Raw genomic sequence first — 449,238 nt, forward strand, 5'->3', positions numbered from 1 at the left:
GGGATTGAGGGTGTCTGTCGCCGAGTTGGTTGCGGTGGCAGACTCGGAGCGCAGTCCTGTCCGCATCGTTGGCCCTGGCGGTTGTCGCCGCCTTTGGACCGGGGCGAAGGACGGATCGGGCTCGCTCCTGGTCGGGTCGAACGGGCCCGACATGTTGGAACTGTGGGCCTGGGAGATGCATCCTGGGGAGCGCTTCGAGGCTCAAGCCCACTCGGCCGGTACGCAGGAACTCATCCATGTTCTGGAAGGAACGCTTGCCCTTGACGTCGAAGGCACGAGCTACGTTCTTGAGGCGGGTAGTTCGGCTCACGCCCGCACCGACCGGGCTCACGCCTATGCCTGTGCGGGCTCCAGGGTGACTCGCTTCACCATGGTCGTGTTCGAACCTGGACGGTCGCTCGACAGCGACCGTTAAGGAGTTTATCGAGTAGTCCTGCCAACACGATCGGCATATGCCAGCCGCGACGCGCTCAGCATGTGTTGTGCTGCATCCGTGGATGCGTTCGATCTCCAGCATGAGGTAGTCGGCGTGCAACCGGAGGGTTCGACGAGCGTCACCTTGACCGAAAGCCGACCTCGATGACAAGCCCAGGATTGAAGTCCCTGTTTTCAAACTTTCCGTGCCAATTCATGTACCCCCGCGGGTTGCACGCGACGCGGCGGCCGCCCACCTGGTAGTCGAAGCTGTCATGCGTATGTCCGTGCACCCACAGCACGGGCTCCTGGAAGAACTCGATCGGCATCTCGTTGACAAAGCGCCGGATGACCACTCCTCGGCGAACCGCGGTGCCAGTGAATTGCGATGCGGCGCATGGTGGGTCACCACCACCGTGGGCCCGTCGAACGGTTCGGCGAGCTTGCGGCGCAGCCAGGCGCGGTGCCGCCGAAGGATCAACAGGGTGTCCATCGGCGCCAGGCGCCGCGTCCCGCGCGAATTGGAGGTGTATGGGTCGTCCACGCGGATGGCGGCGTAGTCGGCCAAGTAGCGTGTACAGGCGTCCATCGACCGGTGCCGGTCCGACAGCCGGCGCACCGGCTGCCCCGCAAAGCCCGGATCATCGATCCGCAGGCCAAAGTCCGGTCCAGAGCGTGCAGCCGAGCAATCGCTCGCCCTCCATCACGACTTCGTCGCCGTCGAAGAAGTGGATGCTGTGCTGATCGGCCTTGCGACGCATCTCGGCCAGTGCTTAATCCATCACGGATTCGTCGTACTCGTGATTCCCGGCGATCTGCACGATCGGCTCGTCGCCGAAGCTTACGGGGTTGCGCAGCCAGCGACCAGCGATCCGCCCAGGCGTCACAATGTCGCCTGCCAGGATCGCCACCTCGTAGCCCAACCCCTTCGGAACCTCAAGGGTCTCGCACTCGGCGTGGAGATCGGAGAGGATCAGCAGCTTATTGGCGCTCGCTTCCGGCGAGAGCTTCCACGTCGACGACCAGGCCAGGGTCGAACACCTTGTTCTCGATCCTGCCGCTCCAGTTCACGTAGCCGCGCGGATTGCACACGATTCGGCAAGAACGGACTTGGTAGTCGAAATGCTGATGCGTGTGGCCGTGCACCCAGAGCGCGGGCACATCAAAAAAGGCATCTGGAAGTTCGTTGACGAAGGCACCTGAGGCCCAGTCGTCGGCGTAGCGTTGCGCCAGCGAACCGCGATGAGGTGCATGGTGCGTCACGACCACTGTTGGTCCGGCAAACGGTTCCGAAAGCTTGTCTCGTAGCCAGGCACGCTGCATCTGGTGAATCTGCTGTGTGTCGGCCGCCTGAAGCTTTCTTCCCTGCTTGTCTCGCCAGGTATCGGGTTCTGCCGACTCGTCGACCGTCCGGATCAGCGCGTAGTCGTTCAGCAGATTGGTCGCCATCTTCATGGCCCGCCCGGCATCGGTGATCGGTCCTTCAGGTGTCTCGATGGCGAGCTCGAAGTCGGTCCACAGCGTCGCGCCTAGGAACCGCACGCCGTCGATCACAACCTCATCACCGTCGAGCAGATGGACATTGGTTCCTTCGGCCTCTTGGCGTGCTTCGGCCAGTGTCGTGTCCAAGCGACCATCGTAGTACTCGTGATTGCCAAGCAGATAAATCACGGGCTTGCCACGAAAGCGATCCGCCGCCCATTGGACGGCGCGCTGGGCCGGTGAATGAATGTCGCCGGCGAGGATAACGACGTCGAATTCGAGATCTGGCACCGGCTCGAAGGGCGCGAACTCGAGGTGAAGGTCGGAAAGAATCAGCACTTTCATCGGAGTGCCCCTTCAAAGTGGGCACGAAGCTCGGCACTGGCCTCGTCGTCGAAGCCGACGAACGAGCCGCACACCACCAGGTGGCCCTTGCAGCGGTCGAACTGCCATTCGGCATCGTCGAGCGCCACCCAGGGCTTATCGACCGCATCGTGGATCTGGAGCCAGGCGAGGATTTCTCCTTCGCGGTGGGCGAACGGGTGGGCAAGACCGAATTCGCGAGGGGGCGTCGCGCCGATGATTCGGGTCCGAATGTCCTCGGAGAACGGCTTGAGGAGCGTCGGGTAGGCAAGCCGTTCGCGCCAGCTCGAGCTGATGACGATCTTCACACGAGGGAACTCGCGCAGCAACGCCTCCAGGCGAGGCAGGAAGCAGAAATCCGAACCATCGTCGGGCAGGTGCCCCTCCCCCTCGGGATGAAGCACGCCATCGAAGTCGAGAAACAGGATCACTCGTGACCTCCCCTTCCATTCCCATCCAACGGCCAGGCCAAGTGTGAATCCATGTCGACCTAAGACAAAATACAGTGCCGCGGCGGTCCTCATACGACACCACCGTGTCGGATTGCGTTGAGCATCGATCGCACCTTGCCCGAGCCGCCCGCGGCAGCGAACGCTACAGGCGTTTGGCCATCGAGCAGTTCGTGTGGCTTGTCCAGCCATGTTTGGGCCTCTGTGCCGAACACCTGGGTAGCGAGATCCAGCAAGTCTTGTGGAGGACTTCCCCGCTCAGTCTCCCCCTGCGGATCCAATGGCCACGCAAGGTGCGATCCCATATCAACCCCGAAGGCGCGGAATGGTGCTGCAGCGGTCTGCATCCCCTCGGCGAGATAGTCGATTGTCTGATGATGGTGACCATGGACCAACAGCTGGACTCCGAGCGTCTCCGCGAGCTTGTCGATCGCCTGCCAACCATGTGGATGCGCCGTCGGCGCCTCGTGCGTCACCAGGATGTCGGCGGGCGGGGCCCGTAGCAACTGCAGGTAGTCGTCCGGGAAGATGGTGGATCGGTGCCGGCGGGCAATGCCATCTCTCCAACGCTCCTCGCGGCGCATGGACTGGCGCAGGGCGTCGGCCGAAACGAATGCGGCCTCCTCGATCGGCTGTCGCGGATCCCAGATCTTGCTGCGGAAGATCCCGCCCAGGCCCGCGACCTTGTACCCGGCGATCTCAACGATCCGTCCGTGCAGGTTGTGGTCGGCGAGCTCCGATCCCCACAGGTTGTCGTAGTCGGTGTCAGAGTCCGTGTCGTGGTTGCCGTGGATAAACCAGACCTCGGTGAGATCCAGGATCGGGCCCAGTTCGATGTGCAATGGCTGGCGCGCCTGGATGTCGCCCAGCATCACGATGGCCTCGGGCCGGAAGCGCTCGACCGCGGCGATCACGGGCTTGAGATCGCCGTGCGGGTCGCCGAAGAACATCAGCGTAGGCCTCGATCGCTGGTGTTTGAATTGCGCGTGGAGATTCGAAGGAATGAGAGGGTTCATTTCACGTGTGCGTCGAAGTGGCGACGGAGCATCGGCCAGCGGCAAACCGCAGAAAGTGCAAACGCAGCTCCTGAAAGCTGTCCTGATCGAACGCCCGTTGGGGATCGGTGAGCACGAGCCGCTCGAAACCCGTTTCGAAGCTCCCGGGCCAATCGTCGAGTGCGACCCACTCTGCGTCACGGCGGCCATTCCCGTCGAGCCAGGCCTGGATCTCCATTTGGCGCCGGTGGTGGACAGCCACACCGGGGTCGATCTGCGGCGTGGCGCCGATGATCCGAGGCCGGATGTCGACGCTGAAATACCGTTGCAGCTGCTCGATGCTCTCGGCCAATCGCCAATCCGACGAGATGACGACATCGATGGACCCGAACTCCCGGAGCAGCTCTTCCAGAAGCGGCAGATGGCTGAAGAACCTGCTGCTGAACGAGTAGTCCGCGCCGACGGGATGAAGAACACCATCGACATCCAGGAACAGCAGATCGCTGGAGTCGCCTTGATGGCCTGCGGTGCCCTGGTCCACCGGATCGGGCGGCAGTCGCGGGGTTGGAGGCTGGTCCATGGCCTTCCTTCGATGAACCTATGAAGCGATATTGCGGACATTGCGATGACGCCGATTCGGCCGGATGACCTGAACCCCAGGCGTTGCCGCCAGCTCTCGAATCTGGTCGGCCGTGGCCTCCACGACAAAGGAACCACTGAGATCATTCCGGCGGGCCAGGCCGTCAAGACCGAGACGCTTCAAGGCCTGCTCGATCTTCACCATCGCCTCTGGGACGCCTGATGCTGTCGTGCCGACTTTCTTGGCTAGCTGCTTGAGCAATGCCACTGCGGGCGGCGGCAGCATGCGCCGGGGAGATGAGATCGCTGTGCGTCCAGAGCGAGAAGGTGCACTCACCGCGGGGCGCGCGGACTCGATGATGATCGACTTCGTGCGACCGCTTGGGCTGTCGTACAGGAAAGCGACGAGCTCGGCCCCCCGGACCGTGGCGATCAAGATCTCGTTCCCGGCAGGTGTATGGGTGTCTTTCATAGGTCGACCACCAGTCCTGGATCGAACCGCTGGTTCTCCAGGCCGCGACCGTACTGCAAGTATCCCCGGGGATTGCACAAGACGCGACAGTTGCCGACTTGGTAGTCGAAGCTCTCGTGGATATGGCCATGCACCCAGAGCGAGGGAACGTCGAAGAAAGAGCCCGGGAGCTCGCTCACGAAGGCGCCGGACAGCCAGTTGGCCTGGTAGTGCGATGCGAGCGATCCGCGGTGCGGGGCATGGTGGGTCACGACCACCGTCGGTCCGTCGAAGGGCTCTGCGAGCTTCTGGGCCAGCCAGGCACGGTCACGCTGGTGCAGCGCCCGCGTGTCCTCGGGCGTCAGCCGGCGCTTCTTCGGCTTGGCGTGTGCCACCGACTGTTCGGCAGGCTCTGGTGTCTCGGCCCACCGGATCGATGAGTAGTCGTTGAGTTGGAGCTTGGCCACCTTCATGGCGCGCTCGGTGTCGACGGTGGAGCCGCTCTTGGCCTGGATGGGCAACTCGAAATCGGTCCACAACGTGCAGCCCAGAAACCGAATGCCGTCGATCACGGCCTCGCCAGGCGCCAGAAGATGAACCTTGCACGTGGCCGCGGTCAGCACCATTTCCTTCTGCGTGGTCTGCAGCACGCCACTGTAGAACTCGTGGTTGCCCGGTACGAAGACGATCGGGACCGTCTCTCCGAAAATGTCTGCTCGCCGGGCCCAGCGCATGGCCTTGGAGCCGGGCACGAAGATGTCTCCGGCAAGGATGACGACGTCGTAGTCGACCTTCGGTACGTTGAAGATGCCGAACTCGAGGTGCAGGTCCGAAAGGATGAGCAGTTTCACATCGGGATGCCTTTCTCTTTGCTGTGCGCTCAAGGCATCAGGATGGAAAGCTTGGCGTTCCATGCCTCGCCATCGGACCTGGAGGGCACGGCGACGCGGATCGTCGGGCGGTCGAAGTCACTGGTCTCGAAGAGAAAGTGCACGTGCTGAAAGCGAAACACCGGGTTGCCGGGATATTCGGTCCACTTGAGCTGCCAGGTGTTGAAGTACTCGAAATCGACCGTCCGGGCTTTCTTTCCGCGACTGACGATGCAGGCCTTGCGTGCATCCGGGTCGAACAGGATGCAGGTTTCATCCCAATCGCCCAGCATGCGCCCGGGATCGACCGGGAAGAAGGTCGCGCCAGATGCGCGGCCTTCCGTCTGGAGCAAGGCCTCCCGCCTTGTCCGCTCCCTGTTCGGAGCCGAGACCCATACCCAATAGAAAAGCGGCAGGGCGACACCGAGAGCCAGCAGGAACGGCAACGTCATGCCCGGCCTTTCTGGGCGCAAGCCGAGGACCGCAGACCACTCGACGGTAGTCCGCTATCCATTCTGAAAACGGCAAGCATCAAGTTCCCCCCTGTATTCCGATTCGACCCCTCATTTTGTACCATACAAGCAGGTGCATAAAGAAGGCCATGCAACGAGATTCGTTGCATGCGGTCGAATCAGGATCCTGCGCTGCTGAGAGCCTTTGCGGCTGAGCTGAAAGCTCGGCGGGCAGCGCTCGGCTTCAATCAGGAGGAGCTGGCATTTGCGGCCGGCCTCAACCGCACCTTCGTCGCCAAGCTGGAGACGGCGACGACAAGTCCATCCCTAACCAGCCTTGTGTCGCTGTGCGAAGGACTGACCGTCGAGCCGGCGGAGTTGATGCGGTCGCTAATGAAGCGGTACAAGAAAGAGCTTCGATCGCAGTTGGCGCAATCTTGAGACGATGCTCGTGCTGAACGTGCGCGTGGCCTTCCCTTGCGGCCCCAACGTTGGCTCCCTACGCTCGGGTCACCGTAGCTGGTCGCCATGTGTAGTGTAGGAAGCGGGATTGCTCCTACAGCTTGATGCCTGTTCATCGCTTTCTTCCGGCCACGACGTGGCCGGCCGGCACATCGGAGGCGCCGGTGGGGGCAAGAGCAACCGCTACGGCTATGACCCGTCGGGCCTGCGCCTGCGCGAGAGCACCGTGCAGGGCGGCGTCACCTACTAGGACAACCACTTGCAAGACGCCTGGCTTCCAAACGCCCGCTGAAATTTTAGCGAATCTGTTGCATCGACCGGCTCAATCCGCCACGTGTTCTAGTCCTTCGCATCTGCTTCGGAGAATGGCAAAGTGCGACCGGCCTCTACGGGCGCAATACTTCACCGGCTGCGTCCAGAGGTGCGCGATGCACGCCTTGCACTCTGCATTGCAGGGTAGAACATTTTGAAGGAGTCGGCCGACGCGTCGATGATCGATTCTAAGTGTGCCAACTGATCCCTCATCAGATGCCTGTTGCCTCTAAGGTAGTTCACCACGTTGTTGAGCTGTGTGGTGCTGAGGCGCGCGAGCTTTCCCTGCTCCACACCGTGCAGTAGCACCATCATGGCATTGGTCATGTCCCGGGCCGAGCGGATCGCTCCTTCGACCTGCCCCAAGATGCTGTACGCGCTCGCCCCAGTGTCGTGCTCCAGCCAGTCCAGCAAAGATGCGTGAGCATCCATCTGGGGTTGTGCACCCGGCAACGCACTTGGTACTGATCGCAGAACTTTTTCTAAAGTCAGGCGCGGCCAGTCGTCATCCGCTACTGGAGAGTTATGAGCCAGCGGCCAGTCCCGGTTGTATGCATAGGCAATCGGAACACCGGCTCTCTCGAAAACGAGCGCGCTCTCGTGTTGAACTTGGCGAAATCCACGCAGCGTGCGCGACGGGACGTCGAGTTCCTTGACCTCCAGCATGATGATCTTTGCGCTACCGAGCATTCCGACCAAATCTGCGCAGTAGCTGCGCATTGCCGGTCCTTGTTGGTTCGGGTACGGTGTAAACAGCTTGAGTCTGCCAAGACGTTGGCGGTCACAGTGGACTTCCAGCGCGCTATGAATGGCCGTCTGCACCACATTTTCATTTCCGGTCGCCACTTCGTTGTCCCCACTCCATCAATGGCCGGTGGTCGAGTTCTACAAATCCCACCATCGGCTGCGCGATTTCTTTCGCTGGCGGTCCGCATACTTTGCGAGCTCGCCAGATTCCACAATATCAAAAGCCTTGATCTTGGCGTCGAGCATTTCGCGAAATTTCAGTTTTCCGCACTTGCCATCGATCTGCAGCTGGTAGGCGCCTGCCGTCTTCGTCCAAAGAACCTCGATGATGTAGCGCTTGTGCTTGATGGTGTGATGAAATTGGCTGCGCGTGTGCCAGCGACTGGAGGAAACAAAGGTGCGGCGACGGCTCAAGTAGCGCCGCTGCGACTCCATGAGGTTGCTGGCCAGCGTTGTGTCGGTGAGGTGATCGCAACAGATCTCGCCCACCTCCATCGTGCCCCACTTCGGGTGATAGACGGCGAAGACATAGCGAATTTCGTTGCCGCACAACTCACATGATCCGTCCAGGCCACCGAGGTCATCCCAGCCGCAATGCGTCCAGCCGACACGTGGGGGAATAATGCCGTGCTCGGCTGCATGGCACCCTTTGCAGATCGTCGAGCACAGCTCGTAAGGGTGCTCCCAAGGCTTGTGCCCGGGCAAGTAGCGCTTGTGGTGCACCTGAAGAACCGCACCGCTCGAAGCCGTGCGGCCGCACACCGTGCAGGTGAAGTCATCAAGACGGAAGACTTCCGAGCGGTATACCTTCCACGCCTTGCTCCGGTAAGAGTCCATGATCCAACTAACGCCCTTGCCAGAACGTCTTTGCGATGGGCATTGATCATGCACGAGATGAGCAGCGCGTGCAGCTGTTTTTTCCTTGAACCAGGCGTCCAATTCCAATGGTAGCCTGGTGTCGTATGGCTATTTTTCGCTTCATGCAGAGATATGCAGCGGCACGATCCATCGGCTGCCGCCGCGTGGGTTGAAGTGGTCCGAGATGTGGCCCTCCAAGGAATTCAGGCTCGCCGCGTCCAGTTGGGCATTGGTGATGCCAGTCACACGCTTGAGCGCTTCGCGCAGGGCCTCAGGTTGGAACTTATCGATGTCCGAGTTCCACAGCTGTCGGCCCCGACCCAGTGGCAGGGAGCACAGCCGCTCCACCTTGTAGCCATGCGCGTGGGCCAGGCCCACCAAATGCTCAGCGGCTCGTCTTCCAGCGGCTTGAAGTGAAATGGCCAAAGCGACAGCTGCTCATTGATCTCCAACATGCCTTGATGCTCCAGATTTCGAGGCCCTGGATCTACAAGCCAAAGATGCTTTTCCGCTTTCCGATCCCCTCGCGTACCGTAGATTCCAGTGCGGTGAGCTGGTCCTTGACCTCGAGGATCGCGTCGAGCGTTTCGCCCGGCCGGGAGATGGAGAGCCTGCGCCAGTGCTTCTCCAGTTCAGGCTTTTCTATGCCCGACCGGTTGGAAGCCCAATTGAGGACTCTTTCGGAGTAGCGCTCAGGGTGGTCAAGGATATGTGAGGCTACTTCCTGCTGCTCTGGGGTTTGATAAACGCGACCCACGAGATACTGGAGCACGATGTCCGGCATCTGCAGGAGTTCCTCGGCTTTCATCCGACCCATGCCATATTTGGTCGGCAAGTTCCAGGCGAGGCTCCCGGCCAGTTCCGGTCCCGCCTTTTTTGCAAGAGCCCAACCATCCTTCATGGAACTGCCGGCCGTGTGGGCCTCCATCCCGTCCGTGAACTTGGTGGCGAACTCCGCTCTGACCCCAGGTTTGAGGAAAAACTCTTCACTGCATTCTGCGAGTTCCGAGTCAGGAACGCCAGCCGCCAAGCCTGCATCAAGGAAGACCACGAGGGCGAGCAGCGAGTCGATGTCACTCCGAATCGCCAGAAGCCGCGCCTGCTGCGGCAGTTCGATGGCCAGCCGAGGTCTTTGAACGATCGTCCTCACCAGGGCGCACTCGTCCACTTTGGTCATTTCCGTGAGCTCCGTGAGTGAGCGAGAGTACGCCTGCTTTGCACCCCAAAACCTCACGATCGCAGCCGCGTCTCCAAGCGCAAGCTTGACCAGCCAATCCGGTGGACGACGGATGTTCAGTACCAGCATTGCGTCGATCAGCTGGAGCTTCGACTCCGTGGATAGATCCGGCCACGCCGCTTCGATCAGCGGCTGACACAGCGGGCTTTTTCTTGTCAACTCTTCGAGCACTGATTCCGAAATCATTGGGCGGCCTCGCGTTCCTCTTCATATTGGTATTGGACAACTTCATCAGCCTGAAGGGCAAGGCTGGCTTCCCGCAGCCCATACAGGCGGCCTGTTTGCTGTTCGACCAGGAGCCCTGCCACACGTCGCGGGCTGCACGATCGCAGGTCACAAGGTTCTGAACCGGTGCGAACTTCGCCGACCAGGAACTCAAGCCCGGGCTGTGCTGGTGATCTCAGAGGGGGCCCGAAGCAGCCTGATGGCCAGGCACAAGCGCTCACACAGGTCACCAACATCCAAGTCTACTTTTGCGATCCTCGGATCCACGGCAACGTGAAGGGGCTCAGCTCCCTGTCGCAATCTGAGTACGGTGCTCTGGCACCCGTGGTCCAATGCCGGCCAAGCAACGGAAGGACGAGAGCGATATGCCCGCACCACACATCTTGAGCACAGACGTCGATATGGCCCTTCGGGGTGCTCAGCAAGCCTGGAAGCGCTGCTGCTCCGACTACGACGCATACGCGATGAACTCCGAGCGCTGCCTGCAGGCAGCGTTCTACTTTCATCTCCGAACGGCATTGCAGAAGGCGGGATACACGATCTACATTGAGGCGAAGGTGATCGTGCCGTCGCCAGCGGGAAGCAAGATCGCGAAAGGCGCCGCGCCTCCGAAGGTGAGAAACATCTTTATCGACACGCTGATCTGCAAGAACAACAAGATCGTCCTTGCCGTGGAACTGAAATACAAACCGAAGTCGAAGTCAAGCGCGATCGAGATCACGAAGGATCTCACGAGCCTGTCGCACATGCGCAATCAGGTTTTGGAGGGCAAAATGCTGAGCGTGGAGTTGGCCAGGCACACGGCGAGCAAGGAAAACGGTGCACTGCGGCTCCGCATCTCCCCGGACGCAAGAATGTTGCTCGGCATATTCGCTCGCAGCTCGTACGTGGACCAACTCACGGAGGAAGAGTTCTGGGCCGCCCATCCCTTGCCTGAATCGGCGCGGTGGGCCACACACAAGGGCAAGCGACTCCCTCCCCGACTGGGCCTCTGCCTAGCCTCCGCTCAAGGTTCGAAGGCAATTCCGACTTGGATGGGGAGGCCGTTCGAGTAATTCCGCTATCAAACCGAGGCCCAAGGACGGCGGGCAAGTGCGCGAGAGCCCAGGCGGCGCGGCTCCTGATCTGCTTGATCCCATTGCTCTTTGAACAACTGGCGCATGTTCACTCGATCCTTCGCACGGTCGTCAACCAGGGCAAGGAGCCTGCGCCGGCTTCCGTAGCCGGATACCGGCTGACCTTGACGCGGTTCCCCTGGTTGCCACCAAGTACGTTCACCCATTTGGGGTCCGCATCCAGCCAGAAGGCGACGTGGCCCGTGCCTCGACAAAGCTCGTCCTGTCCGCGATTCTTGAAGACGGCCACATCACCCGTTCGAGGCGGCGAAACGGCCGTGCCGAAGCATCGGAAGCTCCCAGAGCTCGCGCTGTGGGTGTGCGGTTGTTTTGCGCGCATTAAGCACCAGTTGATAAACGCCGCGCACCAACGCGTCTGGTCTGTAGCGCCCTCTCCGTAGTTCGTCGCCTGCAGGAAGAATGCCACGATCACCGGATTCGAGCGGACGCGCCACTCGGCGTTGTACGGTTCACCATCGACATTCCTCTCCTCCATGCCCTCGAAATAACGGGCCACAGCGAGTGGCGAATGGACAGGTGCGTCGGCGAGCAGTTGCTCGGCCCGCAGCAACTCCCGTTGGGTCGGAGGCTTTGTTCCGAATATGCCGAGGCCAGCACGCCCAATGTCATCGATGTTGAGTTTCATGTGCATGCTCCAATGAGGATGTGGGCGCCGAACGAAGAGGAAGCTCGAGGAGCCGACAGGCGTTTTGCATCTCTAACGGGTCCTTGTGGTCCGTACCACTGCACACCACGTAGGGAATGCGTGTCCTGAACGTCGACCGGAAGTGGAGCGGGGTGCGGACGACGAGGTAGTACCCGTTCAGGGTGTACCAGTCCTCCACCTTCCCCTTCACTTCGACGGATCGGAGGAAGCGCTCCATCCTTTCTTCGACACGCCGGATGGACACCGAGTCGCCGGCAGGATCATCGAGGAGCCACGTGTCGAGCGTGGTGCACCCGACGAGCCCGAGAACCAGTCCCGCGATCGCGAAGCGGACGGCACGGATCACGGCTTCTTCCTCTGGTCCAGGTGCCGGAGGAAGGCGCGGCCGTCGTCTAGCGAAATGCCGCTGCGATAGTCGACAGCATCCTTGTCCTTCCAGTGATAGCGCTTGATGCGCGCGCCCAGGAGCCGAATCGTTTTGTCCGAGTCCTGCAGCGTGAAGCCTTCGGCGGTTTTCTGGTAGTCCATGTAGCGCTCGTCCTTGGAATAGTTACCCCCACCCGAGAAGAACGGACCGAAGGACACGCTGCCCCCGGCGGCGAAGAATCGCTCCAGCGACCTGCGATATTCCTCGGAGATCTTCACCTCGATGCGAGTACCTCTCGCGACGATCACTGAGACGGGGATGCGGCCAAGGATGCCGGTGGGCCCCCACATGTCCGACATCTTTGCGCCGACCGTTTCGAAGAGCGCGTCCTGGAACCACTCGTCGCGGAATATCTCGACCTCCTGGAAGCGCTTGAATGCGATCTTGAACGAGAAAGCGCTCTTCTTCGATATCTCTTCCATCTCGCGGCGCTCGGCGGAGCCGCCACCCGAGAAAAGTCCCCACCGCCCCTTCACGGACACCTTCCACTTTTCCTCGACGCGCTTGTAGTGCTCCTCCTCGGTGCTGTAGTTGTGATCCACTACGTTATCGTTGGCGAGGAATTCATCGACACTGAATAACGGGAACTGGGCGGGATACTTACGCCACATGTGTTGCATGGCAGTGTTGTCGAACTGGGGCGCGATGGGCAGGTCAACGTGATAATTCGGATCATCGAAGTAGTTCCTGGCATCGACGATCTTGGAGTACTCCGGCGGCACCTGCGAGCGTAGCCAGCCGTTTAGCTGGACATTGGCGGCACGCACGAGATTGCGCTTCCGCTCGCGCTCCATCGAATAGCCGTTGTCGCGCTCCCAGATGATGCGGCGCGCCGGCAGTTCCTCTGGAGGGATATTGGGGTTGCGCTCCAGGAAGATCTGCCACTTTCCCTCGGTCACGGTGTCGTAGTCCTCCAATGCGTCGCGCGCCTTTTCCACCCGAGCCTGGAGCGCTGCGTACTCTTCTTTCTCCGTGGGGTCGATCGCTTGGGCGATGATCTTTTCCAAGCGGTTCAGGAAGACTTCATACGCATCGACGAGGCGCTGAATCCGGCTCAGATTCGTGCTCTGATCCACATGTTCCTTGTTGTCGTCTGTTGGCGTACCCGAGCCGACGTAGTTGACCGCGTTCAACAGGAGGAACAGGTTGAAGTTGGGCGCTTTTAGGTCGTAGGAGTAAAGCGTCGCGAAGTTGTAGGGTTGAATCAAGCCCTTCGCTTCATCGAACTCGCTCTTCGTGAGGAATTCGAAAAGCGCCACATAGTTGCCCCAGGCACGTTCAAAGATGTCAGCCATTATTTGCTCCTTGGTGAAGTGATCTACGGTTGCGAACGAAATGGAGGGTGGATTGTTCAAGTCGCTCGTGCAGTTGCTCCGTCCTCTTAAAAAGTCGCGCTACAGGGCGTTCAGCGACGGCGGGCTACCCGCCTGATCCAGAATGCGCGGTGCCGGTCGATGTCTTGCGCGGGCATGCCTTCGGCCAGGAGCAGCAACGCGTACGGCCCCGTGTTGGCCAGCCCTGCGCGCAGGCAGAGCGCGTCGATGCGCGCCGTTGGGTGGGCTTGAGCCCGTCCAGGTGAACCAGAAGCAGGCTGTCGAGCAGATTGGCACTGTTGGCAATGGCGGATGGGACGCGTGACACGCTCACCCAACTGGTGTGCCACTGCGGGAACCAGACGCCGGCCTGCGCGCTGTGTCCGTAGCAGGCCCGCTCCCGTTCCCGATTGCATCGACTGCACGCCCAAATGCCCGATCTTCGTGAGGTAGTCAGCGCAACCCGGGCCGTAGCCGCTCGCAAACGGGGATTGGCCTTCGCGTTGGCAAGCACCGGTCGACGGCTCGTCAGCCGCATCATCAGCGCTTGCGGCCGCTCGAGGCGGATGTCCTCGGACCGAGTCGGTGACGCGGAGGACAGTTGGTAGTCGGTGGCGGGAAGGGCGGCTGAATTCTCCAGCATGGCGGCTCCTTGCAAAAGGAGCTCGCAGCGGCCCCTCTGCGAGAACTTTGCCACCCGCGGCTCATGCCGCGCCAGCAAGCCGTCCTAAATCTTGCTAATCGTCCCGCGCTTGGGAAGGTGTCGCGAAGGTTCGCGTTAGCAAGTGGTCCAGGCCGGCATCGCCCAGTCCGCGACCCTGGGCCCGCCAGTACTGCAGCTCGGCGTTGCCGACGGTCGCGTCGATCAACTCCAGCGCGCGTCGCTGCGCCATCTTGGAAATCGGGTCGCGCTCGTTTTCGCTTTGATCGAAGAAGGTCTCGCCCGCCCCGATCAGTTGTGCAGCCTCGTGCACGAAGCCTGCAGCTGCAGCGACCCAGGCAAAAACTTCGGATCGTGAGCGCAGCAGGTTGGCCTGCCGCAAGGCCGTCAATGAGTCGGCTGCGCTGCGCATAGAACGCTCGATCTGACCGGCTGCTACTAGCGCGGCCGTCAGGCCCGACAGCACACGCCCGCGGGCTTGTCCCTGACGGATACTGTCATCGAGATACTGCAGCAGCTCCAAGCCCCCCTCGACAGCAGCGTCGGCGCGGCCCATCTGCAACTGCGTCCAAGCCATGTCGGCGCGCAGTAGCAGGCGGTAGCGTTTCACACCAAGCGCCTCGGCGAGCTCTAGGGCGGCTTGTGCATGCCGCAGGGCCAGATCGAACTGACCGCGGGCATCGGCCAGCCGGCTTTCGACGCGCAGCCTACGCATCCAATCGACCTCCGGTACACCGCCCTGTTCGAGTTCGAGCGCGATGCGCAAGTGCATCTCTGCGCGCTCGGGATGGCCCGCCTCGAGCTCGACCTCGGCCAAGTGCCGCTGGCAGGAATGCCGGTGACGGCGTTCGCCCAACGACTCGAACAGCGCGTCTGCCTTCGACATCGCCTCCACAGACAGTGAGACCGGCATGCGGCCTTCGCTCCCGACGCGTCCGTACCAATGCCAGAATCGCGCGGCCAGCATCGTCGGGCAGCGCGCGTCCACTAGGGGCTGCACGCGCTTCAAATGTTCCAACGCTTCCCCCGTCGCGCCGGCAGCACCCAGGCCCACGGAGATGAAGGTCGCAATCGTGATCGCCACCTGCTCGTGCCCCGGCGCCGTGAGCGTCCAGGTCAGCGCCGCACGCACGTTGGGGACTTCCTCCCACATCAACATGCTGTCGCGATCGCGGGCCGCGTCCATGCACAGTTGGGCCATTGCATGCGCGAGGCGCGAGTTCCAGTCGATACCGTCGATCGAAGCCTGAAGGGCGTCGAGCGCAAATGCACGGGTGGTCTCCAGCATTCGATAGCGCGGACGGGAGCCAGGCTGCCGGGTGATCAGCGAGCGCTCTACCAGAATATCGAGGTGCTCTATGAGATCGGCACTCCTTTCCGGGCCCACCAGCAGCTCGGCTCCCTGCAGGCTGAAACCGCCCGGGAAGATCGCCAATTGGTGCAGCAGTTGCTGCGCGGCCGGCGGCAGCAATTGGTGGCTCCATTCCAGGGCCGCCTGTAGGCTGCTATGTCGACTCGGCGCGGTGCGCGGCCCCCGCGAAAACAGCCGCAACCGGTCGTACAAACGGCTGCGCACGCCACCAAGCCCTAGCACAGGCACGCGCGCCGCGGCGAACTCCAACGCAAGAGGTACGCCGTCCAACTGGCGGCAGATCTCGACCAGATCGACAAGGTCCTGCGCGGTAGGCTCAAAGCTGCCGCCCATCGCCGCGCGCACCCGCTCCAGCAACATGCGCACGGCACCGTAGTCGATGGCGTCGCGCACGTCGGGAGTCGGTGGAACTTCCAGGGGGTTGAGCCGGATGATGCGTTCGCCGGGCAGGCGCAGGGGCTCATGGCTGGTGGCCAGAACATGCACCTTGGGGGCATCCTGGATGAGCGTGTCTACGAATGATGCTACCTCGTCGGCCAAGTGCTCGCAGTTGTCCAGCAACAACAGCAGTTCGCGATGCCGGAGCTGCGCCAGGCACTGCGCCAAAGGAACTTCGCGCGGATTCACCTGCAGGCCGATGGCGCCGCAAACCGCCTGCACCAGCCGTTCTGGATCCAGCACGGTGGCCAACTCGACTTGCCAGACGCCATGTGCGTAGTGTCGCGCCGCGGCCATTTGCCGAGCCGCCAAAATCGCCAGGGTCGTCTTGCCCACGCCGGCCAGGCCGCATACCGTAACGCAAGGTTGCGTCTCGTGCGCTCGTGACAGATCGGCCAACTCGCGCTCGCGTCCATAAACCGGCAGCGTACGAAGCGGCAGATTGCCAACGGCATGCCTCGGAACACTCGTACAGTCTTGTTCGGGCTGCCCGACGAACCGGTACCCGCGCCCCGTGACAGTGGCGATCGTTTCGGATCCCAGCGATTTGCGTAGCGCCGACACCTGTACCGTCAGATTGTTGTCCTCCACCACCTGTCCTGGCCAGATCAAGGCAAAGATCTCCGCCTTCGTGACGATGCGTTCGCGCTGTTCGACCAGCAGCATCAACAGATCGAAGGCACGGGCGCCAAGCGGCACGGACTCGCCATTGATGCGGACCTGCCGGCGCGCCGTATGGATCTCGAACCCCGGGAACTTCAGGATGTCCATGAACAAACTGGGCCGTGGATTCAGACGGGGCAGCGGGCTACAGGCAGCGCCTGCAGCAGGCGGAAGTAGATGGTTGGGTGCCAGGCTGGCACTGCCGTGGGATTGCTCAGACGCAAGTCCGGCATCGCATCGATCAGAAGGGACAGGGCTGCGCGCACTACGCGTTGTTGCACGTACTGGCCAGCACACTCGTGGATCCCGTGGCCCAACGAGAGATGATTGGTAGCCTCGAGGCGATCCAGATAAAAGTGCTCGGGTTGGCTGCCGAAAACTTTCTCGTCCCGGTTGCCTGACCCCACCATGGCGAAGACAGGGCAACCGTCCGGCACCTGCACCCCACAGATGGTTTGTGCGCCATGGGCGTAGCGCTCGATCAGGGCAAGCGGGGGCTGGTAGCGCCGTGTTTCATCCAGGGAGAGCCTCAGCGCCTTGTCGAATGCAGGCCGGTTGGTGGCCATGGCCGCCAACTGGGACCAAGGCGTTACGTTCTTCGCCCCTGGCCGCGCGTCGGGAAGAAGAAGGTGCAGCGCCGCGCTGCAGAGCAACATGTGAGGTGACTGGCTGGCGAGCACTGTCTGCATCAACGTCAGCAGCGTTTCGATGAATTTCAACGGACGGCCCGGTAGGGGCACGCCCGGAGCCATTCGGCCCGCCAGTTCGCCGATCAAGGTGCCCTTGTAGGGTGAGCCAGGCAGGAAGCTGTATCGCCAGGCATCGGCCAGTGACAGAGCGAGTCTGGCGGCCAAGCGCAGTCCAGCATCAGCGAGCACCAGGCCTTCGATCGCGCCCGGGCGAGCCGTCCGGCCATAGTTCAACGTCATCGTGTGCGCCAACGTGTCGCAAGCCCTGCGTTGCGCAGCGTCGCCGATACCGAGCAGGTCCCAGATGACGGCCCGCGCTACCGGATGTGCGAAGGACCGCATGTAGTCGAAGTGCATCAGGTGCCGCTGATCAAGAAGTTTGCTGCTGGCACGCTGAACGATGGCATCGATCTTCGGTTCGAGGGCCGTCAGTGCCGCACGGAAAGCCTCGTCGAGCGCATTCCGCACGACCTCGTGCCTGGGCCTGTCCAGCGTCACGATGCCGCGATAGGGGGTTCGAGACTGTGTCTGCACGAAATCGGTATGGCGCCCGAGCAACTCCTGGCAACCGGCGTGGTCCAGTACCCAATAGGCCTTTTGCTCGCTCACCCAAACCATGCGCTTTCCCGTCGCGCGAAGCTCTTGGAGCGTTTCGAAAGGATTGGCCACGAATCGCGGATCGGAGAGATTGATGCGTCCCTGATTCAGGTCCGGCGGGGGGGAGACATCGACGGCCGGCGGCAATAACGACGCGACGAGATCCTTGACCCAGGGCGAGTCGAACTCGCGCTCGATCAATGCCTGGATGAACTCGGGCCACTGGCCATCGAGGAGGTTCCCCAACGCTGGCTGCAAGACCCAGTCCCGCAGAGCGTTGTTCCCAAGATAGCTCAGGTCGCGATCCGAGAGCAGCGGAAATGCAGGTAAGCCGGGCAGATGGTCCGCCGCGTTGGTCGCAGTGGCGTGGGCCTGTGCGAAGCCGCCGGCGACACTGCCGACCAACGCGCTGATGCCGCCTATCAGCTGGTTGCTCACCTGGCCCGCGGCCGCAAGTGCCGTCTGGGCTGCACCTGCCACCACTTGGGCGCCGCCTATGATGTTCCCGACGGCCGCGCCGAGTGTCGTCCCCGCAATCGCAACCGGCGATTCGGCGTGGTCTAGTGCCCTCAACGCCTTCAGCCCCGGGAAGAACAGGTACATGCACCCGCGCGTGGTGACCAGTGGAGGAATGTTCGCAACCAGGGTTCGCGGCAACCCGGCGGCGTCCGGCTCGACAAAGCGGAACTCGGTGGAGGCGCTGCGAATTGCGGCGATCGGGCACGTCGTGCCGCGGATGCCGGTCGCGGCCAAGTCCCCCTGAAGCCACTCGCGCTGGATGAATTCGAACTGTTGCTCGATGTTGGCGCCCAAAAACAGGCCCATCAAGCCTTCTTTCTCGACGCTGCCCTCCTGCCATCTGGACGCCATACCCCGTCGCAGCAGCCGTCGGGCGTGGCGCTGGCCCGCGACGCGGGCCGTGCGTGGATTGGCCCGGCGGATGTGTGCGCCAACGGGGCAACGCAGGCCCTCATGATCATTCTCAAGGTCTGGAAATTCCCAACTAGGTGCATAGTCGAAGGCATCGAGTGGGCCGCTAGGATCAGGGGCCGCAGGCTCGAGCGCCAGCGGCGTGCCGTCGTAGCGTCGACCCATCAGTTTGGCCCGCAGGCGATCCTTATCGACCCCGAGGCGCTTCGCTTCCTGCTCGGTAGCGGCCTTGAAGCCTGCAACGTCCTGCTCCAACAGCCGAAGTACGCCGAAAGTGCCGTTGCCGGCCAACGCCTGTGGCATGTTTCCCAGCGATGTGCCGCCATAGACACTGTCGTAATCCTGGTGCAGCAAGAATTCGCCAGGACTGGCGGCAGGCTGGAATGCGGGCTCGGCCGATGTGTATTGGCCACTGACGCGAGGCTCGGAGATGCCGTCCCGGAATCCAAAGGGCTCGTAGCCTCCACGTGAGTCCCCCCTCAGCGTCCGCAGATGCCTGAGGCCTTTCGCCGCGCCCTGCTCGAGCACCCGCACCGCAGTTTCGTAGGCTGAAGTTTCGGTTCCCGACTCCTTTGTGTAAAGGAACAGCACGACGTGCTCCGGTTCACCAGCAGGTTTGCCGAAGAGCCAATGGTCGGGCCCACTGCTTCCACGGTCAAAGTTCGCCTCGGCCCGCTGGGTCGCCCCCTCCCGGAAGGCGGTCGGAAATGTCTGCAACTCGGGCTGACGAGCCGGCGCCAGCAGGGCCCGGAGTCCCTGGTGGGTGAATGCAACCTGAGTCAGAACAGCGGGCGCCTTGTCGCCAGGCCAGTGACTTGCGCTCGCAACTCCCAGCCATGGCGTCGCGGCGTTGGGCAGATCCTGGGCCAGCCAGTTGCGCGCCAAGGCAGGATCATCAATCCTGAAAAACAGATAGCTGGCATGATTGGCCTTATAACCCCGGAGAATGTTGCCTTGCACATCCGTCGGATCGACCTCGGCCGCTGGGGCATCCAGGGACGGCCTCGGCAGGTTGGTTCGCTTGCCTACGATGTCCGTCACCGTTTTGCTTGGATACGCGCTGTACAGCGGATAGTCGAAGCCCTCCGGGAACAGGGTGAGGTCCGTGCGCAGATAGTACGGCACACGATTCCACTGTCGCACCCAGGCAAGAAACTCCTCGGGGTGCTCACGCACCGGCATCGTCGGCCTCGTTTTGACATAGCTCAGCAAGGTGTCGAAAACTTCCCCAAGCGCGATGACAAAATCCAGCACATAGGGGTCGAGTGGACCGTCGAACTCTGTGGTGACCATCAACGCTTGGCCGTCCCAGGATGGGACGAAGCGTGCGTAGTGGACGAAGGACAGATCCTCCAGTGCCTGCTTGATCTTGTCCTGGGCCAGGACAATGTCCCACAACAATAGGGGCAGACGGTTTGGTGTTGGGTCGAGCTCCAACACCAGGTTGAGGCCGTGGCTGACCTGGCGGCTCTGGTTCGCAAGCCAGGGTCGCGCCCACTCCGGAAAGTTACGCATCACCACTTCCCTCCAATCCATCCACTTAGCGCGGTTGGCAAATTTTTGACAGTTTAGATCGAGGCGCGAACGACGGACAAGCAATCGATCAATTGCAACTTGCGGGCGGTGAGCGCGCTTACCTCGATGAAATGCTGGTACCTCAGCAGCGCCGCACCGGTACACGCCGTCCAGATCCAGGCAGTGCAGTGCAGTGCAGTCCAGGTGGATGTTGAGCTTGGTGGCGCGCCTCACGCATCCCATGAATGAGGGATAGGCACTGAGCCGCCTTCTGATGACGCTGTCCACCCGCACAGACCTTGGACAAGAATCAGGCTGCCAATGCGTCATCTTGCTAGGCCTGACCTGCTCGGTTTAGTCGAGACAGTTTTTCCTAGAAGACGGCGGGTTGCGGTTCTTTGCGGAGTTCCAGTTTGAACTCTGACGGAGTCAAGTATTGCAGGCTGCTGTGGGGACGTACCTCGTTGTAGTGATTGCGCCAGGCTTCGATCAGAACAGCGGCTTCGCGGCGCGAGCGGAACCACTCGATGGACAGGCACTCGTCGCGGAACTTGCCGTTGAAGCTCTCGTCGGTGCCGTTCTGCCAAGGCTTGCCGGGATCGTAGAGCACGGTGGCGATGCCGGCGTGCGCGATCCACTCCAGGATGGCCTGGCTGACGAACTCGGGCCCGTTGTCCGAGCGCATGAACAGCTGCGCCCCGTGCAGGCTCACCAGGCGCGACAGCACCTCGATCACCCGTTTGGACCGAATGGCTGCGGCCACATCGATGGCCAGGCACTCGCGGGTGTCCTCGTCCCCCACGGTCAGGCACTTGATCTGCTGGCCGCTGGCCGTGGTGTCGAAGACGAAGTCGTAGGCCCAAACCATGTTGGCCTTGAACGGCGTGTGGATGCGCGGGCGCACCGAGGCGATGCGCTTGCGCGGCCGTTTCCGAGGCACCAGCAGGCCTGCCTGGCGCCACAGGCGATGTGTGCGTGACCAACTCAGCTCGAAGCGGCTGCGACGCAGGCGCCGGAGTTGGCCTCTGCCCCCGCCTTCGAGATGAAGCACGCCGCCAAAGTCGATGAACAGGACCGCGCGAGCTTGGATGGGCAGCGCCCGAGCGAACGTCTGCCGGGCGATGGCCAGGAATGGTGCGTTGGCATCCATCCCCGACCTACGATTCGTCGCGCACCATGTTGCGGACATGCCATCTGCCGGACTTCAGCTCGGCGAGTGATTGACCCCAGATTGCACGGTCGGTATCGGCTCGGGGAAACGCGGTATGTTTGCTTAAAGGCAACATAGACGTGCCAGCCAGTCGCGCCAAGACGTCGGTCACCACAGACGCCGAGTAGCCGATCGCAAAACTCGATGCTCGATGCAGCCGCACATGATTGAAGCCGCTCGGCCATACCTGTCGATAAGCTGCGCTTGTATCGGTTCTTTCGATCCAGTCGTGACTGCCCGGCACTGACAGATCAAATCCCATTCCGTAAGCAACTTGTACCGCGCAGCGAGAAAACTGGGTGAACGCAATTTGCGGCGAGAAATGCGACAGGTCATCTTCGGTGCCCAGGTAGTTCGCGGGATAGATGCGCTGGTGGTATCGCGAAGACGCGAACGTTTCGGCAAACAAAACGCGCCACCTCGCGAGTACAAAGCAGCACGCGCATACCCCGAGATATCGACCGAATTCATCCGAGGTCGCCGGTATCAGCCAGCAGGGAGCCTCCGGATCAAAGGAAGTCTGCTGGACTTCAATGCGCAGGCTGGGCGGCGCACGATGACCGCAATGACGTCTCACCAGTTTCCCGAGGTACCGCCCGATCGCCTTGATCGTTCGGCGGGATTGATCGAGAGGTTCTTCGGCCGAGTCGATCACGAAAGAGCATGGCATGGCGACGACGCTCGGGCAGCTCACCTGTGCAGCCACAATCGGCCGGGCGACATCTTCGTGGCCGGCCACGATGCCGGCCAGATAAGTTTTTGCTGGAAAGGGCAATTCGATCGCCCATTCGCCCCCGAAATGCGTAGAGCCGCACACCCTGGTGATGCCTCGCTGCAGCGCCGCCATCTGTTGTGCGGGCTCGTAGCTATCGGCAGCATTCCTGCCGAAGACTTCGATGAAGGCCGGCGGTCTTCCCGCAAATGGTTCAGCGCATCGCGCGCAAAACATAGGAATCCTGAAATCGGCATCCATGAACTCGATGTCGACCGAAGCACCGCAACTCGGGCAGCCGGTGCGCAACGGAAGGCCGTGGAAGGGGCACACCTCCACGCCCGCAAGTTGGAAAAGACTGGCATGAAACCAATGTCGCAAACATTCAGGACAGTAGCGAAGCGACTTGACAGTTGTCCCTTGTGCGTGCTGGAAGAACAGTTCATTCATGGTGTAGGCACGCAGGACATCGGCCTGCGCGCCGGGGCGCAGCCCTCTGGCGCGCTCCTCGGCAATCGCGCTGAACAGCTTCTTCGCGCCTCGCATTGACGCCTGCCCGGTCGGGCCCGCAGGACGGTCCGCAAGTGCCCGCCGCAGTCCCACGCCATGCAACGCATTGAGGAAGCCGAACTTGTGTGCGCACATCCATGCGCTCTCGGTCTCACGCCAATAGGAGCGCGGCCAGACCCACGGCGAGTTGATCAAACGATCTTCATCGGACATGTTTGATCGATGGCCGCCGCCCAGTCGGGCTTGGCATCGTCCGCCTTCTCCGTCGTCACCAGGCAATCCTTGAGAACAAAATGGATCGGGTCGGTGATCCACTGCATGCGGAACCCTCGTATCGATGGCGTTTCAGGAACGCCTGCGTACTCGCACAGGGCGCTCCAGTAAGCGCCCGCCTCCTGCTCGAGCCGCCATCCGCTGTCATAGGCGGACTGCGCGAAGTAGCGTGTAAAAGGCCATAGCGGATCCGGAAAGTACAACGTCTCATCGTACTGTTTCAGCAGCGCCTGGAGCTCCTCCTTCGTGCGCACGCCGTCGAAGTCGACCAGCTTGACGAAGAAGCGCCCTTCGATCCCCTGGCAGCCCGATTGCATGAAGAGTTCGCCACGATTGCGCAGTTCTTCATTGCCGAACGAGTAGACCAGCATGCCGCAGTCGTTGCTCTCGAGCCTGTTCAACGCGATATACAACGCGTTCCACTGGAACTCGCTGAACTTCTGCGCTTCGTCCAGGAACACCACGCAATGGACCGCGCTGGCATCACGGCATAGCGACAGCAGATGGTTCGCGAAGACATCGCAGCTCTTGCTCCTCTGTCGATGGGTGTCGTCCTTGTTCAACTGCTGCAGTAACGTGGTGTAGGTACGCTCGAATCGGTCCGTGCGAGCTTGCGTCTCGGCGGAGACGGACACACAGACCACGTGCGAAAATTGTTCTTGTACGGAGGCGCACAGCTGACGGATCGCGTAGGTCTTTCCCATGCGCGAGGGGGCAGAAAACGCGAGGCCGCTCTTGCCGAGCTCGACCCAATTCTTCAGAAAGTTGTCCGCGCGTTGAATGGTCTTCGTCTCAAGCACGTAACCGAAACGGGTGACGGTGGGGTGGCGTGCTTGCATCGCCACGCGGTAAGCGAGGTCCTCCATCACTTTTTCTGCTCCTTGGCGCTCTGGCGTGCGGCCGTCCATCGGCCCCCGGCAGCATCGGGCAGTTTGGTGGAAGGGATTCGCCTGGGCGGCCCTGCGGCGTGATCGGTCGGTGCTGCACTGAGCGTATCCAGATAGCGGTTGGTGCCGCGCTTGACCTTTCCGGGGTGTTTCCTGGCGTGCGCTGCCATCTCTTCCAGCTTGAATGCCTTGAAGGCTTGGACCGGGTCTTCCGTTCCACGGAAATTCAGCATGCCTTTGTCTCGCAGCCGGATGATCTCCTTACGCGTCGCCTGGTCGTGGAAGCTGTCCGACCAATGGCCGGTGACCTGCACCGCGCCGAGGTCGATCCCGTCCTCGCGAACCAACTTGATGACACGATGATCCCTTTGCAGCAACGCGATGCAGGGTGTTCCGATCAGCTGCCATGCATCCCGAAGAAGCGGGCTGCTGTACCTGGCATGGTCCATCTCGATATAGGGCGGTTCGCCGTTCCTTTCGCTCCCGCGGATAGTGACCTTGCAGATACCGACGGGCAGCGGTACACCCTCCGAAAGAGCACGAGAGTAGCCGGGAACGGCCGAACCCTGCGCGTAACGCCCGGTAAACTCACGGGCCACAACCTCCAGTGGAGCCGCGCCATAGAGTTCGGTGCGCGGCATCGCATTGAAGTTCGCCACGATGACTTCGACCAGTTCCCTGAGTTGTGCGAGCGTGATCTGCCACTTGACGGCATTGGCGCCAGCATTCTTCACATGGCGGTCGCCGGGACCGCTTCCCGTCGTCGAAGGCAGCTGTACCAGGAGCCTTTGCAACTCGCCGAAAACCTGCTCCACGGCGTAGCGGGTGATCCAACGGCGCACTTGGCCGAACTCGATGTTCAAGCCCAGAAGGCGCTTGAGGTACACCAGCACCGCATCGGCGTAGTGTGTCAAGTCATTGTCGATCCGCACAAGGCCCAGACGCAGGCTGTCCAGAAAGCCAGGAACAACGCCGTTGGGCAAACCAGCCCCAGGCTTGTAGGCAAGGGTTGGAATCGCCTCGAACTTCCAGGGAGTCCAAGGCGTCAACAGGTTGGAGAACGTCTCGAGGAAGTCCGCCGAGCTCACGCGACTTCTGTTTGAAAGATGGTAGGCAAGGATGCATTTCGGGCGCATCGAGACCAGCAGGCACAACGACATGCGCTCCATCGGAAGCACGAGGGTTTGCCCCTCATGTTCCACAACGACCGATCCGATGGCCGGCAACTGTTGCTCGTCGTAGCAGGCCAGGTCGCAAGCCAGTACCGACGACAGCCAACTGCTCTCGTCGCTTCGTCCATCCAGGCCATTCAGGGCTTGGTGGCCGAACAAGGCCGTGCGGCTGCTGCTTTTCTTCTTCTCGCGGACTTTCTTCAGCACATATTTCCGCAACGATTCGTAGCCCATTGTCTTCGTGCAGAACGGATAGGCCGTGGCAGGTACGCCGTCGGCGCGCAATGCATTGAGAAAGTTTTGGTGAACGTCAATGATCGAGAGCGCATGCGAGAACCGCCTGCCCGGCGGCTTGTTGATCTCTGTATCGATGGCACGCTGCGCATCCGGGTGCTCACGCAGACATTGCCCAAAGCTCCCTGCCGCTCCGAAGCCGTCCTGGATGGTGGCCACGCTCGAGCTGACTTTGCGTTCGTATGGCTTGACGTGGGCATTCGTGGCAACCGCTCGGAAGCCGTAGATGCGTCCGTCGGCATGCGCGCTGAAAAAGCGGGCCTCGTGGTAGGAAAGCAGTTGCCTGCTTATGCCATACAAGCGCAGGATCTCCCGAGGCTTCATCCCATTCCAATATTGCTCGAGCGCTGCTTTGATGCGGTGGTATCTCGCCTGCTTCTCCTTCGGCACCGAGCGGGGCGCCGGTGCGTGCGCGAGATCCAACTCTTCCAGCCGGATGGCGCGCGTGGCAGTTCTCCTCATGCTTCCACCCAGGGTCTGGCGACGGTCCGCAGCGTTACGGGCCGCGCGTCCAGTTCAAGCGTGAGCTTGCGCTGCTGGTGCGCTCTCATGCTGGCCACGAACACCTGCTCTCTGGGCAGCGAGAATTCCCTGTAAATGTCGCCCAGACACAGGCCCTCGCGAGCGCGCACCAAGTTGGCAACCTCCAACTGCAAGTTCGATGTTTCGAAGTGCCTGAACTCCGAAAGCGCCGAGCTGATGCTCAACCAATTCATCAGCAGGACGCGCTGGCTCAGCGCGTCCTGCTCGGTATACCAATCCCACGTATACCCGAGCTCGCTGGCACGTCGGGATTGAATTTCAGCTTGCTTACACGCTCGTGGATCGCTCCTGCAGTCGCGCTCGTGCTTCACCTCGTACAGTCCTCGTCGACCTCTGTAGCGCTGAAAACTGATGTCGGGCTTCGAGCCAGAGTAGCCCTCCGAAGAAAGCGCAGTCCAGATGGTGTCAACGTCGCAGCTGTAACTGGTGATCTCCTGAGACGCCTCGGCCCAGAGCATGGCAGCGAGTTCAAGATCGCTCCTCAGCACCCATTCCCGATCGGCCTTTGCACCGTAGCCGAATACGATGTTTCCGGGCTGCTTGCCTCGCGCCTTGATCGCGCTCCGCACGGCACGCGAAGCTTTCAGCGGTTGTCTGCCTCGAGCGGTCCGAATGGTCGAACTTTCCATGGCATTCCTCGTACTTGCTACGGCTAGCGCGTTCCGACAACGATGAAACCTCTCACCTATGCGAAGGGCAGCTTCTGAAAGCACTCAACTGAAACATCGAAGATTGGATGAACCCGCGTGCCCTATTCACGCGGACTGGACACAGCCTGAGAATTCGATTTTCCTCTCAACTGTTTGTGGCTTGTGAACTGCCAATCTCGGAGTTGTTAATCGATCCAACCATCAAGTAACAAGCATGGCGAATCAAGGGGCCATTCGGCAAGATCTTGAACAAAGCATGAGGCACTCCGACGTGCCCGCGCTGGCGGCACTTCGCTCATAAAATCAAGCAAGTGAAGAACGGCAATGGAGAACCTCCATGACCTATAGCGCGCCAACTCCTGACCGGGAGCAAATAAACCGGCTCACCAGCAAGGTTGTGGGAGACGGATTGTCCCAGTTTCACTCTCGCAATACGGTCGCCTCCTACTGTTCTGCAATGCGGTACTGGTTCGCTTGGTACCAGTTGCGTTTCGGTGGGGAGATGAAGTTCCCCGTTTCCGTATTGGTCGTCGTGCAGTTCATTGTGGACCACGCAGCACTGCCAGCACCTATGCGCCGCGCTATCGCCTTTGCCAGGGACGAAGCGTGTGCGACCGATGGCACTGCCGCGGCGAGAGAGACCAAGGGCCCCCTCCCCAACCCCATTGACGAGCTCTTGGTCAACGCTGGCTTCAAAGCCGAACTGGGCTCATTCACCCTCAGTACGCTGATAGCTCGTCTCGCAGCACTCTCCAGCGTGCATCAATCGCTGAATTCGGAAAATCCGTGCAAACACGTTCGAGTGCGAGAGTTGATGGGCGAAGTTCGCCAAGAGTATGCAAAACACGGAGTCGCGGAGCATGGTCTGACGGCGTTCACGCAAGAAACGTTCAACGCGGTCTTGGCGACCTGCGACGATTCCCCAACGGGCAGGCGCGACCGCGCCCTGTTGCTTTTCGCTTGGGAGGGCGGCGGGCGGCGGCGTTCGGAAGTGGCTTCCGCCACCATGGAGAACTTGTGCCGCGTAGGTCCACAGCACTACGTCTATTTCCTGCCCGGACCGAAAACGACGCGTCAAGTCGCCAGTGAAAAGCCTTTGACTGGCGACGCTGCCGTTGCACTCGACGCTTGGCTAGAAATCAGGGGGCTTGCTGAAGGACCGCTGTTCCGGTCGATCCGCAGGAACGGAAGGTGCTCGAGCCGAGGACTCAATCCGGAGGCGATCCGCCGCATCGTCAAGGATCGGTGCCGAAGGGCCGGTCTGCCGAACGAGTACTCTGCCCACTCGCTGCGGTCAGGTTTTGTTGCCGAGGCAGGCAGGCGCAACATCGGACTGAACGCCGCCATGGACTTGTCAGGCCACAAGCATTTTATGGAGTTCGCGCGCCACTACTACCAGAACGAACATGCCCTCGGCGGAGTTGTGATCGATCTGATGACGGACGATTGCCACAAGCCTGCGGGCCGAACTAAATAGTCCTCAGGCCTACCCTGGGCGCCGCGAACTGCGCTTTGAGCGCGGCGAACACCTGATGGGCAGATCTGCCCGTCAGAGGCTGCGTGCCGACGCTGCTCCAAATTCACCAGATCGCACATAGTCCGTTTGGGATCGTTCGTCAAACGAATCTCTTCGATTCGATGTTTGACAAAGAATTGAGTTAGAAGATGTCAAACGAATTTCTTGTTTGACTCTTTCTGCCACCTTGAGACCAGAGGAGAAGCCGGCCTCCGATTGTCAAAGGAATTACTAGAACCACATGTTCCGTTTGAATCCATGTGGTTCTAGTAATTCCTTTGACGTCAACCCAACTCGCGCCCCTGCTTTCTGGAAGGTTCGCCTGCGGCGACGAAAAACTACCGACGTTTTCACAAAAACTGTGGACCGTCGGACCATAAACACAAGACGGGCACAGCTTTCACAACGGCCGTTCAGATGATAGAATTGATGCTACATTGCATCAAAATGGATTCCACCCTATCATGCGTACCACTGTCACCATCGAAGATTCTCTTTTCGAGAAAGCTCTGGAAATGGCCGATCCCGACATGGACAAAACGGAAATTTTTCGGGAAGCCTTCCGCACGTTCGTGCGTGTTCAGGCGGGCAAGCGCCTCATTGCGCTCGGAGGGGCGGCGCCCGACATCAAGGACGTGCCGCGTCGTCGGAGCGACCCTGTCTCGTCATGAGCGTGCTCGTAGACACGTCTGTTTGGGTCGACCATTTCCGCAGCGGCAACGCCGCACTCGCGCACCTGGTCGGCTCGGATCTCGCCTTGACCCATCCGCTGGTGCTCGTTGAGCTGGCCTGTGGCACTCCACCTTCTCCGCGGGAGCACACCCTTGGCAGTCTGAGCCTGCTGAGGACATGCAATCAAGCAACGCTGGATGAGGTGCGGGAACTGATCGAGCGCGAAAAACTGTACGGGCTCGGGTGCGGATTCGTCGACATGGCGCTACTCGCATCGACCCTCATCACTCCTGGCGCACGGCTATGGACCCTGGACCGGCGCCTGTCGGAACTGGCGCAGCGCTTCAAGGTCGCTCATGGCATCCTGAAGCCAGACATGGATCAGCTTGGACTGCAGGGACTCGGTCCGGTCGAGTACCGGTTGGCAAGCACCGCCTGATCGGCGGATTCGTGACCGTTCAACTTCTGGGGGCCAGTTCAAAGCCGGGGCGATTCAGGGCGCCTACCCTCAACAATCCTAGTGGTAGTCGTCTTCGCGTTGGTGGCGGATCGCAGCGACCACGACCTCTCGTTCGCTGATGACTCGAAACAATGCTACATATCCCGAAGCCCCGAATGGAATGACCAACTCGCGCTCAAGCCGGTCGGCGTCGGCAATACGGCAGGTGAACGGATTCGTTTCCAAAATTCGAAATTCTGTGCGGATGGCCGTTATTGCACGACGCGGCAGATCCAAATCTCCGTGCAGCAGAGCGGACTCGACCAGGAAGTCTTCAAGACGCAGTAGATCCTCAAGGGCTTCGCGCGTCAGAGTAACCGCATAGGTCACGGGCGAACGACTCTGCCGCGCTTCTCCTGCGCAAGCTGCAAAATGCGCACGTCGAGGCGCGCTTGCATTGCGTCAAGTGCGTCCTTGGCAGAGTAATACTCGCCGCTCTTGTTGGCACGCTTCAATGATTCGCGGCCGCGCGCAAGGAACTCATGTTGGGATCGGCGGCGCTGGGCGGCCTGTACGGCCGCATTTTCCACAAACTGCGACAGGCTTTCACCTTGGCGCAGTACGCTCTCGATCTCATCGCGCACGGACTGCTCGACGCGCACGGGAGGCAACTGGGCAGTTTTCATAAAGGCGATTGTAAAGCAATTGCTATGCAAACTGGGCGTCCGAGGCGTATGCGGCCAATCGTTCCCTCTTGACGAGACGACAGAACTCTGCCGACAGCTTCAAAAAAAAAAACTAAGGACGTTTGGACCACAAACACAGAGCAGGCGCAGATTTCGCGACCATAAACACGGGACTTGCGCAGTTGGTGCGTAGCGTCCAGCCTTCCCACATGAATGAATCGCCCCGGCTTTCGTGGAGGCCGGTTGGTTTAAGTCATGCCGCCATCGTGGCGGTCTGACTGGCGAGTTGCCGATAGTAGTTTGCCTCAGCTTCTGCAGGCGGGATGTAGCCGATGGGTTCGAGCAGGCGATGGTGGTTGAACCAGGACACCCATTCGAGCGTCGCGAACTCCACCGCCTCCTTGGTCTTCCACGGTGCCCGGCGATGGATCAGCTCGGCCTTGTAGAGGCCGTTGATCGTCTCCGCCAGGGCGTTGTCATAGGAGTCGCCTTTGCTTCCCACCGATGGCTCGATGTCTCGCAAGGCATGCACACCTGACAACGCAGCTTGCGAAGGCTTCTTCGGTCGGCTCAAGAACGAGCTGTTCTATCCTCGAGACTGGAAGAACGCCACCATTGAGCAAGTCATCGAGGCGGTCGACTCGTACATCTGCTGGTACAACGAGAAGCGGATCAAGATCTCTCTCGGCTCCCTCAACCCCATCGAATACTGGGTAAACCTTGGACTTGCGGCATAAACCAGTCCAAGTTTTTATCCGCACCCCTCCAGTGAAGGTGGGTCAAGACTCAACCGGCGCCCACAAGCCTACGGGGACTTCATGCGGCAGAGCATGGCCAGAATGCGGGCCTCGCCGGGGCCCCGGCACCCGCTCTGCAGATATGGCCGAAGCAGTCTGGTGCGCAGCGATCGACCCGTCGTCTCCGATGGAAATACCGGCAGGCGCCGACGCGGTTCAGTGGGCTCGCGAAGCCTCCTGAGCCTGGTGCCGCTAAGAGTCGGCGGCAAGCGGCGGGCGCGCGGCGATCTGCTCGATCGGCTCTCCCGCCTCAAATCGGGCAATGAACTCCTCCGGGACGAAGCGCACGCCGATGAAGTTGTCGGCATAGGCACCGCTCGCGATCGCGCCTGTGCGTCGCCAGCCACTTCGCACAAGACCCCGCGGGCCCCCTCCCCTACGCTGGAACCTGTCCACCGCACGCAGGGTGCGGCGCAGGAAACCAGAGCAATGCCGCAGATCGAATCCACCATTTCCGCCAGCAACGCGCCCTTCGTGGCGAACCGCGATCACATGCTGGGCCTGCTGAAACGCGTACGCGACTTCGAGCAGCGAACCCGAGCCAGGTCAGCCGCTTCTCGCGAGCGCTTCGAGAAGCGGCAGCAGTTGCTGCCGCGCGAGCGCCTGTCGCTTTTGCTTGATCCCGGCGCGCCGTTCCTCGAGCTGGCCTCCCTGGCAGGGCTCGGCCTGGACACCGCCGATCTCGAAAGGAGCGTGCCCGGCGGCGGCCTGATTGCCGGCATTGGTTTCGTGAGCGGCATGCGCTGCATGGTGCTGGCCTCCGACTCGGGTATCGATGCCGGCGCGTTGCAGCCGATGGGCCTGGACAAGCAGTTGCGCATACAGGAGATCGCTCTGGAGAACAGGCTGCCCTACGTGCAGCTGGTGGAAAGTGCCGGCGCCAACCTGATGCAGTACCGTGTCGAGGATTTCGTACGCGGCGGCAACCTGTTCCGCAACCTGGCGCGCATGTCCGCCGACGGCCTTCCGGTGATCACGGTGACCCACGGCTCGTCCACCGCGGGTGGTGCCTACCAGACCGGGCTGTCGGACTACATCATCCTGGTGCGCGGGCGCTCCCGCGCCTTCCTGGCAGGACCGCCGCTGCTGAAGGCCGCCACCGGCGAGATCGCCACCGAGGAGGAGCTCGGCGGCGCCGTGATGCACACCTCGATCTCGGGACTGGGCGACTACCTGGCCGAGGACGACCGCGATGGCCTGCGCATCGCGCGCGACATCCTGGCTCAGATCGACTGGAACCGGGGCATGCCGGCCGAGCGGCCGCGCGCCTTCAAGCCGCCCCGCCATGACACCGAGGAACTGCTGGGCATCATGCCCGCCGACCACAAGCGGCCCGTCGACATGAAGCAGATCATCGCCCGGATCGCCGACGACTCCGACTTCCTCGAGTTCGGAGAGAACTACGGCAGTGCCACCGTCTGCGGGCACTTCAAGCTGGAAGGCTGGCCCGTCGGCGTGATCACCAACAATGGTCCGATCGACCCGGCCGGTGCCTCCAAGGCGACGCATTTCATCCAGGCCTGCTGCCAGTCGCGCACGCCGATCCTGTACCTGAACAACACCACCGGCTTCATGGTGGGCCGCTCCTACGAGGAAGCCGGGATCATCAAGCACGGGTCCAAGATGATCCAGGCGGTCACGAATGCCACCGTGCCGCAGGTCACGATCTACTGCGGTGCTTCCTACGGCGCCGGCAACTACGCGATGTGCGGGCGCGGCTTCCACCCGCGGTTCTGCTTCAGCTGGCCCAACGCCAAGACCGCGGTGATGGGAGGCGAACAGGCGGCGCAGACCATGCGCATCGTCGCGGAAGCCGGCATGCGCCGCAAGGGCCAGGTGGACGAGGCCAGGCTGGACGAGATGGCACAACGGATCGTCGACCGGTTCGACAGCCAGATGAGCGTCTTCACCACCAGCGCCCACCTGCTCGATGACGGTGTGATCGACCCGCGCGATACCCGTGCGGTCCTGGCGAAGGTTCTGGCCGTCTGCCGCGAGGCGCAGGCTCGCCGGCCGCAGAAGATGCAATTCTCGGTCGCGCGTCCCTGAAGGAAGCATCGAATCCCCATGAGCACCATGACGCCGTTCTCCAAGATCCTCGTTGCCAACCGAGGCGAGATTGCGCTGCGTGTCATGCGCAGCGCGAAGATCCTCGGATACCGCACCGTGGCCGTGTACTCTTCCGCTGACGCGCGGGCCGCCCACGTGGCTGCGGCGGACCAGGCCGTCTGCATCGGCGAGCCGCTTCCCGCGCAGTCTTATCTGCGCATCCCCGCCATCATCGATGCGGCGCGTGCGAGCGGTGCCGATGCGGTGCATCCGGGCTACGGATTCCTCGCGGAAAACGAAGACTTCGCCGCGGCCTGCCGCGAGTCAGGACTGGTTTTCATCGGCCCGTCGCCGGAAGCGATCCGGGCGATGGGGGACAAGGCCGGCGCCAAGCAGTTGATGATGCAGGCCGGCGTGCCGTGCATTCCCGGCTACCTGGGCGAGGACCAGAGCGAGCAGCGCCTGGCCGACGAAGCCGCCCGGCTGGGCTACCCCGTGATGATCAAGGCCACTGCCGGCGGCGGTGGTCGCGGCATGCGGCTGGTGAAGTCGCATGGCGAATTCGTGGAGTTGCTGCGCGGTGCACAGTCGGAGGCGAAGAATGCCTTCGGCAATGCCACCGTGCTCCTGGAGCGCGCCATCGTGGAGCCGCGCCACATCGAGATCCAGGTGTTCGCCGATCGCCACGGCAACGCGCTGCACCTCGGAGAGCGCGACTGCTCGGTGCAGCGGCGCCACCAGAAGGTGATCGAGGAGGCGCCGTCGCCAGCGGTCGACGCGCAGCTGCGCGCGCGCATGGGGGCCACCGCAGTGGCTGCGGTCAAAGCGATCGGCTACGAGGGCGCGGGGACGCTGGAGTTCCTGCTGGACCGCGATGGCAACTACTATTTCATGGAGATGAACACCCGGCTGCAAGTGGAGCATCCGGTGACCGAGGCGATCACGGGGCTTGACCTCGTGGAGTGGCAACTTCGGGTGGCCGCCGGCGAGCCGCTGCCGCTGGCGCAGGAGGACATCCGATTTCAGGGCCATGCCATCGAGGTGCGCCTGTGCGCAGAGGACGTGCCCGCCGGGTTCATGCCGCAGAGTGGGACGATGCGGCGCTGGCAACCGCCGCATGGGTTGCGCGTCGAGCACGCCCTTGGCGATGGCGCCGTCATTCCGCCCTGCTACGACTCCATGATCGCGAAACTGATCGCCCACGGACGCAGCCGCGACGAAGCCCGGCGCAAGCTGCTGCGCGGGCTGCAGGACACCGTGGCGCTCGGCGTTCGCACCAACCAGGATTTCCTCGCCCGCTGCCTGGCACAGCCCGTGTTCGCGGCCGGCGGTGCGACCACGGCCTTCATTGCGCAGCATGAGGGCGAGCTCCTGCAGCCAGAGGAAGCCGCGGGCACCGGCGCCGCACTCATCGGCGCCTGGCTGCTGTACGAAACCGCGGGCGAGGCCAGGCAAGGGGCCGGCAGCCGCAGGCTTGCGCATGGGCTGCCGATCGGGATGCGCTTCTCGCTGGACGGGAGCGATTGCCAGGTCGGCGTGTCCCAGACCCGGGCGCAGGTCTTCACGCTCACGGCGAACGGAGTCGAGCACGTTCTGGAGGCCATCGCCCTCGGCGAGCATGACGCGCGATTCATCCTCGACGGCGTGATGGACAGCACCGTGTTCGACCGTGACGACAGCAGCCTCTGGCTGCGCTATGCAGGGCACCCCCACGCTTTGGAAGACCGCACTCGTTCCGCGCCGGCGCGGCGCGAAGACGGCGGCGGCGACGGCCGGGTGCGCGCATCCATGAATGGACGCGTGATCGCCTTGCATGCTGCACCGGGGGACAAGGTGACGGCGGGCCAGCCCCTGGTGACGCTCGAAGCCATGAAGATGGAGCACGTCCACAACGCCTGCGCCACGGGAACCCTGCTGGCCGTGCACGTGGCCGTTGGCGACCAGGTCGAGGCGCAGCGCGTCGTGGCGGAGATTCGGGCCGAGGCACCATCAACCGGCCCGACAGGCGCCATGCCATCGGCACCGGTGTCATCGCCGGCCGGGGGCAATTCGTGAACTTGTTTGCAGAATTGGTTTTAAGTGATAAACATCTGCCGCGACAGGATGTACTTGAAGCTACATTTTGTAGACCAAGAACCGCCGGCATTTTTTGGTCACCGCAAGAGCCGGCAATCGGAGAATCGAATGCCTCTCCTGTTCCTGATGAGGCTGCAGCATGTGCAGCTTCCGGTGCGAGTGGCCGACCCGGAGGATGTCCGGTGTGTCTCGGTGCTGCTGGCCACGGGTCTGATCGAAGCCGAGATCAAGGCGCTCAGGTCGAGCGCGCGATACGCCGCATCACAGGTGGCGACGGTGATCCGCATCACCGAGGACGGCCTGGCCGAGATCGCGAAGATGGGCGACGTCCCGGAACTCGTGAAGACCTCCATGCGGTTCGCCCGGGGATTGCGCCTGATGTGACCGCGGGCGCAGCGGCTGCGCTGGGCGCGTCGGCGGCGGTCCGAACCATGGACCTCCCTCGTGCAGCAAAAGATGATGTACGCACAGATATTGGCGGACGTGCTGGGGATACCTCTGCGCGGGCAGGCCAAGTTCTCATAGCTCGGCACCTGCGGCAGAATTTTTCGGTCGCGCGGCACTTCGCGGCCCGCGAATCCGCTGCGCTTACTCGGTCAGTGCGCGCCGCACGTCGTCCTGCAAGCTGCGCAGGTGGCTGCGCATGGCCTCGCGGGCGCGCCCGGCATCGCGAGAGCGCAGGGCCGCGACGATCTCGCCATGCTCGTCGTGGTTCTCGCGCTGGCGATGCAGCGGGCTGTGCAGGCGGAAAAGCCGGGCGTTGACCCGCAGTTCCTCCACCAGCCGCGGAAACACCACGTTGCCGCTGGCGCTTGCAATGACCAGATGGAAATGATCGTCGAAATGAAAATGCTCGATCTCGCTGTGCTCGCCGCTGTGCAACGCCTTGCCTTGGGCTTCCAGCTCGTCGATCTGCGCATCGGTGATCTTGGCCACCGCGAGGGCAATGCATTCGCACTCGATCACCTCGCGGGCACGCATGCAGTCGAAGTACTCCTTGGTGCCGAGCGCCCGAACGGCATAGGAACGTGCATCGCGCCGCACCAGCAGGCCCTCGCCGGCCAGTCGTACCAGTGCCTCGCGCATCGGCGTGCGGGAGATGCGCAGTTCCTCCGCCAGGCGTGCCTCCTGCAGCGGGCTGCCCGCCGAGATCTGGCGGTCGAGGATGAGCGTGCGCAGTCGCGCGTAGGCCTGCTCGGCCAGGCTGGCGGAGCGAACCTCCAGCGGAGCGATCGTGATGGTGGCGGGTTGCGTAGGGCTGGGAAGGCTGGGCATGCGGAGAACGGCGAAGGCCACGGGCGGGCAAGCTTAGCAGGGCCTGGCGGCGCGCACCGATGGCCTCACAGCCACTTGGCGAGCGGATTGCCGTCGTTCGGCGCGCGCGGCCGCAGGCACGGCAGGAACTCGCCCGATCCGGGCTCGGCCTGGAACACGCCGTCCTGCCACACCACGCGGCCGCGTGACACCGTGAGGCCGGGCCAGGCGCGCAGCTTCATGCCCTCGTAGGGCGTGTAGTCGGCGGCGTGATGCAGCATCTCGTTGCTCAGCAGCTTCTCCTCGCCCTCGGCGAAGAGGTCCCACACGACGAAGTCGGCATCGCTGCCGACCGCGATCGTGCCCTTGCGCGGGTACAGGCCGTAGAGCCGCGCGGGATTGGTGGCCGTGAGCTCGACGAAGCGGTGGATGTCGATGCGCCCCTTCAGCACGCCCTCGCTCATGAGCAGCGGCAGGCGCGTCTCCACGCCGGGGATGCCGTTGGGGATGCGGTCGAAGGAGGCGTTGTCGCCGGCCACCCGCTTGCCGTCGGGGCCATTCATGTTGAAAGGTGCGTGGTCGGACGAGACGATCGTGAAGAGGCCGCTGGCGAGACCGTTCCAGATGAAAGGCTGGTTCGCCTTGTCGCGCGGCGGCGGGCTGCAGATGCAGCGCGCGCCGTGCATCGGGTCGTCCGGATCGATGCCGAGGTCCTCGGCGCTGAGGAACAGGTACTGCGGGCAGGTCTCGGCATGGATCGGGAGGCCGCGCCCGCGCGCCCAGTGGATCTGCTCGACCGCCTCGCGGCCCGAGACGTGGACGATCAGGATCGGCGTGTCGACCAACTCCGCGAGCGCGATCGCGCGATGCGTCGCCTCGCGCTCCACCGCCATCGGCCGCGAGCTCGCGTGGTAGCGCGGCGCGGTCAGGCCCGCCTCGAGCAACTGCTCGGTGAGCCAGGCGATGCAGTCGCTGTTCTCGGCGTGGATCATCGTCATGGCCCCGTGGCGGCGCGCGGTGGCGAGCACCTCGAGGATCTGCCGGTCCTCGAGCTTGAGGTCGTCGTAGGTCATGTAGATCTTGAAGGAGGTGTACCCCTTCTCGATCAGCATCGGCAGCTCGCGCTGCGTCACGTCGCGCGTGGCATCGGCGACGATCAGGTGGAAGGCGTAGTCGATCACCGCCTTGCCCTCGGCGCGGCGGTGGTAGTCGTCGACCGCCTCCTGGACGCTGCGGCCCTTCTGCTGTGCCGCGAAGGGAAGCACGGTGGTGGTGCCGCCGCAGGCCGCGGAACGCGTGCCCGAGAGGAAGTCGTCGGCGAAGCGCGAGCCGTCGCTGGTGGGCTGGTCGAAGTGGCAATGGCCGTCGACGCCGCCCGGCGTCACGAGCCGGCCACGCGCATCGATCTCGCGCGCGGCGCCGGCCTCGAGCCCTTGGGCGATGGCGCAGATGCGCCCGTCCCGCACGCCGATGTCGGCGGTATAGCGGTCGCCGACGGTGGCGATGTCGGCGTTGCGCAGGATCAGGTCGTAGCGGGTGGTGTTCATGGCGCGGGGTGGCTTCAGCGCTGCTCGAGCGCGGGTTCGGCGGGGATCGGCGGCGCGCCGGCGTCGCCGTGGGCTCGGCCATAGTGGCGCTCGATGCGGCGCTGGATGAAGTCCCAGGCGGTGGTCATCAGCAGGTAGTAGATCGCCGCCACGATGAACAGCTCGAGCACCATGAACTTCTCCTGGATCAGCACCTGGGTGCGCCGCAGCAGCTCCTCCATCGAGATCACGGAAGTGATCGAGGTGGTCTTGAGCAGCCCGTTGATGCTGTTGCCGAGCGTCGGCACGATCAACCGCATCGCCTGCGGCATCACGATGTAGCGCATGGTCTGCGCGCTGCTGAAGCCCACGGCGCGCGCGGCGTTGGTCTGGCCCGGGGGAACCGACTGGATGCCGCCGCGCACGATCTCCGCCAGGTAGGCGGCTTCGTTGAGGATCAGCCCGAGCAGCGCCGACTCGATGACCGAGAGCTTCAGCCCGAGCTGCGGCAGTCCCGTGTAGATGATGATCAGCTGCACCAGCAGCGGCGTACCGCGGAACACCCAGATGTAGAAGTGCGCCGGCGCGCACAGCCAGCGGCGGCTCGACAGCCGCGCCAGCGCCAGCGCGAAGCCCACGACGAGGCCGCCTGCGATGGCCGCGAGCGTGAGCCACAGCGTGGTCACCGCGCCGCTGAGGAGGTACGGATTGAACAGGTAGTCGACGAACCCCGACCAGCTCCAGCCTTGTCCCATGAGCGTTCCTTCGCGTGCCTGATGGCGTTGGCGCCGGGCCTCAGCCCGCCGGGCCCTTGACGGCCACCGCGCCGTCCACCGACTTGACGCCGTACTGGTCGAACAGCTTCTGGAAGCTGCCGTCGGCCTTCATGTCGTTCATGGCCTTCGCGATGGCGGCGGCGAGGTCCTTGTTGCGCGTGGCCAGCGCCACGGGCGTGGGGAACAGGCCGTGCAGCACGCGATCGAAATCGCCGCGCTTCTGGTATTCGGCGCCGGTCGAGTCGATCGACAGCGCCACCTCGACCTGGCCCGCGCGCAGCGCCTGGAACGCCATCGCGAAGTTCTCGAAGGTGCGGATGTTCATGCCCTTGAGCCCCTTGTCGGTGAGCTGCTTGTCGAGCTCGCGCGCCTTGCGCTCCTCGAAGCCGCCGAGCTCCACGCCGATGCTCTTGCCCGAGAGGTCGTCCACCTTGGCGATCTTCAGCGGGTTGGACTTGGCCGTGCTGATGCTGATCGCCTGGTCTTCGTAGACCAGCATCTGCATCAGCTTCGCGCGCTCGTCGGTGTAGAAGATGCCCGTGTTGATCACGTCCCAGCGCCCGGCCTGCAGGCCCGGGATCATGGCCGAGAACTCGATGCGCACGTACTCGGGCGTGAGGCACAGGCGCTTGGCGATCTGCTCGCCGAGCTCCACGCGCATGCCCTTGAGCGCGCCCGTCTGGTCGACGAACTGCATCGGCGGCAGTGTCGGGTTGACCGACATGACGAGCGTGCCCTTCTTGACCAGCGCGGAGTCCGGCACCGGCGACTTGCAGGCCTGGGCCTGCGCGGTGCCCGCGGCAAGCAGGGCCAGAAGCGACGCGGACACGAGTGTGGGGAGCAGTTTCATGGTGGATTCCTCCTGGAAGTGGACGGGTCGGCGAAAAGGTGTCTGGAACCGGCGCTCAGGCCCGGATCGAATCGATCAGCGCCAGCCGCTCGAGCTCGCGGCGCAGGTCGGCCGCATCGGCGTCGGGCAGCGGCAGCCGCGGCGCACGGGGCTTGCCCACGGGCAGGCCCATCATCGCCAGGCCCTCCTTGGAGGCCGCGACGTAGCGGTGGCCGCCGACCCAGCGCACGATCGGCAGCATCTCCTTGTAGAGCGCGAGCGCCGCGGGCATGTCGCGCTCGTCGGCCACGAGCTCGAACAGGCGAGCCGACATCTTCGGGATCAGGTTCGAACACACGGCCACCCAGCCCTGTGCGCCGAGCCAGAACGACTCGTAGCCCAGGATGCCGGCGAACACCGTCATACGGTCGCCGCAGAGCTCGATGATGTCGCGCACGCGGGTGACCTCCAGCGTCGACTCCTTGATGTAGCGGCAGTTGTCGATGCGCGAGAGCCGCGCCACCAGTTCGGGCCGGAGGTCCACATTGGCCGTGGCCGGGTTGTTGTAGACCATGATCGGAATGCCGATCGACTCGCCCACCTTGCGGTAGTGCGCGAACAGTTCGTCATCGGTGGGCGTGCTGTAGAAGGGCGGAATGATCATCACGCCGTCGGCGCCCATGCTCTCGGCCTCGCGGCTCAGCCGCACGCACTCGTCCGTCCACTCGGCCCCGGTGCCGATCAGCACCGGCACGCGTTTTGCTGCGGTGCTCACACAGGTTTCGATCACCAATTGCCGCTCCTCGGGCGTGAGCGACAGAAATTCCCCGGTGCTTCCCAGAGGGATCAGCCCGTGGATGCCCTGCTCGATCTGCCAGTCGACCAGCCTGCGAAGCGCCGGCACATCGACGTGCTTGCCGTCTGCGGTCATGGGGGTGATGAGCACTGTGTAGGTGCCGCGAAACGCTGTCATTGGTGCGGGTCCTGGCTGAAAAATGGGGATAGCGGGCGATTCGGTATACGTGTAGTATACGTATACATCCGATGTCGTCAACGAACTTTTTCGCCGTTTCGCCCCCGCTCATGAGCGCCGCCAGACTCACCCATCACTCGATCGCCGTCGCCGGGCGCCCCGTGCGCTTCTGGTACGACGGCCAACCGGTGGACGGCCTGGACGGCGAAACCATCGCCGCTTCGCTGGCTGCGGCCGGCATCAACAAGATGCGGCACACGCGCGGCGGCGAGCGCCGCGGGCTGTATTGCGGAATGGGCGCCTGCTTCGACTGCCTGGTCACGGTGGATGGCAGGGCCAGCCAGCGCGCCTGCCTGACCAAGGTGGCAGAGGGGCAGCAGGTGCGCTCGGCAATGCCAGCAGGCACCCCGGCCGATCCTCTTCAGCCGCTGACCCGCGAACCGGAGCAGGCGCCCGCGCGCCGCGAAGTGGATGTCCTGGTGGTTGGCGCAGGCCCGGCCGGCCTGTCGGCGGCACTGGCCGCGCAACGTGCCGGCGCGCAGGTATTGGTGCTGGACGAGCGGCTTCAGGCCGGCGGCCAGTTCTACAAACCCCTGGCACCTTCGCACCAGACGCCGGGCGCGGCCGACCGCCAGTTCGCCGACGGGCTGGCGTTGGAGCGCGAGGTGCGACAGGCCGGCGTAGCCATCGAGCAAGGCGCGCAGGTCTGGTCGGCGTTCTCGCCGCGCGAGATCGGCGCGCTCATCGATGGCCAGGCGCACGTGATCGCCTGCCGCCAGCTGGTCATTGCACCCGGCGCCTACGAACGCCCCGTGCCCTTCCCAGGCTGGACCCTGCCCGGCGTGATGACCACCGGCGCGGGCCAGACATTGGCGCGCGCCTACCGCGTATCGCCCGGCCAGCGCGTGCTGGTGGCCGGCAACGGTCCGCTCAACCTGCAGCTCGCCGCCGAACTGCTGGCCGGGGGCGCCCATGTCGCCGCGGTTCTGGAATCCGCGCCGCACCCTTCGCCCACGCAGTGGCGCCCGGTGTTGACGGCAGCCCGCACGGCGCCCGACCTGCTGCGCGACGGCTGGCGCTACCTGCGCCGCCTGCGTGCCCACAAGGTGCCGGTGCTCTGGGGCTGGACGGTGGCCGCTGCCGAAGGCCAAGGCTCGCTCGAACAGGTCCAGGCCTGCGAGCTTGCGCATCCAGGCAATACGCGCGCATTCGATGTCGACACCCTGTGCCTCGGCTACGGCTTCATCCCCTCCACCGAATTGGCACGCATGCTCGGCTGCGAGCACCGGTTGACGCCGCGCCATCTTGGCTACCTGGCCACCGTGACCGCCGAAGACGGCGCCACCAGCCTGCCGGGCGTCTATGTCGTGGGCGACGGCGCCGACATGGGCGGATCGCGCGTGGCCCTGGCCCGCGGCACGCTCGCCGGCACGGCGGCGGCACGCAACCTGGGCCGAGCGCCGCTGGAGCCGACCGAAGCAATCGCCCGGTTGCGCAAGGCCATGCGGTTCCAGCAGGCGCTGTGGACGATCTACCAGGCGCCGCCCGTCTCGCTCGCCGCGGTGCCCGACGACACGCTTCTGTGCCGCTGCGAGGAGATCAGCTTCGGCACGGTTCGCGAGCAGATCCGCGCCGGCCGTGACACGCTCGCCGCGCTCAAGCGCAACACCCGCCTGGGCATGGGCCGTTGCCAGGGCCGCTACTGTGCGGTGACCGCTGCGCGGCTGGTCACCGAAATGACGGGCCAGGCGCCCGGCGTCGAGCAGTACCTTGCGCCGCGTCCGCCGGCCAAGCCGGTTCCCGCCGGCGCCTTGGGCTTCGAGAAACCCGAATGGGGCGGCCACAAGCCGGCCATCACGCCCAATCTCGCGCGGCCCGTTGCGGTCGGCCCCCTGCAGCCGCAGCCCCTTCAGACCGATGTGCTGGTGATCGGCGCGGGCGTGCTGGGCTCGTGCCTCGGCTACTACCTGGCGCAGGAAGGCGTGGACGTGACGGTGGTCGACCGCGACGACCTCAACCTCCAGGCTTCGGGTGCCAATGCCGGCAGCCTGCACGTACAGTTGCTCTCCTTCGACTTCGGCGACCGCGCGCAGGCCGGCGGCGGCCCGGCCGCGGCCACGTTGCCGTTGGGGCCGATGTCGGTGCGCCTGTGGCAGCAGATCGAGGCCGACTGCGACGAGGACCTGGAAATCAAGATCACCGGCGGCCTGATGGTGGCCGACAGCGAAGCCGGGCTGCGCTTCCTGGAAGCCAAGGCTGCGCTCGAGCGCAGCCATGGCATCGACGCGCAGCTGATCGACAGCACCGAGCTGCGGCGCCTCTCCCCCGCCCTGTCCGGCACGCTGCTGGGCGCCGAGCTGTGCCCGATGGAAGGCAAGATCAATCCGCTGCGCGCCACCTACGCGGTCGCCCGGCGCGCGCAGCAGCATGGCGCACGCTTCCTGCGCGGCTGCGACGTGCAGCACATGGAACGGCTGCCCGGCGACGGCGCCGGCTTCGAGGTCCGCACCTCGCGCGGGAGCATCCGCGCCGGCCGCGTGGTGAACGCAAGCGGTGCCTGGTCCAGTGCCATCGGCAACATGCTGGGCGTGCGCATTCCGGTGAAGGGCGCGCCGCTGCAGATGATCGTGACCGAGCCCGCCCCGCCGCTGGTCGACCACCTCATCGCGCATGCCAACCGGCACCTCAGCCTGAAGCAGGCGGCCAGCGGCGCGCTGCTGGTCGGCGGCGGCTGGACCGCGGCCTTCGACGAAGACATGCGCCTGAACCGCGCCGAGCGCACCAGCATCGAGGGCAACCTCTGGGTGGCCCGGCATGTGCTGCCGGCCATCGCGGGACTGCATGTGCTGCGCTGCTGGGCCGGCATGAACGTGAACATCGACGGTGCGCCGATCATGGGCGAAGTGCCTGGCGTGCCAGGCTTCTTCAACGCCGTCACCTCCAACGGCTACACGCTCGCGCCGGTCACCGCGCGGGTGGTGGCCGATCTCATCACGCGCGCCCGCGCAGACATCGACATCACTCCCTTCCGCATTGAACGATTCCTCCGAGCTCCATGAACGACCACGCCGACACCCGGGCGCTGCTGCGCCAATTCATCGACACGCACTTCGACGAGCAGGTGCAGATGCTGGCCCGCCTCGTGCAGTGCCCCTCGGACAACCCGCCGGGCGACTGCGCGCCGCATGCCGAACTCACCGCCACCCTGCTCGAGGCGATTGACTTCGAGGTCGAGCGCCATCCGGTGCCCGCCGAGTTCGCCGCCGCCCATGGCATGCAGAGCGTGGTCAACCTCATCGTGCGCGAACGCTTCGGCGAGGGCGGGCCGGTGATCGCGCTCAATGCCCATGGCGACGTGGTGCCCCCTGGCGAAGGCTGGAGCAGCGACCCCTACGGCGGCGAGGTGCGCGACGGCTGGATGTACGGCCGCGGCGCAGCCGTCTCCAAATCGGACTTCACCACCTATGCCTTTGCCATGCGCGCGCTCAAGCAGGCCGCAGCATCGGGCGCGCCGCTGAACGGCAGCATCGAACTGCACCTGACCTACGACGAGGAAACCGGCGGCATGGCCGGACCGGGCTGGATCCTCTCGCAGGGGCTCAGCCGTCCGGACTACGTGCTGTCCGCCGCCTTCTCGCACCACGTGGTGGTGGCCCACAACGGCTGCCTCCACCTGGAGGTGACGCTGCGCGGCAAGTCCGCGCACGCCGCGCGGCCCGACACCGGCCACGATGCCATCGAGGCCGCGGCCACGCTGCTGCCCGCCCTCTACCGCTACCGCGACGGACTCGCGGACCGTCCCTCGCAGACGCCTGGCATCAGCCATCCCACGCTGGTGGTGGGCCTGATCGAAGGCGGCATCAACACCAATGTGGTGGCCGACCGGCTCAGCCTGCGCATCGATCGCCGCATCGTGCCCGAGGAATCGCCCGAGGCGGTCGAGGCCGAGCTGCGCAGCGTGATCGAGAGCGCCTGCCGCGCGCTGCCTGGCATCACGGTGGAGATCCGCCGCATCCTCCTCGCGCGGCCGTTCGTGCCGGCACCGGGCGCGAAGGCGCTGTCCGAGCTGCTGTGCCGCGAGGCCGGCGAGGTGATGGGCAAGCCGGTCACGCCGATCGGCGTGCCGCTCTACACCGATGCGCGCCTGTACAGCGAGGCCGGCATTGCCACCGTGATGTACGGGGCCGGCCCCGAGTCCCTGCTCGAAGCCAACGGCCACCGTGCCGACGAGCGCGTGCCGCTCGCCGAGCTGCGCCAGGCGACCCAGGTCATCGCGAACACCCTCCTCCAACTCCTGCAACGCTGAAGGTGGAAAGCAAATGATCGAGATCCAGCAAGTCAGCAAGTGGTATGGCGCGTTCCAGGTGCTCACCGACTGCAGCACGAACGTGCGCAAGGGCGAGGTCGTGGTCGTCTGCGGGCCCTCGGGCTCGGGCAAGTCCACGCTCATCAAGTGCGTCAACGCGCTGGAACCCTTTCAGCAGGGTCGCATCCTGGTCGACGGCGTGTCGGTGGGCGATCCGAAGATCAACATCAACCAGCTGCGCGCACGGGTGGGCATGGTGTTCCAGCATTTCGACCTGTTCCCGCACCTGTCGATCGAGGAGAACCTCGCGATCGCGCAGCGCAAGGTGCTCAAGCGCTCCGCCGACGAGGCGCACGACACCGCCATGCGCCTGCTGCAGCGCGTGGGAATGCGCACCCATGCGCACAAGTTTCCCAGTCAGCTGTCGGGCGGTCAGCAGCAGCGCGTGGCCATCGCGCGTGCGCTGGCGATGAACCCCATCGCGATGCTGTTCGACGAGCCCACTTCGGCGCTCGATCCGGAGATGGTCAACGAGGTGCTGGACGTGATGGTGGAACTGGCCCGCGAAGGCATGACGATGATGTGCGTCACGCACGAGATGGGCTTCGCGCGCAAGGTCGCCCATCGCGTCATCTTCATGGACCAGGGCCGCATCGTGGAGGACTGCAGCAAGGACGAGTTCTTCGGCAACCCGTCCGAGCGCTCCGACCGGGCGCAGCAGTTTCTTTCCAAGATTCTTCAGCACTGACGGCCGGCCCGGCCAACTGGGTCATGCTTGTGTCGGCAGCGTCCTTGAACAACCCCGCGATCTCGCGTTCGCCGGTGAAGCGCAACTTGCGCTCGAGGCCGTCTGCGCGGACACGGAAGTCGACACGCACAGCGCCAGCAGCCTGGCAACAGACCAGCGCCACAAGCACCGCAAAGGCAAACGACAACCGTAGACGAAACATTGCGGCGAAGTCCACAGACCTCGACCTGCCCTCCATGTTCTTCGATTTCGGCAATGCGGGACCGGGAAAGTCTCAGCTGTTGATCGTGACCCCCGTCTCTTTCACGACCGATTTCCAGCGCGCGATTTCTTCATTCAGGTAGTTGGAAAACGCCTGCGGCCCGCGCGGCATGGGATCCACGAAAGAGCCTTCCAGCCTGGCCTTGACATCGGGCAGGTCCAGCACCTTGTCGATGGCTGCGTTCAGCTGCTGCAGCAGATCTGCGGGCATCCTGGCAGGCGCCATCACGCCATACCAGGCGCTTCCGACCATGCCCGGGACGCTTTCGGAGAAGGTCTGCACGTCCGGCAACTTCGGATGTCGCGTCGCGCTGGCGATGGCAAGTACCTTGAGCCGCTTCGCTTCGATGTGCGGCATGCAGGCCGGCACGGAATTGATCACCATGGCCACCTGTCCGCCCACCGCATCGGTCAAGGCGGCGCTGCCGCCCTTGTAGGGTACATGCACCAGCTCCATGCCCGTCTTGCGCTTGAGCGTCTCGTACAGCAGGTGCGGAACGGACCCCTGCCCTGGGGTTCCTACGCCGTATTCGCGTACTCGGGCACGCGGCAGCGCCAGCAGTTCTCGCAGGGAGTTGGCTGGAAGGGACGGATGCGCCACCAGCAGCTGCGGCGAAGAGCCCACCAGCGTAAGTGGCGAGAAGTCCCGGATCGGATCAAAAGGCATCTTGGGCTGCACTGCGGCATTGGTGGCGTGTGCGGCGTCCGCAAGGAACAACGTGTAGCCGTCCGCGGCGCTCTTGGCCGCGGCATCGGTGCCGATGAGCCCCGAGGCCCCGGCCTTGTTGTCCACGACGACGTTCCACCCCGCCGTTTCGGTCAGCTTCTGGGCAATCAGGCGCGCAACAAAATCGGAACCGCCTCCGGGCCCGTACGGCACGATCAGGCGAATGGGACGGCTGGGAAAACTGCCGGCGAATGCGCGGCCGCTCCCCAGGCCGGCGGCCATCAGGAAGGCAGAGGCGACGAAATCCCGGCGGCAGATGGAAGGCATGGTCAAGGCTCCTGGTAGGTACTCGATGGGTCCGAAGGGAGGCGCGTTCCTGCGAGAACGCGTTCAAGCAAGCAGCGATTGCGCGACACGCCGGAACCCGGCGGCGGCGGCATCCACGCAGGCCGCGCCGATGTGGCGGTGCGTCACGAGCCGGATCCTGCGCGGACCCCACGGGCGGACCAGGACACCGCATTCCTTGAGTGCCTCCGCCCAGGCGAGGCTGTCGGGTACGGCCTCGGGCAGGTCGACGAAGACGATGTTGGTGGGCGGCGTGCTGACGCCGACGGCGCCAGGCAGCACAGCCCGCAATGCCACACTCAGGCGCGACGCCGAAGCATGGTCCTGGGCGAGCCGTCCGGGCATGGTTTCCAGGGCGTCCAGTCCCGCTGCGGCAACCACGCCGATCTGGCGCTGCGTGCCCCCGAGCATCTTGCGCAACCGTCTGGCGCTGGCCATGGTGGCGGACGGTCCGGCGAGCACCGCGCCTGCAGGCGCGCTCAGGCCCTTCGAAAGGCAGAGGGTCACCGTGTCGGCGTAGCACGCGATCGCGGCCGGATCGGCGTTCAGCGCCACGGCGGCGTTGAAGAGCCGGGCGCCATCGAGGTGGACGCGCACGCCGGCGCCACTGGATGCCTTCCAGACCGCCCGCATGTGGTCCAGCGGCAGCACCGCTCCTCCCGCGTTGCCGTGCGTGGTTTCCATGCAGACCAGATCCGTGCGCAATTCGCGGGACGGCTTCAGCGCCAGCGCCAGGCTCTCGAGGTCCATCGCGCCAGCCACGCCCGGAATGCCGGTGTAGGTCACGCCGCTGAACACGGCGCCGCCGCGCTCGGAGACGAACATGTGTGCGGACTCCTCGAGCACGACCTGCGACCGGCGTTCCGCCTGCGACAGCACGGCCAGGAGGTTGCCCATCGTGGCGGTCGGCACGTACAGGCCGGACTCCTTGCCCAGTGTTCGGGCCGCCAGCGCCTCGAGCGCGCGCACGGTCGGATCGCCGTCCAGGCCGTCGTCCCCCAGTGCGGCGGTTTGCATGCGGTCGTACATCGACGGGGTCGGCAGCGTCACGGTGTCGCTGCGCAGGTCCACCACGCGGGCCACCGCGCATGGACTGCGCGGTGGCCCGGCGTCGGCAACGTGCAGGATCTTGTCGGGCATGGACGCAAGTATTCTTCCGGGCATTCGATACTGCAAATGCGTACTCAACAGTGAGCCATACAATATTGATATGAGCAGCCGACGCATGACCTTGAAGCACATCGAGGCCTTCCGGGTGGTCGTGCAGACGGGGTCGATGACCGAAGCCTCGCGGCGGCTTCACACCTCGCAGCCCCAGGTGAGCCGCCTCGTTTCGCAGTTGGAGGCGATCATCGGGTTTGCGCTTTTCGAACGCAGCGGCACGCGTCTGGCGCCTTCACTCGAAGGAAAACGCTTCTTCCAGGAAGTCGAGAAGGCATTCGCCGGGCTGCAGGGCCTGGAGTCCGCGGCATCCAACATCCGGACGTTCGGCGGCGACCGCCTGGCGGTGGCCGCCATGGCGCGAATTGCCGGAGGCGTCCTCAGCCAGGCGGTCGTCCGGTTCAAGCGCGACCACCCCGAGACGCTCGTCACGATTCACTCCGGTGCGGCCACGACCGTCGACACATGGGTGAGCTCGGGCTTGTGCGACCTGGGCCTCGCCATCCTCTATGGCGATGATCCGCCCGGCATCCGTGTCGAAACGCTGCTGGGCATGGATTGCGTTGCCCTGCTTCCCAGGGAACATCATCTGGCGCGGGTCAGGCAGGTTCGTGCAACGGACCTGGACGGCGAGGCGTTCATCTCGTTCCCGTTGGGCAGCGGCCCGAGAGAACGCATCGACCAGGTATTGGCCGCCGCAGGCGTCAAGACCCGAACGGTGCTGGAGTCCGACCTGGGCGCCTCCGTCTGCTCGCTGGTCGCTGCAGGCCTGGGCGTGAGCGTGATCAATCCGCTGGCAGCGCTCGATGAGCAGCGCAATCTCGATTTCGAGGTGCGGGCCTTCAAGCCTGCCATCAGGGTGCGCCTTGCGCTCCTGCTCGCGCCCGATGCGCCTCATTCCCGGCTCGTGTCAGCCTTCAAGGACGTCGTGCGCGGCGTCATCGAATCCGAACTGGATCACATTCGCCCGTACTGCCACTGAGGGTGGCGCCCGTACGCGGCCGCGCCGCAGGCGCCGGGTCAAGCAAACACGGGCCCGCTAGCGGGACGCATCGACCAGGTACGGCGCAAGTTTCGCCCAGTCAAAGCTCACGCCGATTCCCGGCTCGTCCGGTGCAACTGCGCGACGGTTTTCGAGAACCAGCGGGCGCATCGTGTACTCGTCGATCGGGAAGCTGTGAATCTCCAGCCAGCCCGCGTTCGGCTGCGCCGCCAGCAAGCTCACATGCAGCTCCTGCATGCCATGCGAGCACACCGGGATCCCGTATCGGCGGGAGCGCTCGGCCACCTTCAGCCAGCCCGTGATGCCGCCGCAGTTGGAGGCGTCCGGCTGGATGAAGGACAGTCGCGCCTGCTCGAACGCATGCTCGAATTCATGGATCGTGTGCAGGTTCTCACCCATTGCCAATGGCACGCCGGTGGCGGCGGCGATGCGCGCATAGCCCTGGTAGTCGTCCGGAATGGTCGGCTCCTCGAACCACAGGACATTGAAGGGCTTGAAGCGCTTGGCCGCAGCGATGGCCTGATCCACGCTCATCGCGTAGTTGGCGTCCACCATCAAGGCCATGCCGTCACCGATCAGCTGCCGCACCGCCCGGATGCGCTCGATGTCTTCCTCGAGATCCTGGCGGCCGATCTTGATCTTGACGCCGCCCGCACCCTTGGCGAGATAGCCACGCACGTTGTCCAGCAGCTTCGCGAGCGGGAACGCCAGGTCGATGCCACCGCAGTAGGCATCGCAGGTGTTCGCAGCGCCGCCCGCCAGCTGCCAGAGCGGCTGGCCTGCCGCCTTGCCGCGGATGTCCCAGAGCGCGATGTCGATCGCGGAGATCGCAAACGACGCGATGCCGCCGCGGCCGACATAGTGCACATGCCATTCGCTGAAATCGTGGACGCCCTCGACATCCGCCGCATCCATGCCGATCATCGCAGGCGCCAGGTCATGGTCGATCATGGCCTTGATCGCATGCCCTCCCTTGCCACCGGTGTAGGTGTAGCCCGTGCCCCGGCTGCCATCCGAAAGCACCACGGTCGCGGTCACCAATTCGAAATGGGTGTGTGCGCCGTGCTTGGCGTCCGTCAGGACTTCAGTCAGGGGAACCTTGAAGAGCTGGCTCGTGATTTTCGCGATGGAACGCATGGACCTTTCCTTGAAGCTGCCGCTCGAGACCGCGAAGCGATGGTAGCGCCGGACAAGTGCTTACCCCGCACCGTGTTGTCGAGTGCTCGAGCCGCGCAGGTTCCTCGCGCTGCGCCCTATCCCAGCGCGTCGTTCACCTGCTCGCGGAACTCCGTCAGGCTGACCGCCGTGCCGAGCTCCCGCGGCAGCGCGTCACGTATCGAGAACACGCCAAGGATCTTCGCGCCCGACGTCAACGGCAGGTGGCGGAAGCCGCGTTCGAGCATCAGCACCACGGCGTCGGACACCGGCGTTTCGGGCGGCACGCAGATCGGGTTGGGCGTCATGACCTCGCGCACCGCCGTGCGGTCGGGATCGAGCCCTCGGGCCAGCACGCGGGTCATCAGGTCGCGCTCGGTCAGGATGCCCAGCAGCATGTCGGGCAGTTCCATGACGAGCACGCTGCCGCAGTTGGCGCGCGTCATCGCGCATGCGGCGTCGCGCGCACTGGCCTGCGGACCCAGGCTGATCACGTGCTTGCGCGAGATGGATTGGAAAACGGTGCGCTCGGCCATGGTGCGCCCTCCGGAAAGGAACGTAATGGTGCCGCCGGACGCCGCTCAGCGCAAGGAGGCGTTGAGCCGCGCGAGCGCCTCGGCGCCGGGGCACAGTTCGGCCGGGCCCAGCGCGTTGAGCGGCCGGTCGCAGGTGTTGAGCGCCGTGTGAAGGTCGGTGGCCAGCGGATCGACGTAGAGCAGGCCGGTCACCACCTCGCCCCTCTCCTGGTGCCGCTGCATGTAGGCCATGGCGGCATAACGGTCTCCGGGGTTGTAGTCGGGATGCAGGCTGCGCAGGCGCAGCAGCGTGCCGTCGTGCTGGCGCACGTCCACCACTTCGCCCGGCCCCATGTCGACAGTGATCTCTTCCCGCCCGCTGATGAAGTCGATGCGGCTCACCGCCTCGTTGTGCTCGCGCACGTAGTCGTAGCTCTTGGTGCTGCCCGGGTGGTTGTTGAAGGCGACGCAGGGACTGATCACGTCGATGAAGGCGGCGCCGCCGTGGCTGATCGCTCCCTTGATCAGCGGCACCAGCTGCGCCTTGTTGCCCGAGAAGCCCCGCCCCACGTAGCTGGCGCCCAGCTGCAGCGCCATGGCCACCAGGTCCACCGGGCTGTCGCTGTTGACCAGGCCCTTCTTGCTCTTGGAGCCCTGGTCGGCCGTGGCCGAGAACTGGCCCTTGGTCAGGCCGTAGACGCCGTTGTTCTCCACGATGTAGGCCATGCGCACGCCGCGCCGCATCGCGTGCGCGAACTGGCCCAGGCCGATGGACGCCGAATCGCCGTCGCCCGAAACGCCCAGGTACAGCAGGTCGCGGTTGGCCAGGTTGGCGCCGGTCAGCACGCTGGGCATGCGGCCATGCACCGTGTTGAAGCCGTGCGACGCGCCCAGGAAGTAGTCCGGCGTCTTGGAGCTGCAGCCGATGCCCGAGAGCTTGGCCACGCGGTGCGGCTCGATGTCCAGCTCCCAGCAGGCCTCGATGATGGCGGCGGAGATCGAGTCGTGGCCGCAGCCGGCGCACAGCGTGGAGATCTTGCCCTCGTAGTCGCGCCGCGTATAGCCGACCTTGTTGGTGGCCAGCGTCGGATGGTGCAGCCGGGGCTTGGCGAGGTAGGTCATGCAGCTTCCTTCGTGCCGGCGGCGCCGGCGGCTTGCGTCTTCCGCACATGCGCGCTGATGGCCTGGACGATGAAGCGCGCCGTGATGGGCGTGCCATCGAAGTGCAGCACCCGCACCAGCCGGGCGGGATCGATGTCCAGCTCGTTGACCAGCAGGCTGCGCATCTGCGCATCGCGGTTCTGCTCGACCACGAACACCTGCCGGTGCTGCGCCAGGAACTGCACCACGCTGTCCGGGAAGGGAAAGGCGCGCAGCCGCAGCGCGTCGAGGTGGATGCCGCGCGCTTCCAGCGCCTGCAGCGCCTCGTGCATCGACGGGCTGGTCGAACCGAAATAGATCACGCCCAGTTCGGTCTTCCCGGCGGCGGGGCGCAGCACGGGCTGCGGCACCAGCGTGGCCGCGGTTGCGAATTTCTTGAGCAGCCGCTCCATGTTGTAGATGTAGTCCGGCCCGCGCTCCGAATACCGGGCATAGGCGTCGCGCGTGGTGCCGCGGGTGAAGTAGCTGCCCTTGCTCGGGTGCGTGCCCGGCAGCGTGCGCCAGGGAATGCCGTCGCCGTCCACGTCCTTGTAGCGGCCGAAGTCGCGGCCCGCCTCGAGCTCCTCGGCGCTCATGACCTTGCCGCGGTCGTAGGCCTTGCTGTCGTCCCAGGTGAAGGGTGCACACAGGCGCTGGTTCATGCCGATGTCCAGGTCCGTCATCAGGAACACCGGCGTCTGCAGCCGGTCGGCCAGGTCCAGCGCCGCCGCCGCATGCTCGAAGCACTCGTGCGGATCCTCGGGAAACAGCAGCACGTGCTTGGTATCGCCGTGCGAGGCGTAGGCGCAGGCCAGGATGTCGGCCTGCTGCGTGCGCGTCGGCATGCCGGTGGAAGGGCCGCCGCGCTGCACGTCGATGATGGTGACCGGAATCTCGGCGAAGTAGGCCAGGCCGATGAACTCGGCCATCAGCGAGATGCCGGGCCCCGAGGTGGCCGTGAAGGCCCGCGCGCCGTTCCAGCCGGCGCCGACCACCATGCCGATGGAGGCGAGTTCGTCCTCCGCCTGCACGATGGCGAAGCGCTGCTGGCCGGTGGCCGGGTCGACGCGGAACTTGGTGCAGTACTTCTGGAAGGCCTCGGCCACCGAGGACGACGGCGTGATCGGATACCAGGCCGCGACCGTGGCGCCGCCATACACGCAGCCCAGCGCTGCGGCGCTGTTGCCGTCCACGAAGATGCGGTCGCCCACGCGGTCGGCGCGCCGCACCCGGAGGCCCAGCGGCTCGAGGTTCTCGCGCGCGAAGTCGCAGCCCAGGTGCAGCGCCTGCACGTTGGAAGCGAGCAGCTTTTCCTTGCCCTTGTACTGCTCGCCGAACAGCTTCTCGACCACTTCCGGCTCGATGCCCAGCAGGATCGCGAGCGCGCCCACATAGACGATGTTCTTGAACAGCTGGCGCTGCCGCGGGTCCTGGTAGACGGCGTTGCAGATCTCGGTCAGCGGCATGCCGATCACACGGATGTCGTCGCGGAACTTCGAAGGCGGCAGCGGCCGCGTGCTGTCGTAGAACAGGTAGCCGCCGGGCTCCAGCTCGGCCAGGTCGGCGTCCCAGGTCTGCGGGTTCATCGCCACCATCATGTCGGTGCCGCCGCGCCGCCCCAGATGGCCCTCTTCGGTCACGCGCACCTCGTACCAGGTCGGCAGGCCCTGGATGTTGCTCGGGAAGATGTTGCGCGGGCTCACCGGCACGCCCATGCGCAGGATGGCCTTGGCGAACAGTTCGTTGGCCGAGGCCGATCCCGAACCGTTGACGTTGGCGAACTTGATGACGAAGTCGTTGACCGCCTCGATGGGGGCGACCCCTGCGCCCGTCGTCCCGTGTGCCTTGCCGCCTTCCGGGGGCGCCATCGCCCCGTCGGGCGGCCGGACGGCGCTCATCGGGCCACCTCCTGCCCCGCCGTCGCCATCTTCAGCAGGAACTTCTGCATGTCCCACGCGCCCGTGGGGCAGCGCTCGGCGCACAGGCCGCAGTGCAGGCAGACGTCTTCGTCCTTGACCATCACGCGGCCCGTCTTGAGCCCGCCCGACACGTACAGGTCCTGCGCCAGGTTGAGCGCAGGCGCCTTGAGCCGCTGGCGCAGATCCGCCTCGTCGCCGTTGGTGGTGAAGCTGATGCAGTCCATCGGACAGATGTCCACGCAGGCATCGCATTCGATGCACGCGGATTCGGTGAACACCGTCTGCACGTCGCAGTTCAGGCAGCGCTCGGCCTCCTTGAAGGCGGTGGCGGCGTCGAAGCCCAGCTCCACCTCCACCCGGATGCTGGCCAGCGCCGCCTCGGCCTTGGCCCACGGCACCTTGTAGCGCAGGTCGTTGGAGGTGTCGTTGTCGTAGCTCCACTCGTGGATGCCCATCTTCTGCGAGATCAGATTGGTCATCGGCGCCGGGCGCACGTACACCGGCTCGGCGCGCAGCAACTTGTCGATCGACACCGCCGCCTCATGGCCGTGGGCCACGGCCGTGATGATGTTCTTCGGGCCGAAGGCCGCATCGCCGCCGAAGAACACATGGGGCACCGTCGACTGGAAGGTGTTCTTGTCGAGCGCGGGCAGGCCCGAGCTGTCGAAGGCGATGCCGCAATCGCGCTCGATCCACGGGAAGGCGTTCTCCTGGCCCACCGCCACCAGCACCTCGTCGCATTCGAACCAGGCATCGGGCTCGCCGGTGGGCACCAGCTTTCGGCGGCCCTGCGCGTCGTACTCGGCGCGGACCCGCTCGAAGGTCATGCCCTGCAGCCGGCCCTCGTCGTGCACGAAGGCCTTGGGCACGTGGAAGTCGATGATCGGAATGCCTTCGTGCTGCGCGTCTTCCTTCTCCCAGGGCGAGGCCTTCATCTCGTCGAAGCCGCTGCGCACGATCACCTTCACGTCGCTGCCGCCCAGGCGCCGGGCCGAGCGGCAGCAGTCCATGGCCGTGTTGCCGCCGCCCAGCACGATCACGCGCCGGCCGATGCGGCTCACATGCCCGAAGGACACGGAATTGAGCCAGTCGATGCCGATGTGGATGCCGGCCGCCGCTTCCCGGCGCCCGGGAATGTCCAGGTCGCGCCCGCGCGGCGCGCCGCAGCCGACGAAGATCGCGTCCCACTCCTCGGCCATCAGCGCCTTCATCGATCCGATGCGCTCGCCGCCGCGGAACTCGACGCCCAGGTCCAGGATGTAGCCGGTCTCCTCGTCGATCACCGACTCGGGCAGCCGAAAACGCGGGATCTGCGTGCGGATGAAGCCGCCGGCCTTGGCGTCCTCGTCGAACACCGTCACCTCGTAGCCCAGCGGCGCGAGGTCGCGCGCGACGGTGAGCGAGGCCGGCCCTGCGCCTATACAGGCGACACGCTTGCCGTTCTTCGGCGCCGGCTTGGGCATGCGCGCACGCACGTCCTCCTTCATGTCGGCCGCCACGCGCTTGAGCCGGCAGATCGCCACCGGCTCGGGATCCTTCGCATTGCTTTCTTCCACCCGCCCGCGACGGCAGGCCGGCTCGCAGGGCCGGTCGCAGGTGCGCCCCAGGATGCCGGGAAACACGTTGGAGACCCAGTTGACCATGTAGGCGTCGCTGTAGCGGCGCTGCGCGATCATGCGGATGTATTCGGGGACGGGGGTGTGCGCCGGGCAGGCGTACTGGCAATCGACGACCTTGTGGAAATAGGCCGGGTTGGCAATGTCGGTTCGCTGCAAGGCGTGCCTCCTGACAGTCGCCCGGAACCCCGGAGGGGCCGGCGAGCGGCGCTGCGGCAAGTATGCGCCGCGCCGGCCGCCGCCGGGCCTTGGTGGAATCCCGCAGGTGCCCCGCTACCGGCGATACATGTAGACCTGCCCCTCGACCCCGTGTCCGAGGTGCGTCGCACCGGACGAGACCGGGTCGAGCCTGCAGCACGCCTCGACCGAATCGGCGTGCGATTGCGGCACGACGATCATGACTTCGCGCAGGCCCGAATCGAAGGCGTAGTCGACCAGGACATCGGCGACCTGCGTCAGCAGTTCCACGGAGGCATGCGCCTCGCTCAGCGTCACGCAGACATGCCCGATGCCCGCCACGGCATCGGAACGCGGTTCGAGGATCGCATTGGCAATGCCGATGCGCTCGCCGTCTTCGGACAGGACGTCGAAGAAGACCACGGGCGCGCCGGTAGCCACGTAGGTCTTCTGCGAGCGGGCGGCAATCTGGAACCCCTCGCCCACCATCCTGGCCGGAAGAACGATCTCTTCCCCCGGCGCCGGAGCACGAAGCAACGAACGGGCTGGACTGGTCATGACGGGACCTCCATCGGCGAGCCATTTCCTGCGCGGGGCAAAAAGCATAATCCCGCGGGCCGCGCATGTCATCTGGCAAACTGTCACGCGCAAGGCAGACCTGCAACCAAGCCCAACGCACTCGAGAACCATGAAGGCGCAAGAACGGGAAGCGCTGCTCCAGGCACTGAAGACCCGCTTCGAGAAGAACATGCACCGGCACAAGGCCATCGCCTGGGCCGACGTGCGCAGCCGGCTCGAAGCCAGCCCCCGCGCACTGCGCTCGCTGCGCGAAATGGAAGCCACGGGCGGAGAGCCCGACGTCATCGGCCAGGACCCGGCAACCGGCCATTACGTCTTCTGCGACTGCGCCGCGGAGACCCCCATCGGCCGCAGGAGCGTCTGCTACGACCGCGAAGCGCTCGACGCCCGCAAGGAACACAAGCCGCAGGACAGCGCGGTCGAGATGGCCGCCGCCATGGGCATCGACCTGCTGACCGAGGAACAGTACCGGCAACTGCAGGCGCTCGGCGAGTTCGACCTCAAGACCTCGAGCTGGATCGCGACCCCTCCCGACCTCCGGGCGCTCGGCGGCGCCCTCTTCGGCGATCGCCGCTACGGCCGCGTGTTCGTCTATCACAACGGCGCGCAGTCGTACTACGCGGCCAGGGGCTTCCGCGCGGCACTCCGGGCGTGAGCCCGCGCCCTACTTGCAGGCGAAGCTGGCCGCCGACTCCAGATCGCCGCCCACATAGCTCGCCACCTTCGGATACGGGCACAGGGGCCGCGTGCGGGCGGCCGACCAGCCGGCGGGCAGTTCCGTGTTGACCACGTTGGCGCCGGCGCCGCGCGCGGTGGCCACCACGGAATCAGGCGCCTTGCCCTTTTCCACCCAGGCCACCAGCGGCGTCAGCATGTCGAACTGGTCCGTGGCCGGGCCTCGTCCGCAATGGTTCATGCCGGGCACCGGGAAGAAGCGCGCAAAGCCGGAGGCATCGCCGCCATTGGCCGCACGCAGTTCGTCATACCAGCGCGTCGTGTCGTCCGACGAGAACACCGCGTCGCTGGTGCCGTGGTAGACCATGAGCTTGCTGCCGCGGTCGCGCAGCGCCGCGAGGTTGCCCGGGTTCGGCGGCGTCATGAAGGACATGGCCGATTCCGTGTAGAGCGCGGTGGTCGCGAAGATGCCCGGCGCATCGGCGTCCATGCTGAAGCCCAGCGCGAAGTCGATGCCTGAGGGGCGGCTCGTGCCCAGCGGCGGCGAACTGAACACGAACCCGACCGCGGCCGTGTCCAGGTTCTGCGAATTGGAGAACTCCCACTGCCGCCAATCGGCGCCGTTGATGCCCGCGTCGTAGGGAAAGCCGCTGTAGAGCGCGGCGCCCGCGGTGTTGCGCGCCCCGCCGAAGACGTTGTCGAGCACGGTCTTCTGCGCGGCCGTGAGGCAGCTGCCGTCGCGGGCGCCGCTGCAGGTGGGAACGTCGGTGGCCAGCTTGAAGGCGGCCTTGCATGCCTGCACATCCGCGACGATGCCGTCGGTTGCGCCGTCCAGCGCATCGCACTTCGAGCGCACCGCGGCGGCCACCGTGTTCATCTCGGCCTGCGTGAAGGCCGTCTGCAGGTCCGGCTTGCCCGCCGGCGTGTTGGCGGTCGTCACCTGGGCGTACTGCTGCACGCCGTAGAGCTGCGCGACCGCGGCCTTCGGCAGGTTGAAGCCGGGATTGCCCGCCAGGATGCCGTCGTACTCGTTGGCGGAGCGCGCGGCCGCGACCATCGCATGCCGGCCGCCGTTGGAGCAGCCGCCGAAATAGGAGCGGTCGGCCCCGCGGCCATAAGCCTTGGCGATCAGGTTCTTGGCCATCGGCGTGAGTTGCGCGACGGCGTTGTAGCCGTAGTCCAGGCGCGCCTGCGGATCGATGCCGAAGACGGGGTTCTGCGCGCCCGAGTGGCCCGCATCGGAGCTGATCACGGCAAAGCCCATGTGCAGCGCGGTGGTCGTGGGCGCCCCTCCCCCGACCCCGCCCGAGGCCGGGACCACGCTTCCGTCGAGCCCGCCGTTGGCCTGGTAGAAGAAGCGCCCGTTCCAGTCGACCGGCAGGCGCATCTCGAAGCCGATCGCATAGGTGCGGCCGTCGACGCTGCTGGTGCGTTCGTTCATCTTTCCCTGCACCAGGCAGTGCGCGGGCGTGGGCGTGCTCACGCCGGCCACCGTGAGGGTGCCGGCCGCCACGGAAGTGATGCTGGTGTAGGCCGTGCCGTTGAAGGCGGCCTTGCTCGCGAGGTCGGTGCACGACTGCAGCGTGCCGGGTCGTGCCTCCGGCGAAGCCGCGGGCGGCGGCGCAGCGGGCGCAGGCGGCGGTGCCGCCGGTGCGGCCGGAACGATCGGCAGGAATGCAAAGCCGCTCCCGCCGCCGCCTCCACCACAGGCCGCGAGCAAGGCGGCCGCACCCACCGCGGCCCATGCCGGCCGCCGGGACGATGACACGATGTGATCCATGCTGGTCTCCTCGGCCGGCGGCGCTTCGTCGGCCACAAAGGTTATTGAAGATAACCAATGTAGTTTTGATTCATAACCAAAAAAACGAGGACAAACCCGGATGCCGCCGGACCGCGCTAGGCGCTCCCGTCACCCAGGTAGCTGCGCAGGCCTTCAAGCTCGATCACCTCGACGCCGCCGTGCTCCACCCGCAGCAGGCCTGCGCGCTCGAGCGCATGCAGTGCCCGGTTGGCGCGCTGGCGCGAGACCGCGGACAGGAGCCCGATCTCATCCTGGGTCAGGCGTATGAAGCTGCTCGCCTGCGGATAGAGGATCGGGTCGAACAGGCTGGCCAGGCAGCGTGCAACGCGCGCGTCGGGCCCCAGCAAGCGGTCGAACTCCATGAGGCCGATGAAGAGGCTCAGGCGCGCATTGATGTGCGACAGGAGGAAGCGGTCGAAATCGAGGTTCGTCGACACGAGGCGTTCGAAGGTGTGGCGCGGCACGCAGGCCACGCGCGTCGGACGCATGGCCACGCCGTCGTAGCGCCACGGGCCGGGCTTCAGCAGCGAGCCTTCGCCGGCCCAGCCACCCGAAGTCACGCCGGTGAAAGTGGAAACGCGGCCATCGGCCAGGGACAGCGACATCTTCACCAGACCCTCGATGACGCCGAGCCAGAGATCCGCGGGCTCGCCGCGGCGCATCACGAAACCGCCGGCCGGCACCTCGCGCTCGTACGACTCGCGCACCACGCGGTCGAGTTCCTCGGCCGCCAGGGTCTTCGCCCACAAGCTCTCGCGGAGCATGGTCTCCATGGCCTTCGACGGCATTCGTGTTTCCTCGGCTCGCTGGCCCACTCTTCCGCCCGCGCCGGCCCTGCGTGGGGAGGCCTGCGGGGCGCGTAAGGAATGTCTTCAAAAAGACATTTTTGCGGCGGCGATCATGACATATTGGCCACCGTTCGCCACAACACAACCATAAGACTGGAGACAAGGATGGAACATCCGGAATCCGGCGCGGGCCCCACGCCTGCGCCATCTCATGACGAACCGCCGGGCATGCGCCGGCGCGACCTGCTGGGATACGCGGCCTCTGCGCCGCTGATTTCAGCCGCCGCGGGACTCGGCGGCCTGGCGGCCCCTTCGTCGGCGCGGGCCGCGATACTGCCGATGACCCCGCCTGACACGACCGACCTGATCGACATCGGCGATGCGGTGACGGTCACGGCGCTGCCGACCATGCCGCTGGTCAAGGTGAGTAACCTGGCGAACGGCCGCGTCCGGCTGGAGCTGCCGCGCTTCGAATCGGGCCAGGGCATCGCCACCGCCGCCGCGATGATGCTGGCCGACAAGCTGGGCCTGCCGCTGAACGCGATCGAGGTCGGCTCCGCCGACGCCAGTCCGGAGCTGATGTTCAACCAGCTCACCGGAGGCTCCTCGAGCGTGCGTTCGCTGCATGCGGGCATGCCGCTGATCGGCGGGCTGGCCACGGGCTCCGCCAACGCGGTGGTCGGCCAGCGCGTGACGCGGCTCGACGCGCTGGACATCGTGACCGGACGCAAGAAGTTCACGCTCGACCAGGCCGTGCCTGACGCCAAGCCGACCATGGTGTGCCGGCCGCCCACCATCAACGGCCAGTTCGTGCGCATCAACAACACGACCGCGGTGATGGGCATGCCCGGCGTCCTGGGCATCGCGCCGATTCCCGCCACGAACGGCATCGTGCCCACGCCGCCCGGTGTGGCGGTGATGGCCGAGACCTTCGGCCAGGCCTGGGCCGCGGTGAATGCGCTCGACGTCACCTGGACCGCGGGTGCGGTCGCCGGCGAGTCCAATGCCAGCATCCAGCAGCAGCTCAAATCCGCGCTGCTGCCCTTCCTGCTGCCGCCGCTGGGTGCTCTGACCGTCGAGGGGGAATTCGAGTTCGCCGCGGTCTCGCACTGCCCGATGGAAACGGAATGTGCCATTGCCGACGTGCGCGCCGACCGCGCCGAGATCTGGTCCGGCCTGCAGAGTCCGATCGTCACGCAGCAGGCGGTGGCAGCCGATCTGGGCCTGCCGCTGGACAAGGTCAAGGTGCATGCCGTGCCCTCAGGAGGCTCCTTCGGGCGCCGGCTGTTCTGGGACGCGACGCTGCAAGCGGTACAGGTCTCCAAGGCGCTGGGCCGGCCCTGCCGCCTGATGTACCACCGCACCGACGACATGCGCCACGGCCGCGTGCGCCCGCCGATGTTCCATCGGGCGCGCGCCACGATGCTGCTGGGCCAGGTCATCTCTTTCGAGCAGCGCATCGCCGGCGTGCGGCTCGACACGCGCCACGGCTTCGGCGAGATGCTGGGCGCCGCGGCCATTGCACTGCCCAACGGCTTTCCGCAGACGGTGGGCAACTTCGCCATCGAGCAGGTCATGTTCAAGACCATGGTCGCTTCGCCGTACAACTTCGGCGTCACCACCAAGCTGCTGACACCGGTCGCGATGGACATCAACACCTGCTCCTACCGCTCGGTGCACATCCAGCCCTCGCGCCTGGTGGAGGAGATCCTGGTCGACGAGATGGCCAGGGCGCTGCGCAAGGACCCGGTCGCCTTCCGCCTCGAATACCTGCGCCTGCCGCGCGCACGTGCGGTGCTGAAGGCCGTGGCCGAGGCGGCGCAATGGGGCAAGGCCATGCCGGCGGGGTTTGCACAGGGCGTGGGCGTGCACCAGGAGTCGAAGTCCTTCACCGCCTGCATCGTCGAGATCGACGCGCGCGTGCCGACCGACCTCAAGGTGACCCGCGCCACCATCGCGATCGACGTCGGCACCCCCATCAACCCCTCGGGCATCGAGGCGCAGATGCAGGGCGGCCTGTGCGAGTCGATCTCCATCGTGCTGACGGCCGGGCTGCACATCCAGAACGGCCTGCCGCTGGAGGGCAGCTACTCGCAGTACCACTTCGCGCGCATGAAGAACTACCCGAAGGACGTGAAGGTCATCATCATGCCGCCCAGCAGCGGCGAGGCGATCGGCGGCCTGGGCGAGGTGGGCCTGTCGGCCAGCTCGGGCGCGATCGCCAACGCCTATGCGCGCGCCACCGGCAAGAAGCCGCGAAGTTTTCCGCTGAACTTCCCCGTCGATTTCACCCCCATCCCCCCGGGCAAGCTGCCCACGCCGGTCGTCGTGCCGGTACCCGCCTGAGGAGTCCGCCATGCCTGTCCAATCTTTCAAGGTGAACGGCGGCCACGTCGACGTCGAGGCGCCCGACGACATGGCCCTGCTCTGGGTGCTGCGCGACAAGCTCGGCATCACCGGCCCGAAGTACGGCTGCGGCATCAACGTGTGCAAGGCCTGCACCTGCCACGTGGACGGCAAGGCGGTCACCGCCTGCTCGACGCGCGTGATGGATGTGCGCGGCCGGCAGGTGACAACCATCGAGGGGCTGGCCAACGGCAGCACGCTGCATCCGGTGCAGCAGGCCTGGATGAACCTCGACGTGCCGCAATGCGGCTTCTGCCAACCGGGCCAGATCATGGCGGCGGTCGACCTGCTGCGACGCACCCGCAATCCCACCGACGCGGACATCGACGCCATCGAGAACGTGTGCCGCTGCGGCACCTACGGCCGCGTCCGCGAAGCCATCAAGGCAGCTGCGGCCATGATGGGTTAGCAGGTCGGCACGCGTCGGCGGACACAGCTGCGAACTCCATTTCGGGGGGGCCGCACGCCGGCTGCGCTTCGAAGTGGACGGCACGAACACCGGTCGTCAAAGTGTTTCGAATGTTTCATTCAAAAACACCCCATTTGGTGATGCACGTCCGTTCTGTAACGCCTAGCCTCTGATGCGTAAGCTAATAACGACAGGAGACGGCCATGATTCCTCAGCTGCGCAACCCCTCCGTCGGCCGGCACGGGGCGTCCGGTCTCATCCAGCATGACGATGCGCAGGCCTGGGAGCAGCTCAACGAGCGGCCTTTCGCGTTCCGGCATGGCCTGGCCGGCCATCCGCTGTTGTCGATCGAGCGCCTGGCGCGCCTGTCGGAGCGCGCGTTCGACCGCGACCACTACAAGCGCTACTTCAAGGCCGCCGAGCTGAAGCTGCCGCGCGACACGCTCAAGGCGCGGTTCCGCGAAAGCATCGAGCAGATCGGCGAGAACGGCAAATGGGTGGCGCTGCACTACATCGACGAGATGGATCCCGAGTACGGCGAGCTCTTCGATCTGCTGCTGGCCGACGTCGAGGAGATCACCCGCCGCCCGGTACGCAGCCAGATGACATGGGGCAGCCTCTCGGTGTTCCTGAGCGCGCCGTGGCTGCCGGTGGCCTACCACTTCGACCACGAGACCAACTTCCTCATGCAGGTGCAGGGGGAGAAGGACCTGCACCTTTATCCGCGCGAGTTCGGCACGCTGACGGCGCCGGAGATCGAGGACTTCTACCGCCACAACCCGGTGGCCGGCATCTACCGCGACGAACTCGCGGATGCCGGCAGCGCCTGGAGGCTCGTGCCCGGCATCGGCGTCCATCATCCGCCCCTTGCGCCGCACCGCATCCAGAACGGCAAGGACGTGTCGGTGAGCCTGGCGCTCTACTACGTGATGCCGGAGATGGAGGAGCGCGGGCACGTCTACCAGGTGAACTACTGCATGCGCAAGCTGGGCTTGCGTCCGCGCGCGCCGGGCGAATCGGTGCGTTCGGACCGGATGAAGATCAAGCTCATGCGCGCGCTTTCGACCTCGAACCCGCGCACGCACGATGAGCTGCTTTATTCGGGCGTTTCGCGGCTCGCCGCGCCGTTCCGATGGGCCAAGCACCTGCGCGAGGGCCGGGCGTAGCCAAGTTCGACACGCCGTCTTCCCAGGCGTACCGAACGGCTTGATTTGTTGCATACCGGCCATGCCCGGCCGCTGGCAAGGCCGGGGCTCCCCAGCTCACACCACCGGCGGCAATCGATCCAGCAGCTTGTCGAGCGTGATCGGATAGCTGCGCACCCGAACGCCCGTGGCGTTGTAGACCGCGTTGGCCACCGCGGCCGCGACGCCGCATATGCCCAGTTCCCCCACCCCCTTGGCCTTCATCGGCGAGGAGATCGGGTCGGTCTCGTCGAGGAAGATCACCTCCTGGTGGGGAATGTCGGCATGCACCGGCACCTCGTAGCCCGCGAGGTCGTGGTTGACGAAGAAGCCATGCCGCTTGTCGAGCGCCAGCTCTTCCATCAGCGCCCCGCCGACGCCCATCGTCATGGCACCGATCACCTGGCTGCGCGCCGACTTGGGGTTCAGGATGCGCCCCGCCGCGCACACCGCGAGCATGCGCCGCACGCGGATCTCGCCGGTGGCGGCATCGACACCCACCTCCACGAAATGCGCGCCGAAGGTCGATTGCTGGTACTGCTTGTCGAGGTCGCCGTATTCGATGCCGTCCTCGGCCATCAAACCTTCAGCGCCCGCTGCTTCGGCCAGCGGCACCGCACGCTCGCCGGCGCGCACCATGCCGTCCACGAATTCCACCTCGACCGCGCCGAAGCCCAGCTTGCGTGCCACGGCCTCGCGCAGCTTCATGCACGCCGCATAGACGCCCGAGGTCGAGTTGTTGGCGCCCCACTGCCCGCCCGAGCCGGCCGACACGGGATAGGCCGAGTCGCCCAGCCGCACGAGCACCCGGTCCAGCGGCACGCCCATCGTCTCGGCCGCGGTCTGCGCGATGATGGTGTACGAGCCGGTGCCGATGTCGGTCATGTCGGTTTCCACCGTGACCATGCCCCGGTTGTCCAGCCGCACGCGCGCGGCCGACTTGGTCAGGAGGTTGTTGCGGAACGCCGCGGCAACGCCCATTCCCACGAGCCAGCGACCGTCGCGCTGCTGTCCCGGCGTGGCGTTGCGCCTGCTCCAGCCGAAGCGCTCGGCGCCCGTGCGCAGGCATTCGATCAGCCGGCGCTGGGAAAACGGACGCTGCGGCTTCTCCGGATCGACCTGCGTGTCGTTGCGCACGCGGAATTCGACCGGGTCGATCGCGAGCTTCTCCGCCATCTCGTCCATCGCGATCTCCAGCGCCATCATGCCCGGCGCCTCGCCCGGCGCGCGCATGGCGTTGCCCTCGGGCAGGTCCAGCACGGCCAGCCGCGTGGTCGTCAGGCGGTTGGCGCCGGCGTACAGCAGCCGGCTCTGGTTGACCGCGGTTTCCGGCTGTCCGCCCGGCAGGTCGCCGGACCAGCCTTCGTGCGCGATGGCGGTGATCTTGCCGTCCCTCGCCGCGCCGATGCGGATGCGCTGGATGGTCGCGGGCCGGTGCGTGGTGTTGTTCATCATCAGGGGCCGCTGCAAGGCCACCTTCACGGGCCGCTTGGCGGCCCGCGCGCCCAGCGCGGCCAGCAGCGCATCTGCGCGCACGAACAGCTTGCCGCCGAAGCCGCCGCCGATGAAGGGCGAGACCAGGCGCACGTTCTCCTTCGGGATGCCGAGCGTCTTGGCGACATCGCCGACGCCCCACGCAATCATCTGGTTCGATGTCCAGATCGTGAGCTTGTCGCCCTGCCACTGCGCAATGGAGGCGTGCGGTTCCATCATCGCGTGCGACTCGTCGGGCGTGGTGTAGGTGGCATCGAGCTGCACGGGGGCCGCGGCGAACGCGCCCGCGAAGTCGCCCGCCTTTGTCAGCGGCTCGCCGGAAAACGGATCGGCCTTGGGCATCTGCGCCGCATCCTTTTCGGCGGCCAGGTCGAAGCGCCCCGGCGCACGCGTGTACCCGATGCGCACCAGCTGCGCCGCGGCGCGCGCCTGCTCGAAGGTGTTGGCCACGACGAGCGCGACGGCCTGGTGGTAGTGGTCGATCTCGGGGCCGCCCAGGAGCCTGGCCGTATTGAAGTCGCCCTTGCCGAGCTTGCCGGCATTGCGCGCGGTGATGATGGCCAGCACGCCCGGCGCGGCGCGCGCGGCGCCCAGGTCCATCGAGGCGATGCGGCCTTTCGCGATGCCGGCACCCACCACCCAGCCATAGGCGGCGTTGGGCACCTCGGTGTGGCGTTCGTAGGCGTAGCGTGCGGTGCCGGTGGTCTTCATCGGGCCGTCGATGCGGTCGGTCGGCTTGCCGATGATCTTGAGCTGGTCGATCGGATTGGTGGTGGCGGGCGTGTCGAATTTCATGCGGCTCAGCTCCTTGCTTGCGCCAGTGCCGCGGCCAGCGCGCGCTCGGCCAACGGCAACTTGAATGCGTTCTCGTGCGTCGGCTGTGCGCCGGCCAGCAGCTGCGCGGTCACCGCCTTGGCGCCTTGGGGCATCGCCGCCTCCGCGGCCTCCACGCGCCACGGCTTGTGCGCCACGCCGCCCAGTGCGACGCGGCCCGAGCCGTCGCGCTGCACGACCGCCGCAACGGACACCAGCGCAAAGGCATAGGAGGCGCGGTCGCGCACCTTGCGGTAGATCTGCGTGCCGCCGATCGGCTTGGGAAGCGTGACGCCGGTGACCAGCTCGTCCCGCTCCAGCGCCGTCTCGATGTGCGGCGTGTTGCCGGGCAGGCGGTGGAAGTCCGCGATCGGGATCACGCGCGTGCGGCCGTCGGGGCGCACCGTCTCCACCGCCGCGTCGAGCACGCGCATCGCCACGGCCATGTCGCTCGGATTCGTCGCGATGCAGGCCGTGCTCGTGCCGACCACTGCATGCTGGCGCGTGATGCCGCCGATGGCGCTGCAGCCGCTGCCGGGCTGGCGCTTGTTGCACGGCTGGTCGGTGTCGTAGAAGTAGGGGCAGCGCGTGCGCTGCAGCAGGTTGCCCGCCGTGGTGGCCTTGTTGCGCAACTGGCCGGAGGCGCCGGCCAGCAGCGCGCGCGACAGCACGCCGTAGTCGCGGCGCACGCGCTCGTCGGCGGCCAGGTCGGTGTTGCGCACCAGCGCGCCGATGCGCAGGCCGCCCTCGGGCGTCGGCTCGATCCTGTCCAGCGCCAGGCCGTTCACGTCGACCAGGTGCGTGGGCGCCTCGATCTGCAGCTTCATCAGGTCCAGCAGGTTGGTGCCGCCGGCAATGAACTTGGCGCCGGGGTTGCGTGCGACCGCGGCCGCCGCCTGCGCCGGGGACTGCGCCTTCTCGTAGGTGAAAGGCTTCATGCGCGGCTCCCGGCCACCTCGGTGATGGCATCGACGATGTTGGAGTAGGCGCCGCAGCGGCAGATGTTGCCGCTCATGCGCTCGCGCAGTTCCTCGGCCGACAGCAGCGGGCGCGCGGTGAGATCGGCGCTCACGTGGCTCGGCACGCCGCGCTTGATTTCGTCGAGCACGGCCACCGCCGAGCAGATCTGGCCGGGCGTGCAGTAGCCGCACTGGTAGCCGTCGTGCTTGACGAAGGCGGCCTGCAGCGGATGCATGTTCTGCGGTGTGCCGAGGCCCTCGATGGTGGTGACCTGCCCGCCGTCGTGCATGACGGCCAGCGTCAGGCAGGAATTGATGCGCCGGCCGTCGGCAATGACCGTGCAGGCGCCGCACTGGCCGTGGTCGCAGCCCTTCTTGGTGCCAGGCAGGTGCAGGTGCTCGCGCAGTGCATCGAGCAAGGTGGTGCGCGTGTCGAGATCGAGCGAATGCGTTTGGCCGTTGACGTTGAGCGACAACTTCGCACGCGGTCCCGCGGCTGCCGGGGGCGCGGGCTGCGCGGCCGCGGCCGGTGCGGAAGCGGACGAAACCGCCGCGGCGGTGACCGCGCCGGCAATGAGTGCGTCGCGCCGAGAGATCAAGGGCAAGGGAATCGTGGGACTGTGCATGTCGGCTCCTGTCGTTCGAAGTTCGGGTGCATCGGCCATCGCTTTTTTGATATCACGCGCCACCGGCGGTCGCAATAGGAGAACGGATGCCATGCACCTGCGAACAGTTTCATCGTGTCTTCGGCTCCCCATTTTTCTGGCGCCGCGCGGGGATTGACAGGGGCATTCCGCTTGTTTTCTTGCCCAATCCGCTGATGCCGCAAGCTGCTGCTTACGGAAGTTCCTATGCCAGGCGCGGCAGCCCTTGCCTGGGCGCCTCGGCGCCCCGCGCGGCCCCTCGCAGCACCTCGATGTCCCGCTTGGGCGGCGCACCGAACAGGCGGCTGTACTCGCGGCTGAACTGCGAGGGACTTTCATAGCCGACCCTGAACGCCGCACCGGCCGCATCGAAGTGTTCGCTCAGCATCAGCCGCTTCGCTTCGTTCAGCCGCAGCCATTTCTGGTACTGCAGCGGGCTCATCGCGGTGAGCTGGCGAAAGTGGTGGTGGAAGGTGGGTGCACTCATCTGCACGCGCGCCGCGAGTTCGTCGATGCGAAGCGGCATGGCGTAGTTCAGCTTCAGCCAGTCGATGGCCCGGGCGATCCGGTAGCCCTGTCCGTCCACCGATGCGATCTGCCGCAGCTTTGCAGCCTGGTCGCTCATCAGCAGCCGGTAGTGGATCTCGCGCTGGATCAGCGGTGCGAGCACCGGGATGGCGTGCGGCTCGTCCAGCAGTTCCAGCAGACGACAGAACGGCGCCAGGATGGCGGGCGTTGCCGCACCGATGCCCACCCCCACGCCGATCGGCCGGTCGCGCGGCGGCGGCAGGCCGCCCTGCGCGATCAGCTCGGCCAGTATGCGCACATCGAGCTTCAGCATCAGCCCCAGGCAGGGCTGCCCGGGGCTTGCCACCCTCACCTCCGAATTGGCAGGCACGTCCAACGAGGTGACGAGGAACCGCGAGGTGTCATAGGCATAGGCCTCGCCGCCGATCCACATCTGCTTCGCGCCCTGGGCAACCAGCACGATGCTCGGCTCGACCATGCACACCGCAGGCGGCGCGGGAGCATCGCGCCGGAAGAAGCCGAGGCCGGCGATGGGTGTTTCGAAGTCGCCCGCTCCGGGCGTCCGCGCGCCGATGATCTGCGCCATCGCTTCCTGTGGCGGCCTGCATTGAGCTGCCGCGTCGTCGTGTCTGGATGCCATGCTGCTTGGAGCCTTCGAAAAAGACTCTAACCCGCCGGCCCGGACTCCATCCACAAAAGTCCGCCACCGCCAGAGGATCAGGCAAGAAATCCAGCGGAGTGCGCAATCGATGGCCTGTGGATCCCGCCAACGCTCAATCGAGCCGCAGCTTCGCAACCCTGGCCAGCGACTGCCAGGCCGCAAGGTCGCGGCGCACCGTGGCCGCGAACTCGTCGGCGTCCTTGATCGGCGGGCGCGGCATGTTCTGCGCGGCGAACTTCTGGACGATCTCGTCGGCCGAGAGGATGCGGTTGATCTCCTGGTTCAAGCGCAGCACCACCTCGCGCGGCGTGCCGGCCGGCGCGAAGACGCCGTACCAGCCGTCCGCATCGAAGCGGTAGCCCTGCTCGGTCAGCGTGGGCACGTCGGGCAGCGCCGGCCCGCGCGCCGAGCCCGTGCAGCCCACGGCCTGCAGCTTGCCGCTGCGAATGTGGGGCACCGGCGATGCGATGTCGACGAAGCCCACGCCGATGCTGTTGCCCAGCAAGTCGCTCAGCAGCGGCGAGACGCCCTTGTAGGGGACGTGCACCATGTCCATGCCGTACTGCGCCTTGAGGCCTTCCATCACCAGGTGGCCAGTCGATCCGCTGCCCCAGGAGCCATAGGCCAGCTTGCCGGGGTCGGCCTTGGCATGGCGCACCAGATCCGCCAGCGTCCTGATGCCGGTGGCCGGGTTCGCCACCAGCAGGATGCCCGCGGCACCGACCTGGGCGACGGGCAGCAGGTCCTTCTGCGCGTCATAGGGCATCTTCGGCTGGATGACCGGGTTGATGGCGATGGCCGAGGACGGCGACAGCAGGATCGTGTAGCCGTCGTGCGGCGCCTTGGCGACCGCGTCGTTGCCGATCAGGCCGTTGGCGCCGGGCTTGTTGTCCACCACCACGGGCTGCCCGAGGGCCTGCTGCAGCGGCCCGGCCAGAAGTCGCGCGAAGATGTCCGAGCCCGCACCCGCGGGGCCGGACACGACCATGCGGATCGGGCGTGCCGGCCAGCCGCCGGCTTCGCTGGCGCGCAGCGGCGCTTGCAGCGCGAGCAGGCCCGCGCCGGCCAGCAGGCGGCGGCGGGAAATGGGGGTGTCGATCATGCGGTGTCTCCTTGTTCATGTTTCAGCGTTCGGCCGCGCCGGCACCGGGCCGCAGCACCTGCCCGGTCAGGAACTGCGCGCGTGCGCCGGCCAGGTAGCCGAGCAGCGGCAGGCAGGCCTCGGGCGCGAGGCCCGGCGGCAGCTCGAGTGCGTTGATGCGCAGTCCGTGCGCACCCCATTCGGCGGCCAGCGTGGCCACGAGCATGCGGGCCGCTTCGGCATCGCCGGCCAGCGCCCAGGGCAGCGCCGGAGCAGGCCGCGGCAGCAGCAGCGTGAGGCTGGCCAGCGCCGCATGGCGTGCGCGGAAGCCGCGGGCCGCATCGAGCACGGCCTCGAGCTGCGCGCCCGGCGGCGCATCGAGGGCGCGGCCGTCGACGACGGCGGGATAGCCCTGGCTGCCGGGGTGGTCCGCATGCGAGCGCGCCCACGCGTCCAGGGCGGCCTGCCAGGCTGGCTCGCGCACCGACTCACCATGCGGCCGAAGCGGCGCCTCGAACGCAAGCGGCGGATGCTCGCACGGCGGCAAGGGCTGGCTGCCGCCGCAGACGGAGGAGCCGCCATCAAGCACCAGCAGCTGCCCGGTGAGCACGCGCGCGGCCGCGCTGGCCAGGAAGCACAGCGCCTCGGCCATGTCCTCGGGCTCGGCCATCCGGCCCAGGGGGATCTTCGAGACCGCCTGCGCCGGATTCAGCCGGCCGCCATCGATCAGGCGCTGCACGAGTTCGGTCCGCACGAAGCCCGGCGCGAGCGTGGTCACCGTCCAGTCGGGCCGGGCTCGCGCCAGCGCCCGGCCCTGGGCAATCAGCCCGGCCTTGCTCGGGCTGTAGAGCCCGCGCCACGGAATGGCGCGCAGCCCTGCGCCGGAGGCCACGTTGACGATGCGCGCACCCGGCCGAAGCCGCGCCGCGCAGGCCTGCACCATGCGGGCCGGCGCCGCCAGGTTGAGCGCCAGCAGGCGCGCGGCCGTGCCGTCGTCGTGGCCGGACGTGGCCTCGGCGCCGCCGGCCGACAGGCCCGCGTTGTTGACGAGGGCATCGAGCGGCGGTATCTCCTGCCCCAGGCGCTCGATGCGGGCGGCATCCGTCAGGTCGGCCACCAGGCTCAGCGGCCGCTCGGCCTCGGCGGGCCAGAGGGCTTCGAGGCGCTGCAGCGCCTCTGCATCGGCGTCGACCAGCACGCAGCGCCAGCCGGCACGCGCGAGGCCCAGCGCCGCGGCGCGGCCGATGCCGGCGCCGGCGCCGGTGAGCAGCACCGTCGCCATCAGCCGCCCCGCACTTCGCGCAGCAGCGCATACACGGCGTCGTGCGGCGCCGCGGTGCCGACCGGCTGGCGCGCGCCGAACAGGACTGCATCGTCCTGCCTCAGCTCGGGCCGCGTGCGCTCCTCGATCCAGTCGTAGATCACCGTGCGCGCGGCCACGCGCCACTCGCCGCCGCGGCGCTCGAAGCGGTCCGCATAGCGGCCGCACAGGAAGGTTTCGCGATCGGGCTGCGCGGCCGTGGCCTGCAGCGCGAAGAAGCTGCTTTCCACCGCCGCGGCATCGCCATGCAGCTCGATCAGCACATTGCTGACCTGGTGGACACGCCGGCCGCCCTGCCGCAGCCTTTCCAGCGCCTGCGCGATGAAGCCGGCGGCGCTGCCGTTCCAGGCGCCGTGGCAGTCCGTGGCGTCCTCCCAGTAGGCGGAACGCAGGGCCGCCTCGTCACAGCGGTCGATGCCCCGGCAGTAGCGCAGCAGGCAATCGCGGATCGCCTCGCGGTCCAGCAGGGCCTGCAGGGTTGCCGGCCCTTGCACGGAGGCACTCATGCGGCTGCGGGCGCGGCGCGCCGGAACAGTTGCACCAGGTTGCCTTCGGGATCGCGCAGCGACAGCACGGCGCCATGGCTGCCCATGTCGCGCAGGCCCAGCACCTGTCCGCCGGCCGCGCCGATGCGTTCCGCCGCGCCCTCGAAGTCGTCCACCTCCAGCACCATCACCAGGCCGCTGGTGGCAGGCGTCGCCTCCTCGGCGCAGGCCAGCGCCACGTTGGTGCCGCCCACGCCGTACTGGATCCAGCGGTCGCCATCGCGGAACTTCATCGGCAGGCCCAGCGCGCCTTCATAGAAGGCATGCAGGCTGGCCGGCTGCTTTGCCACGACGAACACGTTCTGCACCCGCTTGGGCGGCCGAAGCGCGCTGCTCACAGCGAGGTCTCCGAAGCGCCGCCGTCCAGCCGCAGCACGTCCGCGTTGAAGAAGCGCGAGCCGTCGCCGGCCAGGAAGCAGATCGCGTCGGCGATGTCTTCCACCGTGCCCAGCCGACCCAGCGGCGTGCGGCCGATGCGCCGGGCGTCGAGCTCGGCATTGCGGTGCTTGGCGGTGCCTTCGGTGGGCACCGCGCCGGGCGCGACCGCGTTCACGCGGATGTTGCGCGCGCCCAGGTCGGCCGCCGAGGCACGCGTGATGCCCAGCACGCCGGCCTTGATGCCGCTGTAGACCACCGAGCGCATCGGCGACTTGAAGGCCGCGATGGAGGCCACGTTGATGATCGAGCCGCCGCGCTGCGCATCCATCGCCTCGGCCGCGGCCTGGATGCCCCAGATCACCGACTTGAAGCCGATCTCCACCATGCGGTCCATGACCTCCGGCGTGATCTCGGCCAACGGCTGGTAGCGCACCCAGGCGGCGTTGTTGACCATGACGTCCAGCCGGCCGGCCTCGCGTGCGAACTGGGCCACGGCCTCGCGCATGCCGTCGCGCGTCGACACGTCGCAGGGCAGCCCGATGGCCTGGCCGCCGAGCGCGCGGATCTCGGCCACGGCCTCCTCCACGAACTCCGGCTTCAGGTCGTTGATGCCGACGGTGGCGCCCAGGCGCGCCATGGCGCGCGCGGTGGCGCGGCCGATGCCGTGGCCCGCGCCGCTGATGAAGGCCGTGCGGCCTGTCAGGGACATGTTCATGGTTGAGCTTTCTTGGTGGGTTCCCCGGGCACCAGCAGCGCGTCGAGCGCATGGGCGCCGCGGCCCTGCTCCAGCACCACCAGGGGGTTGATGTCGATCTCGGACACGCTGTCGGCGTGCCGCACCGCGAAGCGCGACAGCGCCGCGATGGCCTGCGCGGCCGCCGGCACGTCGGCCTTGGGCCGGCCGCGCGCGCCGTCGAGCAGCGGGAAGGCCTTGAGCGAGCGCAGCATCGCTGTGGCCTGCGCCTCGTCGACGGGTGCGGGCTGCAGCGCCACGTCCTTGAAGATCTCGGCAAAGATGCCGCCCAGGCCGACCATCACCATCGGGCCGAACACCGGGTCCTTCTTGGTGCCCAGGATCAGCTCGACGCCGCCCTGCACCATCTGCGCGACCAGCACGCCGGCGATGCGGGCCCCGGGCGCCTTCTGCGCGACGCGCGCCAGCAGTTGGTCGTATTCCTCGCGCAGCTGCGCTTCGGAGCGCACGCCGACGAACACGCCGCCGGCTTCGGTCTTGTGCGCGATGTCGGGCGAGACGATCTTGAGCACCAGCGGAAAGCCCATCTCGCGCGCGGCAGCGAGCGCCTCGCCGAAGCTGCGCGCGATCGCCTCTCGCGGAACAGGCAGCCCCGCCTCGGCCAGCACCGCCTTCGCACTGGCCTCGGTGGCGAAGGCCTCGGCGGGCAGCGGCGCGCGCGCGATGGCCGGCGCAGCTGCCCGTTCGGCACCGCGCGCACCGAAGCGCAGCAGCGCAGCCACCGTCGCGCAGGCCGCATCGATGCCTTCGACCACCGGGAAGCCCATCGCGTTGAGCCGTGCGCGCACCTCGTCGGGGGCCCGCGCGCACAGCAGGACGAGGCGCGAAGGATGGTCCTTGCGCACCTGCGCGAGCGCCTCCAGGAACACGTCGCGCAGCCGCGGCACGTGGAAGGCGTTGGCCGACTGCAGGATCAGCGCGTCGCAGCTGTCGTCGCGCGCCACGGCATCGAGCATCAGTGCCAGCACCTCGGGCCGGCTCGACACCTGTGCCGTCATGTCCACCGGATTGGACGGCGCGGCGAAGGGCACGGCCGACAGGATGCGCTCCTGCGTCGGTGCCGCCAGCCTGGGCAGCGCCAGGCCCTGCGCACTGGCCGCATCGGCCAGCAGCACGCCGAAGCCGCCGGAGGCCGTGAGCACCGCCACGCGGTGGCCACCGGGCACGCGCGCCGGACCGACCACCGACAGCGCATGGCCGACCTCGAGCAGCAGCTCGATGCTGGGCACGCGCAGCGCGCCGCCCTCGCGCAGCACGGCATCGAACACCGCGTCCGAGCCGGCCAGCGCGCCGGTGTGCGAGGCCGCGGCCGCGCTGCCGGCCTCGGAGACGCCGACCTTGAGCACCACCAGCGGCTTGCCGGCCTCGCGCGCCATGTCCATGGCCTGTCTCAGCTTGGCGCCGTCGCGGCAGGTTTCCATGCAGCACAGGATCACGGAGGTGCCGGGGTCGGCCGCCAGCGAGGCAATGGCATCGGCAATGTCCACGTCGCATTCGTTGCCCGTGGTCAGCATGCGGCTCACGCCCAGGCCGCGCTCGCCGGCCAGCCGCAGGGTGAAGCTGCCGAGGTTGCCGCTCTGCGAGACGATGCCCACCGAGCCCGCCGCGGGAAAGGACGATTCCAGCGCCACCGAGAAGGTAGCGATGCTCTTGTCCGGCACGCCGATCGCGCCCAGGCAATTGGGGCCGACGATGCGCATGCCGCTGGTCCGCGCCACCTCGCCGATGCGCGCCTGCAGGCGGCTGCCCTCCTCGCCCATCTCGGAGAAGCCGGCGGACAGGATGACCGCGGCCTTCACGCCGCGCTGCGCGCAGTCCTGCACCGCCTCGAGCACGCCTGCGGGCGGCACCGCGATCACGGCCAGTTCGGGCACCTCGGGCAGTTCCGCCACGCTCGCATAAGCCTGCAGCGACTGCACCAGGCCGCCCTTGCGGTTGACCGGATAGATGCCGCCCGCATAGCCGTACTTCTGCAGGAACTGCAGCGGTCGGCCGCCGATCTTCGTGACGTCGTCCGAGGCGCCGAAGATCGCGATCGAGCGCGGCTTGAACAGCGCGTCCAGCCCGCGCCCCACTTTCACTGCCTGCATCTCAGCGCCCCTGATAGACAGGCTTGCGCTTTTCGAGGAAGGCCTTGCGGGCCTCCTGCGCATCCTCGGTCCTGGCCAGCGCCATGGTGATGTTCTGCTCGAAGCGGTAGCCGTCGCGCTGCGGCATCAGGTCCATCATGTTGGCCGCCTGCTTCGCATAGGCGACGGCGAGCGGCGCCTTGGACGCGATCTCCTGCGCGATCTCCATGGCCAGCGGCATCAGCTGATCGCCCGGCACCATCTCGTCGAGCACGCCGCGGCGATACAGCTCGGCGGCGGGCACCTTCATGCCGGTGAAGAACATGCGGCGCGTGAACGAGCGGCCGAACAGGGTGCGCAGCATCGAGACGCCGCCGGCCAGGCCGACGTTGATCTCGGGCATCGCGAAGGTGGCGTCCTCGCTCGCGAGGAAGATGTCGCAGGCCGCCATGAGGCCGAAGCCCGCGCCCAGCGCGGGACCGTTGACGGCCGCGATCACGGGCTTGCTGCATTCGCGAATCGCATTGCCCGTCTCGCGCGTCCAGCGGTTGTGGTCGAGGAAGTCGCCCGCTTTCCCGGCATCGGGCCGGTCCTTGAGGTCCGCGCCGGAGCAGAAGAACTTGCCGGTACCCGTGAGGATCGCGACGCGCACGTCGGCACGCTCGGAGACCTCGTCGAAGATCTCGATCAGGCGGCGGCGCGTGGCGCGGTCCAGCGCATTGACCGGCGGCTTGTCGAGCCGGACGACGGCGATGTAGTCGGAAACTTCCAGTTCGATGCTCATCGCACACTCCCGGTCTGGTTGGAAAAAGAAACTTGCGGCGCGGGCTCGTGCGGCGCCAGCAGCCGCGCGGCGTGCAGCAGCCGGTCGCCGTAGCGGAACTCGGAGGCGATCAGGCGCTGCGCCGTGCGGGTGGCCAGCACCTCCTCGCTCACGCCCATGCCACCGTGCATCTGGATGGCCGCTTCGGCACAGGCGCGCGCCGACTCGGCCAGCGACACCTTGGTCAGGCGCAAGGTGCGGCGCAGGTCGGGCGCGTTCTGCTCATAGGCATGGAAGCAGTGGATCACCAGGCCCTTGGCGCCCAGGTACTTCACGTACATGTCGGCCACGCGGTGGCGCAGCACCTGGAAGCTCGCGAGCGCCACGCCGAACTGGCGCCGCTCCTTCAGGTGAAGGACGGTCTGGCGGATCAGGGTGGCCAGCGCCGCCACCGTGTCGGCGGCGGTCAGCAGCAACGCGGCGTCGGTCGCCTTCGCGCGCGCCTCGCGCACGGCAGCGCCGCGTGCAATGCAGGCGCCCTCGGGCACCGCAAGCCGCTCCAGCGCAAAGTCGGCACCCAGGCGGCCTTCCATCGTCCGGTAGCGGGCCGTGGGCGCGCCGATGCGCTCGGCATCGACCAGGAAGAGCGCCTCGTCGCCATCGTCCAGCTGCGCGGGCACGAGATAGTGCGTGGCGGGCAGCGTCAGGTCGACGCCCTGCACCACGCCGCTCAGCGCGTAGCCGATGTCCAGGTGCCGGGCCGTCACGGCATGGTCCTCGGGCGTGGCGGACAGCCCGGTCATCGGCGCGATCCGCGCGCTGCCCTCGGCCACCGCCTCCAGCCAGCGGTGCGCCGTCTCGGCGCCGGCCGCCTGCAGCAGCAGCGGCACCACGGCGCAGGTCTCGACCACCGGCAGCTGCAGGCCATGCGTGGCCAGCCCCTCGACGATGGAAGCGAGGTCGTTCAGGCTGCCGCCGACGCCGCCGGCTTCCTCGGGCACGAGGGTGGCGGCCCAGCCCAGTTCGCGCACGGGGTCGCCCTGGATCTGCTGCGCGATGTGGTCCTCGGCATAGCGGCTGGCTGCGTCCAGCAGCATGCCGGGAAAGAGCGACGGAAAAGAAGTGGACATGGCTCAGGCTCCCAGCAGTTCGTTGGCGACGACGTTGCGCTGCACCTCGGAGGTGCCGCCGGCGATGGTGCGGGCGCGCGTGAACATGTAGTTCTGGATCCAGGTGGCGTCGGGCACGTCCGCCCCTGAATCGGCGAGGAAGCGGTGGGCCGCGTCGGGGCCGACCGCATCGAGCGCGATGGTCGTCAGGCGCTGCGCCACGTCGGCGCAGGTCATCTTGATGACCGAAGGCTGCACGCCGAGCGGGCGCTGGTGGATCAGGTCGTCGGTGGCTTCGGCCATCATCACGCGCGCGCCCTTCACGTCGGCTTCGCACAGCAACAGCTTGTGGTGCAGGCCGCTGAAGTCGCGCCGTCCCGCGGCAGCGCGGCTTGCCTGCTCGACCAGCTGCGTGACCTGCCGCCGCATGAGCTCCAGCCGCGCCACATTGGCCGGCGGCAGGCGTTCGCGCTCGAGCAGGAACTTGGCGCAGGTCCAGCCCTTGCCGACCTCGCCGAGCAGGTTGTCGGCGCGCACGCGCACCTCGTCGAAGAAGACCTCGTTCAGGTGGTGCCAGCCGTCGATGGTCCTGATGGGGCGCACGGTGATGCCCGGCGTGTCCATCGGCACCAGCAGCAGCGAGATGCCCTCCTGCTTCTTCGCTTCCTTCGAGGTGCGCACCAGCATGTAGATCATGCTGGCCTCGTGGGCATGCGAGGTCCAGATCTTCTGGCCGTTGACGACCCACTCGCCGCCTTCCAGCCGCGCGCTGGTGGACAGCGAGGCCAGGTCGGAGCCCGAGCCGGGTTCCGAATAGCCCTGGCACCACCAGTCGGAGCCGTCGAGGATGCGCGGCAGGAAGCGCGCCTTCTGCTCCGGCGTGCCGAAGCGGATGATCACCGGGCCGATGTGGCCCAGGCCATGGTGGTAGAGCGGCGGGCAGTCGTTCTCGGCCATCACCTCCTCGAAGATCAGGCGCTGGCGGATGTCCCATCCGGTGCCGCCCGCTTCGCGCGGCCAGCTCGGTGCGCCCCAGCCCCGGGCGTTCAGGATCTGCTGCCAGGCCTGGTATTCGCGCTTGGTGATCTTCTGGCCGGCCGCGACGACGGCGCGGATCTCGGGCGGACAGGCTTGGCGCGCGAACGCTTCGAGTTCGCGCCGGAAGCCGGCATAGTCGATGGACATCTTTCTTGTCTCCTGTTGGAAGTTGGAAAAGGGCTCAGCCCTTGCGCAGCTGCGTGATCAGTTCGTCCAGCGCGGCGGCGGCGCCCTCCGGGTTGCGCCGGCGCAGCGCGTGCGCCACCTTGCGGCGCAGCGGAAAGAGGTCGGGGCGCGGACGCACCGAGAGCACATGCGTCATGCGTTCGCGCAGCACGCTGGTCATGGTCTGCGCCATCAGCGTCAGCGCCTCGTTGTGGCCGGCCGCCGCGATCGAGGCGAAGAAGGCGCTCGCGGAGGCGATGCGCTCCTTCAACGGCGCGTCGTCGGGGTGCGCCTCGATGGCGTCGGCGGCCTCGCGCACCGCGTCCAGCTCGGCCTCGGTGGCGCGCTCGCTCGCCAGGCGCAGCAAGGTGCCGTAGAGCGTGCGGTAGGCCTCGTCGATGTCGGCGTCCCCGAGCCGGCCCTCCACGACCAGCTTGCGCAGCGACTCGGCCAGCATCATGTAGGCGCCCTTGTAGAACACCAGCGCCTGGTCGGGCACGCCGGCGCTCAGGTGCCGGACCTCGCCGATGAAGATGGTGTGGTCGCCGGCCTCGTGGGCGGCATGCGCGCGACATTCGAAGCTGGCCAGGCAGTCGTCGATCAGCGGCATGCCGAGCCGGCCGGCGCGCCAGGCCACGCCGTCGAACTTGTCCTCGATCCGGCTCGAGGCGAAGCGGCCCGACAGCGCGTCCTGCTGCTGCGAGAGGATGTTGATCACGAAGCCCTCCGCAGCCTGGAAGGTCGGCAGCAGGCGGCTGGCATTGCGCAGGCTGAACAGCACGAGCGGCGGGTCGAGCGACACCGAGCTGAACGAATTGCAGGTCAGGCCCGCCGGCTGGCCGTCCGGCGTGCAGGTGGTGATGACGGCCACGCCGGTCGGAAAGCATCCGAGCAGCTGGCGCAGTTGCGCGGGCTCGATGGCGGGGCGGATCCCTTCGGCGGCTTCGGACATGGCGTCTCCTCGCGCTCGGCCTCAGGCCGCGGCGAGTTCGGGCCGCGCCGCGGGCCGGTGCGGCGGATCGTTGGCGATCTCCTGCTGCACCGCCGGAATGATGACCTTGCCCCAGGTCTCGAGCTGGCGCAGCATCGTCTTGTGGTCGAAGTCGCCCATCTGCGTCTGGAAGCAGTAGTGCACCGGCTTGAGCGTGCGGATCTCGTTGACCACGCGCTCGATCACGGTGTCGACGCTGCCCACGGGCAGCAGCGCGCGCATCTCGTCCAGGCTCGGCTCGCCCTCGACGATGCCCTCCTCCACCTGGTAGTCGTCGGCGATCTGCGCGGTGCGGCGCTTCAGGCTGACGGCAATGCGGCGCTGGTAGCGGGCGCACTCGAGGTAGCGCTCCACCTCGTCCTTGTCGTTGCTGGCATAGGCCGCGCGCAACAGGCCGACCTGCACGCCGGCGGGGTCCTTGCCCTCGGCCGTGGCCACCTTGTCGATCAGCGCGCGGGTGCCGGCCAGCTTCTCCAGCCCGCCGTCGCCGCCCGAGACGAACACGTGGTGGCCGGACTTCACGGCGCGCGACAGGAAGGCGGGGTCGACGCTGGTGATCCACATCGGCGGCATGGGGCGCTGCACCGCGCGCTGGCTGATGGCGCTCATGGGCTGGCGGTAGTACTCGCCCTCGTAGCTGAACTTGGGCTGCGTCAGGCCGGCCTCGAGCATGTCGAGCATCTCGAAGGTGCGACCCTTGGCTGATTCGAGCGAGACGCCGAAGCGCTCGAACTCGAAGTGCTGGTAGCCCGAGCCGATGCCCAGGTTCAGGCGGCCGTCGGACAGCTGGTCGACCATCGCCACGTCCGCGATCAGGCGCGCCGGCGTGTACAGCGGCGCGACCACGATGCCGGTGCCCAGCCGGATCTTGCGGGTGACCGCGGCGCAGTGCGCGATCATGGTCAGCGGCGAGGAGCACATGCCGTAGTTGCTGAAGTGGTGCTCGGCGTACCATGCGGCACCAAAACCCAGTTCGTCCGCCAGGCGAGTCTGCTCGACGGCGTCGCGCAGGATCTGGTGGGAGGTTTTGTGCTTGTTCCGCTGCTGCATCAGAATGAAGATTCCGAAATCCATCGCTGTGACTCCTGGTTGGCTGGTTTTGATCGAGGTCCATCGTAGGAACTCGAACCGCCTGCGGATCACCAGCGAACGCACACCTTCTTTGCGTCTTTCGAAATGAAGGCCCTCGATTCGCTGCGCATCTTCGTGGCCACCCAGAAGAAGGGCAGCCTCTCGGCCGCGGCCCGCAGCCTCAGCCTGTCGCCGGCCACCATCTCGCGGCGCATCAGCGCGCTGGAGGAGGAACTGGGCGTGCAGCTGGTGGACCGCACCAGCCGCAACCTCAAGGTGACCGAGGCGGGCCAGGCCTTCCTGGAGCGGGCCGAGGCGGTGCTGGAACTCATGAGCGAAGCCGAGCAGGTCGTGCACAACGCGCGCCAGCGGCCCGAGGGCCGGCTGCGCGTGCATTCGCGCACCCACATCGGCCTGCGCGTGCTGGCGCCGCTGCTGCCGCGCTTCGCGGAGCTCTACCCGGACATCCGCGTGGAGCTCGAGCTCTCCGAGCATCCGGTCAACCTGGTCGAGCACGACTTCGACGTCGACATCCGCACCGGCGAGTCCACCGATTCGGGCTTCGTCATCAAGCGGCTGCTGTCGAGCGACGAGGTGCTGGTGGCCAGCCCGGCCTTCGTGAAGACCTACTCGCGCATCCGGCATCCGAACGACCTGCCGCAGGTGCGCTGCCTCACCTACCGGCGCGAGCGCGAGGTCATCACCTGGAAGTACATCGACGAAGCGGGCGAGCAGCAGGAGCTGATGATCCAGGGCGTGCTGAGCGCCAACAACGGGGAGCTGCTGCGCCTGGCCGCGATCGGCGGCATGGGCGTGGCGCTGCTGTCCGAGGCCACCGTGCGCGGCGACCTGCAGAACGGCACGCTGGTGCGGCTCTTGCCCGACTACCGCTTTGCGGTGCGGGCCTTTTCCAACGGCGTCTTCGCCGTGTTCCGGCAAAGCCGCGTGCTGCCGCTGAAGGTGCGCGCCTTCGTGGACTACGTGGCTGACGCACTCCGAAGCGAGACGTCCTAGTTCACGACACTGGAAATCCGGTGATGGGCAGGTGTCGCCACTGTGCGGTGCCTCGTTCAGTTCCTGGGCGACGCGAGGAGGCCTCGCACCTCCGAGGCCGGGAGCGGCCGCGCGAACAGATATCCCTGCACCTCGTCAAATCCTTCCTGTCGGATGATCTGCAACTGCGCTTCGGTCTCCACGCCCTCCACCGTCGTGGCGATGCCCAGGCTTCTGCCGATGCCGGCCACGGCCCGGATGATCGCGAGCGACCTGCTGTCGGGCAGGTCGGCGATGAAGCTGCGATCCACCTTGATCTTGTCGAACGGGAAGCTGCGCAGATAGCCCAGCGACGAGTACCCGGTCCCGAAATCGTCCATCGCGATCTTCACGCCCAGCTGCCGGATCTGCTGCAGGGTGCGCAGGTTCCTGTCGTCATTGCCGAGCAGCACCGACTCGGTGATCTCGAGTTGCAGGCGCGACGGGGAGAGCCCCGAGGCATCCAGCGCGTTCCTGATCAGGTCGACCAGGTTGTCGTCGCGGAACTGGACGGGCGAGAGGTTCACCGCCACGCCGATCCCGTCGGGCCAGGCGGTGGCCTCGCGACAGGCTTCGCGAAGCACCCACTCGCCGATGTCCACGATCAGCCCGGTCTCCTCCGCGATCGGAATGAAGTCGGCCGGCGAGATCATGCCGCGGCCGGCGTGCCGCCAGCGCAGCAGCGCCTCGAAGGTGGTGTAGCGGTTGGACGCGAGACTCACGAGTGCCTGGTAGCGGACCTCGAAATCTCCGCGGGCGAGCGCCTCGCCCATCGAGAGCTTCAGGGTTTGGCGGATCTGCAGGTCGGCGTCCATGCTCTTGTCGTACCTGTAGAAGCTTCTTCCGCCCGCGGCCTTGGCGCGGTGGAGCGCCACGGTGGAGGCACGCTTGATCTCGTCGACCGTGCCGCCGTCGGCCGGCGCCACGGCGATGCCGACGCTGGCGCCGATGCTGACCTTGCTCCCGTCCAGGTCGAAGGGGCCGAGCAGAATGGCCATGAGGCGTCGTGCAATCTCGACCGTCGCGTCGGGACGCAGAAGCCCGAAACAGCCGATCACGAACTCGTCCGCGCCGAGTCGCGCGAGCATGTGCTCGTCACCGGAGACGACAAGCCTCAGGCGCTGCGCAACCTCCTGCAGCAGGATGTCGCCCACGGGATGACCGTAAGCGTCGTTGACGGCCTTGAAGCCGTCCAGGTCCAGCGTCAGCACGGCCACCGAGGTCCCGCGTTTGCCGGCATCGGTCAAGTGCTGCTGCAGCGCCTCGCGGAATGCCTGGCGATTGGGCAGCCCGGTGAGAGCGTCGTGGCGGGCCATGTGGGAAACCTGGCTTTGGGCCTGGAAACGCTCCTGCTCGGCCTTGCGGCGGGCGGTGGTGTCGCGAAAGAAAATAGACAGGCCCTCCTCGGTGGGCGAGGCATGGATCTCGAGCCACACCTGGGTGATGGGTACGAATTCCTCGAACGACACAGCCTTGCCCGCCATCGCCTGCCGGAAGTAGTCGCCGAACAGGCTTTCGACTTCGGCGGGGTAGAGGTCCCACAGCCTTGCGTTCACGGCCTCCACGCCGAGCTTCAGGAACCGCCGGGCGTTCTCGTTCATGTACGTGATCCGCCATGCATGATCGACGACCAGCACGCAATCCATCGTGTTCTCGAGCACCGCAGAGAGCCGCGTTGCCGCACGTTCGGCCTGCTGCTGCGCCGCCACCGCATCGTTGCGCGCCGCCTTGGCCTCCGTGATGTCGCGCCAGATGCTCACCATCCGGCTCGGCACGCCCGATGCGTCCAGGACCGGCGCCGCGATGACGTCGAGCCATCGGTGCACGCCTTTAGCGTCGACGGCATCTACCTCGAGTCTCGACGTGCCGCCGGCGCGCACCACGTCGAACATGGCGCTGAGTTTCCGAAGCCGGCCTTCAGGAAAGATTCGCTCGAGCGCCTCGCGGTCTGCGAGTTGCGAGACATCCAGACCGATCATCCGCCGCGCCGACCTGTTCATCAGCAGCGTCTTGCCCGACAAGTCGAGCATGCTGATGCAATCGGGGCTGCTGTCGAAGATGCTCCGGATCGAGGCTTCGCTCTCGCGCAGCGCGGATTCGGCCGCGCGGCGCTCGGTGACGTCGAGAATGGAGCCGGCATAGCCGAGGAACCCGCCATCAGGCGACAGCCGCGGCGTGCCGGTGTCGATGACCCAGGCCCAGCTGCCATCTGTCCGACGCAGCCTGTACTCGAGCTGAACCGGCCTGCGCTCTGCGCTCGCCGTCCTGAACAGTTCGAGCACCGACGCGCGGTCCTCGGGATGGACGGCACGGCTCCACCCCTCGCCCAGCGACTCGGTCTCGGTCTGGCCCGTCGCCTCGAGCCAGCGCCGGCTGTGGTAGGTGGCCTCGCCATGCTGGTCGGTGAGCCACATCATCACGGGCACGCTGTCCGCGATCAGGCGGAACAGCGACTCGCTCTCACGCAGCGCTTCGATGGCGATGCGACGCTGATGAACGTCCTCGAGCAGTCCGTACCAGCGCACGATGTCGTGGTTGCCGTCGCGCCGGGGGGCCGCACGGGCCCTGAACCATCGATACCTTCCGTCAGCGGCGCTGCGCACCCTGTATTCGGTGTCGATGGGAACGCCGCGGGCCACCGAGTCCGCCCACAGCGTTCGGACGCGTTCGAGATCGTCGGCGTGCAGCGCGCATTCCCAGCCCGATCCCAGCGTCTTCTCGACCGAATTGCCGGTCAGCGCCGACCACCCCGGTCCGACCTCGGTAATCGCGCCGGCAGGATCTGCAGTCCAGGTGATCTGCGGGTGGAGTTCGACGAACGAGCGGTAGTGCGCTTCGCTGGCCCGGAGCCCCCGCTCCGTCGTGCGCAGCTCGGTCACGTCAGAGATCACAACCACGAGCAGCTTGCCGCCGGAATCCGTGAGATCGACCGCTTGCTTGAGCGTGAGCAGGGCCCTGGTCGATCCGTCTGCCAGGGTGATCTCCTCCTCGAAATGGCGAGGCTTTCCGCTCGCGAGTATTTCGAGATCGATGGCCCTGATCCGGTCGGCCTCGGCCCGGGGCAGGATATCGCGGTCTGTCTTTCCGCGCACGCGGTCGAGCGACACGTTGAGGACCTCGCAGGCCCGCCGGTTGAGATGCACGAAACGCAAGGCCTCGTCCTTGACGATGACAACCTGGCCGATTGCATCGAGGAGCGCGACCGCCTGGAACGAAAGATGCAACAGATCGTCGGGCTGCTGTGCGGCGCGGGACTCATCCATGTCGATGTCTCCTGTCTGGAATGTGCACCAAGCTTGCCATCGTAGCCCGCAGCGAACGTCGGCCGGCAGGTCGGATCAGGGCAACCGGCCAGGCGAATCTGGCGTGGGACGCGGCCCCGGCCCAAGGTTGAATCAGGCGGGAGCCAATTCGCGGCGCGCCGTGTCGAGCCGGAAGACACCCACCAATTGGGACAGGCTACCCGCCTGGTCCTGCAGCGCGGCGGCCGCGGCGGCCGCTTCCTCCACCAGCGCGGCATTCTGCTGGGTGACCTGGTCCATCTGCGTGATGGCCTGATTGATCTGCTCGATGCCGGTCGTCTGCTCCTGGCTGGCGGCGGTGATCTCGCCCATGATGTCGGTCACGCGGCGCACGCTCGCGACGATTTCATCCATCGTCTGGCCCGCCTCGGCCACTTTCTGGCTGCCGGCCTCGACCTTGCCGACGGAGTCGTCGATCAGGCCCTTGACTTCCTTGGCCGCTGCGGCCGAGCGCTGCGCGAGGTTGCGCACCTCTGCCGCAACCACCGCGAAGCCCCGCCCCTGCTCGCCGGCACGGGCGGCTTCCACTGCGGCGTTCAGCGCCAGGATGTTGGTCTGGAATGCGATGCCGTCGATGACCGCGATGATGTCCACGATCTTGCGCGAGGACGAGTTGATCGATCCCATGGTTTCGACCACCTGGCTCACCACGCCGCCGCCGCGCACCGCCACCTCCGAAGCCGAGGCCGCCAGCTGGTTGGCCTGGCGCGCGTTGTCCGCGTTCTGCTTGACGGTGGAGGTCAGCTCCTCCATGGAGGCCGCGGTTTCCTGGAGCGAGCTCGCTTGTTGCTCGGTGCGCGACGACAGGTCCTGGTTCCCGGAGGCGATCTGGCCCGAGGCGGTGGCGATCGTCTCCGTGCCCTGACGCACCTCCCCGACCACTTTGGAGAGGTTGTCGTTCATCGACTTGAGCGCCGCCAGCAACTGGCCGACCTCGTCGCGCGAGCTGGGGACGATCCGGGTGGTCAGGTCTCCGGACGCCACCCGCTCAGCCAGGCGGAGGGCGTCGCGCATCGGACGCACGATTCCGACGGTCAACTGCCAGGCGCACAAGGCCCCCGCCAGCAGCGCAACGGCGGACAGGGCGATCACGACCCAGCGGCCGCTGCGGTGGATCTGCTGGATCTCGCGGGCCTTCGCGTCGATCTGCACCCGCTGGTTTTCCGCGATTTGCTGCACCGCCTTGCCGTAGATCTGAAGGGCGGCCTGATAGTCGGTGTCGGCCAGCTTGCCGGCGGCTTCGCTGTCGCCGGCCGCCTTCAGCTTGTTGATCGTCGCGAGATGGGCCAACACCGCCTTGCGCGCCGCCACCACTTCGGCGAACAGCTTCTTTTCCTCCGGCGCCGTGAGCAGCCTGCCCATCTCCTCCTGGACGGGGTTGATCGATGCCACCCCCTCGGTCAGGTTCTTCTTGAAGTAGGCTTCATTCGCACTGTCGGTGGCCTTGGCCATGCCGAAGGAATGAACGATGCTCGGGCCGAGAAGATTGGCCCACCGGTTCGCGACGCGCTCCTTGACAAGGGCCTCATCGACCATCACACGGGCCGAATGGGCCACGGCGTTCAACCGAATCAGGGCGACGCCGGAAACCAGCATCAAGAGCAACAAGATGGCGGCAAAGCCTCCGCCGAGGCGGAAGCCGATTTTCATATCTCGCAGGCGCATGGAACTCTTCTTTCGCAGTGTGGGGGACGTGTCCAGTTGGAGGACCGGAACTTCGCGGGCGGCGGGGCCCCGGGGTCCTGCCACATCCGGTTATCGGCAACTTCGCCCAAAGTTGAAGGCCAGGTCGCGCACTGCGATCACAAACCGAGGCCCAGTCCGGGCGCGCTAGCAGCCGCCGAACAGGTGGGGCAGGCGCCCCGGCGCGGGCAGCCCCTCGATCCGGAACAGCCCGCCATCCTCCGCCTTGTTCCCCGCCAGGCGCGCGCTGCGCGAAATCGTGGTCAGGTACATGTGCGCGAGGTCCGGCCCGCCGAAGCAGATGCTCGTGGGATAGCTCGCTGGCAGATCGACCAGGCGTTCCAGCCGGCCGTCGGGCGCGTAACGCGCGAGCTTGGCGGCGCGGGTCAGCACGGTCCAGAAGAAGCCCTGCGCGTCGACCGTGGCACCGTCGGGACCGGAATCGAATGCGTGCGTCTTCGCGAACACGCGCTTGTGGCGCAGCGGGCCGTCGGGGTCGTAGTCGTAGGCCCAGACGGTGCGCTCCAGGCTGTCGGCCAGGTACAGCACGCGGCCGTCGGGGCTGAAGCAGGGTCCGTTGGCAAAGCCGATGTCGTCGGCCAGCTGCTCCACGCGGCGATCGGTGCGCAGCCGGTAGAGGCCGCCCAGGACCGGCTCGCCGGGCTGGCGGTCGACGTGCATGGTGCCGGCCAGGAAGTGGCCCGCCGGATCACACTTGCCGTCGTTGAAGCGCAGCTTCGGATGGTCCACGGGGATGCGGGCCAGGTGCTCCAGCCTGCGCGTGGGGAAGTCGTAGCGCGCGAAGCCGTTGCGCAGCGCCACCACCACGGCCGCGCCACCGCGGCAGGGCGCGATCGAGCCCACGGGTGCCGGCAGCTCGTGCCGCTCGGGCGCATCGGTTCCGGCATGGAGCCGCCACAGCGTGCCGCCGAGCGCATCGATCCAGTTCAGCGCCTTCGCATCGGCATCCCAGCAAGGGCTTTCGCCCAACAGGTCTTTCGTGGTTCCGATTCTGATGATCTGCACGGCCATCGGCGAAGTGTGCAGGGCCGGGCTGTGCCCTGGCGGCGCATCCCGCAAAGCTGCTTTTCATTTCGTGCAGCGCTGCGCCAAGGGCGGCCACCTAGACTGGCTCCAGAGCCCGATTCCGGGCCGGAACAGGAGACAAGAATGAGCTACCGCAAACTCGTGATCGGGCTGGCGCTGGGCGCCTGCGCGCTCGTCGCCCCCGCATTCGCCCAGCAGGTGACCCGCATCGTCGTGCCCTTTGCCGCCGGCGGCGGCACCGACCAGTACTGCCGCATCCTGGCCCAGGAGCTCAACAAGCAGGGCCTGAACGTCATCATCGAGAACAAGCCCGGCGCGAGCGGCATCCTCGCGGCCGACTATGTTGCCCGCGCCAAGCCCGACGGACAGACGGTGCTCGTGTCCTCGCTGGGCACGCTGGCCAACAACAGCGTGCTCTACGAGAAACTGCCCTACGACCCGGCGAAGGACTTCGCCGCCGTCACGCAGATCGCCTACCAGCCGGCCATCGTCGTCGGGCGCACCGACCTGCCCTACAAGAACATCAAGGAAATGGTGGCCTATGCCAAACAGAACCCCGGCAAGATCAACCGCGGCTCGCCGGGCGCGGCCATCCTGACCAACCTCGCGCCCATCGCCTTCGAGAAGGAGCAGGGCTTCAGCACGCTGCACATCCCCTTCAACGGCGATGCACCCGCGCTGCAGGCCCTGCTGGGCAACCAGATCGACATCCACGGCACCTCCATCACGGGATCACTGCCTTATGTGAAGGCCGGCAAGCTGCGCGTGCTGGGCGTGATGGATTCGAAGCGCCTGCCGCAGGTGCCCGAGGCGCCCACCTTCAAGGAGCAGGGCTTCGACATGGAAGCCACGCTCTGGTATTCGCTCTCGGTGCCCGCAGGCACGCCGCGGCCCGCGATCGAGCGCCTGAACAAGGCCGTCAACCAGGTGATCGCCGACCCCGACTTCGTCGCGCGCGCCCGCGCCATCGGCATGGAGCCGCGCGGCGGCACGCCCGAGGAGCTGGACAAGTTCATCAAGGCCGAGGCGGACCGCTGGCTTCCCGTGTTGCGCGGCTTGAACCTGCCGAAGCAGTCGCACTGAAGGATGCCGGCCACGGGACGCCGCGAAGTTCCTCATCCGTGCAGCCAGCTCTTTCCGGATCGGGATTTCCAGGGGCTCCCGTCGTCCGGAAAACGGGGGCAAGCGTTATTCAAGCTGCGCCGTTCACGCGACGCGTCCTTCCGCCATTTGCTTCGAAGGAACATCATGAAGATCAAGCAGCTTGTCCTCTCCAGCGTCGTTGCCTTCGCCACCCTGGCCGCCTTCGCACCGACGATCGCCTCCGCCGCGCCCCACCACCGGGCGCACAAGGCGCACAAGGTGTGCAAGTGGAATGCGCACCATCACCACCGCGTCTGCCACTGGGTGCGCTGAACAGCACGCCTGCGCGCCTGTAGAAGCGCGCGTTATTTGATGACGCTCCTGCGCGCCAGCGATTCGAACCGGCCCTCGCCCATGTCCAGCAGTTCGCGCAGCACCTCGGCTGTGTGCTCCCCGAGGTGCGGCGGAGGGTGGCGCACGTCCGAACGCGCGCCGTCGATGACGTAGGGCGGCGCATGGACGGCCTGCGCGCCGGCTTCCGCGTCTTCGAACCGGTGCCAGACGCCGGTCTGCGCCGTCCGGTCGGACTGCAGCGCCTCGTACAGGCCCAGCACCTCGCCGCACGGAATGCCGGCCTCGTTCATGCGCGCGAGCAGATCGGCGCGCGGGAACTGCGCGATGCGGCCGAGCAGGATCGGCAGCAGCTCGTGCCGGTGCTTCGCGCGCTCGGTGTTGGTGGCGAACTTCGGATCGGTCGCCAGTTCCGGACAGAGGATCACCTCGTCGCAGAACTTCCTGAACTGGCCGTTGTTGCCGACCGCGATCACCAGCGGACCGTCCGCAGCCTCGAACACGCCATAGGGCACGATCGACGGATGCGAGTTGCCGAACTTCGCGGGATCGCCCTTGCCCAGCCAGGCGGTCAGCCCGTAGTAGGACGTGATCATCATGCCGCTGTCGTAGAGCGACATCTGGATGTGGCGGCCCTCGCCAGTGCGCGTGCGCTCGTACAGCACGGCGAGGATGGCCTGGGCCGAATACATGCCGGTGAACATGTCGACCGCGGCGATGCCGAACTTGAGCGGCCCCTGGCCCTCCTCGCCGTTCATGGCCATGAGGCCGGTCTCGCCCTGGATCACCAGGTCGTAGCCCGGGCGCGCCTTCTCGGGGCTCAGCACCGAGTAGCCCGAGATCGAGCAGTAGATGATCCTGGGGTTGAGCTTGTGCAGGTCCTCGTAGCCCAGGCCCATCTTCTGAGCGCCGCCGTACTTGAAGTTCTGGATCACCACGTCGCACTGCGCCGCGAGTTCGCGCACGAGCGCCTGGCCATCCTTGTCCTGCAGGTCGACGCAAATGGAGCGCTTGTTGCGGTTGCAGCTGTTGAAGTAGGAGGTGTTGTGGCGGCCGATGCGCAGGCCCCAGTCGCGCGTGTCGTCGCCGCGCTCGGGATGCTCGACCTTGATCACGTCGGCGCCCAGGTCGGCCAGCGCCATGCCGCACAGCGGGCCGGCCATCACGCGCGACAGGTCGAGCACGCGCACGCCGGCCAGGGGTTGCATGGAAAGGTGGTTCTTCATTCAGGGGTCCTCGGGGCGCCCGCCCCGGACGCCAGAACACCCAGTCTAGGAGCGCACCCCTCCCGCCATGCACCGGCGCATGAAAAGGTGCTTTGTAGTTTCAGTCGAGCCCGTCGAAGTCCGCGTCGTCGGGCCCGATGTGCGCGGGCGAGCGCCAGCTGGCATCGCGCATCGAGCGCGCGACCTGCTGCTCCACGCCCATCAGCACCGCGAAGATCGCCATGCGCACCGGGATGCCGTTGTCGGTCTGCCTGAAGATCGCCAGCCGCGGGTCGTGGTTGAGGTCCACGCTGAGGTCGTTCGCGCCCGGGCGCCCGTCGCGCGGCAAGGGATGCATCAGGATGGTGTCGGGCTTGCAGGCCGCATCCACCAGGGCCTTGCACACCTGGAACTCGGGCGTGTAGCCCTCCAGCGTTTCTCCGTTCGCGAACCGCTCCTTCTGAACGCGGGTCGCATAGACCACGTCGGCGCCGCGCAGCCCCTGCGCCAGCGAGGAGGTCTGCTCGATGACGTGGCCGTTGCGCGCGACCAGCTCGACCAGGTAGGCCGGCATCTCCAGCGAGGGCGGCGCGATCAGCGTGAACTTCAGCCCGCGGTACAGCGACAGCAGGCGGATCAGCGAATGCACCGTGCGGCCGTACTTGAGGTCGCCGACCATCGCCACATGCGTGCCGTCGACCAGCTTGCCCATGCGCAAGAACTCGCGCTGGATGGTGTACAGGTCGAGGATGGCCTGGCTCGGGTGTTCGCCGGGGCCGTCGCCGGCGTTGATGACCGGAATGTTGGTGGCGCGCGCGAATTCGGCTACCGAGCCCTGCTCGGGATGGCGCACCACCAGCGCGTCGACATAGCCGCTCATCACGCGGCTGGTGTCGTAGATCGACTCGCCCTTGGCCATCGACGAGAAGGTGAAGCCCGTGGTGTCGCACACCGTGCCGCCGAGCCGGCAGAAGGCGGCGCCGAAGCTCACGCGCGTGCGCGTGCTGGCCTCGAAGAACAGGCTGCCGAGCACGGCGCCCTCGAGGATGCGCGTGACCTTCTGCCGGCGCGCGATCGGCTGCATCACGTCGGCCACGTGGAACAGGTCCTCGAGGCTGCCACGGTCGAACTGTGCGACCGACAGCAGCTGCGGCTTGCCTTCAGCCGCGATGCGCTGCGCGAGCGGACGCTGCCCTGCGCCCGCCGGACCGGCACCGGTGTCCAGCGCCTCGCGCTGAAGAATCTCGGCAACGAACTTGCCGACCATCTCCGGCATCGCGCGCGACTCGCTCGAGTCGGACGGCAGCAGCCAGGTGTCGAGCGCACGGCGGCGCACGCCCAGCCGTTCGGAGAATGCGTCGCGCGTGAGATTGAGGCGGCGCATCGCGTCGCGCAGGAGGTCTTGCTGTTGGCTCATGCGTCGAATGTACGCCATGCGCAAAAAACCTCCAAGAAAAAATACGCATTGCGTATATTTTGGATGCCAAACAGGCCCACACCGGTCAACCCGTCCCGCGCACCAGCGCCGCCCCCTTCTCCGCGATCATGATCGATGCGGCATTGGTATTGGTCGACACCATCGCCGGCATCACGGCCGCGTCGATCACGCGCAGCCGCTCGATGCCGCGCACGCGCAGCTGCGGGTCCACCACCGAGAGCGCGTCGCCGCCCATGCGGCAGGTGCCGGCGGGATGGAACACGGTGCCGCCCTTGTGGCGCGCGAAGGCCTCGAGCGCGGCGTCGTCGGCCGCCTCGCGCCCGGGCAGGTATTCCTCGTCCGTCACCAGGTCGCGGAAGGCCGGCTGGCGGTAGATCTCGCGCAGCATCTTGAGGCCCGCCACCAGCACCTTGGCGTCGTGCGGATCGCTCAGGTAGTTGGAAACGATGCGCGGCGGCGCCAGCGGATCGGCCGAGCGGATCTGCACCGTGCCGCGCGACAGCGGCCGGCACTGGGTGGCCGAGGCCGAAAAGCCCGAGAAGCGGTGCAGCGGATCGCCGGGCTTGTCCACCGACAGCGGCATCACGTTGAACAGCACGTCGGGGCGGCCGCCCTGGGCATGCGGGCTGCAGACCATGCCGCCGACCTGGCCCGCGCCCACCGTGAGCGGGCCGCGCTGGCGGAACAGCCACTGCGCGCCCATGGCGGCTAGCGCGAGCGGATTGCGCACCTGGTCGTTCAGCGACATGCGCTTCCTGAGCTTGACGATCACCCGCGCCTGGTAATGGTCCTGCAGGTTCTCGCCGACCTGCGGCGCATCGGCGTGCACCGCGATGCCATGGCCGCGCAGCAGGCCGGCCGGGCCCACGCCCGACAGCTGCAGCAGCTGCGGCGACTGCAGCGCCCCAGCGGCCAGCAGCACCTCGGCGTCCGCACGCGCGCTGCGCAGTCCGCCCTCCTGCAGCCACTCCACGCCGACCGCACGGCCCTGCTCGATCAGCACCCGCGTCACGTGCACGCCCGTCAGCACCGTGAGATTGGGCCGTGCGCGCACCGGCGCCAGGAAGGCCGTGGCCGCATCGCAGCGCCAGTGGCCGCGCAGCGTCAGCTGGTAGGCGCCCAGGCCCTCGGTGCGCGCGCCGTTGAAGTCCGGGTTGCGGCCGTGGCCGGCCTGCACGCCCGCCTCGATCCAGGCGGCGCAGTAGGGGTGTTCGTTGCGCAGGTCCGAGACGCACAGCTCGCCCGAGGCGCCGTGGTATTCGCTCTCGCCGCCCTGGTAGCGCTCGGATTTCCTGAAGTACGGCAGCACCTCGCGAAAGCTCCAGCCCGTGGCGCCCGCCACGGCGGCCCAGTCGTCGAAGTCGGCATGCTGGCCGCGGATGTACAGCAGGCCGTTGATCGCGCTGGAGCCGCCCAGCACCTTGCCGCGCGGCCAGACGATGGCGCGGTGGCCCGTGGCCTCCTGCGGCTCCACGGCAAACTGCCACGAATAGCGCGGGTCGTAGATGGTGCGGAAGTAGCCGATCGGCATGCGCAGCCAGAAGGCGCCGCCCTCGCCGCCCGCCTCGAGCACCAGCACGCGGCAGCGCGCATCGGCGCTCAGTCGGTTGGCCAGCACGCAGCCGGCCGAACCGGCGCCGACGATGATGTAGTCGTAGCCGCCGGCGCCCGCCGTCATGCCTTGACGGTCTCCAGGAAGGGCTTGGCGTCGAAGTACTGCTCGGCCTTCAGCGCGCCCTGGATGTTGGCATTGGCCACGAAGAAGTCCGTCACCTGCTGCAGCCACTTGGTGACCGTGCCGTCCTGGTAGCGCGTGCGCCACTCGGCGTTGGTGTAGTACTTGGAGGCCTTGAACTGCTCCTTGAAGTCGGCCAGCGGCACTTCCTTGTACTGGGTCTTCTGCAGCATCTCGGCCGCGGCGTCGGGCTTGCCCGTGACCACGTCGTTGACCTCGGCCCATGCAGCGATCAGCCTGGCGATGACGGCGCGGTTCTTGTCGTAGTAGTCGTTGCGCGCGGCCCAGCCACCCATGATGGCGGCCTCGGGGAAGAAGGCCGAGGCATCGATCAGCTTGCGCGCGCCCGGCAGCTTCTGCCGGATCACCGAATCGAAGGGCACCCACAGCGCCACCGCCGGCACCGCGCCGGAGATGAAGGAGGTGACGGCCTCGGTCATGCGCTGGTTGACCAGCTTCACGTCCTTGGCCGGGTCCAGCTTGGCCGAGCGCAGCGCGCGGTCCAGGAACACGTGCGCCGTGGTGCCGGTGGTGGTGGAGATCTGCTTGCCCTTGAGATCGGCCACCGTCTGGATGCCGGCGTCCTCGCGCACCCACAGCTGGGCCGTCGCGTACTCGATGTTGTTCATCAGGAACACCTTGCCCTGGCCGCGCGCCGGAAAGTTGGACACCACGGCGCCGGTGGACAGCATGTCCAGGCTGCCGCCGATCATGGCCTGGAACAGCTCCAGGCCGGTGGTGAACTGGATCATCTCGAGCTCGAGCCCCTGCTTCGCAAAGGCGCCGCTTTCCTGCCCGATCCAGATGTGGCCGTCCACGGCCGGGGTGTGCAGGTAGCCCACCTTGACCTTGGTCCGCGCCTGGGCGAAGGCCGGCATGCCGCCGGCCAGTGCGGCCGCGCCGGCGGCGGCGGCCTGGATCAGTTGTCTGCGTCGAAGGGCCATGGTGTGTCTCCTGTGGCGGGGTGGTGAAAGCAGCGAAGCGGCTAGTCCGACATGCGCACGGCCTGCCTGGCCTGCGCGGCGTATTCCTGCATGACGAGCTCGCGGATGTGGGCCCGCAGTTCGGCGAAGCGCGGATCCTCGTGCAGGTTCTCCGCGCGCGGGTAGCCGAAGGGAATGTCGATCACGGTGCGGATGCGCGCCGGCCGCGCGGTGACCACGACGATGCGCGACGACAGGTAGATCGCCTCTTCCACCGAGTGCGTGATCAGCATCACGGTCTTGCCGTCGCTCTGCAGCACCTGCAGCAGCAGGTCCTGCATGGCCGAGCGGGTCTGCGCATCGAGCGCGCCGAAGGGCTCGTCCATCAGCAGGAATTCCGGCCGCACCGCGTAGGCCCGCGCGATCGCCAGCCGCTGGCGCATGCCGCCCGACAGGTGCTTCGGAAAATGCCGCGCGAAGTCCGACAGCCCCATCAGCTGCATGTAGCGCTGCACGATCTGCTCGCGCTCGGCGGCGGGCACGCGGCTCGCGGAAAGCTTCAGGCCGAACTCGATGTTCTGCCGCACCGTGAGCCAGGGGAACACGCCGTACTCCTGGAAGATCACGCCGCGGTCGGGCCCGGGCGCGGCCACCGGCTTGCCATCGAGCAGCACCTGGCCGCTGGTGGGTTGGACGAAGCCGCCGACGATGTTCATCATCGTCGTCTTGCCGCAGCCCGAGGGGCCGATGATGGAAACGAACTCGCCGTGGCGGATGTCGAACGACACGTCGTCGAGCACGCGCATGGCGCCATGGTCGGTGGGAAAGTCGACCGACACGTGCTCGAAGCTGATGCGGATGGGTGGCTGTGGCGTCATGGCGGGCGGCCCTCCTTCAGGCGATGCGGTCCTGCCAGGCCACCAGCCGGCGCGTGGCCAGCCGCAGCAGCAGGTCCATGACGAGTGCGATCACGCCGATGCAGATGATGCCCACGTAGATGATGTCGAGCTGGAAGAACGAGGAGGCGTTCTGGATCAGCGCCCCCAGGCCCTGCTGCGCCGCGATGAGCTCGGACGCGACCAGCGTGGCCCACGCCACGCCGAGCGCCACGCGCACCGCCGTGAGGATGTGCGGGATGGTGAGCGGCACGATCACCTTGCCGAAGATCTCGACGTCGCTCGCGCCCAGCGTGCGCGCCACCTTGATGTAGATCGGGCTGATCTGCGCGATGCCCTCGTACATGACGATCACGCCCGCGAAGAACGAGGCATAGAAAAGGATCGCCGTCTTGGCCGCCTCGCCGATGCCGAAGTACACGATCACCAGCGGGATCAGCGCAATCGGCGGCAGCGCGCGAAAGAAGTTGATGACCGGGTCCATGAAGCTGCGCAGGCCCCGGTACCAGCCGAGGCAGAAGCCCACCGGCACCGCCAGCGACACGCCCAGCGCCACACCGACGAAGACGCGCTGCGTCGACATGTAGATGTCTTCCCACAGCCTGCCGCGCGACAGCTCGACGAACTTGGCCAGCACCATGTGCGGCGCCGGCACCAGCGCGGGATTGACCAGGCCGCTCGCGCGGATGGCGTACCAGAGCGCGAGGATCAGCAGCCACGGCGCCACGATCAGCAGCGCGCGCGTCAGCGGGGAAGAGGAGCTTCTCATCGGCGGTTTGTCTCTCGTTGGCGGACTTGGGCCCGTGGGCTTTCGTCTCTATCAATCTGTCATACTATAGACCATACGTTTGATCGATAAAACATGTCCGCCAGGTTTCTCGACAGTCCGATGCCGCGCTACCACCAGCTGGCGGACCTGCTGCGCCAGCGCATCGCGCGCGGCATCTGGCCGCGCGAGCACCGGCTGCCCTCGCTCGAGGAACTGACGGCCGAGTTCGGCGTGGCGCGCGTCACGGTGCGCCAGGCCATCGACCTGCTCGCGCGCGAGGGCCTGGTGTCGCCGCAGCAGGGCCGCGGCACCTTCGTCACCGGAACACCCAACCGCGACCGCTTCATCAGCGTGGTCACCAGCCTGGACGAACTGGCGCGCGTCTACGAGGACACGCAGCCGAAGATCATGAACATCGACGAGGCCGCGACCTCGCCGCCGCTCGCACCGGGCGAAGGCCAGCCGGCCGCGCGCTATGCCTTCATGCGCCGCGTGCACTTCCGCGACGGCCGCGCCTACTGCGTCATCAACATCTACCTGGACGAGCGCATCTTCCGCAAGGCGCCCGAGAAGTTCCGCACCCAAACCGTGATCCCGCTGCTGATCGCGATGAAGCGCGTGAAGATCGCCCAGGCGCACCAGGTGCTGACCATCGGCACGGCCGACATGGAGGTGGCCGGCCTGCTCGAGCTGCCGATGAATGCGCCCGTGGCCGAGGTGCGCCGCATCTTCAAGGACGCCGAGGACACCGTGATCTACCTGGCCGACGTCACCTACCGCGGCGATGCCATCCGCGTCGAAATGAACCTGAAACCATGAAGCCGCTGCCCTCTTCGCCTGTCCATGCCGCGCGCATCGAGGCCTTCGTGTTCCGCTGCCCGATCGCCACGCCCGTGCGCACCTCGTTCGGCACCATGCACGACCGGCCGGCCGTCTTCGTGCGCGTGGAAGACCGTGACGGCGCCACCGGCTGGGGCGAGGTCTGGTGCAACTTTCCTTCCTGCGGCGCGGAGCACCGCGCGAGGCTCGTCGACACCGTGATGGCGCCGCTGCTGGCGAGCCGCGCCTTCGACGGCCCCGCCGAAGCCTTCGACTGGCTGACCGAGCGCACCGCCGTGCTCGCGATCCAGTCGGGCGAGCCGGGCCCGATGGCGCAGGTGATCGCGGGCATCGACCTGGCGCTGTGGGACCTGTGCGCGCGGCGCGCCGGCCAGCCGCTGTGGCGCTACCTGGGCGGCGCGCACGATGGCGTGGGTGTCTATGCCAGCGGCCTCAATCCCGACCGTCCGCAGGAGCTCGCGGCGCAGCGGCTCGCCGAAGGCTACCGCGCGTTCAAGCTCAAGATCGGCTTCGGCCGCGAGCGCGACCTTGCAAACCTGGCGGCGATGCGCGAGGTGCTGGGCCCCGGCCTGCCGCTCATGACCGATGCCAACCAGGCCTGGAGCCTGGACGAGGCCCGCGGCATGGCGCCGCAGCTGGAAGCCTTCAACCTCGGGTGGCTCGAGGAGCCGCTGCGCGCCGACCGGCCCTGGCACGAGTGGCAGCAGCTGTCGCAGGCCACAGGCATTCCGCTCGCGGCCGGCGAGAACATCGCGGGCCCGGCGGCCTTCGATGCCGCCATTGCGCAGGGCGTGCTCTCCGTGCTGCAGCCCGACAGCGCCAAGTGGGGCGGCATCTCGGGCTGCTGGCCCGTGATCGCGCGCGCCCAGGCGGCAGGCCTGCGCTACTGTCCGCACTACCTGGGCGGCGGCATCGGCCTGCTGCATTCGGCCCACTTGCTGGCCGCGGTGGGCGGCGGCGGCACCCTCGAGATCGACGCCAACCCCAATCCGCTGCGCACCGCGCTCGCGCCGGCGCTGTCGCGCGTGATGGAAGGCCGCTGCAGCCTGGGCGAGCAGCCGGGCATCGGGGTGGCGCCCGACCTCGGCGCAGTGGCGCAGCTGGCTGCGGCGGGCTGCTGACTCAGTCGGTGCGGCTGGCCGGCAGCACGACGGTCATCAGCAGCCTGGCATCTTCCAGCGCATGCAGGCCGTGCGGCACGTCGCCCGCCAGGTACATGACCTGGTCGGCCTCGAGCACCCTCGCCTCGCCGCGCAGCTGCACCTCGACCTTGCCGCGCATGCACTGCAAGGTCATCGAGGTCGAGACGGCATGCGACGGAACCCGCTTGCCGGCCGGCAGCACCAGCCACATGAGTTCGATGTCGCGGGCCTTCAGGAGTGCGCAGGTTTCCGTCGCCTGCCCGTCGAGCGCGCCGAGGTTCACGACCTGGCCGGAGGATGCGTGCGTGAGTGCCATGCGGGCAGTGTGGCAAGGCCTGCGGGCGCTGTCCAGAGGGCGGTCCTCCGGCGCAGCGCCTGCCGATTTCGCCGCAGAGACTGGTTGCATTGCCCACCGCGAACGTGAAGCCCACAGCGAACTCGGCGCCCGGACTGGACATCGGCATCCGGCGCGCTAAACTGTCCATGTTAGCTACTTTGCAGGATCGGGCAATGATCACCGTCACCTCCGTCGAGGCGCAAAACAAGTTTGGGCAGCTGCTGGACACAGCGCAACGCGAGCCAGTCATCATCACGCGTCACGGGCGGCCCGCTGCCTACATGATCTCGCCTCAAGACATGAAGGAGTTCCAGGAGGCGCGTGCACGCAGCGGCGAAGGCAAATCTGCGCGCGACTGGGCCACGGCAAGCGCACAGGCCTGGAATGAATTCGACACCAAGTTCGGCTCGTTCGCGGACGAGCACTCGACTCTCTGAACCAGTGGCGCAATTCGACGTTCATCGCAACAAAGGGAGTCAGAAAGAAAGCATTCCCTTTGTGGTGGTCATCCAGTCTGCGCGATTCGATGCCTACCGCCGCAGAGTGGTTGTTCCCTTGGTCTTGCGCCAGTACGCCCCTGGCTCATCGGTTTCCGGCTCCCGGATGAATCCCATCTTCCGCATGGGTGGTGTCGAAGTCGTCCTCAATCCTTTGCAGGTGGTATCCGTGGCGACCGATCAACTCGGTGCCGTGGTCGACTCTCTTGCGGAGCATGGGCAACAGATCATTGATGCGATGGACGAGTTGACGACCAGAGCCTGGGGATAGGAGAACAAAGCGCGTACGAGGAGCTTCGGTCACAAGCGACCGACATCCACGGGGTTTCAACACAACTCGATGGTCTGGCGCAGCAACCCTGATGGCTCGGCACTCGGCCCGACGAGGATCTCGACTTCGCCCGCCTCGAACAGGGGCTGCAGGTCCGGCCCGAGGTAGCGCAACTCGGCCGCCGGCAGCTCCAGAGTCACCGCGCCGGCAACGCCCGGCTCCAATCTCAGTTTCGCGCAGCCCTTGAGCTCCAGCAGCGGCCGGGTGACGCGGCCCAGCTTGTGGCGAACGAACAGGAAGACCGTCTCTTCGGCCTCGCGCGCGCCGACGTTGCGCAGGCTGACGCTGATCGCAAGCCGCTCCTGCTCGCGCACGCGCCGCGGCTCGACCTGGAGCTCGCCGTAGTCGAACCGGCCGTAGGTCAGGCCGTGACCGAAGTCGTACAGCGGCGTATTGGCCACGTCCAGGTACTTGCTCGTGAAGTGGTCGGCGGGATTCATCGGCCGGCCGCTGGGACGCTGGCCGAAACAGATCGGCACCTGCCCGAGCGCGCGCGGCCAGCTCATCGGCGTGCGGCCGCCGGGGGATACCCGCCCCGTGACCACGTCGGCAATCGCATGGCCGGCCTCGGTGCCGAGGAACCACGCAGCCAGCAGCGCATCGGCGTGTTCGGCCAGCCAGGGCACGACCAGCGGGCGGCCCGAGAACAGGATGGCGACGACGGGGATGCCGAGCGCGCGTGCACGCGCCACCACCGCTTCGGCCAGCGCCTGCTGCCGCCCGGGCAGCGCGGGCGTGGCGCGGCTCGCCGCCTCGCCGCTCATCGTGGCGCGCTCGCCCAGGCACAGCACGACCGCGTCGGCGCCGTCGCACATCGCGATGGCCGCTTCGATGCCGCTGTCGTCGCCGCCCTCGATGGCGACGCCGGGCGCATGGCGCATGTCGGCCTGCGGCAGCGCGGCGCGCAGGCCGGCAAGCACGCTGACGGCCGGCTCGTGTTCGCCGGCACCCCACCACGGGCCTTTCATCTCGGTGCTCGCATCGGCCAGCGGGCCGATGACACACAGTGCCTTCGGCGCAACGGGCAAGGGCAGCGTGTCGCGCTCGTTCTTCAGCATCACGATGGCCTTGCGCGCGGCGTCGCGCGCCACTGCGCGCCGCTCGGGAACAACCGCCTCGGGTTCCGGTGCCGCGCCGCGGCGGTACGGGTCGTCGAACAGGCCGAGCTGCTCCTTGAGCCGCAGCACGCGGCGCACGCTCGCGTCGATCTCATCGATCGTCACCCGTCCTTGCGCGAGCGCGATCGGCAGGCCCTTGCGGTAGGCGTCGGCCATCATGTCGATGTCGACGCCGGCTTTCAGCGCCAGCACCGCGGCATCGGCGAGATCGGCCGCGACGCCGTGCTTGATCAATTCCGCGATCGCGTTGTAGTCGCTGACGATGACGCCGTCCCAGCCCATCTCGCCGCGCAGCCAGCCGCGCAGCAAGGGGATGTGCGCCGTCATCGGCACGCCGTTGAGATCGGTGAAAGCGGGCATCAGCGTCGCGACGCCGGCGCGCACCGCTGCCGCGAAGCCCGGCAGATGCACTTCGCGCAAGCTGCGCTCGGAGATGTCCACGGCGGCATACTCCCGCCCCGCGGTGACGGCGCCGTACGCGACGAAATGCTTCGCGCAGGCGGCCAGCGATTCGGCCGACGACAGATCGGCGCCCTGGAAGCCGCGCACCTTGGCCTGCGCGATGCGTGCGTTGAGCCAGGGGTCTTCGCCGGGGCCTTCCGCCGTGCGGCCCCAGCGCGGATCGCGCGACACGTCGAGCATCGGCGCGAAAGTCATCGCCAGGCCATCGGCGGCGCCTTCGCGCGCGGCCTCGCGCGCCGTGCGCTCCCAGAGCTCTTCGTCGAAGGTGCCGGCCTCCGCCAGCGGAATCGGGAAGAGCGTGCGATGGCCGTGGATGATGTCCAGGCCGATCAGCAGCGGAATGCGAAGCCGCGACTTCTCGACCGCCAGCCGCTGCATCTCGTGCGTGGGACCGGCGCCGACCATGTTCAGCAGATTGCCGACGGTGCCGTCGATGATCGACTGCGTGGAGTCCCCCGCGAGCACCGGTCCGGTGACCGTGTAGCTGGAGGCAGTCATCGTCAGCTGACCCAGCTTTTCGGCCAGCGTCATCCGGGCCATGAGGGTGTCGATGCGGCTCATCAGGGATTTCGAATAGAACCCAAGGGCCTTAATGATGGCATGCTGCGGGCAGCGAGCCCCCGGCCGCGTGGCGTCGCCGACGATTCGGTGAAACCAAACGTGACACCCGGGACCCCAACGAAAGGAGCCGTGCGTGTTGATGAAGGATGACAGGAACCCGAAGGCATTGGCAGCCCTGCCCGATGAAGCCTTGATCGACGCCGTGCAGCGGCAGACCTTCCGCTATTTCTGGGACGGTGCGGATGCCGCCAGCGGCCTGGCGCTCGACCGCCGCACGCTGGTCGCGGCCACGGGCGAGGACCTGGCCGACGACCGGGTTGCGATCGGCGGCACGGGCTTCGGCATCATGGCCCTGATCGTCGCGGTGGAGCGCGGCTGGGTCACGCGCGACGCGGCGCTGGAGCGCCTGGGGCGCATGCGGGACGCCCTCTTTCGCGCCAGGCGCTACCACGGCGCCTTCCCCCACTTCATGGACGCAGCGAGCGGCGCGACGATCCCGATGAGCCCCAAGGACGACGCGGGCGACCTGGTCGAGACCTCGTTCCTCTGCATGGGCCTGCTCTGCGCGCGCCAGTATTTCAGCGAGGACACGGCCGCGGCGCGCCGGTTGCGCAGCGACATCGACACGCTGTGGCACGAGGTCGAATGGAACTGGTTCACCCAGGGCGGGCGCGACGTGCTGTACTGGCACTGGAGCCCGAAGCACGGCTGGGCGATGAACCATGAGGTGCGGGGCTGGAACGAGTGCCTCATCACCTATTTCCTGGCGGCGGCCGCGCCGCGCCATGCGATCGATCCGAGGGTCTACCACCGCGGCTTCGCGGCGGGGTCCGGTTTCCTCAACGGCCGGTCGTACTACGGCATCGAGATACCGCTGGGCATGCCGTACGGCGGCCCGCTGTTCTTCACACACTACTCGTTCTGCGGCCTCGATCCGCGCGGCCTGAAGGACCGCTACGCCGACTACTGGGATCTCAACACCCGCCACCTGCAGATCAACCGTGCCCACTGCGTCGCCAATCCCCGGGGCTTCCGGGGCTACGGCGAATCGTGCTGGGGCCTGACCGCGAGCGACGACCCCGACGGCTACCTCGCGCACGATCCGAGCAACGACAACGGCACCATCTCGCCGACGGCCGCGCTGGCCAGCCTGCCCTACGCGCCCGCCGAGGTGATGCAGGTGCTGCGGCACTTCCTCACCGTGCATGGCGAGCGGGTGTGGAGGGACTACGGCTTCGTCGATGCGTTCTGCGAGCAGCGAGGCTGGTTCGCAGACACCTTCCTTGCCATCGACCAGGGCCCGATCGTCGTGATGATGGAGAACCATCGGACCGGCCTTCTGTGGAAACTGTTCATGAGCGTGCCCGAAGTGCAGGCCGGGCTGCGCGCCCTGGACTTCAGCAGCCCGCATCTCGGGTCGCCGGCCGCGTGAGCTCCGGCGTGGCGAGCCTGGTAGACCCGGCGTTCGAGTCATGGCTCGAAACACAGCTGCGCCATTCGGCGGCGGCGATGCTGTCCAGCATCTCGCCGGTGTCGATCGTCAAGCACCGGCCGGGCTTCGGCCAGACCGTGCGGCCGGTCCCCGGCGCCATCGTCGCCTCGCCCGTCCTCGCCGACTACAACCCGGACCCGGACTACTTCTTTCATTGGTTCCGGGATTCCGCCGTCGTCATCGATGCACTGCGCCTGCTCTATGCCAAAGGGCGAGTCGGCAGCGAAGCCCTGCAGCACCTGCGCGACTTCACCCGCTTCAGCCTGGACTTGAACCGCCTCGACGGCCGCGCGGCTGCCGCGGTGGAGGACCGCAGCGCGTGCGTGGCCCCCGAACTCCTGCAGTACCTGCGCGAGGACCACGACCTGGCGAAAGCCTTCGGCGACCTGGTGGCCGCCGAGACGCGGGTGAACCCCGACGGCACGCTCGACGTCTGCCGATGGAATCGCCCCCAGCACGACGGCGCACCGCTGCGCGCGCTGGCGCTGCTGCGCTGGGCGGCCAGCGGGCACCTCGACGCGCCGCTGCTGGCGGAGGTTTCCGAGCTGATCCGTTTCGATCTCGACTTCACGCTGCGCCGCTGGCGCGAGCCGTCCTACGACATCTGGGAAGAGGAACTCGGCCAGCACTACTACACGCTGCGCGTCGCGGCGGCAGCGCTGGCCGAAGGCGCGGCCTGGCTGGAAGACCTGGGCGACGCGGCGCAGGCGCAGCGCTGCCGGGAAGAGTCGCGCGCGGTGCTGCGCCTGCTCGACGATTACTGGGTGGACGAGCGAGGCGAACGAGGCGCGGCGTCCGGCTACTACCGCTCACGCGCGCTGTCGGACGGCCGGCCCGGTCCGAAGGCACTGGACATCGCGGTGATCCTGTCGGCAATCCACAGCCTCGGAACCGGGGCCGCGCATGGACCGGCCGATCCGCGCATGCAGGCCACGCTGGCGCGCCTGGACGCGCTGTTCGATGCGGCCTATCCCATCAACCACGGCCGCGCCGCAGGCCGTGGTGCGGCCATGGGCCGGTATGCCGGCGACGTGTACTACTCGGGCGGCGCGTACTACTTCTCGACGCTCGGCGCCGCCGAGTTCTGCTTCCGTGCCGCCGCGGCGGCGGGCGGCGATGCACGCCATTGGTTCGAACGCGGTGATGCCTACCTCGCCACCGTGCGCGCCTACACGCCGGCCGGCGGTGAGCTGTCGGAACAGTTCGACCAGCGCAGCGGCGCGCAGACCTCGGCGAAGCAACTGGCCTGGAGCCACGCCGCGTTCATTTCGTGTGTCTCGGCGCGCCGGATCGCGGCCGCCGCCTGCGAGGCGTCGCGGCGGGGATGAGCGCGCGGGCAGAGAACCGTGTCGAGCCGGCTGCAAGGACCGGTTTCTTCCGTCAGGTCCGCGAGCTGCTCGGCGCCTTGCGCGTGTCCCCGGTCGCGAAAACGCTTGTCGCGCTGATGGGTGCGATCGTCGTGGTCGTTGCGCTCACGGCGTATGGGCAGATCGAACTCAACAGCTGGAACAAGCCGTTCTACGATGCGATCTCGCGCCGCGACCTGGGCGAATTCGTCGTGCAGGTCGGCGTCTTCGCGGTCATTGCGGGTGCGCTGCTGGTCCTGAACGTGGCGCAGCGCTGGCTCGGCGAGACCTTGCAGCTGAAGCTGCGCGAGGCCGTGGTCAATGACCTCGTGGGGCTGTGGCTGCAGCCGCGCCGGGCGTTCTGGCTCCAGGCCAGCGGCCCGATGGGTGCCCACCCCGACCAGCGCATGCACGACGACACGCTGAAGCTGTGCGATCTGTCGGTCACCCTTGGCGTGGGGCTGTTGCAGGCGGCGATGCTGTTCGGCAGCTTTGCGAGCGTGCTGTGGGTCCTCTCCAAGGACTTCAGCCTCTTCTTCGGCGGCAAGGACCATGTGCTGCCGGGCTTCATGCTGTGGGCGGCCATTGCCTATGCGGTCGCCGGCTCGCTGGTCACCTACTGGGTCGGCAACGGCCTGATCTCGCGCAATGCCGAGCGCTACGCGCGCGAAGGCGAATTGCGCTTCTCGCTGACGCGCATCAACGAGCACCTCGACGGCATCTCCCTGGCGGGTGGCGAGGCGGACGAAAAGCGCCGCGTCGCCATGCATTTCGGCGACGTCTTGCGCGCCACGTCGCGCGTGGTGCTGGGGCTGACCAACCTGACATGGGTCACGGCGGGCTTCGGCTGGATCACCATCATCGCGCCAACGCTGGTGGCCGCGCCCCTCTACTTCTCGGGGAAGGTGTCGTTCGGCGGCCTGATGATGGCCGCCGCGGCCTTCACGCAGGCGCAGTCGTCGCTGCGCTGGTTCGTCGACAACTTCAGCATCATTGCCGACTGGCGCGCCACGCTGCTGCGCGTTGCCGACCTGCGCCGGATGCTGGCGTCCGACCTGGAGGCACGCGCAGGCGGCAGCCGCATCGCCTACGAGGAAAGCGAAGCCGGGGCGCTCGCGATCGAAGCGCTCGAGGTCCGCTCCTGGACCGGCCACGATCGGCTGGACGCGCCGGGCCTCGTCCTGCACCGCGGCCAGCGCGTCCTGATCCTCGGCACGCCGGGCACCGAGAAGACCTTGCTGTTCCGCGCGCTCGCGGGCCTCTGGCCCTGGGGCTCCGGCACCGTGCGCCGGCCTGCCGGCGAGACCATCCACTACATGCCGCGCGGCACGCCCTATATTCCGCGCGGCACGCTGGCCGAAGTGCTGTCGTATGCGATGGAACCGTCGAGCTACCCGCGAGAAGCCATGGTGGCCGCACTGGCGAGCGTGGGCCTCCAGCGCCTGGAGCCATTGCTGAACAAGACCGGCCGCTGGGAGAGGGAGCTCAGCATGGACGAGCAGTTGCGGCTGGGCTTCGCCCGCGTGGTGCTGCAGGCACCGCCCTGGCTCGTGATGGACGAAGCCTTCGGCGCGTTCGACGACGACACCGTCGAACTCATCATCGACGTGCTGGGCAGGCTCAAGCACACCGGCATAGTCCACATCGGCTCGGCCGGAGAAGCGCGCGACCGGCTGTTCACGCAGGTGGTGCATCTGGTCAAGGCGCCGAACACGGTGCGCGAGGAGCAGCGGGCATGACACACCTGGGGTCCACCGTCGGTCGTGCGCGCCGCGCCCTCATGCGGCTGATTCTTGCGCTGCCCGCCGGGGCCTGGGCGGCGGATTTCGGCTTCCGGCCGCCGCGCGATCCCGAGGATGCCGCCGCAGCGGACCTGATGCGGGACCTGGCCGAGCGCATCCTGCCGGTGTACCAGGACGCGGACACCGATGTCTTCCTGGCCAACCTGACCGCCCTGCAGATCGTCAGCGGCGCCTACCGTGCGGCCTCCGACAGCAGCCGGTCGCTGCGCACCCGCCGCCAAGGCAAGCCGTTCGACGACCTGGTGCAGCGCGCGATTCTCGACGGCATGTATGCGCGTGCGCGCGCGCTCGAAGCGAACGAGCGCCTCGGCTTCGCCGAAGCCTACGCGCGCGCGTTCCGGGAACTGGTGTCGCCGCTCGACAATGCGCAGGCCCAGGCCATCATGGCGCGGCTCGAAATCCCGGCGGCGGTATACGCAGAGCCGCTGCGCCGGGCTTTCGATCTCTGGCGCGCGAAGGGCAGCCTCCCGCAGGCCGATGCCCTGGCGCTCGTGCGGACCTGGCATTCGTACGAGTCGCGCCGCAGCTTCGGTGCGCTGCTGCCCGAACTGTTCGCGGCGGAAAACCGCAACCGCTACGTGGCGGAGGCCGACGTCAGGATTCCCGTGCGCGGCGCTGTCATCCATGCGCGCCTGGTCCGGCCCGGCCGCGCCGATGACGTACCGGGCACCCTGCCGGCGCTGCTGCGCTTCACGCTCGATCCGGCCGAGGACGACGCCCAGCGCAGCGCCGCCAGAGGCTACGTCGGCATCACGGCGTACGTGCGCGGACGCACGCCCGACGGCAAGGGCGCCGTGTGGCCGTTCGTTCGCGACGGCGAAGATGCCGCTGCCGTCATCGACTGGATTGCCCGGCAGGCGTGGAGCGACGGCCGCGTCTGCATGATCGGCGACGGCTACTCCGGCTACGCCGCCTGGGCCGCCGCCCGCAGGAGGCCGGCGGCGCTCAAGGCCATCGCCACGATCGCGCCGATGGCGCCGGGCATCGACTTCCCGATGGCCGGACAGATCTTCCGCAACGCCATGGTGCGCTGGGCGCAGGAGCACGCGGATGGCGAGCCCCTGCGCGCCGGCGCCGATGCCGACCCGGACGCGATGTGGCAGGCACTCGACGCGCGCTGGTATCGCGGCCATCGCCCCTACTGGGACGTGGACCGCGTCCTGCTGGGCAGGCGCAGCCGGCTGGTCCGAACCTGGCTGACGCACCCAAGCCATGATCGCTACTGGCAGAAATTCCTGCCGTCGGCGGAGCAGTTTGCGCGCATCGACATCCCGGTGCTCAGCTTCGCCGGCTACTACGGCGCGGACGCCGGCGCGCTCTACTTCCATCAGGAACATCGCCACAACCGGCCAGAGGCCGACACGACGCTGCTGCTCGGCCCCTACGACGCGGCCTCGATCCGGCTCGGCACGGCGGCAACGCTGCGCGGCTACACGCTGGACCCCGCCGCACGCGTCGACCTGCCCGAGCTGCGCCTGCAGTGGCTCGACCACATCCTGAAGGGCGCGAGCAAGCCTTCCCTGCTGATGGACCGCATCAACTACCAGGTGATGGGCGCGGACCAGTGGCGCCATGTGCCGGCGCTGGACGCGCCGCAGCGCACGCGGCTGCGCTTCTATCTCGACACCCGCGAGCGCAACGACCCGCACCGCCTGTTGCCGTCACCACCCGAGGAAGGCGGTGGCAGCACGCGGCTCTCGGTCGATCTTGCCGATCGGCGTGACGTGCGCATCTCGTGGCCGGACGCGCTGCGCGCCGCGCAGCTGCCGGCGGGCCACGGCATCCGCTTTGTCAGTGATCCGCTCCCGCAGGACACCGAGATCGCCGGCAGCCTGCACGGCGTGTTCGACATCACGCCCTCGCGGCAGGACGTGGACTTCAGCATCTCGCTCTACGAGCAGACGGAAAGCGGCGAGTACCAGCTGCTGTTCGATCCCTACGACTTCCGCGCCAGCTACGCAGGCCATCGCGTGCGCCGCAGGCTTCTTCGGGCCGGCGAGCGCCAGCTGCTGGCGTTCACCGCCGAGCGCGTGACGGCTTGCAGGCTTGCGGCGGGCAGCCGCATCGTGCTGCTGGTCGGCCTCAACAAGCGACCCGACCGGCAGATCAACTACGGCAGCGGCAAGGACGTGAATTCGGAAACCATCGCCGACGCGAAGTGGCCCATTCGAGTGCGCTGGCACGCGCGCAGCTACGTGGAGATCCAGACCGGCAGGCCTTGATTGCTCAGCGTGTCGCCGGACCTTTGTCGTTCACGGCGCCCAGAACGATGCCTTCGTGAGCGGCCATCACCAGCGGCGACTCGATGGACCCGGTGCGCGCTGGATCGGTCGATGCCAGCACGATCGGCTGGCGCGGCATCAACGCCGGCGGGATCGGCGCCGGGGTGGCGCCGAAGTTCAGGAGCACCACCAGCCGCTGTCCTTCGAAGTTTCGCGCATAGGCGAGCACCTCGCCCCCTGCATCGAGCGCTTCGTAATTGCCCCGGTTCAGCGCAGGCTGCGCGCGGCGCAGCGCGATGAGGCGCCGGTAGAGCGCCAGCATCGACCCTGCGTCCTGCGATTGCGCTTCCACGTTGCACGTGGGCCAGTCGGCTGCCAGGCGCAGCCACGGCGTGCCGGTCGTGAAGCCCGCGTGCGCTGCGGCGCTCCACTGCATGGGTGTTCGCTCCGGGTCGCGGCCCAGGCCCATGCCGGGCTTGTTCTTCTCGAACGGGTCCTGGACTTCATCGGCGGGAACGGGGACGTCCGTCATGCCGATCTCGTCGCCGTAGTAGAGCGTCGGCGTGCCGCGCAGCGTGAGCAGCAGCATGGCCGCGAGCCGCGCCATCTGCGGCCCGACGCGGCTCGCAATGCGGGATCTGTCGTGGTTGCCCAGCACCCAGTTCGGCTGCGCGCCCTCGGGCAAGGCGGCTTCGTAGTCGCGCACCAGGCGGTCGATGCGCGCCGCCTGCCACTCGGCCGCAATCAGCTGGAAGTTGAAGGGCAGTTGCACGCCTTCGAGCACACCGTCGGTGTTGAGTCCGTAGTAAGCGACCAGGCGCGCGAGCGGCAGGTAGAGCTCGCCGATCAGCACGCGCGACGAGCGTGCGTCGCTGAACTCGTCGACCACGCGGCGCATCTCGGCCACGATCGGCTGCACCTCCGGCAGGTCCGTGTTGTAGAGCATCAGCCAGCGAAAAAAAGGGTCCTGGCCCGGGGCGAAGTCCGGGTTCGGCGGGTTGTCGCGGAACTGCGCGTCCTTGATGATCTGCGAGAGCACGTCGACGCGGAATCCGTCGACGCCGCGCCGGAGCCAGAAGCGCAGCGCCTCGTACATCGCGGCCCGCACCTCGGGGTTGCGCCAGTTGAGGTCGGGCTGCTCCTTCAGGAACGAATGGCCGTAGTACTGGCCGGTGGTCGCATCGAAGGCCCAGGCCGGGCCGCCGAAATTGCTGAGCCAGTTGTTGGGCGGCCCGCCGCCCGGCGCCGGGTCGCGCCAGATGTACCAGTCGCGCCGCGGATCGCCGCGTGCGCTGCGGCTCTGCACGAACCACGGATGGCGGTCCGAGGTGTGGTTGGGCACGAAGTCCAGGATGATCCTGAGCTCTCTCGCGTGCGCCTCCTGCACCAGCGCATCGAAGCCTTCCAGCGTGCCGAAGCGCGGATCGATGCCGCAAAAATCGCAGATGTCGTAGCCGAAGTCGGCCATCGGCGAGGGATAGATCGGCGAGATCCAGACCGCATCGACACCGAGCGAGACCAGATGATCCAGCCGGGCGCGGATTCCATCGAGGTCTCCGATGCCATCGCCGTTGCTGTCCTGGAACGAACGCGGATAGACCTGATAGACGATTCCGCACTTCCACCAGTCGTCGGCTGACATCTTGATCCCCTCATGGTCGGTTTGGAGGGGATCCATTGTCTCCATAAAGCGTGCAGCGCATCCGCGCGCCGTGGGCCGCCGGCCGCCTCGGGCGGGCGATGCTAGTCCTCGTCGCGCACCCGGTACTGGCTCACCAGCGTCTGCTGGACCGTCGGCGGCACGGCCTCGTAGTGCGACAGCGCAATGGTGTAGCGGCCCTGCCCGCTGGTCATTGCATTGAGCCGCGACTGGTAGCTGGCCAGCTCGGCCTCGGGCACCTGCCCGCCGATGGCCACGGTGCCGCCTCCCAGGCCCAACGTGCCGGTGACCAGGCCGCGGCGCGCCGACAGGTCGCTCGTGACGTCGCCCACGGCATGCTCGGGCACGGCGATCTCGATCTGCACGATCGGTTCGAGCACCACCGGGCGGGCCTCGCGGATCGCGGCCATGAAGGCCTTGCGGCCGGCGGTCGCGAAGGCGATGTCCTTGCTGTCGACGCTGTGGTGCTTGCCGTCGTACACCACCACGCGCACGTCGACCACCGGATAGCCCGCGATCGCGCCGTACGCCAGCACCTCGCGCACGCCCTTCTCCACCGCGGGAATGAACTGGCCCGGGATCGCCCCGCCCCGGACTTCGTCGGCAAACTGAAAACCCGCGCCGCGCGCGAGCGGCTCGATGCGCAGGAAGACCTCGGCGAACTGGCCGGCGCCGCCGGTCTGCTTCTTGTGGCGGTGGTGGCCCTCGGCCGGTGCGGTCACGCTCTCGCGGTAGGCGATGCGCGGCGGCCGCGTCTGGACCTCGAAGCGGTACACCTCGCGCAGGCGATCGAGCACGATGCGCAGGTGCAGCTCGCCCAGGCCGTAGAGCACCGTCTCGTTGGTCGCGGCCACGTGCTCGATGCGCAGGCACGGGTCCTCGGCCGCGAGCTTGCCCAGGATCTCCCAGGCGCGCTGCTCGTCGCCATGGCGCTTGGGCTCCACGGCCAGGCCGTGCACCGGCACCGGAAAAGGCAGCGGCGCGAGGTGCACGTGGGCGTCTTCCGCCGCATCGTGCAGCACGGCATCGAAATGGATCTCCTCGACCTTGGCCACCGCCACGATGTCGCCCGGCACCGCATGCGACACCTCGACATGGTCCTTGCCCTGGAGCATGAACAGGTGCCCCACCTTGAAGGGCTTGCGCCCGTCGCCGATGTAGAGCTGGCTGTCGCGCGTGACCGTGCCCTGGTGCACGCGGAAGATCCCCATCTTGCCGACATAGGGGTCGACCGTGACCTTGAACACATGCGCCAGCACGTGCAGCGACGAGTCGGGGCTGGCCTCCATGGGCTTGGCCTGCGCACCCTCGCCGATGATGAAGTCCGGCGGGTTGGCCTCGGTCGCGTCGGGCAGCAGCTTGACGATCACGTCCAGCAGCTCGGCCACGCCGGCGCCGCTGCGCGACGAGACGAAGCACACCGGGATCAGGTGGCCTTCGCGCAGTGCCTGCTCGAGCGGCGCGTGCAGCTCGGCCGGGTCCACGTCGCCTTCCTCGAGGTAGCGGTCGACGAAGGCCGCGTCGACCTCGACCACCTGCTCCACCAGCGCGCGGTGCGCCGCCTCGACCGGGCCGAAGTCGGACTGCCCGAAGCGGTTGAAGAAGCAGTCCACCACCTGGCGGCCGACCCCGTCGGGCAGGTTCAGCGGCAGGCATTCGCGGCCGAAGGTGGCCTGGATGTCGGCCAGCAGGCCCGCCAGCGAGACGCCCTGCGAGTCGATCTTGTTGACGATGATCATGCGCGCCAGGTGGCGCGAGGCCGCGTACTCCATCATGCGCACGGTCATCGGCTCGATGCCGGTGGCGGCATTGATGACCACCGCCGCGGTCTCGACCGCCTCCAGCGCCGGCAGGCTCTGGCCGAGGAAGTCGGGCCCGCCGGGCGTGTCGATCAGGTGGATGCGCGTGCCGGCGTGCGTGAGGTGCATCACCGATGCGTTGAGCGAGTGCTGCATGCGGCGCTCGAGCGGGTCATGGTCGCTGACGGTGCTGCCGCGTTCGATGCTGCCGCACGCCGCGATGGCGCCCGCCTTGTGCAGCAGGTTCTCGGCCAGCGAACTCTTGCCGGCGGCCGCCGCGCCCACCAGCGCCAGCGTTCGCACGGCCTGCATTTCGGCCGCAAGGCCGTTCGATCGGCTTGGCATGGCATGCACTCCTTACGCGCCCGCATGGCCGGCCCGGCGGCCTGCGGGGGCTCGGGTGCTGCGCGTGGACGCCAGGCCAGCGTACGGGATTGGCCGTGCCGGCGCAAGCGGGTGGCTGCCCCAGGCCTACTTCGAACGCCCGTCGAAATGCTGCACCGGCACCGCATCCAGGTCGATGCCCTCGAGGCTGCGGATGTTGATGGCCGCCATCCTGTTGCCCTTGGGATCGGTGCCCTCGCCAAAGACATGAATGCCGCAGACCGCGCAGAAGCGATGCGCGATCACATGCTTGTTGAACATGTAGGTGCCGATGTCCTCGGGCGGCGTCTTCAGCCTGAGCCGGTCGTGCGGCACGAACCACAACAGCGATCCCCTGCGCTGGCACATCGAGCAGTTGCATGCCATCGCCCCCTGGATGTCGCCCTCGACTTCGAAGGCGATCCGGCCACAGTGGCAGCTGCCTTGGTAATTGGTCGTCATCGGTGCTCCGAACGGAAGTTGTGCGGGCCGCAGTTTAGGACGAGGAGGCAGCCGTGTCTGCCCACCTCCGACGCGAAGCCCTTCACCATCTGCGCGATGCCGGCCTTGGTGGCCGCATAGATCCCGAGGCCGGGCTCGACCTGCGCGGCCGCCGATCAATCCTGCGACTTGTAGGCCGCCAGGAACGCGTCGGAAGACACCTGATCGGCCAGGGCCCGGAGGCTCGCCGCCGAGGCAGGGCCCAGCACGGCCTCCACGCGGTCGTTCGCAGCGGCCCAGCGCACCACCGCTTCCGACAGCCGAGCCTTGCCAAGCGGAGTGAGCACGCCGTGCTTGGTGCGCCGGTCCTTGGCGTCCGCACGCAACTCGACGAAGCCGTCGCGCACCAGTGGCCTGAGCGCGTGGGTCAGCGCCGACAGCTGGATCGCGAGCCGCGCCGCCAGATCCTGCAGCGTCGGTCCTTGCGGGGCGGTCGCCGTGAGCTTGTCTATTTCCGCGATGAGCGCGAGCTGCGTGGCCTTGAGGTCCAACGGCGCCAGTGCTTCGTCATACAGCTGGCCGAGCCGGCGGGCGGCAAGCCGCAGTGCCGTGTTCGTGCAGACACGCCCGCCCAACTCGTCCGCGGGCGGCTTGGCCAGGCTGTTCTTTGCGTCGACGGCTTTGGTGTTTATTCCCATGTTCACAAAATGGTTGAGTGCTGCACCAACGGCAGCCGGGGTCGGACCGCTTCTACATTTGAGCCCTCAACTTTTTTGGTTGAGCCCTCAATTTTATTGGAAAGCCATCCATGACACATCCCAGCTCCAGGAAAGTCGCTCTTGTCACCGGGGCTTCCTCCGGCATCGGCGCCGTCTATGCGGACCGCCTCGCTGCGCGCGGCTACGACCTCATTCTGGTCGCCCGCCGCGCCGACCGCCTCGAAGCCCTCTGCGCACAGGTCTCGAAGGCGCACGGCATCCAGGCCGAGCCGGTCATCGCCGACCTGACCCTGGACGAGGACCTGGCGCGCATCGAGACGATCCTGTCCACCCGCGCCGACCTGCGCGTCCTGGTGAACAACGCCGGCATTGCGCGGCTGGGGCCGGTGGCCCAGAGGTCTGCAGGCGACGCGCTGTCGCAGATCGCCCTCAACGTCACGGCGCTGACGCGCCTGACCCAGGCGGTGGTGCCGGCCTTCATCGCCAGAAACGACGGGGTGATCATCAACATCGCTTCGGTGCTGGGCATCCATGCGCTGCCCGTCAGCGCCGTCTACAGCGGCACCAAGGCCTTCGTACTGCAATACAGCCGGGGCCTGCAGGAAGAGCTGGCCGGCACCGGCGTGAAGGTCCAGCTGGTCCTGCCGGCCTCGACGGCCACCGAGATCTGGGACCTGTCGGGCATTCCGCTGGCGGCCCTCAACAAGGACGCCTTGATGACCACCGAGCACATGGTCGATGCGGCGCTCGCGGGATGGGACCAGGGCGAAGCGGTCACGTGGCCGTCGGTCGCCGATGCAACGCTGTGGGAGAAGTACGAAGCGGCGCGCTCCGCATTGTTCGCCGCCACCCAGGTGGGAACGCCGGCCCCGCGCTACCGGGTCGCCTGAGCTCCTGCAGTCCGAGGCCATTCCCCCTTCTTTTTTCTCACTCCCCTTTTCTTCTTCAGGACAGTCCATGCTTTTCGACACCTTCTCCCTGCGCGCCACCCCGCTCAAGAACCGTGCCGTGATGTCGCCGCTCACCCGCAGCCGCGCGGCCGAGAACAACACGCCCAACAGCCTGATGGCCACGTACTACGCCCAGCGCGCGGGCGCCGGACTCATCATCACCGAAGGCACGTCGCCCTCGCCCAACGGCCTGGGCTACGCCCGGATCCCCGGCCTGTTCAATGACGCGCAGGTGCAAGGCTGGAAGCTCGTGACCGACGCAGTGCATGCCAAGGGCGGCAGGATCGTCGTGCAGCTCATGCACACCGGCCGCGTGGCCCACACGGACAACCTGCCGGCCGGTGCCGAAGTGCTGAGCTCGTCGTCGGAGACGTGCCCCGGCCAGATGTGGACGGATACACAAGGCAACCAGCCGCACACGCCGCCGCGCGCCATGGCCGAGGCCGACATCCAGGCCGCGATCGGCGAATACGCCACAGCCGCGCGCCTTGCCATCGAGGCCGGCTTCGACGGCATCGAACTGCACGCGGCCAACGGCTACCTCCTCGAGCAGTTCCTGAACGCCAACGTCAACCGCCGCACCGACGGCTACGGCGGCACGGCCGAAGGGCGCAACCGGCTGGTGCTCGAGGTCGCGCGTGCGGCCGTGAAGGAGATCGGCGCCGAGCGCGTGGGCATCCGCCTGTCGCCGCACGGCGTGCTCAATGGCACCGGCGCGTTCGAAGGCGTGGACGAACAGTACCTGGCGCTGGTGAAGCAGCTCTCCGCACTCGGCCTCATGTACGTCCATGTGCTGGACCATTCGGCCATGGGCACCCCGCCCGTCCCCGCCCAGCTGAAGACCGATCTCAGGGCTGCGTTCGACGGCCCCTTCATCCTTGCCGGCGGACTCGACAAGGCCAGCGCACTGCAGGCCCTGAGCGAAGGGCGCGCGGACCTGACGGCCATGGGCAGGGCTTTCATCGCCAATCCCGACCTGGTCGACCGCATGCGCCAGGACGCGCCGCTGAACGCGCCTGCGCCGGAAACCTTCTACACGCCCGGTGCCAAGGGCTACACGGACTATCCGACGCTCGCGGGCTAGGCACCGCCGGTTGCAAGCAAACACCCCGCCGGCGCGGCCGACGGCTCAGGCGCTCCGGCTGAACAGCCGGAACGGCGAGCTCAACAGACAGCCCAGCCAGAGCGACACAAGGCCGTTGGAGGCCTTGTCGTGCCAGCCATGCTTGTCGTCCCACAGCAGCGCGTTGTCTTCGATCTGCACGCTCCACTGCGCATCGGCAAGCACTTCGCGGCGAATCCGGTCGAGGCACTCGATCCAATGGCGGGCGCCCTTGTGCATGGCGAAGGGCGTGTTGTCGGGCAGGGCCGTCGCGCCCGAGAACACCTCTGCGCCGGTCAGCCGCGATGTCTCGTAGCGCGTGAAGCTCTCCCAGTTGAGGCCCTTGCCCGTGTGCGCGTAGCGCTCGACGTCGGCGATGACGTCGAAGGATTGCACGATCGCATCGATGCGCTGCGACTCGACGGGGGTCAGTGGCGTGTCCTGCTTCGCGGTGTAGTAGATGCTGAAGCCCATGGGGCGATGCCTGCGTGCCGGGTGGGTCCGCGGCGAAGAGCGGTGGTCGGTGGATTCTGCCGCAGGCCATGGGCCCAACTTGTTGGGTGCCGGGCACGATGCAGACCAGCCAGGCCTCATACCCACCTGCGTACCCTGCCTTTGTAAGCCTCGTACTCCGCCCCAAACAGAGACGCCAAAACGCGTTCTTCCGGGATGATCTGGAACCGAGTGATGTAGAGCACGTACACGACAACCCACAGGGCAGCGAGCGGATTCGCCAGAAACACTGCCCACGCCAACAGGGTCAGCAAGAGCCCAAGATACATGGGATTGCGCGTATAGCGGTACACGCCTCGGATCACCAACGAGGAGGCCGAGCTTGCCTTGACCGGGTTCACGGTGGTCTTGGCGCGCCGAAACGCAACCATTCCGGCGATGCCGATGCCTTGGCCGACGCACACCAAAACGACGGCGCAGAGCACGCGGGCCGGATAGGGAATCTGCACAAGCCCCGCGGCGGCTGGCGTCAGCCACATAAGAAGCGCCAGGACAAGCGCTGCGATGGGGGGAGGAACCTTCAGTACAAGCACGCTCATATTACTCCATGAGGTCTAGCACCCGGCCGTGAACACAGCTGTGATTTCAGCCCAGTCCGAACGTCTTGCGCAGGCCCTTTTCGACCGGGCCAGCGGGCATGAAACGGCGCAACTTGGCCAGGAGGGACGCTTCGCCCTTGGGCGTGTGGCGCATCTTCCACGGACCAAGTGCCGCGCTGACCATCGTCGCCACAACGCCTTCAGGCGTGGGCGCCTTTTGCACGTTGTTCTGGAAGGCTTTGGTGACGATGGCAAGCTCTTTGCTGTAGTCCGGGATTCTGGCAGCAGTCTGAGGCGCGTTGAGATCAAGGTTGGTTTTGGTGAAGGAGGGTTCGACCAGCGACACGCGGATGCCGAATTGGCGTACTTCATGATCCAGTGACTCGGACAGCCCTTCAACAGCGTATTTGGAGGCCGCATACAAGGCCATGTACGGCGAACATAGAAAGCCCACCACCGAGCTGACATTGACGATACGACCGGAACGCTGCTGACGCATGTGCGGCAGCACGGCCTTGATCACGCGCAAGAGGCCGAAAAGGTTGGTTTCGAACAGCGTCTGGGCTTCGGCAATCGAGGTTTCTTCAGTCGCGCCCAGCAGGGTCACACCCGCATTGTTGACCAGCACATCGATGCGCTTGGCCTGCGCGATGATGGCCTGAATGCCTCGATCAACGGAAACATCGTCGCGGATGTCCATCTCAATGAGCGTGACGCCAGGTATGGCTTGGGCCTTTGCCGTGTTGCGCACGGTGCCGAAGACCCGGCAGCCTTGTTCGGCAAACTTTGTGGCGGCGGCGCACCCGATGCCTGACGACACGCCGGTGACGAGGACAACTTTGGAATTCGACATGGCAGTTCCGTTGTGTAGAGGCAGTGGAGTGAGGAGGATCAGTTGTGTAAGGAGGCAGGTCTGATCGGATTGCGTGCCATGACGATCCACGCTGCGCCGTCGATCATCACCGAACGCTCGCCGGGGAGGCCTGCGAAGACGGCACGAACCGCGGCCGAGGCGCGGGCGCGGATGTCGTCGGGCTGATCAGCGAGCGCGCGCGAAAGCGGGCCGACCTCGAGCGCCATCTTCACCGCGTCGTCGATCGCAGCGTCCCGCGTCCCGCCCTCGCCGAACGGGACGGAAGCATCGAAGGGCGCGATAGCGATATCGGTGAAGCCGGCTGCCGTCAGGATGCGCGCCACTCGTCCCTGGTCGCCGAACGAAAATGGGCCGGGCGCTTCGGGATCGGGCAGCGCGGTCAGCGGGACGATGCCCTTGAGCGCGCCAATCGGCAGGCGCACCCAATCGTTCTCGGCCACGCCGCGCCAGCAGACGAAAGCGACCCGCCCGCCCGGCCGGAGCGCGCGTCGCAAGTGGGCGAACGCCCCTGTCGGATCGTCGAAGAACATCACCCCGAAACGCGAAAACAGGATGTCGAACGCGCCCTCGGGCAGCTCGGCGCTGCTGGCGTCGGCCACCCGGAACAGGGCCGGCGTATCCTGTGGCGCAAGCGCGCGCGCTCGGTCGATCAGCGCTTCGGATATGTCCACTCCCAGCACTTGGCCCCCCGGGCCAACGCGGGCGGCCAGAGCCAGACTCGACGCGCCCGCGCCGCAGCCGACGTCCAGCACGCGCTCGCCCGTCGCAGGCGCGACGGCTTCGATCGCGGCCTGGCCGAACACCGCCACCATAGCGTCGAGCCGGGCCTGGTTGGCGACCCAGCGCTCTCCGCTTTGGCCATTCCAGTCGGCGACCTGATAGGCATTTTTCTCTGTCATGCTATCTCCTTGTTCTGATTCGTTCTTAACTAGCTACCCTTTTATCGAGGCAGGGGGAAATGACGCTACTCGGCCCATGCCGCGATCCGTTTCGCGATCGCCTCGGGGGCCTCGATGTGCAGGAAGTGACCGACCCCGGGGATGACTTCCAGCGCGTGCGGAGCGGCGAACCGATGTCGGTCGTCGACCTGCTGGGGGAGGATGCAGCCGTCGTCGGCACCGTGAAGCTGCAACAGGGGCACCGCGATCGGCCGAGACAGGCGGCGCGTCGCCCCAAGCATGCCGGGCCGCAGCATCGCCCGGTAGTACTTGAGAGGCGCGGGCATGCTCGCCCGCAGGCGTTCGTGCAGCTCTGCCTGGAGAGCAGGAGCTAGCGAGAGGCCGGGCGACCACTGACGCCAGAGGTGATCGATGAGGGCGAGATCGCGGGCGGTGGCCATCCAGCCGCTTCCCGGCAGTTGAAAAAGCCCCATGTACCAGCTCCGGCGCAGCTGAGCGGGGCGCGCAAGCTGGCGCATGAACGTGAGTGGATGAGGGATTGCGAGCGTGACCGCGCGTTCGATCCGCTCCGGCGCGGTGACGCAGGTATCGTAGGTGACCAGGGCGCCCCAGTCATGGCCAATCAACTCCACGGGCCGCCCCGGAGACCAGCGGTCGATCAGGGCGATCACGTCGCCGGTGAGGGCAGCGAAGTCGAACGGCCCCGCAGTCGGGGACGGGGCGTAACCGCGAAGCCAGGGGGAGACGACGTGACGCCCACGGCGACCGAGCTCGGCAAGGAAGGGCTTCGCCGTCGGCGGATGGTCCGGGAAGCCGTGCAAGACGATGGTCGGTTGGCCATCGGGATCACCCCCCTGCAACGCATGAAAGGTGCCGTGTGGCAGGTCGAAAGTGACGTGTTCGAACTCCATGTGTGGGGCTTCTCCAAGAGCGGTCGGACGAGAGATGCTGATGCTGGCTTCGGCGTTCCTGGTTTGGACAGGCGCGTGTCCTCAGGCGCCGGGTGTAATGCGGGGTCAGCCGGCCAGCCGGCTCTCCGTGACACCGGCCCGCAAGCTTTCAGAATCAAGCCCGCGGCAACCGGAGCAGGGAATCCATGCCCTCAAACCACCATCGATTGCTGGGCGAAGATTCCCGCCATCGCGCCCTGCGACGATGCTTGGGTGACCGAGGGCAAGAAGGGCGTGGTCAGGTCGCCGGCGGCGTAGATGCCGGGCATGCTGGTCTGGCGGCGCTCGTCGACCTTGAGGACGATGCCGGTGGGCGTATCCACCGTGGCGAGGCCCAGTGATTCATGCAGGCTTGCGGACGGCTTGTTGCGCGGATGGGCGAACAGGACGTCGACCGCGACGTTGCGGCCGGTATCGAGATTGACTGTGGAGATATGGCCCTTGTGATGGGCGATCTCGACGATCCGGCCATCGATGACAGGCATGTTGCGGCGCGCCAGATCGGCCTGGATATCGGGCGGGATGTCGTGACCATCGGCGAAGACAGTCAACTTGTCGGTCCAATCGCGGAACAGCCTGGCCTGATTGTGCGATTGCGGGCCGGACCAGACGAGGCCCCAATGCCGGTCGGCGACTTCAAAGCCGTCGCAATAGGGGCAGGGCACGATGGACGTGCCCCAGCTTTCGGCAAAGCCTGGAACCTCAGGCATCTGGTCAGCAACGCCGTAGCTCAGGATCACGCGGCGCGCCCCGAGGCTTTCGTGATCGTCAGTGACGACGCAGAAATCGTCGATGGCGCCAGACACGCTCTCGGCCCGGGCATTGACCAGCCTGACCGTTGGATAGCGCGCCAGCTGCTGCCGCGCCTCGGCCAGGATGTCCAGCGGCGGCTTGTGATCGTGGCCGAGCAGGCCATGCGAGTGGCCGGCAAAGCGGTTGCGCGGCCGGCCGGTATCGAGAACGGTGACCTTGCGGCGGGCACGGCCGAGTTGCAGGGCGGCGGCGAGGCCGGCAAAGCTGCCGCCGACGATGATGACGTCATTCATGGTGATGGGCTCCGTGTGGGCTGGTTGATTATTGGACTATCTAGTACAGTAATGTAGAGTCGATATAGTAAACTGTCAAGTCCACTAAATATGCCCATGGCCCGCTCCCCAGTTCCTGCTCCCAAGCCCCAACGCGGCCGGCCACGCGATCCCGAGCGCGTGCGGCGTATCCTGGAAGCGGCGCAAAGGCACTTCAACGAGCATGGGCTGGAGCGTGCCAGCGTGGATGCCATTGCCGCGGAAGCCGGTGTGTCCAAGATGACCGTGTACAGCAACTTCGGCTCCAAGGAGGGGCTGTTCCAGGCGGTCGTGCGCGACAGGACGGCGCCGGTGGTGGATGGCGTCCCGGGCGCCGGGGCGCTGGACCCGAACCACCCTGAGGAGGCGCTGCTGGCGGTCGGCACCCGGTTTCTCGCACTGGCGCGCGGGGACGCCCTCGGCGCGTTGCGCGCTGTCTACGGCGTCGCGGGGGCGCAGCCGGAAGCCTGCCGTGCGTTCTACAAGGAAGGTCCGGAGCGTGCGAACGGCGAGCTGGCTGCATACCTGCGCCGTGCCGACGCGGCGGGCACGCTGAAGGTGCGGAACCCGCTTCAGGCAGCGGACCTGTTCCTGTCGATGTTCCTGGGCTCCGGGCACATCCGCGGGCTGCTGAAGCTCGAGATGCCGGATTCCCGGGAAAACAGGGCACTTCTGCGCGAGGCCGTGCGGGTCTTCATGGCGGCCTACGGCGCGTAGGCACCCGATCTCTCGTGCGGCGCTTCGTTGGCTCGCACAGCATGCCGATCCCGAATGTCGAGCCTGGTGTCATGACCTTCATCGTGTAGAAGCCTCAGAGGCAGATGCAGACAAAGGCGCCAGCCAGGCACGAGGCGAACGCGAGAACGACCAGGTAGTGGTTTGGCATCCGGAACCGAGTGGCGTCAATCGCCGCGGTCCAGGGTATCGGCCGACGGCAAGTGGAAGACATGCAACTCTTCCCAACGGCCTGTCGAATTTTCGATCAGCACGACCGAGGCGCAATCCGCTCGGATGCCGCCGAATGCATCCAGCCGCTTTTGCAACTCAGCAGCGGCTGCATCGGCCTCGGATGGGTTTCCATGGGCAACGGTCAGGTGCGGAACCACTCCTTGGTGCTCCCCGCCGTACGGCTGGAAATCTGGAAAGACATCCACGAGCGCCCTGGTCATCGCGATGAACGGCCCGGGCGGTTCCGGCGCGAGATACGCGGTCGCCGGGAAGCGCGCGACCCTGTCCAGCGAGAAGGAGAACGCAACCACGCGATCCAACGCGTGTTGCGCCCGATCCAGTACGGCAGGCGTGATGTGCTGAGGGTCCATGAACGGCACAAGCACAGTGATGTGCGCTGGCACGCCCAGCTCCGTCGTCGCGTCGAAGCGCTGCCGAAGGTCGCCGACCCACGGCTCGGCCGAGGGCACTTTGACAGCAAACGCGGATATCGCCATGAGCCACATGATATTCAACAGGCAGTGAGCCGAAAGGTCCGAGCGCGATGCGAATCAGCGCGGGATAGGCGAACCAGTACTGACGGCGGATGCCATGCATCGAGCGGCTCACTGTCGATTCGCAGGAGCCGCTTTCGATGATGAGTCATGAGCGCCACCAACTGGCCTCGTGTCCTGATGTTGAATCTTGCGAGGTCAGGCAAGAGTTCTTCAAATGAGGACTCTCCATGGTCGTTTTTCCGCAAGCCAGTTCAGCTCCCCGCCCTCGACGCAAGGTCCTGGCCAATCATGAGCCGGTGTCCGTCAGGCGTCGCAACCGAGAACTCGCGCATGCCATGCGGCTTGTCTGCCGGCGCCTGCTTTATCAACGCGCCGCGCCGGACGAATTCTTCATGGAGCGCATCGACGTCATCCACATGCAGATAGCCGAAGTAGCTGTGGTCGCCCGTCGCAGACGGCAGCAGGGCGTCCGGACAATGGCCCATCATGATGCGCACATCTCCTCGCGAAAGAAGCTGCCATCCGGTTCCTTCCGGCCACTGCGCCTCGAAGCCCAGGGCGTCCCTGAAATAGGCGGTGTTTCGCTCGAGGTCCGGAACAGCGAGCACGAACGAAAACGGGCGCAGTTGGTTGGCATGTGACATCGGATTTCCTTTTGTGTAGCGGTCGACTCAGCAAATTGTGACGGGCTCGGAGCCCTCGGGGCACAATCGGCCCTGCCATGAGCACCATTGCCGAACCGTCATCCTCTTCTTCGCATGCCGCGCAGAAAATCCGCGTGCTGATTGCCGACGACCAGGCACTGATCCGTCGCGGCATGGCCATGCTGCTGGACGCTGCGCCGGACATCGAGGTGCTCGGCCAGGCGGCCGATGGCGTGGAAGCCGTGGAGCTGGCACGCCGCCTGCTGCCAGACGTGGTGCTGATGGATCTGCACATGCCGCGCAAGGGCGGCGTGCTCGCGACGCGCGAGATCTCGGCTGCCTTGCCGCACACGCGCGTGATGGTGCTGACCACCTTCGACCGCGACGACCTCGTCTTCGACGCGGTGCGTGCCGGCGCACAGGCCTACCTGCTCAAGGACGCTTCGGAAGAAGAGGTGCTGGACACCGTGCGGGCCGTGCACCGCGGCGAGTCGCGGCTGACGCCGCAGATCGCGCGCAAGGTGATGGACCAGTTCCGGCTATTGGCCGATCGCGTCGCGCAGGAGCCGCCCTCCCCGCCCGCGCCGGATTCCCGCGCCGCACCGCAGGCCGCCGCGCCCGGCGAGCCATCGCCGCCCGATTCGACGGCGGCGACCAAACCCCTGACCGAGCGCGAGGCCGCCGTGCTCGAACTGATCGCCAAGGGCTATGGCAATCGCCAGATCGCCACCGCGCTCAACCTGGCCGAGGGAACGGCAAAGAACCACGTGAGCCGGATCATGCAGAAGCTTCACGCGAACACCCGCACCGAACTGGCGGTGCTGGTGTTGAAGAAGTAAGCCCCCGGAGCGCCTTCGGCGCCTCCCCCCAAGGGGGCACTGGAATGGGCAGCGGGGTGTCAGGCCGTGCGGCCTGCAGGCGACAGGCCGCCGGGCATCGCGAGATCAGGTGCTGCCGGCGAAGGCGCATGCGATGCGGCGGCATTGCTGGCGGTGTGCCGGGCCAGCATCGGCCGCAGCGCGACGATGGCCAGGAAGGCGGCGAACAGGTCGAGCGCCGCGACGGTGTAGAGCACGGTCGACCAGGTGCCGGTGGCTTCCATCATCAGGTTGCCGAGCGGCACGAACAGCGCGCCGACGCCCTTGGCGCAGTACAGCACGCCGTAGATCTTGCCGATGTGCTTGGTGCCGAAGGCGTCGCCCGCGAGCGCCGAGAACAGCGAATACACCTCGCCCCAGGCCAGGAAGACCACGCCCGACAGGATCAGGAAGGCCCACGGGTTGTGGCCGAAGTAGCCCAGCGCGATGATGCCGATGCCCTCCAGCGTGAAGGCGATCACCATCGTCTTCTCGCGGCCGATGTGATCGGAGATCCAGCCGAACAGCGGGCGCGAGATGCCGTTCATCACACGGTCGAGCATCAGCGCGAGCGGCAGCGCGGCCATGGTGACGAAGTACAGGTCCACCTTGAAGTTCTTCACGCCCAGGTCCTGCGCGATCACACCCAGTTGCGCCACGGCCATCATGCCGCCGGTGACCACGCAGGAGAACATCAGGATCATCAGCCAGAACAGCGGCGTGCGAAGCGCCTCGCCCAGCGTGTAGTCGCGCCGGCTCTGCACCAGCTTGGTCGAGCCCCGCACTTCGTTGCCCTTGGGCGCGCGCAGGAACCAGGCCGCAATGAAAGCCAGCGAGCCCTGCAGCAGGCCGAAGAACAGGAAGGCCTGCTGAAAGCCGGAGCTCTCGATCATCGCGGCGATCGGCAGGATGGTGGCGGCCGAGCCGGCGCCGTAGCCGCCTGCGGTCAGGCCCACCGCCAGGCCGCGCCGGTCGGGAAACCACTTGAGCGCGTTGTTGATGCAGGTGGCATAGATCGAACCGACGCCGATGCCGCCGATGGCCGCGCCGATGTAGAAGCCCATCAGCGTCGTGGCCTGCGAGTTGATGGCCCAGGCCGCGCCGATGAACAGCGCGCCGAAGGCCACGATCAGGCGCGGGCCGAACTTGTCGATGAAATAGCCCTCGATCGGCGCGAGCCAGGTCTGCACCAGCACGAAGATGGTGAAGGCAATCTGGATCGATGCGCGCTCCCAGCCGAACTTGCCCTGGATCTCCGGCACGAACAAGGTCCATGCGTACTGGATGTTGGCCGTGGCAATCATGCAGACGATGCCGACGGCCAGTTGCAGCCAGCGGTTGTCGAACAGGCGCGGCGGCGCGCCGGATGCGGCCTGCGTCAGGGAAGCGGGGTTCATTCGTTGGGTCTCCATTCGTTGTCGCGCCGATCGCGTCGCGGCACGTTGAGGGTTGGGATTCAGTCGCGCTGCGGGCACGGATCGCGATGGGTGCAACTGTTGCCGCAAACCGCCGCCGGCGCGCCTGCCGGAAGTCACGCGGCGGATCGAGACAAACCCCGAGGACTCCGGGGAAGTACCCATGCCGAAAGTCACGGCCACCGGCTGCGAGAATCCGCAGCCAATGAACCTCGCACGCCGCATCGACCCACGGCGCTCCATGGCCGCCGCGATCGGCTGGCTGCTGATTGCGCTCACCCTGTGCCTGGCGCTCGTGGCCAACCTGTGGCTGCGCAGCTTCGTGCGTGCGACGCTGCTCGAGCAGCACGGCCAGCGCCTGGAAGCCGCGGCCGAGCACGTCAATGCCGAACTCGACACCGCGTTGCTGCTGCGCCTGCAGGCCGTCAGCGTGGTGGCGGCCATGCTGTCGGAGGATGTGCAGCACAGCGAGGGCGCGCGCCTGAAGCGCTCGCTCGAGGCGGTGCGCCGCGGCGTGCCCGACCTGATCTGGCTGGCGGTGACGGATGCCGACGGCTTCATCGTCGCCGCCACCGACGAGCAGGTGGTCGGCCAGAACGTCAATCAGCACGCGTGGATCTCGCAGGGCCTGGACGCCGCATGGATCGAGGAAGGCCGCTCGCCGCAGGAGCGCTTCCTGAAGCTCACTGCGCCGGTGCGCAACGCGGACGGCGCAATCATCGGCGTCGTCGCCGCGAACCTGCGCTGGAACTGGGTGCAGAAGATCATGGGCGAGATCCGCGCCTCGCCGGGCGAATGGCTGCTGATCGACCGCGACGGCATCGTGCGCCACGGGCCGGGCGCACTTCTGGGGCAGCGCTGGCAGGATGCCGGCGATCCGATCACGCCCTTCGATCCCGTGGTCGCAGGCCTGGGGAACGACGGATCCGATCTGCCCACGCGCATCCGCACGAGGCGGCTGCTGGACAACCGGCCCTACCTGATCGCGACCCCGCCCAATGCGCGTGACGGCACGCTGCGCCGCCTCGGCTGGCAGGCCGTGGTGATCCAGCCGGTCGAATCGGTCGCGGCGTTTGCGACTGCCATCGAATGGCGCATCTCGATCGTGCTGAGCCTGCTGGGCCTGGCCGCCGCGGTGGCGGGCATCGTCATGGCGCGCCGCCTCACGCGCCGTGTGAGCGTGATCGCCCATTCCGCGGACGCGGTGCTGGCCGGCAGCGCCACGCGCATCGAGGTGCCGCAAGGCGTCGACGAAGCCGCGCGGCTGGGCAGCGCGCTCGACCGCCTGCTGGACACGCTGCGGCGCGAACGCGACGAGCTGCGCCGGCTCAATGCCGAGCTGGACGAACGCGTACGCCAGCGCACCGAAGAGATCAATCGGCTCGCGCAGGAATCGCGCGATGCCGCAGTGGTGCGCGAGCGCCTTCGGCTGGCGCGCGGGCTGCACGACACGCTGGCGCATTCCATGATGGCGATGCTCACCGAGATCCGCGTGCTCAAGCACCTGGCATCGAACCGGCCCGATGCGCTGCCGGACGAGCTGGTCCGGGCCGAACGGGCGGCGCGCGACGGGCTGGACGAGGCGCGCCGCGCGATCGACCAGCTGCGCAGCAACCCGGTGCGCGACATCGGGCTGGGAGCAGCGCTGGCCGAGCTGGCCAAGAACCTGAGCGAGCGCTCCGGCATCGAGCTCGACTGCCGGATCGACCCTGTGTTGTCCGCGCTCGCGGCCGAGCCGGCTGAAACCGTGTTCCACATGTGCGAGGAAGTGCTGCGCAACGTCGAACGGCACGCGGGCGCGGCACGGCTGCTGATCCGCCTGCAGCGCATGGCTGCGAGCGACAGCATCGAACTGGAGATCGCGGACGACGGCATCGGCTTCGAGCCGAGTGCAGGCGCCGCGGGGCACTACGGGCTCGTGGGACTGCGGGAGCAGGCCGACGCGATCGGCGCCCATCTGCGCATCGACAGCCGCAGCGGCGAAGGCACCCGCGTGTCGCTGCGATGGACGCAGGCGGGCTCAGCGTAAGGCCGCGATCCGCAACCGCTGCGCGGGGCGCCATTCCCCCGGCATCCGAATTCAATGCAAGCAACGCCCGGCAAAACGATTGCTGCTTCTTCATTTCTTTCAAGTGCCGCAGGCATCGGAGCGTGTTGCATGCACATGGACGACTCGCGCTTCAATGGCAATGGAAACATCGGCGCGATTCCTTGAATTGCCCGACATGCTGCAATCGCGCGATGCATCCGCACTCGACATCAATCCCGAATGCTATAAACGAATGGCACCATGGAAGTGCCGCATGCAATATCGACGTAGTTACACACTGAAATTCATATCACTCCCGGACCTGACATGACCTCAAAAAGCAAACTGCTGCTCGGCGCCGCATTCCTGGCGGGTTGGATGAGCACAGCCTCGGCCCAGGACGCCGATCCGACGAACATGGTTCGCGGCGGCCTGCAAGCGATCCAATTGGTGGACCAGGGCAAGATCGGCGAACTCTGGGACGGCTCGGGCCCCGCCACCAAAAAGCGGGTCGCACGTCCCGAGTTCGTTCGCCAGGTCGAGGCGTCGCGGTCGCCGCTCGGCGCGGCGCAGCAGCGCACATGGGTCTCGGTGAATCGCCAGTTGGTTGCAAACGACGATCCCGATGTGGCCGGCCAATACATCAACGTCGAATACGAAACCCGCTTTGCCAACGCGAGCAACCGGGTGGTGCGCGAGATGACGAGTTTTCGCCTCGACGCCAGCGGCACGTGGCGCCTGAGCGGCTACGTGTTGCGCTAAGCCGCTCTCCTAGGATGCGCCGCGGCTCCCGCGGCGCATCGGCCAGGCGAATACCCCATGGCGGCAGGCGTTCGCAGCAGCAATCTCCCCTTCCGCGCTCGACGGATCGCCGCACCACCTCCTGAGCGCGAGCCGTAGCCATCGGCAGCAGCTCGCACGGAGGCGGCGCGCGCGCCAGATCGGATCGCAGTTCGCTGCCTGTCCGGCGCGCCATCCTCCCCGGCCTCGGCCAACCCTCCGCACAGCAAACGGCATCGAGCCGATATTCGGGCGCCGCGCTATTCAGCGTGCATCAATTCGGTGCCATCCGATCAGGGTCACGCGCCAATTCTGCGTACTACCGCCATAAAACAATTGATATAGATTTTTAATCGAAAGCTACGGAAATCCGTGGCAATGAATAGAACATTTAAAAACTTTGTATTACTATTTGTATTCTTAAGTTAATAGAAATTTCCAAAGTAATTCATTGAAAATCATGCTATGCATTAATGGTAAATAATAAATTCATATTACTAACCTCAAAGCCCGTCCGATAAAAATCTCCAATTGCCGCAATGCGCCGTTGACGTTAATTCGCCACACGCCAGTTGCATTCCGCGACAACCTCTTAAGATTCGCCAAAAAAAATGTTTCCGCTTAATTGCAATTGATCGAATAGTTTTGCAATTACTTCTAAAGGTTCTATGGGCAATGCCATCCGTGGATACCGCTTGCCGTGGAGCAAGGCTTCTGGCGTCTTGAACAATCGAGGAGAAATGCATGAATAAGTCGTACCGCAGCATCTGGAATGAGGCATTGGGCGCCTGGGTGGCGGCCTCCGAGCTCGCATCGGCACGGGGCAAAAAGGGTTCTTCGCGCGCACTGGCGAGCGGCCTGGATGCCGAGGCATCGCGGCCGGCGGGCACCTCGAAGGTCTACGGCAAGTTCGCCAGGATCGTGGCCGCGCTGGCGGCGATGGGCGGAATGGGTTGGGCCTCGTCGGTCCAAGCCCAGGTGAACTGCACTGCGGCGCCTTACAACTTCTACAGCGGCAGCGCGACGTGCGCGGGTTATCTGTCCCAAGCGACTTTCGGCGGAGCCACTGCCATAGGCTATAACGCCCAGAGTACGGGGCTGAATGCCACGACTCTCGGCTACCAAGCCCTTGCCTCAGCCACCAACGCCATTTACGTTGGTGCGCGCACCGGTGGAGTCGGAGCGTCCGGGGAGTCGTCGATTGCTATCGGTACGGATGTCAACTCCGGCGGCGCGGCAGCGGTCGCTGTTGGTGCGCAGTCGAAAGCAATGGGAACTAGGGGCGTTGCCTTGGGTGCGCAAGCCAATGCCGCTGTCGACTATGCGACAGCACTCGGTGGCGGTGGCGTCAGTCCAGCAACAGCCACACGGGCCACCGGCGTCGGTTCGACGGCTCTCGGTGGCAATGCCACCAGTGGCGCGCTTGCATCGGGCGTCGATGCCATCGCCATCGGCGGTCAGTCCGTCTCGTCGACACAATACTCGGTGGCCATTGGCTTGAATGCAGCAGCGTCAGGCCCGGGCGGCGCAGTCGCAATCGGTAGCAGCACGGTCTCGAACAATATCAATACGGTCGCGCTGGGCGTTAACGCCAATGCCACCGGAGCTGGCGCCAGCGCGTTGGGCACCGCTGCCACAGCTACGGGAGGGAACTCCACCGCCGTCGGCGTCAACTCCGTGGCAGGTGCAAACTTCGCGTTCGCCGGAGGCTTTTTGGCCCAGGCAACCGGATTGCGCACCGTCGCGATAGGCAATCAGGCAGAAGCAACCAGCGACGCAGCCACCTCCGTCGGGAACACTGCTCGGGCGCTAGGGAACAGTTCGCTTGCACTCGGAGCGCAAGCACTCGCCATCGGGGACAGCACGGTTGCGGTCGGCCAGGGGGCCGGCGCGGGCTCGACGGTCGCCAACACGGGTTCGGTCGCAGTGGGCATCGCCGCCGGCACGCTGGTCAGCGGTGCGCAGAACACTGCCATGGGCGGGGGCATTGCGAGCGTGATGCGGGGCGCGGGTTCGGGCGTCACGGGAACGCGCAACGTCGCCTTCGGCTCGGGCGATGGCACGGTCGCCTACGATGGCACCCTGAAGGCTTCGGCAGGCAGCCTGGTCAGCGGCAGCGACAACATCGCCATCGGCACCAACGCAGGTATCGGCGTCGCCGCCAGCGAAACCACGTCGATCGGCCTGAGCGCGAATGCGAGCGCGGACAGGGCGATCGCCTTCGGCTCTCAAGCAAAAGCATCCGCTCTGGACGCCGTCGCGCAAGGTACCAACACGAGCGCAGCCGGCCGCAACGCCATCGCCATCGGTTTCCAGGCGATCGCCTCGGAGATCAACTCCATCAACCTGGGCGCACGCACGCTTGCAGGGTCGGGCGCCCTGGCGCAGGGCGCCATCGCCATCGGTACGGACGTGACGGCCTCGCAGGATCGCGCAGTCGCGTTGGGTGTCGTAAGCCAGGCAACCGGCCAGGACTCACTGGCGGCAGGTACATGGGCCACTGCGGCCGCCAACTACGCGACGGCACTCGGCGCAGGCGGCAACAGCGCGGCGACAGCCGTGCGCGCCACCGGCGCCGGTTCGCTCGCCATCGGTGGCAATGCCACCCTGGGCGCCCTCGCATCGGGCGCCAATGCCATCGCCATGGGCGGTGAATCCGTCGCCGATGCCGATGACGCGGTCGCGATCGGCCACGGCGCCAGGGCCACCGGCGGTCGCGCGGTTTCGATCGGCTCGGGCAACGTCGCCAACGGCAACGGCGCGGTCGCCATCGGCGACCCCAACACCGCCACCGGCAACGGTGCGATCGCCTCGGGCCTGGACAACACCGCCACCGGCGACGGTTCCGTGGCCATGGGCAATACCAACATGGTGGGCGGCGGCGGGCAGGCGGTCAGCACGCCGGGCACGGCAGCACAGGGCGCGGTCGGCATCGGCTACCGCAACACGGTGGTGGGCCAGGGCAGTGTCGCGATCGGCAGCACCAGCAGCGCGCTGGCGGCGGGTGCGGTGGCATTCGGTGATACGGCAATTGCCAACAATGCAGACGACGTGGCGCTGGGCTCGGGTTCGGTGACGGCGGCGGCGGTCGGCACGGCCAGCACCACCATCGGTGGCACGACGTACAACTTCGCCGGCATCGCGCCGACGAGCACCGTGAGCGTCGGCAGCCTCGGCGCCGAACGGACCATCACCAACGTGGCGGCGGGGCGGATCGCGGGCGACTCGACCGACGCGATCAACGGTAGCCAGCTCTACGCCACCAACCAGGCAGTTGCGGCGATCGCGGCCAGCACGCCCACCCACTACTACAGCGTGAACGACGGTGGCGTGCAGCAGGCGAACTACACCAACAACGGTGCGACAGGCGTCAACTCGTTGGCGAGCGGCGTGGCAGCCTCTGCCTCGGGCGATCAGTCCGTTGCGCAGGGCTTCGGGGCGAGCGCGTCGGCCGGCGATGCGATTGCGATCGGCACCGGCACCAAGGCTTCGGCCGTCAGCAGCACCGCGATCGGCGTCAACGCCACGGCATCGGGGGCCAGCGGCTCCACGGCGCTGGGCGCCTTCTCCACCGCCAGCGCCACCAACAGCCTGGCAGTCGGCGAGTTCGCCAACGCGTCCGGCGAGGCTGCGGCGGCCATCGGCCCGGGCGCGACCGCCGCCGCGGTGCGCGCCACGGCGGTCGGCAACGGCGCGCAGGCGCTCGCAGCTTCGGCCCTGGCGCTCGGCGACACGGCCGTGGCCAACAATGCAGGCGATGTGGCGCTGGGCTCGGGCTCGGTGACGGCCGCTGCCGTCGGCACGGCCAGCACCGTGATCAACGGCACGACCTACAACTTCCAGGGCACCACGCCGGCTTCGACGGTGAGCGTGGGCGCTCCGGGCGCCGAGCGCACCATCACCAACGTCGCGGCCGGCCGGATCTCCGGCACCTCGACCGATGCGATCAACGGCAGCCAGCTGTTCGCCACCAACTCGGCAATCGATGCCGTGGGCGTCACCGCCGGCAAGGGCTGGAACGTGACCACGGCCCAGACCGGCACCGGCACCGTGACCGGCACCAGCGTGCAGAACATCGCCCCGGGCGCCACCGCCACCTACACGGCCGGCAACAACATCGCCATCACGCAGAACGGCGCCGAGGTGCAGATCGCCACCAGCGCGACGCCCAGCTTCACCAGCGTGACCACCGGCGGCACGGTGATGAACAACAACGGCGTCACCATCACCGGCGGCCCGAGCATCACCACCACCGGCATCAATGCCGGCAACACGGTCATCACCAACGTGGCGACCGGCGTGGCACCCACCGATGCGGTCAACGTGGACCAGCTGAACGACACAGTGGCGGCCAACAAGACCAAGTACTACAGCGTGAACGACAACGGGGTGGCCGGCGGCAACGTCAACAACGACGGGGCGCAGGGCATCAACTCCATCGCCGCAGGCGTGGGCGCCAGCACCACCGCGGCGGCCACCGGCAGCGTGGCCATGGGCACCAACGCCGCGGTCAGCACGGTCAACGGGGTGGCACTGGGCTCTGGCGCGAACGCGAGCGCCAACGCGGGCGACGTGGCGCTGGGCGCGGGTTCCACCACGAGCAAGGTGGCCGGCACGGCCAGCACCGTGATCAACGGCACGACCTACAACTTCCAGGGCACCACGCCGGCTTCGACGGTGAGCGTGGGCGCTCCGGGCGCCGAGCGCACCATCACCAACGTGGCGGCGGGACGGATCTCCCAGACCTCGACCGACGCCATCAACGGCAGCCAGCTGTTCGCCACCAACTCGGCGATCGATGCCGTGGCCGTCACCGCCGGCAAGGGCTGGAACGTGACCACGGCGCAAACCGGCACCGGCACCGTGACCGGCACCAGCGTGCAGAACATCGCCCCGGGCGCCACCGCCACCTACACGGCGGGCAACAACATCGCCATCACGCAGAATGGCGCCGAGGTGCAGATCGCCACCAGCGCAACGCCCACCTTCACCAGCGTGACCACGGGCGGCACGGTGCTGAACAACAACGGCCTCACGATCACGGGCGGCCCGAGCGTGACCATCACCGGCATCAATGCCGGCAACACGGTCATCACCAACGTGGCCCCCGGCGTGGCACCCACCGACGCGGTGAACGTGAGCCAGCTGAACACCCAGATAGACGGAGCCAAGATCCGCTACTACAGCGTGAACGACGGCGGCACGAAGCAGGGGAACTATGCGAACGACGGCGCCACGGGCCTCAATGCCCTGGCGGCCGGCGTGAACGCTTCGGCGGCCGGTGCCAGCGGCGTGGCAATGGGCAACGGCTCGCGCGCCAGTGCCGCGGATACCGTGGCGATCGGCAGCGGCGCGACGGCCGATTCGGCAGAGGCGGTGGCCATCGGCAAGGGAGCAACTGCCACGGGCGGCAAGGCCATCTCGATCGGTTCGGGCAACACGGCCTACGGCAACGGCGCCGTGGTGATCGGCGATCCGAGCTACGCGAGCGGCACCGGCGCCTTTACCGGCGGTGCCAACAACACCGCCAACAGCGACGGTACGGCCTCGGCCACCGCAGCCAACCAGGCCAACGGTGCGGTCGCGATCGGCAATGCCAACAAGGCGATCGGCCAGGGCTCGGTGGCACTGGGCAATGGCTCCACCGCCGGTGCGGTGGGCAAGGCGGGCAGCGTGGCCATCGGCGATGCTGCGGCGGCAACGGCCAATGCGGGCGACGTGGCGCTGGGCTCCGGCTCGACCACGGCCACGGCCGTCGGCACGGCCAGCGCCGTGATCAACGGTACGACCTACAACTTCCAGGGCACCACGCCCGCGAGCACCGTGAGCGTAGGCAGCGTGGGCGCCGAGCGCACCATCACCAACGTCGCGGCAGGCCGGATCTCCGGCACCTCGACCGATGCGATCAACGGCTCGCAGCTGTTCGCCACCAACCAGTCGATCGAGGACCTCAGCACCACGGTCACGACCAACAAGACCAAGTACTACAGCGTCAACTCCACCGGCGGCACCAACGAGGACAACACTGGCGCCACCGGGGCCGACGCCATCGCGTCGGGCAAGAACGCGGCGGCGAGCGGCACGTCGGCCGTGGCCATCGGCCTCGGCGCCACGGCGTCGGACGCCAACAGCGTGGCGCTGGGTTCCGGCTCGACGACGGCCGCGGCCGTCGGCACGGCCAGCGCGGTAATCGGCGGCACCACCTACAACTTTGCCGGCACCACGCCGGCGAGCACGGTGAGCGTGGGCAGCGCGGGCAACGAACGCACCATCACCAACGTGGCGGCGGGCCGGCTTTCCAACACCTCGACGGATGCCATCAACGGTTCGCAGCTCTTTGCCACCAACCAGCAGGTGACGGCGAACACCACGCAGATCACCAACCTCGGCAACACGATCGGCGACATCAACAACGGCGGAGGCATCAAGTACTTCCATGCCACCTCGACGCTGCCCGACTCGCAGGCGCTGGGCACCGACTCGGTCGCGATCGGCCCGAATGCGGTCGCCAACAACGCGAACGACGTGGCGCTGGGCGCCGGCTCAACCACGGTGGCCGCGGTGGGCACGGCCAGCACGGTGATCAACGGCACGACCTACGGCTTCGCGGGCACCACGCCGGCAAGCACAGTCAGCGTCGGTGCGGTGGGCGCGGAGCGCACCATCACCAACGTGGCGGCGGGCCGGATCTCGGGCAGCTCGACCGATGCGATCAACGGCTCGCAGCTGTTCGCCACCAACCAGTCGATCGAGAACCTCAGCACCACGGTCACGGCCAACAAGACCCGGTACTACAGCGTCAACTCGACCGGTGGCGGCAACGAGGACAACCTGGGTGCCACGGGGGCCGATGCGATCGCATCGGGCAAGGATGCGAGCGCCACGGTCGCGGGCTCGGTGGCCATCGGCGCGGGCGCGGTCTCCGACCGCTTCGTGGCGCCCTCCACCGGCAGCATCCCGGCGGGCAGCTCGCTGATCAGCTACAACACCACCGACCGCACGCTGCTGGGCGCCCTGTCGGTCGGCAGCGCCACCAGCTACCGCCAGATCACCAACGTGGCCGACGGCACGCAGGCGCAGGACGCGGTCACGGTACGCCAGCTCTCGGGTGCGCTGATGTCCTTCGCGGTCACGCCGACGCTGTACTTCCACGCCAACTCGAGCGCGGCGGACTCGCTGGCCATCGGCGCGGAGTCGGTGGCGGTGGGCCCGCAGACGGTGGTCAACGGCAACAACGGCATCGGCATCGGCAACGGCGCGGTGGTGCAGCAGACCGCGCCGGGCGGCGTGGCGATCGGCCAGGGCGCGACCTCGCACATGGCCGACTCCATCGCGCTGGGTACGCAGTCGTCGGCCGCGGCTGTGCAAGGCGTGGCGCTGGGCGCGGGCAGCAGCGTGACGCAGGCCGGCGGCGTGGCGCTGGGCGCGGGCTCGGTGGCCTCCACCGCCGCGGGCGTGGCCGGCTACGTGCCGCCCACGGCCACCGAGGCGCAGCGCATCGCCATCGGCGCCACCACCAGCACGCTGGCGGCGGTGTCGGTGGGCGATGCGGCCAACGGCCAGTTCCGCCAGATCACCGGCGTGGCCGCGGGCTCGGCCGACAGCGATGCGGTCAACGTCTCGCAGCTGCGCGGCGTGCAAGGCCAGGTGGCGGTGATCGACCAGTCGACGGTCAAGTACGACACCAACCCGGATGGCTCGATCAACTACAACAGCGTGTCGATGGGCGGCAGCAACGCGACCGGTCCGGTCACGGTGCACAACGTGGCGCCCGGCGTCGCGGGCACCGATGCGGTCAACGTGAACCAGCTCAACAGCGGCATCGCCGGGGCCAACGCCTACACCGATGCGCGCGTCAACGCCCTGGGCGGCGAGATCCGCAGCATCGCCAAGGATGCCAGCGCGGGCGCGGCCGGCGCGATGGCGATGGCCAACATGCCGCAGGCCTACATCCCGGGCAAGAGCATGGTGTCCGCGGGCGTGGCGGGCTTCGATGGCCAGGCCGCCCTCGCCATCGGCGTGTCGAAGCTCTCGGACAACGGCCGCTGGGTCGTGAAGTTCAGCGGCTCGGCCAACTCGCGCGGCAAGGTCGGCGTGGCAGCCGGTGCGGGCTTCCACTGGTAAGCCGGCCGCATCAAAAGAGGAACACAACATCATGACAACGCAATTCCATCGCTTCACGGCCATCGCAGCGGGCGCCGCGGCACTGCTGCTGCTGCAGGGCTGCAGCTCCTACGTGAGCCGGGGCATCACCGACGACGGCAAGGCCACGGAGGTGATCTTCCCGAACATCGACAACGATGCATGGCTCAAGGAAGGCACCTTCCCCAACCTGGACAACCTGCGCGCCGTGGCGCCCGGCGTCACCAAGGATCAGCTGTACGACCTGCTCGGCCGTCCGCACTTCAGCGAAGGCATGGCGGGCCCGCGCGAGTGGGACTACATCTTCCACTTCCGCAAGGCCGGCGGCGGCGTGACCACCTGCCAGTACAAGGCGATCTTCGACAAGGACTACAAGGCGCAGACCTTCCACTGGCTGCCGGCCGGCTGCGGCGACGTGCTGGCGGTGCGTGCGCTGCCGGCGGCCGAACGCCCGGCCGCCGCGAGCCCGGCGGCGCCGCGCCGCACCACGCTGGGTGCCGATGGCCTGTTCCGCTTCGACGGGAGCTCGCTGGCCGACCTGATGCCCGAGGGGCGCCGCAAGCTCGACGCCCTGGCCGCCGACATCAAGGCGACGGATGCCGTCAAGGTCATCGGCCACACCGACCGGCTCGGCAGCCAGGCCTACAACCACGCGCTGTCGCTGGCGCGCGCCAATACCGTGCGCAGCTACCTCGCGCAGGCCGGCGTGCCGGCGCAGAGGATCCAGGTCGAGGGCCGGGGCGAATCGGAGCCGAAGGTGCAATGCGCCCAGGCCCGGCGTGCGGACCTGATCGTCTGCCTGGCGCCGAACCGCCGCGTCGAGATCGAGGTGTCGGGCGAGCGCTGAGCCCGGCAGCGCTGCGCCGGGCGCGCCCGCCCCTGTGGCCGCAGGGGCCCTCCGTTTGATGAGCATCAACCTGCCCGGGTCTTGCCGCACCTAGATTCTTGAAACCCAGGAACGGCCGGGTCCGGGCAACAAGCAAAAACCGGCGATGGAGATTCGAATGCCCCTGCGGTTCTTGTTGAGGCTGCGGCATGAGCAGCTTCCGGTCCGGATCGCCAATACGGAAGAGCTCCGGGCCGTCTCGGTGCTCGTGGCCACCGGATTGATCGAGGCCGACATAGCGGCGCTTCAGCCGACTTCGGTCTACGCGTCAGCGCGAATGGCAATGGTGAGGCGCATCACGGAGGAAGGCCTTGCCGAGATCGCGAAAATGGAACACGCGCCCGGTGCGTGAAGACCTCCATGCGATCCGCTCCTCTTCCCCCTTGCGTTCCACGGTGACGGCGGGCCTGCGCACCGGCCGGGCGCCTGTGCCCGCGCGGACCGAAGCCATTCCGCCCCGGCGACGGTAGCCGCCGCCGGTGTCGCACGCGGGCCACTCACCACTTTGTGGGAGGACTGCGCAGGGCCCCTCGCCGCACAATCGCTCCGGCATCAATTGTGTCCAATTGTGATTCGGAACACATCCACGGCTCGAAACCCGGTGTCAAACGGCATGTGGCTCCGTAGCATTCCCTGAAGACCGCTTGCGAAGCGGCTCACAACAATGGTCCAACGATTCAGGGTTTTGCCAAATGCAGAGAACGTGGTGTCACGCAGGCGATGGAACGGTCGCACTGCCACGCATGGAAAACAGGCGCTTCGGGCCGCGATGGCGCGCGGCGCTCGCGCATTTCCTGCCTGCGCGGCCTCGCGATGCCGCGCCGGTGGCACCGGAGAGCCACCGCGGCGCCCTGCCCGACCGGGTCTGCGCGCTCTTCTTCATCGCCAACTTCGCGCAGCTGGTCGAGGCCGACGGGCCGGAGGTCGCCGCCAGCGTGAGCCGCGAGATCCAGCGCCGGATCCGCGCGAGCTCGCCGGCCTCGGCCGCGGCCGACCTGACCTGCCTGCGCGACGACTGCTTCCTGCTGCGGACCCCGGGCATGCGCACCGCCGGCTCCGCGGCCGCCGAACCGTCCGATGCCGCACAGCTCGAGGCATTGCTGGCAAGGCTCGGCAGCGAGCCGCTGAAGGTGCAGGGCATGACGGCGCTGCCGCGGCTGCATGCGGACTGGATCGCGATGCGCGCATCGAGGCGCATGGACGCCGCGGAGATCGAGCTCGCGCTGTGGGCCGCGCAGGAGCGGCTCGCGCCGGACGTGGTGGTCGATTGCGTCGATCGCGTGTACGACGTGCATGTCGAGAGAAAGGCCGGAAGGCTCTGGCTGCGGGGCCAGGCCCTGCACGAGACCGAAGAACGAAACCGCATCGAGGCGCTGTTCCGGCTGCTCCAGGCGGACTGCAAATGAGGTGACCGACATCACTTTCGCCATGTACCTCCACCCCCTCATCGCCAGCGTGCCGCCCGCCGACCGGGCCGCCTTGATCCGCAGCAGCGAACTGCGTTCCTACCGGCGCAACGAGACCGTGCTTCCGGCGGACACATGGACCGATCGCATCTACTGCGTGGCCACGGGCCTGCTGCGGGCCGTCGACCGGGACGTGACGACCGACTTCATCCGCCGGGGCGACTTCTTCCTCGGCCCCTCGCTGAGCGAGAACAGCTACCAGGCCACCTCGACGCTGGTCGCGGCACTGCCCTCCTCGGTCTACCTGATGCCGATCACCGCGATCCGCGGGTTGTGTGCGATCTATCCGGAAGTGACCATCGGCCTGCTCGAGATCGCGATGAAGCGCATCACCATGATCCGCGGCCAGCTGCGCCGGATCTCGTCGCTGTCGGCCGAGAACCTCGTCGGCCGCGTGCTCCACGAGCTGACCCAGCTGGCGCCTGCGGGCAGCGGCGGCTACGACAAGCGCATCACGCAGGCGGTCATCGCATCGTATTCGGGGCTCTCGCGCGAGGTGGTCAACAAGACCATGCGCGACCTGGAAAGCCGCGGCCTGGTCCGCCGCGACGAGAACGGCATTCACATCCCGCCGAACTTCGCCTCGACGGACTTCGGCAGCCTGCTGCCGGATGCACCGGCCACCGAGGGCCACGAGGCCCATCCGATGTTCGAGCCCGAACTGTTCACCACGCCGGAAGGCATGGGGGATGCCGAGCCGAAGGCGCCTTGACTCCAGCGGTCCGATCAAGGCGCGGGCACCTGGTCGCCCTCGCCTCCTGTGCTCCTGTGCGCCGTGATCGCGAAGCTGACCGCCCGCTTCGAAGCCAGTTGCGCCCGGCCGCACCGGCTACAACGATAGAACCGCAGCCAGGGCAGCAACTTCATCCACCCGCGCCGATGGATGCGCTCCAGGTGCGCAAGCCCGCATCCGCAATTCAAGAGGAGCCCGCGGGCGGCATGCCCCGGATCGCCGTGTTGCAGTTGGCACTTGTCGTTCATGCGGGCCATCGTGCCGAGACGGCTGCATCTCGCGCGGCCGGCTGTGATCTCCCTCACCTGCCGCAGCAAAAAAAGAAGGCTCGCCGGCCTCCAGCGCACACCTCAGGTCTCGTCGCCACGCACGCCGAGCTGCTTCGCGAGCCGGGAAAGATAGGGCTGCGTCACGCGCAGCCGCTCCGCCGCCCGGGTCTGGTGGCCGCCGGATCTTTCAAGGGCGCGCTGGACGATCAGCCGCCTGGCCGCGGTGACCGCATCGCTGTAAGGCAGGGCGAACAGGTCCTCGATCTCCGTCACCGCCATGGCTGCCGGCGCCACCGGGCCGCCCATGAACTCCTCGGGCAAGTCGCACAGGTCCACCGTCTCGCCGGCCAGCAGCGCGCAGCGCTCCATCACGTTCGACAGCTCGCGCACGTTGCCGGGCCAGGGATAGCGCTCCAGGGCCTGCATGACGTCGTGTGCGAGCCGGGGCGGCGGGCGCGCCGACTCGGCGGCATGCTTGGCCAGCAGCCACTCGGCCAGCGGCAGCACGTCGCCCTGGCGCTCTCGCAACGGAGGAATCCTGATGCTGATCACCTTGAGCCGGTAGTAGAGGTCTTCGCGGAAGGCGCCGGCGCGGATGGCCGCGGCCAGGTCGATGTGCGTGGCGGCAATCACGCGGATGTCCGCGCGATGCGTCCGGTCGCTGCCCAGCCGCTCGTACTCCTTTTCCTGCAGCAGCCGCAGCAGCTTGGCCTGCAGCGCCGTCGGCAGCTCGCCGATTTCATCCAGGAACAGGGTGCCGCCGCGCGCGGCTTCGACGCGGCCCGGGCGCGACCGGTCGGCCCCGGTGAACGCGCCTTTCTCGTGTCCGAACAGCTCGCTCTCGAGCAGCTCGCCCTTCAGCACCGCGCAGTTCACCGCCACGAAAGGCTGTTCGCCGCGCGTGCTGCGAAGATGCAGGGCCCGCGCCACGACCTCCTTGCCGGTGCCGGTTTCCCCCAGCAGCAGCACCGTGGCATGGCTGGGCGCCACGCGGTCGACTGTCTCCGCGACGCGGGCCATGCCGGGATCCGTGCCGCGTACCCACAGGTGCTTGTTCCCGAGCTCCCTGCGCAAGGTGTGGACGTGGCTCTTCAGCCGGCTGGTCTCGAGCGCGCGCCGCACGACGAGCTGGATGGTCGCCGCATCGAAGGGCTTGGCGATGAAGTCGTAGGCGCCGGCGCGCATGGCCCGCACCGCGTTCGTCAGTTCGCCATGCGCCGTGATCACGACGACCGGTGGCGGGGCCGCCAGCGACTGGAGGCTCTCGAGCACCGAGAAGCCGTCCATGCGCGGCATCTCCAGGTCCAGCAGCATCAGGTCCGCCCTGTCGGCGGCCCGCAGTGCTTCGGCCCCGTCCAGCACGTGCTCCACCTCGTGCCCGAGTTCGCGCAGCCGATCGCACAGGATGCGGCCGATGCCGGGGTCGTCGTCCGCGATGAGGATGTGGCTCGCCGGCGAACCCTTGGCGCCGCCGCTCATGCCGCACCCGCGAGCGGCAAGGTCAGGGCGAAGGTACTGCCCTGGCCCAGGGATGTCTGCAGCGCGATGTCCCCGCCGTGCAGCCGCGCGAGGTTCTTGGCGATCGCGAGCCCGAGGCCGGTGCCGGGCGCGCCGCCGCCCGACTGCCCGCGGTAGAAGCGCTCGAACAGGTGCGGCACGTCTTCCGCCGGCACGCCGGGCCCGTGGTCCTCGACCAGGACGCGCCATCCGTCGGGCACGGATTCGGCATGCACGCGCACGCTGGAGTCCGGCCGGCTGAACTTGATGGCGTTGTCCAGCAGGTTGATCAGGATCTGCTTGAGCTTGTCGGGGTCGGCCGGCACGCACAGCGACGGCTCGGCACTCGCCATCTCGAGCCTGACGCCCTTCTGCTGCGCGGCCGGACGCAGCAGCATGAACACTTCGTCCAGCAGCGGGTACAGCGCGACCGGCGTGCGCTGCAACTGGATGTGGCCGGACTGCAGGCGCCCCCATTCGAGCAGCTCGTTCACCACCCGGATGAGCCGGCGGCTGTCGCCTTCGATCATCTGCACGTACTCCTGCTGCGCCTGCGTCAGGCCGCCCGCGAGCCCGTCGCGCAGGTTCTGCGCCGAGCCCAGGATGCCGGTCAGCGGCGTGCGCAGCTCGTGCGACACGTTGGACAGCACGGCCGAGCGCAGCTTGTCGAGTTCGAGCAGCTCGAGATTGGCCGCGGCCAGCCGGACGTTGGCGTCGCGCAGCTCCGCGGTGCGCGCATCGACCTGCGCCGCCAGGCTGTCGTTCTGCTGTTCGATCAGCAACTGCTTGCCGCGCAGTTCCTGGGTCAGGACCATCAGCCGGTGCTGTCCGTGGATCAGGTCGTCGGTGCGCTTGTGGTTGGCCAGGCCCTGCCAGACGACCACCCCCAGCACCATCGCCGCCAGCAGCTTCTGCGGCCAGCCGGAGGGCACCAGCACCAGCGACAGGACCAGCACCACCAGCGCGAAGCTCCAGCCGTTGGACTGCCACGCGTGGCACTGCCTCAGCTGCAGCGTGCACACGCTGCAGCGCCCGTAGGGCTGCGTCTGCACGTTGCGCCTAAGGACGCAGTTCTCGTTGATGGCTGGGGCTTTCGCCGTCGATGGTGAAGTCGGTGAACCCATTGGAGCCTCCCTTCAGCCAGCCCCGGCGGACCAGCCAGTCGCGTCCCAGCACATAGAACCAGCAGCCCGCACAGAAGCCCAGCGTCGGCGCGATCAGGAACGAGGCGGTGGGCACGGCCAGCACGGCGAACCCGACGGTCGGCCAGCCCGCTCCTGCAAGTCCGATCCCGGCGGCCTGCACCACGACCGAGAGCGCGCAGGCGCCGCGCGTCCCGCCCAGGTCGAAGTAGAGATCGCCGATGCGGTGCTCGCCACGGAAACGCACGAGCTGTGCCACCAGGCGCGCCACGGGCACCCAGCGCGGAGACAGCATCTGCAGGAAGGTCAGCACGAAGGTGACGCAGGCGAAGCGCAGGTCCTGCGTGAAGATGGCCGCCACCATGAAACCGGCCTCGGTCAGACGCTGCACCCGCATGCCGGGGCCGAACTGCAGTTCGCGGTCTGTGTCCATGGGGAACCTCCGGCAAAAGTCTAGCCACTACGGCGGGGCGGCGCCAGCGGGTTCGCCATATCCGAAAGGACATGCGCCATGCCTTCCCGTGCATGGGCCTCGCCGCCGCCGCGGCGGCGCGCCGCCCTGTTTCCCTGGGAAAACCGCGCGCGTTCGCGCTGGCATGGCTTTCGCGATAGCAGAAGGCCCCATACCAACCCAAGGAGAACGAAATGGCTGAAGAAAGCAGAGAACTGGTCGTGGTCATCACCCATGGCATCGACCACGAGTTGTCGTCGGTGGGCTTCACCATCGCCAACGGCGGCATCACGGCCGGGCTGAAGGTGGCCATCTTCCTCACCAGCGCCGGCGTCGACGTGGTGCGCAAAAAGGCCGCCGACACGACGCACGTTCGGCCGCTGGATCCGCTGGCGGAGCTGATGCGCGACTTCGTGGCCCGCGGCGGTGCGCTCTACGCCTGCACGCCGTGCGTCAAGTCCCGCGGCTATGAGCAGGCGGACTTCGTCGAGGGCGTGACCATCGCCGGCTCCAGCGTGATCCACGAGCGGCTGCTGCGCGGCGCGGCCACCCTGAGCTTCTGACCCGAGGAGCGGCGCCATGTCTGCCCCAGTCGATCGGGCCGAACTGGAAGGCAAGGTCCAGGCGATGTACCGCGAGGTCGCGGACAACCCCCACGGCGAATTCCATTTCGAGATGGGACGCGCCCTGGCCGAGCGGCTGGGCTACCGGCCGCGCGACCTGGACCGCATCCCGGCCGAAGCCATCCAGTCCTTCGCCGGCGTCGGCTACTACTTCCACCTGCTGGGCGACATGGAAGGGGCGCGCGTGCTCGACCTCGGCAGCGGCTCGGGCATGGACACCTTCATCGCCAGCCTGATCACGGGCCCGACCGGCACCGTGGTCGGCCTGGACATGACCGATTCGCAGCGCGCCAAGGCGGAGTCGCTGCGCCAGCGCGACGGCTTTCGCAATGTCACCTATGTCAAGGGCTACATCGACGCCGCACCGTTCGAGGACGGCAGCTTCGACGTGGTCATCAGCAACGGCGTGATCAATCTCGCCGTCGACAAGCCCCAGGTCTTCCGCGAGATCGCCCGCCTGCTGCGCCCGGGCGGCCGGCTGGCGATCGCCGACATCGTCACGGAGGTGCTGCTGCCCGAGAGCATCAGCTGCAACACCACGCTGTGGGCGGCCTGCATCGGCGGCGCGTGGCAGATCGGGCGCTACCGGCAGGCGATCGAGGACGCCGGCCTGCGCATCGCCGAGGAGCAGGTCAACGACCAATACCGCTTCCTCTCCGACAACGCCCAGGGCGCGACGAAGAAGTTCGGCGTCCGGAGCGTGTCGATCCGGGCCGACAAGGCGTAGCGGGGCCTTCGGGAGGCCCGCGGTCGCATTGAGCGATCCTTGCGCCATGTCAAGGCCGTGTGCCGGCACGGGCTTGACACTGGCCTCGCCATGAAAAACTCGCAGTCCGCTGAACGAACCGGGCCGGCGCAGCGGATGCTGCGCCGTCGATGATGGACGAATCGACCGCTCTCACGCTGACTTGGCGCGAAGCGTACCGGTTCGCCGTCGATTTCGGGCCGTCCGGCGGCGCCGCGCTCCTGACCGACGTGAAGCCGCCGCTCGGAACCGGCGCCGGCCCCGACTCAGAGCAATTGCTGGTGGCGGCGGTGGCCAACTGCCTGTCGTCCAGCCTGCAGTTCTCGCTGCGGAAATTCAGGAACGATGCGGTCCCCATGCGAACGCAGGCCGATGCCGCGCTGGCGCGCAACCCCCAGGGCCGCCTGCGCGTCGCAGGCATCCAGGTCGCCATCCACCTGGGCGTGGCGGCATCCACGCTCAGGCAGCTCGACCGGGCGCTGGCCCAGTTCGAGGACTTCTGCGTCGTTACCCAAAGCGTGCGCACCGCCATTCCGGTCGAGGTGCGCGTGCTCGACGGCAGCGGCGCGTTGCTGACAGCCTGATGAGAGCGAACCCAGCTGCAGGAGTGCGCCATGACCCACGACAGCCTGAACATCATCCGCCATGAGCACCGCGCCCTCTCGGCCATGCTGCGCTCGATCACGCTGCTCCTGCACGGGCACCGGCGCCACGGCACCCTGCCCGACTTCGACGCCCTGCAGGCCATGCTGTTCTACGTCGACGAATTCCCCGAGAAGCTGCACCATCCCAAGGAGAGCCGGCTGCTGTTTCCGAAGCTGCGCGGACGCAGCGTGCAGACCGATGCGGTGCTCGACCAGCTCGACCGCGACCACGCGCACGGCGAGCGCGCCATCCGCGAACTCGAACACGCGCTGCTGGGATTCCGCACGATGAGCGGGACCGTCCAGTGCGAGATGCGGCGCGACAAATTCGAACAGCTGATGCGGCACTACGCCGACTTCTACCTGGCCCACATGCGCGTCGAGGAAACCGAGATCCTGCCGCTCGCCGAGTCGGTGCTCGACGCCGGCGAATGGGCCGAACTCGATGCCGCATTCCTTACGAACCGCGATCCGCTCGCGGGCCACGAAGCCGACGAAGCCTACAAGCCGCTGTTCCGCATGATCGTCGGCGCGCTGCAGGACCACGGCAACGTCGGCTCGGTGCTCGAGGCCTTCGCAGGCGCCGCGCTGCCGGTGTACCCGCCGAATCGCTGAGCGCCCCCCTTCTCATCTTCACAGGAAACTCATGCCGCAAGATCTTGACGCACTCATCGTCGGTGCAGGACCGGCCGGGCTGGCCCTGGGCATTGCCCTGGCCGACGCCGGCTTCACCGCCACCGTGCTGGACGCGCAGCCGCGCGAGGCGCTGGCGGCCCCGGACGAGGACGGCCGGGACATCGCGCTGACCCACGCCAGCGTGGCCACCTTGCGCGCCCTGGGCCTGTGGCAGCGCCTGCGGCCCGAGGAAATCGGATGCATCCGCGAAGCGCGCGTCATCGACGGCGACCGGCAGGACTGCGCGCTCAGCTTCTCGCCGCGCGGCCGCGACACCGAAGTGCTGGGCTGGATCGTGCCGAACCATGCGCTGCGCCGCGCCAGCTTTGCAGCCGCCATGGAACGCCCGGCGCTGCGGCTGCTCGATCGTGCGCAGGTGCTTCGCGTCGCCACCGAGCCCGGCCACGTGCAGCTGGATGTCCAGACCTCGCCGGGCCTGCCGCAGCAGCTGCAGGGCCGGCTGCTCGTCGCGGCCGACAGCCGCTTCTCCTGGTCGCGCAAGCAGCTCGGCATCGCGGTCGACATGCACGATTTCGGCCGCGTCATGATCGTCTGCCGGATGCAGCACGAGCTGCCGCATCACGACGTGGCCTACGAGTGCTTCGGCTACGAGCGCACGCTCGCGGTGCTGCCCGCCGTGGGCAATGTCTCGTCGGTCGTGGTGACCGCCGACACCGCGGCCGCCGAGCGGCTGATGCAATTGTCCGAAAGCGAATTCGCGGCGCTCGTCGAACGCCAGTTCCGCAGCCGCCTGGGACGGATGCAGCTGATCGGCAAGCGCTTTCCCTATCCCCTCGTTGCCGCCTATGCCCGGCGCTTCGTGGGCCAACGCAGCGCGCTGGTCGGCGATGCCGCCGTCGGCATGCACCCCGTCACGGCCCATGGCTACAACCTCGGTCTGCAGAGCATTGCCTCGCTCGTCCACGCGCTCTGCGAAGCCCGCGCGGCCCAGCGGGACATCGGTGCCGCCGAGGTGCTGGCGGGCTACGAGCGCGCACACCGCCGGGATGCGGCGCCGATCTACCACGGCACGAATGCGGTCGCGAGACTCTATGCCAGCACCGGGGCACCGCAGCGCCTCGTGCGGCAACTGCTGCTTCGGGGCGCGCAGCATCTGCCGCCGCTGAAGGCGGCGATCACCGCGCGGCTCACGGGCCGGGGTGGGCTGCAACTGCCCGGGGCCGCGGCCTAGGGTTCAGCGCGGCAAAGCGTGCTGTCCGGCGCGCCGCAGCGGTGGCCGCGCCGCAAAGTCAACGCGCGGCTGGGCACCAGCGCTCTTGCGGCCGGACCGCTGCGTGCGCAGATGGCGCGCCAGCGGTGCATCCATGGTGCGGACATGCCGTTCGTACCAGTCCCGCAACTGGCACGCCATTTCCCGAACCTGTGCAAGCCGCCCCTCGGTGGCGTGCACCGCGCCTTCGCGCATCACCTCCAGCACCACGCGATGCTGGGCCGCGTGGTCCTTGCGCCACGCGAAGCCGGAGGCCCGCATCCAGATGTCTTCGCACGCGAAGTGCTCCGCCGCATACGCGAGCAGCTCGCGCCAGGCGCCCGGCAGCGCGGCGTCTGCCGCCTCGTCCACGCGCGCCAGGCGCCAGGCGAATCGCTCGCGGGCCCGGTCCATGAAAGGCAGGCCCAGCGGCATTGCATCGGATCGGTCCAGCACAGCCATGCGATTTCCTCTGAAGAAAGAGCCGGGTCGCGAGCCTATCGGGGGCCGGCGTCAGGTTCCTTGAACTCGCGCAACGATGGGGCACCCGGCCGGTGGTTCCACATCAGGACCAGGTTCACCATCACGGCCGAGACGATCGACCAGCCGACCCGGACCGGTTCGACGAGGGCGAAGGCCGATGCAACGATTGCCGCGTCGCATGCCATCTGCACGGCGCCTGCGCTCCAGCCGTAGCGGCGCTGCAGGAACAGCGCCAGCACGCCGAAGCCGCCGAGGCTGGCGCCGTGGCGGAACAGCACGAGCAGGCCGATGCCGATCAGCAGGCCGCCGGCGACGGCCGCGAACAGCGGATGTGCCGGGTGCACGCCGAGCGCCTTTCCGATGCCCTCGACGCTGAGCGACAGCCCGGCAACGACAAGCAGGGTCTTCCAGGTGAACCGCAGCCCGAAGGCGCGCCAGCCGAGCGCGATGAAAGGCAGGTTCACGATGAGCAGGGTCCACCCCAGGGACCACCCCGAGGCGTAGTTCAGCAGGAACGCCAGGCCGGGAAGGCCGCCCGTCAGCAGATGGGCGCTGCGAAGCATGGCCAACCCGAGCCCGACCAGCAGGATGGCCGTGCCGAATCCCTGCGCATCGTCCAGCAGCGGATATCGCCGTGCGGCCTGGATGTGCGGGCTTTGATCCATATGGTTCCCAGTGTGGGCCCGCGCGGCGCTGCCGGCCTTGCGCCAGAACAAGGTTCTGCACGCCGCCGCGGCGCTTGATGTGGATCAAGCCGCCCGGAAAGCCCGCTTCTAAGCTCCGGGCAACCTTCCAGGAGTCCCATCGTGCAGCAGCGCGCCACCGCATCCAGCCAAGATTTTTCGCCCCCGTCGGTACGCCAGGCCGTGCCTGCGAAAGCCTGGCGCGTGCTGGCAGTGAGCACGCTGGCGTTCACCGTCTGCTTCATGGTCTGGATGATGTTCGGCGTGATCGGCATCCCGATCCGCAAGGCGCTCAACCTCAACGCGACCGAGTTCGGCCTGCTGACCGCGATGCCGGTGCTCACGGGCTCGCTGGTGCGCGTGCCGCTCGGCATCTGGACCGACCGCTTCGGCGGGCGCATCGTCATGACGCTGCTCATGGCCTGCACCGTGCCGGCCATCTGGCTGATGTCCTACGCCACGCAGTACTGGCACTTCATCGTGCTGGGCATGTTCGTCGGCCTCGCGGGCGGCTCCTTCTCGGTCGGCACGCCGTACGTGGCGCGCTGGTTTCCGCGCAGCCGGCAAGGCTTCGCGATGGGCATCTACGGCGCCGGCAACTCGGGCGCGGCCGTCAACAAGTTCGTGGCGCCGGCCATCGTGGTGGCCTTCGGCTGGGCCGTGGTGCCGCAGGTCTACGCGGCGATCATGCTGGGCACCACCGTCCTGTTCTGGATGCTGAGCGCCAGCGACCCCGCGCATCTGGTGGGCAAGAGCGTCGGTTTTTCCGAGCAACTCAAGGCGCTGAAGGACCCGCGGGTGCTGCGCTACTGCCAGTACTACAGCATCGTGTTCGGCGGCTATGTCGCCATCTCGCTGTGGATGGTGCAGTACTACGTCGGCGAATACGGCCTGGACATCCGCATCGCCGCGCTGCTGGCCGCCTGCTTCTCGCTGCCGGGCGGCGTGCTGCGCGCCGTCGGCGGCTGGCTGTCGGACAGGTTCGGCGCGCACAGCGTCACCTGGTGGGTGATGTGGGTGTGCTGGATCTGCCTGTTCCTGCTGAGCTATCCGCAGACCGATCTCACGCTGCTCACGGTGAACGGACCGCGCACCTTCCACATCGGGCTGAACGTCTACAGCTTCACCGCGCTGATGTTCGTGCTGGGCATTGCCATGGCCTTCGGCAAGGCCAGCGTCTTCAAGTACATCAGCGACGACTATCCCGCCAACATCGGCGCGATCAGCGGCGTGGTGGGGCTTGCCGGCGGCCTGGGCGGCTTCGTGCTGCCCGTCATGTTCGGCGCGCTGATGGACCTCACCGGCATCCGCTCCAGCGCCTTCATGCTGATGTACGGCGTCGTCTGGGTCTCCCTCATCTGGATGTACTGGACCGAAGTGCGCGCCACCCAGGTCATGGGCGGCGTGCGCGCACGGACCTCGAATCTCAACCTGGAAACCAAATCATGAGCACCAGCACCATCGTCGTTCCCCCGGGCACGACCGGCGGCCGCGCCGACATCGCCGACTGGCGTCCCGAGGACGAACAGTTCTGGGAAAGCACCGGCCGGCACGTGGCATGGCGCAACCTGTGGCTGTCGGTGCCTGCCCTTTTGTGCGCCTTCGCGGTCTGGGGCATGTGGGGAATCATCACCGTGCAGATGAACAACCTGGGCTTCCCCTTCACCCAGGCCGAACTGTTCACGCTCACCGCCATCGCGGGCCTGGCCGGTGCCACCATGCGCATCCCGGCCGCGTTCCTGATCCGCCTGGCGGGCGGGCGCAACACCATCTTCCTGACCACGGCGATGCTGCTGGCGCCGGCCATCGGCACCGGCATCGCGCTGCAGCACAAGGAGTGGCCGCTGTGGGTGTTCCAGCTCATGGCGCTGTGGTCGGGCGTGGGCGGCGGCAACTTCGCCAGCTCCATGTCCAACATCAGCACCTTCTTTCCCAAGCGCCTGCAAGGCACGGCGCTGGGCCTGAACGCGGGCATCGGCAACTTCGGCGTCACGACCATGCAGATCGTCATTCCGCTGGTGATGACCGTGGGCCTGCTGGGCAGCATCGGCGGCGAGCCCATGACGCTGCTCAAGGACAGCGGCTGGATCCTGGGCAAGATCACCGCCGGCACGCCCACCTGGATCCAGAACGCGGGCTTCGCCTGGGTGCTGTCGCTGGTGCCGCTGTCGATCCTGTGCTGGTTCGGCATGAACAACCTGAACACCGTCTCGCCCGATACCGGCGGCGCGATCCGGGCCTTCATGAAGATCACCTGGCTCTACACGCTGTCGTTCGCCCCGGCGATCGCGGGCCTGTACCTGTACCTGCCGGCGCCCACGGGCCTGGGCCTGCTCAACATGTGGGTGGCCATGCCGCTGATCATCGTGGTCACGCTGTTCACCATGAAGCTCGCCGCGTTCGGCACGATGAAGGAAAACATCGCCAAGCAGTTCGAGATCTTCCGCGACAAGCACACGTGGTCGATGACGGCGTTGTACATCGTGACCTTCGGCTCCTTCATCGGCTTCTCGATGGCGCTGCCGCTGTCGATCGCGGTGATCTTCGGCATCAGCCACGTGCCCGACGCGGCCGGCGTGCTGCAGCACACGCTGAAGAACCCGAACGCGCCTTCGGCCTTCACCTACGCCTGGATCGGTCCCTTCGTCGGCGCGCTGATCCGCCCGGTGGGCGGCTGGATCTCGGACAAGGTGGGCGGTTCGATCGTCACGCAAGTGATCTCGGCGGTGATGGTGGTGGCCTCGGCCGCCGTGGGCTACGTGATGCTGCTGGCCTACAGCTCGCCGCAGCCGGAACAGTATTTCCTGCCCTTCATGCTGTTGTTCGTGCTGCTGTTCGCAGCCAGCGGCATCGGCAACGGCTCCACCTTCCGCACCATCGGCGTGATCTTCGACCGCGCCAAGGCCGGCCCGGTGCTGGGCTGGACCTCCGCCATCGCCGCCTACGGCGCATTCATCGCGCCGGTGGTCATCGGCGCCCAGATCAAGGCCGGCACGCCCCAGTACGCGATGTACGGCTTTGCCGTGTTCTACGCGCTGTGCCTCGTTCTCAACTGGTGGTTCTACCTGCGCCGCGGCGCCTACGTGAAGAACCCCTGAGCCAATCGATTCAACGAAAGACAAACGATGAGCCACTTTCTCGACCGCCTGACCTACTTCGCGCAGGCGCGCGAATCCTTCGCCGATGGCCACGGCCAGGTCACCGGCGAAGACCGTACCTGGGAGGACGCCTACCGCACGCGCTGGGCGCACGACAAGATCGTTCGCAGCACGCACGGCGTGAACTGCACAGGCTCCTGCTCGTGGAAGATCTACGTCAAGGGCGGCATCGTCACCTGGGAAACGCAGCAGACCGACTATCCGCGCACCCGCTGGGACATGCCCAACCACGAGCCGCGCGGCTGCGCCCGCGGCGCCAGCTACAGCTGGTATCTGTACAGCGCCAACCGCGTCAAGTACCCGATGGTTCGCGGCACGCTGCTCAAGGCCTGGCGCGAAGCGCGCAAGACGCTGGCGCCCGTCGAGGCCTGGGCTTCCATCGTGCAGGACGAGGCCACGCGCCACAGCTACCAGAGCGTGCGCGGCCTCGGCGGCTTCGCGCGCTCGGGTTGGGACGAGGTCAACGAGATCATCGCGGCCAGCAACATCCACACCATCCGCCGCTACGGACCGGACCGCATCATCGGCTTCTCGCCGATTCCCGCCATGTCGATGGTGAGCTACGCCGCGGGCAGCCGCTACCTGAGCCTGATCGGCGGCGTGTGCATGAGCTTCTACGACTGGTACTGCGACCTGCCGCCGGCCAGCCCGCAGGTGTGGGGCGAGCAGACCGACGTGCCGGAATCGGCCGACTGGTACAACTCCAGCTACATCATCGCCTGGGGCTCCAACGTGCCGCAGACGCGCACGCCGGACGCGCACTTCTTCACCGAGGTGCGCTACAAGGGCGCCAAGACGGTCGCGATCACGCCCGACTACTCCGAAGTCGCCAAGCTGTCGGACCTGTGGATGCATCCGAAGCAGGGCACCGATGCCGCGGTCGCGATGGCCATGGGCCACGTGATCCTCAAGGAGTTCTACTTCGACAGGCGCACCGCGTACTTCGACGACTACGCGCGCCGCTACACCGACCTGCCGATGCTGGTCATGCTCAAGGAACACACCCTGCCCTCGGGCGAAAAGGTCATGGTGCCCGACCGCTACGCGCGGGCCTCGGACTTCGACGACCGGCTCGGGCAGCCGAACAATCCCGAATGGAAGACCGTCGCGCTGGCCGAGGACGGCCGCGTGGTGGTGCCGCAGGGCGCCATCGGCTTTCGCTGGGGCGCGGACGGCCGCGCCGATGCCGGGCAGTGGAACCTCGAGGCCAAGGAGGCGGAGCACGGCGGCGACGTGAAGCTCACGCTGTCGCTGCTCGACGGTGCAAGCACGGCAACGCAGACGGCGCAGATCGGATTTCCCTACTTCGGCGGCATCGAGAGCGCGCACTTCCCGAACAACGCGCAGAGCGACGTGCTGGTGCGCACGGTCCCGGTCCAGCGCATTGCGCTTGGCGCGGAAGGCCAGAGCGCGCTGGTCGCCACGGTGTTCGACCTGCAGGCGGCCAACTACGGCGTGGCGCGCGGCCTGCCGGGCGAGCTGGCGGCCGCCAGCTATGACGACGACGCGCCCTACACCCCGGCCTGGCAGGAAAAGATCACCGGCGTGCCGCGCGACCAGGTCATCACCGTGGCGCGCGAGTTCGCGGCCAACGCCGAGAAGACGCACGGCAAGTCGATGGTGATCATCGGCGCGGCCATGAACCACTGGTACCACAGCGACATGAACTACCGCGGCGTCATCAACATCCTGATGATGTGCGGCTGCATCGGCCAGAGCGGCGGCGGCTGGGCCCATTACGTGGGCCAGGAAAAGCTGCGCCCGCAGACCGGCTGGACCCCGCTGGCCTTCGCGCTCGACTGGATCCGTCCGCCGCGGCAGATGAACTCGACGAGCTTCTTCTACGCCCACACCGACCAGTGGCGCTACGAGAAGCTCGGCATGGAGGAAGTGCTGTCTCCACTGGCCGACAAGGCCGAATTCGCGGGCACGATGATCGACTACAACGTGCGCGCCGAGCGCATGGGCTGGCTGCCGTCGGCGCCGCAGCTGAAGACCAACCCGCTGCAGGTGGCGCGCGACGCGCAGGCCGCCGGCATCGACGGCGCGGCCTACACGGCGAAGGCATTGAAGGACGGCACGCTGCGCATGAGCTGCGAAGACCCGGACCACCCGTCGAACTGGCCGCGCAACATGTTCGTGTGGCGTTCCAACATCCTGGGCTCCTCGGGCAAGGGGCATGAATACTTCCTCAAGCACCTGCTGGGCACCACGCACGGCGTGCAGGGCAAGGACCTCGGGCCCGACGACGCCAAGCCGACCGAAGTGGTCTGGCACGACAAGGCGCCCGAAGGCAAGCTCGACCTGCTGGTGACGCTCGACTTCCGCATGAGCACGACCTGCCTCTACTCGGACATCGTGCTGCCGACCGCCACCTGGTACGAGAAGAACGACCTCAACACCAGCGACATGCACCCCTTCATCCATCCGCTGTCGACCGCCGTCGATCCGGCATGGCAGGCGCGCAGCGACTGGGAAATCTACAAGGGCTTCGCACGTACCTTCAGCGCCCTGTGCCCGGGCTATCTGGGCGTCGAGAAGGAAGTGGTGCTCACGCCGCTGATGCACGATTCGCCCGCCGAGCTCGCGCAGCCCTTCGGCGTGGCCGACTGGAAGCGCGGCGAGTGCGAGCTCATCCCCGGCAAGACCGCGCCGCAGATCGCGGTCGTGGAGCGCGACTATCCGAACCTCTACAAGCGCTTCACCGCGCTGGGCCCGCTGCTCAAGAAGATCGGCAATGGCGGCAAGGGCATCGGCTGGAACACGGAAGTCGAGGTCGACGAACTCGGCAACCTCAACGGCCGCGTCACCGATGCCGGCGCCACGCAGGGCATGCCGAGCATCGACACCGACATCGACGCCTGCGAGGTCGTGCTGCAACTGGCGCCCGAAACCAACGGCCACGTGGCCGTGAAGGCGTGGGAGGCGCTGGGCAAGCAGACCGGGCGCGACCACACGCACCTGGCGATCTACCGCGAGGACGAGAAGATCCGCTTCCGCGACATCCAGGCGCAGCCGCGCAAGATCATCTCCTCGCCCACCTGGAGCGGCATCGAGAGCGAGAAGGTCTCCTACAACGCGGGCTACACCAACGTCCACGAGCTGATCCCATGGCGCACCCTGACGGGCCGCCAGCAGTTCTACCTGGACCATCCGTGGATGCGCGCCTTCGGCGAAGGCCTGGCGGTCTACCGCCCGCCGGTCGACCTGAAGACCACCAAGGACATCCACAACATCCGCAGCAACGGCAACAAGGAGATCCAGCTCAACTTCATCACGCCGCACCAGAAGTGGGGCATTCACTCCACGTACACCGACAACCTGCTGATGCTCACGCTGAACCGCGGCGGCCCGGTGGTGTGGCTGTCGGAGGACGACGCGAAGAGCGCCGGCATCGTCGACAACGACTGGGTCGAGCTGTTCAACATCAACGGCGCCATTGCGGCGCGCGCGGTGGTGAGCCAGCGCGTCAATCCGGGCATGGTGATGATGTACCACGCGCAGGAGAAGATCATCAACACGCCGGGCTCCGAGATCACCGGTACGCGCGGCGGCATCCACAACTCGGTGACCCGCATCGTGCTGAAGCCCACCCACATGATCGGCGGCTACGCGCAATTCAGCTACGGCTTCAACTACTACGGAACCATCGGCACCAACCGCGACGAGTTCGTGGTGGTGCGCAAGATGAACAAGGTCGACTGGCTCGACACGCCTGCGGACGTAGCCACCGTGCCCGCCGCGGCGGCGGCTTGAACGAGGTACCCACGATGAAAATACGCGCGCAAATCGGCATGGTCCTGAACCTGGACAAGTGCATCGGCTGCCACACCTGCTCGGTCACCTGCAAGAACGTCTGGACCAGCCGGCCCGGCGTCGAGTACGCCTGGTTCAACAACGTCGAGACCAAGCCCGGCATCGGCTACCCCAAGGAATGGGAGAACCAGGGCAAGTGGCAGGGAGGCTGGGTGCGCAAGCCGGACGGCTCGATCGAGCCGCGCCAGGGCGGCAAGTGGAGTTTGCTCATGCGCATCTTCTCCAACCCCAACCTGCCGCAGATCGACGACTACTACGAGCCCTTCACCTTCGACTACGAGCACCTGCAGTCGGCGCCCACCATGAAGGCGCCGCCGACGGCGCGCCCGCGCAGCCTGATCACCGGCAAGCGCATGGAGAAGATCGAGTGGGGCCCGAACTGGGAAGAAATCCTCGGCGGCGAGTTCGCCAAGCGCAGCAAGGACGCCAACCTCGACAGCTTCGACGCCGTGCAGAAGGAGATGGTCGGCCAGTTCGAGAACACCTTCATGATGTACCTGCCCAGGCTGTGCGAGCACTGCCTGAACCCGGCGTGCGTGGCCTCCTGCCCCTCGGGCTCGATCTACAAGCGCGAGGAAGACGGCATCGTGCTGATCGACCAGGACAAGTGCCGCGGCTGGCGCATGTGCGTCTCGGGCTGCCCCTACAAGAAGATCTACTACAACTGGCAAAGCGGCAAGGCCGAGAAGTGCATCTTCTGCTATCCGCGCATCGAGGCCGGCCAGCCCACCGTCTGCTCGGAAACCTGCGTCGGGCGCATCCGCTACCTCGGCGTGGTGCTGTACGACGCCGACCGCATCCAGGAAGCGGCCAGCGTGCCGGACGAGAAGGACCTCTACGAGGCCCAGCTCGGCATCTTCCTCGACCCGCACGATCCGGAAGTGATCGCGCAGGCCCGGCGCGACGGCATCCCCGAGGCCTGGCTCGAAGGCGCCCGGAACAGCCCGGTCTACAAGATGGCGATGGAGTGGAAGGTGGCGCTGCCGCTGCACCCCGAGTACCGCACGCTGCCGATGGTCTGGTACGTGCCGCCGCTGTCGCCCATCACCGCGGCCGCCAACGCCGGGCATGTGGGCGCCAAGGGCGCGATTCCCGACGTCACGCAGATGCGCATCCCGGTGCAGTACCTGGCCAACCTGCTGACCGCGGGCGCCACCGAGCCGGTGATCCGTGCGCTCGAGCGCATGCTGGCCATGCGCACCTACCAGCGCGGCAAGCATGTCGACAACTTCGCGGACCCGGCCGTGCTGGCGCAGGTCGGCCTGAGCGCCGCGCAGGTGGAAGAGATGTACCAGGTGATGGCCATCGCCAACTACGAGGACCGCTTCGTCATCCCCACGACGCACCGCGAGTACGCCGAGAACACCTTCGACATGAAGGGCGGCTGCGGCTTCTCGTTCGGCAACGGCTGCTCCGACGGCAGCTCCGAGACCAGCCTGTTCGGCGCCGCCAAGCGCCGCACGATTCCGATCCATGCCAAGGTCTGACGCCGGGAGCGCCACGATGAAAACCCAACGCCACACCCTTCGCGCACTCGCGCTGCTGCTCGGCTATCCCGATGCGCAGGCGCGCGCCCTGATGCCGCAGCTGGCCGATGCGATGGACGCCGAGGCGGCGCTGTCGCCGGCGCGCCGAAAGGAGCTGCGGGCCCTGGCCCGCGCCCTGGTCTCGGTCGATCCGATCGAAGCCGAGACGCAGTTCGTGGAACTGTTCGACCGCGGCCGCAGCACCTCGCTGCACCTCTTCGAGCATGTGCACGGCGACTCGCGCGAGCGCGGCCCGGCGATGATCGACCTGGCCCAGACCTACGAGAAATGCGGGCTGCTGCTCGGTCCGCACGAAGTGCCCGATCACCTGTGCGTGGTGCTCGAATTCGCGTCGACCCAGCCGCCGGCGGTGGCGCGTGCGTTCCTGGGCGAGATGGCGCACATCCTTGCGTCCATCTTCAGCGCGCTGCGCAAGCGCGAGAGCGCCTATGCGAGCGTGCTGGCGGCGGTCATCGAGCTGGCTGGCCACAAGGCCGAAGCGGTGGCGGTGGCCGACGACCAGCCGCTCGACGAAAGCTGGGCCGAACCCATCGTCTTCGATGGCTGCAGCACCCAGGGCCAGGCACGGCCCGGCGATGCGCAGCCCATCCACATCGTTCGCAAGGCGGCAGCGGCCGCCGCCAGTGGAGCCCCCGTATGAATGCCCTCAACAATTTCCTCTTCGGCATCTACCCGTACATCTGCCTGAGCGTTTTCTTCATCGGCAGCCTGATCCGGTTCGACCGCGACCAGTACACCTGGAAGAGCGACTCCTCGCAGCTCTTGCGCGCCGGCCAGCTGCGCTGGGGCAGCAACCTGTTCCACGTGGGCGTGCTGTTCCTGTTCTTCGGCCACAGCGTCGGCATGCTGACGCCGCACTTCCTGTACGAGCCCTTCATCGGTGCCGGCAGCAAGCAGCTGATGGCGATGATCTCGGGCGGCATTGCCGGCCTGCTCGGCTTCATCGGCATCACGATCCTGCTGCACCGCCGGCTCGGCGACGAGCGCATCCGCCTCAACTCCAAGACCAGCGACATCGTGCTGCTGGTCCTGCTGTGGCTGCAGCTGGCGCTGGGCCTGGCCACCATTCCGCTGTCGGCCCGGCATCTGGACGGCAGCATGATGGTGCTGCTGGCCGAATGGGCGCAGCGCATCGTCACCTTCCGCGGCGGCGCGGTGGAACTGCTGGACAGCGCGAGCTGGGTGTTCAAGGCCCACATGTTCCTCGGCATGTCGATCTTCCTGATCTTCCCGTTCACGCGGCTGGTGCACGTCTGGAGTGGCTTCGCCACGGTGGGATACGTGTTCCGGCCCTACCAGGTGGTGCGCAGCCGCCGCGCGCTGGCACCGCGCAAGCCGGCCTCGGCAGCCGCTCCGAGTGCCGCGCCTCATTCGCCGCCGAAGACGGCGCCGGCCGGGGCCGTGGCCAAGTCGACGGGGGTGGCATCGTGAGCGCCGGCGGATGCGGCGGCGGCGCCTGCCAGTGCCGCGAAACCGCGGCGCCCGTGCCGGCTTCAACCCCGGTGGCCGTCGAGGCGGCAGCGACCGAGGCTGCTGCGATCGAGACCGCATGCGCGGCGATCAACGGCGTCGCCCTGCACCTGCCGGGCGAACGTCCGGACGAATACAGCCTGCGCGAGCTGGCCTGGGCCGAGCTGCTGCGGCAGGAGGCCGTCGCACGCCGGCTGCTGCCGCCTTCGGATGCGCGCCTGGCACCACGGCTGGGCATCGGCGAGCAGGCGGTGATCCAGCAGATGCTCGACGACGAGATCGAGGTGCCCGCGGCCAGCGAGGACGAATGCCGCCGCTACTACGCGGCGCGCATCGCGCATTTCGCCATCGGCCGCCGCGTGCATGCACGCCACATCCTGTTTGCGGTGACGGACGGCATCAACGTCGCGGCGCTGGCCGCGCGCGCCGAGCAGGCCCTCCTCGAACTGCGCCACAGGGATGCCGTTCCCACCCGCTTCGCCGAACTCGCGCAGACGCTGTCGAACTGCCCGAGCGGCGCCGAGGGCGGCGACCTCGGCTGGATCGGCCCGGACGATTGCGCCGACGAGCTCACGGCCGAGCTGTTCCACAACACCGAACGGCTCGACGCGCCGGGCCTGCATCCGCGCCTGGTCCACAGCCGCTACGGCTTCCACATCGTCGAAGTGCTCGCGCGCGACCCCGGGCGCCAGCAATCGTTCGAAGAGGTGAGCCAGCGCATCGCGGTGCAGCTCGCCCAGCAGTCGCGCGCCAAGGCCCTGCACCAGTACATGCAGCTGCTGGCCGGCCGCGCCGAGGTGAGCGGCCTGGTCCTCGAAGGCGCGGACTCCCCGCTGGTGCAATGACCGCACAGGAACCGGACGACCTGCTCTTGCGTCTGCGCAGGTTCCGGTCCGACTATTTCCCACGGCACCAGCAACGCTTCCAGGACCTGGTCGCCGAAGGCCAGCATCCGAAGACGCTCTTCATCGGCTGCTCGGATTCGCGGCTGATGCCCTACCTGCTGACCGGCACCGGTCCCGGCGAGCTCTTCATCATCCGCAACGTCGGCGCCTTCGTGCCGCCCTGCGACGGAACGCACGGGTTGCATGGCACGGTGGCCGCGATCGAATTCGCGCTGCTCGAACTGAAGGTCGAGCGCATCGTCGTGTGCGGCCACAGCCACTGCGGCGCGATCCGCGCGGCTTACGAAGGCGTGGCGGACGAAGCGGTGGCGCTCAAGTCATGGCTGCGGCTGGCCGACGAGGCCCTGCTGCCGGTGCGTCCCAGCCCCGCCGCGCTGCGCCGCAGCGAACAGCGCGCAGTCGTGCTGCAGCTCGAGCGCCTGATGGACTACCCGATGGTGCGCAGCCGCGTCGAGCGCAACGCGCTCACGCTGCACGGCTGGCACTACGTGATCGAGGAAGGCGAAGTCCATGTGTTCGACGCACAGGCGGGCGACTTCCTGCCGGCCTCGCTCGCCTCCAACGCCGGTACCGGCCCCTATCAACCTTATGTGGAACATGATGGATCGATCCTCTGACGAGACAGCAACCGCCCTGCAAGCGCTTTCGCGCGATTCGGGCCTGCGCAACTGGCGCCTCAAGGGCGTCGAACGCCTCCCCGTCATCCAGGGCGGCATGGGTGTCGGCGTGTCGGCCGGCGGGCTCGCCGGCACGGTCGCCGGGCTGGGCGGCATGGGCACGATCTCCGCCGTCGACCTGCGCCGGCTGCATCCCGACCTGATGGCGCTCACGGCCCACCTGAATGCGGAGCCGGACGCCGGGCAGCGCATCGATGCCGCCAACCTCGAGGCGCTGGGCCGCGAGATCGCGCGTGCACGCGAGCTCTCCGGCGGGCGCGGCCTCGTGGCCGTGAACGTGATGAAGGCGCTGACCGCCTACGAGGCCTACCTGCGCCATGCCATGGCCTGCGGCATCGACGCGCTGGTGGTGGGCGCGGGCCTGCCGCTGGACCTGCCCGAACTCGCGCGCGACCATCCCGAGGTGGCGCTCATCCCCATCCTCTCGGACGCGCGCGGCGTGCAGCTGGTGGTGCGCAAGTGGGAGAAGAAGGGGCGCCTGCCCGACGCCATCGTGATCGAGCATCCGCGGCTGGCGGGTGGCCACCTGGGCGCCTCCAAGGTCGCCGACCTGCAGGACCCGCGCTTCGACTTCGACGTCGCCATTCCGCAGGTGCTCGAGTTCTTCAGGACGGCCGGCATCGAGGGCCGCATTCCCCTCATTGCGGCCGGCGGCATCGGCAGCCTGGAAGACATCCGGCGCCTGCAGGGCATCGGCGCTTCGGCGGTGCAGCTGGGCACCGCCTTCGCTGTGACCACCGAATGCGATGCGAACCCGGCCTTCAAGAAGGTGCTGGCCGACGCCCAGCCCGCCGACATCGTCGAGTTCGTCAGCACGGCGGGCCTGCCCGCACGCGCGGTGCGCACGCCGTGGCTCGACAAGTACCTGCGGCTGGAGCCGCGGCTGCAGCACAAGGCGCACAAGAAGGAAAGCTGCACCATGCGCTTCGACTGCCTGGCGCACTGCGGCCTGCGCGACGGCACCCCGAGCTGGGGCCAGTTCTGCATCGACAAGACACTGGGGCACGCACTGGAAGGCCACCTCGACCGCGGCCTGTTCTTCCGCGGCGCGGGGGCGCTGCCGTTCGGCAGCGAGATCCGCCCCGTGCGCGACCTGATGCGATGGCTGCTCGGCGGCATCCGCCCCGCCATCCCGACGGGGGGAGCCGCGGCATGAAGCGCGAGGACGCCAGGATGGAACCACTGCCCGTGCAACCCATCAGCCGCGACGTGCTGCGGGAAAAATACCTCAAGCCCGGCGAAGCCGATGTCGAGGATCTGTTCGCGCGCGTGGCGCGTGCGCTGGCCTCGGTCGAGGCCGAAGGCGAGCGCGCTCAGTGGGAAGCGCGCTTTCTCGGCAACCTGCGCGCCGGCGCCATCGGCGCCGGCCGCATCATGAGCGCCGCCGGCACCGAGCTGGAGGCCACGCTGATCAACTGCTTCGTGCAGCCGGTGGGCGACTGCATCCAGGGCCAGGACGCCGGAGGCTATGCGGGCATCTACGAGGCGCTGCGCGAAGCCGCCGAAACCATGCGCCGCGGCGGCGGCGTCGGCTACGACTTCTCGCGCATCCGGCCGCGCGGCGCGCAGGTGCGGACCACTGCGTCCACGGCATCCGGCCCGTGCAGCTACATCGACGTGTTCGACCGCTCCTGCGCCACCGTGGAGAGCGCCGGCGCGCGGCGCGGCGCGCAGATGGGCGTGCTGCGCATCGACCATCCCGACGTGCTGGACTTCATCACGGCCAAGCGCACGCCCGGGCGCTGGAACAACTTCAATGTGTCGGTGGCGGTGACCGACAAGTTCATGCGCGCCCTCGCGGACGACGAGGAATGGCCGCTGGTGCACAGCGCCAGGCCGGGCGCCGAGCTGATCGCGCGCGGCGCGGCCCAGGCCAGCGATGGCAGCTGGGTCTACCGCAGCCTGCCGGCGCGGGATCTGTGGGACCTGGTGATGCGCTCGACCTACGACTTCGCCGAGCCCGGGATCCTGTTCACCGACACCATCAACAACGACAACAACCTGCGCTACTGCGAGCACATCGAGGCGACCAACCCCTGCGGCGAGCAGCCGCTGCCGCCGTACGGATGCTGCGACCTCGGGCCGATCGTGCTGACGCGCTTCGTGGACCATCCCTTCGGCATCGGCGGTGCGGCGCACTTCGATTTCGCGCGCTTCGGCGAAGCCGCGGCGCTGCAGGTGCGGGCGCTCGACAACGTGCTGGACCTCACCTTCTGGCCCCTGCCCCAGCAGCGCGCCGAGGCCATGGCCAAGCGCCGCATCGGCGTGGGCTTCACGGGCCTGGGTGACACGCTTGCCATGCTGTGCCTGCGCTACGACCAGCCCGAGGGCCGGGCCATGGCGGTGCGCATCGCGCGCTGCCTGCGGGACGCCGCCTACGCCGCCTCGGTGGCGCTGGCGCGCGAGAAAGGCGCCTTCCCGCTGTTCGACGCGGAGCGCTACCTGGCGCAAGGCACCTTCGCCAGCCGCCTGGACCCGGCGCTGCAGGAACAGATCCGCATGCACGGCATCCGCAACAGCCACCTGGTCTCGATCGCGCCGACGGGCACCGTGAGCCTGGCGTTCGCCGACAACGCCTCGAACGGCATCGAGCCGGCGTTCTCCTGGACCTACCGGCGCAAGAAGCGCGAGGCCGACGGCAGCACCTCCGAGTACGACGTCGAGGACCACGCCTGGCGGCTGTACCGCTTCCTGGGCGGGGATACCGGGCAGTTGCCGGCGTACTTCGTCTCGGCCCAGTCGATGCCCGCGGCCGGCCACCTGGCCATGATGGAGGCGGTGCAGCCCTTCGTCGACACCGCCATCTCGAAGACGGTGAACGTGCCCGCCGACTATCCCTACGAGGACTTCAAGGGCCTCTACCTGCAGGCCTGGACCGCCCGCCTCAAGGGCCTGGCCACCTACCGGCCCAACAGCATCCTGGGATCCGTGCTGGAGCTCACGCCGGCAGCGCCGCCGGAGGCCCGTCCCGCCGCCGACAGCGTGGCGGCCGATCCGATGCGCGCGATGATCGAGAGCCGACCGAAGGGCGCCCTGAACGCCGTCGCCGAGAAGATCGAGTACTGGACGCAGCAGGGGCGGCAGACGCTCTACCTGGTGGTGTCGTTCCTGCCGCTGGCCGACGGCCGCGAGCGGGCCGTGGAATTCTTCATGCCCGTGGGCCAGAGCGGCGAATCCCAGCAATGGATCACCGCGAGCATGCGGCTGCTGTCGCTGGCCGCGCGCGGCGGCTTTCTCGAACGCGCGCTGGCCGACATGCGCAAGGTCGCCTGGGACCGGGGGCCGGTGCGCCTGGGCCACCACCTGAAGGCCGACGGCACCCAGGTGCCCATGTGGCACGACTCCGAAGTGGGCGCCATCGCCTATGCGATCCAGCAGCTGATCGCGCGCCGCAGCGGCCAGGCGAGCGCGGCGCCGGACGCGCCGGCACCCTCCGTGGCCGCCCCTGTCCCGATGGTGGGGGCCAAGTGCCCCGAATGCGGCGCCCACGCCATGATCCGCAAGGACGGCTGCGACTACTGCACGCAGTGCGGACACCTGGGAAGCTGCGGATGAGCCCGGCCGCCGGCGTTCCGGCCGATTCGCCCATGACCGCGCGGCAGCTGGCCGCGCTCCTGCACGCGCGCCGCACCGTCCTGCCCAAGCGGCTCGGTGCGCCGGGGCCCGATGGTGCCGAGCTCGAGCAGATCCTCGGCGCCGCCGCCTCGGCCCCGGACCATGGCGGCCTGGTGCCATGGCGCTTCGTCATCGTTCCGCCGCCGCAGCGCGAGCGGCTCGCCGAAGTGTTCGCGCAGGCCCTGCTGCAGCGCGACGCCGCCGCCACGCCCGCGCAGCAGGGCCAGGCGCGCGAGAAGGCCTTTCGCGCGCCGCTGCTGATGCTCGCGGTCGCACGGATGGGCCCCGGCAACGAGGAGATCCCGGCCACCGAGCGCATCCTGTCGGCCGGATGCGCCATCCAGAACATGCTGCTGGCCGCCACCGCCCTGGGCTACGGCTCGGCGCTGACCACCGGCAAGGCGCTGCAGTCGGACGAACTGCGCGCCCTGTTCGCGCTCGACCGGCACGACGAGCCGCTGTGCTTCATCAGCGTGGGCTCGGTGACGGTCCAGAAGGCCGGTCCCGCGCGGCCCGCGCTCGAGCGCTATGTCAGCGAACTGGGCTGCGTGCCACAGCTTCCTCCGTGCGACTGATGCATTCCGTGCACGGTGCGCTCAACGGGCTGCTGCTCGGCCTGAACACGCTGCTCGCATTCACGCTGATGGTGCCGCCGGCATTGGTCAAGCTGCTGGTGCCGGCCGACCGCGTGCGCACCGGCTGCGACCGGGTGCTGAACCGGCTGGCCGGCGGCTGGGTCGCCGTCAACAACGCCTGGATCGCACGCGCGTGCCCCGCGCCATGGCAGATCCGGGGCATCGAGGGCCTCAACCCCCGCGGCTGGTACCTGGTGTCGAGCAACCACCAGAGCTGGGTCGACATCCTGGTGCTGCAGCGCGTCTTCCACGGGCGCATTCCCTTCCTCAAGTTCTTCCTCAAGCGCGAGCTCATCTGGGTGCCGGTGATCGGGCTGGCCTGGTGGGCGCTCGACTTTCCGTTCATGAAGCGCGGCCGCGGCACCGGTCGCGCCGACCTTGCGACCACCCGGCGTTCCTGCGAGAAGTTCAGGCGCGTGCCGACAGCCGTCATCAATTTCGTCGAGGGCACGCGCTTCACTACGGCCAAGCATGCCGCGCAGAACAGCAGCTACCGCCATCTGCTCGAGCCCCGCTCCGGCGGCCTTGGCGTGGCGCTGGCCACGATGGGCGAGCAGTTCGAGGCGATGCTCGACGTGACCATCGTCTACCCCGAGGGGACGCCGAGCTTCTGGGCGCTCTTGTGCGGCGGCGTGCGGGCCGTGGCGGTCGATGTCCGCCAGCGCGCCATACCACCCCATCTGCTGGGCACGGATCCGTCGGGCGACAAGGCGCGCCGCGCGCACACCCGCAAGTGGATCGAGGCCCAGTGGCAGGACAAGGACCGCCTGATCCAGGAGCGGCTGGCGGCGCGCCGCGGCGTTCGAAAGTAGCCGGGGGGCACCTCAGCCGAATCGCAGCGGCCGGCCCTCGGTGTCGAGCGCGAGATAGTCGCCGAAGGCACCGCTTCGCACGCCCTCGACCATGGCCTCGAGCGCGCTGTCGATGCGTTCGGGCGAGGGCGGCTGGCCGTTGGCGCCCGACAGGCCGGCCGCGAACATCACGCGCCAGGGCAGGCTTACGCGGCGCGATTCGGCCACCAGTGCGGCAAAGGTGCTGAGTTCCGGCAGGCTTTTTTCAACGCAGGCCACGGGCGTCAGCGAACCGCCCTGCCCCGCCTCGAAGCGGGCGCGCTGCGCCGCATCGGCATCGCCGGGCAAATCGGCTTCGGCGAACACGAACAGCAGACGCTGGGGCTCGGGCTGGGCCGCCGCGGCCTGCAGCAGCTGGTCGAAAAGAGAGGATGAGGAAGAAGGCATGCCGTGAGCGTCGCCGCTGCCTTCGCTCCCGATGTTGATGCAGATCAAGCTGCGCCGCACACGCCTTCCTAGCATAGGTGCATCTGAAATACACCTTTCGAGCCTCGTCGCTCCCAGCAGGAAAAACCCATGAAATCTGCAGCTTCCTCCTCGTCCGTGATCGATGTCCGCAGGCTCGAGCCGCGCTTTCGCCACGCGCACATCTTCTCCACCTTTGCCGCCCTGGACGTCGGCCACGCGATCGAACTGGTGAACGATCACGATCCCCAGCCGCTGTATGCGCAGTTCCAGTCGCAATGGCCCGACCGGTTCGCATGGAACTACCTCGAGGCGGGCCCCTCGGTCTGGCGCGTGGCCATCACCAAGGTGCCGGCTTTCGACGCACACGCGAGCGGCGGCTGCTGCGGCGGATGCGGCGGCGCCTGAGCACCATCGATCCGAATTCCGAAGAAGGAAACATCATGAGCAACAACAACCGGCTGTGGCGCTGGCTGGCCTTCATCTTCGTGCTGTCGTTCGGCGCGCTCGGCTACCTGGGCGTGCAGATCTACCTGACCGCGCCGCCGATCCCGAGCGCGGTCACCAGTTCCGACGGCGAGGTCGTCTTCACCGGCGAGCAGATCCAGCGCGGCCAGCAGGTCTGGCTCTCGACCGGCGGGCAGCAGCTGGGCTCCGTGTGGGGCCACGGCAGCTACGTCGCGCCCGACTGGTCCGCCGACTGGCTGCACCGCGAGGCCGTGGCGCTGCGCAACCGCCACGCCCAGGCCTTTCGCAAGGACTTCGATGCGCTGAGCCCGGCGGACCGCGGCGCGCTCGCGGCCACCGTGGTCGAGCAGATGCGGCGCAACACCTACGACGCGGCCAGCGGCGTGATCACCGTCCCGGCCGACCGCGCGCAGGCGATCCGGGAGGTGGCGGCCCACTACGAGGCGCTGTTCGGCGACGACAGCGCGCTCGCCACGCTGCGCGACCAGTACGCGATGACGGCGGGCACGCTGCCCGAGCGCGCCGACCGCCAGGCACTCACCGCCTTCTTCTTCTGGACTTCATGGGCCGCCGCCACCGACCGCCCCGGGGAAACGGGCCTGAGCTACACCAGCAACTGGCCGCACGAGCCGCTGGTCGGCAACACCATGACCAGCTCGGCCGCCGTCTGGTCGATGGTGAGCATCTGCCTGCTGCTGGCGGCCATTGCGGCCATGCTGTGGCTGCACGGCAGCCGCAAGCACGAAGCCGAAGCGCAGCCGCCCAAGGCGGACCCGCTCCTCGGCGCCGTGGCAACGCCTTCCATGAAGGCCACGCGCAAGTACTTCTTCGCGGTGATCGGGCTGATGCTGCTGCAGATCGCGATGGGCGTCATCACGGCCCACTACGCGGTCGAGGGGCAGTCGTTCTTCGGGCTGCCACTGGCCGAGCTGCTCCCCTACGTGGTGAGCCGCACGGTGCACACGCAGATCGGCATCTTCTGGATCGCCACCGCTTGGCTGGCCACGGGCCTGTACATCGCGCCGCTGCTGTCGGGGCGCGAGCCCAGGCTGCAGAAGCTCGGGGTGGACGTGCTGTTCTGGGCGTTGATCGCCATCGTGGTCGGCTCCACGCTGACCGGCTGGCTCGGCACGCTGCAGCATCGCGGCGTCGACTTCAGCTTCTGGCTGGGCAACCAGGGCCTCGAATACACCAGCATGGGCCGCTTCTGGCAGGTGCTGCTGTTCGTCGGCCTGCTGTTCTGGGTCTTCCTGCTGGGCCGCGCGCTGTGGCCCGCGCTGGTCAAGCCGTCGGCATCGCGCGGCCTGATCGCGATGGTGTTCCTGTCGGCCACCTGCATCGGCGGCTTCTATTCGACCTCGCTGGTGTGGGGACAGCACACCCACTACTCGATGATCGAGTACTGGCGCTGGTGGCTGGTGCACCTCTGGGTGGAAGGCTTCTTCGAGGTGTTCGCCACCGCGGTGGTCGCGCTGATCTTCACGCGCCTGGGGCTGGTGCGCACCGAGAGCGCCAACCGCGCCATCATCGCCGAGACCATCGTGTTCCTGTTCGGCGGCATCCTCGGCACGCTGCACCACCTCTACTTCACCGGCACGCCGACCTCGGTGATCGCCGTGGGCGCCGTGTTCTCGGCGCTCGAAGTGGTGCCGCTCACGCTGATCGGCCTGGAGGCCCTGCAGACCTGGCGCCGCTCGCAGGCCATGCCCTGGCTCGCCGCCTACAAGTGGATCGTCATGTGCTTCGTGGCCGTCGGCTTCTGGAACACGATCGGCGCCGGCGTGCTCGGCTTCGCGATCAATCCGCCGGCCTCGCTCTACTACGTGCAGGGGCTCAACATGACGGCCGCCCATGGCCATGCCGCGCTCTTCGGCGTCTACGGCATGCTGGGCATCGGGCTGATGCTGTTCTGCCTGCGCGGCCTGTACGACCGCCAGCTGCATGCCGACCGGCTGCTCAGGCCCGCGTTCTGGAGCCTCAACATCGGCCTCGCGATGATGGTGTTCCTGTCGCTGCTGCCCGCCGGCATCTACCAGGCCTGGGCCAGCGTCACGCAGGGCCTGTGGTACGCGCGCTCGGCCGAGATCGTGCATTCCCGCGTGATGGAGACACTGGTGTGGATGCGGGTGCCGGGCGACATCGTCTTCGCCGTGGGCGCGGTGCTGCTCGCGGCCTATGCGCTGCGCCTGCTGCGCCGTCCGGCGGCGCAAGCCGCGCCGCAGCCATCGGTGCGCGGCAAGGGCCGAAAGGGCCCGGCCCTCCAGGCCGGCCACGTGGGCCACGCGGCCGAACGGTGACACGACGCCATTGCAGCCATGAAGCTCACCGCCTTCACCGACTACAGCCTGCGCGTGCTGATCTACCTGGCCGCGCAGCCCGAGCGCCGCGCCACCATCGGCGAGATCGCCACCGCTTTCGCGGTGTCCGAGCATCACCTGACCAAGGTGGTGCACTTCCTGGGCAAGGAGGGGTGGCTGGCCAACATCCGCGGCAAGGGCGGCGGCCTCGCGCTCGCGAAGCCGCCCGAGGCGATCAACATCGGCGACGTGGTGCGCCACACCGAGGGCGGTGCCATCGTGGAATGTTTCGGGGAAGGCGGCGGCGCGTGCCGCATCACCGGCCTGTGCCGCCTGCAGGGCGTGCTGGGCGAAGCCGTGGCGGCATTCCACGCGGTGCTGCAGCGCTACACGCTGGCCGACCTCGTTCACAACCGGGAGGCGCTGGCCACGGTGTTCCTGGCAGGCCGCATCGGCATGGCGCAAGCCGAACGGGAGGGCGCGTGAACTCGCCGGCGGACACGGCGCCGGCCGCGGCCCGCTTTCCGTACGACGGGCCGGAACATCTGCGCGCGCCGCTGGCCGCGGCGCTGTCGCGCGTCGTCGATCCGGAGATCTCGATGAACATCGTCGATGTCGGCCTGGTCTACGGCGTCATGGTGGACGCCGCGATGGCGCACGTGCGCATCACGATGACCTCTGCGGCCTGCCCGGTGATCGAGCTCATCATGGACGAGGCGGAAGCCGAGCTGGACAAGGTCGTCCCGCCCGAGCTGCAGATCCGCGTCGAGCTGGTGTGGGAGCCGCCGTGGAGCCCGGAGCGCATGAGTCCCGGCGCCAAGCGGTTCATGGGATGGTAGGCGCTGCAAGCCCCGCCGCCCGCATGGGACGGCCAACGAAGACATCGCCGGCGCGCCGCTGGATTCCGGCGCGTGCGCTGTTCGGCGCGCTGGCCGGCGTGTCGCTGGTGGCAGGCATGGCGGGCGGGCTCTGGCGGCTCGGTGTCGCCGTGCCGGACCCGCATTCCTTCACCTGGACCGGCCAGGTGCTGCTGGTGCACGCCGCATTGATGGTCTGCGGCTTCCTGGGCACCGTCATCGGCATCGAGCGCGCCGTGGCCGTCAAGCATCGCTGGGCATTCGTGGCGCCGCTGGCGTCGGGCGCCGGTGCCCTGTGCCTGGCCTTCGGGCCGCAGGCCGCCGGCGCGTGGCTCTGCGTGGCGGCGGCGGTGTTCTTCCTGGCGGTCAACGCGTTGGTCGTGTGGCGCCAGCGCGCGGCGCACACGCTGCTGCTGGCGGTCGGCGCGGCCGCGTGGGTGGTGGGCAACCTTCTGTTCGCCGCCGGCCGCGACGGCAGCGCCGTCTTCCCGTGGTGGTTCGCCTTTCTGGTCATGACCATCGCGGCCGAACGGCTCGAGATGACGCGGCTCATGCGCCGGCGCCCGGCCGCCAGCGTGACGCTGCATGCCGTGCTGGCGCTGCTGCTGGCAGGCGCCGCGTGCTCGGGCGCGGCCCCGCGCGCCGGCGGACTCGTCTACGGTGCGGCGCTTGCGCTGCTGGCCGCGTGGCTGGCGGTGTTCGACGTCGCGCGGCGCACGGTGTTCACGCACGGCATCAGCCGCTACATGGCGGTCTGCCTGCTGGGCGGCTATGCCTGGCTCGGGATCGCGGGCGTGGCGTGGGTCGCGACCGCGCTCGGATGGCCCGCGCGCGACGCCGCGCTGCACGCGCTGGGGCTGGGCTTCGTCATCAGCATGGTGATGGGGCACGCGCCCGTCGTGCTGCCGGCCATCGCGCGCATCAAGCTGCGCTTCGGCGCCTTCTTCTACCTGCCGCTGGCGGCGCTGCACCTGTCGCTTGTCGTGCGGCTCGCGCTGGGAAGCTTCGGCGATCCGCTGCGCGCCGCCGGGGCTTCGCTCAACGCGGCCGCGATCGTCTTCTTTGCCGTCACCGTGGCCGGCGCGGCCGTCGCGTGGCGCATTCAACATGGCGCCGAGGGCGCCCGAAAGGCCAGATGATGGCAAGCTTCATTCCGCTCGAACCCGCACGACCCCCGTCGATCCAGCCTCCGGTCTTTGCGCTGTGGCAGCTCGGCTTCCGCCCCTTCTACCTGCTCGCCAGCGGCTTCGCGGCGCTGTCCATCGCGCTGTGGGCCATGCAGTTCGCCGGCTGGCTGCCGCGCGCCTACCTGCAGGGGCCGATGTGGCATGCGCACGAGATGCTGTTCGGCTTCGCGCTGGCCGTGATCGTCGGATTCCTCTTCACCGCGGGCCGCAACTGGTCGGGCCAGCCCACGCCCACGGGGCTGCCGTTGGCGGCGCTGGCGGTGCTCTGGGTGGTGGGCCGGGTGCTCGTGCTCACGCCCTTCGCCTGGTCGGCCGCGGTGGCCAACGCGGCCTTTCCGCTGGCCTGCGCGCTGGCGCTGGCGCGCCCGCTGGTGGCCGCGCGCAACCGCCGCAACTACTTCTTCGTCGGCCTGCTGCTGTTGCTCGCGGGCGCCGCGCTCGCCTTTCACCTGTCGGCGCTCGGCGTGATCGAGGTGCCGGCGTGGCTGGGCATCCAGGTGGCGCTGGATGTGCTGCTGTTCATCATGGCCGTCATGGCGGGCCGGGTGGTGCCGATGTTCACCAACAACGGCATTTCCGGCGCCGGTGCCACGCGGCACCCGCTGGCCGAGAAGATCGCGCTGGGCTCGGTGCTCGGTCTGCTGCTGGCCGACGCCGCGGGCCTGCCGCCGATCGCCATGGCCGCCATCGCGCTGCCCGCGGCGCTCGCGCACCTGGTGCGCTGGCTGCTGTGGCGGCCCTGGAAGGCTTCGGCCAACACGCTGGTGCTCGTGCTGCACGTGGCCTACGCGTGGATTCCGGTTCACCTCGCACTGCGGGCACTGGCGGTGCTGCACGGCGGGGTGCCGGCATCGCTCGCCACCCATGCGCTGACCGTGGGCGCCGCGGGCGGGCTCATCATCGGCATGATGGTCCGCACATCGCGCGGCCACACCGGCCGGGTGCTGCGCGCCGACCAGGTCGACACCGCCTGCTTCGTGCTGGTCCTCCTCGCCGCGCTGGTCCGGGTGCTCGTGCCGCTGGCCGCACCGGCCCACACGGTCGCCGCGGTCCTTTGTTCCGCGGCGTTCTGGAGCCTGGGCTTCGGCCTGTTTGCCGTGCGCTACTGGCCCGTGCTGACCCGGGCCCGGGTGGACGGCAAGCCCGGCTGAGCGCTCTCTCCACGCGGCCGCTTGATCCACCGCAACGCGGCCCGCGTGCTCCAGATGCAGGATGCTCCATGTGGCGCTCCAGCAAAGGGACAACCGGATGTCGAACAACCTTGGAATCCTCGACCGCACCCTGCGCATCGCGTCGGGCATGCTGTTGGTCGCGCTTGCCGCGCCCGGGACCATCGAGTCCTGGGGCTACGTGGGGGTGCTGGGGTTGTTGACAGGAGTGGTCGGCATCTGCCCGGTCTATTCGATCCTCGGCGTCGATACCTGTTGGCACGGCAGGTAGGCGGATCGACTCGCCGCGGCTGATCGAGTTCATCGCATCGCCCTGCGACTGCGACCGATCCGAACGGCCGCACGGCAGGTGTTTCGCCTTGCGCCACGTCAAGGCGGAAGGCGCGAAGCCCTGCAGACTCCGGCGCACGATGTCTTCCATTCACCGTGCGTCTTTCATTGCAACCGTTGCCGTCGTCCTTGTCATGCTTTGCGCCGGCACCTCGATCGCGGGCCGCGCTACCCCCTCCGACCTGGCCGGCGCCTTCCGCTCACAGGTGGATCATCGGCTCGAACCACCGCCCGACGAAGCCAGGCGCTATGGCGAGCTGGCGCTCGGCGCACTCGCGCAGGCCGGCGTCGCGCCCGTGCCGCAATACGTCGCACTCGTCGACCGGAGCCCGAACGTGCAAGCGATCTTCATCTACTGGCTGGGCGACGGCGCCGCGCCGCTCCTCGTGGGCGCCACCGCGGCATCGACCGGGCGCGGCGGCGAGTTCGACCACTTCGAGACCCCGCTCGGCGTGTTCGAGTTCACGACCGACAACCCCGACTTCCGCGCCGAAGGCACCCGCAACGAACATGGCATCCGCGGCTACGGGACGAAGGGCATGCGTGTGTTCGATCTGGGATGGCAGCAGGCCCGGCGGTTGTGGGGCCGGGGCGGCGACGGCACGATGCGGTTGCAGATGCATGCCACCGACCCGGACCTGCTCGAGCCGCGGCTCGGCAGCGTGCAGTCGAAGGGCTGCATTCGCATCCCGGCCAGCCTGAATCGGCTGCTCGACCGCTTCGGCGTGCTCGATGCCGACTACCTCGCAGCTGCGGCACAAGGCATGCCGATGTGGGTGCTGCCGACGGACCAGACGCCGGTCGAAGGCGCGGGCCGCTACCTGATCGTCGTCGACTCCGGACGCGCCGAACGGCCCGCCTGGTCGCCGGCGCCCGGATCGCGCGGCGCGAGCACCCCGGCCGGCGGCAGGTGATCGCCGAAGCGGCATCGCCGCGCGTCAGGTCTGCGCACGCCAGCGCGCCTCGAGCGAGGCGATATCCACCGCGTCCTCGGTGAAGACCTCGATGGCCAGCGCGCGCTCGTCGGGCGCCAGCGGCTCGTGCGCCGCGAGCTGGCGCTCCAGCACCTCGAGGCCGGCCTCCGACGCATCCATGCCCAAGGCATTGCGTCCGGCCACGCGGCGGCGCAGCACGGCTTCGCCGGCCCGGCAGTCCAGGATCGCGAAAGGCAGGTCGAGTTCAGCCGCCAGCCCCTGGAAACTGCGCCGCTCCGCACCGCGCAGGAAGGCCGCATCCACGATCACCGGATAGCCCGCGAGCAGTGCATCGCGCGCGCAGGCCCGCAGCCGCTCGAAGGTCCGCCGGGTGGCCTCCGCACCGTAGATGGCCAGGCCCCGCTCGGCGGAGCGGGCGAGTGGATCGAGGCCGAACAGGCGCTTGCGCTCCACGTCCGAACGGATGCGCACCGCGCCCGCGGCGCACAGCAGCTGCGAGGCGATGGTCGACTTGCCGGAACCCGAGAACCCGTGCGTGATCAGCAGGCGCGCGCGCCCCCGCGGGCTGTGCGCCAACTGCGCGGCGCAGGCCAGGTAGTCGGGCTTCGATGCGCCGGCCGGAGCCGGCGCGGCCTGCGGCCCCAGGCCCGCAGCCATGGCGCGCACCAGCGCCCGGTACACCTCGTAGAAGCCGAGCACCTGCAGGCCCGCATGGTCGCCGCTGTGCTGCAGCCACGCATCCAGGAAGCGGAACGCGAGATCGGGGCGGCCATGGGCCTTCAGGTCCATGGTGAGGAATGCGATGTCGCTCATCACGTCGATCCGGCGCATCATGGGGTCGAACTCGATGCAATCGAAGGCAGTGAGTTCGCCGTCCACCAGGACGACATTGGCCATGTGCAGGTCGCCATGGCATTCGCGCACCGCGCCACCCTGCTGGCGCGCGATCCAGGCCATGTGCAGCGCCTGCGCCCGTTCGCGGATCCATGCGGCCAGGGTCGCGAGACGGCTGTCGCTGCGCTGCACGAGCAGCTGGTTCACGACATCGATGGCCGCACGCACGATGGCGTCCGGGGCGCCGAATGCGGACGGCGGCACGACGCGCTCGGCCGCGCCCTGCAGCGCCGCCAGCCGCCGCGCGAAGGCGTCGAGCGAGGCCGGCTCCAACCGGCCTGCGGTCAGCAGGTTGCGCAACAGGGACGACTCCGGAAAGCGCCGCATGCGGACCACGTGGTCGATCGGCACGCCGCCGCCACCGAGCCGCGGTGCCTCGCGCGCGCCGCACACCGGCACCACATCCAGGTACAGCGACGGCGCGAAGCGCCGGTTGAGGCGCAGCTCTTCCTCGCAGAAATGCTTGCGCGCCGCGATGCTTGCGAAGTCGACGAAGGGAAAGCGCACCGGCTTCTTGAGCTTGTAGGCGAGCGTCGCCGTCAGCAGCACCCACGAGATGTGGGTCTCGACCAGCTCGACGCGCGCGCCGGTCTCCCGCTGCAACGATTCGCGCAGTGCCTGCACCAGTGTCGTGTCCATCTGTCTTTGTTCCCGGTTCATCGGCCCTGAGAGTGAACGAAAAGGCGCCACGCCGCCCAGCAGCCCGGCAGCGCCACCCACAGGGCCCAGTGCGGCGGCAGGGTTGCCAGGCCGAACCAGGCACCGATGCCCGGCACGCCGGTCAGCAGGACCCAGACCACGCAGACGCCCACCAGCAGCGCATGGAACACCGCGTTGGCGTGCGTGCGTCCGAAGCCGGCGCCGCGGAACCACAGCAGCAGCAACAGGTTGCCGAGCACGATCGAGCCCAGGCTCGCCAGGCGCAGCAGCTCCGGCGAAGCGCCGCGCTCGCGGCACGCCCATTGCACCAGCGCCACGCCGGCAAACGCAAGCCCGCCGAGCGCCAGCGCGCGCGCGGCCGAGGCGAGCGAGAACAGCGTGTCCTCCTTGCGACGCGGCGGCACGTCCATGCTGTCGTCCGGCGCGGGCTCGGCTTCGAACACCAGGGAGCAGGCGGGGTCGATCAACAGCTCGAGCAGCACCACGTGCAGCGGCAGCAGCAGCACCGGCCCGCCCAGCACGACCGGGATCAGCGCCACGCCGACAATGGGCACGTGCACCGCGAACAGGTAGCCCAGGGCCTTGCGCAGGTTGGTGAAGATGCGCCGGCCGGCGCGCACGGCGTCGACCAGCGAGGCGAAGTTGTCGTCCGTCAGCACCAGCGAGGCGGCCTCGCGCGCGACGTCCGTGCCGCGCTGGCCCATCGCGACGCCGATGTCGGCCGCCTTGAGCGCGGGCGCGTCGTTGACGCCGTCCCCCGTCATCGCGACGACCTCGCCGCACTGCTGCAGGGCCCGCACGATGCGCAGCTTCTGCGCCGGGTCGACCCGCGCGAACACCTGCACCCCGCGCACGCAGGCCTGCAGCGCGTCATCGTCCATGCCGGCGAGCGCCGCGCCGGTCATCACGTGCGCCGCGCCGCCATCGACCAGGCCGGCCTGCCGCGCGATCGACCGGGCCGTGAGGGAGGCATCGCCGGTGATCATCACCACGCGCACCCCGGCGCGCCGGCATGCCTGCACGGCGCCGGGCACTTCGTCGCGCAAGGGATCCATGAAGCCGAGCAGGCCCAGCGGCGCGAGCCGAAGGCCCTCGGGCAGCGCGGCGTCGTCGCCGGCCGCAGGAGCGTGGCCCTCGGCCACCGCGAGCACGCGCAGTCCGGCGGCGCTCCAGCGGTCGGCCGCCTCGCGCAGCCGCTGCGCGAGCGCCGCATCGGCGCCGCAAAGCCCGAGCACGGCTTCCGCCGCGCCCTTGACCGCCACCGCCTGGCCGGGCACCCCGGACGCGTGCCACCAATGCACCACGTAGGGCGAGCCCTCGCGGATCCCCCGGCGAACACCGGGCGTCCAGGCCGGATCCGGCCGCAGGCCTGCGGCCTCGGCGGCCGCGCGCACGGCCCGGTCCATCGGTTCGACGCCGTCCGCGTTGCTGGCACGGACCGCGGCCTGCAGCAGCCGATGAAAGCGCTGCGCCGCAGGCTCGCCCGCGTCGTGCAACGCGCATTCGCCGGCACCGTCGTGCAGGGCCGAGAGCGCCATGCGGTTGCGTGTCAGCGTGCCGGTCTTGTCCACGCACAGCACGGTGATGGTGCCGAGGGCCTCGATGGCCTGGGGCTGGCGAGTCAGCACATTCGACTTGGCGAGGCGCCAGGCGCCGAGCGCCAGCATCACGCTCCAGACGACGGCGAACTCCTCGGGGATCAGCGCCATCGCCAGCGTCAGGCCGACCAGCAGGCCCTGGGTCCACGAGCCCTCCCGCAGCGCGAACACCGCGGCCGCGGCCAGGCAGGTGAGGGCCGCGAGCCAGGCCACCCGGCGCACCAGTTGCTGCAGTTCCGCCTGCAGCCGGCTGGCGCGCGGTGCGAGCTGCGCGATGGACCGGTGGATGGCGCCCAGCGCGGTGTGGGCGCCCGTGCCCGTCACCTCGGCCACGCCGTCGCCGCGCACCACCAGGCTGCCCGCGAGGAGCGCGTCCGCCCGGCCCTCGCCGCCGCCGACACCGCCGCCGGGATGCTTGCCGAGCGGCATCGACTCGCCCGTGAGCAAGGACTCATCGACCTGCAGCCCGACGGCCTCGATCACGCGCGCATCGGCGGACAGGCGGTCGCCTTCGTTCACCAGCAGACAGTCGCCGCGCACCAGCTCGCGGCTCGCGATCCGAACGGGGCGTCCCTGCCGCACGACGGTGCAGCGCGGGCTGGACAAGTCCTTCAGCGTTTCCAGGACCCGCTCGGTGCGCTGCTCCTGGTAGATCGACAGTCCGCCCACCAGCAGCACCGACACCGCGAGCATGCCGGCTTCGCCCAGGTCGCCGAGCACGGCATAGAGCGCCGCGGCGGCCAGCAGCAGCACGAACATGGGCTGCGTCAAGGCACCCCAGGCGATGCGCAGCAAGCCCTTGCGGGAAACGGAGGGCAGGACGTTCGGGCCGTCGCGGCGCAGGCGCTGCGCGGCTTCGGCATCGGTCAGGCCCTGGAGCGGCTTGTCGCGCACGGACGTTTTCCTTCGGTTGCTTGGGGCCGAGCTTGGCACGGGACACCGCGACGGCCTTGACCTGAGTCAAGGCAGGGCCGACACGCCCCAGGCTGCGCAGCCGGGCCCCGGCGCCCGCGGCCGCCTCAATGCGCCATCAGGACCGGCACGGTCATCTGCGCGAGGATCTGCCGCGTGACGCCGCCCAGCACCCGTTCGCGAAACCGCGAATGGCCATAGCCGCCCATTACGAGCAGGTCGGCACCGAGGTCGGAGATGCGCGACAGCAGCGCATCCGCGATGTCGATCTCGGTCACCTCCCGCTCCGCCCTCGCCTGGATGCCGTGCCGCAGCAGGAACTGGATCATCTCCGGCATGAGGAGCCGCTGTTCGTCGTCCTCCTCGTCCGGATGCCGATACGAGACCAGCGTCACGCGCGATGCGCGCCGCAGCGCCGGCAGGGCCGCGTGGATGGCGATCGCGGCCTCGCGCGAACCGTCCCAGGTGACCACGGCGTTCTTCGCGGGGGCGCTGAAGTTTCCGGCGCAAGGCACGATCAGCAGCGGGCGCCCGGCTTCCATCAGCACCTGCTGCACCAGGCCGTGCACGGTGGTGTCCTTCGCATCCGATTCGTCGTCCTGGCCGAGCACCACGAGATCGCTCGCGCGGCCGTGCCGGATCACCGCGTCGACCGTCGTCCCATCGACGAGGCGAACCTCGTACGACAGCTGGCCCGATGCATGGATGTCTTCCCTGAATTCCCGGCTGATGGCCTCGGCGCGCAGCCGCAGGTGGCTGGCCGCATCGGCGATGTAGTCGGTCATGCCGGTGGCAATGGCATCGATCGGAATCACGCCGTCGTACAGGCCCGTGGGCACCAGCCCAACCAGGTGGCTTTCATGGGACCTGGCCCACTGCGCCGCCAGCGCGGCGCGCGCCGGGCTGCGGTCGGAGCGGTCCAGGTGAACGAGGATGGTTCTGAAGTTCATGGGGCAGCCTGCTCGGTGATGCGCGGCGCCCGGCGCGGGATGTGGGCGGTGTGCGAATCTTCGGGCGCGTGCCGCGCGGGCACCTTGATGCCGATCAAGTCAGCGCCGCAGCACGCATTTGTCGTACAGGTGCGGGGCCCGGCCGTCGGGGTCGTAGCGGCGTTTCAGCACCTCGTAGGCCGCCATGCCGTAGGTGGCGTTGAATTCGTCGCGCGTGAAGAAGCTGTCCGAATAGAGCGACTTGATCCCGCCCAGCCGCAGCACTTCCTTTTCGATCAGCCGGTTGAAATGCCCGGCCTCGTGGGCCTCGCGGGTCTCGACCACGTCCCAGAAGCCGAAGTTGACATGGAGCATGCCCGCGGCCAGCGGGTACAGCGTGAAGTGCGCGTCCGGGTCCGGCGCGTGCACCGGGCAGACCCAGACCGGGAGGATGCCGATCTCCCGCTGCAGGAAGTCGAGGAAGGCCGGCGCCGCCGCGATCGGAATGTCGACGTCCTGGATCACCGACTCGGTGTGCATGCCGCGCCAGCGGGCCAGCCGCTTCGCGAGGCCCCAGCGGGCGTTCGCGCGCATGAGCCGCGTGTAGCTGCACGAGTTCAGGTGCGAGCGGCCGAACAGGCGGCGCACCAGCGGGTTCTGCGCACCGAAGTTCTTCGAGCACCAGAACCAGTCCGTGTCCCAGCGCCACAGGTAGTCGTGCACGCTCAGGTGATCGACCGGCATCTCCAGCAGCGAGCGGTAGTAGATGCGCTCGAACTCGTAGTTGCTCAGCCAGGGCGCAGTGTCCTCGAAGCGGGCGATGTTCAGCACCAGCGACCGGGGCCCGAACACCACGCCGTCGACGAAGTCGGCATCGCCCTCGCAGGCCTCGGCCAGCGCGGCGAAGAAGTCCTCGGGGCTCGCGTGCGCGATGTGCTCCACGCGCACGCAGGGCCGCACGGGCAAGGTGCGCAGCACCAGCCGCAGCGCGTAGCCGAGCGAGCCGTAGGAGTTCGGAAAACCGAAGAACAGGTCGCGGTGCGCGTTGTCCGGCGTGCAGTGGACGATGCGCCTGTCCGGCAGCAGCACGTCGAGTTCCAGCATCGAATGGTGGACCAGCCCCTGGCGCATCGACGTCGCCTCGATGCCCACACCCGCCACCGCGCCGCCGGCCGTGATGGTCTTGAGCTGGGGGACCACCGCCGGCATCACGCCGTGCTGCAGCGTCGCGGCCACCAGCGCCTCGTAGGTCGCCATGCCTTCCACCTCCACCGTGCTGCGCGCGGTGTCGATGTCGATGACGTGGTCGAAATCGCCGAGGTCGATGCGGTGCCGCGGACCGGCTTCGCGGTCGCGGAACAGGTTCGACGTGCGCTTGGCCAGCGCGAGCGGCGCGGCGGGGCTCCCGCCGTCCGCGCGCAGCCCGGCCAGCAGGCGGTCCCTGCGTGCCTCGTGGGCCAGCGCTTCAGTGCGGCTCATACAGGTGCCCCCGGCCCATCGGGTAGCCGTTCGGCTTCACATTGCCCTTGCTGAAGACGACCTGGAACAGGTGCGTGTAGCCCGCCGGCGAGCGGAACATCTCGGCGCAGCCGGTCAGGTAGGTGCGCCAGACGCGCCGGAAGCGTTCGTCGAAACGCTGCGGGTCGAGGGCCTGTATCGCGGGCCAGTGCTGCTCGAAGCGCTCGGCCCAGGCGTCGAGCGTGGGCGCGTAGTGCCGGCGCAGGTTCTCGATGTCCAGCACCTCCAGGCCGCTGCGCTCCATCTCCACGATCACGTCGGCCAGGCTGGGGATCCAGCCGCCGGGGAACACATGCTTGCGAATGAAGAGCTCGGTCTCGAAGCGGCCCACGTGGCCGATGAAGTGCAGGATGCCGAGCCCGCCCGGTTTCAGGAACTGCGCGTGGGCACGGATCACCTCGGCCAGCTGGTCGCGCCCCGCGTGCTCCAGCGTGCCGATCGAAACCACCTTGTCGTACTGCGCATCCACATCGCGGAAGTCGGCCTCGCGCACCTGCAGCGAGGCTTGCAGCCCGCGCCGGTCGATCTCGCCGCGCAGCCACTCGACCTGCTCGGTCGTCGTGTTCAGCCCGACGCCGGTGGCGCCGATCGTCTCCTGCGCGCGGAACATGAAGCCGCCGAAGCCGCAGCCGATGTCGATGAAGCGATCGTCGGCCTGCAGCAGGATCTTGCGGCACACGTGGTCGATCTTGCGGCGCTGCGCTTCCTCGAGGCTCGCGGTGCCTTCGGGCCAGTAGCCGCAGGTGTACATCATCAGCGGGTCGTCGAGCCACGGCCGGTAGAACGCCGTGCCCAGCCCGTAGTGCGCCCGTGCGTTGGCCTTGGCCTGGAGCGGGTCGCGGTTGGAGTGGCGCAGCTCGTGCAGGCCGTTCTCGATGCCGTTGAGCGCGCCGGCCTGTTGGTCGAAACCCGCCGCCATGCCGGCCGCCAGGGCGGCGCCGAAGTCGCCCTCGACATCCACCTCCCGGTCGAAGTAGGCCTCCATCAATCCGATGTGGCCGCGCGTCGCGGTGGCGAGAAGCGCCGCGTCGGAGTGGAAGGTGATGGTGAATGCCGGCGCACCCTCGCCGACGGGAATGCGGCTGCCGTCGGGCATCACGACGGCAAAACACGCCGCGGCCCGCTGGCCGATGCCGTCGAGCATGTTGCGCAGGGGGAGGGACAGCATCATGCGGGCATTCGGGAGCGGGGCATCCCGCGGTCCTAGCCGTCCAGCGGCACGCCGCCGCCGAAACGGCAGATCCATTGGTCCAGGAGTTCGCGCTGGACGGTGCCGATGGAGCGCTGCCAGGCCGCCATCATCTCCCACTGCCGCCGCTGCGCCTGCAGCATGCTCTTGCCGACGGCCATCTGCCAGCCCATCACGGATTGAAGGTAGCCGTTGCCCAAGGGCGCCGGGGTCGTCGAAAAAGCATCGCTGGCCATGGAGGTCTCCGAAAGGTGTGGGCCCATCCTAGGAACATGCGGGAGAGGCCGCTTGAGGAATATCAAGCGATCCGCGCCTCGGCCTGCCGGTTCTGCCGCGGCTCGAGGGGCTGCCAGGGCCCGCCCCGTCCTCATTCAGCCTTCATGGGCGTGGCCATTCCCGCATGCACGGCGAAGTAGCGCCGCGCCAGCGCGACGATCTCGTTGGCGCTCATGCGGCCCACCGTCTCCCAGCCGACGATGCGCTGCGCCACCTCGGGGCGGTGCTTCTCGACGTAGTGGCGGAAATCGGCCTGCGCGGTGTGGGAGCCGGCGACCAGCACTTCGGCGATCCCCTCCATCGCATCGCACACCTCGCCGAAGAACGCGTGCTCGCTGCGCACCTGGCTGCCGTGCTGGCGGGTGTAGTGGGTGTGCGCCTTGACCTGCTGCTCGAGAACCTGGGTGGCGTCGAACTGGAGCACTTGCGCGGTGTGGTGGTCGGTCCAGGCGACTGCGTGAAAAAGCGACATGGGTATGCCCTGGTGGAGGCGATGCCGGACGGCCTCGCCGGGTGGAAAAAAGAGAGAAAGGAAAAACCGGCGCGGACGAGGCCTAAGCCTCGATGATCACCTTGAGCGCATGCGTCTCGGCGGCGCGCCCGAAGGTGTCGTAGGCATCGAGGACCTGGTCCAGCGTGAACCGGTGGGTGATCAGCTGGCCCGGGTCCACCTTGTGGGACTGCACTGTCTTCAGCAGCATCGGCGTCGAGACCGTGTCGACCAGCCGCGTGGTGATCGCGATGTTCTGCGACCACAGCCGTTCCAGGTGGAGTTCGGCCGGGTGGCCGTGCACGCCGATGTTCGCGATGGTGCCGCCGGGCGCCACGATGTCCTGGCACAGCACGAAGGTGGCCGGTATGCCGACCGCCTCGATCGACACGTCCACGCCGCGGCCACCGGTCAGCGCGAGCACCGCCTCGGCCGCCTTGCCGTCGGTGCTGTTGATGGTGTGCGTCGCGCCGAAGCGGCGCGCGACTTCGAGCCGCCCGTCGTCCAGGTCGATCAGGATGATCTGCGCCGGCGAATAGAACCGGGCCGTGAGCAGCGTGGCCAGGCCGATCGGCCCGGCGCCCACGATGGCCACCGCGCTGCCGGGGGCAACCTTGCCGTTGAGCACGCCGCACTCGAAGCCGGTCGGCAGGATGTCGCTCAGCATCACCAGCGCCTCCTCGTCCGCGCCCGGTGGAATGGGATAGAGGCTGGTGTCCGCATGCGGGATGCGCACGTATTCGGCCTGCGTGCCGTCGATGGTGTTGCCCAGGATCCAGCCGCCGCTGGTGCAGTGCGAATACATGCCGCGGCGGCAGTACTCGCACTTGCCGCACGACGAGATGCACGAGATCAGCACGTGGTCGCCCGGATGGAAGGCCGTCACGCCGGCGCCGACGGCCTCGATGACGCCCACCCCTTCGTGCCCGAGGATGCGGCCCGGCGTGCAGGTCGGCACGTCGCCCTTGAGGATGTGCAGGTCGGTGCCGCAGATGGTCGTCTTGAGGATCTTCACGACCGCATCGCCGGGCGCCTGGATCTCCGGCTTGGGCCGGTCTTGGAGGGATTTGAGGCCGGGGCCTTGGTACACGAGTGCTTTCATGCCCTCACGGTAGGCGCCTTCGTTGCGCGCCATCTTGCGATAGCGCAAGGAATGCCGAGCCCAGGATGCGCGCCATGGCCAACGTGCCGGCTGCCGGCAGGGCGCGAGCGCTCATCTCGCGACCAGCACCGAGCAATGGGCATGATCGACGATCCGCTTGGCAAGCGACATCTCCGACATGCGTTGCACCAGCGTGCGATGGCGGTGGCCGATGACGATCAGGTCGGCCTCCAGGCGATCTGCAACCGCGACGATCTGATCGGCGCAGTTGCCCTCGACGACCTCGAGTTCGAGGCCGACCCGGGCTGCCGCCGCCTTGCTGCGCAGCAGGTTCAGGCAGGCCCAGCATTCATCTCGAGCCTTGTCGAGTGACGCGTGCGTCTCCACCTCCGGAGACCATGCCACGGCCACGACATGCAGTGGGACATGGGCCTCCTGCGCGACCTGGAGGGCGCGTGCGAAAGCCAGATCGGCGGCCTCGGTTCCGTCGTACGCCAGAAGGACTTTGCCGAACATGGTGTCTCCTCTCCCGCCGGCGGACTTCCGGCGCGCAGTCGCGATGACCGGCCACGCATACGAGCGCGTGGTACCTTGCCGATGGTACCCGCGAGCACCATGCCGGCAAGGCACAGGCCGGCAGTGCCCAGGTGCCGGTCATGGCGTGCCCCCGACCACCCCCATCGCCAGCGGGACCTTGATGTAGAAGAGTTTGAGATCCTCGCCATCCAGATGGTCGAGGAAGCTCTTCGCATCCTGCTCGCTGAGCGCGAAGCCGACTTCCACCGACAGGTCGCCGGCGAGTTCGAAGAAATGCTCTTCATGCAGTTTGCCGTGGCGGCCGAAGCCCGCGATCGCCCGAAAGGCCGAGCCACCCGGGATTCCCACCTTCCTGGCTTCCTCGAGGAGCCACTCGTAGGCGAGGATGCCGTGGTGGCGGCGGTTCTCCTGGACATAGAACTTGAGGTAGATGCCTTGCATGGTGGGCCTCCTTCGGCTCATTGCGTTCCCGCTAGGCCCTGACGAACAGGGCGTTGGCAATCAGGATGCCGATCCCGGTCAGGACCAGCGAGCCGGCGAGGTGCACGCTCGCCGCGCCCAGGGCCCACCAGTGCTCCTGCCGGCCGATCAGCGTCACGACCTCGGCCGAGAAGGTGGAGAACGTTGTCAGGCCGCCCAGGAAGCCGGTGACGATCAGCAGCCGCCATTCGGGCGCGAGGCCGCCGTTGTGCGTGAAGAAGGCGCTGGCCACGCCGACCAGCAGACCCCCGATGAGGTTGGCGGCCAGGGTTCCCAGCGGCACCGTGGGGAACACGGGGTTGAGCCATCCGCCCAGCCACCAGCGCAGCAAGGCGCCGCAACCGGCACCGCCGAAGACCGCAAGGAATGAGAAGCCGCTCATGTCGCTCCTTGGTCAAAAGAGGCCCGAGCGATGGGCGCCGGCGCGATCAACGCGTCCGCTTACCTACGCCGGCCCGATGGGGACCCTGGCAGGCATCATCCGCCCGAATGGGCGGTCGGGGAGGTATGCCATCTCCGCTGGGATCAGTATGTCGACGTGCTCGGCACGCATGGCGTACTCCCGGGGTGCGAATCGGTCCGGCACCCGGAGCGGTCAAAGACCGGCTTCGCGCAGCCTCTGCACCAGGTCGGGTTCTTCTTCGTGCCGGCGCACCGGCGCGCGCCGCCGGAACGCGGCCAGGCAGAGCGAGAGAATTTTCTTCATGTGATTCCTTGCGGTGGCATGGGACTGGCGGCTGGATCGCATCCGCACGCCTGCAGGATGCCGCATGGGGATGCCGCGCGGGTTGACGCGCATCAAGCTCGCAGCCCGGCCGGGCGCGGTCTGTCCCGCCCTTGCCTGCGCGATGCGCATGCGCTTGATGCAGCGCAAGGCATGGACGCCGGCCCGTCCTAGCATCTCAGCCACGAAGCGCATTTCGGACACCCTTCATCCGAGGAGCAGCATGAGACATTCGCAGAAGCACCGGGGCAGGACGATCGTCGTTCAGGCACAGCGCGAGCGCGGCCAGGGCTATGCCTGGACCTACCGGGTCGAAGAGCTGCCGGCCCTTGCCGGCCGCGGGATCACCAGGGAAGACCAGGACGCGCGGGAGAGCGCGTTGTGCCAGGCCATGTGCGCAGCTCGAAGCGCCATCGACCAGGCGGAACGAACCGCCGGTCCGGCGTAGGAGGGGTTGGCCATGATCCCGCAGGCGAGCTACATACGCTGGTTCTCCGAACTCGGTGCCGATGACGTGCCGACCGTGGGCGGCAAGAATGCCTCGCTCGGCGAGATGTACCGCGCACTGACGCCGCACGGCGTGCACGTGCCCAACGGATTCGCCATCACCGCGGACGCGTACCGGCGAACCCTGGAGCTCGCCGGCGCGCTGCCGCGCCTGCGGGAGGCCTTGGCCGGCCTCGACGTGAAGGACGTCGACGACCTCGCCCGCCGGGCGCAGATTGCGCGCGAAATCATCTACGCTGCCACGCTTCCCGAAGCGCTGGCGAACGAGATCCGCGCGGCCTATGCGCAGTTGCGCGCGGAGTACGGTGCCGACATGACCGTGGCCGTGCGCAGCTCCGCCACCGCGGAGGACCTCCCGGGGGCCAGCTTCGCGGGACAGCACGAGACCTTCCTCAACATCTCCGGGGAGGCCCGGCTGCTGGACGCCGTGCGGCTGTGCTTTGCAAGCCTGTTCAAGGACCGCGCGATCGCCTACCGCGTCGACAACGGCTTCGACCACTTCCAGATTCTCCAGTCGGTGTGCGTGATGCAGATGGTGCGCTCCGACCGCGCCGCCAGCGGCGTCATGTTCACGCTCGACACCGACAGCGGATTCCGCGACGTCGTCTTCATCACCGGCGCCTATGGCCTGGGCGAGAACGTCGTCCAGGGGACGGTGGATCCCGACGAGTTCTACGTCTTCAAGCCCACCCTGAAACTGGGCCACCGGACGGTGCTGCGGCGCAAGCTCGGCGGCAAGGACGTGCGGATGGTGTATTCCAAGGGCGCCGGCCGCGAGTCCACCTGCAACCTGCAGACCTCGCAGGAAGACCGGGCACGCTACTGCATCGGCGATGCCGACGTGCTGGCGCTCGCCGACGCGGCGGTCGCGATCGAAGACCACTACAGCCGGCGCGCGGGCTGTCCGACGCCGATGGACATCGAATGGGCCAAGGACGGTCTCGATGGCCGCATCTACATCGTGCAGGCCCGGCCCGAGACCGTGGCGTCGCGCAAGCCCCTGAACCGCGTCGACGAATACCACCTGCTTGCGCCGGCATCGCCCCTGGTCACCGGCCGTGCCGTGGGCTCGGCGATCGCATCGGGCAAGGCGCGGGTCGTCGCCGACGTGCTGGCGCTCGGCCAGTTCCGGCCGGGCGAAGTGCTGGTGGCCGATACCACGATGCCCGACTGGGGCACCGTGATGAAGATCGCATCCGCGGTTGTCACGAACCGCGGCGGGCGCACCTGCCACGCGGCCATCGTGGCCCGCGAGCTGGGCATTCCCGCCGTCGTCGGCTGCGACAGCGCGACCGCCAGGATCCGCACGGGCGACGAGATCACCGTGTCCTGCGCCGAAGGCGCCGAGGGACGCGTCTACGCAGGCAGCCTGCCCTTCGAGAAGTCCAGCGTGGAGTTCTCCACGCTCGGGCGGCCGCAGACCCACCTGATGGTCAACCTGGGCAACCCCGACAGCGCTTTCCAGACGGCACTGTTGCCCAACGACGGCGTGGGCCTCGCGCGGATGGAGTTCATCGTGGCCGAGCACATCAAGGTGCATCCCATGGCGCTGGTGCACCCCGAGAAGATCGACGATCCCGCGGTGCGCGCCGAGATCGCACGCCTGACGCACTCGTACGCGCAGCCGGCCGACTACTTCGTGCGCGAACTGTCGGAAGGCGTGGGCATGATCGCGGCGGCCTTCCATCCGAAGCCGGTGATCGTGCGCATGTCCGACTTCAAGACCAACGAGTACGCCAGCCTGCTCGGCGGCAGCGGGTTCGAGCCGAAGGAAGAGAACCCGATGATCGGATTCCGCGGCGCCTCGCGCTACACCCATCCGGCCTACGCGGAAGGCTTCGCGCTCGAATGCGCGGCCATGAAGCGGGTGCGCGAGGACATGGGCCTCGTGAACGTCAGGCTCATGATCCCGTTCTGCCGCCGCGTCCAGGAGGCCGAGCGCGTGCTCGAGGCCATGGCCGCCCATGGGCTGCGGCGCGGCGACAACGGGCTCGAGATCTACGTCATGTGCGAGATCCCGAACAACGTGATCCAGATCGACGCTTTCGCGAAGCTCTTCGACGGATTCTCGATCGGCTCGAACGACCTGACGCAGCTCGTGCTGGGCGTGGACCGCGACTCGCGCATCGTGGCCTTCGACTTCGACGAGCGCGACGATGGCGTCAAGGCCATGATCCAGCAGACGATCGAAGGCGCGCGGCGCAACGGGCGCCACGTGGGCATCTGCGGCCAGGCGCCTTCGGACTATCCCGAGGTGGCCGCGTACCTGGTCGAGCTCGGCATCGATGCCATGAGCGTGACGCCGGACACGCTGCTCAAGATCACGCGCGACGTCCTCGCCGTCGAACAGCGGCTGCAACGGGCGCCGCGCCGGCCGACAGAAGGAGAAGGAGCAACGCCATGATGAAGACGCCCATTTCTTCCTTGATGCAGCAGCCGGTGTGCAACGCCGGCATGGACGACAGCGTGGCGCAGATCGAGACCCTGCTCGCGGCCAGGCGGCTGACGTGGCTGCCGGTGCTGGAACCGGCCCGGGGCGAGGTGGTGGGCGTCATCAGCGCCTCGGATCTCGTGGGCTTTCACGCGCAAGGACGCGATGCGGCCGCGACGCGCGCCTGGCAGATGTGCTCCTACAAGCCGATCGTCGTCGACGCGGACACGCCCGTCGGCCTGGTGGCGGCGCTCATGGTCGAGCGCGGCATCCATCATGTGGTGGTGACCCAGGGAGGCGGGATTGTCGGCGTGGTGTCGTCGCTGGACTTCGTGCGGACCTTCGCAGCGCCGGGCCAGGCGCCCGGTGCGGAGCGCGCAGGCACTGCGGGGGGTTGACCTGCAGCGCGCCGCTCAGCGCTGCCTGGCCATCAGGGCGACCACCTGCGCGTCGGTGGTCTGGTCGAAATGGCGGTAGTACGCCCCCACGGCGACGAAGGGTTCCGGGGTCAGAAGGCACACCAGATCGTCCACCTCGGAGCGCAGGTCCGCGAGCTCGTCCGCCGGCGCGACCGGCACGGCGAGCACGATGCGCGAGGGGTGGCGGCCGCGCAGGCTTCGCAGCGCGGCGCGAACGGTGGTGCCGGTTGCGATGCCATCATCGACCAGGACCGCCGTTCGACCTTGCACCGGCGGCGACGGACGCCCCTGGAGATAGAGCCGCCGCCTGCGTTCGATTTCCTCGAGATGACGCGGCAGCTCGCCCTGTACGTAGTCGGGCGACGCGCCGGCCAGGCGCAGGATGTCATGGCGGACTTCGACGATCGGCTGCGGGCCTTCGGCCACCGCGGCCACGGCGACCTCGGGCTGTCCGGGCGCGCCGATCTTGCGCACCAGCAGCAGGCCGAGCGGCGCACGCAGCGCGCGCGCGACCTCCGCCGCCACGGGCACTCCGCCGCGAGGCAGGGCGAACACGACCGGGTCCTGCAGCTTCATCGCGCGCAGCGCCTTGGCCAGGCGGCGCCCGGCGTTCGCACGGTCTTCGAAAAGCTCGTCCATCGCTCGGCGCCTCCAGGCCGCATGGCTGGGTAGCAATGTTGCAAAGGCTAGGCTCGCGGCCGCCCCTGCGTCTTGACATCGATCAAGCTCCAATGAGGCCCCACGTGGTCCGGACTTGCGCTGGATCAAAGCGCACACGGATGGTTGGCAGTACATTGAACGAACCGATGAATCAAGGGCGAAAGCCGGAGATTCAAAGGTGGCAGTGGGGAATCCCCCTCGGGGGAGTTCATGGTGTCGTACTCCGACACCATGGGGATGAAGGCAACCCCAGACTGCCCGGGCTTCAAAGGCCCGAGCGGGGACCTTCACCAAGCCCGCCATTCGCAAGAAGGGCGGGCTTCTTTTTTTGCCAAGGGGCGGGAGCGAATCTCACCCGCCGCCGCGTCCCAGGGCAGCGAGCCTGCGCAGCCATTTCCCGCGCTGCGCATCGCTCATGCCTTCGACCTGCCCGACCAGCGTTTCGTGGATCGGGGCCATGCCCGCGAAGCCGAGGATGCTCCGCTCCAAGGCCTTCAGGCTGTGCGCGCGGAAGTACCAGCGATAGACGAGCGCCGGCATTCCCATGGTCACGACGATGCGCGCCGAGCGCCCCTTGAGAAGCTTGGCCCCGATGCCGCCTTCCCCGGGCCTCGCGAGCGCAAACCCCGGACGCAGCACCTGTTCGAGAAAGCCCTTCGTGAAGGCGGGCATGCCGCCCAGCCACAGCGGAAAGAACAGCGCCAGGTGCTCGGCCCACCCGATGGCATCCTGCGCCGGCCTCAGCACCGGCGGCAATTCTTCGGACTCCCACGTCGCCTTGCTGCGCAGCAACGGAAACTCCAGCTCCGCGATCCGGACGACCCGGACTTCGTGGCCGGCCTCCTGCGCGGCCTGCGCATAGGCGTCGGCCAGCGCATGGCCGAAGTGCGCGCCCGACGCATCGGGATGGCCTTGCAGCACGAGGATTCTTCTGGACATGCCGTTCTCCATCGAAGATGCGCCGAAGCGCAGGATCGGCGCATCCTCCGCGCCGGAGGGCCTTCGTGGCTTGCGCAAGATCAAGCCTGCCCGGGGCGGGGCCGGCGGGGCGGCTGCGATGCCTTGACGCGGCGCCACCCGCAACGACACTGGGGGCATGGAAACCATCGACCTGTCGGCTGCGATCGTCGGCCTGGCCGTGGCGCTGGGCATCGGCCTCATGGTCGGCATCGAGCGCGAGCGCCGCAAGGGCGACGGCGATCGCCGCGCGGCCGCCGGCTTGCGCACCTTCGCCATCGCGGCGCTGGCCGGCGCCCTCGCGCAGCTGCTGCCCATTGCGGGCCTGGCCCCCATCGGGGCGGCGCTGGTCGCCCTGCTTGCGGTCGTGTCGCACTGGAAGAGCCGTTCGCGCGATCCGGGGATGACCACCGAGATTGCCCTGTTCGCGACCTATCTCATCGGGGTCCTGTCCGTCGTCACGCCGCCGCTGGGCGCCGCCTGCGGGACCGGCCTGGCGCTGCTGCTGGCGGCGCGCCGCCGGCTGCACCGCTTCGCCACCGAACTGCTCAGCGAGCAGGAGCTGCACGACGGCATTCTGCTGGCCGCGCTCACGCTGATTGCGCTGCCGTTGATTCCCTCCCGGCCCATCGAGATGCTCGGCGGCATCAACCCCCGGCCGCTGGCCGCGATGGTCCTGCTGATCATGGCGATCCAGGCCGCGGGCCAGGCGGCCACGCGCTGGCTCGGCGTGCGCGGCGGCATGCTGGGCGCGGGCTTCGCATCCGGGTTCGTGTCGAGCACGGCCACCGTGGCGTCGTTCGGCAGCCGCGCGCGCCGGCAGCCGTCCCACGCCCGCCTGCTGGCAAGCGGTGCCGCCCTGTCGGGGGTCGCCACCTGGCTGCTGGCGTTGACGATGAGTGCCGCGCTCTCGCCGCACGCCGCGCTCGCGCTGCTGCCGGTGGCGCTGGCCGGCGCGGCCGGCGCAGCGGCCATCGGCCTGCTGCCGCTCCTGTCTCCCAGGCCCGCGGATCGAATAGACGTTCCCGTCAGCCGCCGCAGCGCGCTACGCCCGCGTGCAGCGCTCGCCGTTGCGCTGGCGCTGGCGCTCGTCGCACTGCTGGTCAGCGCGGCGCAGCGGCGCTTCGGCGACACCGGACTGCAGCTCGGTATCGCACTTGCGGCCCTGGTCGACGCGCATGCGCCCGTGGCCTCGCTGGCCTCGTTGCACGCAGCCGGCGCGCTGTCCACGGAGCACTTCGTGCGAGGCGTGCTCGTGGCGGTCGGGGCCAACACGCTGACGCGCTGTGCGGTGGCGGCGGTGTCAGGCGGCAAGGCCTATGCGCTGCGCCTGTCGGCCGCGCTGATCACCGGCCTCGCCTTTGCATGTCTTGCCTCGGCCTGGCCCGCGCTCCGATGAGGACGCCTCCGCCAGACTCGGCGCGCGCGAGCCGAAGACCGGCCGCGACGACGAGCGAAAGCGCCGACGCGGTGCATCATCGACATTCGCTCGCCCGCCGACCCCGGCCCAGAACCGGACGCCCCAGCGGAGTTCGTCACGCTCGCGGGTCGGTCCGAGCATCCTTGCGCCGGACCAGAGCCTTCGAAACCTCTGCGAGGGCCGCGTCGGGCCCGCGGAGGCTTCAGGCCATGAGGCCGATGGCCTTGCGGAACCGCGCCAGCGCGGCTGCGAACATCACGCAGCCGAAGGCCGCGAGCATCGCGAACTGCGGCCACACGACGCCAATGCCCGCACCGCGGAACAGGATGGCCTGGCCCGCCGACACAAAATGCGTCGTCGGGGCCGCCAGCATCACGTTCTGGACGAACAGCGGCATGCTCTCGCGCGGCGTGCTGCCGCCGGAGAGCATATCCAGCGGCACCAGGACCAGCACCACCAGCATGCCGAACTGGGGCATCGACCTGGCCACCGTGGCCATGAAGATCCCCATGGAGGTGGTTGCGAACAGATGCAGCGACGTGGCCGCCATGAACAGCGCGACCGAGCCTTCGACGGGCACGTGCAGCGCACCGCGAACGACCACCGCCAGGGCGATGCCCACCGCCACCATGACCACCAGCCCCATCGACCACACCTTGGCCAGCATGATCTCGGCCGGCGTGACGGGCATGACCAGCAGGTGCTCGATGGTCCCGTGCTCGCGCTCCCGGATCAGGGCGGCGCCGGTGAGGATGACGGAAAGCATGGTCACGTTGTTGATGAGCTCGGACAGCGAGCCGAACCAGGCCTCCTCGAGGTTCGGGTTGAACCGCATGCGCAGGGCGAGCTCCACCGGCATCGCCGCATCGCCGCGAAAGCGCTGCACGAACTCCCCGACCTCCGCGGCCACCATCTGCTGGATGTAGGCGCTGCCGGTGAACGCCTGGCTCATGCGCGTGGCGTCCACGTTCAGCTGCGCCGCCGGCGAGCGGCCGGCCAGCACGTCGGCCTGGAATCCCGGCGGAATGTCCAGCACGAAGGTCTGCCGGCCGCTGTCCATCGCCGCGTCCACCTCGGCCAGCGAAATCAGCGCAGGCGTCTTGAAATGGGGCGGATAGAAGGCCGAGACGATGCGCGCCGAGAGCGGCGATCCGTCCTCGTCGACGATGGCGATGGCCGCATGGTGCAGGCTCTCGGGCATGGCCGTGGCGGCGATGTAGATGGCCGCGGTGAAGGAATAGCCGATCAGCACCAGCATCGTGGGGTCGCGCAGCAGGCTCCAGAGTTCCTTGATGCCGAGCCGCAGGACATGGGAAAGCGATGGCAGTTTCATGGCTAGGCCTGCTGTTTCTTCAACAAGGCGATCGACAGGCCGAGGATCACCGGCACCGCCGCGAGCATCCACAGAAACTGAGGCACGAGATCCGGCAGGCCGAGCGTCTTGTTGAAGACGCCGCGGCTCACGGTGAGGAAGTGCGCGGCCGGATAGATGCGGCCGATGAACGCACCGGTGCCCTCCAGCGACGAAACCGGATCGACCAGGCCGGCGAACTTGATGCACGGCACGATGGACCCGATCATCGTCACGAAGATCGCCGCGATCTGGGTTCGCGTGAAGGTCGAGCACAGGAGGCCGAAGCCGGTCGAGAAGGTCGTGAACAGGAGCGCGCCGAGCATCAGCGTGGCGAAGCTGCCCTTCATCGGCACGCCGAACAGCGTCACCGCCAGCGCGGACATCGTCAGGAAGTTGAACATGGCCAGCCCGATGTAGGGCAGCTGCTTGCCCAGCAGGAACTCGGCGCGCGTGACCGGCGTGACGTAGAGATTGACGATCGAGCCCAGCTCCTTCTCGCGCACCACGGAAAGCGCCGCGAGCATCGCCGGGATCATCATCAGCAGCAGCGGAATGACGGCCGGCACCATGGCCGGCAGGCTCCGCACATCGGGGTTGTAGCGGAAGCGGACCTCGATCGTGCTGGCCGCCACCGGATGCAGGCCCAGCCGGCGCTCGGCGACGCCGACCAGCCACGCCTGGTGCATGGCCTGCACATAGCCGCGCACGGTCTCGGCACGCGTGGGCATCGCGCCGTCCACCCAGGCGCCGATCTGCACCGGGCTGCCGCGCTGCACGTCGCGCGCGAAGCCCGGGGGAATCTCGATGGCCAGCGCCAGTTCGCCGCTGCGCATGCGCCGGTCCAGCTGGGCGTAGTCCGAGATCGGCGGTTTCTCCACGAAATAGCGGGAACCGGACAGATCGAGCGCGTAATTCCGGCTCAGCCCGGTCTGGTCGCGGTCCAGCACCGCATAGCTGAGGTTTTCGACGTCCATGCTGATGCCGTAGCCGATGATGAACATCAGGATCACGGTGCCCAGCAGTGCGAGCGTGGCGCGCACCGGATCGTGCCGCAGTTCCAGCGCCTCGCGCCGCGAGAAGCTCCAGGCCCGGGCGGCGCTGAACCAGCGTGGGCTGTGTGTGCGGGCCGGGGGGCGCCCGTCATTCTTGGAAGGCGGTGCCGGTGCCGTGGCCGCCGGCTCGCTGCCGGTGCCCGCGGCCTGCTGCAGCCGCGCGATGAACGCCTGCTCGAGTGTCGCCTTGCCGCTGCGCTCGACGATGGCTGCGGGGCGGTCCGTCACCAGCACCCGGCCGGCGTGCATCAGCGAGATGCGGTCGCAGCGCGCGGCCTCGTTCATGAAATGGGTCGAGATGAAGATCGTGACGCCGTCTTTGCGCGCCAGGTCGATCATGAGGCGCCAGAACATGTCGCGCGCCACCGGGTCGACGCCCGACGTCGGCTCGTCCAGGATCAGCACTTCCGGGCCGTGCACCGTCGCGACGGCCAGCGAGAGCCGCTGGCGCATGCCCAGCGGCAGGCTGTCCGGCAGGCGGTCGAGCACGCCCTCCAGCCCGAAGCGCGCGGCCAGTTCGGCGACCCGCGGGAGCACCTTCGCCTCCGGCACCCGGAACAGGCGCGCATGCAGCACGAGGTTCTGCCGCACCGTCAGCTCGCCGTAGAGCGAGAACGACTGCGACATGTAGCCCACGCGCCGCCGCGCATCGAGGTCGCCGGTCGAGACCGGCCGCCCGAACAGCCGCGCCTCGCCTTCGCTGGCAGGCAGCAGGCCGGTCAGCATCTTCATCGTGGTCGTCTTGCCGCAGCCGTTCGAGCCGAGGAATCCGAAGATCTCGCCGCGCCGGATGCGGAAGTCCACGTGGTCCACCGCCACGAAGTCGCCGAAGCGCATGGTGAGGCCCTTCGCCTCGATCGCGATGTCGTTCTCGCCCGCGGCGGGCAGCGCGGGCACCACCAGTTCGCCGGCATCGCCGCGCTTGCCTTCGGGCAGCAACCCGATGAAAGCCTGTTCGAGAGAAGCGGCACCCGTGCGTGCGCGCAGCTCGGCGGAGGTGCCGGTGGCCAGCACGGCGCCGGCATCCATGGCCACCAGCCAGTCGAAGGCATCGGCCTCTTCCATGTAGGCGGTCGCGATGATCACGCTCAAGGGCCGGCCCGCGGCACTGCGCTCCCGCCGGATGCCGGCGATGAGCGCCCAGAACTGCACGCGCGACAGGGGATCGACGCCCGTCGTCGGTTCGTCCAGGATCAGCAGATCGGGATCGTGGATCAGCGCGCAGCACAGGCCGAGCTTCTGCTTCATGCCGCCCGACAGCTGGCCCACCGGACGCGCCAGGAACGGGCTCAGGCCCATGGTCCGGGCCAGCGTATCGATGCGGCGGCGGCGCTCGGCCGCGGCGTGGCCGAACAGGCGGCCGAAGAATTGCAGGTTCTCTTCGATGGAGAGCGTCGGATAGAGGTTCTTGCCCAGGCCCTGGGGCATGTAGGCGATGCGTGGACAGACGCTGCGGCGGTGGTGCGCCACGGCCATGTCGCCGCCCAGCACCTGCACGCGGCCCTGCTGCACCGCCTGCGCGCCGGCCAGCAGGGCGAGCAGGCTCGACTTGCCGACGCCGTCGGGTCCGATCAGCCCGACCATCCTGTCCGCTGGAATCGCCAGGCTGACGCCGTCGAGCGCCATCGTGTGGCCGCGGCGCAGCGCGACCTGCTCCAGGCGCGCCACTTCGGGCGGCATCGGCGCGACACCCGCGCTGCCGGCCTGGCTCACGGGACCTTCAATGCCAGCCCGTCGGGCCATTCGGCCGCCGGGTCCAGCTTCACCCAGGCGACGCCCGGCAGGCCGGTCTTCACATGCGCGAGGTGCTTGCGCAGCAGGTCGCGGTCGATCCGCGCCTTGACCCGGAACATGAGCTTCTGCCGCTCGCTCGCCGTCTCGACGGTCTTGGGCGTGAACTGCGCCGCACTGGCCACGAACGAGACCCGCGCGGGCAGGACGTATTCGGGTGCGGCGTCGAGCACGATGTGGACCTCGGCGCCCTGCGCGAGCCGGCCGGCCACGACCTCGGGCACGAAGAAGGTCATGTACACATCCGACAGGTCCACCAGGCTGAGCACCTTGCCGCCCGGGCCGACCACCTCGCCCGTCTCGGCGATCCGGTACTGGACCCGGCCGTCGCGCGGCGCGACCAGGGCGCTGTCGTCGATGTCCGCGTCGATGCGGGCCACGGTGGCTTCGGCGGCCGCGACCATCGAGCGTGCGGCGCTGACCTGCGCGCGGGCGGCCAGCACGCCCGCCCTCGCCGCCTGCACCTGGGCGCGTGTCGCGGCCAATGCGGCCTGTGCGCCCAGCACGCGGGCGCGGTCGTCGTCCACCTCCTGCGCCGATGCGGCGCCTTCCTGCACCAGGGTCTCGGAACGCTTCAGCCGGCGCCGCGCGGCGTCGACCTCGCTTTCGCGCTGCACCACCTGCGCGATGGCCGCGTCGCGCTCGTTCTCGCGCACGTTGACCTGCGCCTCGGCGCTGCCGATGCCGACGATGGCCTGGGTGTGCCGCGCGCGGGCCTCGTCGCGCTGCGCCTCGAGCGTCTGCACCTGCATGCGGGCCAGCACCTGGCCGGCCGCGACGACATCGCCTTCCTCGACCTGGATGTCGCGCACCCGCCCTCCCAGCTTGCTCGCGATGTCGAACTCCGTGGCCTCGATGCGGCCGTTGCCGCTGACAAAGCCGCTCCCCGGACCGTCGCGGTGCAGGTGCGCCCAGAGGTACCCTCCGACGCCTGCCACGACGGCAGCCAGAGCCACCAGCAGGAGCAGCTTGCGCAGTCCGGTCTTCATGGTGCCTCCGGCGCCAGGGCCATGGCGAGCGAGCCGCCGCCGAGCGCGGCATAGACGCCGACACGGCTGGCCAGCGCCAGCCTGCGCGCCTGCACGCGTTGCTGCCCCGCGGCCAGCAGGTCGCGCTGTGCATCCAGGACCTCGAGATAGGCGGCGGCGCCGTTGTCGTAGCGCAGCTGCGCAAGGCGGGCGCGCTCGGTCTGCACGGCGAGCGCGCTCTGCGCGAGGGCCGCCTGCTCGGCGGACCAGCGGCGCGCGGAGAACGCGTCGGCGACGTCGCGGAAAGCCCCCTGCACGGTTTTCTCGTAGTTGGCCACGGCCTGCTGCCGGCGTGCCTCGGCCATTCCGAGGTTGGCGCGCCTGCGGCCCCCGTCGAAGAGCGGCAGCGACACGAGCGGCGAGAAGACCCAGGCACTGCTGCCGGCCGCGAAGAGGCCCTTGAGTTCGGCACTGGCCGTGCCTGCCGATGCGGTGAGGACAACGCGCGGAAAGAAGGCGGCGCGTGCGGCGCCGACGTTGGCGTTCTCGGCCTGCAACTGGTGTTCCGCGGCGGCGATGTCGGGACGGTCCAGGAGCATGTCCGACGGCAGCCCCGGGTCCGCGTCGCCCACCACGTCGTGCTCGGCGAGCAGGTCGGCCGCCGGCGCCAGGTCGACGGGCGCGCCGATCAGCAAGGTGAGCGCATGGGCCTGCGCCGCGCGGGACTGCTCCAGCTGCACACCGAGGGCGCGCGCCTGCATCAGGAGCGTCTCCACCTGCGTGACGTTCAGGCGCGAGGTGGCGCCCTCCTCCATCCGGCGGGTGAAGATGCGCAGGCTCTCCGCACGGCTGGCCGTGAACCGGCGCGCCAGCGCAAGGCGCTCGTCGGTCTCGCGCAAGGAGAGGTACCCGTTGGCGACCTCGGTCACCAGGCTGGCCGCGGCCGCGCGCCGGCCGGCCTGCGTGGCGAGGAAGTTCTCCAGTGCCGCGTCCTGCAGGTTCTGCAGGCGTCCCCACAGGTCGATCTCCCAGCTGGCCACGCCGATCCCCACGTCATACCTGCTGCCGATGATGGGCGTTCCGGTGAGGTTCAGGTCGCCCGGGACGCGGGACCGGTCGACCCCTGCCGAGACGCCGATGACGGGAAAGCGTTCGGCGCGCTGCGCCGCGAACATCGCGCGGGCCTGCGCCGAGCGGTGCAGCGCCATGCGCAGGTCCCTGTTGTTGTCGAGCGCCAGGCCAATCAGTTCGCGAAGCCTTGCATCGACGAAATAGTCCTGCCACTTCAGCTGCAATGCATCCGCGCCCTGCGGCCATTGCTGCTGCGGGAACAGCGCGGCCACGGTCGGCCGCGCGGCATCGTCCCGCGATGCCGACGCGCAGCCCGCCAGCACGCACGCCGCGGCAGCGGCGGCCATCCACCGGGCCGCGCGGCGCCTTCCCGGCCGCGCGCGCACCGCGCCGCCAGCTCCCGATCCATGTCGCGTTCGCCATTTGCTTGCCATGCGGCGATGGTCGCGGACGGCGCCGATGCCCGCGTTGATCCAACGCAAGGCCGGCGGGCCATGTCGCACCGCTTCACGGCGCGCGCCACACACCCCTGCCGACGATCCGGCGCCAGGCTCGCGCCCCTCACCCGGCGATCACGCGCCTCGTCTTGCCACTGCGGCCGCGGTGGAGGTCCTCGCCGCAGCGGCAGCGGATGCGCACGCCCCGCGCCCCCTGCTTCGACAGGAAGGCCCCCAGTATTTTGCCGGCCTGTTCCAGGGCCTGCTGCGCCGCCGTCCCCTGCCTGCCGGTCTTCAGCAGCAGCTCGCGGGGACCCTGCTGTACGAGCTGGAAGTCGAACAGGCCGGCCTCCTCCTCGAGCACCGTGCTCACCGCCAGCGGCACCACTTTCACCGCCGGCATGCCGGCGCCTCCCGCCAGGCTCAGCGTGTCGTCGTCGCGCCCCTTCACCTCGATGGCCTGCAGGTGCGAGCCGCACCGGCAGGCCGCGCCGAGCAGCGTGACCTGGTCGCCCAGGTCGTAGCGGATCAGCGGCTGCAGGTGGTTCGCCAGGTTGGTCAGCAGGGTCGTGGCGCCGGCATGGCCGCGCGGCACGCCGCGGCCGTGCGCATCGACGGGCTCGAGGATGGCCCAGTCGCTGTTGAGGTGCAGCACGCCAAGCTCGCATTCGAAGGCCAGCGACAGGAACTCCGAGGCACCATAGCTGTTGGCCACCGGGCAGGCGAAGGCGTCGCGCACGAACGCGCGGCTGGCGGCCGACAGCGTCTCGCCGCCGGTCCAGATCTCGCGCGGCGAAGCCTTCAGCCGGCCGGCGCGGCGCTCCTGCGCCAGCAACAAGGCGGCGCTCGGGTAGGTCGCGACCACGGTGGGCGCGAAGGCGTCGAGCTCGGCGCACAGGTCGCCGATCGGCTGCAGGAAGGAGATGCCCCGCAGGCGCCGCGACAGGCCCGGCTGCAGATGCCGAAGGCGCTCGACCGATACGGTGCTGGCGAAGTGTCCTTCGGTGGCGCCCACGAAGGCGATGCGCTCGGCCAGGCCCAGCGGATCGAACAGCCGCCCGAGCGGCCGCAGCAGCGGGCGGCGCAGTGCCTCGAGCGCGTCGTACACCGCCATGGACCGCGCGTCCTGCACGAAGATCGCGGGTTCGCCGGTGCTGCCCGAGCTTTCCCACACGGTGTAGCGGCCCAGGTACGCCTTGGCGATGTTCGCGGGATCGGCGACGAAGCGGCGCAGCTCGCCGAGCGCGAGTGCCGGATCGCTCACCCAGGCCCCGAAATCACTCATCAGCTCGGCCTTGTGCGCCACCGGCAGGTCTTCGAGCCGCAGGCTCGCCGGATCGCGCCCGGCCAGCAGGCGCCGGTACCGCGGCGATCGCTCGGCCGCAGCCGCAAGGAGGGCCGCCAGCCGTTGCGCGCGCTGCGCGGCGAGCGACTCGGCCGAGGCCTGCGTGGCCATCGACACCTCGGCCGCGGCCACGCAGGCCTGCCACGGATCGAAGATCGGCGGCATCGGCCCAGTAGCGGCGGAATCGGTTCGCATGGCTCTGTGTTCCATCGAGTGCCCGAGCTTGGCCCTGCGCCGCGGCGACAGGTTGACATGCGTCAAGGCAGGGGCCGGCACCGCCCGGCACCATGAGCGTCCACTCCGGAGCCTCCCTTGAGCATTCGCCATCTCGATCGCCTGCTGTCGCCGGCCTCCGTCGCCGTGTTCGGCGCCTCCAACCGGCCCGCCAGCGTGGGCGCCACGGTCTGGCGCAACCTGCGCGCCGGCCGGTTCGCGGGGCCGGTGTATGGCGTGAACCCGAAGCATTCAACGCTCGACGGCGTGCCGATCTTCGCCACGGCGGCCCATCTGCCCGCGGCGCCCGACCTGGCGCTGATCTGCACGCCGCCGGCCACCGTGGCGCCGCTGGTCGCCGAACTCGGCGCGCTCGGCACCCGCGCGGTGGTGATCGTCACGGCGGGATTGAGCGCGGAACAGAAGAAGGCCGCGCTGGAGGCGGCGCGGCCGTTCACGCTGCGGCTGCTCGGGCCCAACTGCCTGGGGCTGCTGAGTCCGCACATCGGCCTGAACGCCAGCTTCGCGCACACCGATGCGCTGGCGGGCGACGTGGCCTTCGTCTCTCAATCGGGCGCGCTGGTCACGGCCGTGCTCGACTGGACGCGCAGCCGGGGCGTCGGCCTGTCGCACCTGATCTCGCTGGGCGACCACTGCGATGTCGACTTCGGCGACCTACTCGACCACCTGGCCAGCGACGCGCGCACACGATCGATCCTGCTCTACGTGGAGTCGATCGAATCGCCGCGCAAGTTCATGTCGGCCGCGCGGGCCGCCGCTCGCAACAAGCCGGTGATCGTGGTGAAGGCCGGGCGCGCCGGCAACGGCGTGAAGGCGGCCGCCTCGCACACCGGCGCGCTGGCCGGCTCCGACACGGTCTACGACGCGGCCATCCGGCGCGCCGGCATGCTGCGCGTCGACACCCTGCAGGAGCTGTTCATCGCCGCCGAGACGCTGTCGCGCTTTCGCGGCAATCGGCACACCACGCTCACGGTCATGACCAATGGCGGCGGCGCCGGCGTCATGGCCGCCGACGCCGCCGCGCACGAAGGCGTGGCGCTGGCGGAGCCCGGCGCCGCCCTCCTGGCCCGCCTCGATGCCCTCCTGCCGATCCACTGGTCGCATGCCAACCCGATCGACATCATCGGCGACGCGCCGGTCGAGCGCTACGCGGAAACCCTCTCGGCCCTGCTGGCCGACGACTCCGCGGGCGCCGTGCTCTTCGTGCATGCGCCGACCGCCATCGTGCGCGCCGAGGACATCGCGCGCGCCTGCCTGCCGCTGGTGCGCAGCCACGCCTCGCGCGTGATGAGCGCCTGGCTCGGCGACCACGCGGTGGCGCAGGCGCGCAAGCTCTTCGAGGACGCGGGCATCGCCGACTACGCCACGCCGGAAGAAGCGGTGCATGCCTTCGCCATGCTGCAGACCTACCGGCGCAACCAGGAGATCCTGACCGAGACGCCGAGCGCCAGCCCCCACACCGCGCCCGACAGCGCCGCAGTCCGTGCGCCGCTGGACGCCGCCATGGCCGAAGGCCGCGAGTGGCTGGGCGAGCAGGAGGCCAAGGCCCTGCTGAAGGCCTACGGGATCGAGGTCGTGCCCACGCTGGCGGTTGCGGCCACGGCCGAGGCGGCCGTCGAAGCCGCGCGCGGCCTGGGCTATCCGGTGGCGCTCAAGATCCTGTCGCGCGACATCACCCACAAGTCGGATGTGGGCGGCGTGCGGCTCGGGCTGGACAGCGATGCCGCCCTGGCCGGCGCCGCCCGCGAGATGCTCGAGGCGGTGCGAAGCGCCAGGCCGCTGGCGCGGATCGACGGCTTCACCGTGCAGCCCGCAGTGCACCGCCCGCATGCGCAGGAACTCATCGTCGGCGCCAGCATCGACAGCGTGTTCGGCCCCGTGATCCTCTGCGGGCAGGGCGGCACCGCGGTCGAGGTGATCGGCGACACGGCCATCGCGCTGCCGCCGCTGAACCGCGCGCTGGCGCACGAGCTGGTCTCGCGCACCCGCATCGCGCGCCTGCTGGCTGGCTTCCGTGACCACCCGCCGGCCCGGCTCGACGCGTTGTACGACGTGCTGGTGGCGGTCTCGCAGATGCTGGCCGACCTGCCGCAACTGGCCGAGCTCGACATCAACCCGCTGTGGGTGGACGAAAGCGGCGCGCTGGCGCTCGATGCGCGCGTCCGGCTGTCGCGCACGCCGGTGGCCGGCGCCGAACGCTTCGCCATCCTGCCCTACCCCGCGCAGTGGGTGCGCACGCAGGCCTGGAACGGCCGCTCGATCGTGGTGCGGCCGATCCGCCCCGAGGACGAGGCGCAGCACCGGCGCTTCCTCGAGTCGCTGGATGCGGAAGACATCCGCATGCGCGTCTTCTCGACCCGCAACGAGCTGCCGCGCAGCGAGCTCGCCCGCCTCACGCAGATCGACTACGACCGCGAGATGGCCTTCATCGCCGAGGGCGTCGATGCACAGGGCGGCGCCGAGACGCTGGGCGTGGCGCGCACGGTGAGCGACCCCGACAACGTGGAGGCCGAGTTCGCGATCATCGTGCGCTCCGACCTCAAGGGCCAGGGGCTGGGCACCCTGCTCTTCGAGCGCCTGATCGAGCACGCGCGCCGCCGCGGCATCGAGCGCCTGGTCGGCTTCGTGCTGCGCGAGAACACCCGCATGCTGAAGCTCTCGACCGCCATGGGCTTCAAGGCCGATCCGGCAGAGCCGCCGGCCTCGGGCCTGCGGCGAATGGTGATGGACCTGGCACCCCCGGCGACCCCGACCTGATCGCCGGCGTGAAGCCGTAGTAGCGCTCGTTCAGGAAGCGCGCGACCTCCGCGATGTCCTCGTCGCGCCAGCCGAGCGAGGCGGCCTGCTGCCAGCGCCGGACCTGTTCCTCGAGGCTGTTCCAGTCGGTGGCCAGCCTCCGGCTGCGCCAGTGCATCTGCGTGCTGTGGCAGGCGATGCAGTTCGTGTTGTAGAGCAGCTCGCCGCGCGACGGGCTCTGGGCGCGGGCCGGACTGCCCTGCAGCGCCGCCGCGGCCAGCACGGCCGCCGCCAGCTGCAGCGGGGCCGGCACGCGGCGCCCGCGCTTGCTTCGATGGCCGTCGAGCGGGGTCTGTGTCGAGCGCATGTTCGTCTCCTGTTCGGCCGCGGCGGGTGAAGGCACCATCGTCCGCGCAGTGCCCACCCGCCCGCTTGATCCAGCGCAATGGCTGCGTCGGACGCCGGCCTCAGCGCTCCAGCCGGCCGTCCACGACCCGGATGATCCTGTCGCAGCGCGCTGACAGCAGCGGGTTGTGCGTGACGAACAGAACGGCCATGCCGTGGTCGCGGTTGGCCTTCCGCAGGAGCTCGAACACGGCATCGGCGGACTTGGTGTCGAGATTGCCGGTCGGCTCGTCGGCCAGCAGCAGCGGCGGCGCCATGGCCAGCGAGCGGGCCACCGCCACACGCTGCTGCTGGCCGCCGCTGAGTTCGGTGACCCGGCTGTCGCGCCAGTTCGAAAGGCCCACGCTGTCGAGCAGCGCCGCGGCGCGCTGCGCCATGCCGTCGTTGAAGAAGGTGGCGTCGCCGAGCATCGGCATCATCACGTTCTCCAGCGCGGTGAAGCCGGCCAGCAGGTTGTGGTACTGGAAGACGAAGCCGATGCTGTGCCCGCGCAGCCGCGTGAGCGCATGGTCATCGAGCGCCCCGGTTTCCTCGCCGCCGATGCGCAGCGACCCGCTCGTGGGCCGGTCGAGCAGCCCGACGATATTGAGCAGCGTGCTCTTGCCCGAACCCGAGGGCCCCATCACGGCGCAGAACTCGCCACGCGCCAGCGTGAGGTCGATGCCGTGCAGCACCTCGGTTTCGTTCGCCAGCCCCAGGTTGAAGGCCTTGCGCACATCGCGCAGGCAGACGACCGGTTCAGCCACGGATGGCCACCACGGGGTCGAGCCGCGCCGCGCGCAGCGCCGGGGCGAAAGCCGCCGCCAGGCCGGTGAGGGTCGCCAGCAGCAGCGAGGCCACGAACAGGCCGGGCTCGATCGCCAGCGGGAAGAGCGGCGTGCCGTCCGGATTGAGCGCATAGCGCTGCCACAGCAGCAGCGCCACCAGGCCGATGCTCGAGCCGCCGACGGAACCGGTCAGCCCGAGCAGTCCCCCCTGCAGCAGGAAAACGCGCAGCACCTGCCCGCGCGAAATGCCCATGGCGCGCAGGATGCCGATCTCGCGCGACTTCTGCACCACCGACACCACCAGCACGCTGGCGATGCCGAAGGCCACCGACAGGGCGACGAAGAAGCGGATGGCCGTGTTCGAGGTCTTCTGCGCCTGCACGGCGGTGAAGAACTGCGCGTTCGTCGCGATCCAGCTGTCGGCCTGCACGCCGTTGGCGGCCGTGATGCGCTGGGCGACGGCCTCGGCGGCGTAGATGTCCTTCACCGTGACGTCGATCGCCGACACGCCGCCCACCAGGCCGAGCAGGCTTTGCGCCGTGCGCAGCGCCACGTAGGTGGTGCGCTGGTTGGCGGGCTTGCTGCCCAGGTCGAACAGCCCGGTCACCGCGAGCGTCTGGTCGCCGCCGCCGGCCGCGGACACGCGCAGCTTGTCGCCGACCGCCACGCCGAGATCGCTCGCCAGGTCGGTGCCGATGAGGATGTCGCTCGGCGTGAGGCGCGTCGTTCCGCGCACCATCTTCTCGGGCAGCGCCACGATGCGGAAGTACAGGGCCGGATCGACGCCGATCACCGAGATGGCGCGGCTCGCCTCGCCCCGGATCACCAGCGCGGAGCCGCTCGCGATGGGCGACACCACCGCCACCTCGGGCATGGCGCGGACCTGGGCCGCGAGCGTCTGCCACTGGTCGATCGACTTGAGCCGCTGCAGCGGCGCCTGGATGATCGCGTCCTCCAGCGGGCCGCCGCCTGCCGCCCGCACCGGCCCCAGCGGCCGCGCCACCTCCTTGGGTGGCAGCAGCTGGATGTGCGCCTGGGCCGTCAGCACGCGGCGGATGAAATTGGACTGCAGGCCGGTGAGCAGCGCCGACATGAACACGATCACGGCCACCCCGATGGCGATGCCCGCGACGATGAACAGGGTCTGCATGCGCCCCTCGCGCAGGAAGCGCAGCGCCACGATCCATTCAAAGGGCATCCAGCGGCTCATGGCAACGGCGCGCCGGTTTCACCGGGCACGGCCACCGCGCGCAGGCGCTGGCCGTCCCGGATGCCGCTCGTCCTCGCCGGCAGCACGAGATCGCCTGCATGCAGGCCGTCGAGCACCTCGCTCAGGCCGCCGCCGCGCAACCCGAGGCGCACCGGCTGCCGCCGCGCATGGCGCCCGTCGACCTTGAAGACCCAGGGACCGACGCGGTCGGCGTCATGCAGCGCATCGGAAGGTACCAGCACGGCCTGCAGCCGCTGCGCCACCTGGATGTCCACCGACACGGTCATGTCCTGCCGCAGGTAGGAGGGCGGATCGGGTACGTCCAGCTTGACCTCCACCGAGCCGCGCTGCACGTCCACGCCGGGGTTGATGTAGGCCAGTTCGGCCGCCAGGCGCTGGGCGGGGTAGGCGTCCGCCGATGCGAGCGCCTTCTGTCCGAGCGCGAGCGACTGGAGGTTCTTCTCATCGATCTGCACCACCAGCTGCGTCTTGCCGGCCGGCGACAGCACCATCAGTGCCTTGCCGGGCTGCACCACGTCGCCAGGCTCCACGGCGCGGTCGATCAGCGTGCCGGCCGCCGGCGCAACGATGGTCGCGTAGACCAGGCGCGAACGCGCCGCGGCCGCGCCGGCCCGTGCCTGGTCGAGCGCGGTGACCGCCACCGCCTCGTCGCTTCCGCCCGCGCGTGCGCTGTCGAGCTGGCTCTGGCTTGCGCGCAGCTGCGATTCGGCCAGGTCGACCGCCTTGCGCACGTCGTCGAGCGCGGCCTGCCCGACGAAGCCCTGGTTGAACAGGTCGGTGTTGCGGCGCAGCTGTGCGCGCGCGTTGTCGAGGTTCACCTGGGCCTGCCGCACGGCTTGCGCGGCCACCGGCGCCTGGACCTCGCGCAGCAGGCGCAGCCGCGCCCGCGCCTGCGACACCGCCGCATCCGCCTGCGCCACGGCGGCGGCCAGTTCCGCGCTTTCGAGCTCCACGAGCACCTGGCCCGCCTCGACGCCCTGGCCCTCCGCCACGGGCACGCGCCGGACCGTGCCGGTGAGCTGGGTCCCGATGTTCACGCGGTGCGGCGCCTCCACATGCCCGCTGGCCACCACCGACTGGACGAAGTCGCGCTGCACGACCGCACTCACCTCCACGCGCGGCCCGAGCAGCCAGCGAGGCCCGAGCCATGCGCCCGCGGCCAGCAGGGCCGCCACGGCGAGTCCGCCCGCCACATGCGGCCTGACAGCGGCCCAAAGCCGCCTGGAATGCTGCGGCAATCCCGGCCGCGGCAACTCAGGCTTCAGCGGAGCAGGAATGCGTGAGGACATGGCAGGCGGGCGGTTCAGCGCGCAGTTCGGATGGAAGGGCTGCCAGTCTCGCCCCATGGACCCAAACAACCTTGACACGCATCAAGGCGCGCACGTTCGCGCCATATTGACCTGGCGCAAGGCCGCCGCCGATGGCCAGGCGAAGAATCCGTCTGTCCGCAGCGCCGGGGCCGGCGACGGATGCCTGTTTCAAAAGCGGTCCCGAGGAGAACGCCATGTCCCTGTACTCGCATGTCCTGGTTCCGCTGGACGGCAGCCCCACCGCCGAACGCGGGCTGCAGGAAGCCATCCGCCTGGCTGGCGAGCTCAAGGCCAGGCTGCGGCTGCTGCACGTGATCGACGATTTCCCGATGCTCGCGCAGATGTCCACCATCTCCAGCTTCGAGGCCGGACTCCAGAAGATGCGGCAGTACGGGGAATCGGTGCTTGCCAAGGCCCAGGCCCAAGCAACTGCGGCCGGCCTGGTGGCGGAGACCGTGCTGCGCGAGATCACCGCAGGACGCATCGCCGACATCGTCGTCGAGGAGGCCGGCAAGGCAGCCTGCGACCTGATCGTGATCGGCACCCACGGCCGTCGCGGCATCGGACGCGCGCTGATGGGCAGCGACGCCGAGCAGATCCTGCGCAGCGCGCCGGTTCCCGTGCTGCTGGTGCGACAGGAAAAACCGCCTGAGGCGGCCGACCATGAATGAATTCAATGCATTCCCATCAACCAAGGAAACCACCATGACATCCAGGAAACTCCGCTTCTTGCTGGTCCCGCTCGCCGTGGCGCTGAGCAGCATCGCCTTTGCCGCGGACAGCACCGCGCCGGGTCAGCTGAGCCCGCCCTCCGGCACGACCCAGAAGGCCCGGGACGCCGCCGGCCGGGCCGCGCGAGAGGCCGAGAAGGCCGCGCGCGAAGCCGCCGACGCCGCAAAGGCCGCGGCCGAAAAGAGCGAGGTCGCCACCGGCAAGGTGTCGAAGGCGCTGGCCGAAGGCGTGCGCCGCGCCGCGCGCAAGGCCGCCGAGGCCGCCACCCGGCTGGAGGAAAAGGCCGGCACCTCGGCGAGCAAGGCGCTCGACGAAAGCAAGGAAGCCACGCGCGCGGTCCAGGAGGAAAGCAGGAAGGCCTCGGCCGCTACCGCGGAAGCGCTGCAAAGGGCGGAAGAGTCGCTCAAGCGTTCCGCCGAGGCCAGCAAGGAGGACGCCGAAAAGGCCGCCCAGGCCACGCGCGAGGCGCTCGACAAGGCCGTGGACGCCACGCGCAGCGCCGCCAAGGCCGCCGCGGACGCGTCTGCGCGGACGGTCGAGGCCGTGAAGCATGCGGCGCGCCGCACGGAACCTGCAAAGAAATGACGCCGCCCGGCGCCCGCTGATAAAGCCCCCGTCCCACGTCAATGGGCCATGAGGACGGGGATGCGGGTTCGCGCCAGGACATTGCGCGTGGCGCCCCCCAGGATGCGCTCTCGCGCCCGGGCGTGCCCATAGCCGCCCATCACGATCAGGTCGGCCGCCAGGGCCGACGCGCGCGCCAGCAGGGCCTCGCCGATTTCCCCGGCTGCCGCGCCGCAGTCGACATCGGCGCGAATGCCGTGCCGCAGCAGCCAGCCGTCCAGGTCGTCGGGGCAGGGCGCGCCGGCCGATGCGCTGGCGCCGTCCGCCAGCAGCGACACCACCGTGACCTGGCTGGCCTGGCGCAGCAGCGGCAGCGCGCCGTGCACCGAGAGTGCCGCCTCCCGGCCGCCGTCCCAGGCCACCAGGACCCGGCCCAGCGCGCCATCGAAGCGCCCCGCGCGCGGCACGACGAGAACGGGCCGGCCCGCATGCAGCATGACCTCTTCGGGCAGTTGCCGCGCCCGGGCGTCCACCGCCGCCTGGCGGTCCGGCTGGCCGACCACGACCAGGTCGCTGCCGTGGCCGTGGTCGACGACGGCATCCACGGGGTCGCCATGCACCAGCCGGATCTCGCACGGCGGCGAGCCCGCGTCGCGCAGCCGGCAGCGGAAGACATGCGCGACGGCCTCGGCCCGCCGGCGCTGGTACAGGGAAGCTGCGGCCATGAGGGCGGCGGTCTCAGGGGCCTGCGGGAGGGCCGCCGCCCCGGCCTGCACGCCCGTGGGAACGATGCCCAGCAGGTGGCTGCCATGCTGCCTTGCCAGCCGGGCCGCGAGCAGGGTGCGGGCTTCGCAGCGCTCGGTGTGGTCGAGATGGAGGGTGATCGTCGAGAGCATCACGGCTTCCTTCGGGATGGCGATGCCGGCGCCAGCGCCGTGTGCAAGGTGCGCAGGGCCTCGGCCACCACGGCCTGCCGGGGCACGGCGTCGAGGGTGGAACGCGACGGTGCGGCCTGCTGCCGACGCTGCTCGGGCGCGCGGGTGGTGCCGCCGCTGCCCGGCGGGCAAAACGCCAAGACCGCCGAGGCCTGGGCCGACGCGGTGCGCCGGAGGGCGTTCACCGACGCCACGGCCAGGGCCTGCCAGTCTGCGGCCTGCGCAACCGCGTCCGCCTCGGCGCGGGTCTCGGCCGCACCGTCGCGCAGCGCATGCGATCCGAGTTCGAGGCATTGCGCCGCGCTGGTCTCCAGCATGTCGAGCGTGTGCAGCCACACGCCCCATTGCGCCTTGCAAAGCGCCAGGGGAAAAGTGAATTCGGTGCTCATGGCGATGTGTCCTCCGGATCGGCGACCCGCATGCACGGATGCTGGCGGCAGGCAGGCGCGCATGCCTTGCGCGGGATCAACTCCGCGCCGCTCAGTGCGACATCAGCACGGGCAGCGTCATCGATTCCAGGATCGACTGGGTGGCGCCGCCCAGCACCCATTCGCGCGCCCGGCTGTGGCCGTAGCAGCCCATGACCAGCAGGTCCGCGCTCAGGTCGGCGCAGAAGGAAAGCAGCTTGCTGCCGGCATCCGCGTCGTCGTCGCCGCCGGGATGCAGCTCGAGATTCCGCACGCCCTGCACCCGCAGGTAGTCCTGCAGGCTCTGCAGGGAGGCCTGCGCGTCCTCGCCATAGGCCACGGCATGCACGCGGGTCGCCGTGCGCAGCCACGGCAGCGCGGCCGTCACCGCGCGCGCGGCCTCGCGCGTTTCCTTCCACGCCACCAGCACGGTGCGCCCGACGGGGCCGATCGGCCCCGCGTAGGGCAGCACCAGCGCCGGCCGGCCGCTCTGCACCAGCAGGCTGGGCAGGAAGTCGCCCGGGAGCTCGCCGTGCGCCGGGTCGTTCCCATTGCGCTGGCCCAGCACCAGCAGGTCGGCATAGAGCGCGCGCCGGGCGAATCCCAGGGGCCCGTCGCTCTCCGGCTCGGCCCAGTGCAGGTGCTGCGAGCCCGCGCGGTTCGCCATGAAGGTGGCGTACATCCTGTCGCGCGCCGCCTTGTCGATCTCCTGCATGATCGCGACCGCCTCCGCCGCGGCCTCGACGGCGAACGGGTAGCGCACGAGTGCGGACAGCGTGCACGGCTGGCCGGTGACTTCGGCATCGAAGGTCTCGGCCAGCTCGCGGGCCAGCGCGATGCGCGCCGCCGTGCGCTCCGAACCGTCGAGGTGAAGCAGGATCGATTTCGGGGTCTGCATGAGGGCTCCTGGTGCTCGGGCAATGCGATGGGCCGACCTTAGGCCGCCGCTCCCCGGCTGGCCTTGCGCTGGATCAACCGCCTGCGGACTTCCGCGCCGCCGCGCCGATGCTTGATCGGGCGCAAGTCCGGGACGCGCCGGCAGGCCTAGCCTGGGGCATGCGCCCCTCAGTTCCACACCCTTCGCACGCCAACGCCGAAGCCTGCGTCCCCGAGCCATGGTGGCTTGGTGCGCACACGGGCGCCGCCTGGGGACTGTCGCAGCTGCAGGCCGACGAGGCGCGTGCACGCTGGGGGCCCAACAGCTTCGAGCCGCAGGCGAAGCGCTCGCTGGCACTGCAGTTCCTCGCGCGGCTGCGCAATCCGCTCGTCCTCGTGCTGCTCGCCGCCAGCACGATCTCGGCGGCCACGGGCGACATCGCCAACGCCGGGATCATCGTGCTGATGGTGCTGCTGAGCGTGACGCTCGACTTCGTGCAGGAGCACCGCGCCAGCAACGCCGCCGAGAAGCTGCGCGCCTCGGTGGCGCTGCGCGCCCGCGTGCTGCGCGACGGCGCCACGCGGGAGATTCCGGTGACCGAGGTGATGCCGGGCGATCTGATGCTGCTGTCGGCGGGCGATCGCGTGCCGGCGGACGGCCTGGTGCTGGAGGCGCGTGACTTCTTCGTCAACCAGAGCCTGCTGACCGGGGAGTCCTACCCCGTGGAGAAGCGCCCGGACGCGCCAAGCGGCGATGCCCCCGAGCTGCAGGACGCCCTCCACGCGGTGTTCATGGGCAGCACGGTGATCAGCGGCAGCGCGCGCGTCGGCGTCATGGCCATCGGCCCACGCACCGCGCTCGGCGAGGTGGCGAGCAGCATCCAGGTCGAACCGCCGCCCACCGCGTTCGAGATCGGCATGCACCGCTTCGGCCTGATGATCATGCGGTTGACCCTGCTGCTGGTGCTGTTCGTGCTGCTGGTCAACGTGGTCCTGCATCGGCCGCTGCTCGACTCCTTTCTGTTCGCGGTGGCGCTCGCCGTCGGGCTCACGCCCGAGCTGCTGCCGATGGTGGTGTCGGTCACGCTTTCGCGCGGCGCCATGCGCCTTGCCGGGCGCCGCGTGATCGTCAAGCGCCTGGCCTCGATCCAGAACCTCGGCGCGATGGACGTGCTGTGCACCGACAAGACCGGCACCCTGACCGAGGCGCGCATCAGCCTGGCCTGTTGCGCCGACGCGGACGGCCGCGACAGTGCACGGGTGCTGATGCTGGCCCACCTCAACAGCACCTTCGAGAGCGGCCTGAAGAGCCCGCTCGATGAGGCACTGCTGGCGCACCCGATGGACACCGCGGCCTGGAAGAAGATCGACGAGGTGCCCTTCGACTTCGAGCGCCGGCGCGTCTCGGTGCTGCTCGACCGCGGCGATGCGCGCTGGCTGGTGGTGAAGGGCGCGCCGGACGACGTGCTGGCCCTGTGCAACCGCTTCGAACGCGACGAGGGCCGCTCGCCGGCACCGCTGGACGCGGACGCCCTGGTGCAGCTGCGCGAGCGCTGCCATGCGCTCGAACGGCAGGGCCTGCGCGTGCTGGGCGTGGCCTGGCGCGATGTGCCCGCAGACCATCCGCATGCCGACGTGCGCGACGAGAGCGCGCTGGTGTTCGCCGGCTTCGCCGCCTTCATCGATCCGCCCAAGGCCGGTGCGGGCGAAGCCATGGCCGCGCTGGCGAGGAGCGGCGTCCACGTGAAGATCGTGAGCGGCGACAGCGAGCTGGTGACGCAGCACCTGTGCACGCTGCTGCGCATCCCGGTGGCGGGCGTGCTCACGGGGCAGGAGATCTCGGCCATGGACGATATCGCGCTGCGCGCCCGCGTGGGCCGCACCACCCTGTTCTGCCGCGTCAACCCGGCGCAGAAGAACCGGATCATCCTGGCGCTCAGGACGCGCGGCCACGTGGTCGGCTACCTCGGCGACGGCATCAACGATGCCCCCGCGCTGCGCTCGGCCGATGTGGGGCTGACCGTGGACAGCGCGGTCGACGTGGCGCGGGAGGTGGCGGACATCGTCATGCTCGACCACGACCTCGGCGTGCTGCACGAGGGCGTGCTCGAAGGGCGGCGCACCTTCGGCAACGTCATGAAGTACATCATGATGGGCACGAGCTCCAACTTCGGGAACATGCTGAGCATGGCGGGCGCCTCGCTGCTGCTGCCCTTCCTGCCGATGCTGCCGGCGCAGATCCTGCTCAACAACGTGCTCTACGACCTGTCGCAGGCGGCCATCCCGCTCGACCGCGTGGATGCCGCCGACCTGCACCGGCCCCGCACGCTCGACATGAAGTTCATCCAGCGCTACATGTGGCTGTTCGGCGCGATCAGCTCGGCCTTCGACGCACTGACCTTCTGGCTGCTGATCCAGGTACTGCACGCCGATGCCCCGCTGTTTCGCACCGCCTGGTTCGTCGAGTCGCTCGCCACCCAGGTGCTGGTGATCTTCGTGATCCGCACCCGCGGCCGGCCCTGGGCCAGCCGCCCCGGCGCGGCGCTCTCCGTGGCATCGCTCCTCGTCGTGGCCGCCGCGCTGCTGCTGCCTTTTTTGCCGCTGGCCAGGTTCTTCCATTTCGAGCCGCCGCCCGCGATCTTCTTCGCCTGGCTGGCCGGCATGCTGGCGGCTTACCTGGCGCTGGCGGAGATGGCCAAGCGATTCTTCTACGCCCGCCTGGCGGGCGCCGCGCCTTCGCGGGTGCGCCGGCCGGCGCCGCACCGCCGGGCCCGGGCCTGACCCGCCCCGATGCGGCGCCCCTGCGGCCGCTGCAATGTCCCTTGATCTGAATCAACGCACGCCGCGTGCCGCGAGCCTAAGCTCGCGGCACACACTCCATCGGAGACTCTCATGTTCAAACGCATCCTCGTTCCCACCGACGGTTCCGCGCTCTCGAAGAAAGCAGTCGCGAGTGCGATCTCCCTGGCGGCCCAGAACGACGCCGATCTCGTGGCGCTCCATGTGGTTCCACGCTACCAAAGGAGCTACTTCGACGGTTCCATGACCGTCTCCGCCGAGGACGTCAGCCGCGTCGAGAAGCAATGGAACGACAAGGCCGTGGCCATGCTCGATGCCGTGAGCGCGCGCGCCAGGCAGGACGGCGTGCGCATCAAGACGGCGACGGTCAGCTCCGACCTGGTGGCCGAATCGATCATCGCCGCAGCCAAGAAGCACAAGAGCGACCTGATCGTGATGGCATCGCACGGCCGAAAGGGCATCAAGCGATTGCTGCTGGGCAGCGAGACGCAGCACGTGCTGGCGCACTCGGCGCTTCCCGTGCTGGTCCTGCGATAGTCCGCCACCGTCGGCCTGCCCTGCGCCAAGTTCACAGCGCGGCGGGAACCCAGGCATTCGAATGACCATGCCCGTCGTCGCGGTCGCGATGCCCGGAAACGGCCAGCTCGCCGACGCGCTGGCCGCGTGCCTCGGCCTGGAACGCGGCGCGGCCACGGTGCGGCGCTTTCCCGATGGAGAGTCCTACGTGCGCATCGAATCGCCGGTCGACGGACGCGGGACGCTCATCGTCTGCACGCTCGACCGGCCCGACGACAAGCTCGTGCCGCTGTTCCTGCTGGCGGCGGCGCTGCGGGACGCCGGCGCAACCTCGGTGGGCCTGGTCGCGCCGTACCTGGCCTACATGCGGCAGGACCGGCGCTTCCAGCCCGGCGAGACGGTCAGCGCCCGGCATGTGGGCGCATGGCTCTCGCAATGTGCCGACTGGCTCGTGACCGTCGATCCCCACCTGCACCGCATCACCGACCTGTCCCAGGTCTGCAGCGTTCCGTCGGGCGTCGTGCATGCCTCGCCGAGCGTGGCGCAGTGGATTCGGGCCCATGTGCGCGAGCCCCTGCTGATCGGTCCCGACGAGGAAAGCGCCCAATGGGTCGGCGCCGTGGCGCAACATGCCGCGGCCCCGTTCATCGTGCTGAGCAAGACGCGCCGCGGCGATCGCGACGTCGAGGTCTCGCTGCCCGATGTCGGGCGCTGGCGTTCGCACACGCCGGTGCTGGTGGACGACATCGTCTCGACCGCCCGCACCATGATCGAGACGGTCGGCCACCTGCGCCGGGCCGGTCTCGCCGCCCCGGTGTGCGTGGCTGTCCACGCCGTGTTCGCGCAGACCGCGTTCGAGGATCTGCGCTCCGCCGGCGCGGGCGACATCGTCAGCTGCGACACCATCCGCCATCCATCCAACCGGATCCGGCTCGCCCCCGCCATTGCGGCGAGCGTCCGCGCGCTGCTGCCCGCCTGAGGGAGCGGACACATCCGGAGCAGCCCCCGCCTCCTTGATCTGCCTCAATGCCCGACGGGCCGGCGCCGCACAAGATGCGCTCCTGCCCGCAAGGAGAAACGCATGTCCTTCCTGTCCAAAAACATCGGCCCCCTCGAACGCACGGCGCGCGTGAGCGGCGGCACGCTGCTCATCGTGCTCGCCGCCACCGAAATCATCGGCCGCTGGGGCTACATCGGCGTGGTGCCGCTGCTGACCGGGGTGATCGGCACCTGCCCGCTCTACTCGCTCTTCGGCTTCAGCACCTGCGCCCACGCCAGGCGCTGATCGCCCGGCAGACCCGCCATGTCCGTCCTCCAGTGGGTCGCGGTGGCGCTGGCCGCGGTGCTGTCTGCCGCGGGTGCGTGGCTGTTGCTGAACATGTTCGTCTTCTGGGTCACGCTCGACTGAGCCCATGGAGGTCTGCCCATGTGCCTGAACCTCTTGAGGGCGCTGTCCGAAGCGCCGCTGCCCTGCACCCGGGCCGATGCCGCGGTGATCGACAGGCTGCGCGTGCTCGACGCCGCCGGTCTGATCACGGTGCGGATTCCACCGCCGCACGCCGCTGTCGATCCCATCCAGCGACAGGATGCAGCCACCGTGCTCGAGATCACACCGCGCGGACGCGAAGCCCTGCGCACGAACAGGGTCGAGGACGAGCGGCCCCTGATACCGACGATTGACACAGTGTTTCCGTCTGATGCGCAGCATTGATGATGCAGCCAAGCACGGGTTCTAAATTGGTATGGCGCGATTCGTTTTCCGATGGCAATGGCGAACGCAAGCGCAACGCCCAAGGAGACCAAGATGGACACACTCACTGCATCCGGTGGCTACGAACTTCGGTTTCAACCCCTGTTCGACAATCACCGCGCCTTCGTCTTTCCATGTGACGCGGTCGGCCATGTGGACATGGATTCGCTCAGCGAGCGGACGCTCAACAACTACCTGTATGCACGCGCGATGATGGGACTGGAACTTTCCTGGCCCGAGGTGCGCCTGAGCCGGCCGCACTGACCACCCGCGAGCTTTCCGCAACAAAACACCATGAACGCAGAGCCCGACGAACTCGACCGAACCTTGCACGCACTCTGGGGCCACCTGGGCGGAGGCATGTCGCCCGCAGCGCAGATGCTGGCGTGGTCGGACTGGGCCGTCCACCTCGCGACGCAGCCCGGCCGCGCGATCCGCGCCGCCATCGACGGAGCCGCGGTCCAGGCACCCGGGACGGTGCACGAGCCGCGCCTGTCGGGACCGCAATGGGATGCCTGGCCGTTCAGCCTGTACCGGCAGGCCCACGAGGCCGCCGCCCACCGCCTGCGCACCTTCATTCACGGCGTGCCCGGCGTGGACCGCCACCATGAACAGCTGGTGGCCTTCATGGCACGGCAATGGCTGGAGCTGCTGTCGCCGGCCAACGCCGCGGTCACCAATCCGCAGGTGCTGCAGAAGATCGCAGCCACCGGCGGCGGCTGCCTGGCGAGCGGCGCGATGCACTGGGCCGAGGATGCCGGCCGCATGGCCTTCGGGCGTGCACCGGCCGGGGCGGAGTCGTTCAGGCCCGGACATGAAGTCGCGCTCACGCCCGGACAGGTGATCCTGCGCAACGAGCTCATCGAGCTCATCCAGTACGCCCCCGCCACGCCGACGGTGCACGCCGAACCGGTGCTGATCGTCAGCGCCTGGATCATGAAGTACTACGTGCTCGATCTCTCGCCGCACAATTCGCTGGTCCGCCATCTCGTGGCCAACGGGCACACGGTCTTCGCGATCTCATGGCGCAACCCGCAGGCGGCCGACGCGGAACTCGGCATGGCCGAATACCTGCGCCTGGGCATCATGGCCAGCCTCGACGCGATCGAGGCCGTGGCGCCCCGGCGCCGCGTCCATGCGGTGGGCTATTGTCTCGGCGGCACCCTGATGGCGATCGCCGCGGCGGCCATGGCGCGAGACAAGGACGACCGCCTGGCCACGCTCACCCTGCTGGCCGCGCAGACCGACTTCACCGAGCCGGGGGAACTGGGCCTCTTCATCGACGAAAGCCAGCTGGCGTTCCTGGAGGACATCATGTCGCGCCAGGGCTACCTGGGCGCGGAGCAGATGGCGGCGGCTTTCCAGGCCTTGCGCCCGGGCGATCTGCTCTGGGCGCCGATGGTGCGCAACTACCTGCTGGGCGAACGCGTGCCGGTGACCGACCTGATGGCCTGGAACGCAGACGGCACGCGCATGCCGCACCGCATGCATGCCGACTACCTGCGCAGCCTGTTCCTCGACAACGCGCTGGCCGAGGGCCACTACCTGGTCGACGGACGGCCGGTGTCGCTCAACGACATCGACGTGCCGGTGTTCGCGCTCGGCACCCGCACCGACCACGTGGCACCCTGGCGATCGGTGTACAAGATCAATCTGCTGTGCGACACCGAGGTCAGCTTCGTGCTGACGGAGGGCGGCCACAACGCCGGCATCCTGAGCGAGCCGGGGCATCCGCACCGCAGCCACCAGCTGCTGAAGCGCACGAGGAACGCGCCGTACGTGGCGCCGGACGAATTCCTCGACCGCGCGCAGCAGAGGGCAGGCTCCTGGTGGCCCTGCTTCCAGCAGTGGCTGGCGGCGCATTCGGGACCGAGGCGGCGGCCGCCGGGCATGGGTTCGCCGCGGCACGGCTACCCGCCGATCGGCGACGCGCCGGGCGCCTACGTGCTCGAGCGCTGAGTTCCCGGCGCGGCCGCCCGCGGCGGCGTGCCGCCGTCGCGCCCTCAATGCGCCATCAGGACCGGCACGCTTGCCCGCGCCAGGATCTGCCGCGTGACGCCGCCCAGAACCATTTCCTGCACACGCGGGTGGCCATAGCCCCCCATCACGAGCAGGTCGGCGCCCAGTTCCGAGACGCGCGACAGCAGCGCAGCGGCGACATCGCTGCCCGCGACATCGCGCTCGAAGCTCGCCTGGATGCCGTGGCGCGCCAGGAAGCGGAGCATCTCCGCGGCGGAGGGCGGCCGATCGTCGCCCGCCTCCTGCGGCCTGCGGAAGTCCACCAGCGTCACCCGGAGGGCGCGCTGCAGCGCCGGCAGCGCCGCCTGGAGCGCCACGGCGGCCTCCCGCGAACCGTTCCAGGCCACCACCGCGTTCCGCGCGACGCCCTCGAAATCGCCGTCGCAAGGCACGACCAGCACCGGCCTGCCCACTTCCATCAGCACATGGCCGACCAGGCCGTGCACGGCGACGTCCCTCGCGCCCGAGCCGTCGTCGCGGCCCAGCACGACGAGATCGCTCGCGCGACCGTGTTGCACCACGGCATCGGTCGTCGCTGCGTCGACCACACGAAGCTCGTGCGCGACGGCACCCGTTGCCGCGACGGCTTGCTCGAACTCCCGGCCGATGGTCTCGGCCCGGCGGCGCAGGTAGTCGGCCGACGCCGCGATGAAGTCGCCCACTTCCGGGGCAATGGCATCGGCCGGAATCACGCCGTCGTACCGTCCCGAGGGCACGAGGCCGACGAGATGGCTGCCGTGTGCTCCGGCCCATCGCGCCGCCAGCGCGGTGCGCGCCGCGCAGCGGTCGGAATGGTCGAGATGCACGAGGATGGTTTTGAAGTTCATGGACGGTCCCCGATCGGCAGTGGGATGCACCTTTGGCGCGGCAGAGAGACGGATGGGCGCATCTTCGGCGGCCGCGGTGCGGTGGCCTTGATGCCGATCAAGCCCGCGCACCGTTCCTCATTGCGCTGGCGCAAGGCATGCGCCGCTGCGCCGGCGCAGCATGGCCGCCATGCGCACGCTTCCATCGATCCTCGTCCACCTGGACGGCACCGTCCGCGCCGAAACGCGCTTGCGCTTCGCCCACCAGCTCGCCCAGGCCCATGGGTCCGCGTTGACCGGCTTCTTTGCGGTCGCGCCGCCGGTGCTGCCGGCACTCGCCCTCCCCGGGGGCCTGCCGGCCATGCCGATGCGGGGGCCGGTCGATCCCGATCACCGGGCGCGTGCCCTCGCGACCTTCGAACGCGCCCTGCAGGACAGCGCCGTTCGCAGCGACTGGCAGGAGCTTCGCGGCGAGCCGGTCGTCGAGGCCTTCGTGCGCCGCGCCCTGACTGCGGACCTCATGGTGCTGGGGCAGCGCGATCCCTTCGACGCCACCGGCTTCGACGTGCCCGGCGATTTCGTCGAGGCAGCGCTGCTCGGCAGCGGCAAGCCGGCCCTGATCGTTCCCTTCGCAGGCGAACCGCCGGCGCGGTTGCGGACGGTGCTGGTCGCATGGCGCTCCACCCGCGAGGCCGCGAGTGCGCTGGCCACCGCGACACCGGTGCTGTGCGGGGCGACGCAGCTTCACCTCGTCTGTGCCGCGGAAGACGGCCCGGGCGACCCGCTGTCCGGGATGGCGGCCGTTCGCGACTGCCTGCGGATGCGGGGCATCGAGCGGGTGCACGAGCATGGGCTTGTCGAGGCGCGGAATCCCGGCAAGGCCCTGCTGTCGCTGGCCACTGAGGTCGGTGCCGACCTGATCGTCATGGGCTGCTACGGCCACAGCCGGGCAAGGGAACTGGTGCTCGGCGGCGTCACGCGCACCGTGCTGGAATCGGCCACGCTGCCGGTCTGGATGGCCCATTGAGCCCGCTGCCGATGCAAGCCGGCGCCGCGCTCGCCCCTTCACCTGCGGCAGCCACCGAGGGAGCTGCCGAGCGCCTGCCGGACACCGAGGCAAAGGTCCGCTGCCTCGAGTCGTTTCTCGCGGCGAGCGACGCGAGCGCATTTCCCCAGCGCATCGAGACCCACATGTCATGGGTGCTCGTGGGCAGGACGCAGGTGCTGAAGCTGAAGAAGCCGGTGGTCTATCCCCCTGTCGACTACTCGAGCGTGGAGGCACGGGAATGCAACGCCAGGCGGGAACTGCGGCTGAACCGCCGCCTGGCGCCGGATGTCTACCTGGGCCTGCTGGCGCTGCAGTGGCACGGCGGCATGCTCAGCGCCGTCCCGGAAGCCTATCTGCCGCCGGGCCGGCAGACGGTGGACTGGGCCGTCGTCATGCGGCGGCTCCCGCAGGCACGCATGCTCGACGAGGTCATCCGCCGCAACGGACTCGGGCCGGCGGATCTCGAAGCACTGGCCGCCACGCTGGCGGCCTTCTACCAGGGCGCGGTACGCGCCGCGGTGGACGAGGGCGAGTACGTCGCGCGGTTGCGCCACGGCATTGCGCTCAGCACGCGCATGCTCGAGCGCGCCGGGTCCGCCCTGCCGCGCGCTCACGAAGCCTGCCAGGCGATGAACGAGGCCCTGAGCCTGCACGAAGGGCTGCTGCGCGCACGCGCGGCCGCCGGCCGTCTCGTCGAAGGCCATGGCGACCTGCGGGCCGAGCACGTGTGCCTCGTGGATCCTCCGGCCGTGTTCGATGCGCTCGAGTTCGACGCCCGCCTCGGCGAGGTCGACCCCTTCGACGAGCTGTGTTTCCTGGGCCTGGAATGCGACATGGCCGGCAACCCATCGGTTGGCCCGCTGCTGTGCGCCCGCATGGCGCCGGCGCTCGACGACGCACCGCCGCCGGCACTGCTGCGCCTGTACACCGCGAAGAACGCGCTGATGCGGGCACGCCTGAGCGTCGCACATCTGATGGAGCCCGATCCGCGCCATCCGGAGAAATGGCTGCCGCAGGCTTCGCGCTATCTGAAGCGAGCGCTCTTGGCGCTTTCCGACATCTGAAGGGCCGCTGCCGCGGCCCGTTGCCGAAGTCGCGCCGGGACTGATCCAGCGCAAGGAATGACGGCGCGCGAATTCCTAGAGTGGAAGCTCGCACGGCCGCCCGACCGAAGGGCAGGTCCGGTGCGAAATCCAACCAACCTTCTGGAGCAAACGATGAACGCACTGACTCGCCTTGACCGCCTTGAAAACCTGTTTCCCGACATGCTGCGCCGCTGGGCACGGCCCCTGCAACTGATCGACGACGTCGAACTGCCGGCCGACATCCGTGTCGACGTGAGCGAGAACGACAAGGAATACCTTGTCACGGCCGAGATTCCCGGCGCGAAGAAGGAGGACGTCCGCGTCTCGATCGACGGCAACTATGTGTCGATCGCCGCCGAGATCAAGAAGGACCTGGAGAAGAAGCATGGCCGCGCCCTGGTCACCGAGACCTACCGGGGCAGCGTGTCGCGCGGCTTCTCGCTCGCCACCGAGGTCGACGAGAAGACCGCCGTCGCCAAGCTGGAGGATGGCGTGCTGCGCCTGACGCTTCCCAAGCGCGAAGGCACCGGCCGCAGCACCCTCACGATCCAGTAAGCGGCCTGCCGGCGCGCCGCGCGCGCGCCGGCGCCCCCGGCTTGATTCAACGCAAGGCAGCGGTTTCCTCCAGCACGAGGAGTTGACGGCCATCAAGGGGCGCCATGCACCGAAAGATAGCCTCCACCCATGACGCAATCGCTGCAGCTTTCCTCGAACATTTCCGGCCCGCGGCTGGGCGACACGTTCCTGGCCGGCGACCTGTCGTCCATCCTCGCGCACGCATCCCGGCTGAAGGCTGCGTGGCGCGCGGGCAGCGCCGGCGACCGGCCGCTGCTCGGCAGGAACATCGCCTTGCTGCGCCCGCGGCCGCCCGAACCGGACCTGCCGTTGCTGCAGCGCGCAGCGCTGGAGCTGGGCGCGCGGGTGGCGCATGTGCGGCTCGGTCCCCCGATCGAGCCGACGGGAACCAAGTTCCGCGGGCTCGCGCAGATGCTCGGCCGGCTCTACGATGCGATCGACTGCGCGGAGCTCGCGCCTGCCGAGGTGCGGATGATCGAGCAGCACGCGGGTGTGCCGGTCTACGACGATCTCGAAGGCCCCGGCCATCCCGCGCGGGCATTGGCCGACCTGATGGCCCTGCGCGACCATGGCTGCAAGCCGGGGCCGAACACGCCGATCGCCTTTTTCGGCGACCCGCTTGCGGTGCGCGCGAAGAACTTCTTCGAGTTCGCCCGCCGCGAGGGATTCTCTCTGCGCTTGCCCGATCCTTCCGGCGCGGTGAGCGACGCGGCTTTTTCGGTCGGCGCCGTCGACCCGGACCACTGGGTGCTGCGTGCGCCCACGGGTCCGATCGACGCTGCGGAGTGCGCGCAGAACCACCGCTTCGCGCTGCAGGCGATGCTGCTCGCCACGATGCCGGCCTGAGCCCGCTGCGCCAGGCGGCGCGCCTTGCGTCTTCGGCGCTCAGGGCGCGGCTTCGACGCGCACCACCGGCAGTTGCGAGCGCACGAAGCTCAACGCGTACTGGAGCTCGCCGAGGCTCTGGGCATGCAGCGTGAAGAGCGGCTGGCCGCGCTCGACGCGGTCCTGCACGCGCACGTGCATCGAGGCTCCTGCGGCCGGATCGCGCGGCGCACCGGCCAGCTTGGCCATGCGGGCCACCAGGCGGGTGTCGATGCCCGACACCACCCCCGCCGCGGGCGCGGTCACGCAGTGTGTGTGGGCGGCCTTGGGCGGCACGCGCAGGCCGCCCTGTGCCTCGCAGATCGCAATGAATCGTGCGAGCGCGCGCCCGTCCTCCAGCACCGCACGCGCCAGCGCGTTGCCGGCACCGGTCGCCGCCTTGCCCGCCAGCTCGAGCAGCAGCCCGGCCAGCAGGAGCGCGCGCTCGCGCAGGTCCGACGGCGCATCGGCGGAGCGTTCGAGCACCGCCATCACATCCATCGCCTCGAGCGCCGGGCCGACGCCGCGGCCGACCGGCTGGCTGCCGTCGGTGAACACCGTGCGCACATGCAGGCCCAGCGCCGCGCCCACCGACACCAGGCTGCGCGAGAGCTGGCCGGCGGCGGCGTCGCTGCGCACCTTGGCCAGCGGGCCGACCGGGATGTCGATCAGCACGCGCTGCGAACCCATCGCGGCCTTCTTGGAGAGGATGGACGCCACCATGAGGCCCTCGCTGTCGATGCCGAGCGGCCGCTCCACGCGGATCAGCATGTCGTCCGCGGGACTGACGCGCATGGCGCTTCCCCACGCAATGCAGCCGCCTTCGCGCTCGACCACGCGGCGCATCGCCGCCAGGTCCAGGTCGACGGGCGCGAGCGTTTCCATCACGTCGGCCGTGCCGGCCGCCGAGGTGATGGCGCGCGACGAGGTCTTGGGCATCACCAGGCCGCAGGCCGCGATGATCGGCACGACCAGCAGCGTGGTCCGGTTGCCCGGCAAGCCGCCGATGCAATGCTTGTCCATCACGGGCGACGTGCCCCAGTCGATGCGCTCCCCGACATCGACCATGGCGCGGGTCAGCGCCACGGTCTCGTCGAGGCCGAGGCCGCGCCCGGCACAGACCGTCACGAAGGAGGCCAGGTGGATGTCGGCGAGGCGCCCGCGGCTCACGTCCTCCATCAGCGCCCGCAGCGCCGCGTAGTCCAGGCTGCCGCCATGCACCTTGTTGCGCAGGTGCGCCAGCGAATCGAGGATCGGCGGGTGCCGCACCACCAGCTCTTCGCCCTCGGCCGCGCCCATCAGGTGCCAGGCCGCCTCCGACAGCGCGATCTCGTCGTTGCGCAGCCAGTCGCCGCTCACCTGGTGCAGGATCGCGAACAGATGGCGCCCATTGGCAATCAGCTCGACCTGTGCCTGCGACTGGAAGCCCTCGGCGCGGCACACGGCGCAGTCGCTGCGCATGTAGACCACGGGCTGCTGGTAGGTGTCGATGCCGGCGCGGCGGGCCAGCAGGCGGTTGTGTGACGGCATGGGCGCTCCTTGCGGCCAGCTTGGCATGCGCCGGGCGCACGGGGCTTGATGCCCGTCAAGTGCGCGCCACGGTGCTCACGTCCCGCCGGTGCGGCGAACCGGCAGCGCGTTGAGCGGAATGCGCAGGTAGGACACGCCGTTGTCGTCGGCCGGCGGCAGCCGGCCCGCGCGCACGTTGACCTGGATCGACGGCAGGATGAGCGTCGGCACATCGAGCGTGGCGTCGCGCGCGCGCCGCATGGCCACGAACGCGTCCTCGGCGATGCCGTCGCGCACATGGATGTTGCGCGCGCGCTGCTCGGCCACCGTGGTCTGCCATTGCGCCGGCCGCGATGGCGGCGGGTAGTCGTGGCAGACATACATCGAGGTCTCGGGCGGCAGTTCCAGCAGCCGGCGCATCGACGCGTACAGCTGGCGCGCATCGCCCCCGGGGAAGTCGGCGCGCGCGCTGCCGAGGTCCGGCATGAAGAGCGTGTCGCCGACGAACACCGCCCCGCCGATCAGGTAGGCCATGTCGGCAGGCGTGTGGCCGGGCACCAGGAGGGCGGTGGCCTCTATGGCGCCGATGCGGAAGCTCTCGCCGTCCCTGAACAGGTGGTCGAACTGGCTGCCGTCGGGCAGGAAGCCGCGCTCCAGGTTGAAGAGCGTCTTGAAGGTGGCCTGTACCGTGCGGATGTGCTCGCCGATGGCAACGCGCCCGCCGACCCGCCCTTGAAGATAGGCAGCCGCCGAAAGGTGATCGGCATGCGCATGGGTCTCCAGGATCCAGTCGACCTGCAGCCCGTGCTCGGCCACGCAGGCCAGCACCCGGTCCACGGATGCGGTGCCGGTGTGGCCCGACTTGAAGTCGTAGTCGAGCACCGGATCGATCACGGCGGCGCGCAGCGTGGCCGGATCCCACACGAGGTAGGACACGGTGCCCGTCTGGGGATCGAAGAAGGCCTGGACCGAGGCTGAGGTGTTGTTCATGGCGGACTTGCGAAGCTGATCGATGATCTATTGATAAATATTATATTGATTGATATAATGAAGTCAACCGGAATCCGACCCATGCGCACGAGAGCCATCCAGCCCCCCCACCCCGTCTTCGATCCCGAGATCCTGCGCGGCGCCGCTGCCCGCGCGGTCGGCATGCTCAAGGTCCTGGCCAACGAGGACCGCATGCTGCTGCTGTGCCAGCTCTCCCAGGGCGAGATGTGCGTGAGCGAACTCGAGGCGCAGCTCGACATCCGCCAGCCGACGCTGTCCCAGCAGCTCGGCGTGCTGCGCAACGAAGGCGTGGTCACCACGCGCCGCCAGGGCAAGAACGTCTTCTACGCAGTGGCGGACCCGGCGCTGCTGGAGATCCTCGCCCTGCTCTACCGCATCTACTGCCCGAAGGAAAAATGATCATGACCATCGACTGGCCTGCATTCACGCCCTGGGCCGCACTGGCCGGCGGTGCGCTCGTCGGCGCGGCCGCCGCGATGTTCGTGCTGCTCAATGGCCGCATCGCCGGCATCAGCGGCATCGTCGGCGGCCTGCTGCGGCCGGTCGGCGGCGACGTGGCCTGGCGCCTCGCGTTCGTGGCCGGCCTCGTCGCAGCGCCGGCGGCCTACGCGGTCTTCGCGGACTGGCCCGCGCCCCGCATCGATGCCGGCTACGGGCCGCTCGTCGTGGCCGGCCTCCTGGTCGGCGTGGGCACGCGCTACGCGTCGGGCTGCACGAGCGGCCACGGCGTCTGCGGCCTGTCGCGGCTGTCGCCGCGCTCCATGGCGGCGACCGCGCTCTTCATGGCGGCCGGCTTCCTGACGGTCTTCGCGATGCGCCATCTGCCCAGCCTCTAAGGAACACCTCATGACGGTCCTCACTTCATTCCTTGCCGGCCTCGTGTTCGGCCTCGGCCTGATCGTTTCCGGCATGGCCAACCCCGCCAAGGTGCTCGGCTTCCTGGACCTGGGCGGGCGCTGGGACCCCTCGCTTGCCTTTGTGATGGGCGGCGCGATCGCCGTCGGAGCCGTCGCGTTCGCGGTGGCTCGGCGGCGCACGGTCTCCTTCCTCGGCGCCGCCATGCGGCTGCCGACCGCGCGCACGGTCGATCGCCGCCTGGCCGTGGGCAGCGTCCTGTTCGGCATCGGCTGGGGCGTGGCCGGCTTCTGCCCCGGCCCCGGCCTGGTGGCTGCCGGCATGGGCGAGGCCAAGGCGCTGGTCTTCGTCGCCGCGATGCTCGCGGGCATGGCGGGCTACGAGCTGATCGAGCGCAGCAGATCCCGCCCCGCGGACATGCCGAGCGCTCCGGGGGATGCAGCGCCATGAGCGCCACGGCGGCCTGGCTGGCCATCCTGGCGACGGCCGCGGTGCTGGTCGCCTACGAAGGCGCGCGCGCATGGGCGCAGCATCGCGCCCCGCACCGCCTGGCACGCAGTGCACATGCCTTGCTGCGCGAGGATTGGTTCGACGCCGTGTCGCGGCATCAGGGTTCGGAGATCCTCTCGGTCCAGACGCTGCGCAATTCCCTGATGTCCGCGACGATGACGGCATCGACGGCCGCGCTGGGACTGGTCGGCACCGCGACGCTGGCCGCGCCCTCGTTGCGCGAAGGCCTCGGCGCGTCCGGATGGCTGCATCTCACGCCCCGGCTGGTGTCCGAACTCCTGCTCCTTGCGCTGCTCCTTGCATCGCTGGTGTGCTCTGCCATGGCGGTGCGCTACTACACGCATCTGGGCTTCATCAGCGGCATGCCGGTGGAGTGCGCGGCCCGGCAGCGATGGAACCCGACGGGCCATGCCTACGTGCGCCGCGCAGGCTCGCTGTACGGCTGGGGGCTGCGCCATCTCATCCTCGTGGCACCGGTACTCGCCGCACTGCTGCATCCGCTGGCGGGGCCGCTGGCGGCACTGGCGGTGACAGCCGCACTGTGGGGGTTCGATCGGGTTGACGGGGAGTGACGCGGAGCCATCCCCGAGGAGTCCACCGGCGTCTTAAGGCAAATCGAATCTGCCGCCGCGATCATGCGAACGTGCGACCCGCCCTGCGGGGCGGCCGCGACATGAGCCTACGTGGAGATGCCAATGAACATTGCTGCCCAGTCCGATGCCGGCGCAGACCCTGCGCCGTCGCGCGACGAAGCGCCGCGGCCGTGCGGCGCGCAAGCCCCGGCGACCGCGGGGGGTACCCGCCTCGCAGAGGCGGCGGTCCTTGCCGTCATGCTGGTCCTGGCCGCCGGTGCCGCCGCGCTGGTGTGCGGGGTCTACAACGCCTTCGACGACGGGTGGTTCGTGGTGAGCGGGTCTACACTGTCCCGCATGCTCGCCCTGGCCGGCTTCTGAGGCCGTGGGCCTGCAGGCCCCTGTTTCGAGCCGCTTTCACATGCGCTTGCTGATTGTCGAAGACGACCCCCTGCTCGGCGACGCGCTGGCCGCCGGCCTGCGCCAGCTCGGCCATGCCGTCGACTGGTTCGGCAGCGGCGGCCAGGCCGACTCGGCCCTGTCCGGCGCCTCGTTCGATGCATTGGTGCTGGACCTGGGGCTTCCGGGCGGCGACGGCATGACCTGGCTGCGCCGCTGGCGCGATCGGGGGCTGAAGCTGCCGCTGCTCATCCTGACGGCGCGCGACGGCGTCGAACAGCGCGTCGCCGGCCTCGACGCCGGGGCCGACGACTACCTCGTCAAACCCATCACCATCGACGAGCTCGCCGCCCGCCTGCGCGCGCTCGTGCGCCGCGCCGCCGGCCGCGCCCAGCCGGTCTGGCAGCACGGCGCGCTCGAGTACGACCCCGCCCGGAAACTGGTGCTCTGGAAAGGCGAACCCGTCGACCTGACCGGGCGCGAACTGGCGCTGCTCGAGGCGCTCCTGGCGCAGCCCCAGCGCGTGCTCTCGAAAGCGCATCTGCAGGAAAAGCTCTATGACTGGAGCGGCACGGAACCCGAAGGCAATGTCCTCGAGGTCCACATCCATCACCTGCGGCGCAAGATCGACCCGGGCATCGTGCGGACCGTGCGCGGTGTGGGTTATGCGCTCGGATCCGGCCAGCCGTCGCCATGAGCGCAGCGACAAGGGTGCCCCGGTGAGTCTCCAGCGCCGCCTGCTGCTCTATCTGCTGGTCTGCGCGCCGCTGGTCTGGGGCGTGGCCCTGTACTTCTCCATCAGCCGGGCGCGGCACGAAGTCAACGAGCTGTACGACACCGAACTGATCCGGCTGGCGCGGCAGGTGCAGTTCACGCTGGGCCCCAGCCATCCGGGCGCCACGCCGATGCTGCCGCCCCCGCCGGGCGAAGGCACCCGGGAGGCCGGGGAGTCGGACGTGCGCGACCTGGCCGTGGCGGCATGGGATGCGCAGGGCCGCCTCATGCTCGCGGACCGCGAGGGCGTGGTGCTGCCGCGGCGGCGTGAAGCGAAAGGCTTTGTCGACGAGCGGATCGACGGCCGGACCTGGCGCGTCTACTACCTGCAATCCTTCGACGGTACCTGGCTGGTGGCCGCCGGCCAGGACGCGTACGAGCGCGACGAACTGGTGTACGGCCTTACGGTCACGCAGGTCGTCCCCTGGTTGCTGGTGCTGCCCTTCCTGCTGGCCGTGATGGCCTGGGCCGTGCGCCGCGCATTGGCGCCGATGCACCAGCTCACCGCCGAGCTGCGCCGACGGAAGGCCGACGATCTGCAGCCCGTGCCCGACGAGCGGGCGCCGGCCGAGCTCAAGCCCCTGCTGGGCGCGATGAATGGCCTGTTCGCGCGCATCGAGCAGCTGCTGGTGCGCGAGCGCCGCTTCACCGCCGATGCCGCGCACGAACTGCGCACGCCGCTGGCCGTGCTGCGCGCCCAGTGGGACGTGGTGCGCCGCGCCGGCAGCGCGGCCGAACGCGCCGCCGCCGAGGCCAAGCTCAGCGCCGGGCTCGACCGCATGGGACGGCTGGTGACGCAGATGCTCTCACTGTCACGCGTGGAGTCCGGCGTCACCCCGGCCTTGACCGCCGAGGTGGAGTGGCCGCGGATCGTCGAGCAGGCCATGAGCGATTGCCTGGCGACGGCCGAGCGCCGCCGCATCGAGCTGGCCTGCGAATGGCCTCCCCGGGGGTCTCATCCCTTGCCTCTCTTCGGCGACGAGCATCTGCTGACGATGCTGCTGCGCAACCTGCTCGACAACGCGGTTCGCTATGCACCTGAAGGTTCGAGCGTGGTGCTGCGCATCGGGCGCGAGCACCTGGAGCTCGAGAACGAAGGCGAGCCGCTGTCGCCCGAACAGCTCACGCGGCTGGGCGAGCGCTTCTACCGGCCCGACGGCCAGCAGGAAGGCGGCAGCGGCCTGGGGATTTCGATCGTGCGGCGCATCGCCGAGCTGCACGGCCTCGAGCTGCAGTTCGGCCCCGGCGCCGGCGACCGGGGGGTGAAGGTGACACTGCAGTTCGATGCGGCGCACCGCTGATGGGGCGGCCTACCTGGCCCTGGCCTTCTCCAGCAGCAGGCGCGCTTCGTCGCGGCGCCCGGCGTCGGCCACCTGCCGGCCCGGCCGCGGCGGCGCCTGCAACGCCCGCTCGAGATAGGCGACGGCCTGGTCGGGCTGCCGGACCTCGACCAGGTACTCGCCGTAGAAGAAGTTCGGATCGATCCCCTTGGGGTTGAGCGACAGTGCCTTCTGCAGCAGTTCCTTCGCCTTGGCCTTGTCGCCGAAACCCACCGGCCATCCAGGGACCTTGTAATAGAGGACCCCCAGGCTGTTGTAGGCCGAGCCGTCGAGCACATTGCCGTCGATCGCGATCGCGGCTTCGTACAGCGCCTTGGCCTGCTTCACCAGCCCCAGCGCGCCGAGGCCGCCCTTCTCGCCGGCCCATGAACTGACGATGATGCCCTCCCAGACCAGGGGCTCCGCGCGGCCCGGGTAGGTTTCGCTCACCTTGTGTGCCTTGGCGGCCAGGGCCTCGAAGCGCTTCTCGCGCTCGGCCGCGGGGGTCTGGTAGCGGATTGCTTCCCAGTCGTGCTGCAGCTCGACGACGTCATCGTCGACGCCTGCTGCGAGGGCTGCGCGAGGAAGCATCGTTCCCAGCACCGTGGCTGCGGCGAAGCCGATCAGCCACCGGCGATGCACCGTGGTCGGCATGGGCGAAGGGAGTGAAGCGGTCGGTGTCATGTGTCGTCCTTTGCGGGTCAGTGCACGCTGTGCAGCAGCGAATGGGAATCGGCTTCGTCGGAAACGCCCGGCGTGTCGGGGCACTCAAGGAAAGGCTGCGCCGGCGGCACGCGCGGCGGCAGGGCGCGGCGGTGCTTGTCGAAGGCGCCGTCCAGCAACTCTGGCGCGAGCCCGTTGAGCCGGACGGCCAGCTTCTCGGGAAAGCCCAGGAAGCACTCGGCGGCCTCGCTCTCGACGAGCTGCAGCAGCGCCTTCGCGGGGATGTCGGGCCGGTCCGTCGCCGTGCCCGTGGCCTCGTTGTAGCTTTCCACCTCGGCGTTGTTGAATTCGGTGCGCGTGGTGCGCGGGCCGAGGTACTGCACGCGCACCTGCGTATCGCCGAGTTCGCGGCGCAGCGATTCCGCGAATCCGCGCAACCCGAACTTGCTGGCGCAGTACACGCTGAAGCCCGGCAGGCCGAGGCGTCCCAGCACCGAACCCACGCAGACGATCTGCGCCCGCGGCAGGCTGCGCAAATGGGGCAGCAGGGCCTGGGTCAGCAGCATCGGCACCAGCAGGTTGAGGTGCAGCACCTGCGCCATGTCGTTGGCGGCCAGCGATTCGACGCGGCCGAAGCCCGATACGCCCGCGTTGTGAACCAGCACGTTGCAGCCCCAGCCGGAGGCCACCTCGGCAATGCCCGCCAGGCTGGCGACGCGCGTCAGGTCGGCTGCGTACCACTCCACCCGGGGCCGGGGCACGCCGCAGTCGCGCACCAGGGCGCGGGCCTGCGCCGCCAGCCGGGCCGGAGACCGCCCGACCAGCATCACCGATGCGCCGGCATTCACCAGCTGCGTGGCGGCGGCCTGGCCGATGCCGCCGCTCGCGCCCGTCAGCAGCACCCGGGCTTCGGCGACCTTCATGGATGCCCCCCGGCGCCGGTGCCTGCGCTCGGCAGTGGCAGGCTGCGGAACACGTCGCCGTACAGGCGGTAGAAGGCCCGCGCGGCATGGACGATGTCCGCCTGGTCCTGCGCATCCTCGACCTGGTCCATCAACAGCTCGAAATGCGCGGTGTGCTCGCGGTCCAGCGTGCCGTGCGAGCGCAGATAGGTGAACGCGGCATCGGGCAACTGCAGCGGCTTCTGGATCTGGTCGGCCGCCATCAGCGCCAGCGACACGCTCGTGCCCTCGAGCACATGCACCATGCCGAAGAAGCCGAGCGGATTGCGCCGCGCGATGGTGTCGTAGGCGTAGGCCACCATGACCTCCGTGGCATGGCCGGGCGGTCCGTCGCGCACGGCTTGCGCATCGCCGCCGGCGGCGCGGATGTCGTCGAGGATCCATTCGTCATGGCCCCGCTCTTCCTCCACGTACTCGTCCAGAGGCCCCCGCAGCCACGCATTGCGTGCCGGCAATGCCGCCTTGCAGGCCTGCAGCAGGGGCACGGTGTGGCGCACGTGGTGGTAGGCCTCGCGCAGAAAGGCCAGGTAGCTCGGCAGCGAGACCTCGCCGCGCAGGCAGCCCTGGATGATGGGCGTGCCGAGCAGGCTCGCCCGCGCGTCGTGGGTCTGTTGGACCAGTCGGTCATGGAAACTCATGGGGACTCCGGTGGGTTCTTTCGGTCAGGGTGTGACGGCGATGTCGAGGGCATCGGCATGCAACTGCAGGATGGCCGCGCGTTGCGGACGGCCGTTGGCCGTGGCCATGCCGGAAGCGGCATCGAAGCTCGCCCGGCCCCGTGCCCAGCGCCGGATGCGGGCATAGTCGGGCAGCGTGGCGTTGGCGGCATCGACCGCGGCCTGCAGTTGCACGTCGCTCGCGTCGGCCCGCACCGGCCAGAGCACGGCGCTCAGCGCCGGCTGGGCGTCGCCGAACACCACGGCCTGCGCGATGGCATGCTCGCCGCGCAGGGCCGTCTCGACCCATTCGGGGGACACGTTGCGGCCGAAGGCGGTGATCAGAAGATGCTTCTTGCGGCCGCTGATGTGAAGGTAGCCGTCGGCGTCGATGCGGCCCAGGTCGCCCGTGGGCCACCATCGCGGCGGCGCCGTGGCGTCGCCGAGGTAGCCGAGGAACAGGCTGCCCGCCACCTCCACTTCGCCGTCCGGCGCGATGCGCAGCTGCGCATGCGGCAGCGCACGGCCGGCCGTGCCGGGACGATCGTGCCCCGGCAGGTTGAGCGTCTGCACGGAGGCACCCTCGGACAGGCCGTAGCCCTCGAAGGCCGGGATGCCGAGCGCGCGCGCGTCGTGGAGCAGCCGGGCGCCCACCGCCGCGCCGCCCACGGCCACCAGCTTCAGCGAGTCCGGCGCGCGCTGGCCGCTGTGCAGCAGGTAGCCGGACCAGGCGCGCAGCATCTGCGGCAGCAGGATGAGGCTGTGCGGCTGCTGCGCCACCGTGCAGGCATGGAAGCGGGCCGCATCGAAGCCCGACGAACCGTCCAGGCCCAGCTGCTGCAGGGGCAGCGTGACGCAGGTGGCGCCGCGCAGCAGAGGCGCCATCACGCCCGCGACGTTCTCCAGCAGCACCGCGAACGGCAGCGCGCAGAGGTGGCGGCGGACGTCGAGCGGCGCCATGGCCTCGACGAGGCCCTCGGCCACCCGGCGCATGGCGTCGGCACCGAGGCACACGCCCTTGGGCGCGCCGGTGGTGCCGGAGGTGAAGGTGATCTTGGCCGTGCCCGCCGGCATCGGCGGGGCGGCCGCCACCGGCAGACGCACGACCGACAGTGGCTGGCCCGCAACCGCCAGGCCCGAAGCCGCACCCTGCGGCCAGCGCGCGGCGAAAGCCGGCGGTGTCAGCACGGTGTCCACGCCGGCGGCGCGCACGGCATGGTCGATCTGCCCGGGCGCGAAGAACACCGGCAGCGGCACATGCACCGCCTGCGCCCGCGCCGCCGCCAGGTCGGCCACCACCCAGGCGGGCGAGTTGTCCATCAGGGTGGCGAGGACGCGAGTCCCTTCCGCCCGCAGCCGTTCCGCCAGTCGGTCCGCTTCGGCTTCCAGTTCGGCGAACGTGAGGCGGCGCTCGCCGCCGTCCAGCGCCACGTCGGCCGTGCCGGAGCGCGGGCTCACGCCTGCGCTCCCGGCGCCGGGGACCGGCGCGCCTGGTGGCGGCGCAGCGCAAGCCGCAGATGCGAGGCCAGCACGACCGGGTGGTGGTCGTAGTAGCTTCCCCAGCGAACGGCCTCGGTACCCAATGCGGACGCCTCGGCCGCCCCGAGCGTCAGCGGAACGACGCCCAGGCGCACGAGCATCTTGCGCAGCTCCTGGGTCACGGTGCCGACGATCCACTCGAAGCCTTCGGCCGCGAGATGCGGCGCCAGCTGCTGGATCAGCTGCCGTCCCTCGCCGGCGCGGCTGGCCGCGAGATGCCCGACCTCGACGATGTCCTCGCGCGCCGGGCGCCCGCCCGCGCATCCGGCGAGCAGCACCTCGACGGGCGATGGCAGGTAGTGTTCGAGGAACAGCACGCCGTGCGCGGCGCTGCGGTAGCCGGCCGCGGCGACGAGTTCGCCGTTGCGGCGCAGGCTCACCAGCCGCGGCGCAAAGTGCGTCACCTGCGCGCCGAAGCGGCGCGCATAGATGCCGCGGATGAAATCCTCGACCGCGGCACGGCGCGGATCCTGGCGCTCGTGCACCGCGAATTCGGCCGGGGGCGTGACGGGAACGCCGGCTGGCGGCTCGACCATGCGGGTGCGCGACGACAGGGACATGAACATGCACTTTCCTCAGGAAACCCGCCGCCGGCAGCGGTCCGGGCATGGGGTGCATGGTCGCTGCCGCCGATTAACGCCAGCTTAAGGAGGCCGCCGCACGGCATCCGCCCCGGCGCAGGCCGCATCCTTGATCCAGCGCAATGCGCCAAGGCCCGCGCTCTCCAGAATGGACATGCACGCCAACGCAATGTCACTTCCATGTTCCGAACGCCATCTCCGCCGCGACTCTCGACTGTGGGCTTGCGACCGATGAATCACTTCTTCGTGATGCGAAACCTCGTGCTGGCGATTCTCGTGCTCGCCGCACCGCCCGTGCGCGCTGAAGATGATTGCGACGCCCCCTCCGAGACCTGGCAGCCGCGCAGTGCCGTGCGCGCGCTGGCAGAACGCAACGGCTGGCGCATCGACAAGCTCAAGATCGACGACGGCTGCTACGAGATCAAGGGCCGCGATGCCGACGACCGCCGTTTCAAGGTCAAGCTCGACCCCGCGACGCTCAAGGTCGTCCGCATGAAGCGCGAGCACGGCGATCGCGAACGCAGGCACGGCACACCTCCCGAGACGCCGCCGGGCGCGAAGCCCGGGGCCGGAATCGGCTGAGCCTTTCCCCCCAGAGTTACCGACACCAGGAGATCACCCATGAAGCATGCATGGACCGCTGCGGCGGTCGCGGGCGCCCTCGCCGCACCGTCTATCGCCTCGGCGCGCCAGGTCACGATCGAGACCCAGCTGGCCGACTACGGCGGCGACGGTGCCTACGTGGCCATCTACCTCACCGACGGCAGCGGCCGCTACCAGAGCACGCTGTGGGTCGCAGGGACCAAGGCGAAGTACTGGCGCCACCTGGGTGACTGGTACCGCGCAACGGGCGGCAAGGCGAAGGTGGACGGCATCAGCGGCGCGAGCGTTGGCGCGGGCAAGACCCTGCGTGTGAGCGTCGATCTGGCCGACACGCTGCTCGACGCCGGCTACGAGATACACGTCGACACCGCGGTGGAGAAGATGAAGGAGAACCCCTCGGAAGTCGTCGTCCCGCTCACCCGGGCGGGCACGGGCAAGCCGGCCGCCGGCCGCGGCTACATCAGGTCGTTCCGCTACACCCTCTGACAGGAGCGCGATGCTGCGGACGCTCCACTCGATCCCGGCGCTGATCGCTTCGCTGCTGCTCGTGCTCGTCGCCTTGAGCGGGTCGGTACTGTCGCTGTTTCCCGCCTTCGAGCGGGCGGGTGCAGCCGGTGCGAGCGGCGTCGACGTCGCAACGCTCGCCGGCCGTGTGAGCGCGCGCCTGCCCGGCGTGGAAACCTTGGTGCGCCAGCCGTCGGGCACGATCGTGGCGTACCACATGGTGGGCAGCGAGCAGCGCGCATCGGTCATCGATCCCGCCAGTGGGGAGGTGGTCGCCGCCTATCGGCCCTCGGCCGCCCAGCGCTGGCTGAAGAACCTGCATCGCAAGCTCCTGCTCGACGACCCCGGCCGTGTCGCGACGGGTGTTGCCGCCGCCTTCATGCTGTTCATCGTGCTTTCCGGCCTCACGCTCTTCGCGCGGCGGATGGGGGGATGGAAGCTGTTGCTGGGCCGCGTACGCGGCAGCACGCCGCAGCGGCTGCACAACGAGAGCGCACGCCCCGCGCTCGCCGGCCTCGCACTGTCGGCGGCAACCGGGCTGATCATGTCGCTTGCGACCTTCGGCCTGATGCCCGAAGGCGGTGATGCGGACCCTTTTCTCGACCTGCGCCCGAGCGGGGCGGGGCGAATGGCGCTCGCGCAGATGGCGGTGCTGCAATCGGTGGATGTGTCGCGGCTGGCACAGTTGAAGCTCGCGAGTCCGGACGACCCGAGCGACGTCATCGAAATCGAGACCGCGGATGGCGCGGGCGTGGTCGATCCTGCCACGGGCACCTGGCTCGCCTACCGGGCGCTCGACGGGTGGCAGCGCCTGCACGCGACCGTGCGCATGCTGCATACCGGCGAGGGCCTGTGGTGGCTGGGGCTGTTGCTTGGCGCCTCGTCGCTCGCGGTGCCGCTGCTCGCGGCGACCGGCTTCCTGCTCTGGCTGCACCGGCGCCAGAGCCTGCCCCGCCTGGCGAACAACGCCTCGAGGCGCGACGCCGACACCTTGCTGCTGGTCGGCAGCGAGACCCACACGACCTGGGGATTCGCTTCGGCGCTGCATGCGGCGCTGACGCGTGCGGGCCTGCGGGTGCATGCGGCGCCGATGAACGACATCGAGACCCCTCACGACGGCGTTCGCCGCTTGCTCGTCCTGACCGCGACCTACGGCGACGGCGAGGCCCCGGAGAGCGCGCGCCAGTTTCTGCCGCGGCTCGCCCGCTTGCCCGCCGGGCCCGGCGTCGCGTTCGCCGTGCTCGGCCTTGGCGACCGGCAATTCCCGCACTTCTGCGGCTATGCACGCCAGGTCCACGACGCGCTCGCCGCCAGGGGGCTGGAGGCGCTGGGAGAAACGGGCACGGTGGACCGGCAGTCGGAGCCCGAGTTCCGCCAATGGTGCAAGTGGCTCGGCGAGACGCTTGGGGTGGCGCTCGACATCCGCTACGAGCCGCTGCTGCCGCGCACGACGGCGCTCGAGCTCGTCTCGCGAACCGACTACGGCGCCGATCCCCAGACCCTGACCGCGGTCCTGCGCTTCGCGCCCCGGGTACCCGCGAGGGGCTGGCGCGCCTGGCTCGGCCGGCCGGAGCTGCCGAAATTCGAGACCGGCGACCTGCTCGGCGTGGTGCCACCGGGCGGCGCCTCGCCGCGCTACTACTCCCTGGTGAGCGCGGCTTCGGACGGCGCGGCTGAAATCTGCGTGCGCCGCCAACCCGGCGGCATCTGCTCCGGCTACCTCACCGGCCTGTCGCCGGGCGCGGCGATCCAGGCTTTCGTTCGACCGCACGAGAGCTTCCGCCCTGCCGCCGGCACCGCGCCGCTGATCCTGATCGGTGCGGGAACCGGCATCGGTCCGCTGATCGGCTTCATCCGCCACAACAGTGCCAGACGCCCGATGCACCTGTACTTTGGCGCGCGCAGCGCCGACGACGGCTTTCTCTATCGCGACGAACTTGACGGCCTCGTCGACGATTGCCGGCTGCGCACGCTGACCACCGCCTTCTCGCGCTGCGCTGATCGAGCCTACGTGCAGGACCGGTTGCTCGCGGACGCCCGGCGCCTGCGCGCGTCGATCGTGCAGGGCGCGCAGGTCATGGTGTGCGGCGGCCGCCAAATGGCCGAAGGCGTGGCTCACGCCTGGGACCGCATCCTGGAAGGCTCCGGCCTTTCGGTCGCACAACTGAGGACACAGGGACGCTATGTTGAGGACGTCTATTGAGTGGCTGCGCGGCGCACGGCTGAAGGACTGCCGCGCGAGCGGCGCGACGATGGGCACGCGCTATACCGTGCGCTTCGTCGTGCCGGAAGAGGCCGACGTGCAGGCGATCGTCGGCGTCCTGGCAGCGGCCGTCACCGCCGTCGACGCGCAGATGTCGAACTGGAAGGCCGACTCCGACCTGTCGCGGCTCAATCGCGCGGCGCCGGACGGCTGGGTTCCCGTCCCCGCGAACCTGGCGTCCGTGCTGGTGCGGGCGGCCGAGATCGGGCGCGAAACCGGCAATGCGTTCAATATCGGCGTCGGCGAACTCGTCGACGCCTGGGGCTTCGGCCCGGCGGGCAGGAGTGGCCCGCGAGGCAGGTCGACGGGCTCCCCTGCCTGCCGGCCGCTCGACGAGCTGCTGGAAGTCGACCTGCCGGGGCGCCGGGTGCGCAAGCATGCGTGCGTCGCCCTGGACCTGTGCGGCATCGCCAAGGGCTTCGGCGTCGATGAACTCGCGCGCGTGCTGAACCGGCACGGCATCGGCTCCTGGCTGGTCGGCATCGATGGCGAAATGCGCGCGCGGGGCTGCAAGCCCGACGGCTCGCCATGGGCCATCGCTTTGGAGGCGCCCGAGGACGACCGGCGCACGGCGATGGGCGTGATCGAGCTCGGCGACGCCGCGATCGCGACCTCGGGCGACTACCGGCAATGGCGCGTGGTCGACGGCGAGCGCGTCTCGCACACGATGGACCCGCGCATCGGTGCGCCGCTGCGCGGGGCGGTCGCGTCGGTCACGGTCATCGCACCGACCTGTACCGATGCCGATGCCTACGCCACAGCGCTGATGGTGCTCGGTGCCGAGGCCGGGCGTGAACTTGCCATGCGGCGGGGGCTCGACGCACTCGTCGTCACGCGCGAGCGCGAGGGGCTCCGCAAGGTCGGTACCGGCCTTTTCGCCAGTTGCAGTGGCGAGGGGTGAGTCAGATTCGTGCACCGCGAACCCGGCCGGCGGCGCGACCATGCGGATGCGCGAAGACAGGGACATGCACTTTCCTCAGCAAGACCCGCCGCCAGCGACGAGCCGGGATCGCGTCCATGGTCGCTGCCGCCGATTCACGCCGGCTCGAGGAAGCCGCAGTGCGGCATCCGCCCCGGCGCCGGCCGCCTCCTTGATCCAGCGCAATGCGCCACCGCCCGCGCTCTCCAGAATGGACAACGCGTTTCTCCATGTCTCACCAACCCCCGAAGTTCGAAAGAAGGTCCCATGAACATCTCATCCATCTGCACACGGCGCCTGGTGGCCGTGGACGGCGGCAGCACGCTCTTCCAGGCAGCCGCCATGATGCGCGAGCAGCACGTCGGCGCCCTGGTCATCACTCACTCTGTGGGTGGGGGCGCGTCCGTGAGCGGCATCGTCACTGATCGCGACCTTGTGATCGAGGTCCTGGCCCAGGGCCTGGATCCCGCGGGCATCAAGGTTGGCGAGCTCGCGAGCGAGACGATCGTGAGCGTGACGGAGAACGCAGACCTGGCCGACACCATGGCCGTCATGGAAGAGCATGGCGTGCGGAGGGTGCTGGTGACCGATGCCGAGGAACGCGTCGTCGGCATCGTTGCGCTGGACGACCTGATGGGCGCCTGCGCGGACGAGATCGCCGGCCTGTCCAAGGTGATCCGAAGCGGGCTTCAGCGCGAGACCGTGCAAGTCGACGACATGCCGCCGATGCCGCCACTGCCGCTGCGGGTGCCTTCGGTTGGCACGGCCGGCTGGAACACGGTGGTCGGCTAGGCCGGACTACCGGCGTCAAGGCACGCCATGAAGATCACTGTCCGCCTGTCCGGCAAGACGTCGTGCGAACTGCAGGTCGGCACGACCCATCATCCGCACCCGGGCCCGCTTCCCCAGGTGGGCGAGACCCTCGTGGTCCCCGACGACGCGGACGTGCCGCCGGACGCCAAGGGCCGGCTCAAGGTACGCAGGATCGTGTGGCACTACAGCCCCGCATCGGCCACGCTGTGGCCCGAAATCGTCTGCAGGCCGGCCTGATCGCTGAATCCGCGCGGCGTGTACGCCGCCGCTACCGTGGAGAGGTCCTCGATGACTGCCAAGCAACTGCTTTTTCGGGAAGAGGCACGCGACAAGATCCGCCGCGGCGTGGATGCACTGGCCGAGGCGGTGAAGGTCACACTGGGTCCGCGCGGACGCACCGTGATCATCGACAGCGCGTACGGCGCGCCGCAGATCGTCAATTCCGGCGTGGTCGTCGCTCGGGCGGTCGAGCTGGAGGACCGGTTCGAGAACATGGGCGCGCAGTTACTGCGGGAAGTTGCGGCCCGCACCAGCGAGATGGCGGGCGACGGCACCACCACCGCCACCGTGCTGGCCCACGCGATGATCCAGGAAGGGCTGAAGTACCTGGCTGCGGGCATGAACCCCATGGACCTCAAGCGCGGCATCGATCTCGCGGTGGCTGCGGTCGTGGACAGTTTGAAGGTGCTCTCGCAACCCTGCACGAGTTCGCAGGAGATCGCGCACGTGGCCGCGATCTCGGCCAACAATGACCGTTCTATCGGGGACCTCGTCGCCCGCGCGATGGACAAGGCCGGCCGCGAGGGCGCCGTCTCCATCGAGGACGGCTCGGGGCTCGTCAGCGAGCTGGAGATCGTCGAGGGCATGCAGTTCGACCGAGGCTTCCTGTCGCCCTACTTCATCAACAACGCCGAGAAGCAGACCGTGCTGCTGGAGAACGCCCTGGTGGTGCTGTGCGACCAGAGGCTGTCGACCATCAACGACCTCGTCCCGCTGCTCGAAGCCGCGGCGAAGTCGGGCGACCCCCTGCTCGTGATCGCCGAGGATGTGGATGCGGACGCCCTGGCCACGCTGGTGATCAACAGCATGCGCGGCGTCGTGAAGACCTGCGCGGTCAAGGCGCCGGGCTTCGGCGACCGGCGCAAGCTGCTGCTGCAGGACATGGGCATCCTGACCGGCGGGCAGGTGATCTCGACCGAGCTGGGCCTGAGTCTGGCGAAAGCCACGCTCGACCACTTGGGCCGTGCACGCCGCGTGGTGATCGACAAGGACAGCACCACGCTCATCGGCGGTGCGGGCGAACCCGCGGCCATCCGCGAACGGATCGCCGCAATTCGCCAGGAGCGGGAGGCGCAGACCAGCGACTACGAGCGCACGCAGCTGGACCAACGCATCGCGAAGCTCTCGGGCGGCGTGGCGGTGATCAAGGTGGGTGCCGCGACCGAGACCGAACTGAAGGAGCGCAAGCTCCGCGTCGAAGACGCGCTGCATGCGACACGGGCGGCCGTGGAAGAAGGCATCGTCCCGGGCGGCGGCGTGGCCCTGTTGCGGGCACGCAGGAGCCTGGGCCAGCTGGCCGCTCCCACCATCGACCATGGGTCGGGTATCAGGATTGTCCAGCGCGCGCTGGAGGAGCCCCTGCGCCGCATTGTCAGCAATGCGGCCGACGAGCCGTCCATCGTGCTGGCCAGGGTCGACGAGGCGACCCAGCCGAGCTACGGCTACAACGCGGCGACCCGCGAGTACGGCGACATGCTGGAGATGGGCGTCATCGATCCCGCCAAGGTGACGCGCCTGGCCCTGCAGAACGCCGCATCGATCGCCAGCCTGATCCTGACCACCGACTGCATGATCGCCATCGCTCCCAAGAAGGAAGCTCCGGACGCGCAGCGCGGCTCCGGCGGCGATCTCTACTGAAGCGCGGCGTTCGCGCCTCACGGAGAATCCCATGACCACTGCCCCCGCCCCGCCCTCCGCTGCTGCGCTGCCCGAGGTGGTGGCGCTGATCCCGATGCGCAACCTCGTGCTGTTCCCGCATGTCGTGACGGCCGTGAGCGTGGGACGTGAGAAATCGATTGCCGCGCTCCAGCAAGCGATCGCCGGCGAGGTGCCCATCGGCATCGTCCTGCAGAAGGAGCCGGGCGAAGACGATCCGTCGGTCGCGAGCCTATGCGTCGTGGGTACCCTTGCGAGAATCGTGCAGCACATCGACTCCGGCGAAGGACAGTACCACGCCGTCTGCCAGGGCTTGAAACGGTTCCGCATCGTGGCGCCTGTGGAAGGCCAACCCTATCTCGCTGCCAGGATCGAGATCGTCGAGGAGGCCGCCGACGTGTCCGCCGAGTCCGAGGCGTTGGCGCTCCAGCTGCGGGAGCGCGCGACCGAGCTGCTGTCGCTGTTGCCCAGCGTGCCGGCGGAGCTGGTGCATGCGCTGCAGACCACGCGGGAGCCGTCCGCCCTGGCCGACATCACGGCCAGCGTGATCGACGCCGACGTGAACGAGAAGCAGGCCTTGCTCGAGATGCTGTCGCCCTCGGAACGCATCGGCCAGCTCCTGAAGCTGCTCTCGCACCGCCTGGAGGTTCTTCGGCTGTCGCGGGAAATCGGCGAGCGGACCAAGGAGCAGCTCGACGACCAGCAGCGCAAGTTCGTGTTGCGCCAGCAGCTGAAGACGATTCAGGCCGCGCTGGGCGAAACAGGCGCCGACGACGAGGAGTTCGCGCGGATCGAAGCGGCGATTGCCGCGGCCGGCATGCCTGCGGACGTCGAGGCGCACACCCGCAAGGAACTCGGCCGCCTGCGCGGGATGCCCGACGCGTCGGGCGAATACTCGATGCTGCGCAACTACCTCGACTGGATGGTGGAGCTTCCGTGGACCATCGAGCCGGAAGCGCCGCTCGACCTCGCGGCGGCGCGCCGGTCGCTCGAGGCCGACCATTTCGGGCTCGAGCGCGTGAAGCAGCGCATCGTCGAGTTTCTCGCGGTGCGAAAGCTCAACCCCATCGGCCGCGCGCCCATCCTGTGCTTCGTGGGGCCGCCCGGCGTCGGCAAGACCTCGCTCGGCCAGAGCATCGCGCGCGCGATCCAGCGCCCCTTCACGCGCGTGTCGCTCGGAGGGGTGCACGACGAGGCGGAGATCCGGGGGCACCGGCGCACCTACATCGGCGCGATGCCCGGCAACATCGTGCAGGGACTGCGGCGTGCCGGCGCCCGGGATTGCGTGATGATGCTCGACGAGATCGACAAGATCGGCGCCAGCGCCCACGGCGACCCGTCGGCCGCGCTGCTCGAAGTGCTCGACCCCGAGCAGAACAACAGTTTCCGCGACAACTACCTCGGCGTGCCGTTCGACCTGAGCCGGGTGGTGTTCATCGCCACCGCGAACGTGATCGACAACGTCCCGGCGCCGATGCGCGACCGGATGGAGGTGATCGAACTGCCGGGCTACACGCAGGAAGAAAAGATGCAGATCGCGCAGACCTACCTGATCCAGCGCCAACGCGAATCCAACGGCCTGAAGGAAGGGCAATGCGAGATCTCGGCCGACGCGCTGCGGTCCATCGTTTCGGACTACACCCGCGAGGCGGGGGTGCGCCAGCTCGAGCGCGAACTCGGGCGCGTCATGCGCCACGCCGCAGTGAAAGTCGCCGAAGGCTCGACGGCCGATATCCGCATCGACGCATCCGACCTGGAGGCCATCCTGGGCCCGGCGCCCTACGAACACGAGGCCGCGCTGACCGGCAACGGCCACGTGACGGGCGTGGCCACCGGGCTGGCGTGGACGCCCGCGGGCGGCGAGATCCTCTTCATCGAGGCCACCCGCGTGCCGGGCAACGGCAAGCTGAACCTCACAGGGCACCTGGGCGAGGTGATGAAGGAGAGCGCGCAGGCCGCGCTCACGCTGATGAAGGCGCGCGCGGCCTCGCTGGGCGTGTCGCCGACGGGTTTCGCCGACGTCGACATCCATCTGCACATCCCGGCCGGCGCCATTCCCAAGGACGGTCCGAGCGCCGGTGTTGCGCTTTTCATCGCGCTGGCGTCGCTATACACCGGCAGGCCGGTGCGCCACGACGTGGCCATGACCGGCGAGATCAGCCTGCGCGGCCTGGTCCTGCCGGTCGGCGGCATCAAGGAAAAGGTGCTCGCGGCGCAGCGCGCCGGTGTGCGCACCGTGCTGCTGCCATCGCGCAACCTGAAGGACCTGCGCGATGTGCCCGACAGCGTTCGCGCGACGCTTCGCATCATCGGTCTGGACACGGTGGACGACGCGATACGCGACGGATTGACTCCCGCCGAAGAACCGCCGCGCACCGGCGCGGCGGGCGCCTGAGGCGCGCATGCCCTGGACCGACGAGCGCTACCCCCCCGCGATGCGCCGGCTGCCGCCGCGCGTGCGGCAAAAGGCGGTGGAGATCGCCAACGCCCTGCTCGCCGAGGGATATGACGACGGGAAAGCCATCCGCATCGGCATCGCCAAGGCAAGAGAATGGATAAGCCGCCAGCCGCCGGGCGGCGGCCGCTGAGCCGGGAACACCTCGCGATCGCGGCCCGCGCGCCTCAGCGCCTTGCCGCCAGGATTCCGATGACGATGCCGGCCACCGCAACGACGCCGATCGCGCTGTACGGGTGACGGTGGATGGCCCGGTCCGTGCGGCGGACCGCCGATCTCGCCGCGCGCACGGTGTCGTCCTGCAGCGCATCGACCTGCGAGCATGCGCGCTGGAAGTTCGCGATCAGCTTGTCGCCGGCCGCGGCGAACCGCCCCTCGCCGATCGTCTCGTCCAGGGCCCGCTCCAGCGCTTGCGTGGCGGCGTGAATTGTCGTGTTCATGGCATCGTCCTTTTTCATCGGGTTGGCGTGCATCCGGCACGCATCGCCCATGCTAGGCATGCCGTGCTCGCGCCGAATTGACGCACCTCAAGGGAACCTGCCGCAACGCGCCGGTGCCGATCAGCCCGCCACCCTGAGTTCGTTCACCACGTTCGATATGCCCGGGCTCGACCACGCGGCCCCTTGCGCAGCCGCACGGGCCGCCCAGGAATGCACCGTGCCGCGCAGGATGACGCTGGCACCGCTGACGACCACTTCGATGCGGTCGGACGCGTCCTGGGCCTGGCGCTCGAGCGCTTCGCGAATCGGGGTTCCGATGTCGGCCGGGATGAGGTGTGCCTTCAGTGCGATGCTGTTCTGGACTCGCACGACACCGACCAGCGCCTCCACCGCACGCACAGCCGCATTGCGCTGATACTCCCAATCGAGTTCGCCCTTGAGGTGGATCCGGCCGTTGTCAACGCTCACCTGGATGCGATGCGGGGGAATTTCCGAATGCCATTTCAGGGCAGCCTCCGCGGCCGCTGCGATTTCCGAGTCGCTGCGCTTGTGCCGGGGCGACAACTCGACATCGAGCTTGATGGCCAGCGCCCGAACGCCTCGCACGCGCTGCACGGCACGTTCGATGGCGAGCTTCTCGGCACAGGTGTCGAGGTGGCCTCTCAGCGTCACCACGCCGTGCCTCACCGCCACCCCGACATTCGCGGCGTTGACGGCAGGCTCCCATTCCAGTTCGCGGGCCACCTCATTCTTCAACTGCGCATCGGACTTCATGATTCACCTCCCTGCCGCCGGGGGTGGAACCCGCCGGAGTTTCGAAGACCGGCAGAACAAGGCCGATGGAGGTGCCGCGCCCGGGCGCGGATGCGATGCGCAGGCAACCGTCGGACTGGATCGAGAATCCCGCCACGGCCGGCGTCATGCCCGTGCCGTTGTCGGGCGAGCAGGGCAACGGCCAGCGCGAACACCAGGGCCAGCCGGGGCCGCATTCCTTGCTTCATGTTCATGAAGGCTCCGAAGCCGCCGGAGCATCCGGCATGGAGGACCAGGAAGTGCTGGCGAAGGCAGCAATGAAGCGCCTCAGGTCGCCGGCGCCCAGGCTGTCGATGCCGGCGGCGCGGGCGCGCCCGGCGCCCCCGAACCGGCGGCACAGCGCGTGGGCGCCCTGCGGATGCGCCAGCGGCGCGCGCACGCTGGCGACATAGCCTTCGCCCCCCGGCCTCAGCACAGCATGCGCCAGGCCCGGCGCCTCGGTGGCGAGATGATTGGCGAAGCACCCGAGCACGCGCCGGCTCCATGGCGCGTCGGGCAGCATGTGCACGCGGCCCGCAGGGCCCTGCCAGAGCAGGGTCGCCCTCGCCGCCTGGCGCAGATCGCTGCGTCGCATGGCGTCGATGTCCTCGACGATGGATTCGCGCGCCATCATGTCGCGCGGATCTGCGTAGCGCGCCATGAGCGGGTACAGCAGGCGGGGCGGAATGCAGACATCGCGCTCGTCGTCGCCGTAGGCGTTGTAGTTGATCAGCTCGCCCAGTCGCCGCAGCCCCGCGCGGTCGCCGGGCTCGACACCGCCGTCAAAGTCCAGCCGGTCGGCGACCGCAGCCAAGTTGTCGCCATAGGCGCCGACGAGGGCCCAGGCGCGGTGCGCACCGCCCAGATGGGCGTCGACCAGAAGGCTGGTGCAGGCATCGCTCGCCTCGTCGACGTGGGATTCCAGGCAGGGATGGGAGGGAAGTCCTCCGCTCGCGTGATGGTCGAAGTAGCGCACGTGCACGCCCCGTGTGAGCAGCCGCAACAGGCCGGCGCGATTGCGCTGCATGGACAGGTCGAACACATTGACTTCGTCGCCCGCCTGCGCATCGACGACCCGGTCGAGCAGCGCCAGATCGCGCTTCAGCCCGGTCACCAACTCGGCCGGCCGGGTGTCCTCAAGACGCCACTGGACGACCGCGCAGAGACCGTCGGCATCCCCGTTGCAGACGTCGAAGCATCGCGCCATGGTGGATTGTTCCCGCTGCGGGGGCCGGTTGCCGATCCGGATCGACCCGCCGCGCCGCACGCCTCACTGCAGCATGGCGGGCGCGGGCACGGGCGCAAGGCAGCGCTGCACGAAGGCCGACAAGGCCCCCACGTCCGGGATCTGCACGTCGCGACGCCCCTTCTCCACGAACTCGATCACCTTGTCGCGCGCCAGCCTGGACAGCGCCCGGCTCACGCTTTCGAGCGTCATGCCGAGGTAGTTGCCGATCTCGGCGCGCGTCATGCGCAGCGTGATCTGGTCGGTGCGCATGCCGCGCTCGGCCAGCGATTCAGCCCAGTAGCGCAGGAAGTCGGCCACGCGGGCGTCAGCCGGCAGCGTGCACACCGACATCAGCGAATCCCGGTCATGGGCGATCTCGCGGCTCATCGCAGTGTGGAACACCTGCAGCAGCGCAGGCTCGGCCAGGCAGGCGGCCAGCAGCGCCTCGTAGGAGACGACCCAGACCTCGCCCGTGTCCATCGCCACGGCGTCGCAGGAATAGTGGTTGGCGGCGATGCCGTCGAAGCCGAGCCAGTCGCCGCGGAACTTCAGGCCCACCACCTGCTCGCGCCCGTCCGCGGACAGGTTCACGATCTTGAAGAAGCCCGAGTTCAGGATGTAGAGATTGCCGAAGCGCTCGCCGGCCTGGTAGATCAGGTCGCCCGCATGCACGACGCGGCGCTGCGGGTTGAGGCGCTCCTTCAGCAGCTGCTGCGTCTCCACCAGCTTCTGGCTGGCCCGCTCGTGGACCGCCAGGCCGGCTTTCGGCACGGCGCGTGCAGCCAGGAATCCGTTCATCGCAGGTGCGGCGGCTTGGGTCAGGGACGGGTTGAACATGTGGAAGCTCCTGGTGTAGATGGTGAGTCGCGGGTCGATGGAGGGATGCTAGGAAGCGCGCGGCAACACAGTGACAACGGCCGGAATCGGTGGGTAACGCTCGGTGAATGCTTTGTGTCCGGCGCGTATCAGCGCCGGTGCAACCGGACTTGATCTGTATCAAGCCCGGCCTGCCCCCGCCCGGCTAACCTCTGCGCACTCACACCCAGGGGGTTCATGCTCTTTCCCTTCGAGAACCACAATGTCTCGGCATTCCATGCGCTGTCGCCCGCGGAGGAGACGGCGCTGGTGGGCCGTGCGCGCCTGCTGCAGGCGGCATTCCTGCGGGGCGCCCTGTCGCCGCAGCTCAGGGGCAAGAAGCTCGGGATCCTCTGCGACGAAGGCGCCGACGGCACCGAAAGCCGGCTGCTGTTCCAGCGCGCGGCCGAGGAGCTGGGCGCGCACGTGGCAACCATCCGCCCCGCGCTCTCGAATCTCGGCAGCCCCGCCGAAGTGCAGCACAGCGCACGCATCCTCGGCCGCTTCTACGACGCGCTGGAGTGCCAGGGCATGGCGCCCGAGGTCGTGCGGCAGATCGGCCTGAAGGCAGGCATTCCCGTCTACGACGGCCTCGCTTGTGCAAGCCACTCCACGGCCCGGCTCGCCGAGCTGCTCGACGAGCGGACCTCGCCGGCGGACAACCGGCGCTTCGTGGTGCAGGCACTGCTGCTGGGCAGCGTCGCCTGAGCCGGCGCGTGAATTGATCCAGCGCAATACGCCGGGCGCACGGCGTTCCTAGAGTGGATGCACGGTTGCCGACGGCTTTTCTCGGGACCGATCCCAAGTTCATTCACTGAAGGAAACCTCATGAAAACCGATGCGCAATTGCGAGACGACATCCAGGCGGAACTGGCCTGGGACCCGTCGTTCAAGGCCTCCGACGTCGGCGTGATCGTCAAGGACGGCGTGGCCACCCTGACCGGCCATCTGGCGAGCTTTGCCGAGAAGTACGCCGTCGAACGCGCGGTGCAGCGCGTGCACGGCGTGAAGGCCGTGGCCGTCGAGATCACGGTCAAGGTTCCGTTCGACAACGAGCGCACCGACGCCGACATTGCGATGGCCGCCGAGCGGGCACTCGAATGGAACGTGCTGGTGCCGGACGGCAAGATCCGCCCGATGGTGGAAAAGGGCTGGCTCACGCTGAACGGCGAGGTCGAGTGGGAGTACCAGCGCCGGGCCGCGGAAAGTGCCGTGCGCAACCTGATGGGCGTGCGGGGCGTGTCCAACCTCGTCAACGTCACGCCCAAGGTCAGGCCGGCCGACGTCGAGAAGAAGATCCACGAAGCGCTCGCGCGCCAGGCCGACCGCGAAGCCAAGCACCTGGCCATCACGGTGAACGGCTCGCAGGTCACGCTGCGCGGCAAGGTCCATTCCTGGGCCGAGCGCAATGCGGTGCAGGGCGCGGCCTGGGCGGCGCCCGGTGTTTCGCTGGTCGTGAACGATCTCGCGGTGGACAATTGAGCCGCGTCGCACTGGTCACCGGCGGAACCTCCGGCATCGGAGCGGCCACGGCCGAGGCGCTGCAGTCTGCCGGTTACCGCGTGGCCGTCAACCACGCCAGCCGCCTGCAGGTTGCCGAGGCGTTCACCGCGCGCACCGGCATTCCGGCCTTTGCCTGGAACGTGGCCGACGCGCAGGCCTGCGCCGCCGGCGTGGCCCGCGTCGAGGCGGCGCTGGGCCCGGTGGAGGTGCTCGTCAACAACGCGGGCATCACGCGTGACGCGATGCTGCACAAGATGAGCTTCGAGCAATGGAAAGAGGTGCTCGACGTCAACCTCGGCGGCTGCTTCCACATGTGCCGCGCCGTCATCGGCGGCATGCGCGAGCGGCGCTTCGGACGCATCGTGAACCTCGGGTCGGTCAACGGCCTGTCGGGTCAGTTGGGCCAGACCAACTACGCAGCGACCAAGGCCGGGCTGGTGGGCTTCACGAGGTCACTGGCGCTTGAAGGCGCCTCGCACAACATCACGGCCAACGTGGTGGCGCCGGGCTACACCGACACCCCCATGGTCGGGGCGGTCGACCCGCAGGTGATGGCACGCATCCTGACGAGCATTCCGGCCGGCCGCCTGGCCACGCCCGCCGAGATTGCGCGCGGCATCGCGTTCCTGGCTTCGGACGACTCGGGTTTCATCACCGGCATCACGCTGTCGATCAACGGCGGCAAATACATGGGCTGAGCCACGCGCCGACCGCGGCCTGCCTCTTCCCGGAAGGCGAGTTCCGACATGACTGACGAACCCGACACCATGCGCGCCATGGTCCTGCCCGCGGCGATGCTGCCCCTCGAGATGCAGCGCCGCAGGATCCCGGCTCCCGGTGCGGGCGAGCTGCGCCTGCGCGTGCTGGCCTGTGCAGTCTGCCGCACCGACCTGCACATCGTCGACGGCGAGCTGCCGCTGCCCGTGCTGCCGATCGTGCCGGGCCACGAGATCGTGGGCGTGGTGGAAGCGCTCGGCGCGGGTGTCGAAAGCCATCGCGTCGGCGACCGGGTGGGCGTGCCATGGCTGGGCCACAGCTGCGGCTGCTGCGCCTTTTGCGCCGAGGGACGCGAGAACCTGTGCGACGCGCCGCGCTTCACCGGCTATCACCGCGACGGCGGCTTCGCGAGCCATGTGGTCGCCGAGGCGGCGTTCTGCCTGCCGCTGTCCATGCCCGAAGCCGATGCCGCCCGCATCGCGCCCTTGCTGTGCGCCGGCCTGATCGGCTGGCGCAGCCTGAAGGCCGCCGGCGAGGGCGCGCACCGGCTGGGCCTCTATGGATTCGGTGCCGCGGCGCATCTGGTGGCCCAGGCCGCCAAGGCCCAGGGGCGCGAGGTCTACGCGTTCACCCGGCCCGGCGACCTCGCGGCCCAGGCCTTCGCGCGCAGCCTCGGCGCCGCATGGGCGGGCGATGCCGACAAGCGCCCGCCCGAGCCGCTGGATGCGGCCATCATCTTCGCGCCCGCCGGCGAACTGGTGCCGGCGGCCCTGCGCGCGGTGCGCAAGGGCGCCCGGGTGGTCTGCGGCGGCATCCACATGAGCGACATCCCGGCCTTTCCCTACCGGCTGCTGTGGGAGGAGCGCAGCCTGGTGTCGGTAGCCAACCTGACACGCGCCGACGCGCGCGAGTTCCTCGATTTCGCGCAGGCGCATCCGCTGCGGGTGCATGCCACGACCTATGCGCTGGCGCAGGCCAACGAGGCACTGGCCGACCTGCGCGCAGGCCGGATCGAGGGCGCTGCGGTGCTGGTGCCTTGAGCGGGCCGCGCCGCTGCGGCACGGCGCCGAGCTGGCTAGCGTGCGGGCGACGGGGGCTTTTCGCGGTCCAGCATCATCTGCGTGGCCATGTCCTTCATGGCCATGCAGCGCTTCATCATGTCGCCGGCGGGGGCACCGGGCTGCGCGGCCGGCGCCGCACCCATCTGGCACATCATCGACATCCCGCCCTGCATGGCCTCCATGTGTTCGGCCATCAGCGCCTGGCGTTCCTGGGGCGTGCGGGCGCCCATCATCTTCCGATGCATCTCGCGCATCCGCGCCATCTGCTGGTCCGGCGTCAACGCCGGGGTCGCAGGCCCCGCGGACGGATGGTGCAGCGCATGGTCCTTGTCCTGCGTGCCGTCCCTCGAGGGCAGCGCGGTGCAACCGGCCAGAAGGGCCAGCGCGGCCGCTCCCAGCATGTGGGCAGTTTTCATGGCAGATCCTTTCGGCGTTGGAAAAACATCCTCGGTGCGGCCACGGCCACTCAGCGCACCAGCAGCACGGGCACCGTGCAACGGGCCAGCACCTTCATCGCCACCGAGCCCAGCACGAGGTTCGCCAGTGCGCCGTGACCGCGCGACCCCATGATCACGAGGTCGAACTTTCCATGCGTCGCAAAGGCGGCGATCTCGTCCGCCGGATGGCCCACCTTGTGGGCGAAGGCCGCCTCGATGCCATGCACGGCGAGCGCCGCACGCACGGGATCGAGAACGTCGCGCGCCTCGCCGTCGTAGAAGTTGTGCACGAGGTCCGGGCCGGCAAATGCCGCGGCGCGATGCGGCACCGGAAGCACGGCATTGAAGACCGTGAACGCATGGCCCGCGTTCGACCACTCCTTGTGCGCGGCCAGGTAGTCGAGCATGCGGGCCGTGTATTCGCTGCCGTCGACGGCGAGAAGGATTTTCATGGTGTTCCTTTGCGGATCGTGTTCGAGATGGCCGGATCTTCGCCGCCGGCGCGGCAAGCGGGCTTGTTCCAGATCAAGGCCGCGGCGCCGCGCGCGGCCTACATTGGCCTTTCCTGAACACACACCAAGGACCGCCATGAACCAGATCCTCGTGGTCGTTTACTCCTACACGGGAACGTCCCGCAAGGTGGCCGAGCTGCTGTGCAGCCAGCAGGGCTGGCCCATGGCCGAGATCGTCGAGACACGGCCGCGCGCCGGTGCGTCCGGCAGCTGGCGCTGCATGCTCGATTCCTTCTTTCGCCGGCGCCCCGCGATCCGCTACCAGGGCCCGGAGACAGCGCAGTTCGATGCCGTGGTGCTGGTGTCGCCGATCTGGGGCCAGCGCCTGGCCGGTCCCATGCGCAGCTTCGTGGCCGCGCAGTGCAATCACCTGCCCGATGTGGCCGTGATATCGGTCATGGGAGGGCGCGGCGCCCCCCATGCCGTGGCCGAGATCGGCCGCCTGCTCGGACGCACTCCCATCCTCGACACCGCGTTCACCACGCGCGAAGTCGACAGCGGCAGTTTCGCCGCGCGGCTGCAGGGCTTCGGCACGGCGGTGCGCGCCGCCGAAGGCACGCAGCCGGCGGTCCGGCCCGCCACCCTCTCGCCCCAGGCTTCCTGACCAGGTATTCCGTGCCATCGATCCCCCGCTTCATCCTCGCCCCGGCGTGTGCCGGCCTGTTCGCGCTGCTCGCGGCCTGCGCCACGGCGCCCTTGCCGGTCGCGGCGCCGGCGTCCGACGCCGCGCGGTCCGGCGGGACGCCTCCGGCACCGGCCTTCTCCTCGCTGGTGGCCAGCCGAAGCGCCTCGGTGGTCGACATCAGCACGCTGCGCATCGGACGCGACCAGAATCCGGAGGACATCGAGCTCGAAATCGCGCCCGAGCGCGACTTTGCCGACCGCCTCGCCTGGCCGCTGCCGGCCAGCGTGCACATCAGCCAGATCCGCGACCTGGCCTCCGGCGTGATCATCAGCAGCGACGGCCTGATCCTCACGAGCGCGCACGTGGTCGCGGACATCGACGAAGCCCAGGTCCGGCTCGATGACGGCCGGCGCTTTGCGGCGCACGTGGTCGGCGCCGACAAGCGCACCGATGTGGGCCTGCTGAAGATCGATGCCGGCGGCCTGTCCGCCGCCGTCATCGGAGACTCCTCGCGGCTCGCGCCCGGCGACTGGGTGGCCGCCATCAGCGCGCCGTTCGGCTTCCATGGCAGCGTCACCGCGGGGGTGGTCAGCGCCGTCGACCGCCTCGTGGGCGGGGCCGGCGACGTGCCCTTCATCCAGACCGATGTCGCCATCAATCCGGGCAGTTCCGGCAGTCCGCTCTTCGACAGCCGCGGCGAGGTCGTCGGCATGAATTCGATGATCTACAGCGGCAGCGGCGGCTACATGGGCCTGTCGTTCGCGGTGCCCATCAACCTCGCGATGCGCATCGCCACGCAGCTGCGCGCGGGCGGCACGGTCCGGCGCGCCCACCTGGGCGCGGAGTTCCAGGAGATGACGCCCGAGCTGGCCCAGTCCTTCGCGCTGCCCGCGGCTTCGGGGGCGCTGGTGGTCCGCGTCGATGCGGACAGCCCGGCGCAGGCTGCCGGCCTGCTGCAGGGCGACATCGTCACGGCCTTCGACGGCATTGCGGTCTCGCGCCTGACGGACCTGCTGCGCCAGATCGAGGACCGCATCCCGGGCGACCGCAGCCGCATGGAGATCTGGCGGCACGGCGCGCAGCACACCGTCTGGGTCACGCCGTCGCAACAGCGCGTGGCCCGGACCGCCTTTGCGCCTGCGGCCCCGCCCGAATGGAACGACGGCCTGGGCCTGAGCCTGGGCGAGGTGTCTGCGGCGCAGATGGCGCAGCTGCGCATCGGCAGCGGCCTGCTGGTGCGCGACGCCACCGGGCTCGCGCGCAGCGAAGGCATCCGCGCCGGCGATTTCATCGTCGCCGTCAACGACATGCGCCTCGATCGCGTCGATCAGTTCAGGCAGGCACTGGCGCGCGCGCCGGCCGGCCGGCCGATCGCATTGCTGGTGCTGCGCGACGGACGGCAGGCGTATGTCGCCGTGCGCATGCCGCAGCAGCGGGCGGCCGCGACCTCCTCTTTTCCTCGACCGCCGATTTCAACGAGAACGCCATGAAACACCTGAACGCAAGCGACCGCGACATGCTGGCCCGGAAGCTCGAATTCCTGAAGAGCCAGGCACTGGATGATCTGCGCGCAAGCGCCCCCGGCGTTCCGTCAGCCGCGGCCGACGACGCGCACGAGGTCCGAAGCCATGCCGACGAGGCCGAGACCGAGCGCCAGGACGACGTGCGCTTCGCGGAGATCGAGGTCGACCGCCGGCGGCTGAGCGAGATCGAGCAAGCGCAGCAACGCATGTCCGAAGGCCGCTACGGCATCTGCACCGACTGCGGCGAAGACATTCCGCGCGAACGGCTGCTGGCGCAGCCGATGGCCATCCGCTGCGCCGCCTGCCAGGCCGCGGCCGAGCGGGCCCGGCACCGCTGAGCGCCATCCGGCACCGACCGCCGCCCGGTTCCCTGCCGCTGGCTTGACATGGCGCAAGTCCGCGCGCGCGCACCGGCCGAAGAATCGACGTGTCCGCCAATCGGCCGGTGGCGGACGCCCCTTCAGTCCGGCCGAGAGGAAGACAGCGCCATGTACCACCGCATTCTTGTTCCCATCGACGGCAGCCCCACGGCGGAACGCGGCTTGCGCGAGGCCATCCGCCTGGCGGCCGAGCAGAAAGGAAAACTGCGCCTGCTGCACGTGATCGACGACTTTCCGATGCTGATGGAGATGTCGACCATCTCCAGCTTCGACGCCGGCCTGCAGAAGATGCGGGCCTACGGGGAATCCGTGCTGGCAGCCGGCAAGGCCGCCGCATCGCACTCCGAAGTGGAAGCCGACACCGTCCTGCGCGAGGTCACGCGGGGGCGGATCGCCGACGTCGTGATCGAAGAGGCCAAGACCGCCGCATGCGACCTGGTCGTGATGGGCACCCACGGGCGGCGCGGCTTCAGCCGCCTCGCGCTGGGCAGCGACGCCGACCTCGTCGTGCGCGGCAGCCCGGTGCCCGTGCTGCTGGTGCGCCAGGAAGCAGGCGGCTGAGCCCCGGTGCCGCAGCCCCCCTCCATCGACAGGAATCCAATGAAATCCGATACACAACTCAGGGCAGACATCCAGGCCGAGCTGGCATGGGATCCGGCCGTCTCCGCGGCCGGCTTGGGCGTCATCGTCAACCACGGCGTGGTGACGCTGACGGGCCATCTCGGCAGCTACGCCGAAAAGCTCGCGGCAGAACAGGCCGTGCTGCGCGTCGGCGGCGTGAAGGCGCTGGCCGTCGAGACCTCGGTGAAGCTGGCCGCCGGCCTCGAGCGCACCGACGCCGACATCGCGCAGGCCGTCGGCCACGCACTCGAATGGAATGTGCAGGTGCCCCGCGACGCGGTCCGGCCGATGGTCGAAGGCGGATGGGTCACGCTGACCGGCGAAGTCGACTGGGACTACCAGCGCCGGGCCGCCGAATCGACGGTCCGCAACCTGCTGGGCGTCACCGGCCTCACGAACCTGGTGAAGATCAGGCTGCAGGTGTGCTCCGCGGACGTGGAGCGGCAGGTGCAGGACGCGCTCGTGCGCGTGTTCCACGACGCGCCGCGGCAAGTCGCGGTCGACGTGAACGGCTCGCAGGTCGTGCTGCGCGGCAAGGTGCGCTCCTGGGCGGAGCTCGAGGCGGTCCGCGGCGCCGCATGGTCCGCGCCCGGCGTGGTTTCGGTGGTCAACGAACTGGCCGTGGAGGCCTGAGGAACAGAAGCGATGCAAACCATGAAGGCCGCCGTCGTACGGGAATTCGGCCGCCCCCTGCAGATCGAGGACGTACCCGTTCCCGAGGTCGCGCCCGGCCAGGTGCTCGTGAAAGTGGTCGCGTCGGGCGTGTGCCACACCGACCTGCACGCCGCCGACGGCGACTGGCCCGTGAAGCCTTCGCTGCCCTTCATTCCCGGCCACGAAGGTGTCGGCTTCGTCGCGGCCGTCGGTGCCGGCGTGAAGGAAGTGAAGGAAGGCGACCGCGTGGGCGTGCCCTGGCTGCACACGGCCTGCGGACACTGCGAACATTGCATCACCGGCTGGGAAACGCTGTGCGACCAGCAGCAGATGACCGGCTACACCGTCAATGGCGGCTACGCCGAGTACGTGCTGGCCGACCCCGGCTACATCGGCCGGCTGCCTGCCAACGTGGGCTTCACCGAGATCGCGCCGGTGCTGTGCGCCGGCGTCACGGTCTACAAGGGCCTGAAGATGCTCGACTGCAAGCCGGGCGACTGGGTGGTGATCTCGGGCGTCGGGGGGCTCGGGCATCTTGCGGTGCAGTACGCGAAGGCCATGGGCTTTCACGTGGTGGGCGTCGACATCCACGACGGCCAGCTGCAGCTGGCGAAGGCGCTCGGCGCGGACATGGTCATCAACGCCGCCACCGAGGACCCGGTGGCGCAGCTGCAGCGCACCTTGCGCGGCGCGCACGGCGTGCTGGTCACCGCGGTGTCGCGCAGCGCCTTCGGCCAGGCCCTGGGCATGCTGCACAAGCGCGGCACCATGGCCCTCGTCGGCCTGCCGCCCGGCGACTTTCCGCTGCCGATCTTCGACATGGTGCTCAACGCCAAGACGGTGCGAGGCTCGATCGTCGGCACGCGCAAGGACCTGCAGGAAGCACTGGAATTCGCCGGCGAAGGCAAGGTGCGGACCGTGTGCACCGAGGACCGCCTCGACAACATCAACACCGTGCTCGACCGCATGCGGCAGGGCCGCGTCGAAGGACGCGTCGTCATGCGGATCACCGATGCGCCATAGGAGGGCCCGGCACTGGGCAGGCTGACCGTGGCGGGCGAGAATGGCGTGCCGCGCACCGGGCGTGCGTGCTACGCTTGTACAGTTCTTAACATTGCTGTGACATTCGAATCCACGCCTTCCGAATGAAACCCGCCTTTCACATCGCGGTCCTCGACGACGAGATCGACATCACGCAGCTGCTGGCCAACTACCTCCAAAGCCATGGTTTCCGCGTGACCCAGCTGCACGACGGCAGGTCCCTCATGACGCTGATGGACAGCGACCCGGCCGACCTCGTGCTGCTCGACCTCGGGCTGCCGGGCGAGGACGGCTTCTCCATCGCCCGGCGCATGCGCGAGAACTGGCGCTGCGGCCTGGTCATCGTCACCGGCCGCGGCGATGCGGTGGACAAGGTCGTCGGCCTGGAGGTGGGCGCGGACGACTATGTGACGAAGCCCTTCGACCTGCGCGAGCTGGTGGCGCGGGTCAAGGCCGTGCTCCGGCGCCTGGCGCCCGACGAGGCACCGGCGGCCGGCGCGCCCGTCCCGGCCGCGCCGGCCGGCCTTGCCTCGCCCGACAGGCTGCGCTTTGCCGGCTGGCAGCTCGACCTCGCGGCCCGCAGCCTCACGAACCCGCAGGGACAGAGCGTGGCGCTCACCGGCGGCGAATTCGACCTGCTCAGCGCATTTGCGCGGCACCCCGGACGCGTGCTCTCGCGCGACTTCCTGCTCGAGCAGACGCGCGGACGCGAGGCCGCGCCCTTCGACCGCACGATCGACGTGCAGGTCGGCCGGCTGCGCAAGAAGATCGAGGCCGACCCGGACGATCCGCAGATCGTCAAGTCGGTGCGTGGCGCGGGCTACATCCTGGTCCCGCCCGTCGTCCAGGGCTGAGTCCATGAACACGCCCTCTTCTCCCCCGGCCGCCCCCACCCTGCCCGGGCTGCCTTCGGGCATCGAGGAGAGCAGCGTCTTCCGTTCGCTCTTCATTTCCTACCCGGACTCGCTGCTGCTGGTCGACCAGGCCGGCCGCATCGTGCTGGCCAACCCCGCAGCGGCCACCCTGCTGGGCTACGCGGTCGACGAACTGGTGGGCCTGAACGTCGACGCGCTGGTGCCGGACAGCATCCGCCCGCGCCACGCCGCCTACCGGGAAGCCTACGGCCAGGCGCCGCGCCCCCGGCCCATGGGCACGCAGATGGAGCTGGTCGCCAAGCGCAAGGACGGCAGCGAGGTGATGGTGGAGATCGCGCTCAGCCCGCTGCAGAGCCAGGGCTTGCCCTTCGTGGTGGCCGCCATCCGAGACATCGGCGCCTATCCCCGCGTGAAGCAGGCGCTGCAGCGGGCGCGCTACAGCGACCACCTCGCGCAGCTGGGCCGCCTGGCCGTGGACACCCGCGACCTGCAGGTGGTGCTCGAGCACGTGCCCGCCATGGCCGCGCAAGCACTGGAGGTCGAGGTGGCCATGGTGCTGCTGCTGGACAGCAGCCGCCTCGAATTCCGTGTGGCCAGCGGTGTGGGCCTGGTGCCCGGGGAAGAAATCGGCGTGCGCATTCCCAGCCATGCGAACACGTCGCCCGGCTTCGTGTTTGCCGAGGGACGGCCGGTGGTGGTGCCCGATTACGGCAGTGAGCGCCGCTTCGCAGTGCCGCAGGCCTACCTCGATGCCGGGCTGGTCAGCGCGCTGGCCGTGCCCTTCTACGACCGCGGCCGTTTCATCGGCGTCCTGACCGTGCGATCGCGCGAAGCCAAGCGCTTCGGCGACGAGGAGCTGCGCTTCCTCGAATCGCTTTCGAACCTGCTGGCCACCAGCCTGCAGCGCGTGCAGACCGAAGAGGCGCTCAACCATGCCCAGCGGCTCGAAAGCGTCGGCCAGCTCACGGGCGGCATCGCGCACGACTTCAACAACCTGCTCACCGTCATCCAGGGCAACCTGCAGGTGCTCGAGGAACTGCCCGCCATCGCGCAGGACGGCTATGCCCAGCAGCTGGTGGGCGCCGCGGCGCGGGCCTCGCGGCGCGGCGCCGAGCTCACGGGCAAGCTGCTGGCCTTCTCGCGCCGGCAGATGCTGCAGCCCAACGCAGTGGACACGCATGCGATGCTGCACTCCCTGGCCGACATGCTGCGGCGCACGCTCGACCAGCGCATCGGCATCGCGATCGAGGCCGCGGCGGATTGCCCGCCAGTGCTCGCCGATCCGGGCCAGCTCGAATCGGCATTGCTGAACATCGCCATCAACGCCCGCGACGCCATGCCCGAGGGCGGCACGCTGCATTTCCGCGCCCAGGCCTGCGGTGCACTGCCGCCGGAGGTGCACAACGAACTCAGCGACCACGACGCGCACGGCAGCTTCGTTGCCATCTCGGTGGCCGACAGCGGCACCGGCATGACCGAGGAAGTGAAGGAGCGCGCCTTCGAGCCCTTCTTCACCACCAAGGAGGCCGGCCGGGGCACCGGCCTGGGCCTGAGCACCGTGTACGGCTTCGTGAAGCAGTCCAAGGGCGCCGTGGCCATCGCAACGCGGCCGGGCGCGGGTACCACCGTGACGCTCTATCTTCCGCAGCTGTACGACCCGGCCCCTGCGGCCGCGGAGGAAGAAAACGGCGACCAGGCGATTCCTGCCGGCCTGCGGGTCCTGCTGGTCGAGGACGACGCCGAAGTGCGCAGGGTCGTCCACACCTTTCTCATGACGCTCGGCTGCAGCGTGGTGACCGCGGGCAATGCCGAACAGGCGCTGCTGAGCATGGAAACGGATGCGGATTCCTTCGACGTGCTGCTGAGCGACATCGCGCTCGGCCCCGGCATGCGCGGAACCCGGCTCGCGGCCGAGGCGCAGCAGCGCTTTCCGCGGCTCGCGATCCTTCTCATGTCCGGCTTCTCGTCGGAACTGCTCGACGCCGACCGGGACGTGCCGCAAAGCTGGGAGCTGCTGCGCAAGCCCTACACGCGCGGCGAACTCGCGCGCGCATTGGCCAGGGTGCTGGCGGCGGCCCGGCCCTAGCCGCCGGCCGGGCGTTCACAGCTCGCGCGACTCGCGGTAGTCGGGCACGGTGCACGGCCAGCCGTAGCGCTCCTCGATGGCCAGCCGCAGCGCGTCCGCGGCCACGGGCTCGCCGTGCGTCACGAACACGCGGCGCGGTGCCTTCTGGGACGAGAGCCATGCCAGCAGCTGCTCGCGGTCGGCATGGGCGGACAGGGTCTCGAGGTTGGCGACCTCGGCCCGCACCGGGACATAGGTGCCATGGATCTTCACCGCGTCCGCGCCGCCCACCAGCGCCGCGCCGCGGGTGCCGGCGGCCTGGAAGCCCGCGAACAGGATCGTGTTGCGCGCATCGGGTGCGTAGGCCTTCAGGTGATGCAGCACCCGCCCGCCCGTCGCCATGCCGCTGGCCGACACGATGATGGACGGATAGTCGAGCCTGTTCAGCCGCTTCGACTCCTCCAGCGTGTTGACGATGATCGTCTTCCCGCTCATGTCGGCGCATTGCGCGGCGCTCATGCGGTGCTCGTCCAGGTGCGCCTTGTAGAGGCGCGTGGCATCCGCGGCCATCGGACTGTTGAGGTACACCGGCATGTCCGGAATGCGGCCTTCGCGCTTGAGCATCTGGATGCAGTACAGCAGGGTCTGCGCGCGTCCCACCGCGAACGCCGGCACCACCAGCACGCCGCCGCGTGCGGCGGTGCGGTTGATCACGCCCGCGAGTTCGCCGAGGGTGTCCGCGTCCAGGTGCCGCCTGTTGCCATAGGTGGACTCCACCACCACGTAGTCGGCCGGCACGGCCTCCTGGGGCGGCCGCATCACCAGGTCGTCGCTGCGGCCCAGGTCGCCCGAGAACAGGATGCTGCCTTCCTTCCATTCCACGCGCAGGCTGCCCGCGCCGAGGATGTGGCCGGCCCGCGAGAGCCGCCACGACCAGCCGGGCCAGGGCGAGCATTCCTCGTCGAAGGCCACACACTCGAACCGCTTCAGCGCGGCGCGTGCTTCCTGCTCGGTGTACAGCGGCAGCGCCGGCTTGTGCTTCGAATGGCCGTGCCGGTTGGCGAAGTCGGCCTCCTCCTCCTGCAGCCGGCCGGAATCGGGCAGCAGCAGTTCGCACAGGTCGCGCGTGGCGGCCGTGCAATACACCCGTCCCTTGAAGCCGAGCTTCACGAGCCGCGGCACGAACCCGCTGTGGTCCATGTGGGCATGCGTCAGCAGCACGGCATCGACGGCCGATGCGTCGAAGGGCAGAGCATCCCAGTTGCGCAGCCGCAGCTGCTTCAGCCCCTGGAACAGCCCGCAGTCCACCAGCAGCCGCCGGCCTTCGTGCGTCAGCAGGTATTTGGAACCGGTCACGGTGCCGGTTCCGCCCAGAAAATCGATGCGCATGGCTGCTCCTGCGTGGGTCGGTGCGTCGTCAGTGCGACATCAGCACGGGCAGCGTCATCGACGCGAGCATCGTGCGCGTGGCGCCGCCCAGGATCCATTCGCGCGCCCGGCCGTGGCCGTAGCAGCCCATCACGAGCAGGTCCGCGCCCAGGTCCGCGGCCATCGACAGCAGCCTGTTGCCGGCATCCCCTTCTGCGGTGCCGTCCGCATGCAGAGAGACATCGGCAATTCCCTGAGCGGCAAGATAGCGCTGCAGTTGTTCCAGGGATGCTTCGGCGCCTTCGCCATAGCAGGCCGCATGCACCTTCGAGGCGGCGCGCAGCCAGGGCAGGGCGGCCGACACCGCGCGCGCGGCCTCTGGGGTTTCCTTCCATGCCAGCAGCACGGTGCCGGGCACCGCAACCAGCGGACCCGCATAGGGCAGCACCAGCGCGGGCCGCCCGCTTTCCACCAGCAGGTGCGGCAGGAAGTCACCGGGCAATTCGGAGGCCATGGGGTCTTCGGGATTGCGCTGCCCCAGGATCACCAGGTCGGCGTAGAGCGCACGGCGAGCGAAACCCCATGGCGCGTCGCGCTCCTGTTCGGTCCAGTGCATGCGGGGCGAGCCGGCGGCCTGGGCCGTGAAGCTCGCGTACATCCTCTGCCTCGCGGCCTTGTCGCCCTCCCGCATGATCGCCACGGCCTCTGCGGCGCCTTCCAGCGCAAACGGATAGCGCATGAGCGTGGACAGGGTGCACGGCGCGCCCGTCACCTGCGCATCGAAGGCCTCGGCCAGGCGGCGCGCAAACGCGATGCGTTCCGCCGTGCGGGCCGAGCCGTCGAGGTGCAGGAGGATCGATTTCGGGGTCTGCATGGCGGAAACTCCTTCGGAAATGCGGCCCACGTGCGGGCGTATTCGCAGACCTTAGGCCCCGCGGACGGCGCGGGCCTTGCGCCATATCAATCCGGGCGACGGCAGGGTCGTCTGGATTGCCGGAAAATGGCTTTCTCCAGGCCTTTTGTTCATTTTTGCTATTTTTGCCATAATGGCACCCAAAGGAGCACACCATGGCCGCCATCCTGCCCAACCTCGATGAACTGCCCCGCCAGAACGCATCCCACGTCAAGAACCGCTGGGGCGACGTGGTCCGCCAGGTCCAGAAGACCGGCAGCCTGGCCGTGACCAACCATTCGACGGTAGAGATGGTGCTGCTGACCGCGGCCACCTACAACCAGCTGGTGGAAGACGCGCAGGCGCTCAAGGCACGCGAGCAGTCGGTGCTCGACGAACTCGGGCGCCGCTTCGACGTGCGACTGGGCGTGCTGAAGCAGCCGGAAGCGGCGGCGCAGATGGGCAAGCTGTTCGCCGCCAAGGGCAAGCTCGGGCGCCGCCCGAAGGCGGGCGACACCTTCTGATGGCGGCGGCCACGCGCCCATTCATCCTGGTGCTGGCCGGCGTCAACGGCGCGGGCAAGAGCTCGGTCGGCGGCGCCCTGCTCGCCGAGCATGGCCTGACCTGGTTCAACCCGGACACCTGCGCGCGGGAGCTCATCGCGCAGCTCGGGATCGCGCCCGAAGAGGCGAACGCCCGCGCATGGAACCTCGGCCGCGAACGGCTGGAAGCGGCCATCGCGCAAGGCTCCAACTATGCCTTCGAGACCACGCTGGGCGCGAGCACCATTCCCGCGCTGCTCGCCCGCGCCGCATCGAGCCACGACGTGGTCATGATCTTCTGCGGGCTGTCCTCGCCCGAGCAGCACATCGCCCGCGTGCGGGCGCGCGTGGCGCGCGGCGGCCACGACATCCCCGAGGCCAAGATCCGCGAGCGCTGGATCGCATCGCGCGCCAACCTCATCAAGCTGCTGCCCAAGCTCACGCGGCTGCAGGTCTTCGACAACAGCGCGGAGGCGCCGCCCGGAGGCGACATCGCAGACCCGGTGCTGGTGCTGGAGCTGAGCGCGGGCGAGCCCGTCTTTCCGCAGCCGGGCGACCTGGCCGCGCTCGCGGCCACGCCGGCCTGGGCACGGCCGATCGTCCAGGCAGCGATCGAACTGCTGGGCTGACAGATCGCCAAGGCCTGTGCGCGGAACTTGAGGCCGTGGGCAGCGCAGATCTTGCGCAACCTCGGTCTGGAGGATTGCTAAAGGAAATCCCGAGCCGCTCGATCGCATGCTGCGCCCGACACCCGCTCGTGCCTGACGTATTTGCGCGCAACCTCGAGAAGCCGCGAGGGGTTCTCGACCTGGAGTTCGAGCAAGCGGATGCCCGAGCGCTTGGGCACCCAGCATCGCCATGTCAGACAGACCGCCGCAGGATCGGAAGTCAGATCCACATGGACGCCGTCGAGCATCGGTGCCAGGCGGGCCGCGTCCCCATCCTGCCGATAGGCCGTGGCGGACAGTTGCACGCCCGGCAACCAGACCTGGATGTGCGCATGGTCCGGGTGCATGTGAAGGAGCTGCAGTTCCTCATCGCCATTCAGGCGTGCGCGATGAACAAGGTCCGGCGCTGCGTACTGATAGAAGCGATAGTCGAAATCGTCGGGCAGCAGAGGATGTTTTTCAGCGAGCCAGGCGTCATCGTAGGTGCCCGCATACTGCTGCCGGAAACGCCAGACCGGCGGAAGCGGCGCCAGACCCTGCGGTACGTGGTCTCGTCGGCGCCAGTCGAGAATCGGATCGGCAGGATCCTCGATGCAGGGCGCGGGAATGTCGACATCCGAAGGACTGTGCTGCGCATCGACGATGCCGCAGCCGATGGGATTGAAGCGATGCGCGTCGGACGGTGTTTCGCCCTTCCCGGTTCCAGGAATCGGCCCGCCGAAGGCCTTGCGCCAGTCGAGCGCGACCGCCTTGACGGGGCGGGCTTCCGAGAGGCTCCAGTCCTTGCCGGTCGCCCCGCCTTTGTCCTGCTGCGTTGTGGCCGGGCGCCAGACTCTCGGCCCATGCACCCGCAGGATCTTCTCGAGCTTGCCCAGGCGCACCCCGGTGATCCACGAGCGGGCCGCCACGCCTTGCGGCGCCCAGCTCGCGCCCACGATGGTCAGGTCGGCCGCCGGCCTGAAGGGCACGATATCGCAGGGCCGCACCAGCAGGCCGTGTGCGGGATCGCCCTCGTAGCGGTCGGCGAGCTCGACGTCGTCCTGCCGAGGCGCAAGCACCAGCGGCGCGCCCGGCACGAGGTGGAAGGTGCCGCGCACCGACAGCACGGCCATGTCGGTGCCGTCGCGATGGAATTGCGAGAAGGCAAGGGCCGAGAACGGCGTGTGGTTCTCAAGCGTGGGGGCCATGCCGGGTCCTGCGCAGTGGAAGTGGAAGGCTGCCGGGCAACGCCGTCATTGGCGCAGCAGGGTGAAGATGACGCGATCGTCTTCGCGGCGGATGGCAAAGAGCTGGGCCGGGAGCCAGGCCAAGGCCTGCTGGACATTGGCGAGGGCCGAGGGGTCGTCCGTCACGAGGACGATCACCTGCCCCGGCATGCTGCGGCCAACGGCCTTGCGCAGCCGCAGGATCGGCACCGGACAGCGCGTGCCGCAGGCATCGACATGATGAACGGCCTCGCCGGCAGCGGGCGCCTTCGGGACCGGCCGGGCCGGCAGGAAGGGCGTGCCCGACGGATGCGGGAGCGGGCTCGTCACGGAACGTCCAGCGTGCGGAAGTCGGGCATCGCGACGATACGCTGCAGGTACAGGTTCTCGATGCCCTCCAACGAGGCTTTGAAGCCGACGCCGACCACGCGCCCGTCGGGCAGATAGTGAACGATGCGCCGATTGCCGTCGCGGAAGTCGACCGGGCGGCCGAAGGCCGTGTCGTTCGAGAGCTTGCGCCGCGCGCCATGCGGTGTCTCGCGGCCGGGATCGAGACCGAAGGGCAGCGGGAGCCTCGACGCATCGATCTCGAGCTCGCCGAGCACCCACCCCTGCGCATCGGCGCACGAGGCCCGGTCGGCGAACGGATAGTGCAGCGTCATCTTCACGCCACGCGACAGGCTGGCGTAGCCGGCCTTGCGGGCAGGCCGCGCCGGCGGGCACTCGGTGGGCGTCAGCTCGGCCCAGGCGGCGAATTCCGGCAGCCATGCGGCCAGGCCGCAGCAGCCGATGCGCCGGGCCGCCTCGCCCACCCAGTCCACGTCGCGCTTCCACAAGGCCATGGGGCCTACACGATCGGCGGATTGCCGGGGAACGCAATGCGCTCCCACGCCCGGCCGTCGTAGCGCGCGATGTCCGCATAGCCGATGGACCACAGCACGCCGTCGACCACCTGCAGCACATGGCCGTCGCGGTACTCGGGCACCAGGCCGGTCACGACGGGCTCGATGGCATCGTTCTCGCGGACAAACAATCCTTCGGGGGCCGCCAGGTAGACCTTGCCCGCATAGACCTTCACGTCGCTGTAGTCCCTGACGTCTTCGGTTCCGGAGACGTCGATGAACCCTGTCCTTCGATTTCCGCGCAGCAGGGTTCCGTCCTTGCCGCAGACCCAGACGGTCTCGCGGTCTTCGACGCACAGGCCATTGAGTTCGGCCGTTTCCAGCTGGACCTTTTTCCAGGCATCGTCCTCACGAAAGAAAAGCAGCCCCGCATCGGCCTTCGAGTCCCAGCCCGCGGCATGGATATCGCGCGCTCCCGCGCCATCGACGGCGTTGATGAAGACGTTGTGCACGCCGTCCGGTTTCTGCAGCAGGCCATCGTCCATGTGCTGCCACGTGCCGTCGTCCGCACGGCGGTAGATCTGGCCTCCCGCCCCGTAGACATACAGGTGTTCACCGATCTGGCGCGCACCCGTCAGATAGCCCCAGCCTTCGGAATCGTCGTTCCACAGGCCGGAGCCCGCGACACGCTCGATGGCCGGCCTGCCATCGAGCGGCAGACGAAAGACATCGCCGTCCTCCCCCACCAGAACCAGCGATGCGGCCGTTGCGGCAGCAGGGTGGTACGCCGCGCTGGCGAGGATGGTCAAGGGAAGATCGAAATAATGCCATGGCACCTGCGCACCGGCATTGAACACGCAGACGCGGGAAAAGCCCTCGAAGCGGTCTTCCTTTTTCGAACAGGAAATGATCAGGAAATCCTTCGTTGCCGCAACGCCGGTTTCAATCCTGAGTTCTGGTTTCTCGGGTGGGGAATCGAATTGCTCCATGGGTGATGCGCCTATTGGGGTGGATTGAGGGGGCGGAGTTTTTCCCACGCCGATTCCAATGTCTGGAGAGCCTTGTCCTTGATCGCTTTCGGTGCTGTCTTGAAGGCACGCGCCAACGCGTCCTCGGGAACATTCTTGAAGTATTCATCGGTCGCCGCTTCGAATTTTCCCTTGCAGTCCTTTTTCGCTTCTCCCAGTGCTTCGTACGCGATCTGTTTGGCCTTCTCGAAGGAAACCGTGCCGGCATCCCCGCCGGCGGCCTTGATTGCACCATCCATCAGCTGGTGCACACGCGCATGCTCCTTCTCGGTCAGGCAGATCGCGGGGCCGTCGTCGAGCGAGGGCGCGCCCGGCAGACGCACACCCGGCTCCTTGCGGGTTCCGAGCCGCATGATGTAGTCCGCGATGATGTGATGGGAATCCTCGCCGGGCGGGCAGTTGTTCTTGCCATGGGCCCCGGGGTTGCAGGGATCGGGCTGGCCTTCGACGCGCACGCCGGCCTCCGGATCCGGATTCGCCGCAGCCTGGGGCTGCGAGGCCTGCGCCTGTTGCTGCTGCTGTGCACGCGTGCGCTGTTCGGCGAACTGGTCTTCGACGGCCTTGCGCACTTCCGCGTCGTACTTGTCGGCACCCGTGGGCCACCAGGAGTCGTACACGCCGGCCTTGTATTCGGCGAGGTGGTCCAGGGCCTGGTCGTAGATCGCCTGCTCCTGCGGCGTCTGCGGGGTGATGCCCTCGAGGACGCGCTTCGCGCCGGCCTTGCCGAGGACGAGGTTGTCGCCCGGCATCGGCGCGCCCTGGACGATCCAGAGGACGAACAACAGCTTGCCTGCCACGCTGCCCTTGCCGGCCAGCCCTGTACCGCCTCCAGGGCGGGGCATGCCCGCGGGCGGCCGGAAGTTGTTGTCGTTGGCCGCGGGGCCGGGCTGGAACGCCGGTGTCGGCCGGGTCTGCGGGATCGCGCCGGCGCGTGCGTCGCTGGCCGTGGCGTTGGGCATCGGCTGCAACTGGGCCTGCGCCAGCAGGATCGGCTTTTCGCCCATCGCCGTACGCAGCAGACTCGCGTAGTCGGCCATGCCCGTCGCGGGAATCAGGCGTGCCTTGCCGGTCTTTTCCTGGTCCGTCTCGAAAGTCTCGATCACGGCGCCGTCGGCCCGCGCCCGCGCGAGCAGCGCCTCGGCCTCGCTGTCGTCGATGGCCTCCGCATCGGCGGGTGGCCAGTACTTGCCGCGGTCCTTCTTGTAGATCAGCTCGCCGACGGTGTTGCGCTTGTTCATCCAGAAGGTGTCGCCATCGCGCACCAGCCACTGGCCGTTGACGCGAACGACGGTGGACGCCGTCTTCGGCTCCGCGATGTCGCCGACCGTGCCCGACTTGATGCCCTTGGCCGATCCCGGCTCGTCGCCCTTGACGTTCGTGACGACGCTGTCGAACTTGAAGGCCCTGAGGCCGGTGAGAAACACGTTCTGCGACGTGTTGGCGTCGTCGCCGAGCCTGCCGGTGATCTGGTAGGGAATGGGCGGCGTCGACGAACCGATGGGCGTCTTGCAGACATCGGGCGCGGTGCACACCACGATCGCCTGGCCCACGTCGCGGCCGCCTTCAGGCGGTGCTTCGCTCGCAGGCGTCTTCGGCGCCGGCCTGCCCACGATCACCGCGACGCGCGCGATCCGGCCCGCCCCCAGGCCGCCCGGCGTTCCGAGCGAAGACGCCGCCGATGAAGTGGCCTTGGGATCCAGCGCCATGAGCGAAGTCCTGCCTTTCCTTCGGTCCAGGCCTCAGCAAAGATCGATGACCTTGCCGTTGATCCGCACCGCACCGGTGGCCCGGAAGTCGAACCGGGTGCCGGTGAGCGTGACCTCGCCATCCTTCGTCATCTCGAGCCGGCTCTTGCCGACCGTGATCACGAGCTTCTCGCCGACGGTGAGAGAGAAGTCCTCGCCGATGTGCTCGTTCTTGCTCTTGCCCACGGCCACCGTCTGCGTGAGGCCGACCAGCGAGGTCTTGGCGATGCCGACCTCCTCGGACGAGGTGAGCGCCACGAAGCGGTTCATGTTCTGCAGCACGGTCAGCAGCTCGTTGGCCTTGATCGTCTCCATGCGGTTGTTGCCGATGGTGATGGTTTCGTCGTGGTCCACTGTCTCGGTGCGGTCATGCCTGACGTGCGTGGTTTCGTCATGGTCGATGGTCTTGATGCGGTCGTTCCCCACCCAGTGCGTCTCGTCGTGCTCGACCTCGATGTCCTGGTTGCGCTCCGCATGCAGCCACAGCTGCTCCTGGCCCTTCTTGTCCTCGAAGCGCAGTGCGTTGGCGGTCGTGCTGTTTCCACCTTCGGAGCTGCGGGTGAGCAGGCCGCTCTGCGTGGCGTTGTCCGGCAGGGTCCACGGCGGCATGTTGTCGGCGTTGTAGACGCGCCCGGTGACGATGGGCCGGTCGGGGTCGCCGTTCTCGAAATCGACGATCACCTCCTGGCCGATGCGCGGAATCTGGATGCCGCCGAAGTTGGTGCCGGCCCAGGGCGAGGACACGCGCACCCAGCACGAGCTGTTCTCGTCCTTGGTGCAGTAGCGGTTCCAGTGGAAGCTGAGCTTCACGCGGCCGTATTCGTCGGTCCAGATCTCGCGCCCGGCCGGGCCGGTGACGATCGCCGTCTGCGGACCGGTGGTGCGCGGCCTGGGCACCGGCGGGGCCGGCGCGCGGAACACCTTGCTCGCCGGGATCACCTCGAAATCGACGCGGCACTCGAACTCCTGCTGCGCGCTGGCATCGCCCACGTCCTGCAGCCGCAGGCGGGCGTCGGTCACCAGGTACTGGCGGTTCGACTCGTTCTGGGGATGGCGCTCCAGCGTGAGCAGGCAGCCCGGCACCACCGCGCGCAGGTTGCCCGCGCCGCTGGCGCGCTCGCCCTGGCTGCCGGTCTCTTCCATGCGCGTGCGCACCAGCTGCTCGCCTTCGGACTCGACCACGTAGTCGCCCGGCCAGCCGTAGCGCTCCCAGGTGGCCTGCGCCGTCTTGCGCGGCATGGCGCTGACCTGCTGCAACTCGGCCTTCGGGCGCTTGAAGTCGAAGTCGCTGGTCACCCAGCGGCCGCTTTGCAGCGCCTCGCAGGCGTTGAAGCGGTCGCAGTGCTCCTCGCGCACGGTGGCTTCGGCCGCATGGAAGGGAATGCGCTGGTAGCCCGCATGGGCGAAGGGCCGGTGCGACGCCATGTCGTCGACGATCACCAGCCTGTGGCTGCTCTCCTCGTGCTCGAAGTAGAAGTACAGGCCCCACTCGTGCAGCAGCCGCGCGACGAAGTCGTGGTCGCTCTCGCCGTACTGCACCTGGAACTCGCGCGGTGGATAGCTGCGGGTGGCGCGCAAGTCGAAGGGCAGCCCGTACTTGCCGAGCACCTCGCGCACGATGTCCAGCACGTTCTGGTTCTGGAAGATGCGGTAGTCGCTGGTGCGCGTGGCCAGCGCGAGCCAGGGCTCGATCACGGCTTCGTACAGCGCGCGCCGGTTCTCCAGGCGCAGGAAGCGCACGCGCGTCACCAGGCCCGAGATGTGGCGCTGGTCAGGGCCCTTGCCGGGACGACCATCGAGCACGATGTGCGCGGTGAGCTGCTCGCCCACCAGCTGCTTGATGGCCACGTTGGCGGCCTGGCGCTCGTTGTAGCCAGGCTGCTCGGGAGTGGCCAGCGTCAGGGTGTAGCGGAACAGCCTGCTGAGCCCTTCGTCGCCTTCGATGGCGATGGGCTCCAGCGCCGGCTCGCCGCCCAGCATGGGCATGGCCGGCGATGAAACGCTGAGAACACGCGCCAGCGGCGCGGAACCTGTTGGCATGGGATCCCCCTGGTCGTCGGGCTCATGGAAAGAGCCGTGGCCGGAAGGCCCGGGACCTCGGCTTCGGCGAGGCCGCGCGGGCAGAAAGACAAAGGGGAATCAGGCTTCCCGGTTTTCCTTGATGTTCCAGGCCAGCACGGTTTCGGCGCCCTTGCCGCCCTTGTCGGTCTGCTCCCAGTACTGCTGCTTCACCTTGGCCGCCTGGAACGCGAACTGCACCAGCACCGCATCCCCGCCCTGCTCGGCCGAGTACTGCACCGAGGTGACCAGCACTTCTTCCAGCGTCACGCGCGTGTATTCGATCTGCGAACCACCCGCCTTGCACACCGACACTTCCACCTTGCTCAGGTGCTTGCCGCTCGCGCAGTTCTTCATCACCGACGGCGCCGCCTTGTCGATGCGCGCGAGCACCTGCAGGTCGTTGAAGCTCGCCTTGCCCACACCGCCCCCGCCGCCGCTGACCATGTTGCCAGGCTGCGTTGCTCCCCATGCGAACGACTTGATATCCGTCCAGTCCTTGTGGTTCGAGTCCTTGGATTCGCCGTTCGCGCCCTCGACGCGCATGAACATGTCTACTGCCATGGTGATTTCTCCTGAATTCATTGAAGCGAAGCTGTCTGCTGAAATGGACAGCACGGGATGCGTCGATGAGCTCCTGGTCGGAGTCATTGATCAAGCGTGACTCTAGTAAGAGTCCGTTACTTGTGGATGAACAAAACAGCCCTCGATATTTTTTTAAAACTCGTTCGTGAATTTTTTCCGTCAGCAATACGAAGTAGTTTTCGATCCCATATTGCTTTCGAATTATTTTTTGCGTCGCCTGTGCGGGAACGAATGCGACCACCAATCCGGCGGCTCTCAGGATCCTGACCCTGTCGATGTCTTCGGGCGAGGTGATCGACTTTGGCAGGCGGGTCGATGCGATGCTTCGAAGCAGGTCCATGGTCATGGCAATCTCCTCGTGTTCAGTGATCGCCCCGACGTGAAGGGCCGATGACGGTGCGATGAGCGGCCGCGTGCATTTGTTCACGCATTGGGCGGAACCGGCGTGTATTGCTACTTTCGGGTGCTTCCGCAGCGGCAGGCAGGACTTACATAATCGAACAAAAGACCGCCCGCCACAGAGGCGGTCATTGCAGGGAGCATCTATGTCAATTCACGACGGCGCGCGCGTGCGCGCTGGCTTGTCGCCATGAGGCGGCGCGTCACCATCGTCACGCCGGCAGGCGATGCGCTTCAGTTCCATCGCCTCGCCGGCCGCGAAGCCCTCAGCCAGCCATACAGCTTCGACATCGACCTGCTGGGCAGCCACAACGCCATCGATCCGAAGGCCATGCTGGGCAAGGGAGCCACCGTTGCCATCAAGACCGAGCACGGCGAAATACGCTACCTCGGCGGCATCGTCTGCGGCTTCGGCTTTTTCCGCGAGGGCGACCGCCATTGCATCTACAGGATGCGGCTGCGTCCCTGGCTGTGGCTGGCCACCCGCCGCTCCGATTTCAGGATCTTCCAGGACCAGAGCGTTCCCGAAATCATCACCGCGGTGCTGGAGCGCTACGGCTACCCGCTCGAACAGAAGCTCGGCCGCAGCTACCGCCGCTGGAACTACTGCGTCCAGTATGGAGAAAGCGACTTCGCCTTCGTGTCCCGCCTCTGCGAACACGAGGGCCTGTACTACTTTTTCCGGCACGAAGCCGCACAGCATGTGCTGGTCTTCGCCGACGACATCGCCAGTTCGCACGGGCCCTTGCCCGGCGGCGAAGAAGTCCGCTTCCACGTCGACGAAAAAGCCGGCATGACCGGCGGCCGCGATGCCCGCGAGCGCATCTACGAATGGGCATCCTCCGACGAAATCCGATCGGGCCGTTTCGTTCACAACGACTACGACCACCTGCACCCCAGGGCCGAGCTGACCGAGGCGCGGCAGCAACCGGGCGGCCACGACCATGACCGCTCCGAGTGGTGCGAATGGCCCGGCGGCTACACCCAGCCTGGAGATGGCGAAGCCTATGCGGCCATCCGCATCGAAGAACTGCAGAGCGAGCGCAGCCGCGCCAGCGGCCGCTCCAACCGGCGCGACCTTGCGCCGGGCTTCACCATGCGCCTGGCAAGCCATCCCCGCGCCGACCAGAACCGGCAATACCTGCTGCTCGGCGTAACCTACGACCTCCAGGAAAACATTCAGGCCAGCGAAGGCGCGAACGCTTCCGAAGGCTCCGTTCAACGCTTCGCCTTCGACGTGCAGCCCACCGAGCTGCCGTGGCGGCCCGCGCGCACAACCCCCAAGCCACTCATCAAAAGCCTGCAGAGCGCCGTCGTGGCCGGCCCGCCCGGCGAGGAAATCTGGACCGACCAGTACGGCCGCGTGAAGGTGCAGTTCCACTGGGACCGCATCGGACAGCGCAACGAGAACTCCAGCTGCTGGATGCGCGTGTCCTCGAGCTGGGCCGGGGGGAATTTCGGCGAGGTGGCGCTGCCGCGCATCGGGCAGGAGGTCCTCGTCGGTTTCCTCAATGGCGATCCGGACTACCCCATCATCATCGGCCGCGTACACAACGCCCATGAAATGCCGGCATGGAACCTTCCCGAACAGAAGCACCTGGCAGGCTACCGCAGCCGCGAACTCGGCGGCGGCAGCGGTCGCGGCAACCACCTCGTGTTCGACGACACGAGCGGCAAAGTGCAGTCCCAGCTCAAGAGCGACCATCTGAGCAGCAGCATCAGCCTGGGCCATGTCGGCCGCATCGAGGACACGGCCGGGCGCAAGGAGGATCGCGGCCAGGGCTTCGAGCTGCGTACCGACGGGCACGGCGCCATCCGCGCCATGGCCGGCCTGCTCCTCACCACCGAGCCACGCCCCCAGGCGCAGGCCCACATCACCGACATGCACGAGACCGTGGCGCGGCTCGCGCAGGCGCGCGAACTGCACAACGGCCTCGGCCAGGCGGCGCAGGACGCCAAGGCTCAAGACCCAGGCGACCAGGACGAAGTGGCCCGGGCGCTGAAGGAACAGAACGACGCCATCAAGGGAAGCGCAGGCGACCCTGCACAAGGCCAGTTCCCCGAGTTCCAGCAGCCGCACCTGACCCTGGCCAGCCCGGCAGGCATGCAGGCCGCGGTGCAGGGTTCCATGCACCTTGCCAGCCTGGAGCACAACGCGCTCACCAGCGGCGCGCACACCAGCGTGAGCGCCGGCAAGAGCTTTTTCGTGACCGCAAGGAACGCCGTGCGCATATTTGCCATGAAGGCCGGCTTCCGCCTGATCGCCGGCTACGAGAACATCGACATCCAGGCCCTGCGCAACGGCATCACCATGCTGGGCAAGCTCAACGTCAAGATCGAATCACGGCGCATCACGGTCACCGCAGCAGACGAGGTGCTCATCAGTGGTGGCGGCAGCTACAGCCTCTGGAACGCACAGGGCATCGTGCACGGCACCAATGGGGTTTGGCGCGAGCATGCGGCCATGCACAGCCTCATGGGGCCGGACAGCCGCACGCCCCAGGTGGTGAACCGCGATGCGACGGCGGCGTTCGACCAGGAAGTCATCTTCCACCACCTCGATGAGAAGAACACGGAAGCGGCCAGGCAGGTGTTCAGGCTCACACGCGGTGACGGATCGCCTCCGCCGCCCGAGCCCACGGCCTCGTCCGATCCCGCCGGGCTTCCCCGCGCGGACACGAACGCCTCCGGTGCGACCACCGATACCGATGGCACGACGCAATTGCAGCGTTCCGATGGTCCCGAGATCTACAGGGTGCGTTGGATGGGGAGGAAGAAGTAATGGCTGCCCAGGGCAAAGAAGAAGATATCTGGCTGGATTTCAGCCTCGGCATCGGCGGCTTCGCGGACGTGGCCGTCGCCACGACGCCGGTAGCCGACAAGCGAAAGATCCGCGCGCGCGTGCCGCCGGGAAAAATCATCCCCATCGTGTTCCTGCCGGGCATCATGGGCAGCAACCTGCGCCTGTCCAGGGCGCGGCAGCAGCATCTCAAGCGCAGCGACAACATCGCCTGGCGTCCCGACGATGCGGGAGACGGCTGGAGCCGGCGCAACGCCGAGCCGGCCGAGCGCCAGATGCGGCTGGATCCGGACGAAGTGGAAGTCGACCGCTACGAAGTCACCGACAACGGTCACAGCCACTTCGACGCCACGGGCGATGCGACCGTCAGCTCCGACAAGCGTCATGGCAACGTGCCTGATGACCTGGGCCGCGTCGGCAAGCTGCTGGTCGATGACCCCGTGGCGGACCCGAACCATCCGCTGGCGAAGAACAGCCTGAGCTTCACCGCTGCCCAGAAGGCCCGCGCGCGTGGCTGGAGCGAGGTGATGTTCAGCGCCTACGGCGACATCATCAAGCGCATGGAGAATCAGCTCAACGACATGGTGCGGGGCCATGGCGCGAACGCGAGGCTCTCTCCGGTCTGGACGCCTGCGGGAGGCGGCAACCACGCCGTGCCGGTCCGGCGCGATCGCGCGGCCATGCAGAACCCCTCGGCCTTCGGCGCCATCGGGGCCCCTGCGCTGACCGAAACCGACATCCGGAAGATCGGCAACTGCTGGTACCCCGTGCATGCCTTCGGCTACAACTGGCTCAAGAGCAATGGAGAGGAAGCCAGGGCGCTCGCGCCGAAGATCGACAAGCTCATCCAGACCTACAACGAGAACGGCTTCGACTGCCCGGGCGTGATCCTGGTGACCCACAGCATGGGCGGCATCCTGGCACGCGCGCTCATCCACCCGGACTACGGCAACATCAACAGCAAGGTGCTGGGCATCGTGCACGGCGTGATGCCCACCACCGGCGCGGCGGCGGCCTACAAGCGCATGCGCGCGGGCTTCGAGGGCGGTGGCATCAAGGCGGACATCATCCAGGGCGTGCTGGGCGATGACGGCGCGAAGGTGACGGCGGTGCTGGCCAATGCGCAGGGCGGGCTGGAACTGTTGCCGGCGGCGGCCTATGGCACGCAGTGGCTGCATGTGCAGGACCAGGATGGGAAGTTCCTTGCACGACTGCCCCAGGGCAATGCGGTGGATGAGATCTATACGTTGGGGCCGCAGAAGTGGTGGCGGCTCATGAATCCGGAGTGGATCGATCCGGCTGGGCAACTCGGAAAGCCTCCGAAAGAAGGTGGAAAAACCAAAAATCAGATCGGCCCTGAGGCAACCATGAAACGTGTCGAAAAAGCGATGGAATTCGCCAATGCCATCCAGAACACCTTCCACGAGCGCACCTACGCCCACTATGGCAACGATCCGGACCATCCGGCCTGGAACGAGGTGTCATGGCGCGTGGTCGACGGCGATGCGGCGAAGGCGGGCGACCCGGCGAACTGGACCATGGTGCCCGGCGAGAAAGGCGACAACAAGAAGGGCCTGCTGAAGGTGCGCGGCAACCACGGTGTGGAACTCATACTGAAACTCCAGCCACCCCCTGCCGCAGCCGATGGCACGGTGCCGGTGGAGCGCAGCGCGAGCAAGGTGAAGGCGAAGCTCAAGTTCGTCCAGCGCGGCTATGACCACCAGGACAGCTATATGAATCCGGATGCCGACGCCTCGACGCTGTACAGCATCGTGCGCATCGCCAATGAATTCGACCCGCCGTGGTGGGACAAGAAAGACTGAAGCGCCTCGCTTTAACCATGACCAAGGGAGCATTCCGATGACGAACCCTCGCATTGAACGGCTGTTCGAACACACCAAGCTGCTGTGCTTCGGGCGCTATGTACTCACGGCGCCCGTGGATTCGCGCCTGGCCTTCGGGCGGGACTTTCCGACACTGCCCAATCAAGCCAAGGACATCGAGAAGGTGATGGAGGCCGAGCGGACGAAAATCCTCTCGGCAAACAAGACAGCCGAAATCACCTACTTCGGCAAGGGACCGGCCCCGAATACGTGGCTTATTCGATCATACGAAGACAAGTTCGCAAAGAAATATGAACTTGAAGAATTTCATTTCTACTACGTCGTCGGGCCGCATATCTTTCTGGACGGTGATGCGACAGCCAAAAGCCAAAACATAAGTGCAGACTATTTGCTCAAGGATGCAGTGGAGACTTCAAAAAACCTGCGACCTCGTGGCCCCGATGAAGTGCCCACCGAACAGGGCCTGTGCCACCAATTCGGATTCCGGCGGCTGGACGGCGCCAAGGGCAACGTGCTGACCCAGGTCGGCCTTCACATAGCAGCCTTACCCGACGTGGTCTTCAGCGTCCAGAGCAACCAGACCATCAACGCCACCTTCCCCGGCAACAGCGATGGCCTGCTCAAGCTCATCGCCGAGCGCAAGCGCGAAGCGGGCAGCAGGTACCCCAAGCTCACCACCTTGCGCGAGGGCAAGAGGAAGGTCCATGGCTGGGACGGAGAAGAGTCGCTGGTGCGCCGCCCCGACGGCACGCAGGACTTCGAGTGGATGTTCATCGGCGAGAACGGCGGCAGCGTCGCACGTCCCGGCAACCTGAGTGTGGCGATGCACACCAAGGTCGAGGCCGACCGCATCGGCGCAGCCAAGGCCTCCTCGCTCAACGACGAAGAGGCCATCGCGTTGTGGGACAAGCTGCTCGAAGGCCTGAAGTTCCGCGTGGCGGTGCCGGGTGCGCCTGCCAATGCTGTGGCGATCAAGTGAGGAAATCAGCAATGACATCGATTCAACACCCGACACGGCGCCAGGCACTGCAGCTGGCCGCGGGCGCCGTGGCAATGACCGCCTTGCCGGTTCCCGCGCTCACACGACTTCAGGCCCTTGCCGGGCCGGCCGGACCATCGGCTAACCTGTTGTGGAAACCCGTGGACGATACCCCGCGCGTTGCGACCTCATCCGATGATCGGTTCATGCAGTTCTCTAACATTCTTCAATCATGAGTTCCCAAAAAATCATCACCGACCACGACCTCTGGCGCAAAGGCATGGGAGGCGCACCCGCGGGGCTGGTCGGGCAGGCCGACAGCCTGGCCTATGCCGGCCTCGATCTCGACCTGGCCCAGTTCGTCACTTCCACTTTCAATGGCAGCAGCTTCGCGGCCACGACCTTCAGGCAGGCAGTCTGGCGTTCCTGTGGGTTCACTGGCTGCAACTTCACCGGCTGCGACTTCGAAGGCATCGCGCTCACCGACTGCGTCTTCACCGGCTGCGTGTTTTCTCGATCCCAGCTGCGGCACAGCCGGCTCAGCGGCTGCCGGTTCAGCAACTGCCAGTGGGATGCCCTGAACTTCGACAGCAGCCACTGGACCCGGGTCGCCATCCTGGGCTGCACCGGAACCACCGTGCAGGCCGACGGCCTGTCCGGCGAGCAGGTCGACTTCACGGGCAGCCATTTCGAGCAACTGGAATTTCGCAACGCGCGGATCAACTGACGCGCCTTCTTTCCAAGGTGCGGGGCGCTATATTGCGAGCAGCCCGTGCCCGCCGGCACGGGGCAGGATCATTCGCTCGAGGGGCTGGCGCCATGCGTCGCGCAAGGGCAAACCAGGAGACATTTTGGACCTGCGCGATCTGCAGTATTTCGAGGTCATTGCCGAACTCGAGCACATGGGCCGCGCCTCCGAGCGGCTGCACCGGACCCAACCCGCACTGACGAGTTGCGTCAAGCGTCTCGAGGAGGCCTGTGGCGCGGCCCTGTTCGAGCGAACGGGGCGCGGCATCCGCCTCACGGCCGCCGGCAAGGCCCTGCTCAAGTGGGCGCAGCGCACGCGCTTCGACGTGGAGAGCGCGTGCCGCGAGATCGGCGACATCGGCCGCGGCCTGGCCGGCAACATCCGCATCGGCATCGTGCCCACGGCCGCGCAGTTCCTGCTCCCGCCGGCGGCGCGAGAACTGATTGGCGAGGCGCCGGGCATCACGCTTCGCACGACGGTCGCCCTGGGCGACATCCTGACGCCGCTGCTGCGGGCCGGCGAGATCGACCTGATGGTCGGCACCGAGGGCACGCAGGAGCCGGGCTTCACCTCGAAGCTGCTTGCCGAAGACCCGATCGTCGTGGCCGCAATCAGTTCGCACGAGATCTTCAAGAAGACGAGGCCGACGCTCAAGGACCTGGCGGGCTACCGCTGGGTGCTGCAGCCGCCCGGTGCGCCGACGCGCGACTGGCTGGACCAGACCTTCGACCGCAGCCACCTGCCGCGGCCCCAGGTGCAGGTGGAAAGCACGATGCTGCTGATGCTGCCGAGCCTGATCGCCGAGACCGGCCTGCTGAGCTTCATCTCGCGGCTGCACCTGCAGGAAGGCCGCTCGGGCGCGGCGCTGCGCGAGGTGAAGGTCCGGGGCGTGACCATGCGCCGCCGCATGGTGGTCACCTACCGCGAGAGCGGGTACCTCTCGCCGGCGGCGCAGCGCCTGGTGGTACTGCTGGCCAAGCACGGGCGCTTCCGTTCCCGCTGATACCCCAAGCGGCATTTATCGGTTCCAAGAAATTATCGATTGGACCGTTAAGGCCGCAGCGCGAATACTTGCCTCCATCGAACGCACCGGACCCACTTCACAGGGCCGGGCAGTTCGGCCACTGGAGACAAGTTCATGCCCTCTTTCCCGCTTCGTGCCGGCGCTTCGCGTCGTCTCGCCATGGCCGCCGCAAGCCTGGTTGCCGGCGCCACCCTCCTCGCGCCCGCCGGTGTTCTTGCGCAGGCCTCGTATCCGTCGCGGCCGATCCGGCTGATCGTGCCGTTCCCGGCCGGCGGCGGCACCGACCTGATCGCGCGTGAGGTCGCCAACAAGGTCGCCACCAGCAACGGCTGGTCGATCGTCATCGACAACAAGCCCGGCTCGGGCGGCAACCTCGGGGTCGATGCGGCCGCCAAGGCCGCGCCCGACGGCTACACGCTGGTGCTCGGCCAGACCAGCAACCTGGCGATCAATCCAACGCTCTACGCGAAGCTGCCCTACAACCCGGAAAAGGACCTGACACCGATCGGCCTCGTCGCCAGCGCGCCGCTGGTGCTGGTGGTGGCGGCCGACTCGCCATACAAGACACTGGCCGACGTGGTGGCCGCGGCCAAGGCCAGACCCGAGGCGCTCAACTATGCGAGTTCGGGCAGCGGCACGGTGGCGCACCTGGCGACCGAGCTCTTCCAGAAGACCGCCAACGTGCGGTTCACGCATGTGCCCTACAAGGGCGCCGCGCAAGGATCGACCGACCTGATCGGCGGCCAGATCCAGATGTACATGTCCTCGGTGCCCACGCTGATCGGGCACATCAAGAGCGGCAAGATGCGCCCGATCGTCGTCACCTCGCGCAAGCGCACGACCGATCTCCCGGATGCGCCGACGGTGGACGAGTCGGGCTACAAGGGCTTCGAGGCCGCGACATGGTTCGGCGTTGCGGGCCCGGCCGGCCTGCCGAAGGACATGGTCGCCAAGCTCAACGCGGCGTTCAACAAGGCGCTGCAGGACCCCGAGGTCAAGCGCAAGCTCGCGAGCCAGGGCGCCGAGGTGAAGGGCAGCACGCCGGAAGAGTTCGGCGCCTACATCCGCGAAGAAACCGTGCGCTGGGGCAAGGTCGTCAAGGACTCGGGCGCCAAGGTCGATTGACGCACACGCCGCACCAAACCTCCCGTCTTCATTCCTCCAAGAGAAACCATGTCCTCCAACCCTCCCGACATCATTCGCGATTTCGAGCGCGTACCCGCGCACATCGTGGCGCAAGCCGCGCAATTCCAGCCCGCCATCCTGGCCGACGTGGCCGGCCGCCGAGGCGCGATGCACGGCCGCATCAAGGCGTTGCGCCCCCGCATGAAACTCGCCGGCCCCGCCTTCACGGTGGAGGTGCGTCCCGGCGACAACCTGATGATCCATGCCGCCATCGCGATGGCCAGGCCCGGCGACGTGCTGGTGATCGACGGCAAGGGCGACCAGGGCTCGGCGCTCATGGGCACCATCATGATGACGGCCTGCCAGAAGCTCGGCATCGTCGGCGTGGTGATGGACGGCGCCTGCCGCGACAGCCTCGAGATCGACGAGATGAACTACCCGGTGTTCTGCGTGGGCACCAACCCGAACGGCCCTACCAAGAACATCGCCGGGCGCATCGGGCATCCCGTCTCGGTCGGCGATGTCACGGTGCGCGCGGGCGACTTCGTGATCGCCGACGGCGACGGCGTGGTGGTGGTGGAGCGCGAGAAGATCGAGGCGCTGCTGCCCGCGGCGGCCCGGAAGGTCAGCGACGAGGCCGCGCGCATTGCCGCGATCAAGGAAGGCGACACCGCGGCCAAGTGGCTGAACGGCGCGCTGCGCACGGCCGGCGTGCTCAAGGAAGGAGAGGTGCTGTGAGCAGCATCTTGGTGACCGGCGCCGACCTGGCGCCGCAGGCCGTCGCGCTGCTCGAGGGCCACGAGATCGTCTACGCCGGCAAGGCCCCGACCGAGGACGACCTGGTGGCGCTGTGCCGCGCGCATGATCCGGTGGCCATCATCGTGCGCTACGGCAAGGTCGGCGCCGCGGTGATGGACGCGGCGCCCTCGCTGCGCGTGATCTCCAAGCATGGCAGCGGCACCGACACCATCGACAAGGCCGCGGCCCAGGCGCGCGGCATCGAGGTGGTCGCGGCCGTGGGCGCGAACGCCGCCGCGGTGGCCGAGCAGGCGCTGGCCCTGCTGCTGGCCTGCGCCAAGTCCGTGGTGCAGCTCGATGCCCGCATGCATGCCGGCCACTGGGACAAGGCCACGCACAAGAGCCTCGAGCTTGGCGGCCGCACCATCGGGCTGATTGGCCTGGGTGCGATCGGACTGCGCTTTGCCCGCATGGCCGATGCGCTGGGCATGCGCGTGATCGGCTTCGATCCCTATGCCGGGAATCTTCCGCCCCATGTCACGGCCGTCGACCTGCCGACGATCTGGCGCGAGTCCGATGCGATCTCGCTGCACTGCCCGCTGACGGAAGACAACCGCGGCCTGGTCAACGCCGACACGCTGGCCCGGTGCAGGCGCGGCGTGATCCTGGTCAACACCGCGCGCGGCGGCCTCGTCGACGAAGCGGCGCTGCTGGCCGGAGTGCGTTCGGGCCAGGTGGGCATGGCGGGCCTGGACAGCTTCGCAGTGGAGCCGATGGCCGCGGGCCACCCTTTCCAGGGCGAGAAGAACTTCGTGCTGAGCCCGCACATCGGCGGCGTGACCGGTGACGCTTATGTGAACATGGGCATCGGCGCGGCGAAGAACGTGCTGCAGGTGCTCGCCCGGCAGCCGGCCACCACCTGAGCCTTCGGCGGCGCGCCGCGCAGCGAATGCACTGCGGCACACCGGCAGCGGACACGAACACAACAACGAGAGACGAATCCATGAAGACATTGATCCAGCGCGTGCTTGCCGCATGCCTTCTTGCTGCGGCATCCGCGCACGCAGCCTTTCCCGAGCGTCCGATCACCCTGGTCGTCCCCTACGCGCCCGGCGGTTCGGCCGATGCGCTGGCGCGCGTGCTCGCCGTGCGCATGGGCGCGAAGCTGGGCACGAGCGTGATCGTCGACAACCGCCCCGGCGCGAGCGGGACCATCGGCGCGAGCTTCGCCGCCAAGGCCCCGGCCGACGGCTACACCGTGCTCTACGACGCCACGCCCTACTCCATCAATCCGCACCTGTTCCCGCGCATGCCGTATGCGAGCAATGCGCTGCAGCCGCTGGCGCTGGTCTCGCTGGCGCCGAACCTCCTCATCGTCAGGGCCGAATCGCCGATCAGGGACGTGAAGGACCTGGTCGCCAGGGCCAAGGCCGCGCCGGGCAAGCTGAACTTCGCCTCCGGCGGCAGCGGCACGGTGCAGCGGCTGGCGGCGGAGCTGTTGCGCCAGCGGCTCGACCTCGACATGGTGCACGTCGGCTACAAGAGCGGCGGCCCCGCGATCGTCGATGTGACCGGCGGCCAGGTCGACTTCATGTTCAGCACCATCGCGGCGTCCTATCCGCTGGTCTCTTCGGGCAAGCTGCGGGCTCTCGCAGTCTCGTCGCCCGAGCGCTCCAAGCGCCTGCCGGACGTGCCGACGGTGGCCGAATCGGTCGTGCCGGGCTACGAGGCCTTCGAATGGAACGGGCTGCTGCTGCCGGCCGGCACGCCCGAACCGGTGGCCGCGAAGCTGCACAAGGCGCTGGTCGACGTACTGAAGGAAGACGAGGTGAAGCAGCGCTTCGCCGACGTCGGCGTGCAGGCCGTCGGTTCCACACCGGCCGAGTTCGCGGCCTTCCTGAAGAAGGAAGACGCGAAATGGGCCGAGGTGATCCGCAAGGGCAACATCAAGCTCGACTGACACGCCGATGGCCGATCTCCCGCTCACGCATCCCGTGCCGCATTCGGTCGGGCTCGAGCGCCCTTCGCGCGCGCTGCCCGCAGGTGCCTGCGACAGCCACATGCACATCTTCGATCCGCGCTTCGCGCCCTCGCGGCACTGGAAGCGGCAGCCACCGCGCGCCGAGGTCGCCGCCTATCGCCAGCTCCAGGAGCGGCTGGGCACGTCGCGCACTGTCGTGGTGAACCCGTCGACCTATGGCACCGACAACGCCTGCATGCTCGACGCGCTGGCGCAGCTCGGGGCAAGCGCGCGTGGCGTCGCGGTGGTCGGCGCCGAGGTGGACGACGCGCAGCTCGAGCGCCTCGCGGCGCAGCGCGTGTGCGGATTGCGCGTGAACTTCGTGACGCCGCAATCCTGGGGCGCCACCACGGCGGACATGCTGACGGTGCTCGCGCGCAAGGCGGCGCGCCTCGGATGGCACATCCAGGTCTTCGTCCACCCCGGGCAGCTGGTCGAACTGGCGCCGCTACTCGAGGCCCTGCCCGCCCCGCTCGTGGTCGATCACATGGCACGCATCGATCCCGCCGAAGGGCCGGCCGGCGCCGCCTTCGCCACGCTGCACCGACTGCTCGACAAGGGCAACACCTGGGTCAAGCTCTCCGGCGTCTACATGCGCTCGCGAGAAGGCGCCCCGGCCTACGGCGACGCGCAGGCACTGGCCCGTGCGCTGGTCCGGGCTGCGCCGGAGCGCATGCTCTGGGGCAGCGACTGGCCCCACACCACCGAGGCGCCGGGCACGGTCGACGATGCCGGCCTGGTGAACGTGCTGCGCGCCTGGTGCGGCGACGATGGCGTGATGGACCGTATCCTCGTCGACAACCCGGCGAGGCTCTACGGCTTCGGCCAACCCTGATTGCGGCCTGTGCCGCGACGGAGACTCCCCTTGTTCCTTCTTCAGCCCCCCGAAGTTCGAGACCTCGAAGTGTTCACGCGCATGCCTGATGCCTTGCGCCGGCGCGAACCCAGCGCATGGGCCGACGCCAACCGGGGCGGCCAGGCCACCGACTCATTTCTCGAAGGGCCGGTGTTCGACGATGCCGGCAACCTGTACGTGGCCGACATCCCGTTCGGACGCATCTTCCGCATCGACCCGGCCGGCGCATGGACGCTCGTGGCCGAATACGACGGCGAGCCCAACGGCATGAAGTTCCTGGACGCGCACACGCTGCTCGTCACCGACTACAAGAACGGCCTGATGCGCGTCGACGCGCGCACCGGTGCCGTCACGCCTCACCTGCAGCGGCGCAACACCGAGCGCTTCAAGGGCGTGAACGACCTGGTGCTGGACGCGCAGGGAAACATCTACTTCACCGACCAGGGCCAGACCGGGCTGCACGATCCCACGGGCCGCCTCTACCGGCTGCGGCCCGACGGCCAGCTCGACCTGCTGCTGGGCAACGTGCCCAGCCCGAACGGCGTGGCGCTCTCGCCCGACGGCAGGCTGCTCTACCTCGCGGTGACGCGCGGCAACTGCGTCTGGCGCGTGCCGCTGCTGGCCGACGGCAGCGTCGCCAAGGTGAGCCAGTTCTTCACCTCGTACGGCCCGAGCGGCCCCGATGGCCTGGCGGTCGATGCAAAAGGGCGCGTGATCGTCGCCAACCCGGGCCTGGGCTACGTCTGGCTGCTGAACGCCCGTGCCGAGCCAGTCGTCGTGCTTCGGGGACCGGCGGGGGCTTCCACGACCAACCTTGCCTTCGGGGGCAAGGACCGCAGCACGCTCTACGTGACCGATTCCACGCACGGGAACATCCTGGCGGCGCAGCTCGATGCGCCGGGATTGCTGCTGCACCGCGGACGGCCCGAGGCCTGAGGCCTTCGAAACGTCACGCGCTTTCGTCGAAACGGCGAAACGAACCGCGCCTTCGCCGTTCTGCTCTCTACCGCCTGCCAGCCTTCGCTTCTACATTTTCTCCATGGAGCCTGAGCTCCTTTCTGGAGAAACAAAATGTCGAAGCTGCAAGTCAAGAATGTTCTGGTGCTGGGTGCGGGCAAGGTGGGCAGCACGGTGGCGGACATGATCGCCGAATACCACCGCATCCCGGTGACGCTGGCCGACCAGCGCACCGGCACGCCGTCCAATGATCCGCTGGTGCGGCAGATCACGCTGGACGTCGAGGACGAGGCGGCGCTGGCCGGCGAACTGGCCTCGCACACGGTGGTCATCAACGCGCTGCCGTTCTTCCTGGCGGCGCGCGTGGCCACCCAGGCCGCGCGGCTCGGCGTGCACTACTTCGACCTCACGGAAGACGTGGCGGCCACGCATGCGATCCGCCAGCTGTCCCATGAAGCCACGTCGATGCTGATGCCGCAAAGCGGCCTCGCACCCGGCGTGATCGGCATGCTCGGCGGCCACCTGGCGGGGCACTTCGACGAACTCTACGACCTGCGCCTGCGCGTCGGCGCGCTCACGCGCAATGCCACCAACAGCCTGCGCTACAACTTCACCTGGAGCATCGACGGCGTCATCAACGAATACTGCAACGCCTGCGATGCGATCGTGAACGGCCAGGTCGTGTCGGTGCAGCCGCTGGAGGGCCATGAGACCTTCACGCTCGATGCGGAAGCCTTCGAGGCCTTCAACACCTCGGGCGGACTGGGCACGCTGTGCGAGACGCTGTGCGGCAAGGTGCGCAACCTCGACTACAAGACCATCCGCTATCCGGGCCACCGCGATGCGATGAACTTCCTCTTGCACGACCTGCGCCTGATCGAGCGCCGCGACCTGCTGCGCCAGGTGCTCGAACATGCGGTGCCGCACAGCCGGGAAGACGTGGTCATCGTGTTCGCCTCGGCCTCGGGCATGCGCGGCGGCCGGTTCGAACAGGAAACCCGCCTGGGCCGCGTGTTCGGCGCCAGGCTCCGCGGCAAGGACCGCACCGCCATCGAGCTCACGACGGCCGCCGGCGTGGTCGGCGTGTTCGAGCTGCTGCTGCAGGGCACGCTGCCCCGCGCCGGCTTCGTCGGGCAGGAGCAGGTGCCGCTCGAGGCCTTTCTCTCGACCCGCGTGGGCCACTACTACCAGGGGCTCGGCGTGAGCGCCTCCAGCCCTTCTCGGCCGGAACTCGCCGAAGCCTGAGCGCTTCGCGCAAGCCGCGGCCCCGGGGGCGCACAACGCCCCGGCCCGGCCCTGTCTCTCTTTCTTCTTCAACCCGGACTGGAGTTTTGCCATGCGTGGTGCAGACGTGCTCGTGCAGATGTTGATCAACTACGGCGTCGACGTGCTCTTTGGTGTGCCCGGCGACACCAACGTGCCGTTCTACGAGGCGCTGCAGCGCCGCCAGGGCGACATCGAGCATGTCATGGCCCGCGACGAGCGCTCGGCCGGCTACATGGCCGACGCCTACGCGCGGCTGACCGACAAGCCCGGCATCTTCGAATGCCCCTCGGGCGCCGGCGCGATGTATTCGCTGCCCCCGCTGGCCGAATCGAATGCGTCTTCGGTGCCGGTCATCCTGCTGACCATCGACCTGCCCTTGCCGGGCGAGGGCCGCGGCATGATCACCGAGCTCGACTGCGCCAGGCTGTTCGAGCCCGTCACGAAAATGTCGGTGCAGGTGAAGTCGCCCGAGAAACTGCCCGAGATCGTTCGCCGCGCATTCCGCGTGGCCTGCTCCGGCACGCCCGGCGCCGTGCACCTGCAGATTCCGGAAGACATGCTGCTGGCGGAGATCGATCCCGGCGCCATCTCGCTGCACGCCGAGCCCGAATGCAGGACCTTCCCGGCCTTTCCGACGGCCCCCGCGCCTGGCAAGGTGAACGAACTCTTCGCGCTGCTGCGCAACGCCTCGAAGCCGCTGTTCGTCGCGGGCGGCGGCGTGAACCGCTCCTGCGCCGGCGGCGCGCTCACCGAGGTGGCCGTGAAGCTCAACGTGCCCGTGGTCAACACGATCACGGGCCAGGGTGCGCTGCCCGACGACCACCGCCTGGCCATCGGCGTCATCGGCGACAACGGCTTTCATCCGCATGCCAACCGCGCGCTCGAGGAATCGGACCTGGTGATCTTCGTCGGCTCGCGCATGGGCTCGGTCGTCACCGTGGGCTGGACCTTCCCCCGAATGACACTCAACAAGCGCGTGGTGCAGATCGACATCAACCCCGAGCGCCTTGCCAACAACTACGAGAACCTGCTGTCGATCGCCGCGGACGCGCAACTGGTCCTCACGCAGATCCTGAGCGAAGCGCCCGTCGATTTCGATGGATCGAAGCACACGCCCTGGGTCGACCACCTGAATGCCTACCGCGCAAACTTCTGGGACCACGCCGAGGGCGTGCTCTCGCTGGACGACGTGCCGCTGCGGCCCGAGCGTGTGGTGCGCGAGTTCGGCAGGCAGCTCGAAAAGTACGGGCGGGCCGTGCACATTCTTTCGGACGCCGGCACGCCCACGCCCTACATGACGCGCTTCCTGCGCATCGGCGACCGCCGCACGCGCTTCGTGATACCGCGCGCCTTCGGCGGCCTGGGCTCGGCGATTCCCGCGGTGGTCGGCGCCTGGTATGCCGACAAGACGCGCCGGCCCATCGGCATGTTCGGCGACGGCTCTTTCAACATGGCGGTCGGCGAGCTCGAGACGCTGGTCCGCAAGAAGGTGCCGGCGCTCCTGATGCTCTTCAACAACGGCTGCTTCGGCTGGATCAAGGGACTGCACCGGCTCAAGGGCCACGACGAATGCCTTGGCGTGGACTTCCTGCCGCCGCGCGGCCAGGCCATTGCCGAGGCCTTCGACATCAAGGCCTGGACGGCCGCCACGCCCGATGAATTGATCCGGGCGCTCGATGAAGCCTTCGCCTATGACGGCCCCTGCCTGATCGACATCCACATCGAATCGCTCGCGGACCGCGTGCCGCCCGTGTATTCCTGGCTCGCGAAAAAGAAGCTCGATCCGCTGGCACTCGCGCCGGAGGACGTGGCCTATCTGTAGGTCGGATCGCGGCGCCAACGGTTCACGATAGACTTTTCGGCGAATGAACCGATTGGCCTGAATGAAGAACACTGTTGCCGTGCTCGGCGCCGGCATCGTCGGCGTGTCGTGTGCCCTCGAACTCCAGCGGCGGGGTTTCGACGTGACGGTCTTCGACCGCGCCGCGCCGGGCCGCGAGACCTCCTACGGCAATGCCGGCGTGATCGCCCGCAGCTCGCTGATGCCGTTCAACCATCCGGGGCTGTGGTCCTCGCTTCCCAGGCTGCTGAAGAACAACGCCGCGGGCTTTCGCTACAACCCGCTTTTCCTCGCGAAGAACCTGCCGTGGGCGCTGAAGTTCCTGGCCAACACGCGTGCGGCGGTCTTTCATGAAACGACCGCGGCGCTCGATGCACTGATCCGGCTTTCGGCGGCGCAGCACCTGCGGCTGCTGGGCGAAGCGGGCGCGGCGCACCGCCTGCGCACGAACGGGTGGCTCTTTCTCTATCGCAGCGAGGAAGGCTTTCTCGGCAGCCAACTCTCGCGGGACACCTTCAAGAAGTTCGGCATCGCCACGCAGCTGCTCGATGCGCAAGAACTCGCGCAGCTGGAGCCGCATCTGAAGCCGCTGTTCCCGCGCGCGCTCTGGATCCAGGACACGGCGTCGGTGGACAGCCCGGGCCAGGTGGTCGAAGCCTACGCCAGGCTTTTTGTTGCGCGCGGCGGCCGCATCCGGCAGGCATCGATCGGCGGACTGCGCCGCTCGGAAGCAGGCGATGCCTGGCAGCTGAGCGAAGACGGCGGCACGCGCCACGAGGCCTCGCGCGTCGTGCTCGCGCTGGGGCCGTGGACCCGGGAGTTCGCGAAGAAGGCCCTGGGCCTGTCGGTACCGATGGCGTACGAGCGCGGCTACCACATGCACTACCGCGCTGCCGGCGGGGCCATGCTCGGTCGGCCGGTCTACGACACCGGCGGCGGCTATGTGCTGTCGCCCATGGAACAGGGCCTGCGGCTGTCCACCGGCGTGCAGCTGGCCGACCGCGAGGCGCCCAAAAACCTCGCGCAGCTCGATCTGGCGGAGCGCGCAGCGCGCGAGGCGTTTCCGCTCGAGGCGCGCCTTGACAAGGAAGCCTGGCTCGGCAGCCGCCCCACGCTGCCGGACAGCCGCCCGGTCATCGGCGAATGCCCGGGCCGCCCAGGCCTTTGGCTCGCATTCGGCCACCAGCACATCGGCTTCAACACCGCCCCGGGCACGGCCGCGCTCCTTGGCGCGATGATGGCCGGCGAAGCCTGCGCCTTCGATCCCGCGCCGTTCCGGCCTTCACGCTTCCTGGGCTGAAGCCGCCAGCGCATCCGCACCCGAACAAGACGGAGTGCACCGATCTGGCACCCCGGTCGTGCCCCTGGTGCGACCAGGACATTCAGGCGCCGGTCAACGGAAATGGTCGTTTCGCATGCCCGCGGTGACGGTATGACGAAAACTTCGCGCGATCCTGACGAACTGCCGCATTGCTCGTGACTGTCATGGCTCCTAGACTTCATTCGCGAGTCGAAGCCTTCCTTCCCATTCAAATGGCGAGCTTTTTGCTTGGAGACCCCATGACTACAAAACGAGCGATCCTTCGCACCCTCCTCGCGCTGACGAGCGCATGCACCCTCACCCTCAGCGTCGCCCAGGAGCCGGAAAGCTCGATGACCCGCGTCCAACGGACCAAGGTCCTGCGGGTGGGCGCGATCGCCGGGGCCATTCCGTACTTCAGCAAGGATCTGGTCACGGGCAAGTGGGAAGGCTTCGGGCCCGACTTCTCCGAGAGCCTGGCCAGGAAATTCGGCGCCAAGGTCGAATACGTGGAAACGACCTGGGGCAACGCGGTGCTCGACCTGCAGTCGAACAAGATCGACGCGATGTTCGGCATGGCGCCGACGCCGGCGCGCAAGGAGGTCGTGAACTTCTCCGACACGCTGTTCGACAACACCTACACCGCCGTGTGCAAGAAGGGCTTTCCGACCAAGACCTGGGAGCAGCTGAACGCGCCCGAGAACAAGATCGTGGTCGACGTAGGCTCGAGCCATGACCAGCTCGCCACGCGCATCCTGCCGAAGGCCGACGTCCAGCGGCTGGAGAACTCGGGCTCCGCAACGCTCGCGCTGCAGGCCGGCCGCGCCGACTGCCAGATCCTGGTGATCCTGCTGGCGCAGCCGCTGCTGGCCAAGCGCGCCAACGTGGGCGTGATGCAGATTCCCAGCCCGATCTACACGGCGCCCGTGAGCATCGGCCTGCGCAAGGAAGCCGATCCGGCCATGCAGGCGGCCGTCAATGCCTGGCTGGGCGAGGTTCGCGCCAAGGGCGAGGTCCGCAGCGTGATCCTGAAGAACATGGAGAAACTCGCCGGCGTTCCCGCCAGCGCCTTCCCTTCCGAAATCAAGTTCTGAGCCCGGGCCATGGAATACGCCGAATCGCAGGGGGCGCCCCGCTCGCGCTCTCGCTTGGGCATGGCCCTGATGGTGGTTCTCGCGCTGGCCGGCGCCTGGGCGCTGGTCAAGCACTTCGCCGGCGCAAGCGCGGCCTCCGCCGGCTACGACTGGGACTTCGCGGTGCTCTGGAAGTACCGCTCGCTGCTCATCAGCGGGTTGCTCTACACGCTGCTCTTCACGGTGGTCTGCGTGGTGCTCGGGCTGCTGGTGGGCGTGGTCACTGGCCTGGGGCGCCTGTCCACCAACCCGTACATCACCGCGCCGCTGCGCGCCTACATCGAGGTGTTCCGGTGCACACCGGTGCTGGTGCAGCTCGTGTGGTTCTACTACGCGTTGCCCGTGCTCACCGGTCTCGAGCTCTCGGCCACGGCCGCCGCCACCCTGTGCCTGACGCTCTATGGCGGCGCGTTCTATTCCGAGATCGTGCGCGGCGGGATCATCTCGATCGAGTCCGGCCAGACCGAAGCCGGCAAGGCGCTGGGCATGACGCGCCTGCAGCTGCTTCGCCGCATCCTGCTGCCGCAGGCGTTCAAGAAGATGGTGCCGCCGCTGATGAGCCAGTCGATCATGCAGCTGAAGAACACTTCGCTGCTCTCGGTGCTGGCCGTGCCCGACCTGCTGTACCAGGGCCAGGTGATCGCGCACGACACCTACCGGCCGCTGGAGCTCTACACTTTCATCGCGATTGCCTATTTCGCCGTGCTGCTGCCCATCACGATCTGGGCCAAGCGCATGGAATACGGCGTTGCCAGGGAAGCCTGACATGACGACACCCACCGTGATCGAGATCGCAGGCCTTCGAAAGTCCTTCGGCGCCCACGTGGTCCTCAAGGACATCTCGCTGAAGATCGAACGTGGCCAGGTGGTCGCGATGATCGGGCCTTCGGGCTCCGGCAAATCCACGCTGCTTCGCTGCATCAACCTGCTGACGGTCCCGGACGGCGGACGCATCGCCGTGGGCGACCAGGCGATCCAGTTCAGCGGACGCGACACCGCGCTGCCGAGCGAGCGCAAGCTCGCGAAGTTCCGCGCCTCCACCGGGATGGTGTTCCAGCACTTCAACCTGTTCCCCCACATGACCGCGCTGCAGAACGTCATGGAAGGCCCGGTCACGGTGCTCAAGACGCCGAAGGCGCAGGCCGCGGCCGAGGCCCGGGCGCTGCTGCAGAAGGTGGGCCTGCTCGAGCGCGCCGACTACTACCCCGACAAGCTCTCGGGCGGGCAGAAGCAGCGCGTGGCCATTGCCCGCGCACTGGCCATGAAACCGAGCGTCATGCTGTTCGACGAGGCCACCTCGGCGCTCGACCCCGAGCTCGTCGGAGAAGTGCTGACCGTCATCAAGGGCCTGGCGAAGGAAGGCATGACCATGATCCTGGTCACCCATGAGATCGGCTTTGCGCGCGAAGTGGCGGACCAGGTGATCTTCATGCGCGACGGCGTCGTCGCGGAGTGCGGGCCGCCCGGCATCGTCATCGACAACCCGCAGCAGGAGTCGACGCGCGCGTTCCTCGGCCGCTTCAAGGCGTCCGCCGGCGCGCCCGAGCCCGCCGTTGCCGCCGCCGTCATCGCCTAGTGGGCGGCAAGGCTGCTCCCGCGGAAGCCGTTGCATGGCCGCAGGGGCGCTGCCACTGCGGCGCGGTGCGCTTCGAATTCTTGCTGGCTTCGCACAAGGGCGTGAGCTGCAACTGCAGCTATTGCGTGCGCAAGGCGGCACTGCACCACCGCGTGCCGGCCGGGAACTTCCGCCTGCTCGCGGGCGCGCAGCAGCTGTCGAGCTACCGCTTCGGGACGATGCGCGCACGCCATCTCTTCTGCAGCATGTGCGGCATTCATACGCACTGCCATCCGCGATCGGCCCCCGAGGAGGTCAATGTCAACCTGCATTGCGTCGACGCGCTGCTGGATGCGCACATCGAGCTTTCCCTGCACGACGGCCGCGGCTGGACCGCACTGCCGTAGCATGCCGGTCAAACTCCAGAACTTCATGAGACAACGCGATGGACGGAAGACTTGACGACCTCGACCGGCACCTGCTGAGCCTGCTCCAGGCCAATGCCAGGGAGCCCGCCGCCAACCTGGCGCGAAAACTCAAGATCGCGCGCACCACTGTGGTCGCGCGCATTGCGCGGCTCGAGCGCGAAGGCATCGTGGCCGGCTACGGCGTACGCCTGGGCCACAAGCTCGAGCATGCGGCCGTTCGCGCGATCTGCGGGCTCAGCGTCAACGCCAAGAATGCGCCCGCGGTGATCCGGGCGCTCGAGCGCGTGCCCGAAGTCGAGGAGCTTTCGGCCGTGAGCGGCCAGTTCGACTACATGGTGTTCCTGCGCTGCGACACGCCGGAAAAGCTCGATGTCCTGCTCGACCAGCTCGGCCAACTGGACGGCATCAACCAGACGCAGACCTCGATCGTCCTGAGCCGGAAGATCGACCGGCGCAGCGCCCTTCCCTCGGTCTCCTGAGCCTTGTCGGACATGAATGCCGCTGCGCCTGGCTTTCTCGGTGTGCTGATGCTCGACACGCGCTTTCCGCGGCCGCCGGGCGATGTCGGCAATCCGCAGACCTATGCGCGGGCCGGCATTCCGGTGCGCTTTCTCACGGTGCAAGGTGCGTCACCCAGGCGCATCGTCGAAGAAGCCGATCCGCGCCTGGTCCAGCCCTTCGTCGATGCCGCGGTGCGGCTGGTGGCGGAAGGTGCGTCGATGATCACCACCAGCTGCGGCTTCCTGGCCGCCTACCAGGACGTTCTTTCCCAGGCGGTACCCGTGCCGGTGCTGACCTCGAGCCTGCTGCAGGTGCGGCACTGCGTCCAGCCGGGCATCGTCACCTTCGACGCGCAATCGCTGACGCCGCAGATCCTGCAGGCTGCCGGCGTGCCCGCGGGAACGCCGGTCATGGGCGTGCGCCCGGGCTGCGAATTCCATCGCCGCATCCTGGACAACGACACCGTGCTCGACCTGGCCGAGGCGCAGCGCAATGTCGTCGACGCGGCCGTGCACCTGGTGCAGGCCTTCCCCTGCGTCGAGCGCATCGTGCTCGAATGCACGAACATGCCGCCGTACCGGGAAGCCGTGGCTGCGGCGGTCGGACGTGAAGTGCATGACATCGAGACGATGATCCTGAAGGCGTGGCGCGACCGGTCACCGGAGTGATTCACGCCTTCCCCAGCGCCGCAATCGGCGCATGGCGCGCCATCAGCTCGTCGATCCAGTCGATGAACACCCGCAGCTTCGCGCTGGCATGCCGGTTCGGCGGAAACACCACGTACATCGGCATCACGCCGAAGTGCCAGCCCTCGAACAGCGGCACCAGCTCGCCCTGGGCCACGTGGGGCGCGGCCATGTAGTGCGGCAGCCAGAGGATGCCCATGCCCGCCACGCCGGCCGCGAGGTAGGCATTGCCGTCGTCCACCGCGACCACATGGCGGCCTTGCAGTTCGATGTGCTCGGCGCCGCGCTGCATGCGCAGTGCGGCGACCTTGCCGCTGCGCGTGCTCAGGTAGCCCACGATGCGGTGGTGGGTGTCTTCGAGCTCGCTCGGGTGCACGGGCGTGCCGGCGCGCTCCAGGTAGCACGGCGCGGCATAGACGCCGAGCTGCAGCTCGCCCACGCGACGCGCCGTCAGCGATGAATCGGTGAGCTCGCCGCCGCGCAGCACGCAATCGACGTTGTCGCCGATCAGGTCGACCATCCGGTCGCTCACGCCGAGGTCGAGCTGGATCTCGGGATGGCGCGCATGGAACGCCGGCAATGCGGGCACCAGGATCATGCGGGCGAACGGGGTGGGGACGTCCACGCGCAGGCGCCCGCGCGGCGAGGCCGAGGCGCCGGACAGGCTGGCGTCTGCATCCTCGAGGTCGGCGAGCAGCCGCACCACGCGGTCGTAGTAAGCAGCGCCCTCGGCCGTCACCTTGACCTGGCGCGTCGTGCGGTTCAGGAGTTTCACGCGCAGCCGCGCCTCCAATTGCTGGACCAGCTGGGTCACGGTGGTCTTGCTCATGTGGAGCGTCTGCGCCGCCTTGGTGAAGCTGCCCGCCTCCACCACGCGGGCGAAGGCCTGCAGCGCATCGAATCGGTCCATCTCTGTGCCTCGGGTCGATTGTTTGGCCTGTGCAAACAGTCATTGTGCGTCCTGCCTGTTTATCCAACGGCCGCGCAGTCCTAGAGTCCACCGATCGCAATCTCCCTTTCCAAGAAAGCCGATCCATGTCCGCACGCAATGTTGTCTTTCCCCCTGGCCGCCAGGCGCTCTACGAGCGCAACCGCTATTCGCCCGCCATCCGCTCCAACGGTTTTCTCTTCGTGTCGGGGCAGGTCGGCAGCCGGCCCGACGGTTCGCCCGAGCCCGACCTGGAGGCGCAGGTCCGGCTCGCGTTCGACAACCTCAACGCGATCCTCTCGGCCGCGGGTTGCAGCTTCGACGACGTGGTCGACGTGACGGTCTTCATCGTCGACCCCGAATCGAAGTTCGAGACCATCTGGAAGGTGGTCGCAGAATATTGGGGCGCGGCGCCGCACCCGACACTGACGGGCATCGGCGTGACCTGGCTCTACGGCTTCCAGTTCGAGATCAAGGTGATCGCGAAGCTTCCGGACGAACGCGTGGCCGGCTGAGGGCCCGCCCGCATGGGTCATGGCGAAACAAGATGCCGCCACGGCACCGATTGCGGAATCACATGCCGATTCGCATGCCCACTTCGATCTGAAAGGGAACAGCGAGGCTCCTATGCTCGTGTGGAACGACATCCGTCGTCGTCGCTTCGCCGCTGCGCGCCTTTTCCATTTCGATTGGAGCTGTTCCCATGTCCCTGCAGGATTTCAAGGTTCTCACTTTCGACGTCGTCGGCACGTTGATCGATTTCGAGGGCGGCATGCTCGCCTACCTCCGCTCGGCGGTGCCCGATGCCCGCGTGAGCGACGACGAATTCCTGGCCGCCTACCGCCGGGCACGCGCCGACGGCCAGGCCGGCTGGTACCCCGATGACCTGGAGCGCTGCTGGCACGCCATCTCGCCCGCGCTGGGCCTGCCCGACAGCGATGCGCTGGCCCGCGGCCTGCGCGATTCGGTGGCGCAGTGGCCGGCCTTCCCGGACTCGGTGGAGGCATTGAAGCGGCTGCGCACGCGTTTCAAGCTGGTCACGATGACCAACGCGCAGCAATGGGCGCTGGCCCATTTCGACAAGACGCTGGGCTCGCCCTTCGACATGCTGCTGAGCTGCGACGACGCGCTGTGCGAAAAGCCCGACGCGCGCTACTTCGCCTACGCGCGCGGCCGCTTCGAAGGCGCCTGGGGCTATAAACAGGCCGACAACCTGCACGTGGCGCAGAGCCAATATCACGACATCGGCATCTCCAAACAGCTGGGCATCGCCACCTGCTGGATCGAGCGCCGCCATGCGCAGAAGGGGTCCGGCGGCACCATCGAGTCGAAACACACCGAGCCCGACTACCACTTCCGCACGCTGGCCGAACTGGCCGATGCCGTCGAGGCGGGCCGCTGACCATTGCGCCACAGCGACCTCCTGCGGGGCATCAGCGCTTTCCCAGGAGCGGCGAGCGGCCCATCTTTTCGCGCGGGGCCGATATCACGGGCTTCGCATCCGAGAAACGCGCCTGCTTGATCGCGACGTCCAGCGACGGCAGGCTCCAGGTCCTCTGCAGGCGCAGGCTGTTCATTCCGGCGTTCCAGGCATGCAGCATCCGCTTGCCCGTCTCGCGGAATCCGGGATAGCGGCCGGCCGCCTCGACCACCTGCGGGGTCACGCGGACGATGGACTCGCAGAGGCGGTCCACACGCTCTTTGGTCTGCGCAGGCATCACGCCGCAGCGTGTCTGCAGAAACCGCTCCAGCGCCTTGCCCGGCATCCAGGTGCTGCGCCCTTCGACAGGCATACCCGGCGGATTCTTCGCATAGTCGTCGTAGACCGTCGTGGTCAACATGTCGTAGACGGGAGCCAAGGCGATGCTCTCGCGCGACGTGTAGAGCAGCGCGATGTTCTTGGTGTGGCAGTCCGCGTTGCGCAGCGCATAGGTCAGCAGCAACAGATCCGCCAGCTGCGACAGCGCTGCATTCTGTTGTGCCGGCGAATCCACTACATCCTTGATGCGGCCGACCACACGCTCCCAGGTCGACTGGTACTTTTCTTCAGGCCGCAGCGACAGCAGGCTGCAAAGGTCTTCCATGCCTTTGCGCATGGTGCCGTCCACGTCGAAGTCGAAGCGATGCACCACAAGCGCTTGGCCATCCTCGGAGACTTCGGTCATCGCGGCAGGAATGCCGGCCTGGCGCGACACTTCCATGCACAGGTGTTCATTGAGCGCGACGCCCGGGAGCCGAGCGGTGGCCCCCTTGATGATGTACCGATCGGTGGCCAGCGTCCCTTTGCCGTACTCGGTCAGTGCGTTCGGCGACAGGAACTTGGGGACGACGCCGGACACCCCGGACACGGCATATCGGCGCACCAGGTCGACAAAGGCCGCCTCGGAGTTGTCGCCGCGCAAGATTTCCCTCAATTCGAAGGGTACGGGCGGCTGGGTCGGATCGGCGCCGGGCATGGCGACCTTCACGCGCCCGATGGCGTTGCGCCCCACCACCGACAGCAGGTTGAGCGGCGATGCACCGACCTGCGGCCCCAGTTGCTCCTGCAGGATCGACAGCAGGAACCCCTCCGGCAGGTTCATCCGAAAGACGGGATGAAGGTCGGGATAGGCATAGGACTCCGTCCGCGCAGGCATCAGCAGCGAGACGAACTGCGTGGGTTCGACATCAGGGTGATAGGCCATGACGTGGCGGAAACCATCGGCAGACTCCAGGGTCGCCACCGGCTTGTCATGAACGAAGACGTGCAGCTTCATCGGCGCGCTTCACTGTCCTGCGCGAAGGCGCGTTGCCGCTCCGCCAGCGCGTCATCGAGCGTGAAGCTGCGCTTCATCGGCATGTAGCTCATCTCGTGGCCGAGCACTTCCAGCAGACGCAGCAGTTTGCGTGAGCCGAACTCGGCGACACCGCCCGTCTCGAAGCGTGCAAGGGTGGATTGGCCCAGGCCGCTCAAGGCGGCGAGTTCCTTTTGGGTCATGCCACGCTCTTTGCGCAGTTGCGCGAGTGCGCGGCCAAGATCAGGCAGACTGTTCATATGCTTTATTTGCTATAAAAATTCATGTGAAATTTCTAACGGCGCCCTGGCTGACGCATTGCCGATACCGGCACAAATTATAGCAAATAGAGCACTATTTTGGCGACAACTGAATGCCGTATATGTAATGAGGCACTGCCGATGGATCAAGGAGTCGGCTGCGTGTCCGGTCATTTTTATAGCAAATACAGCGCAAATCGATTCAATCCCTCGCCTCCAGGGCCGCGGTCGCAGGGGTCATCGCGCAAATGCGCACAAGGCGGCACGCGCAGGCAACGATTCCCGCGCGCAGCGCATGAATGCTTTCGTCTGCTGGCGGGCATACTCGCACGCGTTCAGAGAAAACCCATTTCAACAAGGATCCCATGTCAGGACACGGCTTTCACGTGCACGGCCCGCACGACCACGAACTTGAACACGCGGCATCCGGCGGTAGTCATGGCGACGGCCACGCTCATGCGGACGCCGCGGCAGCCGGTGGCATGAGCATGACGAGCAAGATCGCGGTGTGCACCGCCGTGATCGCCACCGTCGGCGCGATCTTCTCGTACATGGGCGGCGCCACGCAGGCCAACGCGGGCCTCTACAAGAACAACGCCGCGATCAAGAAGACCGAGGCGTCGAACCAGTGGAATTACTTCCAGTCGAAAAGCACCAAGCAGGCCTTGGCCGAATTCGCGCGCGACACCGCGACCGACGACGGCCGCAAGCAGGACTGGCAGCTCAAGGTGGCGCGCTACGAGCAGGAGAAGACCGACATCCAGGCCGCCGCAAAGAAGCTGGAAGCCGAGGCGAGCCAATGGGACGCCCAGTCGGAAGAGCAGATGCACCAGCACCATCGCTGGGCCCAGGCGACGACCGTGCTGCAGGTGTCGATCGCACTGGCCGCCATTGCGTTGCTGACGAAGAAGAAGTGGCTTGAGCGCGCGATGTTCGGCGTGGCGGCTGGGGGGCTTGTGGTGGGGGCGCTGGCGGCGTTTCACATCTAGCAGCCAGGCCGGCGCGAGTCGGAGGCGACGCATGCAGCTGCCGCCTCGACCTCCCGGCCCTCCGCTAGGCAGCTTGCCGCACAGAGGCGCGCGCGCAGGCCAGGAAGGGCTCGATGAGCGGGCTCTGCCAATCGCTGCGCCAACAGGCGGCGATGTCCATCTTTGCATCGACGTTGCGAAGCGCCCTGAACACCACGCCCGGAGGCCGGCCGATCCGGGCGCAGGCCGGCAGGATGGCCACGCCCTTGCCCGCCAGCACGAGCGCCAGCGCCGACATCATGGTCTCGACCCGCTGCGCGATCGGCATGCTGACGCCGTGCCGCCGAAGCATCGAGGCGACGACGGATTTGTCGACGTCTCCATCCGGCACAGGCAGCCCGATGAGGGGCAGGCCTGAGAGCCGCTCCAGTGGAATGCTGGACATGCGGGCCAGGGGCGAGTCCGCATGCATGGCCAGCATCAAGGGCTGGGTTCCGATGCGCTCGACCGCGATGCCGGCCTGGGCCACGGGCGGGATGCAGATCGCCACCGACACGTCCGAGTCGACGAGGGCCGAGACGTTGTTGAGGGCGTTCAGTTCCACGTACTGGACTTCCACATCCGGCAGCTTCGCCCGCAGCGCGTTCTCCAGGCGAGGGAGCACCAGGTAGGACAGCACGACCATGGTCCCGATCGTGAGCCGGCCCCTGCGGCCCGAGCCGATTGCCCGTGCCGCGTCGAAGCCTTCGTTGGCGAGCAGCAGCGCTTCCTTCGCACGCTGGAACAGCGCATTGCCGGCGTCGGTGATCTCCATGCCGCGCGCCGCCCTGCGGAACAGCGGCGTGCCCACCGCCGCTTCCAGGTTCTTGATGTGGACCGACAGCGGCGGCTGGGCCATGTTGAGCCGGCGTGCCGCCTTGCCCACGCTGCGTTCCTCGGCGACCGCCACGAAGTAGCGAAGCGTTCTGAAGTCTGGTGCTGCCATACGCTGCTCGTATGCCTTTTCAAGAAAACAGTATTGGACCCGATGGTGCGGTGCGTCAATCATTTGCGCATGAAAAAGTTTCCGCGTCTTCCGAAGTCCGAAATCTGCGAGATGTCCGCCGCGACCATGCGCACGCTCGTCGCGCAACGAAAGCTCTCGCCGGTGGAGATCGTCGAAGAAGTATTGCGCCGGGCCGACACCGTGCAGCCGCACCTCAACTGCTTCATCACGCTGTGCCACGAGCAGGCGATGGCGCAGGCCCGGGAGGCGGAACGTGCCGTGACGAGGGGCGAGGCACTGGGCCTGCTGCACGGCCTGCCTTTCACGGTGAAGGACATCGTCGACACCGCGAACGTCAGGACGACCTACGGCTCCCTGCTGCATCGTGACCACGTTCCCACGCAGGACGCCGTGGCGGTGGCGCGCATGCGCCAGGCGGGGGCCATCCTCATCGGCAAGACGACCACCTCCGAGTTCGGCGCCAAGTGCCTGACCGATGCTCCTCTTTTCGGCAGCACCCGCAACGCCTGGGATGGAACGCGCACCAGCGGCGGCTCGAGCGGCGGCGCGGCCGCGTCCATCGCGGCCGGCATCGCGCCGCTGGCCATCGCCACCGACGGCGGCGGCTCGACCCGCATTCCCGCCGCCTGCAACGGCGTGGTCGGCCTGAAGCAGAGCCTGGGCGTGGTGCCTCACAGTCAGGTACAGGACGCTTTCGGCAACTACACCTACGTGACGCCCACCACGCGCAACGTGGCCGACACCGCGCTCATGCTGCAGGCCATGACCGGCGCCCACGGGTCCGATCCCTGGTCGGTGGGCGTGCCGGCGCAGCGCTACTTCGACGCCCTGCAGCCCGGCGGCGATCTGCGCGGCAAGCGGATCCTCTACTGCGCAACGCTCGAGGGGCGTCCGATCTCCACCGACGTCGCCGCCGCCTTCGAAGCCGCCCTGGCCACGTTGCGCTCGATGGGCGCGGAGCTCGAAGAGATGTCGAGCGACGGATACGACGTCGAGCCGGTGTGGCGGGTGATCAACCACACCAGCTGGCGCGGCCGCTTCGCCCCGCTGGCCGCAGCCCATGCCGGCAAGTTGAGCCCGTCGTTGCTGCAGCAGCTCGAACTCGCGCAGCACGTCGACGGGGTCGCCTTCCAGCAGGCCATGTTCGCCAGGACCGCGCTCTTCCGCAAGGTCCAGGCCCAGCTGGAGAGCCACGACTTCATCTTCACGCCGACGCTCTCGCGCACGGCCCTGCCGATCGACCAGGACCTGTTCGGCCACATCGAGATCGATGGGCAAGCGCATGCCGAGGTACGGCCGAACTGGTTTCCCTGGACCATGCCCTTCAACCTCACGGGCCACCCCGCCATCAGCCTGCCGTGCGGCGCGGGCCGCGATGGCCTGCCCATCGGCATGCAGCTCGTCGGCCGGTTCCGCGAGGACCTGCAGCTGCTGCAGGCCGCGGCGTCCTTCGAAGCCGCGCACCGGCCGGCAAACGCGCTGCCCGCCCTGGCCTTCTAGATCCCCTCTCCCGCTCCCATTCCACAACTTTGGAGGTACTCCACCATGGCCTCGTTTCTCAGGACACTTTTCCTCGGTGCGTCGATCGCACTGATCGGCGCCGCTGCGCATGCCGACAGCAATGCGCCCATCCGGCTGGTCATCGGCTTTCCGCCGGGCGGCGCGCTCGACAACCTGGCGCGTTCGCTGGCCGAGGACTTGCGCACCACGCTCAAGGAACCCGTGCTGGTGGAGAACCGGCCCGGCGCCTCGACCCGGATTTCCATCGAGGCCGTCAAGGCCGCCCGGCCCGACGGCCGCACCATCCTGTTGGGCGCGACGCCGCCCTTCGTCCTCTTTCCGATGACCTATGCGCGGCTGAACTACGACGTCGACAAGGACTTCATCCCCATTGCGCACCTGGCGAACGTGCCCAGCGTCCTTTCGGCCGGCGCAGGCCAGCCGTTCAAGACACTCCCCGAATATGTCGCCTGGGTCAGGAAGAACCCCACGGGTGCGAGCGTGGGGTTGACCAACCTCGGCGGCGCACTGCACTTCAGCGTGCTGCAGCTGTCCAAGGCCATCGGCGTGCCGCTCGCGCCGGTCACCTACAAGGGCGGTGCGCCGCTTGCGACCGACCTCATCGGAGGCCATGTGCCGTTCGCTGCCGACGCGCTGGCCAGCCAGCTCGAGCTCCACCGCGCGGGCAAGCTGCGGATCCTGGGCGTGGCAGGGACCCGGCGATTGAGCTGGCTGCCCGACGTTCCGACCATCAAGGAATCAGGCTACGACGCCTTCGACCGCGCCAACGCCGCCTATGCCGCCTTCGTGCCGGCCGGCACGCCGAAGGATGTGGCCGCGAAACTGGAAGCGGCCCTTCTCGCCGCCATGCGCAATCCGCAGGTGCGCGCGCAGGTCGACCGCATGGGCCTCGAGGCCACGGGGCTTCCCGGCGCCGAAGTGACGCGCATCATGAGGGAGGACCGGGCGTACTGGCGCCCCATCGTCAAGGCCTCGGGGTTCAGGAGCGAAGACTGAATCGATGATGGCCGACGACGACGCCGACCGGGCGGGCTGGGCGGTGCTCGTGGCCGCCAGTTCGGGCGCGCTGCTGTGCTTCCTGAATCTCAGTGCGCTCAATGTCGCGCTGCCTGCCGTGGCGCGGAGCCTGCATGCCTCGCCGGCGCAGGCGAGCTGGATCCTGCTGTCCTACATGCTGGTCAGCACCGTCTGCATTCTCAGCTTCGGACGGCTGGCCGATCTCTGGGGACGGCGCCGGCTCTTCCTCGCAGGACTGGGGCTTTTCGTGGCGGCGTGTGCGGCATGCGCCTTCGCACCCACCGCCGAACTGATGTTGGCGAGCCGCATCTGCCAGGCCGTCGGTGCGGCCGGCGTCATGGCCAACGCCAGCGCGCTGGTGGGCGATGCCTTCGGCCGCCGCAGGATGGGGCTGGCACTCGGCGTGCTCGCCATGGTTGCGGCCCTGGCCCAGGTCGTGGGCCCGCTGGCGGGCGGTTTCGTCGTCTCGTGGTGGGGATGGCGCGTCCTCTTCATGCTCTACGTGCCGATCGGGCTCGGCGTGCTGGCGTGGTCCTGGAAGATCCTGCCAAGAAGCGCGTTCGTTCAGGCCGAGCGCTTCGATCTGGCCGGCGCGGCACTGTCCTTCGTCGGCATTGGATGCGTGACCTATGCACTCTCGATGGCCGGTACCCGCGGATGGACCAGCACGCCGGTGTGGACCTTCATGCTCGCGGGGCTGTGCGCCATCGCCCTCTTCTCCGGCGTTCAGAGGCGTGTGGCCAGTCCGCTGGTCGACCCCTCGCTGTTCGGCGAACCGGGACGCCGCACCGCCTACGCGGCCATCCTGCTGCTGTCGATGACGCAGGCGGCTCCCCTGCTGCTGGTGGCCCTGTATCTGCAGGCTTGCGCGGGCCTGCAGCCATCGCAGGCGGGCCTGCGCATCGCACCGGTGGCATTCGGCATGCTGATGGCTGCGCCGGTGGCGGGCATCCTGCTTCGCCGCTTCGCGGCCGAATCCATCTGCGTGGGCGGCATGCTGCTCGCAGCCTGCGCCTTGGCACTGCTGGCGGCGCTGCTGCAACCGATGATCGGCGCCGTGCAGCTGTCGCTGTGCCTCTGGATGCTCGGCCTGGGCATCGGGAGCTTCGTGACGCCGAACAACGCATCGATCCTCCAGAGCGTTGTCCCCCAGCGCCGGGGCATCGCCAACGGCGTCCGGTCGACGCTGCAGAACACGGGCATCATGGTGGGAACGGCGCTGACGCTGAGCGTGGCGCTGGCACAGCTTCCTTCCGGCTCGCAGCGCATGATTCTGGGAGGCAGCGGCGCGGGGCTTTCGAATCCGGATGTGGCGGCCTTTACGCAAGGCGCCTGTTCTGCGCTGATCTTGCTTGCGGTCCTTTGCCTTGCCGGCGCGGCCTTGATCGCCGCGAGTGCCCGGCGGCATGGGCGCGGGAAAACGCCAGTCATCGCGGGTGGGGAAACAGCCGTTCGATCGGGCAGTGCGTCTTGATGAACGGCGACTTGATGACGATGTAGCTGAAGTACTTCGAGATGCCGATGTTGCGTTCGAGCAGTTCCTCGATCACTTCCTGGTAGTGGTTGACGCCGCGCGTCAGGAAACGCAGCAGGTAGTCGTAGCCGCCGCTCACCAGGTGGCACTCGAGCACCTCGTCCACCTCTCGGATCGCGGCCTCGAAGCGCACGAAGTCCTCGCGGTGGTGGTCCTGCAGCGTGACTTCGGTGAACACGGTGAGCGTGTCGCCGAGCTTTTCGAGCCGCAGGTGCGCGCCGTAGCCGGCGATGTAGCCGGCCTGCTCGAGCCGCTTCACGCGGATCAGGCAGGGGCTGGGCGACAGGCCGACCGCATCCGCGAGGTCGACGTTGGTCATGCGCCCGTTCTGCTGCAGCTGGGCCAGGATGCGCAGGTCGAGTCGGTCGATCTTGAAAGCTTCAGACATGGCAGTCCTGAAAAAACGAAAGAGGATCCGATTCTGCTTTGCCGGCGAGGTCCCGGGGCAGTGCTTTCCCGCCCGCTCAGGCCCCCAGGGCCGCGCGCACGTCGGCGGCATCCAGCACCTCGTCGAGCGTCTTCTTCAGGCGCGCGAACATCTGGGCGAACTCATCCTCGGTGAAGGTCAGCGCCGGCGCAAAGCCGAGGATGTGGTCGCCGAAGGATCGGAACACCAGGCCGTTGCGGTAGCCCGCGGCAAAGATGCGGTCCGCGAGGCCCAGCGCCGGATCGAAGCCGCGCTTGCCCTGTTTGTCGCTCACCAGTTCCAATGCGCCCAGCAGGCCTCGGTGGCGCGCATCGCCCACCAGTGGATGCGCGCGCAGCGCATCGAGCCCGGCCGCGAAGTGCGCCGCGCCGCGCTGGCCATTGGCGAGCACGCCGCCCTCTTCGTACAGCCGCAGCACCTCGAGCGCGACCGCGGCGCTCACCGGATGCGCCGAATAGGTCGCGCCATGGCCGACCGGCACACCCGCGGGCGTACCGTCGGCGATGCCGGCGTAGACCTTCTCGGACATCATCGTCGCGCCCATCGGCACGTAGCCCGAGGTCAGGCCCTTGGCCATGGTCATCAGGTCGGGCTCCACGCCTTCGGCCTCGCAGGCGAACATCGGACCGGTGCGGCCGAAGCCGGTGATGACCTCGTCGACGACGAAGAGGATGTCGAGTTCGCGCGCGGCATCGCGCATGGCCTTGAGCCAGCCCTTGGGCGGCACGATGACGCCGCCCGAGCCCTGGATCGGCTCGCAGAAGAAGGCGGCCACGTTGTCCGCGCCGAGCTCGGCCACCTTGGCGCGCAGCGAGGCCACCGACGCGGCGATCAAGGCCTGCGGGTCGGCGCCGTCCGCATGGCGGTACGGGTTGGGCGACGGGATGTAGTGCTGCGTGGGCAGCGGCAGGTCGAAGCCGCGATGGAAGGCGGGCAAGGCCGTGAGGCCCGCGCCGGTCGACGAGGAGCCGTGGTAGCCGCGCTCCAGTGCGATGAACTGCTTCTTCGACGGCTTGCCGATGGCGTTGTAGTACTGCACGATGAAGCGCACGGCGGCATCGACCGCCTCCGAGCCGCCGAGCGTGAGATACACGCGCGTCAGCGATGCGGGCGTGATCTGCACCAGCTTTTCCGCAAGGCGGATGGCCGGCTCGCTGCTGAAATGGAAGTAGCCGGTGGCGTAGGGCAGGCGCCGCATCTGCTCGGCCGCGGCCTGCACCACGCTCTCCTGGCCGTAGCCCACGTTCACGCACCACAGGCCCGCGAAGGCGTCGAGCAGTTCATGCCCGTTCGCATCGGTGAGCCAAGCGCCGCGGGCCGAGGCCAGCACGGTGGGGCCGCGCTGCTCGTGCGTGCGCCAGGGCGAGACAGGGTGGATCAGGTGGGCACGGTCGATGGCGTCGAGCGTGGCGTGGTGCGGCAATGCGGTGGGATGCGTCATGGCGGTGTCGATGGAAGCGAGAGCGAAGGAAGCTTTCGATGCCTTGAGCTTAGGCCGCGTGCCGCACGGCGTGGTGCTGCTTTGGGGGTGCTGCGCGAAGCAGGCTGCGGTTATGCGGCCCGCTACGGCACATCATGCGGCGGACCCTTTCTCTTCTTCATCTTCAGTAGCCCCGCGCGCGGTCCACCAGTCCAGCCATCGGTTCGCCGGCTTCGAAGCGGCGCAGGTTGTGGAGCACGGCTTCGGCGGCGCTCAGCGGCTGCGTCATGCTCGCGATGTGCGGCGTGAGCTGAATGCGCGGATGGCGCCAGAAGGCATGCGCAGGCGGCAGCGGCTCGGGGTCGGTCACGTCGAGCACCGCATCGCCGACCTGGCCGCTGGCCAGCGCCGCCAGAAAGTCGGCCTCGACCAGGTGCGGCCCGCGGCCCACGTGCACCAGGCCTGCGCCCATGGGCAGCATCGAGAACAGCCTTGCATCGAGAAAGCCGCGCGTCGAATCGGTGAGCGGCAGCAGGCACACGAGGATGTCGGTGCGCGCAAGAAATGCCGGCAGTTCGCCGCTGCCCGCATGGCATTGCACGCCATCCACCTCATGCCGCGAGCGGCTCCATCCCGCGCAGTCGAAGCCCAATGAGACCAGCTGCGCGAGCACGGCCTGGCCGAGCGAGCCGAGCCCCAGCACACCCACGCGCCGCTCGCTTGCGCGGCGCACCGGCAGCGGCTGCCACTGGCCTTGCTGCTGCTGGCGGCGGTACTGCGGCATGTCGCGGTGCAGGCCGAGCACGGCATGCGTCACGTATTCAACCATGCCCTGCACGATGCCGGGCTCGACCATGCGCACCACCGGCAACCCGGGCGGCAGCGCCGCGAAGTCGAACTGGTCGACACCCGCGCCCGAAGAGAACAGCACCTTGAGATTCGGAAAGCGCTCGGCAAGATCCTCCGGCGGCACCCAGGCTGCGAGAAAGCGCACCTGCGCCGGATCGCCAACCTCGGGCCAGATGCGGAAGTCGATGTCGGGGCGGTGGCGGCCGAACACTTCGGCCCACTGGCGGCCGCGTACCGGGTCCGACTTGTAGAGAAAGGTGGTCTTCATGGTCCGGGCCTAGCCCACAGCCTGAGTCACGAGAGCAAACAGCGACGGCCCCTGCGCCGCAACAGCAAGCGGCGCACCGCGCACCATCGTCGTCGGCGCATCCACACGCAGCAGGCCGATGCTCTCGAGCCATTCGGCCAGGCCGCTGTCGAAATCGATGTCGATGCGCGTGAAGTGGCCGGCGTTCAGCCCGGCAAGATGCGCGATCAGCGCCTTCGCGCCCTCGGCATCGGGCGCCACCACCGGGCCGATCGAATGGCCGCGCCCGAAGCGCCGCAGCATTGCGAAGCCCTTCGGTTCGTTGTCGTGGTCGAGCACCACGCAGGCATCGGCACCTTGCAGCAGCTCGGCGACCAGCGCATCGCGCGGCATGCCTCGCGCGGCCGCGTCGAGCGCCTGCAGCGCGGGCAGCTCGTTGAGACCCGCCGGCCGCAGGCGCCAGCCCGGCTGCAGCGCGACCAGCGGCGCCGGCTGCGCAATGCCCTGGTGCTGGCGCACCTCGCCGGCGCGCACAAAACCGAGCCGCTCATAAAGCCCCCGCCCTTCCGCGGTGGCGTGCAGGAGCACCGTGCGGTCTTCAAGCCCCTCGAGCAGCGCGCTCATCAGGCGATGGCCGATGCGGCGGCCCTGGCAGGCAGGCGTGACGATCACCAGGCCGATGGTGGCGTGGCGCTGGCCCCAGCGCCAGCGCAGGCCGGTCGCAATGATCTGGCCGTCGCGCTCCACCGCAATGCCGTCGGCATGCGGGAACACCTGCTCCCAGTCTGCGGGACGGTGCGGCCAGCGCTGTTCGGCCGAGAGCGCATGCGCTTGTGGAAGGTCGGCGGCCGTCATCGGCCTGAGCACCACGCCATCCATGGCGGGTGCGTTCGAAGTGGGTTCAGGCATAGGGAAAACTCTCTGTTGCGGCGGAATGGCGCATCCATCTTGGACGACATTGCGGCGCCGCACCAGAGCGAAACGGGCCTCTTTCACAACTTGCAAGCTTCGGTTGCAGCACCCCCCTGTTTCGCAATTCGCTGCGGCGGCGCGCCCGCATACGCACACAAATGCTGTGCCACCCTGCCTAGGATCGACCGCCACTTTCCTCGCCCCCCGCCATGCAAGCCTTCCATCCGCGAAACACCCATCGGCAACGACCTGGAACGCCGGTTGTTCGAAGCCAGGCTGAGCTTCAAAAGCGTGCTCGTCGACTTTGCCGCGACGCACGCAGGTGCATGGACGCACACACGCTGGGCACACCGCACGGCATGCCGTCGCCGCCCCCGCAAACCGCAGCTTCGTTTCGCCAGGCGCCGTTTTTCCCTACATACCTCGAGCGATGGCGTGCTGCAATCGCTTCGTAATGAGTTTGTCGCATTTGCCACCCTTCACAGAGGATTCGAGACCATGACCTTCCGTCCCAAGTACGTGACCTTCGACTGCTACGGCACCCTCACGCGGTTCCGCATGAAGGAGCTGACCACCGACCTCTTCGCCGACCGCATCCGGCCGGAGCAGATGGATCAGTTCGTCGCCGACTTCACCGCCTACCGCTTCGACGAAGTGCTGGGCGCCTGGCAGCCCTACGAAGTGGTGCTGAAGAACGCGGTGCGGCGCCTGTGCAAAAAATGGAAGATCCAGTACTTCGACAGCGACGGCCAGAAGTACTACGACGCCGTGCCCACCTGGGGCCCGCACGACGACGTGGCCGCGGGCCTCGCCAAGGTGGCCAAGGAAATCCCGCTGGTCATTCTGTCGAACGCCTCGGACGACCAGATCCAGAAGAACGTGGCGATGCTCGGCGCACCTTTTCACCGCGTCTATACCGCACAGCAGGCGCAGGCCTACAAGCCGCGGCTGCAGGCCTTCGAATACATGCTCGATTCGCTCGGCTGCAACCCGGAAGACGTGCTGCACGTGTCGTCGAGCCTGCGCTACGACCTGATGTCGGCCGACGACATCGGCATCGTCAACAAGGTGTTCGTCAATCGCGGCCATGGTCCGGGCAATCCGGCCTACCGCTACACCGAGATCCAGGACATCGGCGGCCTGCCCGGCGTCGTCGGTCTCTGATCTTTTCTTTCATCCAGCACAGGCCCACGCATGAAGCTCGACTCCTACTGGACCGATTCGGCACCTGCGTTCGTGCCGCAGGCGCACGAGTTGCCGGCGCAGGTCGATGTCGCGATCGTCGGCGGCGGCTTCACGGGCCTGTCGGCGGCGCGGGCGCTGGCGAAGCGCGGCGCGCGTGTCGCGGTGCTGGAAGCCGGCAGCCGTGTGGCGGCCGAGGCCTCGGGGCGCAACGGCGGGCACGTGAACAACGGGCTGGCGCTCGACTATGCCGACGTGGCGGCCAAGGTCGGTATCGACAAGGCCCGCGCCTGGTACCGCGCTTACGACGACGCGGTCGACACCGTGGCGCGGCTGGTGCGCGACGAAGCCATCGACTGCGACTTCATGCGCCACGGCAAGCTCAAGCTCGCCACGCGTGCCAACCAGATGGCCGCGCTCGAACGCAGCGCCGAGCGCCTGGTCGGCGACGGCGTGGACACCGATGTGGAGATCCTCGGCGCGGCACAGGTGCGCAGCGAGGTGCAGAGCGAGCGCTTCCACGGCGGCCTGCTCTACAAGCGCAGCGGCCAGATGCACATGGGCCGCTTCGCCCAGGGCCTGGCGGAGGCCGCACAGCGCCATGGCGCGCAGATCCACACCGGCACCATGGTGAGCCGCATCGAGCGCCTGGGCCAGGGCCATGCGCACCGGCTGCACACCGCCGGCGGCATCGTCAGCGCGCAGCAGGTGCTGCTGGCCACCGGTGCCACGCGCCATGGCGGCTACGGCAGCTTCGGCTGGCTGCGCCGGCGCATCGTTCCGATCGGCAGCTTCATCGTCGTCACCGAGCCGCTCGGCGCGGAGCGCGCGCAGGCGCTGCTCGCGGCCCGGCGCACCTACACGACGGTGGCCAACATCCACCACTACTTCCGGCTCACGCCCGACCACCGGCTGGTGTTCGGCGGCCGTGCACGCTTCTCGGTTTCCAGCCCGCAGGCCGATGCCGCGAGCGGCGAGATCCTGCGTGCGGGGCTGGCCGAAACCTTTCCGCAGCTCGGCGCCGTGCGGCTCGATTATTGCTGGGGCGGACTGGTCGACATGACGCAAGACCGCCTGCCCCATGCCGGCGAGCGCGACGGCCTCTACTACGCGATGGGCTACAGCGGCCACGGCACGCAGATGTCGGTCCACATGGGCGAGCGCATGGCCGCCGTGATGGACGGCGACGCCGCCGCCAACCCCTGGCGGGACCGCGGCTGGCCCGCCATTCCCGGCCACTTCGGTCCGCCCTGGTTCCTGCCCGCAATGGGCCTCTACTACTCGCTCAAGGACAAGCTGGCCTGAGCGCCCCGCGAGTGCACCGTTTTCGTTCCGTGTTTGTTTGTTCTTCAACCCTCATCAGTCACCGGCCCCACAGGAGTACCCCACCATGAGCGACAGCAGCAACAAGAGGTTCGAGAACCTCGTCGGTCCCGGCGAAAGCCTTCGCGTGATGGATTCGATCAAGCGCGGCGCATCGCGGCGCGACATCCTCACGATGCTGATGGCCGGCGGCATGCAGGCCACCCTGGCGGGCAGCCTCGCGGGCGTGGCGATGAGCGCCCATGCGCAGACCCCGCGCAAGGGCGGCCGGCTGCGCGTGGCGGGCGCCACGGCAGCCGCCACCGACACGCTCGATCCGGCCAAGCAGTCGAACCAGACCGACTACTCGCGCTGCAACATGATCTACAACGGCCTGACCTCGCTGGACGGCAGCCTCACGCCGCAGCCCGCGCTGGCTGAATCCTTCACCACCAAGGACGCCAAGACCTGGGTCTTCACCTTGCGCAAGGGCGTGGCCTTCCACGACGGGAAGGCGCTCGCGCCGGCCGACGTGGTGTTTTCGGTGATGCGCCACAAGGATCCGGCCACCGCCTCCAAGGCCAAGATCCTTGCCGACCAGATCGAAAGCGCCAAGGCCACCGGTCCGAACGAAGTGACCTTCGTGCTCAGCGCGCCGAACGCCGACCTGCCCGTGATCCTGGGCACCTTCCACTTCCACATCGTCAAGGAAGGCACCACCGACTTCAACGCCGGCATCGGCACCGGCCCCTACAAGCTCAAGGAATTCAAGCCCGGCGTGCGCTCGCTGATGGTGCGCAACGACGCCTACTGGAAGCCCGGCAAGCCCTACCTCGACGAAATCGAGTTCGTGGGCATCGGCGACGAGAGCGCGCGCGTCAACGCGCTGCTGTCGGGCGGCATGGACCTGGTCGGCTCGGTCAACCCGCGTTCGGTGGAACGCGTGAAGGGAACCCCCGGCTTCGGCATCTTCGTGACCCAGTCGGGCCAGTACTCCGACCTCATCATGCGCAAGGACGTGGGCCCCGGCGCCAACCCGGACTTCGTGCTCGGCATGAAGCACCTGTTCGACCGCGAACAGATGAAGAAGACCATTGCGCTGGACTACGCGGTGCTCGGCAACGACCAGCCGATCGACCCGACCAACCGCTTCTACTTCGCCGGCCTGCCGCAGCGCCCCTTCGACCTGGACAAGGCGAAGTTCCACCTGCAGAAGGCCGGCATCACGGGCAAGGTGCCGATGGTGGCGTCGCCCGCGGCGCTCTATTCGGTGGAGATGGCGCTGCTGCTGCAGCAGACGGCACAGCGCGCGGGGCTGGAGCTCGACATCAAGCGCATGCCGGCCGACGGCTACTGGTCGAACCACTGGCTCAACAGCCATGTGGGCTTCGGCAACGTCAACCCGCGCCCGAGCGCCGACGTGCTGCTGACGCAGTTCTTCCAGTCGGGAGCGGCCTGGAACGAGTCGCGCTGGAAGAGCGAGAAGTTCGACCAGCTGCTCGTGGCCTCGCGCGCCGAGACCGACCTGGCCAAGCGCAAGCAGATGTACGCCGACATGCAGACCATGATCCACCAGGACGCCGGCATCGGCATTCCGCTGTTCCTCTCGAGCATCGACGGCCACAGCTCCAAGCTCAAGGGCCTGTCGCCCATCCCGCTGGGCGGCCTCATGGGCTACAACTTCGCCGAGAACGTCTGGCTCGAAGCCTGATCCGTGCATCGGAAGATCCTTCATGAACCATGTCATCCTGAAGCTTCTGGCCCAGCGCATCGCGCTGGCGCTCGTGTCGCTGCTGGCGGTCTCGGTGATCGTGTTCTCGATCACCGCGGTGCTGCCCGGCGATGCCGCGCAGGAGCAGCTCGGCCAGGACGCCACCCCCGAGGCAGTGGCCGCGCTGCGCGCGCAGATGGGCCTGGACGTGCCGGCGCCCGCGCGTTATGCCAAGTGGCTGCTCGGCATGGCGAAGGGCGACCTCGGCCGCTCCGCGACCACGCAGATGCCGGTGTCCGAGCTGGTCGCCAGCCGCCTGCCCAACTCGCTGCTGCTGGCCGCGGTCACGGCGCTGTTCTCGGTGCCGATCGCGCTGGCGCTGGGCATTGCCTCGGCGGTGTGGCGCGGTTCGTGGTTCGACCGCGCGGCATCGACGGCGGCCGTGGGCGTGGTGTCGGTGCCGGAGTTCCTGGTCGCGACGCTGGCGGTGCTGGTGTTCGCGGTGCAGCTGCGCTGGCTGCCGGCGCTGTCCTTCGTCAACGACATCGAGTCGCTGGGGCAGCTGCTGCGCGCCTTCGCCATGCCGGTGCTGGTGCTGTGCTGCGTGATCGTGGCGCAGATGATGCGCATGACGCGCGCCGCGGTGATCGACCAGCTCGAGGCGCCCTACATCGAGATGGTGCGGCTCAAGGGCGCCTCGCCGATGCGCATGGTGCTCGCGCATGCGCTGCCCAATGCGGTGGGGCCGATCGCCAACGCGGTGGCGCTGAGCCTGTCGTACCTGCTGGGCGGCGTGATCATCGTCGAGACCATCTTCAACTATCCCGGCATCGCCAAGCTGATGGTCGACGGCGTCTCGCAGCGCGACATGCCGCTGGTGCAGACCTGCGCCATGATCTTCTGCTGCGCCTACCTGATCCTGGTGACGACGGCCGACATCTGCGGCATTCTTGCCAACCCGCGGCTGCGGCACCGCTGAAGGAAGCTTCATGGAAACCTCCACCTCTCCAACGGTCGTGAGCGCTGCGGCCTTGCTGCCGCAGGTGCCGCAGAAGCGCCGCGGCGGCCCGCTGCACTGGCTCGCCGGCTTCGGCGTCTCGGGCCTGTTCGGCCTTGCGGTGCTGCTGTTCTGGGTGCTCGCGGCGCTGCTCGGGCCCTGGCTGCTCTCGCACAGCGCGGCGGCCGCGGGCACTTCGAACGTCTTCGCGCCGATCAGTGCCGCGCACTGGCTCGGCACGGACTACCTCGGCCGCGACATGCTCGCGCTCGTCATCGAGGGCGCGCGCTACACCGTCGGCGTTGCATTGCTGGCCACGCTGCTGGCCAGCGGCACCGGCACCGTGCTGGCGCTGCTGGCCGCGGCCAGCGGCCGCTGGATCGACGCGGTGCTCAGCCGCGGCCTGGACACACTGACCGCGATCCCGAGCAAGATGTTCGCGCTCATCATGGTGGCGGGCTTCGGCTCCTCGGTGCCGATGCTGGTGGTCACGGCGGGCATCATCTACGTGCCGGGCGCCTACCGCATCGCGCGCTCGCTGGCCGTCAACATCAACGCGCTCGATTACGTGACCGTGGCGCGCACGCGCGGCGAAGGCACGCTCTACATCATGCTGCGCGAGATCCTGCCCAACATCGCGGGCCCGATGCTGGCCGACCTGGGCCTGCGCTTCGTCTATGCCGTGCTGCTGCTGGCGAGCCTGAGCTTCCTGGGCCTCGGCATCCAGCCGCCGGCGGCCGACTGGGGCTCCCTGGTGCGCGAGAACATCGGCGCGCTCGCCATGGGCGGCGCCTCGGTGATCGTGCCGGCACTGGCCATCGCGAGCCTGACCATCGCGGTCAATCTCGTCATCGACAACCTGCCCGGCCGTTCGGCAAGAGAACGAGGAGCACGCTGATGGGCGCACCACTCACTGTCCAGGGCCTGAGCATCTGCGCCGGCGAGAACACGCTGGTCGACAACCTGAGCTTCTCGGTGCAGCCCGGCGAAGTGCTGGCGCTGATCGGCGAATCCGGCTCCGGCAAGACCACCACCGCGCTCGCGCTGATGGCCTATGCACGCCACGGCTGCCGCATCTCGGCCGGCCGGGTGCAGATCGGCGACACCGACGTGCTGGCGCTCGATGCGGCGCGGCAGCGCTCGCTGCGCGGCCACACGGTCTCCTACATCGCGCAGAGCGCGGCCGCGTCGTTCAACCCCTCGCGCACGATCATGGACCAGGTGGTCGAGCCCACCGTCATCCACGGCCTGTGCAAGCGGGCCGAGGCCGAGGCCAAGGCGGTGCAGCTGTTCCGCGAACTCGCGCTGCCCGATCCGGAAAACATCGGGTCGCGCTATCCGCACCAGGTCTCCGGCGGCCAGCTGCAGCGGCTGATGGCCGCCATGGCGCTGATCGGCGACCCCGAGCTCGTGATCCTCGACGAGCCCACCACCGCGCTCGACGTGACCACGCAGATCGAGGTGCTGCGCGCCTTCCGCCGCGTGGTGCGCGAGCGCCGTGCCACCGCCGTGTACGTGAGCCACGACCTGGCCGTGGTGGCGCAGATGGCCGACCACATCCTGGTGCTGCGCAACGGCAGGATGAGCGAGATCAACGCCACCGGGCAGATCCTCTCGGCGCCCGCCGACGACTACACGAAGTGCCTGCTCGCGGCCGCGCGGCCCGCGGTGCGCGCGTCGGGCCAGGCCTCGGGCGATTCGGAACTGCTGCTCGATGTGCAGGAGCTGTCGTGCGGTTACGGCGCGGTGGACGCGAAGGGCCAGCCGGCCAAGATCATCCTCGAGGACATCAACCTCAAGCTCTACCGCGGGCAGGCCATTGGCGTGATCGGCGAATCGGGCTCGGGCAAGACCACGCTGGCGCGCGCCGTTGCCGGCCTGCTCAAACCCTGCCACGGCAGCGTCATGTTCGATGGTCATGCGCTCAAGCCCACGCTGCAGCAGCGCAGCCCCGAGGAGCTGCGCCGCATACAGATCGTGTTCCAGATGGCCGACACGGCCTTGAACCCCTCGCAGACCATCTGGCGCATCCTGGCGCGGCCATTGCAGTTCTACAAGGGCTTGCGCGGCGAGCCGCTCAAGCGGCGCATCCATGAACTGCTCGACCTGGTGAAGCTGCCGCACACCGTGGCCGACCGACTGCCCGGCGGGCTCTCGGGCGGGCAGAAGCAGCGCGTGAACCTGGCGCGCGCGCTGGCGGCCGAGCCTGACCTGATCCTCTGCGACGAGGTGACCTCGGCGCTGGACACCGTGGTGGCCGCGGCGGTGCTCGACCTCATGGCCGAGCTGCGGCGCGAGCTCGGCGTGTCCTATCTCTTCATCAGCCACGACCTGCACACGGTGCGCTCGGTGTGCGACGAGATCGTGGTGATGCAGCACGGCCGCAAGCTCTCGCAGGTGGCGCGCGCCGACTACGAGCGCGGGCCGCACCACCCCTACTACCAGCTGCTCGCCCGCTCCGTGCCCGAGCTGCGCCAGGGCTGGCTCGACGACATGGACCGCAAGGCTGCGGAAGCCGCATGAAGAAAACCGAAATGACCCCCACGTTCCGCATCGCGCTGATCGCCGGCGACGGCATCGGCAAGGAAGTGATGCCCGAGGGCCTGCGCGTGGTGCTGGCCGCCGCGGAGCGCTTCGGCTTCGAGCTCGACTGCCGCACCATCGCCTGGGCCAGCTGCGACTACCACGCCGAGCACGGCCAGATGATGCCGGACGACTGGAAAGAGCAGCTCCAGGGCGTCGACGCAATCTATTTCGGCGCCGTCGGCTGGCCTGCCACCGTGCCCGACCACGTCTCGCTCTGGGGATCGCTGCTGAAGTTCCGCCGCGAGTTCGACCAGTACATCAACCTGCGCCCGGTGCGCCTGTTCGAAGGCGTGCCATGCCCGCTGGCCGGCCGCAAGCCCGGCGACATCGACTACCTGGTGGTGCGCGAAAACACCGAGGGCGAATACACCTCGCTCGGCGGCGTGATGTACGAGGGCACCGAGCGCGAGATCGTGATCCAGGAGTCGGTGTTCTCGCGCCACGGCACCGACCGCGTGCTGAAGTACGCCTGCGAACTCGCCCGGTCGCGCAAGCGCAAGCACCTCACGGTGGCCACCAAGAGCAACGGCATCGCGATCAGCATGCCCTGGTGGGACGGCCGCGCCGACGCCATCGGCCGCGACCACCCCGAGGTGACCGTCGACAAGCAACACATCGACATCCTGTCGGCGCGCTTCGTGCTGCAGCCCCAGCGCTTCGACGTGGTGGTGGCGAGCAACCTGTTCGGCGACATCCTCTCCGACCTGGGCCCGGCCACCACCGGCACCATCGGCCTCGCGCCCTCGGCCAACCTCAACCCGGAGCGCAAGTTCCCGTCGCTGTTCGAGCCGGTGCACGGCTCGGCGCCGGACATCTACGGCCAGAACATCGCCAACCCGATCGCGATGATCTGGTCGGGCGCGCTGATGCTGGACTTCCTCACGCAAGGCCAGGGCGCAGGCCGCGCCGCGCACGACGCGATCCTCGGCGCCATCGAAGCGGTGCTGCGCGACGGGCCGCGCACGCGCGACCTGGGCGGCACGGCCTCGACCACCGACATTGGAATGGCCATTGCCGAACGCGTGGCCGCCGCCTGAGCTCTGCATTCATCCAGGACCCTTTCGACCATGACACTGACACTTGAACGCCAGGACCTGCTGCCCGGCCAACAGCTCATCGGCGCCGACTGGCGCGAAGCCAGCGACGGCCGCCGCCTCGAGGTGACCGATCCCGCCACCGATGGCGTCTTCGCGAGCGTGCCCGACGGCACCGCCGCCGATGCGCGCGCCGCAGTGAATGCGGCGCATGCCGCCTTCCCCGCCTGGCGCGCCGTGCCGGCGAAGCAGCGCGCGCAGATCCTCAAGCGCTGGAACGACCTGATGCTCGCGCATCAGGACGATCTGGGCCGCCTGATCTCGCGCGAACAGGGCAAGCCGCTGGCCGAAGGCCGCGGCGAAGTGGCCTACGCGGCCAGCTATGTCGAATGGTTCGGCGAAGAAGCCACGCGCGCCAACGGCGACGTGATTCCGGCCCCCGTGACCGGCCGCCGCATGCTCGCGCTGAAGGAGCCCGTGGGCGTGGTCGCCGCGATCACGCCGTGGAACTTTCCGGCCGCGATGATCGCGCGCAAGATCGCGCCTGCGCTGGCCGCGGGCTGCACCGTGGTGTGCAAGCCGGCCGAGGACACGCCGCTGACCTCGCTCGCGCTCGTCAGGCTCGCGCAGGAGGCCGGCGTGCCCGCGGGCGTGCTCAACATCGTCACGGCCTCGCGCGAACGCACGCCCGAGGTGGTCGACGTGTGGCTGGCCGATGCGCGGGTGCGCAAGATCAGCTTCACCGGCTCCACGCCTGTCGGCAAGCACCTGGCGCGCGCCTCGGCCGACACGCTCAAGAAACTGTCGCTCGAGCTCGGCGGCAATGCACCGTTCATCGTGTTCGAGGATGCCGACATCGATGCCGCGGTGGAAGGCCTGATGGCCGCCAAGTTCCGCAACGGCGGGCAGACTTGCGTGTGCCCGAACCGCGTGTTCGTGCAGGCTCGCGTGCACGACGCCTTCGTCGACAAGCTGGCCGCGCGCGTCGGCGCGCTGAAGGTCGGTCCGGCCACCGAGCCCGACTCGCAGATCGGCCCGATGATCAACGCGCGCGCGGTCGACAAGATCGAGCGCCACGTGCGCGACGCCGTGGCCCGGGGCGCGCGCATCGTGGTCGGCGGCGAACGGCTGCGCTCCGCGCGCTGCGACGGCCCCAACTACTACGCGCCGACCGTGCTCGTGAACGCCGATGCGGGCATGGATTGCAGCTGCGAAGAGACTTTCGGACCCGTGGTGCCGGTCACGCGCTTCGACACCGAGGCCGAGGTGATCGCGGCCGCCAACGACACGCCCTTCGGCCTGGCCGCCTACTTCTACTCGACCGACGTGCGGCGCATCTGGCGCGTGGCCGAGGCGCTCGAATCCGGCATCGTCGGCATCAACGAAGGTGCACTGGCCGCCGAGGCCGCGCCCTTCGGCGGCGTGAAGGAATCGGGCTACGGGCGCGAAGGCTCGGTGCACGGGCTCGACGACTACATGCACACCAAGTACCTGTGCCAGGGCGGGCTTTGAGGCGGCGACCGCGCCTTTTCGGCATTCGGGCTTGACCCGGCCCCAGGGGCATCCTCTAAAAGGGGAAGATCCACCGAAAGGAACACTTCATGCGATCTTCCGCCCCGCACCTGAATCCCTCCGAAGCAGCGCGACGGCTCGGCGTCTCGGCCAAGGCCCTGCGGCTGTACGAGCAGCGCGGCCTGGTCGAGCCCGGCCGGACCGCGGCGGGATGGCGGACCTACGGCCCGGCCGAGATGACGCGTGCAGGCGAGATCGTCGCGCTGCGCGCGCTCGGCTTCAGCCTGGCCCAGGTGGCACGGGTGCTCGCGGGCAATCCTGAAGGCCTGGAGCAGGCGTTGGCCGCGCACCAGACGGCGCTGGAAGCGCAGCTTCGCCAGCTCACGCACACCGTCGAGAAGGTCCGCGGCTTGCGCAGCGGCATTGCGCAAGGCCGGACACCGACCATCGGCGAACTCACGGGCCTGCTGGCACCCGCCTGCGAAGTCCGCCTTGCCTTCGACCTGCCATGGCCCTGGGGCGGGGAGCGCTTCGAGCTTCGCGAGATCCGGCCGCTCAACTACATCGTCGGCCCGCTCGGCAGCGGCAAGACCCGGCTGGCGCAGCGCATTGCCGAGGCACTGCCCAACGCGGCCTGGCTCGGGCTGGACCGGCGGGCGGAGGGCGGTGCCGCCGTGCCCGAGCCTCGGGTCGAGCGCGCGCTGGCCTGGCTCGTGGAGGACGGTGCGACGCCATCGGACGCGCTGATCGCACTTCTGGCCGGGCTGGAAGCGGAAGGGCCCCATGCCGTGGTCGTGGACCTGATCGAACACGAGCTGGACCAAGCCACCCAGGAGGCGCTGATCACCCGGCTGCGCCGCCGCGGCCCCCACGCGCGGCCGATCTTCATGCTCACGCGCTCCTGCGCGATCCTCGACCTGGCGGCCGTCGGGCCGGACGAGGCGATCATCCTATGCCCCGCGAACCACAGCCCGCCGAGCCTGGTCGCACCCTGCCCCGGCGCGCCGGGCTACGAGGCCGTCGCCACCTGCCTGGCGACGCCGCAGGTGCGGGCGCGAACGGCGGGACTTGCGGCGTGGCGGCAGGCGGCCTGATCAGGTCGAGCCGCGCCCCGTTCAGCGCACCGCCGACAGCTCCGCGCGCATCGCGGCGAGGGCATCCGCAGGATTCGAAGCGCGTGATATCGGACGGCCGATGACCACGTGCGTCGCGCCGGCGCCGACGGCCTGCGCCACCGTGGTGAAGCGTGCATGGTCGCTCTTCGAGTCGCCGGCCAGCTGTATGCCGGGCGTGACGATCAGCATGCCCGGCGGCAGGGTCTCGCGAAGCAGCCGCGCCTCCAGCGGGGAGGCGACGACGCCGTGGCATCCCGAGGCCGCGGCAAGCCGTGCAAGGCGCAGCACCTGCCCGGCCACCGTCGAGCCGACGCCCACTTCGTGCAGGGCTTCGTCGTCCATGCTGGTGATGACCGTGAGCGCGAGTACCTTCAGGTGGGGAAAGCGGCGCGCGGCCTCGACCGCGGACCGAAGCACCGCCGAACCGCCCGAGGCATGGACCGTCACCATCGAGGCGCCGATCTGCCCCGCTGCGGTGACGGCCGCGGCGACCGAACTCGGAATCTCCAGCAGCTTGAGGTCCAGAAAAACATGCTTGCCGCCCTCCACGAGCTCGCGGACGATCGAAGGCCCGGCCGCTGTCAGCAACTGCAGGCCGACCTTGTAGAACGTCGCTTCGGCGCCCAGTTGCCGCACGAGGCCCGTGGCCGATGCAGCGGCGGCGAAGTCGAGCGACACGATAATGCGGCTGTCCAAGCGCTTACCTCGTCTGGAAGATCGGTCCAGCATAAGCGATCGTGCCGCTGTCCGCGCGGGCGCGGCGGAGATGGCGCGGCCGCCTCCGCCTGGCGACAATCGTTCGACCATGAAAACCATCTCCTACGGCGTGCTTATCGTCAACGAGCAAGGCCAGCTTCTCATGGCGCACGCGACGGGCCAGAAGCACTGGGACATCCCCAAGGGCGGCGGGGAAGCCGGCGAGTCCGCGCGCGAAGCAGCCATCCGCGAAGTCCGGGAAGAGACGGGCATCGAGCTGGCCGCGGAGTCGATGGAAGAGCTCGGGCGCATGCCGTACCGTCCCGGCAAGGACCTGCACCTGTTCCGCGCCTTCGTGCACACGCGCGACTGCGACATTGCGGCCTGCAAGTGCACGAGCTTCTTTCCTCACCACGCTTCAGGCGTGATGACGCCCGAGGTGGACCAGTTCAAATGGGTGGACACCGCAGACGTACCGGCGCTGGCCGCAAAGTCGATGACGGCGGTGCTTCGGACGCTGCCCGGCTTCGGAACGACGAGGGACATCTGACGCCGTCTGCACCTCGATGCGCCCCGCTCAATCGGCATCGGGCGGCAGCACCAGCGGGCCGCAGTTCTCGTCGGCAACGAACACTGCCAGCAGCTTTGCGGGGCGCACCGGATCGGGGTTCTCCGCAAAGAGATGCAGCGTGCGCGGCGGCTCGAAGAAGGTCTCGCCGCTCCTGTAGGTGCCCACCGGAGCGCCGCCGAGCTGCGAGCGGATGGTGCCTTCCAGAATGATCGCGGTCACCGAGCCGGGATGCCGATGGGCCGGCGAATAGGCCAGCGGCGGAAAGTCGACGAGCACGGTGGTCACCGACTTGCCGGGCACGTTCGGCAGCGCCTCGCACGAGAGCACCTTGACCGAGGTCGCGGGCCTCGCATCGGCACCCGAACCCGCGGGCGCCGGGGCCGACGAGAACATGGGCCGCGCCACGCTGCTGCACACATCGGCGAACCATTGCGCCGCCTCCTGCCGGTTGCCGTGCGGCATCAGCGCCCAGCCGGCGGCCAGCACCAGGGAGAGCGCCGCAATGCCTGCGCCGAGCGGGCCGCGATGAAGCCTGGCCGCATTCACGATGCAACCCTCTGGCGCAGCCGCAGCGACGCACTCCAGCCCAGCTCCCGCCTGGCCTTCTCGCTGCTGACTTCGGGGTTGTCCTCGGCAATGTTGAAGACACCGCCCTGCGCATGCCGCAGCGCCAGCACCGCCGCCCAGGCCGCGGCCTCCACATGGACCGGGCACGCGCCCCTGGGCCCGGCGCTCGACGTGCCGGGACCGTAGAACTGCCCGTAGCGCAGCACCGTGCCCGTGGGGCCCGCCGTGCCCAGCACGCTGCGCTCCAGCGCCGCCACGCCGGCCACGCTGACGCCGCGCGTGCCTTCGGCCGCGAGATCGAGCGGATCTTCCTCGACGTGCGGGGTCGCGCCGGGCGCATAGAGCCAGGCGATGCTCTGCGCCACCAGCCGGCGGCTGCCTGCGGCCAGCGCGGCGGCCACGAGGTTGCGCGTGCCCTCGGTGCGCACGCGCGCATTGCGATGGGCCGCATCGGCCATCAGCCTGGGATCGAGATCCGGCGGCAGGTCGGTGAGCTGGTGGATCACGCTCGCTGGTGCTATGCGCCTCAGCGCCGCGCGCAGCGCTGGCGCGTCGAACACGTCGACGACAACGGGCACCGCGCCGCGCGCCTCCAGCGCATGCGCGCGCTCGGCGCGCCGCGTGCTGCCGTACACGGCGTAGCCCGCGTCGACCAACAAGGGCACGAGGGCGCTGCCGATGGCCCCGGCCGCACCTGCCACGAATATCCTCTCGCTCATCGCATGTCCTCCTTCCATTGGATGTTCGGAGCTTAGGTTCTCGATGCCCCATTCCAAAGAGCCAAGATTCGTCAAAATGAATGGGCCATGATGCAAGAGAAGAAAGCTCCCGCCGCCCTCCTCGCGATCGACCGCGCAGCGTCCACGCCGCTGCACCGGCAGGTCTACGAGCGCTTCCGCACGGCCATCGAGCAGGGCCTGCTGCGCCCAGGCGACCGCGTGGCCTCGGCGCGCAGCCTGGCCAGCGAACTGGGCGTGGCGCGCGGCACCGTCGAGGCGGCCTACAACCAGCTCGCGGGCGAAGGCTATTTTTTGCCGCGGGGCCAGGCGGGCACGGTGGTCTCGCCTTCGCTGCCCTCCCCGCGCTCGGCGCGCCGCACGTCCCGGCAGGCCGAGGCACGGGCCGTGGAGCAGGACCTGGCCGAACCCGCGCCGCCACCGCCCCTGCAACTGGGCATTCCCGCGCTCGATGCCTTCCCGCGCAAGCTCTGGGCGCGCCTGGTGTCGCGCCGTGCCAGGGCAACGGCCGCGGCCGACATGTTCTATGGCGATCCCGCGGGCCATCCGTCGCTGCGCACCGCGATTGCCGCCTACCTGCGGGTGTCGCGCGGCGTCGCGTGCCATCCGTCGCAGGTCTTCGTGACCGGCGGCTACCGCGCATCGCTCGCGCTCATCTCGCACGCGCTGCTGGCCAACGGCGACCGCGTGTGGGTGGAAGACCCGGGCTATCCGCCGACGCAGGAGGTGCTGCGCAGTGCCGGCCAGCGCACGGTGCCGGTGCCGGTGGACGCGGAGGGCCTGATCGTTGCGCGCGGCATGCGCAAGGCAGCGGAGGCGAAGATGGCCGTCGTCACGCCCTCGCACCAGGCGCCGCTCGGCGTCTCGATGTCGCTCGCACGCCGGCTGCAGTTGCTCGACTGGGCCTCGCAGGCAAAGGCCTGGATCGTCGAGGACGACTACGACGGCGAATACCGCTACACCGGCCCACCGCTGCCCGCGCTCAAGAGCCTCGACCGCCACGACCGGGTGCTCTACGCCGGCAGCTTCTCGAAAGTGCTGTACCCCGGCTTGGCGCTGGGCTACGTGGTGGTGCCCGATGCGTTGCGCGGCGCCTTCGGCGAGGCCGCGCGGACAGGGTCCAACGGATGTCCGCAGCTCACGCAGGCGGTGGTGGCCGACTTCATCCGCGAAGGCCACTTCTCGCGCCACCTCAAGAAGATGCGGCTGCTCTACGCGCGCCGCCGCCAGATGCTCGCGGCCGCACTGCTGAAGGTCTTCGGCGAGGACGTGCGCATCGACCTGCAGGGCGGCGGCATGCACCTGATCGCGCGCTTCGACCGGCGGCGAGACAGCGATGAGACGCTGGCCCGCCGGGCGCAGCGTGCCGGCCTGAACTGCCAGCCGCTGTCCGTGCGGGGCACGGCAAGCTTCCGCGACGCAGGGCTGCTGATCGGCTTCACCAACATCGGCTCCGCGATACGCGCGCAACAGCTTGCAACGATGTTGCGGACCGCCCTGGACCGGAAGCCATGAGAATTCACCGGCCTGTCATGCAGGCCGCCTAAGGTCCGTCCGCACACCAGCGAGGAGACATCCATGCACGCCCTGAAAAAGATCTGCAATGCGTTCTTCGGCCTGGGCCTGCTGCTCGCCGCCGCGGGCCCGGCCACCGCGCACGAGGAGAACGCAAGGCGCCGCGCCGACAATGCGCCGCTCGTGATCGGCCATCGCGGCGGCGCCAACGGCTACCTGCCCGAGCACACGCTGGAGGCCTACGCGCTCGGCATCTCGCTGGGCGCCGACTACATCGAGCCCGACCTGGTCGCCACCAAGGACGGCCACCTGATCGCACGGCACGAGCCCAACCTGATCGACACCACCAACGTCAAGGACCTGCCGCAGTTTGCCAACCGCCGGCGCACGGTCATGCTCGATGGTGTCGCGACCGACGGCTTCTTCGCCAGCGATTTCACGCTGGCCGAGATCAAGCAGCTGCGCGCCGTGCAGTCCTTCGCGGAGCGCGACCAGTCGTTCAATGGCAAGTTCCAGATCCCGACGCTGGCCGAGGTGATCGACCTGGCCAAGCGCAAGTCCCGCGAAGAGGGGCGGCGCATCGGGATCTATCCCGAAACCAAGCATCCCACCTACCACCAGAGCATCGGCCTGCCCCTGGAGGACAGGCTGCTGAACGTGCTGAGCGCGGCCGGCTGGAACCAGCGCAACGCCCCTGTCTTCATCCAGTCCTTCGAGACCGCCAACCTTCGCTATCTGCGCAGCAAGACGAGCGTGCGCCTGATCCAGCTGGTGGACGCCAACGACGTCAAGCCCGACGGCACGCTGGACCTCAGCAAGCCTTACGACAAACCCTACGATTGGGTGGTGTCGAACCGCGACGGCCTCTTCAGCGATCTGCTGACGCCGCGCGGCCTGCAGGAAGTGAAGGGCTATGCGGACGGCATCGGCCCGTGGAAGCCGTACCTGATTTCGAGCGCGTGCAAGTCCGTGCAGGCCGGGGCGTGCGCCGACGTGACCGGCGACGGCGTCATCGACGAGCGCGACCGCGTGCTGCTGCCCCCCACCAACGTGATTGCCAATGCGCACCGGCTGGGACTGCTGGTCCATCCGTACACCTTCCGCAGCGAACAGAAGCGCCTGACCGGCAGCTTCGGCGGCAACGCGGTCAATGAATACCTCGCGTTCTACGAAGCCGGCGTCGACGGGCTGTTCAGCGATTTCGCGGACACGGCGGTCGCGGCACGCGCGATGTTCCTGCTCAAGCACGATCCCGACTACGCCGCCTGCCTCGTCAATTCGCGCAGGTGCGAACGCAATAACGATTGATTGAGGTCCGCCGGGCGGAAGGTCTCAGCCGCATGCGCTTCAGCGAGCTGCGCTTGCTTCAGGTTCCTTCGCTGCCGTCCGGCCTTTTTTGCTGAAGGTCGATCCGCAGTCCTGCGGCCTTGCCGTCCTCGACATGGAGCGCGAAGCGCATCGCTGGGCCTTCGACAAGGATCTCGATCTCCAGTTTCGCCGTCGCCCGGTCGAAGGCCATCTGCGCACCCTTCCAGGCGGCCGCCGCATCGCGGGCCGTGAGTGAAGCCATCTCCACCTTAAGGCCACGGCTGACGGAATGGGAGTGCAGTCCGATCGCATGGCGCCCTTCCAGATGCATTTGCAGGCCCGGCACGGCAACCAGCCCCTCGCCAAGCCGCAGTTCGCCCGAGAGCGACGTGCGGCCGAGCAGCAGGCGCGCCTGCTGCGTCAGCCCATGGCCCGGGCCCCTGCGGCCCTGGCGCAGCACCGATTCGGCAAAGGCCTGCAGCTGCAACTTGCCGCGCTCGGAGACCCAGGGGCCCAGCAAGGCCCCGCGGTGCTCGAACACCACGCCCGCGAGCGGCGCCGCGGCGAACTGGTACAGATAGCTGCGCCCGTTGGGCGCGTGGACGTAAATGCCCATCCGGCTCACGCCCATGCGCGAGTCGGGCCCGACATGCTCGACCGTCGCATCGTTGAAGTCGACCTGCCCGCGCAGAATGGGCACCGTGACGTCGGCATCGAACAGCAGGTGCGCGTCGGTGATCCGGCCGCGGATGGTGCCTTCGGCCTCGCCCAGGGGTGCAAGATGCCACGCATCGGCGGCCGCATGGCCGCCTGCGCCGCCGGGCACTGCAGCCGCTGCGTCCGCGGCCTAGCTCGCCTCGCGGAGCTTCTGGATCTGCGGCGGCAGCACCAGCGGGCCATGCAGCTTCAATCCCGAGCACTCGGCCTTGTCCGCCTGGACGGCAACCAGGCGCGGCACGCCGGCCTCGGTGCGCAGCCGGGCCACCAGCTCATGGACGTCGATGCGGCCGATTTCAAGGACGAAGGGATCCGACGCAAGCCGCAACGCCATCGCTTCGAACCGCCGGACCCGGAGTTCGACGGCGCCGTCCGGCAGGGATTGCCACGTCACGCCCTCGAGCGCGCAGCGATTGGGCCCGGCATCGCCGGAGGCGCCGAGCTCCGATCCAAGTGCGAGTTCGATGAGGGAGGCCGCGAGCGAGACGGTCATGCCGTGCTTCTACCAGACCTCGCGGAATCATGCGCCGTCCGGCGGCAACCGCAGACGCGGCTCCCAGTCTTCGACATGCCCCGAGGCCGCGCGCGTTCGGAAGGTCTGGCGCCAGCGTTCGGCGAGCGGCGGCAATTCGGCGGCGCGCTCCCATTCGGGCGCCGCGTGCGCATCCCGCGTGAACAGCAACGCAATGAGACGCGACAAGGGCCAGTCCGGGTGCGGTCGCTCCACCAGCACGGCCTGCGCGCCGGCCCGCACCCACCCGGGTTCGAGCGTGCGGTAGTACCAGCCCGTGCGGCCGCGCGCCTGCATCTCGCGCGCCATGCCGCGCTCGCCGAAGCGCAGGTCGAGTTTCCAGCAGGGCTGCCGGCCCTGCGACACCTGCACCAGCGCCTCGCCGAGGCGCACCACGTCGCCGATGCACACCTTCGATTCGTCCCAGCCAAGGGAGGAGATGTTCTCGCCGAACGCGCCCGGACTTGCAAGCAGGTCGGCGCGGCGGCTCCAGGAAGCCCAGCCCGCATAGTGCTCGCGAGGGTAGTGATGCACCGCCTTCTCGACACCGCCGTGGATGCGCAGGTCGGCTTGCGCATCGCCCTGCAGGCCCGTGGCCGACAGCCACAGTGCATGGTCCACGGGCAACTTGCGGATGCCGCTCGATGAGCACCCGTCGGGCAACAGCGCCACCTGGCCCACCAGCAGCGCATCGATCACGGTGGCGCCTGGCGTCATTCGAGCTGCCCCAGCCAGGCCGTCAACATCGCCGCGGCGGCTGTGCAAGGGCCGGCGCCCAATGCGGCGCTGCGGGCGCGCAGCGCGGGTATGTCGACACCGGCCTGGACGAGTTCGCAGGCATGTCCGATCAACCATGGTTCGATGCGCGACGGGTCCGCCTCCGGATGGAACTGGAGCGCCAGCGCATGGGACCCCAGGCTGAACGCCTGGTGCGGCGTGGAAGCGGTGCTCGCGAGCAGAACGCCGCCCGGCGGAACGTCGAAGGTGTCGCCATGCCAGTGGAGCACCGGGCTGCCTTCCAGCGGCGCAAGGCAGGAGGCCTTGCCGGCCTCGTTCAATTCGACCGGCGCCCACCCGATCTCCTTGCGCGCGGCGGGATACACGCGCGCACCGAGCGCGCTGGCCATCAGCTGTGCGCCCAGGCACAGCCCCAGGGTCGGGAGCCGCAGCGCCAGCCGCTCGCGCAGGCCCGCCAGTTCGTCTTCCAGCCATGGATAGGTTCGGGTGTCGTAGGCGGCCACGGGACCGCCGAGCACGACGACGAGCCCGGCGCCGCGCCATTCGTCGATGCCAAGCGGCGAGACGCCGGCCTGCCGGTACTCGATCTCGTAGCCGGCGTTCACGAGCACGTGCGCGAACGAGCCGAGGTCTTCGAAGGCGAGGTGCTGCAATGCGATGCACTTCATGGCGTCAGGCTCCATCGGCCGGGCAGCCCTCGCCGCGGCACCCGCCGTGCGCCGATGCAAGGCCATCCGCATCGCCCGAGGACCGCGTGATCAGCGTCGCGGGTGCCTCTTCGGCAGCCAGCTGGCCGATGGCCGCGCCGAGCGCCATGTCATCGAGCACGCCGAAGTGGCTCAGCCGGATGCGGCCTTGCCTGTCGATGAGGACGATGCTCGGCGTTCCCTGCAACTGGTACGCGCGCATCGTCGCGGGAATGCTGCCGCGAGAAGGCGCGTCGATGCCGATGGGAAACGTGAGGCGGTACTCCTGCACGAATGCGGCGAGCGCCGCGGCGGTCATCACGTCCTGGTGCTCGAACACGGTGTGCAGGCCGATCACGGCAACGTCCCTGGCATCGAAAAGCTGCCGCGTCTTCTTCGCCTGCGGAAGGCCGTGCGACACGCAGGCCGGGCAGAGCATCTGGAAGGCATGCAGCACCACCACGCGGCCGCGCAGCGACTCGAGCGTGAGGGCGCTGTCCGTGTTGAGCCATTGGGCAACCTGCAGCGCAGGCGCCGGGGGAAAGTTCTTCGGCATCTCGAATGCTCCAACGTGAAGGCAACCAGGGAGCAGCCGCGCCGCCCCCTGCACTATCGCTCCGGTCAGGCGGCCGTGCGCAGCTTGACCGACGGAAAATCGACCGGTACGTCGAAGGCCACGTTCACATAATTGGTGAACAGGTTCAACGCCACGTGCGCCACGATCTCGACGATCTGCGCGTCGTCGAAGCCGGCGCTGCGAAGTGCCTCGACATCGGCAGCGCCGACCTGGCCGCGCGCATCGACCAGCTTGAGCGCGAAGCGCAACGCGGCCGCCGTCCGCGGGTCGGAAGATTCGCCCGCCTGGGCCGCCGCCATGTCCGCGGCGGACACCCCGGCCTTGCGGCCGAGCGCCGTGTGCGCGGCCAGGCAATAGTGGCATGCGTTGCGGTCGGCCACCGCCACGGCGATCTGTTCGCCGAGCTGCGCCGCAATGGCGCCGCCGCCGAGCGCGCCGAACGATCCCCACATGCTCTGGAGCGCAGCCGGCGAATTGGCAACCGCGCGAAACATGTTGGGCGTGGCACCGAAGGTGCCATGGATGTTCGCCAGCAGGGCCTTGGCTTCGCCGGCGGCTGCGGCTTCGTTCACGAGTGGGACGCGAGACATGAAAGTCCTTTGAAGAAGTGGAGGAACGAAGCCAGTGTCTGCGCATGCACCGTATGATCGGGATCGTTTCATCCGAATAAGATACCTTTTCGTCCAGAATCGCCCCGCATGCCCCCGATCGACAGGCTTTCCTCTCTGCTCGAGCGCTTTCATGTGCGGGCCCACCTGTTCCATGCCGGCCCCTTGTGCGGCACCACCCGGTTCGCGGCCCGGGAAGGCCGCGGCTTCCTGCATGTGCTGCGGCGCGGCGAGATGGTGGTCACGCACTCGGCGCGCGCCGGCGTGCCGCGCAAGCTCGCCGTGCAGGCGCCGTGCCTTCTTTTCTATCCGCGGCCCCTGGCGCACAACTTCCACAACGCGCCGGCGGAGGGCTCGGACTTCGTCTGCGCGACGCTCGATTTCGACGGCGGCGAGGCGCATCCCCTTGCGCGCGCGCTGCCGCCCCTGGTCGTCCTTCCGCTCGATGCCGTGGAGGGCCTCGAACAGTCGCTGGCGCTGCTCTTCGCCGAGACCACCCGGGTGCTGTGCGGCCACCGCCTGCTGGCCGACCGGCTGTTCGAGGTCGTGCTGATCCAGCTTCTGCGCTGGCTGCTCGATCACCCGCAGGAGAGCGAGCTTCCCCCGGGCCTTCTGGCCGGACTCGGCGATGCGCAGCTGGCGCGCGTCCTGGTTGCCATGCACGAGCGTCCGGGCGACCCCTGGACGCTGGACCGCATGGCACGGGAGGCCGGCCTGTCCCGCAGTGCGTTCGCCCAGCGCTTCAAGGCCGTGGTGAACGCCACGCCCGCGGACTACCTTGCCGGCTGGCGCCTCACGATCGCACAGGCCGAGCTCAGGAAGGGCGCATCGGTCAAGACCATCGCGGGTGCGCTCGGCTACGCCAACGCCTCCGCGCTGTCGCGGCTCTTCACGCAGAAGATCGGCCTCTCGGCGCGCGAATGGCTGGCCAGCCGGCAGTGAGCTCGCCTGGACACGGCCCGTGAACTGCGCCGCTGCTAGCGCACGCGCGGGGCCGCGCCCTGCAGGCTGCTGCGCAGCGCCAGCTTGCGCACGATGGTGGAGAACGCGCGCGTGGCCGCCGCGTCGCGCGCCACCGGTGACCACAGCATGCCGGGCGTGCGCACGGGCGTGGGGCTTTCGAGCCGGATGACCACGAGCCCCGAGAGCGGGTTCACCACGTTCGCGGCCACGATGGACGCGAGCTGCGTCTTGGCGACCAGGTCCATCATCGGCGCGAGCGTGTTGATCTCCGCCACCACGTGCGGCTGCGCACCGCAGGAGCGGAAGCACTCGTCCAGCATCTGACGCGTCGCGAAGCTGGCCGGCAGCAGCACCATCGGCAGGCGGTGCAGTTCCACCATGCGCACGCGCTTGCGCCGCGCGAGCGGATGCTTCTTCGCCACCACCAGCACCATCTCCTCGTTGTAGAGCGGCTCGAACTGCAGCGGCCCGGGCGCGCTCGGCCGGTAGGCGATGCCCAGGTCCAGCGTGCCCTGCTGCAGGCGCGCGGCGATCTGGTCGGCCGACAGCTCCTCGACCACCACCTTCACGCGCGGGTGCCGCGCCTGGAAGCTCGCGATGCAGTCCGGAATGAAGCCGAGGTTGAAGGTGTGCGTCGAGCCCACGCGCAACTCGCCCGCCACGTCGGAGCTGTCCTGGCGCAGCGCGCCCAGCCCCAGGTCGATCTCGTGCAGCGCCTTGGTGCAGTAGTGCAGGAACTCGTCGCCGGCGTCGGTCAGGCTCACGCGCTTGCCGATGCGGTCGAACAGCGCAACGCCGATCTCCTCTTCGAGCTGCTTGATCTGGTGCGACAGCGTCGACTGCGTCACGTGCAGGCGCTCGGCCGCACGCGTGAAGTTCAGCGAGCCCGACAGGGCGATGAAGTAGCGCAGGTGCCGGAGTTCCATGGCGTTCCTCGGGAGCAATGATCGATGGCATCGATGCTAACGATGGAAAACAATCATTTCCGGGATTCGCGGATGCAACCTAAAGTTTCTCCGCCCCCACAACGACCACAGGAGACCTCCCGGTGCAAAAAGTCCTCAGCGGCATCAAGGTGCTGGAACAAGGCACATTCATCACCGGACCGGCCGCCGGCATGTTCCTCGCGGACCTGGGCGCCGAGGTGGTCAAGATCGAGCAGCCCGGCGCGGGCGATCCGTTCCGCGCCTTTCGCGGCGGCCTCTACAGCCCGCACTTCCAGACCTACAACCGCAACAAGCGCAGCGTCACGCTCAACCCCAAGCTGCCCGAGGACGCGGCCGTGTTCGACGAGCTGGTCAAGGACGCGGACGTCTACATCCAGAATTTCCGCCCCGGTGCGGCCGAGCGGCTGGGCGCCGGCGAGTCCCGGCTGCGGGCGCTCAATCCGCGCCTGGTCTATTGCGCCATCAGCGGCTTCGGGCAGACCGGCCCCGCGGCCGCGCGGCCCGCCTACGACACGGTGGCGCAGGCTGCGAGCGGCTTCCTCAAGCTGCTGGTGAACCCCGCCAACCCGCGCGTGGTCGGCCCCGCGCTCGCCGATGCCATGACGGGCTTCTACGCCGCCTACGGCGTGCTCGGCGCGCTGGTCGAACGGGGCCGCACCGGCCGCGGACGTGCGGTCGAGGTGTCGATGCTCGAAGCCATGTGCCACTTCAACCTCGACGCCTTCACGCATTTCTTTTCGGAGGACGAGGTCATGGGTCCGTTCAGCCGGCCGAGCGTCTCGCAGTCCTATGTGCTGGAGTGCGCGGACGGCCTGTGGATTGCGCTGCACATGTCCTCGCCCGAGAAGTTCTGGCAGGGCCTGGCCAACGCCATCGAGCGCCCCCGCCTGTTCGCGGACCCGCGCTTCGCGTCGCGCGAGGCGCGCATCGCGCACCAGGAAGACCTGATCGCGCTGCTCGGCGGCGTGTTCCGCCAGCAGACCCGCGCTGCGTGGTGCGCGCGGCTCGAGGCCGAGGACGTGCCGCACGCCCCCATGTACGACACGCGCGAGGCCATGGAAGACCCGCAGGCGCGGCATCTGCAGCTGGAGGTGAGCGCGCCGCACCCCGAGGGCGGCGAGTGGCACACCATCCGCTCGCCCGTGAGCTTCGACGGCGAGCGCGCGCTGGAAGTCACGGCACCCCCCATGCTCGGCGCCGACAACGCGGCCATCGTCGATCCGATCCGCCATCGCCTGGGGCAGCCTCCCAACGCCGCGCGCTGAGCCCGGCACAGCCTTCCGAAAACACAACGAGCCAGGAGACAAGACAACCATGACGCCATCGAACGAAAGCGAGCTGACGCAGACCGTGCTCAAGAGCCTGGAGGGAACGCGCGACGCGCGCTTCCTGCAGCTCATGCAGTCGCTGATCACGCACCTGCATGCCTTCATCCGCGACGTGAACCTGAAGCCCGACGAATGGATGCAGGGCATCGAATTCCTGACGGCCACGGGCCAGACCTGCACCGACAAGCGCCAGGAGTTCATCCTGCTGTCGGACACGCTGGGCGCCTCGATGATGGTCGTGATCCTGGACCAGCTGCGCGCCGCCGCCGGCAAGCGCGGCCGCGCCGTGAACGAAGCGACCGAAGCCACAGAGCTCACCGAGGCCACGCACGCCACCGTGCAGGGCCCCTTCTACTGGGAAGGCGCGCCCGACCTGCCGCTGGGCGCCGACGTGGCTCAGGGCGCCCGCGGCGAGCCGACCTTCTACAGCGGCCGCGTCACCGACACCCACGGCCAGCCGCTCGAAGGCGCGCTGCTCGACATCTGGTCGGGCGACGGCGAAGGCGTGTACGACATGCAGCTCGAGGGCGCCGCGATGCAGGCACGCGGGCGCATCCGCACCGATCACGAAGGCCGCTACTGGTTCTGGTCGATCCGCCCGAGCTTCTATCCGATTCCGGTCGACGGGCCCGTGGGCCGCATGCTGGAGGCCATGGGACGGCATCCGAACCGCCCCGGGCACATCCACATGATGGTCTCGGCGCCGGGCCATGTGCCCGTGACCACGCACCTGTTCGTGGCGGGCAGCCCGTACATCGAATCCGATGCCGTGTTCGGCGTGCGGCCGCGGCTCGTCGTGGACTTCGAATCCCACCCGTCGGGCCGCGCGCCGGACGGCCGGCCGATGGAGACGCCCTACTGGTCCGCGCACTACGACTTCCGCCTCGAACCCCGACACGCCTGAAAGACCACGCCCATGAAAATCGGAAAGTCCACCGTCCCGCGCACCGCCATCTGCACCTCGGATGAACACACCATCGTCGTGCGCGGCCAGGACCTGTGCCAGGAGCTGATCGGGCACCTGTCGTTCACCGACTATTTCTTCCTGCTGCTCACCGGGCGCCGCCCCGATGCCGCGTGCAGCGCCGTGCTCGACGCCACGCTGGTGGCGATTGCCGAGCACGGGCTCGTGCCGAGCGTGCAGGCCAGCCGCATGACCTTCGCGGCCGCGCCCGATGCGCTGCAGGGCGCAGTGGCGGCCGGCATCCTCGGCTGCGGCTCCGTCATCCTCGGCGCATCGGAAACGGCCGGGCGCCTGTTCATGGATGTGGCGGCGCGCGTGGATGCAGGCGCCACGCTGCAGCAGGCCGCCGCCGCGGCCATCGCCGAACTCAAGGCCGCGCGCGCGGCGATCCCTGGCTACGGCCATCCGCTGCACAAGGAACGCGATCCGCGCGTCGACCGGCTGATCGACGTGGCGACGCAGGCCGGTGCCGACCTGCGCTACGTGCGCATCGCGCAGGCGCTGGAAGAAGCGATCCCGGGCATCGTCGGCAAGGACTTGCACATGAACGTCTCCGCGGCAATTCCGGCGGTGCTGCTGGGTGTGGGCTTTCCGGTGGCGTCGCTGCGGGGCGTGCCGATCCTTGCGCGCACCGCGGGACTGATCGCCCACCTTGCGGAAGAGGCCGAGATGCCGAGCGGCTTTGCGCTCTCTTACCAGGCCACGCGCGAACTGCAGTACGAAGGCACGGTGCCCGCGGCCTTCGGGGAGGCGCGGTGACGAAGCGCCGTGCCATCCTGGCCGCGGCGGCTGTTGCCGCGGCGCTGCTTGCGCAGGGCAGCGGCAGCGCATGGGCGCAGGCGGGCGATGCGCGCCCCCTCAAGCTGGTCGTGCCCTTCGCGGCCGGCACCACGACCGACATCGTGGGACGCGTACTGGCCGAAGCGCTGGGCCGCCAGCTGTCGCAGGCGGTGATCGTCGACAACCGGCCCGGCGCGGGCGGTGCCATCGGCAGCGAGCTCGCGGCCCGCTCGGGGGCGGACGCACACACCGTGCTGCTGGGCACCGTGGGCACGCATGCCATCAATGCGACGCTCTACAAGCGCCTGTCCTACCAGCCGCAGCGCGACTTCGTGCCGCTGGGCTTCGTCGGCGCCACGCCCACGCTGCTGGTCGTGCCCGCCGCGGCGCCGTGGAAGACGGTGGCGGACCTGCGCCAGGCCAGCGGCAAGTCGGTGAGTTTCGCCTCGGCCGGCAACGGCACCTCGGGCCACCTCGCGGGCGAGCTGCTCAACCTGCGGCTCGGCAAGGACTTCGTGCACGTGCCCTACCGCGACGGCGCCCAGGCGCTCACCGAGGTGATGGCGGGGAACGTGCAATTCATGTTCTATCACCCGGCCGCCGTGCTGCCCCAGATCCGCGCCGGCAAGCTGCGCGCATTGGGCGCATCGAGCGCCCGGCGAAGCATGGCTGCGCCCGACGTGCCCACGCTGGCCGAGCAGGGCATTCCGGATTTCGACCTGGTCGCGTGGTTCATGTTGTATGCGCCGGCCGACATGCCCGCCGCGCAGCGCGACCGCCTGCGCGAAGCCACGCAGGCGGTGCTCGCCCAGCCTGCGGTGCGCGACAAGCTCGCGGCCCAGGGCATCGAGCCCCTGGCGATGAACACATCGGAAATGGCCGCCTTCGGCGCGGCCGAGATCGCGAAGTGGGGCGAGGCCGTGCGCCGCTCCGGCGCGCAGGTGGATTGAAGAAGACAGAACAACCCAACAAACGGGCCCCCATCGGCCCAAGGAGACAAGCCATGCGTTCGACAACAAACCTCGTCAAGAAGATGCTCGGCCTGGTGCTGGGCCTCGCCGGCATCCTGGCCACGGGCCATGCAGCTGCCCAGACTGCGGAATGGCCGAGCAAGCCGATCCGCATCGTGGTGGGCTTCGCGCCCGGCACGCCGCCCGACATCTTCGCGCGCATGTACGGCGACTATGCGAGCCGCAAGCTCGGCGTGCCGGTGCTCATCGACAACAAGCCCGGCACGGCCGGCAACCTGGCGTCGGACACCGTCGCCAAGGCACCGGCGGACGGCTACACCTTCCTCTACAACCTGTCGACGGCGTTCACGATCAACCCGTACATCTACAGCAAGCTGCCGTTCGATCCGGAGAAGGACCTGGTCCCCGTCGCCACCACGATGCGCCAGGGCCTCGTGCTGATCGCGAACACCAAGTTCCCGGCCAGGACCATCAAGGAGCTTGTGGCCGCGGCCAAGGAAAAGCCCGGCATCTACTCGCACGCCTCGTATGGCGCCGGCAGCCCGTCGCAGCTGATCGTCGAGTCCCTGAAAGACGAGGTGGGCATCACGATGCTGCATGTGCCGTACCGCGCGAGCCCCATCGCCGATCTCGTCGGCGGACAGGTCGACACGCTGATGGAGCCGATCGCCACGGGCTATCCGCTGATCAGCAGCGGCCGCGTGCAGGCGCTGGCCTACTCGGGCCCCACGCGCCACCCCGCTTTGCCGGACGTGCCCACGCTCTCGGAGGTGATGCCGGGCTTCTCGATGATGTCGTGGCACGGCATCTGGGCACCTGCGAACACGCCCGCCGCGGTGCTCAACCGGTTCAATGCGGTGTTCGTCGAAGCCAGCAAGGACCCGGACCTCGCCAAGCGCATCAAGGACCTCAACAGCGAGCCGCTGGGCGTCACGCGCGCCGAGATGAGCGCGATGGTGCGCCGCGATGCGGAGATCTACAGCCGCGTGGTGAAGGCGCGCAACATCCGCGTGGATTGATCCGCCGCGTTCATTGCCTGCCCGTTTCCGCGGCCCTTAACATCGGCCGCGATGGCCGCTTCACTGTCACTGCCCCCTGAAATCATCCCGCAGCTGTCGCAGGCGCGCACCGTGCTCGAGCGCCACCTGGCCGGCACGCTCCAGGCCATCCACCTGTTCGGCTCCGCCGTCGATGGAGGGCTCAAGCCGCACAGCGACATCGACCTGATGGTGACCGTGGGCGCCCCGCTGGCCGCATCGGTCCGGCAAGCACTGATGATGGACCTGCTGTCGGTCTCGGGCAGCCCCGGCGCCGGCGCAGCATGGCGTCCGCTCGAAGTCACGCTCGTCGTCCGGGGCGAGGTCGTGCCCTGGCGCTATCCGCCGCTGCGCGAACTGCAGTTCGGCGAATGGCTGCGCGAGGAACTGCAGGCCGGCATCGTGGAGCCCGCCATGCCCGACCATGACCTTGCGATCCTGCTCGGCAAGCTCAGGCAGCACAGCATCTGCCTGCTCGGCCCTCCCGCGGACGAACTGTTCGACGCGGTGCCGCGCGCCGATTTCACGCGCTCGCTGCTGGATACCGTGGCGCAGTGGAACGACGCGCCGGACTGGCAGGGCGACGAGCGCAATGTGGTGCTGGCGCTCGCGCGCATCTGGTTCAGTGCAAGCACCGGCGAGATCGCGCCCAAGGATGCCGCAGCCGCATGGGCGCTGAAGCGCCTGCCGGGCGAGCATCGGCCCGTGCTGGCGAGTGCGCATGCGGCTTACCTGGGCCGTGCGCCGGACAACTTGGCCGATCGTCCTACCCAGGTCGCGGCGTTCGTGCGCTACACCAAGGCACTGATCGTGGACATGGTCTGCGCAGGCCCTGCGCCCGCGCGGTGAGCCATTGCGCCGATCGCATCTCAACAGACTTTCCTCCAGGCACGACGAAAAGGAGAGACACGGATGTACGTCATCATGGGTGGCACAGGACACGTAGGCTCGGCGGTCGCGCAGGCACTGCTCGACCGCGGCGAACCAGTGACGATCGTCACGCGCGACGCGAAGCGCGCCGGCGCATGGCGCACAAAGGGCGCCGAGATCGCCGAGGCCAACGTCGAAGACGTGGCGTCGCTGCGTGCGGCGTTGCAGCGCGGTCGCCGCGCCTTCCTGCTCAATCCATCCGCGGACACGTCGGCGGACACCGACACCATCGAGCGGCGCACGGTCGCCAACATCCTGTCTGCGCTGGAGGGCTCGGGGCTGCAGAAGGTGGTGGCGGAATCGACCGGCGGCGCGCAGCCCGGCGAGCGCATCGGCGACCTGAGCGTGCTGTGGGAACTCGAAGAGGGCCTGCGCCGCCAATCCATTCCGGCAGCCATCAACCGTGCGGCCTACTACATGAGCAACTGGGACGGACTGCTCGACGCCGTGCGCAGCACGAGCAGGCTGCCCACGATGTACGACCCCGGCCTTGCCATTCCCATGGCCGCGCCGCACGACCTCGGCGAGATCGCGGCCCGCAGGCTGGTGTCCCCGCTCGACGACGTCGGCATCCGCTACGTGGAGGGCCCGCGGCGCTATACCTCGGCCGACGTGGCGAAGGCGTTCTCGCAAGCGCTCGGCCGGCCGGTGGAGCTCGACGTCACGCCGCGCGACCAGTGGAAGGCGGCGTACCGCGCCCTCGGCTTTTCAGAAGCGGCCGCAGACTCGTATGCGCGAATGGCCGCGGTGAGCGTCGACAGCGGCTTCGACATGCCAGCCGATGCCCTGCGCGGCTCGACGACGCTCGAGGCCTATATCCGCGGCCTGGTGGCGCGATCCTGACGGTGGCGCACCACCAACCACCCATGTTCAGGCAGCGAGCACCTGCAGGTTGCCCGCGCCCGGCAGCGCGCGCAGCGTGGCGGCGAGCCGCACCGAATAGTCGCGGCTGAACACCGTGCTGACCTCGATGTAGTCACAGCGCGCCTCGGCCGTCGTGAGCGTCAGCACGACATAGCCGCGCTTGCCGGTCTCGGCATAGCGCAGGTCGTCGACCATGCGCCGGAAGCCGTCGGCCAGCAGGTCGTTGGCGATCAGCGGCAGCGCCCGCTCGAAGCCCGGCGACGACACCGACGAGGTGCCGAACTCCACGCCGACCCGCTGCCCGGTGTTGTCGGTGAGGTTCCCGGCCCATGAATTGTGCGTGTCGCCGGCCAGCGAGATCAGGTTCTTGCCCTGGTTGCGCGCCATGGCCAGCACCGCGTCGCGCGCGGCCGGATAGCCGTCCCACGCGTCCAGGTTGTAGGGCACCTTCTGCTGCGTGACCAGGGCCCGCTGGCTGTCGCTGCGCGCGGCGTCCGGAAGCGCCAGCGCCGCCAGGTAGGCGGTCAATGTCTCGAGGCTGAAGTCGGTCGCGATGCTCAGGGGAATGGCCATGCGCATCATGAGCACCTGCTGGCCGAGCACCTGCCAGGTGCAGGGCGATGCAGACATGCGCTGCGACAGCCAGTCCACCTGCGGCTGGCCCATCAGCTGCCGCGTCGGCGCCGACGCTTCCCCGGCCAGGTACTGCTCGAGCGTGACCTGCTTGTCGCGGCCGATCAGCCGGGTGTCGAGCATGTGCATCGAAGCCAGCGTGCCGAAGTCGAAGGAGCGGTAGATCCGCAGCGGGTTGGCGGGGTCGAGCAGCCGCGTCGGCAGCCACTCGTGGTAGGCCTGCACGGCGGCCGCGCGCCGTGCGGCAAAGCTGCCCTCGGTCGCTTCGTCATGGTTCTCGGCGCCGCCGGACCACGCGTCGTCAGCCACGTCGTGGTCGTCCCACACCGCGATCATCGGCAGCCGCGCATTGAGGGCCCGCAGGTCCGCGTCGGTGCGGTACTGCGCATGGCGCAGGCGGTAGTCGGTGAGCGTCAGGATCTCGTGGTCGGGGTTCGACTCGCGGTCGATGGCGATGGCGAGCTGCGACGCATAGCCCACGCGGCCGTACTCGTAGATGTAGTCGCCCAGGTGCAGCACCACGTCGATGTCGGTGCGCCTGGCGATGTCGGCATACACGTTGAAGTAGCCGCTCGGGAAGTTGGAGCACGACACCACCGCCAGCCTCGCCTGCGATACCCCGCCCACCGGCAACGTGCGCGTGCGGCCGATCGGCGAGTGGTCGTTGCCCATGGAGAAGCGATAGAAATAGGTGCTGGCCGGCTGAAGCCCCGCGGCGTCCACCTTGACCGTGTAGTCGCGCTCGGGGCCGGTGCTCGCGGTGCCGCGCGCGACGATGATGCCGAAGCGCTCGTCGCTGGCCACCTCCCAGTCGACATTGAGCGTGCCCGGCGCAGGCGCCGTCACGCGGGTCCAGAGGATCACGCGGTCGGACAACGGATCGCCGCTCGCGATGCCGTGCTTGAACACCGAGTCCGAACCCTCGGGCGGGCTTCCGCCCCCACCTCCCCCGCCGCCGATGCCGCCGCCGAAGCCACCACCCCCTCCGCCACCGCCGCCGCCACAGGCGCTCAGGCCGATGCCGCTGCCCGAGAACATCGCGAACAGCACGGCGCTGCGCAGCAGCGAGCGCCGGGTGGCGCCGGTCAGGGCTTGCGGGGGATCGCTGTCCTCGTCATGGAAGGCATGGCTTGTCTCGCCGTTGTTCTTCTTCTCGTCGTGGGTGCGCATGGCTGTCTCCTGATCCGCCGACGGCAAGACGCACGGCACGCCTCGGTCCCCGTTCGACGTCGGCGCCATTTGAATGTGAAGCCCTTGGTTTTCAACGTAGGCTGCCACCGATGCGCGCGTCAGCCGGGAGCGCACGGGCACCCTCAGTTCAACGTGTCGAAGAGCCTGAAGATCCACGACAGCTGGTAGACCAGCGTGGCCGCCACGAAGACGGTGTGAAAGCGCTGGCTGGCTGTCCTGGCCGCCACGATGCACAGCGTCACGAGAATGGGCGTGCGGATCAGGTATTCCAGCGCAAAGCGGGCGAAGTGCGCCTCGCCCTTGATCAGCGTGTCGACCACGTCGAGCAGGTAGGTCGCGCCCAGCAGGCCGAAGAACCAGGCGCGCCGGGCATAGAAATAGTCTTCATAGCTCGCGTAGTCGCGCATGCTGTCCGGAAAGAGCAGCGCGCACAGCAGGAACAGCACGATCGCGTAGCTCACGATGAAGGCATAGGTGCCGAAGGTCCAGCTCTCGATCTGATAGAGGCCGAACTCCCACCACCAGAAATGCACCAGCGCCAGCAGGACCGAAGCCACCCAGGCAAGGTGCACCGCATAGAGCCGGTACTGCGCCGGGTGTTGCACGATGCGCGCCACGCCCGACAAGAGCCGCGTGACGCCAAGGCCGATCACCATGCCCATGACGATGCGGATGTGCGGGAAGATGTCGTGGGCGGAGATGGCTTGTTGCTGCATTCGGGGGCTTCATGGTGTTGGGACGGTGCCAAGGGATGGCCGGACTGCCCATGCCACGCTACAACACCTGGAGGTGCGGCTCAGCGCAAGACCCTGCTGCGACCGGGCGTTTTGCGCCCATGGCATGGCGCATTCCCGGCCGCGAACGCCTTCTATGCCTGGGCCATTCCCCGCATCAATGTGAGCAGGGCATGTACGAGGTCTTTTTCGGTCGAGATCCTGATCAACAACGCGGGCCATGCTGCAACTGGACATCGCGCGCCTGACGGTCATGACGCGGACCAGTGGTGCGGGCGGGAATCCGTGCGCTGCACGCCGGACGCGCCAGTGTGGTTCCGGGCTTCAACAACAAGGCTGCCGTTGCGATGGTGGGGGCAACACCGCGATGGCTGCACTAGGCCGTCTTTGCGCGCGTCACCAGGGCCGCCGCGGGCCGTCATCGACGCCACAACACGTGAGGCGAACTGCGCCGGAAGCCCTGTCTCCGATTGGCATTTATCGAATGCGACAGGCATCCTTCCATGCTTTATGTCTCTCATTATGGACAAACCTCCTGGTTTTGTCTAATATGAGATACATATATGCCTTCTGGAGCCCCGCCTCTCACCCCCGCGGCCGATCGCCGCCTCGCAACATTCGGCCGGCGCATCCATGCTCGCCGCAAGGCCCTGAAGGTCAGCGCCACCACGGCGGCGGAGGCTGCAGGCGTGTCCCGCATGACGCTGCATCGCATCGAACGCGGCGAGCCCTCGGTCACGATGGGGGCCTACATGAATGCAATCGCAGCGCTGGGCCTGGATGTCGACGTGGTCCCGTCAACACAATCCGCACAGCCGGCGCCGATTCCTGGCGGCGTTCGTATCGCCGACTACCCCCAACTGCGCCGACTCGCCTGGCAGCTGGCACCGGGCACCGAGCTCACGCCCGAAGAGGCGTGGGCCACCTACGAACGCAACTGGCGCCATGTCGATGCATCGATGCTCGATGCGCGAGAGCGGCAATTGCTCAATGAACTGGCACGCGCATTAGGCAGGAAGCCGCTGCATGTTTGAACGCCCACACCATCAGCGGGTCGCCGAGGCACTTGCAGCGCTCGACGCCGACTTGCTCGCCGAGAACCGCTGCCTGTTCGGCGGCGGCACGGCCATCGCGCTTCGCTACGGCGAGTACCGCGAGTCGATGGACATCGACTTCCTCGTTTCCAACATCGAAGGCTACAGACAGCTGCGCCAGCTGTTGACCAGCGACCAGGGCCTGAGCGCGCTGGCCCGCAAGGGCGCGAAGATCCAACAGACTGGCGAACTTCGTGCCGATCAATATGGCATCCGATCGACGGTGCGTGTGGGCGGCATCGACATCAAGTTCGAGATCGTGCTCGAAGCACGCATCGAACTCGATGTGCCGGGCAAGGAAGACCGCGTCGGCGACATTGCGACGCTCACCGTACTGGACATGGCCGCAAGCAAGCTGCTCGCGAACTCGGATCGCTGGGCCGACGACAGCGTCTTCAGCCGTGACGTGATCGACCTGGCCATGATGCACCCCGGTTCCGCACTGCTGCGCCGCGCGGCAACCAAGGCCAGACAAGCCTACGGCAACAGCATCGACAGCGATTTGGCAAAGGCAGTCAACGCACTGCTGACACGCCAAGGACGCATGGACCGCTGCATGGAGGTGCTGCAGATGATCCCGGCCGTGACGCCCGCGCTGCTTCGCCAGCGCATCAAGGCTTTACTGCCTCGAGTCCCAGGCGCCAAAGGCAAAGCCCCCACCCCCTGACAGCAGGCCCCGCCCACTCAAAGAAACCCAATGGATAGCCAAGGAATCGCCGCCACCGCAATCGTCCCCACCAGCAGCGCGACCATGTAGCCCGCGATCGGCCGGATGCCCGCGTCGGGATGCACGCGCCCGATCGCGCAGGCCGCGTAGTAGCCCACGCCCAGCGGCGGCGCGAACAGGCCGAGCCCCATCGACAGCACCACCACCATGGCGTAGTGCACCTCGTGGATGCCCAGCTGGCGCGCGATCGGGAACAGCAGCGGGCCGAACAGCACGATGGCCGGAATGCCCTCGAGCACACTGCCCAGCACTGCGAAGATGACCAGCGACACCGCCAGGAACATCGGTGCGCCGCCGGGCAGCCCCGTCATCGCTTCGGCCAGCAGGCGCGAGAAGCCCGACTGCGTGAGGCCCCAGGCCATGGCCGTCGCTGTGCCGATGATCAGCAGGATGGCGCCCGACAGCGACGCCGTCGCGACGAGCATCGGCCCCAGCCGCTTCCAGTCGAACTGCCGGTACACGACGAGCCCCGCGACCACGGCGTACATGATGCCGATGGTCGAGACCTCGGTCGCGGTGGCCACGCCTTCGACCACCGCCGCGCGGATCACGAACGGCAGCGCCAGCGCCGGCAGCGCCACGACGGCCAGCCGGCCGACCTCGCGCCAAGGCGTGCGCACGACCTCGCGCAGGTCCTCGCCGCGGCAGCGGAAGTACACGACCACGCACAGCATCAGGCCCAGCACCACGGCCGGCAGCAGGCCGCCCGTGAACAGCGCGGCGATCGACACCCCCGTGACCGAGCCGATGGTGATCAGCACCAGGCTGGGCGGCACCGTCTCGGTCTGCGCGCCGGTCGCGGCCAGTAGCGCGACGAGATCGCCTTCGCTGGCGCCGCGCTGCTTCATCTCGGGAAACAGGGCCGGCGCCACCGCCGCCATGTCGGCCGCCTTGGAGCCCGAGATGCCCGACACGAGGTACATCGCGCCCACCAGCACGTACGACAGCCCGCCCTTCACATGCCCCAGCAGGCCCGCGAGAAACGCGACCATCGCCTTGGCCATGCCGGTCATCTCGATCAGCAGGCCGAGGAACACGAACAGCGGCACCGCGAGCAGGATCAGGTGCGACATGCCCTCGTCCATGCGCCCCACGATCACCGGCAGCGCCGTGTCGGTGGCCAGCGCGAGGTAGCCGAAGGTGCCGAGGCCGAACGAAAAGGCAATGGGAATGCCCGCGAGCACGCCCGCCAGCACCACGCCGACGAAGAACACCAGCAGGTTCAGCCGCCCGAGCTCCTGGAACACCGAGCGGCCGAGCGTGAACGCCGCGATCAGCGTGGCGACGATGACCACCGCCTTGGCCGTGACCCGCCACTCCACGTCGCGCAGCAGCCTGAGCACCGCGAACAAACCCATCAGGCCTATGCCCACCGGCAGCGCCGCGGCCCGCCACGCATTCGAGATGTTCAGCGCGGGCGTGGTGATGAAGCGCTCCTCGGACGCGTACTCCCAGGCCGGCCATGCCACCATCGCCAGGAACGCGAGCGAAGCGCACAGCGCCAGGGCGTCGAACAGCGGACGCCGCGACGGCGGCTGCATCGAGACCAGCGCCGTCATGCGCATGTGCTCGCCGCGCCGCAGCGCGACCACCGCGCCGAGCATCGCGAGCCAGATGAACAGGATCGACGCGAGCTCGTCGGACCAGACCAGCGGGCTGTGGAACACGAAGCGCGCGAGCACGCCCGCGAGCAGCACCGCCACGTCGGCCAGCACCAGGCCGCCGGCCGCAATGTCGACCAGCGCCCCGAGCCGGCGCTCGATGGCCCACAGCCGGGGCGTGTCCACGCGCGTGCCGGCCGCCAGGCCGAGGGCCGGCCCGCTCATGCAAGCTTGCCCGCGCTGCGCTCGAGCAGCGCCCAGGCCTCGTCGCCGTACTTGGCCTTCCACTCGCCGTAGAAGCCGGCCTTGCGCAGCTGGTCGCGGAAGGCGGCCGCGCCGGGCTGGTTGAAGGCCATGCCCTTGGCGGCCAGCTCCTTCTGCAGCCCGGCGTTGAGTTCGGCCACGTCGGCGCGCTCCTTCATGCCGGCCGCGTCGATGTGCCGGGCCACCACGGTGCGCAGATCGGCGGGCAGCTTTTCCCAGGCGCGCCGGTTGGCCAGGAACCAGAAGCCGTCCCACATGTGGTTGCTCAGCGAGCAGTACTTCTGCACCTCGTAGAGCTTGGCCGTCGCGATGATGGCCAGCGGGTTCTCCTGCCCGTCGACGATCTTCGTCTGCAGCGCCGAATAGACCTCGGCAAAGTTGATGGAGGTGGGCGCGGCGTCGAGCGCCTTGAACATCGAGGTCCACAGCGGCGACACCGGCACGCGGATCTTGAAGCCCTTCATGTCCTGCGGCGCGGCAATGGCGCGGCTCGACGAGGTGATCTGGCGGAAGCCGTTGTCCCAGATCTTCTCCATCGGAACGATGTTGGCCTTGGCGATCTGCTGGCGGATGTGGGCGCCGAGTTCGCCATCCATCGCCTTCCACACGCTCGCATAGTCGTTGAAGGCAAAGCCCACGCCGCTGATCGATGCGGACGGCACGAGCGTGGAAAGGATCAGCCCCGACAGCGTGAAGAACTCCACGCCGCCCGAGCGCAGCTGGCTCAGCATGTCGGTGTCGGAGCCCAGCTGGTTGCTCGGGAAGATCTGGATGTCGACGCGGCCGCCGGTCTCGGCGCGGATGGCGTCGGCCATCTCCTTGGCGCGGATGTTGAGCGGATGCGTGACCGGCAGGTTGTTCGCGTACTTGTAGTTGAACTCGGCCTTCTGCGCGAAGGCCCGGTGCATGGGAACGGCGAGGCTGGCGGCCAGTGCCGTCGAGCGCAGCACGGTGCGGCGGGAAATGCTCATTTTTTGTCTCCTGGTCCTTTTGTGAATGGATCTGGTCGTGCGGGGCGGCGTCGATGGGTGCGCTCAGGTGGTGGCGGCCTCCTTCACGTCGCCGCGTTCGAACAGCTGCTTGCGGATGTCGGCCTTGGCGACCTTTCCGTAGCCGGACTTCGGCAGCGCATCCCAGAAGAAGATGTACCGCGGCCAGCGGTATTTCGCGCAGCGGCCGTCCAGGTGCTGCAGGAGCTGCTCGGCCGTGAGGCCGGGCTGCGAGGCCACGATCACCGCCACGCCCACCTCGCCCCATTTCTCGTCCGCGATGCCGAGCACCGCCGCCTCGCGCACGGCCGGATGCATCAGCAGGATTTCTTCGACCTCGCGCGGGTATACGTTCGAGCCGCCCGAGATGTACATGTCCGATTCGCGACCCGTGATGTAGAGCAGCCCGCGCGCATCCATGCGGCCGAGATCGCCGGTGTGGAACCAGCCGCCGCGCAGCGCCTTCCCGGTGGCTTCGGGGTTGTTGAAGTAGCCCGCAAACACGGCCGGCCCGCGGCAGCAGATCTCGCCGACGGTGCCGGCGGGCACCGGCTGCATCTGCGCATCGAGGATGGCCACCTCCATGCCGGTGCGGGCCCGGCCGCAGCAGCCGATGTGGGCGTTCGGATCATCGTCGTCGGCGGAATGCATGGCCGGCGGCAGCACCGTGATGCAGCCCGTGACCTCGCCCAGGCCGAAGTACTGCACCAGCACCTTGCCGAGCTTCTGCAGCGCGCGCTTCTGGTCCGCGCGGTACATCGGCGCGCCCGCATAGACCACGTAGCGCAGCGAGCCGTGGTCGAAGCGGTCGACGGCCGGGTCTTCCACCAGCATCTTGACGATGGTCGGCACCGTGAAGACATTGGTCACGCGGTGCCGCTCCACCAGCGCCCAGAAGGTGGCGGGCTCCAGCCTGTCGGACGCGAGCAGCACGGTGGCCGCACCGCGCGCCACGTTGAGCAGCGCATGGATGCCCGCGCCATGCGACAGTGGCGCCACGGCGATCGAGCAGTCGTGCTCGGTGGTGCCCGGGATGAGATCGGCCAGGTGGTTGGTCACGACGAAGGCGAGCTGCCCGTGCGTCAGCACGGCGGCCTTCGGGCGGCCAGTGGTGCCCGAGGTGTAGAAGTACCACAGGGGGTGGTCGGCATCGACCTGCGCCATCGCCGCCGGCGCACCGGCGTTGGCCGCGAGCAGCGGCTCGTAGCCATGTCCACCGGCGCGCGGGAGGCCGATGGTGACGACCGAGCGCAGATGCGAAGACGCGGCCTTCACAGCCGCCACATGCTCGGCAAAGCAGTCTTCGGCCAGCATCACGCTGGCCTCGCTGGCGCTGCCCAGGTAGGCGACCTCCGGCGGCGTGAGCCGAAAGTTGACCGGCACCCACACCGCGCCCAGGCGGAAGGCGGCCCAGCAGCTCTCGAACAGCGCCGGGTTGTTGCGCGACATCACGAGCAGCTTGTCGCCCGGCCGCATGCCCAGCGAGCGCAGCGCCTGCACCAGCGCATCGACGCGCGCGTCGATCTCGCGCCAGGTCCACTGCCGCTCGCCCTGGATCAGCCCCGGCCGGTCGGGAAACAGCGCGGCCGTCTGCGACAGCAGCGCGGACAGGTTCATCGCCCGCGCTTCGTTCACGGGTGCACCTCCAGCACGCTCAGGTAGTTGGCAACTGCGGCGCCGCCCATGTTGAAGACCGCGCCCGGCTTGCCCGAGCCCACCTGCATGTCGCCCGCCAGGCCCGCCAGTTGCATGGCCGCCATCACATGCTGCGACACGCCCGTGGCGCCGATCGGATGGCCGCGCGACTTCAGACCGCCCGACGGATTGACCGGTAGCTTGCCGTCCTTGCGGCTCACGCCGTCGAGGATCACGCGCGCGCCCTGCCCGTGCGGCGCCAGGCCCATGGCCTCGTACTCGAGCAGCTCCGCAATGGTGAAGCAGTCGTGCGTCTCGACAAAGCCCAGGTCATGCAGCGACAGCCCCGCCGCGGCCAGCCCCCGCTGCCACGCGAGCGCCGCGCCCTCGAAGCGCGTCGGGTCGCGGCGCGACAGCGGCAGGTAGTCGTTGACCTGCGTGCGCGAGCGCCAGCGCACCGCCGGGACCGCCGCCGACGCGATCGGCTCGGCCGAGATGACCAGCGCCGCCGCGCCGTCGGAAACCAGCGAGCAGTCGGAGCGCTTCAACGGACCGGCGACGAACGGATTCTTCTCCGACGGCTGGCGGCAGAAGTCGAAGCCCAGGTCGCGCCGCATGTGCGCGTAAGGGTTGTGCACGCCGTTGGCGTGGTTCTTGGCCGAGATGGCGGCTAGCGCATCGCTCTGGTCGCCGAAGCGCTCGAAGTACTGGCCCGCGATCTGGCCGAAGACGCCCGCAAAGCCCGCCGGGGTCGCGCCCTCTTCCTTCACGTAGGAGCAGCGCAGCAGCGTCTCGGCGATGCGCGGGCCAGGCACGGCATTCATGATCTCGAAGCCGACCACCAGCGCATGCCGCACGCGCCCGCACTGCACCGCATCGAGCGCGGCCCAGATCGCGGCCGAGCCCGTGGCGCATGCGTTTTCCATGCGCACCGCAGGAACGTGGCGCAGCTCGGGCAGCGCCAGGCCCACCAGCGACGCGCTGAAGTCCTGCGGCAGGAAGCCGCTGTTGAAATGGCCGACGAAGATGCCGTCGATGTCGGCCGCGGCGAGGCCCGCGGTCTGCAGCGCGGGCTCGACCGCTGAGCGGATGAGCGCTTCGCTCTCCACTGCGTCGAGCTTGCCGAAAGGCGTGTGTCCCCAGCCGATGATGCAGGCGTTGGTGGTCATTGGGCGGTTCTCCTTGTCAGGCGTGATCGGCGGCGGGCGCGGGTATGCCCCGGCGCAGGGTCGGCAGGCCGACACCCGCGGCATCGAAGCCGCCATCGACGGCCAGCACCTGGCCGTTGATGAAGCTCGCCTCGTCGCTGCACAGGAAGCCCACGGCATTGGCCATTTCCTCCGGCGTGCCATAGCGGCCCAGCGGAATGGTGTCGTAATAGTCGGAGCGGATCGCCACGCTGTGCACGAGCTTGGCCATCTCGGTTTCCACTGGCCCCGGCGCAATCACGTTCACGCGCACGCCCGCATTGCCCAGCTCCACCGCATGCTGCTTGGTCAGGTGGATCAGCGCCGCCTTGCTGGTGCCGTAGGCGACCCGCAGCGTGCTCGCGCGCAGGCCCGAGATCGAGGCGATGTTCACCACCGCGCCGCTCCCGCGTTCGACCATCAGCGCGCCGAAGGCCTGCGTGCAGAGGAACGCGCCGTCCAGGTTGGTGCCGAGCACCGTACGCCATTCCTCGAACGAAGTCTGGAGCACCGGCTTGAACACCGCCACGCCGGCGTTGTTGACCAGCGCGTCGACGTGGCCGAAGCGCTCGACCACGGCCTTTGCCGCGTGCTCGACCTGCGATGGCTTCGACACGTCGCAGTGCAGGCCAAGCACCTTTGCAGGCTGCGCGAGTTCGGCCACCGCCTGGTCGAGCGTGGCGCCGTCGATGTCGAGCAGCGCGACGCTGTAGCCGTGCGCCAGGAACCAGCGGCCGATGGCCAGGCCGATGCCGCGCGCGCCTCCGGTGACGACGGCGACGCGGGAAGCGGATGAAGTGGAGAGATCAGTCATTGATTGGAATTTCTGCAGTGGACGAAATCAGGGGTTGTCGGGCGATGGCAGCCACTCTTCGAGCGTGACTTCGAAGGTGACGCAGACGGCATTGGCGCCCGCCACGAACGGCCCGCCATACAGGTGGCCGTGCGTGTCCGCCACCACGCCGGTGAGCGCGGCGCGCAGCGAGCCGTCGGGCTGCGAGCGCACCTCGCCGGCCAGGCTCACGATCTCGGCGGCGGGACCGCGGATCACCTGGCAGGAACCGTCGGCGCGCTCGAGGCAGGCATCGACGAGGCTGCCCAGCGCGCCGCGCACGAACGCATGGCCGAAACCTTCCGCGAGGCAGAGCTTCTCGACGCTCGAGACGAGGTCTTCGTTGGGCGCAATGCGCGCATAGGCCACGCGGCCCATGCGCCCGCTTTCGATCAGGCGCATCTCAGCCATGGACGCGCCTGGCCTGGGGCCGCATCAGCGGCATGCGGGTTTCGTCGTCGTAGACCACGCGCAGTTCGAAGCTGTCCAGCGCGGTGACCACCGCGGTGACGCTGCGGCGTCCGACCACCGTCCGGTCGGTCAGGATGTGGCCGCCGCGCACCGCGCCGTCGGCGGTGCGGAAGGCGCCGTGGCAATGGACCACCGGCGTGCCGCTGGCGGAACTGCCGAGCGTCGCGTTGCCGAAGATGAAGCAGGCGCCGTGCACCGTGTGCGGTGCGCCGTAGGTTGCGAGCACCCGGCCCGTGGGATCGGGCAGCGCCAGGCAGAAGCCCAGCTCGGCCAGCTCGCCGCCGAGCAGCGTCATCGACGCGCTGGCCACGCCTTCGTCCGCCAGCGCCTGCACGAGGCTCTCGTGCAGCGTTCGGCCGCCGGGCAGCGAAAGCCGGAAGTGCCGGCCCTTCTGGTCGCGCATGCGATCGATGCGCACGGGCCGGAAGGGCCCCGGATGCACCACCGTGCGCGAGCGCGGCAGCCCCATCAGTTTCTCGACCATCGCGTTGTCTCCTTGCCGCGCCGTTCGGATCGACGGCGCTGGTGGAGGCAAAGTCTAGAAGTTGACATCGATAGCAACAAATTTAGAATTCGTATCGATCAATACAAAATTCAGATCAATGGAAATCCGCCACCTCCGCTGCCTGGTCGCCGTGGCCGAAGAGCTGCACTTCGGGCGCGCGGCGCAGCGCCTGAACCTGTCGCAGCCGCCCGTGAGCCTCGCGATCAAGGAGATGGAAGAAGAACTCGGCGTCACGCTGTTCGAGCGCACCTCGCGCCGCATCGCGATCACGCGCGCGGGAGACGAAGCGCTTCGCGATGCGCGCGCGGTGCTGCTCGGCATGGACACATTGCGCCGGCGCGCGCAGGAGGCCGCGGCCGGGCTCATGGGGTCGATCTCGATCGGCTTCATCAGCCTGCCGGCCTACTCCTTCCTGCCGCGGGTGCTGCGGCAGTTCTCGGACGAGAACGAGCGGGCCGAGATCGCGCTGTGGGAAGGCACGACCGACCAGATCATCGGCGACGTCGAATCCGGCCGGCTCGACGTGGGCCTGGTGCTGCAGCCGTCCAGCATGCCCGCCTCGCTGGGCTCGCGGCTGGTGCAGAAGGATGCGCTGGTCCTCGCAATGCCCGAGGCGCATCCGCTGGTGCGGCCCGGCAGCATCGCGCTCGAAAAGTTCTCGGGCGAGCGCTTCCTGGGCTTCGAGCGGCACTTCGGGCCGCAGGTGTTCGATGCGATCGTGGCGACCTGCATGCGGCGCGGCTTCAGCCCGCGCCTGTTTCCGGCGCGCCAGATGCACACCATCGTGAGCCTGGTCTCCGGCGGGCTGGGCGTGGCGCTGGTGCCGGCCTGCGTCAAGGCGTTGCACCGCGAAGGCGTGGCGTACCGCTCGCTCAAGGGCGAGAAAACCTACATCGACACCTTGGCGGTGTGGCGCAAGGCGGACGATTCGCCGCTGGTGCGCGCGCTGCTGGCGCTGCTGCCGACGCTCAGCAGCGTCTGAGGGCGCTCAGGCGCCGTCCCTCACCAGCTCCCACAGCGCCTCGGCCACCGGCGCCATGTGGGCCAGCTGCCGGTACAGCCGGATGTCCACCGGCACCCGCCAGCCGCCCGCGCCGGCATCCACCAGCGCGCCGCCGCGCAGGTCCTCCGCCACCAGGCTCATCGGCAGCCACGCGAGGCCGCGCCCTTCGAGCGCCATGGTCCTGAGCAGCGCGGCATGGTGGGCCGTGAAGACCACCGACAGCGACGGCGCGAAGTCCTTGCCGAACTCGCTGTCCTGGATCGCCCGCATGATCCGCCCCAGGCCCGAGGCCTCGCTGTAGGCCAGCACCGAAGGCGACTGCCCGGTGCCCAGCGCATGGAGCGGCAGACCGCGCGCGTCCGGTGCCGCCACCGGCACCAGCACGTCGTCGCTCAGGCGCTGCATCGGGTACTGCGCCTCGTCGAGCCGGCCGGGCGCGCGCGCATGGCCGTGGCACAGCACGAACTGCACGCGGCGCTGCAGCATCAGGTCTTCGCAGGCCTGCGAGCTGTCCGAGATGGTCTGGATCGGCCCCAGGCTCAGCCGCGCCTCCACGCTGGCCAGCCAGCGTGGAAAGAAGGTCAGCGACAGCACGTGCGTGGCGGCGAAGCTCAGGCTCGCCGCGGCCAGGTCGTGCGCCGCACGCGCCTTGATGCGCGCGGCCTCCAGCGCGGCCAGCACCTCCTGCAGCAGCGGCTGGAAGCGCTTGCCCGCCGCCGTGAGCGCGGCCGGATGCGCGCTGCGGTCGAACAGGTCCACGCCCACCCATTCCTCGAGCGCGCGGATGTGGCGGCTGAAGGCCGGCTGGGCAATGGAACGCGCCTGCGCCGCGCGCGAGAAATTGCCGCTCTCGGCCAGGGCCAGGAAGTCTTCCAGCCATTCGAGGTCGAGGGGTCGGTTGCCGGGGCCCATGCGCGGTGCGAGCGATTGAATAGTTGTATGCGATTCGAGTATTGGACGGTGCATGCCCCGCCGGCCAAAGATGCGGGCAGTCCTGCACCTTGAACCCCAACGGAGACACAGCATGCCTTCCATCGCGAATTATCGCGGGATCATTCCCGCCATTTCCTGCCCCTTCACCAACGACCACCGCATCGACGAACCGGCGCTGCGCAAGCTGGCCTCGTGGCTCGCGGGCCACGACGGCGTGGTGGCGGTCATGACCAACGGCCACACCGGCGAGGTGTTCTCGCTGACCCCGGCCGAACGCGCCGAGGTGACCCGCATCGTCGCCGACGAGCTGCGCGGCCGCATGCCGGTGATCTCGTCGATCGTGTGCGAAGGCCTGGCCGAGGCCGCCGAACATGCGCGCGCCGCCCAGGCCGCCGGCGCGGCCGCGCTCGACGTGATGCCGCCGCACCACTGGCTGCGCTTCGGCTTCACGCCCGGCCATGCGCTGCAGTACTTCGAGGCCATCCACCGCGCCGCGCCGGAGCTCGACCTGGTCTGCCACGTGTACCCGGCCTGGACCCGCGCGTCCTACTCGTCGCAACTGCTGGCCGAGCTGGCCCGCCTGCCCTACCTGCAGGCCTTCAAGGTCGGGCAGCGCGACATGAACAAGTACGCCCGCGACATCCAGGCGATCCGCGAGGCCGATGCCTCCAAGGCCATCCTCACCTGCCACGACGAGTACCTGCTGGCCTCGATGGTGCAGGGCGTGGACGGCGCGCTGGTCGGCTTTGCCACCTTCATTCCGCAACTGATCATCGACCTGTGGAACGCGGTCAAGGCCGGCGACCTGAAGAAGGCGATGGCGGTGCAGGCCCTGATCACGCCGCTGAAAGACGCCGTGTATGGCGGCGGCGAACCGACCGGCGAGGCGCATGCGCGCATGAAGGGCGGCATGTACCTGGCCGGCGTGCTCGACAACGCCACGGTGCGCCCGCCGACCGAGGCGCCGAACGCGCGCGAGATGGACGCACTGCGCGCCGCCGTCGCGCAGGCCGGGCTGTCGAGGCGCTGAGCGAAAACATGGAAGGCGCCCGGCAAGAACGCGCCCTCCCCCAAAAAACATCAGGAGACAAGAGACATGCAACGCACCCATTTCCTGCGCGCCGCGCTCGCGGCCTTCGCGCTTGCCGCGGCGTCCTCCGGTTTTGCACAGGCGCAGCCCTGGCCCACCCGGCCCGTGCGCATGGTGATTCCGTTCCCGCCCGGCGGCACGCTCGACACCGTCGGGCGCCTGCTCGCGCAGAAGCTCGGCGATCAGCTGGGCCAGCCCTTCATCGTGGAGAACCGGCCCGGCGGCAACGGCGTGATCGGCGCCGACGTGGTGTCGAAGGCGCCGGCCGACGGCTACACGCTGCTGTTCAACGCCTCGACCTTCACCACGGCGCCCATGACAATGAAGTCCGTGCCCTACGAGGTTGCCCGGGACTTCACACCGGTGGCGCTGGTCGCCAAGGCGCCGCTGTCGGTGGCCATCAACAAGAACCTGCCGATCACCGACGTCAAGTCGCTCATCGCCTACGCCAAGGCGCACCCGGGCAAGATGACTTTCGCGGTGGGATCAATCGGCTCGGCCGGCCACCTGTCGACCGAGCTGCTCAAGCGCGCGGGCGGGCTCGACTACCTGATCGTGCCGTACAAGGGCACGGCGCCGGCCTTCCAGGACCTGATCGGCGGGCAGATCGACGGCTTCATCGACCCGATCCTGGGTTCGCTGCAGTACCACAAGAGCGGCATGCTGCGCGTGGTGGCCGTCACATCGGCCGCCCGCGCCACCAGCCTGCCGAACGTGCCCACGGTGGGCGAGAGCATTCCGGGCTACGAGTTCTACAGCTGGTATGGCCTGTGGGGCCCGGCCAGGCTGCCGGCCGCGATCACGCAGCGGCTCAATGCCGAGGTGAACAAGGCGCTGGGCACCGACATGCGCGAAACGCTGAACGCGCAGGGCCTGCTGCTGACGCCGGGCAGCGTCGACGACTTCGCGAAGTTCCAGCAGTCCGACATGGAGCGCTCGAAGAAGATCATCGTGGAGGGCAACATCCGTGTCGAATGATGAAGCCGCGCCGCATGCCGTGGTGACGGGCAGCAGCAGCGGCATCGGCCGCGCCATTGCGTCGCGCCTGCTCGAAGAAGGCTGGCGCGTGCGCGGGCTCGACCTCGCGGCGCCGACGCTCTCGCATCCGGGCTTCGCGCATGCGGCGGTCGACCTGTCGGATGCCGCGGCCATCGCGCGCACCACGGCTGCTCTTCAGGACGCCGATGCGCTGGTGCATGCGGCCGGCGTGCTGCGCGTGGGCCCGCTCGGGCAGCTCGACCATGCCGGCGGCGAATTGATGTGGCGCCTGCATGTCGACGCTGCCACGCGGCTGGCCGATGCGCTGGTGCCCGCGATGGCCGCGCGCGGCCACGGCCGCGTGGTGTTCGTCGGCAGCCGCGTGGCGCACGGCATGCCGGGCCGCGGCCAGTACGCCGCCACCAAGGCGGCGCTGGTCGCGCTTGCGCGCAGCTGGGCGGCCGAGGTCGCGGAGCGCGGCGTCACCCTCAACGTGGTGTCGCCCGGCGCCACGCAGACCGCGATGCTGCAGGACCCCGCGCGCGCCGGCAGCGCGCCGCGCCTGCCGCCCATCGGCCGGCTGATCGAGCCCGCGGAAGTCGCCGCGCTGGTCGCCTTTCTTCTCTCGGCGCCGGCCGCGGCCATCACCGGCCAGGACATCGCCATCTGCGGCGGTGCGTCGCTGCACCGCTGAGTTCCTTTTTTCTCAAGCACAAGCACCATGAAGATCGTCAACATCCTCGAGTCCACGCGCCCCATCAAGTCGGACATCCGCAACGCCTACATCGACTTCTCCAAGATGACCCTGAGCCTCGTGGCGGTGGTCACCGACGTGATCCGCGACGGCCGGCCGGTGGTGGGCTACGGCTTCAATTCCAACGGCCGCTACGGCCAGGGCGGGCTGATCCGCGAGCGCTTCCTGCCGCGCCTGCTCGAGGCCGATCCGGCCTCGCTCCTCGACGAGACCGGCGACAACCTCGATCCGCACAGGATCTGGGCCCGCATGATGATCAACGAGAAGCCCGGCGGCCACGGCGAGCGCTCGGTGGCCGTGGGCACCATCGACATGGCCGTGTGGGACGCGGTCGCCAAGATCGCCGGCAAGCCGCTCTACCAGCTGCTGGCCGAGCGCTACGGCAGCGGCACGCCGAACCCGCGCGTGTTCGTCTATGCGGCGGGCGGCTACTACTACCCTGGCAAGGGCGTCGAGGGCCTGCAGCGCGAGATGGCCAGCTACCTCGAGCGCGGCTATTCGGTGGTCAAGATGAAGATCGGCGGCGCCACGCTCGCGCAGGACTGCGAGCGCATCGAGTCGGTGCTCAAGATCCTCGGCCCCGGCCAGCAGCTGGCGGTGGACGCCAACGGCCGCTTCGACCTGCCCACCGCCATCGACTATGGCCGCGCGCTGTCGCAGTACCCGCTCTTCTGGTACGAGGAAGCCGGCGATCCACTCGACTACGAGCTGCAGGCCAAGCTGGGCGAGGTCTACGCCGGCCCCATGGCCACGGGCGAGAACCTGTTCTCGATGCAGGACGCGCGCAACCTCATCCGCCACGGCGGCATGCGGCCCGACCGCGACTGGCTGCAATTCGACTGCGCCTTGAGCTACGGCCTTGTCGAGTACCTGCGCACGCTCGACATGCTCAAGGAAAACGGCTGGTCGCCCTCGCGCTGCATTCCGCACGGCGGCCACCAGATGTCGCTGGCCATTGCGGCGGGCCTCGGGCTCGGCGGCAACGAGAGCTACCCCGACCTGTTCCAGCCCTACGGCGGCTTTCCCGACGGCGTGAAGGTGCAGGACGGCTACGTCACGCTGCCGCCGCTGCCCGGCATCGGTTTCGAGGGCAAGGCCGACCTGATTGCCGAGATGCGCGCGCTCGCGGGTTAACCCGAAGGGTTTCATCGGGCTCCACGGAATGCGCCCTGTGTAGCCCGTATGGATTACATCTTTCGGCAACTGCGATCAAATAGCCCCGATCCGTGCCGAATTACCAGGAAATGAGTAAAGGCCTCTTGCATAATCCAGCTGTTTGATGCGTCCTGTCACACACATTGCATCCAGACAGTTGATTGGCTAGTTTCTTCTCCAGAAGAAGAAAAAGATCAGGGAGGTCACATGGACACCACGTTCCTGCAAGGTGGCGGCTCGTGAAGCGCCGCGTCACCATCCAGACGCCGCTGGGCGAGGCACTGCAATTCCACCGGCTGGCCGGGCGCGAGGCGCTCAGCCAGGCCTATGCCTTCGACCTCGAGCTGCTGGGCAGCAGCAACGCCATCGACGCGAAGGCCCTGCTGGGCCAGCCCGCCACCGTCGTGATGGAAACCGAGAGCGGCGCCCCGCGCTACCTCGCCGGCCTTGTCACCCGCTTCGGCCTGTCGCACGAAGACGACCGCCAGGCCTTCTACGAGATGCGGCTGCGCCCCTGGCTCTGGCTGGCCACGCGCCGCTCCGACTTCCGCATCTTCCAGGACCAGACCGTGCCCGAGATCGTTGCGGCCGTGCTGGGCCGCTACGGCCACCCGATGGAGCAGAAGCTCCACCGCAGCTACCGCCCCTGGACCTACTGCGTGCAGTACCACGAGAGCGACTTCGACTTCGTCTCGCGCCTGTGCGAACACGAAGGCATCTACTACTGGTTTCGCCACGAGGCCGGGCAGCAGGTGCTGGTCTTCGCCGACGACATCGCCAGCGCCCATGCCCCCTTGCCCGGCGGCGAGGCCGTGCGCTACCACCCGCACGAGAAGGCCGGCATGACCGGCGGGCTGGAGGCCAGCGAGCGCATCACCGAATGGGCGCAGGCCGAGGAGATCCGCCCGGGCCACCACTTTCGCAACCACTACGACTTCGAGAAGCCCCAGGCCGACCTCGCCAGCCGCCGCCAGATGCCCCCGGGCCACGCGCACGACGGCTTCGAGCGCTACGAATGGCCGGGCGACCACCTGCAGCACGAGGACGGCGAGACCTGTGCGCGCATCCGCACCGAGGAGCAGCTGAGCCAGCGCAGCCGGGCCAGCGGCCGTTCCAACCGGCGCGACCTGGCCCCGGGCCACCTCTTCAGGCTCACGCACCACCCGCGCGACGACCAGAACCGCCAGCACCTGCTGCTGGCCGTCGACTACGAGCTGCAGGAGAACCTGCAGGCCAGCGAAGGGGTGGATGCCTCCGAAGGCTCGGTGCAGCGCTTCGCCTTCGAGGCCCAGCCCACGAGCTACGCCTGGCGCCCGCAACGCAGCACGCCCAAGCCGCGCACCCGCGGCCCGCAGACGGCGATGGTGGTCGGCCCCGCGGGCGAGGAGATCTGGACCGACCGCTACGGCCGCATCAAGGTGCAGTTCCACTGGGATCGGCTCGGCCAGCGTAACGAGAACGCGAGCTGCTGGCTGCGCGTGTCCACATCCTGGGCCGGCGCCAGCTTCGGCGCGGCCGCGCTGCCGCGCATCGGGCAGGAGGTGATCGTCGATTTCCTCAACGGCGACCCCGATTACCCGATCGTCACCGGCCGGGTGCACAACGCCGACGAGATGCCGGCCTGGCAGCTGCCCCAGCAGAAGCAGCTCACGGGCCTGCGCAGCCGCGAGTTGGGCGGCGGGCGCAGCAACCACCTGGCGCTGGACGATTCCACGGGCAAGGTGCAGGCCCAGCTCAAGAGCGACCACCAGAGCTCCAGCCTGAGCCTGGGCCATGTCGGCCGCATCGAGGACACGGCCGGGCGCAAGGACGACCGGGGCCAGGGCTTCGAGCTGCGCACCGACGGCCATGGCGCACTGCGCGCCGCCCGGGGCCTGCTGCTGAGCACCGAGGCGCGCGCCAATGCGCAGGGCCACATCACCGACATGCGCGAGACGGTGGCGCGGCTCACGCAGGGGCGCGACCTGCACGAGAGCCTGGCGCAGGTGGCGCAGCAGGCCCAGGCGCACGAGGCGGGCGACCAGGACGAGGTGGCCCGGGCGCTGAAGGCGCAGAACGACGCGATCAAGGGAAGCGGCGGCAGGCCGGGCCAGGGCGAGTTCCCGGAGTTCCAGGAGCCGCACCTGACCTTGGCGAGCCCCGCGGGCATCCAGGCCACCACGGCCGCGAGCACCCACCTCGTGAGCGTGGAACACACGGCCCTCACGAGCGGCGCGCACACCAGCGTGGCCACGGGCAACAGCTTCCTGGTGAGCGCCAAGGATGCGGTGCGCATGGTCGCCTTCAACAACGGCATCCGCATGGCGGCGGCGGCGGCGGACATCGACCTCACGGCGCTCAGGGACAGCATCAACGCGCTGGCCAAGCTGGACATCAAGCTGGAGGCCAGCCGGATCACCATCACGGCCAAGGAGGAGGTGCTCGTCAACGGCGGCTCCAGCTACACGCGCTGGACGGCCGGCGGCATCGAGAGCGGCACCAATGGCCTGTGGCGCGCGCATGCGGCTTCGCATTCGATGGTGGGGCCGAAGAGCGACGGACAGCCCCGGCTCCCGCAGCCGGCCCAGCTTCCCAGGGGGCAGCTCGACCTGTACCACCAGTACGTCAAGGCCGACGGCGCGACGCGCCAGGGCGTGAAGCAAGGCGACTACACGGTGGTCGACTCCGACGGCGGCACGCACACCGGCAAGCTCGACGCGAACGGCTTCGCCTCCGTGGCCGGGCTTCCGCTCGGCCAGGCCAAGGTCACGTTCGGCGGCGATCCGAGCGATCCCTGGGATACGGGCAGCTACTTCGGCCAGCCGAACCGCTGGCCCGCCCAGCCTGCGAGCGACAAGTCCATCAATGCGGGAGGTGGCGGATCGAGCTTGTTCGGCGGCGCAGCAACGGGCCTGCTGGGCCAGGCTGGTGGAGCACTGGGCAGGGCGGCCGGCCTCGTGAGCCAGGCCAGCGAGGCGGCAAGCACGGCGCAGCAGGCCGTCGGCGCCGTGCAGGCCATCCAGCAAGGCGGCGCCAAGGCATTGCTGGGCCAGGTCGGCCAGGCGGCCACCGGCATGGCCGCGCAGACCGTGGGCGCCATGGTGCCCAAGCTGCCCGCGTCGCTGCCTTCGATGCCGACGCTGCCGCTCGGCCAGACGCCGGGCTTCGCGGGCTGATCGCCGGCGCCGCTCGACGACCACAAGAGAACACGGGAGAGATTCGCGAATGGCTGACCAGGCCCCCCAGAACGATGCGCAAGGTGCGCAAGCCACCGAGCGCGAGCGCCAGACCGCGGTGGCGCCGCTCAACACCATCGGCGAGGAAGACATCGGCGCCGGCGCCGCCAAGATCGACAAGTGGCTGCGCAAGCTCACCAACGACTACGTCACGCTGAACGTGCTGACGACCTTCGCGGGCAGCCTGCCGGTCATCGGCAACATCATGGCGCTCATCGACGCGGTCTGGGACCTCGTCGAGATGGTCACCAAGAAGGCGTACAGCGATGTGCTGCAGTGGGTGAGCCTGGCCATCAACCTGCTGGGCGTGATCCCGTTTCCGCCCGCCACCGGCGCGGCGCGCATGAGCCTGCGGCCCATGCTGCACCTGCTCAAGCAGGAGATCGCCAAGTCGGCCAGGAACGTGGTGCCGAACATCGGCGAGGCGTTCATCGCCGTGCTCGTCACCCACCTGAACGACACCATTGCCGGCACGCTCGACAAGTTCGTGGACGAGGCGCTCGGCTACCTCGACGACTTCCTGCAGTCCTGCGCGAAAAAGGTCGACGGCATCGCCGATGCGCTGATCGGCGCGCTGCAGGTGGCGCTCGGCGAGAAACCGGTGTTCGCAACCGGCGCCGCTGCCGAGAGGAACACCTACGACCCCAAGACCCAGAGCACCTGGAGCCGCATGATGGCCGCCGCGGCCGAGGCCGCGAAGAAATCCGCCAACTACGTGGCCGCCACCACGAGCCACTATGCGCTGCCCGACAGCGCCAAGGCGATGATCCGGGACACCGTCGCCAGCCTGACCGACCTCAAGGGCGCGGCCCGCCGGCAGATCATGCGGCTGGGCGACGAGAGCCTGCAGTACGGCATCAAGTGGATGATCAAGATCCTCAAGGATGCATTGCTCAGGCGCAAGGGAAAGCACAGCGCCAACATTTCCGCAAACAACGGAACGCAGGTGGAGAGCAAGAAGCCCGGCGGCGAACAGGGCGCCACGTCTGCCCAGGTGCCGGCCAGCGGCGACCCCAGCTGCAAGAACTGCACGAATGCCGCCGCGGGCGGCGCCATCAGCCTGGCCACCGGCTGCGAGAGCTTCGACCACACCGACTTCGTACTCGGCGCGCCCCTGCCCATCACCTGGACGCGCACCTACCGCAGCGACCTGGCCGCCTTCGACCAGGGCAGCCTTGGCGCGCGCTGGATCACGCCCTACAGCACGCGCGTGGACGTCGCCAAGGCCGCCAAGGGCCGCCGCCAGGGCCAGATGAGCCTGATCTATCACGGCGCCGACGGCCGCAGCCACGCCTTTCCGCTGCTGGCCGTGGGACAGAGCCATCGCAACCCGATCGAGGAGATCACCCTCACGCGCCTGAGCGAGCGCCTGCTGGCGGTCGACTTCGGCAAGCCCATGCCGGCCGGCGAAGCCGCCGACTGGCGCGAAACCTACGAGCTCGTCGACACCATCGCCGCCAAGTCCGGCTCGCAAGGCAAGCAGCACTTCCGGCTGGTGGCGCAGCACACGAACAGCGGCGCTGCCATCGGCCTGCGCTACGACCACGTGATTGCCGCCACCGGCGAGCAGGTGCTGAGCGACATCGTCAGCAGGCAGGGCGAGGCCATCATCGCCCACGTCGGCACCCAACCCGATGCGCAGACCGGCCTCATCAAGGCCCTGTGGGAGCTGAAGGACGGCCGCGTCGTTCGCCAGCTGGCCGCCTACACCCACGATGGCGAAGGCGACCTCGCCACCGCGCAGGACGAGAACGGCGCCGGCTGGCACTACAGCTACAGCCACCACCTCGTCACGCGCTACACCGACCGCACCGGCCGCGGCATGAACCTGCAGTACGACGGCACCGGCGCCGACGCCAAGGCCGTGCGCGAATGGTCCGACGACGGCAGCTTTGCGCTCACGCTCGAGTGGGACAAGAACATCCGCCTCACCTACCTGACCGACGCCCTCGGCGCCGAGACCTGGTACTACTACGACGTGCTGGGCTACACCTACCGGATCATCCACCCGGACAAGCGCGAGGAGTGGTTCCTGCGCGACGACGCCAAGAACATCACGCGCCACATCCACACCGACGGCACCACCGACGACTACGTCTACGACGCCAACGGCAACCTCAAGACCCACACCCGCGCCGACGGCAGCAGCGTCCATTACGCCTACGACGCGCGCCACCGCATCACCGGCATCCTCGATGCCGAGGGCGGCGCCTGGAAGCGCGACTACGACGCGAACGGCAACCTCACCGAAGAGATCGATCCGCTCGGCCACAAGACCGAATACGCCTACGACCCCGCCGGGCGCCCCGTGCGCATCACCGACGCCAAGGGCGGCATCAAGACCCTCGCCTACACCCCCGACGGCCAGCTGGCCAGCCACACCGACTGCTCGGGCAAGACCACCCAGTGGGCCTACGACGGCCGCGGCCGCCTGGCCAGGGCCACCAACGCCCTGGGCCAAGCCACCCGGTACCGCTACACCGAAGCCGGCGAAACCGCGCGGGCCGCGATGCCGGCGGACCACGCCAACCACCCGGGCCAGCTCGAGGAGATCGTCCACCCCGACAACACCAGCGAGCACTTCGCGCACGACGCCGAGGGCCGCCTGCTCGCCCACACCGACGCGCTGGGCCGCCGCACCAGCTACAGCTACACCCGCGCCGGCCTCGTGTCCCAGCGCACCGACGCGGCCGGCCACACCCTCAAGTACCACTGGGACCTGCTGGGGCGCCTGCGCGAACTGCACAACGAGAACGGCAGCCGCTACGACTTCCGCTACGACCCGGTCGGCAGGCTGCTCGAGGAAACCGGCTTCGACCGCAAGACCACCCAGTACCGCTACGACGAAGCCAGCGGCGTGCTGGCCGAGGTCATCGAGGCCGGCCACAGCACCCGGCTCGAATTCGATCCCCTGGGCCGCCTGAGCGAGCGCCAGGCCGGCGACCAGGCCGAGCGCTTCGCCTACGACCGCAACGGCCGCCTGGTCGAGGCCACCAACGCCAAGGCCAGGCTCCAGTGGTTCTACGACCGCGCGGGCAACCTCGTGCGCGAGCACCAGCACTACCTGGACCATGGCCACACGGCGGTCTGGCAGCACGGCTACGACGAGCTCCACCAGCGCGTCGCCAGCGTCCGCCCCGACGGCCACATCACCCAATGGCTCACCTACGGCTCCGGCCACGTGCACGGCCTGCTCGTGGACGGCCAGGACATCCTGGGCTTCGAGCGCGACGACCTGCACCGCGAGATCGGCCGCGACCAGGGCAATGGCCTGCACCAGGGCTCGAAGTACGACCCGGCCGGCCGGCTGCTGGAGCAGCAGATCTCGCAGACGAAACCCGGCGCGATCGAGGCCGTGGGCATCCGCCGCAGCTATGCCTACGACAAGGCCGGCCAGCTGGTGGCCATCGGCGACAGCCGCCGCGGCAACCTGAGCTACCGCTACGACCCCGTGGGGCGCCTGCTCGAAGCCCACAGCCGACTGGGCCGCGAGACCTTCGCCTTCGATCCGGCGGGCAACATCGGCAACCCTTCCGACACCGGTGCGGACACACAGGCGGCCGGCCGCATCACCACCCGCGTGGCGGTGCGCCTGAACGGCGATGGCCGCAGCATGGCCGGCCGGCTGATGGACAACCTGCTCAAGGACTATGCCGGCACCCACTACACGTGGGACGAACGGGGCAACCTGGTCGAGCGCAGCCGCAACGGAGAAAAGACCACCTTCACCTGGGACCGCTTCAACCGCATGCGCAGCGCCGAGACCTTCGGTGAGACCACGAGCTTCAGCTACGACGCACTGGGCCGGCGCATCGCCAAGCGAAGCTCACACGCGACGACCCTGTTCGGCTGGGACGGCGACACGCTGGCCTTCGAGAGCACGCAGAGCACCGAGGCTCGGCAGGAGCAACAGGCCTGGCGCGGCGACAGCGTGCACTATATCCACGAGCCCGGCTCCTTCGTGCCGCTGGTGCAGATCCGGCAAGCGCAGGCCGTTGCGCTGAACCAGACCACCGACGTGAAGGCGCTGATCGCGGCCAATGGCGGGCGCTACGACATCGAGCAGGATCCGCTATGGAACGGGGAGCAACTCAACACGCCCGACCCGTTCGCGAAGGAAGAGATCGCGTTCTACCAGTGCGACCACCTGGGCACGCCGCAGGAGCTGACGGACCACGAGGGGCGCATCGCCTGGTCGGCCAGCTACAAGGCCTGGGGGGAAGCCAGGCAGGCGATCAGCGAGGCGGGACGCAAGGCGGGGTTCAGGAATCCGATCCGGTTCCAGGGGCAGTACTTTGACGAAGAGACGGGGCTGCACTACAACCGGTATCGATACTACGATCCCGTGGGTGGGCGATTTATATCCAATGATCCGATTGGATTGCTTGGCGGGATCCACCTTCAGCAATATGCTCCAAATCCCACTGAATGGATTGACCCGCTTGGATTAAATCGTACAAGCGGCGCAGGCCGAAAACCGGAGTCATCAAAGCCCAATCAAAACCCCAAATGCTCCGAATGCAGAAGACCGTGGGAAGTAAATCGCTACGACAGACTTTGCGATGGTCATGTCCCCGGTGTTGGCAGAGTGAAATATTTCCATGATCCCAAAACCAGGCAGTGGTGGTCGCCGGATCAAACAGGACATGGTGGAAGTGCCTGGAAAGTTTACAACAGTGATGGTTCTTGGAGAGCTGATGCGGACCGGTATGGCGACTTTATGAGCAAACATAAGAGTGAAACCGGAAAGAACGTTGACCTCAAAAATATGAAGTGCAAGGATGTTCAATGATTGAGTCTGCAGAAGAATTCGCAAGACTGAGATTAAGCTCTACAAAAGAAGAATATGACCGCGCCGCTCACGAAGAGGCACCAGTTGAGGTTTGGATCGATGTAATAGAAAATTACCCCGAACTCAGGCAATGGGTTGCACACAATAAAACCATTCCTCTTGAAATACTTGAATACTTGGTCAAAAATCATCCCGAAGTAAATTCATTTGTGGCAGACAAAAGAAAGTTATCTCCGGAGTTGTTTGATATATTGTCTAGAGATGAAAATTATCTTGTTCGCGAAAGAATTGCAATTAATGCAAAAACCCCTATCCACATACTAGAGAGACTTTCAAAGGATTTTGCAGAAGATGTAGCACAAGCAGCACGCTACAATTTAAAAAATAAAAAATAGTTTCGAATTTAAATCTGAATGTAATACTACGGCGCGCTGCGCCGGCGCATCGCCAAGCGATCCGAGCACGACGTCACCAGGAGCTGCAGGCCTGGCGCGGCGACAGCGTGCACTACATCCACGAGCCCGGCTCCTTCGTGCCGCTGGTGCAGATCCGGCAAGCGCAGGCCGTTGCGCTGAACCAGACCACCGACGTGAAGGCGCTGATCGCGGCCAATGGCGGGCGCTACGACATCGAGCAGGATCCGCTATGGAACGGGGAGCAACTCAACACGCCCGACCCGTTCGCGAAGGAAGAGATCGCGTTCTACCAGTGCGACCACCTGGGCACGCCGCAGGAGCTGACGGACCACGAGGGGCGCATCGCCTGGTCGGCCAGCTACAAGGCCTGGGGGGAGGCCAAGCAGGCGATCAGCGAGGCGGGACGCAGGGCCGGGTTCAGGAATCCGATCCGCTTCCAGGGGCAGTACTTTGACGACGAGACGGGGCTGCACTACAACCGGTATCGGTATTACGACCCGGTGAGTGGGAGGTTTGTATCGAAGGATCCAATCAAGTTGCTGGGAGGCTTGAACCTTCAGTTGTATGCGCCGAGTCCGACAGAGTGGATCGATCCGTGGGGGCTTGCAAGCTGCTCGCTTTACAGATCGATGAAAACGGGAGCAGATGGATTGCCACTACCTGAACCTACTGCAAGAGGCTTGGGGGCGCGTATTCCAGGCGATCTATCTGCCGATGAGCACGGAAACGTTCATCCCAACACCGGTGGTATATCAGTCGCTCCGCATACGCCGGGGAATCTGCCTAGCCATCGCCGGCCAGCAAGTCTTGGAGGAACAGGCAAAGACGAGGTGTGGGGCATCAACTCAGAAAATCTTGGGCCGGACTTGCGGTATGTGCAGGACTGCCCAACGCACGGAACTATTCAGCCCAGCCGCACGATGCCAGCCGGCGAATACCAAGCCGCCCTAGAGCGAACGAAGACAAGATGGAGAAAGCCATGACACACGATGCATTCCCCTCCCAGGAAATTCAAAAAGAAGTTGCATGTCAACTAGAGAGAGGCGCCGACTTCATGCAACTCCACGGGCTGCTCAGTCAGTACAAGAAAAAGGGACTAACCGCAGACGAGGTTGCACACGAGCTAGAACAACTTAGGAACTCTGTGACCGTCGAATCCAGAGAGGACGCAATACTCGAGCTATTGGACATAGTTCGTGGGTTTTGCTCGCCCAGTCTAAAAATTTGGTGAAGCACGGTTGTCAAATATTTAGACGGTTGATGACTAGATGTGATGTTTCCGATGGTGTCGACGGCGAAGTACTCCGCTAGATCGCTGTGATCGATTTGGAATCAAACGCGTACCACTGGGACCTGCTGGGGCGCCTGCGCGAACTGCACAACGAGAACGGCAGCCGCTACGACTTCCGCTACGACCCGGTCGGCAGGCTGCTCGAGGAAACCGGCTTCGACCGCAAGACCACCCAGTACCGCTACGACGAAGCCAGCGGCGTGCTGGCCGAGGTCATCGAGGCCGGCCACAGCACCCGGCTCGAATTCGATCCCCTGGGCCGCCTGAGCGAGCGCCAGGCCGGCGACCAGGCCGAGCGCTTCGCCTACGACCGCAACGGCCGCCTGGTCGAGGCCACCAACGCCAAGGCCAGGCTCCAGTGGTTCTACGACCGCGCGGGCAACCTCGTGCGCGAGCACCAGCACTACCTGGACCATGGCCACACGGCGGTCTGGCAGCACGGCTACGACGAGCTCCACCAGCGCGTCGCCAGCGTCCGCCCCGACGGCCACATCACCCAATGGCTCACCTACGGCTCCGGCCACGTGCACGGCCTGCTCGTGGACGGCCAGGACATCCTGGGCTTCGAGCGCGACGACCTGCACCGCGAGATCGGCCGCGACCAGGGCAATGGCCTGCACCAGGGCTCGAAGTACGACCCGGCCGGCCGGCTGCTGGAGCAGCAGATCTCGCAGACGAAACCCGGCGCGATCGAGGCCGTGGGCATCCGCCGCAGCTATGCCTACGACAAGGCCGGCCAGCTGGTGGCCATCGGCGACAGCCGCCGCGGCAACCTGAGCTACCGCTACGACCCCGTGGGGCGCCTGCTCGAAGCCCACAGCCGACTGGGCCGCGAGACCTTCGCCTTCGATCCGGCGGGCAACATCGGCAACCCTTCCGACACCGGTGCGGACACACAGGCGGCCGGCCGCATCACCACCCGCGTGGCGGTGCGCCTGAACGGCGATGGCCGCAGCATGGCCGGCCGGCTGATGGACAACCTGCTCAAGGACTATGCCGGCACCCACTACACGTGGGACGAACGGGGCAACCTGGTCGAGCGCAGCCGCAACGGAGAAAAGACCACCTTCACCTGGGACCGCTTCAACCGCATGCGCAGCGCCGAGACCTTCGGTGAGACCACGAGCTTCAGCTACGACGCACTGGGCCGGCGCATCGCCAAGCGAAGCTCACACGCGACGACCCTGTTCGGCTGGGACGGCGACACGCTGGCCTTCGAGAGCACGCAAAGCATCGAGGGCCGCCAGGAATACCTGGGACGCGGCGACAGCCTGCACTACATCCACGAGCTCGGCGCCTTCGCGCCGCCGGTGCAGATCCGGCCAGTTGCGTTACGCCAGCTTCAGCGCGCAGGCTCGATGTGCGTCACAACAATCTTCCCGTCCATCTTCCCCGCATCAAAGCGCACCTTGTCCCCCGCCTGGAACTTGTCCAGCACGGTCTCGTCGCTCACCCCGAAGACCATGGTCATGCCGGGCATGTCCAGGCTCTTGAGCGGGCCGTGCTTGATCGTGAGTTTCTTGTTGTCCTTGTCCACCTTGCGGATCTCGCCGTCGGCAAGTTCCGCGGCGGAGACTGTGAAGGCCAATGCGGCCAGCGCCGCCATGAGTGAAATGCGAATCTTCGACATGGTCATGTCTCTCCTGGAGGTTGGGGTTTCTTACTTGGCGGCAGCGGTCTTGGCCACGGTGACGGCGCCCTTCATGCCGGCGTCGTAGTGGCCCGGCTGCAGGCATGCGAAGTCGACCTTGCCGGCCTTGGTGAACTGCCACACGATCTCGCCGCTCTTGCCCGCGGCCAGGGTCACCATGTTGGGCTCGGCATGTTCCATCTCGGGGTTCTTCTTCATGGCTTCGTAGTGCTCCTTGAGTTCCTTCTCGGTGCCGAGCACGAGCTCATGCTTCAGCTGGCCCGAGTTCTTGACGACGAAGCGCACGGTCTCGCCCTGCTTCACATTGATGTCGGCGGGCGTGAAGCGCATGCCGTCGGTCATGTCGACGTTGATGGTTCGCGTGGCCTTGGCGTCCACGCCGGGTTGGCCGATGGCCGCTTCGGCGTCGCCGTGGCCGTGGCCATGGCCCCCGGCGTGGTTGCCGGCAGCGGAGGCGCCTGCGGCCGCCAGGGCGGTGAGCGCGGCGAAGGCGGTGCTGCGGAGGATGTTGTTGTGCTTCATGGTTGGATTCCTTCTGAAGGTTGGAGGTTGGAAGAAGAGAGAAAGGAGAAATGAAAAATCAGTGGCCGGTGTGGCCGCTGCCGGGCTTGCGGATCTGGACTTCGATGTTCTTGGCAGGCATGTTCTGCGCGGGCATCGCGGCCGCACCGGCATCGCGCCGGCGCGAGGTCTCCGGTGGCGGGCCGTCGAGCTCGTAGGCCACGGTGCCCTTGGGATGCTTGAACCAGCCGGGGTTGCTGTAGTCGCCGGGCTTCTGGTTCCTGCGCACCTTGACCACGCTGAACATGCCGCCCATCTCGACCGAGCCGAACGGCCCTTCGCCGGTCATCATTCGCGCGGTGTTGTCGGGAATGGGCATCTCCATCTCGCCCATGTCGGCCATGCCGCGCTCGCCCATCACCATGTAGTCGGGCACCAGGTTCGTGATCTGCCTGGCGACGTCCTTGTGGTCCAGGCCGATGAGGGTGGGCACGTCGTGGCCCATCGCGTTCATGGTGTGGTGGCTCTTGTGGCAGTGGAAGGCCCAGTCGCCCTCCTCGTCGGCCAGGAACTCGATCTGGCGCATCTGACCGACGGCCACGTCGGTGGTCACTTCGTACTGGCGCGTGCTCTTGGGGGTCGGCCCGCCATCGGTGCCGGTGACGAGGAACTCGTGCCCGTGCAGGTGCATCGGGTGGTTGGTCATCGTGAGGTTGCCGATGCGGATGCGCACCTTGTCGTTGAGCCGCACGTTGAGCGAGTCGATGCCGGGGAAGATCCGGCTGTTCCAGGACCACAGGTTGAAGTCCAGCATCGTCATGATCTTGGGCGTGGCGCTGCCGGGCTCGACGTCGTAGGCGTTGAGCAGGAACACGAAGTCGCGGTCGACCTTCTCGATCAGCGGATGCTCGGCCTTGGGGTGCGTCACCCAGAAGCCCATCATGCCCATGGCCATCTGCGTCATCTCGTCGGCATGCGGGTGGTACATGAAGGTGCCGGGCCGGCGCGCGACGAACTCGTAGACGAAGGTCTTGCCCGGGCGGATCGCCGGCTGGGTCAGGCCGGTGACACCGTCCATGCCGTTGGGCAGGCGCTGGCCGTGCCAGTGCACGCTGGTGTGCTCGGGCAGCTTGTTGGTCACGAAGATGCGCACCCGGTCGCCTTCGACCACCTCGATGGTCGGGCCGGGCGACTGGCCGTTGTAGCCCCACAGGTTGGCCTTGAAGCCGGGGGCCATCTCGCGCACCACGGGCTCGGCCACCAGGTGGAATTCCTTCACGCCGTTGTTCATGCGCCAGGGCAGCGTCCAGCCGTTGAGCGTGACCACGGGGTTGTAGGGCCGTCCGCTGGATGGCATGAGCGGCGGCATGGTGTTGGGCGTGGTCTGGGTCACGGGCTCGGGCAGCGCGGCCATCGCCACCTTGCTCACGCTCGCGGCCGCGAGGGCGCCGGTGATGGCACCGGCGCCGCCGAGGAAATTGCGTCTGTTTGTCATGTCGTTCGAATCGTTGGTGAGTGCGGGTGGCGCATTCAATGGGCGGCGCCGGCGGAGGCGGCTTCGCCCCCCGCGCTGGCGGTCGGGGCGCCCATGGCCGTGGGCTTGCCGATCACCGAGGCCGCCAGCGCGGCATCGGCCAGCCAGAACTGCTGCTGGGCGTTGATGGCGTTGCTCACGCTGGCGATCTGGTCGCGCGCCTCGGCCAGCAGCTCGAAGACGCCGATCAGCATGCCGTTGTAGCGAAGCACGTTCTCGTCGGCCATGGCCTGGCGCAGCGGCACGATCTCGTCGCGGTAGTGCCGCGCGATGTCGTAGGCGGTGCGGTAGGCCGAGTAGCCTTCGCGCAACTGCGACGAAGCGCCACGCACGGTGGCGTCGTAGCGGTTGGCCGCGGCCAGCGACTGCGCATTCAACGCGTCGCGCTGCGCCGAGCCCCAGTCGAACAGCGGCAGCCGGATGTCGAGCTCGAAGCCGCGCCGCGTGCTCCGGGTGCCTTCGGCGTTGTCGAACACGGTGTCGCGCCGGCCGCCGACCTCCACGTCGACGAAGGTCGACAGCAGGTTGATGCCCTGCGACTTGCCCGCCACGTCGAGCTGGGCGCGCGCGAGCTGCACGTCGAGGCGCTGCTCGGTCGCGGTGGCGGCCACTTCCTTGGCCTCGCGCGGCGCCTTGGGCAGATCGGGCAGCCGCTCGGGCAAGGCCAGCCTGGCGGCCTGCACATCATCGAGACCCAGGGCGCGCACGAGCTCCTCGCGCGCGGCGGTGGCGGCGTGCTGCGCCGATGCCAGCTGCGTGGTCGCGTCGGCATAGAAGACCTGCTGGCGCGCGCGCTGCAGCTTGCTGAAGTTGCCGATCTGCTGCATACGCCGCGCGAGTTCCGCGCTGGCCTGCGCCGAGCGGTTGACCTGCTCGGCGTACTGCAGCAACTGTTGCGCAGCGACGGCGCGGACCCAGGCCTGCCGCACCTGCGTGACCTGGTCGACCACCGCGCCGGTGAGCTGCACCTTGGCCTGGCTCGATTGGCTGCGCGAGATCGACAGGCGCTGCGGCAGCAGGAGGAGGTCCACGAGGCCGAAGGACAGCAGCCGCCCGATCTCGAGTTCGCTGTTCAGGCGCATGCGCTCGAAGGTGAAGACCGGGTTGGGCAGCCGGCTCGACTGGTTGGCCGCGGCGATGTCGCCCCAGCTCTGCGCGACCAGGGCCTGCACCGCGGGGCTGTTGGTGAGCGCGAGCTGCACCGCGTCGCTTTGCGACAGCGGCCTGGACAGCAGCTCCTGCGCGAGCGCGACGCGGCGGTCGCGCTGCTCCTGCGTGCGGCTGAGCTCGAGCTTGCCGCCGGTGAACTGCCCGGCCTGGGTGTTGGTGTCCTGCAGCGCGTCGTCGATGCCGACCGAGGCGCAGCCGGCCAGCAAGACGGCCGCCGCCGCGAGGGCCGTGAGGCGCACGGCGCGCTTCATGGCTTCTGCTCCTTTTTCGAGGGAGGCATCGGCATCGTGTGCCCCTGGTGCGCGGCCGGCGCATCGGAGGCGCTGCCACCCGCGGCCTCCTCGGCATAGGCCTTCCAACCGCCGCGCTGGCGGACGGTCTCGTTGGCCTGCTTCCACGGAATGGGCTTGTCGTCGGTGAAGGGCCGGTAGCCCTCGAACGCGGACCGGTAGCTCAGGGCGGTGGGCGCGCCGGCGGCGCCTTCGTCAGCCGATGGGACGGACGCCGGCTGGGCCGCGGCGGCGAGCGCGGCCGCCACGGCTGGAAAGACAGCCAGCCAACGGGCCGGCAATGAATGGAACATGGAAACCTCGCATGGTCATGAACGGAATGCGTCACGGCACCCGGAGGGGCATGACGCAGGCGATGCATGCGCGTTCGCTGCCGTGCTGCGGCGGCCCGATGACCGGGCGCGCGCAGGCGCACGAACGCTTCAGGCGCGAGGAGGTTTGTCGAGGAGGCGCGGCGCGACCGTGGCCACCGTGGTGGCGGGCTCGGTCAGGTCGGCGCGCGGAAGGCCCTGGAACACGATCAGTTCCAGCGTGCTGGTGAGTGCGGTGGCATGGCAGGCGCCGCAGGTGCCGCACTTGTGCATTCCATCGGGCGACGCGTGGGTGTCGGCGCCGGCGCTGTGATCGCCGGCGGATGGCCCAGCGTCCTGCGCGGCGGCTTCGTGGTGGTGATGGTCTGCATGCCCATCGCCATGCGCCTGCTGGGCATGCCGATGCGCTGCGGCCGGCGCGGCGGTTGCCGCAACCGCCAAGGCAGCACCCTCATGGCCCGGCCCGCAAAAGACCATGGCTGCCGCCGCGTACGCCTGGAAGGGCACGGCAAACATCACGATCCAGAGGACAAAGAGGCGAACCCGGTGCATGCGGAGATTGTAGATAGAGCGGCAATGCCTGTCCGTATTCGACGGGCATGCATGCCACTCTAGCGATCCAGTCCGACGGTTTCCCGTCGGCTGGATTACAGCGCCGTCATCTTCGTCGGGCGCCGCCGTGCCGTCAGAAGAACCCGAGCTTCTTGGGCGAATAGCTCACCAGCAGGTTCTTGGTCTGCTGGTAGTGGTCGAGCATCATCTTGTGCGTTTCGCGGCCGATGCCCGATTCCTTGTAGCCGCCGAAGGTGGCGTGCGCCGGGTAGGCGTGGTAGCAGTTGGTCCAGACGCGGCCGGCCTGGATGGCGCGGCCCATGCGGTAGGCGGTGCTGCCGTTGCGCGTCCACACGCCGGCGCCCAGGCCGTAGGGCGTGTCGTTGGCAATCTCCAGCGCCTCGGCCTCGGTCTTGAAGGTCGCGATCGCGAGCACGGGGCCGAAGATCTCTTCCTGGAAGATGCGCATCTTGTTGTGGCCTTTGAACAGCGTGGGCTCGATGTAGTAGCCGCCGGAGAGTTCGCCGCCGAGCTGCGCGCGGCCGCCGCCGGTCAGGCACTGCGCGCCCTCTTCCTTGCCGAGCGCGAGGTAGCTCATGATCTTGTCCATCTGCATGGCCGAGGCCTGGGCGCCCATCATGGTGTCGGTGTCGAGCGGATGGCCCTGCTTGATGGCCTTGATGCGCTCGAGCGCGCGCGCCATGAACTTGTCGTAGATCGACTCCTGGATCAGCGCGCGCGACGGGCAGGTGCAGACCTCGCCCTGGTTGAACGCGAACAGCACCAGGCCTTCGATGGCCTTGTCGAAGAAGTCGTCGTCCGCGTCGGCGATGTCCTCGAAGAAGATGTTGGGGCTCTTGCCGCCGAGCTCCAGCGTGGCCGGAATCAGGTTGCCGGCCGCGGCCTGCGCGATGACGCGGCCGGTGGCGGTGGAACCCGTGAAGGCGATCTTCGCGATGCGCTTGCTGCCCGCCAGCGCCATGCCGGCTTCGCGGCCGTAGCCGTTCACGATGTTGAGCACGCCGGGCGGCAGCAGGTCGGCCAGCAGCTCGGCCATCACCATGACGCTCACCGGCGTGGATTCGGCGGGCTTGAGCACGACGCAGTTGCCGGCGGCAAGCGCGGGCGCGAGCTTCCATGCGGCCATCAGGATCGGGAAGTTCCACGGAATGATCAGCCCCACCACGCCCAGCGGCTCGTGGAAGTGGTAGGCGATGGTGTTCTCGTCGATCTCGCTCAGTGCGCCTTCCTGTGCGCGCAGGCAGCCGGCGAAGTAGCGGAAGTGGTCGATGGTCAGCGGAATGTCGGCGTTGAGCGTCTCGCGGATGGGCTTGCCGTTGTCCACGGTTTCCGCATAGGCGAGCAGTTCGAGGTTCTGCTCCAGGCGGTCGGCGATCTTCAGCAGCACGTTGGCACGCTCGGCCGGCGAGGTGCGGCCCCATTGGCTGGCGGCGGCATGGGCCGCGTCGAGTGCGAGCTCGATGTCTTCGGCACCCGAGCGGGCGGCGCGCGTGTAGGGCTTGCCGGTGATCGGCGTGATCACATCGAAGTACTGGCCCTTCACCGGCGGCACGAACTTGCCGTTGATGAAGTTGTCGTAGGCCGGCTTGAAGTCGATCTTTGCACCGGGGGTGTTGGGGCTGGCGTATTGCATGGTCTCTTGTCTCCGTCGGGTAAGGGGTGGAAGGCGACCGCGCAAGCCGGATGCCGCGCGGTCCCGCGTGCTGCATTGCACACGCCATGCCACCCCCTCTTGGGCGCGAATGCTCTGATCTGGCGCAAGAACCGGGTCAGTTTCTTACGCCAGACTGCGCAGCAGAGCGTGCCGCGCTGAGCAGCTGTCACGAAACGGAACAGTGCACCGCCGCATTCATGCTCGAACGTTCGATGCCGTGACACCAGGGCCCGGAGAGGCCCTATTGGAGACAACCGAGATGCAGACGACTTCACACCACGTCGCCGCGCGCACGCCGGGCTCGCGCCTGCGCGAGGCGCGCCGCCAGCTGACCACCACCGGCGAGGTGGCCGACGGCCTGATCGATGCCGCGTTGCGCCGAAGCTGGGAGCGCAGCCGCGGCTTCGGCCTGGCACCGGCCGGCCGCGCGCCAGGCGCGCCCCATGCCTCCGCGGCGCAGCTGGCACGCGCGCTCGAGCAGCAGCGCGAACTGGCCTCCCATGCGCGGCCGGTGATGGAGTTCCTGTTCGAGCAGATGCGCGACACCGACAGCCTGGTGATCCTTGCCGACGCACAGGGCATGCTGCTGGAGGCCATGGGCGATGCGAATTTCGCGGACCGCGCACAGCGCGTGGCGCTGCGACCCGGCGCCAACTGGCATGAACGCTGGCGCGGCACCAATGCCATCGGCACCGCGCTGGCCGACGCGGCGCCGCTGGTGGTGCATGCCGGCGAGCACTACCTCGACCGCAACGGCTTTCTCACCTGCACGGCCGCGCCGATCACCGGCCCCGACGGCCGCGTGCTGGGTGTGCTCGACATCTCGGGCGACCACCGCGGCCACCACCGCCATGCGCTGGCGCTGGTGCGGCTGGCGGTGCGCACGGTCGAGCAGAAGCTGTTCGACACGCGCCACGCCGCCGACCTGCGGCTGCGCCTGCATCTGCAGCCCGAGGGCATCGGCAGCGTGGCCGAGGGCCTGCTGGCGCTGTCGGACGACGGCCGGCTGATGGGCGCGAATGCGGCCGCGCTCGCCATGCTGGGCCTGTCCCGCGCCGACGTGGGCGCCGCCGCCGTCGAGCAGCTGCTGCAGCTGGATATGACGACGCTGATGGCCTGGTGCCGCCAGCCGGGCGGCGCGCCACGCACGGTGCGCCGGCACGACGGCAGCGCGCTCTGGCTGCGCGTGGAGGCTGGCCGCCATGTGCTCACGTCCTCGCCCGGCGCGGCCCCGGCGCCGCGTGCGGCGGAAAAAACACACGCCGACGCGCTGGCCGCGCTGGACACCGGCGACCCGGCCATGCAAGCCGCCGTCGAGCGCGCCCGGCGGGTGCTCGACAAGCCGATCTCCTGGCTGCTGCTGGGCGCCTCCGGCGTCGGCAAGGAAGTGTTCGCGCGGGCGCTGCATGCGAGCGGAACGCGCCGGGACGGGCCGTTCGTTGCGGTCAACTGCGCCGCGCTGCCGGAGCAGCTGATCGAGGCCGAGCTCTTCGGCTACCGGCCCGGCGCCTTCACCGGCGCGAGCCGCGACGGCGCAGCCGGCCGCATTCGCGAGGCGCACGGCGGCACGCTGCTGCTCGACGAGATCGGCGACATGCCGCTCGCACTGCAGGCACGGCTGCTGCGCGTGCTGCAGGACCGGCAGGTGACGCCGCTGGGCGGCGGCAAGCCGATGGCGGTGGACTTCCGCCTGGTGTGCGCGACACACCGCAACCTGCGCCGCGAGATCGAGGCCGGGCGCTTCCGCGAAGACCTGTACTACCGGCTCAACGGCCTGTCGCTCCAGCTGCCGGCGCTGCACGAACGGCAGGACCTGCCGCACCTGGTCGCGCAGATGCTGCGCGGCATCGAGCCCGGGCGCGAGCTGCGGCTGGCGCCCGAGCTCGCGCTGGCCATGTCGCGCTACCGCTGGCCCGGCAATTTGCGCCAGCTGAACAGCGCGCTGCACACCGCCTGCGCCCTGCTGGGCGAACACGAGGCGCAGATCGACTGGTGGCACCTGCCCGACGACCTGGCCGACGAACTGCGCGGCATTTCCGCGGAGGAGCCCACGGCGCCCGCGATGCCCACCGGCGGCGCAGCGGACCTGAAGGCCGTCTCGGCACGCGCGGTGTCGCAGGCGATGCAGTCGTGCGCCGGAAATCTCTCCGAAGCCGCGCGCCGCCTGGGGATCAGCCGGAACACGCTCTATCGCAAGCTGCGCCAGCTGCCGCCCGGCTGACGCGCGCAACCAAGCGGCGGCCGGATGCGCGGGGCCTCGCCTTCGGATACATTGGGGCCGCATTCGCCTCCGGCGAGCCACCCCATCATTCCCCCTTCCGCCGCCATGCTTCTTTGCCCTGAAAGCGCGTAGTGCTTCGCGGACCCTCCATCACCGCCCGGACCATGGCTTTCGTGGCCGTCGTCTGCCTCAGCCTGCTGGCGATCGACTTCTGGAACAGCTGGGAGTCCCGCGCCGACCAGCTCCAGCAGATGAACGTGGCCGCGTCGAACCTCGCGCGCGCCATGGCGCAGCAGGCCGACGACGCCATCAAGAAGGCCGATACGGTGCTGGTCGGCATGGTCGAACGCGTCGAGCAGGACGGCACCGATCCGGCCAGCGTGGCCCGGCTTCGCCGTGTGCTGTCCATGCGGGTCGCTGAACTGCCGCAGCTCGACGGCCTGCACATCTACGACAAGGACGGCAACTGGGTTGCGAACTCCCGTTCCACGCCGCCGGAAAACCTCAACAACGCAGGCCGGGAGTATTTCGTCTATCACCGAACGCACGTGGACCGCGGACCGCACATCGGCATTCCGGTGCACAGCCGCACCAGCGGCCGGCTGCTGGTTCCGGTTTCGCGGCGCATCAACCATGCGGATGGCAGCTTTGCCGGCGTGGCGCTCGCAACGATCCACGTCGAGTTCTTCTCCAGGTTCTACGACAGCCTGGACATCGGCCAGGCCGGCGCCGTCGCGCTGGTGCTCGAAAACGGAACCATGATGACGCGCCGGCCCTACAGCCCCGACATGGTGGGCCGGAACATGCAGGAAACCGAGCTCTTCCGCGCCTACACCGCGCAAGGGCCGGTCGGAATGGCTTTCATCAAGTCGGCGCAGGACGGCGTGACGCGGTTGAACAGCTTCCGGCGCCTGGCCAACTATCCGCTGTTCGTTTCCGCGGCGCTGTCCAAGGACGAGATCCTGGCCAACTGGTGGCGCGAAATGCTTTGGCATTCGGGCGGCGTTCTTCTGCTGACCTTGATCGTCGGCTTCATCGGGTGGCGGCTGGTGCGGCAGTTCCAGCTCCAGACCCGCACCGAGGCCGAGCTGCGGCAGGCGCGCGATGCGCTGGAAACGCTCAACAAGACCCTCAACACCCTGGCCATGGAAGACGGCCTGACCGGGCTCGCGAACCGCAGGCAGTTCGACGTGGCGCTGGACAGCGAATACAGCCGCGCGGCGCGCACGGCGAGCACGCTGGCCCTGATCATGATGGATGTGGATTGCTTCAAGCAGTACAACGACATCTACGGCCACGCGGCAGGCGACGAGTGCCTGCAGACCATCGGCCGCACCATCGCCCGCGTCGCGTCGCGGCGTCCGGGAGATCTGGCGGCGCGCTATGGCGGAGAGGAACTCGCGGTGCTGCTGCCGAACACCGACGTGGCGGGCGCCGTGATGCTGGCCGAACGCATCCGCAGCGCCGTGCGCGACCTCAAGATCGAGCACGCCGGCTCTGCCGACGGGTTCGTGACGCTGAGCGCGGGCGTGGATGCGCTGAGCCCCGCGGCCGGGAAGGCGGGCCAGCCCAAGGAGCTGATCCGGGCCGCCGACAAGGCGCTGTACGCGGCCAAGACGGGCGGGCGCAACCGGGTGTGCGCACCGACGGTGCAGCCTGTGCCTGCGTGACCCCGCGGGCCCGCCGCTTCAGCCAAGGGTAAACCCCAGTCGATGAGCTCTTGATTCCACGCGGGATGATTCAGTACACTGATTGTCATTCAGTGTACTGAATCAAGGAGCGCCAGCAATGTACTTGGCTGCCCTGCACAAGGAGACACATTGACCCACGATCTACGCAAGACCTTCGATGAAGGCCCCATGAGCCGCTTCCAGTGGAGCGCCATCACGATCTGCATCACGCTGATCATGCTCGACGGCTTCGACGTGCTGGTCATGGCCTTCACCGCCGCCAGCGTGTCGGCCGAATGGAAGCTCGGCGGCGCTCAGCTCGGCGTGCTGTTCAGTGCCGGCCTGTTCGGCATGGCCGCCGGCTCGCTGTTCCTCGCGCCGCTGGCCGATCGCTTCGGACGCCAAGCCGTCATCCTGCTGTGCCTGGTGGTGATCGCGCTCGGCATGGGGCTGTCGGCGCTGTCCCGGAGCAGCATGCAGCTGGCCGCGCTGCGCGCGCTCACCGGCCTGGGCATCGGCGGCATGCTGGCCAGCGTGGGCGTCATCACCTCCGAATACGCATCGAACAAGTGGCGCAGCACCGCGGTGGCCCTGCAGGCGACCGGCTATCCGATCGGCGCGACCATCGGCGGCAGCATCGCCGCCGTGCTGCTGGAGCGCTACGGCTGGCGTTCGGTCTTCCTCTTCGGCGGCCTTGCCACGGCGCTGATGATTCCGCTGGTGCTGTGGCGCCTGCCCGAATCGGTCGACTTCCTCGTCTCCAGGCGTCCCGCCGGCGCGCTGCGCAAGCTCAACGCGCTGCTGCGCCAGATGGGGCGTCCGGCACTGGCCGAACTCCCTCCGCTGCCGCCGGCCGGCGAGCGCTCCGCCTCCACGGTGGCGAGCCTGTTCAACGCAGGCCTGGCGCGCTCGACACTGCTGCTGTGGGCCGCATTCTTCCTGCTGATGTTCGGCTTCTACTTCGCGCTCAGCTGGACGCCGAAGCTGCTGGTTTCGGCAGGGCTGTCGGCGCGGGAAGGCATCACCGGCGGCGTGCTGCTGAACATCGGCGGCATCGTCGGGGGCAGCCTGTTCGGGCTGCTGGTCGCGCGGCTGGACCTCGGGCGCCTGACGGCCGCCAGCCTCGCCATCACGGCGCTGGCCATGGCCGCGTTCGGCGCGGCCACCGGCCACCTGGGCGCGTCGTTCGCGATCGCCTTCCTGATCGGCGGATTCATCTTCGGCTCGATGGCCGGGCTCTATGCCTTCGCACCGGTGATCTATCCGGCCGCCGTGCGCACGACCGGCATGGGATGGGCGATCGGCATCGGCCGCATCGGCGCCATCCTCGCGCCGCTCATCGCCGGGATGCTGCTCGACCGCGGCTGGCAGCCGCCGCATCTCTACTACGCCTACGCGCTGCCACTGGTGGCAGCGATGGCTGCCGTCCTCGCGCTGCGCCGCAGCGCCGCGGCGCAGCCGGCCGGCCGCGTGGCCGCCGTCCACTGATCCCTCGTTCCAACCCAGCCATCCGAAGGAGAGCTACATGTTCCCGAAAAACACCTGGTACGTGGCCTGCACCGGCAACGAAATCGACGACAAGCCCCTGGGCCGCAAGATCTGCGGGGAGAACCTCGTGCTGTACCGCGCCGCCGAAGGCAAGGCCACGGCGCTGGAGGACTTCTGCCCGCACCGCGGCGCGCCCCTGTCCCTGGGCCGGGTGGTCGAGGGCAAGCTGGTGTGCGGCTACCACGGCCTGGAGATGGGCTGCGACGGCAAGACGGTCGCCATGCCCGGACAACGCGTGCGCGGCTTCCCCGCGATCCGCTCCTTCCCCGTCATCGAGCGCTACGGCTTCGTCTGGATCTGGCCCGGCGACCCCGCTCTGGCCGACCCGGCCAAGCTGCATCACCTCGAATGGGCCGAAAGCCCCGACTGGGCCTACGGCGGCGGCCTGTTCCACATCCACTGCGACTACCGCCTGATGATCGACAACCTGATGGACCTGACGCACGAGACCTACGTGCACTCGACCAGCATCGGCCAGAAGGAAATCGACGAGACGCCCACCACCACCAAGACCGAAGGCGACCAGGTCACGACCAGCCGCTTCATGGAGAACATCTCGGCGCCGCCCTTCTGGCGCATGGCGCTGCGCGGCAACCACCTGGCCGACGACGTGCCGGTCGACCGCTGGCAGATCTGCCGCTTCACGCCGCCGAGCCATGTGCTGATCGAAGTGGGCGTCGCCCACGCCGGCAAGGGCGGCTACCACGCCGATCCGGCGCACAAGGTGTCGAGCATCGTGGTGGACTTCATCACGCCCGAGACCGAGACCTCGCACTGGTACTTCTGGGGCATGGCGCGCAACTTCCAGCCGCACGACAAGGCGCTGACCGCATCGATCCGCGAAGGCCAGGGCAAGATCTTCAGCGAAGACCTGGAGATGCTCGAATCGCAGCAGCGCAACCTGCTCGCCCATCCGGACCGCGCGCTGCTGAAGCTCAACATCGACTCGGGCGGCGTGCAATCGCGCCGCGTGCTGGAGCGCCTGATCGCGCAGGAAAGCCAGGCCCCGGCGACTACGGCAGGTGCGGCATGAACGCCTCCGAACTCAATGTGCGCGTCGCCCGCAAGCATGCGGAGGCGCTGGACATCTGCACCTTCGAGCTGGTGCACGTCGATGGCCACGCCTTGCCGGCGTTCTCGGCCGGCTCGCACATCGACGTGCACCTGCCGAACGGCCTCACGCGCCAATACTCGCTGTGCAACGATCCGCAGGAGAGCCACCGCTACCTGATCGGCGTGCTGCGCGATCCCTCGTCGCGCGGCGGCTCGCAGGCCATGCACGAGCTGGTGCAGGAGGGCAGCCTGCTGCGCATCAGCGCACCGAAGAACCATTTCCCGCTGGCCCATGCGGCCGCGCGCAGCGTGCTGATCGCGGGCGGCATCGGCGTGACGCCGATCCTGTGCATGGCCGAGCGGCTGGCACTGAGCGCGGCGCCTTTCGAGATGCACTACTGCACGCGCTCGCGCGAGCGCACCGCCTTTGCCGGGCGCATCGCGCAGTCCGCGTTCGCCTCGCAGGTGCAGTTCCACTTCGACGACGGCGACGCAGCACAGAAGCTGTCGCTGCCCCAGGCCATCGGCACGCCGCAGCCGGGCGTGCACCTGTACGTCTGCGGCCCGAAGGGCTTCATGGACTGGGTGCTGGATGCCGCGCGTACCGCCGGCTGGCCGGCCGACCAGCTGCACTACGAGTTCTTCTCGGCCGAGATCGCCGCCTCGGACAGCGACGCGGCGTTCGAGGTCAAGCTGGCGAGCTCGGGGCGCATCGTCAAGGTTCCCAAGGACCGCACGGTGGTGCAGGCGCTTGCCGAGGCGGGCGTCGAGGTGGCGACCTCCTGCGAACAGGGCGTGTGCGGCACCTGCCTCACGCGCGTGCTGGAAGGCGAGCCGGACCACAAGGACATGTACCTGACGCCGGAAGAACAGGCCGCCAACGACCAGTTCACCCCGTGCTGCTCGCGCTCGCGCTCGGCAATGCTGGTGCTCGATCTGTAGCGGCCCGCACGGCGGGTCGACCCCCTAGAATCGCGGGTTCCGCCCTTGCCGCCGGAGACCCGATTCAGCTTTCGACATCCATGCCCAGCCCCACTTCCGACGCCGCCGAGATCGACATCAACGACCAGCCGGGCCACCTGATTCGCCGGGCCCACCAGATCGCGGTCTCGGTGTTCCATGAGAAGCTGGGGCGCGACATCACGCCGGTCCAGTACGCGATCCTGCGCACCTTGCAGAAGAAGCCGGGCATCGACCAGGTCACGCTCGCGCAGCAGGTGGCGCTCGACACCTCCACCGCCGCCGACATTGCCGCGCGCCTGGAGACCAAGGGATGGATCACGCGCCAGGTGCTGGCACGCGGCCAGCGCGAACTGCGCCTGACCGCCGCGGGCACCGAGCTGCTCGCGCAGACGGTGCCGGCCATGGCCCAGATGCAGGACGCGCTGTTCAGCACCATGAGCGAGCAGGAGCGCCACGATTTCATGAAGCTGCTCGCCAAGTTCGTCACGGCCAACAACGACAGAAGCCGCGCGCCCATGCGCGCGTGAATGGAAATCGGGCGCCCGCCGGCTTCGCGGCGCGGGCGCTTCAGCGGGCCTTCAGGCCCCCGTCCGGCCGGGGCCGCGACGTCGATTCGCGCACCACCAGCGACACATCGACCTCATGGTGCAGCGCGGCCGCGCGGCCCGACAGCGACCGGACCAGGTACTCCCCGGCACGCGTCCAGACCTCGTCGGTGGGCACGTGCATGGTCGTCAGGCTGGGGCGCAGGTGGCGGCTCCATTCGAGATCGTCGAAGCCCATCACCGACAGGTCGTCGGGCACGTTGAGCCCGCGGCGCTCGGCCTCCAGCAGCACGCCGTAGGCGATCACGTCGTTGCCGCAGACCACCGCCGTGGGCCAGCCTTCGCGCGGCGACGACAGCAGCGACCGCGCACCCTGGCGCGCATCGTCCAGGTGGTAGGGCACCTCGATGTACCACTCGGGCTTCAGCGAAAGTCCGCTCTCCGCCAGCGCGCGCCGCACCCCCGACACGCGGGCCGTGGCCCGGTCGTTGTTGGACGAGATCGCCGCCACCATGCCGATGCGCGTATGGCCGAGTTCGATCAGGTAGCGGCAGGCGCGGTAGGCGGCGGCCTCGTTGTTGCCGCCGACCGAGGCATACGGCTTGTCGGGGTGGTACACGCCCACGTTGACGAAGGGAATGCGCTGCGACGCAAGCAGCCGGCGCAGCGCATCGGTGTGCATGTCGCCGCGCAGGATGAGCCCGTCGATGCCGCGGCTCACCATGTTCTGCGCCTGCCGTGCCTCGGTCTCGGGGTCGTAGCCGCTGGTCGACAGCAGCAGCAGGTAGCCCTGCAGCGACAGGTAGCTCTGCAATGCCTCGATGCCGCGCGCGAACATGGCGTTGTCCACCGTGGGAATGATCGCGCCGATGGTGCGCGTGCGGCGCGACGACAGCGCGCGCGCCGCCGCATCGGGGATGTAGCCCAGTTCGGCGATGGCCGCGTCGATGCGCATGCGCAGTTCGGGGCTCACCGACTCGGGGTTGTTGAGGGTGCGCGAAATCGAGGCCGTCGAGACGCCCACGTGCTTCGCGACGTCGCGGATTCCTACGGATTTCGGCTTCATGATGAAACAGTTTACAGGAAACGATACGTAGCCGTTTACAGCCGATTTCCAGGGAAATCCCCTACCAATTCATCTCCATAGACGTCTTTTTCGCGTTGACATCGACGGGGTCGATTCCGATAATTTTGTAAACGGTTACATGACGAATCTCTCGCCTTGATGACCCGCCTTTGACACGTCACAGGAGACAGAAAATGAGCCAGGCCTTTCCCCGTCCGGGCACTCGCCCCAGCGTTCGCTTTCCCATGCGTGCCGTCGCGCTGCTCGTGGCGGCGTCGTGTGCGGGCGCCGCCTTCGCGCAGGATTTCAACTGGAAGAAGCACCAGGGCAAGACCCTGACCTTCCTTGCCAACAACAACCCGGTGGCCAACGCGCTGCTCAAGTACAAGGCCGATTTCGAGCAGCAGACGGGCATGACGCTGAAGGTCGACTCCTACCAGGAGCAGCAGATGCGCCAGCGCCTGGTCACGGTGATGAACTCGCGCAGCGACGAGGTCGACGTGTTCATGTCGCTGCCTTCGCGCGAGGGCATGCAGTTCGCCAAGGCCGGCTGGTATGCCGACCTTTCGGAGCTGGTGAAGACCGCCAGCGCCAAGGACTACGACTTCGCGGACCTGAGCGCCGGCATGCTCAAGGACGCCACCTACGACAAGCAGCTCACGGGCATCCCGATGAACGTCGAGGGGCCGGTGCTGTACTACCGCAAGGACCTGTTCCAGAAGTGCGGCGTGACGCTGCCCAGGAGCCTGCCCGAGCTCGAGGCCGTGGCGGCCAAGCTCAAGAGCTGCGAGCCCGGCGTCACGCCCTTCGTGTCGCGCGGCCTCAAGCCCGCCCTGCCCTTCACCTACAGCGTGTTCCTGCACAACATGGGCGGCCAGTACATGAAGGACGGCAAGTCGCAGCTGTGCAGCAAGGAAGGCCAGGCCTCGCTGGCGCTGTACGCCAAGCTGCTGAAGGACTACGGCCCGCCGGGCGTCGTGAACTACAGCTTCTATCAAATCTCCTCGCTCTACCGCGAAGGCAAGGCGGCGATGGCCTTCGAGTCGTCGAACGAGCTGCGCAACGTGATGGACGGCGGGGCACGCCTGAAGGACACCGCCGTTGCGGTCCTGCCCGCGGGCCCCGGCGGTTCGCATCCGACCGTCATCGGCTGGACCATGTCGGTATCGGCGCACAGCAAGAACAAGGAAGCCGCCTGGTACTTCGTGCAGTGGGCCACCAGCCCCGCCACCCAGGCCAAGCTGGCGCTCGACGGCGTGGCGCCGCCGCGCGCGGCCGTTGCGAAGTCACCCGGCTACAAGGCCTGGACGGACGAGCAGCCGGTGCGCGCCGAATGGGTGGCGGCGGTCAACGAACTGGCCCGCACCGGCACCTCCGAGGTGGGCTATCCCATCGTCGCCAATCCGGCTTCGCGCGAGTTCATCGGGCAGGCCGCGACCGAACTCCTGCTGGGCCAGAAGACGCCCGCGCAGGCCTGCGCGGACGCCGACAAGCAGCTCGACGCGCTCATCGCCAAGGACTGACGGATGGCCGTGTTCGACTTCCCCGCAGGCCACCGCGTGCTGGTGGTCGGTGGCGCCGGCGACATCGGCGCCGCCATCTCGCGCGCCTTCCTCGAGATGGGCTGCAGCGTCACGGCCACGGGCGTCGACGAGGCGGCGCTCGCGGCCAGTTCGCTGGCGCCGCAGCCGCGCCTGGCGCTGCGCACGCTCGACGTGACCGACGACGCCCAGGTCGCGGCCATTGCGGGCGGTCTCGACGGCCTCGGCACGCTGGTCAACTGCGCGGGCATCCTGGCGCGCTTCAAGGAGTTCGAGATCCAGACCTTCCAGCGCGTGCTGGACGTCAACCTCACCGGCACCTTCCGCCTGTGCAATGCCTGCCTGCCGCTGCTGGAAGAAAGCAAGGGCAGCATCGTCAACGTGGCATCGATGAATGCCTTCGTCGCGCTGCCGTTCATCCCGGCCTATTGCGCGAGCAAGGGCGGCGTCGTGATGCTGACCAAGTCGCTCGCGCTCGCCTGGGCCGACAAGCGCGTGCGCGTGAACGCCATCGCGCCGGGCTATGTCGAGACCGCCATCAACGCGGCCGGCCGCCAGGACACGGCGCACTACGAGCGCATCCGCGCGCGCATTCCGCTGGGCCAGTGGGCGCAGCCGGACGACATCGCGGGCAGCGCCGTCTACCTGGCCTCGCCGGCGGCGCACTACGTGACCGGGACCGTGCTCGCGGTCGACGGCGGCTTTCTCGCGGGGTGAATGCATGAGCCAGTCGATCGGCACACGCGGCCAGCTCGCGTTTCTCTCGCTGCCGGCCGTGATCTTCACGACCGCGATGATCGCCTTTCCCTTCGCCTACACCGTGTGGTTCAGCCTGCACGAGTACAGCTTCGGCGGCAAGCCCAAGCTCAACTTTGGCATGAACTACGTCGAGATGGCGGGCGACGGCGAGTTCTGGAACGGGCTGAAGATCACGCTCGTGCTGTACCTGCTCTCGCTGGTGCTGCAGCTCGTGCTCGGCACCTGGATCGCGCTGCTGCTGCACGGCTCGAAGAAGCTGTCGGGCATCGTGCGCACGCTGATGATCTCGCCCTTCGTGCTGCCGCCGGTGGTGGTCGGCATGATGTGGCTGGTGGTGCTCGACCCTTCCATCGGCGCCGCCAACTACCTGCTGACGGCCGCGGGCCTGCCGCGCTCCGACTGGCTGGCCTCGCCCGTGTGGGTGATCCCCACCGTGGCGATGATCGACACCTGGCAGTGGACGCCCTACGTGGCGCTGATCGTGCTGGGCGGCCTGCAGTCGCTGCCGCCGAACGTGTACGAGGCCGCGCAGATCGACGGCGCCTCGCGCTGGAAGACCTTCTGGCGCATCACGCTGCCGCTGCTCGCGCCCACGCTGGTCACGGCCGCGATCCTGCGCAGCGTGGACCTGCTGCGCTTCTTCGACATCATCTACATCACCACGCAGGGCGGGCCGGGCAACGCCTCGAACACGCTCAACATCTACGGTTTCCGCAAGGGCTTCGAGCTGTTCGAGATCGGCTATTCGAGCGCCCTGATGATCACGCTGTCGGCCATCGTGCTGGGCGCGGTGATGGTGCTGACGCAGGCGCGCAGGCGCGTGGCCTGGTGAAGGAGGCCACGCCATGAACGACAAGCTGGTGCAACGCCTGAACCTGCTGCAGATCGCCTTCGTGGCGCTCTTGATCCTGCTGCCCATCGCGTGGATGGTGCTCTCGTCCTTCAAGCCCTCGGCCGAGGTGACGGCCTACCCGCCCAAGCTGCTGTTCTCGCCCACGCTGGAGAACTACCGCACGCTCTTCGGCACCACGCCGTTCCTGCACTACACCTGGAACAGCACGGTGATCACCGTGGGCTCGACCGCCATCGGGCTGCTGCTGGGCATCCCGGCCGCCTTCGCGGTCTCGTGGACGCGCATCACCTGGCCCGCCACCGTCACGCTGCTGGCGCGCATGGCACCGGGCACGCTGTTCCTGCTGCCCTGGTACGTGATGTTCCGCGAAGCCGGAATGATCGGCAGCTACTGGGCGCTGATCCTCACCCATGCGGCCATCACGATGCCGATCGTGATCTGGGTGCTGCTGCCCTTCTTCGACAACATTCCGCGCAGCGTGCTCGAAAGCGCGCAGGTCGACGGCTGCAGCGTGCCGCGCATCCTGCGCCGCATCGCGCTGCCGCTGGTGATGCCGGGCGTGGTGGTGGCGTCGATCCTGTCCTTCGTGTTCTCGTGGAACTACTTCCTGTTCGCGCTCGTGCTGTCGAACGGCGACACCAAGACGCTGATTGCGGCGTCGTTCAACTTCATCGGCGAGGGCGCGTCCAACTGGGGCGCGCTGATGGCGGCGGCTTCCCTGATCGCGCTGCCGCCGCTCGTCCTCGCATTCATCGTCCAGCGCAGGCTCGTATCGGGCCTGGCGATGGGCGCCGTCAAAGGTTAGGAGACTCCTCATGCAAGCTGCGATTTTTCATGGCGACCGGCGCATCACCATCGGCGAGGCGCCCATGCCGGTGCCGTCGGCGGGCGAAGTGCTGCTGCGCGTGCGGCGCACCGCGCTGTGCGGCTCGGACACCAAGCTGTGGTTCAGCGGCGCCGGCTTCACGCCGGGCCACGAGATCTTCGGCGTGGTGCAGCAGCCGGGCCATGCGCTCGACGGCAGGCGCTGCCTGGTCTACATCCCCGTGCACTGCGGCCATTGCGACGCGTGCCGCGCGGGCGACACGCAGATGTGCCTGAACGAATCGGTGCTGGTCGGCTGGAACCGGCCGGGCGGCTATGCCGAGTACCTCGCGGTGCCCGAGCAGTGCCTGCTGCCCGTGCCCGACGACATCGAGGACGAGCTCGCGCCGCTGCTGCTGGACACCATCGGCACCGCCGCGCACGGCATCCGTTTCGTGAAGCCGCTGGTGCCGCCCGAAACCACGGGAGCGGTGCTCGTGACGGGCGCGGGCCCGGTGGGCATCGGCGCGCTGATCGCCCTGCAGAACATGGGCTACACCGACGTGTACGTGTCCGACCTGAAGGAAGAGCGGCTGCAGCTGGCCGAATCGTTCGGCGCCAGGCGGCATCCGGTGGGCGACGCGAGCAAGCGCTTCAAGCTCATCGTGGAGTGCAGCGGCGCGCATGCCGCGCGCAGTCTGGGCATGGAGATCGTGCTGCCGCGCGGCGTGCTCATCCTCATCGGCGAGAGCGACAAGCCCTGGCCGGTGCAGGAGAACAAGGCCATCCGCCGCAAGGACTTCTACATGGTGCGCACCTTCTACTTCCCGAAAAGCGACTTCGCGCTCAACGTGGAACTGCTGCGTGGCGAGAAGGCGCGCTACCGCAAGCTGGTGGATGCGCAGTTCGGCCTCGACCGGCTGCCCGAGATGTTCGGCCGCTTCGTGGCGGGCGAGCTCGTCAAGCCGCTGCTGGCGTTTGCCTGAGGACGCACCGGCATGGCAGCCATCCGCATGAACGGCCTGGTCAAGCGCTTCGGCGACGTGGCCGTGATTCCCTCGCTCGACCTGGAGATCCGCGACGAGGAGTTCGTCGTCTTCGTCGGCCCCTCGGGCTGCGGCAAGTCGACCTTGCTGCGCATCATTGCCGGGCTCGAGCCCATCGACGGCGGCGAGCTCTACATCGGCGACAGGCGCGTGAACGACGTGGCGCCGGCCCAGCGAGACATCGCCATGGTGTTCCAGGACTACGCGCTCTACCCGCACATGACGGTGCGCGACAACATGGGCTTCGGCCTGGAGATGCGCAACACGCCCAAGGACGAGATCGCGCGCCGCGTCGACCGCGCGGCCGGCATGCTGCGCATCGAACCGTACCTCGACCGCAAGCCCAAGGCGCTGTCGGGCGGCCAGCGCCAGCGCGTGGCCATGGGCCGCGCGATGGTGCGCAACCCGAAGGTGTTCCTGTTCGACGAGCCGCTGTCGAACCTCGACGCCAAGCTGCGCGGCGAGGTGCGCACCGAGATCAAGGCGCTGTCGCAGCAGCTCAAGACCACCATGATCTTCGTCACCCACGACCAGGTCGAGGCCATGACCATGGCCGACCGCATCGTGGTGCTGAAGGCCGGCGTGGTGCAGCAGTTCGGCACGCCCGAAGAGGTCTACAAGTCGCCCGCGAACCAGTTCGTGGCCGGCTTCATCGGCTCGCCGACGATGAATTTCTTCGACGTGAACGCCGAAGGCACCAATGTGCGCATGGACGAGGGCGTGCGGTTCCCGATGCCGCCGCGCTGCGGCGGCGTGACCGGCCCTGCCGTGCTGGGCGTGCGGCCCGAGCACATGCGGGTGCTGCCCGGCAACGCACCGGGCCTGCGCGTGCAGGTCAGCGTGGTCGAGCCGCTGGGCTCCGACACGCTGGTGTACTTCGACCGCGCCGGCCAGCGCCACGTGGCGCGCGTGGCGCCCGAGCTGCAGGTGCGCCCGCGCGACACCATCACGCTGGATTTCGACATGGACAAGTGCCACCTGTTCGACAAGAACGACGGTGCGGTGCTGAGGTGCTGAGGTGAGTCCCGTGGAACGCCCCGCCCCGCGCGTGATCTGCCTCGGCCTGTCCGCGCTCGACATCACCTGGCAGGTCGACACCCTGCCGCAGGGCGGCGGCAAGACCCGCGCAAACGATGTGCGCGAGGGCGGCGGCGGCATGGCGGCGAATGCCGCCGCGGCGGCCGCGAAGCTCGGCGCATCGGTACAGTTCTGGGGCCGCGCCGGCTTGGACAGTGCGGGCCACGAGATGAAGGCGCAGCTCGCCGCGCTGGGTGTCGAGGTGTCGCGCTTCAGGCTGTTCGAGGGCGCACGCTCGTCGCTTTCCGGCATCGTGGTCGATGCGCGCGGCGAACGCATGATCGTGAATTTTCGCGGCGCCGGCCTGCCGGCCGATCCGGCCTGGCTGCCGCTCGACGCACTGGCCGCGACCGACGCCGTGCTGGCCGATCCACGCTGGCCCGAAGGCGCGCTCGCGCTCTTCGGCGCAGCGCGCACGCGCGGCCTGCCCACCGTGCTTGACGGCGACGTGGCCGATGCCGCCGTCTTCGACATGCTGCTGCCGCACACCGACCACGCCGTGTTCTCCGAGCCCGGCCTTGCAGGCTATGCCACCGGCGCACGCACGGTCGAGGAGCAGTTGAATTTCGCGCTCTCGCGCGGCTGCCGCCTCGCGGCCGTCACGCTCGGCGAGCGCGGCCTGCGCTGGGCCGATGCCCAAGGGCTGCACGCCCTGCCCGCCTTCGCGGTGGAACCCGTCGACACCACCGGCGCCGGCGACGTCTTCCACGGTGCGTTGGCCTTCGCGCTCGGCGCCGGCTGGCCCGTGCCCCGCGCCTTCCAGTTCTCCGCCGCGGTGGCGGCCATCAAGTGCACACGACCCGGCGGACGCGCCGGGGTGCCCGACTTCGCCACCGCGATGTCCCTCGTCGATTCCATCAAGGAGTGATCCCCCTCATGACAACGCCCCCCCTCCACCTCGGCAAAAAATGGGGCCTGCGCCGCATGGCCACGCCCCAGGGCCACTTCACCATGGTCGCGCTCGACCAGCGCCCGCCGATCGCGCAGCTGATCGGCACCAAGCGCGGCATCGCACCCGCCGACGTGAGCTTTGCCGACATGGTGGCTGTCAAGCGCACGCTGGTCGACACCCTCGGTGCGCACGCCAGCGCCATGCTGTTCGACCCGAACTACGCCTTCCCCGCGGCGCTGCAGAAGCTGCCCGCGCACACCGGCCTGGTGGTCACGCTCGAGGACCACCGCTTCCGCGACACCCCGGGCGGCCGACTCTCGCATTCGATCGACGACTGGAGCGTGGAAAAGATCAAGCGCGCCGGCGGCGACGGCGTGAAGGTGCTGGCCTGGTACCGCCCCGATGCCGAACCCGAGGTGCTCGCGCACCAGCAAGCCTATGTGCAGAAGATCGGCGAGGAATGCCGCCAGTGGGACATTCCGCTGGTGCTCGAGCTGCTGGTCTATCCCTTTCCCAGGAGCGAACGCCACACCGTCGACTACATCGAGTCGCCCGAGAAGATGCCCGAGCTGGTGATCGAGAGCGTACGCGAGTTCGCCAAGCCGAAGTATGGCGTCGATCTCTTCAAGCTCGAGAGCCCGCTGCCCGGCGCCACGCTGCCCGCGCGCGACGGCAGTGCCGCGCCACAGGCCGCGCAGGCCTGGTTCGACCAGATGGGCGCGATCTGCAAGGGGGCGAACATTCCCTGGGTGATGCTGTCGGCGGGCGTGACGCCGCCGCAGTTCCTGCGCGTGATGGAATACGCCTACGCCGCCGGCGCCCACGGCTTCCTGGCGGGCCGCGCCGTGTGGTGGCAGGCGCTGCAGCACTTTCCCGACCTCGAGCGCTGCGCCGAGCAGCTGCGCCGCGAAGGCAGCGCCACGCTCGCACAGCTCGAAGCGCTCACGCTGCGCGCGGGCAACGCCTGGCAGGCCGACTACAGCGCCTTCGATGCCATGACGGCCGAGGGCGAACTCTGCGCGGCCTACGCCTGAGCCCAGGCATCAGGCCTGCGCGATCGCCAGCCACGCGCTCGCGACCAGCGTCGAACCCGCCGCGGCCAGCAGCCCGCCCACCAGCCATTTGAGGGTGCGCGGCTGCAGCTTGTTGGGCAGCCGGTGGTGCAGCCGCGTCACGCCGTAGACCACCGGCATCGCGCAGGCGGCGAGCAGCGCGGCGCGCCACGAGAAGTGGCCCGTGGGCAGCACGATCACCAGCCGCACCAGCGAATTGAACGCGAACATCAGCAGCAGCGCGCGGCGCACCAGTTCGCGCTCCAGCGGCTGGCGGTACATGTGGAAGACGATGGGCGGTCCCGAGCTCGAGAACAGCCCGCCCAGCACGCCCGAGAGCCCGCCGATGACGGCAAAGCTCGTGCGGCCCGACACCGCGGCCTGCGGCCGGCCCTGCAGCACCAGCAGCAGCGCGCAGCCCAGGATCGACACGCCCAGCAGGCCGCGCAGCCAGTTCACCGCCCCGCCGCTGAGCCATGTGAGCAGCATGAGCCCCGCGATCACGCCCACCGTGCTGCCGTTGAGCGCGGGCTTCATCAGCCGCCACGGCACGACGCCGGGCCGCGCGCGGAAATAGGTCCATGCATTGATCAGGCTCAGCACCGTGGCGGCGTTGGCCGTGTCGCCGACGCTGGCGATGTGGAACACCGACACCAGGCCGAGCAGGATGAGGCTGAATGCGAACCCCGTGAGGTTCTGCGCGTAAGTGGCCAGCGCCACGCAGGCCATGAAGACCAGCACGGGGCCGGCTTCGGAAAGAATCGCTTGCACCGGAAATGAAAATCGTCGAGAGGCCGCGTCGGGCCCGAATGTCGCAGGCCGTATTGTCCCCGAACGGGTGTGCCGATTCCGGTGCGCCGCGCACAAGGCGCGGGGGCTTTTTTTCAGTAGATCGGCGGCTCGGGCGTGGGCGCATTGCCCGCCAGGCTCGCGAAGTCGCAGCCCAGGTGCGCCTGCGTCACCTCGTGCTGGAAGATCCTCGTGTAGCCGCGCGCGTAGGCCGGTGCGGGTGGCGTCCACTGTTTGCGGCGCTCGGCCAGTTCCTCGTCGGGCACGAGCATGTCGAGGCGCCGCTCGCCGATGTCGAGGCGGATCGTGTCGCCGGTCCTGAGCAGCGCCAGCGGCCCGCCCACGGCCGACTCCGGCGAGACGTGCAGCACGCAGGTGCCGTAATGCGTGCCGCTCATGCGCGAATCGGAAATGCGCAGCATGTCGCGCACGCCCTGCCGCAGCAGCTTCTTCGGGATCGGCAGGTTGCCCCACTCGGGCATGCCGGGCCCGCCGACCGGGCCGCCGTTGCGCAGCACCAGCACGGTCGAGGCATCGCAGTCGAGCGCTTCGTCGGCCATGGCCGCGAGCATCTCGGCGTTCGAGTCGAACACCAGCGCGCGGCCGATGTGGCGCAGCAGCTCGGGCGTGGCGGCCGAAGGCTTGATGACCGCGCCGTCGGGGCACAGGTTGCCGCGCAGCACGGCCAGCGCAATGCCGGCCTCGGGGCACTCGGGCGTGCCCTGCTTGAGCGGCGCAGCGGGGTCGAGGATGGTGCCGTCGTCCTCCGCGGGCCAGCCCGCGATGTCCTCGCCGAGCGTGCGGCCCGTGACGGTGCGCGCCGACAGGTCCAGGTGCGCCGCGATCCTGTTGAGCACGGCGGGCAGGCCGCCGGCATAGTGGAAGTCTTCCATCAGCTTCTCGCCCGACGGATAGAGGTTGGCGATGACGGGCACGCGCCGCGCGACCGCGTCGAGCTCGTCGATGTTCAGCTCGATGCCTGCGCGCCCCGCCATCGCGGGCAGGTGCACCGCCGCATTGGTCGAGCCCCCGAGCGCCATGTAGGCGGCCACGGCGTTGAGGAACGATGCCTTGGTGACGATGCGCGAGGGCTTCAGGTCTTCCCACACCATCGAGACGATGCGCTCGCCGCAGCGCCAGGCCATGCGGCTGTGCTCGGAGTCGACGGCCGGGATGCTCATGGCGCCGGGCAGCGACAGGCCCATGGCCTCGGCGATGGCGGTCATGGTGCTGGCCGTGCCCATGGTGTTGCAGGTGCCGGGCGTGCGCGTCATGCGCGCCTCGAGGCGGATCCATTCGGCCTCGTCGATATTGCCGAGGGTGCGTTCGGCCCAGAACTTCTTGGTGTGCGTGCCCGCGCCCACGGCCTGGCCCTTGTAGCGGTCGTTCATCATCGGACCGGCGGGCAGGAAGATGGCGGGGATGTCCATCGAGAGCGCGCCCATGACCAGGCCGGGCGTGGTCTTGTCGCAGCCGCCCATCAGCACCACGCCGTCGATCGGCAGGCTGCGCAGCAGCTCCTCGCATTCGATGGCGAGCAGGTTGCGGTAGATCATGGTCGTGGGCTTGACCATCACTTCGCCCAGACTCAGCGCGGGCAGCTCGAGCGGATAACCGCCGGCCTGCAGTACGCCGCGCTTGACGGACTCGGCACGCTCGCGCAGGTGCGCATGGCACGGCGAGAGCTCGCTCCAGGTGTTGACGATGCCGATGACCGGCCGGCCCATGAACTCCTCGCGCGCGAGCCCCTGCTGCTGCATGCGCTGGCGGTGCGCGAAGCCGCGGATGTCGTCGCTCGCGAACCAGCGCTGGCTGCGCAGTTCCTGCAGGGTCTTGGGGCGGGCGGCTTCGGTGGACATGCGGTGCGTTCTCTGGATCTCTGGGTTCAATAGGTGGCGGGGGCCGAAGCCGAAGCGGGAGCGGCGGGTGCGCCGCGCTGCTTGAAGCGCGCCGCGATGTCGTCGGCGCTCCTGCGCAGCAGCAGCTGGTCGTTGGCCACCGCCACGAAGAGCGCGCCAAGGTCGAGCAGCTCCCGCGCGCGCGGCTCGTCGTTCATGAGGATGCCGGGCGCCTTGCCGCAGGCGAGGATGCGCGCGATGGCGCGGTCGATGGCGGCGCGCACCGTGGGGTGGTTGACCTGGCCGGCCACGCCCATGCTGGCCGACAGGTCGCCGGGGCCGATGAAGACGCCGTCGACACCGTCGACGTTCGCGATGTCCTCCAGGTGTTCGAGCGCTTCGACCGTCTCCACCTGCACCAGCACGCAGATCTCGCCGGAGGCCTCGGCCACGTATTTGGTGTCGCGCCCGAAGCGCGTGGCGCGCACCGTGCCGCCCATGCCGCGGATGCCGTTCGGCGGATAGCGCGTGGCGGCCACGGCGGCCTCGGCCTCGGCGCGGTTCTGCACGAAGGGCAGCAGCAGCGTCTGCGCGCCGATGTCCAGGTACTGCTTGATCAGCACCGGGTCGTTCCAGGGCGGACGCACCACGGCCGAGGTGGGCCGCTCGCGCTCGGCCTGCACCGCCTGCAGCTGGCGCAGCATGGTGGTCGGATCGCCGGGCGTGTGCTCGGCGTCCAGCAGCATCCAGTCGAAACCGGCGCCCGCGAGCAGCTCGGAGACATAGGGGTCGGGCAGCGTCGACCAGAGGCCGATCTGCGGGATCTTCGCCGCGAGGGCGTGCTTGAAGGTGTTGCGCGAGGGCATGGATTCGGTCCTTTGCTGGGTCAATCGATCTTCACGTTGCCGGCCTTGATGACCTCGCCCATCGCGGCGTGGTCGGCCTTCAGGCGCTCGGCGAACGCCTCTGGCGTCGATGAGAGTACATCGAAGCCCTGCTCTTCCAGCGGCTTGCGGAACGCGGGCTCCTTGAGGATCGCAACCATCTCCCTGTGCAGCCGCTCGACCACCGGCGCGGGCGTGCCGCTGCGCACCAGCATGCCGCTCCATGCGAGCTGCACCACGCCCGGCGCGCCGGCCTCGGCCATGGTCGGCACGTTGGGCAGCAGCCTGGAGCGCTGGGTGTCGGCCACGGCCAGCACGCGCACGCGGCCGCCCTTCTCCTGGCCCAGCACGGCCGAGAGGTTGTGGAACATCATCGGGATCTGCCCGCCCATCACGTCGTTGAGCGCGGCGGGCCCGCCCTTGTAGGGCACGTGGATCAGCCGGGTGCCCGTCTTCGCCTCGAACTGCAGCCCGGTAAGGTGCATGGTGTTGCCGTTGCCGGCCGAGCCGAAGCTCAGCGTGGCGGGCTCCTTCTTCGCAGCTGCCACCACGTCGGCCACGCTCTTGTAGGGCGTGCCCGCGCCCACCACCAGCACGTTGGGCGTCTGGTTGGTGAGCGTGACCGGCTGGAAGTCCTTCAGCACGTCGAAGCCCGTGGCCTTGTAGAGGTGCGGGTTCACGGCCAGCGTGCTGATCGAGCCGAAGAAGATGGTGTAGCCATCGGCCGGCTGGTTGCGCGCCACGTAGGCGGCCGCGATGTTGCCGTTGGCGCCGGGCCGGTTGTCGATGACCACCGGCTGCCCCAGCCGCTGCGACAGCGCCTGGCCGAAGGGCCGCGCGAACTGGTCGGCCGCACCGCCCGCGGGCTGCGGCACGACCAGCACGATGGGCTTGTGCGGATAGTCGGCCCTGAGCTGCGCCAGCGCGGGTGCGGCGGCGAGCGCCATCGCCGACAGGGCCATCGCGGCCCTTGCGAATCTCATCATGGGGTCTCCTGGATCACGTGTTGTTCATGCGGCAGCGCCGCGCCAGAACGCGATCTGCGCAGCGACCTGGTGGTCGATCATGGGTTTGCCGCCGACCACCCGCAGCCCGCGCGCGGTGCATGCGGCCATGAGCTCGGTGTCGCGTGCGGCGATGATGTCGAACAGCGCCGCATCGGCCGGCAGCAGCGCCGGGTCGAAGGGCATCGGGTCGCCCGCGTGCAGGCCGAGCGAAGTGGCGTTGATGGCGAGGCCGGCACGCCCCAGGCTCCCGGCGTGCGTGTCGGCATGGGCGTCCGGATACGCCTTGCGCAGTTCGGCGCACAGCTGCTCCGCGCGCTCGGCTTCGCGGTTGACGATGTGCAGCTCGCGCACGCCGGCCGCGGCCAGCGCGAAGGCGATGGCCGTGCCCGCACCGCCCGCGCCCACCAGCACCACCGGCCGGTCGGTGCGCAGCACGCCGTGCGCACGCGCGGCGTCGACAAAGCCCACGCCGTCGAAGCTCTCGCCCGACCATTGGCCATCGGCGTCGATGCGCATGGTGTTGACCACGCCCGTGCGCTGCGCCTCGGGCCCGAGGCGCGCGCACAGCGCATGCGCCGCGGCCTTGTGCGGGATCGTGAGGTTCAGGCCCTGCAGGTTGCCCACGCGCGCGAGCTGCGCCACGGTGGCCGCGAAGTCGCCGGGGTGCACGCCCATCGGCACCAGGCACCAGTCGAGGCCGGCGGCGGCGAAGGCCGGGTTGTAGATGCGCGGCGCGCGCACATGGTCGACCGGATGCGCGAGGATCGGCACGAGGCGCGTTGCGCCGCTGAGGCTCGGGGGGACCATCGCCTCAGCCCTTCACCGCGCCGGCCGTGAGGCCGCTCACCAGGTAGCGCCGCACCAGCATCGAGAACACCAGCACGGGCGCCATCACCAGCGAGCCGCCGGCGGCGATCTTGCCCCACTCCCAGCCCTCGTAGTTCATGAAGTTGACCACCGCGACCGGCGCGGTGCGCGCATCGGTGCGCGTGAGGATGAGCGCGAAGAAGAAGTCGTTCCAGGCATAGAGGAAGCACAGGATCGCGGTGGCCGCGATGCCGGCCGCCGCCACCGGCATCACGATCTCCATGAACACGGTGGCGTAGCCCGCGCCGTCCATCAGCGCCGCCTCTTCCAGCGAAGCCGGCACCGCGTCGAAGAAGGGCTGCATCATCCAGATCACCAGCGGCAGGTTGAAGGTCATGTAGATGAGGATCAGGCCGGTGCGGGTGTCGAGCAGGCCGAGGTAGCGGTACGCCAGGAAGAACGGGATCGTGAAGGCGATCGGCGGCGCCATGCGCGTGAGCAGGATGCCCAGGCCCAGGCCGAAGCGTCCGCGCCCGGTCCAGCGCGACAGCGCGTAGGCCGCCGGAATGCCGAGCACCAGCGCGAGCAGCGTCGACACGATGCTCGTGACCAGGCTGTTGAGGAAGGACTCCGGAAAGCCGGCCTGCCAGAGGCCCACGTAGTGCTCCAGCGTGGGCATGAAGAAGACCCGCGGCGGAAACTCGAGGATCAGCGGCGTCGGCTTGAACGACATCTGCAGCAGCCACAGGAACGGCAGCAGCATCGCGAACAGCACGAGCGGCACGGCCCAGCGCGCGAGCGGCCAGCGCCGGCGCAGCGACCTCATTCGATTCGAGCTCATTCGGCACCTCCCGCATGGCGGCTCACGCGCATCGCGCCCCAGCTGATCAGCACGGTGGCCGCGAGCAGCACGACGGTGATGGCGCTCGAATAGCCGAGTTCGCCGAAGTTGAAGGCCACGAGATAGGCGTAGTAGTTGGTCACCTCCGTCACCGAGCCCGGTCCGCCGCCGGTCAGGAGGAAGATCAGCGGAAAGGCCTTGATGCTGTCGATCAGGCGGAACAGCGTGCACACCAGCAGCACCGGCGCGATGTAGGGCAGCACGATGTGGCCGAACACGCGCCAGGCGTCGGCGCCGTCCATGCGCGCGGCCTCGACGTATTCGGCCGGCAGCGTCTGCAAGGCGGCCAGCACCATCAGGAAGGTGAACGGCGCCCACTCCCAGGTGTCGGCGATGACGATGGACCACAGCGCGAAGTCGACGTGCGTGGTGAGCGCCGGCAGCGTCACGCCCAGCATGCGCGCGGCCTGGTAGATCGGGCTGATGTCGGGCGTGTAGATCAGCTTCCAGATCACCGCGACGACGATCGGCGGCAGCACCATCGGAATCACGAACAGGTGGCGCAGCGATTGCCAGCGCTCCTGCCCCGAATGCACGAGCAGCGCCAGCCCCGTGCCCAGCAGCACCTGCAGCACGACCGTGTAGACCGAGAGCCGCGCCTGCACGCCCAGCGAGCCGACGAAGCGCTCGTCGCTGCCCAGCAGCCTGTAGTTGCGCAGCGGCTCCGAGAAGTCGCCCAGCGAACCCGGGTTCACCAGCGCCCCGGGCGTGAGGCTCGTGACCAGCAGGAAGACGGTGGGCAGCCCCGCCACCACCAGCAGGAACAGCAGGCTCGGCGCCATCGCCAAGCGCACGAAGCGGCGGCGCTGCGCCTCGTAGGAGGCTCCTCTCGCGCTCACTGGTGCACCCTTGGCGCTGCCGCTGCGCTCATACCTTGGCTCCGGCGCGCCGCAGGCTGCCGAGCGCGGCCTCCTGCGCCGTCTTCATGGCATCGGCGGCCGGCGCCTGGCCCGACACCACGCGCTCCACGGCCTTGTTCAGCACGTCGCCCACCAGCGGAAATTCCTTGACCGTGCGGTACGCCATGTAGTTGCGCGTCTTGCCGGGCTGCTCGAGCACTTCGAGATAGAGCTTGCCGATGTCCTGGCCGTTGATGGTGTTGATGCGCTTGTACTCGGCGCTTTCGATCACCGAGCGCCGGCAGATCGACGGATGCCCGGTGTCCTTCACGATGCGCGCGGTGAGCTCGGGGCTCAGTGCCCATTTGATGAACTCCCAGGCCGCTTCCTTGTTCTTCGCGTTCTTCGGGATGCCGAGGCCCTGGCTGTTGGCGGCGGGAAAGTCGCCCTTCGGGCCGGCCGGCATGCGCACGACGCGCGCGGTGTCCTTCACCTTGCTCTCGGGCGAGCTCAGCATCGCGGTGACCCAGGAGCTCGAATGGATGAAGATGTTCGAACGGCCGCCGATCAGCGCGGCGCGCGCCTGGTCCTCGGTGTAGCCGAGCACGCCCTGCGGGCTGTACCTGGACAGCAGCGTCGAATAGAAGGCCGTGGCCTGCACGGCCGCGGCCGAGTCGAGCGTGGGCTTGATGTCCGCCGGCGGATTCGCGAACAGGTCGCCGCCGAAGCCGTGGATGTACGGCGGCAGGAACCAGTGGTGCAGGTTGGAGCTCACGAAGCCCGTGACGCCGTCCTGCCCGTGCACCGCCTCGCAGACCTTCATCAATTCGTCGAAGGTCTGCGGCGCCTCGACCCCGCGCTTCTTCATCAGGTCGGTGCGGCTCATGCCCATGAGCATCGCGCCGCCTTCCCACGCAAAGCCATAGGCCTTGCCGGCCTTGTCGAGGTACGGCAGCTGCGCGCCCTTGACGAAGTCGTCCGGGTTCCAGCTGGCCGGCGTGAGCCTGCGGTCGGCCGCGAAATCGCTCAGGTTGGCGAGCAGGCCGGCCGCGACCCAGCGCGCGGCAAGGATGAAGGTGACGTTGCAGAAATCCCAGGCGCTGCCGCCCGAAGACAGCTCCAGGTCGGCCTGCTGGTTGTAGACCGGGAAGGCCGACAGCTGCAGGTCGACCGTCATGCCCGTCTGCTGCTCGAACTCCGGGATGTACTTGCGCAGGATGTTGAAGAAGCCGTGCTGGTATCCGGCGCCGCGCAGCTTGAGGCCGGCAAAGGGCTTGGCTTGCGCGATGGCGGGAAACGCCAGCGCAGTGCCGGCGCCGGCCACTGCCGTGGCAGCCGCGGCCTTGATCAACCGGCGGCGCTGCGTGTCGACAGCGAGGGAGTGCAGGAGGCTCATGCTTGTCTCTCTTTCGATCAGAATCACGCGGCGCAACGAGGGCGGCCGGCATGTTCCACTTGCTTGTGGAAGCGAATATGACAGACAAATAAGACTCCACAGCTCATGGAAAACCCGAGATTCCCTACGACTTCCCCAGATATAAGCTCATCGCATCAATAAATATGTCAGACCATAAAACAAAAACATCGAAGAAACCCGCCGCCACGGACACGCCCGCCCGGCGCGGTCCGCTGGCCGTGACGGAGGCGCTCGCGCGGCGCGTGATCGGCGGCGAATGGAATGACGAATCGACGCTGCCGACCGAGGTCGAGCTGGCCGAGCAGCTGGGGGTGGCGCGCACCTCCGTGCGCGAGGCGCTGACCCGGCTGAAGGCCAAGGGCCTGCTCGCGTCGCGGCAGAAGGCCGGCACGCGGGTGCTGCCGCGCATGCAATGGAACATGCTCGACGAGGACGTGCTGCGCTGGACCTGGTCGGGCCACGACCGCGCGCAGATGGCGCAGCACCTGATGCAGCTGCGGCGCATCGTCGAACCCGCCGCCTGCGAGATCGCGGCCGCTTCGGCGCCCGACGCCGCCATTGCCGCGATCGAGCGCGCCTACCGCCTGATGGACGCCGCCGGCATGGATCCGGTGGCCTATGCCGGGCCGGACCTGAGCTTTCACCAGGCCATTCTCAGCGCCACCGGCAATCCGTTCCTGGTGGCCTTCGGCGCCACCATCGAGGCGGCGCTGCGCATGTCCTTCGAGCTGTCGACGCGCCAGCCGGGCGCGCCGCGCAAGAGCCTGCCGATGCACCGCGCGGTGCTCGACCAGATCTGGGCCCGCAAGCCGGCCGCGGCGCGCAAGGCCATGGAAGAGCTGCTCGGCCTCACCGAATCGAACATCCAGCGCGGAGTCGCCAGGTCGGGCGCCACGCCGCCGGCCTGAAGACCTCCCCACCCTTCCTCATCAGCAAGCACCACCATGGCAGAGATCCAGCTCCAATCCATCAGCAAGCGCTTCGGCGATGTCGAGGTGATCCCCGGCATCGATCTCACCATGCCCGACGGCCAGGTCACGGTGCTGCTCGGGCCTTCGGGCTGCGGCAAGTCCACCTTGCTGCGCATGATCGCGGGGCTGGAGACGCCGAGCGGCGGCCAGGTGCGGGTCGGCGGCCGCGTGGTGAACGACGTGCCGCCCGCCGAGCGCGGCTGCGCGCTGGTGTTCCAGAACTACGCGCTCTATCCGCACAAGACGGTGCGGCAGAACCTCGCCTTTCCCTTGCGCATGGCCAAGGCCACGGCCGCCGAGCAGGAGCGCAGCGTGGACGAGATCGCGCACAAGCTCGAACTCACCCCGCTGCTGGAGCGCTATCCGCGCCAGCTCTCGGGCGGCCAGCGCCAGCGCGTGGCGATGGGCCGCGCGATGATCCGCAAGCCCGAGGTGTTTCTCTACGACGAGCCGCTGTCGAACTTCGACCTCGAGCTGCGCGTGAAGCTGCGCTTGGAGATCGCGCGCATGCAGCGCACGCTGAAGGCCACCGCCGTCTACGTGACGCACGACCAGACCGAGGCCATGACGCTGGCCGACCAGATCGTGGTGCTGCGCAAGGGCCGCATCGAGCAGGTGGGCTCGCCGCTCGCGCTGTACCGCTCGCCCGCCAACCTGTTCGTGGCGGGCTTCATCGGCACGCCGCGCATGAACTTCTTCAAGATCGACAGCGCGCAGGCTGATGCGAACGGCACGCTGCTGCGGCTCGGCGATGCGCGCGTGCAGATACCGCGCCCCATGCCGGGCCAGCCGGCCACGCTGGGCTTTCGCGCCGAGCAGACACGCATCGGCGAACCCGCGCCCGGCGAGGTACTGCTCGAACTCCAGGGCTGCGAGACGCTGGCCGTCGAGCAACTGGGCGACCGCGCGTACTGCTACCTGAGGTCGTCGCTCGGCGAGCTGGTGCTCATGGCACCGGAGGCGGACGCGAATCTTTCGGGCACCCTGCGGCTGGCCATCGCGCCCGGCGCGCTTCACTTCTTCGATGCCGGCGGCGTGGCCGTGGGCACCGAAGAGTGCCTGCTCGCGGCCTGAAGTTCTCCGGCGAACGCGGTGCGCGGCAAGCGGCTTGTCCTCCGTTCTCCGCGTCCGCTTGCAGGAAAGGGCCGGAACGAGGGCGCGGCCCGACAGCGCCTGCGAGCGAGGCCACTGGCTCTACAGCACGCCAGCGCTTCGAGTGGCTCGGCTTTGCCTTCGGACCGAGGACCACCGACCCGATGACGGCGCGGGTCGCGGCAGCGTTCGACCGTCGCTACCGAAAGGACGCACGCGGAGCGCCGATGGCAACTTAACTCTACGTTGACAACTTCATCGACCCCGACATCATGGTCCTGCGGATCGAGGGGAGCACCCTGATGCCAACGGAGAAAGAAGGAATCCATGCCTCATGCCTTGCTGCGACGACTTTTGATGTCATTGGGCTGTCTGTCGGGATTTGTCGCTGCTCCTCAGGCACAGGCCGCGCCGCTCGGGGATCCCGTCATGGTGAATACCGCCACTGCGGGCAATCAGCGTCCGATCTACTTCTCCGCAGGTTCAAACGGAGAAAAACTTCTGATCTGGTTCGACGCCGCAGCAAATGCCACATACGCTCAAAGAATAAGGTCGTCAGGCACGCCTTTTCTGACAAGACACCAGATCCAGACGCCTCCGGCGTATGCAAACTTCTCGGTCGACCGCGCCGGCAACTTCGTCTTCGGAAGCGACCCAGGACGAGTCACGGCTTATGACAGGAACGGCAATCTGCTTTCCAGTTTCCAAACGACTCCGGATTCATCGAGCACGGTCGCGAGCATGGATACGGACGGCAATATCACTGCAGCCTACTCGCGCTCGGCCTCGGAAGGGGCGCCTCGTACGATTGCAATCAGGCGATTCAATACCGGCGGGATTCCCATCGGTCCTGAAATCATCGTTGCATCGGATGCCCCGGACAAACTCGCCGGCCCCAGTTCAATTGCCACCGACGATGCAGGGAACATCGCATTGTCATTTGCGACCAGGCCCGGTCCGACGGCAAACCAATCCAACATCATGATCCAGCGCTTCAGCCGCGCAGGTGTGGCGCTGGCTCCGGCACTTGTCGTCAGCGCCATCCGATCGATATACAGCTCGGGCGGCCGTATTGCCATGGAACCCGGCGGGAAATCCATCATCACCTGGAGCGCTTCCCAGGATGACAACTACACTTGGAACATATACGCCCGCCCCTATGACGCGAATGGCAACCCCGGCGGATCGGTGCGAGTCAACCAACGCATCCACGAAGGCGAACCCGGGCCGAATCCGGGGATTGCAGAGAATGGCGATTTTGTCGTTTCATGGATTGCATCGAGTGGCGTGGTCGGTGGCCCCCAAAGCTCCACGTTGGCGGCCAGGCAATTTCGCAGCGATGGAACTCCGATTGGCGATGAATTTCGAGTCGACCCGCCGCAACCGCAATTTGGAGCCAGCCCGCTGCTGGCAATGGACCCGGTGGGAAATTTTGCAGTGACATGGCTCAGCACCTCTGCCGAGACCGGATGGGACGTCATGGCGCGCTCCTTCAAGATGGACACCCGGCCACCTCTTGTGCAACTCCTGAACAACCAGCCCGCCCAAGGCCTGGCCGGCGGCACCGACAGCTGGAGCTATTACAGGATCACAGTCCCACCCGGCGTTGCGCAGCTGAACATCAACATGGCGGGCCCCGTCGGCGGTGGTGACGGCGACATGTACATCCGCCTTGGCGCACTCCCGTCGCTGACGGCCTGGGACTATCGCCCCTACGTCAACGGCAGCAACGAAGCCATCGCGATCAGCAATCCCCTGCCTGGTGACTTCTACATCGCGATCCACGGGCGCAGCGCGTACTCGTCGGTCGGCCTGACCGCGAGCTACGACTGAGGCTCGCCTGCTCCTAGGCCTGGATGAATGCCAGCAGATCCGCGTTCACCTGATCTTTATGCGTGGTGCAGGTGGCATGCGGCGCGCCGGCGTAGACCTTGAGCTGGCTGCCCTTGATCATCTCGGCCGCGAGCTTGCCGGTGGCCTCGAGGGGCACCACCTGGTCGTCGTCGCCGTGGATCACGAGCGTGGGCACGTCGATCTTCGCCATGTCGGGACGGAAGTCGGTTTCGGAGAAGGCGGTCACGCAGTCGATGGTGGCCTTGATCGAGGCCTGCAGCGCGATCTGCAGCGTCTGCTTGAAGATGCCCTGCGACACCTTCGCACCGGGGCGGTTGGTGCCATAGAAAAGTGTGCTGAAGTCGTCGAGGAACTGCGGGCGATCGGCGGCCAGGCCGGCACGGATGCCGGCGAACAGCGAGGCCTCGGGGCCGACGGGATGGTCGGGCGTCTTCATGAACAGCGGCGTCACGGCGCTGATGAGCGCGAGCCTGGCCACGCGTGCGCTGCCCTTGCGCGCGATGTAGCGTGTCACGTCGCCGCCGCCCATCGAGAAGCCCACGAGGATCACGTCCTTCAGGTCGAGCGTCTCGATCAGCTCGGCGATGTCGTCGGCGAAGGTGTCGTAGTCGTAGCCGCTCCAGGGTTGGCTGGAGCGGCCGAAGCCGCGGCGGTCGAAGGCGATCGCGCGGTAGCCTCGTTCGGCGAAGAACAGCATCTGGGCGTCCCACATGTCGGCGCTCAGAGGCCAGCCGTGGCTGAACAGGATGGGCTGGCCCGAGCCCCAGTCCTTGTAGTAGAGCTCGGTGCCGTCGCGCAATGTGAGTGTGGTCATGGTTTTTCCAGTTGGATGAAAAGAGAGAAGAAGGAAATCAGAGCGACAGGAAGTGATGCACCTCGGGCCGGCCGGGCCCGATGTGAAAGCGCATGGCCTCGCCCTGCAGGTCGGCGTCGGCATGCGACACGCGGTGGTGCTGGCGCAGGTGCTCGGCCCAGGATTCGACGAGGAACCACTCCATCACGCGCTCGGGGTCGCCCGTGTGTTCGGTGAGGCCCCAGGCATAGGCGCCGTCGCGGCGGCGCTCCAGCGACAGCCGCTTCATCACGGCGAGGAACGCGACACGGTCCTCCTGGCGGATGCGGTATTCCACCTGCACCATCACCGGCCCGCGGTCGTTCGCCACAGGCTGGGCCAGCAGCGGCTCGGGCCAGTGGTTCGAGGGCTGCAGGTCGGCTTCGCCGGCCGGCAGGCGCACCCGATGAAAGATCAGCCCGGCCACGGCCAGGCCCACTGCACCCGCCACCAGCGTGGCCGGCACGCCGACCTGCTGCGCGACCAGGCCCCAGCCCAGGCTGCCGGCCGCCATCGCGCCGTTGAACACCGTGAGGTAGACGGCCAGGCCGCGTCCGCGCACCCAGTTCGGCAGGATCGATTGCGCCACGCCATTGAGCGTGGTGAGCGCGATGATCCAGCCCAGGCCCAGCACCAGCAGCAACAGCACCGCAAGCCACTGCGGCGGCGCGAAGACCAGGCTGCCCATCACGCCGGCGGTGAGCAGCGAAGCCAGCAGCAGCATGCCGTCGGCGTCGAGCCGTGCGCGCAGCCGCGGCATCACGAGCGCGCCGCCGATGGCACCCGCACCCACGGCGCCGAGCAGGATGCCGTAGAAGCCCGCGCTGCCGCCGAGCATCTGGCGCGCCACCAGCGGCAGCAGCGCCCACACCGAGCTGGCAAAGAGGAAGAACACCGCCGCGCGCAGCAGCACGCGGTGCAGCTCGCGGCTGGCGCGCGTGTAGCGCAGGCCGGCGCGGAAGGCACCGAGGAAGTTCTCGGACAGGCCGCTGTCGACGGCCGCCGGACGTTTCCACCACAGCAGCGCCGCGATCACGAATGCGTAGCTGAGCACGTCGATGCCGTAGGTGACGGCGGCACCGAAGCTCGCGAGGATCAGGCCGCCCGCGGCCGGCCCGATGGAGCGTGCGATGTTGATGCCCAGCGAGTTCAGCGCCACCGCGCCCTTGAGCTCGGCGCGCGGCACCAGCTCGGGCACGATCGACTGCCAGGTCGGCCCCATGAGCGCGGCGCCGATGCCGCCCACGAACGTCAGCGCGACCAGATACTCGACCGTGAGCGCGCCGGTGTGCGAGAGCACCAGCAGCGTGCCGCTCACGGCCGCCAGCACCAGCTGCACGAAGATCAGGAAGCGCCGCCGGTCGAGGATGTCGGAGAGCACCCCGGCCGGGATCGCAAGCAGGAAAATCGGCAGCGTGGCCGCGGTCTGGATCAGCGCCACCGCGGTCGGGCTGGCCGACAGGTCGGTCACCAGCCAGGAACTCGCCACGTCGCGCATGAAGCTGCCGATATTGCCGAGCACGGTGGCCGCCCACAGCACGGCAAAGACCGGCTGGCGCAAGGGCGCGAAGGCGCCGGGCGGTGCGGGAGCGACAGCGGCGCCTTGGGGTGAATCAGACATGGGCATGCTCTTTCAGGTCGAGCCAGGCGACGAGCAGAAAGCCGCCGACCAGGCCCAGGTGTTCGAAGAAGGAATTGGCTGCCATGAAGCGCTCCGGCTGCGGCATCTCCCAGAAGCGCAGCGCAACGAAGGTCGCCATCAAGGTGAAGCCCGCCAGCGCCAGTGCGCCAAGCCAGCGATGAAAGCCCGTGAGGATGAGCGCCGCCGCGCCGAGCTCCAGCACGATCACCGCCGCGGCCAGCGGCCCCGCGGGCGAGAGGCCGAAATGGTTCATCTCGGCGATGGCCGCGTGGAAGTCCATCGCCTTGTTGAGCCCGCCCTGCAGGTAGGCCGCGCACAGCAGCAGCAAGGCGACCCAGCGCACCGCGGCTGAGGTGGTCCAGCGTATCGTCGTCATCACACCGCCCAGCAGGCGCAGCCCAGCGCGCCCCAGAAGCTCTTGAGGTCGGCGATCGGCAGCTTGCTGCTCCAGGCCGTCGCATGCTGGTGGCCGTGCACGTTGCAGTTGTTGGCGCAGGCGCAGGCCGCGGCGGCGTTGCGCAGCACCTTCTGCATCGGGGCGCCTTCGGCGCTGCCCGCGGCATCGGCCCAGCCGGCATAGCCGCCGAAGGTGCGCGCGGGCGACCAGTCGGGCATGGCCGGCGGCGGCGCGCCCTCGTCGTGCGCGGCGAAGGGGCCGGCGCCGTAGACCACCTTGCCGCCCACCAGGGTGAGCAGCGCGGTGGTGTCGGCAATCTCCGATTCGGCGCAGGCGAAGTAGTCGCGGTCGGGCACCACGAGGTCGGCGAGCATGCCGGCCTCGATGCGGCCCTTCTTGCCGACCTCGTTGGAGAACCAGGTCACGTTCTCGGTCCACATGCGCAGTGCGCCTTCGCGGTCGAGGCAGTTGCGCTGCGGATACAGCTGCATGCCGCCCACCGTCTTGCCGGTGACCAGCCACGACAGCGACACCCACGGGTTGTACGAGGCGACGCGCGTGGCGTCGGTGCCGGCCGACACCTTCAGGCCGCGCTCGAGCATGCGCCTGACCGGCGGCGTGGCCTCGGCTGCGCCGTGGCCGTAGCGCTCGACGAAATACTCGCCCTGGTAGGCCATGCGGTGCTGCACCGCGACGCCGCCGCCCAGCGCGGCAATGCGGTCCATCGACTGCTCGGAGATGGTCTCGGCATGGTCGAAGAACCAGTTCAGGCCCGCGAGCGGCGTGTCCTGGTTGACGCGCTCGAACACGTCGAGCGCGCGGCTGATGGTTTCGTCGTAGGTGGCGTGCATGCGCCACGGCCAGCGGTTCTGCGCGAGGATGCGCACCACGTCCTCGAGCTCGCCTTCCATCTCGGGCGCCATGTCGGGCCGCGGCTGGCGGAAGTCCTCGAAGTCGGCGGCCGAGAACACCAGCATCTCGCCCGCGCCGTTGTGGCGGAAGTAGTCGTCGCCCTGCTTGTACGTCGAGTTGGCAGTCCAGTTGAGGAAGTCTTCCTTCTCGGCCTTGGGCTTCTGCGTGAACAGGTTGTAGGCCAGCCGGATGGTGAGCTGGCCGTCGTCGGCCAGCTTCTGGATCACGGTGTAGTCGTCGGGGTAGTTCTGGTTGCCGCCGCCCGCGTCGATGGCGCCAGTCACGCCCAGGCGGTTGAGCTCGCGCATGAAGTGGCGCGTGGAATTGAGCTGGTAGTCGAAGGGCAGCTTCGGGCCCTTGGCCAGCGTGGCGTAGAGGATGGCGGCGTTGGGCTTGGCCAGCAGCAGGCCGGTCGGGTTGCCGGCCGCGTCGCGCACGATCTCACCGCCGGGCGGCGCGGGCGTGTCCTTGGTGTAGCCGACGGCGCGCAGCGCGGCACCGTTGAGCAGTGCGCGGTCGTACAGGTGCAGGATGAACACCGGCGTGTCGGGCGCCACCGCATTGAGTTCCGCAATGGTCGGCAGGCGCTTCTCGGCGAACTGGTGCTCGGTGAAGCCACCGACCACGCGCACCCATTGCGGCGCCGGCGTGACGGCCACCTGGCGCCTGAGCATGCCCATGGCGTCGGCCAGGCTGCGCACGCCGTCCCAGCGCAGCTCCATGTTGAAGTTGAGCCCGCCGCGGATGATGTGCAGGTGGTTGTCGATCAGGCCCGGCAGCACGCGCTTGCCCTGCAGGTCGATCACGCGGGTGTGGCTGCGGGCGAGCGGCAGGATGTCCTCGGCCCGGCCCACGTGCGTGAAGCGGCCGTCCTTGATGGCCACCGCATCGGCCGTGGGATTGGCGCGGTCGAGGGTGGTGAACAGCCCGCGGTGCAGGATCAGGTCGGGGGTCTTCTCGGTGTCAGCCATTGCGGGGCTCCTTCGAAGATGCGGCGTCGGTCGCGGCGGTGGGCAGGCATTTCGGCAGCTCGCCGAACACATGCGGCTTGACCTGGTGGTGCAGCCAGGACGCGGCCACGGCCTGCGGCCCGACCAGGCTCTTCACCAGCGGCGGAATCTGCTCGCCCAGCAGGATACCGAGCAATCCCACCAGCGCGATGACCGGCGGCGCCGGCGAGCGCACCTGGAAGAGCGCATAGATCACGCCGACCAGAAGGCCGAGCGCAAGGGAAACGACATAGGGCTTCATGGCCGGGCCTTCCTTCTCTTCTATCCCGCTCAGCCTTCGTGCGCGCCGAACATGGTCTTGGCGTAGGTCACGCCCAGGCCGTAGGCGCCGCCCACCTTCTTCGCGATGCCGGTGGTCAGCTCGTAGGTGTCGCCGCGCGCCCAGTCGCGCTGCAGTTCGAGCAGGTACTGCAGCGAGGTCATCGGCTGCGCGCCGGCCTGCACCATGCGCTCCATCGCGCGGTTGTGTGCCTCGGCCGAGACATCGCCGCAGGCGTCGGCGATCACGTACACCTCGAAGCCCTGGTCGAGCGCCGACAGCGCCGGGCCGACGATGCACACGCTGGTCCACAGGCCCGCGAGCACGATGCGCGGCTTGCCGATCTCGTTGACGCGCTCGATCACGGCCGCGTCTTCCCAGGTGTTCATCGAGGTGCGGTCGAGCATCTTCTGGCCCGGGAAGGCGTCGGTGATCTCGCTGAACATCGGGCCCGAGAAGCTCTTCTCGGCCACCGTGGTCAGGATGGTCGAGACCTTGAAGCCGGCCGCGGCCTGCGCCACCAGCGCGGCGTTGTTGCGCAGGTTCACCGCATCGATCGAGTGCGTGGCAAAGGCCATCTGCGACTGGAAGTCGATCATCACCAGCGTGTGGTCGGTGGGGGTGAGCAGCTTGGCGCCGGCGGTGGGGGTGGCTTTGAGGGACATGGGAAGCTCCTTTGGGGTTGAGTGGATGTTCGATTCGATTCACAATTGCTTTCGGAGGAAATCTCCTTGGCATGGGCTCAATCATCGGGGCCATTTCATCCGTCATCGACGAAACTTTTCACCATCAATGATCGAAGTTTTCGATCATTGCCTTTTCGAGGATTGCCGCGTGCTCAAACTCAGCCTGGAAGCCATCGAGGTCGTCGACGCCATTGCGCGGCACGGTTCCTTCGCCGCCGCCGCCGCGCGCCTGAACAAGGTGCCCTCCACCATCTCGTACGCGGTGGGCAAGCTGGAGGAGCAGCTGGGCATGCTGCTGTTCGAGCGCAACGGCCCGCGTGTGACCCTCACCGGCGCGGGCGAGGAAATGCTCAAGGAAGGCCGCTGGCTGCTCAGCGCCGCGAGCGACCTCGAATCGCGCATGCGGCAGATCGCCACCGGCTACGAGTCGGAGCTGCGGCTGGTGCACGACTCGCTCATTCCCACCGAGGCGCTGATCGGCGACATCCGCGCCTTCGAGGACCTGCGCTGCGGCACGCGGCTGCGCGTGGGCTGCGAGGCGCTCACGGGCAGCTGGGAGGCGCTGCGCGAGGGCCGCGCCGACATCGTGATTGCCGCGGGCGAAGGCCCGGCCGGCGGCGGCTACCAGGCCGTGGCCGTGGGCAGCCTGGAGTTCGCGTTCTGCGTGGCGCCCACGCACCCGCTCACGCGGCTGGGCCGGCCGGTGCAGCGCGGCGACCTGCTGGAGTGCAACGCCATCGTGGTGGGCGACAGCGCGCGCACGCTGTCGGAGCGCACGGTGGGCCTGCTCGCGGGCCAGCCGCGCATCACCGTGCCGTCGATGGCCGCGAAGATCGCCTGCCAGGTGGCCGGGCTGGGCCATGGCTTCCTGCCGCGCGCCTGCATCGTGAACGAGCTCAGGCGAGGCACGCTGGTGGAACTGCCGACCGAAGAGCCGCGCCCGCCCGAGGCCTTCTGGCTCGCATGGAAGACCAATGCGCAGGGCCAGGCGCTGCGCTGGTGGCGGGAGCGGATGAACCGCACGCTGATACCGGCGCTGCTGCCGCGCTCGCCCTGAGCGGCCGCACCGGCAAGCCCGCCGCGAGACTCAGTCCGCGGTCGCGCCCGACTTCTTCACCAGCTCGGCCCAGCGCGGGATCTCGCGCGCCATGTGGTCGCGCAGTTCCTCCGGCGTGCTGCCGACGATCTCCATGGCCAACTGGCCCGAGAGCTTGGCCTGCACGTCAGGCTGCTTCAGCGCCTTCACAATCTCGGCATTCAGGCGCTGCACGATGGGCCTGGGCGTGCCCTTGGGCGCATACACGGCCTGCCAGGACGACATCTCGAAGCCCGGCACGCCCGACTCGATCATGGTCGGCAGTTCCGGCACCAGCGCGATGCGCTTGCCGGTGGTCACGGCCAGCAGCTTGAGCCGGCCGCTCTTGACGAGCGGCAGCGCGGCCGTCACCTGGTCGAACATGAAGGGCACCAGGCCCGACGCGACATCGGTCATGGCGGGCGGCGTGCCCTTGTACGGCACGTGCGTGAGCTTGACGCCGATCATGTCGGCGAACATCTCGCCCGCCAGGTGCGTCGAGGTGCCGGCGCCGGACGAGGCGAAGGTGCGCTTGGATTCGTCCTTCTTGAGCAGCGCGATCAGCTCGGCCACCGAGTTCACGCCGAGCTCGCTGTTGACGATCAGCACGTTGGGCAGCCGGCCGACCAGCGACACGGGCTCGAAGTCCTTCATCGGGTCATAGGGCAGCTTCTTGTAGAGGCTGGCGTTGATGGCGTGCGTGCTGATGGTGCCGCCGAACAGCGTGTAGCCGTCGGGCGCGGCCTTGGCCACGTAGGCCGCGCCGATGCCGCCGGCCTGCCCCGGCTTGTTGTCCACCACCACCGACTGGTGAAGGCTCTCCTGCAGCTTGTTCGACAGGATGCGGCCCACGATATCGGTGGAGCCGCCGGCCGTGAAGGGCACGACGTAAGTGATGGGCTTGGCCGTGGGCCACTCGGCCTGCGCGAGGGCCGCGGCCGGGGCCAATGCAAGTGAGGATGCGAGTGCGGCAAACAGAAGGCCGGCGGCGCGTGGGATGAAGGGCATGGTGTTGTCTCTCTTGTCGTTGGTCGTCGTCGGGAAAAGCCGGACTCAGCGCCCGCAGGCCTGGCGCCAGGCGGCGAACTCGGTGCGGCTTTGCTCCTCGGTCGGCGGATAGAGGCCGAGGATGGAGCGGCCCTCGAGCACCTTCTCCTGCACGAAGTCCTCGAAGACCGTCATCTCGGTGGCCTCGGCCGCGATCTCGTCGGCCATGGCCGCCGGAATCACGATGACGCCTTCGGCATCGCCCACCACCACGTCGCCAGGCCACACGGCCACGTCGCCGCAGCCGATCGGCACGTTGATGTCGATGGCCTGGTGCAGGGTCAGGTTGGTGGGCGCGCTCGGGCGCTGGTGGTAGGCCGGAAAGCCGAACCTGGCGATGTCGGGGCTGTCGCGAAAGCCGCCGTCGGTGACCACGCCGGCCACGCCGCGTTTCATGAGCCGGCTCACCAGGATGCCGCCGGCCGAGGCGGCGCGCGCGTCCTTGCGGCTGTCCATCAGCAGCACCGCGCCCACCGGGCACTGCTCCACGGCCTGGCGCTGCGGGTGGTTGCGGTCGTTGAACACGGTGATGGGGTTCAGGTCTTCGCGCGCCGGCATGTAGCGCAGCGTGAAGGCCTCGCCGACCATGTTGGGCAGGCTCGCATCGAGCGGATGCACGTCCTGGATGAACTGGTTGCGCAGTCCGCGCTTGAACAGCGCCGTGCACAGGGTGGCGGTGCTGACCTTCATCAGCTTCTCGCGGGTTTGGGGATTCACGTTGTCGCTCTCCGTTGTGGTCTTCAGAAGATGTCCGGCTCGGGCACCGGGCGGCCGAACGCGGTTTCGAGGAAGTCGAAGTCGCAGCCCTCGTTGGCCTGCAGGATGTGGCGGCCGAACATCCAGCCGTAGCCGCGTTCGTAGCGCGCGGGCGGCGGTGTCCAGGCCGCCTTGCGGCGGGCCAGTTCCTCGTCGCTCACTTCGAGATGGATCGTGCGTGCGGGCACGTCCACCGTGATGCGGTCGCTCGTGCGCACCAGCGCCAGCGGCCCGCCCACTGCCGCCTCGGGCGAGCAGTGCAGCAGGCAGCCGCCGTAGCTGGTGCCGCTCATGCGCGCATCCGACAGGCGCAGCATGTCCTTCACGCCCTGCTTCAGCAGCTTGGTGGGGATCGGCAGCATGCCCCACTCGGGCATGCCGGCGCCGCGCGGGCCGGCGTTGCGCAGCACCAGGATGTCGTCGCCGGTCACGTCGAGCGCGGGATCGTCCACCGCCTGCTTGAGCGCCGGATAGTCGTCGAACACCAGCGCACGGCCGGTGTGCTGCAGCAGGTGCGGCGCGCAGGCGCTGGGCTTGATCACCACGCCATCGGGCGCGAGGTTGCCGCGCAGCACGGCCAGCGCGCCTTCGGCATAGATGGGGTTGGCCAGCGGGCGGATGACGTCGTCATTGAACACCTGGGCGCCCTCGATGTTCTGGCCGAGGGTGCGGCCGTTGACCGTGCGCGCCTCGGCCTTCAGGTGGCCGCGGATGCACTCGAGCATCGCGGGCAGGCCGCCCGCATAGAAGAAGTCTTCCATCAGGTAGGTGTCGCCGCTCGGCCGGATGTTGGCGACCACCGGCACCCGGCGGCTCGCGGCGTCGAAGTCGTCCAGCGTGACCGGATGGCCGGCGCGGCGCGACATGGCGATCAGGTGGACGATGGCGTTGGTGCTGCATCCCATGGCCATCGCGCAGGCGATGCCGTTCTCGAAGTTGGCGCGCGTGAGCATCTTCGCGGGCGTCAGGTCGTCCCACACCATCTCGACGATGCGGCGGCCGCACTCGGCGCTCATGCGCACATGGTTGGCATCGGCCGCGGGAATGCTCGAGGCGCCCGGCAGGGTGAAGCCCACGGCCTCGGCGATGCCCATCATGGTGGCCGCGGTGCCCATGGTCATGCAGGTGCCATGGCTGCGCGCGATGCCCGCTTCCATCTCCTGCCAGGCCTGGTCGCTCAGCTGGCCGGCGCGGCGCTGGTCCCAGTACTTGAAGGCGTCCGAGCCCGAGCCCAGCACCTGCCCGCGCCAATTGCCGCGCAGCATCGGGCCGGCCGGCAGGTAGATGAACGGCAGGCCCATGCTCAGCGCGCCCATCGTGAGGCCCGGCGTGGTCTTGTCGCAGCCGCCCATCAGCACCGCGCCGTCCACCGGATGGCTGCGCAACAACTCTTCCGTCTCCATGGCGAGGAAGTTGCGGTAGAGCATGGTGGTCGGCTTGACCATGCTTTCGCTCAGCGAGATGGCCGGCAGCTCGAGCGGGAAGCCGCCCGCCTGGAAGATGCCGCGCTTGACGTCGTCCACGCGCTGCTTGAAGTGCGAATGGCACTGGTTGGCATCGCTCCAGGTGTTGACGATGGCGATGATCGGCTTGCCCACCCAGTCGGCGGGCGCATAGCCCATCTGCATCACGCGCGAGCGATGGCCGAATGAGCGAAAGTCGTCGGGCGCGAACCAGCGGGCGCTGCGCAGGGTGTCGTAGGAACGTGGCATCGGAGGCGGAACCGGTATTCTTTGTGGGATCCGCCACATTAAAACACTAATATATCACTCGGTCAAAGCGAAAATTCGAACGAATGACAGCCCTCCCCCGGATCCGACTCGACCGCACACGCCTTGCAGCGCCCCAGGTGCTTGAAAAGCTGCGCGACGCCATCCTCTCCCTCGAACTCGTGCCCGGCACGGTGCTGGTCCGCCAGGAGCTGGCCGACCGCTTCGGCGTGAGCCAGACGCCGGTGCGCGAGGCGCTGCTGCGCCTGGCCGAGGAAGGCCTGGTGGACGTGTTCCCGCAGCACGCCACGCTGGTGAGCCGCATCGACGTCGATGCCGCGAGGCAGGCGCACTTCCTGCGCCGCTCGATCGAGCTCGAGATCGTGCATCAGCTGGCCGAAGAGGCGCCGCCCGAGCTGGTGGCCCAGCTGCAGGCCCAGGTCGCGCTGCAGGCCACGCTGGCGGCGGCGCGGCAGTACGGCGACTTCGTCGGCGCCGACCGCAAGTTCCACCAGCTGATGTATGAAGCCGCGGGCGTGCCGAGCCTGTGGGACATGGTGTGCCGCGTCTCGGGCCACGTGGACCGCCTGCGGCGCCTGCACCTGCCCACGGCGGGCAAGACCGAGGCAATCCTGCGCGACCACCGCGCCATCGTGCGCGCCATCGCCAGGCACGACGGCGCCGCGGCGCAGAAGGCGCTGCGCGAGCACCTCTCCGGCACGCTGAGCTCGCTGCCGGAGATCTGTGCGCGTCATCCGGATTTCATTGCGGGGAAATAGCGCGGCCAGCCAGCCTCTCCGATTCACCGGCGGCCGATCTCGCGCGGCTGAATTCGGAATCCACCAGAAACGAGGAGTTGATAGTTGGCGTCAGGAGCTTCGCCTGCGGATCATTCCCGTCAGTACATATCGGCTGCCAGCGCCGTCACGCTTTCCGCGCCATCAACGATGCTGTCGCGCAGCCCGGGCGCCTTGGCGAGGATGTGCTCGGCATAGAAGCGCGCGGTCGCGATCTTGGCCTGCATGAAATCCACGTCGACGTTGTGCGACGCAAGGTCCTCTGCAATGATCAGCGAGCGCGCCAGCTGCCAGCCGGCCACGAGGTTGCCCGCGAGCATCAGGTAGGGCACGCTGCCTGCGAACACCGCGTTGGGCGAGGCCTTGGTCTGGCCCGCCACGAAATCCACCACTTCCACAAAAGCCTCGCGCGCGGCCTTCAGGCGCTTGAGCACCGCCGCCGCGGCCGCGCTGCTGTCGCTCTTGGCAAGCTCGGCTTCGGTCTTCTCGATCTGCGCCGCAATGGCCCTGGCGGTCTGGCCGCCGTCGCGCGCCGTCTTGCGGCCCACGAGGTCGTTGGCCTGGATCGCGGTGGTGCCTTCGTAGATCGTGAGGATCTTGGCGTCGCGGTAGTACTGCGCCGCACCGGTCTCCTCGATGAAGCCCATGCCGCCATGCACCTGCACGCCGAGCGAGGTCACTTCGAGGCTCATCTCGGTGCTGTAGCCCTTGACCAGCGGCACCATGAATTCGTAGAAGGCCTGGTTCTGCTTGCGCGCCTCGGCATCGGGATGGTGGTGCGCAGCGTCGTAGGCGGCGGCGGCCACCGAGGCCATGGCGCGGCAGCCTTCGGTGTAGGCGCGCATGGTCATCAGCATGCGCTTGACGTCGGGGTGGTGGATGATGGGCGCGCTCGCGTTCATCGACCCGTCGACGGGGCGGCTCTGCACGCGGTCTTTCGCGTAGGCCACGGCGTGCTGGTAGGCGCGTTCGGCAATCGCGATGCCCTGCATGCCCACGGCGTAGCGGGCCGAGTTCATCATGATGAACATGTACTCGAGGCCGCGGTTCTCCTGGCCCACAAGATAACCGACGGCACCGCCGTGGTCGCCATACTGCAGCACGGCGGTCGGCGAGGCCTTGATGCCCATCTTGTGCTCGATGCTCACGCAGTGCACGTCGTTGCGTTCGCTTAAGCGACCGTCCTTGTTCACGAGGAACTTCGGCACCACGAACAGGCTGATGCCCTTCACGCCTTCGGGCGCGCCGGTGACGCGTGCGAGCACCAGGTGCACGATGTTCTCGGCCATGTCGTGCTCACCGTAGGTGATGAAGATCTTGGTGCCGAAGACCTTGTAGGTGCCGTCGGGCTGCGGTTCGGCGCGGCTGCGCACCAGCGCCAGGTCGCTGCCGGCCTGCGGCTCGGTGAGGTTCATGGTGCCGGTCCACTGGCCGCTCACGAGCTTCTCCAGGTACACCGCCTTGAGTTCGTCGGAGCCGGCCGTGAGCAGCGCCTCGATGGCGCCGTCGCTCAAAAGCGGGCACAGCGCGAAGCTCATGTTGGCCGAATTGAGCATCTCGCCGCAGGCCGCGCCGATGGTCTTGGGCAGGCCCTGGCCGCCGAAATCCGCCGGATGCTGAAGGCCTTGCCAGCCACCCGACACGTACTGCGCGAAGGCTTCCTTGAAGCCCGGCGTGGTCGTGACCTGGCCGTCCTTGAAGGACGAGGGGTTGCGGTCGCCCTCGATGTTCAGCGGCGCCACCACGTCCTGGTTGAAGCGCGCGCATTCCTCGAGCACGGCCTGCGCGGTTTCGAGGCCGGCGTCCTCGAAGCCCGGCAGCCTGGCGATCTCGCCGATGTTGGCCAGGTGCTCGATGTCGAACAGCATGTCCTTGAGGGGGGCGGTGTAGCTCATCTCCATCCTGCTTCCAGAGCAGTCCCAAATTACTTAATTGACACAACTTACGTGCGGGCAAGCGATACGGACGCCGAAAGAAAGCAGTGGGCCCATATTCATCAGTCGCCGAAAGACGAAAACTCCATCAGACGACTCAAATTCCCTTTTCCTTCTTTTCATGCGCATCGACGAGCTGCGCAAGCAACCTCATGAAGACAACGCGATCTTCTGGCGACAGCGGTTCGATCAGCAGTTCTTGAGAGCGGTGAATGCTTTCTTGCAAGTCGTTGATCAGGTTGAGTCCATCCGTGGTGATCACCGAAAGCCTTGATCGACGATCATCCGGGTTGACGCGGGTTTCGACCAACCCCTTGTCACCGAGACGTTTGAGCACTTCCGCCGTCGTTGTCCGGTCCAGCGAAAGCTCTCGACCGATCGCTTTCTGATCCAGCCAGGGGTTCATCGAAAGCGCCGTCAGCATGCCGACCTGAAGCGGAGTGATGCTTTCGGACTTGCATAGATCGAAAAAGATCGCCTGTCCGATCTGGGTCAGCCTGCGGATGAGGAAACCCGGGCGACGCCACATGACCTGGCGCAATGGATTGAAAGGCTCTGGGACCAGGTGCTTTGCCACATCGGCTGAGCCGACCGTCTTTTTCTGAGCGGGAGAACGCTTTGTCATCATCTCGAGATCGCTGAAGGTGTCAGCCGACGAGTTTATCGACTCCCTTGAGTGTGAATGGAAACCCAACTGCGCTTCAGGTTGCGCTAGCGCAGGTCGACCTTCAGGTAATCACCAAGCAAGCGATAAAAATCTTCCTCGTCATCCCACGGGATCATGTGCCCGGCGTTCAAGGCCGTGCATTGCGACAATCCAGGCGAGAGAGCCTCGATCTCGGCAAGGTCTTCCGGCAGCATCACCCCTCCTCGGCCCGCGGCCATCAGAAGTCCAGGCGTCCGCAGTTTGGGTAGATCGGCGTGGATGTCGTCCTCATGGAAGCCAGCATGCGCCTGGACAACAGCATCCTGGTCGCACGTATGGAGCCATTCGGCCCTCAGCCGCAATTGTTCATCTGTCCACGTGGGCGCATAGGGGCGAAGCTCTTCGGCCGTGATGCCATTGACAGCCATTTGGATCGACTCGACATACCAAGCCAGAGGGACTGGATAAGGTCGGCGGCCCGGGCCGGACATTGGCGGATCGACAAGCAGCAGCCTGGCCATGCGTCCCGGATCGAGCGCCGCGGCGCGAATCGCCACGCGGGCGCCCATTGAGTGACCCAGCACCGTCACGGATGACCACCCCAGGACATTCAGCAGATCCAGCACATCGGCCGCCATGGCATCAAGGGTCGCGACCATCCCCGGCGCGCTGAAGGACAGACCGCGCCCCCGGAAGTCAAGGACATGGACGTCGAAGTGCCGAGCCAATCGTTCGGCGACGAAGCCCCAGGTAATTGCAGGACTCGTAATTCCGGGCAACAGGAGCAGTCGAGGACCCTGTCCTCCATAGCGCAAGAGGTGCAGCCGCACCCCGTTTGCACGGATGTGATAGCCAAGAAGGAAGGAACTCATTCAGACTCCGAAAATATTCATGCGGCCAACTCTGTGACGCGAGCATCACGCTCAAACCGACGTTGAAAGAACCATCGAAACGCTCGCCTGGGCCGCTTGCCTCTCCTGCAGCGAGCCATGTCAGAGCTGCGGCGGCTTTCCAAACCAGCCACGGATGCGATTCCAGAGCACGCTCCACATCATCCCGGCGACGGAAACCGTGGGTTGTGGTTCATTGGACGCAACCGTTTGACCGCCCAGCCTTCGCGTGATCTGTTTTCCGAAGTCCGCGACCATGCGGCGCACGAAATCCTTCACAAGTCCGGAGCGCGAGAATTGAGCGAGTGGACCCTGGAGGGCATAGATCATGTCCACGTGGACACGCGTGCTGCCGGCCGACAGTGCTTCCAGGCGATAGGTGATGTCTCCCTGGGTGCGCGACTTGCTCAGGCTGTCCTGGCCGGCACCGCGCAGGACCGCGCGCCTGGCAACATCGTCACGCTCCAGCCGCGCTGCACCGGCGAAGGCCGCCGACATCGGGCCGAACTTGATCGCGATGGTGCCCTTGACCCTCTCTCCCTCGTGCGAGTCGATGGTCGCACCGGGCAAGCAGGAGGCAACCGCAGGCAGGTCGCCCATGAACTCCCACACCTGATCCGCCGGATAGGGCACATCGAAATGCACTTCGATCGCGTTGCCCTTGGCCTTGGCCTTGGCCATCGCGACGGGATCGACCTCCGCCATTTCAGCGGCAGTCACCGGATCCGCCGTGGGCGGCTTGGCGGGCGAACGCGCGGGCGGCTGCGCCTGGCTCGGTGTAGTGACCGGGCCCAGTGCCATGGTTCGCGGCAAGCTCAGTGTCTGCCGCAGGTTTTCGACTGGCGCGTCGGGGGTGTCACGCTGCTGTTGCAGCACATCCAGGATCGCGTCCACGATACCCTGGTATCCGGTGCAACGGCACAGGTTCCCGGAAAGCTCGAGGCGCACGCGCGCCTCGTCGGCGTGGGGCAGACGAAGCACGATGTCGCGCGCCGTGGTGAGCATTCCGGGTGTACAGAACCCACACTGCAATGCGTGATGACGCGTGAACGCCGGGCGCAGCCTTTGCATCACTGCATCATCGTCGTAGCCCTCGATGGTGGTGACCTCCTGGCCCTCACATGCGACGGCGAAAGTGATGCACGAGCGCGTCGGTTGACCGTTGACGAGCACCGTGCATGCGCCGCAGACGCCATGCTCGCAGCCAAGGTGGGTTCCTGTCAGGCGCAGCTCGTCCCGCAGGAAGTCGCCAAGATGCATCCGCGGCTCGGCGTGCCGGCTGTAGCCGCGGCCATTGACCTGAATAGAGATGGGGTCCAAGTCTTCTTACTCCGCTTGCTTGAGGTTGGAAAAAACACCGGACTGCTCGAGTGCGCGCTCGACGCAGGCCGTGAAGAGCTTCCGGTCGATGGCGTCGCGATCAGGGAGAGCGGCGCCGACGGCCGCGCTTACCTTTTCACGCCCCGCAGCCTGCGCACCCCTGCTGGCAATTTCCGCCGCGAAGTCATTCAGCAGGATCGGTGGCCCGTCTGCGGCCCCCAGAACGACGCGTGCTCGCTTGCGCGAGACATCGAAATAGACCGCCGCACTGGCCTCGGCAAATTCGCCAGGCTTGCGGCAGACCTTGTGATACCCCCAGCGCGTGGTCGGCGTCTCGGATGGCACATGAATGGCAAGGATCAACTCGTCAGCCTCGAGCACCGTTGTATAAGCGCCGAGCATGAGGCCGTCCGCCTCGATCGTGCGTTCGCCGCGCGGCGACCTGATCACAATGCGCGCACAGAGTGCAGCGAGCGTCACAACCCAATCCGCTGCTGGATCTGCATGCGCCAAGCTACCTCCGACGGTGCCGCGGCTACGGATCGCGCGGTAGGCGATCCCGCCTGCGACCTGACGCATGGGATGCGCCGCCAGCGGCGGGTACACACCATCCTCGATCTCGGCATGCGTGACGGCTGCGCCGATCTCGACCCACTCGCCCTTGCGACTGACAGCGCGCAGCGTTGGGATATTGGCCACGTCGACCACTTGAGCCGGTCGCGCCAGTCTCAAGTTGAGCATGGGACCGAAGGACTGGCTTCCGCTCATCGCCTTTGCCGTGCCGCCGCCCTTGGCCAGCACCTCGATCGCCTCATCCACGTCGAAGACCCGGGTGTATGCAAATTTCGGCGCCTTCATTTGACGAGCTCCTGTTCCGGCTTCGCGCTTTCGAGGGCCTTGAGCAAGCGACGCGGCGTCAGGGGCGTCATCAGTACCTCGGCAGCACCCGTGCCTCGCAACGCGTCGTTCACGGCGTTGAAGATCACCGCCGGCGGCGCGATTGCGCCCCCCTCCCCCACGCCCTTGGCACCGAACTCGGTGTGAGGCGAAGGTGTCTCGAAATGCTCGATACGGATGCGCGGCACTTCCGTGGCGCCAGGCAAGATGTAGTCGGCCAGAGTGGAAGCCAGGGGCTGGCCTTGATCGTCGTATGGGCTTTCTTCATACATCGCGGTGCCGATGCCCTGCGCGATGCCCCCGATGGTCTGGCCCTCCACGATCATCGGATTGACCATGGTGCCGCAATCCTCGACGACGACGTAGTCGAGGATCTCGACCTCGCCCGTCTGCGTGTCGACAGCGACAACGACCGCATGGGTGGCGTAGGTAAAGGTACCTGTGTCGACTCTGGGCTTGTACGCACGCGAGACCTCCAGTCCACCGAGATGAACGTTCTCAGGCAGGTCCTGCGGCGTGAGATACCACGCACCGCCCACTTCGGACAGCGGAATCGACTTTTCCCCGGCGACAGCAAACCCCTCGACCAATGCGACGGTCTGCGGGTCCACGCCCATGAGATAGCCGGCAATCGACTGAATGCGAGGCAACAGTTCCTTGCACGCGGTCGAGATGGCGCCTCCTGACATGACGGTGGCCCGAGAGGCGTAGGTCCCCGAGGAGAAGGGCGTGAGCGCAGTGTCGCCATGCACCACCCGGATCCGGGCAACAGGAATGCCAAGTACATCATTGGCGATCTGCGCAAAGCTGGTCTCCATGCCTTGGCCATGCGAGTGCACGCCGACGCGCACTTCCAGTCCGCCATCCGCAGTCATCCTGACCACCGCCTGATCGAAGCCAGGCACCACCGGCAACCCCCAGTTGGCGAAAACGGTCGTGCCGTGGGCAGACTGCTCCGTGTAGGTTGCCGTCCCGAACCCGATCCGGCGTCCATCCGGCTCTCCCCGGGCTTGCCGCTCACGGACTGCAGCGAGTCCGATCATCTCCACGGCGCGGCGCAGGCTCGCGGGAAAGTCGCCGCTGTCAAAGTGCTTGTTGGCTACGTTGACATAAGGCATGGCGGCGGCCGGGACCAGGTTGTCCATGCGGACCTCCCATGGCTCTCGCCCCACTTCACGCGCCACGGCGTCCATGAGGAGCTCGATCGCGAAGCACACGCCGGTGCGCGCTACGCCGCGGTAGGCCATGAAGCCCGGCTTGTTGGTCGCGACACACAGGGTCTCGCAGCGATAGCCGCGGAAGGCGTAGGGGCCCGGCAGGTTGCCGATCGCCTGGCCAGGTTCCAGACCGACGAAGAAGGGATAGTAGGAATAGGCGCCGCCGTCGATGGTGATGACGGCGTCCAAAGCGAGGAGCTTTCCCGTGCGGTCCGCATAGGCAGTGAGCTGGTAGTGATGCTGCCGCGTATTGGCACCGACGATCAGATGCTCGCGCCGATCCTCAAGGTAGCGGAACGGCGTTCGGTATGTCTTGGCCAGCCAGGCAATGCACAGATCCTCGGGGTACAACTGCCCCTTGTAGCCAAAGGCGCCTCCCACGTCGGGCGACACCACGCGTACCGCTTCCTCGTTCATCGAGAGGTGCTGGGCGATACCGACGCGCAGCAGGTGCGGGACTTGCGTCGCGCTCACGACCACGAGTTGATCGGCCTGGAAGTCCCAGTAGGCCAGCACCGACTTACCCTCCAGCGGCACGATGCACTGACGCGAGAGCTCGACGGTGCGGCTGACCTTCACCTCCGCCTTTGCGGCAAGTTCATCGAAGTCGCGATTGGCCCGCAGCGTGAGAAACACATTGTCTTTCCACCCGGGGTGAAGGAAGTCTCCCGTCGCCGCAAGAGAAGACTCGGCGCCGTGGTAGACGGGAAGCTCGTCATAGGAAACCTGCACCTCCTCGAGCAGGTCTTCCGCCACTGCACGCGTGGGCGCAACGGCCATGGCGACCGCCTCTCCCACATGCCGGACCTTGCCCGAAGCCAGCGGCGGCAAGGCTGAGTACTGGTATGTGGGCAGCGAAGAAGGCGAACCGATGTCCGCAGCATCCGGCATCATCTCGCGCAAGAACACCTTCCCCGCAAGCTCCTCCGGAATTTCGACCCCCGTGATGGTGGCGTGCGCCAGAGGACTGCGCAGGAACGCGACCTCCTGCAGACCCGGCAGCACGAAGTCGCCCACGAAGTTGCCTTTGCCCACCATATGGCGCGCATCCTCCTTGCGAGGCACCCGCGCTCCGATGCCCTCGCGCTTGAGCACTCTCGCCGGAATGTCTGCTTGGTTCATGCGTTTCCTTTTCCTTGACTAATTTGCCCGGGCGTGCCGCACAGGATGTGCGGCACGGCGGCACTGTCCCAGCGATCCCAGCCGCTGCTCATTCATGCGCACAGATGACCCGTCCGAAACTGGCCCGTGACGGCACTTCGTGCTTCATGCCGCGTACCTGGCGTTCGCCGCCGCACCGCCGACTCCATCGAAAGCCCCTGAGTGAAGCCGTGACCTCGACCACGGCGCACCCCGATCTGCGCGCGACTTCGAAAGCACCGGACCCCGCCATGCTGCATCGCGGCTTCCAGACCGTGATTCAATGTCTCACATCTATTTTATGACAGTACACGTGCAGAAGTATAGATGCGCTAATGCCGCGTGTGAAGACAGCATTTCTTGATGAAAACCCTGACACGCCGAACTCACCGACGTGGTGCTATTCCAGAGCGCAAATGCACTCTTCTTGCCCATCGTCCAGGCGCTTTTCTATCCACTCTGGTGCAGCGCCAACAAGTACAAACCCGCACTTGAAAAGACGATTCGATGCGCTTAATATGACAGTTCACTGAGTATTTATTTCGGATCTTTCAACGACTGGATGGGGCCATGGATTGGATCAAGGTCGCCTCGGCGCAAGAGCTGAGCAACGATGAAGCGAAGACAGTCAATGTCGCCGGCTACGGTGTTGCGCTGTACCGGATCGACGACGAGTTTTTCGCCACAGACAGCATGTGCACCCATGCCACGGCTCTGCTCTCGGAGGGCTATGTGGAAGACGGCTGTGTCGAATGCCCCTTGCACCAAGGCCGCTTCGACATTCGCACAGGCAAAGCGATGTGTGCGCCGGCCACCGTGGACCTGCGCACCCATGCCGTGAAGCGGGAGGGCGATCACATCTACGTGTTGTCGCCTGCCGGCAAATGACCGCACGCGGCATCGTCATCGTCGGTGCGGGTCAGTCGGCGGCCGTCGCGGCGCACGCCCTGCGCGAGCATGGCTACAGCGGGCGCATCACGATGCTGGGTCGGGAGCGCCACAGACCGTATGAGCGCCCGCCTTTGTCCAAGGCCGTCTTGGTGGCTCCCGACGCCCCCCGGCTCGACGTCCTCACGGACGAATCCTGGACGCGCAGCAAGATCGACCTGCTCAGCGGCAGCAATGCGGTTGCACTGGACCTTGTGCAGCAGCATGTTCGCCTTGCAGACGGGCAAGTGCTCGAGTACGAGATCTGCCTGCTCGCCACCGGCGGTGAGGCCGTCACGCTCGCATCCGTCCCAGCCAGCCGCCCGGGTGTGCACTACATCCGCACCCTGGATGACGCGCGCAGGCTTCGAGCCGCCCTTCAAGGAACGCCGCAAGTCGCGATTCTGGGCGGTGGGTTCCTCGGCCTCGAGATCGCCAACTCGGCACTGTCCGCAGGCGCTTCGGTGACGGTACTCGAACGCGCCACATCCGTGCTCGATCGCTTTGTGCCGCCGGAGGCGTCGGCATGGCTTGAATCGCGAATACGGGCAGCAGGCGCAAGGCTCCTGCTCGGCGCTTCCTTGAACGGCGTCCATTCATTGCCAGTCGGCCGGTTGCGCCTGAGCACCAGCACCGGCGACCTTGAAGCGGATGAGGTGATCATCGCCATCGGCCTGTCTCCGAACGACGCGCTGGCGCGCGACGCGGGACTGGAGATCGCGGCAGGCGGCGGAATTCTGGTCGACGCGTCCTGTCGCACCAGCAACGCACACGTGTTTGCATGTGGCGACTGCACCAGCCAGCGTCGTCCCGGGCAGGCGGCGCCAACGCGACTCGAATCCTGGCAGAACGCGAACGAGCAGGGGCGCACTGCCGCTGCTGCCATGCTGGGCCTGCCTCTTCCTGCACCTGTGGTGCCATGGTTCTGGACCGACCAGGGAAAACACAACATCCAGATGCTGGGCCTGCCGGCCAGCGATCTCGAATATGTGCGCCGCGGCGACCCGGCCAATGACAAGGCGCTGTGGATCGGCCATCGGGGTTCTGTCCCCCTGCACGGCGTCGCCATCAATGCAGGCGCCGATCTGCGAGCCGTTCGCCCTCTCTTCGAACGTGGGCGGCCCGTGCAGTTGCAGGACTTTCAACTGGACGCCACCAACCTGCGCGCATGGGCCAAGCAGATGCAAGCCGATGACGCGCTCACCGCTTAAACCACCTCTCTCAAAGCTAAGGAGCTTTCATGTATCAATCGCAGGCGGTCATCGGCATCACGAATGCCCGAAAGAATCCGCCCTTGGAACAGTGCGTCTGGCCAGCGGACGCCATGAACAACATCCCGGACTGGGTCTACACCAGCCAGGCGAACTATGACCAGGAGATCGAGCGCATCTTTCGGGGGGACACCTGGAACTTTGTCGCTCTGGAAGCGGAGATTCCCAACCCAGGCGACTACAAGCGCGGTTACGTCGGCGCCACGGCCGTCGTGATCGTTCGCGCGGAGGACAACACGATCTCCGTCTTCGAGAACCGCTGTGCCCATCGCGGCGCGGAGTTCTGTCGCTCCAGCCAGGGAAATACGAGGGAGTTCGTCTGCCCCTACCACCAGTGGTCGTACGACCTCAAGGGAAACCTGCAGGGCGTTCCGTTCAAGCGCGGCATCAACAAGGTCGGCGGCATGCCGGCGGACTTCAAGAACGCCGACCACGGCACCCGCCAGTTGCGCGTGGCCACGCGCAACGGCGTGATCTTCGCCACCTACTCCGACAAGACGCCTCCCCTGGAAGAGTACATGACCGAGGAGATCGTCGAGGAGTTCGACGTGCCCTTCTCGGGCAAGAAACTCAAGATCCTGGGCTACTGCCGCAACGAGCTTCCCTGCAACTGGAAGATGTACCACGAGAACCTCAAGGACCCGTACCACGCGACGCTGCTGCATTCGTTTCTCGTGGTGTTTGGCCTGCTGGTTCCCGGCATCCAGTCGATCGTGTTTGCAGACAAGGCGCATGGCCGCCATGGCTTCATGGCGTCGGCCAAGCCGGACGAGATCTATGCCACTGTCGCCGACGACGACAAGGCGCAGATGCGATCGTTCAGCGACACCCTCCGGTTGCGAGACGAACGGTTCCTGGACTACGTACGGGAGTTCAAGTCGCCCTGGTCCGCCAACATGATGACCATGTGGCCGAACCTCATCGTTCAGCGCCAGATGAACACGATGGGTGTGCGCCAGATCATCCCGAACGGTCCGAACAGCATGGTGATGCAATGGACGATGTTCGGATACGAGGACGACACGCCGGAGATGACACGGCACCGCCTTCGTCAGGGCAACCTGATGGGCCCGGCCGGCTTCCTGGGCCTTGAGGACAACGAGGCATTGAAGTTCGTGCAGGAAGGCCTGCGCAATTCGTCCACGGACAACAACGTCGTCAAGCTCGATGCCGGCCACCAGGGCACGGCACGCAATCTCATCTCCGAGTCCTGCATCCGCTCCCTCTACCAGTACTACCGGGACGTGATGGACATCCGTGTCGCGGAGAAAGCAGCATGAAGGAGCGGCTCGCCTATGCCAAGGCCACCATCTCGCCCCGACGCGCAGCCGAGCTGCGCGCCGAGATCGAGTCGTTTCACGTCGAGTACTGCGCTGCCCTGGATGCGAACGACGTCGAACGCTGGCCGGACTTCTTCAGCGAGGAAGCGACGTACCGCGTGACGTCGCGCCAGAACGCGCTTCTGAACATGCCCGTGGGACTCATCTACTGCGAGGGTCTGGACATGATCATTGACCGCGCCCTTGCCGTTGCGCACTCGCAGATGTTCGCGCCGCGACACATGCTGCATGTACTCGGGATTGCGCGCGTACTGCAAGAGACGGGGAGCGCGATCAGTTCGCAGACGCCATTCATCCTGATGCAGACCCTGGTGGAGGGCCCATCCACGGTGCATCTCGCCGGGGTCTATCACGACCGCTTCGTGCGCGAAGGCGACCGGCTGCTTCTTGCCAGCCGCGAAGTGGTCCACGACACGGAAATTCTCGACACCGCCTTGGCGTACCCGGTCTGAGGCCACCTAGGAAGACTATGAATCAAACCCCAAAAATCGCACTGGAAGAGCACTTCTCGGCCCCCGGCTTCGACGCGTACTCAGCCCCGTACACGCGAGCGCTTCCCGCCGAATTCGTCGCCAAGCTCGATGCCAGGCTGACCGACTTTGACGATCAGCGCCTTGCGGAGATGGACGCAGGGAACATCGAGTACGTCGTGCTGTCGCAAACGATGCCCGGTGTACAGGCCGAGGCCGATCGTGACACCGCCGTGCGCCGAGCGCGCGAGAACAACGAGTTCCTTGTCGAGCGCGTGTCGCGTCATCCGCGACGTTTCGGCGCCTTTGCCCACGTGGCCATGCAGGATCCGAGCGCCGCAGCAAAGGAGCTGGAACGCACGGTCGTCGAATATGGCTTCAAAGGCGCGATGATCAACGGCCATACCCTGGGCCGCTACTACGAAGGTGGCGCGTTCGACGTGTTCTGGGAGCGCGCGCAGGCGCTTGGGGTGCCCATCTATCTGCATCCCAACGCATTCAGCCAGGCACCGGCTCTGCTGGAAGGCATGCCGGTGCTCCAGGGCGCTGCATGGGGATGGGGCGTGGAGACAGCGGGCCATGCGTTGCGCCTGCTGTTCGGCGGGGTGTTCGACCGATTCCCGCGCCTGACCCTGGTGTTGGGCCACATGGGGGAGGCCCTGCCGTACCAGCGCTGGCGCATGGACAGCCGCTTCGCCGCGTATCCATCCGGCATCAAGTTGGCGCGCAAACCCAGCGAGTACATCGGCAGCAACATCCTGATCACCACGTCAGGTGTGTGCTCCGCACCGGCCCTGCTGGGCGCCATTGGCGAGCTCGGGGCACAGGCCGTGCTCTTCTCGGTGGATTACCCCTACGAGTCAACCGCCGAGGCCTGCACCTTCATCGAAGACGCACCCCTCGACGACAAGACACGGGCACAGGTGTGCCATGGCAATGCGCGCCGGCTCTTCAAGCTAGGCAGCCCGGAAGACCTGGCGCTGCTGCAGTTCTGACACTTCACTCCAAAGGACGAAAAATGGCAGTCAGCGATTATCAGATGATCAAGGCCTGGGACGAGGTCCTGAAGCTCAGCAAAGTGGAGCGCGGACAGACGGTCTCCATTCTGTGCGGCCCCCACACGCACCCGCAGACGCTCCAGACAGCAACAATTGCAGCGCAGGCCGCGGGCGCGATCGTGACCAGGATCGAGCTGCAACCCATCAACGCGGAGAAGGCCACCAGCCGCGACCTGATGAGCTACCTGGGCGCAACGCCCCTGACCAACAACCCGGCCGCGCTCGCGGCGATGAAGAACAGTGACCTCGTCCTGGACTTGATGCTGCTGCTGTTCTCGCCCGAACAGATGGAGATCCTGGAGTCGGGAACGAAGATTCTGCTGGCCGTGGAGCCGCCGGAGGTCCTGGTGCGGGCGGTGCCCACCGAAGCCGATCGCAAACGCGTGCTGGACGCATCGAAGCTGCTCAAGAAGGCAAAGAGGATGCACGTGACGTCGCCGGCCGGCACGGATGTGACGTTCCAGCTTGGCGAATTTCCGGTCATCAGCGAGTACGGATTCTGCGAGGAACCCGGGCGCTGGGACCACTGGCCGAGCGGCTTCCTCTTTACCTTCGCCAACGAAGGCGGCAGCGACGGCACGATCGTGATCGATCGCGGCGACATCCTGCTGCCGCAGAAGAACTACGTCTCGGACAAGATCACGATGAATCTGAGCGGCGGTTTCGTGCGCAGCATCGAAGGTGACGTCGATGCCGCCCTGCTGCGCGAATTCATGGAAGCCTACAAAGACCCCGAGGCCTACGCCATCGCGCACATCGGCTGGGGGATGCAGCCACGATGCTACTGGCACACACTGTCGTTGATGGACCGCGAGGCGACGACTGGCCAGGACGCGCGCTCGTTCGAAGGCAATTTCCTGTTCTCTCTGGGGCCGAACAACGAGGCCGGCGGCTCGCGCACCACGCCGTGTCACCTCGATATTCCGCTGCGCAATTGCACGGTGGCACTCGATGGCATCGTCGTGGTTCGCGACGGCAAGGTGATCGACGGGGCTTTCCAATGAGCTTCGATCAAGACATCTACCAGAAGCAAGGATTCGGCAACGCCGTGGCGCCCGTGGCGCCCTACGGCCTGTTGATCATCGATTTCATCAATGGCTTCGCCGATCCGCTCACGTTTGGCGGCGGCAACATCGCCGGGGCCATCGAATGCACGCGCGGGCTTCTCGCCCAAGCGCGCCAGCGCCAATGGCCGGTCGTGCACACGCGGGTCGTGTATCAGGACGATGGCGCCGATGCCAACATCTTCGCGCTCAAGGTTCCCCCCATCCTTGCCCTGCGCGAGGATGCGAGCGAAAGCCAGATCGTGCCGCAACTGCAGCCGGTGGCCGGGGAGTTGGTGCTGCGCAAGACCAGTCCTTCGGCTTTCTTCGGGACTTCGCTGGCCGCCTGGTTGTCCCTGCGGGGCACACGGACCCTCCTGATTGCCGGCTGCACGACCAGCGGCTGTGTCCGCGCCAGCGTGGTCGACGCCATGTGCCATGGGTTCCGCCCCCTCGTCGTCACCGACTGCGTGGGCGACCGGTCGCTGCAGGCCCACGACGCCAACCTGTTCGACATGAATCAGAAGTACGCGACCTTGATGGCCCGTGATGTCGCCCTTGAAGCGACCGCCAGGGCAGAAATCGGCGCCTCGGTCTGATACCCGTTCGAAGGTCCGTCACCTCGTTCGATCCCCTGGTGCTCACGGCACCAGACACGCCCCACCATTTGGAGAAAAGAATGACCCTCAAATTCGTTGCCGCCTTGGCGGTTTCACTCGCGACGATTGCCTTTCAGGCGCGCGCCGACGTCATCAAGGTTGGCGTCATCGCTCCGATGTCCGGACCGTTTTCAGCCGTGGGGCAAACCTGGGAGGGTGCGACCAAGGCATACCAGCAGCTCAATGGCACGACCGTGGGCAAACACACGATCGAAGTCATCTATCGCGACCTTCCGGAGATCAACCCCGCGCAAGCCAAGGCCCTGGCACAGGAACTGATTGTCAAGGAAGGCGCCCAGTACATCGCCGGCCTCTATTTCACCCCTGACACCTTGGCCGTGGCTGCGCTCGCGCAGGAGGCCAAGGTACCGGTCGTGATCTTCAACGCGTCGACGTCCTCGCTTCTCGACAAGTCGGACTTCCTGCTGCGCACTTCATACACCTTGCCGCAGATGGCGGTGCCTGTGGCCAGGTATGCACTGGAGAAGAACGTCAGGAACGTTGTCACGCTGGTCAGCGACTTTGGTCCCGGTCTCGACGCCGAGAAGGCCTTCACCACGGCGTTCGTCGGCGGCGGAGGCAAGCTGCTCGAGGCCATCCGTGCGCCGTTGAAGACAACCGACTTTGGTCCCCTGATGCAGCGCGTGAAGGCGCTCAAGCCCGATGCCCTCTACGTCTTTGCCCCAGGCGGTCCTGCGACCTACGCGATGGTCAAGGCATACAACGAGGCCGGATTGAGGACGGCCGGCGTGCGCTTTCTCGGCACTGCCGAGACCGATGAGGACCAGCTGCGAGCGATCGGCCCGGATCTTCTCGGCATCGAGACGGGCATGTTCTATTCGGCAACGCACAACTCTGCGCTGAACAACGCTGTCATCAAGGCCCTTGGCGAGGTTGCCCCCAAGGCCATTCCGACCGTCCAGCTTGCGAACGCGTATGACGGTCTGCATGTGATCTATCACATGGTCAAGGCAACCGATGGGAAGCGGGACGGCGCCAAGGCGCTTGCCAGCGCCAAGGGTCATTCCTGGGAAAGTCCGCGAGGCCCCGTGAAGATCGACCCGGCTTCGCGCGAGTTCGTGCAGAACGTCTACATGCGCGTGGTCGAAAAGGACCCGGCCGGACGCTACGTCAACCGGGAATTCCGGACGTTCGAGATGCAGCCCGACTACGGCCGCACGCAGAACGCATCCAAGTGACGCAGAGTCTGAAGCATGTCTCTCGCGCTTCTTAGCAGCATCCTGATCGACGGGGTCGCGTACGCGATGATCCTGTTCATGATCACAGTGGGCCTGTCGATGACGATGGGCCTGATGCGGGTGGTGAATCTGGCCCACGGCGCCTTCGCGATGCTCGGTGGCTTCTTTGCAGCCACGATCCCGCAACGCCTGGGCGTGCCGATCTGGCTGGGCTTCGTGCTGGCCATCGTCCTGGTCGGACTGGTTGCGCTGCTGTTCGAGCGCATCCTGCTTCGGCGCTTCTATCGACGCGACGATCTCGATCAGATGCTGGTGACGATCGGACTGATGTTCGTGGCAACCGCCGCGGTGAATCTGCTGTTCGGTTCGACGGTGACATCGGTGGCGCTGCCGGAGCTGTTCAGCGGCACGGTCGATCTGGGCTTCCGGTCCATCCCTCGGCATCGGCTCATCGTTGTGGCCTGTGGGCTCGTGGTCGTCTGCATTCTTTGGCTGGCGGTGGACAAATCGTCCTTTGGCATCCGGGTACGCGCTGCGGTCGACAACGCGCCCATCGCACGGGCCATCGGCATCGATACGACGAAGATCTATGCCGCCACTTTTGTGATGGGTGCAGCGCTCGCAGCACTGGGAGGCATAGCTGGCGCGGAATTGCTGCCCATGGAGCCGACCTACGCCTCCAAATACCTGGTGATCCTCCTGGCCGTCGTCGCCGTGGGAGGCAACGGAAATCTGTTTGGCTCATTCTTTGCAGCGTTGCTGCTCGGCATTGTGGAGACTTCGATGAAATACATGGTTCCGCAGCTCGCATCGGCTGCGTTCTTCCTGACGATGATCATCGTCCTGCTGGTTCGACCGCAAGGTTTGTTCGGGAGGCACGCATGAACACGGTCAGTGCGCCCATGACGGTGACCGCACCGTCTCGCGCCCGCCCGTGGATGCAATTGCGCGGAGAGCTCGTGCTGCTGCTGGTGGGACTGCTGGCCTTCGTGCTGTTCCCGCAGGACCTCGGTCTGCTCACCAACATGGCGACCATGTCCATCTTCGCGCTGTCGCTGAGCCTCGTGCTCGGACAGGCCGGCATCGCAACCTTGGGCCAGGCCGCGTTGTACGGCAGCGGTGCCTACGTCGCGGGCTGGACGGCGCTGTATCTGACGGCAGATCCGATTGTGGGCTTGCTGCTGGGCGGGCTGGGCGGCGGCGTGATCGCGCTGCTGAGCGGCGCCGTGATGCTGCGGTCGACCAAACTCACGCTGGTCATGCTGACCATCGCGGTCGCCCAGCTGCTGCTTGAGCTGGCCAATTGGGCGAGGTGGCTCACGGGCGGCGACGATGGACTTGCCGGTTTCAATATCGGCCCCCTGCTGGGCATCTGGGAGTTCAACTTCCTGAGCCACACGGGCTACTTCTATGCCTTGGGCGCACTTGTGCTCGTGTACTTCCTGCTGAGGAACCTCGTGGAGTCGCCATTCGGACTCACGGCCAGGGCCATCCGGCAGGATCCCGGACGAGTTCAGGCGCTGGGGGGTCGCGTCTACTTGCACTTGCTGGCCGTTTACACCGTCGGCGGCATCGTGGCGGGGCTGGCTGGCGCATTGACAGCACAGACCAGCAAAGTTGCCAACCTCTTCATGCTGGATTTCACGACATCGGCGGGCGTCGTGGTCATGATCGTTCTGGGTGGAACACGCCGTCTGTCGGGCGCCGTGCTCGGCACGGTCGCGTACATGACCATCCATCACATCGCATCGACCTTGAACCCCTATCACTGGTTGTTCCTCATCGGGTCGATGCTGATCGTCGTACTCATCGTCCTGCCTGAGGGCTTGATCGGGCTGGTGGACCGTGCCGTGATGTACACCAAGCGGCCTGGCCGCAGTGGGGTGGCACGATGACCCACCGACTCCAGACTCATAACCTGAGTCACTCCTTTGGCGGCCTGGCGGTCACGCAGAACGTCACGCTGTCCCTCCCCCAGGGAGCCCGCACGGCATTGATCGGTCCGAACGGCGCTGGCAAGACGACTTTGGTCAACCTGCTGAGCGGCGCGTTGCGCCCGCAATCGGGTGACATTCAGCTGGACGGGCGCTCGATCGTCCAGCTGCCGCAGTACGCGCGCGTGCGCAGCGGCATCGTTCGCACGTTCCAGATCAGCCGCCTGTTCAAGGAGCTCACCGTGGCGGACAACGTCAGGGTCGCGGTGTTGCAGCGACACCGGGCCTCCATGCAGTGGTGGCCCTCGCCGACGCGTTCCGCACGCGTGCAGGAAGATGTCGACGAGACACTCGGCATGCTGGGACTGCACCCCTATGCGAACCGGGTGGTGGGACAACTGGCACTGGGCGAGCAGCGGCTTGCGGAGATCGCCCTGGCACTCGCGATGAAGCCCCAGGTGCTGCTCCTCGATGAACCGGGCGCAGGCGTACCGCAGGGAGAAGGCGGCCGGATCATGGAAGCCATCGGGAGCTTGCCGAAAGATCTGTCCGTCCTGCTGATCGAGCACGACATGGACCTGGTGTTCCGGTTCGCGTCGCACATCATCGTCCTGGTCGCCGGTGCGGTGATGGTCGAGGGGACGCCGCAGGAAGTCGCTGCCAACGAGCAGGTCAAGCAAATCTACTTCGGACGAGACGGTCATGCCCAAGCCCACCATTGAACTCCGGTTCGACGACGTCACCGCAGGCTATGGCGGCCTGCCAGTCCTCGAGCATCTCAGCTTCAGCGTACGCGAAGGCGAGCGCCTCGGCCTGATCGGGCGCAACGGCGCCGGCAAGACCACGACGCTCGCGACGGCCATGGGCCTCGCCGACCTGATGAAGGGGCGCATTCACTTCGGCGGCGACGACATCAGCAACGCGAGCACCTACGCACGCTCGCGCGCAGGCCTCGGCTACGTACCGCAGAGCCGCGACATCTTCCCCTCACTGACAGTGGAGGAGAACCTGCTGGCGGGCCTGCAGGGACGCTCGGCGAGCGTTGCCCTGCCACCGATCTATGCGCTGTTCCCGCGGCTCAAAGAGCGCCGACGCAACGGAGGCACGCAGCTATCGGGCGGCGAGCAGCAAATGCTGTCGGTCGCACGAGCACTCGTCGGGCAGCCGCGCATCCTGTTGCTCGACGAACCGCTGGAAGGCCTGGCGCCGATGGTGCGCGAGGAGTTGATGGATGCCATCGTCCGGATGAGTGATCAGCTCGGCGTTGGCTGCATCATCGTGGAGCAGCATGTGGATGTCGTTCTCGAGTTTTCCAACAACGTGATCGTGCTGGAACGGGGCCTGGCCGCCTACTCCGGGTCTGCGGCGGTGCTGAGCGGCGAAGAGGCATTGCTGAACCGCACCATCGGCATCCAGAAATGCTGAAGACGAACTCATCGTTGGTTCAACGTGGATCCGCACATGACACCCTCTCCTGATTCACCTTCAGAACTGCGGCAGCATTGGCGCTACGTCCTGGGTTGCTTCCTCGGCCTGGCCAGCGGCGTCTCATCCCTGTACTTCTACAGTTCAGGTCTGTTTCTGAAGCCGCTCGCCGCCGAGTTCGGATGGACCCGAGGCACCGCGTCCCTGGGCTCGCTGATCAGCAGCGTGCTGCTCGGATGCGCGGCACCGCTCATCGGACAGGTGATCGACCGGTATGGCGCGCGACGCGTCACCCTGCTCTCCCTGGTGGGCCTGTCGACCTCCTTTCTGCTTCTGGGCGTTTGGACACAGGGGCTGGCCAGTTTTCTGGCACTGGTCACTGTCCTGACACTGCTCGGCGGCGCGACCTCCCCCTTGTCCTTCACAAGGATCCTCGTGGGCAAGTTCTCCCGGCAACGCGGCCTGGCGCTGGGCATCGCCATCACCGGAACGGGCGTCGGGGCCATCCTGATCCCGCTGATCGTCACGCCGGCTATCGCCAAATTCGGATGGCGAGCCACCTACCTGGGTCTTGCGGCCGTTGTCCTTGCCCTTTTGCCATTGATTGCCTACTTCCTGCGGGGTGCGGATGCGGCGCCTGCAGACAAGGGCCGCCGTGCCCCCGCCGGAAGTAACCTGAAGGCTCTGGCCGATCCGCACTTCTTCCGCATTGCCGCAGTCTTCCTGTTGTGCTCGGTCGGCATCTTCGGCACGATCGTGCACGTCGTTCCGATGCTCACCGACCTCGGGCTTTCCCCGAGCCGCGCCGCCGGTCTCGCCAGCATCCTTGGCGTGGCGGTCATCGTCGGACGAATCGTCACCGGCTTTCTGCTCGACATGTTCGATGCCGCGCGCTTGTCGGCGACGCTCTTCATGCTGTCTGCCACCGGCATGCTGCTTCTGGCAACAGGCCAACCGGCGCTGGTGCTTCCCGGGTTGCTCATGACTGGCTTCGCGGTCGGCGCGGAGTTCGACCTCGCAGCCTACCTGGTGAGCCGGAAATTCCCGCTGAACCTCTACAGCACCCTCTTCGGGGGTGTCTATGCCACGGTGGCCGTTGGCGCAGGCATCGGGCCATTCCTCGCGGGACGGCTCTTTGACATTTCCGGCAGCTATGTCTCGTGGCTCTGTCTGGCAGCAGGACTTCTGTTTGCAGCCGCAATGATCTGCCTCACGGAGCGTCGGGCCGCCAAGAACCTGAGCGGCATGGTCCCAGCGGCGGGTTCGAGCGAGCGCTGAGTTCGCTGCGCCTTCCGTTTGCTCGCAATGCACAGCCTCCGTGCGCTCCTCGGCCCGCTGCGCGTGTTCGATGCAGTGTGCCGCGCCAAGGGGATCACGCGCGCCGCTCAGGTGCTTCATGTAACGCCCGGAGCAGTCAGCCAGCAAGTCAAGCAGCTGGAGGTCGGGCTCGGAGCGCAGCTGTTTCAAAAATCCGGCCGCGAGATCGAGCTCACCGCGGTGGGCAAACGACTGGCCCACCGCGTCTCGGATGCTTTCGATCGCCTGAACGATGCACTCAATGACGTGGTCGATATCCAGCTGGACAAGCGGCTGCGCCTGAAAGTGACGCCGAGCCTTGCCATCCGATGGCTGGTACCTCGCCTGCGCGGCTTCTACGCGCAACACCCCGACATCGACCTCGAGATTTCGACCATTGCAATGGCCGACGACATCCGGCTCGAGGGCGCCGACTGCGCGATCCGGCATGGCATGGGAGAGTGGGCCGATGTCGAGCTGGACCACCTCTTCGACGACGAATTTCTTCCTGTCTGCGCACCCCACCTGGCCAGGCATTTGAAGACACCTCGGGATCTGCTGCAAGCCAACTTGCTGCACTCGATGATGCGACCGGAAGCCTGGTCGCTATGGTTCAGTTCGGTCGAACTTGTAGATTCCCCGCGTCTGCATGGAATCACTTTGGCGAATGCTGCGCTGTGCTACCAGGCTGCGGCTGATGGATTGGGGATCGCCATTGCCCAGCGAGCCTACGTGGATGACGACCTCCGCAGCGGGCGGCTCGTCATTGCCGTGGATCACGTCGCCAGAACGGAGTCCGGTTACTACTTGGTCTGCGATCCGCTGAAAGCCGCAGAGGCTCCCGTGAAGCTTTTCAGAGATTGGATCCGTTCTGTCCGGTAGCAACGGGCCTCAGCCATCACCCATGAGCCCCGCTACCGCGTGCGGAGCTGGCTCAAAGAAGGCGTCAAAGGCTGATCGCTGCGATCCCGGCCAGCACGATCACCGCGCCGGCAATGCGGCGCGCAAGATCACCCTCGCCAAACAGTCTGCATGCAACGAGTGAGCCGATGACGATGGAGGACTCGCGCAGTGGCGCGACGAGCGCCACCGGCGCCTTCAGCATGGCGGTGAGAACGAGGATGTAGGCGAGCGGGGAGAACACAGCCACGACGAGGATCGGCATGGCGTCGGCACGGATGGCCGCTCGAATGCGATGGCGTCGGCGCAGCAAACTGGGGGTCAGGATCAGGCTCTGCAGCAGCAGCGTGGCCGCGTAGTAACTCACGGGCGCCAGGTGCAGCGCGATGACCGAGTAGCCATCCCAGACCGTGTAGGCGGCGATGGTCGTCCCCGTCGCGGTGCCCCAGAGCAAGCCCTGAAGCGGCCGGCGGCTCCCCCTTCTGAACGGGTTGCCGGTGACGACGAGAATGCCCGCCACGACAAGCGAAGCGCCGAACATCGCGGCAGCGGTGAGCTGCTCGTCCAGGAGCAGGATCGCGAACAGCATCGCCAGCACCGGCCCGGTGCCGCGTGCGACCGGATAAACCACCCCCAGCTCGGCGCGGTCGTAGCCCGCCTGCAAGGTCAGAGAGTAAGCGGTGTGCAACACGGCCGAGACAGCGGCGCCCGCCGCGAGCTGCCAGTTGAGCACCTGCTGCCCATTCGCCATGAAGACGAGGCCGATCGGGACGCACAGCAGCGCCGAAGCGTAGGTATAGGCGCAGACGAACAGCAAGGCATCACCGCGCTTGTACTTCGAGGCCAGGTTCCATGCCGCATGGGCTACCGCCGCGGCGAGGACCATCGCGACGGTGCCGGGCGGCATCAGGCGATATCGGGCAGGTCGATGCCCGCCCGTTCCGCGCGGCGGCTGCGCTGCGGGTCGCGCAGCGCGAAAGCCGCGACCAGTGCGTCGATCACCACGAGCTGCGCCAGGCGACTTCCGGCCGCGGCCATCTGGGCCGTCAGTGGTGCCCCGCCGACGACAAGCGCGATGTTCGCGAGGGTTGCCAGCGGTGTGCCGTACTGGTTGGTGATGGCGATGAGCGAGGCGCCGGCAGAAGATGCCGCATCGGCGACGGCGAGTGTCGTCGAGGTGCGCCCGGTCGAACTGACGGCGATGACGACGTCACCGGGCCCCAGGAGCCGCGTTGCGATCATTGCCGACAGATGGTCCGCAATGCCGATGGTCGTCACGCCGACCGCCCGCAGACGGAAGACCGCATCGGCGGCGACCGTCGCCGAGGGACCGGCTCCGAATGCGATCACCTGGCGCGCCTGCTCGATGGTGATGACCGCCCGCTCGAGCGCGGACAGCTCCAGGGCTCCGCCGAGCGCGGCCAGTGCGTCAGTGCCTGCGCGGATCGAGGCCTCGAGCACCGCCGCGGTCGTCGCACCCGCGGTGAGCACGTCAGACGGCGCGAAGAACCCGGTGGTACCGCGGGCACGAGCGATCTCGATCTTGAGTTCGGTGAAACCGCTGAATCCGATCGCACGCGCGGCGCGAATCACGCTCGGCGGCGAAACGCCAGCGCGGGCAGCCACCTGCGCGGTCGTGCTCGCGCCAACGAACAAGGGGTCGGCGAGCAGGAGCTCGACGACCTTTGCCTCGCTGGCAGCGAGATCGCCAGCTCGGGCCTGGATGCTTCCGATCAACTGCAACAAGCGCGCGTCGCCTGAAACTCCGTTACCATATTCTTCCATTATGTGTAATAGATTACATCGCGCTCGTGACGAACGCAAGCATGGCGTGCGCGAACGCTGAGCGAGACGCTTGAAGGAGTCTGTGTTCATGAATACGACAAGGGCTGCATCCATCGCCGTTGTGGGTCCGGGTGCCATCGGCACCGCGGTCGCGGCGGCACTGCACGAAGCCGGTCGCACACCGTTGCTGTGTGGCCGCACACCCCGGGATCGCCTGACGCTTCTGGATGGCGATCGCCTCATCACCGTTCCCGGTCCGGTGCGGGTGGATCCCGCACAAATCGGGGGGACGGTCGACCTCGTCTTTCTGGCGGTCAAGGCGACACAGATCGAGGCGGCGGCAGGATGGCTCACCGCGTTGAGCGGCCCGAAGACCGTCGTGTGCGTTTTGCAGAACGGCGTCGAGCCGTTGGAGCGGATCGCGCCGCATGCCCGGGCCGGGCAGATCGTTCCCGCGATCGTGTGGTTCCCTGTGCAAGCCCAATCCGACGGCACGGTGCGCCTGCGCGCGGACATGCGCCTGAGCCTGCCAGACACGCCGCATGCCCGCGTGGCGGCCGAGGCGCTGCAAGGCACACGGTGCTGCGTCGAGCTGGCCACGAACTTCCGCACGCTGGCCTGGCGCAAGCTGCTGCAGAACGCGGTGGCCGGACTCATGGTGCTCACGCACCGCCGCTCGGGCATGTTCGGCCGGTCCGATATCGCCGAGCTCGCCCTTGCCTATCTGCGGGAATGCCTGGCCGTGGCGCGCGCCGAGGGCGCAGAACTCGACGACGGGGTGCCGCAGGAGATTCTTGCCAAATTCCAGGCCTCTCCCGCAGACATGGGCACCTCCATCCTCACGGATCGCGAAGCCGGGTGGCCGCTCGAATGGGATATCCGCAACGGTGTCGTCGCGCGTCGCGGCCGGGCTCTGGGCATCCCCACGCCGATCAGCGATATCCTGGTGCCGCTGCTTGCAGCCGCGAGTGACGGCCCTGGCTGATCCTGCGGCCGATGAGCGCACTGTCGCGCCTCTTCCTCTTCGGCGCCGCAATCCTCAGTCGAGTTGCTGTCCAGCCGGTGTGCGATCACAAGCCGCCACAGCCCTAATCCGCTTTGAATCCCGAAGCTTTGACCACAGGTTCCCAAAAGGCACGCATTTCGCTGAACCTGGCTCGAGCCTCAGCCGGCGAGCTTCCCGTCTCCACAAAGCCGAGCGTGCGGATCTTGCGCGCGAACTGCTCCGTTGCAACTGCTTTCCGGATCGCAGTGCTCCATTCGGAGACGACGACTGCAGGCGTTCCAGGAGGCAGGCATATGGCCAATACGCCAGCTGCGGTGAGCTCCTTTCGGCCGAGCTCGCCGAACGTAGGAACGTCAGGCAGAAGCGGTGAGCGTTGCGCAGAGGTGACCGCCAGCACGCGAAGCTTGCCGGCGTTGTGGTGCTGTGCAAAGTCTCCGACAGTTGAACTTCCCGCTGCGACATTGGCGCCGACGAGGTTCACGATCATCGGGGCTGCGCCCTGAAACGGCACGTCCTGCAGCGGTGTTCCGATGACTTTGGCGATCTGCAATCCCAAGAAGTGGGTCGGGCCTCCCGATGCGGCATGGCCGAAGTTGGCATGCTCAGGATGAGCGCGCACCCATTGGGCATATTCGGCAAAGTTCTTGACGGGCGAGGATGCGGGTACGGCCAGCGCCATCGGAAACTCGACCACGGTCGACGCCGGCAGGATATCCCGCTGCGCAGCGTAATTGAGCTTGTTGAAGACGAATGGATAGATCGATTGCAGGAAGTCAGGACACAGCATGGCCACGCTTCCGTCGGCGGGGGCGGCACGCAGCGCATCGATCGCGATCTTTCCGCCGGCTCCGGGCCTGTTCTCCACCACGACGGTGCGGTGGAGCGGCTCATGCAGCTGATCCGCAAGCGTCCGTGTGACGACATCGAGTGTCCCGCCAGGCGAGAAGCCCACAAGAATCCTTGCGGGCGGTCGGCCGGCCTGCTGCGCGATGGCCGACGACGTGCCGAAGGACGCGGCAACGATGAGTGCGAGGCTGTAGAGCCAGGCAGTACTCGGATTGTTCAAGAGCTGCTCCAGGAAAGTTCAGCGAGGTCGCGCCGGTTGTTTGGGCGTCAGCACGAGGCCGCTCGGGGATGCGAGCGCGCAGCGCCCCACGACGCTTGCGCCCTCTGTGCGAGGCAAAGTCAGCGACCGCGAAAGACCGGGGCGCGCTTGTCGGCGAAAGCACGGCGCCCCTCCAGTCGGTCCTCGCTGTCCCTGAGCACGCCAAAGGCCTGGCGCTCCAGTTCCAGTCCACCGGCAAGCGGCAGCTCCCGTCCGGTCATCGCCAGACGCTTGGCCGCGGTCATCGCCAATGGCGCATTGGCGGCCATTGCGCGTGCCAGGTTGATCGCCGTTTCCTGCAGTTCGGAGAGGGCAACTACCTTGCTGACCAATCCGATCCGCAACGCTTCGTTGGCATCAATGCGTTCGCCCGTCAGCAGCATCCACATCGCGTCCGACTGGCCGACCGCGCGGATCAGGCGTTGCGTGCCTCCGGCGCCTGGGATGCTGCCGACGCGCACTTCCGGCAAGCCGAACTGCGCGTTGTCGGAACAGATGCGGATGTCCGCAAGCAAGGCCAGCTCCAGTCCGCCGCCGAGGGCGTAGCCGTTGATCGCGGCGATGACGGGCTTGTCGGTGCGCAGCGTGCCGAAATTGGAATGTCGGTTGCCGCCGCGAAAGACCTGCCGGGCTGCGCTGTCGGCCGGCGGCATCGTTTTCTTGAGATCTGCACCCGTGCAGAACGCACGCTCGCCCGCGCCCGTCAGCACGAGTACGCGGATTTCCTCGTCGCTCGAGACCTCGTCCCAGATCGCGAGCAGCTGCTCGTTGGACTCCGGGTCGATGGAATTCATGGCTTCGGGTCGATTCAGGGTGACGATGGCGACGCCATCCTGGACTGTTTTGACGATGGGCATGGGTTTGTCTCAGTTCGAAGGAGAGTCGGCGGCGATGACCGCCTCGATGTTTGCTGGCGGCATGCCGAGTTCGGCCAGCACTTCGCGGGTGTGCTGTCCGAGTGTTGGAGCGACCCGTCGCGCCTGAGGCCGCTCGCCAACCGCACCGATGACGCTGCGTGGCATCGTCAACGCACCTGCGACCGGGTGCAGCAAGGTCTCTGTGAGTGCCGCTTCGACGAAGGGCGCGGACTGCGCGACCTCGGCATAGTTGTTGATCGGACCGCAGATGATGTCCACGGCCGCGAACTGCTCGAGCCAGAAGGCACGGGGATGCGCCAGCATGCGTGCTTCGAGCAGGCGTAACAGCGCCTCACGGTGCTGCAACCGATCCTTGTTCTCAGCGAAACGCGGGTCGGATACAAGCTCAGGCGCACCGATTGCGGTACACAAGGCCTGCCATCGCGCGGGGTGATAGGCCGCCACCATGATCCACCCGTCGGCGCAACGCAAGGCCTCGTTCGGCGTCGAATACGGCGCTGCGTTTCCCTGCGGGCCGGGCACATGGCCGTCTGCGAAATAGGACGCGAAACTCACATGCTGTAGCGCGATGGCGCTGGCGAACATGCTTGCTTCCACGTGCTGGCCCAACCCCGTGCGTTGGCGATCCGCGAGGGCAGCCAGGATCGAGATGGTCGCGAACGACCCCGTGACAAGATCGACAACGGGCACTGGCACCTTGCACGGCTGCCCATCGGGCGTGCCGGTGACGCTCATGAGGCCGCTGACGGCTTGCAGCACACCGTCCACCCCGGGCAGGTCTCTTGCGGCCCCGTGCTGACCGTAGGCGGAGACGGAGCAATAGATCAGCCGCGGATTGGCCGCAGCCACCGTGGCGTAATCAAGCCCCAGGCGTTCCATCACGCCCGGGCGGAAGCTCTCCACCAGCACGTCCGCCTGCGCGACCAGCCGCAGCGCCGCTTGCCGGTGGGTCGGCTGCTTCAGATCGAGCACGATGCTGCGCTTGTTGCGATTGAGCGCCAGGAAAGGAACGCCCTCGCCATGAACCCAGGGCGACAGCGCTCGCGAAAGATCGCCTGTGGGGGCTTCCACCTTCACGACATCGGCCCCCAGGTCGGCCAGGCACAGTGTGCACGTGGGACCCGCCATGACCTGGGTGAAGTCGATCACCTTCAATCCGCCCAATGCATTAGCGAGCATGCGACCTTCGATCTCGTTGGATGTTCTTGTTGGGTTCGCATCGGTTCATTACACCGACGGACTGCTGAGACTGCGTCCGCCGCAAACGTACAGCAGCTGCCCCGTGACGTAGCTGGAGCCTGGCTCCGCGAAGAATCGAACGGCGCGACCGATGTCTTCCGGCTGGCCGATGCGCTCCATCGGCACGGTCTTGTGAAGACCCTGCCTGACCTCCTCGGTGAGCGTTTCAAACAGCGGGGTCTCGACGATGCCCGGCGCAATGGCATTCACCGTGATGCCCTTGCGCGCATATTCCAGTGCCAGTGAGCGGGTCAGGCTCACCACGGCGCCTTTGGAAGCGGAATAGGCCGCCTGGCCGCGATTGCCCAGCCAGGCACGGGAACCGATATTGATGATGCGTCCGAACCGGTTCTCCGCCATCTGGGTCAAGACCGCCTTGGAGCAAATGAATTGCGAATGGAGGTTGACCTCGATCACGCGGCTCCAGAACGCCAGATCCATCTTGGAAACAAGCTTGTCTCCACCGATGCCGGCGTTGTTGACCAGGATGTCGATGCGTGCATGGGAGGCCAGCAGCTGGGCCACCGTCGACTCCACTTGCTCCACGGAGCTCACGTCAACCTTGAAGGTCTTCACGTCGACCCCTTCACTCGCAAGGCTACGCTGGGCGGTTTGCAGGGCTTCGTCGTCGAAGTCCCACAGCGCGATGCGGCAGCCGGCCTGCGCCAGTTCGCGGGCGATGCCAAGGCCGATGCCCTTCGCCCCTCCGGTCACGACGGCGACGAGGCCTTGCAACGAGGCAGGCGCGGTTGGATTTGTCTGGTTCATGTCGACCCGATCAGAGCGAAAGAATATGGATGGCGCAGGCGGCGTGATCCACGCCCCAGATACCGCCGCCAGTCACCTGCGTGAGGCCGATGCGCGCCCCCTGCACTTGCCGTGCTCCCGCGCGGCCTTGCAACTGCTCGCAGACTTCCACGATCTGTGCGACACCGGTTGCGCCGGGCGGATGTCCCTTTGCCAGAAGGCCGCCACTCGGATTGACAGGCACCCGCCCGCCCAGGGCGGTCGCACCGCTGTGCAGCAACGCAGCCGCATCGCCGCGATCGCAAAGCCCCAGCGCCTCGTAGTAGAGCAATTCGGAGATAGTGAAGGCGTCGTGCACTTCGAGCAGACTGAGATCCTGCGGTCCCACACCGGCCTGCTCATAGGCCAGCCTGGCGGCACGCGCCGTGATCTCGGCTTCCGTCATATCGACCGGGGTGGTTTCGAACAAGCCGGACTGCACCACGGACGCCAGGACCTGAACCGGCTTTGCGACGCCTCGGGTAGGCTTGGTGCTGAGCACGAGGGCCGCTGCACCGTCGACCACGGCGGGACAGCACTGCAGCAGCGTGAGCGGCTCGGCCACGGGACGGGACGCAAGAATCTCCTCGCGGGTCGCCAGCTTTGCAAACTTGGCGATGGGATTGAGAACACCGTGCTTTCGGTTCTTCACGGAGATATCCGCGAGCGTCTCGAGCTTGAGCCCGTGGTCGTGCACGTATCGCCGAGCGCGCATGGCGTACAAGGCGGGCATGATCATCCCCCGCCTGTTGTTCCAGTCTTGCTGGCTCAGCTGCAGCGGCCCGCCCCCCAGACCGCTCAGATGGTCCATTCCGAACACCAGGACGGTGTCGTACTGACCGACCTTGAGCGCCTGCAATGCAAGATTCAATGCGGTCGCGCCGCTGGAGCAGGCGTTGTCCACGTTGTAGACGGCGCCCCCGTGCGCATGCAGTTCACGCAGTGCACGCTGCCCCGGCAGCATGGCCCCGAGCGCGTTGCCGCAGTAGAACGCCTGGACTTCGGAAAGTCGCGTGCCGGCATCTTCCAGGGCGCCAAGAATGGCCGACTGGACCATGGCCTCTTCGGTGAGCTCCGGAAAGCGGCCGAAGTCGGTGATTCCCACGCCGGTGATCATTGGTTGCTTCATTTCATTGCTCCTGGAAGGCGTAGTCGGGTGTGCCGTCCGGCAGCGCGAAGGGCACCACGCGCACGCGGCTTTCGATCGCCGGCGGACTTCCATCGAACAAGAGCCGACCGAAGGCGCGGACGCCCGAATCGAAGTCGACCATCGCCAGTGCGTAGGCGGGCTTGTCCTTGCCGGGATGGACTACCGTGAAGCTGTAGAGGGACCCGGTCGGGCCGAGCTCGATCTCCTCGATCGGCTGGTCGTGGTGAATGAATTCGATCGGCGGAAACTGGGGGGGCTGCCCACCCGCCTGTGTGGCCACAAGCACCATGCCGCCGGGGGTGTCACGGATGTGGGAATCCGTGCGTTTGATGATCTTCAAAGGTGTCTCCTGTTCCGGTGGCGATGGCCACGGCAACAGGAAGTGTGGGGACCCAGGGCCGCCCCGTCATTGGATTTGTGCTGCGCATTCTTTAGCCTTCCTAAAGCGTGCAAAGCGTGTAGTTCTGCTAAAGCCAGAGCAGCCGAACTGCAAGGACGCGCGCCCTGCGCACGCGCATACTGAACGAATGAAAGAACAAATCAGCGTTCCGGTCACCTTGATGCGCGGCGGCACAAGCAAGGCTGTTTTTCTCGCGCAGCGTGACGTGCCGTCCGATCCACAAGCGCTGCAGCGATTCCTTCTGGCTCTGTTCGGCAGCCCGGACGTGCGCCAGATCGACGGGCTTGGAGGCGCCGACATCCTCACCAGCAAATGCGCAATCATCGGACCGCCCTCGCGACCTGACGCAGACATCGACTACACCTTTGTGCAGATCGGCATCGATCAGCCGAGCGTGAGCTTCGAGATCGTCTGCGGCAACATTTCATCGGCCACCGGGGTCTACGCGCTGCAGGAGCGCCTCATCCCCGTGCAGGAGCCCGCCACCACCGTGCGAGTGCACAACACCAACACCGGCAAGATTCTGCGCATGGTGGTGCAATGTGCCCACGGCGAGCCGCGCGTGGAAGGCGACACCGAAGTGGATGGGGTGCCCGCCAAGGGCGCCGAGGTCGCGTTGGATTACTCCGGCACCAGCGGTGCCACCACGGGCAGGTTGCTGCCCACCGGGCAGGCACGTGATTCGGTCTACGTCTCCAAACTCGGCCGCGAGATACCCGTCTCGATCGTCGATGTGGGAACGGCGTGTGTCTTCATCCGCGCCGCGGATCTGGGCGTTACCGGCACGGAGCTTCCCGGTCAGCTCGGCTCCGATATCTACGAAATGGCCGAGGAAGTCAGGCGGTGGGCCGCCGATCGTTGCAGCCTGCCAGCGTCAGGAACCCTCACGCCCTACCAGATCCTCATCAGCGAAGCGCAGGACTACCGAACCATCGGCGGCGATCGAATCGTCAAGTCGTCGGAGGTCGACTTTGTTGCGCGCATGGTTCTCAATGGCGGCGCGATGCACAAGGCCTTTCCAGGCGGGGGCTCGGTCTGCCTTTCCGTGGCAGCACAGATCGCAGGGACGATTCCGGCTGAGGCGCGAGGCAGTCATGCCGGCCCGACGCGCATCCGCATCGGCCATCCGAGTGGTGTGATCGGAATTTTTGCGAGCGTGGCTCGCACTGCCGACGACGAGTGGACGGTCCGAGAAGTGCACTTCACTCGAACCGCTCGGCGGCTGTTTGACGGAATCGCCTACGTGAGGCGAGCCCTCCTCGAGGTTGGTTGATCTCACCGAACTGCCGAGACATTGCAATGATGACGCAAGATCTTTTTTCTCTGCGAGGCCGCACGGCTCTCGTCACGGGTGGCTCACGAGGTATTGGTCGCATGATCGCCGAGGGATTCCTGGCGCAAGGTGCACGCGTCTACATCAGCGCGCGCAAAGCCGCGGCATGCGATCTGACGGCTTCGGAACTGTCGAAGAACGGCCATTGCGTCTCGCTGCCCTACGACGTCTCCACGGTCACCGGCTGCCAGGCCCTGGCCGCTGCCTTCGCGCAGCATGAAACCAGCCTGGACATCCTGGTCAACAACGCCGGCGCTGCCTGGGGAGAAGACTTCGATGCTTTCCCCGAAAGCGGCTGGGACAAGGTGGTCGATCTCAACATGAAGACACCCTTCTTCCTGACGAAGGCGCTGTCCGAGCCGCTGCGCGCCGCGGCCAAGGAGCGTGTGGGGAAGATCATCAACATTGCCTCCACGGATGGCATCGCGCTCAACCCTCAGGAGAATTACTCCTACGTCGCCAGCAAGGCGGGCTTGATCCACCTGACCCGTCGGATGGCGCTGCGCCTGGCGCAGGACAACATCGCGGTCAGCGCCATTGCACCTGGTGCGTTTCCATCCGAGATGAACCGCAACGCGCGCGACCGCGGCGACGAACTGTCCGAACACATACCCGCCAGACGCATCGGCACTTCAGAGGACATCGCAGGCGCGGCGATCTTCCTGGCGTCGCGTGCGGGTGACTACGTGATGGGCGCTACCCTGGTGGTGGACGGTGGTGTGACCCACGCCCGGGCCTACAGGTGAGTGTGTCCATGGGATGGCCGCTGGTGTCCGCGACGCGCTGACCGGAAATCACGTGTCATCCACCGACCCGAAAGCGGTCGTTGATGTAGGTAGCGGGTGGCTTTCCAAAAGCCTTCTTGAACATCGTATTGAAGGCAGAGGGCGATTCATAGCCCAGCTCATAGGCGACTTGCTGGACGGTCGCGCCACCGGACAGCTCGCGAAGCGCCACGATCATTTGCAGCTGGCGCCGCCAGCGGCCAAAGCTCAGGCCCGTCAACGAGGTGCACAGTCGATTCAACGTTCGATCGCTCATGCCCAGCTCGCTTGCCCAGTTCGTCTGGGTCCTGCGATCGGAGGGATCGCGCATCATCGCCGTTGAGATCTTTCTAAGCCTTGCATCCTCGGGCATCGGCAGGAACATTTCTTCCGTGGGCATCGCGCAAAGCTGGTCGAGCAGCACCTGCGCCAGTCGATCGGTTGGCCCGCCGGCTTCATACAAAGGCGGCAATCCTGCGAGGTACTGGATCATCTCGCTGAGCATCGGGCTGATGCGCAAGGTGCAGCAACGATCAGGCAAGGGGGCAGCGCCAGGTTCCACGAAGAGGTAGAAAATCAGCGCGTTCGCCGTTCCTCGGTTGCTGTGCGGCGTGCCGCCCGGAATCCACACGCCAGCCTGGGGCGGAACCATCCACAGGGCACCGGGCACCTCGCAGGAGACGGCACCGCGCAGTGCGATCACGAGCTGGCCGGACCGGTGCTCGTGCACAGGAATCTCTCGCTCGCGCGCTGCCACGTCCACACGCAGTGCCATCACGGGTACTGACGGTTCATAGTCCAGACCTGGTTCGCTGAATTCTGCACTTCGCATATTGAAAAGGTTGGTGTTGCTCCCGCCATCGCGGCTTGTTCCTGCATTGGAATCGGTGCTCGGCTCGAAACGGGTGAGATCGGCGTATGGGCCAAGCGGCCATTGTTCCAGTTGCTGAATCGAAGGCACACGGCCGCCACGCTGCAGCGCCTGTACCCCGGCCGTGGTGAAGGGCAAGGTCCGCCCACCCCAAGCCCAACCAGAACGGATCGCGTTGGTGCAGGCTCCTCATCGTTGCCAGGGCGCGCCCGCCTCAGCGATGACTGAAAAGAGAAGTCATTCGTCCAACTTTGCAATTCTCGGCTCGAGTGCCGGTCACTAGCATCGTTGCATGAAAATGATTCGCAACAAGAATGAAATGGTTTCGGCCCTGCCACTGCTCATTCTTCTCATCGGCCTGGTGCTCATTGGCGCGGCGAGCCGGTCATGCTGTACCGCAGAAGGCGCCCCGCCGGAATCGATCTCGCTGCGCTTCAGCACGCCGCTGTGTCCAACGATTCCGGCGCAGGAACTGGCACAGCTGGCTGGCCCCGCCCATCAATGGCTTCGCGCTTTTGCCAGCATCACCCTCGGCGGTTTGCGCTTGCGCTCGCGTGACCCATGGAAGCGTGCTCGCGCGATTTCTCGGGGTGCAGCATGATCGCGCTGCCGCGTTTCTCTCGGCAGGAGTTGCTCTTTTCTCTCAAGAGCTTCGTCGCCGCCATGCTTGCGCTTTACCTGTCGAGCCGCTTCGGGCTACCCCGGCCCTTCTGGGCCATGATGACCGCTTACATCGTGGCCCACCCTGTGGCCAGCCATGTGCGCTCCAAGGCGCTCTATCGCTTTCTGGGCACCTTGCTGGGGTGCGCAGCGACCGTGGTGCTCGTCCCTGCGCTGTCCGGGTCCCCGGAACTCATGTCGCTGGCCTTGGCGCTGTGGGTGGGACTGTGCCTATATCTTTCGCTGCTGGACCGAAGCGCGCGCTCTTACGTCTTCATGCTGGCTGGCTACTCAGCCGCTTTGATCGGCTTTCCTCTGGTAGAAGCGCCCGCGGCGATGTTCGACACGGCCGTCGCACGGGTCACTGAAATCGGGCTGGGCATCCTGTGTGCCAGCGTGGTCCACAGCATCGCGCTTCCTGCCGGTCTGGCCCCATCCCTGCTGGGCGTGATGGATCGCGCACTTGGCGATGCGCGGCAATGGCTCACCGACCTGTTGCGCGAGGCACCGGCCGAAGCCAAGAAGGCTCGAATTGCAGCGGACCGCCAGCGCTTGGCCCTGGACATCACACAACTGCGTCTGCTGTCCACGCATGTGCCCTTTGACACCACCCTGCGCTGGAGCGGGGGCGCCATCGGCGCCTTGCAAGACCGTCTGGCCGCCCTGACCCCGGAGCTCTCGGCGGTGGAGGATTGCCTGCAAGTGCTATGCACCGCCACAGGCGGTGTGCCGGATGACATCGGCTCGACCTTCGCGCAGCATTCGGGCTGGCTGGCCCCGAGCGCGACGAACGCGGGAGTGGACGAAGCGCGCGCCGCCTTTCGCGCCATCGCGGACGGTCCGGCCGCTTCGCCGTGGGTCCGCGCGCTGCGGATCGATCTGGCAACCCGCCTGGAGGACCTGGTCGCGCACTGGGATGCCTGCACCACGTTGCGCAACGATATCGACGCTGGTATTGCCGGGAACCCGGTGCCGTTGCAGCGCACCGCGGCCCTGGGTCGCAGGGTGCTTCACCTGGACAGAGGGCTCGCGCTGCGGTCGGCGATCACTGCGGTGTTGGGCACCTGCCTCTCGTGCGCACTCTGGATTGCGACGGGCTGGCCCTCGGGATCCGCCATGGCCATGGGCGCTGCAGTCTTTTGCAGCTTCTTCGCCACCATGGACGATCCAGTGCCTGCCATGCACAAGTTCATCACGGCGCTGTTGTGGTCGTTGCCCGTGTCGGCTTTCTATGTCCTGGGGGTCATGCCGCTGGCACATGACTTTGGCATGCTGGTGCTGTGCATCGCGCCTGTGTTCTTGGTGGTCGGGTGCTACATGGCACGACCGGCCAGTTCCTTGTCGGCCCTTGGCATGTTCTTCGGCGTCGCCGGAACGCTCGCCCTTCAAGATACGGCCACCGCCGATTGGGTGAGCTTCATCAGTTCCAACCTGGCCTTGTTCGTGGGTGCGGTGATCGCGTCCCGCGTCACCGCTCTCATGCGCAGCGTGGGGCGTGACTGGACGGCCAAGCGCATACGCCGTGCGACATGGCACGACCTCGCCGATCTGGCCGCCCCTCCGCAGGACGCATCCGCCCGAGACGCCTTTGCCTCACGCATGCTCGACAGGATCGCGCTGTTGGCGCCGCGCGTCGCTCCTGACGGTCCCGAAGCAGTCCAGATCGCAGCACACCGCGCGCTCCGCGAACTGCGCATGGGGGCAGACATCGCTGCGCTGCAGCGGCATCGCGAGCGCCTTCCGGGAGAACCGGTCAGCCGCCTCTTCAGGGAATTGGCGCTCGTCTTCCGCGCCCAGGTGGCAGGAGCGCCACCGCGTCATGCGTCGCTGCTGCCGCATATCGATCGGCTGTTGCTTGACGCCCTGATGACGGGCGCCGAGCGGCCTGCCGTCGCGGCACTTGTGGGCCTTCGACGCAACCTCTTTCCAACCGCTCCCGCCGCGCTCCAACCATGATCGAAGTCAACCTTCTTGGCGTGCAGTTGCCCTGGCTTTTGCTGCTGGCAGCCGGCGCGCTGCCGTGCTCCTGGGCAACGCGCCGCCTGCTGGCCATCGTCGGTGCCTACCGATGGATCTGGCACCCCGCCCTGTTTGACGTTGCGCTGTACGTCCTGGTGCTCTGCGCCTTGGCTTCTCTCACCGGCGCAACCACCGCCTCGTCTTGAAACCCGGCCCGCTTCAATCCATGAAATCTGACGCCCTCCCCTTGCCCATCTGGACTTCCCGTCTTGCCCGTTCCGTCGTTCGTCTGTTGGTCACCGTGCTGGTGGTGGCCGCAGCCGGCTGGGCAGGCTGGCGCTTATGGGACCACTATGAACTCGCCCCGTGGACACGCAACGGACGCGTGCGGGCCAATGTCGTGCAAGTCGCGCCTGACGTGTCCGGCATGGTCGCGAATGTGGCGGTGCACGACAACCAGTCCGTTGCCGCTGGCGCCTTGCTGTTCTCGGTGGACAAGGCCCGCTTCGAGCTGGCGCTGGAACAGGCCCGGGCCGCCGTCGCGACACAGCGCATCGCGATCGGCAACCAGCGCATCACACTCGCCCAGGCGCAGCGCGAGAGCCAGCGCAATTCCGACCTGGGCGACTTGATCTCGCTGGAAGCTCGCGAGCAGTCGCACCTGAAGGTAGACCAGGCCAAAGGCGCACTTCAAGCGGCCGAAGCGGCGTTGCGGCAGGCGCAGGTCGCGTTGAATACCTCGACGTTGAACCTGGAACGCACCCAGGTGCGCGCACCCACCGCTGGGCTCGTGACCAATCTCGACCTGCGCCAGGGCGCCTATGCGAGCGCCGGCCACCCGGTGATGGCGTTGGTTGACGCGGGTTCCATCTATGTCGAAGGCTACTTCGAGGAAAACAAGCTGGCTCGGATTCGTCGGGGCGACCGCGTACGAGTCACGCCCATGGGCGCCGCGGCGCTCGAGGGCACCGTCGAAAGCATCGCGGCCGGAATCGCAGACCGTGACCGCAGCACCAGCGCCAACCTGCTTCCCAGCGTCAATCCCACGTTCAACTGGGTGCGGCTTGCACAGCGCGTTCCCGTGCGCGTGAAACTCGATCAGTCGTCCTCAGGCGCGCGTTTGGTGGCAGGCCAGACGGTCACCGTTGAAATCCTCGAGACTGCCCGGACTTCGGAAAACCGCGGATGAACGCCATGTCCCGACTCCTGGCCGCCGCCACGGCGGCAAGCGCACTGCTCACCGGTTGTGCCCACCCAACCGTGGGACCGGACTACGTGCCCCCTGTCCCCCTGTCTTTCGCGCAGTCCGCCTCCGCGGGCACCTTCCGATCTGCCGGTGGCGATGCGGCGGACACGACTCTGCCGCCGCACTGGTGGAGGCTCTATGACGACCGGCAACTGGACGCGTTGGTCACCAAGGCGCTGGAACACAGCACCGACCTGCGGCAGGCCGTGGCCAACCTGGAACGCGACCAGGCGCTGGCGGCCGAGGTGCACGGAAATGAGAGGCCGACCCTGACAGCCAGCGGGGGGCCCGGCTTTGGGCACGCGTCGGGCTTGAGCCTGCTGCAGCGCGACGACGAGCCGCCCAGCCGCGGCACATACAGCGCGGGTGTCTCCTTGTCGTATCAACTGGACCTGTTCGGTCAACTGCGCCGCGCCATCGAAGCCGCCGAGGCCGGTACCGGCGCTGCCCAGGCGGCGTTGGATCTTGTGCGTGTGCGCGTGGCCGGCGGCGTGGCACATGCCTATGCACAAGCATGTTCAAGCGGCTATCGCTTGCGCGCCACGCAGGAGTCGGTTCGTCTGCAGGAGGAGGCGATCCGGCTCTCCGAGCGGCTCCAGCAAGCGGGCAAGGTGGGGGAAATCGACATTGCACGTGCGCAAGGCCAATTGGAACAACTGCGTGCCGCGCTGCCGCCGCTTCGGGCCCAGCGCCAAGGTGCGTTGTACCGGTTGGCAACACTGACCGGCGCAGCACCTCGCGACTTCCCTGCGGCAGTGGCCGCGTGCGAGCAGCCGCCGCGCCTCGCGGGGCTGCTTCCGGTCGGAGACGGCGCGGCCCTTTTGCGCCGGCGGCCCGACGTTCGCCAGGCCGAGCGCAGCCTGGCCGTCGCCACAGCCCGCATCGGCATAGCCACAGCCGACCTCTACCCCAAAGTGTCGCTGGGCCTCTCGGCCAGCTCGGCGGGCTTCTTGGCAAGATTTGGAAACCGGGAAACGCTCAGCTACAGCCTGGGCCCGCTGATCAACTGGACGCTACCCAACACCGGGGTCGCCCGCGCTCGCATCGCGCAGGCCGAGGCGGCCACCCGGGTTGCGGCTGCCCGCTTCGACGGGACCGTACTGACGGCACTGCGCGAGGTGGAAACGGCGCTCGATGTCTATGCCCACGAGCTGGAACGTCATGCTGCGCTCCTGGCCGCGCGGGATCAAAGTGCCATCGTCGCCCGGCAGGCGCGCACCCTCTATGTCAACGGCAAGAGCGGTCAGCTTGAAGCATTGGATGCAGAGCGCACCCTGGCAGCCAGTGACGCCGCTCTGGCAACATCCGCGGCCCTGTTGGCAGAGGATCAAGTCGCCGTATTCATGGCGCTGGGGGGTGGCTGGGAAGCCGATGAGCTGCTCGCGAATGCCATGCACTAGCGCACGCCTGAGCGTTTCTCGAGGGAAATATGAGGCGAGCGGGAATTCCACTGCGCAAGTGCGAACATGGACGGGCTTAATCTTTTGAAGACCTTTCTGGAGGTCGCCAACGTCGGCAGCTTCTCGCGCGCAGCGGGCAAGCTGGGAATCTCCAAGGCCAGCGCAAGCAAGCATGTCGCGACGCTTGAGGCGCGCTTCAACATACGGCTCATGAACCGCTCAACGCGGTCGGTGACATTGACCGATGCTGGAAGGCTGCTCCAGCTTCGCAGCGCGCCACTGATGGAGATGGTCGAGTCGACGCACAGCGAATTGCAGGCGCATGGCTCACGCCCAAGCGGGCGTCTGCGCGTCGCCGGGCTTCACGGGCTCGTGCAAACCGACTTCCCGGGCCTGCTGAGCGAATTCCTCACGCTCTACCCAGATGTCCACATCGACCTGCAGATTGGCAATCGCGTCATCGATCTCGTGGAGGAAGGCGTCGACATTGCCCTGAAGTTCGGGCGCATCGGGGACGAGAACCTGATCGTGCGTCGCCTCCAACGCGTGGAACTCACGCTCTGCGCCACGCCCGGTTATTGGGCCAGGCGCGGCATCCCTCAAATGCCCGACGACATGCGATGGCATGACGTGCTCACCTACTCGCTGTCAGCAGGTGCCCCCCATATTCCGTTCGAAGTCGGTGGGGAGCCATACAACCTCCCGATCTGCGGACGCATGGATGCAAACGACTCAGGCACGCTTGTCGCCGCGGCACTGGCCGGCATCGGCGCGGTGTGTGTGCCGGCATTGCTGGCTCGGCCGTACACAGAACGCGGCAGCCTGGTCCCAGTGCTCAAGGAATTCATGCCCAGTGACATCTGGCTCTACGCAGCGTACACGCAGCGCCGGCACAACAGCGCAGCCTTACGGGCACTACTGAAATTGCTTGAAGCGCGTATGGGAGGTGGCGCACTCGACCATCCAATCTAGAAGCTGAGGACTGAGACACATCCATACGAGCGCCCGTCGCGTATCGCTCAACCTTTCCGAAGCAACCATGCCGTGGAAGTACAACGCCACGGCACGCTCCGCAAGCTGCGGTGCCACCTGCGCATGCGTCTCAAGCCATCGACACCGTGTTGCGCAGAATACGCTGCAAGATCCTGCTGAACTCAGCAGGGAGTGAAATCTCTGACCACGAGACTCTATCAAGCGAAACCATTTTGGAGTCCACGGAGATATTGAGCATCGAATGTCTGGTCATGGGCGAATTGATGGCTGGCCGGCAGTGGCAGCCAACCTGGGCGTGGTGTTCGGCTCGGCGCTGGGAGGCGCTGGCTGTTCGCGGGGCTGCCCGTGGTGTTCGTGGCCTTGGCGATCCGGCTGCCCGGCAGGATGGGCCGCGCGTGCATCGACGCTGTGCCGGAGAAGGCCTGAGCCGGAGACGGGCTCGATCGTCACGGCGGCGGACATCTCGGGACCGAGCAGCCCACTTTCCGCTGGGTTCACGCGTCGGCCGCATCCGCGCCGCCGGGCATCTCGCACCGCATGGCCACCGCCACGAACGCATCGACCAGCGGCGTGCGCCTCGCGAAGGCCAGCGCGAGCTGGTAGCCCACCGGCGTTCCCCTGCCGGCGAGCGGGCGAAACGCCACACCTGCGCGCCCCGCGGCCGCCAGCGGCGGCGCGACCAGTGCCACGCCGGCGCCGCCGGCCACCAGCCCCGCGATGGTCTCCATCTGGATGGCTTCCTGCGCCACGCGCGGCAAGAACCCGGCGCTTCGGCAGGCCGTCACGATGCGCTCGTGCAGGCCCGGTCCCGCGCTTCTCGGAAAAAGGATCCACGGCTCCTGCGCCAGGTCCGACAATTCGACCGCGGCCTGCACGGCCAGCGGATGCCCATCGGGTAGCGCCGCGACCAGCGCCTCTTCGCGCAGCGGGACCAGTTCCAGATCGCCTGCCCCGGCACAAGGCAGCACGACCAGGCCGATGTCGGCCTGCCCGTCCTGCAGCGCCGCCAGCTGCTCGGCGGTGGTCGCCTCGCGCAGCACGAGATCGACCTCGCCATGCGCCTGCGAGAACGCGCGCAGGATCGCAGGCAGCACGCCGTGCGCCGCGCTCGCCACGAAACTGATGCGCAGCGAGCCGATCAGCCCGCCCGCTGCGCGCCGCGTCAGCTGCAGCGCGCGTTCCGCCTGGCGCAAGGTGCGCCGGGCTTCTTCGAGCAGCACCTGCCCCGAAGGCGTGAGCCGCTCGACGCGGTTGCTCCGCTCGAGAAGCACCGTTCCCAGTTCTTCCTCCATGTGGCGGATCGCCGCGGTCAGCGGCGGCTGCGCCATGTGCAGGCGCTCGGCCGCCTTGCGAAAGCTCAGTTCCTCCGCGACAGCGACGAACTGCCGCAATTGGCGCAGGTCAATCATGCGATACGTCCGGTGGATCACTCGTTCACGAAGATGGTATTGGAAATATCGCGCGGGTAGCGGGAACATGGCCACTGTTCATCGCAAGGAGAGCTGAATGCAGTTTCGCAACCCTGTTCTCGCAGCCGCCCAGCTGGCGGCGGCCGTGTTGCTCAGTGCCGCCACCGCGGCCGATGCCGCGGGCCCGGCACCGGCGCGCAATGACTTCCGTGTCGAAACCCTCGACGGGCAGACCCTTCGTGTGCGCGAAATCTTCACCGCAAAAAAGGAAGAGCGCTCGGGCGCACAGCCACTGGTCCTCATCCACGGCGCCCGAGTGCCAGGCATCGCATCCTTCGATCTCGACGTGCCCCACGGCTCGCTGGCCGCGGACCTGGCGTCGGCGCTGGGCACGGCCGTGTATGTCATGGATGCGCGAGGCTATGGCGGCTCCGGCCGGCCCGCCGCCATGGAGCGGCCGCCCGGCGAAAGCCGTCCGCTGTCGCGCGCGAACGAGGTGGTACGCGACATCGATGCCGTGGTGCGCGAGGTCTCGCGCCGCCATGCGAACGCGCAGGTGAACCTGCTCGGCTGGGCCACGGGCGGCATGTGGGCCGCCTATTACGCATCGCTCTGTCCCGAGCGGGTCGGGCGCCTGGTCACGCTCAATGCGCTGTACGGCGGTGCCTCCACGCATCCCACGCTCGGACCGGGCTCGCCCAACGCGGACCCGGCGCACCCCGAGCGCCTGCGGCCAGCCATGGGCGGCTATGCGCGGTACGACGCCGCCTCGCTGCTGCCTTCGTGGGACCGCTCGATTCCGTCGGACGACAAGGCCGCCTGGCGCGCCCCCGAGATCGCCAGGGCCTACGCCGACGCCGCATTGCGCAGCGATCCCCAGTCCGGCCGCCACACCCCGCCCGCCTTCCGCGCGCCGCTCGGCGCGATCGAGGACAGCTTCTACCAGGCCGGTGGGCGGCGCCTGTTCGACGCCTCCTTCATCACGGCGCCGGTGCTGGTGGTCCGCTCGGAGCGGGACTTCTGGAGCCGTCCGGAAGACGCCGAGGCCTTCGCGCGCGATGCCGTCCGCGCCGCGAGCGTGCGCATCGTCACGATCCCCGGAGCCACGCACTATGTGCATCTGGACCGGCCCGAGCGCGGCCGCGAGCGGTTGATCGGCGAGCTCGCGGGCTTTCTCCGCGGCGCGGGCGCCACGGCTTCGAGCGGAGGCTGATGTTTCGCGTTACCGTTCGCATTTCCGAATGCGACGACGACGCGGTATCGCGATGACGAAAAAGAAGCTCTTCACCAAGGCGGACTTCCCCGTCTCCCAGGTGCGCCGGTTCCTGGAGCCGGGCCCGGTCGTGCTCCTGTCTTCCCGCTGGCAAGGGAAGAACAACATCATGACCCTGGGCTGGCACACGGTGATCGAGTTCACGCCCTCGCTGGTCGGCTGCGTGATCGCGCGCGCGAACCACAGCTTCGAAATGATCCGCCGCAGCGGCGAGTGCGTGATCAACCTTCCCGCGCGGCCGCTCACCGACGAAGTCGTGCGCATCGGCAACAGCTCGGGCGCCGAGATCGACAAGTTCGCGGCCTTCGGCCTCACGGCAGTCGATGGCGAGCGCGTGGAGGCTCCGCTCATCGGCGAATGCCACGCGAGCTTCGAATGCCGCGTTCACGACCGCAGCCTGGTCGGCAAGTACGACTTCTTCATCCTCGAGGTGGTGAAGGCCCACGCCGCCGATTCACCCCGGCATCCGAAGACGATCCACTACACCGGCGAGGGCGTTTTTCTCGAATCGGGAAAGGCGTTCAGCCGGCGATCCTTGTTCAGGAACGCGCTGCTTTGAATCGCCGCGTACTGCATCGCGCCAACGGCGCGCCCATGTGTCCTGCGACAAGGTGCGGATCTTCTTCTGCCCGCTGCGCCCGGCGGATTCTCGCGCTGCTAGTCACGAGGCGAGCCGGCGGGCAGCAGCACGATCTTGCCGACCGCGCTTCCGCTGTCGAGCAACTCGTGCGCGTGACGCGAATCCGCGAGCGCAAAGCAGGTGGCCGGTGGCGCCTGTACGCGTCCCTCGGCCATGAGCGCGATGGCCGCCTCCATGAAGCCGCGCCGCTGCGCCGCGTCGGCATCGATGGCGTGAATCGAGAACGTACGCACGGCCAGGCTCCGGCCCAGCAGCCGCCGAAGCTCCTCGAACACATCGCCGGTCGGCGGACCGTTGACGATGTTGTAGGAGACCGCCATGCCGAATGGCGCGAGGGCCCGCAGGCAGGCGATGAAGAGATCGCCGCCGAGGTGATCGAAGGCCAGGTCCACGCCGCGCCCATCGGTGAGCTGCATGACCTTCTCGGTCAGGCCCCGCGGTTCGCTCTCGATCACCTCGTGCGCGCCGTTGGCCTGTGCGAATTCCCGCTTCTGCGGCGTGGAGGCGGTGCCGATCACGCGCAGGCCGCGGTCCCGGGCCACCTGCACCAGCGCCGTGGCCACGCCGCCGGCCGCGCCGGGAATCAGGACCGATCGGGCGGGCAGGTTGCCATTGCTCGACAGCATGGCCAGCGCGAGCTGGAAGTTGCCCAGGCTCACGGCGTCCTCGAAGCGGATCGCGTCGGGGAGCACGAAAGGCGCGGCTTCGGGCACGCAGATGGCTTCGGCATAGCAGCCGCCGCGCTGCGCGAGCTCGCGCGCGCTCACGAACACGCGCTGGCCGACCCGCAGCGCGGTGACGCCGGGGCCGACGGCATCGACGACGCCGGCCATCTCGTTGCCGGGAATCGCCGGCATCGGCGGCATCCACTTATAGGTGCCGTTGCGGATCAGCACGTCGGGGCCGCCGGCGCCGATGGCCATGGCCTTGACGCGCACTTCGCCGGCCTGCGGCTGCGGCAGCGGCAGCTCCACGAGCTGCAGAACCTCGGGGCCG

At 67.9% G+C, this 449,238-nt stretch carries 415 protein-coding genes, 8 pseudogenes and 1 riboswitch (2 of these 424 cut by a window edge); of the genes and pseudogenes, 218 read left to right on the forward strand and 205 right to left on the reverse strand.

The window, feature by feature from the left end; translation table 11 throughout:
* Window positions 1-415, forward strand: the 3' portion of a protein-coding gene (locus ACAM54_RS27350; protein WP_369651632.1) for a helix-turn-helix domain-containing protein. Its footprint begins 212 nt before the window's first position; 415 of the gene's 627 nt are visible here — the last part of the coding sequence; the start codon falls outside the window, past its left edge; it ends in the stop codon at window positions 413-415.
* Between the two features lie 139 nt (window positions 416-554).
* Here the strand turns inward: ACAM54_RS27350 and ACAM54_RS27355 are convergent.
* The 8 genes and pseudogenes from ACAM54_RS27355 to ACAM54_RS27390 form a co-directional block, all read right to left on the reverse strand.
* Window positions 555-1,445: pseudogene (locus ACAM54_RS27355) on the reverse strand (metallophosphoesterase).
* Window positions 1,396-2,241, reverse strand: a complete 846-nt coding sequence (locus ACAM54_RS27360) for a metallophosphoesterase (protein ID WP_369651631.1) — start codon at window positions 2,239-2,241, stop codon at window positions 1,396-1,398. Before ACAM54_RS27360 ends, ACAM54_RS27355 begins: the two are co-directional and overlap by 50 nt.
* Complete coding sequence (locus tag ACAM54_RS27365; protein ID WP_369651630.1) at window positions 2,238-2,690, reverse strand: HAD domain-containing protein; 453 nt, start codon at window positions 2,688-2,690, stop codon at window positions 2,238-2,240. Before ACAM54_RS27365 ends, ACAM54_RS27360 begins: the two co-directional genes overlap by 4 nt.
* Before the next feature lie 89 nt (window positions 2,691-2,779).
* The gene (locus ACAM54_RS27370; RefSeq protein ID WP_369651629.1) at window positions 2,780-3,658 is read right to left on the reverse strand and encodes a metallophosphoesterase; all 879 of its coding nucleotides are present in this window, start codon (window positions 3,656-3,658) and stop codon (window positions 2,780-2,782) included.
* 67 nt (window positions 3,659-3,725) lie between these two features.
* Window positions 3,726-4,283: an HAD domain-containing protein gene (locus ACAM54_RS27375; RefSeq protein WP_369651628.1), complete on the reverse strand. Its 558-nt coding sequence runs from the start codon at window positions 4,281-4,283 to the stop codon at window positions 3,726-3,728.
* Between the two features lie 18 nt (window positions 4,284-4,301).
* Window positions 4,302-4,754, reverse strand: a complete 453-nt coding sequence (locus ACAM54_RS27380) for a hypothetical protein (RefSeq protein ID WP_369651627.1) — start codon at window positions 4,752-4,754, stop codon at window positions 4,302-4,304.
* Window positions 4,751-5,584 (reverse strand): metallophosphoesterase, encoded by an 834-nt coding sequence (locus ACAM54_RS27385; protein ID WP_369651626.1) that lies wholly within the window; start codon window positions 5,582-5,584, stop codon window positions 4,751-4,753. Before ACAM54_RS27385 ends, ACAM54_RS27380 begins: the two co-directional genes overlap by 4 nt.
* 29 nt (window positions 5,585-5,613) lie before the next feature.
* Window positions 5,614-6,054 carry a hypothetical protein gene (locus ACAM54_RS27390; RefSeq protein ID WP_369651625.1) on the reverse strand — a complete coding sequence of 147 codons (441 nt, stop codon included), beginning with the start codon at window positions 6,052-6,054 and terminating at the stop codon, window positions 5,614-5,616.
* Window positions 6,055-6,222: 168 nt separating this feature from the next.
* On the opposite strand from ACAM54_RS27390, the gene ACAM54_RS27395 reads away from it, so the two are divergent.
* Together ACAM54_RS27395 and ACAM54_RS27400 are read left to right on the forward strand one after the other, a co-directional pair.
* Window positions 6,223-6,495, forward strand: coding sequence for a helix-turn-helix domain-containing protein (locus ACAM54_RS27395; RefSeq protein ID WP_369651624.1), 273 nt, complete (start codon window positions 6,223-6,225; stop codon window positions 6,493-6,495).
* A gap of 109 nt (window positions 6,496-6,604) precedes the next feature.
* Window positions 6,605-6,766 (forward strand): hypothetical protein, encoded by a 162-nt coding sequence (locus tag ACAM54_RS27400; RefSeq protein ID WP_369651623.1) that lies wholly within the window; start codon window positions 6,605-6,607, stop codon window positions 6,764-6,766.
* 152 nt (window positions 6,767-6,918) lie between these two features.
* On the opposite strand, the gene ACAM54_RS27405 is transcribed toward ACAM54_RS27400, so the two are convergent.
* From ACAM54_RS27405 to ACAM54_RS27420, 4 genes are all read right to left on the reverse strand, one after another.
* On the reverse strand, window positions 6,919-7,548 hold the full coding sequence (locus ACAM54_RS27405; RefSeq protein WP_369651622.1) for a hypothetical protein: 630 nt from the start codon (window positions 7,546-7,548) through the stop codon (window positions 6,919-6,921).
* A gap of 165 nt (window positions 7,549-7,713) precedes the next feature.
* The gene (locus ACAM54_RS27410) at window positions 7,714-8,514 is read right to left on the reverse strand and encodes an HNH endonuclease (RefSeq protein WP_369651908.1); all 801 of its coding nucleotides are present in this window, start codon (window positions 8,512-8,514) and stop codon (window positions 7,714-7,716) included.
* A gap of 39 nt (window positions 8,515-8,553) precedes the next feature.
* Entirely contained in the window at window positions 8,554-8,811 is a 258-nt protein-coding gene (locus ACAM54_RS27415) for a hypothetical protein (protein WP_369651620.1), read from the reverse strand.
* 109 nt (window positions 8,812-8,920) lie between these two features.
* Window positions 8,921-9,856 carry a hypothetical protein gene (locus ACAM54_RS27420; RefSeq protein ID WP_369651619.1) on the reverse strand — a complete coding sequence of 312 codons (936 nt, stop codon included), beginning with the start codon at window positions 9,854-9,856 and terminating at the stop codon, window positions 8,921-8,923.
* Window positions 9,857-10,227: 371 nt separating this feature from the next.
* Between ACAM54_RS27420 and ACAM54_RS27425 the strand changes: the two genes are divergently transcribed.
* Entirely contained in the window at window positions 10,228-10,950 is a 723-nt protein-coding gene (locus ACAM54_RS27425; protein WP_369651618.1) for a hypothetical protein, read from the forward strand.
* Between the two features lie 109 nt (window positions 10,951-11,059).
* Here the strand turns inward: ACAM54_RS27425 and ACAM54_RS27430 are convergent, their stop codons facing one another.
* From ACAM54_RS27430 to ACAM54_RS27475, 10 genes and pseudogenes are all read right to left on the reverse strand, one after another.
* Complete coding sequence (locus ACAM54_RS27430) at window positions 11,060-11,656, reverse strand: TIGR02594 family protein (protein ID WP_369651617.1); 597 nt, start codon at window positions 11,654-11,656, stop codon at window positions 11,060-11,062.
* Window positions 11,637-12,023 (reverse strand): hypothetical protein, encoded by a 387-nt coding sequence (locus tag ACAM54_RS27435; RefSeq protein ID WP_369651616.1) that lies wholly within the window; start codon window positions 12,021-12,023, stop codon window positions 11,637-11,639. Before ACAM54_RS27435 ends, ACAM54_RS27430 begins: the two co-directional genes overlap by 20 nt.
* The gene (locus ACAM54_RS27440; protein ID WP_369651615.1) at window positions 12,020-13,399 is read right to left on the reverse strand and encodes a hypothetical protein; all 1,380 of its coding nucleotides are present in this window, start codon (window positions 13,397-13,399) and stop codon (window positions 12,020-12,022) included. The genes ACAM54_RS27435 and ACAM54_RS27440 overlap by 4 nt, the downstream gene beginning before the upstream one ends.
* 755 nt (window positions 13,400-14,154) lie before the next feature.
* Entirely contained in the window at window positions 14,155-16,659 is a 2,505-nt protein-coding gene (locus ACAM54_RS27445) for a winged helix-turn-helix domain-containing protein (protein WP_369651614.1), read from the reverse strand.
* Window positions 16,660-16,679: 20 nt separating this feature from the next.
* The gene (locus ACAM54_RS27450; protein WP_369651613.1) at window positions 16,680-20,570 is read right to left on the reverse strand and encodes a cytochrome P450; all 3,891 of its coding nucleotides are present in this window, start codon (window positions 20,568-20,570) and stop codon (window positions 16,680-16,682) included.
* A gap of 85 nt (window positions 20,571-20,655) precedes the next feature.
* Window positions 20,656-21,249: pseudogene (locus ACAM54_RS27455) on the reverse strand (IS3 family transposase); the annotation flags it as partial.
* A gap of 190 nt (window positions 21,250-21,439) precedes the next feature.
* Complete coding sequence (locus tag ACAM54_RS27460; protein WP_369651611.1) at window positions 21,440-22,927, reverse strand: TniQ family protein; 1,488 nt, start codon at window positions 22,925-22,927, stop codon at window positions 21,440-21,442.
* Complete coding sequence (locus ACAM54_RS27465) at window positions 22,906-23,853, reverse strand: AAA family ATPase (RefSeq protein WP_369651610.1); 948 nt, start codon at window positions 23,851-23,853, stop codon at window positions 22,906-22,908. The genes ACAM54_RS27460 and ACAM54_RS27465 overlap by 22 nt, the downstream gene beginning before the upstream one ends.
* Entirely contained in the window at window positions 23,853-25,802 is a 1,950-nt protein-coding gene (locus ACAM54_RS27470) for a hypothetical protein (protein ID WP_369651609.1), read from the reverse strand. Before ACAM54_RS27470 ends, ACAM54_RS27465 begins: the two co-directional genes overlap by 1 nt.
* A complete protein-coding gene (locus ACAM54_RS27475; RefSeq protein ID WP_369651608.1) occupies window positions 25,799-26,512 on the reverse strand; it encodes a hypothetical protein in 714 nt (237 codons plus the stop codon). The genes ACAM54_RS27470 and ACAM54_RS27475 overlap by 4 nt, the downstream gene beginning before the upstream one ends.
* A 358-nt stretch (window positions 26,513-26,870) precedes the next feature.
* Between ACAM54_RS27475 and ACAM54_RS27480 the strand changes: the two genes are divergently transcribed.
* From ACAM54_RS27480 to ACAM54_RS27490, 3 genes are all read left to right on the forward strand, one after another.
* Window positions 26,871-28,010 carry a site-specific integrase gene (locus ACAM54_RS27480; protein ID WP_369651607.1) on the forward strand — a complete coding sequence of 380 codons (1,140 nt, stop codon included), beginning with the start codon at window positions 26,871-26,873 and terminating at the stop codon, window positions 28,008-28,010.
* Between the two features lie 503 nt (window positions 28,011-28,513).
* Window positions 28,514-28,720, forward strand: a complete 207-nt coding sequence (locus tag ACAM54_RS27485; RefSeq protein ID WP_145744535.1) for a type II toxin-antitoxin system VapB family antitoxin — start codon at window positions 28,514-28,516, stop codon at window positions 28,718-28,720.
* Window positions 28,717-29,160 (forward strand): type II toxin-antitoxin system VapC family toxin, encoded by a 444-nt coding sequence (locus tag ACAM54_RS27490; RefSeq protein WP_369651606.1) that lies wholly within the window; start codon window positions 28,717-28,719, stop codon window positions 29,158-29,160. Before ACAM54_RS27485 ends, ACAM54_RS27490 begins: the two co-directional genes overlap by 4 nt.
* A 78-nt stretch (window positions 29,161-29,238) precedes the next feature.
* Here the strand turns inward: ACAM54_RS27490 and ACAM54_RS27495 are convergent, their stop codons facing one another.
* The 3 genes and pseudogenes from ACAM54_RS27495 to ACAM54_RS27505 form a co-directional block, all read right to left on the reverse strand.
* Entirely contained in the window at window positions 29,239-29,550 is a 312-nt protein-coding gene (locus ACAM54_RS27495) for a type II toxin-antitoxin system RelE/ParE family toxin (RefSeq protein ID WP_369651605.1), read from the reverse strand.
* Window positions 29,547-29,846 carry a YlcI/YnfO family protein gene (locus ACAM54_RS27500; RefSeq protein WP_369651604.1) on the reverse strand — a complete coding sequence of 100 codons (300 nt, stop codon included), beginning with the start codon at window positions 29,844-29,846 and terminating at the stop codon, window positions 29,547-29,549. The genes ACAM54_RS27495 and ACAM54_RS27500 overlap by 4 nt, the downstream gene beginning before the upstream one ends.
* A gap of 253 nt (window positions 29,847-30,099) precedes the next feature.
* Window positions 30,100-30,360 (reverse strand): annotated as a pseudogene (locus ACAM54_RS27505) (integrase core domain-containing protein); the annotation flags it as partial.
* On the opposite strand from ACAM54_RS27505, the pseudogene ACAM54_RS27510 reads away from it, so the two are divergent.
* The 5 genes and pseudogenes from ACAM54_RS27510 to ACAM54_RS27530 form a co-directional block, all read left to right on the forward strand.
* A pseudogene (locus ACAM54_RS27510) lies at window positions 30,356-30,583 on the forward strand (IS3 family transposase); the annotation flags it as partial. The pseudogenes ACAM54_RS27505 and ACAM54_RS27510 overlap by 5 nt on opposite strands.
* A 121-nt stretch (window positions 30,584-30,704) precedes the next feature.
* A pseudogene (locus tag ACAM54_RS27515) lies at window positions 30,705-30,824 on the forward strand (short-chain dehydrogenase/reductase); the annotation flags it as partial.
* A gap of 248 nt (window positions 30,825-31,072) precedes the next feature.
* Entirely contained in the window at window positions 31,073-32,692 is a 1,620-nt protein-coding gene (locus tag ACAM54_RS27520) for an acyl-CoA carboxylase subunit beta (RefSeq protein ID WP_369651603.1), read from the forward strand.
* Between the two features lie 18 nt (window positions 32,693-32,710).
* Entirely contained in the window at window positions 32,711-34,747 is a 2,037-nt protein-coding gene (locus tag ACAM54_RS27525) for an acetyl-CoA carboxylase biotin carboxylase subunit (RefSeq protein WP_369651602.1), read from the forward strand.
* Window positions 34,748-34,876: 129 nt separating this feature from the next.
* Entirely contained in the window at window positions 34,877-35,152 is a 276-nt protein-coding gene (locus ACAM54_RS27530; RefSeq protein WP_209501492.1) for a hypothetical protein, read from the forward strand.
* Window positions 35,153-35,356: 204 nt separating this feature from the next.
* On the opposite strand, the gene ACAM54_RS27535 is transcribed toward ACAM54_RS27530, so the two are convergent.
* The 5 genes from ACAM54_RS27535 to ACAM54_RS27555 form a co-directional block, all read right to left on the reverse strand.
* Window positions 35,357-36,043, reverse strand: a complete 687-nt coding sequence (locus ACAM54_RS27535; RefSeq protein ID WP_145744587.1) for a GntR family transcriptional regulator — start codon at window positions 36,041-36,043, stop codon at window positions 35,357-35,359.
* Between the two features lie 65 nt (window positions 36,044-36,108).
* Entirely contained in the window at window positions 36,109-37,569 is a 1,461-nt protein-coding gene (gene hydA, locus ACAM54_RS27540) for a dihydropyrimidinase (RefSeq protein WP_145744499.1), read from the reverse strand.
* A gap of 14 nt (window positions 37,570-37,583) precedes the next feature.
* On the reverse strand, window positions 37,584-38,303 hold the full coding sequence (locus tag ACAM54_RS27545; protein WP_145744497.1) for an amino acid ABC transporter permease: 720 nt from the start codon (window positions 38,301-38,303) through the stop codon (window positions 37,584-37,586).
* 40 nt (window positions 38,304-38,343) lie between these two features.
* Window positions 38,344-39,174: an ABC transporter substrate-binding protein gene (locus ACAM54_RS27550; protein WP_369651601.1), complete on the reverse strand. Its 831-nt coding sequence runs from the start codon at window positions 39,172-39,174 to the stop codon at window positions 38,344-38,346.
* A 55-nt stretch (window positions 39,175-39,229) separates the two neighbouring features.
* On the reverse strand, window positions 39,230-40,126 hold the full coding sequence (locus ACAM54_RS27555; protein WP_145744493.1) for a dihydrodipicolinate synthase family protein: 897 nt from the start codon (window positions 40,124-40,126) through the stop codon (window positions 39,230-39,232).
* 110 nt (window positions 40,127-40,236) lie between these two features.
* Between ACAM54_RS27555 and ACAM54_RS27560 the strand changes: the two genes are divergently transcribed.
* Genes ACAM54_RS27560 through ACAM54_RS27570 form a run of 3 tightly spaced genes read left to right on the forward strand, consistent with a single transcriptional unit; the run spans window position 40,237 to window position 45,180 of the window.
* A complete protein-coding gene (locus ACAM54_RS27560; protein WP_369651600.1) occupies window positions 40,237-43,185 on the forward strand; it encodes an FAD-dependent oxidoreductase in 2,949 nt (982 codons plus the stop codon).
* On the forward strand, window positions 43,182-44,432 hold the full coding sequence (locus ACAM54_RS27565) for a M20/M25/M40 family metallo-hydrolase (protein ID WP_369651599.1): 1,251 nt from the start codon (window positions 43,182-43,184) through the stop codon (window positions 44,430-44,432). The genes ACAM54_RS27560 and ACAM54_RS27565 overlap by 4 nt, the downstream gene beginning before the upstream one ends.
* 13 nt (window positions 44,433-44,445) lie before the next feature.
* Window positions 44,446-45,180, forward strand: coding sequence for an amino acid ABC transporter ATP-binding protein (locus ACAM54_RS27570; RefSeq protein WP_369651598.1), 735 nt, complete (start codon window positions 44,446-44,448; stop codon window positions 45,178-45,180).
* 274 nt (window positions 45,181-45,454) lie between these two features.
* Here ACAM54_RS27570 and ACAM54_RS27575 read toward each other — a convergent pair whose 3' ends face one another.
* On the reverse strand, window positions 45,455-46,435 hold the full coding sequence (locus ACAM54_RS27575) for a tripartite tricarboxylate transporter substrate binding protein (RefSeq protein WP_369651597.1): 981 nt from the start codon (window positions 46,433-46,435) through the stop codon (window positions 45,455-45,457).
* Between the two features lie 63 nt (window positions 46,436-46,498).
* A complete protein-coding gene (locus ACAM54_RS27580) occupies window positions 46,499-47,593 on the reverse strand; it encodes a low specificity L-threonine aldolase (protein WP_369651596.1) in 1,095 nt (364 codons plus the stop codon).
* An 85-nt stretch (window positions 47,594-47,678) separates the two neighbouring features.
* On the opposite strand from ACAM54_RS27580, the gene ACAM54_RS27585 reads away from it, so the two are divergent.
* Window positions 47,679-48,596 (forward strand): LysR substrate-binding domain-containing protein, encoded by a 918-nt coding sequence (locus ACAM54_RS27585; protein WP_369651595.1) that lies wholly within the window; start codon window positions 47,679-47,681, stop codon window positions 48,594-48,596.
* Window positions 48,597-48,653: 57 nt separating this feature from the next.
* Here the strand turns inward: ACAM54_RS27585 and ACAM54_RS27590 are convergent, their stop codons facing one another.
* The 6 genes from ACAM54_RS27590 to ACAM54_RS27615 all read right to left on the reverse strand — a co-directional run bounded on the left by ACAM54_RS27590 (window position 48,654) and on the right by ACAM54_RS27615 (window position 55,697).
* Complete coding sequence (locus ACAM54_RS27590; protein ID WP_192323964.1) at window positions 48,654-49,754, reverse strand: mandelate racemase/muconate lactonizing enzyme family protein; 1,101 nt, start codon at window positions 49,752-49,754, stop codon at window positions 48,654-48,656.
* Between the two features lie 116 nt (window positions 49,755-49,870).
* Window positions 49,871-50,308, reverse strand: coding sequence for a CBS domain-containing protein (locus ACAM54_RS27595; RefSeq protein ID WP_145744464.1), 438 nt, complete (start codon window positions 50,306-50,308; stop codon window positions 49,871-49,873).
* 45 nt (window positions 50,309-50,353) lie between these two features.
* Complete coding sequence (locus tag ACAM54_RS27600) at window positions 50,354-51,409, reverse strand: 2-oxoacid:ferredoxin oxidoreductase subunit beta (protein ID WP_369651594.1); 1,056 nt, start codon at window positions 51,407-51,409, stop codon at window positions 50,354-50,356.
* The gene (locus ACAM54_RS27605) at window positions 51,406-53,295 is read right to left on the reverse strand and encodes a 2-oxoacid:acceptor oxidoreductase subunit alpha (RefSeq protein WP_369651847.1); all 1,890 of its coding nucleotides are present in this window, start codon (window positions 53,293-53,295) and stop codon (window positions 51,406-51,408) included. The genes ACAM54_RS27600 and ACAM54_RS27605 overlap by 4 nt, the downstream gene beginning before the upstream one ends.
* 26 nt (window positions 53,296-53,321) lie before the next feature.
* Window positions 53,322-55,121 carry an FAD-dependent oxidoreductase gene (locus tag ACAM54_RS27610; RefSeq protein ID WP_369651593.1) on the reverse strand — a complete coding sequence of 600 codons (1,800 nt, stop codon included), beginning with the start codon at window positions 55,119-55,121 and terminating at the stop codon, window positions 53,322-53,324.
* 114 nt (window positions 55,122-55,235) lie between these two features.
* Window positions 55,236-55,697, reverse strand: a complete 462-nt coding sequence (locus ACAM54_RS27615) for a hypothetical protein (protein ID WP_192323958.1) — start codon at window positions 55,695-55,697, stop codon at window positions 55,236-55,238.
* Between the two features lie 130 nt (window positions 55,698-55,827).
* Between ACAM54_RS27615 and ACAM54_RS27620 the strand changes: the two genes are divergently transcribed.
* Entirely contained in the window at window positions 55,828-56,373 is a 546-nt protein-coding gene (locus ACAM54_RS27620) for a DUF4256 domain-containing protein (protein ID WP_369651592.1), read from the forward strand.
* A gap of 9 nt (window positions 56,374-56,382) precedes the next feature.
* Here ACAM54_RS27620 and ACAM54_RS27625 read toward each other — a convergent pair whose 3' ends face one another.
* On the reverse strand, window positions 56,383-58,173 hold the full coding sequence (locus ACAM54_RS27625) for a tannase/feruloyl esterase family alpha/beta hydrolase (RefSeq protein WP_369651591.1): 1,791 nt from the start codon (window positions 58,171-58,173) through the stop codon (window positions 56,383-56,385).
* 116 nt (window positions 58,174-58,289) lie between these two features.
* A complete protein-coding gene (locus ACAM54_RS27630) occupies window positions 58,290-58,982 on the reverse strand; it encodes a Crp/Fnr family transcriptional regulator (protein ID WP_192323952.1) in 693 nt (230 codons plus the stop codon).
* A 165-nt stretch (window positions 58,983-59,147) separates the two neighbouring features.
* On the opposite strand from ACAM54_RS27630, the gene ACAM54_RS27635 reads away from it, so the two are divergent.
* The 3 genes from ACAM54_RS27635 to ACAM54_RS27645 all read left to right on the forward strand — a co-directional run bounded on the left by ACAM54_RS27635 (window position 59,148) and on the right by ACAM54_RS27645 (window position 62,963).
* Window positions 59,148-61,328, forward strand: a complete 2,181-nt coding sequence (locus tag ACAM54_RS27635) for a molybdopterin cofactor-binding domain-containing protein (RefSeq protein WP_369651590.1) — start codon at window positions 59,148-59,150, stop codon at window positions 61,326-61,328.
* A 10-nt stretch (window positions 61,329-61,338) separates the two neighbouring features.
* Window positions 61,339-61,797, forward strand: coding sequence for a (2Fe-2S)-binding protein (locus tag ACAM54_RS27640; protein ID WP_369651589.1), 459 nt, complete (start codon window positions 61,339-61,341; stop codon window positions 61,795-61,797).
* A 203-nt stretch (window positions 61,798-62,000) separates the two neighbouring features.
* Entirely contained in the window at window positions 62,001-62,963 is a 963-nt protein-coding gene (locus ACAM54_RS27645; protein WP_192323948.1) for a hypothetical protein, read from the forward strand.
* 96 nt (window positions 62,964-63,059) lie between these two features.
* Here ACAM54_RS27645 and paoC read toward each other — a convergent pair whose 3' ends face one another.
* The 15 genes from paoC to ACAM54_RS27720 form a co-directional block, all read right to left on the reverse strand.
* Window positions 63,060-65,270 (reverse strand): aldehyde oxidoreductase molybdenum-binding subunit PaoC, encoded by a 2,211-nt coding sequence (gene paoC / locus ACAM54_RS27650; protein ID WP_369651588.1) that lies wholly within the window; start codon window positions 65,268-65,270, stop codon window positions 63,060-63,062.
* 5 nt (window positions 65,271-65,275) lie between these two features.
* The gene (locus ACAM54_RS27655; RefSeq protein ID WP_145744431.1) at window positions 65,276-66,226 is read right to left on the reverse strand and encodes a xanthine dehydrogenase family protein subunit M; all 951 of its coding nucleotides are present in this window, start codon (window positions 66,224-66,226) and stop codon (window positions 65,276-65,278) included.
* Entirely contained in the window at window positions 66,223-66,873 is a 651-nt protein-coding gene (gene paoA, locus ACAM54_RS27660; protein ID WP_369651587.1) for an aldehyde dehydrogenase iron-sulfur subunit PaoA, read from the reverse strand. The genes ACAM54_RS27655 and paoA overlap by 4 nt, the downstream gene beginning before the upstream one ends.
* A 223-nt stretch (window positions 66,874-67,096) precedes the next feature.
* Window positions 67,097-68,059: an AraC family transcriptional regulator gene (locus tag ACAM54_RS27665; protein WP_145744428.1), complete on the reverse strand. Its 963-nt coding sequence runs from the start codon at window positions 68,057-68,059 to the stop codon at window positions 67,097-67,099.
* A gap of 133 nt (window positions 68,060-68,192) precedes the next feature.
* Window positions 68,193-69,182: a tripartite tricarboxylate transporter substrate binding protein gene (locus ACAM54_RS27670; RefSeq protein ID WP_192323941.1), complete on the reverse strand. Its 990-nt coding sequence runs from the start codon at window positions 69,180-69,182 to the stop codon at window positions 68,193-68,195.
* 22 nt (window positions 69,183-69,204) lie between these two features.
* Window positions 69,205-70,443, reverse strand: a complete 1,239-nt coding sequence (locus ACAM54_RS27675) for an SDR family oxidoreductase (RefSeq protein WP_369651586.1) — start codon at window positions 70,441-70,443, stop codon at window positions 69,205-69,207.
* The gene (locus ACAM54_RS27680) at window positions 70,443-70,988 is read right to left on the reverse strand and encodes a nuclear transport factor 2 family protein (protein ID WP_192323937.1); all 546 of its coding nucleotides are present in this window, start codon (window positions 70,986-70,988) and stop codon (window positions 70,443-70,445) included. The genes ACAM54_RS27675 and ACAM54_RS27680 overlap by 1 nt, the downstream gene beginning before the upstream one ends.
* Window positions 70,985-71,365, reverse strand: a complete 381-nt coding sequence (locus ACAM54_RS27685) for a VOC family protein (RefSeq protein ID WP_192323935.1) — start codon at window positions 71,363-71,365, stop codon at window positions 70,985-70,987. Before ACAM54_RS27685 ends, ACAM54_RS27680 begins: the two co-directional genes overlap by 4 nt.
* Window positions 71,362-72,120, reverse strand: a complete 759-nt coding sequence (locus tag ACAM54_RS27690) for an SDR family NAD(P)-dependent oxidoreductase (protein WP_369651585.1) — start codon at window positions 72,118-72,120, stop codon at window positions 71,362-71,364. Before ACAM54_RS27690 ends, ACAM54_RS27685 begins: the two co-directional genes overlap by 4 nt.
* Window positions 72,117-74,249 (reverse strand): acetate--CoA ligase family protein, encoded by a 2,133-nt coding sequence (locus ACAM54_RS27695; RefSeq protein ID WP_369651584.1) that lies wholly within the window; start codon window positions 74,247-74,249, stop codon window positions 72,117-72,119. The genes ACAM54_RS27690 and ACAM54_RS27695 overlap by 4 nt, the downstream gene beginning before the upstream one ends.
* A 1-nt stretch (window position 74,250) precedes the next feature.
* Complete coding sequence (locus ACAM54_RS27700; protein ID WP_369651583.1) at window positions 74,251-75,012, reverse strand: enoyl-CoA hydratase/isomerase family protein; 762 nt, start codon at window positions 75,010-75,012, stop codon at window positions 74,251-74,253.
* Entirely contained in the window at window positions 75,009-76,121 is a 1,113-nt protein-coding gene (locus tag ACAM54_RS27705; RefSeq protein WP_369651582.1) for an acyl-CoA dehydrogenase family protein, read from the reverse strand. The genes ACAM54_RS27700 and ACAM54_RS27705 overlap by 4 nt, the downstream gene beginning before the upstream one ends.
* A gap of 3 nt (window positions 76,122-76,124) precedes the next feature.
* Window positions 76,125-77,285 (reverse strand): acyl-CoA dehydrogenase family protein, encoded by a 1,161-nt coding sequence (locus ACAM54_RS27710; RefSeq protein WP_369651581.1) that lies wholly within the window; start codon window positions 77,283-77,285, stop codon window positions 76,125-76,127.
* A gap of 34 nt (window positions 77,286-77,319) precedes the next feature.
* Window positions 77,320-78,255, reverse strand: coding sequence for a flavin reductase (locus ACAM54_RS27715; protein WP_369651580.1), 936 nt, complete (start codon window positions 78,253-78,255; stop codon window positions 77,320-77,322).
* 21 nt (window positions 78,256-78,276) lie between these two features.
* The gene (locus ACAM54_RS27720) at window positions 78,277-79,368 is read right to left on the reverse strand and encodes an LLM class flavin-dependent oxidoreductase (protein ID WP_369651579.1); all 1,092 of its coding nucleotides are present in this window, start codon (window positions 79,366-79,368) and stop codon (window positions 78,277-78,279) included.
* Between the two features lie 102 nt (window positions 79,369-79,470).
* On the opposite strand from ACAM54_RS27720, the gene ACAM54_RS27725 reads away from it, so the two are divergent.
* A complete protein-coding gene (locus ACAM54_RS27725) occupies window positions 79,471-80,379 on the forward strand; it encodes a LysR family transcriptional regulator (protein ID WP_369651578.1) in 909 nt (302 codons plus the stop codon).
* A 56-nt stretch (window positions 80,380-80,435) separates the two neighbouring features.
* Here ACAM54_RS27725 and ACAM54_RS27730 read toward each other — a convergent pair whose 3' ends face one another.
* From ACAM54_RS27730 to ACAM54_RS27740, 3 genes are all read right to left on the reverse strand, one after another.
* Window positions 80,436-83,660, reverse strand: coding sequence for a PAS domain S-box protein (locus ACAM54_RS27730; RefSeq protein WP_369651577.1), 3,225 nt, complete (start codon window positions 83,658-83,660; stop codon window positions 80,436-80,438).
* A gap of 132 nt (window positions 83,661-83,792) precedes the next feature.
* Window positions 83,793-85,364 carry a methyl-accepting chemotaxis protein gene (locus ACAM54_RS27735; RefSeq protein WP_369651576.1) on the reverse strand — a complete coding sequence of 524 codons (1,572 nt, stop codon included), beginning with the start codon at window positions 85,362-85,364 and terminating at the stop codon, window positions 83,793-83,795.
* A 165-nt stretch (window positions 85,365-85,529) separates the two neighbouring features.
* Window positions 85,530-86,414: an SMP-30/gluconolactonase/LRE family protein gene (locus tag ACAM54_RS27740; RefSeq protein ID WP_369651575.1), complete on the reverse strand. Its 885-nt coding sequence runs from the start codon at window positions 86,412-86,414 to the stop codon at window positions 85,530-85,532.
* Window positions 86,415-86,552: 138 nt separating this feature from the next.
* On the opposite strand from ACAM54_RS27740, the gene ACAM54_RS27745 reads away from it, so the two are divergent.
* Both ACAM54_RS27745 and ACAM54_RS27750 read left to right on the forward strand, forming a co-directional pair.
* On the forward strand, window positions 86,553-87,512 hold the full coding sequence (locus tag ACAM54_RS27745; protein ID WP_192325534.1) for a tripartite tricarboxylate transporter substrate binding protein: 960 nt from the start codon (window positions 86,553-86,555) through the stop codon (window positions 87,510-87,512).
* Window positions 87,513-87,677: 165 nt separating this feature from the next.
* On the forward strand, window positions 87,678-87,845 hold the full coding sequence (locus ACAM54_RS27750) for an HHHH-motif protein (protein WP_186454192.1): 168 nt from the start codon (window positions 87,678-87,680) through the stop codon (window positions 87,843-87,845).
* A gap of 32 nt (window positions 87,846-87,877) precedes the next feature.
* Here the strand turns inward: ACAM54_RS27750 and ACAM54_RS27755 are convergent, their stop codons facing one another.
* From ACAM54_RS27755 to ACAM54_RS27780, 6 genes are all read right to left on the reverse strand, one after another.
* Window positions 87,878-89,089 (reverse strand): CaiB/BaiF CoA-transferase family protein, encoded by a 1,212-nt coding sequence (locus ACAM54_RS27755; protein ID WP_192325536.1) that lies wholly within the window; start codon window positions 89,087-89,089, stop codon window positions 87,878-87,880.
* A gap of 100 nt (window positions 89,090-89,189) precedes the next feature.
* Window positions 89,190-90,485: an aspartate carbamoyltransferase gene (locus ACAM54_RS27760; RefSeq protein ID WP_192325538.1), complete on the reverse strand. Its 1,296-nt coding sequence runs from the start codon at window positions 90,483-90,485 to the stop codon at window positions 89,190-89,192.
* Between the two features lie 85 nt (window positions 90,486-90,570).
* The gene (locus tag ACAM54_RS27765) at window positions 90,571-92,184 is read right to left on the reverse strand and encodes a GMC family oxidoreductase (protein ID WP_369651574.1); all 1,614 of its coding nucleotides are present in this window, start codon (window positions 92,182-92,184) and stop codon (window positions 90,571-90,573) included.
* The gene (locus tag ACAM54_RS27770) at window positions 92,181-93,185 is read right to left on the reverse strand and encodes an ABC transporter substrate-binding protein (protein ID WP_192325542.1); all 1,005 of its coding nucleotides are present in this window, start codon (window positions 93,183-93,185) and stop codon (window positions 92,181-92,183) included. The genes ACAM54_RS27765 and ACAM54_RS27770 overlap by 4 nt, the downstream gene beginning before the upstream one ends.
* A gap of 41 nt (window positions 93,186-93,226) precedes the next feature.
* Entirely contained in the window at window positions 93,227-94,042 is an 816-nt protein-coding gene (locus ACAM54_RS27775) for an ABC transporter ATP-binding protein (protein ID WP_369651573.1), read from the reverse strand.
* 16 nt (window positions 94,043-94,058) lie between these two features.
* Window positions 94,059-94,829: an ABC transporter permease gene (locus ACAM54_RS27780; protein ID WP_062364815.1), complete on the reverse strand. Its 771-nt coding sequence runs from the start codon at window positions 94,827-94,829 to the stop codon at window positions 94,059-94,061.
* Between the two features lie 93 nt (window positions 94,830-94,922).
* Between ACAM54_RS27780 and ACAM54_RS27785 the strand changes: the two genes are divergently transcribed.
* Window positions 94,923-95,648, forward strand: coding sequence for a GntR family transcriptional regulator (locus ACAM54_RS27785; RefSeq protein WP_192325546.1), 726 nt, complete (start codon window positions 94,923-94,925; stop codon window positions 95,646-95,648).
* Window positions 95,645-96,790 (forward strand): mandelate racemase/muconate lactonizing enzyme family protein, encoded by a 1,146-nt coding sequence (locus ACAM54_RS27790; RefSeq protein ID WP_369651572.1) that lies wholly within the window; start codon window positions 95,645-95,647, stop codon window positions 96,788-96,790. Before ACAM54_RS27785 ends, ACAM54_RS27790 begins: the two co-directional genes overlap by 4 nt.
* A 1-nt stretch (window position 96,791) precedes the next feature.
* Here the strand turns inward: ACAM54_RS27790 and ACAM54_RS27795 are convergent, their stop codons facing one another.
* Window positions 96,792-97,127, reverse strand: coding sequence for a hypothetical protein (locus ACAM54_RS27795; protein ID WP_192325550.1), 336 nt, complete (start codon window positions 97,125-97,127; stop codon window positions 96,792-96,794).
* 194 nt (window positions 97,128-97,321) lie between these two features.
* Here ACAM54_RS27795 and ACAM54_RS27800 point away from each other — a divergent pair, with 194 nt between their 5' ends.
* The gene (locus tag ACAM54_RS27800; RefSeq protein WP_145744365.1) at window positions 97,322-97,585 is read left to right on the forward strand and encodes a type II toxin-antitoxin system Phd/YefM family antitoxin; all 264 of its coding nucleotides are present in this window, start codon (window positions 97,322-97,324) and stop codon (window positions 97,583-97,585) included.
* Window positions 97,586-97,589: 4 nt separating this feature from the next.
* Complete coding sequence (locus ACAM54_RS27805; protein ID WP_145744364.1) at window positions 97,590-97,916, forward strand: CcdB family protein; 327 nt, start codon at window positions 97,590-97,592, stop codon at window positions 97,914-97,916.
* A gap of 56 nt (window positions 97,917-97,972) precedes the next feature.
* Here ACAM54_RS27805 and ACAM54_RS27810 read toward each other — a convergent pair whose 3' ends face one another.
* On the reverse strand, window positions 97,973-100,117 hold the full coding sequence (locus tag ACAM54_RS27810) for a glycoside hydrolase family 3 N-terminal domain-containing protein (protein ID WP_369651571.1): 2,145 nt from the start codon (window positions 100,115-100,117) through the stop codon (window positions 97,973-97,975).
* 139 nt (window positions 100,118-100,256) lie between these two features.
* Here ACAM54_RS27810 and ACAM54_RS27815 point away from each other — a divergent pair, with 139 nt between their 5' ends.
* The 4 genes from ACAM54_RS27815 to ACAM54_RS27830 are packed head-to-tail and all read left to right on the forward strand — an operon-like array spanning window position 100,257 to window position 106,979.
* On the forward strand, window positions 100,257-101,549 hold the full coding sequence (locus ACAM54_RS27815) for a glucoamylase family protein (protein WP_369651570.1): 1,293 nt from the start codon (window positions 100,257-100,259) through the stop codon (window positions 101,547-101,549).
* The gene (locus tag ACAM54_RS27820) at window positions 101,546-102,937 is read left to right on the forward strand and encodes a glycoside hydrolase family 15 protein (protein ID WP_369651569.1); all 1,392 of its coding nucleotides are present in this window, start codon (window positions 101,546-101,548) and stop codon (window positions 102,935-102,937) included. The genes ACAM54_RS27815 and ACAM54_RS27820 overlap by 4 nt, the downstream gene beginning before the upstream one ends.
* Window positions 102,934-104,694: an ABC transporter ATP-binding protein/permease gene (locus ACAM54_RS27825; RefSeq protein WP_192325556.1), complete on the forward strand. Its 1,761-nt coding sequence runs from the start codon at window positions 102,934-102,936 to the stop codon at window positions 104,692-104,694. The genes ACAM54_RS27820 and ACAM54_RS27825 overlap by 4 nt, the downstream gene beginning before the upstream one ends.
* Entirely contained in the window at window positions 104,691-106,979 is a 2,289-nt protein-coding gene (locus tag ACAM54_RS27830) for a CocE/NonD family hydrolase (protein ID WP_369651568.1), read from the forward strand. The genes ACAM54_RS27825 and ACAM54_RS27830 overlap by 4 nt, the downstream gene beginning before the upstream one ends.
* A 4-nt stretch (window positions 106,980-106,983) precedes the next feature.
* Here the strand turns inward: ACAM54_RS27830 and ACAM54_RS27835 are convergent, their stop codons facing one another.
* The 5 genes and pseudogenes from ACAM54_RS27835 to ACAM54_RS27855 all read right to left on the reverse strand — a co-directional run bounded on the left by ACAM54_RS27835 (window position 106,984) and on the right by ACAM54_RS27855 (window position 111,940).
* Window positions 106,984-108,621, reverse strand: a complete 1,638-nt coding sequence (locus tag ACAM54_RS27835; protein WP_369651567.1) for an alpha-amylase family glycosyl hydrolase — start codon at window positions 108,619-108,621, stop codon at window positions 106,984-106,986.
* A gap of 101 nt (window positions 108,622-108,722) precedes the next feature.
* Window positions 108,723-110,783 carry an elongation factor G gene (fusA, locus tag ACAM54_RS27840; RefSeq protein WP_369651566.1) on the reverse strand — a complete coding sequence of 687 codons (2,061 nt, stop codon included), beginning with the start codon at window positions 110,781-110,783 and terminating at the stop codon, window positions 108,723-108,725.
* A 126-nt stretch (window positions 110,784-110,909) separates the two neighbouring features.
* Window positions 110,910-111,263 (reverse strand): GFA family protein, encoded by a 354-nt coding sequence (locus tag ACAM54_RS27845; protein WP_192325564.1) that lies wholly within the window; start codon window positions 111,261-111,263, stop codon window positions 110,910-110,912.
* A 50-nt stretch (window positions 111,264-111,313) separates the two neighbouring features.
* A pseudogene (locus ACAM54_RS27850) lies at window positions 111,314-111,403 on the reverse strand (3-oxoacyl-ACP reductase); the annotation flags it as partial.
* 15 nt (window positions 111,404-111,418) lie between these two features.
* A complete protein-coding gene (locus ACAM54_RS27855; protein WP_369651565.1) occupies window positions 111,419-111,940 on the reverse strand; it encodes a MarR family winged helix-turn-helix transcriptional regulator in 522 nt (173 codons plus the stop codon).
* A 110-nt stretch (window positions 111,941-112,050) separates the two neighbouring features.
* Between ACAM54_RS27855 and ACAM54_RS27860 the strand changes: the two genes are divergently transcribed.
* Both ACAM54_RS27860 and ACAM54_RS27865 read left to right on the forward strand, forming a co-directional pair.
* On the forward strand, window positions 112,051-112,851 hold the full coding sequence (locus ACAM54_RS27860; protein ID WP_369651564.1) for an SDR family NAD(P)-dependent oxidoreductase: 801 nt from the start codon (window positions 112,051-112,053) through the stop codon (window positions 112,849-112,851).
* Between the two features lie 67 nt (window positions 112,852-112,918).
* On the forward strand, window positions 112,919-113,995 hold the full coding sequence (locus ACAM54_RS27865) for an alkene reductase (protein ID WP_369651563.1): 1,077 nt from the start codon (window positions 112,919-112,921) through the stop codon (window positions 113,993-113,995).
* Window positions 113,996-114,040: 45 nt separating this feature from the next.
* Here ACAM54_RS27865 and ACAM54_RS27870 read toward each other — a convergent pair whose 3' ends face one another.
* From ACAM54_RS27870 to ACAM54_RS27895, 6 genes are all read right to left on the reverse strand, one after another.
* A complete protein-coding gene (locus tag ACAM54_RS27870) occupies window positions 114,041-114,487 on the reverse strand; it encodes a hypothetical protein (RefSeq protein ID WP_192325570.1) in 447 nt (148 codons plus the stop codon).
* Between the two features lie 116 nt (window positions 114,488-114,603).
* Window positions 114,604-115,065 carry an isoprenylcysteine carboxylmethyltransferase family protein gene (locus ACAM54_RS27875; RefSeq protein WP_369651562.1) on the reverse strand — a complete coding sequence of 154 codons (462 nt, stop codon included), beginning with the start codon at window positions 115,063-115,065 and terminating at the stop codon, window positions 114,604-114,606.
* Window positions 115,066-115,111: 46 nt separating this feature from the next.
* Entirely contained in the window at window positions 115,112-115,918 is an 807-nt protein-coding gene (locus ACAM54_RS27880) for an oxidoreductase (RefSeq protein ID WP_007830949.1), read from the reverse strand.
* A 38-nt stretch (window positions 115,919-115,956) separates the two neighbouring features.
* Window positions 115,957-116,838: a class I SAM-dependent methyltransferase gene (locus ACAM54_RS27885; protein ID WP_192325573.1), complete on the reverse strand. Its 882-nt coding sequence runs from the start codon at window positions 116,836-116,838 to the stop codon at window positions 115,957-115,959.
* Window positions 116,839-116,903: 65 nt separating this feature from the next.
* A complete protein-coding gene (locus ACAM54_RS27890) occupies window positions 116,904-117,749 on the reverse strand; it encodes an alpha/beta fold hydrolase (protein ID WP_369651561.1) in 846 nt (281 codons plus the stop codon).
* 191 nt (window positions 117,750-117,940) lie between these two features.
* Window positions 117,941-118,834, reverse strand: a complete 894-nt coding sequence (locus ACAM54_RS27895; protein ID WP_192325577.1) for an NAD(P)/FAD-dependent oxidoreductase — start codon at window positions 118,832-118,834, stop codon at window positions 117,941-117,943.
* Window positions 118,835-118,930: 96 nt separating this feature from the next.
* On the opposite strand from ACAM54_RS27895, the gene ACAM54_RS27900 reads away from it, so the two are divergent.
* A complete protein-coding gene (locus tag ACAM54_RS27900; RefSeq protein ID WP_192325579.1) occupies window positions 118,931-119,569 on the forward strand; it encodes a TetR/AcrR family transcriptional regulator in 639 nt (212 codons plus the stop codon).
* 185 nt (window positions 119,570-119,754) lie between these two features.
* On the opposite strand, the gene ACAM54_RS27905 is transcribed toward ACAM54_RS27900, so the two are convergent.
* Both ACAM54_RS27905 and ACAM54_RS27910 read right to left on the reverse strand, forming a co-directional pair.
* Entirely contained in the window at window positions 119,755-120,306 is a 552-nt protein-coding gene (locus ACAM54_RS27905; RefSeq protein WP_225613104.1) for a 2'-5' RNA ligase family protein, read from the reverse strand.
* Window positions 120,307-120,548: 242 nt separating this feature from the next.
* Complete coding sequence (locus ACAM54_RS27910) at window positions 120,549-120,941, reverse strand: VOC family protein (RefSeq protein ID WP_192325580.1); 393 nt, start codon at window positions 120,939-120,941, stop codon at window positions 120,549-120,551.
* Between the two features lie 77 nt (window positions 120,942-121,018).
* On the opposite strand from ACAM54_RS27910, the gene ACAM54_RS27915 reads away from it, so the two are divergent.
* Window positions 121,019-121,780 carry a response regulator transcription factor gene (locus tag ACAM54_RS27915; RefSeq protein WP_192325582.1) on the forward strand — a complete coding sequence of 254 codons (762 nt, stop codon included), beginning with the start codon at window positions 121,019-121,021 and terminating at the stop codon, window positions 121,778-121,780.
* Between the two features lie 59 nt (window positions 121,781-121,839).
* Here ACAM54_RS27915 and oxlT read toward each other — a convergent pair whose 3' ends face one another.
* Window positions 121,840-123,195: an oxalate/formate MFS antiporter gene (gene oxlT, locus ACAM54_RS27920; protein WP_192325584.1), complete on the reverse strand. Its 1,356-nt coding sequence runs from the start codon at window positions 123,193-123,195 to the stop codon at window positions 121,840-121,842.
* A 181-nt stretch (window positions 123,196-123,376) separates the two neighbouring features.
* On the opposite strand from oxlT, the gene ACAM54_RS27925 reads away from it, so the two are divergent.
* The 7 genes from ACAM54_RS27925 (at window position 123,377) to ACAM54_RS27955 (ending at window position 137,228) form a co-directional block, all read left to right on the forward strand.
* Window positions 123,377-125,242, forward strand: coding sequence for a histidine kinase (locus ACAM54_RS27925; RefSeq protein ID WP_369651560.1), 1,866 nt, complete (start codon window positions 123,377-123,379; stop codon window positions 125,240-125,242).
* A gap of 327 nt (window positions 125,243-125,569) precedes the next feature.
* Window positions 125,570-126,004, forward strand: coding sequence for a DUF4019 domain-containing protein (locus tag ACAM54_RS27930; RefSeq protein WP_145744262.1), 435 nt, complete (start codon window positions 125,570-125,572; stop codon window positions 126,002-126,004).
* 762 nt (window positions 126,005-126,766) lie between these two features.
* A complete protein-coding gene (locus ACAM54_RS27935) occupies window positions 126,767-134,146 on the forward strand; it encodes an ESPR-type extended signal peptide-containing protein (RefSeq protein WP_369651559.1) in 7,380 nt (2,459 codons plus the stop codon).
* Window positions 134,147-134,177: 31 nt separating this feature from the next.
* A complete protein-coding gene (locus tag ACAM54_RS27940) occupies window positions 134,178-135,011 on the forward strand; it encodes an OmpA family protein (protein ID WP_192325590.1) in 834 nt (277 codons plus the stop codon).
* A 157-nt stretch (window positions 135,012-135,168) separates the two neighbouring features.
* Window positions 135,169-135,402 carry a hypothetical protein gene (locus ACAM54_RS27945; protein ID WP_225613088.1) on the forward strand — a complete coding sequence of 78 codons (234 nt, stop codon included), beginning with the start codon at window positions 135,169-135,171 and terminating at the stop codon, window positions 135,400-135,402.
* Window positions 135,403-135,793: 391 nt separating this feature from the next.
* Entirely contained in the window at window positions 135,794-136,456 is a 663-nt protein-coding gene (locus ACAM54_RS27950) for a hypothetical protein (RefSeq protein WP_192325592.1), read from the forward strand.
* A gap of 22 nt (window positions 136,457-136,478) precedes the next feature.
* A complete protein-coding gene (locus tag ACAM54_RS27955; RefSeq protein ID WP_192325799.1) occupies window positions 136,479-137,228 on the forward strand; it encodes a Crp/Fnr family transcriptional regulator in 750 nt (249 codons plus the stop codon).
* A gap of 371 nt (window positions 137,229-137,599) precedes the next feature.
* Here ACAM54_RS27955 and ACAM54_RS27960 read toward each other — a convergent pair whose 3' ends face one another.
* Genes ACAM54_RS27960 through ACAM54_RS27970 form a run of 3 tightly spaced genes read right to left on the reverse strand, consistent with a single transcriptional unit; the run spans window position 137,600 to window position 140,590 of the window.
* Window positions 137,600-138,997: a sigma-54-dependent transcriptional regulator gene (locus tag ACAM54_RS27960; RefSeq protein WP_369651558.1), complete on the reverse strand. Its 1,398-nt coding sequence runs from the start codon at window positions 138,995-138,997 to the stop codon at window positions 137,600-137,602.
* Window positions 138,994-140,067 carry a sensor histidine kinase KdpD gene (locus tag ACAM54_RS27965; RefSeq protein WP_145744252.1) on the reverse strand — a complete coding sequence of 358 codons (1,074 nt, stop codon included), beginning with the start codon at window positions 140,065-140,067 and terminating at the stop codon, window positions 138,994-138,996. Before ACAM54_RS27965 ends, ACAM54_RS27960 begins: the two co-directional genes overlap by 4 nt.
* A gap of 7 nt (window positions 140,068-140,074) precedes the next feature.
* Window positions 140,075-140,590 (reverse strand): DUF4395 family protein, encoded by a 516-nt coding sequence (locus ACAM54_RS27970; protein WP_145744249.1) that lies wholly within the window; start codon window positions 140,588-140,590, stop codon window positions 140,075-140,077.
* A 212-nt stretch (window positions 140,591-140,802) separates the two neighbouring features.
* On the opposite strand from ACAM54_RS27970, the gene ACAM54_RS27975 reads away from it, so the two are divergent.
* The 5 genes from ACAM54_RS27975 to ubiM all read left to right on the forward strand — a co-directional run bounded on the left by ACAM54_RS27975 (window position 140,803) and on the right by ubiM (window position 144,487).
* The gene (locus ACAM54_RS27975; protein WP_145744247.1) at window positions 140,803-141,171 is read left to right on the forward strand and encodes a DsrE family protein; all 369 of its coding nucleotides are present in this window, start codon (window positions 140,803-140,805) and stop codon (window positions 141,169-141,171) included.
* 16 nt (window positions 141,172-141,187) lie between these two features.
* Window positions 141,188-141,958, forward strand: coding sequence for a methyltransferase domain-containing protein (locus ACAM54_RS27980; RefSeq protein WP_192325595.1), 771 nt, complete (start codon window positions 141,188-141,190; stop codon window positions 141,956-141,958).
* A gap of 149 nt (window positions 141,959-142,107) precedes the next feature.
* Entirely contained in the window at window positions 142,108-142,560 is a 453-nt protein-coding gene (locus tag ACAM54_RS27985) for an OsmC family protein (RefSeq protein ID WP_192325597.1), read from the forward strand.
* A 30-nt stretch (window positions 142,561-142,590) separates the two neighbouring features.
* Window positions 142,591-143,235, forward strand: a complete 645-nt coding sequence (locus ACAM54_RS27990; protein WP_192325599.1) for a hemerythrin domain-containing protein — start codon at window positions 142,591-142,593, stop codon at window positions 143,233-143,235.
* A gap of 31 nt (window positions 143,236-143,266) precedes the next feature.
* On the forward strand, window positions 143,267-144,487 hold the full coding sequence (ubiM, locus tag ACAM54_RS27995; RefSeq protein ID WP_369651557.1) for a 5-demethoxyubiquinol-8 5-hydroxylase UbiM: 1,221 nt from the start codon (window positions 143,267-143,269) through the stop codon (window positions 144,485-144,487).
* A gap of 3 nt (window positions 144,488-144,490) precedes the next feature.
* Here the strand turns inward: ubiM and ACAM54_RS28000 are convergent, their stop codons facing one another.
* Both ACAM54_RS28000 and ACAM54_RS28005 read right to left on the reverse strand, forming a co-directional pair.
* Window positions 144,491-144,967 (reverse strand): bacteriohemerythrin, encoded by a 477-nt coding sequence (locus ACAM54_RS28000; RefSeq protein ID WP_192325603.1) that lies wholly within the window; start codon window positions 144,965-144,967, stop codon window positions 144,491-144,493.
* Window positions 144,968-145,002: 35 nt separating this feature from the next.
* On the reverse strand, window positions 145,003-145,653 hold the full coding sequence (locus tag ACAM54_RS28005; RefSeq protein WP_225613090.1) for a YitT family protein: 651 nt from the start codon (window positions 145,651-145,653) through the stop codon (window positions 145,003-145,005).
* A 201-nt stretch (window positions 145,654-145,854) separates the two neighbouring features.
* Between ACAM54_RS28005 and ACAM54_RS28010 the strand changes: the two genes are divergently transcribed.
* Genes ACAM54_RS28010 through ACAM54_RS28065 form a run of 12 tightly spaced genes read left to right on the forward strand, consistent with a single transcriptional unit; the run spans window position 145,855 to window position 162,306 of the window.
* On the forward strand, window positions 145,855-147,120 hold the full coding sequence (locus ACAM54_RS28010) for a nitrate/nitrite transporter (RefSeq protein ID WP_192325803.1): 1,266 nt from the start codon (window positions 145,855-145,857) through the stop codon (window positions 147,118-147,120).
* Window positions 147,117-148,769: an MFS transporter gene (locus tag ACAM54_RS28015; RefSeq protein ID WP_369651556.1), complete on the forward strand. Its 1,653-nt coding sequence runs from the start codon at window positions 147,117-147,119 to the stop codon at window positions 148,767-148,769. The genes ACAM54_RS28010 and ACAM54_RS28015 overlap by 4 nt, the downstream gene beginning before the upstream one ends.
* A 27-nt stretch (window positions 148,770-148,796) precedes the next feature.
* Complete coding sequence (locus tag ACAM54_RS28020; RefSeq protein WP_369651555.1) at window positions 148,797-152,585, forward strand: nitrate reductase subunit alpha; 3,789 nt, start codon at window positions 148,797-148,799, stop codon at window positions 152,583-152,585.
* Between the two features lie 14 nt (window positions 152,586-152,599).
* Complete coding sequence (narH, locus tag ACAM54_RS28025; protein WP_145744233.1) at window positions 152,600-154,132, forward strand: nitrate reductase subunit beta; 1,533 nt, start codon at window positions 152,600-152,602, stop codon at window positions 154,130-154,132.
* A 16-nt stretch (window positions 154,133-154,148) separates the two neighbouring features.
* Window positions 154,149-154,832, forward strand: a complete 684-nt coding sequence (gene narJ, locus ACAM54_RS28030; RefSeq protein WP_192325609.1) for a nitrate reductase molybdenum cofactor assembly chaperone — start codon at window positions 154,149-154,151, stop codon at window positions 154,830-154,832.
* On the forward strand, window positions 154,829-155,623 hold the full coding sequence (gene narI, locus ACAM54_RS28035; protein ID WP_192325611.1) for a respiratory nitrate reductase subunit gamma: 795 nt from the start codon (window positions 154,829-154,831) through the stop codon (window positions 155,621-155,623). Before narJ ends, narI begins: the two co-directional genes overlap by 4 nt.
* Entirely contained in the window at window positions 155,620-156,507 is an 888-nt protein-coding gene (locus ACAM54_RS28040; RefSeq protein ID WP_369651554.1) for a peptidylprolyl isomerase, read from the forward strand. Before narI ends, ACAM54_RS28040 begins: the two co-directional genes overlap by 4 nt.
* Window positions 156,504-157,184: a carbonic anhydrase gene (locus tag ACAM54_RS28045; RefSeq protein WP_145744227.1), complete on the forward strand. Its 681-nt coding sequence runs from the start codon at window positions 156,504-156,506 to the stop codon at window positions 157,182-157,184. Before ACAM54_RS28040 ends, ACAM54_RS28045 begins: the two co-directional genes overlap by 4 nt.
* Complete coding sequence (locus ACAM54_RS28050; RefSeq protein WP_369651553.1) at window positions 157,168-158,400, forward strand: NAD(P)H-dependent flavin oxidoreductase; 1,233 nt, start codon at window positions 157,168-157,170, stop codon at window positions 158,398-158,400. The genes ACAM54_RS28045 and ACAM54_RS28050 overlap by 17 nt, the downstream gene beginning before the upstream one ends.
* Window positions 158,397-160,799, forward strand: coding sequence for an adenosylcobalamin-dependent ribonucleoside-diphosphate reductase (locus ACAM54_RS28055; RefSeq protein ID WP_369651552.1), 2,403 nt, complete (start codon window positions 158,397-158,399; stop codon window positions 160,797-160,799). Before ACAM54_RS28050 ends, ACAM54_RS28055 begins: the two co-directional genes overlap by 4 nt.
* Complete coding sequence (locus tag ACAM54_RS28060) at window positions 160,796-161,434, forward strand: nitroreductase (RefSeq protein WP_192325617.1); 639 nt, start codon at window positions 160,796-160,798, stop codon at window positions 161,432-161,434. The genes ACAM54_RS28055 and ACAM54_RS28060 overlap by 4 nt, the downstream gene beginning before the upstream one ends.
* Window positions 161,434-162,306: an acyltransferase gene (locus ACAM54_RS28065; protein WP_369651551.1), complete on the forward strand. Its 873-nt coding sequence runs from the start codon at window positions 161,434-161,436 to the stop codon at window positions 162,304-162,306. The genes ACAM54_RS28060 and ACAM54_RS28065 overlap by 1 nt, the downstream gene beginning before the upstream one ends.
* Before the next feature lie 12 nt (window positions 162,307-162,318).
* On the opposite strand, the gene ACAM54_RS28070 is transcribed toward ACAM54_RS28065, so the two are convergent.
* The gene (locus ACAM54_RS28070; protein WP_192325621.1) at window positions 162,319-162,732 is read right to left on the reverse strand and encodes a ribonucleotide reductase subunit alpha; all 414 of its coding nucleotides are present in this window, start codon (window positions 162,730-162,732) and stop codon (window positions 162,319-162,321) included.
* 129 nt (window positions 162,733-162,861) lie between these two features.
* On the opposite strand from ACAM54_RS28070, the gene ACAM54_RS28075 reads away from it, so the two are divergent.
* From ACAM54_RS28075 to ACAM54_RS28110, 8 genes are all read left to right on the forward strand, one after another.
* A complete protein-coding gene (locus ACAM54_RS28075; protein WP_145744220.1) occupies window positions 162,862-163,158 on the forward strand; it encodes a DUF2249 domain-containing protein in 297 nt (98 codons plus the stop codon).
* Between the two features lie 35 nt (window positions 163,159-163,193).
* On the forward strand, window positions 163,194-165,515 hold the full coding sequence (locus tag ACAM54_RS28080) for a nitric-oxide reductase large subunit (RefSeq protein ID WP_369651550.1): 2,322 nt from the start codon (window positions 163,194-163,196) through the stop codon (window positions 165,513-165,515).
* Window positions 165,516-165,533: 18 nt separating this feature from the next.
* A complete protein-coding gene (locus ACAM54_RS28085; protein WP_192325625.1) occupies window positions 165,534-166,001 on the forward strand; it encodes an Rrf2 family transcriptional regulator in 468 nt (155 codons plus the stop codon).
* Entirely contained in the window at window positions 165,998-166,354 is a 357-nt protein-coding gene (locus tag ACAM54_RS28090; protein WP_192325627.1) for a metal-sulfur cluster assembly factor, read from the forward strand. The genes ACAM54_RS28085 and ACAM54_RS28090 overlap by 4 nt, the downstream gene beginning before the upstream one ends.
* Before the next feature lie 23 nt (window positions 166,355-166,377).
* Complete coding sequence (locus tag ACAM54_RS28095) at window positions 166,378-167,511, forward strand: hypothetical protein (protein ID WP_369651549.1); 1,134 nt, start codon at window positions 166,378-166,380, stop codon at window positions 167,509-167,511.
* On the forward strand, window positions 167,511-168,710 hold the full coding sequence (locus tag ACAM54_RS28100; RefSeq protein WP_369651548.1) for an NnrS family protein: 1,200 nt from the start codon (window positions 167,511-167,513) through the stop codon (window positions 168,708-168,710). The genes ACAM54_RS28095 and ACAM54_RS28100 overlap by 1 nt, the downstream gene beginning before the upstream one ends.
* A 97-nt stretch (window positions 168,711-168,807) precedes the next feature.
* On the forward strand, window positions 168,808-168,999 hold the full coding sequence (locus ACAM54_RS28105) for a DUF2892 domain-containing protein (protein WP_192325631.1): 192 nt from the start codon (window positions 168,808-168,810) through the stop codon (window positions 168,997-168,999).
* Window positions 169,000-169,192: 193 nt separating this feature from the next.
* Window positions 169,193-169,972: a L,D-transpeptidase gene (locus ACAM54_RS28110; protein ID WP_369651846.1), complete on the forward strand. Its 780-nt coding sequence runs from the start codon at window positions 169,193-169,195 to the stop codon at window positions 169,970-169,972.
* Between the two features lie 24 nt (window positions 169,973-169,996).
* On the opposite strand, the gene ACAM54_RS28115 is transcribed toward ACAM54_RS28110, so the two are convergent.
* The 12 genes from ACAM54_RS28115 to ACAM54_RS28170 all read right to left on the reverse strand — a co-directional run bounded on the left by ACAM54_RS28115 (window position 169,997) and on the right by ACAM54_RS28170 (window position 181,497).
* The gene (locus tag ACAM54_RS28115) at window positions 169,997-171,526 is read right to left on the reverse strand and encodes a bifunctional aminoglycoside phosphotransferase/ATP-binding protein (RefSeq protein WP_192325635.1); all 1,530 of its coding nucleotides are present in this window, start codon (window positions 171,524-171,526) and stop codon (window positions 169,997-169,999) included.
* A gap of 17 nt (window positions 171,527-171,543) precedes the next feature.
* Complete coding sequence (locus ACAM54_RS28120; protein ID WP_192325637.1) at window positions 171,544-174,039, reverse strand: cation-transporting P-type ATPase; 2,496 nt, start codon at window positions 174,037-174,039, stop codon at window positions 171,544-171,546.
* Window positions 174,040-174,164: 125 nt separating this feature from the next.
* The gene (locus ACAM54_RS28125; RefSeq protein WP_192325639.1) at window positions 174,165-175,007 is read right to left on the reverse strand and encodes a universal stress protein; all 843 of its coding nucleotides are present in this window, start codon (window positions 175,005-175,007) and stop codon (window positions 174,165-174,167) included.
* A 99-nt stretch (window positions 175,008-175,106) separates the two neighbouring features.
* Entirely contained in the window at window positions 175,107-176,465 is a 1,359-nt protein-coding gene (locus tag ACAM54_RS28130; protein ID WP_369651547.1) for an FAD-binding oxidoreductase, read from the reverse strand.
* Window positions 176,452-177,675: a cyclopropane-fatty-acyl-phospholipid synthase family protein gene (locus tag ACAM54_RS28135; RefSeq protein WP_225613091.1), complete on the reverse strand. Its 1,224-nt coding sequence runs from the start codon at window positions 177,673-177,675 to the stop codon at window positions 176,452-176,454. Before ACAM54_RS28135 ends, ACAM54_RS28130 begins: the two co-directional genes overlap by 14 nt.
* A gap of 32 nt (window positions 177,676-177,707) precedes the next feature.
* On the reverse strand, window positions 177,708-177,929 hold the full coding sequence (locus ACAM54_RS28140) for a hypothetical protein (RefSeq protein ID WP_192325643.1): 222 nt from the start codon (window positions 177,927-177,929) through the stop codon (window positions 177,708-177,710).
* A gap of 131 nt (window positions 177,930-178,060) precedes the next feature.
* Complete coding sequence (locus ACAM54_RS28145; protein ID WP_369651546.1) at window positions 178,061-178,441, reverse strand: hypothetical protein; 381 nt, start codon at window positions 178,439-178,441, stop codon at window positions 178,061-178,063.
* 82 nt (window positions 178,442-178,523) lie between these two features.
* Window positions 178,524-179,561, reverse strand: coding sequence for a zinc-dependent alcohol dehydrogenase family protein (locus tag ACAM54_RS28150; RefSeq protein WP_192325810.1), 1,038 nt, complete (start codon window positions 179,559-179,561; stop codon window positions 178,524-178,526).
* Between the two features lie 111 nt (window positions 179,562-179,672).
* Window positions 179,673-180,077: a universal stress protein gene (locus tag ACAM54_RS28155; RefSeq protein WP_192325647.1), complete on the reverse strand. Its 405-nt coding sequence runs from the start codon at window positions 180,075-180,077 to the stop codon at window positions 179,673-179,675.
* Between the two features lie 138 nt (window positions 180,078-180,215).
* Window positions 180,216-180,539 (reverse strand): DUF190 domain-containing protein, encoded by a 324-nt coding sequence (locus tag ACAM54_RS28160; RefSeq protein ID WP_192325649.1) that lies wholly within the window; start codon window positions 180,537-180,539, stop codon window positions 180,216-180,218.
* A gap of 31 nt (window positions 180,540-180,570) precedes the next feature.
* The gene (gene crcB / locus ACAM54_RS28165) at window positions 180,571-180,960 is read right to left on the reverse strand and encodes a fluoride efflux transporter CrcB (RefSeq protein ID WP_369651545.1); all 390 of its coding nucleotides are present in this window, start codon (window positions 180,958-180,960) and stop codon (window positions 180,571-180,573) included.
* A gap of 82 nt (window positions 180,961-181,042) precedes the next feature.
* Window positions 181,043-181,105, reverse strand: a riboswitch (Fluoride riboswitch).
* Window positions 181,106-181,173: 68 nt separating this feature from the next.
* The gene (locus tag ACAM54_RS28170) at window positions 181,174-181,497 is read right to left on the reverse strand and encodes a hypothetical protein (RefSeq protein ID WP_225613092.1); all 324 of its coding nucleotides are present in this window, start codon (window positions 181,495-181,497) and stop codon (window positions 181,174-181,176) included.
* A gap of 28 nt (window positions 181,498-181,525) precedes the next feature.
* Here ACAM54_RS28170 and ACAM54_RS28175 point away from each other — a divergent pair, with 28 nt between their 5' ends.
* From ACAM54_RS28175 to ACAM54_RS28185, 3 genes are read left to right on the forward strand one after another with little or no spacing between them, the layout of a single operon-like run.
* Window positions 181,526-181,750, forward strand: coding sequence for a hypothetical protein (locus ACAM54_RS28175; protein WP_192325655.1), 225 nt, complete (start codon window positions 181,526-181,528; stop codon window positions 181,748-181,750).
* Between the two features lie 12 nt (window positions 181,751-181,762).
* A complete protein-coding gene (gene ppsA, locus ACAM54_RS28180; protein WP_192325657.1) occupies window positions 181,763-184,213 on the forward strand; it encodes a phosphoenolpyruvate synthase in 2,451 nt (816 codons plus the stop codon).
* Window positions 184,210-184,638: a cyclic nucleotide-binding/CBS domain-containing protein gene (locus ACAM54_RS28185; protein ID WP_369651544.1), complete on the forward strand. Its 429-nt coding sequence runs from the start codon at window positions 184,210-184,212 to the stop codon at window positions 184,636-184,638. Before ppsA ends, ACAM54_RS28185 begins: the two co-directional genes overlap by 4 nt.
* 15 nt (window positions 184,639-184,653) lie before the next feature.
* Here ACAM54_RS28185 and ACAM54_RS28190 read toward each other — a convergent pair whose 3' ends face one another.
* Window positions 184,654-185,298, reverse strand: a complete 645-nt coding sequence (locus ACAM54_RS28190) for a phosphoribosyltransferase (RefSeq protein ID WP_192325659.1) — start codon at window positions 185,296-185,298, stop codon at window positions 184,654-184,656.
* Window positions 185,299-185,670: 372 nt separating this feature from the next.
* On the reverse strand, window positions 185,671-186,426 hold the full coding sequence (locus ACAM54_RS28195) for an NAD(P)H-dependent oxidoreductase (protein WP_318646696.1): 756 nt from the start codon (window positions 186,424-186,426) through the stop codon (window positions 185,671-185,673).
* Here ACAM54_RS28195 and ACAM54_RS28200 point away from each other — a divergent pair.
* Entirely contained in the window at window positions 186,416-187,675 is a 1,260-nt protein-coding gene (locus ACAM54_RS28200; protein ID WP_192325663.1) for a DUF4010 domain-containing protein, read from the forward strand. The genes ACAM54_RS28195 and ACAM54_RS28200 overlap by 11 nt on opposite strands.
* A 223-nt stretch (window positions 187,676-187,898) precedes the next feature.
* On the opposite strand, the gene ACAM54_RS28205 is transcribed toward ACAM54_RS28200, so the two are convergent.
* From ACAM54_RS28205 to ACAM54_RS28225, 5 genes are all read right to left on the reverse strand, one after another.
* On the reverse strand, window positions 187,899-189,029 hold the full coding sequence (locus ACAM54_RS28205) for an ABC transporter permease (protein WP_369651543.1): 1,131 nt from the start codon (window positions 189,027-189,029) through the stop codon (window positions 187,899-187,901).
* A gap of 2 nt (window positions 189,030-189,031) precedes the next feature.
* Window positions 189,032-191,782: a ribosome-associated ATPase/putative transporter RbbA gene (rbbA, locus tag ACAM54_RS28210; RefSeq protein ID WP_369651845.1), complete on the reverse strand. Its 2,751-nt coding sequence runs from the start codon at window positions 191,780-191,782 to the stop codon at window positions 189,032-189,034.
* Between the two features lie 29 nt (window positions 191,783-191,811).
* Entirely contained in the window at window positions 191,812-192,882 is a 1,071-nt protein-coding gene (locus ACAM54_RS28215) for an HlyD family secretion protein (protein WP_192325669.1), read from the reverse strand.
* Window positions 192,879-194,279 (reverse strand): efflux transporter outer membrane subunit, encoded by a 1,401-nt coding sequence (locus ACAM54_RS28220; protein WP_192325671.1) that lies wholly within the window; start codon window positions 194,277-194,279, stop codon window positions 192,879-192,881. The genes ACAM54_RS28215 and ACAM54_RS28220 overlap by 4 nt, the downstream gene beginning before the upstream one ends.
* A gap of 214 nt (window positions 194,280-194,493) precedes the next feature.
* Complete coding sequence (locus ACAM54_RS28225) at window positions 194,494-195,909, reverse strand: phenylacetate--CoA ligase family protein (RefSeq protein WP_225613094.1); 1,416 nt, start codon at window positions 195,907-195,909, stop codon at window positions 194,494-194,496.
* Between the two features lie 117 nt (window positions 195,910-196,026).
* Between ACAM54_RS28225 and ACAM54_RS28230 the strand changes: the two genes are divergently transcribed.
* Window positions 196,027-198,705, forward strand: a complete 2,679-nt coding sequence (locus tag ACAM54_RS28230) for a GNAT family N-acetyltransferase (RefSeq protein WP_369651542.1) — start codon at window positions 196,027-196,029, stop codon at window positions 198,703-198,705.
* On the opposite strand, the gene ACAM54_RS28235 is transcribed toward ACAM54_RS28230, so the two are convergent.
* The 4 genes from ACAM54_RS28235 to ACAM54_RS28250 form a co-directional block, all read right to left on the reverse strand.
* Window positions 198,623-199,051: a cytochrome c gene (locus ACAM54_RS28235; protein ID WP_192325675.1), complete on the reverse strand. Its 429-nt coding sequence runs from the start codon at window positions 199,049-199,051 to the stop codon at window positions 198,623-198,625. The two genes, ACAM54_RS28230 and ACAM54_RS28235, sit on opposite strands and share 83 nt — an antisense overlap.
* Window positions 199,052-199,151: 100 nt before the next feature.
* Window positions 199,152-199,835 carry an ABC transporter ATP-binding protein gene (locus ACAM54_RS28240; protein ID WP_192325677.1) on the reverse strand — a complete coding sequence of 228 codons (684 nt, stop codon included), beginning with the start codon at window positions 199,833-199,835 and terminating at the stop codon, window positions 199,152-199,154.
* Window positions 199,828-201,066, reverse strand: a complete 1,239-nt coding sequence (locus ACAM54_RS28245) for an ABC transporter permease (RefSeq protein ID WP_192325679.1) — start codon at window positions 201,064-201,066, stop codon at window positions 199,828-199,830. Before ACAM54_RS28245 ends, ACAM54_RS28240 begins: the two co-directional genes overlap by 8 nt.
* The gene (locus ACAM54_RS28250) at window positions 201,063-202,376 is read right to left on the reverse strand and encodes an efflux RND transporter periplasmic adaptor subunit (RefSeq protein ID WP_192325681.1); all 1,314 of its coding nucleotides are present in this window, start codon (window positions 202,374-202,376) and stop codon (window positions 201,063-201,065) included. Before ACAM54_RS28250 ends, ACAM54_RS28245 begins: the two co-directional genes overlap by 4 nt.
* 215 nt (window positions 202,377-202,591) lie before the next feature.
* Here ACAM54_RS28250 and ACAM54_RS28255 point away from each other — a divergent pair, with 215 nt between their 5' ends.
* A complete protein-coding gene (locus tag ACAM54_RS28255) occupies window positions 202,592-203,068 on the forward strand; it encodes a universal stress protein (protein WP_192325683.1) in 477 nt (158 codons plus the stop codon).
* A 34-nt stretch (window positions 203,069-203,102) separates the two neighbouring features.
* Complete coding sequence (locus tag ACAM54_RS28260; RefSeq protein WP_192325685.1) at window positions 203,103-203,714, forward strand: hypothetical protein; 612 nt, start codon at window positions 203,103-203,105, stop codon at window positions 203,712-203,714.
* 38 nt (window positions 203,715-203,752) lie between these two features.
* Here ACAM54_RS28260 and ACAM54_RS28265 read toward each other — a convergent pair whose 3' ends face one another.
* The 3 genes from ACAM54_RS28265 to ACAM54_RS28275 all read right to left on the reverse strand — a co-directional run bounded on the left by ACAM54_RS28265 (window position 203,753) and on the right by ACAM54_RS28275 (window position 205,933).
* A complete protein-coding gene (locus ACAM54_RS28265) occupies window positions 203,753-204,589 on the reverse strand; it encodes a universal stress protein (RefSeq protein WP_225613095.1) in 837 nt (278 codons plus the stop codon).
* Window positions 204,589-205,017 carry a hypothetical protein gene (locus ACAM54_RS28270; protein WP_192325689.1) on the reverse strand — a complete coding sequence of 143 codons (429 nt, stop codon included), beginning with the start codon at window positions 205,015-205,017 and terminating at the stop codon, window positions 204,589-204,591. Before ACAM54_RS28270 ends, ACAM54_RS28265 begins: the two co-directional genes overlap by 1 nt.
* A 91-nt stretch (window positions 205,018-205,108) precedes the next feature.
* Window positions 205,109-205,933, reverse strand: a complete 825-nt coding sequence (locus tag ACAM54_RS28275; protein ID WP_369651541.1) for a universal stress protein — start codon at window positions 205,931-205,933, stop codon at window positions 205,109-205,111.
* 158 nt (window positions 205,934-206,091) lie between these two features.
* Between ACAM54_RS28275 and mgtA the strand changes: the two genes are divergently transcribed.
* From mgtA to ACAM54_RS28310, 7 genes are all read left to right on the forward strand, one after another.
* Window positions 206,092-208,692, forward strand: coding sequence for a magnesium-translocating P-type ATPase (gene mgtA, locus ACAM54_RS28280; protein WP_369651540.1), 2,601 nt, complete (start codon window positions 206,092-206,094; stop codon window positions 208,690-208,692).
* 111 nt (window positions 208,693-208,803) lie between these two features.
* Window positions 208,804-209,247, forward strand: a complete 444-nt coding sequence (locus tag ACAM54_RS28285) for a universal stress protein (RefSeq protein ID WP_192325695.1) — start codon at window positions 208,804-208,806, stop codon at window positions 209,245-209,247.
* A 61-nt stretch (window positions 209,248-209,308) separates the two neighbouring features.
* Entirely contained in the window at window positions 209,309-210,205 is an 897-nt protein-coding gene (locus ACAM54_RS28290) for a ribose-phosphate pyrophosphokinase (RefSeq protein WP_369651539.1), read from the forward strand.
* A gap of 102 nt (window positions 210,206-210,307) precedes the next feature.
* Window positions 210,308-210,511, forward strand: a complete 204-nt coding sequence (locus ACAM54_RS28295; RefSeq protein ID WP_369651538.1) for a DUF2892 domain-containing protein — start codon at window positions 210,308-210,310, stop codon at window positions 210,509-210,511.
* A gap of 141 nt (window positions 210,512-210,652) precedes the next feature.
* On the forward strand, window positions 210,653-210,937 hold the full coding sequence (locus ACAM54_RS28300; RefSeq protein ID WP_209502048.1) for a hypothetical protein: 285 nt from the start codon (window positions 210,653-210,655) through the stop codon (window positions 210,935-210,937).
* 93 nt (window positions 210,938-211,030) lie between these two features.
* Window positions 211,031-211,240: a hypothetical protein gene (locus tag ACAM54_RS28305; RefSeq protein WP_192325703.1), complete on the forward strand. Its 210-nt coding sequence runs from the start codon at window positions 211,031-211,033 to the stop codon at window positions 211,238-211,240.
* A 30-nt stretch (window positions 211,241-211,270) separates the two neighbouring features.
* Window positions 211,271-212,935, forward strand: a complete 1,665-nt coding sequence (locus ACAM54_RS28310; RefSeq protein WP_369651537.1) for a PHA/PHB synthase family protein — start codon at window positions 211,271-211,273, stop codon at window positions 212,933-212,935.
* Between the two features lie 44 nt (window positions 212,936-212,979).
* On the opposite strand, the gene ACAM54_RS28315 is transcribed toward ACAM54_RS28310, so the two are convergent.
* On the reverse strand, window positions 212,980-213,822 hold the full coding sequence (locus ACAM54_RS28315; RefSeq protein WP_369651536.1) for a universal stress protein: 843 nt from the start codon (window positions 213,820-213,822) through the stop codon (window positions 212,980-212,982).
* A 169-nt stretch (window positions 213,823-213,991) separates the two neighbouring features.
* Here ACAM54_RS28315 and ACAM54_RS28320 point away from each other — a divergent pair, with 169 nt between their 5' ends.
* The 4 genes from ACAM54_RS28320 (at window position 213,992) to ACAM54_RS28335 (ending at window position 217,356) form a co-directional block, all read left to right on the forward strand.
* Window positions 213,992-214,828, forward strand: coding sequence for a universal stress protein (locus ACAM54_RS28320; RefSeq protein ID WP_192325709.1), 837 nt, complete (start codon window positions 213,992-213,994; stop codon window positions 214,826-214,828).
* An 11-nt stretch (window positions 214,829-214,839) separates the two neighbouring features.
* On the forward strand, window positions 214,840-215,913 hold the full coding sequence (locus tag ACAM54_RS28325) for a hypothetical protein (protein ID WP_369651535.1): 1,074 nt from the start codon (window positions 214,840-214,842) through the stop codon (window positions 215,911-215,913).
* Between the two features lie 153 nt (window positions 215,914-216,066).
* A complete protein-coding gene (locus ACAM54_RS28330; protein ID WP_192325712.1) occupies window positions 216,067-216,489 on the forward strand; it encodes an Hsp20/alpha crystallin family protein in 423 nt (140 codons plus the stop codon).
* 129 nt (window positions 216,490-216,618) lie between these two features.
* A complete protein-coding gene (locus ACAM54_RS28335) occupies window positions 216,619-217,356 on the forward strand; it encodes a hypothetical protein (protein WP_369651534.1) in 738 nt (245 codons plus the stop codon).
* A gap of 39 nt (window positions 217,357-217,395) precedes the next feature.
* Here the strand turns inward: ACAM54_RS28335 and ACAM54_RS28340 are convergent, their stop codons facing one another.
* Complete coding sequence (locus tag ACAM54_RS28340) at window positions 217,396-218,904, reverse strand: thymidine phosphorylase family protein (protein WP_192325716.1); 1,509 nt, start codon at window positions 218,902-218,904, stop codon at window positions 217,396-217,398.
* A gap of 75 nt (window positions 218,905-218,979) precedes the next feature.
* A complete protein-coding gene (locus ACAM54_RS28345) occupies window positions 218,980-219,873 on the reverse strand; it encodes an MBL fold metallo-hydrolase (RefSeq protein ID WP_192325718.1) in 894 nt (297 codons plus the stop codon).
* An 81-nt stretch (window positions 219,874-219,954) separates the two neighbouring features.
* On the opposite strand from ACAM54_RS28345, the gene ACAM54_RS28350 reads away from it, so the two are divergent.
* From ACAM54_RS28350 to ACAM54_RS28380, 7 genes are all read left to right on the forward strand, one after another.
* Window positions 219,955-220,293 carry a helix-turn-helix transcriptional regulator gene (locus ACAM54_RS28350; protein ID WP_192325720.1) on the forward strand — a complete coding sequence of 113 codons (339 nt, stop codon included), beginning with the start codon at window positions 219,955-219,957 and terminating at the stop codon, window positions 220,291-220,293.
* Window positions 220,294-220,295: 2 nt separating this feature from the next.
* The gene (locus ACAM54_RS28355; protein WP_192325721.1) at window positions 220,296-220,730 is read left to right on the forward strand and encodes a YeeE/YedE family protein; all 435 of its coding nucleotides are present in this window, start codon (window positions 220,296-220,298) and stop codon (window positions 220,728-220,730) included.
* A gap of 10 nt (window positions 220,731-220,740) precedes the next feature.
* Window positions 220,741-221,199 (forward strand): YeeE/YedE family protein, encoded by a 459-nt coding sequence (locus ACAM54_RS28360; protein WP_192325723.1) that lies wholly within the window; start codon window positions 220,741-220,743, stop codon window positions 221,197-221,199.
* Window positions 221,196-221,831: a DUF599 family protein gene (locus ACAM54_RS28365; protein ID WP_192325725.1), complete on the forward strand. Its 636-nt coding sequence runs from the start codon at window positions 221,196-221,198 to the stop codon at window positions 221,829-221,831. Before ACAM54_RS28360 ends, ACAM54_RS28365 begins: the two co-directional genes overlap by 4 nt.
* Before the next feature lie 117 nt (window positions 221,832-221,948).
* Window positions 221,949-222,212, forward strand: a complete 264-nt coding sequence (locus ACAM54_RS28370; RefSeq protein WP_192325727.1) for a hypothetical protein — start codon at window positions 221,949-221,951, stop codon at window positions 222,210-222,212.
* Between the two features lie 40 nt (window positions 222,213-222,252).
* Window positions 222,253-222,927: a response regulator gene (locus ACAM54_RS28375; protein ID WP_192325729.1), complete on the forward strand. Its 675-nt coding sequence runs from the start codon at window positions 222,253-222,255 to the stop codon at window positions 222,925-222,927.
* Window positions 222,928-222,949: 22 nt separating this feature from the next.
* Window positions 222,950-224,305 (forward strand): ATP-binding protein, encoded by a 1,356-nt coding sequence (locus ACAM54_RS28380; protein WP_369651533.1) that lies wholly within the window; start codon window positions 222,950-222,952, stop codon window positions 224,303-224,305.
* Between the two features lie 9 nt (window positions 224,306-224,314).
* On the opposite strand, the gene ACAM54_RS28385 is transcribed toward ACAM54_RS28380, so the two are convergent.
* The 5 genes from ACAM54_RS28385 to ACAM54_RS28405 form a co-directional block, all read right to left on the reverse strand.
* Window positions 224,315-224,914 carry a hypothetical protein gene (locus ACAM54_RS28385; RefSeq protein ID WP_192325816.1) on the reverse strand — a complete coding sequence of 200 codons (600 nt, stop codon included), beginning with the start codon at window positions 224,912-224,914 and terminating at the stop codon, window positions 224,315-224,317.
* Between the two features lie 110 nt (window positions 224,915-225,024).
* The gene (locus ACAM54_RS28390) at window positions 225,025-225,909 is read right to left on the reverse strand and encodes an SDR family oxidoreductase (RefSeq protein ID WP_192325733.1); all 885 of its coding nucleotides are present in this window, start codon (window positions 225,907-225,909) and stop codon (window positions 225,025-225,027) included.
* Window positions 225,906-226,586 carry a TenA family transcriptional regulator gene (locus ACAM54_RS28395; RefSeq protein ID WP_192325735.1) on the reverse strand — a complete coding sequence of 227 codons (681 nt, stop codon included), beginning with the start codon at window positions 226,584-226,586 and terminating at the stop codon, window positions 225,906-225,908. The genes ACAM54_RS28390 and ACAM54_RS28395 overlap by 4 nt, the downstream gene beginning before the upstream one ends.
* Window positions 226,587-226,610: 24 nt before the next feature.
* Window positions 226,611-228,062: an AMP-binding protein gene (locus ACAM54_RS28400; RefSeq protein WP_369651532.1), complete on the reverse strand. Its 1,452-nt coding sequence runs from the start codon at window positions 228,060-228,062 to the stop codon at window positions 226,611-226,613.
* Window positions 228,059-228,709: a thermostable hemolysin gene (locus tag ACAM54_RS28405; protein ID WP_369651531.1), complete on the reverse strand. Its 651-nt coding sequence runs from the start codon at window positions 228,707-228,709 to the stop codon at window positions 228,059-228,061. The genes ACAM54_RS28400 and ACAM54_RS28405 overlap by 4 nt, the downstream gene beginning before the upstream one ends.
* Window positions 228,710-228,973: 264 nt before the next feature.
* Between ACAM54_RS28405 and ACAM54_RS28410 the strand changes: the two genes are divergently transcribed.
* From ACAM54_RS28410 to ACAM54_RS28450, 9 genes are all read left to right on the forward strand, one after another.
* The gene (locus ACAM54_RS28410) at window positions 228,974-229,306 is read left to right on the forward strand and encodes a PepSY domain-containing protein (RefSeq protein ID WP_225613098.1); all 333 of its coding nucleotides are present in this window, start codon (window positions 228,974-228,976) and stop codon (window positions 229,304-229,306) included.
* Window positions 229,307-229,345: 39 nt separating this feature from the next.
* Complete coding sequence (locus ACAM54_RS28415) at window positions 229,346-229,813, forward strand: DUF2271 domain-containing protein (protein WP_192325737.1); 468 nt, start codon at window positions 229,346-229,348, stop codon at window positions 229,811-229,813.
* A gap of 10 nt (window positions 229,814-229,823) precedes the next feature.
* Window positions 229,824-232,034 carry a PepSY domain-containing protein gene (locus ACAM54_RS28420; protein WP_192325739.1) on the forward strand — a complete coding sequence of 737 codons (2,211 nt, stop codon included), beginning with the start codon at window positions 229,824-229,826 and terminating at the stop codon, window positions 232,032-232,034.
* Window positions 232,015-232,995, forward strand: a complete 981-nt coding sequence (locus ACAM54_RS28425) for an FAD:protein FMN transferase (protein ID WP_192325742.1) — start codon at window positions 232,015-232,017, stop codon at window positions 232,993-232,995. Before ACAM54_RS28420 ends, ACAM54_RS28425 begins: the two co-directional genes overlap by 20 nt.
* A gap of 285 nt (window positions 232,996-233,280) precedes the next feature.
* Complete coding sequence (locus ACAM54_RS28430) at window positions 233,281-233,805, forward strand: CBS domain-containing protein (RefSeq protein WP_192325744.1); 525 nt, start codon at window positions 233,281-233,283, stop codon at window positions 233,803-233,805.
* Between the two features lie 27 nt (window positions 233,806-233,832).
* Window positions 233,833-234,063: a hypothetical protein gene (locus tag ACAM54_RS28435; RefSeq protein WP_192325746.1), complete on the forward strand. Its 231-nt coding sequence runs from the start codon at window positions 233,833-233,835 to the stop codon at window positions 234,061-234,063.
* A gap of 51 nt (window positions 234,064-234,114) precedes the next feature.
* On the forward strand, window positions 234,115-235,743 hold the full coding sequence (gene groL / locus ACAM54_RS28440; protein ID WP_369651530.1) for a chaperonin GroEL: 1,629 nt from the start codon (window positions 234,115-234,117) through the stop codon (window positions 235,741-235,743).
* 31 nt (window positions 235,744-235,774) lie between these two features.
* Window positions 235,775-238,156: an endopeptidase La gene (gene lon, locus ACAM54_RS28445; RefSeq protein ID WP_369651529.1), complete on the forward strand. Its 2,382-nt coding sequence runs from the start codon at window positions 235,775-235,777 to the stop codon at window positions 238,154-238,156.
* Between the two features lie 7 nt (window positions 238,157-238,163).
* Window positions 238,164-238,349, forward strand: coding sequence for a hypothetical protein (locus ACAM54_RS28450; protein WP_369651528.1), 186 nt, complete (start codon window positions 238,164-238,166; stop codon window positions 238,347-238,349).
* A gap of 34 nt (window positions 238,350-238,383) precedes the next feature.
* Here ACAM54_RS28450 and ACAM54_RS28455 read toward each other — a convergent pair whose 3' ends face one another.
* The 4 genes from ACAM54_RS28455 to ACAM54_RS28470 all read right to left on the reverse strand — a co-directional run bounded on the left by ACAM54_RS28455 (window position 238,384) and on the right by ACAM54_RS28470 (window position 241,513).
* Window positions 238,384-238,656 (reverse strand): YqjD family protein, encoded by a 273-nt coding sequence (locus ACAM54_RS28455; RefSeq protein ID WP_369651909.1) that lies wholly within the window; start codon window positions 238,654-238,656, stop codon window positions 238,384-238,386.
* Between the two features lie 120 nt (window positions 238,657-238,776).
* Window positions 238,777-239,430 carry a BON domain-containing protein gene (locus ACAM54_RS28460; protein ID WP_192325754.1) on the reverse strand — a complete coding sequence of 218 codons (654 nt, stop codon included), beginning with the start codon at window positions 239,428-239,430 and terminating at the stop codon, window positions 238,777-238,779.
* 229 nt (window positions 239,431-239,659) lie between these two features.
* Window positions 239,660-240,655, reverse strand: coding sequence for a hypothetical protein (locus ACAM54_RS28465; RefSeq protein WP_369651527.1), 996 nt, complete (start codon window positions 240,653-240,655; stop codon window positions 239,660-239,662).
* A 63-nt stretch (window positions 240,656-240,718) separates the two neighbouring features.
* Window positions 240,719-241,513: a Crp/Fnr family transcriptional regulator gene (locus tag ACAM54_RS28470; RefSeq protein WP_369651526.1), complete on the reverse strand. Its 795-nt coding sequence runs from the start codon at window positions 241,511-241,513 to the stop codon at window positions 240,719-240,721.
* 216 nt (window positions 241,514-241,729) lie between these two features.
* Here ACAM54_RS28470 and ACAM54_RS28475 point away from each other — a divergent pair, with 216 nt between their 5' ends.
* The 4 genes from ACAM54_RS28475 (at window position 241,730) to ACAM54_RS28490 (ending at window position 244,791) form a co-directional block, all read left to right on the forward strand.
* A complete protein-coding gene (locus ACAM54_RS28475) occupies window positions 241,730-242,239 on the forward strand; it encodes an ornithine carbamoyltransferase (RefSeq protein ID WP_192325759.1) in 510 nt (169 codons plus the stop codon).
* Between the two features lie 120 nt (window positions 242,240-242,359).
* Window positions 242,360-243,013, forward strand: coding sequence for a BON domain-containing protein (locus tag ACAM54_RS28480; protein ID WP_192325761.1), 654 nt, complete (start codon window positions 242,360-242,362; stop codon window positions 243,011-243,013).
* Window positions 243,010-243,732, forward strand: a complete 723-nt coding sequence (locus ACAM54_RS28485) for an acetoacetyl-CoA reductase (RefSeq protein WP_192325763.1) — start codon at window positions 243,010-243,012, stop codon at window positions 243,730-243,732. Before ACAM54_RS28480 ends, ACAM54_RS28485 begins: the two co-directional genes overlap by 4 nt.
* 69 nt (window positions 243,733-243,801) lie before the next feature.
* A complete protein-coding gene (locus tag ACAM54_RS28490) occupies window positions 243,802-244,791 on the forward strand; it encodes a zinc-dependent alcohol dehydrogenase family protein (protein WP_369651844.1) in 990 nt (329 codons plus the stop codon).
* Between the two features lie 35 nt (window positions 244,792-244,826).
* Here ACAM54_RS28490 and ACAM54_RS28495 read toward each other — a convergent pair whose 3' ends face one another.
* On the reverse strand, window positions 244,827-245,228 hold the full coding sequence (locus ACAM54_RS28495) for a hypothetical protein (RefSeq protein ID WP_369651525.1): 402 nt from the start codon (window positions 245,226-245,228) through the stop codon (window positions 244,827-244,829).
* Window positions 245,229-245,278: 50 nt separating this feature from the next.
* Window positions 245,279-245,701 carry a universal stress protein gene (locus ACAM54_RS28500; protein ID WP_192325765.1) on the reverse strand — a complete coding sequence of 141 codons (423 nt, stop codon included), beginning with the start codon at window positions 245,699-245,701 and terminating at the stop codon, window positions 245,279-245,281.
* A 136-nt stretch (window positions 245,702-245,837) separates the two neighbouring features.
* On the opposite strand from ACAM54_RS28500, the gene ACAM54_RS28505 reads away from it, so the two are divergent.
* From ACAM54_RS28505 to ACAM54_RS28540, 8 genes are all read left to right on the forward strand, one after another.
* Entirely contained in the window at window positions 245,838-246,365 is a 528-nt protein-coding gene (locus ACAM54_RS28505; RefSeq protein ID WP_369651524.1) for a flavodoxin family protein, read from the forward strand.
* 11 nt (window positions 246,366-246,376) lie between these two features.
* Entirely contained in the window at window positions 246,377-247,876 is a 1,500-nt protein-coding gene (locus tag ACAM54_RS28510; protein WP_318646698.1) for a trypsin-like peptidase domain-containing protein, read from the forward strand.
* A complete protein-coding gene (locus ACAM54_RS28515; RefSeq protein WP_192325769.1) occupies window positions 247,873-248,247 on the forward strand; it encodes a TraR/DksA C4-type zinc finger protein in 375 nt (124 codons plus the stop codon). The genes ACAM54_RS28510 and ACAM54_RS28515 overlap by 4 nt, the downstream gene beginning before the upstream one ends.
* Before the next feature lie 150 nt (window positions 248,248-248,397).
* Entirely contained in the window at window positions 248,398-248,850 is a 453-nt protein-coding gene (locus tag ACAM54_RS28520; RefSeq protein WP_369651523.1) for a universal stress protein, read from the forward strand.
* A 39-nt stretch (window positions 248,851-248,889) separates the two neighbouring features.
* Complete coding sequence (locus ACAM54_RS28525) at window positions 248,890-249,543, forward strand: BON domain-containing protein (protein WP_145744182.1); 654 nt, start codon at window positions 248,890-248,892, stop codon at window positions 249,541-249,543.
* Window positions 249,544-249,555: 12 nt separating this feature from the next.
* Entirely contained in the window at window positions 249,556-250,587 is a 1,032-nt protein-coding gene (gene adhP, locus ACAM54_RS28530) for an alcohol dehydrogenase AdhP (protein ID WP_192325773.1), read from the forward strand.
* Between the two features lie 122 nt (window positions 250,588-250,709).
* Window positions 250,710-251,459 carry a response regulator gene (locus tag ACAM54_RS28535; protein WP_192325775.1) on the forward strand — a complete coding sequence of 250 codons (750 nt, stop codon included), beginning with the start codon at window positions 250,710-250,712 and terminating at the stop codon, window positions 251,457-251,459.
* Window positions 251,460-251,463: 4 nt separating this feature from the next.
* Window positions 251,464-253,566 (forward strand): PAS domain S-box protein, encoded by a 2,103-nt coding sequence (locus ACAM54_RS28540; protein ID WP_369651522.1) that lies wholly within the window; start codon window positions 251,464-251,466, stop codon window positions 253,564-253,566.
* A gap of 15 nt (window positions 253,567-253,581) precedes the next feature.
* On the opposite strand, the gene ACAM54_RS28545 is transcribed toward ACAM54_RS28540, so the two are convergent.
* Both ACAM54_RS28545 and ACAM54_RS28550 read right to left on the reverse strand, forming a co-directional pair.
* On the reverse strand, window positions 253,582-254,934 hold the full coding sequence (locus tag ACAM54_RS28545; protein WP_369651521.1) for an MBL fold metallo-hydrolase RNA specificity domain-containing protein: 1,353 nt from the start codon (window positions 254,932-254,934) through the stop codon (window positions 253,582-253,584).
* Window positions 254,935-254,962: 28 nt separating this feature from the next.
* Complete coding sequence (locus tag ACAM54_RS28550) at window positions 254,963-255,787, reverse strand: universal stress protein (RefSeq protein ID WP_369651520.1); 825 nt, start codon at window positions 255,785-255,787, stop codon at window positions 254,963-254,965.
* Between the two features lie 194 nt (window positions 255,788-255,981).
* On the opposite strand from ACAM54_RS28550, the gene ACAM54_RS28555 reads away from it, so the two are divergent.
* Together ACAM54_RS28555 and ACAM54_RS28560 are read left to right on the forward strand one after the other, a co-directional pair.
* On the forward strand, window positions 255,982-256,329 hold the full coding sequence (locus tag ACAM54_RS28555) for a type II toxin-antitoxin system prevent-host-death family antitoxin (protein ID WP_369651519.1): 348 nt from the start codon (window positions 255,982-255,984) through the stop codon (window positions 256,327-256,329).
* Complete coding sequence (locus tag ACAM54_RS28560; protein WP_369651518.1) at window positions 256,329-256,976, forward strand: AAA family ATPase; 648 nt, start codon at window positions 256,329-256,331, stop codon at window positions 256,974-256,976. The genes ACAM54_RS28555 and ACAM54_RS28560 overlap by 1 nt, the downstream gene beginning before the upstream one ends.
* A 77-nt stretch (window positions 256,977-257,053) precedes the next feature.
* On the opposite strand, the gene ACAM54_RS28565 is transcribed toward ACAM54_RS28560, so the two are convergent.
* The 7 genes from ACAM54_RS28565 to ACAM54_RS28595 form a co-directional block, all read right to left on the reverse strand.
* A complete protein-coding gene (locus ACAM54_RS28565) occupies window positions 257,054-258,202 on the reverse strand; it encodes a DUF2169 domain-containing protein (RefSeq protein ID WP_369651517.1) in 1,149 nt (382 codons plus the stop codon).
* A gap of 45 nt (window positions 258,203-258,247) precedes the next feature.
* Complete coding sequence (locus ACAM54_RS28570) at window positions 258,248-258,550, reverse strand: sulfurtransferase TusA family protein (protein WP_192325787.1); 303 nt, start codon at window positions 258,548-258,550, stop codon at window positions 258,248-258,250.
* On the reverse strand, window positions 258,547-259,062 hold the full coding sequence (locus ACAM54_RS28575) for a hypothetical protein (protein WP_192325789.1): 516 nt from the start codon (window positions 259,060-259,062) through the stop codon (window positions 258,547-258,549). The genes ACAM54_RS28570 and ACAM54_RS28575 overlap by 4 nt, the downstream gene beginning before the upstream one ends.
* A gap of 5 nt (window positions 259,063-259,067) precedes the next feature.
* Window positions 259,068-260,051, reverse strand: coding sequence for a hypothetical protein (locus ACAM54_RS28580; protein ID WP_369651516.1), 984 nt, complete (start codon window positions 260,049-260,051; stop codon window positions 259,068-259,070).
* A gap of 11 nt (window positions 260,052-260,062) precedes the next feature.
* A complete protein-coding gene (locus ACAM54_RS28585; RefSeq protein WP_369651515.1) occupies window positions 260,063-261,796 on the reverse strand; it encodes a DUF4150 domain-containing protein in 1,734 nt (577 codons plus the stop codon).
* A 33-nt stretch (window positions 261,797-261,829) separates the two neighbouring features.
* Window positions 261,830-263,875 (reverse strand): type VI secretion system Vgr family protein, encoded by a 2,046-nt coding sequence (locus tag ACAM54_RS28590; RefSeq protein ID WP_369651514.1) that lies wholly within the window; start codon window positions 263,873-263,875, stop codon window positions 261,830-261,832.
* Window positions 263,876-263,974: 99 nt separating this feature from the next.
* Window positions 263,975-264,457 carry a type VI secretion system tube protein Hcp gene (locus tag ACAM54_RS28595; protein ID WP_012745360.1) on the reverse strand — a complete coding sequence of 161 codons (483 nt, stop codon included), beginning with the start codon at window positions 264,455-264,457 and terminating at the stop codon, window positions 263,975-263,977.
* 610 nt (window positions 264,458-265,067) lie between these two features.
* On the opposite strand from ACAM54_RS28595, the gene ACAM54_RS28600 reads away from it, so the two are divergent.
* The 20 genes from ACAM54_RS28600 (at window position 265,068) to ACAM54_RS28695 (ending at window position 286,659) form a co-directional block, all read left to right on the forward strand.
* Complete coding sequence (locus ACAM54_RS28600) at window positions 265,068-267,659, forward strand: type VI secretion system Vgr family protein (RefSeq protein WP_369651513.1); 2,592 nt, start codon at window positions 265,068-265,070, stop codon at window positions 267,657-267,659.
* Window positions 267,638-269,500 (forward strand): esterase/lipase family protein, encoded by a 1,863-nt coding sequence (locus ACAM54_RS28605; protein ID WP_369651512.1) that lies wholly within the window; start codon window positions 267,638-267,640, stop codon window positions 269,498-269,500. Before ACAM54_RS28600 ends, ACAM54_RS28605 begins: the two co-directional genes overlap by 22 nt.
* 37 nt (window positions 269,501-269,537) lie before the next feature.
* The gene (locus ACAM54_RS28610; protein WP_369651511.1) at window positions 269,538-270,500 is read left to right on the forward strand and encodes a T6SS immunity protein Tli4 family protein; all 963 of its coding nucleotides are present in this window, start codon (window positions 269,538-269,540) and stop codon (window positions 270,498-270,500) included.
* Between the two features lie 232 nt (window positions 270,501-270,732).
* The gene (locus tag ACAM54_RS28615) at window positions 270,733-271,227 is read left to right on the forward strand and encodes a pentapeptide repeat-containing protein (protein WP_369651510.1); all 495 of its coding nucleotides are present in this window, start codon (window positions 270,733-270,735) and stop codon (window positions 271,225-271,227) included.
* A 124-nt stretch (window positions 271,228-271,351) separates the two neighbouring features.
* Complete coding sequence (locus ACAM54_RS28620; protein ID WP_369651509.1) at window positions 271,352-272,251, forward strand: LysR family transcriptional regulator; 900 nt, start codon at window positions 271,352-271,354, stop codon at window positions 272,249-272,251.
* 135 nt (window positions 272,252-272,386) lie between these two features.
* Window positions 272,387-273,397 (forward strand): Bug family tripartite tricarboxylate transporter substrate binding protein, encoded by a 1,011-nt coding sequence (locus ACAM54_RS28625; protein WP_369651508.1) that lies wholly within the window; start codon window positions 272,387-272,389, stop codon window positions 273,395-273,397.
* Window positions 273,398-273,445: 48 nt separating this feature from the next.
* Window positions 273,446-274,135, forward strand: coding sequence for an RraA family protein (locus ACAM54_RS28630; protein WP_369651507.1), 690 nt, complete (start codon window positions 273,446-273,448; stop codon window positions 274,133-274,135).
* On the forward strand, window positions 274,132-275,058 hold the full coding sequence (locus tag ACAM54_RS28635; RefSeq protein ID WP_369651506.1) for an NAD(P)-dependent oxidoreductase: 927 nt from the start codon (window positions 274,132-274,134) through the stop codon (window positions 275,056-275,058). The genes ACAM54_RS28630 and ACAM54_RS28635 overlap by 4 nt, the downstream gene beginning before the upstream one ends.
* A gap of 80 nt (window positions 275,059-275,138) precedes the next feature.
* Window positions 275,139-276,095, forward strand: a complete 957-nt coding sequence (locus ACAM54_RS28640) for a Bug family tripartite tricarboxylate transporter substrate binding protein (RefSeq protein ID WP_369651505.1) — start codon at window positions 275,139-275,141, stop codon at window positions 276,093-276,095.
* Window positions 276,096-276,102: 7 nt separating this feature from the next.
* Window positions 276,103-276,990, forward strand: coding sequence for an amidohydrolase (locus tag ACAM54_RS28645; protein WP_369651504.1), 888 nt, complete (start codon window positions 276,103-276,105; stop codon window positions 276,988-276,990).
* Window positions 276,991-277,020: 30 nt separating this feature from the next.
* Complete coding sequence (locus ACAM54_RS28650; protein WP_209502132.1) at window positions 277,021-277,947, forward strand: SMP-30/gluconolactonase/LRE family protein; 927 nt, start codon at window positions 277,021-277,023, stop codon at window positions 277,945-277,947.
* A 135-nt stretch (window positions 277,948-278,082) separates the two neighbouring features.
* Complete coding sequence (locus ACAM54_RS28655; RefSeq protein ID WP_369651503.1) at window positions 278,083-279,213, forward strand: saccharopine dehydrogenase family protein; 1,131 nt, start codon at window positions 278,083-278,085, stop codon at window positions 279,211-279,213.
* Between the two features lie 91 nt (window positions 279,214-279,304).
* The gene (locus tag ACAM54_RS28660) at window positions 279,305-281,056 is read left to right on the forward strand and encodes a thiamine pyrophosphate-binding protein (RefSeq protein ID WP_192327105.1); all 1,752 of its coding nucleotides are present in this window, start codon (window positions 279,305-279,307) and stop codon (window positions 281,054-281,056) included.
* Window positions 281,057-281,117: 61 nt separating this feature from the next.
* Window positions 281,118-282,374 (forward strand): NAD(P)/FAD-dependent oxidoreductase, encoded by a 1,257-nt coding sequence (locus ACAM54_RS28665; protein WP_369651502.1) that lies wholly within the window; start codon window positions 281,118-281,120, stop codon window positions 282,372-282,374.
* Between the two features lie 260 nt (window positions 282,375-282,634).
* The gene (locus ACAM54_RS28670; protein WP_192327099.1) at window positions 282,635-283,468 is read left to right on the forward strand and encodes a transporter substrate-binding domain-containing protein; all 834 of its coding nucleotides are present in this window, start codon (window positions 282,635-282,637) and stop codon (window positions 283,466-283,468) included.
* Window positions 283,469-283,477: 9 nt separating this feature from the next.
* Entirely contained in the window at window positions 283,478-284,272 is a 795-nt protein-coding gene (locus tag ACAM54_RS28675) for an amino acid ABC transporter permease (protein WP_145744140.1), read from the forward strand.
* A gap of 1 nt (window position 284,273) precedes the next feature.
* Window positions 284,274-285,083, forward strand: coding sequence for an amino acid ABC transporter ATP-binding protein (locus tag ACAM54_RS28680; protein ID WP_369651501.1), 810 nt, complete (start codon window positions 284,274-284,276; stop codon window positions 285,081-285,083).
* Between the two features lie 65 nt (window positions 285,084-285,148).
* The gene (locus ACAM54_RS28685; protein WP_369651500.1) at window positions 285,149-285,469 is read left to right on the forward strand and encodes a GFA family protein; all 321 of its coding nucleotides are present in this window, start codon (window positions 285,149-285,151) and stop codon (window positions 285,467-285,469) included.
* Between the two features lie 38 nt (window positions 285,470-285,507).
* The gene (locus tag ACAM54_RS28690; RefSeq protein WP_047787395.1) at window positions 285,508-285,969 is read left to right on the forward strand and encodes an Lrp/AsnC family transcriptional regulator; all 462 of its coding nucleotides are present in this window, start codon (window positions 285,508-285,510) and stop codon (window positions 285,967-285,969) included.
* A 12-nt stretch (window positions 285,970-285,981) separates the two neighbouring features.
* Window positions 285,982-286,659, forward strand: a complete 678-nt coding sequence (locus ACAM54_RS28695) for an aspartate/glutamate racemase family protein (protein WP_369651499.1) — start codon at window positions 285,982-285,984, stop codon at window positions 286,657-286,659.
* Between the two features lies 1 nt (window position 286,660).
* On the opposite strand, the gene ACAM54_RS28700 is transcribed toward ACAM54_RS28695, so the two are convergent.
* Window positions 286,661-287,587: a LysR substrate-binding domain-containing protein gene (locus ACAM54_RS28700; protein ID WP_369651498.1), complete on the reverse strand. Its 927-nt coding sequence runs from the start codon at window positions 287,585-287,587 to the stop codon at window positions 286,661-286,663.
* 125 nt (window positions 287,588-287,712) lie between these two features.
* Here ACAM54_RS28700 and ACAM54_RS28705 point away from each other — a divergent pair, with 125 nt between their 5' ends.
* A complete protein-coding gene (locus ACAM54_RS28705) occupies window positions 287,713-288,120 on the forward strand; it encodes a RidA family protein (protein WP_369651497.1) in 408 nt (135 codons plus the stop codon).
* A gap of 188 nt (window positions 288,121-288,308) precedes the next feature.
* On the forward strand, window positions 288,309-289,007 hold the full coding sequence (locus tag ACAM54_RS28710) for an HAD-IA family hydrolase (protein ID WP_369651496.1): 699 nt from the start codon (window positions 288,309-288,311) through the stop codon (window positions 289,005-289,007).
* Between the two features lie 31 nt (window positions 289,008-289,038).
* Here the strand turns inward: ACAM54_RS28710 and ACAM54_RS28715 are convergent, their stop codons facing one another.
* Window positions 289,039-290,361: a type II toxin-antitoxin system HipA family toxin gene (locus ACAM54_RS28715; protein ID WP_369651495.1), complete on the reverse strand. Its 1,323-nt coding sequence runs from the start codon at window positions 290,359-290,361 to the stop codon at window positions 289,039-289,041.
* Window positions 290,358-290,639, reverse strand: coding sequence for a helix-turn-helix transcriptional regulator (locus tag ACAM54_RS28720; RefSeq protein ID WP_145744077.1), 282 nt, complete (start codon window positions 290,637-290,639; stop codon window positions 290,358-290,360). Before ACAM54_RS28720 ends, ACAM54_RS28715 begins: the two co-directional genes overlap by 4 nt.
* A gap of 365 nt (window positions 290,640-291,004) precedes the next feature.
* Here ACAM54_RS28720 and ACAM54_RS28725 point away from each other — a divergent pair, with 365 nt between their 5' ends.
* The gene (locus tag ACAM54_RS28725) at window positions 291,005-291,628 is read left to right on the forward strand and encodes a DUF4337 domain-containing protein (protein WP_369651494.1); all 624 of its coding nucleotides are present in this window, start codon (window positions 291,005-291,007) and stop codon (window positions 291,626-291,628) included.
* A gap of 64 nt (window positions 291,629-291,692) precedes the next feature.
* Here ACAM54_RS28725 and ACAM54_RS28730 read toward each other — a convergent pair whose 3' ends face one another.
* Window positions 291,693-292,592: a LysR family transcriptional regulator gene (locus tag ACAM54_RS28730; protein ID WP_145744073.1), complete on the reverse strand. Its 900-nt coding sequence runs from the start codon at window positions 292,590-292,592 to the stop codon at window positions 291,693-291,695.
* 111 nt (window positions 292,593-292,703) lie between these two features.
* Between ACAM54_RS28730 and ACAM54_RS28735 the strand changes: the two genes are divergently transcribed.
* The 3 genes from ACAM54_RS28735 to ACAM54_RS28745 are packed head-to-tail and all read left to right on the forward strand — an operon-like array spanning window position 292,704 to window position 296,625.
* A complete protein-coding gene (locus ACAM54_RS28735; RefSeq protein ID WP_369651493.1) occupies window positions 292,704-294,113 on the forward strand; it encodes an amidase in 1,410 nt (469 codons plus the stop codon).
* A gap of 45 nt (window positions 294,114-294,158) precedes the next feature.
* Window positions 294,159-295,130, forward strand: coding sequence for a tripartite tricarboxylate transporter substrate-binding protein (locus ACAM54_RS28740; RefSeq protein WP_145744071.1), 972 nt, complete (start codon window positions 294,159-294,161; stop codon window positions 295,128-295,130).
* A 4-nt stretch (window positions 295,131-295,134) separates the two neighbouring features.
* Window positions 295,135-296,625: an MFS transporter gene (locus tag ACAM54_RS28745; protein WP_369651492.1), complete on the forward strand. Its 1,491-nt coding sequence runs from the start codon at window positions 295,135-295,137 to the stop codon at window positions 296,623-296,625.
* On the opposite strand, the gene ACAM54_RS28750 is transcribed toward ACAM54_RS28745, so the two are convergent.
* The 4 genes from ACAM54_RS28750 to ACAM54_RS28765 form a co-directional block, all read right to left on the reverse strand.
* A complete protein-coding gene (locus tag ACAM54_RS28750) occupies window positions 296,579-297,073 on the reverse strand; it encodes an Lrp/AsnC family transcriptional regulator (RefSeq protein WP_015865681.1) in 495 nt (164 codons plus the stop codon). The genes ACAM54_RS28745 and ACAM54_RS28750 overlap by 47 nt on opposite strands.
* 76 nt (window positions 297,074-297,149) lie before the next feature.
* Complete coding sequence (locus ACAM54_RS28755) at window positions 297,150-298,553, reverse strand: aspartate aminotransferase family protein (RefSeq protein ID WP_307697850.1); 1,404 nt, start codon at window positions 298,551-298,553, stop codon at window positions 297,150-297,152.
* A 163-nt stretch (window positions 298,554-298,716) separates the two neighbouring features.
* Complete coding sequence (locus ACAM54_RS28760; protein WP_369651491.1) at window positions 298,717-299,649, reverse strand: 2-hydroxyacid dehydrogenase; 933 nt, start codon at window positions 299,647-299,649, stop codon at window positions 298,717-298,719.
* A 9-nt stretch (window positions 299,650-299,658) separates the two neighbouring features.
* Window positions 299,659-300,537, reverse strand: coding sequence for a GNAT family N-acetyltransferase (locus ACAM54_RS28765; protein WP_145744062.1), 879 nt, complete (start codon window positions 300,535-300,537; stop codon window positions 299,659-299,661).
* Between the two features lie 501 nt (window positions 300,538-301,038).
* Between ACAM54_RS28765 and ACAM54_RS28770 the strand changes: the two genes are divergently transcribed.
* The 9 genes from ACAM54_RS28770 (at window position 301,039) to ACAM54_RS28810 (ending at window position 311,958) form a co-directional block, all read left to right on the forward strand.
* Window positions 301,039-301,704 carry a haloacid dehalogenase type II gene (locus ACAM54_RS28770; RefSeq protein ID WP_369651490.1) on the forward strand — a complete coding sequence of 222 codons (666 nt, stop codon included), beginning with the start codon at window positions 301,039-301,041 and terminating at the stop codon, window positions 301,702-301,704.
* A 30-nt stretch (window positions 301,705-301,734) separates the two neighbouring features.
* Window positions 301,735-303,027 (forward strand): NAD(P)/FAD-dependent oxidoreductase, encoded by a 1,293-nt coding sequence (locus ACAM54_RS28775; RefSeq protein ID WP_369651489.1) that lies wholly within the window; start codon window positions 301,735-301,737, stop codon window positions 303,025-303,027.
* Window positions 303,028-303,112: 85 nt separating this feature from the next.
* A complete protein-coding gene (locus ACAM54_RS28780) occupies window positions 303,113-304,735 on the forward strand; it encodes an ABC transporter substrate-binding protein (RefSeq protein WP_369651488.1) in 1,623 nt (540 codons plus the stop codon).
* A 22-nt stretch (window positions 304,736-304,757) separates the two neighbouring features.
* A complete protein-coding gene (locus tag ACAM54_RS28785) occupies window positions 304,758-305,714 on the forward strand; it encodes an ABC transporter permease (RefSeq protein ID WP_369651487.1) in 957 nt (318 codons plus the stop codon).
* A 10-nt stretch (window positions 305,715-305,724) separates the two neighbouring features.
* Complete coding sequence (locus ACAM54_RS28790) at window positions 305,725-306,630, forward strand: ABC transporter permease (RefSeq protein WP_145744052.1); 906 nt, start codon at window positions 305,725-305,727, stop codon at window positions 306,628-306,630.
* Complete coding sequence (locus ACAM54_RS28795) at window positions 306,630-308,255, forward strand: ABC transporter ATP-binding protein (RefSeq protein WP_369651486.1); 1,626 nt, start codon at window positions 306,630-306,632, stop codon at window positions 308,253-308,255. Before ACAM54_RS28790 ends, ACAM54_RS28795 begins: the two co-directional genes overlap by 1 nt.
* Before the next feature lie 11 nt (window positions 308,256-308,266).
* Window positions 308,267-309,355: a tartrate dehydrogenase gene (locus ACAM54_RS28800; RefSeq protein WP_369651485.1), complete on the forward strand. Its 1,089-nt coding sequence runs from the start codon at window positions 308,267-308,269 to the stop codon at window positions 309,353-309,355.
* Between the two features lie 30 nt (window positions 309,356-309,385).
* Window positions 309,386-310,864 (forward strand): NAD-dependent succinate-semialdehyde dehydrogenase, encoded by a 1,479-nt coding sequence (locus ACAM54_RS28805; protein ID WP_369651484.1) that lies wholly within the window; start codon window positions 309,386-309,388, stop codon window positions 310,862-310,864.
* Between the two features lie 89 nt (window positions 310,865-310,953).
* Window positions 310,954-311,958 carry a MerR family transcriptional regulator gene (locus tag ACAM54_RS28810; protein WP_369651483.1) on the forward strand — a complete coding sequence of 335 codons (1,005 nt, stop codon included), beginning with the start codon at window positions 310,954-310,956 and terminating at the stop codon, window positions 311,956-311,958.
* A gap of 21 nt (window positions 311,959-311,979) precedes the next feature.
* Here ACAM54_RS28810 and pyrF read toward each other — a convergent pair whose 3' ends face one another.
* Window positions 311,980-312,675 (reverse strand): orotidine-5'-phosphate decarboxylase, encoded by a 696-nt coding sequence (gene pyrF, locus ACAM54_RS28815; RefSeq protein ID WP_369651482.1) that lies wholly within the window; start codon window positions 312,673-312,675, stop codon window positions 311,980-311,982.
* Window positions 312,676-312,784: 109 nt separating this feature from the next.
* On the opposite strand from pyrF, the gene ACAM54_RS28820 reads away from it, so the two are divergent.
* Window positions 312,785-313,225 carry an NUDIX hydrolase gene (locus ACAM54_RS28820; protein ID WP_369651481.1) on the forward strand — a complete coding sequence of 147 codons (441 nt, stop codon included), beginning with the start codon at window positions 312,785-312,787 and terminating at the stop codon, window positions 313,223-313,225.
* A 27-nt stretch (window positions 313,226-313,252) separates the two neighbouring features.
* On the opposite strand, the gene ACAM54_RS28825 is transcribed toward ACAM54_RS28820, so the two are convergent.
* Window positions 313,253-313,792, reverse strand: a complete 540-nt coding sequence (locus ACAM54_RS28825; RefSeq protein WP_369651480.1) for a cupin domain-containing protein — start codon at window positions 313,790-313,792, stop codon at window positions 313,253-313,255.
* Window positions 313,789-314,532, reverse strand: coding sequence for an NAD-dependent epimerase/dehydratase family protein (locus tag ACAM54_RS28830; protein ID WP_369651479.1), 744 nt, complete (start codon window positions 314,530-314,532; stop codon window positions 313,789-313,791). The genes ACAM54_RS28825 and ACAM54_RS28830 overlap by 4 nt, the downstream gene beginning before the upstream one ends.
* 87 nt (window positions 314,533-314,619) lie before the next feature.
* Between ACAM54_RS28830 and ACAM54_RS28835 the strand changes: the two genes are divergently transcribed.
* Together ACAM54_RS28835 and ACAM54_RS28840 are read left to right on the forward strand one after the other, a co-directional pair.
* Window positions 314,620-316,065 carry a PLP-dependent aminotransferase family protein gene (locus tag ACAM54_RS28835; protein WP_369651478.1) on the forward strand — a complete coding sequence of 482 codons (1,446 nt, stop codon included), beginning with the start codon at window positions 314,620-314,622 and terminating at the stop codon, window positions 316,063-316,065.
* A gap of 63 nt (window positions 316,066-316,128) precedes the next feature.
* The gene (locus ACAM54_RS28840; protein ID WP_369651477.1) at window positions 316,129-317,373 is read left to right on the forward strand and encodes a glycerophosphodiester phosphodiesterase; all 1,245 of its coding nucleotides are present in this window, start codon (window positions 316,129-316,131) and stop codon (window positions 317,371-317,373) included.
* A gap of 58 nt (window positions 317,374-317,431) precedes the next feature.
* Here ACAM54_RS28840 and ACAM54_RS28845 read toward each other — a convergent pair whose 3' ends face one another.
* From ACAM54_RS28845 to ACAM54_RS28870, 6 genes are all read right to left on the reverse strand, one after another.
* Window positions 317,432-318,199 (reverse strand): hypothetical protein, encoded by a 768-nt coding sequence (locus ACAM54_RS28845; protein WP_369651476.1) that lies wholly within the window; start codon window positions 318,197-318,199, stop codon window positions 317,432-317,434.
* Window positions 318,200-318,220: 21 nt separating this feature from the next.
* Window positions 318,221-318,583 carry a hypothetical protein gene (locus ACAM54_RS28850; RefSeq protein ID WP_369651475.1) on the reverse strand — a complete coding sequence of 121 codons (363 nt, stop codon included), beginning with the start codon at window positions 318,581-318,583 and terminating at the stop codon, window positions 318,221-318,223.
* Between the two features lie 27 nt (window positions 318,584-318,610).
* On the reverse strand, window positions 318,611-319,318 hold the full coding sequence (locus ACAM54_RS28855; RefSeq protein ID WP_369651474.1) for an MOSC domain-containing protein: 708 nt from the start codon (window positions 319,316-319,318) through the stop codon (window positions 318,611-318,613).
* Complete coding sequence (locus tag ACAM54_RS28860) at window positions 319,315-320,007, reverse strand: glutamine amidotransferase (protein ID WP_369651473.1); 693 nt, start codon at window positions 320,005-320,007, stop codon at window positions 319,315-319,317. The genes ACAM54_RS28855 and ACAM54_RS28860 overlap by 4 nt, the downstream gene beginning before the upstream one ends.
* A gap of 4 nt (window positions 320,008-320,011) precedes the next feature.
* Window positions 320,012-320,581, reverse strand: a complete 570-nt coding sequence (locus ACAM54_RS28865) for a redoxin family protein (RefSeq protein WP_209502205.1) — start codon at window positions 320,579-320,581, stop codon at window positions 320,012-320,014.
* Between the two features lie 65 nt (window positions 320,582-320,646).
* On the reverse strand, window positions 320,647-321,192 hold the full coding sequence (locus tag ACAM54_RS28870; protein WP_209502207.1) for a peroxidase-related enzyme: 546 nt from the start codon (window positions 321,190-321,192) through the stop codon (window positions 320,647-320,649).
* A gap of 108 nt (window positions 321,193-321,300) precedes the next feature.
* Here ACAM54_RS28870 and ACAM54_RS28875 point away from each other — a divergent pair, with 108 nt between their 5' ends.
* Window positions 321,301-322,152 carry an AraC family transcriptional regulator gene (locus ACAM54_RS28875; protein WP_369651472.1) on the forward strand — a complete coding sequence of 284 codons (852 nt, stop codon included), beginning with the start codon at window positions 321,301-321,303 and terminating at the stop codon, window positions 322,150-322,152.
* Between the two features lie 35 nt (window positions 322,153-322,187).
* Here ACAM54_RS28875 and ACAM54_RS28880 read toward each other — a convergent pair whose 3' ends face one another.
* Window positions 322,188-323,099, reverse strand: a complete 912-nt coding sequence (locus ACAM54_RS28880; RefSeq protein WP_369651471.1) for a LysR substrate-binding domain-containing protein — start codon at window positions 323,097-323,099, stop codon at window positions 322,188-322,190.
* A 122-nt stretch (window positions 323,100-323,221) separates the two neighbouring features.
* Here ACAM54_RS28880 and ACAM54_RS28885 point away from each other — a divergent pair, with 122 nt between their 5' ends.
* The 7 genes from ACAM54_RS28885 (at window position 323,222) to ACAM54_RS28915 (ending at window position 329,973) form a co-directional block, all read left to right on the forward strand.
* On the forward strand, window positions 323,222-324,385 hold the full coding sequence (locus ACAM54_RS28885; protein ID WP_369651470.1) for a CaiB/BaiF CoA transferase family protein: 1,164 nt from the start codon (window positions 323,222-323,224) through the stop codon (window positions 324,383-324,385).
* A gap of 49 nt (window positions 324,386-324,434) precedes the next feature.
* Window positions 324,435-325,352, forward strand: coding sequence for a dioxygenase (locus ACAM54_RS28890; RefSeq protein WP_369651469.1), 918 nt, complete (start codon window positions 324,435-324,437; stop codon window positions 325,350-325,352).
* A gap of 12 nt (window positions 325,353-325,364) precedes the next feature.
* Window positions 325,365-326,171, forward strand: a complete 807-nt coding sequence (locus ACAM54_RS28895) for a citryl-CoA lyase (protein ID WP_369651468.1) — start codon at window positions 325,365-325,367, stop codon at window positions 326,169-326,171.
* Window positions 326,168-327,142 carry a tripartite tricarboxylate transporter substrate binding protein gene (locus ACAM54_RS28900; RefSeq protein WP_261380303.1) on the forward strand — a complete coding sequence of 325 codons (975 nt, stop codon included), beginning with the start codon at window positions 326,168-326,170 and terminating at the stop codon, window positions 327,140-327,142. Before ACAM54_RS28895 ends, ACAM54_RS28900 begins: the two co-directional genes overlap by 4 nt.
* A 53-nt stretch (window positions 327,143-327,195) precedes the next feature.
* On the forward strand, window positions 327,196-328,182 hold the full coding sequence (locus tag ACAM54_RS28905) for a tripartite tricarboxylate transporter substrate binding protein (RefSeq protein WP_192326997.1): 987 nt from the start codon (window positions 327,196-327,198) through the stop codon (window positions 328,180-328,182).
* Between the two features lie 51 nt (window positions 328,183-328,233).
* Entirely contained in the window at window positions 328,234-329,049 is an 816-nt protein-coding gene (locus ACAM54_RS28910) for an AadA family aminoglycoside 3''-O-nucleotidyltransferase (RefSeq protein ID WP_369651467.1), read from the forward strand.
* A 63-nt stretch (window positions 329,050-329,112) separates the two neighbouring features.
* Window positions 329,113-329,973 (forward strand): NmrA family NAD(P)-binding protein, encoded by an 861-nt coding sequence (locus ACAM54_RS28915; protein WP_369651466.1) that lies wholly within the window; start codon window positions 329,113-329,115, stop codon window positions 329,971-329,973.
* Between the two features lie 27 nt (window positions 329,974-330,000).
* Here the strand turns inward: ACAM54_RS28915 and ACAM54_RS28920 are convergent, their stop codons facing one another.
* On the reverse strand, window positions 330,001-331,797 hold the full coding sequence (locus tag ACAM54_RS28920; RefSeq protein ID WP_369651465.1) for an alkaline phosphatase: 1,797 nt from the start codon (window positions 331,795-331,797) through the stop codon (window positions 330,001-330,003).
* A 143-nt stretch (window positions 331,798-331,940) separates the two neighbouring features.
* Window positions 331,941-332,534: a hypothetical protein gene (locus tag ACAM54_RS28925; RefSeq protein ID WP_192326986.1), complete on the reverse strand. Its 594-nt coding sequence runs from the start codon at window positions 332,532-332,534 to the stop codon at window positions 331,941-331,943.
* Window positions 332,535-332,815: 281 nt separating this feature from the next.
* On the opposite strand from ACAM54_RS28925, the pseudogene ACAM54_RS28930 reads away from it, so the two are divergent.
* From ACAM54_RS28930 to ACAM54_RS28940, 3 genes and pseudogenes are all read left to right on the forward strand, one after another.
* Window positions 332,816-332,932 (forward strand): annotated as a pseudogene (locus ACAM54_RS28930) (short-chain dehydrogenase); the annotation flags it as partial.
* A gap of 183 nt (window positions 332,933-333,115) precedes the next feature.
* Window positions 333,116-333,586 (forward strand): helix-turn-helix domain-containing protein, encoded by a 471-nt coding sequence (locus ACAM54_RS28935; protein ID WP_369651464.1) that lies wholly within the window; start codon window positions 333,116-333,118, stop codon window positions 333,584-333,586.
* Window positions 333,579-334,313 carry a nucleotidyl transferase AbiEii/AbiGii toxin family protein gene (locus ACAM54_RS28940; RefSeq protein ID WP_369651463.1) on the forward strand — a complete coding sequence of 245 codons (735 nt, stop codon included), beginning with the start codon at window positions 333,579-333,581 and terminating at the stop codon, window positions 334,311-334,313. Before ACAM54_RS28935 ends, ACAM54_RS28940 begins: the two co-directional genes overlap by 8 nt.
* A 17-nt stretch (window positions 334,314-334,330) precedes the next feature.
* On the opposite strand, the gene ACAM54_RS28945 is transcribed toward ACAM54_RS28940, so the two are convergent.
* The 7 genes from ACAM54_RS28945 to ACAM54_RS28975 form a co-directional block, all read right to left on the reverse strand.
* Complete coding sequence (locus ACAM54_RS28945; RefSeq protein ID WP_369651462.1) at window positions 334,331-336,199, reverse strand: TRAP transporter large permease subunit; 1,869 nt, start codon at window positions 336,197-336,199, stop codon at window positions 334,331-334,333.
* Window positions 336,196-337,209 carry a TRAP transporter substrate-binding protein gene (locus ACAM54_RS28950; protein WP_369651461.1) on the reverse strand — a complete coding sequence of 338 codons (1,014 nt, stop codon included), beginning with the start codon at window positions 337,207-337,209 and terminating at the stop codon, window positions 336,196-336,198. Before ACAM54_RS28950 ends, ACAM54_RS28945 begins: the two co-directional genes overlap by 4 nt.
* A gap of 63 nt (window positions 337,210-337,272) precedes the next feature.
* On the reverse strand, window positions 337,273-338,862 hold the full coding sequence (locus tag ACAM54_RS28955) for an acyl-CoA synthetase (RefSeq protein WP_369651460.1): 1,590 nt from the start codon (window positions 338,860-338,862) through the stop codon (window positions 337,273-337,275).
* Complete coding sequence (locus tag ACAM54_RS28960; protein WP_192326969.1) at window positions 338,859-340,031, reverse strand: acetyl-CoA acetyltransferase; 1,173 nt, start codon at window positions 340,029-340,031, stop codon at window positions 338,859-338,861. The genes ACAM54_RS28955 and ACAM54_RS28960 overlap by 4 nt, the downstream gene beginning before the upstream one ends.
* A 16-nt stretch (window positions 340,032-340,047) precedes the next feature.
* A complete protein-coding gene (locus tag ACAM54_RS28965; RefSeq protein ID WP_369651459.1) occupies window positions 340,048-340,863 on the reverse strand; it encodes an SDR family NAD(P)-dependent oxidoreductase in 816 nt (271 codons plus the stop codon).
* A gap of 27 nt (window positions 340,864-340,890) precedes the next feature.
* Window positions 340,891-341,292, reverse strand: a complete 402-nt coding sequence (locus tag ACAM54_RS28970) for a PPC domain-containing DNA-binding protein (protein ID WP_145743988.1) — start codon at window positions 341,290-341,292, stop codon at window positions 340,891-340,893.
* A complete protein-coding gene (locus ACAM54_RS28975) occupies window positions 341,285-341,836 on the reverse strand; it encodes a PPC domain-containing DNA-binding protein (RefSeq protein ID WP_369651458.1) in 552 nt (183 codons plus the stop codon). The genes ACAM54_RS28970 and ACAM54_RS28975 overlap by 8 nt, the downstream gene beginning before the upstream one ends.
* Window positions 341,837-341,954: 118 nt before the next feature.
* Between ACAM54_RS28975 and ACAM54_RS28980 the strand changes: the two genes are divergently transcribed.
* Entirely contained in the window at window positions 341,955-342,839 is an 885-nt protein-coding gene (locus ACAM54_RS28980; RefSeq protein ID WP_369651457.1) for a LysR family transcriptional regulator, read from the forward strand.
* A gap of 6 nt (window positions 342,840-342,845) precedes the next feature.
* Here the strand turns inward: ACAM54_RS28980 and ACAM54_RS28985 are convergent, their stop codons facing one another.
* On the reverse strand, window positions 342,846-343,772 hold the full coding sequence (locus ACAM54_RS28985) for a LysR family transcriptional regulator (protein ID WP_192326957.1): 927 nt from the start codon (window positions 343,770-343,772) through the stop codon (window positions 342,846-342,848).
* Window positions 343,773-343,884: 112 nt separating this feature from the next.
* Between ACAM54_RS28985 and ACAM54_RS28990 the strand changes: the two genes are divergently transcribed.
* The 9 genes and pseudogenes from ACAM54_RS28990 to ACAM54_RS29030 form a co-directional block, all read left to right on the forward strand.
* Window positions 343,885-344,823, forward strand: a complete 939-nt coding sequence (locus ACAM54_RS28990; protein WP_145743980.1) for a dihydrodipicolinate synthase family protein — start codon at window positions 343,885-343,887, stop codon at window positions 344,821-344,823.
* 66 nt (window positions 344,824-344,889) lie between these two features.
* On the forward strand, window positions 344,890-345,861 hold the full coding sequence (locus ACAM54_RS28995; RefSeq protein WP_369651456.1) for a Bug family tripartite tricarboxylate transporter substrate binding protein: 972 nt from the start codon (window positions 344,890-344,892) through the stop codon (window positions 345,859-345,861).
* Entirely contained in the window at window positions 345,851-346,555 is a 705-nt protein-coding gene (locus ACAM54_RS29000; protein WP_192326951.1) for an SDR family NAD(P)-dependent oxidoreductase, read from the forward strand. Before ACAM54_RS28995 ends, ACAM54_RS29000 begins: the two co-directional genes overlap by 11 nt.
* Before the next feature lie 27 nt (window positions 346,556-346,582).
* Window positions 346,583-347,749: a mandelate racemase/muconate lactonizing enzyme family protein gene (locus ACAM54_RS29005; protein WP_369651455.1), complete on the forward strand. Its 1,167-nt coding sequence runs from the start codon at window positions 346,583-346,585 to the stop codon at window positions 347,747-347,749.
* A 260-nt stretch (window positions 347,750-348,009) separates the two neighbouring features.
* Window positions 348,010-350,925: a type VI secretion system Vgr family protein gene (locus tag ACAM54_RS29010; protein ID WP_369651454.1), complete on the forward strand. Its 2,916-nt coding sequence runs from the start codon at window positions 348,010-348,012 to the stop codon at window positions 350,923-350,925.
* 49 nt (window positions 350,926-350,974) lie between these two features.
* Window positions 350,975-355,777, forward strand: a complete 4,803-nt coding sequence (locus ACAM54_RS29015; RefSeq protein ID WP_369651453.1) for an RHS repeat-associated core domain-containing protein — start codon at window positions 350,975-350,977, stop codon at window positions 355,775-355,777.
* Window positions 355,774-356,172, forward strand: a complete 399-nt coding sequence (locus tag ACAM54_RS29020; RefSeq protein ID WP_369651452.1) for a hypothetical protein — start codon at window positions 355,774-355,776, stop codon at window positions 356,170-356,172. The genes ACAM54_RS29015 and ACAM54_RS29020 overlap by 4 nt, the downstream gene beginning before the upstream one ends.
* Before the next feature lie 107 nt (window positions 356,173-356,279).
* Window positions 356,280-357,176 carry an RHS repeat domain-containing protein gene (locus ACAM54_RS29025; protein ID WP_369651451.1) on the forward strand — a complete coding sequence of 299 codons (897 nt, stop codon included), beginning with the start codon at window positions 356,280-356,282 and terminating at the stop codon, window positions 357,174-357,176.
* Between the two features lie 334 nt (window positions 357,177-357,510).
* A pseudogene (locus ACAM54_RS29030) lies at window positions 357,511-358,623 on the forward strand (type IV secretion protein Rhs); the annotation flags it as partial.
* Window positions 358,624-358,826: 203 nt separating this feature from the next.
* Here the strand turns inward: ACAM54_RS29030 and ACAM54_RS29035 are convergent.
* The 7 genes from ACAM54_RS29035 to adh all read right to left on the reverse strand — a co-directional run bounded on the left by ACAM54_RS29035 (window position 358,827) and on the right by adh (window position 365,147).
* Complete coding sequence (locus ACAM54_RS29035) at window positions 358,827-359,114, reverse strand: copper-binding protein (protein ID WP_209502245.1); 288 nt, start codon at window positions 359,112-359,114, stop codon at window positions 358,827-358,829.
* Window positions 359,115-359,144: 30 nt separating this feature from the next.
* Window positions 359,145-359,657, reverse strand: coding sequence for a plastocyanin/azurin family copper-binding protein (locus tag ACAM54_RS29040; protein WP_369651450.1), 513 nt, complete (start codon window positions 359,655-359,657; stop codon window positions 359,145-359,147).
* A 58-nt stretch (window positions 359,658-359,715) separates the two neighbouring features.
* Window positions 359,716-361,131, reverse strand: a complete 1,416-nt coding sequence (locus ACAM54_RS29045; protein ID WP_369651449.1) for a multicopper oxidase family protein — start codon at window positions 361,129-361,131, stop codon at window positions 359,716-359,718.
* A gap of 35 nt (window positions 361,132-361,166) precedes the next feature.
* A complete protein-coding gene (locus ACAM54_RS29050) occupies window positions 361,167-362,591 on the reverse strand; it encodes a TolC family protein (RefSeq protein ID WP_369651448.1) in 1,425 nt (474 codons plus the stop codon).
* On the reverse strand, window positions 362,588-362,923 hold the full coding sequence (locus ACAM54_RS29055; RefSeq protein WP_369651447.1) for a hypothetical protein: 336 nt from the start codon (window positions 362,921-362,923) through the stop codon (window positions 362,588-362,590). Before ACAM54_RS29055 ends, ACAM54_RS29050 begins: the two co-directional genes overlap by 4 nt.
* Window positions 362,924-363,052: 129 nt before the next feature.
* Window positions 363,053-363,493: a hypothetical protein gene (locus ACAM54_RS29060; RefSeq protein WP_369651446.1), complete on the reverse strand. Its 441-nt coding sequence runs from the start codon at window positions 363,491-363,493 to the stop codon at window positions 363,053-363,055.
* Window positions 363,494-363,626: 133 nt separating this feature from the next.
* Window positions 363,627-365,147 (reverse strand): aldehyde dehydrogenase, encoded by a 1,521-nt coding sequence (gene adh / locus ACAM54_RS29065; RefSeq protein ID WP_369651445.1) that lies wholly within the window; start codon window positions 365,145-365,147, stop codon window positions 363,627-363,629.
* A gap of 280 nt (window positions 365,148-365,427) precedes the next feature.
* Between adh and ACAM54_RS29070 the strand changes: the two genes are divergently transcribed.
* The 6 genes from ACAM54_RS29070 (at window position 365,428) to ACAM54_RS29095 (ending at window position 373,150) form a co-directional block, all read left to right on the forward strand.
* Entirely contained in the window at window positions 365,428-367,389 is a 1,962-nt protein-coding gene (locus tag ACAM54_RS29070) for a sigma-54-dependent Fis family transcriptional regulator (protein ID WP_369651444.1), read from the forward strand.
* A 164-nt stretch (window positions 367,390-367,553) separates the two neighbouring features.
* Window positions 367,554-369,059 (forward strand): sensor domain-containing diguanylate cyclase, encoded by a 1,506-nt coding sequence (locus tag ACAM54_RS29075; protein ID WP_225613297.1) that lies wholly within the window; start codon window positions 367,554-367,556, stop codon window positions 369,057-369,059.
* A gap of 150 nt (window positions 369,060-369,209) precedes the next feature.
* Window positions 369,210-370,547 (forward strand): MFS transporter, encoded by a 1,338-nt coding sequence (locus ACAM54_RS29080; RefSeq protein ID WP_369651443.1) that lies wholly within the window; start codon window positions 369,210-369,212, stop codon window positions 370,545-370,547.
* Between the two features lie 37 nt (window positions 370,548-370,584).
* On the forward strand, window positions 370,585-371,640 hold the full coding sequence (locus ACAM54_RS29085; RefSeq protein ID WP_145743950.1) for an aromatic ring-hydroxylating dioxygenase subunit alpha: 1,056 nt from the start codon (window positions 370,585-370,587) through the stop codon (window positions 371,638-371,640).
* Window positions 371,637-372,602 carry a PDR/VanB family oxidoreductase gene (locus ACAM54_RS29090; protein ID WP_307697823.1) on the forward strand — a complete coding sequence of 322 codons (966 nt, stop codon included), beginning with the start codon at window positions 371,637-371,639 and terminating at the stop codon, window positions 372,600-372,602. Before ACAM54_RS29085 ends, ACAM54_RS29090 begins: the two co-directional genes overlap by 4 nt.
* Window positions 372,603-372,682: 80 nt before the next feature.
* Window positions 372,683-373,150, forward strand: coding sequence for a MarR family winged helix-turn-helix transcriptional regulator (locus tag ACAM54_RS29095; RefSeq protein WP_145743946.1), 468 nt, complete (start codon window positions 372,683-372,685; stop codon window positions 373,148-373,150).
* Between the two features lie 40 nt (window positions 373,151-373,190).
* Here ACAM54_RS29095 and ACAM54_RS29100 read toward each other — a convergent pair whose 3' ends face one another.
* The gene (locus ACAM54_RS29100) at window positions 373,191-374,234 is read right to left on the reverse strand and encodes a LacI family DNA-binding transcriptional regulator (RefSeq protein WP_369651442.1); all 1,044 of its coding nucleotides are present in this window, start codon (window positions 374,232-374,234) and stop codon (window positions 373,191-373,193) included.
* Window positions 374,235-374,479: 245 nt separating this feature from the next.
* On the opposite strand from ACAM54_RS29100, the gene ACAM54_RS29105 reads away from it, so the two are divergent.
* From ACAM54_RS29105 to ACAM54_RS29140, 8 genes are read left to right on the forward strand one after another with little or no spacing between them, the layout of a single operon-like run.
* The gene (locus tag ACAM54_RS29105) at window positions 374,480-375,757 is read left to right on the forward strand and encodes a sugar ABC transporter substrate-binding protein (RefSeq protein ID WP_369651441.1); all 1,278 of its coding nucleotides are present in this window, start codon (window positions 374,480-374,482) and stop codon (window positions 375,755-375,757) included.
* A gap of 3 nt (window positions 375,758-375,760) precedes the next feature.
* The gene (locus tag ACAM54_RS29110; protein WP_369651440.1) at window positions 375,761-376,492 is read left to right on the forward strand and encodes an SDR family NAD(P)-dependent oxidoreductase; all 732 of its coding nucleotides are present in this window, start codon (window positions 375,761-375,763) and stop codon (window positions 376,490-376,492) included.
* 4 nt (window positions 376,493-376,496) lie between these two features.
* On the forward strand, window positions 376,497-377,366 hold the full coding sequence (locus tag ACAM54_RS29115; RefSeq protein WP_192328079.1) for a carbohydrate ABC transporter permease: 870 nt from the start codon (window positions 376,497-376,499) through the stop codon (window positions 377,364-377,366).
* A gap of 13 nt (window positions 377,367-377,379) precedes the next feature.
* The gene (locus tag ACAM54_RS29120) at window positions 377,380-378,192 is read left to right on the forward strand and encodes a carbohydrate ABC transporter permease (protein WP_145743935.1); all 813 of its coding nucleotides are present in this window, start codon (window positions 377,380-377,382) and stop codon (window positions 378,190-378,192) included.
* 10 nt (window positions 378,193-378,202) lie between these two features.
* Complete coding sequence (locus tag ACAM54_RS29125; RefSeq protein ID WP_369651439.1) at window positions 378,203-379,177, forward strand: alcohol dehydrogenase catalytic domain-containing protein; 975 nt, start codon at window positions 378,203-378,205, stop codon at window positions 379,175-379,177.
* A gap of 12 nt (window positions 379,178-379,189) precedes the next feature.
* A complete protein-coding gene (locus ACAM54_RS29130) occupies window positions 379,190-380,254 on the forward strand; it encodes an ABC transporter ATP-binding protein (RefSeq protein WP_369651438.1) in 1,065 nt (354 codons plus the stop codon).
* Between the two features lie 10 nt (window positions 380,255-380,264).
* On the forward strand, window positions 380,265-381,182 hold the full coding sequence (locus ACAM54_RS29135) for a PfkB family carbohydrate kinase (protein ID WP_369651437.1): 918 nt from the start codon (window positions 380,265-380,267) through the stop codon (window positions 381,180-381,182).
* An 8-nt stretch (window positions 381,183-381,190) separates the two neighbouring features.
* Entirely contained in the window at window positions 381,191-382,240 is a 1,050-nt protein-coding gene (locus ACAM54_RS29140; protein WP_192328072.1) for a tagatose 1,6-diphosphate aldolase, read from the forward strand.
* Between the two features lie 9 nt (window positions 382,241-382,249).
* On the opposite strand, the gene ACAM54_RS29145 is transcribed toward ACAM54_RS29140, so the two are convergent.
* From ACAM54_RS29145 to ACAM54_RS29180, 8 genes are all read right to left on the reverse strand, one after another.
* Complete coding sequence (locus tag ACAM54_RS29145; RefSeq protein ID WP_369651436.1) at window positions 382,250-383,029, reverse strand: TSUP family transporter; 780 nt, start codon at window positions 383,027-383,029, stop codon at window positions 382,250-382,252.
* A gap of 113 nt (window positions 383,030-383,142) precedes the next feature.
* Window positions 383,143-384,906, reverse strand: coding sequence for an L-arabinonate dehydratase (gene araD / locus ACAM54_RS29150; RefSeq protein WP_369651435.1), 1,764 nt, complete (start codon window positions 384,904-384,906; stop codon window positions 383,143-383,145).
* 26 nt (window positions 384,907-384,932) lie between these two features.
* A complete protein-coding gene (locus ACAM54_RS29155; RefSeq protein ID WP_369651434.1) occupies window positions 384,933-385,751 on the reverse strand; it encodes an aldolase/citrate lyase family protein in 819 nt (272 codons plus the stop codon).
* Between the two features lie 20 nt (window positions 385,752-385,771).
* Window positions 385,772-386,755 (reverse strand): Bug family tripartite tricarboxylate transporter substrate binding protein, encoded by a 984-nt coding sequence (locus tag ACAM54_RS29160; protein WP_369651433.1) that lies wholly within the window; start codon window positions 386,753-386,755, stop codon window positions 385,772-385,774.
* Window positions 386,756-386,779: 24 nt separating this feature from the next.
* The gene (locus ACAM54_RS29165; RefSeq protein ID WP_369651432.1) at window positions 386,780-387,583 is read right to left on the reverse strand and encodes a shikimate dehydrogenase; all 804 of its coding nucleotides are present in this window, start codon (window positions 387,581-387,583) and stop codon (window positions 386,780-386,782) included.
* Window positions 387,584-387,587: 4 nt separating this feature from the next.
* Window positions 387,588-388,424 (reverse strand): carbohydrate ABC transporter permease, encoded by an 837-nt coding sequence (locus tag ACAM54_RS29170; RefSeq protein WP_369651431.1) that lies wholly within the window; start codon window positions 388,422-388,424, stop codon window positions 387,588-387,590.
* Window positions 388,421-389,323: a carbohydrate ABC transporter permease gene (locus tag ACAM54_RS29175; protein ID WP_369651430.1), complete on the reverse strand. Its 903-nt coding sequence runs from the start codon at window positions 389,321-389,323 to the stop codon at window positions 388,421-388,423. Before ACAM54_RS29175 ends, ACAM54_RS29170 begins: the two co-directional genes overlap by 4 nt.
* Before the next feature lie 28 nt (window positions 389,324-389,351).
* The gene (locus ACAM54_RS29180) at window positions 389,352-390,719 is read right to left on the reverse strand and encodes an ABC transporter substrate-binding protein (RefSeq protein ID WP_369651429.1); all 1,368 of its coding nucleotides are present in this window, start codon (window positions 390,717-390,719) and stop codon (window positions 389,352-389,354) included.
* A gap of 164 nt (window positions 390,720-390,883) precedes the next feature.
* Between ACAM54_RS29180 and ACAM54_RS29185 the strand changes: the two genes are divergently transcribed.
* From ACAM54_RS29185 to ACAM54_RS29195, 3 genes are all read left to right on the forward strand, one after another.
* Window positions 390,884-391,648 (forward strand): FadR/GntR family transcriptional regulator, encoded by a 765-nt coding sequence (locus ACAM54_RS29185; protein ID WP_209502285.1) that lies wholly within the window; start codon window positions 390,884-390,886, stop codon window positions 391,646-391,648.
* 36 nt (window positions 391,649-391,684) lie between these two features.
* Entirely contained in the window at window positions 391,685-392,785 is a 1,101-nt protein-coding gene (locus ACAM54_RS29190) for an ABC transporter ATP-binding protein (protein ID WP_369651428.1), read from the forward strand.
* A 345-nt stretch (window positions 392,786-393,130) separates the two neighbouring features.
* Complete coding sequence (locus ACAM54_RS29195) at window positions 393,131-394,636, forward strand: PPC domain-containing protein (RefSeq protein ID WP_369651427.1); 1,506 nt, start codon at window positions 393,131-393,133, stop codon at window positions 394,634-394,636.
* 13 nt (window positions 394,637-394,649) lie between these two features.
* On the opposite strand, the gene ACAM54_RS29200 is transcribed toward ACAM54_RS29195, so the two are convergent.
* Genes ACAM54_RS29200 through ACAM54_RS29225 form a run of 6 tightly spaced genes read right to left on the reverse strand, consistent with a single transcriptional unit; the run spans window position 394,650 to window position 400,374 of the window.
* Window positions 394,650-395,471: an alpha/beta fold hydrolase gene (locus ACAM54_RS29200; RefSeq protein ID WP_369651426.1), complete on the reverse strand. Its 822-nt coding sequence runs from the start codon at window positions 395,469-395,471 to the stop codon at window positions 394,650-394,652.
* A 37-nt stretch (window positions 395,472-395,508) separates the two neighbouring features.
* Entirely contained in the window at window positions 395,509-397,110 is a 1,602-nt protein-coding gene (locus ACAM54_RS29205) for an MFS transporter (RefSeq protein ID WP_369651425.1), read from the reverse strand.
* Window positions 397,103-397,507: a DoxX family protein gene (locus tag ACAM54_RS29210; RefSeq protein ID WP_186454179.1), complete on the reverse strand. Its 405-nt coding sequence runs from the start codon at window positions 397,505-397,507 to the stop codon at window positions 397,103-397,105. The genes ACAM54_RS29205 and ACAM54_RS29210 overlap by 8 nt, the downstream gene beginning before the upstream one ends.
* Window positions 397,507-399,411: an amidohydrolase gene (locus ACAM54_RS29215; protein WP_369651424.1), complete on the reverse strand. Its 1,905-nt coding sequence runs from the start codon at window positions 399,409-399,411 to the stop codon at window positions 397,507-397,509. Before ACAM54_RS29215 ends, ACAM54_RS29210 begins: the two co-directional genes overlap by 1 nt.
* Window positions 399,404-399,691: a DUF1427 family protein gene (locus ACAM54_RS29220; RefSeq protein WP_145743902.1), complete on the reverse strand. Its 288-nt coding sequence runs from the start codon at window positions 399,689-399,691 to the stop codon at window positions 399,404-399,406. Before ACAM54_RS29220 ends, ACAM54_RS29215 begins: the two co-directional genes overlap by 8 nt.
* Before the next feature lie 29 nt (window positions 399,692-399,720).
* Window positions 399,721-400,374: a hydrolase gene (locus tag ACAM54_RS29225; RefSeq protein ID WP_369651423.1), complete on the reverse strand. Its 654-nt coding sequence runs from the start codon at window positions 400,372-400,374 to the stop codon at window positions 399,721-399,723.
* Window positions 400,375-400,543: 169 nt separating this feature from the next.
* On the opposite strand from ACAM54_RS29225, the gene ACAM54_RS29230 reads away from it, so the two are divergent.
* Window positions 400,544-401,452, forward strand: a complete 909-nt coding sequence (locus tag ACAM54_RS29230) for a LysR family transcriptional regulator (RefSeq protein WP_369651422.1) — start codon at window positions 400,544-400,546, stop codon at window positions 401,450-401,452.
* Window positions 401,453-401,482: 30 nt separating this feature from the next.
* Here ACAM54_RS29230 and ACAM54_RS29235 read toward each other — a convergent pair whose 3' ends face one another.
* The 3 genes from ACAM54_RS29235 to araD (ACAM54_RS29245) are packed head-to-tail and all read right to left on the reverse strand — an operon-like array spanning window position 401,483 to window position 404,985.
* Window positions 401,483-402,478, reverse strand: coding sequence for a Bug family tripartite tricarboxylate transporter substrate binding protein (locus ACAM54_RS29235; protein WP_369651421.1), 996 nt, complete (start codon window positions 402,476-402,478; stop codon window positions 401,483-401,485).
* 45 nt (window positions 402,479-402,523) lie between these two features.
* Complete coding sequence (locus ACAM54_RS29240) at window positions 402,524-403,234, reverse strand: ribonuclease activity regulator RraA (RefSeq protein ID WP_369651420.1); 711 nt, start codon at window positions 403,232-403,234, stop codon at window positions 402,524-402,526.
* A gap of 23 nt (window positions 403,235-403,257) precedes the next feature.
* Window positions 403,258-404,985 (reverse strand): L-arabinonate dehydratase, encoded by a 1,728-nt coding sequence (araD, locus tag ACAM54_RS29245; protein WP_369651419.1) that lies wholly within the window; start codon window positions 404,983-404,985, stop codon window positions 403,258-403,260.
* Between the two features lie 83 nt (window positions 404,986-405,068).
* Between araD (ACAM54_RS29245) and ACAM54_RS29250 the strand changes: the two genes are divergently transcribed.
* A complete protein-coding gene (locus tag ACAM54_RS29250; protein WP_369651418.1) occupies window positions 405,069-405,761 on the forward strand; it encodes a GntR family transcriptional regulator in 693 nt (230 codons plus the stop codon).
* A 119-nt stretch (window positions 405,762-405,880) separates the two neighbouring features.
* Here ACAM54_RS29250 and ACAM54_RS29255 read toward each other — a convergent pair whose 3' ends face one another.
* From ACAM54_RS29255 to ACAM54_RS29280, 6 genes are all read right to left on the reverse strand, one after another.
* Window positions 405,881-407,674, reverse strand: a complete 1,794-nt coding sequence (locus ACAM54_RS29255) for an acyl-CoA dehydrogenase (protein WP_369651417.1) — start codon at window positions 407,672-407,674, stop codon at window positions 405,881-405,883.
* A gap of 136 nt (window positions 407,675-407,810) precedes the next feature.
* Window positions 407,811-408,341 carry a MarR family winged helix-turn-helix transcriptional regulator gene (locus ACAM54_RS29260; RefSeq protein ID WP_369651416.1) on the reverse strand — a complete coding sequence of 177 codons (531 nt, stop codon included), beginning with the start codon at window positions 408,339-408,341 and terminating at the stop codon, window positions 407,811-407,813.
* An 83-nt stretch (window positions 408,342-408,424) separates the two neighbouring features.
* On the reverse strand, window positions 408,425-409,231 hold the full coding sequence (locus ACAM54_RS29265; protein ID WP_209502305.1) for an alpha/beta fold hydrolase: 807 nt from the start codon (window positions 409,229-409,231) through the stop codon (window positions 408,425-408,427).
* Between the two features lie 120 nt (window positions 409,232-409,351).
* Window positions 409,352-410,509, reverse strand: a complete 1,158-nt coding sequence (locus ACAM54_RS29270; RefSeq protein ID WP_369651912.1) for a 2Fe-2S iron-sulfur cluster-binding protein — start codon at window positions 410,507-410,509, stop codon at window positions 409,352-409,354.
* A gap of 66 nt (window positions 410,510-410,575) precedes the next feature.
* Window positions 410,576-411,427, reverse strand: coding sequence for a xanthine dehydrogenase family protein subunit M (locus tag ACAM54_RS29275; protein ID WP_145746273.1), 852 nt, complete (start codon window positions 411,425-411,427; stop codon window positions 410,576-410,578).
* Entirely contained in the window at window positions 411,424-413,805 is a 2,382-nt protein-coding gene (locus tag ACAM54_RS29280; protein WP_369651414.1) for a xanthine dehydrogenase family protein molybdopterin-binding subunit, read from the reverse strand. The genes ACAM54_RS29275 and ACAM54_RS29280 overlap by 4 nt, the downstream gene beginning before the upstream one ends.
* A 588-nt stretch (window positions 413,806-414,393) precedes the next feature.
* Here ACAM54_RS29280 and ACAM54_RS29285 point away from each other — a divergent pair.
* The 14 genes from ACAM54_RS29285 to ACAM54_RS29350 all read left to right on the forward strand — a co-directional run bounded on the left by ACAM54_RS29285 (window position 414,394) and on the right by ACAM54_RS29350 (window position 427,327).
* Entirely contained in the window at window positions 414,394-414,711 is a 318-nt protein-coding gene (locus ACAM54_RS29285; RefSeq protein WP_369651413.1) for a non-heme iron oxygenase ferredoxin subunit, read from the forward strand.
* The gene (locus tag ACAM54_RS29290) at window positions 414,708-415,961 is read left to right on the forward strand and encodes an NAD(P)/FAD-dependent oxidoreductase (RefSeq protein WP_369651412.1); all 1,254 of its coding nucleotides are present in this window, start codon (window positions 414,708-414,710) and stop codon (window positions 415,959-415,961) included. The genes ACAM54_RS29285 and ACAM54_RS29290 overlap by 4 nt, the downstream gene beginning before the upstream one ends.
* 29 nt (window positions 415,962-415,990) lie before the next feature.
* Window positions 415,991-417,301 (forward strand): Rieske 2Fe-2S domain-containing protein, encoded by a 1,311-nt coding sequence (locus tag ACAM54_RS29295; protein ID WP_369651411.1) that lies wholly within the window; start codon window positions 415,991-415,993, stop codon window positions 417,299-417,301.
* On the forward strand, window positions 417,298-417,813 hold the full coding sequence (locus ACAM54_RS29300; protein WP_369651410.1) for a nuclear transport factor 2 family protein: 516 nt from the start codon (window positions 417,298-417,300) through the stop codon (window positions 417,811-417,813). Before ACAM54_RS29295 ends, ACAM54_RS29300 begins: the two co-directional genes overlap by 4 nt.
* 17 nt (window positions 417,814-417,830) lie before the next feature.
* Window positions 417,831-418,826, forward strand: coding sequence for an amidohydrolase family protein (locus tag ACAM54_RS29305; RefSeq protein ID WP_192326293.1), 996 nt, complete (start codon window positions 417,831-417,833; stop codon window positions 418,824-418,826).
* Between the two features lie 23 nt (window positions 418,827-418,849).
* Window positions 418,850-419,893 carry a 2,5-dihydroxypyridine 5,6-dioxygenase gene (locus ACAM54_RS29310; protein ID WP_145746281.1) on the forward strand — a complete coding sequence of 348 codons (1,044 nt, stop codon included), beginning with the start codon at window positions 418,850-418,852 and terminating at the stop codon, window positions 419,891-419,893.
* A complete protein-coding gene (locus tag ACAM54_RS29315; protein ID WP_369651409.1) occupies window positions 419,890-420,531 on the forward strand; it encodes an isochorismatase family protein in 642 nt (213 codons plus the stop codon). Before ACAM54_RS29310 ends, ACAM54_RS29315 begins: the two co-directional genes overlap by 4 nt.
* An 80-nt stretch (window positions 420,532-420,611) precedes the next feature.
* Complete coding sequence (locus ACAM54_RS29320; protein WP_369651408.1) at window positions 420,612-421,790, forward strand: ABC transporter substrate-binding protein; 1,179 nt, start codon at window positions 420,612-420,614, stop codon at window positions 421,788-421,790.
* A 15-nt stretch (window positions 421,791-421,805) separates the two neighbouring features.
* Complete coding sequence (locus tag ACAM54_RS29325) at window positions 421,806-422,675, forward strand: branched-chain amino acid ABC transporter permease (RefSeq protein ID WP_145746284.1); 870 nt, start codon at window positions 421,806-421,808, stop codon at window positions 422,673-422,675.
* Window positions 422,672-423,685, forward strand: a complete 1,014-nt coding sequence (locus tag ACAM54_RS29330; protein WP_209502319.1) for a branched-chain amino acid ABC transporter permease — start codon at window positions 422,672-422,674, stop codon at window positions 423,683-423,685. Before ACAM54_RS29325 ends, ACAM54_RS29330 begins: the two co-directional genes overlap by 4 nt.
* Window positions 423,682-424,446 carry an ABC transporter ATP-binding protein gene (locus tag ACAM54_RS29335; protein ID WP_145746286.1) on the forward strand — a complete coding sequence of 255 codons (765 nt, stop codon included), beginning with the start codon at window positions 423,682-423,684 and terminating at the stop codon, window positions 424,444-424,446. Before ACAM54_RS29330 ends, ACAM54_RS29335 begins: the two co-directional genes overlap by 4 nt.
* Window positions 424,427-425,149: an ABC transporter ATP-binding protein gene (locus ACAM54_RS29340; RefSeq protein WP_209502321.1), complete on the forward strand. Its 723-nt coding sequence runs from the start codon at window positions 424,427-424,429 to the stop codon at window positions 425,147-425,149. The genes ACAM54_RS29335 and ACAM54_RS29340 overlap by 20 nt, the downstream gene beginning before the upstream one ends.
* A gap of 36 nt (window positions 425,150-425,185) precedes the next feature.
* Window positions 425,186-426,427 carry an MFS transporter gene (locus tag ACAM54_RS29345; protein WP_369651407.1) on the forward strand — a complete coding sequence of 414 codons (1,242 nt, stop codon included), beginning with the start codon at window positions 425,186-425,188 and terminating at the stop codon, window positions 426,425-426,427.
* Window positions 426,428-426,454: 27 nt separating this feature from the next.
* A complete protein-coding gene (locus ACAM54_RS29350; RefSeq protein ID WP_192326285.1) occupies window positions 426,455-427,327 on the forward strand; it encodes a LysR substrate-binding domain-containing protein in 873 nt (290 codons plus the stop codon).
* A gap of 64 nt (window positions 427,328-427,391) precedes the next feature.
* On the opposite strand, the gene ACAM54_RS29355 is transcribed toward ACAM54_RS29350, so the two are convergent.
* Window positions 427,392-428,252 (reverse strand): DMT family transporter, encoded by an 861-nt coding sequence (locus ACAM54_RS29355; RefSeq protein WP_209502323.1) that lies wholly within the window; start codon window positions 428,250-428,252, stop codon window positions 427,392-427,394.
* Window positions 428,252-429,130, reverse strand: coding sequence for a MurR/RpiR family transcriptional regulator (locus ACAM54_RS29360; protein ID WP_192326325.1), 879 nt, complete (start codon window positions 429,128-429,130; stop codon window positions 428,252-428,254). Before ACAM54_RS29360 ends, ACAM54_RS29355 begins: the two co-directional genes overlap by 1 nt.
* Before the next feature lie 88 nt (window positions 429,131-429,218).
* On the opposite strand from ACAM54_RS29360, the gene ACAM54_RS29365 reads away from it, so the two are divergent.
* Window positions 429,219-430,115: an oxidoreductase gene (locus ACAM54_RS29365; protein ID WP_369651406.1), complete on the forward strand. Its 897-nt coding sequence runs from the start codon at window positions 429,219-429,221 to the stop codon at window positions 430,113-430,115.
* A gap of 103 nt (window positions 430,116-430,218) precedes the next feature.
* Here the strand turns inward: ACAM54_RS29365 and ACAM54_RS29370 are convergent, their stop codons facing one another.
* From ACAM54_RS29370 to ACAM54_RS29395, 6 genes are all read right to left on the reverse strand, one after another.
* A complete protein-coding gene (locus ACAM54_RS29370) occupies window positions 430,219-431,202 on the reverse strand; it encodes a Bug family tripartite tricarboxylate transporter substrate binding protein (protein WP_192326279.1) in 984 nt (327 codons plus the stop codon).
* Window positions 431,203-431,321: 119 nt separating this feature from the next.
* Window positions 431,322-432,098 (reverse strand): enoyl-CoA hydratase/isomerase family protein, encoded by a 777-nt coding sequence (locus ACAM54_RS29375; protein WP_369651405.1) that lies wholly within the window; start codon window positions 432,096-432,098, stop codon window positions 431,322-431,324.
* Window positions 432,099-432,107: 9 nt separating this feature from the next.
* The gene (locus tag ACAM54_RS29380) at window positions 432,108-433,268 is read right to left on the reverse strand and encodes a CaiB/BaiF CoA transferase family protein (RefSeq protein WP_369651913.1); all 1,161 of its coding nucleotides are present in this window, start codon (window positions 433,266-433,268) and stop codon (window positions 432,108-432,110) included.
* Between the two features lie 78 nt (window positions 433,269-433,346).
* Window positions 433,347-434,126: an SDR family NAD(P)-dependent oxidoreductase gene (locus ACAM54_RS29385; protein WP_369651403.1), complete on the reverse strand. Its 780-nt coding sequence runs from the start codon at window positions 434,124-434,126 to the stop codon at window positions 433,347-433,349.
* 10 nt (window positions 434,127-434,136) lie between these two features.
* On the reverse strand, window positions 434,137-435,273 hold the full coding sequence (locus ACAM54_RS29390; protein ID WP_192326271.1) for a thiolase family protein: 1,137 nt from the start codon (window positions 435,271-435,273) through the stop codon (window positions 434,137-434,139).
* A gap of 1 nt (window position 435,274) precedes the next feature.
* Entirely contained in the window at window positions 435,275-435,634 is a 360-nt protein-coding gene (locus ACAM54_RS29395; RefSeq protein WP_369651402.1) for a Zn-ribbon domain-containing OB-fold protein, read from the reverse strand.
* Window positions 435,635-435,821: 187 nt separating this feature from the next.
* Between ACAM54_RS29395 and ACAM54_RS29400 the strand changes: the two genes are divergently transcribed.
* Both ACAM54_RS29400 and ACAM54_RS29405 read left to right on the forward strand, forming a co-directional pair.
* Window positions 435,822-436,967 (forward strand): PrpF domain-containing protein, encoded by a 1,146-nt coding sequence (locus tag ACAM54_RS29400; RefSeq protein ID WP_369651401.1) that lies wholly within the window; start codon window positions 435,822-435,824, stop codon window positions 436,965-436,967.
* Window positions 436,968-436,993: 26 nt separating this feature from the next.
* Window positions 436,994-437,773: an SDR family oxidoreductase gene (locus tag ACAM54_RS29405; RefSeq protein ID WP_369651400.1), complete on the forward strand. Its 780-nt coding sequence runs from the start codon at window positions 436,994-436,996 to the stop codon at window positions 437,771-437,773.
* A 55-nt stretch (window positions 437,774-437,828) separates the two neighbouring features.
* On the opposite strand, the gene ACAM54_RS29410 is transcribed toward ACAM54_RS29405, so the two are convergent.
* On the reverse strand, window positions 437,829-438,623 hold the full coding sequence (locus ACAM54_RS29410) for a helix-turn-helix domain-containing protein (protein WP_145746502.1): 795 nt from the start codon (window positions 438,621-438,623) through the stop codon (window positions 437,829-437,831).
* 331 nt (window positions 438,624-438,954) lie between these two features.
* Between ACAM54_RS29410 and ACAM54_RS29415 the strand changes: the two genes are divergently transcribed.
* From ACAM54_RS29415 to ACAM54_RS29440, 6 genes are all read left to right on the forward strand, one after another.
* Window positions 438,955-439,263 carry a hypothetical protein gene (locus ACAM54_RS29415; protein ID WP_369651399.1) on the forward strand — a complete coding sequence of 103 codons (309 nt, stop codon included), beginning with the start codon at window positions 438,955-438,957 and terminating at the stop codon, window positions 439,261-439,263.
* Window positions 439,260-441,278: an FUSC family protein gene (locus ACAM54_RS29420; RefSeq protein ID WP_369651398.1), complete on the forward strand. Its 2,019-nt coding sequence runs from the start codon at window positions 439,260-439,262 to the stop codon at window positions 441,276-441,278. Before ACAM54_RS29415 ends, ACAM54_RS29420 begins: the two co-directional genes overlap by 4 nt.
* On the forward strand, window positions 441,275-441,487 hold the full coding sequence (locus tag ACAM54_RS29425; RefSeq protein WP_369651397.1) for a DUF1656 domain-containing protein: 213 nt from the start codon (window positions 441,275-441,277) through the stop codon (window positions 441,485-441,487). The genes ACAM54_RS29420 and ACAM54_RS29425 overlap by 4 nt, the downstream gene beginning before the upstream one ends.
* A gap of 20 nt (window positions 441,488-441,507) precedes the next feature.
* Complete coding sequence (locus ACAM54_RS29430; protein WP_369651396.1) at window positions 441,508-442,470, forward strand: biotin/lipoyl-binding protein; 963 nt, start codon at window positions 441,508-441,510, stop codon at window positions 442,468-442,470.
* Window positions 442,467-443,927 carry an efflux transporter outer membrane subunit gene (locus ACAM54_RS29435; RefSeq protein ID WP_369651395.1) on the forward strand — a complete coding sequence of 487 codons (1,461 nt, stop codon included), beginning with the start codon at window positions 442,467-442,469 and terminating at the stop codon, window positions 443,925-443,927. Before ACAM54_RS29430 ends, ACAM54_RS29435 begins: the two co-directional genes overlap by 4 nt.
* 66 nt (window positions 443,928-443,993) lie before the next feature.
* Entirely contained in the window at window positions 443,994-444,899 is a 906-nt protein-coding gene (locus ACAM54_RS29440; protein WP_192326253.1) for a LysR family transcriptional regulator, read from the forward strand.
* Between the two features lie 515 nt (window positions 444,900-445,414).
* Here the strand turns inward: ACAM54_RS29440 and ACAM54_RS29445 are convergent.
* On the reverse strand, window positions 445,415-446,329 hold the full coding sequence (locus ACAM54_RS29445) for a LysR family transcriptional regulator (protein WP_369651394.1): 915 nt from the start codon (window positions 446,327-446,329) through the stop codon (window positions 445,415-445,417).
* Between the two features lie 97 nt (window positions 446,330-446,426).
* Between ACAM54_RS29445 and ACAM54_RS29450 the strand changes: the two genes are divergently transcribed.
* Both ACAM54_RS29450 and ACAM54_RS29455 read left to right on the forward strand, forming a co-directional pair.
* Complete coding sequence (locus tag ACAM54_RS29450) at window positions 446,427-447,542, forward strand: alpha/beta fold hydrolase (RefSeq protein WP_369651393.1); 1,116 nt, start codon at window positions 446,427-446,429, stop codon at window positions 447,540-447,542.
* Window positions 447,543-447,594: 52 nt separating this feature from the next.
* The gene (locus tag ACAM54_RS29455; RefSeq protein WP_192326247.1) at window positions 447,595-448,161 is read left to right on the forward strand and encodes a flavin reductase family protein; all 567 of its coding nucleotides are present in this window, start codon (window positions 447,595-447,597) and stop codon (window positions 448,159-448,161) included.
* A 98-nt stretch (window positions 448,162-448,259) separates the two neighbouring features.
* Here the strand turns inward: ACAM54_RS29455 and ACAM54_RS29460 are convergent, their stop codons facing one another.
* Window positions 448,260-449,238: the 3' portion of a zinc-dependent alcohol dehydrogenase family protein gene (locus tag ACAM54_RS29460; RefSeq protein ID WP_192326245.1), read on the reverse strand. The gene runs 44 nt beyond the window's last position; 979 of the gene's 1,023 nt are visible here — the last part of the coding sequence; its start codon lies beyond the right edge, outside the window; it ends in the stop codon at window positions 448,260-448,262.

Origin of the sequence: Variovorax sp. V93 (assembly GCF_041154485.1) — a bacterium.
Taxonomy (GTDB): domain Bacteria; phylum Pseudomonadota; class Gammaproteobacteria; order Burkholderiales; family Burkholderiaceae_C; genus Variovorax; species Variovorax beijingensis_A.

Bases quoted from the DNA above. Each gene is read 5' to 3' on its own strand.
- ACAM54_RS27790 (WP_369651572.1), top strand. From the start codon at position 95,645: ATGAAGCCGCTGCCCTCTTCGCCTGTCCATGCCGCGCGCATCGAGGCC.
- ACAM54_RS28795 (WP_369651486.1), top strand. From the start codon at position 306,630: ATGGGCGCACCACTCACTGTCCAGGGCCTGAGCATCTGCGCCGGCGAG.
- ACAM54_RS28545 (WP_369651521.1), bottom strand. From the start codon at position 254,934: ATGCGCATCGATTTTCTGGGCGGAACCGGCACCGTGACCGGTTCCAAA.
- paoA (WP_369651587.1), bottom strand. From the start codon at position 66,873: ATGCACAGTCCCACGATTCCCTTGCCCTTGATCTCTCGGCGCGACGCA.
- ACAM54_RS27575 (WP_369651597.1), bottom strand. From the start codon at position 46,435: ATGCCTTCCATCTGCCGCCGGGATTTCGTCGCCTCTGCCTTCCTGATG.
- ACAM54_RS27760 (WP_192325538.1), bottom strand. From the start codon at position 90,485: ATGAGCCAACAGCAAGACCTCCTGCGCGACGCGATGCGCCGCCTCAAT.
- ACAM54_RS27420 (WP_369651619.1), bottom strand. From the start codon at position 9,856: ATGATTTCGGAATCAGTGCTCGAAGAGTTGACAAGAAAAAGCCCGCTG.
- ACAM54_RS28525 (WP_145744182.1), top strand. From the start codon at position 248,890: ATGAAATCCGATACACAACTCAGGGCAGACATCCAGGCCGAGCTGGCA.
- ACAM54_RS29160 (WP_369651433.1), bottom strand. From the start codon at position 386,755: ATGATGAGATTCGCAAGGGCCGCGATGGCCCTGTCGGCGATGGCGCTC.
- ACAM54_RS29095 (WP_145743946.1), top strand. From the start codon at position 372,683: ATGCCCAGCCCCACTTCCGACGCCGCCGAGATCGACATCAACGACCAG.
- ACAM54_RS28015 (WP_369651556.1), top strand. From the start codon at position 147,117: ATGAGCACCAGCACCATCGTCGTTCCCCCGGGCACGACCGGCGGCCGC.
- araD (WP_369651419.1), bottom strand. From the start codon at position 404,985: ATGCCACGTTCCTACGACACCCTGCGCAGCGCCCGCTGGTTCGCGCCC.
- ACAM54_RS27590 (WP_192323964.1), bottom strand. From the start codon at position 49,754: ATGCGTTCCATCGCGAAAATCACGAGCCAGCTCTTCAAGGTTCCCCTG.
- ACAM54_RS27835 (WP_369651567.1), bottom strand. From the start codon at position 108,621: ATGTCAGCCGACGACTGGTGGAAGTGCGGAATCGTCTATCAGGTCTAT.
- ACAM54_RS29235 (WP_369651421.1), bottom strand. From the start codon at position 402,478: ATGCCCTTCATCCCACGCGCCGCCGGCCTTCTGTTTGCCGCACTCGCA.
- ACAM54_RS28990 (WP_145743980.1), top strand. From the start codon at position 343,885: ATGCCTTCCATCGCGAATTATCGCGGGATCATTCCCGCCATTTCCTGC.
- ACAM54_RS29405 (WP_369651400.1), top strand. From the start codon at position 436,994: ATGATGACGCAAGATCTTTTTTCTCTGCGAGGCCGCACGGCTCTCGTC.
- ACAM54_RS28575 (WP_192325789.1), bottom strand. From the start codon at position 259,062: ATGGCCTTGTGGAAGCGCGACGTGGACTGGGTGGGCGAGGCGGCCCGG.
- ACAM54_RS28940 (WP_369651463.1), top strand. From the start codon at position 333,579: ATGTTTGAACGCCCACACCATCAGCGGGTCGCCGAGGCACTTGCAGCG.
- ACAM54_RS28430 (WP_192325744.1), top strand. From the start codon at position 233,281: ATGAACATCTCATCCATCTGCACACGGCGCCTGGTGGCCGTGGACGGC.
- ACAM54_RS27785 (WP_192325546.1), top strand. From the start codon at position 94,923: ATGTCCGCCAGGTTTCTCGACAGTCCGATGCCGCGCTACCACCAGCTG.
- ACAM54_RS27900 (WP_192325579.1), top strand. From the start codon at position 118,931: ATGGCCCGCTCCCCAGTTCCTGCTCCCAAGCCCCAACGCGGCCGGCCA.
- ACAM54_RS27955 (WP_192325799.1), top strand. From the start codon at position 136,479: ATGTACCTCCACCCCCTCATCGCCAGCGTGCCGCCCGCCGACCGGGCC.
- ACAM54_RS27930 (WP_145744262.1), top strand. From the start codon at position 125,570: ATGACCTCAAAAAGCAAACTGCTGCTCGGCGCCGCATTCCTGGCGGGT.
- ACAM54_RS28020 (WP_369651555.1), top strand. From the start codon at position 148,797: ATGAGCCACTTTCTCGACCGCCTGACCTACTTCGCGCAGGCGCGCGAA.
- ACAM54_RS28060 (WP_192325617.1), top strand. From the start codon at position 160,796: ATGAGCCCGGCCGCCGGCGTTCCGGCCGATTCGCCCATGACCGCGCGG.
- ACAM54_RS29105 (WP_369651441.1), top strand. From the start codon at position 374,480: ATGCGTGCCGTCGCGCTGCTCGTGGCGGCGTCGTGTGCGGGCGCCGCC.
- ACAM54_RS28285 (WP_192325695.1), top strand. From the start codon at position 208,804: ATGTTCAAACGCATCCTCGTTCCCACCGACGGTTCCGCGCTCTCGAAG.
- ACAM54_RS28410 (WP_225613098.1), top strand. From the start codon at position 228,974: ATGCGAAACCTCGTGCTGGCGATTCTCGTGCTCGCCGCACCGCCCGTG.
- ACAM54_RS28810 (WP_369651483.1), top strand. From the start codon at position 310,954: ATGCGATCTTCCGCCCCGCACCTGAATCCCTCCGAAGCAGCGCGACGG.
- ACAM54_RS28820 (WP_369651481.1), top strand. From the start codon at position 312,785: ATGAAAACCATCTCCTACGGCGTGCTTATCGTCAACGAGCAAGGCCAG.
- ACAM54_RS27480 (WP_369651607.1), top strand. From the start codon at position 26,871: ATGACCTATAGCGCGCCAACTCCTGACCGGGAGCAAATAAACCGGCTC.
- ACAM54_RS28335 (WP_369651534.1), top strand. From the start codon at position 216,619: ATGACGCAATCGCTGCAGCTTTCCTCGAACATTTCCGGCCCGCGGCTG.
- ACAM54_RS28935 (WP_369651464.1), top strand. From the start codon at position 333,116: ATGCCTTCTGGAGCCCCGCCTCTCACCCCCGCGGCCGATCGCCGCCTC.
- ACAM54_RS28520 (WP_369651523.1), top strand. From the start codon at position 248,398: ATGTACCACCGCATTCTTGTTCCCATCGACGGCAGCCCCACGGCGGAA.
- ACAM54_RS27690 (WP_369651585.1), bottom strand. From the start codon at position 72,120: ATGAACATGTCCCTGACAGGCCGCACGGCCTTCATCAGCGGCGCGGGC.
- ACAM54_RS29440 (WP_192326253.1), top strand. From the start codon at position 443,994: ATGGACGGGCTTAATCTTTTGAAGACCTTTCTGGAGGTCGCCAACGTC.
- ACAM54_RS29315 (WP_369651409.1), top strand. From the start codon at position 419,890: ATGAGCTTCGATCAAGACATCTACCAGAAGCAAGGATTCGGCAACGCC.
- ACAM54_RS28770 (WP_369651490.1), top strand. From the start codon at position 301,039: ATGACCTTCCGTCCCAAGTACGTGACCTTCGACTGCTACGGCACCCTC.
- ACAM54_RS29340 (WP_209502321.1), top strand. From the start codon at position 424,427: ATGCCCAAGCCCACCATTGAACTCCGGTTCGACGACGTCACCGCAGGC.
- ACAM54_RS28395 (WP_192325735.1), bottom strand. From the start codon at position 226,586: ATGAGTTTCCATGACCGACTGGTCCAACAGACCCACGACGCGCGGGCG.
- ACAM54_RS29295 (WP_369651411.1), top strand. From the start codon at position 415,991: ATGTATCAATCGCAGGCGGTCATCGGCATCACGAATGCCCGAAAGAAT.
- ACAM54_RS29265 (WP_209502305.1), bottom strand. From the start codon at position 409,231: ATGAGTTCCTTCCTTCTTGGCTATCACATCCGTGCAAACGGGGTGCGG.
- ACAM54_RS28755 (WP_307697850.1), bottom strand. From the start codon at position 298,553: ATGACGCATCCCACCGCATTGCCGCACCACGCCACGCTCGACGCCATC.
- ACAM54_RS28330 (WP_192325712.1), top strand. From the start codon at position 216,067: ATGAACGCACTGACTCGCCTTGACCGCCTTGAAAACCTGTTTCCCGAC.
- narI (WP_192325611.1), top strand. From the start codon at position 154,829: ATGAATGCCCTCAACAATTTCCTCTTCGGCATCTACCCGTACATCTGC.
- lon (WP_369651529.1), top strand. From the start codon at position 235,775: ATGACCACTGCCCCCGCCCCGCCCTCCGCTGCTGCGCTGCCCGAGGTG.
- ACAM54_RS29110 (WP_369651440.1), top strand. From the start codon at position 375,761: ATGGCCGTGTTCGACTTCCCCGCAGGCCACCGCGTGCTGGTGGTCGGT.
- ACAM54_RS28735 (WP_369651493.1), top strand. From the start codon at position 292,704: ATGTCCGCCGCGACCATGCGCACGCTCGTCGCGCAACGAAAGCTCTCG.
- ACAM54_RS28840 (WP_369651477.1), top strand. From the start codon at position 316,129: ATGCACGCCCTGAAAAAGATCTGCAATGCGTTCTTCGGCCTGGGCCTG.
- ACAM54_RS28495 (WP_369651525.1), bottom strand. From the start codon at position 245,228: ATGAAAACTGCCCACATGCTGGGAGCGGCCGCGCTGGCCCTTCTGGCC.
- ACAM54_RS27375 (WP_369651628.1), bottom strand. From the start codon at position 4,283: ATGGACCAGCCTCCAACCCCGCGACTGCCGCCCGATCCGGTGGACCAG.
- ACAM54_RS27470 (WP_369651609.1), bottom strand. From the start codon at position 25,802: ATGAGGAGAACTGCCACGCGCGCCATCCGGCTGGAAGAGTTGGATCTC.
- ACAM54_RS27425 (WP_369651618.1), top strand. From the start codon at position 10,228: ATGCCGGCCAAGCAACGGAAGGACGAGAGCGATATGCCCGCACCACAC.
- ACAM54_RS28000 (WP_192325603.1), bottom strand. From the start codon at position 144,967: ATGGCTGTGCTGGACCGATCCGATGCAATGCCGCTGGGCCTGCCTTTC.
- ACAM54_RS29185 (WP_209502285.1), top strand. From the start codon at position 390,884: ATGTCAGACCATAAAACAAAAACATCGAAGAAACCCGCCGCCACGGAC.
- ACAM54_RS29060 (WP_369651446.1), bottom strand. From the start codon at position 363,493: ATGCACCGGGTTCGCCTCTTTGTCCTCTGGATCGTGATGTTTGCCGTG.
- ACAM54_RS27905 (WP_225613104.1), bottom strand. From the start codon at position 120,306: ATGTGGCTCATGGCGATATCCGCGTTTGCTGTCAAAGTGCCCTCGGCC.
- ACAM54_RS28200 (WP_192325663.1), top strand. From the start codon at position 186,416: ATGGAAACCATCGACCTGTCGGCTGCGATCGTCGGCCTGGCCGTGGCG.
- ACAM54_RS28980 (WP_369651457.1), top strand. From the start codon at position 341,955: ATGGAAATCCGCCACCTCCGCTGCCTGGTCGCCGTGGCCGAAGAGCTG.
- ACAM54_RS28265 (WP_225613095.1), bottom strand. From the start codon at position 204,589: ATGCTCTCGACGATCACCCTCCATCTCGACCACACCGAGCGCTGCGAA.
- oxlT (WP_192325584.1), bottom strand. From the start codon at position 123,195: ATGAACCCCGCTTCCCTGACGCAGGCCGCATCCGGCGCGCCGCCGCGC.
- ACAM54_RS28140 (WP_192325643.1), bottom strand. From the start codon at position 177,929: ATGGCCAGCGATGCTTTTTCGACGACCCCGGCGCCCTTGGGCAACGGC.
- ACAM54_RS27380 (WP_369651627.1), bottom strand. From the start codon at position 4,754: ATGAAAGACACCCATACACCTGCCGGGAACGAGATCTTGATCGCCACG.
- ACAM54_RS28455 (WP_369651909.1), bottom strand. From the start codon at position 238,656: ATGAACACGACAATTCACGCCGCCACGCAAGCGCTGGAGCGGGCCCTG.
- ACAM54_RS27635 (WP_369651590.1), top strand. From the start codon at position 59,148: ATGGAACATCCGGAATCCGGCGCGGGCCCCACGCCTGCGCCATCTCAT.
- ACAM54_RS28110 (WP_369651846.1), top strand. From the start codon at position 169,193: ATGCTTTGCGCCGGCACCTCGATCGCGGGCCGCGCTACCCCCTCCGAC.
- ACAM54_RS27645 (WP_192323948.1), top strand. From the start codon at position 62,001: ATGATTCCTCAGCTGCGCAACCCCTCCGTCGGCCGGCACGGGGCGTCC.
- ACAM54_RS28465 (WP_369651527.1), bottom strand. From the start codon at position 240,655: ATGGCGCGATGCTTCGACGTCTGCAACGGGGATGCCGACGGTCTCTGC.
- ACAM54_RS28125 (WP_192325639.1), bottom strand. From the start codon at position 175,007: ATGAACTTCAGAACCATCCTCGTTCACCTGGACCGCTCCGACCGCAGC.
- ACAM54_RS28050 (WP_369651553.1), top strand. From the start codon at position 157,168: ATGGATCGATCCTCTGACGAGACAGCAACCGCCCTGCAAGCGCTTTCG.
- ACAM54_RS29205 (WP_369651425.1), bottom strand. From the start codon at position 397,110: ATGTCTGATTCACCCCAAGGCGCCGCTGTCGCTCCCGCACCGCCCGGC.
- rbbA (WP_369651845.1), bottom strand. From the start codon at position 191,782: ATGCCGCCCGAAGTGGCGCGCCTGGAGCAGGTCGCGCTGCGCCGCGGC.
- ACAM54_RS29050 (WP_369651448.1), bottom strand. From the start codon at position 362,591: ATGAAGCGCGCCGTGCGCCTCACGGCCCTCGCGGCGGCGGCCGTCTTG.
- ACAM54_RS29320 (WP_369651408.1), top strand. From the start codon at position 420,612: ATGACCCTCAAATTCGTTGCCGCCTTGGCGGTTTCACTCGCGACGATT.
- ACAM54_RS27880 (WP_007830949.1), bottom strand. From the start codon at position 115,918: ATGTCGAATTCCAAAGTTGTCCTCGTCACCGGCGTGTCGTCAGGCATC.
- ACAM54_RS28710 (WP_369651496.1), top strand. From the start codon at position 288,309: ATGTCCCTGCAGGATTTCAAGGTTCTCACTTTCGACGTCGTCGGCACG.
- ACAM54_RS27595 (WP_145744464.1), bottom strand. From the start codon at position 50,308: ATGGCCGAGCGCACCGTTTTCCAATCCATCTCGCGCAAGCACGTGATC.
- ACAM54_RS29260 (WP_369651416.1), bottom strand. From the start codon at position 408,341: ATGATGACAAAGCGTTCTCCCGCTCAGAAAAAGACGGTCGGCTCAGCC.
- ACAM54_RS27735 (WP_369651576.1), bottom strand. From the start codon at position 85,364: ATGCGCCTGCGAGATATGAAAATCGGCTTCCGCCTCGGCGGAGGCTTT.
- ACAM54_RS27795 (WP_192325550.1), bottom strand. From the start codon at position 97,127: ATGGCACTCACGCACGCATCCTCCGGCCAGGTCGTGAACCTCGGCGCG.
- ACAM54_RS29305 (WP_192326293.1), top strand. From the start codon at position 417,831: ATGAATCAAACCCCAAAAATCGCACTGGAAGAGCACTTCTCGGCCCCC.
- ACAM54_RS27750 (WP_186454192.1), top strand. From the start codon at position 87,678: ATGAAGATCAAGCAGCTTGTCCTCTCCAGCGTCGTTGCCTTCGCCACC.
- ACAM54_RS29195 (WP_369651427.1), top strand. From the start codon at position 393,131: ATGCCTCATGCCTTGCTGCGACGACTTTTGATGTCATTGGGCTGTCTG.
- ACAM54_RS28765 (WP_145744062.1), bottom strand. From the start codon at position 300,537: ATGCCTGAACCCACTTCGAACGCACCCGCCATGGATGGCGTGGTGCTC.
- ACAM54_RS28365 (WP_192325725.1), top strand. From the start codon at position 221,196: ATGAGCGCCACGGCGGCCTGGCTGGCCATCCTGGCGACGGCCGCGGTG.
- ACAM54_RS27485 (WP_145744535.1), top strand. From the start codon at position 28,514: ATGCGTACCACTGTCACCATCGAAGATTCTCTTTTCGAGAAAGCTCTG.
- ACAM54_RS28855 (WP_369651474.1), bottom strand. From the start codon at position 319,318: ATGACGCCAGGCGCCACCGTGATCGATGCGCTGCTGGTGGGCCAGGTG.
- ACAM54_RS27825 (WP_192325556.1), top strand. From the start codon at position 102,934: ATGAGCGCGCGGGCAGAGAACCGTGTCGAGCCGGCTGCAAGGACCGGT.
- ACAM54_RS29100 (WP_369651442.1), bottom strand. From the start codon at position 374,234: ATGAAGCCGAAATCCGTAGGAATCCGCGACGTCGCGAAGCACGTGGGC.
- ACAM54_RS29130 (WP_369651438.1), top strand. From the start codon at position 379,190: ATGGCAGCCATCCGCATGAACGGCCTGGTCAAGCGCTTCGGCGACGTG.
- ACAM54_RS28405 (WP_369651531.1), bottom strand. From the start codon at position 228,709: ATGTTCATGTCCCTGTCGTCGCGCACCCGCATGGTCGAGCCGCCAGCC.
- ACAM54_RS28175 (WP_192325655.1), top strand. From the start codon at position 181,526: ATGAGACATTCGCAGAAGCACCGGGGCAGGACGATCGTCGTTCAGGCA.
- ACAM54_RS28320 (WP_192325709.1), top strand. From the start codon at position 213,992: ATGCGCACGCTTCCATCGATCCTCGTCCACCTGGACGGCACCGTCCGC.
- ACAM54_RS28295 (WP_369651538.1), top strand. From the start codon at position 210,308: ATGTCCTTCCTGTCCAAAAACATCGGCCCCCTCGAACGCACGGCGCGC.
- ACAM54_RS28105 (WP_192325631.1), top strand. From the start codon at position 168,808: ATGTCGAACAACCTTGGAATCCTCGACCGCACCCTGCGCATCGCGTCG.
- ACAM54_RS28215 (WP_192325669.1), bottom strand. From the start codon at position 192,882: ATGAAGACCGGACTGCGCAAGCTGCTCCTGCTGGTGGCTCTGGCTGCC.
- ACAM54_RS28300 (WP_209502048.1), top strand. From the start codon at position 210,653: ATGTGCCTGAACCTCTTGAGGGCGCTGTCCGAAGCGCCGCTGCCCTGC.
- ACAM54_RS29035 (WP_209502245.1), bottom strand. From the start codon at position 359,114: ATGTCGAAGATTCGCATTTCACTCATGGCGGCGCTGGCCGCATTGGCC.
- ACAM54_RS28070 (WP_192325621.1), bottom strand. From the start codon at position 162,732: ATGCCTTCTTCCTCATCCTCTCTTTTCGACCAGCTGCTGCAGGCCGCG.
- ACAM54_RS29310 (WP_145746281.1), top strand. From the start codon at position 418,850: ATGGCAGTCAGCGATTATCAGATGATCAAGGCCTGGGACGAGGTCCTG.
- ACAM54_RS27935 (WP_369651559.1), top strand. From the start codon at position 126,767: ATGAATAAGTCGTACCGCAGCATCTGGAATGAGGCATTGGGCGCCTGG.
- ACAM54_RS28560 (WP_369651518.1), top strand. From the start codon at position 256,329: ATGGCGGCGGCCACGCGCCCATTCATCCTGGTGCTGGCCGGCGTCAAC.
- ACAM54_RS28850 (WP_369651475.1), bottom strand. From the start codon at position 318,583: ATGACCGTCTCGCTCGCGGCCTCCCTCATCGAACTCGCACTTGGATCG.
- ACAM54_RS28595 (WP_012745360.1), bottom strand. From the start codon at position 264,457: ATGGCAGTAGACATGTTCATGCGCGTCGAGGGCGCGAACGGCGAATCC.
- ACAM54_RS27810 (WP_369651571.1), bottom strand. From the start codon at position 100,117: ATGAGCCGCATCGACACCCTCATGGCCCGGATGACGCTGGCCGAAAAG.
- ACAM54_RS27445 (WP_369651614.1), bottom strand. From the start codon at position 16,659: ATGGACATCCTGAAGTTCCCGGGGTTCGAGATCCATACGGCGCGCCGG.
- ACAM54_RS29255 (WP_369651417.1), bottom strand. From the start codon at position 407,674: ATGAGCTACACCGCCCCCCTCAAGGACATGCTGTTCGACATCGAGCAC.
- ACAM54_RS28305 (WP_192325703.1), top strand. From the start codon at position 211,031: ATGGACACACTCACTGCATCCGGTGGCTACGAACTTCGGTTTCAACCC.
- ACAM54_RS28800 (WP_369651485.1), top strand. From the start codon at position 308,267: ATGACCCCCACGTTCCGCATCGCGCTGATCGCCGGCGACGGCATCGGC.
- ACAM54_RS27500 (WP_369651604.1), bottom strand. From the start codon at position 29,846: ATGAAAACTGCCCAGTTGCCTCCCGTGCGCGTCGAGCAGTCCGTGCGC.
- ACAM54_RS29430 (WP_369651396.1), top strand. From the start codon at position 441,508: ATGAAATCTGACGCCCTCCCCTTGCCCATCTGGACTTCCCGTCTTGCC.
- ACAM54_RS28100 (WP_369651548.1), top strand. From the start codon at position 167,511: ATGGCAAGCTTCATTCCGCTCGAACCCGCACGACCCCCGTCGATCCAG.
- ACAM54_RS28055 (WP_369651552.1), top strand. From the start codon at position 158,397: ATGAAGCGCGAGGACGCCAGGATGGAACCACTGCCCGTGCAACCCATC.
- ACAM54_RS29415 (WP_369651399.1), top strand. From the start codon at position 438,955: ATGAAAATGATTCGCAACAAGAATGAAATGGTTTCGGCCCTGCCACTG.
- ACAM54_RS27710 (WP_369651581.1), bottom strand. From the start codon at position 77,285: ATGTCCATCGACTATGCCGGCTTCCGGCGCGAACTCGAAGCGTTCGCG.
- ACAM54_RS27665 (WP_145744428.1), bottom strand. From the start codon at position 68,059: ATGGCATCCAGACACGACGACGCGGCAGCTCAATGCAGGCCGCCACAG.
- mgtA (WP_369651540.1), top strand. From the start codon at position 206,092: ATGCGCCCCTCAGTTCCACACCCTTCGCACGCCAACGCCGAAGCCTGC.
- ACAM54_RS27715 (WP_369651580.1), bottom strand. From the start codon at position 78,255: ATGTCCGAAGCCGCCGAAGGGATCCGCCCCGCCATCGAGCCCGCGCAA.
- ACAM54_RS29390 (WP_192326271.1), bottom strand. From the start codon at position 435,273: ATGAAGCAACCAATGATCACCGGCGTGGGAATCACCGACTTCGGCCGC.
- ACAM54_RS29375 (WP_369651405.1), bottom strand. From the start codon at position 432,098: ATGCCCATCGTCAAAACAGTCCAGGATGGCGTCGCCATCGTCACCCTG.
- ACAM54_RS28480 (WP_192325761.1), top strand. From the start codon at position 242,360: ATGAAAACCGATGCGCAATTGCGAGACGACATCCAGGCGGAACTGGCC.
- ACAM54_RS28205 (WP_369651543.1), bottom strand. From the start codon at position 189,029: ATGAAACTGCCATCGCTTTCCCATGTCCTGCGGCTCGGCATCAAGGAA.
- ACAM54_RS28920 (WP_369651465.1), bottom strand. From the start codon at position 331,797: ATGCGCACCCACGACGAGAAGAAGAACAACGGCGAGACAAGCCATGCC.
- ACAM54_RS28425 (WP_192325742.1), top strand. From the start codon at position 232,015: ATGTTGAGGACGTCTATTGAGTGGCTGCGCGGCGCACGGCTGAAGGAC.
- ACAM54_RS27855 (WP_369651565.1), bottom strand. From the start codon at position 111,940: ATGGGAATAAACACCAAAGCCGTCGACGCAAAGAACAGCCTGGCCAAG.
- ACAM54_RS28500 (WP_192325765.1), bottom strand. From the start codon at position 245,701: ATGAAAATCCTTCTCGCCGTCGACGGCAGCGAATACACGGCCCGCATG.
- ACAM54_RS28950 (WP_369651461.1), bottom strand. From the start codon at position 337,209: ATGAGCATTTCCCGCCGCACCGTGCTGCGCTCGACGGCACTGGCCGCC.
- ACAM54_RS28865 (WP_209502205.1), bottom strand. From the start codon at position 320,581: ATGCCGAAGAACTTTCCCCCGGCGCCTGCGCTGCAGGTTGCCCAATGG.
- ACAM54_RS28890 (WP_369651469.1), top strand. From the start codon at position 324,435: ATGACGCCATCGAACGAAAGCGAGCTGACGCAGACCGTGCTCAAGAGC.
- ACAM54_RS27860 (WP_369651564.1), top strand. From the start codon at position 112,051: ATGACACATCCCAGCTCCAGGAAAGTCGCTCTTGTCACCGGGGCTTCC.
- ACAM54_RS29250 (WP_369651418.1), top strand. From the start codon at position 405,069: ATGACAGCCCTCCCCCGGATCCGACTCGACCGCACACGCCTTGCAGCG.
- ACAM54_RS27545 (WP_145744497.1), bottom strand. From the start codon at position 38,303: ATGGGACAAGGCTGGAGCTGGTCGGGGTTCGTCGACTACCTGTTCAAT.
- ACAM54_RS28640 (WP_369651505.1), top strand. From the start codon at position 275,139: ATGAAGACATTGATCCAGCGCGTGCTTGCCGCATGCCTTCTTGCTGCG.
- ACAM54_RS28775 (WP_369651489.1), top strand. From the start codon at position 301,735: ATGAAGCTCGACTCCTACTGGACCGATTCGGCACCTGCGTTCGTGCCG.
- ACAM54_RS28260 (WP_192325685.1), top strand. From the start codon at position 203,103: ATGACATCCAGGAAACTCCGCTTCTTGCTGGTCCCGCTCGCCGTGGCG.
- ACAM54_RS27370 (WP_369651629.1), bottom strand. From the start codon at position 3,658: ATGTTCTTCGGCGACCCGCACGGCGATCTCAAGCCCGTGATCGCCGCG.
- ACAM54_RS27630 (WP_192323952.1), bottom strand. From the start codon at position 58,982: ATGCCGTCGAAGGCCATGGAGACCATGCTCCGCGAGAGCTTGTGGGCG.
- ACAM54_RS27740 (WP_369651575.1), bottom strand. From the start codon at position 86,414: ATGGCCGTGCAGATCATCAGAATCGGAACCACGAAAGACCTGTTGGGC.
- ACAM54_RS28705 (WP_369651497.1), top strand. From the start codon at position 287,713: ATGTCCGCACGCAATGTTGTCTTTCCCCCTGGCCGCCAGGCGCTCTAC.
- ACAM54_RS27465 (WP_369651610.1), bottom strand. From the start codon at position 23,853: ATGGAGGACCTCGCTTACCGCGTGGCGATGCAAGCACGCCACCCCACC.
- ACAM54_RS29115 (WP_192328079.1), top strand. From the start codon at position 376,497: ATGAGCCAGTCGATCGGCACACGCGGCCAGCTCGCGTTTCTCTCGCTG.
- ACAM54_RS28695 (WP_369651499.1), top strand. From the start codon at position 285,982: ATGAATGCCGCTGCGCCTGGCTTTCTCGGTGTGCTGATGCTCGACACG.
- ACAM54_RS27625 (WP_369651591.1), bottom strand. From the start codon at position 58,173: ATGGATCACATCGTGTCATCGTCCCGGCGGCCGGCATGGGCCGCGGTG.
- ACAM54_RS28680 (WP_369651501.1), top strand. From the start codon at position 284,274: ATGACGACACCCACCGTGATCGAGATCGCAGGCCTTCGAAAGTCCTTC.
- ACAM54_RS27745 (WP_192325534.1), top strand. From the start codon at position 86,553: ATGAGCTACCGCAAACTCGTGATCGGGCTGGCGCTGGGCGCCTGCGCG.
- ACAM54_RS27755 (WP_192325536.1), bottom strand. From the start codon at position 89,089: ATGAAGAACCACCTTTCCATGCAACCCCTGGCCGGCGTGCGCGTGCTC.
- ACAM54_RS28740 (WP_145744071.1), top strand. From the start codon at position 294,159: ATGGCCTCGTTTCTCAGGACACTTTTCCTCGGTGCGTCGATCGCACTG.
- ACAM54_RS27915 (WP_192325582.1), top strand. From the start codon at position 121,019: ATGAGCACCATTGCCGAACCGTCATCCTCTTCTTCGCATGCCGCGCAG.
- ACAM54_RS28945 (WP_369651462.1), bottom strand. From the start codon at position 336,199: ATGAGCGGGCCGGCCCTCGGCCTGGCGGCCGGCACGCGCGTGGACACG.
- ACAM54_RS27655 (WP_145744431.1), bottom strand. From the start codon at position 66,226: ATGAAGCCTTTCACCTACGAGAAGGCGCAGTCCCCGGCGCAGGCGGCG.
- ACAM54_RS29335 (WP_145746286.1), top strand. From the start codon at position 423,682: ATGACCCACCGACTCCAGACTCATAACCTGAGTCACTCCTTTGGCGGC.
- ACAM54_RS29125 (WP_369651439.1), top strand. From the start codon at position 378,203: ATGCAAGCTGCGATTTTTCATGGCGACCGGCGCATCACCATCGGCGAG.
- ACAM54_RS28835 (WP_369651478.1), top strand. From the start codon at position 314,620: ATGATGCAAGAGAAGAAAGCTCCCGCCGCCCTCCTCGCGATCGACCGC.
- ACAM54_RS28290 (WP_369651539.1), top strand. From the start codon at position 209,309: ATGACCATGCCCGTCGTCGCGGTCGCGATGCCCGGAAACGGCCAGCTC.
- ACAM54_RS28860 (WP_369651473.1), bottom strand. From the start codon at position 320,007: ATGAAGTGCATCGCATTGCAGCACCTCGCCTTCGAAGACCTCGGCTCG.
- ACAM54_RS28895 (WP_369651468.1), top strand. From the start codon at position 325,365: ATGAAAATCGGAAAGTCCACCGTCCCGCGCACCGCCATCTGCACCTCG.
- ACAM54_RS29410 (WP_145746502.1), bottom strand. From the start codon at position 438,623: ATGCGAAGTGCAGAATTCAGCGAACCAGGTCTGGACTATGAACCGTCA.
- ACAM54_RS28150 (WP_192325810.1), bottom strand. From the start codon at position 179,561: ATGAAAGCACTCGTGTACCAAGGCCCCGGCCTCAAATCCCTCCAAGAC.
- ACAM54_RS27870 (WP_192325570.1), bottom strand. From the start codon at position 114,487: ATGGGCTTCAGCATCTACTACACCGCGAAGCAGGACACGCCACTGACC.
- ACAM54_RS28590 (WP_369651514.1), bottom strand. From the start codon at position 263,875: ATGCCAACAGGTTCCGCGCCGCTGGCGCGTGTTCTCAGCGTTTCATCG.
- crcB (WP_369651545.1), bottom strand. From the start codon at position 180,960: ATGAGCGGCTTCTCATTCCTTGCGGTCTTCGGCGGTGCCGGTTGCGGC.
- ACAM54_RS28785 (WP_369651487.1), top strand. From the start codon at position 304,758: ATGAACCATGTCATCCTGAAGCTTCTGGCCCAGCGCATCGCGCTGGCG.
- ACAM54_RS27925 (WP_369651560.1), top strand. From the start codon at position 123,377: ATGCCGAAAGTCACGGCCACCGGCTGCGAGAATCCGCAGCCAATGAAC.
- ACAM54_RS28470 (WP_369651526.1), bottom strand. From the start codon at position 241,513: ATGTTCAACCCGTCCCTGACCCAAGCCGCCGCACCTGCGATGAACGGA.
- ACAM54_RS29015 (WP_369651453.1), top strand. From the start codon at position 350,975: ATGGCTGACCAGGCCCCCCAGAACGATGCGCAAGGTGCGCAAGCCACC.
- ACAM54_RS28565 (WP_369651517.1), bottom strand. From the start codon at position 258,202: ATGGCCCCCACGCTTGAGAACCACACGCCGTTCTCGGCCCTTGCCTTC.
- ACAM54_RS28315 (WP_369651536.1), bottom strand. From the start codon at position 213,822: ATGAACTTCAAAACCATCCTCGTGCATCTCGACCATTCCGACCGCTGC.
- ACAM54_RS28925 (WP_192326986.1), bottom strand. From the start codon at position 332,534: ATGCAGCAACAAGCCATCTCCGCCCACGACATCTTCCCGCACATCCGC.
- ACAM54_RS28670 (WP_192327099.1), top strand. From the start codon at position 282,635: ATGACTACAAAACGAGCGATCCTTCGCACCCTCCTCGCGCTGACGAGC.
- ACAM54_RS27640 (WP_369651589.1), top strand. From the start codon at position 61,339: ATGCCTGTCCAATCTTTCAAGGTGAACGGCGGCCACGTCGACGTCGAG.
- ACAM54_RS27430 (WP_369651617.1), bottom strand. From the start codon at position 11,656: ATGAAACTCAACATCGATGACATTGGGCGTGCTGGCCTCGGCATATTC.
- ACAM54_RS27550 (WP_369651601.1), bottom strand. From the start codon at position 39,174: ATGAAACTGCTCCCCACACTCGTGTCCGCGTCGCTTCTGGCCCTGCTT.
- ACAM54_RS28875 (WP_369651472.1), top strand. From the start codon at position 321,301: ATGCCCCCGATCGACAGGCTTTCCTCTCTGCTCGAGCGCTTTCATGTG.
- ACAM54_RS28460 (WP_192325754.1), bottom strand. From the start codon at position 239,430: ATGAAGTCCGATGCGCAGTTGAAGAATGAGGTGGCCCGCGAACTGGAA.
- ACAM54_RS27720 (WP_369651579.1), bottom strand. From the start codon at position 79,368: ATGGATTTCGGAATCTTCATTCTGATGCAGCAGCGGAACAAGCACAAA.
- ACAM54_RS27680 (WP_192323937.1), bottom strand. From the start codon at position 70,988: ATGAGTGCCTCCGTGCAAGGGCCGGCAACCCTGCAGGCCCTGCTGGAC.
- ACAM54_RS28370 (WP_192325727.1), top strand. From the start codon at position 221,949: ATGCCAATGAACATTGCTGCCCAGTCCGATGCCGGCGCAGACCCTGCG.
- ACAM54_RS29225 (WP_369651423.1), bottom strand. From the start codon at position 400,374: ATGTCCCTCAAAGCCACCCCCACCGCCGGCGCCAAGCTGCTCACCCCC.
- ACAM54_RS28310 (WP_369651537.1), top strand. From the start codon at position 211,271: ATGAACGCAGAGCCCGACGAACTCGACCGAACCTTGCACGCACTCTGG.
- ACAM54_RS27705 (WP_369651582.1), bottom strand. From the start codon at position 76,121: ATGTCCACTTCTTTTCCGTCGCTCTTTCCCGGCATGCTGCTGGACGCA.
- ACAM54_RS29040 (WP_369651450.1), bottom strand. From the start codon at position 359,657: ATGAAGCACAACAACATCCTCCGCAGCACCGCCTTCGCCGCGCTCACC.
- ACAM54_RS29140 (WP_192328072.1), top strand. From the start codon at position 381,191: ATGACAACGCCCCCCCTCCACCTCGGCAAAAAATGGGGCCTGCGCCGC.
- ACAM54_RS27395 (WP_369651624.1), top strand. From the start codon at position 6,223: ATGCGGTCGAATCAGGATCCTGCGCTGCTGAGAGCCTTTGCGGCTGAG.
- ACAM54_RS28655 (WP_369651503.1), top strand. From the start codon at position 278,083: ATGTCGAAGCTGCAAGTCAAGAATGTTCTGGTGCTGGGTGCGGGCAAG.
- ACAM54_RS29360 (WP_192326325.1), bottom strand. From the start codon at position 429,130: ATGGAAGAATATGGTAACGGAGTTTCAGGCGACGCGCGCTTGTTGCAG.
- ACAM54_RS27390 (WP_369651625.1), bottom strand. From the start codon at position 6,054: ATGACGTTGCCGTTCCTGCTGGCTCTCGGTGTCGCCCTGCCGCTTTTC.
- ACAM54_RS28115 (WP_192325635.1), bottom strand. From the start codon at position 171,526: ATGGACACGACACTGGTGCAGGCACTGCGCGAATCGTTGCAGCGGGAG.
- ACAM54_RS27975 (WP_145744247.1), top strand. From the start codon at position 140,803: ATGGCTGAAGAAAGCAGAGAACTGGTCGTGGTCATCACCCATGGCATC.
- ACAM54_RS29020 (WP_369651452.1), top strand. From the start codon at position 355,774: ATGATTGAGTCTGCAGAAGAATTCGCAAGACTGAGATTAAGCTCTACA.
- ACAM54_RS27560 (WP_369651600.1), top strand. From the start codon at position 40,237: ATGAGCGCCGCCAGACTCACCCATCACTCGATCGCCGTCGCCGGGCGC.
- ACAM54_RS29120 (WP_145743935.1), top strand. From the start codon at position 377,380: ATGAACGACAAGCTGGTGCAACGCCTGAACCTGCTGCAGATCGCCTTC.
- ACAM54_RS28435 (WP_192325746.1), top strand. From the start codon at position 233,833: ATGAAGATCACTGTCCGCCTGTCCGGCAAGACGTCGTGCGAACTGCAG.
- ACAM54_RS28360 (WP_192325723.1), top strand. From the start codon at position 220,741: ATGACGGTCCTCACTTCATTCCTTGCCGGCCTCGTGTTCGGCCTCGGC.
- ACAM54_RS28375 (WP_192325729.1), top strand. From the start codon at position 222,253: ATGCGCTTGCTGATTGTCGAAGACGACCCCCTGCTCGGCGACGCGCTG.
- ACAM54_RS29220 (WP_145743902.1), bottom strand. From the start codon at position 399,691: ATGAAGCCCTATGTCGTTTCCCTTGCGCTCGGCCTTCTGGTCGGCGTG.
- ACAM54_RS28170 (WP_225613092.1), bottom strand. From the start codon at position 181,497: ATGCGCTTCGTGGCTGAGATGCTAGGACGGGCCGGCGTCCATGCCTTG.
- ACAM54_RS27940 (WP_192325590.1), top strand. From the start codon at position 134,178: ATGACAACGCAATTCCATCGCTTCACGGCCATCGCAGCGGGCGCCGCG.
- ACAM54_RS28550 (WP_369651520.1), bottom strand. From the start codon at position 255,787: ATGCAGACCCCGAAATCGATCCTCCTGCACCTCGACGGCTCGGCCCGC.
- ACAM54_RS28915 (WP_369651466.1), top strand. From the start codon at position 329,113: ATGTACGTCATCATGGGTGGCACAGGACACGTAGGCTCGGCGGTCGCG.
- ACAM54_RS28910 (WP_369651467.1), top strand. From the start codon at position 328,234: ATGGCCGCTTCACTGTCACTGCCCCCTGAAATCATCCCGCAGCTGTCG.
- ACAM54_RS27885 (WP_192325573.1), bottom strand. From the start codon at position 116,838: ATGACAGAGAAAAATGCCTATCAGGTCGCCGACTGGAATGGCCAAAGC.
- ubiM (WP_369651557.1), top strand. From the start codon at position 143,267: ATGCCGCAAGATCTTGACGCACTCATCGTCGGTGCAGGACCGGCCGGG.
- ACAM54_RS29085 (WP_145743950.1), top strand. From the start codon at position 370,585: ATGTTCCCGAAAAACACCTGGTACGTGGCCTGCACCGGCAACGAAATC.
- ACAM54_RS28960 (WP_192326969.1), bottom strand. From the start codon at position 340,031: ATGACCACCAACGCCTGCATCATCGGCTGGGGACACACGCCTTTCGGC.
- ACAM54_RS29055 (WP_369651447.1), bottom strand. From the start codon at position 362,923: ATGTTCCATTCATTGCCGGCCCGTTGGCTGGCTGTCTTTCCAGCCGTG.
- ACAM54_RS27600 (WP_369651594.1), bottom strand. From the start codon at position 51,409: ATGACCTACCTCGCCAAGCCCCGGCTGCACCATCCGACGCTGGCCACC.
- ACAM54_RS27580 (WP_369651596.1), bottom strand. From the start codon at position 47,593: ATGCCCGACAAGATCCTGCACGTTGCCGACGCCGGGCCACCGCGCAGT.
- araD (WP_369651435.1), bottom strand. From the start codon at position 384,906: ATGTCCACCGAAGCCGCCCGCCCCAAGACCCTGCAGGAACTGCGCAGC.
- ACAM54_RS28905 (WP_192326997.1), top strand. From the start codon at position 327,196: ATGCGTTCGACAACAAACCTCGTCAAGAAGATGCTCGGCCTGGTGCTG.
- ACAM54_RS29090 (WP_307697823.1), top strand. From the start codon at position 371,637: ATGAACGCCTCCGAACTCAATGTGCGCGTCGCCCGCAAGCATGCGGAG.
- ACAM54_RS29435 (WP_369651395.1), top strand. From the start codon at position 442,467: ATGAACGCCATGTCCCGACTCCTGGCCGCCGCCACGGCGGCAAGCGCA.
- ACAM54_RS28245 (WP_192325679.1), bottom strand. From the start codon at position 201,066: ATGAGCCGCTGGATGCCCTTTGAATGGATCGTGGCGCTGCGCTTCCTG.
- ACAM54_RS28005 (WP_225613090.1), bottom strand. From the start codon at position 145,653: ATGGATCAAAGCCCGCACATCCAGGCCGCACGGCGATATCCGCTGCTG.
- ACAM54_RS29455 (WP_192326247.1), top strand. From the start codon at position 447,595: ATGACGAAAAAGAAGCTCTTCACCAAGGCGGACTTCCCCGTCTCCCAG.
- ACAM54_RS27780 (WP_062364815.1), bottom strand. From the start codon at position 94,829: ATGAGAAGCTCCTCTTCCCCGCTGACGCGCGCGCTGCTGATCGTGGCG.
- ACAM54_RS29270 (WP_369651912.1), bottom strand. From the start codon at position 410,509: ATGCATCTTGGCGACTTCCTGCGGGACGAGCTGCGCCTGACAGGAACC.
- ACAM54_RS29445 (WP_369651394.1), bottom strand. From the start codon at position 446,329: ATGATTGACCTGCGCCAATTGCGGCAGTTCGTCGCTGTCGCGGAGGAA.
- ACAM54_RS28715 (WP_369651495.1), bottom strand. From the start codon at position 290,361: ATGAAGCTGCACGTCTTCGTTCATGACAAGCCGGTGGCGACCCTGGAG.
- ACAM54_RS27490 (WP_369651606.1), top strand. From the start codon at position 28,717: ATGAGCGTGCTCGTAGACACGTCTGTTTGGGTCGACCATTTCCGCAGC.
- ACAM54_RS27535 (WP_145744587.1), bottom strand. From the start codon at position 36,043: ATGCCCAGCCTTCCCAGCCCTACGCAACCCGCCACCATCACGATCGCT.
- ACAM54_RS29330 (WP_209502319.1), top strand. From the start codon at position 422,672: ATGAACACGGTCAGTGCGCCCATGACGGTGACCGCACCGTCTCGCGCC.
- ACAM54_RS27675 (WP_369651586.1), bottom strand. From the start codon at position 70,443: ATGGCGACGGTGCTGCTCACCGGCGCCGGCGCCGGCATCGGCCGCGCC.
- ACAM54_RS28415 (WP_192325737.1), top strand. From the start codon at position 229,346: ATGAAGCATGCATGGACCGCTGCGGCGGTCGCGGGCGCCCTCGCCGCA.
- ACAM54_RS28725 (WP_369651494.1), top strand. From the start codon at position 291,005: ATGTCAGGACACGGCTTTCACGTGCACGGCCCGCACGACCACGAACTT.
- ACAM54_RS28325 (WP_369651535.1), top strand. From the start codon at position 214,840: ATGCAAGCCGGCGCCGCGCTCGCCCCTTCACCTGCGGCAGCCACCGAG.
- ACAM54_RS28720 (WP_145744077.1), bottom strand. From the start codon at position 290,639: ATGAACAGTCTGCCTGATCTTGGCCGCGCACTCGCGCAACTGCGCAAA.
- ACAM54_RS29275 (WP_145746273.1), bottom strand. From the start codon at position 411,427: ATGAAGGCGCCGAAATTTGCATACACCCGGGTCTTCGACGTGGATGAG.
- ACAM54_RS28995 (WP_369651456.1), top strand. From the start codon at position 344,890: ATGCAACGCACCCATTTCCTGCGCGCCGCGCTCGCGGCCTTCGCGCTT.
- ACAM54_RS27440 (WP_369651615.1), bottom strand. From the start codon at position 13,399: ATGGCTGACATCTTTGAACGTGCCTGGGGCAACTATGTGGCGCTTTTC.
- ACAM54_RS27875 (WP_369651562.1), bottom strand. From the start codon at position 115,065: ATGAGCGTGCTTGTACTGAAGGTTCCTCCCCCCATCGCAGCGCTTGTC.
- ACAM54_RS28135 (WP_225613091.1), bottom strand. From the start codon at position 177,675: ATGATGCTGTCCCTCCCCCTGCGCAACATGCTCGACGGCATCGGCCAG.
- ACAM54_RS27800 (WP_145744365.1), top strand. From the start codon at position 97,322: ATGATCACCGTCACCTCCGTCGAGGCGCAAAACAAGTTTGGGCAGCTG.
- ACAM54_RS27615 (WP_192323958.1), bottom strand. From the start codon at position 55,697: ATGACCAGTCCAGCCCGTTCGTTGCTTCGTGCTCCGGCGCCGGGGGAA.
- paoC (WP_369651588.1), bottom strand. From the start codon at position 65,270: ATGAAATTCGACACGCCCGCCACCACCAATCCGATCGACCAGCTCAAG.
- ACAM54_RS28160 (WP_192325649.1), bottom strand. From the start codon at position 180,539: ATGCAAGGCATCTACCTCAAGTTCTATGTCCAGGAGAACCGCCGCCAC.
- ACAM54_RS29180 (WP_369651429.1), bottom strand. From the start codon at position 390,719: ATGAGCCTCCTGCACTCCCTCGCTGTCGACACGCAGCGCCGCCGGTTG.
- ACAM54_RS28145 (WP_369651546.1), bottom strand. From the start codon at position 178,441: ATGTCGCTTTTTCACGCAGTCGCCTGGACCGACCACCACACCGCGCAA.
- ACAM54_RS28390 (WP_192325733.1), bottom strand. From the start codon at position 225,909: ATGAAGGTCGCCGAAGCCCGGGTGCTGCTGACGGGCGCGAGCGGCGGC.
- ACAM54_RS29385 (WP_369651403.1), bottom strand. From the start codon at position 434,126: ATGAACCAGACAAATCCAACCGCGCCTGCCTCGTTGCAAGGCCTCGTC.
- ACAM54_RS27890 (WP_369651561.1), bottom strand. From the start codon at position 117,749: ATGGAGTTCGAACACGTCACTTTCGACCTGCCACACGGCACCTTTCAT.
- ACAM54_RS27700 (WP_369651583.1), bottom strand. From the start codon at position 75,012: ATGAGCATCGAACTGGAAGTTTCCGACTACATCGCCGTCGTCCGGCTC.
- ACAM54_RS28235 (WP_192325675.1), bottom strand. From the start codon at position 199,051: ATGCGCTCGACACAGACCCCGCTCGACGGCCATCGAAGCAAGCGCGGG.
- ACAM54_RS28830 (WP_369651479.1), bottom strand. From the start codon at position 314,532: ATGAGCGAGAGGATATTCGTGGCAGGTGCGGCCGGGGCCATCGGCAGC.
- ACAM54_RS29165 (WP_369651432.1), bottom strand. From the start codon at position 387,583: ATGGTCCCCCCGAGCCTCAGCGGCGCAACGCGCCTCGTGCCGATCCTC.
- ACAM54_RS27980 (WP_192325595.1), top strand. From the start codon at position 141,188: ATGTCTGCCCCAGTCGATCGGGCCGAACTGGAAGGCAAGGTCCAGGCG.
- ACAM54_RS29325 (WP_145746284.1), top strand. From the start codon at position 421,806: ATGTCTCTCGCGCTTCTTAGCAGCATCCTGATCGACGGGGTCGCGTAC.
- ACAM54_RS28675 (WP_145744140.1), top strand. From the start codon at position 283,478: ATGGAATACGCCGAATCGCAGGGGGCGCCCCGCTCGCGCTCTCGCTTG.
- ACAM54_RS28870 (WP_209502207.1), bottom strand. From the start codon at position 321,192: ATGTCTCGCGTCCCACTCGTGAACGAAGCCGCAGCCGCCGGCGAAGCC.
- ACAM54_RS28665 (WP_369651502.1), top strand. From the start codon at position 281,118: ATGAAGAACACTGTTGCCGTGCTCGGCGCCGGCATCGTCGGCGTGTCG.
- ACAM54_RS28580 (WP_369651516.1), bottom strand. From the start codon at position 260,051: ATGGAGCAATTCGATTCCCCACCCGAGAAACCAGAACTCAGGATTGAA.
- fusA (WP_369651566.1), bottom strand. From the start codon at position 110,783: ATGCCAAGCCGATCGAACGGCCTTGCGGCCGAAATGCAGGCCGTGCGA.
- ACAM54_RS29210 (WP_186454179.1), bottom strand. From the start codon at position 397,507: ATGACGACGATACGCTGGACCACCTCAGCCGCGGTGCGCTGGGTCGCC.
- ACAM54_RS28805 (WP_369651484.1), top strand. From the start codon at position 309,386: ATGACACTGACACTTGAACGCCAGGACCTGCTGCCCGGCCAACAGCTC.
- ACAM54_RS29005 (WP_369651455.1), top strand. From the start codon at position 346,583: ATGAAGATCGTCAACATCCTCGAGTCCACGCGCCCCATCAAGTCGGAC.
- adh (WP_369651445.1), bottom strand. From the start codon at position 365,147: ATGCAATACGCCAGCCCCAACACCCCCGGTGCAAAGATCGACTTCAAG.
- ACAM54_RS27895 (WP_192325577.1), bottom strand. From the start codon at position 118,834: ATGAATGACGTCATCATCGTCGGCGGCAGCTTTGCCGGCCTCGCCGCC.
- ACAM54_RS27775 (WP_369651573.1), bottom strand. From the start codon at position 94,042: ATGACGCCACAGCCACCCATCCGCATCAGCTTCGAGCACGTGTCGGTC.
- ACAM54_RS27830 (WP_369651568.1), top strand. From the start codon at position 104,691: ATGACACACCTGGGGTCCACCGTCGGTCGTGCGCGCCGCGCCCTCATG.
- ACAM54_RS29280 (WP_369651414.1), bottom strand. From the start codon at position 413,805: ATGAACCAAGCAGACATTCCGGCGAGAGTGCTCAAGCGCGAGGGCATC.
- ACAM54_RS27360 (WP_369651631.1), bottom strand. From the start codon at position 2,241: ATGAAAGTGCTGATTCTTTCCGACCTTCACCTCGAGTTCGCGCCCTTC.
- ACAM54_RS28700 (WP_369651498.1), bottom strand. From the start codon at position 287,587: ATGGACCGATTCGATGCGCTGCAGGCCTTCGCCCGCGTGGTGGAGGCG.
- ACAM54_RS27815 (WP_369651570.1), top strand. From the start codon at position 100,257: ATGAAGGATGACAGGAACCCGAAGGCATTGGCAGCCCTGCCCGATGAA.
- ACAM54_RS28730 (WP_145744073.1), bottom strand. From the start codon at position 292,592: ATGGCAGCACCAGACTTCAGAACGCTTCGCTACTTCGTGGCGGTCGCC.
- ACAM54_RS28505 (WP_369651524.1), top strand. From the start codon at position 245,838: ATGAACCAGATCCTCGTGGTCGTTTACTCCTACACGGGAACGTCCCGC.
- ACAM54_RS28130 (WP_369651547.1), bottom strand. From the start codon at position 176,465: ATGAGCCGCACTGAAGCGCTGGCCCACGAGGCACGCAGGGACCGCCTG.
- ACAM54_RS28760 (WP_369651491.1), bottom strand. From the start codon at position 299,649: ATGAAGACCACCTTTCTCTACAAGTCGGACCCGGTACGCGGCCGCCAG.
- ACAM54_RS28660 (WP_192327105.1), top strand. From the start codon at position 279,305: ATGCGTGGTGCAGACGTGCTCGTGCAGATGTTGATCAACTACGGCGTC.
- ACAM54_RS27865 (WP_369651563.1), top strand. From the start codon at position 112,919: ATGCTTTTCGACACCTTCTCCCTGCGCGCCACCCCGCTCAAGAACCGT.
- ACAM54_RS28540 (WP_369651522.1), top strand. From the start codon at position 251,464: ATGAACACGCCCTCTTCTCCCCCGGCCGCCCCCACCCTGCCCGGGCTG.
- ACAM54_RS27605 (WP_369651847.1), bottom strand. From the start codon at position 53,295: ATGGCGCCCCCGGAAGGCGGCAAGGCACACGGGACGACGGGCGCAGGG.
- ACAM54_RS27970 (WP_145744249.1), bottom strand. From the start codon at position 140,590: ATGGACACAGACCGCGAACTGCAGTTCGGCCCCGGCATGCGGGTGCAG.
- ACAM54_RS28625 (WP_369651508.1), top strand. From the start codon at position 272,387: ATGCCCTCTTTCCCGCTTCGTGCCGGCGCTTCGCGTCGTCTCGCCATG.
- ACAM54_RS28555 (WP_369651519.1), top strand. From the start codon at position 255,982: ATGGCCGCCATCCTGCCCAACCTCGATGAACTGCCCCGCCAGAACGCA.
- ACAM54_RS28275 (WP_369651541.1), bottom strand. From the start codon at position 205,933: ATGCAGACCCCGAAATCGATCCTGCTTCACCTCGACGGTTCGGAGCGC.
- ACAM54_RS28585 (WP_369651515.1), bottom strand. From the start codon at position 261,796: ATGGCGCTGGATCCCAAGGCCACTTCATCGGCGGCGTCTTCGCTCGGA.
- hydA (WP_145744499.1), bottom strand. From the start codon at position 37,569: ATGAACACCACCCGCTACGACCTGATCCTGCGCAACGCCGACATCGCC.
- ACAM54_RS27990 (WP_192325599.1), top strand. From the start codon at position 142,591: ATGACCCACGACAGCCTGAACATCATCCGCCATGAGCACCGCGCCCTC.
- ACAM54_RS28340 (WP_192325716.1), bottom strand. From the start codon at position 218,904: ATGCCGTCACACAACCGCCTGCTGGCCCGCCGCGCCGGCATCGACACC.
- ACAM54_RS28690 (WP_047787395.1), top strand. From the start codon at position 285,508: ATGGACGGAAGACTTGACGACCTCGACCGGCACCTGCTGAGCCTGCTC.
- ACAM54_RS28065 (WP_369651551.1), top strand. From the start codon at position 161,434: ATGCATTCCGTGCACGGTGCGCTCAACGGGCTGCTGCTCGGCCTGAAC.
- ACAM54_RS28790 (WP_145744052.1), top strand. From the start codon at position 305,725: ATGGAAACCTCCACCTCTCCAACGGTCGTGAGCGCTGCGGCCTTGCTG.
- ACAM54_RS27945 (WP_225613088.1), top strand. From the start codon at position 135,169: ATGCCCCTGCGGTTCTTGTTGAGGCTGCGGCATGAGCAGCTTCCGGTC.
- ACAM54_RS28450 (WP_369651528.1), top strand. From the start codon at position 238,164: ATGCCCTGGACCGACGAGCGCTACCCCCCCGCGATGCGCCGGCTGCCG.
- ACAM54_RS28190 (WP_192325659.1), bottom strand. From the start codon at position 185,298: ATGGACGAGCTTTTCGAAGACCGTGCGAACGCCGGGCGCCGCCTGGCC.
- ACAM54_RS27530 (WP_209501492.1), top strand. From the start codon at position 34,877: ATGCCTCTCCTGTTCCTGATGAGGCTGCAGCATGTGCAGCTTCCGGTG.
- ACAM54_RS28600 (WP_369651513.1), top strand. From the start codon at position 265,068: ATGAGGCGGCGCGTCACCATCGTCACGCCGGCAGGCGATGCGCTTCAG.
- ACAM54_RS29070 (WP_369651444.1), top strand. From the start codon at position 365,428: ATGCAGACGACTTCACACCACGTCGCCGCGCGCACGCCGGGCTCGCGC.
- ACAM54_RS27460 (WP_369651611.1), bottom strand. From the start codon at position 22,927: ATGTCCGATGAAGATCGTTTGATCAACTCGCCGTGGGTCTGGCCGCGC.
- ACAM54_RS28255 (WP_192325683.1), top strand. From the start codon at position 202,592: ATGTCCCTGTACTCGCATGTCCTGGTTCCGCTGGACGGCAGCCCCACC.
- adhP (WP_192325773.1), top strand. From the start codon at position 249,556: ATGCAAACCATGAAGGCCGCCGTCGTACGGGAATTCGGCCGCCCCCTG.
- ACAM54_RS28350 (WP_192325720.1), top strand. From the start codon at position 219,955: ATGCGCACGAGAGCCATCCAGCCCCCCCACCCCGTCTTCGATCCCGAG.
- ACAM54_RS27845 (WP_192325564.1), bottom strand. From the start codon at position 111,263: ATGACGACCAATTACCAAGGCAGCTGCCACTGTGGCCGGATCGCCTTC.
- ACAM54_RS28490 (WP_369651844.1), top strand. From the start codon at position 243,802: ATGCGCGCCATGGTCCTGCCCGCGGCGATGCTGCCCCTCGAGATGCAG.
- ACAM54_RS27695 (WP_369651584.1), bottom strand. From the start codon at position 74,249: ATGCAGGCAGTGAAAGTGGGGCGCGGGCTGGACGCGCTGTTCAAGCCG.
- ACAM54_RS29450 (WP_369651393.1), top strand. From the start codon at position 446,427: ATGCAGTTTCGCAACCCTGTTCTCGCAGCCGCCCAGCTGGCGGCGGCC.
- ACAM54_RS29075 (WP_225613297.1), top strand. From the start codon at position 367,554: ATGGCTTTCGTGGCCGTCGTCTGCCTCAGCCTGCTGGCGATCGACTTC.
- ACAM54_RS28985 (WP_192326957.1), bottom strand. From the start codon at position 343,772: ATGGGCCCCGGCAACCGACCCCTCGACCTCGAATGGCTGGAAGACTTC.
- ACAM54_RS28750 (WP_015865681.1), bottom strand. From the start codon at position 297,073: ATGTCTGAAGCTTTCAAGATCGACCGACTCGACCTGCGCATCCTGGCC.
- ACAM54_RS27725 (WP_369651578.1), top strand. From the start codon at position 79,471: ATGAAGGCCCTCGATTCGCTGCGCATCTTCGTGGCCACCCAGAAGAAG.
- ACAM54_RS29045 (WP_369651449.1), bottom strand. From the start codon at position 361,131: ATGACAAACAGACGCAATTTCCTCGGCGGCGCCGGTGCCATCACCGGC.
- ACAM54_RS28085 (WP_192325625.1), top strand. From the start codon at position 165,534: ATGAAGCTCACCGCCTTCACCGACTACAGCCTGCGCGTGCTGATCTAC.
- groL (WP_369651530.1), top strand. From the start codon at position 234,115: ATGACTGCCAAGCAACTGCTTTTTCGGGAAGAGGCACGCGACAAGATC.
- ACAM54_RS28355 (WP_192325721.1), top strand. From the start codon at position 220,296: ATGACCATCGACTGGCCTGCATTCACGCCCTGGGCCGCACTGGCCGGC.
- ACAM54_RS28535 (WP_192325775.1), top strand. From the start codon at position 250,710: ATGAAACCCGCCTTTCACATCGCGGTCCTCGACGACGAGATCGACATC.
- ACAM54_RS28155 (WP_192325647.1), bottom strand. From the start codon at position 180,077: ATGTTCGGCAAAGTCCTTCTGGCGTACGACGGAACCGAGGCCGCCGAT.
- ACAM54_RS27585 (WP_369651595.1), top strand. From the start codon at position 47,679: ATGACCTTGAAGCACATCGAGGCCTTCCGGGTGGTCGTGCAGACGGGG.
- ACAM54_RS29425 (WP_369651397.1), top strand. From the start codon at position 441,275: ATGATCGAAGTCAACCTTCTTGGCGTGCAGTTGCCCTGGCTTTTGCTG.
- ACAM54_RS27910 (WP_192325580.1), bottom strand. From the start codon at position 120,941: ATGTCACATGCCAACCAACTGCGCCCGTTTTCGTTCGTGCTCGCTGTT.
- ACAM54_RS28095 (WP_369651549.1), top strand. From the start codon at position 166,378: ATGGGACGGCCAACGAAGACATCGCCGGCGCGCCGCTGGATTCCGGCG.
- ACAM54_RS29300 (WP_369651410.1), top strand. From the start codon at position 417,298: ATGAAGGAGCGGCTCGCCTATGCCAAGGCCACCATCTCGCCCCGACGC.
- ACAM54_RS29215 (WP_369651424.1), bottom strand. From the start codon at position 399,411: ATGGCTGACACCGAGAAGACCCCCGACCTGATCCTGCACCGCGGGCTG.
- ACAM54_RS29420 (WP_369651398.1), top strand. From the start codon at position 439,260: ATGATCGCGCTGCCGCGTTTCTCTCGGCAGGAGTTGCTCTTTTCTCTC.
- ACAM54_RS29155 (WP_369651434.1), bottom strand. From the start codon at position 385,751: ATGCCCTCGCGCAACACCTTCAAGCACGCCCTCGCGGCGAAGATCCCG.
- ACAM54_RS28745 (WP_369651492.1), top strand. From the start codon at position 295,135: ATGATGGCCGACGACGACGCCGACCGGGCGGGCTGGGCGGTGCTCGTG.
- ACAM54_RS28075 (WP_145744220.1), top strand. From the start codon at position 162,862: ATGAAATCTGCAGCTTCCTCCTCGTCCGTGATCGATGTCCGCAGGCTC.
- ACAM54_RS28195 (WP_318646696.1), bottom strand. From the start codon at position 186,426: ATGGTTTCCATGCCCCCAGTGTCGTTGCGGGTGGCGCCGCGTCAAGGC.
- ACAM54_RS29290 (WP_369651412.1), top strand. From the start codon at position 414,708: ATGACCGCACGCGGCATCGTCATCGTCGGTGCGGGTCAGTCGGCGGCC.
- ACAM54_RS28645 (WP_369651504.1), top strand. From the start codon at position 276,103: ATGGCCGATCTCCCGCTCACGCATCCCGTGCCGCATTCGGTCGGGCTC.
- ACAM54_RS28630 (WP_369651507.1), top strand. From the start codon at position 273,446: ATGTCCTCCAACCCTCCCGACATCATTCGCGATTTCGAGCGCGTACCC.
- ACAM54_RS28420 (WP_192325739.1), top strand. From the start codon at position 229,824: ATGCTGCGGACGCTCCACTCGATCCCGGCGCTGATCGCTTCGCTGCTG.
- ACAM54_RS27950 (WP_192325592.1), top strand. From the start codon at position 135,794: ATGGAAAACAGGCGCTTCGGGCCGCGATGGCGCGCGGCGCTCGCGCAT.
- ACAM54_RS28385 (WP_192325816.1), bottom strand. From the start codon at position 224,914: ATGCTTCCTCGCGCAGCCCTCGCAGCAGGCGTCGACGATGACGTCGTC.
- ACAM54_RS27565 (WP_369651599.1), top strand. From the start codon at position 43,182: ATGAACGACCACGCCGACACCCGGGCGCTGCTGCGCCAATTCATCGAC.
- ACAM54_RS28880 (WP_369651471.1), bottom strand. From the start codon at position 323,099: ATGGAACTCCGGCACCTGCGCTACTTCATCGCCCTGTCGGGCTCGCTG.
- ACAM54_RS29200 (WP_369651426.1), bottom strand. From the start codon at position 395,471: ATGACCACACTCACATTGCGCGACGGCACCGAGCTCTACTACAAGGAC.
- ACAM54_RS28515 (WP_192325769.1), top strand. From the start codon at position 247,873: ATGAAACACCTGAACGCAAGCGACCGCGACATGCTGGCCCGGAAGCTC.
- ACAM54_RS29400 (WP_369651401.1), top strand. From the start codon at position 435,822: ATGAAAGAACAAATCAGCGTTCCGGTCACCTTGATGCGCGGCGGCACA.
- ACAM54_RS27670 (WP_192323941.1), bottom strand. From the start codon at position 69,182: ATGATCGACACCCCCATTTCCCGCCGCCGCCTGCTGGCCGGCGCGGGC.
- ACAM54_RS28250 (WP_192325681.1), bottom strand. From the start codon at position 202,376: ATGTCCTCACGCATTCCTGCTCCGCTGAAGCCTGAGTTGCCGCGGCCG.
- ACAM54_RS28965 (WP_369651459.1), bottom strand. From the start codon at position 340,863: ATGACTGATCTCTCCACTTCATCCGCTTCCCGCGTCGCCGTCGTCACC.
- ACAM54_RS29365 (WP_369651406.1), top strand. From the start codon at position 429,219: ATGAATACGACAAGGGCTGCATCCATCGCCGTTGTGGGTCCGGGTGCC.
- ACAM54_RS28475 (WP_192325759.1), top strand. From the start codon at position 241,730: ATGCTCTTTCCCTTCGAGAACCACAATGTCTCGGCATTCCATGCGCTG.
- ACAM54_RS28975 (WP_369651458.1), bottom strand. From the start codon at position 341,836: ATGGTCGAGAAACTGATGGGGCTGCCGCGCTCGCGCACGGTGGTGCAT.
- ppsA (WP_192325657.1), top strand. From the start codon at position 181,763: ATGATCCCGCAGGCGAGCTACATACGCTGGTTCTCCGAACTCGGTGCC.
- ACAM54_RS28780 (WP_369651488.1), top strand. From the start codon at position 303,113: ATGAGCGACAGCAGCAACAAGAGGTTCGAGAACCTCGTCGGTCCCGGC.
- ACAM54_RS27520 (WP_369651603.1), top strand. From the start codon at position 31,073: ATGCCGCAGATCGAATCCACCATTTCCGCCAGCAACGCGCCCTTCGTG.
- ACAM54_RS27555 (WP_145744493.1), bottom strand. From the start codon at position 40,126: ATGACAGCGTTTCGCGGCACCTACACAGTGCTCATCACCCCCATGACC.
- ACAM54_RS28610 (WP_369651511.1), top strand. From the start codon at position 269,538: ATGACGAACCCTCGCATTGAACGGCTGTTCGAACACACCAAGCTGCTG.
- ACAM54_RS27765 (WP_369651574.1), bottom strand. From the start codon at position 92,184: ATGACGGCGGGCGCCGGCGGCTACGACTACATCATCGTCGGCGCCGGT.
- ACAM54_RS29350 (WP_192326285.1), top strand. From the start codon at position 426,455: ATGCACAGCCTCCGTGCGCTCCTCGGCCCGCTGCGCGTGTTCGATGCA.
- ACAM54_RS28345 (WP_192325718.1), bottom strand. From the start codon at position 219,873: ATGAACAACACCTCAGCCTCGGTCCAGGCCTTCTTCGATCCCCAGACG.
- ACAM54_RS27770 (WP_192325542.1), bottom strand. From the start codon at position 93,185: ATGGCCCTTCGACGCAGACAACTGATCCAGGCCGCCGCCGCCGGCGCG.
- narJ (WP_192325609.1), top strand. From the start codon at position 154,149: ATGAAAACCCAACGCCACACCCTTCGCGCACTCGCGCTGCTGCTCGGC.
- ACAM54_RS29345 (WP_369651407.1), top strand. From the start codon at position 425,186: ATGACACCCTCTCCTGATTCACCTTCAGAACTGCGGCAGCATTGGCGC.
- ACAM54_RS28045 (WP_145744227.1), top strand. From the start codon at position 156,504: ATGACCGCACAGGAACCGGACGACCTGCTCTTGCGTCTGCGCAGGTTC.
- ACAM54_RS27620 (WP_369651592.1), top strand. From the start codon at position 55,828: ATGAAGGCGCAAGAACGGGAAGCGCTGCTCCAGGCACTGAAGACCCGC.
- ACAM54_RS28185 (WP_369651544.1), top strand. From the start codon at position 184,210: ATGATGAAGACGCCCATTTCTTCCTTGATGCAGCAGCCGGTGTGCAAC.
- ACAM54_RS28220 (WP_192325671.1), bottom strand. From the start codon at position 194,279: ATGGCCGCCGCTGCCGCGGCGTGCGTGCTGGCGGGCTGCGCGTCGGCA.
- ACAM54_RS29190 (WP_369651428.1), top strand. From the start codon at position 391,685: ATGGCAGAGATCCAGCTCCAATCCATCAGCAAGCGCTTCGGCGATGTC.
- ACAM54_RS27960 (WP_369651558.1), bottom strand. From the start codon at position 138,997: ATGAGCGGCGGCGCCAAGGGTTCGCCGGCGAGCCACATCCTCATCGCG.
- ACAM54_RS28225 (WP_225613094.1), bottom strand. From the start codon at position 195,909: ATGCGAACCGATTCCGCCGCTACTGGGCCGATGCCGCCGATCTTCGAT.
- ACAM54_RS29285 (WP_369651413.1), top strand. From the start codon at position 414,394: ATGGATTGGATCAAGGTCGCCTCGGCGCAAGAGCTGAGCAACGATGAA.
- ACAM54_RS28970 (WP_145743988.1), bottom strand. From the start codon at position 341,292: ATGGCTGAGATGCGCCTGATCGAAAGCGGGCGCATGGGCCGCGTGGCC.
- ACAM54_RS29170 (WP_369651431.1), bottom strand. From the start codon at position 388,424: ATGAGCTCGAATCGAATGAGGTCGCTGCGCCGGCGCTGGCCGCTCGCG.
- ACAM54_RS28270 (WP_192325689.1), bottom strand. From the start codon at position 205,017: ATGAGCACCGAATTCACTTTTCCCCTGGCGCTTTGCAAGGCGCAATGG.
- ACAM54_RS27985 (WP_192325597.1), top strand. From the start codon at position 142,108: ATGATGGACGAATCGACCGCTCTCACGCTGACTTGGCGCGAAGCGTAC.
- ACAM54_RS27570 (WP_369651598.1), top strand. From the start codon at position 44,446: ATGATCGAGATCCAGCAAGTCAGCAAGTGGTATGGCGCGTTCCAGGTG.
- ACAM54_RS28615 (WP_369651510.1), top strand. From the start codon at position 270,733: ATGAGTTCCCAAAAAATCATCACCGACCACGACCTCTGGCGCAAAGGC.
- ACAM54_RS28080 (WP_369651550.1), top strand. From the start codon at position 163,194: ATGAGCAACAACAACCGGCTGTGGCGCTGGCTGGCCTTCATCTTCGTG.
- ACAM54_RS27405 (WP_369651622.1), bottom strand. From the start codon at position 7,548: ATGCGCAGCTACTGCGCAGATTTGGTCGGAATGCTCGGTAGCGCAAAG.
- ACAM54_RS27525 (WP_369651602.1), top strand. From the start codon at position 32,711: ATGAGCACCATGACGCCGTTCTCCAAGATCCTCGTTGCCAACCGAGGC.
- ACAM54_RS27475 (WP_369651608.1), bottom strand. From the start codon at position 26,512: ATGGAAAGTTCGACCATTCGGACCGCTCGAGGCAGACAACCGCTGAAA.
- narH (WP_145744233.1), top strand. From the start codon at position 152,600: ATGAAAATACGCGCGCAAATCGGCATGGTCCTGAACCTGGACAAGTGC.
- ACAM54_RS27730 (WP_369651577.1), bottom strand. From the start codon at position 83,660: ATGGATGAGTCCCGCGCCGCACAGCAGCCCGACGATCTGTTGCATCTT.
- ACAM54_RS29355 (WP_209502323.1), bottom strand. From the start codon at position 428,252: ATGCCGCCCGGCACCGTCGCGATGGTCCTCGCCGCGGCGGTAGCCCAT.